This is a genomic window from Saccharospirillum sp. ABV4_185 (assembly GCF_056159245.1).
Map to the genome: position 1 here is coordinate 690,288 of NZ_JBSWUW010000001.1, position 460,355 is coordinate 1,150,642.

At 56.8% G+C, this 460,355-nt stretch carries 448 protein-coding genes, 1 tRNA gene and 2 pseudogenes (2 of these 451 cut by a window edge); 253 read left to right on the forward strand and 198 right to left on the reverse strand.

The genetic code is table 11. From position 1 onward, the window contains the following. Positions 1-335 carry the 5' portion of a beta-Ala-His dipeptidase gene (gene pepD, locus ACXAE6_RS02980; protein WP_475144292.1) on the reverse strand. 1,129 nt of this gene lie to the left of the window's left edge, so the window shows 335 of its 1,464 coding nt (coding positions 1-335); it begins with the start codon at positions 333-335; its stop codon lies off the left edge, out of view. A 198-nt stretch (positions 336-533) separates the two neighbouring features. Here pepD and ACXAE6_RS02985 point away from each other — a divergent pair, with 198 nt between their 5' ends. Next, positions 534-2,225 carry a multidrug ABC transporter permease/ATP-binding protein gene (locus ACXAE6_RS02985; protein ID WP_475144297.1) on the forward strand — a complete coding sequence of 564 codons (1,692 nt, stop codon included), beginning with the start codon at positions 534-536 and terminating at the stop codon, positions 2,223-2,225. Positions 2,226-2,472: 247 nt separating this feature from the next. After that, positions 2,473-4,275, forward strand: coding sequence for a DEAD/DEAH box helicase (locus ACXAE6_RS02990; RefSeq protein WP_475144300.1), 1,803 nt, complete (start codon positions 2,473-2,475; stop codon positions 4,273-4,275). 119 nt (positions 4,276-4,394) lie between these two features. Here ACXAE6_RS02990 and ACXAE6_RS02995 read toward each other — a convergent pair whose 3' ends face one another. The 4 genes from ACXAE6_RS02995 to ACXAE6_RS03010 form a co-directional block, all read right to left on the reverse strand. Continuing rightward, the gene (locus ACXAE6_RS02995) at positions 4,395-4,574 is read right to left on the reverse strand and encodes a hypothetical protein (protein ID WP_475144304.1); all 180 of its coding nucleotides are present in this window, start codon (positions 4,572-4,574) and stop codon (positions 4,395-4,397) included. After that, positions 4,574-5,377 (reverse strand): indole-3-glycerol phosphate synthase TrpC, encoded by an 804-nt coding sequence (gene trpC, locus ACXAE6_RS03000; RefSeq protein WP_475144305.1) that lies wholly within the window; start codon positions 5,375-5,377, stop codon positions 4,574-4,576. Before trpC ends, ACXAE6_RS02995 begins: the two co-directional genes overlap by 1 nt. Next, entirely contained in the window at positions 5,377-6,414 is a 1,038-nt protein-coding gene (gene trpD / locus ACXAE6_RS03005; protein ID WP_475144307.1) for an anthranilate phosphoribosyltransferase, read from the reverse strand. Before trpD ends, trpC begins: the two co-directional genes overlap by 1 nt. Positions 6,415-6,478: 64 nt before the next feature. Continuing rightward, a complete protein-coding gene (locus ACXAE6_RS03010) occupies positions 6,479-7,078 on the reverse strand; it encodes an anthranilate synthase component II (protein WP_475144309.1) in 600 nt (199 codons plus the stop codon). A 198-nt stretch (positions 7,079-7,276) separates the two neighbouring features. Here ACXAE6_RS03010 and ACXAE6_RS03015 point away from each other — a divergent pair, with 198 nt between their 5' ends. Both ACXAE6_RS03015 and ACXAE6_RS03020 read left to right on the forward strand, forming a co-directional pair. Then, the gene (locus ACXAE6_RS03015; RefSeq protein WP_475144312.1) at positions 7,277-10,681 is read left to right on the forward strand and encodes an ATP-binding protein; all 3,405 of its coding nucleotides are present in this window, start codon (positions 7,277-7,279) and stop codon (positions 10,679-10,681) included. After that, complete coding sequence (locus ACXAE6_RS03020; RefSeq protein ID WP_475144316.1) at positions 10,678-11,586, forward strand: response regulator; 909 nt, start codon at positions 10,678-10,680, stop codon at positions 11,584-11,586. The genes ACXAE6_RS03015 and ACXAE6_RS03020 overlap by 4 nt, the downstream gene beginning before the upstream one ends. A gap of 6 nt (positions 11,587-11,592) precedes the next feature. Here ACXAE6_RS03020 and ACXAE6_RS03025 read toward each other — a convergent pair whose 3' ends face one another. The 4 genes from ACXAE6_RS03025 to ACXAE6_RS03040 all read right to left on the reverse strand — a co-directional run bounded on the left by ACXAE6_RS03025 (position 11,593) and on the right by ACXAE6_RS03040 (position 17,768). Then, entirely contained in the window at positions 11,593-13,215 is a 1,623-nt protein-coding gene (locus ACXAE6_RS03025; protein ID WP_475144320.1) for a tetratricopeptide repeat protein, read from the reverse strand. Positions 13,216-13,217: 2 nt separating this feature from the next. Next, positions 13,218-14,864: a tetratricopeptide repeat protein gene (locus ACXAE6_RS03030; protein ID WP_475144325.1), complete on the reverse strand. Its 1,647-nt coding sequence runs from the start codon at positions 14,862-14,864 to the stop codon at positions 13,218-13,220. A 12-nt stretch (positions 14,865-14,876) separates the two neighbouring features. After that, positions 14,877-16,529, reverse strand: coding sequence for a tetratricopeptide repeat protein (locus tag ACXAE6_RS03035; RefSeq protein WP_475144328.1), 1,653 nt, complete (start codon positions 16,527-16,529; stop codon positions 14,877-14,879). A gap of 309 nt (positions 16,530-16,838) precedes the next feature. After that, positions 16,839-17,768, reverse strand: coding sequence for a LysR substrate-binding domain-containing protein (locus ACXAE6_RS03040; protein WP_475144329.1), 930 nt, complete (start codon positions 17,766-17,768; stop codon positions 16,839-16,841). Between the two features lie 117 nt (positions 17,769-17,885). Between ACXAE6_RS03040 and ACXAE6_RS03045 the strand changes: the two genes are divergently transcribed. From ACXAE6_RS03045 to ACXAE6_RS03055, 3 genes are all read left to right on the forward strand, one after another. Next, positions 17,886-18,503 (forward strand): FMN-dependent NADH-azoreductase, encoded by a 618-nt coding sequence (locus tag ACXAE6_RS03045; protein ID WP_475144333.1) that lies wholly within the window; start codon positions 17,886-17,888, stop codon positions 18,501-18,503. Between the two features lie 124 nt (positions 18,504-18,627). Then, positions 18,628-19,089 carry a hypothetical protein gene (locus tag ACXAE6_RS03050; RefSeq protein ID WP_475144335.1) on the forward strand — a complete coding sequence of 154 codons (462 nt, stop codon included), beginning with the start codon at positions 18,628-18,630 and terminating at the stop codon, positions 19,087-19,089. Positions 19,090-19,128: 39 nt separating this feature from the next. Then, positions 19,129-19,686: a nucleotidyltransferase domain-containing protein gene (locus ACXAE6_RS03055; RefSeq protein WP_475144339.1), complete on the forward strand. Its 558-nt coding sequence runs from the start codon at positions 19,129-19,131 to the stop codon at positions 19,684-19,686. A gap of 16 nt (positions 19,687-19,702) precedes the next feature. Here the strand turns inward: ACXAE6_RS03055 and ACXAE6_RS03060 are convergent, their stop codons facing one another. Continuing rightward, positions 19,703-20,440: a siderophore-interacting protein gene (locus ACXAE6_RS03060; protein ID WP_475144341.1), complete on the reverse strand. Its 738-nt coding sequence runs from the start codon at positions 20,438-20,440 to the stop codon at positions 19,703-19,705. 150 nt (positions 20,441-20,590) lie between these two features. Between ACXAE6_RS03060 and ACXAE6_RS03065 the strand changes: the two genes are divergently transcribed. From ACXAE6_RS03065 to ACXAE6_RS03155, 19 genes are all read left to right on the forward strand, one after another. Beyond that, entirely contained in the window at positions 20,591-21,406 is an 816-nt protein-coding gene (locus ACXAE6_RS03065) for an AraC family transcriptional regulator (RefSeq protein WP_475144343.1), read from the forward strand. 133 nt (positions 21,407-21,539) lie between these two features. After that, a complete protein-coding gene (locus ACXAE6_RS03070; RefSeq protein WP_475144345.1) occupies positions 21,540-22,496 on the forward strand; it encodes a CsgG/HfaB family protein in 957 nt (318 codons plus the stop codon). Beyond that, positions 22,496-22,834 (forward strand): hypothetical protein, encoded by a 339-nt coding sequence (locus ACXAE6_RS03075; RefSeq protein ID WP_475144349.1) that lies wholly within the window; start codon positions 22,496-22,498, stop codon positions 22,832-22,834. Before ACXAE6_RS03070 ends, ACXAE6_RS03075 begins: the two co-directional genes overlap by 1 nt. Next, positions 22,831-23,172, forward strand: coding sequence for a DUF4810 domain-containing protein (locus ACXAE6_RS03080; RefSeq protein WP_475144351.1), 342 nt, complete (start codon positions 22,831-22,833; stop codon positions 23,170-23,172). The genes ACXAE6_RS03075 and ACXAE6_RS03080 overlap by 4 nt, the downstream gene beginning before the upstream one ends. Then, on the forward strand, positions 23,169-23,861 hold the full coding sequence (locus ACXAE6_RS03085) for a DUF799 domain-containing protein (RefSeq protein ID WP_475144353.1): 693 nt from the start codon (positions 23,169-23,171) through the stop codon (positions 23,859-23,861). Before ACXAE6_RS03080 ends, ACXAE6_RS03085 begins: the two co-directional genes overlap by 4 nt. Positions 23,862-24,247: 386 nt before the next feature. Then, positions 24,248-26,698, forward strand: coding sequence for a DUF6242 domain-containing protein (locus tag ACXAE6_RS03090; RefSeq protein WP_475144356.1), 2,451 nt, complete (start codon positions 24,248-24,250; stop codon positions 26,696-26,698). A 249-nt stretch (positions 26,699-26,947) separates the two neighbouring features. Continuing rightward, a complete protein-coding gene (urtA, locus tag ACXAE6_RS03095) occupies positions 26,948-28,234 on the forward strand; it encodes an urea ABC transporter substrate-binding protein (protein ID WP_475144359.1) in 1,287 nt (428 codons plus the stop codon). Between the two features lie 280 nt (positions 28,235-28,514). Beyond that, positions 28,515-30,107, forward strand: a complete 1,593-nt coding sequence (gene urtB / locus ACXAE6_RS03100; RefSeq protein ID WP_475144360.1) for an urea ABC transporter permease subunit UrtB — start codon at positions 28,515-28,517, stop codon at positions 30,105-30,107. Then, a complete protein-coding gene (urtC, locus tag ACXAE6_RS03105) occupies positions 30,104-31,240 on the forward strand; it encodes an urea ABC transporter permease subunit UrtC (protein WP_475144362.1) in 1,137 nt (378 codons plus the stop codon). The genes urtB and urtC overlap by 4 nt, the downstream gene beginning before the upstream one ends. Continuing rightward, positions 31,237-32,058, forward strand: coding sequence for an urea ABC transporter ATP-binding protein UrtD (gene urtD, locus ACXAE6_RS03110; protein WP_475144364.1), 822 nt, complete (start codon positions 31,237-31,239; stop codon positions 32,056-32,058). Before urtC ends, urtD begins: the two co-directional genes overlap by 4 nt. Next, positions 32,055-32,750 (forward strand): urea ABC transporter ATP-binding subunit UrtE, encoded by a 696-nt coding sequence (urtE, locus tag ACXAE6_RS03115; protein ID WP_475144366.1) that lies wholly within the window; start codon positions 32,055-32,057, stop codon positions 32,748-32,750. The genes urtD and urtE overlap by 4 nt, the downstream gene beginning before the upstream one ends. Positions 32,751-32,752: 2 nt before the next feature. After that, a complete protein-coding gene (locus ACXAE6_RS03120; protein WP_475144368.1) occupies positions 32,753-33,619 on the forward strand; it encodes an urease accessory protein UreD in 867 nt (288 codons plus the stop codon). 27 nt (positions 33,620-33,646) lie between these two features. Next, complete coding sequence (ureA, locus tag ACXAE6_RS03125) at positions 33,647-33,949, forward strand: urease subunit gamma (protein WP_475144370.1); 303 nt, start codon at positions 33,647-33,649, stop codon at positions 33,947-33,949. Positions 33,950-33,959: 10 nt separating this feature from the next. Continuing rightward, the gene (locus ACXAE6_RS03130) at positions 33,960-34,280 is read left to right on the forward strand and encodes an urease subunit beta (RefSeq protein ID WP_475144373.1); all 321 of its coding nucleotides are present in this window, start codon (positions 33,960-33,962) and stop codon (positions 34,278-34,280) included. After that, a complete protein-coding gene (gene ureC / locus ACXAE6_RS03135) occupies positions 34,280-35,986 on the forward strand; it encodes an urease subunit alpha (protein WP_475144377.1) in 1,707 nt (568 codons plus the stop codon). Before ACXAE6_RS03130 ends, ureC begins: the two co-directional genes overlap by 1 nt. Before the next feature lie 159 nt (positions 35,987-36,145). Continuing rightward, positions 36,146-36,589, forward strand: a complete 444-nt coding sequence (gene ureE / locus ACXAE6_RS03140; RefSeq protein WP_475144380.1) for an urease accessory protein UreE — start codon at positions 36,146-36,148, stop codon at positions 36,587-36,589. Then, a complete protein-coding gene (locus tag ACXAE6_RS03145) occupies positions 36,570-37,247 on the forward strand; it encodes an urease accessory protein UreF (RefSeq protein WP_475144383.1) in 678 nt (225 codons plus the stop codon). The genes ureE and ACXAE6_RS03145 overlap by 20 nt, the downstream gene beginning before the upstream one ends. A 10-nt stretch (positions 37,248-37,257) precedes the next feature. Next, complete coding sequence (gene ureG / locus ACXAE6_RS03150) at positions 37,258-37,905, forward strand: urease accessory protein UreG (protein WP_475144385.1); 648 nt, start codon at positions 37,258-37,260, stop codon at positions 37,903-37,905. A 16-nt stretch (positions 37,906-37,921) separates the two neighbouring features. Next, the gene (locus ACXAE6_RS03155; protein WP_475144387.1) at positions 37,922-38,497 is read left to right on the forward strand and encodes a HupE/UreJ family protein; all 576 of its coding nucleotides are present in this window, start codon (positions 37,922-37,924) and stop codon (positions 38,495-38,497) included. Between the two features lie 5 nt (positions 38,498-38,502). On the opposite strand, the gene ACXAE6_RS03160 is transcribed toward ACXAE6_RS03155, so the two are convergent. The 3 genes from ACXAE6_RS03160 to ACXAE6_RS03170 form a co-directional block, all read right to left on the reverse strand. Further along, the gene (locus tag ACXAE6_RS03160; RefSeq protein ID WP_475144390.1) at positions 38,503-39,081 is read right to left on the reverse strand and encodes an NAD(P)H-dependent oxidoreductase; all 579 of its coding nucleotides are present in this window, start codon (positions 39,079-39,081) and stop codon (positions 38,503-38,505) included. 57 nt (positions 39,082-39,138) lie between these two features. Further along, a complete protein-coding gene (locus tag ACXAE6_RS03165) occupies positions 39,139-39,489 on the reverse strand; it encodes a MerR family transcriptional regulator (RefSeq protein WP_475144392.1) in 351 nt (116 codons plus the stop codon). 73 nt (positions 39,490-39,562) lie between these two features. Then, positions 39,563-40,363 (reverse strand): pyrroline-5-carboxylate reductase family protein, encoded by an 801-nt coding sequence (locus ACXAE6_RS03170; protein WP_475144395.1) that lies wholly within the window; start codon positions 40,361-40,363, stop codon positions 39,563-39,565. Positions 40,364-40,423: 60 nt separating this feature from the next. On the opposite strand from ACXAE6_RS03170, the gene ACXAE6_RS03175 reads away from it, so the two are divergent. Next, positions 40,424-40,840, forward strand: coding sequence for a GFA family protein (locus tag ACXAE6_RS03175; RefSeq protein ID WP_475144398.1), 417 nt, complete (start codon positions 40,424-40,426; stop codon positions 40,838-40,840). Positions 40,841-40,846: 6 nt separating this feature from the next. Here the strand turns inward: ACXAE6_RS03175 and ACXAE6_RS03180 are convergent, their stop codons facing one another. Next, positions 40,847-41,542 (reverse strand): TetR/AcrR family transcriptional regulator, encoded by a 696-nt coding sequence (locus tag ACXAE6_RS03180; RefSeq protein ID WP_475144401.1) that lies wholly within the window; start codon positions 41,540-41,542, stop codon positions 40,847-40,849. A gap of 106 nt (positions 41,543-41,648) precedes the next feature. Here ACXAE6_RS03180 and ACXAE6_RS03185 point away from each other — a divergent pair, with 106 nt between their 5' ends. Continuing rightward, positions 41,649-43,685, forward strand: a complete 2,037-nt coding sequence (locus ACXAE6_RS03185; RefSeq protein WP_475144403.1) for an oxidoreductase — start codon at positions 41,649-41,651, stop codon at positions 43,683-43,685. Here ACXAE6_RS03185 and eutC read toward each other — a convergent pair. The 4 genes from eutC to ACXAE6_RS03205 form a co-directional block, all read right to left on the reverse strand. Beyond that, positions 43,682-44,497: an ethanolamine ammonia-lyase subunit EutC gene (eutC, locus tag ACXAE6_RS03190; RefSeq protein WP_475144405.1), complete on the reverse strand. Its 816-nt coding sequence runs from the start codon at positions 44,495-44,497 to the stop codon at positions 43,682-43,684. The genes ACXAE6_RS03185 and eutC overlap by 4 nt on opposite strands. Beyond that, positions 44,497-45,888: an ethanolamine ammonia-lyase subunit EutB gene (locus ACXAE6_RS03195; protein WP_475144409.1), complete on the reverse strand. Its 1,392-nt coding sequence runs from the start codon at positions 45,886-45,888 to the stop codon at positions 44,497-44,499. The genes eutC and ACXAE6_RS03195 overlap by 1 nt, the downstream gene beginning before the upstream one ends. 65 nt (positions 45,889-45,953) lie before the next feature. Next, positions 45,954-46,121: a hypothetical protein gene (locus tag ACXAE6_RS03200; protein ID WP_475144411.1), complete on the reverse strand. Its 168-nt coding sequence runs from the start codon at positions 46,119-46,121 to the stop codon at positions 45,954-45,956. Positions 46,122-46,132: 11 nt separating this feature from the next. Continuing rightward, positions 46,133-47,470: an ammonium transporter gene (locus tag ACXAE6_RS03205; protein ID WP_475144413.1), complete on the reverse strand. Its 1,338-nt coding sequence runs from the start codon at positions 47,468-47,470 to the stop codon at positions 46,133-46,135. A gap of 439 nt (positions 47,471-47,909) precedes the next feature. Between ACXAE6_RS03205 and ACXAE6_RS03210 the strand changes: the two genes are divergently transcribed. The 7 genes from ACXAE6_RS03210 to ACXAE6_RS03240 all read left to right on the forward strand — a co-directional run bounded on the left by ACXAE6_RS03210 (position 47,910) and on the right by ACXAE6_RS03240 (position 55,811). Beyond that, positions 47,910-50,708, forward strand: a complete 2,799-nt coding sequence (locus tag ACXAE6_RS03210) for a monovalent cation/H+ antiporter subunit A (protein WP_475144418.1) — start codon at positions 47,910-47,912, stop codon at positions 50,706-50,708. Beyond that, positions 50,708-51,073 (forward strand): Na+/H+ antiporter subunit C, encoded by a 366-nt coding sequence (locus ACXAE6_RS03215; RefSeq protein WP_392798813.1) that lies wholly within the window; start codon positions 50,708-50,710, stop codon positions 51,071-51,073. The genes ACXAE6_RS03210 and ACXAE6_RS03215 overlap by 1 nt, the downstream gene beginning before the upstream one ends. Next, positions 51,073-52,575: a monovalent cation/H+ antiporter subunit D gene (locus ACXAE6_RS03220; RefSeq protein WP_475144424.1), complete on the forward strand. Its 1,503-nt coding sequence runs from the start codon at positions 51,073-51,075 to the stop codon at positions 52,573-52,575. Before ACXAE6_RS03215 ends, ACXAE6_RS03220 begins: the two co-directional genes overlap by 1 nt. Continuing rightward, positions 52,575-53,063, forward strand: coding sequence for a Na+/H+ antiporter subunit E (locus ACXAE6_RS03225; RefSeq protein WP_392798807.1), 489 nt, complete (start codon positions 52,575-52,577; stop codon positions 53,061-53,063). The genes ACXAE6_RS03220 and ACXAE6_RS03225 overlap by 1 nt, the downstream gene beginning before the upstream one ends. Next, on the forward strand, positions 53,057-53,326 hold the full coding sequence (locus tag ACXAE6_RS03230; RefSeq protein WP_475144429.1) for a K+/H+ antiporter subunit F: 270 nt from the start codon (positions 53,057-53,059) through the stop codon (positions 53,324-53,326). The genes ACXAE6_RS03225 and ACXAE6_RS03230 overlap by 7 nt, the downstream gene beginning before the upstream one ends. Positions 53,327-53,347: 21 nt before the next feature. After that, on the forward strand, positions 53,348-53,710 hold the full coding sequence (locus ACXAE6_RS03235; RefSeq protein ID WP_475144432.1) for a Na+/H+ antiporter subunit G: 363 nt from the start codon (positions 53,348-53,350) through the stop codon (positions 53,708-53,710). Between the two features lie 211 nt (positions 53,711-53,921). Then, positions 53,922-55,811, forward strand: a complete 1,890-nt coding sequence (locus ACXAE6_RS03240) for a methyl-accepting chemotaxis protein (protein WP_475144435.1) — start codon at positions 53,922-53,924, stop codon at positions 55,809-55,811. 50 nt (positions 55,812-55,861) lie between these two features. Here ACXAE6_RS03240 and ACXAE6_RS03245 read toward each other — a convergent pair whose 3' ends face one another. The 12 genes from ACXAE6_RS03245 to ACXAE6_RS03300 form a co-directional block, all read right to left on the reverse strand. Continuing rightward, a complete protein-coding gene (locus ACXAE6_RS03245) occupies positions 55,862-56,200 on the reverse strand; it encodes a zinc ribbon domain-containing protein YjdM (protein WP_392798795.1) in 339 nt (112 codons plus the stop codon). 82 nt (positions 56,201-56,282) lie between these two features. Further along, entirely contained in the window at positions 56,283-57,851 is a 1,569-nt protein-coding gene (locus ACXAE6_RS03250) for a DHA2 family efflux MFS transporter permease subunit (protein ID WP_475144440.1), read from the reverse strand. Then, entirely contained in the window at positions 57,844-58,941 is a 1,098-nt protein-coding gene (locus ACXAE6_RS03255; protein ID WP_475144444.1) for an HlyD family secretion protein, read from the reverse strand. Before ACXAE6_RS03255 ends, ACXAE6_RS03250 begins: the two co-directional genes overlap by 8 nt. Beyond that, positions 58,934-59,410, reverse strand: a complete 477-nt coding sequence (locus ACXAE6_RS03260; protein ID WP_475144446.1) for a MarR family winged helix-turn-helix transcriptional regulator — start codon at positions 59,408-59,410, stop codon at positions 58,934-58,936. The genes ACXAE6_RS03255 and ACXAE6_RS03260 overlap by 8 nt, the downstream gene beginning before the upstream one ends. 134 nt (positions 59,411-59,544) lie before the next feature. Then, on the reverse strand, positions 59,545-60,186 hold the full coding sequence (locus ACXAE6_RS03265; protein ID WP_475144450.1) for a cysteine hydrolase family protein: 642 nt from the start codon (positions 60,184-60,186) through the stop codon (positions 59,545-59,547). Positions 60,187-60,189: 3 nt separating this feature from the next. Further along, the gene (locus ACXAE6_RS03270; protein WP_475144451.1) at positions 60,190-61,116 is read right to left on the reverse strand and encodes an ABC transporter permease; all 927 of its coding nucleotides are present in this window, start codon (positions 61,114-61,116) and stop codon (positions 60,190-60,192) included. 2 nt (positions 61,117-61,118) lie between these two features. Beyond that, positions 61,119-62,210 carry an ABC transporter permease gene (locus tag ACXAE6_RS03275; protein WP_475144454.1) on the reverse strand — a complete coding sequence of 364 codons (1,092 nt, stop codon included), beginning with the start codon at positions 62,208-62,210 and terminating at the stop codon, positions 61,119-61,121. Then, on the reverse strand, positions 62,203-63,729 hold the full coding sequence (locus tag ACXAE6_RS03280) for an ABC transporter ATP-binding protein (protein WP_475144458.1): 1,527 nt from the start codon (positions 63,727-63,729) through the stop codon (positions 62,203-62,205). Before ACXAE6_RS03280 ends, ACXAE6_RS03275 begins: the two co-directional genes overlap by 8 nt. Next, positions 63,726-64,814 (reverse strand): BMP family ABC transporter substrate-binding protein, encoded by a 1,089-nt coding sequence (locus ACXAE6_RS03285; protein ID WP_475144461.1) that lies wholly within the window; start codon positions 64,812-64,814, stop codon positions 63,726-63,728. The genes ACXAE6_RS03280 and ACXAE6_RS03285 overlap by 4 nt, the downstream gene beginning before the upstream one ends. Before the next feature lie 30 nt (positions 64,815-64,844). Next, the gene (locus ACXAE6_RS03290; RefSeq protein WP_475144464.1) at positions 64,845-65,231 is read right to left on the reverse strand and encodes a VOC family protein; all 387 of its coding nucleotides are present in this window, start codon (positions 65,229-65,231) and stop codon (positions 64,845-64,847) included. Then, positions 65,232-66,248, reverse strand: a complete 1,017-nt coding sequence (locus ACXAE6_RS03295) for an isopenicillin N synthase family dioxygenase (protein ID WP_475144468.1) — start codon at positions 66,246-66,248, stop codon at positions 65,232-65,234. It abuts the gene before it with no gap. Positions 66,249-66,485: 237 nt separating this feature from the next. Then, entirely contained in the window at positions 66,486-67,454 is a 969-nt protein-coding gene (locus ACXAE6_RS03300; protein WP_475144471.1) for a helix-turn-helix transcriptional regulator, read from the reverse strand. A gap of 106 nt (positions 67,455-67,560) precedes the next feature. Here ACXAE6_RS03300 and ACXAE6_RS03305 point away from each other — a divergent pair, with 106 nt between their 5' ends. Together ACXAE6_RS03305 and ACXAE6_RS03310 are read left to right on the forward strand one after the other, a co-directional pair. Then, a complete protein-coding gene (locus ACXAE6_RS03305) occupies positions 67,561-67,962 on the forward strand; it encodes a GFA family protein (RefSeq protein WP_475144473.1) in 402 nt (133 codons plus the stop codon). A 173-nt stretch (positions 67,963-68,135) separates the two neighbouring features. Further along, a complete protein-coding gene (locus ACXAE6_RS03310; protein WP_475144476.1) occupies positions 68,136-68,543 on the forward strand; it encodes a DUF1761 domain-containing protein in 408 nt (135 codons plus the stop codon). 6 nt (positions 68,544-68,549) lie between these two features. Here ACXAE6_RS03310 and ACXAE6_RS03315 read toward each other — a convergent pair whose 3' ends face one another. Beyond that, positions 68,550-68,819 (reverse strand): hypothetical protein, encoded by a 270-nt coding sequence (locus ACXAE6_RS03315; protein WP_475144480.1) that lies wholly within the window; start codon positions 68,817-68,819, stop codon positions 68,550-68,552. A 27-nt stretch (positions 68,820-68,846) separates the two neighbouring features. Continuing rightward, positions 68,847-69,308, reverse strand: a complete 462-nt coding sequence (locus tag ACXAE6_RS03320) for a GNAT family N-acetyltransferase (RefSeq protein WP_475144482.1) — start codon at positions 69,306-69,308, stop codon at positions 68,847-68,849. A 231-nt stretch (positions 69,309-69,539) separates the two neighbouring features. Between ACXAE6_RS03320 and ACXAE6_RS03325 the strand changes: the two genes are divergently transcribed. Together ACXAE6_RS03325 and ACXAE6_RS03330 are read left to right on the forward strand one after the other, a co-directional pair. After that, entirely contained in the window at positions 69,540-69,983 is a 444-nt protein-coding gene (locus tag ACXAE6_RS03325) for a hypothetical protein (RefSeq protein WP_475144485.1), read from the forward strand. A 99-nt stretch (positions 69,984-70,082) separates the two neighbouring features. Next, the gene (locus tag ACXAE6_RS03330; RefSeq protein ID WP_475144488.1) at positions 70,083-70,628 is read left to right on the forward strand and encodes a DsbA family protein; all 546 of its coding nucleotides are present in this window, start codon (positions 70,083-70,085) and stop codon (positions 70,626-70,628) included. A 5-nt stretch (positions 70,629-70,633) separates the two neighbouring features. Here ACXAE6_RS03330 and ACXAE6_RS03335 read toward each other — a convergent pair whose 3' ends face one another. Further along, complete coding sequence (locus ACXAE6_RS03335; RefSeq protein WP_475144492.1) at positions 70,634-71,254, reverse strand: LysE family translocator; 621 nt, start codon at positions 71,252-71,254, stop codon at positions 70,634-70,636. Between the two features lie 136 nt (positions 71,255-71,390). On the opposite strand from ACXAE6_RS03335, the gene ACXAE6_RS03340 reads away from it, so the two are divergent. Further along, the gene (locus ACXAE6_RS03340) at positions 71,391-72,380 is read left to right on the forward strand and encodes an LLM class flavin-dependent oxidoreductase (protein WP_475144494.1); all 990 of its coding nucleotides are present in this window, start codon (positions 71,391-71,393) and stop codon (positions 72,378-72,380) included. 82 nt (positions 72,381-72,462) lie between these two features. Here ACXAE6_RS03340 and ACXAE6_RS03345 read toward each other — a convergent pair whose 3' ends face one another. The 5 genes from ACXAE6_RS03345 to ACXAE6_RS03365 form a co-directional block, all read right to left on the reverse strand. Next, complete coding sequence (locus tag ACXAE6_RS03345; protein WP_475144497.1) at positions 72,463-75,579, reverse strand: hypothetical protein; 3,117 nt, start codon at positions 75,577-75,579, stop codon at positions 72,463-72,465. Positions 75,580-76,063: 484 nt separating this feature from the next. Further along, positions 76,064-79,342 (reverse strand): hypothetical protein, encoded by a 3,279-nt coding sequence (locus ACXAE6_RS03350; protein WP_475144500.1) that lies wholly within the window; start codon positions 79,340-79,342, stop codon positions 76,064-76,066. A 595-nt stretch (positions 79,343-79,937) separates the two neighbouring features. Continuing rightward, positions 79,938-80,387 (reverse strand): GAF domain-containing protein, encoded by a 450-nt coding sequence (locus ACXAE6_RS03355; RefSeq protein ID WP_475144504.1) that lies wholly within the window; start codon positions 80,385-80,387, stop codon positions 79,938-79,940. 76 nt (positions 80,388-80,463) lie between these two features. After that, a complete protein-coding gene (locus ACXAE6_RS03360; protein WP_475144507.1) occupies positions 80,464-82,053 on the reverse strand; it encodes an ABC transporter substrate-binding protein in 1,590 nt (529 codons plus the stop codon). A 29-nt stretch (positions 82,054-82,082) separates the two neighbouring features. Next, on the reverse strand, positions 82,083-82,694 hold the full coding sequence (locus ACXAE6_RS03365) for a helix-turn-helix domain-containing protein (protein WP_475144510.1): 612 nt from the start codon (positions 82,692-82,694) through the stop codon (positions 82,083-82,085). A 166-nt stretch (positions 82,695-82,860) separates the two neighbouring features. Here ACXAE6_RS03365 and ACXAE6_RS03370 point away from each other — a divergent pair, with 166 nt between their 5' ends. From ACXAE6_RS03370 to pepQ, 5 genes are read left to right on the forward strand one after another with little or no spacing between them, the layout of a single operon-like run. Next, complete coding sequence (locus tag ACXAE6_RS03370) at positions 82,861-83,916, forward strand: ABC transporter permease (protein ID WP_475144512.1); 1,056 nt, start codon at positions 82,861-82,863, stop codon at positions 83,914-83,916. Beyond that, a complete protein-coding gene (gene nikC / locus ACXAE6_RS03375) occupies positions 83,913-84,815 on the forward strand; it encodes a nickel transporter permease (protein ID WP_475144514.1) in 903 nt (300 codons plus the stop codon). The genes ACXAE6_RS03370 and nikC overlap by 4 nt, the downstream gene beginning before the upstream one ends. Further along, entirely contained in the window at positions 84,815-85,651 is an 837-nt protein-coding gene (locus ACXAE6_RS03380; protein ID WP_475144516.1) for an ABC transporter ATP-binding protein, read from the forward strand. Before nikC ends, ACXAE6_RS03380 begins: the two co-directional genes overlap by 1 nt. Then, positions 85,648-86,370, forward strand: coding sequence for an ABC transporter ATP-binding protein (locus ACXAE6_RS03385; protein WP_475144518.1), 723 nt, complete (start codon positions 85,648-85,650; stop codon positions 86,368-86,370). The genes ACXAE6_RS03380 and ACXAE6_RS03385 overlap by 4 nt, the downstream gene beginning before the upstream one ends. 18 nt (positions 86,371-86,388) lie before the next feature. Further along, complete coding sequence (pepQ, locus tag ACXAE6_RS03390) at positions 86,389-87,678, forward strand: Xaa-Pro dipeptidase (RefSeq protein ID WP_475144521.1); 1,290 nt, start codon at positions 86,389-86,391, stop codon at positions 87,676-87,678. Positions 87,679-87,690: 12 nt separating this feature from the next. Here the strand turns inward: pepQ and ACXAE6_RS03395 are convergent, their stop codons facing one another. Further along, positions 87,691-88,230, reverse strand: coding sequence for a hypothetical protein (locus ACXAE6_RS03395; protein WP_475144524.1), 540 nt, complete (start codon positions 88,228-88,230; stop codon positions 87,691-87,693). Between the two features lie 101 nt (positions 88,231-88,331). Then, entirely contained in the window at positions 88,332-89,141 is an 810-nt protein-coding gene (locus ACXAE6_RS03400; RefSeq protein WP_475144527.1) for a MipA/OmpV family protein, read from the reverse strand. A gap of 492 nt (positions 89,142-89,633) precedes the next feature. On the opposite strand from ACXAE6_RS03400, the gene ACXAE6_RS03405 reads away from it, so the two are divergent. The 10 genes from ACXAE6_RS03405 to ACXAE6_RS03450 all read left to right on the forward strand — a co-directional run bounded on the left by ACXAE6_RS03405 (position 89,634) and on the right by ACXAE6_RS03450 (position 97,423). After that, positions 89,634-90,290, forward strand: coding sequence for a LuxR C-terminal-related transcriptional regulator (locus ACXAE6_RS03405; RefSeq protein WP_475144531.1), 657 nt, complete (start codon positions 89,634-89,636; stop codon positions 90,288-90,290). A 102-nt stretch (positions 90,291-90,392) separates the two neighbouring features. Further along, entirely contained in the window at positions 90,393-91,925 is a 1,533-nt protein-coding gene (locus ACXAE6_RS03410) for an SLC13 family permease (protein ID WP_475144534.1), read from the forward strand. 23 nt (positions 91,926-91,948) lie between these two features. Continuing rightward, the gene (locus tag ACXAE6_RS03415) at positions 91,949-92,437 is read left to right on the forward strand and encodes a hypothetical protein (protein WP_475144537.1); all 489 of its coding nucleotides are present in this window, start codon (positions 91,949-91,951) and stop codon (positions 92,435-92,437) included. 56 nt (positions 92,438-92,493) lie between these two features. After that, positions 92,494-92,700 carry a hypothetical protein gene (locus ACXAE6_RS03420; RefSeq protein WP_475144540.1) on the forward strand — a complete coding sequence of 69 codons (207 nt, stop codon included), beginning with the start codon at positions 92,494-92,496 and terminating at the stop codon, positions 92,698-92,700. A 150-nt stretch (positions 92,701-92,850) separates the two neighbouring features. Further along, a complete protein-coding gene (locus tag ACXAE6_RS03425) occupies positions 92,851-93,300 on the forward strand; it encodes a GtrA family protein (protein WP_475144542.1) in 450 nt (149 codons plus the stop codon). Positions 93,301-93,357: 57 nt separating this feature from the next. Beyond that, positions 93,358-93,606 (forward strand): Trp family transcriptional regulator, encoded by a 249-nt coding sequence (locus ACXAE6_RS03430; RefSeq protein WP_475144545.1) that lies wholly within the window; start codon positions 93,358-93,360, stop codon positions 93,604-93,606. An 18-nt stretch (positions 93,607-93,624) separates the two neighbouring features. Beyond that, a complete protein-coding gene (locus ACXAE6_RS03435; protein ID WP_475144547.1) occupies positions 93,625-95,016 on the forward strand; it encodes an anthranilate synthase component I family protein in 1,392 nt (463 codons plus the stop codon). Continuing rightward, positions 95,013-95,675 carry an anthranilate synthase component II gene (locus ACXAE6_RS03440; RefSeq protein ID WP_475144550.1) on the forward strand — a complete coding sequence of 221 codons (663 nt, stop codon included), beginning with the start codon at positions 95,013-95,015 and terminating at the stop codon, positions 95,673-95,675. Before ACXAE6_RS03435 ends, ACXAE6_RS03440 begins: the two co-directional genes overlap by 4 nt. 157 nt (positions 95,676-95,832) lie before the next feature. After that, complete coding sequence (locus ACXAE6_RS03445) at positions 95,833-96,414, forward strand: outer membrane beta-barrel protein (RefSeq protein ID WP_475144552.1); 582 nt, start codon at positions 95,833-95,835, stop codon at positions 96,412-96,414. Positions 96,415-96,838: 424 nt separating this feature from the next. Continuing rightward, entirely contained in the window at positions 96,839-97,423 is a 585-nt protein-coding gene (locus ACXAE6_RS03450; RefSeq protein ID WP_475144554.1) for an outer membrane beta-barrel protein, read from the forward strand. 69 nt (positions 97,424-97,492) lie between these two features. Here the strand turns inward: ACXAE6_RS03450 and ACXAE6_RS03455 are convergent, their stop codons facing one another. The 7 genes from ACXAE6_RS03455 to ettA form a co-directional block, all read right to left on the reverse strand. Further along, a complete protein-coding gene (locus tag ACXAE6_RS03455; protein ID WP_475144557.1) occupies positions 97,493-98,047 on the reverse strand; it encodes a DUF7482 domain-containing protein in 555 nt (184 codons plus the stop codon). A gap of 64 nt (positions 98,048-98,111) precedes the next feature. After that, positions 98,112-99,026: a pseudouridine-5'-phosphate glycosidase gene (locus ACXAE6_RS03460; RefSeq protein ID WP_475144559.1), complete on the reverse strand. Its 915-nt coding sequence runs from the start codon at positions 99,024-99,026 to the stop codon at positions 98,112-98,114. Beyond that, complete coding sequence (locus tag ACXAE6_RS03465) at positions 99,023-100,099, reverse strand: PfkB family carbohydrate kinase (RefSeq protein ID WP_475144561.1); 1,077 nt, start codon at positions 100,097-100,099, stop codon at positions 99,023-99,025. The genes ACXAE6_RS03460 and ACXAE6_RS03465 overlap by 4 nt, the downstream gene beginning before the upstream one ends. 87 nt (positions 100,100-100,186) lie before the next feature. Further along, positions 100,187-100,414, reverse strand: coding sequence for a DUF2798 domain-containing protein (locus ACXAE6_RS03470; protein ID WP_475144565.1), 228 nt, complete (start codon positions 100,412-100,414; stop codon positions 100,187-100,189). Between the two features lie 233 nt (positions 100,415-100,647). After that, positions 100,648-100,732, reverse strand: a tRNA-Leu gene (locus ACXAE6_RS03475). A 63-nt stretch (positions 100,733-100,795) separates the two neighbouring features. Continuing rightward, positions 100,796-102,712, reverse strand: coding sequence for a putative bifunctional diguanylate cyclase/phosphodiesterase (locus tag ACXAE6_RS03480; protein ID WP_475144568.1), 1,917 nt, complete (start codon positions 102,710-102,712; stop codon positions 100,796-100,798). A gap of 17 nt (positions 102,713-102,729) precedes the next feature. Continuing rightward, positions 102,730-104,385: an energy-dependent translational throttle protein EttA gene (gene ettA / locus ACXAE6_RS03485; RefSeq protein ID WP_475144571.1), complete on the reverse strand. Its 1,656-nt coding sequence runs from the start codon at positions 104,383-104,385 to the stop codon at positions 102,730-102,732. 300 nt (positions 104,386-104,685) lie between these two features. On the opposite strand from ettA, the gene glyA reads away from it, so the two are divergent. Then, positions 104,686-105,948, forward strand: a complete 1,263-nt coding sequence (glyA, locus tag ACXAE6_RS03490; protein WP_475144575.1) for a serine hydroxymethyltransferase — start codon at positions 104,686-104,688, stop codon at positions 105,946-105,948. An 86-nt stretch (positions 105,949-106,034) separates the two neighbouring features. After that, positions 106,035-106,952, forward strand: coding sequence for a DMT family transporter (locus tag ACXAE6_RS03495; RefSeq protein ID WP_475144577.1), 918 nt, complete (start codon positions 106,035-106,037; stop codon positions 106,950-106,952). A 6-nt stretch (positions 106,953-106,958) separates the two neighbouring features. Here ACXAE6_RS03495 and ACXAE6_RS03500 read toward each other — a convergent pair whose 3' ends face one another. After that, positions 106,959-107,975: a zinc-binding alcohol dehydrogenase family protein gene (locus ACXAE6_RS03500; RefSeq protein WP_475144580.1), complete on the reverse strand. Its 1,017-nt coding sequence runs from the start codon at positions 107,973-107,975 to the stop codon at positions 106,959-106,961. A 101-nt stretch (positions 107,976-108,076) separates the two neighbouring features. Here ACXAE6_RS03500 and ACXAE6_RS03505 point away from each other — a divergent pair, with 101 nt between their 5' ends. The 9 genes from ACXAE6_RS03505 to ACXAE6_RS03545 all read left to right on the forward strand — a co-directional run bounded on the left by ACXAE6_RS03505 (position 108,077) and on the right by ACXAE6_RS03545 (position 117,003). Further along, positions 108,077-108,964, forward strand: a complete 888-nt coding sequence (locus tag ACXAE6_RS03505; protein WP_475144583.1) for a LysR family transcriptional regulator — start codon at positions 108,077-108,079, stop codon at positions 108,962-108,964. A gap of 114 nt (positions 108,965-109,078) precedes the next feature. Further along, positions 109,079-110,464 (forward strand): L-serine ammonia-lyase, encoded by a 1,386-nt coding sequence (locus ACXAE6_RS03510; RefSeq protein WP_475144586.1) that lies wholly within the window; start codon positions 109,079-109,081, stop codon positions 110,462-110,464. 53 nt (positions 110,465-110,517) lie between these two features. After that, positions 110,518-110,838: a c-type cytochrome gene (locus ACXAE6_RS03515; RefSeq protein ID WP_475144589.1), complete on the forward strand. Its 321-nt coding sequence runs from the start codon at positions 110,518-110,520 to the stop codon at positions 110,836-110,838. A gap of 405 nt (positions 110,839-111,243) precedes the next feature. Beyond that, entirely contained in the window at positions 111,244-111,702 is a 459-nt protein-coding gene (gene nrdR / locus ACXAE6_RS03520; protein ID WP_392798609.1) for a transcriptional regulator NrdR, read from the forward strand. Between the two features lie 2 nt (positions 111,703-111,704). After that, complete coding sequence (gene ribD, locus ACXAE6_RS03525) at positions 111,705-112,826, forward strand: bifunctional diaminohydroxyphosphoribosylaminopyrimidine deaminase/5-amino-6-(5-phosphoribosylamino)uracil reductase RibD (RefSeq protein WP_475144594.1); 1,122 nt, start codon at positions 111,705-111,707, stop codon at positions 112,824-112,826. Positions 112,827-112,878: 52 nt separating this feature from the next. Beyond that, entirely contained in the window at positions 112,879-114,000 is a 1,122-nt protein-coding gene (gene ribBA / locus ACXAE6_RS03530) for a bifunctional 3,4-dihydroxy-2-butanone-4-phosphate synthase/GTP cyclohydrolase II (RefSeq protein ID WP_475144597.1), read from the forward strand. A 53-nt stretch (positions 114,001-114,053) separates the two neighbouring features. Then, complete coding sequence (ribH, locus tag ACXAE6_RS03535; RefSeq protein ID WP_392798601.1) at positions 114,054-114,548, forward strand: 6,7-dimethyl-8-ribityllumazine synthase; 495 nt, start codon at positions 114,054-114,056, stop codon at positions 114,546-114,548. Continuing rightward, complete coding sequence (gene nusB / locus ACXAE6_RS03540) at positions 114,545-114,994, forward strand: transcription antitermination factor NusB (RefSeq protein WP_475144602.1); 450 nt, start codon at positions 114,545-114,547, stop codon at positions 114,992-114,994. Before ribH ends, nusB begins: the two co-directional genes overlap by 4 nt. 257 nt (positions 114,995-115,251) lie before the next feature. Next, positions 115,252-117,003, forward strand: a complete 1,752-nt coding sequence (locus ACXAE6_RS03545) for a hypothetical protein (protein WP_475144605.1) — start codon at positions 115,252-115,254, stop codon at positions 117,001-117,003. Between the two features lie 64 nt (positions 117,004-117,067). On the opposite strand, the gene ACXAE6_RS03550 is transcribed toward ACXAE6_RS03545, so the two are convergent. Both ACXAE6_RS03550 and ACXAE6_RS03555 read right to left on the reverse strand, forming a co-directional pair. After that, positions 117,068-118,042, reverse strand: a complete 975-nt coding sequence (locus ACXAE6_RS03550; protein ID WP_475144607.1) for a serine/threonine protein kinase — start codon at positions 118,040-118,042, stop codon at positions 117,068-117,070. 81 nt (positions 118,043-118,123) lie between these two features. Then, positions 118,124-118,849, reverse strand: a complete 726-nt coding sequence (locus tag ACXAE6_RS03555) for a ComF family protein (protein WP_475144609.1) — start codon at positions 118,847-118,849, stop codon at positions 118,124-118,126. A gap of 281 nt (positions 118,850-119,130) precedes the next feature. Between ACXAE6_RS03555 and ACXAE6_RS03560 the strand changes: the two genes are divergently transcribed. Both ACXAE6_RS03560 and ACXAE6_RS03565 read left to right on the forward strand, forming a co-directional pair. Next, a complete protein-coding gene (locus ACXAE6_RS03560; protein WP_392798587.1) occupies positions 119,131-119,367 on the forward strand; it encodes a hypothetical protein in 237 nt (78 codons plus the stop codon). 12 nt (positions 119,368-119,379) lie between these two features. Further along, positions 119,380-120,297 (forward strand): putative metalloprotease CJM1_0395 family protein, encoded by a 918-nt coding sequence (locus ACXAE6_RS03565; RefSeq protein WP_475144611.1) that lies wholly within the window; start codon positions 119,380-119,382, stop codon positions 120,295-120,297. 32 nt (positions 120,298-120,329) lie between these two features. Here the strand turns inward: ACXAE6_RS03565 and ACXAE6_RS03570 are convergent, their stop codons facing one another. Both ACXAE6_RS03570 and ACXAE6_RS03575 read right to left on the reverse strand, forming a co-directional pair. Continuing rightward, positions 120,330-121,085, reverse strand: a complete 756-nt coding sequence (locus ACXAE6_RS03570) for a helix-turn-helix domain-containing protein (RefSeq protein WP_475144613.1) — start codon at positions 121,083-121,085, stop codon at positions 120,330-120,332. Between the two features lie 82 nt (positions 121,086-121,167). Next, a complete protein-coding gene (locus tag ACXAE6_RS03575; RefSeq protein WP_475144615.1) occupies positions 121,168-121,971 on the reverse strand; it encodes an inositol monophosphatase family protein in 804 nt (267 codons plus the stop codon). 316 nt (positions 121,972-122,287) lie between these two features. Here ACXAE6_RS03575 and carA point away from each other — a divergent pair, with 316 nt between their 5' ends. From carA to ACXAE6_RS03600, 5 genes are all read left to right on the forward strand, one after another. Then, on the forward strand, positions 122,288-123,424 hold the full coding sequence (carA, locus tag ACXAE6_RS03580; RefSeq protein ID WP_475144617.1) for a glutamine-hydrolyzing carbamoyl-phosphate synthase small subunit: 1,137 nt from the start codon (positions 122,288-122,290) through the stop codon (positions 123,422-123,424). Between the two features lie 78 nt (positions 123,425-123,502). Further along, a complete protein-coding gene (carB, locus tag ACXAE6_RS03585) occupies positions 123,503-126,724 on the forward strand; it encodes a carbamoyl-phosphate synthase large subunit (RefSeq protein ID WP_475144620.1) in 3,222 nt (1,073 codons plus the stop codon). Between the two features lie 129 nt (positions 126,725-126,853). Further along, positions 126,854-127,330: a transcription elongation factor GreA gene (gene greA, locus ACXAE6_RS03590; RefSeq protein ID WP_475144623.1), complete on the forward strand. Its 477-nt coding sequence runs from the start codon at positions 126,854-126,856 to the stop codon at positions 127,328-127,330. Between the two features lie 73 nt (positions 127,331-127,403). After that, positions 127,404-127,847: an NfeD family protein gene (locus tag ACXAE6_RS03595; protein WP_475144626.1), complete on the forward strand. Its 444-nt coding sequence runs from the start codon at positions 127,404-127,406 to the stop codon at positions 127,845-127,847. A gap of 26 nt (positions 127,848-127,873) precedes the next feature. After that, complete coding sequence (locus ACXAE6_RS03600) at positions 127,874-128,806, forward strand: SPFH domain-containing protein (RefSeq protein ID WP_392798565.1); 933 nt, start codon at positions 127,874-127,876, stop codon at positions 128,804-128,806. Positions 128,807-128,892: 86 nt separating this feature from the next. On the opposite strand, the gene ACXAE6_RS03605 is transcribed toward ACXAE6_RS03600, so the two are convergent. The 6 genes from ACXAE6_RS03605 to ACXAE6_RS03630 form a co-directional block, all read right to left on the reverse strand. Beyond that, positions 128,893-131,019 carry a TonB-dependent siderophore receptor gene (locus ACXAE6_RS03605; protein ID WP_475144630.1) on the reverse strand — a complete coding sequence of 709 codons (2,127 nt, stop codon included), beginning with the start codon at positions 131,017-131,019 and terminating at the stop codon, positions 128,893-128,895. Between the two features lie 142 nt (positions 131,020-131,161). Beyond that, a complete protein-coding gene (locus ACXAE6_RS03610; protein WP_475144632.1) occupies positions 131,162-131,974 on the reverse strand; it encodes an ABC transporter ATP-binding protein in 813 nt (270 codons plus the stop codon). Further along, positions 131,971-133,014, reverse strand: a complete 1,044-nt coding sequence (locus tag ACXAE6_RS03615) for a FecCD family ABC transporter permease (protein WP_475144636.1) — start codon at positions 133,012-133,014, stop codon at positions 131,971-131,973. The genes ACXAE6_RS03610 and ACXAE6_RS03615 overlap by 4 nt, the downstream gene beginning before the upstream one ends. Then, positions 133,011-134,051 carry a FecCD family ABC transporter permease gene (locus tag ACXAE6_RS03620; protein WP_475144639.1) on the reverse strand — a complete coding sequence of 347 codons (1,041 nt, stop codon included), beginning with the start codon at positions 134,049-134,051 and terminating at the stop codon, positions 133,011-133,013. The genes ACXAE6_RS03615 and ACXAE6_RS03620 overlap by 4 nt, the downstream gene beginning before the upstream one ends. Beyond that, positions 134,048-135,040 carry an iron-siderophore ABC transporter substrate-binding protein gene (locus ACXAE6_RS03625; RefSeq protein WP_475144641.1) on the reverse strand — a complete coding sequence of 331 codons (993 nt, stop codon included), beginning with the start codon at positions 135,038-135,040 and terminating at the stop codon, positions 134,048-134,050. Before ACXAE6_RS03625 ends, ACXAE6_RS03620 begins: the two co-directional genes overlap by 4 nt. 137 nt (positions 135,041-135,177) lie before the next feature. After that, the gene (locus ACXAE6_RS03630; RefSeq protein ID WP_475144644.1) at positions 135,178-136,509 is read right to left on the reverse strand and encodes a deoxyguanosinetriphosphate triphosphohydrolase; all 1,332 of its coding nucleotides are present in this window, start codon (positions 136,507-136,509) and stop codon (positions 135,178-135,180) included. A gap of 131 nt (positions 136,510-136,640) precedes the next feature. Between ACXAE6_RS03630 and radA the strand changes: the two genes are divergently transcribed. After that, positions 136,641-138,023, forward strand: a complete 1,383-nt coding sequence (gene radA / locus ACXAE6_RS03635) for a DNA repair protein RadA (protein ID WP_475144646.1) — start codon at positions 136,641-136,643, stop codon at positions 138,021-138,023. Here radA and ACXAE6_RS03640 read toward each other — a convergent pair. Then, positions 138,020-138,310, reverse strand: coding sequence for a PA4642 family protein (locus tag ACXAE6_RS03640; RefSeq protein WP_475144648.1), 291 nt, complete (start codon positions 138,308-138,310; stop codon positions 138,020-138,022). The genes radA and ACXAE6_RS03640 overlap by 4 nt on opposite strands. Positions 138,311-138,572: 262 nt before the next feature. On the opposite strand from ACXAE6_RS03640, the gene ACXAE6_RS03645 reads away from it, so the two are divergent. Together ACXAE6_RS03645 and ACXAE6_RS03650 are read left to right on the forward strand one after the other, a co-directional pair. Beyond that, the gene (locus tag ACXAE6_RS03645; protein WP_475144651.1) at positions 138,573-140,288 is read left to right on the forward strand and encodes an autotransporter assembly complex protein TamA; all 1,716 of its coding nucleotides are present in this window, start codon (positions 138,573-138,575) and stop codon (positions 140,286-140,288) included. Then, positions 140,288-144,973, forward strand: coding sequence for a translocation/assembly module TamB domain-containing protein (locus ACXAE6_RS03650; RefSeq protein ID WP_475144655.1), 4,686 nt, complete (start codon positions 140,288-140,290; stop codon positions 144,971-144,973). The genes ACXAE6_RS03645 and ACXAE6_RS03650 overlap by 1 nt, the downstream gene beginning before the upstream one ends. 166 nt (positions 144,974-145,139) lie before the next feature. On the opposite strand, the gene ACXAE6_RS03655 is transcribed toward ACXAE6_RS03650, so the two are convergent. After that, entirely contained in the window at positions 145,140-146,120 is a 981-nt protein-coding gene (locus ACXAE6_RS03655) for a phytanoyl-CoA dioxygenase family protein (RefSeq protein WP_475144657.1), read from the reverse strand. Positions 146,121-146,200: 80 nt separating this feature from the next. Here ACXAE6_RS03655 and ACXAE6_RS03660 point away from each other — a divergent pair, with 80 nt between their 5' ends. The 6 genes from ACXAE6_RS03660 to ACXAE6_RS03685 all read left to right on the forward strand — a co-directional run bounded on the left by ACXAE6_RS03660 (position 146,201) and on the right by ACXAE6_RS03685 (position 153,746). After that, a complete protein-coding gene (locus tag ACXAE6_RS03660; RefSeq protein ID WP_475144659.1) occupies positions 146,201-147,106 on the forward strand; it encodes a helix-turn-helix domain-containing protein in 906 nt (301 codons plus the stop codon). Positions 147,107-147,196: 90 nt separating this feature from the next. Then, entirely contained in the window at positions 147,197-148,942 is a 1,746-nt protein-coding gene (locus ACXAE6_RS03665; RefSeq protein ID WP_475144661.1) for an ABC transporter transmembrane domain-containing protein, read from the forward strand. Further along, complete coding sequence (locus ACXAE6_RS03670) at positions 148,939-150,684, forward strand: ABC transporter ATP-binding protein (protein WP_475144663.1); 1,746 nt, start codon at positions 148,939-148,941, stop codon at positions 150,682-150,684. Before ACXAE6_RS03665 ends, ACXAE6_RS03670 begins: the two co-directional genes overlap by 4 nt. Positions 150,685-150,817: 133 nt before the next feature. Continuing rightward, positions 150,818-151,357, forward strand: coding sequence for a GbsR/MarR family transcriptional regulator (locus ACXAE6_RS03675; protein WP_475144665.1), 540 nt, complete (start codon positions 150,818-150,820; stop codon positions 151,355-151,357). A gap of 11 nt (positions 151,358-151,368) precedes the next feature. After that, entirely contained in the window at positions 151,369-152,751 is a 1,383-nt protein-coding gene (locus tag ACXAE6_RS03680; RefSeq protein WP_475144667.1) for a cytochrome ubiquinol oxidase subunit I, read from the forward strand. After that, positions 152,748-153,746 carry a cytochrome d ubiquinol oxidase subunit II gene (locus ACXAE6_RS03685; RefSeq protein ID WP_475144669.1) on the forward strand — a complete coding sequence of 333 codons (999 nt, stop codon included), beginning with the start codon at positions 152,748-152,750 and terminating at the stop codon, positions 153,744-153,746. Before ACXAE6_RS03680 ends, ACXAE6_RS03685 begins: the two co-directional genes overlap by 4 nt. A 101-nt stretch (positions 153,747-153,847) precedes the next feature. Here the strand turns inward: ACXAE6_RS03685 and ACXAE6_RS03690 are convergent, their stop codons facing one another. Beyond that, positions 153,848-154,477, reverse strand: coding sequence for a TetR/AcrR family transcriptional regulator (locus tag ACXAE6_RS03690; RefSeq protein WP_475144672.1), 630 nt, complete (start codon positions 154,475-154,477; stop codon positions 153,848-153,850). 132 nt (positions 154,478-154,609) lie between these two features. Here ACXAE6_RS03690 and ACXAE6_RS03695 point away from each other — a divergent pair, with 132 nt between their 5' ends. After that, on the forward strand, positions 154,610-155,005 hold the full coding sequence (locus ACXAE6_RS03695) for a hypothetical protein (RefSeq protein WP_475144675.1): 396 nt from the start codon (positions 154,610-154,612) through the stop codon (positions 155,003-155,005). 105 nt (positions 155,006-155,110) lie between these two features. Here the strand turns inward: ACXAE6_RS03695 and ACXAE6_RS03700 are convergent, their stop codons facing one another. Both ACXAE6_RS03700 and ACXAE6_RS03705 read right to left on the reverse strand, forming a co-directional pair. Continuing rightward, entirely contained in the window at positions 155,111-156,679 is a 1,569-nt protein-coding gene (locus ACXAE6_RS03700) for an HD-GYP domain-containing protein (RefSeq protein WP_475144678.1), read from the reverse strand. Positions 156,680-156,811: 132 nt separating this feature from the next. Next, positions 156,812-157,699 carry a DUF3530 family protein gene (locus ACXAE6_RS03705; RefSeq protein ID WP_475144680.1) on the reverse strand — a complete coding sequence of 296 codons (888 nt, stop codon included), beginning with the start codon at positions 157,697-157,699 and terminating at the stop codon, positions 156,812-156,814. Here ACXAE6_RS03705 and rpe point away from each other — a divergent pair. The 3 genes from rpe to ACXAE6_RS03720 are packed head-to-tail and all read left to right on the forward strand — an operon-like array spanning position 157,683 to position 159,871. Next, a complete protein-coding gene (gene rpe, locus ACXAE6_RS03710) occupies positions 157,683-158,360 on the forward strand; it encodes a ribulose-phosphate 3-epimerase (protein WP_475144682.1) in 678 nt (225 codons plus the stop codon). The two genes, ACXAE6_RS03705 and rpe, sit on opposite strands and share 17 nt — an antisense overlap. A 27-nt stretch (positions 158,361-158,387) precedes the next feature. Continuing rightward, positions 158,388-159,218, forward strand: coding sequence for an HAD-IIB family hydrolase (locus tag ACXAE6_RS03715; protein ID WP_392798492.1), 831 nt, complete (start codon positions 158,388-158,390; stop codon positions 159,216-159,218). Continuing rightward, positions 159,215-159,871 (forward strand): HAD family hydrolase, encoded by a 657-nt coding sequence (locus ACXAE6_RS03720; protein ID WP_475144687.1) that lies wholly within the window; start codon positions 159,215-159,217, stop codon positions 159,869-159,871. The genes ACXAE6_RS03715 and ACXAE6_RS03720 overlap by 4 nt, the downstream gene beginning before the upstream one ends. 57 nt (positions 159,872-159,928) lie before the next feature. Here ACXAE6_RS03720 and ACXAE6_RS03725 read toward each other — a convergent pair whose 3' ends face one another. Further along, positions 159,929-161,326, reverse strand: a complete 1,398-nt coding sequence (locus ACXAE6_RS03725; protein WP_475144689.1) for a DEAD/DEAH box helicase — start codon at positions 161,324-161,326, stop codon at positions 159,929-159,931. A 302-nt stretch (positions 161,327-161,628) separates the two neighbouring features. Further along, positions 161,629-162,534, reverse strand: coding sequence for an EamA family transporter (locus ACXAE6_RS03730; RefSeq protein WP_475144691.1), 906 nt, complete (start codon positions 162,532-162,534; stop codon positions 161,629-161,631). Positions 162,535-162,623: 89 nt separating this feature from the next. On the opposite strand from ACXAE6_RS03730, the gene ACXAE6_RS03735 reads away from it, so the two are divergent. Next, on the forward strand, positions 162,624-163,121 hold the full coding sequence (locus ACXAE6_RS03735; RefSeq protein WP_475144694.1) for a MarR family winged helix-turn-helix transcriptional regulator: 498 nt from the start codon (positions 162,624-162,626) through the stop codon (positions 163,119-163,121). Between the two features lie 20 nt (positions 163,122-163,141). Here ACXAE6_RS03735 and ACXAE6_RS03740 read toward each other — a convergent pair whose 3' ends face one another. The 7 genes from ACXAE6_RS03740 to ACXAE6_RS03770 all read right to left on the reverse strand — a co-directional run bounded on the left by ACXAE6_RS03740 (position 163,142) and on the right by ACXAE6_RS03770 (position 171,721). Next, positions 163,142-164,803, reverse strand: a complete 1,662-nt coding sequence (locus ACXAE6_RS03740; protein ID WP_475144697.1) for a tannase/feruloyl esterase family alpha/beta hydrolase — start codon at positions 164,801-164,803, stop codon at positions 163,142-163,144. Between the two features lie 47 nt (positions 164,804-164,850). Next, complete coding sequence (locus ACXAE6_RS03745; protein ID WP_475144699.1) at positions 164,851-165,270, reverse strand: acyl-CoA thioesterase; 420 nt, start codon at positions 165,268-165,270, stop codon at positions 164,851-164,853. A 13-nt stretch (positions 165,271-165,283) separates the two neighbouring features. Next, a complete protein-coding gene (locus ACXAE6_RS03750) occupies positions 165,284-167,119 on the reverse strand; it encodes a feruloyl-CoA synthase (protein WP_475144702.1) in 1,836 nt (611 codons plus the stop codon). 92 nt (positions 167,120-167,211) lie between these two features. After that, positions 167,212-168,894: an acyl-CoA dehydrogenase family protein gene (locus tag ACXAE6_RS03755; protein ID WP_475144705.1), complete on the reverse strand. Its 1,683-nt coding sequence runs from the start codon at positions 168,892-168,894 to the stop codon at positions 167,212-167,214. 6 nt (positions 168,895-168,900) lie between these two features. Continuing rightward, entirely contained in the window at positions 168,901-169,668 is a 768-nt protein-coding gene (locus ACXAE6_RS03760) for a 3-hydroxyacyl-CoA dehydrogenase (protein ID WP_475144707.1), read from the reverse strand. Positions 169,669-169,704: 36 nt separating this feature from the next. After that, complete coding sequence (locus ACXAE6_RS03765) at positions 169,705-170,961, reverse strand: thiolase family protein (protein WP_475144711.1); 1,257 nt, start codon at positions 170,959-170,961, stop codon at positions 169,705-169,707. Position 170,962: 1 nt separating this feature from the next. After that, complete coding sequence (locus ACXAE6_RS03770; RefSeq protein ID WP_475144714.1) at positions 170,963-171,721, reverse strand: crotonase/enoyl-CoA hydratase family protein; 759 nt, start codon at positions 171,719-171,721, stop codon at positions 170,963-170,965. Positions 171,722-172,159: 438 nt separating this feature from the next. Between ACXAE6_RS03770 and ACXAE6_RS03775 the strand changes: the two genes are divergently transcribed. From ACXAE6_RS03775 to ACXAE6_RS03795, 5 genes are all read left to right on the forward strand, one after another. Then, positions 172,160-173,290, forward strand: coding sequence for a C4-dicarboxylate TRAP transporter substrate-binding protein (locus ACXAE6_RS03775; protein ID WP_475144717.1), 1,131 nt, complete (start codon positions 172,160-172,162; stop codon positions 173,288-173,290). A 57-nt stretch (positions 173,291-173,347) separates the two neighbouring features. Then, complete coding sequence (locus ACXAE6_RS03780) at positions 173,348-173,854, forward strand: TRAP transporter small permease (protein ID WP_392798454.1); 507 nt, start codon at positions 173,348-173,350, stop codon at positions 173,852-173,854. 8 nt (positions 173,855-173,862) lie between these two features. Further along, positions 173,863-175,158: a TRAP transporter large permease gene (locus tag ACXAE6_RS03785; RefSeq protein WP_475144721.1), complete on the forward strand. Its 1,296-nt coding sequence runs from the start codon at positions 173,863-173,865 to the stop codon at positions 175,156-175,158. A gap of 104 nt (positions 175,159-175,262) precedes the next feature. Beyond that, positions 175,263-175,712: a MarR family winged helix-turn-helix transcriptional regulator gene (locus tag ACXAE6_RS03790; protein WP_475144724.1), complete on the forward strand. Its 450-nt coding sequence runs from the start codon at positions 175,263-175,265 to the stop codon at positions 175,710-175,712. Between the two features lie 100 nt (positions 175,713-175,812). Then, positions 175,813-176,391, forward strand: a complete 579-nt coding sequence (locus tag ACXAE6_RS03795) for an NnrU family protein (protein ID WP_475144727.1) — start codon at positions 175,813-175,815, stop codon at positions 176,389-176,391. 46 nt (positions 176,392-176,437) lie between these two features. Here the strand turns inward: ACXAE6_RS03795 and ACXAE6_RS03800 are convergent, their stop codons facing one another. The 3 genes from ACXAE6_RS03800 to ACXAE6_RS03810 are packed head-to-tail and all read right to left on the reverse strand — an operon-like array spanning position 176,438 to position 177,987. Further along, on the reverse strand, positions 176,438-176,908 hold the full coding sequence (locus ACXAE6_RS03800; protein ID WP_475144731.1) for an ion channel: 471 nt from the start codon (positions 176,906-176,908) through the stop codon (positions 176,438-176,440). Between the two features lie 51 nt (positions 176,909-176,959). Next, entirely contained in the window at positions 176,960-177,283 is a 324-nt protein-coding gene (locus tag ACXAE6_RS03805) for an AzlD domain-containing protein (RefSeq protein ID WP_475144734.1), read from the reverse strand. Beyond that, positions 177,280-177,987, reverse strand: coding sequence for an AzlC family ABC transporter permease (locus tag ACXAE6_RS03810; protein ID WP_475144737.1), 708 nt, complete (start codon positions 177,985-177,987; stop codon positions 177,280-177,282). The genes ACXAE6_RS03805 and ACXAE6_RS03810 overlap by 4 nt, the downstream gene beginning before the upstream one ends. Positions 177,988-178,129: 142 nt before the next feature. On the opposite strand from ACXAE6_RS03810, the gene nfsA reads away from it, so the two are divergent. The 6 genes from nfsA to ACXAE6_RS03840 all read left to right on the forward strand — a co-directional run bounded on the left by nfsA (position 178,130) and on the right by ACXAE6_RS03840 (position 181,826). Next, positions 178,130-178,867, forward strand: a complete 738-nt coding sequence (nfsA, locus tag ACXAE6_RS03815; protein ID WP_475144740.1) for an oxygen-insensitive NADPH nitroreductase — start codon at positions 178,130-178,132, stop codon at positions 178,865-178,867. A 66-nt stretch (positions 178,868-178,933) separates the two neighbouring features. After that, positions 178,934-179,512 carry a hypothetical protein gene (locus tag ACXAE6_RS03820; RefSeq protein WP_475144742.1) on the forward strand — a complete coding sequence of 193 codons (579 nt, stop codon included), beginning with the start codon at positions 178,934-178,936 and terminating at the stop codon, positions 179,510-179,512. A 137-nt stretch (positions 179,513-179,649) separates the two neighbouring features. After that, the gene (locus ACXAE6_RS03825) at positions 179,650-179,991 is read left to right on the forward strand and encodes a GNAT family N-acetyltransferase (protein WP_475144745.1); all 342 of its coding nucleotides are present in this window, start codon (positions 179,650-179,652) and stop codon (positions 179,989-179,991) included. 12 nt (positions 179,992-180,003) lie between these two features. After that, on the forward strand, positions 180,004-180,399 hold the full coding sequence (locus tag ACXAE6_RS03830) for a GFA family protein (protein WP_475144748.1): 396 nt from the start codon (positions 180,004-180,006) through the stop codon (positions 180,397-180,399). 6 nt (positions 180,400-180,405) lie between these two features. Beyond that, positions 180,406-180,879 (forward strand): GNAT family N-acetyltransferase, encoded by a 474-nt coding sequence (locus ACXAE6_RS03835; RefSeq protein ID WP_475144752.1) that lies wholly within the window; start codon positions 180,406-180,408, stop codon positions 180,877-180,879. Positions 180,880-180,929: 50 nt separating this feature from the next. After that, a complete protein-coding gene (locus ACXAE6_RS03840; protein WP_475144754.1) occupies positions 180,930-181,826 on the forward strand; it encodes a GNAT family N-acetyltransferase in 897 nt (298 codons plus the stop codon). Here the strand turns inward: ACXAE6_RS03840 and ACXAE6_RS03845 are convergent. Both ACXAE6_RS03845 and ACXAE6_RS03850 read right to left on the reverse strand, forming a co-directional pair. Then, positions 181,823-182,086, reverse strand: a pseudogene (locus ACXAE6_RS03845) (nuclear transport factor 2 family protein); the annotation flags it as partial. The gene ACXAE6_RS03840 and the pseudogene ACXAE6_RS03845 sit on opposite strands and share 4 nt — an antisense overlap. A gap of 122 nt (positions 182,087-182,208) precedes the next feature. Continuing rightward, a complete protein-coding gene (locus tag ACXAE6_RS03850) occupies positions 182,209-182,880 on the reverse strand; it encodes a putative 2OG-Fe(II) oxygenase (RefSeq protein ID WP_475144756.1) in 672 nt (223 codons plus the stop codon). Positions 182,881-183,003: 123 nt separating this feature from the next. Here ACXAE6_RS03850 and ACXAE6_RS03855 point away from each other — a divergent pair, with 123 nt between their 5' ends. From ACXAE6_RS03855 to ACXAE6_RS03865, 3 genes are all read left to right on the forward strand, one after another. After that, positions 183,004-183,312, forward strand: coding sequence for a hypothetical protein (locus ACXAE6_RS03855; RefSeq protein ID WP_475144759.1), 309 nt, complete (start codon positions 183,004-183,006; stop codon positions 183,310-183,312). A 70-nt stretch (positions 183,313-183,382) separates the two neighbouring features. Beyond that, positions 183,383-184,933 carry a GNAT family N-acetyltransferase gene (locus ACXAE6_RS03860; protein ID WP_475144763.1) on the forward strand — a complete coding sequence of 517 codons (1,551 nt, stop codon included), beginning with the start codon at positions 183,383-183,385 and terminating at the stop codon, positions 184,931-184,933. Positions 184,934-184,941: 8 nt separating this feature from the next. Next, positions 184,942-185,322: a YkvA family protein gene (locus ACXAE6_RS03865; RefSeq protein ID WP_475144767.1), complete on the forward strand. Its 381-nt coding sequence runs from the start codon at positions 184,942-184,944 to the stop codon at positions 185,320-185,322. Between the two features lie 6 nt (positions 185,323-185,328). Here the strand turns inward: ACXAE6_RS03865 and ACXAE6_RS03870 are convergent, their stop codons facing one another. The 21 genes and pseudogenes from ACXAE6_RS03870 to ACXAE6_RS03970 all read right to left on the reverse strand — a co-directional run bounded on the left by ACXAE6_RS03870 (position 185,329) and on the right by ACXAE6_RS03970 (position 205,334). After that, complete coding sequence (locus ACXAE6_RS03870; protein ID WP_475144770.1) at positions 185,329-186,165, reverse strand: hypothetical protein; 837 nt, start codon at positions 186,163-186,165, stop codon at positions 185,329-185,331. A 304-nt stretch (positions 186,166-186,469) separates the two neighbouring features. Beyond that, the gene (locus ACXAE6_RS03875) at positions 186,470-186,850 is read right to left on the reverse strand and encodes a DUF7668 domain-containing protein (protein WP_475144773.1); all 381 of its coding nucleotides are present in this window, start codon (positions 186,848-186,850) and stop codon (positions 186,470-186,472) included. Between the two features lie 15 nt (positions 186,851-186,865). After that, positions 186,866-187,279, reverse strand: coding sequence for an HNH endonuclease signature motif containing protein (locus ACXAE6_RS03880; protein ID WP_475144778.1), 414 nt, complete (start codon positions 187,277-187,279; stop codon positions 186,866-186,868). Positions 187,280-187,420: 141 nt separating this feature from the next. Then, positions 187,421-187,780 carry a hypothetical protein gene (locus tag ACXAE6_RS03885; protein ID WP_475144780.1) on the reverse strand — a complete coding sequence of 120 codons (360 nt, stop codon included), beginning with the start codon at positions 187,778-187,780 and terminating at the stop codon, positions 187,421-187,423. A 121-nt stretch (positions 187,781-187,901) separates the two neighbouring features. Beyond that, complete coding sequence (locus tag ACXAE6_RS03890) at positions 187,902-188,384, reverse strand: hypothetical protein (RefSeq protein WP_475144783.1); 483 nt, start codon at positions 188,382-188,384, stop codon at positions 187,902-187,904. 295 nt (positions 188,385-188,679) lie between these two features. Further along, positions 188,680-188,967: a hypothetical protein gene (locus ACXAE6_RS03895; RefSeq protein ID WP_475144785.1), complete on the reverse strand. Its 288-nt coding sequence runs from the start codon at positions 188,965-188,967 to the stop codon at positions 188,680-188,682. Positions 188,968-189,434: 467 nt separating this feature from the next. Further along, positions 189,435-190,772, reverse strand: coding sequence for a polymorphic toxin-type HINT domain-containing protein (locus ACXAE6_RS03900; RefSeq protein ID WP_475144788.1), 1,338 nt, complete (start codon positions 190,770-190,772; stop codon positions 189,435-189,437). 531 nt (positions 190,773-191,303) lie between these two features. Beyond that, positions 191,304-191,772, reverse strand: a pseudogene (locus ACXAE6_RS03905) (transposase); the annotation flags it as partial. Between the two features lie 62 nt (positions 191,773-191,834). Further along, positions 191,835-192,170, reverse strand: a complete 336-nt coding sequence (locus ACXAE6_RS03910) for a hypothetical protein (protein ID WP_475144790.1) — start codon at positions 192,168-192,170, stop codon at positions 191,835-191,837. Further along, positions 192,163-193,068 carry a colicin E5-related ribonuclease gene (locus ACXAE6_RS03915; RefSeq protein WP_475144794.1) on the reverse strand — a complete coding sequence of 302 codons (906 nt, stop codon included), beginning with the start codon at positions 193,066-193,068 and terminating at the stop codon, positions 192,163-192,165. Before ACXAE6_RS03915 ends, ACXAE6_RS03910 begins: the two co-directional genes overlap by 8 nt. Before the next feature lie 54 nt (positions 193,069-193,122). Further along, positions 193,123-198,183 carry a trypsin-like serine protease gene (locus ACXAE6_RS03920; protein WP_475151702.1) on the reverse strand — a complete coding sequence of 1,687 codons (5,061 nt, stop codon included), beginning with the start codon at positions 198,181-198,183 and terminating at the stop codon, positions 193,123-193,125. 96 nt (positions 198,184-198,279) lie between these two features. Continuing rightward, positions 198,280-198,636, reverse strand: coding sequence for a Mor transcription activator family protein (locus ACXAE6_RS03925; protein WP_475144798.1), 357 nt, complete (start codon positions 198,634-198,636; stop codon positions 198,280-198,282). After that, a complete protein-coding gene (locus tag ACXAE6_RS03930) occupies positions 198,633-199,202 on the reverse strand; it encodes a gp16 family protein (protein ID WP_475144801.1) in 570 nt (189 codons plus the stop codon). The genes ACXAE6_RS03925 and ACXAE6_RS03930 overlap by 4 nt, the downstream gene beginning before the upstream one ends. Positions 199,203-199,211: 9 nt before the next feature. Continuing rightward, complete coding sequence (locus ACXAE6_RS03935) at positions 199,212-199,553, reverse strand: ASCH domain-containing protein (protein ID WP_475144803.1); 342 nt, start codon at positions 199,551-199,553, stop codon at positions 199,212-199,214. Positions 199,554-199,884: 331 nt separating this feature from the next. Next, positions 199,885-200,502: a DUF3164 family protein gene (locus tag ACXAE6_RS03940; RefSeq protein ID WP_475144805.1), complete on the reverse strand. Its 618-nt coding sequence runs from the start codon at positions 200,500-200,502 to the stop codon at positions 199,885-199,887. A 29-nt stretch (positions 200,503-200,531) separates the two neighbouring features. After that, positions 200,532-200,843: a hypothetical protein gene (locus ACXAE6_RS03945; RefSeq protein WP_475144807.1), complete on the reverse strand. Its 312-nt coding sequence runs from the start codon at positions 200,841-200,843 to the stop codon at positions 200,532-200,534. Between the two features lie 11 nt (positions 200,844-200,854). Then, a complete protein-coding gene (locus tag ACXAE6_RS03950; RefSeq protein ID WP_475144809.1) occupies positions 200,855-201,994 on the reverse strand; it encodes an AAA family ATPase in 1,140 nt (379 codons plus the stop codon). Then, positions 201,988-203,763, reverse strand: coding sequence for a hypothetical protein (locus ACXAE6_RS03955; RefSeq protein WP_475144810.1), 1,776 nt, complete (start codon positions 203,761-203,763; stop codon positions 201,988-201,990). The genes ACXAE6_RS03950 and ACXAE6_RS03955 overlap by 7 nt, the downstream gene beginning before the upstream one ends. Before the next feature lie 27 nt (positions 203,764-203,790). Next, positions 203,791-204,765: a hypothetical protein gene (locus tag ACXAE6_RS03960; protein ID WP_475144811.1), complete on the reverse strand. Its 975-nt coding sequence runs from the start codon at positions 204,763-204,765 to the stop codon at positions 203,791-203,793. Positions 204,766-204,777: 12 nt separating this feature from the next. Continuing rightward, positions 204,778-205,089 (reverse strand): helix-turn-helix domain-containing protein, encoded by a 312-nt coding sequence (locus tag ACXAE6_RS03965; RefSeq protein ID WP_475144814.1) that lies wholly within the window; start codon positions 205,087-205,089, stop codon positions 204,778-204,780. Then, complete coding sequence (locus tag ACXAE6_RS03970) at positions 205,086-205,334, reverse strand: helix-turn-helix domain-containing protein (RefSeq protein WP_475144817.1); 249 nt, start codon at positions 205,332-205,334, stop codon at positions 205,086-205,088. Before ACXAE6_RS03970 ends, ACXAE6_RS03965 begins: the two co-directional genes overlap by 4 nt. Positions 205,335-205,439: 105 nt before the next feature. On the opposite strand from ACXAE6_RS03970, the gene ACXAE6_RS03975 reads away from it, so the two are divergent. The 32 genes from ACXAE6_RS03975 (at position 205,440) to ACXAE6_RS04130 (ending at position 233,480) form a co-directional block, all read left to right on the forward strand. Further along, positions 205,440-205,904, forward strand: coding sequence for a helix-turn-helix domain-containing protein (locus ACXAE6_RS03975; protein ID WP_475144818.1), 465 nt, complete (start codon positions 205,440-205,442; stop codon positions 205,902-205,904). Between the two features lie 61 nt (positions 205,905-205,965). Next, entirely contained in the window at positions 205,966-206,991 is a 1,026-nt protein-coding gene (locus tag ACXAE6_RS03980) for a nucleoid-associated protein (RefSeq protein WP_475144821.1), read from the forward strand. Beyond that, positions 206,975-208,114, forward strand: a complete 1,140-nt coding sequence (locus ACXAE6_RS03985) for a hypothetical protein (protein WP_475144823.1) — start codon at positions 206,975-206,977, stop codon at positions 208,112-208,114. Before ACXAE6_RS03980 ends, ACXAE6_RS03985 begins: the two co-directional genes overlap by 17 nt. Positions 208,115-208,195: 81 nt before the next feature. Beyond that, complete coding sequence (locus tag ACXAE6_RS03990; protein ID WP_475144825.1) at positions 208,196-208,681, forward strand: D-Ala-D-Ala carboxypeptidase family metallohydrolase; 486 nt, start codon at positions 208,196-208,198, stop codon at positions 208,679-208,681. Next, a complete protein-coding gene (locus ACXAE6_RS03995) occupies positions 208,678-209,277 on the forward strand; it encodes a 3TM-type holin (RefSeq protein WP_475144827.1) in 600 nt (199 codons plus the stop codon). The genes ACXAE6_RS03990 and ACXAE6_RS03995 overlap by 4 nt, the downstream gene beginning before the upstream one ends. A 1-nt stretch (position 209,278) precedes the next feature. Further along, positions 209,279-209,620 (forward strand): DUF2730 family protein, encoded by a 342-nt coding sequence (locus ACXAE6_RS04000; protein WP_475144830.1) that lies wholly within the window; start codon positions 209,279-209,281, stop codon positions 209,618-209,620. Continuing rightward, a complete protein-coding gene (locus tag ACXAE6_RS04005) occupies positions 209,617-209,916 on the forward strand; it encodes a VpaChn25_0724 family phage protein (protein WP_475144833.1) in 300 nt (99 codons plus the stop codon). Before ACXAE6_RS04000 ends, ACXAE6_RS04005 begins: the two co-directional genes overlap by 4 nt. Positions 209,917-209,918: 2 nt before the next feature. Further along, positions 209,919-210,467, forward strand: coding sequence for a DUF3486 family protein (locus ACXAE6_RS04010; protein WP_475144837.1), 549 nt, complete (start codon positions 209,919-209,921; stop codon positions 210,465-210,467). A 2-nt stretch (positions 210,468-210,469) separates the two neighbouring features. After that, a complete protein-coding gene (locus ACXAE6_RS04015; RefSeq protein WP_475144839.1) occupies positions 210,470-212,167 on the forward strand; it encodes a hypothetical protein in 1,698 nt (565 codons plus the stop codon). Further along, positions 212,161-213,993, forward strand: coding sequence for a DUF935 domain-containing protein (locus ACXAE6_RS04020; RefSeq protein WP_475144841.1), 1,833 nt, complete (start codon positions 212,161-212,163; stop codon positions 213,991-213,993). Before ACXAE6_RS04015 ends, ACXAE6_RS04020 begins: the two co-directional genes overlap by 7 nt. Then, on the forward strand, positions 213,990-215,144 hold the full coding sequence (locus ACXAE6_RS04025; RefSeq protein WP_475144843.1) for a phage head morphogenesis protein: 1,155 nt from the start codon (positions 213,990-213,992) through the stop codon (positions 215,142-215,144). The genes ACXAE6_RS04020 and ACXAE6_RS04025 overlap by 4 nt, the downstream gene beginning before the upstream one ends. Before the next feature lie 100 nt (positions 215,145-215,244). Further along, a complete protein-coding gene (locus ACXAE6_RS04030) occupies positions 215,245-215,685 on the forward strand; it encodes a phage virion morphogenesis protein (protein WP_475144846.1) in 441 nt (146 codons plus the stop codon). 621 nt (positions 215,686-216,306) lie between these two features. Continuing rightward, entirely contained in the window at positions 216,307-217,479 is a 1,173-nt protein-coding gene (locus ACXAE6_RS04035) for a phage protease (RefSeq protein WP_475144847.1), read from the forward strand. 9 nt (positions 217,480-217,488) lie between these two features. Further along, positions 217,489-218,394, forward strand: a complete 906-nt coding sequence (locus tag ACXAE6_RS04040; RefSeq protein ID WP_475144849.1) for a Mu-like prophage major head subunit gpT family protein — start codon at positions 217,489-217,491, stop codon at positions 218,392-218,394. 71 nt (positions 218,395-218,465) lie between these two features. Beyond that, positions 218,466-218,876 (forward strand): hypothetical protein, encoded by a 411-nt coding sequence (locus ACXAE6_RS04045; protein ID WP_475144851.1) that lies wholly within the window; start codon positions 218,466-218,468, stop codon positions 218,874-218,876. Between the two features lie 6 nt (positions 218,877-218,882). After that, positions 218,883-219,290 (forward strand): gp436 family protein, encoded by a 408-nt coding sequence (locus ACXAE6_RS04050; protein ID WP_475144854.1) that lies wholly within the window; start codon positions 218,883-218,885, stop codon positions 219,288-219,290. Then, entirely contained in the window at positions 219,287-219,718 is a 432-nt protein-coding gene (locus ACXAE6_RS04055) for a phage tail terminator protein (RefSeq protein WP_475144858.1), read from the forward strand. Before ACXAE6_RS04050 ends, ACXAE6_RS04055 begins: the two co-directional genes overlap by 4 nt. A 55-nt stretch (positions 219,719-219,773) precedes the next feature. Continuing rightward, a complete protein-coding gene (locus ACXAE6_RS04060; protein WP_475144860.1) occupies positions 219,774-220,928 on the forward strand; it encodes a phage tail tube protein in 1,155 nt (384 codons plus the stop codon). 214 nt (positions 220,929-221,142) lie between these two features. Beyond that, positions 221,143-221,451 carry a hypothetical protein gene (locus tag ACXAE6_RS04065; RefSeq protein ID WP_475144862.1) on the forward strand — a complete coding sequence of 103 codons (309 nt, stop codon included), beginning with the start codon at positions 221,143-221,145 and terminating at the stop codon, positions 221,449-221,451. Continuing rightward, the gene (locus tag ACXAE6_RS04070; RefSeq protein ID WP_475144864.1) at positions 221,385-221,810 is read left to right on the forward strand and encodes a DUF1799 domain-containing protein; all 426 of its coding nucleotides are present in this window, start codon (positions 221,385-221,387) and stop codon (positions 221,808-221,810) included. Before ACXAE6_RS04065 ends, ACXAE6_RS04070 begins: the two co-directional genes overlap by 67 nt. Positions 221,811-221,927: 117 nt before the next feature. Beyond that, complete coding sequence (locus ACXAE6_RS04075; protein WP_475144867.1) at positions 221,928-222,083, forward strand: hypothetical protein; 156 nt, start codon at positions 221,928-221,930, stop codon at positions 222,081-222,083. 445 nt (positions 222,084-222,528) lie between these two features. Further along, positions 222,529-226,980: a tape measure protein gene (locus ACXAE6_RS04080; RefSeq protein WP_475144869.1), complete on the forward strand. Its 4,452-nt coding sequence runs from the start codon at positions 222,529-222,531 to the stop codon at positions 226,978-226,980. Continuing rightward, positions 226,980-228,359: a hypothetical protein gene (locus ACXAE6_RS04085; RefSeq protein ID WP_475144872.1), complete on the forward strand. Its 1,380-nt coding sequence runs from the start codon at positions 226,980-226,982 to the stop codon at positions 228,357-228,359. Before ACXAE6_RS04080 ends, ACXAE6_RS04085 begins: the two co-directional genes overlap by 1 nt. Further along, positions 228,359-229,192: a hypothetical protein gene (locus ACXAE6_RS04090; RefSeq protein WP_475144874.1), complete on the forward strand. Its 834-nt coding sequence runs from the start codon at positions 228,359-228,361 to the stop codon at positions 229,190-229,192. The genes ACXAE6_RS04085 and ACXAE6_RS04090 overlap by 1 nt, the downstream gene beginning before the upstream one ends. Before the next feature lie 2 nt (positions 229,193-229,194). After that, on the forward strand, positions 229,195-230,184 hold the full coding sequence (locus ACXAE6_RS04095) for a hypothetical protein (RefSeq protein ID WP_475144875.1): 990 nt from the start codon (positions 229,195-229,197) through the stop codon (positions 230,182-230,184). Beyond that, on the forward strand, positions 230,184-230,483 hold the full coding sequence (locus ACXAE6_RS04100) for a hypothetical protein (RefSeq protein WP_475144879.1): 300 nt from the start codon (positions 230,184-230,186) through the stop codon (positions 230,481-230,483). Before ACXAE6_RS04095 ends, ACXAE6_RS04100 begins: the two co-directional genes overlap by 1 nt. Further along, entirely contained in the window at positions 230,480-230,743 is a 264-nt protein-coding gene (locus ACXAE6_RS04105) for a hypothetical protein (RefSeq protein WP_475144881.1), read from the forward strand. Before ACXAE6_RS04100 ends, ACXAE6_RS04105 begins: the two co-directional genes overlap by 4 nt. Positions 230,744-230,879: 136 nt before the next feature. Continuing rightward, complete coding sequence (locus ACXAE6_RS04110; protein WP_475144883.1) at positions 230,880-231,077, forward strand: Com family DNA-binding transcriptional regulator; 198 nt, start codon at positions 230,880-230,882, stop codon at positions 231,075-231,077. Next, positions 231,046-231,198: a hypothetical protein gene (locus ACXAE6_RS04115; protein WP_475144885.1), complete on the forward strand. Its 153-nt coding sequence runs from the start codon at positions 231,046-231,048 to the stop codon at positions 231,196-231,198. Before ACXAE6_RS04110 ends, ACXAE6_RS04115 begins: the two co-directional genes overlap by 32 nt. Beyond that, on the forward strand, positions 231,195-232,310 hold the full coding sequence (locus ACXAE6_RS04120) for a GNAT family N-acetyltransferase (protein ID WP_475144889.1): 1,116 nt from the start codon (positions 231,195-231,197) through the stop codon (positions 232,308-232,310). The genes ACXAE6_RS04115 and ACXAE6_RS04120 overlap by 4 nt, the downstream gene beginning before the upstream one ends. Beyond that, positions 232,307-232,894, forward strand: coding sequence for a formyltransferase family protein (locus tag ACXAE6_RS04125; protein WP_475144891.1), 588 nt, complete (start codon positions 232,307-232,309; stop codon positions 232,892-232,894). The genes ACXAE6_RS04120 and ACXAE6_RS04125 overlap by 4 nt, the downstream gene beginning before the upstream one ends. Before the next feature lie 43 nt (positions 232,895-232,937). Continuing rightward, positions 232,938-233,480, forward strand: a complete 543-nt coding sequence (locus tag ACXAE6_RS04130) for a hypothetical protein (protein WP_475144893.1) — start codon at positions 232,938-232,940, stop codon at positions 233,478-233,480. Between the two features lie 92 nt (positions 233,481-233,572). On the opposite strand, the gene ACXAE6_RS04135 is transcribed toward ACXAE6_RS04130, so the two are convergent. Next, on the reverse strand, positions 233,573-234,247 hold the full coding sequence (locus ACXAE6_RS04135; protein WP_475144895.1) for a trypsin-like serine protease: 675 nt from the start codon (positions 234,245-234,247) through the stop codon (positions 233,573-233,575). A gap of 467 nt (positions 234,248-234,714) precedes the next feature. On the opposite strand from ACXAE6_RS04135, the gene ACXAE6_RS04140 reads away from it, so the two are divergent. The 3 genes from ACXAE6_RS04140 to ACXAE6_RS04150 are packed head-to-tail and all read left to right on the forward strand — an operon-like array spanning position 234,715 to position 239,530. Continuing rightward, positions 234,715-235,161 (forward strand): GbsR/MarR family transcriptional regulator, encoded by a 447-nt coding sequence (locus ACXAE6_RS04140; protein ID WP_475144897.1) that lies wholly within the window; start codon positions 234,715-234,717, stop codon positions 235,159-235,161. Positions 235,162-235,208: 47 nt separating this feature from the next. Continuing rightward, positions 235,209-236,420, forward strand: coding sequence for an efflux RND transporter periplasmic adaptor subunit (locus ACXAE6_RS04145; RefSeq protein ID WP_475144900.1), 1,212 nt, complete (start codon positions 235,209-235,211; stop codon positions 236,418-236,420). Continuing rightward, positions 236,420-239,530 (forward strand): efflux RND transporter permease subunit, encoded by a 3,111-nt coding sequence (locus ACXAE6_RS04150; protein WP_475144902.1) that lies wholly within the window; start codon positions 236,420-236,422, stop codon positions 239,528-239,530. The genes ACXAE6_RS04145 and ACXAE6_RS04150 overlap by 1 nt, the downstream gene beginning before the upstream one ends. A 55-nt stretch (positions 239,531-239,585) precedes the next feature. Here the strand turns inward: ACXAE6_RS04150 and ACXAE6_RS04155 are convergent, their stop codons facing one another. Then, positions 239,586-240,872, reverse strand: a complete 1,287-nt coding sequence (locus ACXAE6_RS04155) for a hypothetical protein (RefSeq protein WP_475144904.1) — start codon at positions 240,870-240,872, stop codon at positions 239,586-239,588. A gap of 336 nt (positions 240,873-241,208) precedes the next feature. Between ACXAE6_RS04155 and ACXAE6_RS04160 the strand changes: the two genes are divergently transcribed. The 6 genes from ACXAE6_RS04160 to ACXAE6_RS04185 all read left to right on the forward strand — a co-directional run bounded on the left by ACXAE6_RS04160 (position 241,209) and on the right by ACXAE6_RS04185 (position 246,879). Further along, complete coding sequence (locus ACXAE6_RS04160; protein WP_475144907.1) at positions 241,209-242,873, forward strand: sensor histidine kinase; 1,665 nt, start codon at positions 241,209-241,211, stop codon at positions 242,871-242,873. Continuing rightward, complete coding sequence (locus ACXAE6_RS04165; RefSeq protein WP_475144909.1) at positions 242,863-243,303, forward strand: response regulator; 441 nt, start codon at positions 242,863-242,865, stop codon at positions 243,301-243,303. The genes ACXAE6_RS04160 and ACXAE6_RS04165 overlap by 11 nt, the downstream gene beginning before the upstream one ends. Further along, positions 243,300-245,006: a putative bifunctional diguanylate cyclase/phosphodiesterase gene (locus ACXAE6_RS04170; protein WP_475144911.1), complete on the forward strand. Its 1,707-nt coding sequence runs from the start codon at positions 243,300-243,302 to the stop codon at positions 245,004-245,006. Before ACXAE6_RS04165 ends, ACXAE6_RS04170 begins: the two co-directional genes overlap by 4 nt. A gap of 7 nt (positions 245,007-245,013) precedes the next feature. Next, complete coding sequence (locus tag ACXAE6_RS04175) at positions 245,014-245,466, forward strand: hypothetical protein (protein WP_475144913.1); 453 nt, start codon at positions 245,014-245,016, stop codon at positions 245,464-245,466. A 74-nt stretch (positions 245,467-245,540) separates the two neighbouring features. After that, positions 245,541-246,065 carry a hypothetical protein gene (locus ACXAE6_RS04180; RefSeq protein WP_475144915.1) on the forward strand — a complete coding sequence of 175 codons (525 nt, stop codon included), beginning with the start codon at positions 245,541-245,543 and terminating at the stop codon, positions 246,063-246,065. A gap of 130 nt (positions 246,066-246,195) precedes the next feature. Beyond that, complete coding sequence (locus tag ACXAE6_RS04185; RefSeq protein WP_475144918.1) at positions 246,196-246,879, forward strand: DUF3299 domain-containing protein; 684 nt, start codon at positions 246,196-246,198, stop codon at positions 246,877-246,879. Here the strand turns inward: ACXAE6_RS04185 and ACXAE6_RS04190 are convergent. The 6 genes from ACXAE6_RS04190 to ACXAE6_RS04215 form a co-directional block, all read right to left on the reverse strand. Beyond that, on the reverse strand, positions 246,870-247,742 hold the full coding sequence (locus ACXAE6_RS04190; protein ID WP_475144920.1) for a shikimate dehydrogenase family protein: 873 nt from the start codon (positions 247,740-247,742) through the stop codon (positions 246,870-246,872). The two genes, ACXAE6_RS04185 and ACXAE6_RS04190, sit on opposite strands and share 10 nt — an antisense overlap. 2 nt (positions 247,743-247,744) lie before the next feature. Then, positions 247,745-249,595: a bifunctional sugar phosphate isomerase/epimerase/4-hydroxyphenylpyruvate dioxygenase family protein gene (locus tag ACXAE6_RS04195; protein WP_475144922.1), complete on the reverse strand. Its 1,851-nt coding sequence runs from the start codon at positions 249,593-249,595 to the stop codon at positions 247,745-247,747. A gap of 1 nt (position 249,596) precedes the next feature. Then, positions 249,597-250,268 (reverse strand): GntR family transcriptional regulator, encoded by a 672-nt coding sequence (locus ACXAE6_RS04200; RefSeq protein ID WP_475144924.1) that lies wholly within the window; start codon positions 250,266-250,268, stop codon positions 249,597-249,599. Between the two features lie 19 nt (positions 250,269-250,287). Beyond that, positions 250,288-251,556, reverse strand: a complete 1,269-nt coding sequence (locus ACXAE6_RS04205) for a TRAP transporter large permease (RefSeq protein WP_475144926.1) — start codon at positions 251,554-251,556, stop codon at positions 250,288-250,290. Further along, positions 251,553-252,044 (reverse strand): TRAP transporter small permease, encoded by a 492-nt coding sequence (locus tag ACXAE6_RS04210; protein ID WP_475144928.1) that lies wholly within the window; start codon positions 252,042-252,044, stop codon positions 251,553-251,555. Before ACXAE6_RS04210 ends, ACXAE6_RS04205 begins: the two co-directional genes overlap by 4 nt. A gap of 78 nt (positions 252,045-252,122) precedes the next feature. Next, positions 252,123-253,130, reverse strand: coding sequence for a DctP family TRAP transporter solute-binding subunit (locus ACXAE6_RS04215; RefSeq protein ID WP_475144932.1), 1,008 nt, complete (start codon positions 253,128-253,130; stop codon positions 252,123-252,125). 209 nt (positions 253,131-253,339) lie between these two features. Here ACXAE6_RS04215 and ACXAE6_RS04220 point away from each other — a divergent pair, with 209 nt between their 5' ends. From ACXAE6_RS04220 to ACXAE6_RS04230, 3 genes are all read left to right on the forward strand, one after another. Next, complete coding sequence (locus ACXAE6_RS04220; protein WP_475144934.1) at positions 253,340-254,272, forward strand: AEC family transporter; 933 nt, start codon at positions 253,340-253,342, stop codon at positions 254,270-254,272. Positions 254,273-254,339: 67 nt separating this feature from the next. Then, the gene (gene dgt, locus ACXAE6_RS04225) at positions 254,340-255,821 is read left to right on the forward strand and encodes a dGTPase (RefSeq protein ID WP_475144936.1); all 1,482 of its coding nucleotides are present in this window, start codon (positions 254,340-254,342) and stop codon (positions 255,819-255,821) included. Between the two features lie 211 nt (positions 255,822-256,032). Beyond that, positions 256,033-257,634 (forward strand): ABC-F family ATP-binding cassette domain-containing protein, encoded by a 1,602-nt coding sequence (locus ACXAE6_RS04230; RefSeq protein WP_475144938.1) that lies wholly within the window; start codon positions 256,033-256,035, stop codon positions 257,632-257,634. Here the strand turns inward: ACXAE6_RS04230 and ACXAE6_RS04235 are convergent. Then, positions 257,600-258,841 carry a LysR family transcriptional regulator gene (locus ACXAE6_RS04235; RefSeq protein WP_475144940.1) on the reverse strand — a complete coding sequence of 414 codons (1,242 nt, stop codon included), beginning with the start codon at positions 258,839-258,841 and terminating at the stop codon, positions 257,600-257,602. The two genes, ACXAE6_RS04230 and ACXAE6_RS04235, sit on opposite strands and share 35 nt — an antisense overlap. Before the next feature lie 348 nt (positions 258,842-259,189). On the opposite strand from ACXAE6_RS04235, the gene ACXAE6_RS04240 reads away from it, so the two are divergent. The 14 genes from ACXAE6_RS04240 to ACXAE6_RS04305 all read left to right on the forward strand — a co-directional run bounded on the left by ACXAE6_RS04240 (position 259,190) and on the right by ACXAE6_RS04305 (position 273,174). Beyond that, positions 259,190-260,215 carry a TRAP transporter substrate-binding protein gene (locus tag ACXAE6_RS04240; RefSeq protein WP_475144941.1) on the forward strand — a complete coding sequence of 342 codons (1,026 nt, stop codon included), beginning with the start codon at positions 259,190-259,192 and terminating at the stop codon, positions 260,213-260,215. Positions 260,216-260,289: 74 nt separating this feature from the next. Further along, positions 260,290-260,802, forward strand: a complete 513-nt coding sequence (locus ACXAE6_RS04245; RefSeq protein WP_475144944.1) for a TRAP transporter small permease — start codon at positions 260,290-260,292, stop codon at positions 260,800-260,802. After that, the gene (locus ACXAE6_RS04250; protein WP_475144946.1) at positions 260,799-262,085 is read left to right on the forward strand and encodes a TRAP transporter large permease; all 1,287 of its coding nucleotides are present in this window, start codon (positions 260,799-260,801) and stop codon (positions 262,083-262,085) included. Before ACXAE6_RS04245 ends, ACXAE6_RS04250 begins: the two co-directional genes overlap by 4 nt. A gap of 110 nt (positions 262,086-262,195) precedes the next feature. Next, on the forward strand, positions 262,196-262,867 hold the full coding sequence (locus tag ACXAE6_RS04255; protein ID WP_392798326.1) for a 4-carboxy-4-hydroxy-2-oxoadipate aldolase/oxaloacetate decarboxylase: 672 nt from the start codon (positions 262,196-262,198) through the stop codon (positions 262,865-262,867). Continuing rightward, the gene (locus ACXAE6_RS04260) at positions 262,860-263,906 is read left to right on the forward strand and encodes a 4-oxalomesaconate tautomerase (protein WP_475144948.1); all 1,047 of its coding nucleotides are present in this window, start codon (positions 262,860-262,862) and stop codon (positions 263,904-263,906) included. The genes ACXAE6_RS04255 and ACXAE6_RS04260 overlap by 8 nt, the downstream gene beginning before the upstream one ends. Positions 263,907-264,082: 176 nt before the next feature. After that, on the forward strand, positions 264,083-264,961 hold the full coding sequence (locus ACXAE6_RS04265; protein WP_475144951.1) for an amidohydrolase family protein: 879 nt from the start codon (positions 264,083-264,085) through the stop codon (positions 264,959-264,961). Positions 264,962-264,973: 12 nt separating this feature from the next. Further along, entirely contained in the window at positions 264,974-265,864 is an 891-nt protein-coding gene (locus tag ACXAE6_RS04270) for an NAD(P)-dependent oxidoreductase (RefSeq protein ID WP_475144953.1), read from the forward strand. A gap of 1 nt (position 265,865) precedes the next feature. Further along, entirely contained in the window at positions 265,866-266,819 is a 954-nt protein-coding gene (locus ACXAE6_RS04275; RefSeq protein WP_475144954.1) for a Gfo/Idh/MocA family oxidoreductase, read from the forward strand. A 142-nt stretch (positions 266,820-266,961) separates the two neighbouring features. Then, positions 266,962-269,004 (forward strand): putative bifunctional diguanylate cyclase/phosphodiesterase, encoded by a 2,043-nt coding sequence (locus ACXAE6_RS04280; protein ID WP_475144957.1) that lies wholly within the window; start codon positions 266,962-266,964, stop codon positions 269,002-269,004. Then, positions 269,001-269,516 carry a hypothetical protein gene (locus tag ACXAE6_RS04285; RefSeq protein WP_475144960.1) on the forward strand — a complete coding sequence of 172 codons (516 nt, stop codon included), beginning with the start codon at positions 269,001-269,003 and terminating at the stop codon, positions 269,514-269,516. The genes ACXAE6_RS04280 and ACXAE6_RS04285 overlap by 4 nt, the downstream gene beginning before the upstream one ends. Beyond that, positions 269,513-269,893: a hypothetical protein gene (locus tag ACXAE6_RS04290; protein ID WP_475144963.1), complete on the forward strand. Its 381-nt coding sequence runs from the start codon at positions 269,513-269,515 to the stop codon at positions 269,891-269,893. The genes ACXAE6_RS04285 and ACXAE6_RS04290 overlap by 4 nt, the downstream gene beginning before the upstream one ends. After that, the gene (locus ACXAE6_RS04295) at positions 269,893-271,320 is read left to right on the forward strand and encodes a class I SAM-dependent methyltransferase (protein WP_475144965.1); all 1,428 of its coding nucleotides are present in this window, start codon (positions 269,893-269,895) and stop codon (positions 271,318-271,320) included. The genes ACXAE6_RS04290 and ACXAE6_RS04295 overlap by 1 nt, the downstream gene beginning before the upstream one ends. Further along, the gene (locus tag ACXAE6_RS04300; protein ID WP_475144968.1) at positions 271,317-272,753 is read left to right on the forward strand and encodes a PP2C family protein-serine/threonine phosphatase; all 1,437 of its coding nucleotides are present in this window, start codon (positions 271,317-271,319) and stop codon (positions 272,751-272,753) included. The genes ACXAE6_RS04295 and ACXAE6_RS04300 overlap by 4 nt, the downstream gene beginning before the upstream one ends. Position 272,754: 1 nt before the next feature. Then, complete coding sequence (locus tag ACXAE6_RS04305) at positions 272,755-273,174, forward strand: PilZ domain-containing protein (protein ID WP_475144972.1); 420 nt, start codon at positions 272,755-272,757, stop codon at positions 273,172-273,174. Between the two features lie 65 nt (positions 273,175-273,239). Here the strand turns inward: ACXAE6_RS04305 and ACXAE6_RS04310 are convergent, their stop codons facing one another. The 5 genes from ACXAE6_RS04310 to ACXAE6_RS04330 form a co-directional block, all read right to left on the reverse strand. Further along, a complete protein-coding gene (locus ACXAE6_RS04310) occupies positions 273,240-273,713 on the reverse strand; it encodes a TrmO family methyltransferase domain-containing protein (protein ID WP_475144975.1) in 474 nt (157 codons plus the stop codon). Next, positions 273,701-274,408: an alpha/beta fold hydrolase gene (locus tag ACXAE6_RS04315; protein WP_475144977.1), complete on the reverse strand. Its 708-nt coding sequence runs from the start codon at positions 274,406-274,408 to the stop codon at positions 273,701-273,703. The genes ACXAE6_RS04310 and ACXAE6_RS04315 overlap by 13 nt, the downstream gene beginning before the upstream one ends. Further along, complete coding sequence (locus tag ACXAE6_RS04320; protein WP_475144980.1) at positions 274,405-274,869, reverse strand: nuclear transport factor 2 family protein; 465 nt, start codon at positions 274,867-274,869, stop codon at positions 274,405-274,407. The genes ACXAE6_RS04315 and ACXAE6_RS04320 overlap by 4 nt, the downstream gene beginning before the upstream one ends. An 87-nt stretch (positions 274,870-274,956) precedes the next feature. Next, the gene (locus ACXAE6_RS04325; protein WP_475144984.1) at positions 274,957-275,628 is read right to left on the reverse strand and encodes a haloacid dehalogenase type II; all 672 of its coding nucleotides are present in this window, start codon (positions 275,626-275,628) and stop codon (positions 274,957-274,959) included. A gap of 38 nt (positions 275,629-275,666) precedes the next feature. Beyond that, positions 275,667-276,560: a LysR family transcriptional regulator gene (locus ACXAE6_RS04330; protein WP_475144986.1), complete on the reverse strand. Its 894-nt coding sequence runs from the start codon at positions 276,558-276,560 to the stop codon at positions 275,667-275,669. A 181-nt stretch (positions 276,561-276,741) separates the two neighbouring features. Here ACXAE6_RS04330 and ligA point away from each other — a divergent pair, with 181 nt between their 5' ends. The 4 genes from ligA (at position 276,742) to ACXAE6_RS04350 (ending at position 280,121) form a co-directional block, all read left to right on the forward strand. After that, the gene (gene ligA, locus ACXAE6_RS04335; protein ID WP_475144988.1) at positions 276,742-277,137 is read left to right on the forward strand and encodes a protocatechuate 4,5-dioxygenase subunit alpha; all 396 of its coding nucleotides are present in this window, start codon (positions 276,742-276,744) and stop codon (positions 277,135-277,137) included. Positions 277,138-277,140: 3 nt separating this feature from the next. Continuing rightward, positions 277,141-277,980 carry a class III extradiol dioxygenase subunit beta gene (locus ACXAE6_RS04340; protein ID WP_475144989.1) on the forward strand — a complete coding sequence of 280 codons (840 nt, stop codon included), beginning with the start codon at positions 277,141-277,143 and terminating at the stop codon, positions 277,978-277,980. 102 nt (positions 277,981-278,082) lie between these two features. Next, positions 278,083-279,093, forward strand: a complete 1,011-nt coding sequence (locus tag ACXAE6_RS04345) for an amidohydrolase family protein (RefSeq protein ID WP_475144991.1) — start codon at positions 278,083-278,085, stop codon at positions 279,091-279,093. Between the two features lie 431 nt (positions 279,094-279,524). Next, complete coding sequence (locus ACXAE6_RS04350; protein WP_475144992.1) at positions 279,525-280,121, forward strand: hypothetical protein; 597 nt, start codon at positions 279,525-279,527, stop codon at positions 280,119-280,121. Positions 280,122-280,270: 149 nt separating this feature from the next. Here the strand turns inward: ACXAE6_RS04350 and ACXAE6_RS04355 are convergent, their stop codons facing one another. Next, the gene (locus tag ACXAE6_RS04355; RefSeq protein ID WP_475144994.1) at positions 280,271-281,164 is read right to left on the reverse strand and encodes a LysR family transcriptional regulator; all 894 of its coding nucleotides are present in this window, start codon (positions 281,162-281,164) and stop codon (positions 280,271-280,273) included. Between the two features lie 132 nt (positions 281,165-281,296). Here ACXAE6_RS04355 and ACXAE6_RS04360 point away from each other — a divergent pair, with 132 nt between their 5' ends. The 13 genes from ACXAE6_RS04360 (at position 281,297) to ACXAE6_RS04420 (ending at position 296,878) form a co-directional block, all read left to right on the forward strand. Then, positions 281,297-282,307 (forward strand): TAXI family TRAP transporter solute-binding subunit, encoded by a 1,011-nt coding sequence (locus tag ACXAE6_RS04360; RefSeq protein ID WP_475144998.1) that lies wholly within the window; start codon positions 281,297-281,299, stop codon positions 282,305-282,307. Positions 282,308-282,367: 60 nt separating this feature from the next. After that, positions 282,368-284,314, forward strand: coding sequence for a TRAP transporter permease (locus tag ACXAE6_RS04365; protein ID WP_475145000.1), 1,947 nt, complete (start codon positions 282,368-282,370; stop codon positions 284,312-284,314). 3 nt (positions 284,315-284,317) lie between these two features. Next, positions 284,318-285,958, forward strand: coding sequence for a sulfatase-like hydrolase/transferase (locus ACXAE6_RS04370; RefSeq protein ID WP_475145002.1), 1,641 nt, complete (start codon positions 284,318-284,320; stop codon positions 285,956-285,958). Positions 285,959-286,332: 374 nt separating this feature from the next. Continuing rightward, positions 286,333-287,151, forward strand: coding sequence for a sugar phosphate isomerase/epimerase family protein (locus ACXAE6_RS04375; RefSeq protein ID WP_475145005.1), 819 nt, complete (start codon positions 286,333-286,335; stop codon positions 287,149-287,151). Continuing rightward, on the forward strand, positions 287,148-288,569 hold the full coding sequence (locus ACXAE6_RS04380) for a hypothetical protein (protein ID WP_475145006.1): 1,422 nt from the start codon (positions 287,148-287,150) through the stop codon (positions 288,567-288,569). The genes ACXAE6_RS04375 and ACXAE6_RS04380 overlap by 4 nt, the downstream gene beginning before the upstream one ends. Beyond that, positions 288,566-289,717, forward strand: a complete 1,152-nt coding sequence (locus ACXAE6_RS04385; protein ID WP_475145008.1) for a Gfo/Idh/MocA family protein — start codon at positions 288,566-288,568, stop codon at positions 289,715-289,717. The genes ACXAE6_RS04380 and ACXAE6_RS04385 overlap by 4 nt, the downstream gene beginning before the upstream one ends. 1 nt (position 289,718) lies before the next feature. Next, positions 289,719-290,888 (forward strand): dihydrodipicolinate synthase family protein, encoded by a 1,170-nt coding sequence (locus tag ACXAE6_RS04390; RefSeq protein ID WP_475145010.1) that lies wholly within the window; start codon positions 289,719-289,721, stop codon positions 290,886-290,888. Beyond that, positions 290,885-291,724 carry a sugar phosphate isomerase/epimerase family protein gene (locus ACXAE6_RS04395; protein ID WP_475145012.1) on the forward strand — a complete coding sequence of 280 codons (840 nt, stop codon included), beginning with the start codon at positions 290,885-290,887 and terminating at the stop codon, positions 291,722-291,724. Before ACXAE6_RS04390 ends, ACXAE6_RS04395 begins: the two co-directional genes overlap by 4 nt. A gap of 120 nt (positions 291,725-291,844) precedes the next feature. Beyond that, a complete protein-coding gene (locus ACXAE6_RS04400; RefSeq protein ID WP_475145013.1) occupies positions 291,845-292,879 on the forward strand; it encodes a tripartite tricarboxylate transporter substrate binding protein in 1,035 nt (344 codons plus the stop codon). 75 nt (positions 292,880-292,954) lie between these two features. Continuing rightward, positions 292,955-293,476: a tripartite tricarboxylate transporter TctB family protein gene (locus ACXAE6_RS04405; RefSeq protein WP_475145016.1), complete on the forward strand. Its 522-nt coding sequence runs from the start codon at positions 292,955-292,957 to the stop codon at positions 293,474-293,476. Between the two features lie 20 nt (positions 293,477-293,496). After that, entirely contained in the window at positions 293,497-295,041 is a 1,545-nt protein-coding gene (locus ACXAE6_RS04410) for a tripartite tricarboxylate transporter permease (RefSeq protein WP_475145019.1), read from the forward strand. Between the two features lie 31 nt (positions 295,042-295,072). Further along, positions 295,073-295,711 (forward strand): TetR/AcrR family transcriptional regulator, encoded by a 639-nt coding sequence (locus ACXAE6_RS04415; RefSeq protein ID WP_475145020.1) that lies wholly within the window; start codon positions 295,073-295,075, stop codon positions 295,709-295,711. 24 nt (positions 295,712-295,735) lie between these two features. Next, positions 295,736-296,878 (forward strand): glycerate kinase, encoded by a 1,143-nt coding sequence (locus ACXAE6_RS04420; RefSeq protein WP_475145022.1) that lies wholly within the window; start codon positions 295,736-295,738, stop codon positions 296,876-296,878. 1 nt (position 296,879) lies between these two features. Here the strand turns inward: ACXAE6_RS04420 and ACXAE6_RS04425 are convergent, their stop codons facing one another. Continuing rightward, positions 296,880-297,713, reverse strand: coding sequence for a fumarylacetoacetate hydrolase family protein (locus ACXAE6_RS04425; protein WP_475145025.1), 834 nt, complete (start codon positions 297,711-297,713; stop codon positions 296,880-296,882). A 177-nt stretch (positions 297,714-297,890) separates the two neighbouring features. On the opposite strand from ACXAE6_RS04425, the gene ACXAE6_RS04430 reads away from it, so the two are divergent. Further along, on the forward strand, positions 297,891-298,880 hold the full coding sequence (locus tag ACXAE6_RS04430) for an aldo/keto reductase (protein ID WP_475145027.1): 990 nt from the start codon (positions 297,891-297,893) through the stop codon (positions 298,878-298,880). A gap of 48 nt (positions 298,881-298,928) precedes the next feature. On the opposite strand, the gene ACXAE6_RS04435 is transcribed toward ACXAE6_RS04430, so the two are convergent. Then, positions 298,929-299,825: a LysR family transcriptional regulator gene (locus tag ACXAE6_RS04435; protein WP_475145029.1), complete on the reverse strand. Its 897-nt coding sequence runs from the start codon at positions 299,823-299,825 to the stop codon at positions 298,929-298,931. Positions 299,826-299,963: 138 nt separating this feature from the next. On the opposite strand from ACXAE6_RS04435, the gene pobA reads away from it, so the two are divergent. Beyond that, a complete protein-coding gene (pobA, locus tag ACXAE6_RS04440) occupies positions 299,964-301,157 on the forward strand; it encodes a 4-hydroxybenzoate 3-monooxygenase (protein WP_475145031.1) in 1,194 nt (397 codons plus the stop codon). A 175-nt stretch (positions 301,158-301,332) separates the two neighbouring features. Here pobA and ACXAE6_RS04445 read toward each other — a convergent pair whose 3' ends face one another. Then, positions 301,333-302,943 (reverse strand): methyl-accepting chemotaxis protein, encoded by a 1,611-nt coding sequence (locus tag ACXAE6_RS04445; protein WP_475145033.1) that lies wholly within the window; start codon positions 302,941-302,943, stop codon positions 301,333-301,335. A 104-nt stretch (positions 302,944-303,047) separates the two neighbouring features. Next, positions 303,048-303,821 (reverse strand): TSUP family transporter, encoded by a 774-nt coding sequence (locus tag ACXAE6_RS04450; protein WP_475145035.1) that lies wholly within the window; start codon positions 303,819-303,821, stop codon positions 303,048-303,050. 158 nt (positions 303,822-303,979) lie between these two features. Between ACXAE6_RS04450 and ACXAE6_RS04455 the strand changes: the two genes are divergently transcribed. Then, on the forward strand, positions 303,980-304,426 hold the full coding sequence (locus tag ACXAE6_RS04455) for an SRPBCC family protein (protein WP_475145037.1): 447 nt from the start codon (positions 303,980-303,982) through the stop codon (positions 304,424-304,426). A gap of 21 nt (positions 304,427-304,447) precedes the next feature. Here the strand turns inward: ACXAE6_RS04455 and ACXAE6_RS04460 are convergent, their stop codons facing one another. Beyond that, positions 304,448-305,836, reverse strand: a complete 1,389-nt coding sequence (locus ACXAE6_RS04460) for a DNA recombination protein RmuC (RefSeq protein ID WP_475145040.1) — start codon at positions 305,834-305,836, stop codon at positions 304,448-304,450. 35 nt (positions 305,837-305,871) lie between these two features. Next, entirely contained in the window at positions 305,872-306,309 is a 438-nt protein-coding gene (locus tag ACXAE6_RS04465) for an SRPBCC domain-containing protein (protein ID WP_475145042.1), read from the reverse strand. Positions 306,310-306,448: 139 nt separating this feature from the next. Here ACXAE6_RS04465 and ACXAE6_RS04470 point away from each other — a divergent pair, with 139 nt between their 5' ends. From ACXAE6_RS04470 to ACXAE6_RS04485, 4 genes are all read left to right on the forward strand, one after another. Continuing rightward, entirely contained in the window at positions 306,449-307,384 is a 936-nt protein-coding gene (locus ACXAE6_RS04470) for a hypothetical protein (protein WP_475145044.1), read from the forward strand. A gap of 83 nt (positions 307,385-307,467) precedes the next feature. Then, positions 307,468-309,201, forward strand: a complete 1,734-nt coding sequence (locus ACXAE6_RS04475) for a potassium/proton antiporter (RefSeq protein WP_475145046.1) — start codon at positions 307,468-307,470, stop codon at positions 309,199-309,201. Between the two features lie 103 nt (positions 309,202-309,304). Then, positions 309,305-311,932 (forward strand): bifunctional diguanylate cyclase/phosphodiesterase, encoded by a 2,628-nt coding sequence (locus tag ACXAE6_RS04480; protein ID WP_475145047.1) that lies wholly within the window; start codon positions 309,305-309,307, stop codon positions 311,930-311,932. Further along, positions 311,932-312,477, forward strand: coding sequence for a DUF1415 domain-containing protein (locus ACXAE6_RS04485; protein ID WP_475145049.1), 546 nt, complete (start codon positions 311,932-311,934; stop codon positions 312,475-312,477). The genes ACXAE6_RS04480 and ACXAE6_RS04485 overlap by 1 nt, the downstream gene beginning before the upstream one ends. Before the next feature lie 8 nt (positions 312,478-312,485). Here ACXAE6_RS04485 and ACXAE6_RS04490 read toward each other — a convergent pair whose 3' ends face one another. Continuing rightward, the gene (locus tag ACXAE6_RS04490) at positions 312,486-313,415 is read right to left on the reverse strand and encodes a DMT family transporter (protein WP_475145051.1); all 930 of its coding nucleotides are present in this window, start codon (positions 313,413-313,415) and stop codon (positions 312,486-312,488) included. A gap of 128 nt (positions 313,416-313,543) precedes the next feature. Further along, entirely contained in the window at positions 313,544-314,959 is a 1,416-nt protein-coding gene (locus ACXAE6_RS04495) for a methyl-accepting chemotaxis protein (RefSeq protein WP_475145053.1), read from the reverse strand. A gap of 180 nt (positions 314,960-315,139) precedes the next feature. Between ACXAE6_RS04495 and gtfA the strand changes: the two genes are divergently transcribed. The 6 genes from gtfA to ACXAE6_RS04525 all read left to right on the forward strand — a co-directional run bounded on the left by gtfA (position 315,140) and on the right by ACXAE6_RS04525 (position 323,208). Further along, complete coding sequence (gene gtfA, locus ACXAE6_RS04500) at positions 315,140-316,600, forward strand: sucrose phosphorylase (protein WP_475145054.1); 1,461 nt, start codon at positions 315,140-315,142, stop codon at positions 316,598-316,600. 276 nt (positions 316,601-316,876) lie between these two features. Continuing rightward, complete coding sequence (locus ACXAE6_RS04505) at positions 316,877-318,214, forward strand: ABC transporter substrate-binding protein (RefSeq protein WP_475145056.1); 1,338 nt, start codon at positions 316,877-316,879, stop codon at positions 318,212-318,214. A 104-nt stretch (positions 318,215-318,318) separates the two neighbouring features. Next, positions 318,319-319,326, forward strand: a complete 1,008-nt coding sequence (locus ACXAE6_RS04510) for a carbohydrate ABC transporter permease (protein WP_475145058.1) — start codon at positions 318,319-318,321, stop codon at positions 319,324-319,326. 10 nt (positions 319,327-319,336) lie between these two features. Continuing rightward, a complete protein-coding gene (locus tag ACXAE6_RS04515) occupies positions 319,337-320,485 on the forward strand; it encodes a carbohydrate ABC transporter permease (protein ID WP_475145060.1) in 1,149 nt (382 codons plus the stop codon). 5 nt (positions 320,486-320,490) lie between these two features. Then, a complete protein-coding gene (locus ACXAE6_RS04520; protein ID WP_475145062.1) occupies positions 320,491-322,092 on the forward strand; it encodes an alpha-amylase family glycosyl hydrolase in 1,602 nt (533 codons plus the stop codon). A gap of 42 nt (positions 322,093-322,134) precedes the next feature. Continuing rightward, positions 322,135-323,208 (forward strand): LacI family DNA-binding transcriptional regulator, encoded by a 1,074-nt coding sequence (locus tag ACXAE6_RS04525; protein WP_475145064.1) that lies wholly within the window; start codon positions 322,135-322,137, stop codon positions 323,206-323,208. Positions 323,209-323,215: 7 nt separating this feature from the next. Here ACXAE6_RS04525 and ACXAE6_RS04530 read toward each other — a convergent pair whose 3' ends face one another. From ACXAE6_RS04530 to ACXAE6_RS04550, 5 genes are all read right to left on the reverse strand, one after another. Next, positions 323,216-323,380, reverse strand: coding sequence for a hypothetical protein (locus ACXAE6_RS04530; protein WP_199224206.1), 165 nt, complete (start codon positions 323,378-323,380; stop codon positions 323,216-323,218). A gap of 74 nt (positions 323,381-323,454) precedes the next feature. After that, on the reverse strand, positions 323,455-323,889 hold the full coding sequence (rimI, locus tag ACXAE6_RS04535; protein WP_475145066.1) for a ribosomal protein S18-alanine N-acetyltransferase: 435 nt from the start codon (positions 323,887-323,889) through the stop codon (positions 323,455-323,457). Then, the gene (locus ACXAE6_RS04540; RefSeq protein ID WP_475145068.1) at positions 323,886-324,680 is read right to left on the reverse strand and encodes a hypothetical protein; all 795 of its coding nucleotides are present in this window, start codon (positions 324,678-324,680) and stop codon (positions 323,886-323,888) included. Before ACXAE6_RS04540 ends, rimI begins: the two co-directional genes overlap by 4 nt. An 85-nt stretch (positions 324,681-324,765) precedes the next feature. Further along, entirely contained in the window at positions 324,766-325,674 is a 909-nt protein-coding gene (locus ACXAE6_RS04545; RefSeq protein WP_475145070.1) for an SDR family NAD(P)-dependent oxidoreductase, read from the reverse strand. Positions 325,675-325,825: 151 nt separating this feature from the next. Then, positions 325,826-326,425: a pyridoxamine 5'-phosphate oxidase family protein gene (locus ACXAE6_RS04550; RefSeq protein ID WP_475145072.1), complete on the reverse strand. Its 600-nt coding sequence runs from the start codon at positions 326,423-326,425 to the stop codon at positions 325,826-325,828. Between the two features lie 86 nt (positions 326,426-326,511). Between ACXAE6_RS04550 and pdxR the strand changes: the two genes are divergently transcribed. The 3 genes from pdxR (at position 326,512) to ACXAE6_RS04565 (ending at position 328,686) form a co-directional block, all read left to right on the forward strand. Further along, positions 326,512-327,960, forward strand: a complete 1,449-nt coding sequence (gene pdxR / locus ACXAE6_RS04555) for a MocR-like pyridoxine biosynthesis transcription factor PdxR (RefSeq protein ID WP_475145073.1) — start codon at positions 326,512-326,514, stop codon at positions 327,958-327,960. A gap of 170 nt (positions 327,961-328,130) precedes the next feature. Beyond that, entirely contained in the window at positions 328,131-328,442 is a 312-nt protein-coding gene (locus tag ACXAE6_RS04560; protein ID WP_475145075.1) for a 4a-hydroxytetrahydrobiopterin dehydratase, read from the forward strand. A gap of 1 nt (position 328,443) precedes the next feature. Beyond that, entirely contained in the window at positions 328,444-328,686 is a 243-nt protein-coding gene (locus ACXAE6_RS04565; RefSeq protein WP_392798151.1) for a hypothetical protein, read from the forward strand. Between the two features lie 25 nt (positions 328,687-328,711). Here ACXAE6_RS04565 and ACXAE6_RS04570 read toward each other — a convergent pair whose 3' ends face one another. From ACXAE6_RS04570 to ACXAE6_RS04610, 9 genes are all read right to left on the reverse strand, one after another. Then, complete coding sequence (locus ACXAE6_RS04570) at positions 328,712-329,266, reverse strand: DUF922 domain-containing Zn-dependent protease (RefSeq protein ID WP_475145077.1); 555 nt, start codon at positions 329,264-329,266, stop codon at positions 328,712-328,714. Then, entirely contained in the window at positions 329,263-330,333 is a 1,071-nt protein-coding gene (locus ACXAE6_RS04575) for a hypothetical protein (protein ID WP_475145079.1), read from the reverse strand. The genes ACXAE6_RS04570 and ACXAE6_RS04575 overlap by 4 nt, the downstream gene beginning before the upstream one ends. Positions 330,334-330,397: 64 nt before the next feature. Continuing rightward, positions 330,398-331,159 carry an ABC transporter permease gene (locus tag ACXAE6_RS04580; RefSeq protein ID WP_475145081.1) on the reverse strand — a complete coding sequence of 254 codons (762 nt, stop codon included), beginning with the start codon at positions 331,157-331,159 and terminating at the stop codon, positions 330,398-330,400. Between the two features lie 16 nt (positions 331,160-331,175). Beyond that, complete coding sequence (locus ACXAE6_RS04585; RefSeq protein WP_475145083.1) at positions 331,176-332,102, reverse strand: ABC transporter ATP-binding protein; 927 nt, start codon at positions 332,100-332,102, stop codon at positions 331,176-331,178. A 137-nt stretch (positions 332,103-332,239) separates the two neighbouring features. Then, positions 332,240-332,773, reverse strand: coding sequence for a hypothetical protein (locus ACXAE6_RS04590; protein ID WP_475145085.1), 534 nt, complete (start codon positions 332,771-332,773; stop codon positions 332,240-332,242). A gap of 269 nt (positions 332,774-333,042) precedes the next feature. After that, positions 333,043-333,561 (reverse strand): TlpA family protein disulfide reductase, encoded by a 519-nt coding sequence (locus ACXAE6_RS04595; protein ID WP_475145087.1) that lies wholly within the window; start codon positions 333,559-333,561, stop codon positions 333,043-333,045. Next, positions 333,558-335,030, reverse strand: coding sequence for an MFS transporter (locus tag ACXAE6_RS04600; protein ID WP_475145089.1), 1,473 nt, complete (start codon positions 335,028-335,030; stop codon positions 333,558-333,560). The genes ACXAE6_RS04595 and ACXAE6_RS04600 overlap by 4 nt, the downstream gene beginning before the upstream one ends. 57 nt (positions 335,031-335,087) lie before the next feature. Then, positions 335,088-335,528, reverse strand: coding sequence for an N-acetyltransferase family protein (locus tag ACXAE6_RS04605; protein WP_475145090.1), 441 nt, complete (start codon positions 335,526-335,528; stop codon positions 335,088-335,090). A gap of 2 nt (positions 335,529-335,530) precedes the next feature. After that, a complete protein-coding gene (locus tag ACXAE6_RS04610) occupies positions 335,531-336,967 on the reverse strand; it encodes a DHA2 family efflux MFS transporter permease subunit (protein WP_475145092.1) in 1,437 nt (478 codons plus the stop codon). Positions 336,968-337,124: 157 nt separating this feature from the next. Between ACXAE6_RS04610 and ACXAE6_RS04615 the strand changes: the two genes are divergently transcribed. Then, complete coding sequence (locus tag ACXAE6_RS04615; protein WP_475145094.1) at positions 337,125-338,033, forward strand: aldo/keto reductase; 909 nt, start codon at positions 337,125-337,127, stop codon at positions 338,031-338,033. Here ACXAE6_RS04615 and ACXAE6_RS04620 read toward each other — a convergent pair. Further along, on the reverse strand, positions 338,030-338,764 hold the full coding sequence (locus ACXAE6_RS04620; protein ID WP_475145096.1) for an NAD(P)H-dependent oxidoreductase: 735 nt from the start codon (positions 338,762-338,764) through the stop codon (positions 338,030-338,032). The two genes, ACXAE6_RS04615 and ACXAE6_RS04620, sit on opposite strands and share 4 nt — an antisense overlap. A 72-nt stretch (positions 338,765-338,836) precedes the next feature. On the opposite strand from ACXAE6_RS04620, the gene ACXAE6_RS04625 reads away from it, so the two are divergent. Next, positions 338,837-339,748: a LysR family transcriptional regulator gene (locus tag ACXAE6_RS04625; RefSeq protein WP_475145098.1), complete on the forward strand. Its 912-nt coding sequence runs from the start codon at positions 338,837-338,839 to the stop codon at positions 339,746-339,748. A gap of 17 nt (positions 339,749-339,765) precedes the next feature. Here the strand turns inward: ACXAE6_RS04625 and ACXAE6_RS04630 are convergent, their stop codons facing one another. Both ACXAE6_RS04630 and ACXAE6_RS04635 read right to left on the reverse strand, forming a co-directional pair. Then, positions 339,766-339,990, reverse strand: a complete 225-nt coding sequence (locus ACXAE6_RS04630; protein WP_392798113.1) for a type II toxin -antitoxin system TacA 1-like antitoxin — start codon at positions 339,988-339,990, stop codon at positions 339,766-339,768. Positions 339,991-340,089: 99 nt separating this feature from the next. Beyond that, positions 340,090-341,106, reverse strand: a complete 1,017-nt coding sequence (locus ACXAE6_RS04635; RefSeq protein WP_475145100.1) for a pirin family protein — start codon at positions 341,104-341,106, stop codon at positions 340,090-340,092. A 242-nt stretch (positions 341,107-341,348) separates the two neighbouring features. Between ACXAE6_RS04635 and ACXAE6_RS04640 the strand changes: the two genes are divergently transcribed. The 5 genes from ACXAE6_RS04640 to ACXAE6_RS04660 all read left to right on the forward strand — a co-directional run bounded on the left by ACXAE6_RS04640 (position 341,349) and on the right by ACXAE6_RS04660 (position 345,408). Continuing rightward, complete coding sequence (locus ACXAE6_RS04640; RefSeq protein WP_475145102.1) at positions 341,349-341,789, forward strand: universal stress protein; 441 nt, start codon at positions 341,349-341,351, stop codon at positions 341,787-341,789. Positions 341,790-341,832: 43 nt separating this feature from the next. After that, positions 341,833-342,564: a vWA domain-containing protein gene (locus ACXAE6_RS04645; protein WP_475145103.1), complete on the forward strand. Its 732-nt coding sequence runs from the start codon at positions 341,833-341,835 to the stop codon at positions 342,562-342,564. A gap of 10 nt (positions 342,565-342,574) precedes the next feature. Continuing rightward, complete coding sequence (locus ACXAE6_RS04650; RefSeq protein WP_475145105.1) at positions 342,575-343,333, forward strand: DnaJ domain-containing protein; 759 nt, start codon at positions 342,575-342,577, stop codon at positions 343,331-343,333. A gap of 135 nt (positions 343,334-343,468) precedes the next feature. Further along, positions 343,469-344,497: a glycosyltransferase family 2 protein gene (locus ACXAE6_RS04655; protein WP_475145107.1), complete on the forward strand. Its 1,029-nt coding sequence runs from the start codon at positions 343,469-343,471 to the stop codon at positions 344,495-344,497. Then, on the forward strand, positions 344,458-345,408 hold the full coding sequence (locus ACXAE6_RS04660) for a glycosyltransferase family 2 protein (protein WP_475145109.1): 951 nt from the start codon (positions 344,458-344,460) through the stop codon (positions 345,406-345,408). Before ACXAE6_RS04655 ends, ACXAE6_RS04660 begins: the two co-directional genes overlap by 40 nt. A gap of 102 nt (positions 345,409-345,510) precedes the next feature. Here the strand turns inward: ACXAE6_RS04660 and ACXAE6_RS04665 are convergent, their stop codons facing one another. Then, positions 345,511-346,002: a DoxX family protein gene (locus ACXAE6_RS04665; protein WP_475145112.1), complete on the reverse strand. Its 492-nt coding sequence runs from the start codon at positions 346,000-346,002 to the stop codon at positions 345,511-345,513. Between the two features lie 113 nt (positions 346,003-346,115). On the opposite strand from ACXAE6_RS04665, the gene ACXAE6_RS04670 reads away from it, so the two are divergent. Then, positions 346,116-346,682: a TetR/AcrR family transcriptional regulator gene (locus tag ACXAE6_RS04670; protein WP_475145115.1), complete on the forward strand. Its 567-nt coding sequence runs from the start codon at positions 346,116-346,118 to the stop codon at positions 346,680-346,682. A gap of 8 nt (positions 346,683-346,690) precedes the next feature. Here the strand turns inward: ACXAE6_RS04670 and ACXAE6_RS04675 are convergent, their stop codons facing one another. Then, positions 346,691-347,245: a hypothetical protein gene (locus tag ACXAE6_RS04675; protein ID WP_475145119.1), complete on the reverse strand. Its 555-nt coding sequence runs from the start codon at positions 347,243-347,245 to the stop codon at positions 346,691-346,693. Between the two features lie 251 nt (positions 347,246-347,496). Between ACXAE6_RS04675 and ACXAE6_RS04680 the strand changes: the two genes are divergently transcribed. The 5 genes from ACXAE6_RS04680 (at position 347,497) to ACXAE6_RS04700 (ending at position 353,072) form a co-directional block, all read left to right on the forward strand. Continuing rightward, entirely contained in the window at positions 347,497-349,116 is a 1,620-nt protein-coding gene (locus ACXAE6_RS04680; RefSeq protein ID WP_475145122.1) for a methyl-accepting chemotaxis protein, read from the forward strand. Positions 349,117-349,189: 73 nt separating this feature from the next. Beyond that, the gene (locus ACXAE6_RS04685) at positions 349,190-350,014 is read left to right on the forward strand and encodes an ATP-grasp domain-containing protein (protein WP_475145125.1); all 825 of its coding nucleotides are present in this window, start codon (positions 349,190-349,192) and stop codon (positions 350,012-350,014) included. A gap of 80 nt (positions 350,015-350,094) precedes the next feature. Continuing rightward, a complete protein-coding gene (locus ACXAE6_RS04690; protein WP_475145126.1) occupies positions 350,095-350,946 on the forward strand; it encodes a hypothetical protein in 852 nt (283 codons plus the stop codon). Between the two features lie 142 nt (positions 350,947-351,088). Continuing rightward, on the forward strand, positions 351,089-351,712 hold the full coding sequence (locus ACXAE6_RS04695; RefSeq protein WP_475145129.1) for a rhomboid family intramembrane serine protease: 624 nt from the start codon (positions 351,089-351,091) through the stop codon (positions 351,710-351,712). Between the two features lie 139 nt (positions 351,713-351,851). Then, positions 351,852-353,072, forward strand: coding sequence for an MFS transporter (locus ACXAE6_RS04700; RefSeq protein WP_475145132.1), 1,221 nt, complete (start codon positions 351,852-351,854; stop codon positions 353,070-353,072). On the opposite strand, the gene ACXAE6_RS04705 is transcribed toward ACXAE6_RS04700, so the two are convergent. The 5 genes from ACXAE6_RS04705 to ACXAE6_RS04725 are packed head-to-tail and all read right to left on the reverse strand — an operon-like array spanning position 353,069 to position 356,072. Further along, positions 353,069-353,596, reverse strand: a complete 528-nt coding sequence (locus ACXAE6_RS04705) for a methylated-DNA--[protein]-cysteine S-methyltransferase (RefSeq protein ID WP_475145137.1) — start codon at positions 353,594-353,596, stop codon at positions 353,069-353,071. The genes ACXAE6_RS04700 and ACXAE6_RS04705 overlap by 4 nt on opposite strands. Before the next feature lie 60 nt (positions 353,597-353,656). After that, complete coding sequence (locus ACXAE6_RS04710; protein WP_475145140.1) at positions 353,657-354,133, reverse strand: DoxX family protein; 477 nt, start codon at positions 354,131-354,133, stop codon at positions 353,657-353,659. 12 nt (positions 354,134-354,145) lie between these two features. Continuing rightward, on the reverse strand, positions 354,146-354,892 hold the full coding sequence (locus ACXAE6_RS04715; protein ID WP_475145142.1) for an HvfC/BufC family peptide modification chaperone: 747 nt from the start codon (positions 354,890-354,892) through the stop codon (positions 354,146-354,148). Next, positions 354,882-355,760, reverse strand: coding sequence for an MNIO family bufferin maturase (gene bufB, locus ACXAE6_RS04720; RefSeq protein ID WP_475145146.1), 879 nt, complete (start codon positions 355,758-355,760; stop codon positions 354,882-354,884). The genes ACXAE6_RS04715 and bufB overlap by 11 nt, the downstream gene beginning before the upstream one ends. 18 nt (positions 355,761-355,778) lie before the next feature. Next, a complete protein-coding gene (locus ACXAE6_RS04725; protein WP_392798064.1) occupies positions 355,779-356,072 on the reverse strand; it encodes a BufA1 family periplasmic bufferin-type metallophore in 294 nt (97 codons plus the stop codon). Between the two features lie 246 nt (positions 356,073-356,318). On the opposite strand from ACXAE6_RS04725, the gene ACXAE6_RS04730 reads away from it, so the two are divergent. Next, positions 356,319-357,938, forward strand: a complete 1,620-nt coding sequence (locus ACXAE6_RS04730) for a methyl-accepting chemotaxis protein (RefSeq protein ID WP_475145149.1) — start codon at positions 356,319-356,321, stop codon at positions 357,936-357,938. On the opposite strand, the gene recQ is transcribed toward ACXAE6_RS04730, so the two are convergent. After that, complete coding sequence (recQ, locus tag ACXAE6_RS04735; protein WP_475145151.1) at positions 357,919-359,739, reverse strand: DNA helicase RecQ; 1,821 nt, start codon at positions 359,737-359,739, stop codon at positions 357,919-357,921. The genes ACXAE6_RS04730 and recQ overlap by 20 nt on opposite strands. A gap of 215 nt (positions 359,740-359,954) precedes the next feature. On the opposite strand from recQ, the gene ACXAE6_RS04740 reads away from it, so the two are divergent. The 3 genes from ACXAE6_RS04740 to ACXAE6_RS04750 are packed head-to-tail and all read left to right on the forward strand — an operon-like array spanning position 359,955 to position 363,844. Further along, positions 359,955-361,793 carry a patatin-like phospholipase family protein gene (locus ACXAE6_RS04740; RefSeq protein ID WP_475145153.1) on the forward strand — a complete coding sequence of 613 codons (1,839 nt, stop codon included), beginning with the start codon at positions 359,955-359,957 and terminating at the stop codon, positions 361,791-361,793. Between the two features lie 35 nt (positions 361,794-361,828). Then, complete coding sequence (locus ACXAE6_RS04745; RefSeq protein WP_475145155.1) at positions 361,829-362,110, forward strand: hypothetical protein; 282 nt, start codon at positions 361,829-361,831, stop codon at positions 362,108-362,110. A 54-nt stretch (positions 362,111-362,164) separates the two neighbouring features. Continuing rightward, positions 362,165-363,844: an acyl-CoA dehydrogenase family protein gene (locus ACXAE6_RS04750; RefSeq protein WP_475145157.1), complete on the forward strand. Its 1,680-nt coding sequence runs from the start codon at positions 362,165-362,167 to the stop codon at positions 363,842-363,844. A gap of 142 nt (positions 363,845-363,986) precedes the next feature. Here the strand turns inward: ACXAE6_RS04750 and ACXAE6_RS04755 are convergent, their stop codons facing one another. Then, the gene (locus ACXAE6_RS04755; RefSeq protein WP_475145160.1) at positions 363,987-364,922 is read right to left on the reverse strand and encodes a LysR family transcriptional regulator; all 936 of its coding nucleotides are present in this window, start codon (positions 364,920-364,922) and stop codon (positions 363,987-363,989) included. A gap of 123 nt (positions 364,923-365,045) precedes the next feature. Here ACXAE6_RS04755 and ACXAE6_RS04760 point away from each other — a divergent pair, with 123 nt between their 5' ends. From ACXAE6_RS04760 to ACXAE6_RS04770, 3 genes are read left to right on the forward strand one after another with little or no spacing between them, the layout of a single operon-like run. Continuing rightward, positions 365,046-366,716, forward strand: a complete 1,671-nt coding sequence (locus ACXAE6_RS04760) for a glycoside hydrolase family 13 protein (protein WP_475145162.1) — start codon at positions 365,046-365,048, stop codon at positions 366,714-366,716. Continuing rightward, the gene (locus tag ACXAE6_RS04765) at positions 366,716-368,386 is read left to right on the forward strand and encodes a glycoside hydrolase family 13 protein (protein WP_475145166.1); all 1,671 of its coding nucleotides are present in this window, start codon (positions 366,716-366,718) and stop codon (positions 368,384-368,386) included. Before ACXAE6_RS04760 ends, ACXAE6_RS04765 begins: the two co-directional genes overlap by 1 nt. A gap of 9 nt (positions 368,387-368,395) precedes the next feature. Beyond that, on the forward strand, positions 368,396-368,836 hold the full coding sequence (locus ACXAE6_RS04770) for a DUF1284 domain-containing protein (RefSeq protein WP_475145167.1): 441 nt from the start codon (positions 368,396-368,398) through the stop codon (positions 368,834-368,836). Here ACXAE6_RS04770 and ACXAE6_RS04775 read toward each other — a convergent pair. From ACXAE6_RS04775 to ACXAE6_RS04800, 6 genes are all read right to left on the reverse strand, one after another. Beyond that, positions 368,821-369,795 (reverse strand): Gfo/Idh/MocA family protein, encoded by a 975-nt coding sequence (locus ACXAE6_RS04775; RefSeq protein WP_475145168.1) that lies wholly within the window; start codon positions 369,793-369,795, stop codon positions 368,821-368,823. The genes ACXAE6_RS04770 and ACXAE6_RS04775 overlap by 16 nt on opposite strands. Before the next feature lie 44 nt (positions 369,796-369,839). Continuing rightward, positions 369,840-370,358, reverse strand: a complete 519-nt coding sequence (locus tag ACXAE6_RS04780) for a hypothetical protein (RefSeq protein WP_475145170.1) — start codon at positions 370,356-370,358, stop codon at positions 369,840-369,842. Between the two features lie 74 nt (positions 370,359-370,432). Further along, on the reverse strand, positions 370,433-370,894 hold the full coding sequence (locus ACXAE6_RS04785) for a PspC domain-containing protein (RefSeq protein WP_475145172.1): 462 nt from the start codon (positions 370,892-370,894) through the stop codon (positions 370,433-370,435). A 14-nt stretch (positions 370,895-370,908) separates the two neighbouring features. Continuing rightward, entirely contained in the window at positions 370,909-371,145 is a 237-nt protein-coding gene (gene pspB / locus ACXAE6_RS04790) for an envelope stress response membrane protein PspB (protein ID WP_475145175.1), read from the reverse strand. Between the two features lie 18 nt (positions 371,146-371,163). Continuing rightward, positions 371,164-371,835: a phage shock protein PspA gene (gene pspA, locus ACXAE6_RS04795; RefSeq protein WP_475145179.1), complete on the reverse strand. Its 672-nt coding sequence runs from the start codon at positions 371,833-371,835 to the stop codon at positions 371,164-371,166. 13 nt (positions 371,836-371,848) lie between these two features. Continuing rightward, complete coding sequence (locus tag ACXAE6_RS04800) at positions 371,849-372,028, reverse strand: hypothetical protein (RefSeq protein WP_475145182.1); 180 nt, start codon at positions 372,026-372,028, stop codon at positions 371,849-371,851. A 194-nt stretch (positions 372,029-372,222) separates the two neighbouring features. On the opposite strand from ACXAE6_RS04800, the gene ACXAE6_RS04805 reads away from it, so the two are divergent. Together ACXAE6_RS04805 and ACXAE6_RS04810 are read left to right on the forward strand one after the other, a co-directional pair. Continuing rightward, positions 372,223-373,218, forward strand: coding sequence for a sigma 54-interacting transcriptional regulator (locus ACXAE6_RS04805; RefSeq protein ID WP_475145184.1), 996 nt, complete (start codon positions 372,223-372,225; stop codon positions 373,216-373,218). 60 nt (positions 373,219-373,278) lie between these two features. After that, positions 373,279-373,632: a hypothetical protein gene (locus tag ACXAE6_RS04810; protein WP_475145187.1), complete on the forward strand. Its 354-nt coding sequence runs from the start codon at positions 373,279-373,281 to the stop codon at positions 373,630-373,632. Positions 373,633-373,697: 65 nt separating this feature from the next. On the opposite strand, the gene glnK (ACXAE6_RS04815) is transcribed toward ACXAE6_RS04810, so the two are convergent. The 3 genes from glnK (ACXAE6_RS04815) to glnK (ACXAE6_RS04825) all read right to left on the reverse strand — a co-directional run bounded on the left by glnK (ACXAE6_RS04815) (position 373,698) and on the right by glnK (ACXAE6_RS04825) (position 375,832). Further along, on the reverse strand, positions 373,698-374,036 hold the full coding sequence (gene glnK / locus ACXAE6_RS04815) for a P-II family nitrogen regulator (protein WP_475145189.1): 339 nt from the start codon (positions 374,034-374,036) through the stop codon (positions 373,698-373,700). A 158-nt stretch (positions 374,037-374,194) separates the two neighbouring features. After that, entirely contained in the window at positions 374,195-375,460 is a 1,266-nt protein-coding gene (locus ACXAE6_RS04820; RefSeq protein ID WP_475145191.1) for an ammonium transporter, read from the reverse strand. Between the two features lie 33 nt (positions 375,461-375,493). Further along, complete coding sequence (gene glnK / locus ACXAE6_RS04825; RefSeq protein WP_108124296.1) at positions 375,494-375,832, reverse strand: P-II family nitrogen regulator; 339 nt, start codon at positions 375,830-375,832, stop codon at positions 375,494-375,496. A gap of 439 nt (positions 375,833-376,271) precedes the next feature. Here glnK (ACXAE6_RS04825) and ACXAE6_RS04830 point away from each other — a divergent pair, with 439 nt between their 5' ends. Next, positions 376,272-376,532: an accessory factor UbiK family protein gene (locus tag ACXAE6_RS04830; RefSeq protein ID WP_475145193.1), complete on the forward strand. Its 261-nt coding sequence runs from the start codon at positions 376,272-376,274 to the stop codon at positions 376,530-376,532. Positions 376,533-376,611: 79 nt separating this feature from the next. Further along, positions 376,612-377,178, forward strand: coding sequence for a hypothetical protein (locus ACXAE6_RS04835; protein WP_475145195.1), 567 nt, complete (start codon positions 376,612-376,614; stop codon positions 377,176-377,178). Between the two features lie 8 nt (positions 377,179-377,186). Here the strand turns inward: ACXAE6_RS04835 and ACXAE6_RS04840 are convergent, their stop codons facing one another. The 7 genes from ACXAE6_RS04840 to tkt form a co-directional block, all read right to left on the reverse strand. After that, entirely contained in the window at positions 377,187-378,074 is an 888-nt protein-coding gene (locus ACXAE6_RS04840) for an aspartoacylase (protein WP_475145197.1), read from the reverse strand. A 96-nt stretch (positions 378,075-378,170) separates the two neighbouring features. Next, on the reverse strand, positions 378,171-379,100 hold the full coding sequence (locus tag ACXAE6_RS04845; RefSeq protein WP_475145201.1) for an isopenicillin N synthase family dioxygenase: 930 nt from the start codon (positions 379,098-379,100) through the stop codon (positions 378,171-378,173). A 77-nt stretch (positions 379,101-379,177) separates the two neighbouring features. Then, positions 379,178-380,152 carry an ABC transporter permease gene (locus ACXAE6_RS04850; protein ID WP_475151705.1) on the reverse strand — a complete coding sequence of 325 codons (975 nt, stop codon included), beginning with the start codon at positions 380,150-380,152 and terminating at the stop codon, positions 379,178-379,180. Between the two features lie 8 nt (positions 380,153-380,160). Beyond that, positions 380,161-381,294: an ABC transporter permease gene (locus tag ACXAE6_RS04855; protein ID WP_475145203.1), complete on the reverse strand. Its 1,134-nt coding sequence runs from the start codon at positions 381,292-381,294 to the stop codon at positions 380,161-380,163. Continuing rightward, complete coding sequence (locus ACXAE6_RS04860; protein ID WP_475145205.1) at positions 381,291-382,877, reverse strand: ABC transporter ATP-binding protein; 1,587 nt, start codon at positions 382,875-382,877, stop codon at positions 381,291-381,293. The genes ACXAE6_RS04855 and ACXAE6_RS04860 overlap by 4 nt, the downstream gene beginning before the upstream one ends. Before the next feature lie 128 nt (positions 382,878-383,005). Then, positions 383,006-384,037: a BMP family lipoprotein gene (locus tag ACXAE6_RS04865; RefSeq protein WP_475145209.1), complete on the reverse strand. Its 1,032-nt coding sequence runs from the start codon at positions 384,035-384,037 to the stop codon at positions 383,006-383,008. 331 nt (positions 384,038-384,368) lie between these two features. Next, on the reverse strand, positions 384,369-386,360 hold the full coding sequence (tkt, locus tag ACXAE6_RS04870) for a transketolase (protein ID WP_475145212.1): 1,992 nt from the start codon (positions 386,358-386,360) through the stop codon (positions 384,369-384,371). Between the two features lie 265 nt (positions 386,361-386,625). On the opposite strand from tkt, the gene ACXAE6_RS04875 reads away from it, so the two are divergent. From ACXAE6_RS04875 to ACXAE6_RS04905, 7 genes are all read left to right on the forward strand, one after another. Next, on the forward strand, positions 386,626-387,603 hold the full coding sequence (locus ACXAE6_RS04875) for a metalloregulator ArsR/SmtB family transcription factor (RefSeq protein ID WP_475145215.1): 978 nt from the start codon (positions 386,626-386,628) through the stop codon (positions 387,601-387,603). Between the two features lie 30 nt (positions 387,604-387,633). Continuing rightward, positions 387,634-388,788, forward strand: a complete 1,155-nt coding sequence (gene metK, locus ACXAE6_RS04880; protein ID WP_475145218.1) for a methionine adenosyltransferase — start codon at positions 387,634-387,636, stop codon at positions 388,786-388,788. A gap of 74 nt (positions 388,789-388,862) precedes the next feature. Beyond that, positions 388,863-390,263 (forward strand): adenosylhomocysteinase, encoded by a 1,401-nt coding sequence (gene ahcY / locus ACXAE6_RS04885; RefSeq protein WP_475145221.1) that lies wholly within the window; start codon positions 388,863-388,865, stop codon positions 390,261-390,263. An 85-nt stretch (positions 390,264-390,348) separates the two neighbouring features. Next, entirely contained in the window at positions 390,349-391,182 is an 834-nt protein-coding gene (metF, locus tag ACXAE6_RS04890) for a methylenetetrahydrofolate reductase [NAD(P)H] (RefSeq protein WP_475145223.1), read from the forward strand. Between the two features lie 257 nt (positions 391,183-391,439). After that, entirely contained in the window at positions 391,440-392,219 is a 780-nt protein-coding gene (locus ACXAE6_RS04895) for a hypothetical protein (RefSeq protein ID WP_475145224.1), read from the forward strand. Between the two features lie 212 nt (positions 392,220-392,431). Further along, entirely contained in the window at positions 392,432-393,376 is a 945-nt protein-coding gene (gene argC / locus ACXAE6_RS04900) for an N-acetyl-gamma-glutamyl-phosphate reductase (RefSeq protein ID WP_475145226.1), read from the forward strand. 54 nt (positions 393,377-393,430) lie between these two features. After that, complete coding sequence (locus ACXAE6_RS04905; protein WP_475145228.1) at positions 393,431-394,156, forward strand: 16S rRNA (uracil(1498)-N(3))-methyltransferase; 726 nt, start codon at positions 393,431-393,433, stop codon at positions 394,154-394,156. Positions 394,157-394,302: 146 nt separating this feature from the next. Here ACXAE6_RS04905 and ACXAE6_RS04910 read toward each other — a convergent pair whose 3' ends face one another. Together ACXAE6_RS04910 and ACXAE6_RS04915 are read right to left on the reverse strand one after the other, a co-directional pair. Further along, a complete protein-coding gene (locus tag ACXAE6_RS04910; protein ID WP_475145230.1) occupies positions 394,303-395,373 on the reverse strand; it encodes an AbrB family transcriptional regulator in 1,071 nt (356 codons plus the stop codon). A gap of 15 nt (positions 395,374-395,388) precedes the next feature. Beyond that, on the reverse strand, positions 395,389-396,195 hold the full coding sequence (locus ACXAE6_RS04915) for a TatD family hydrolase (protein WP_475145232.1): 807 nt from the start codon (positions 396,193-396,195) through the stop codon (positions 395,389-395,391). 57 nt (positions 396,196-396,252) lie between these two features. On the opposite strand from ACXAE6_RS04915, the gene ACXAE6_RS04920 reads away from it, so the two are divergent. Both ACXAE6_RS04920 and ACXAE6_RS04925 read left to right on the forward strand, forming a co-directional pair. Then, entirely contained in the window at positions 396,253-396,870 is a 618-nt protein-coding gene (locus ACXAE6_RS04920) for an HAD family hydrolase (RefSeq protein ID WP_475145234.1), read from the forward strand. After that, positions 396,867-397,271, forward strand: a complete 405-nt coding sequence (locus ACXAE6_RS04925) for a GNAT family N-acetyltransferase (protein ID WP_475145236.1) — start codon at positions 396,867-396,869, stop codon at positions 397,269-397,271. The genes ACXAE6_RS04920 and ACXAE6_RS04925 overlap by 4 nt, the downstream gene beginning before the upstream one ends. Positions 397,272-397,275: 4 nt before the next feature. On the opposite strand, the gene ACXAE6_RS04930 is transcribed toward ACXAE6_RS04925, so the two are convergent. Together ACXAE6_RS04930 and ACXAE6_RS04935 are read right to left on the reverse strand one after the other, a co-directional pair. Then, entirely contained in the window at positions 397,276-398,169 is an 894-nt protein-coding gene (locus ACXAE6_RS04930; protein WP_475145238.1) for a DNA-3-methyladenine glycosylase 2, read from the reverse strand. Then, the gene (locus ACXAE6_RS04935; protein WP_475145241.1) at positions 398,156-398,857 is read right to left on the reverse strand and encodes a 2OG-Fe(II) oxygenase; all 702 of its coding nucleotides are present in this window, start codon (positions 398,855-398,857) and stop codon (positions 398,156-398,158) included. The genes ACXAE6_RS04930 and ACXAE6_RS04935 overlap by 14 nt, the downstream gene beginning before the upstream one ends. Positions 398,858-398,992: 135 nt before the next feature. Here ACXAE6_RS04935 and ACXAE6_RS04940 point away from each other — a divergent pair, with 135 nt between their 5' ends. The 6 genes from ACXAE6_RS04940 to ACXAE6_RS04965 all read left to right on the forward strand — a co-directional run bounded on the left by ACXAE6_RS04940 (position 398,993) and on the right by ACXAE6_RS04965 (position 409,315). After that, positions 398,993-399,217, forward strand: coding sequence for a DUF2798 domain-containing protein (locus ACXAE6_RS04940; RefSeq protein WP_392797952.1), 225 nt, complete (start codon positions 398,993-398,995; stop codon positions 399,215-399,217). Between the two features lie 37 nt (positions 399,218-399,254). Continuing rightward, entirely contained in the window at positions 399,255-402,476 is a 3,222-nt protein-coding gene (gene recC, locus ACXAE6_RS04945) for an exodeoxyribonuclease V subunit gamma (protein WP_475145244.1), read from the forward strand. Beyond that, positions 402,469-405,891 (forward strand): exodeoxyribonuclease V subunit beta, encoded by a 3,423-nt coding sequence (gene recB, locus ACXAE6_RS04950; protein ID WP_475145248.1) that lies wholly within the window; start codon positions 402,469-402,471, stop codon positions 405,889-405,891. Before recC ends, recB begins: the two co-directional genes overlap by 8 nt. Then, positions 405,888-407,666, forward strand: a complete 1,779-nt coding sequence (gene recD / locus ACXAE6_RS04955; RefSeq protein WP_475145251.1) for an exodeoxyribonuclease V subunit alpha — start codon at positions 405,888-405,890, stop codon at positions 407,664-407,666. Before recB ends, recD begins: the two co-directional genes overlap by 4 nt. Before the next feature lie 120 nt (positions 407,667-407,786). Beyond that, entirely contained in the window at positions 407,787-408,839 is a 1,053-nt protein-coding gene (locus ACXAE6_RS04960) for a helix-turn-helix domain-containing protein (protein WP_475145253.1), read from the forward strand. Then, entirely contained in the window at positions 408,839-409,315 is a 477-nt protein-coding gene (locus ACXAE6_RS04965; protein ID WP_475145255.1) for a PIN domain-containing protein, read from the forward strand. The genes ACXAE6_RS04960 and ACXAE6_RS04965 overlap by 1 nt, the downstream gene beginning before the upstream one ends. A 21-nt stretch (positions 409,316-409,336) precedes the next feature. On the opposite strand, the gene ACXAE6_RS04970 is transcribed toward ACXAE6_RS04965, so the two are convergent. After that, positions 409,337-411,724, reverse strand: a complete 2,388-nt coding sequence (locus ACXAE6_RS04970) for a DNA/RNA helicase domain-containing protein (protein ID WP_475145257.1) — start codon at positions 411,722-411,724, stop codon at positions 409,337-409,339. 222 nt (positions 411,725-411,946) lie between these two features. Here ACXAE6_RS04970 and ACXAE6_RS04975 point away from each other — a divergent pair, with 222 nt between their 5' ends. The 7 genes from ACXAE6_RS04975 to ACXAE6_RS05005 all read left to right on the forward strand — a co-directional run bounded on the left by ACXAE6_RS04975 (position 411,947) and on the right by ACXAE6_RS05005 (position 417,034). Beyond that, on the forward strand, positions 411,947-412,156 hold the full coding sequence (locus ACXAE6_RS04975; protein ID WP_475145260.1) for a DUF2061 domain-containing protein: 210 nt from the start codon (positions 411,947-411,949) through the stop codon (positions 412,154-412,156). A 131-nt stretch (positions 412,157-412,287) separates the two neighbouring features. Further along, positions 412,288-413,334, forward strand: a complete 1,047-nt coding sequence (locus tag ACXAE6_RS04980; RefSeq protein WP_475145263.1) for an SDR family oxidoreductase — start codon at positions 412,288-412,290, stop codon at positions 413,332-413,334. After that, entirely contained in the window at positions 413,331-414,140 is an 810-nt protein-coding gene (locus tag ACXAE6_RS04985; RefSeq protein ID WP_475145265.1) for a helix-turn-helix domain-containing protein, read from the forward strand. Before ACXAE6_RS04980 ends, ACXAE6_RS04985 begins: the two co-directional genes overlap by 4 nt. A gap of 115 nt (positions 414,141-414,255) precedes the next feature. After that, positions 414,256-414,792 (forward strand): porin family protein, encoded by a 537-nt coding sequence (locus ACXAE6_RS04990; RefSeq protein WP_475145267.1) that lies wholly within the window; start codon positions 414,256-414,258, stop codon positions 414,790-414,792. Positions 414,793-414,873: 81 nt separating this feature from the next. Continuing rightward, positions 414,874-415,905 (forward strand): histone deacetylase family protein, encoded by a 1,032-nt coding sequence (locus ACXAE6_RS04995; protein ID WP_475145271.1) that lies wholly within the window; start codon positions 414,874-414,876, stop codon positions 415,903-415,905. Continuing rightward, entirely contained in the window at positions 415,902-416,297 is a 396-nt protein-coding gene (locus ACXAE6_RS05000; RefSeq protein WP_475145274.1) for an acyl-CoA thioesterase, read from the forward strand. The genes ACXAE6_RS04995 and ACXAE6_RS05000 overlap by 4 nt, the downstream gene beginning before the upstream one ends. Next, positions 416,297-417,034 (forward strand): NUDIX domain-containing protein, encoded by a 738-nt coding sequence (locus ACXAE6_RS05005; protein WP_475145277.1) that lies wholly within the window; start codon positions 416,297-416,299, stop codon positions 417,032-417,034. The genes ACXAE6_RS05000 and ACXAE6_RS05005 overlap by 1 nt, the downstream gene beginning before the upstream one ends. Before the next feature lie 7 nt (positions 417,035-417,041). Here the strand turns inward: ACXAE6_RS05005 and ACXAE6_RS05010 are convergent, their stop codons facing one another. The 5 genes from ACXAE6_RS05010 to ACXAE6_RS05030 all read right to left on the reverse strand — a co-directional run bounded on the left by ACXAE6_RS05010 (position 417,042) and on the right by ACXAE6_RS05030 (position 420,582). Continuing rightward, positions 417,042-417,440, reverse strand: coding sequence for a VOC family protein (locus ACXAE6_RS05010; protein ID WP_475145279.1), 399 nt, complete (start codon positions 417,438-417,440; stop codon positions 417,042-417,044). A gap of 79 nt (positions 417,441-417,519) precedes the next feature. Next, positions 417,520-418,221 (reverse strand): class I SAM-dependent methyltransferase, encoded by a 702-nt coding sequence (locus ACXAE6_RS05015; protein ID WP_475145281.1) that lies wholly within the window; start codon positions 418,219-418,221, stop codon positions 417,520-417,522. Positions 418,222-418,225: 4 nt separating this feature from the next. Further along, positions 418,226-419,143 carry an NAD(P)/FAD-dependent oxidoreductase gene (locus ACXAE6_RS05020; RefSeq protein WP_475145283.1) on the reverse strand — a complete coding sequence of 306 codons (918 nt, stop codon included), beginning with the start codon at positions 419,141-419,143 and terminating at the stop codon, positions 418,226-418,228. Continuing rightward, positions 419,143-419,598 carry an Rrf2 family transcriptional regulator gene (locus ACXAE6_RS05025; protein ID WP_475145286.1) on the reverse strand — a complete coding sequence of 152 codons (456 nt, stop codon included), beginning with the start codon at positions 419,596-419,598 and terminating at the stop codon, positions 419,143-419,145. The genes ACXAE6_RS05020 and ACXAE6_RS05025 overlap by 1 nt, the downstream gene beginning before the upstream one ends. A gap of 90 nt (positions 419,599-419,688) precedes the next feature. Beyond that, the gene (locus tag ACXAE6_RS05030) at positions 419,689-420,582 is read right to left on the reverse strand and encodes a LysR family transcriptional regulator (RefSeq protein WP_475145288.1); all 894 of its coding nucleotides are present in this window, start codon (positions 420,580-420,582) and stop codon (positions 419,689-419,691) included. A 100-nt stretch (positions 420,583-420,682) separates the two neighbouring features. Here ACXAE6_RS05030 and ACXAE6_RS05035 point away from each other — a divergent pair, with 100 nt between their 5' ends. Next, positions 420,683-421,501 carry an SDR family NAD(P)-dependent oxidoreductase gene (locus ACXAE6_RS05035; protein ID WP_475145290.1) on the forward strand — a complete coding sequence of 273 codons (819 nt, stop codon included), beginning with the start codon at positions 420,683-420,685 and terminating at the stop codon, positions 421,499-421,501. Between the two features lie 55 nt (positions 421,502-421,556). Here the strand turns inward: ACXAE6_RS05035 and glmS are convergent, their stop codons facing one another. Together glmS and glmU are read right to left on the reverse strand one after the other, a co-directional pair. Then, positions 421,557-423,386, reverse strand: a complete 1,830-nt coding sequence (gene glmS, locus ACXAE6_RS05040; RefSeq protein ID WP_475145292.1) for a glutamine--fructose-6-phosphate transaminase (isomerizing) — start codon at positions 423,384-423,386, stop codon at positions 421,557-421,559. 65 nt (positions 423,387-423,451) lie between these two features. Continuing rightward, complete coding sequence (gene glmU, locus ACXAE6_RS05045; RefSeq protein ID WP_475145295.1) at positions 423,452-424,810, reverse strand: bifunctional UDP-N-acetylglucosamine diphosphorylase/glucosamine-1-phosphate N-acetyltransferase GlmU; 1,359 nt, start codon at positions 424,808-424,810, stop codon at positions 423,452-423,454. Positions 424,811-424,979: 169 nt separating this feature from the next. Here glmU and ACXAE6_RS05050 point away from each other — a divergent pair, with 169 nt between their 5' ends. After that, positions 424,980-425,987: an NAD-dependent epimerase gene (locus ACXAE6_RS05050; protein ID WP_475145299.1), complete on the forward strand. Its 1,008-nt coding sequence runs from the start codon at positions 424,980-424,982 to the stop codon at positions 425,985-425,987. Positions 425,988-426,013: 26 nt separating this feature from the next. On the opposite strand, the gene ACXAE6_RS05055 is transcribed toward ACXAE6_RS05050, so the two are convergent. Together ACXAE6_RS05055 and ACXAE6_RS05060 are read right to left on the reverse strand one after the other, a co-directional pair. Continuing rightward, entirely contained in the window at positions 426,014-426,964 is a 951-nt protein-coding gene (locus tag ACXAE6_RS05055) for an AEC family transporter (protein ID WP_475145301.1), read from the reverse strand. Between the two features lie 93 nt (positions 426,965-427,057). After that, positions 427,058-427,438, reverse strand: a complete 381-nt coding sequence (locus ACXAE6_RS05060) for a DUF3461 family protein (protein ID WP_392797890.1) — start codon at positions 427,436-427,438, stop codon at positions 427,058-427,060. Between the two features lie 153 nt (positions 427,439-427,591). Between ACXAE6_RS05060 and ACXAE6_RS05065 the strand changes: the two genes are divergently transcribed. Beyond that, positions 427,592-427,876, forward strand: coding sequence for a hypothetical protein (locus tag ACXAE6_RS05065; protein ID WP_475145305.1), 285 nt, complete (start codon positions 427,592-427,594; stop codon positions 427,874-427,876). A 72-nt stretch (positions 427,877-427,948) separates the two neighbouring features. On the opposite strand, the gene fbaA is transcribed toward ACXAE6_RS05065, so the two are convergent. Both fbaA and ACXAE6_RS05075 read right to left on the reverse strand, forming a co-directional pair. Next, positions 427,949-429,025 carry a class II fructose-bisphosphate aldolase gene (gene fbaA, locus ACXAE6_RS05070; RefSeq protein WP_475145307.1) on the reverse strand — a complete coding sequence of 359 codons (1,077 nt, stop codon included), beginning with the start codon at positions 429,023-429,025 and terminating at the stop codon, positions 427,949-427,951. Between the two features lie 48 nt (positions 429,026-429,073). After that, a complete protein-coding gene (locus tag ACXAE6_RS05075; protein WP_475145309.1) occupies positions 429,074-430,237 on the reverse strand; it encodes a phosphoglycerate kinase in 1,164 nt (387 codons plus the stop codon). A 169-nt stretch (positions 430,238-430,406) separates the two neighbouring features. On the opposite strand from ACXAE6_RS05075, the gene udk reads away from it, so the two are divergent. Further along, the gene (udk, locus tag ACXAE6_RS05080) at positions 430,407-431,042 is read left to right on the forward strand and encodes a uridine kinase (RefSeq protein ID WP_475145312.1); all 636 of its coding nucleotides are present in this window, start codon (positions 430,407-430,409) and stop codon (positions 431,040-431,042) included. Between the two features lie 9 nt (positions 431,043-431,051). On the opposite strand, the gene ACXAE6_RS05085 is transcribed toward udk, so the two are convergent. The 4 genes from ACXAE6_RS05085 to ACXAE6_RS05100 are packed head-to-tail and all read right to left on the reverse strand — an operon-like array spanning position 431,052 to position 434,913. After that, on the reverse strand, positions 431,052-431,906 hold the full coding sequence (locus ACXAE6_RS05085) for an ABC transporter permease (protein ID WP_475145314.1): 855 nt from the start codon (positions 431,904-431,906) through the stop codon (positions 431,052-431,054). After that, the gene (locus ACXAE6_RS05090; protein ID WP_475145316.1) at positions 431,903-432,763 is read right to left on the reverse strand and encodes an ABC transporter permease; all 861 of its coding nucleotides are present in this window, start codon (positions 432,761-432,763) and stop codon (positions 431,903-431,905) included. The genes ACXAE6_RS05085 and ACXAE6_RS05090 overlap by 4 nt, the downstream gene beginning before the upstream one ends. Beyond that, positions 432,760-433,842, reverse strand: coding sequence for an ABC transporter ATP-binding protein (locus ACXAE6_RS05095; protein WP_475145318.1), 1,083 nt, complete (start codon positions 433,840-433,842; stop codon positions 432,760-432,762). The genes ACXAE6_RS05090 and ACXAE6_RS05095 overlap by 4 nt, the downstream gene beginning before the upstream one ends. A gap of 6 nt (positions 433,843-433,848) precedes the next feature. Then, positions 433,849-434,913 carry an extracellular solute-binding protein gene (locus tag ACXAE6_RS05100; RefSeq protein WP_475145320.1) on the reverse strand — a complete coding sequence of 355 codons (1,065 nt, stop codon included), beginning with the start codon at positions 434,911-434,913 and terminating at the stop codon, positions 433,849-433,851. A 208-nt stretch (positions 434,914-435,121) separates the two neighbouring features. On the opposite strand from ACXAE6_RS05100, the gene ACXAE6_RS05105 reads away from it, so the two are divergent. Beyond that, a complete protein-coding gene (locus ACXAE6_RS05105) occupies positions 435,122-435,715 on the forward strand; it encodes a DUF924 family protein (RefSeq protein WP_475145323.1) in 594 nt (197 codons plus the stop codon). A 67-nt stretch (positions 435,716-435,782) separates the two neighbouring features. Then, positions 435,783-436,514, forward strand: coding sequence for a DsbA family protein (locus tag ACXAE6_RS05110; RefSeq protein ID WP_475145326.1), 732 nt, complete (start codon positions 435,783-435,785; stop codon positions 436,512-436,514). A 78-nt stretch (positions 436,515-436,592) separates the two neighbouring features. Here ACXAE6_RS05110 and ACXAE6_RS05115 read toward each other — a convergent pair whose 3' ends face one another. The 4 genes from ACXAE6_RS05115 to ACXAE6_RS05130 all read right to left on the reverse strand — a co-directional run bounded on the left by ACXAE6_RS05115 (position 436,593) and on the right by ACXAE6_RS05130 (position 441,284). Further along, positions 436,593-437,360 carry a lysophospholipid acyltransferase family protein gene (locus ACXAE6_RS05115; RefSeq protein ID WP_475145329.1) on the reverse strand — a complete coding sequence of 256 codons (768 nt, stop codon included), beginning with the start codon at positions 437,358-437,360 and terminating at the stop codon, positions 436,593-436,595. Positions 437,361-437,508: 148 nt separating this feature from the next. Continuing rightward, a complete protein-coding gene (glyS, locus tag ACXAE6_RS05120; protein ID WP_475145331.1) occupies positions 437,509-439,575 on the reverse strand; it encodes a glycine--tRNA ligase subunit beta in 2,067 nt (688 codons plus the stop codon). Continuing rightward, entirely contained in the window at positions 439,572-440,540 is a 969-nt protein-coding gene (gene glyQ, locus ACXAE6_RS05125) for a glycine--tRNA ligase subunit alpha (protein ID WP_475145334.1), read from the reverse strand. Before glyQ ends, glyS begins: the two co-directional genes overlap by 4 nt. A gap of 111 nt (positions 440,541-440,651) precedes the next feature. Then, positions 440,652-441,284 carry a TetR/AcrR family transcriptional regulator gene (locus ACXAE6_RS05130; protein ID WP_475145337.1) on the reverse strand — a complete coding sequence of 211 codons (633 nt, stop codon included), beginning with the start codon at positions 441,282-441,284 and terminating at the stop codon, positions 440,652-440,654. Between the two features lie 105 nt (positions 441,285-441,389). Here ACXAE6_RS05130 and ACXAE6_RS05135 point away from each other — a divergent pair, with 105 nt between their 5' ends. Beyond that, positions 441,390-441,935 carry a GFA family protein gene (locus ACXAE6_RS05135; RefSeq protein ID WP_475145340.1) on the forward strand — a complete coding sequence of 182 codons (546 nt, stop codon included), beginning with the start codon at positions 441,390-441,392 and terminating at the stop codon, positions 441,933-441,935. Then, positions 441,925-442,227 carry a DUF6958 family protein gene (locus ACXAE6_RS05140; RefSeq protein WP_475145343.1) on the forward strand — a complete coding sequence of 101 codons (303 nt, stop codon included), beginning with the start codon at positions 441,925-441,927 and terminating at the stop codon, positions 442,225-442,227. The genes ACXAE6_RS05135 and ACXAE6_RS05140 overlap by 11 nt, the downstream gene beginning before the upstream one ends. On the opposite strand, the gene ACXAE6_RS05145 is transcribed toward ACXAE6_RS05140, so the two are convergent. Genes ACXAE6_RS05145 through def form a run of 5 tightly spaced genes read right to left on the reverse strand, consistent with a single transcriptional unit; the run spans position 442,228 to position 447,841 of the window. Beyond that, positions 442,228-443,676, reverse strand: coding sequence for a TrkH family potassium uptake protein (locus tag ACXAE6_RS05145; RefSeq protein ID WP_475145345.1), 1,449 nt, complete (start codon positions 443,674-443,676; stop codon positions 442,228-442,230). It abuts the gene before it with no gap. Between the two features lie 23 nt (positions 443,677-443,699). Further along, the gene (gene trkA, locus ACXAE6_RS05150; RefSeq protein WP_392797843.1) at positions 443,700-445,076 is read right to left on the reverse strand and encodes a Trk system potassium transporter TrkA; all 1,377 of its coding nucleotides are present in this window, start codon (positions 445,074-445,076) and stop codon (positions 443,700-443,702) included. Positions 445,077-445,085: 9 nt separating this feature from the next. Beyond that, a complete protein-coding gene (gene rsmB, locus ACXAE6_RS05155) occupies positions 445,086-446,381 on the reverse strand; it encodes a 16S rRNA (cytosine(967)-C(5))-methyltransferase RsmB (RefSeq protein WP_475145347.1) in 1,296 nt (431 codons plus the stop codon). After that, positions 446,378-447,331 (reverse strand): methionyl-tRNA formyltransferase, encoded by a 954-nt coding sequence (fmt, locus tag ACXAE6_RS05160; protein ID WP_475145349.1) that lies wholly within the window; start codon positions 447,329-447,331, stop codon positions 446,378-446,380. The genes rsmB and fmt overlap by 4 nt, the downstream gene beginning before the upstream one ends. Before the next feature lie 3 nt (positions 447,332-447,334). Continuing rightward, positions 447,335-447,841, reverse strand: coding sequence for a peptide deformylase (gene def / locus ACXAE6_RS05165; RefSeq protein WP_475145351.1), 507 nt, complete (start codon positions 447,839-447,841; stop codon positions 447,335-447,337). Between the two features lie 384 nt (positions 447,842-448,225). Here def and dprA point away from each other — a divergent pair, with 384 nt between their 5' ends. From dprA to hemF, 3 genes are all read left to right on the forward strand, one after another. Further along, on the forward strand, positions 448,226-449,341 hold the full coding sequence (dprA, locus tag ACXAE6_RS05170) for a DNA-processing protein DprA (RefSeq protein ID WP_475145353.1): 1,116 nt from the start codon (positions 448,226-448,228) through the stop codon (positions 449,339-449,341). A gap of 87 nt (positions 449,342-449,428) precedes the next feature. Then, positions 449,429-449,992: an L-threonylcarbamoyladenylate synthase type 1 TsaC gene (gene tsaC, locus ACXAE6_RS05175; protein WP_475145355.1), complete on the forward strand. Its 564-nt coding sequence runs from the start codon at positions 449,429-449,431 to the stop codon at positions 449,990-449,992. A 24-nt stretch (positions 449,993-450,016) separates the two neighbouring features. Continuing rightward, entirely contained in the window at positions 450,017-450,934 is a 918-nt protein-coding gene (gene hemF, locus ACXAE6_RS05180) for an oxygen-dependent coproporphyrinogen oxidase (RefSeq protein ID WP_475145357.1), read from the forward strand. Between the two features lie 10 nt (positions 450,935-450,944). Here the strand turns inward: hemF and ACXAE6_RS05185 are convergent, their stop codons facing one another. The 6 genes from ACXAE6_RS05185 to ACXAE6_RS05210 form a co-directional block, all read right to left on the reverse strand. Further along, complete coding sequence (locus tag ACXAE6_RS05185; protein WP_475145359.1) at positions 450,945-452,000, reverse strand: proline racemase family protein; 1,056 nt, start codon at positions 451,998-452,000, stop codon at positions 450,945-450,947. Continuing rightward, a complete protein-coding gene (locus ACXAE6_RS05190; RefSeq protein WP_475145361.1) occupies positions 451,987-453,099 on the reverse strand; it encodes an alcohol dehydrogenase family protein in 1,113 nt (370 codons plus the stop codon). The genes ACXAE6_RS05185 and ACXAE6_RS05190 overlap by 14 nt, the downstream gene beginning before the upstream one ends. Before the next feature lie 139 nt (positions 453,100-453,238). Continuing rightward, positions 453,239-453,679 carry a universal stress protein gene (locus tag ACXAE6_RS05195; protein ID WP_475145363.1) on the reverse strand — a complete coding sequence of 147 codons (441 nt, stop codon included), beginning with the start codon at positions 453,677-453,679 and terminating at the stop codon, positions 453,239-453,241. A gap of 29 nt (positions 453,680-453,708) precedes the next feature. Next, entirely contained in the window at positions 453,709-454,995 is a 1,287-nt protein-coding gene (locus ACXAE6_RS05200) for a TRAP transporter large permease (RefSeq protein ID WP_475145365.1), read from the reverse strand. A gap of 30 nt (positions 454,996-455,025) precedes the next feature. Beyond that, positions 455,026-455,601, reverse strand: a complete 576-nt coding sequence (locus tag ACXAE6_RS05205; RefSeq protein WP_475145367.1) for a TRAP transporter small permease — start codon at positions 455,599-455,601, stop codon at positions 455,026-455,028. A 124-nt stretch (positions 455,602-455,725) separates the two neighbouring features. Beyond that, entirely contained in the window at positions 455,726-456,691 is a 966-nt protein-coding gene (locus ACXAE6_RS05210) for a TRAP transporter substrate-binding protein (protein WP_475151706.1), read from the reverse strand. Positions 456,692-457,339: 648 nt separating this feature from the next. Here ACXAE6_RS05210 and ACXAE6_RS05215 point away from each other — a divergent pair. The 4 genes from ACXAE6_RS05215 to ACXAE6_RS05230 all read left to right on the forward strand — a co-directional run. Next, a complete protein-coding gene (locus ACXAE6_RS05215; RefSeq protein ID WP_475145369.1) occupies positions 457,340-458,014 on the forward strand; it encodes a lecithin retinol acyltransferase family protein in 675 nt (224 codons plus the stop codon). 69 nt (positions 458,015-458,083) lie between these two features. Next, positions 458,084-458,992, forward strand: coding sequence for an acetylglutamate kinase (argB, locus tag ACXAE6_RS05220; protein WP_475145371.1), 909 nt, complete (start codon positions 458,084-458,086; stop codon positions 458,990-458,992). After that, the gene (gene slmA / locus ACXAE6_RS05225) at positions 458,989-459,594 is read left to right on the forward strand and encodes a nucleoid occlusion factor SlmA (protein ID WP_392797802.1); all 606 of its coding nucleotides are present in this window, start codon (positions 458,989-458,991) and stop codon (positions 459,592-459,594) included. Before argB ends, slmA begins: the two co-directional genes overlap by 4 nt. A gap of 71 nt (positions 459,595-459,665) precedes the next feature. After that, positions 459,666-460,355, forward strand: partial view of a GGDEF domain-containing protein gene (locus tag ACXAE6_RS05230; RefSeq protein WP_475145373.1) — the 5' portion only. The gene runs 261 nt beyond the window's last position; 690 of the gene's 951 nt are visible here — the first part of the coding sequence; its start codon is at positions 459,666-459,668; the stop codon falls past the right edge of the window.

The following is a 460,355-nucleotide window of genomic DNA, read 5'->3' on the forward strand; positions in this document are numbered from 1 at the left end:
CGATCGGCTTTCAGCCAGCCGTCTTCGACTTTGAGTGTCAGCGGATCGTTGTCGAAATCGTGTTCTTTGTCGCCGGTTTTCACCGTCACCATATCGAGGTGGTTTTGAATCACCACCGTCGGCGCGGCTTCGTGGCCTGGCGATGCCGGCACATAAACCACCAGGTTGCCGGCGGCATCGCCCGCGTGTTCAAAACCGTGTTGTTCGGCCAGCGAGACTATATGCGCGCGGATGGCTTCTTCGCGGCCGGACGGACGTGGTATCTGGGTGATGGCGTAGAAATGACGCCACAGGTGTTCAGGCTGAGTCGGATAGTGCTCGGGAATCATGGTCATACCGGTTTTTGAATAGGGATAAAACGCTGCTGGCCCCGGTATTCCCTACCAGTGGCTTTAAAGGCTCCGTAGCTTACTCATCCGCAGCGAAAATGACCACTTTGGCTAGGTGTTTAACGCCCCTAACGCGGATGCAAATCATTTTTATTGTGTCACAAAAAGAGTACACTGCGCGCCCATTTGACGGCCGGGTAGTCCATGCAGTTATTGGCAATCGTTTTCCGACACTTCCGTCTGGCGTTCAGCGCCATCCTCTTGCTGAACCTGCTCAGTGCCGCTCTGGGCGTCGCCGTTATCGCCTTTATCAACACCCGCCTGATCGATCACCCCGAACCCAGCCTGTGGTTGCTGCCGCAATTTCTGCTGCTGATTCTGGTGTTGATGGCGGTCACCCTGGCGTCGCAATGGACCTTAACGCGCCTCGGTCATCACTTCGTTTATGACTTTCGCGGCCAGTTGGTCAAACGCATTCTCGACACCTCAGTGCTGCAACTCGACCGCCTCGGCAGCCCGAAACTGATCGCCAGCCTGTCGTCCGATATTCGCGCCATCACGCTCGCCTTTGTGCGCCTGCCGGAACTGTTTCAGGGCGTGGTGCTGACGCTCGCCGCCTCGGCCTATCTGTTCTATCTGTCGCCACCGCTGTTGCTGGCCGCTGCCGCCTGGATTGCCTTGACCATCGTCACCGGCAGTTGGCTGGTGGCGCGCGTCTATCGTCATCTGGAAGCGGTGCGCCACAGCGAAGACCGGCTGTTTCAGGATTTCGAAACGCTGGTGCTCGGGCGCAAGGAATTACGCCTCAACCGTCATCGCGCGCACCGTCATTACACCGATGATTACGACAGCAACGCGCGCGACTATCGCGACCACGTCATCAGCGCCGATACCTTTCATCTGAGCGCGGTAAACTGGTCGAACATCATGATGCTCGCTGCCATCGGCTGGGTGTTCTTTCTCGCCAACAGCCTGGGTTGGGCCAACACCACCGTCGCGGCGACTTTCTCATTAACCTTGTTGTATCTGCGCACGCCCTTGCTGCAAGCGGTCGGCGCTTTCCCGACCTTGCTCAGTGCTCAGGTTGCCTTTAACAAAATCGACAGCCTGACGCTGGCCGAATATCGCGAATCCTTCGATCTGGACGCCCGTTCAAAAACCGATTGGCAGCGCATCGAATTCGATCAGGTGCGTTTCGACTATTCAGACGACTATTCAGCCGACAAGTCAGACAACAAGCCGGCCGACGACAACGGCCGCAGCTTTAGCGTCGGCCCGCTTAACCTGCACATCGAACGCGGCGAAACGCTGTTTATTATCGGCGGTAACGGCAGCGGCAAGTCGACGCTGGCGATGCTGATCACCGGCCTCTACCAGCCGGGCGCCGGCACCATCCGGCTCGATGATGAGGTCATCGACGACAGCAACCGCGCGGCCTACCGACACCACTTTGCCTCGGTCTTTACCGACTTCCATCTGTTCCACCGCCTGACCGGAAAAGACGATGCCGCAGCCGATGAAGCGCAGGTCGAAGAATGGCTGCGCCGCCTGGAAATCGATCATAAAGTCACGCTTAAAAACCACCGTTTCGATCATCTGAAACTGTCACAAGGCCAGAAAAAACGCCTGGCGCTGATGCTGGCACTGGCCGAACAACGCTCGGTGTTGCTGCTTGATGAATGGGCCGCCGATCAGGACCCGCAATTCCGCCGCACGTTTTATCGCGACATCCTGCCGCAGCTGAAACGCGACGGCATCACTGTCATCGCCATCAGCCACGACAATCAGTATTTCGATCAGGCCGACCGTTTGATTCGCATGCAGCACGGCCAGGCCGAAGAACTGACCGGCCGCCAGCGCGACGATGCGCATCAGGATGTGATTCGCGAGCTGTAACGGCTGTAGTCACTGCTTGACACCCCGCTGCACAAAAAAACAGACAGCAGCGATGCGCTTCGCTATACTCCGCGCCCCTTTGCCCCCGGCCCGACGAAACGTCACAGCGCCAGGGGTTGGTAAGGAGCCCGTTAGTCGACCCCGCTTCGGCGGTTGTGCCCGATACGTTTCCACCTTGTATCGCCCTCGAACACAGGCTCCTGTCGCAGTCTGTATCCGGCCGAGGCCGGACCTCGAGGAAAATAGCATGACAACTGAAAGCCCCCATTTCTCTGAACTGGGCCTGGCTCCGGCGTTGCTCGAAACTCTGAGCCGCCTGGGTTACGAAACCCCCACGCCCATTCAGCAACAAGCCATTCCCGCCGTTTTGGCCGGTCAGGATGTGCTGGGTTTAGCCCAGACCGGTACCGGTAAAACCGCCGCCTTTGCATTGCCCTTGCTCAGCCGCATGGACACCAACACCCGCGAACCGCAAACGCTGGTACTGTGCCCGACGCGCGAACTGGCGATTCAGGTCGCCGAAGCCTTCCAGGCTTACGCCAAAGACCTGCCCAATTTTCATGTGCTGCCGATTTACGGCGGCGCCGATATGCGCAATCAGCTGCGCGGTCTGAAGCAAAACCCGCAAGTGATTGTCGGCACACCGGGCCGGGTGATGGACCATTTGCGTCGCAATTCACTCGACCTGTCGAGCCTGCGCCATCTGGTGCTGGACGAAGCCGACGAAATGCTGCGCATGGGTTTTGTCGAAGACATCGACTGGATTCTCGAACACACCCCGGCGGAAAAGCAGGTCGCGCTGTTCTCGGCAACGATGATGCCACAGGTTAAACGCCTGACTCAGCAATACCTGAAAAACCCGACGCGCATCGAAATTCAGGCCAACGAAACCTCGCTGGGCAATATTGATCAGTATGTCTGGCACGTTGGCGGCATCGACAAACTGGATGCCCTGACCCGTATTCTGGAAGTGGAAGAATGGAACGCCGTCATCCTGTTCGTGCGTACCAAGGTGGAAAGCCAGTTCCTCGCCGAAAAACTCGCCGCCCGGGGTCATGCCTGTACCGCCATCAGCGGTGACGTCGCCCAGAAACAACGCGAAGACATCATCAACCAGTTTAAGAAAGGCAAGCTGGACTTGTTGATTGCCACCGACGTCGCCGCGCGCGGTCTGGACGTTGATCGCATCAGCCACGTCATCAACTGGGACATTCCCGGCGATGTGCAAACCTATATTCACCGCATCGGCCGCACCGGTCGTGCCGGTCGCTCCGGCAAGGCGATCATGTTCGTCAAACCGCGCGAGCGTCGTTTGCTGCGCGATATCGAACGCGTCACCAAAGCCGTGATCAAACCCTATCCGCTGCCCAGCGCATCGGAATTGGGTGAGCATCGCGCCGCTGCTTTCCGCGCCGATCTGGAAAACCGCATCGAAACCGCTGATCTGGGTTTCTTCCGTGCGCTGGTCGATGGCTGGACCGAAGGCGACGGCATCGAGCTGCGCGATCTCGCTGCTGCCTTAACCATGATGGCGCAGGAAGATCGTCCGCTGCAGATTCCTGAAGATCCGAAACCGCGTCCGCAACGCGAACGCGCTGAGCGTAGCGGCAGTGACCGTGGTGATCGTCCGCGTCGTGAGCGCGGTGAACGTGGCGAACGCGCACCCAAGCGCGACAAACCGCTCGATTACGATGCACAGAAATACCGTCTGGATGTGGGCCGTAAAGACGGCGCCGAGCCGGGTAATATCGTCGGCGCCATCGCCAACGAAGCGGGCATCGAAGGTCGTTTTATCAACAACATTTCGATCCGCGACAACTACACTTTGGTTGATCTGCCGAGCGGTATGCCGAAAGAAATTTTCGAGCAACTGCGCAAAACCCGTGTTAAAGGCCGGCCGTTGAACATGCGAATCTGGCATGAGGATGACAAAGAGTCACCCCGTGCCGATCGGCCGCGCAGTGATAAAGGGGGTGCGCCGCGAAGTGACAAACCGAAAGCGCCGCGTAAGCCACGCAAGGCAACGCATCGGAAGGGTAAAGACGCTTAACGCAGAACGGGAGACGGCAGACGCCTGATACAGACCGCAGCATGCTGCGGTCCCCCTAACGGGCGTCTCCCGTCAGCGCAGCGAGCATAATGCGTCTCCCCTTTTTTTAAGCCTCTGGCTTAAAAAAAGAAATACCGAATCGCGCTGGCGATCAATACCAGTGGCACCAGTATCATGATCCACTTGCTGTATTTTGCCATCTGCTCTTCAGAGACTTCCGAGCCACGTGCCGAGGTCACCTTAAGCACAATCACGATGGCGATCGCTAAAACCAGAAGAATGGGAATGATAGGTGGCATCAGGCAACTCCAAATAATTCGTGCAGACGGGCGCCGGGATCGTCGGCGCGCATAAAGGCTTCACCGACCAGAAAACCGTGAATATCGTGCGACTTCATCAGCTGCACATCGGCAGGTTCGAGAATACCGCTTTCGGTAATCAGGGTGCGGCCGTCATCGACCATATCCTTCAGCGTCAGCGTCGTATCCAACGTTAAATTAAAGGTGTGCAGGTCGCGGTTATTGATGCCGATCAAGGGCGTCGACAGCGTCAGTGCCTGACGCATTTCCTCAGCGTTGTGCACTTCCACCAGCACATCCATACCCAGCTCCAGGGCCTGGTCGTGCAAGGCTTTTAATTGCGCCGGTTGCAGTGCTGCAACGATCAATAAAACACAGTCGGCACCGATCGCCCGTGCTTCGGTAATCTGATACGGATCAACCAGAAAATCCTTGCGGATCACTGGCAGTGAGCAGGCCACACGCGCGGCTTTTAAATAGTCTTCATGACCCTGGAAAAAATCGCGGTCGGTGAGTACCGACAAACAGGCCGCGCCGCCCTTTTCATAACTTTGTGCAATGGCCGCCGGGTCAAAATTTTCACGTAAGACGCCTTTCGATGGCGAGGCTTTTTTCACCTCGGCAATCACCGCCGACTGAGCGCGTTGCACCTTCTCGCTGATTGCTCGGGCAAAACCACGCGGCGCCGGTTGATCATCAAAACGCTGCTCCAGTTCGCGGCTTGAGACCTGGGCCGAACGCTCGGCAATTTCTTCGGCTTTGCGCGCCAGAATCTTTTTTAAGATCGTCGGAGTGTCGTTCATCAGGCCCCTGCCAAAGCGTCCGTAAAGGCCGCCAGTTCTTTCATTTTCTCAAACGCCAAACCGGTGGAAATGGCATCCTGCGCCATCGAAACACCGGCTTCCAGGCTTTGCGCAACGCCGGCAATATAGATAGCCGCGCCGGCATTAAAGGCAATTAAATCCGCAGCGCGGGCAGCGACTTCATCGTCAGCACCGGTCAGCGCTTCGCGAATCAATTGATAACTTTGTTCGGCCGAACTCACCGCCAGACCCGACAAACCCTGAGTCGCCAAACCAACATCTTCCGGGCGCACCGTGTAGGTGGTCACGGCGCCGTCTTTTAACTCTGCCACTTCGGTAGCGCCGCCAATGCTGAACTCGTCCAGACCATCGCGCGAGTGCACCACCAGCACATGCTCACTGCCCAGACGATGCAACACATTGGCCAGCGGCTCACACAGATTGGCGCTGAATACACCGATCACCTGACGCTTCACGCCCGCCGGATTGGTCAAAGGGCCGATCAAATTAAAGATGGTGCGCATGCCCAGTTCTTTGCGCGGGCCGATGGCGTGTTTCATCGCCGAGTGGTGGGCGGGTGCGAACATAAAGCCGACCCCGACCGAATCGATAGCGCGTGCAGTCTGCTCGGGCGTGAGGCTGATATTAATGCCGGCCGCTTCCAATAAATCGGAGCTGCCGGAACTGGACGAGACACCACGATTACCATGCTTGGCGACTCGCACGCCGGCAGCGGCGGCGACAAAGGCAGCGGCGGTGGAGACATTAAACAGATCCTGGCCGTCACCGCCGGTGCCGCAGGTATCGATCAGATGATCACCATCGACCTCAACCTTGGCCGAGAGTTCGCGCATCACCATCGCCGCACCGGTGATCTCTTCGATGGTTTCACCCTTCATCCGCAAGCCCATCAGGAAGGCGCCGATCTGAGCATCGGTGCATTCGCCAGTCATGATCTGACGCATGACCGCCTGCATTTCATCCTGGCTGAAATGCCCGTGTTCCGAGATGCGTTTTAACGCGGCTTTGATGTCCATGACGACGGCTCCTGGCTGGCTCGAATCGATAACGACCGACTATATCAGATCGCATCCCCCAGGTTCACTCCAAGGCGGTTTTGGCTTCGACCTGACGCAGAAAATTAGCCAGCAGGTCATGGCCAGCCTGAGTCAGAATGGATTCAGGATGAAACTGTACGCCTTCGATCGGCCAGTGCCGATGGCGCAGTCCCATCAAAACAGCGGTATCACCCTCATCCACCCAGGCGGTGGCTTCCAATGTGGCCGGCAGGCTGGCGGCATCGACCACCAGAGAGTGATAACGCGTCACTGTTAAAGGCATCGGCAAGCCAGCAAAAACGCCGGCCTGCTGATGTCGAACCGCGGAGGTTTTACCGTGCATCACCTTGGGCGCGTGAACCACACGAGCACCATAGAGTTGAGCGATGCACTGATGCCCCAGGCACACACCCAGAATCGGCATACGGCCAGCGCAGTGTTCGATAGCGGCCATTGAAATACCCGCGTCATCCGGCATTCCCGGCCCAGGTGAAATCATCAGAGCATCAGGTGCCAGCGCATCGATGTCGTCCAGAAGGGTGGCATCGCTTTGCTGCACCACCACCTGTGCACCCAGCTCCTGCAGGTAATGCACCAGGTTGTAGGTGAAGGAATCGTGGTTATCGAGCATCAGGATGCGCATAAAAACAGTCGGGCTGGGGCAAACGGCTGGCGAGTTTAGCACTGGCACAAAGACTGCTAAAGACTGTCTTAGACTGGTATAGAGTCTGTTAGCAACGATTGCCTATGCCTTACCAGGCAAGGCTTGCACGCCGATCCATCAATAACGCACCAAAAAAGGGCAAGGAGCGCCCCCTAACAACACTAACGAGCCGATGGCATGACCGCCTCCCAGAAGATCTTCAAGGTACGCCGGCACTACAACAAGTGGGTCGCCAACCAGACACTGGAAGACTACGCCCTGCGTTTTACCGCCCACAAAGGCCGGCGCATGAGCATCGACCGCGTCGGTCACACGGCACTCGGCGCCACCGCCTTTTTAGCCCTGGAAGGCATCGCCGCTGCGGTGACCCTCAGCTACGGTTTTATTAATACCGTGGCCGCCATGCTGGTGGTCTGCGCGCTGTTCTTTATCACCGGTTTTCCGATCACCTACTATTCCGCCAAGCACGGCCTGGACATCGATCTGCTGACCCGCGGTGCCGGCTTCGGTTACCTCGGCTCGACCATCACGTCGCTGATCTACGCCTCCTTCACCTTTATTTTCTTCGCCATCGAAGCGGCCATTCTGGCTTCGGCACTCAAAGCCTTGCTCGGCATTCCTTTGGCGATTGGCTATTTGCTCTGCGCGGTGGCGGTAATTCCCATCGTCACCCACGGCATTCGTGCCATCAGTAAATTCCAGGCCGGCTCGCAATGGATCTGGCTGGCATTGCAGTGCGCGGCGCTGGCGGTGGTTATCGTGCATGACTTTAATTCGATACCCGACTGGACTCAGTTCGCGCCGGCCGATTTACCGGCGGCAGGCGAGTTCAATATCCTGCTGTTCGGCGCCGCCGCCTCAGTGTTTTTTGCGCTGGTCGCACAGATCGGCGAGCAGGTCGATTACCTGCGCTTTCTGCCAGAAAAAACCGCCGCCAATCGCAAACGCTGGTGGTTCTGGTTGATCCTCGCCGGTCCCGGCTGGGTGTTCTTCGGCGTCATTAAAATGCTGCTCGGCTCCTTTCTGGCGTTTCTTGCCATTCGTCAGGGCATACCGGCAGAAACCGCATCCGACCCGACGCATATGTATCAGACGGTGTTTTTCTATCTGACTCAATCCGATGCCATGGCGCTGATTCTGGCCGCGCTGATGGTCATCCTCTGTCAGATGAAAATTAACGTCACCAACGCCTATGCCGGCTCCATCGCCTGGTCGAATTTCTTCTCGCGCTTAACCCACAGCCATCCCGGCCGGGTGGTCTGGCTGGTGTTCAACGTGACCATCGCATTGATCCTGATGGAGCTGGGTATTTACCAGTCGCTGGAAGCCATTCTCGGCGTCTTCGCCATCGTCGCGGTCAGTTGGTTGTGTTCACTGTCGGCCGATTTGCTGATCAACAAACCGCTCGGTTTAAGCCCGGCCCACGTCGAGTTTAAACGCGCCCATCTGTACGACATCAACCCGGTCGGCACCGGCTCGATGTTGATTGCCACCGCTCTGGGCATGCTGGCCTATTTGGGTTTGTTCGGTGAGGTTGCAGCAACGCTGGCGCACTTTATCAGTTTGGCGACCTGTTTCGTTTGTGTGCCCGCCATCGCCTGGCTGACCAAAGGTCGTTATTACCTGGCGCGACAATCACCGGAATTGATTCCGCTGGCGCGGCATAAAACGACGGCGACGCATCAGACCTTAACCTGCGGCATTTGCGAGAACGATTTCGAAGTCGAAGACATGAGTTATTGCTCGGCTTACCAGCAACCGATCTGTTCGTTGTGCTGTTCGCTCGATGTGCGTTGCCTCGACAGCTGCAAACCCCAAGCACGTTTGTCGCAACAATTAATCGATTCACTGCGCCTATTATTGCCGGTCAAAGCGGTGCGTTGGGTAAATTCACGCCTGGGTCGCTTTGTCGCCATTCTGCTGATCATCAACCTATTAACCGCCGCGCTATTGGCACTGATTAACCGCCGCATGTCACCCACCACAGCCGGTGAGGTTGCGCTGCTCGATCAAACCATGGGCACTTTGTTTTTTACCTTGCTGATTGTCTCCGGTGTCATCGCCTGGTTGTTTTTATTGGCACACGAAAGTCGCGTCGTGGCACAAAAAGAATCCAATCGGCAGACACAAAAACTGACTCGGGAAATTGAAGCCCACCAACGCACGGATTTAGAGTTGCAACGCGCCAAAGAACTGGCCGAACGCGCCAACGCCGCCAAAAGCCGTTACCTGACCGGTCTCAGCCATGAACTGCGCACGCCGCTGCAATCCATCCTCGGTTATGCCCAGTTGCTGGCCGATCGCAACGACACTCCAACCAGCCATCAACACGGTCTGGCGACGATTCGCCGCAGCGGCCAATACCTGACCGATTTGATCGAAGGCTTGCTCGATGTGTCGAAAATTGAAGCCGGACGACTCGATCTATACCGCAACCGAGTGCAGTTACCAGAGCTGATCGATCAGTTGGAAACCATGTTCGCCATGCAGGCCGACGCCAAAGGCATCGAATTTTTTTGCATCCGTCATGACCCCTTGCCAAAGACCGTTATCACCGACGAAAAACGCTTGCGGCAGATTTTGATCAACCTCTTATCCAACGCCGTTAAATACACTCAGTCGGGCTCAGTGACCGTCGATATACACTACCGAAATCAGGTCGCCGATTTCTCCATTACCGACACCGGCGCCGGCATTCCCGATACCGCCCTGGAACGAATTTTCGATCCGTTCGAACGGGTCCGAAATGCCGACACTCCTAACCTGCCCGGCACCGGCCTGGGGCTCACCATCGTTAAACTGCTCACCGAAATTATGGGTGGTAATTTAAACGTAGAAAGCGAGCTGGGTACCGGCAGCCGGTTTAATGTCAGCCTGATGTTGCCCTGGGTCACCAGTGAAGCCGACGCCACCGATCAGCCACGCCGCATCGTCGGTTACGAAGGCTTGCAACGCACACTTTGCGTGGTCGATGACGATCCGGTATTGCGCGGTTTGCTCGCTGACTTGTTAATACCGCTGGGCTTCACCACCTTGGAAGCACACGACGCCGAAAGCTGTCTGACCATGCTCGATAAAGTCAGCCCCGATTTGTTTTTGCTCGATGTCTCCATGCCGGGCATGAACGGACTGGAGCTGGCACGAGCGCTGCGCGAACGCGATATCGAAGCGCCCATCGTTATGCTCTCGGCCGATGCACAGGAACACCAGCGCGACCCGAGCTATCAAAACGCTTACGACGACTACCTGGTCAAGCCGGTCAGCAATCAGCGACTGCTCGACAAGATCGCCTTGCACCTGAAACTCGACTGGACCTACCAGCAGGATGACGACCCGGTACAGCAGTACCAGCCTGACCAGGCACCGCCGTTAACCAAACCGATGCCATTACCCGACCATCCACTGTTACGGGAATTAAAAGCCTACGCCGAAATCGGTCATCGGCGTGGCGTTTTGACCACCCTGGAACGATTGGCCGAAGCAACGTTAATTCCAACCGAAGCGCAACAACAGTTCGAAACGCTGGCCGGACGGCTGCAATTCGATAAGCTGGCGCAACACCTGGAGTTCGAACCGAAATGACCGATCGCAACGACCTAGTGTTAGTCGTGGACGACTCGCCCGATGCGCTCGGGCTGATTCACGATGCCCTGGAAAGCGCGGGTCTGGAAGTGCTGCTGGCACTGGAAGGCAAACAGGCGCTGAGCATCGCCAAACGTATCCGCCCGGACATAATTTTAATGGATGCGCTGATGCCCAACATGGATGGTTTCACCGCCTGCGAAGCGCTCAAGGCCGACCCGGCGCTGGCCTCTATTCCAGTCATTTTTATGACCGGCCTGACCGACACCGACGACATCGTTCGCGGGCTGGAAAGCGGTGGCGTCGACTACCTGACCAAGCCAATCAACCCCAACGAATTACTGGCGCGCATGCGCGTCCATCTCAACAACGCCCGCCTCACCAGCAGCGCCCAGTCCGCGCTCGACCGCACCGGCCAGAACTTACTGACCGCCGACAAAGACGGCCAGATTCGTTGGGCGACACCCCAGACTCACGCGCTCTTTGCGCGCGCCGGCGCTAACGAAGACTGGCTCAGCGATGAGCTGGCGCCACGCCTGAGCGACTGGCTCAACCGCCAGCCCGAACCTGGCCACAGCCTGTCACTGGAACACCCGGATTATCCGTTGTCGTTGCGCTTTGTCGCTCGTCCGGCAGAGGACGAAGCCCTGCTACGCCTGATCGACGGCGAACGAGCATCGGGTGCCGAGGTGTTAAAAGCCGAACTGCCTTTGACCGATCGCGAAGCGCAAGTGCTGTACTGGGTTGCCAACGGCAAAACCAACCGTGAAGTGGCGCAAATTCTGGAACTGAGTCCGCGCACGGTGAACAAACATCTGGAACAGGTGTTTACCAAACTCGGGGTCGATAATCGCACGGCGGCGGCGGGAATGGCGTTGAAGAAGTTGGCAGTGGCGGAAGCCTAGAGCGCGTCAATAACGATCAATAAAGTCTGCCAACATGGACTGGCTGACTTGCTGGTAAATCTCATGAATTTGGTGCACTTCATGGTCCGTATCGGTAGCTGAAAAACGCTCGTTAAGCGCAGCAGAAAAATCGTCATCCAGATGATCGGCGATGTGTGCACGCTCAGCAAAGTAATAGGCCACATCAGCCCAGGTCCGAATATTCCAATCCAGCCTTTGCAATTGGTGACGTACTTGCCGATCGAAGGTTTCGCGATTTAAATAACGGTCAATGTCACTCTCCAATTGAGCAAGCCGCCGGCCTGTCATTGAATCTTTCAAGGCATAACGCGCTTGCTCTGCCAGGTCATCTGCAAACTCATAACTGGGAATGCTGTACAGCAGCAAATTTATAAAGAACGGCCGATCGAGATAACTTTGGGGCTGCTGATTGGATTCCTCCGCAGCCCAATACTGATACAACCGAACCTCAGGATCATAGGGGCGAATAGCCAAAGCACGACGATAGGCACGACCCGCCGCTAAAAAATCATCAGTGTCATAGTACATATGACCCAGCCTGGCCCAGCCGTCAAAGGAGGTCGGGTACCGCTCGGTATAACGCTCAGCCGCGGCCAAGGTCTCCGACAACTTAAAGCCATAACACGGACATAATGACATGGCCAAAAAGCGCTCGTTATCCGGTGCCAGCGCCAGCCCTTGCAACACCGCAGTGCGTGCTCTGTCCGGCTGATCCAAATGGTAGTAGATATCGGCCAATTCGATGTACAGTTCCAGCCAGGGAGGTCGCTCCTCCACTAAAGGTTTAAGTAGGATAAGCGATTGCGCGGGGCTGTCTGCCAGGCCATAAGTATCCCGGATATCCTGAGCGCGGATAATTCTGTGATAGTCGATAAGATTGGAAAGATACGGATAACGATCCACATTTTTCAGATAGGTCTGTATGACACCTTGCTGCGTCTCCAAGGATTCGCCAAAACGCAGCCGGTAAGTTGTCAGCACCTCCATCGCCACCGAAAAACTACCCGGGACCCGTTCGATCGCCTGATGACGAAGCTGAATAATTTCCTCATTGGTGCCCGTCCAAAGCAGGTTACGTAGCAGCCTTTTATAAGCATAAGGAAGACTTGGATTAACAGTCAGCGCTGCTTCGAGAACGTCATGATTTTGCTCGCGAATCAACCCTGCCTGATAGATATGTAACGGATGAGTTTCTTCATCAGACTTTAACCCCTTCTCTGCGCTGACCGACAGATTAAGCAACTGGGATTTGAACATTAAAGCGTGATAGTTTTCTGGTTCAATCAAAAACCAGTTTTCTATGACTGTGCGAAATTCCTCATCGAGAACAACGCTGTCCTCGTACCATCGAATACAGCGAATTTCAGTTGAATAATCGATTCCTTCAGGATCTACGCAAGGCGCCAACATCGATTCTACGGCACTTAAATTACGCGCCCGAAGCAACTCAGTTAATCGTCGAGTTTCCTCGCTGAGGCTGGTCTGATCGTCATAATAGTATCCAGCCAGATCGGCACTGAAAGTACCGATACTTGTTGCCATTGCGGCATAAAAAGAAACTCGAACGAGTGCTAACAATGATCGACAAGACCGCATGCCAGTGGCCATCCTCAACTGGTCATCCCACCACCGGTCAGCGGTAACTCCTGACTCTGCCGATAAATAAATTCCTGCACCAGCGCATTCACTGTTTGACGAAATAGATGGTCGAGGTCAGCCACCGCATGGCCGTCCTTATCAACCGGAAATCGCAATCGAACCCGCTGGCGATAATCAATATCCAGATCATCGGCAATGCCTGCCTGATCGAACAAAAAAGTACTGACGGCATGCCAGGTTTCAAGATCCCAGGGCAGCGTCTGCAATTGTTCATTCAACCTGGGTGCCAAACTGGCAGCGTTAAGATGATCGACCAAAGCGCGGTCAAAGGTTTTTAATTCATTGACGCTCAAGCGCGCTTCGGCCTGGCGCCGAACATTGTTGCGCACCTGTGCCATCTGCAATTCCAATTGCAGGCCGTCGAGCACCAGCGATTGATAAAAATCGACTGAAGGCTGGCTCGGTTCGGGTTGCTCCAGCATCGCCAGCGCACCACCTTGATAACGCTGCATTTCGGTATCGAGCGGCCGCAATATCAGCGCCTGTCGCGCAGCATTTAAGGTTGCATGGTAATTGCCCTGATTCAGATAATCGCGCGCCAGATTACGCCAGCCATAGAATGCGCTGGGGTAACGCCCCACGTAACGTTCATTCAAAGTAATTGCTTCATCCAGACTCAAACCAAAGCAAGTACAGGCGGCGGTCGCTAAAATAAATTCGTCGTACGGCGCAACTTCAACCGCGGTTAACATCGAATCGCGCGCGGCGCTCATCTGCCCCAGCCGCGCTTTCACATCCGCCAGTGCCCAATGCAAACGCGGCCAGTTATAGCCCTGATCGGCTAAGGATTGCAGTTGCCCGAGTGCATGACCTGGGCTTTGAAATAAGGCCCCATTCATGGGCGTATTCCAGGCCTGCAAAAAGGTCGCGTAGTCGGCCACCCGATTGGCGGTGCTTTCGTCGACCTGGCGGCGATAATCCGCCACTACCGCATCGAGCCGACCATAAACACTCATACCGCCGGCCTGGTTGGCATCCAGGTAGGCTTTGGTCACCACCAGGCTGGCAGGCACCCAAAAACGGGCGCGCTGATAGACGCTTTCCACACTGTCCATTTCATCTTCATCGCTGAGCAGATGAATAGCACCGGCATAGGCGTAGGACAAATCCGGACGCAGTGACATGGCCACTTCGAAATGCAACTGCCCTAAAGAACGCAAGGCGGTCGCACGTTGGCGATAAAAGGATGGCGTGTTGCGTGGGTAATGTCGGCCCTGCTCGGCCCAGGCAGCATGCGCCTGAATTTCACCCATCAGCAAACGCGCGTGGTAATTGGTGGGTTCGGTTTGCAACCAGTGTTCTATACCGCTCAAAAAAACTTGATCAAGCACGGCTGTTGCAATGTAGAGTTCAGCGCAGCGCAGTTCCAGCGCCGGATCCTTGACTGAACTTGCCAGACAGGGTGCCAGTTGTTGGTTGGCGGCTTGATAATTGTGTTGGCGGATCTGGTCTTGCAATATTTGAGTTTGAGCCATCAGGTCGATCGGACCAAAGGCATCGGTGGGCGTCAGCGTTGTTTTAACCGGGTTGCTTTGACAGGCCGTCAGGCAACACAGAATCAGCGCAGCCGACAGCAGCCGGCCAGAGTGAATACTCACGCTCATAGTCACCTAGAGGGTGCCGCCGGTTTGCAAATAGGCTTCCAGCTTAGGCGCAAATTCCATGGCCATTTGCCGTACCACCAACTGATTCAATGCCATGACCTGGCGCACCGAACTGGGCTGGCTCAGGTCGCTGAATTTCTCCCGGATTCGTTCACGCTCTTTACTCGATTTATGTCCGGCTACATGGGAAAAATCGGCAAAATACAAACTGGTCTCGTACCAGGTATCGCGATCCCAATCCAGGTTATCCAACTGAGCGCTCAGCAAGGTTTGGAAACGTTCCAACGTCAGCTCCTGCTCGGCCAGTTGGGTAACACCCTGCCATTGTGCTGCAGAAATCTGCGGCCTCATATTGTCTTCAACATTGTCCATAAAATGACTCAGATAGAGGCTGCCACCGACGGTATAGACCGTCAGCTCTTTGAAGTACTCAAGCGTTTCAAAACTCTCGACCGGCATGCCCAGTTTGCGTTTCGCCCACTCAATATCGTACAGCGTTTCCGGAGCCCAGGGACGCAGTGCCAACGCACGTTCATAGTGACGCAATGACTCTTCATAATGACCGTGGTCGTACAGATAATCACCGCGTCTCGCCCAGCCGTAATACATATCAGGATTACGCTGCAAATGCCGTTCGGTAATGGCCAGAGAATCGGCCGGAGTCATGTCATAGCAGCGGCAATAGCCAATATTAAGTGCCGACTCGCTGAACGGATTATCCTGATACATCCTTATTAAATAAGGCCGTTCATTTTCTTCACCGCTGCGCCCACCGAGCCTGGCCATTAACGAGTTGGCTTTGTAGTCGTGCGCATTACGCGGGTAGATCGATAACAGCATCGTCCTGGCCTGCTCTGTATCCACCGGGCCACCGACACCGTCGTCCAGATCCTCGACTTTAATCAAAGTAATGTAGTCGCTCAGCTCCTGCAGATGTTCAAAACCCGGCTGAGCAGCATAGTGTTGATAGATGGCATCCATTTGTTCGTTGGAGCCACCCCAGCGCGGCTGACGGGCGTGCACAATTTCTTTGGCAATCATCAAACTGTTGGGCACAACCCTTTGCGACTGAGCGTAGGTTGCATCGACCAGAGCATCCCCGTTATCGCCCAGGGTGGAATAAATGCCGATCAGCTTTCGATAGGCATAGGGCAGATCATCACGAAGCTGCAGGGCGCGTTCAAAATAACGCCGACTGTGATTTTGTTGCTGCCTGAATTGGTACAGATAATCCGGATGGATGCGATTAGCAAACCGATGACCGCGAAGATTCCAGGCCTGGGTTGAAACCAGCTCGCCCATGATCAGCAAGGCGCTGTAATTGTCCGGTTCCAGTTCAATCCAACGCTGCATCGACTGAACAAAAGCTTCGTCCGTGGTGGGCACATCGAAGAACAGCGAACTGCAATCATCTTCGGCAATGGCATCGCTGGCATCGTAGTCTAAACAGGACGCTAACAACGCCTCGGCGTCACTATAACGCTGCGCCCGAATCAACCGCTCCAGTGCCACTACCTCGCCTTGCCAGCCATCGTATTGATCGGGGTTGAGATGCAACTCATTGGCTGCGGCATCGACCTCAGTCGGTGGTGGCAAAGGTGGCATGCTTTGGCATCCCGCCACGACAATACAGACAATTAACAGCGCAGATAATCGCATATTCAGATCCCTTACTGCGGATAAACCAACGAATAGGAACCTTCAGCTTCGCAACCGCACCGTCTTTTGTCCAAACCAACTGGCATCGAAACAGGACAATTTCGACACCTCTATCGACATTACGGCTTGTAAAACAAAGGCTTAAAAATCTCTTGAAAAAATGCCTCCGTTTTTATCGGCGCATCAAACTGACCAGTCTTTGACGCATCCAGCACTATTTATATAAAGCGATGCACCGAATGACGACTTTCCGACACTCCAGATGACCGTTTAATCGCACTCCTTAGTCACGCTCCTTAGTCACGCTCCTTAGTCACATTCTGGCAGGGCCGGATTGGTCTGATAATGTTCAACCACATAATCGATAAAGGCACGCACTGCTGGCAACAAACCACGCCGCGATGGATACACCAGATGCAGATTGCCCGACGGCAAAATCCACTGCGACAACACTGTTTGCAGATGCCCTCGCCGCACCCAGGATTCACCCAATTTTTCGGGCAGCATCACCACACCCAATCCCTGGCCAGCGGCTTCGCGCAGCAGGCCCATATCGTCACCCACCAATACCGGGTTATGGCGAATCGTCAGGCGGTTGCCATTGGCATCGGTCAGGTCGAATTGATAGCGGCCGTCGCCATACATCATCGACAAGGTCGGCCAATGGCGTAACTCATCGGGGTGTTTGGGTGCGCCTAAGCGGGCAATCAAATCCGGATGGGCATAGAGATGGCTGACATCCGACGTCAACGGTCGCGCAATCAAGGTTGAATCTTCCATGCGCATGCGCACGCGGAACGCCACGTCAATCTGTTCGGCCAGCAAATCGACCGGCTGATTGGTGACCACCAGTTCCACCCGCACTTCCGGATACTGTTTCATAAAGGCTGGCACCAAGGGCGTGAGCAGCAAATGCGATAACTGATAGGGCGCACTGATGCGAATGGTGCCGCGCGGTACCTCCTGCACAAACTGCGTCACCTGATCAGCCGCTTCGGCCGCAGCGAGCAATTCCTGGCAATGCACTAAGAAGGCCCGGCCCACATCAGTGAGCGATAGCTTGCGGGTGGAGCGGCGCAACAACTGCACCCCCTGACGCCGCTCCAATTCGCTGATGCGCCGGCTCAAGGTCGATTTCGGCATGCCCAGCGCACGCGCTGCTGCGGTAAAGCCGCCGTGCTCCACCACCCGCGCGAACAACGCCAAGCTGGTGAGATCTTGCATGGATTGCTTGAACATGGACTCGCTCCACTTTGTTCCAAAAACTGAACAATAAAGCCAATATTAGGCTACTAATCGCAAAACAAGAACATCGTTATGCTGCGCTCCGTTCAACTTAATCAGGAGCTTGCCACCATGAACATTCTGCATCTCGACTCGTCCATCCTGGGTGACCAGTCCGTTTCCCGCCAACTGTCACAACAGGTAGTGACGCGGCTGACGCAAGACCGTGCCAACGCCAAAGTGGTCTATCGCGATCTGGTTGCCAACCCGATCAACCATCTTGATCTGGGTGCCTTATCGGCCAGCCAGATGCCCGCCGACCAACTCAGCGCTGAGCAACAAGCTCAGTTGGCACTCACCGAAACACTGCTCGATGAATTGTTCGCCGCGGACGTCATCGTCATCGGTATGCCGTTCTATAACTTCGGCATGCCGTCGCAACTGAAAACCTGGATCGATCACATCACCGTGGCAGGTCGTACATTCAGTTATACCGAGAGCGGCCCGATTGGCTTGGTGACCGGTAAGAAAGTGATACTGGTGTCTTCTCGCGGTGGCGTGTACAGCAACAGCCAGACACCCGGACTGGACTATCACGAAAGCCATCTGCACGCCGTATTCAGTCTGCTGGGCCTGGACAATATCACCAACATTCGCGCCGAAGGCTTGAAAATGGGTGACGACTTTAAAGACAAAGCGCTGACAAGCGCCGGCGAGAAAATTGACCAGCTGAGTCTTGCTGCCGTCTGATTCGTTTCAGTCCTGCCGATATTATTCCCTGATAAAACCCTTGCCCCGGCGGATATAAAACCGGGGCTTTTTTTCCGCCAAAGGAACCTCATTTGTGCAGTAAACCGGTACAAATGAGTGAAAAATGATGCGACGTCTTGGCGTTATCTTATTGTTGTTATCCACGCTCAGCGCCTGCACCCAACCGCAACCCCTGGCTGAAAAGACGGACACCATAGACCGCAGTCTGAACGGCGCCATTGCATTAGTGCACGACTATTACGCCGATGTGAACCGGGGTGACTACCACCGTGCTTATCAGCGCTGGGGCGAAAGCGGGCCACCGCAAAACAGTGTCGCTGCCTTTACTGAACAGTTTTCTGATATTCGTTCGGTCAAATTAACGGTGCTTGGCGAGGCTTTTATGGAAGGGGCTGCCGGTTCTGTTTACGCCAATATTCCCATCCGGCTTACATTCAACAACATCGATGGTTCAACCCGACCCTGGCACGGTACCGCCATCGTGAAACGCGTTAATGATGTCCCCGGCGCCAGCGACGCTCAATTGCACTGGCATCTGTATCGCCTGGACTTACAACCCGGCTGAGAAAAGTTCAACAAAAGCGTACTGCGCTGAGGAATAAAAATGACCGATGTCAGCAGCAGCCTGGACCACCTGCCTCATCAACAACGCTTGCTTGATCAATTTATAAAAACCTTTGAACCGGAACCCGATGTGGTCGCGGCCGTGCTGTTGGGTTCATTGGCCGCTGGTACTGGCGATCGCCTTTCCGATCTCGACCTGATGGTCTTCACCCGCAACGGTTTTCATCGCCACAGTGCCGCAACCCATCAACGCTTTGAGCGGGCGTTCAATGTTCTGTATCGACTGGAAGGCGATCACAACGAACGCGCCCGTTTTAAAAAATACATCTTCGATGATTGTACCAGCGCCGAGATTCACTGCGCCGATCTGAGTGAGCCGTTTGACATCGCCCGCCCCTTTCAAATCCTGTTTGATAAAGACGGCATTGTTGCCACACGCCTCACCGACAAAGCCGCGCCGGCGCATGGGGATTTTGCGGTCTATGAAAAGGGTGATGCCGGCTTGATCTGGGAACTGCTCAGTTGCATCAAGTGGTTAAGCCGTGGCCAGACCGAACTCGCGAAAAGCTACCTAAAACGGTTGACGGCAGCGCTGTAACCCAACGCAACTGAGTTCAATCCAGGCCTTTTTTGCCCGGCGCCCAATAGGCCTTGGCATGAAGCCGCGGATTGCTGACGCCATGAATTTTCAGCCAGCTTCGAGCGCGCTGAATGGATGATGCCTTGCCAGCCAACATAAAATGGCCGCTGTCCTGATCCAGTTTCAGAATTTCCTTTTCCATTTGCTGCCAGTGGTTGTCGCCCGGTTCGCGTTGCACCAGCACTGACTGCTGCACGCCCAGTAAATCCAGAACCGTCTGACTGTTCGCCACCTGGCCAACTTCAAACAGGCATCGCAATTGCGGCAGGTCCTTTAAAGCGGCAGCCAGGCCGAAACAGCTTTCATCACCGATCAACAGCAAAGGGCCATTATCGGTCGGCGCCGCCAGCGATTTTCTGGGCCCGAACAGACGGTAATGTTCGCCTGGCTTGGCGCTGCGCGCCCAATCGCAACCGGGGCCTGCGCTATCGTGCAGATACGCCAGAATCTGAAAACGGCTCTGACTCTCATCCCAGTTGAAGGGCGTGTAAGTACGCGCCACAAAGCCGGAACCAAGGACAATCTGTACTTTGTCGCCCGGCGTCCACTGCGGCGGTTTGCGCGAGTCGATGTTCAGATCGATCAGGCGGAAACCCTCAGCCACCGGCGTCACCTGTTCAACGGTGACCGGATCCAACATCCATTCTTTGATCAGTCGGGCAAAGCGGCTCTCGGTTTTATCGACGGGTGGGCGTTCACGGTGTTGTGTCATTGCTATCTCCCAATGCGTGTTCAGCACATGGCCAGTCGCACCAGACCGCCATGCCCCCAAAAAGTCATCCACACTATATCCCGCCAACGCGCTGGCTAAATTGGGCAATAAAGCCATAATATTTTGCATTTCAGCCAAACCGAGTGCCTGATGCCTTTTATCGAAACGTTCGAACAGAAGGACGACGTTCAATCGCCCGATGAGATTGAAGGTTCAGTCGTCTTCGGGACCCGGATGATGCAGCCGATCGCCAGCTTTGAATTGGAGCCGCATCGCCACGACCGAGGTCAGTTGCTGTTTGCGCGGCAAGGCTCACTGACCTGTGAAGTGGCGGACGGTCTCTGGCTGGTTCCTTCACACACCGTCCTGTGGCTGCCACCTCAGGCGCTGCATTCGATCAAATTCAGCGGCACGCTGGAGTGCTACAGCGTGTTTTTGGCGACTGAACTCACCACCGATCTGCCGCAACATCCCTGTACCTTGGCCGCGACACCACTGGCGCATGCTGTGGTATCGCGCCTGGCACCCATGCCAGTGCCCTACCCCAGGCAGGGACCGGCGGCCCGGTTACTGGCGGTGTTGATGGATGAAATCGCCAATGCGGCGATAGAGCAGCTGAACCTGCCAATGCCCCAGGACCCGCGTTTGCAGCCGCTGGTCAGACATCTGATCGCTCACCCGGATGATCACCACTCGATCAAAACCTGGGCACAACGCCTAAGCGTGAGCGAGCGCAGTCTGGCCCGCATCATCAAAGCCGAGACCGGCATGAGTTTTGGCCGCTGGCGGCAACAATGGCGCGTCATGATCGCGCTGCGCCAGCTTTCCTGTGGCGCCAGCGTTAAACAGGTGGCACTGGAACTCGGTTACGAAAGCGCCGGCAACTTCATTACCATGTTCCGCAAATTACTGGGCTGTTCACCCAGCCGTTATATGGCTCGGCAGGGCCAATCGGTGATTGATTGAACGTGGCATCAATTGACCCGTACCTTTGGCTAAAAGTCACTTCACAAGCGCCTCGCTTTTGCTATTGTGGCGCGGCTTACCGCTTGTTCTGCGCCCCATTCCGGCGGCGCTTTTTTTGGGAAAGGAATGTTCCATGAAAAAACTTCTGTTACTGACGCTGCCACTGGTTTTGGCTGCCTGCGCCAGCCAGAGTCCGGCGATTCAAGACGTCGAAGCGCCGGTTTCTGCCGAACAACAGCGTGCCGCCCAGCAAGCTGCCGCCACACCAACCCGGCTGGCGCTCAAGCGTAAGATCGCCGTCGGCCGGCTGTCGAACGAAACCACCTATGGCCGCAGCCTGCTCGGCACCAACGCCGGCGATAGCATCGATCAGAAGATCACCGATATGTTTGTCCAGTCGCTGATCAACTCGAACAACTATCTGGTGTTCGAACGCCCCGATGTCGCCTTGTTGGAACGCGAATCTGAGCTGTCCGGGCAGAGCGTCAATATCGTGGGTGTCGATACGCTGGTGATCGGCTCGCTGACTGAGTTTGGCCGCTCCACCACCGGCGAATCCGGCTTTTTGTCTTCCTCCAAACGCCAGGAAGCAACCGCGACTGTTGATCTGCGTCTGGTCGATACCCGCACCGGCCAGGTCACCGAATCGGTCACCGGCACCGGCTCATCTTCTACCGAAACCGCCAGCACCATGGGCTTTGGTTCTGTCGCCAGTTACGACGGCAGCCTGAACGACCAAGCCATCGGCGCCGCGGTGAACGCAGCGGTGGAAAAACTCACCCTGCTGATGCTGGAAAAACCCTGGTCGGCCGATGTGCTGGCGGTGGAAGATGGTCTGATTTATATCAGCGGCGGTGCCAGTCAGGGCATTCGTCCGGGCATGGTGTTCGATGTGATGACCCGTGGTCGCCAGGTTACTTCCCAAACCACCGGCGGCATCATCACCTTGCCGGGTAACAAAATTGGCGAGCTGCGCATCGACGGCACCTTCGGCGACAGCGAACTGGAAGAAGGCGCTTATGGCGGTCTGATCTCCGGCTCCATCGCCGGTCAGGATCTGAATCAACTGGAAGTCCGGGAGGCCAACTGATGAAAGCATTCAACGCAGCACTGCTCGCTCTGGTCACGGTTGTCATGCTGGCCGCCTGTGCCCAGTCGCCAACGCAAGTCACCACCACGGTTGATGATCGCCCACGCATCGCCTTTGAATTACCCGAAGGCACATCGGCCAACGGTTATCAGGTGGTGATCGATGGCATCGAATACGGCGACATGAGCCAATACCTGGCAGGCACTCGTTCGGCCAGTGCGGTGCGGGTTATTACCGGCCGGCATGTGGTCGAAGTCTGGTACAACGGCCAGCGCAAACTGAGCCGCGAAGTCTTCCTCAGTGACGGAGACACCCGCATTCTGAAGGTCACGCCATGAAACGCGCCTTATGGTTAATGATGCCGGCACTGCTGTTGGCCGGCTGCGAATCCACCCAGTTGTATAACTGGGGCAGCTACGAAGAAGACCTCTTCGTTTACTACACCGAACCGAGCCGGCAGGAAGCCGTGGTCGCCGATCACGTCGAATTTCTCGATAAAGTGATGGCACGTGGCCAGACACCGGCACCGGGTTTATTGGCCGAAGCCGGCACCTTCTATTTGCAGGCGGGTAACACCGAGCAAGCGCTCGAGTACTACCAACTGGAATACGACACCTGGCCGGAAAGCCGAACGCTGATGGGTTCGCTGATTGAAAACCTGGGAGGCAACCAATGAGTTCAATACGTGTGTTATTGGCACTCAGCCTGGCCACCCTGCTTGCCGGTTGCGTCAGCTTTCCCTACAGCGATCCGTTAGCGACCTACCACGCGGTCAAACCCACCTCCATTCTGGTGGTGCCGGTGGTCAATGAATCGGTCGATGTGCAAGCACCCAGCTCGGTGCTCACCACCTTGCCGAAACTGCTCGGCGAAAAAGGCTATTACGTCTTTCCGGTGAACACCGTGAAAACCATCCTGGAATACGAAGGCCTTTATGAGCCGGCGGAAATTCATCAAATGGCCGCAAGCGACCTGGCCAGCATGTTTGGTGCCGACGCCATCCTGTACGTCACCATTCACGAATGGACCTCGCGTTATGTGGTGATTTCCACCACCACCGAAGTCGATTTTGAGTACCGCATCGTCGATAAAAACGGCGTGGAACTCTGGACCGCTCGCGAAAACCTCAGCTACACCCCCCAAAGTGAAAACAACGGTGGCGGTATGGCCGGTTTGCTGTCGTCGGCCATCAACGCCGCCGTCGAACGCGCTGCGCCCAATTATCTGCCGCTGACCCGCGAAGCCAATGCACAGGCATTTAACTACGGTTATACGCCCTTACCGCCCGGGCCTTACTCGCATTATTACGACAGTTACTACCAGCAGTTGGCCGAAGAAAAAGCCGCGGCCATGGCAGCCGAATAAAGCCTGCCCAATCAATACGCCAGCCCGGCCATTGTGCCGGGCTTTTTTATGTTCCATGCGAATTAACGGGAATATAAATACAGAGCTCCCAAGCCGGGCTGCCAGCACCTTCATCCCAGCAACTTCATCTAAGACTATCTGCTCAACCAGGCGCTCTCTATAACTGTTTAAGAGTGACCGGCCAATCACTCACGTCCTGCCGCCAATCCGCAAGAAGTTTTTGTCCAAACCCCGGCCTCGCTTTGTGACCCACCACTCAATTCTCAGCCAAAATATCGACTTATTTTTATAAAATAAGTGTCAATATATTGGCGATTGTCGAGCGCGCTGAATCCAGAAAAACCAACCCGGCTCGGCCAAATCACCCTGTTAAGGAGAACAGCATTATGAATAACAGCTTATTTAGACACAGCCCGTGGGCCGCGCCTTGCTTGAGCCTGCTGCTCAGCCTCGGCCTGGCCGCCTGTGATTCGGGCTCGTCAGGTTCGGGCACTCGATCCACCACCCCAACCCCGCCTGAACTAAGCGCCTGGGTGGGGGCTAAGGACAGCCAGATCACCGTCAGTGGCGACAACGATGTTTTGGAAGGTTTGAAGTTCTACCTCGGCCAAGACCCGGACTGCGACGTTGAAGCCCTGGGCGAAACCTGCGCCCGGCAATTTAACCTCGACAACCCGCCTTTGACCATCGACACCGATGAAAGCCTCACCCTCAGCCAGCTCAGCTACGCCCGCCTGCGCCAGGGCGACCAGGAAGCCACCACCTTGCTGAATACTCAGCGGTTTTCGGCAAGGAGTAGCCACGAAGCGGTCTATTTCAAGGGCCGCTTCTGGTTGGTGGGTGGATACGGCGTCACCGACGATCTCTGGTCGTCGAGCGACGGCATCAACTGGCGGCAGGAGACCTCGGTTAACAGCAACAACAGCAATGAAACACATCTCTTTGTTGGGCGGGGTGCCTCTCAACTGGTGGTCTTCGACGCCGTGGACGATAGCCCCGATACCGGTGAACAACTGTGGTTATTGGGCGGCGATCAGGGCGGCGATAAAAACGATATCTGGTCATCGTCCGATGGCATCCGCTGGACCTTGCAAAAAGCGGCGACACCAGCTGGTGATGACCACCAGTTTTCGCCCAGGCATGACCACCAGGTCGCCGTCTTCGATGCGGATGGCAATGGCCAGCCCGAGCTTTGGCTGCTGGGCGGGACTAATGGCGGCGATGAAGTCTGGACCTCAACTAACGGCGTTGATTGGAATCAACAGACCAAGCTGAGCAATTCGGTGGCCGGCGAACCGATCTTTTCCGCCCGCCGTGACCACCAGCTGGTGGCGTTTGACGGCGGCGACGGTGAGCGGCTGTGGTTGATTGGGGGTGACGGTTTAAACGATATCTGGTCCTCACCCGATGGCCAGACCTGGACGCAGCACAACAGCGACACCGAGCGATTCTCAACACGAAGAGGCTCCCAGGTCGCTGTCTTTAACCCCGAAAGCGATGCCGGCAAAGCCCAGCTGTGGTTGGTCGGTGGAGAGTCCGTCTCAGATGGGCACATCTGGACGTCCAATAATGGTATTGACTGGTTCCGTCGCGACGATCCTTCCTTTATAACCCGCTTCTATCACCAACTGGTTGTCGCTGACACTGACCACAACGGCCGTGACGAATTATGGGTGTTGGCAGGCCAAGGTGAGCAGGCTCAGCTCAACGACACCTTGTCCACTGTTGATGGCCGCCAGTGGACACACCAAAGCCCCTATGCCGATTTCAGCCCACGCGAAGCCTCCCAGATCGTCCGTTTCGATGCCGGCGACGGCGAGCGGCTTTGGCTGGTAGGCGGGCGTGATAACCAGCTCACCAACGATATCTGGTCGTCTGTCGACGGCGTCCATTGGCGTCAGGAAAACGCGCATAACCGCGACGAGAAACTGCCTCTGTTCGCCCCGCGAAGCAACCACCAACTGGTCGTTTTCGACGCTCAGGGCGATCAGCAAGGCCCGCTGCTCTGGCTGATTGGTGGCAATGGTGGGTCTTCTGGACTTTTAGGCGATGTCTGGTCCTCACCCGATGGCCGTGAGTGGACCCAGCAGGACCTCGGTTGCGATACCAACGATTGCTTTGGCGGCCGCTATGGACATCAGGTAGTCGTGTTCGATGCCGGCCAGGGTGAACAACTTTGGCTGATCGGCGGAGAGTCCGATTCGGCCAATTACAACAACGACGTCTGGTCATCGTCCAATGGCAAGGATTGGCATAAAGTGCCGGCCGATAACAGCCCCATCTTCGATCCCCGCAACGGTCATCGAGTCGCGGTGTTCGACCCCGACCCGAACGACCAGACCCCGGCGGCGATGTGGCTGATCGGTGGCTATGTGACAAGCCTCGTAGAGGGAGTTCCCCAGTTCAAAAATTTCGATGATGTTTGGTCATCGAACGACGGTGCAACCTGGACCCAAGAGTCACTCGTTTGCGAACCCTGCTTCTCTGGCCGAAAGAATCATCAACTGGCGGTCTATGCCGCACCCGGCGACAGCCAGCCACGGCTGTGGCTGGTGGGCGGTAACTCCAGCGGCGGTTACCTGAACGACATCTGGTCATCCAGCGATGGCGTACAATGGGACCAGAGTACCGATGCCGCGCCCTTCCCACCAATCGTAGGCTCCCAACTGGTGGTATTTGGCGGCGAGCCCGATCAGCCGGACAACCAGGCGCTTTGGCTGATCAGCGGCGCTACCGACCAGGGCGCCAGCAACCAAGTCTGGCGCTCAACCGACGGCGTTGATTGGCGCTTATCCATCAAAACCCCGTTGCAGTTGCCGGCTCGGGCCGGGCAGTAAGGCGGCACGAAAAACCCAAAAGGCGCTACGGCGCCTTTTTCTTTTTTCTGCAACCAGACCCACCGCGTTCCACTGTCAATACGTCAAATACCCCACCCCTCCCCGCCAATCACCCACTAGGCCCCTTTGTCTTGCTCGCCCACCATCGACTGTGCTGATGCCTTCAGTGAACCCGTTCACAAAAAAGCGCGGGTTCTAACGAATCGCTGATCCGTTTCCTACCTAAAAAAGAGCAAGGGGAGTCCTAACATGAATACCAAGCATTTATTGCCCGGCCTGGCGCTGGGTTTGAGTGCGGTCATTGGCGGCAACGCCCTGGCCGAAGAAGATCCGATTAAAGTCGGCGTTTTGCATTCACTGTCCGGCACCATGGCGATCAGTGAAAGCACCTTGAAAGACACCGTATTAATGATGGTGGAACAACAAAACGCCGCCGGTGGTCTGCTCGGCCGTCCGTTGGAAGCCGTCGTCGTTGACCCGGCATCCGACTGGCCGTTGTTTGCCGAAAAAGCGCGCGAACTGCTGACCGAAGAAGAAGTCGATGTCATCTTCGGTGCCTGGACTTCGGTATCGCGCAAATCGGTATTGCCGGTGGTCGAAGAACTGAACGGTCTGATGTTCTATCCGGTTCAGTACGAAGGTGAAGAATCTTCCGAAAACATTTTTTACACCGGTGCGGCACCGAACCAGCAAGCCATTCCTGCCGTCGATTATCTGATGAACGACCTGGGTATTGAGCGTTGGGTTTTGGCCGGTACCGATTACGTTTATCCGCGTACCACCAACAAAATTCTCGAAGCCTATTTGATGGATCATGGCGTTGCCGAAGAAGACATCATGATCAACTACACACCGTTCAGCCATTCCGATTGGCAGTCGATTGTGTCTGACATCAAAGAGTTCGGCAGCGCCGGCAAACCGACCGCGGTGGTTTCTACCATCAACGGTGATGCCAACGTGCCGTTCTACCGCGAACTGGGTAACCAGAATATCGATTCTTTCGAAATTCCCGTAGTCGCTTTCTCGGTCGGTGAAGAAGAACTGTCCGGTATCGACACCAGCCCACTGGTTGGTCACCTGGCGGCCTGGAACTATTTCCAAAGCGTCGAAAGCGATGCCAACGAAGAATTCATCGCCGCCTGGCATGAGTTCACGGGCGACGACAGCCGCGTCACCAACGACCCTATGGAAGCCACTTACATCGGTTTCAAAATGTGGGTGCAAGCGGTTGAACAAGCCGGCACCACCGATGTGGATGCGGTAGAAGCTGCGATGATCGGCCAGGAAGTACCAAACCTGACTGGCGGCATGGCGGTGATGAACGCCAACCACCACCTGAGCAAGCCGGTATTGATTGGTGAGATTCAGGACGACGGTCAGTTCGAAGTGGTGTGGAGTACCGATGGCGTGGTCGCCGGTGATGCCTGGTCCGACTTCCTGCCGGATTCCAAAATGCTGATCGCCGACTGGACCGACCCAATCCATTGCGGCAACTACAACACCGAAACCGAAACCTGCTCAGGGCAGAATTATTGAGGGATGGGTTTTAGGTTAACGGTGAGTGCCGTTGCCCAGGTGAGATCCCGCTGGGCCGGCACACCGGATACGGCTTCACCGTTCCGGGATGACAAATTTACCCTGTTACATTAATTGTCATCCCGGACGAAGGTCCGGCTGGGCCGGCAAACCGGATCTCACCTGGGACACCCAACTCCCCACCAACCACCCTCAAAAAAACTCAAGTTTCTTAAGCCCGACTCTCTCGTTTACGGGCGACCCAGTCGCCCGCTTTTTTGCTCTACTTGGAGGTTTCGCCGTGAGACGTCTTTGCCTTTGGGTCGCACTTTGGTTGTTGACCAGTTCGGCGTTAGCCGAGTCACTGTTTGAACAACGCCTCGGTGAATTGACCGAAGCCAGCCTGGCTGAAACCCAATCGTTATTGGAAACCCTGGAAGCCGAAGGCGACCCACGTTTATTGCCATTGTTCGATGCCTTGTTTAACGGCAACCTTTATTACAGCGATGCCGATCAAACTCTGGTCGCCGCCGATCCGGCTTCCGGCGCAGCGCCCTTTACCGGCATTCTCAGTGGCGAAGTTATCGCCTCGTTAAGTGCAGAGAATGTCACCAAGGTACGCGTCAATAATCGTCTGCGCCGCTACCTGAATGATTCCTTGGCGCGCTTAAAACTCACCGCGCCCGACCCGGCCATTCGCATCGCGGCGATCTATGAATTGCTGACTCAACTCAATGCCGACACCGTTGCGCAACTCGATGCACTGCGTGCCGACGAACAAAATATCAAAGTTCAACAAGCACTCAATACGGCGCTGAATTTATACACCGCTCAAAGCAGTGATGCCGTGGGTGAGCGCGTGCAAGCCATCGATGAACTCAGCGACAGTTTGCAAAACACCGTGCGCAATGAATTGGCCCGTTTGGCTGAAGATGAAGAAGCACCGGCAGCGGTGCGAACTGCCGCCGCGAAATCTTTAAAAAGCATCGAGCAGAAATTCACTTTCTACAGTTACGTCGATCAACTCTTTTTCGGCCTGAGCCTCGGCTCGGTGTTATTGCTCGCCGCCTTTGGACTGGCCATCACCTTCGGCGTCATGGGCGTGATCAATATGGCGCACGGTGAAATGCTGATGCTCGGCGCCTACACCACCTTTGTGGTGCAACAACTGATGCCCAATGCGATTAACCAATCAATCTGGGTGGCCATACCCATGGCGTTCCTGGTTGCCGGCAGCGTCGGCGTCTTGATTGAACGCTGCGTCATTCGCTTTTTGCATGGCCGGCCACTGGAAACCCTACTCGCCACCTTCGGCATCAGTCTGATTCTGCAGCAACTGGTGCGCACCATTTTCTCGCCCTTAAACCGCCGCGTGATTGCACCGGATTGGCTCAGTGGTTCCTGGCAAATCAACCCGGCGTTATCACTGACCTATAACCGTCTCTTCATCCTGATCTTCGCGCTGATTGTCTTTGCGCTGCTGGTACTGATCATGAAAAAAACCTCACTCGGCTTACAGGTGCGTGCTGTCTCACAAAACCGCGCCATGGCCAAAGCCATGGGTATTAAAACCGACTGGGTCGATGCGCTGACCTTTGGTCTGGGCTCCGGGGTGGCCGGTGTCGGTGGCGTGGCGCTAAGCCAGCTTACCAACGTCGGGCCGAACCTGGGTCAGTCGTACATTATCGACTCGTTTATGGTGGTGGTGTTCGGTGGCGTGGGTAATTTGTACGGCACTTTGGTCGCCGCCTTCAGCCTTGGCATTGCCAATAAATTCCTGGAGCCCATTACCGGCACGGTGCTCGCCACGACGCTGGTTCTGGTGTTTATTATTCTGTTTATTCAGAAGCGGCCCAAAGGCTTATTCCCTCAACGCGGGAGGGCCGCTGAATGAATGCCGTCACGCATTTTCTCTCGCTTGGGCGCGCGCCGGGCAGCAAAACCCTGCCCTTCGTAGCGATTCTATTTGGCGTCACCTTGCTGGCGTCACTCGGTAATCTGTTGGTACCCGAAAGCTCCGCGCTGCATATTTCCACTTACACCATCACCTTACTGGGTAAGTACCTGAGCTATGCCTTGCTCGCGCTTTCAGTCGATGTGATCTGGGGCTACTGCGGCATTTTAAGTTTGGGCCACGGCGCTTTTTTTGCGCTCGGTGGTTACGCCATGGGCATGTATCTGATGCGCCAGATCGGTGACCGCGGCGTTTACGGCCATCCGGTGTTGCCCGACTTCATGGTGTTTCTGAACTGGGACGCACTGCCCTGGTTCTGGCTGGGCATGGATCAATTTTGGTTCGCCATGCTGATGGTGGTCTTGGTGCCCGGATTGCTCGCCTTTGTGTTCGGCTGGCTGGCGTTTCATTCGCGTGTGACCGGTGTGTACTTATCCATCATCACCCAGGCGTTGACCTATGCCTTGATGCTCGCCTTCTTCCGCAACGAAATGGGCTTTGGTGGCAACAACGGCCTGACCGATTTTAAAGACCTGCTCGGTTTTGATCTGCAGGCCGACAGCACCCGGGTGGCTTTGTTTGCCATCACCGCACTGATACTGGGTTTGGTCTATGTGCTCAGTCAGGCGATTTTAAAATCGCGTTTCGGCAAGGTGATCGAAGCCATTCGCGATGGCGAAAACCGGGTGCGTTTTCTGGGTTATCGCACCGAGCGTTATAAGGTCGGCTTATTCGTTTATTCCGCCGTTATTGCCGGCATTGCCGGGGCGCTCTATGTGCCCCAGGTCGGCATCATTAACCCTGGCGAGTTTGCACCACTGAAGTCGATTGAGCTGGTGGTTTGGGTGGCCGTTGGTGGCCGTGGCACGTTGTACGGTGCGGTGGTGGGTGCGCTCTTGGTCAACTACGCCAAGACGCGTTTCACCGCCATCCTGCCCGACGGCTGGCTGTTTATTCTCGGCGGCCTCTTTGTACTGGTTACATTGTTCCTGCCCAAAGGTCTGGTCGGACTGGTGGGCCAGTTGCGCTCCCGTTTTAAACCATCGAAACCGACTGAGGAGCCAACCGCATGACTGCTCATCCTATGCTCGACCACAATCATGTCTGGCCATTTTTAGCACCGACTCAGGTACCCATCGATGTGTCGCATCAAGTCATTTTGTACGTTGAAGGTTTAAGCGTCAGCTTCGATGGTTTTAAAGCGCTGAACGATTTGAATCTCTACGTAAACGATGGTGAATTGCGCTGTCTGATCGGCGCGAACGGCGCTGGTAAAACCACCTTGATGGATGTCATTACCGGCAAGACCGCCTGCGATTCCGGCCGTGCTTTTTTCGGTCAGACCATCGACTTGCTCAAGCACTCCGAAGCCGAAGTCGCCCAGCTCGGCATTGGTCGGAAATTCCAGAAGCCAACCGTCTTTGAAGCTCAGACGGTATTCGACAACCTCGAACTGGCGATGAAAAGCCAAAAGGGTTTATGGCCCACCTTGATGGCCCGGCTGTCGTCTTCGGACATCGATCGCATCGACTCCGTTTTAAAAACCATTGGTCTAACCGGACAACGGATGATGCTGGCAGGCAGCTTATCGCACGGCCAAAAACAATGGCTGGAAATCGGCATGTTGCTGGTGGCCGATCCGCGCCTGCTGCTGATTGACGAACCGGTAGCAGGCATGACCGCAGAAGAGACCGACCGCACTGCGGAATTACTGACCTCGCTGGCCGGTGAGCGCACGGTGATCGTGGTCGAACACGATATGGCCTTCGTGCGTTCCATCGCTCGCACCGTCACGGTATTGCACCAAGGCTCGGTACTCGCCGAAGGCACCATGGATCAGATTCAGAATCACCCGGATGTAATCGAGGTGTACCTGGGGGAAGAAGCATGATTGATATTCGCGACCTCAACCAACTGTACGGCGGTACGCAAATCCTTTGGGACCTGAACCTCGACATCAAACCCGGTGCCTGCACTTGCATCATGGGCCGCAACGGTGTCGGTAAAACCACCTTGCTGAAATGCCTGATGGGTTTATTACCCATCAAAAGTGGCGAAATCCTCTTTAATGGTGATTACATTCATCACCGTTCGGCTGAAAGCCGCGCGCGTACCGGCATCGGTTATGTGCCACAAGGACGGGATATTTTTCCGCTGTTAAGCGTAGAGGAAAATCTGCGCATCGGCCTGAAAGCGCGGCCGGATAAAGCCAAGAAAATCCCTGAAAAAATCTTCGAACTGTTTCCGGTCCTGGCGGAAATGATGCACCGCCGTGGTGGAGATTTATCCGGCGGTCAGCAACAGCAATTGGCGATCGGTCGCGCCCTGGTGCTCGATCCGAAAGTGCTGATTCTCGATGAACCCAACGAAGGCATCCAACCCAACATCGTCGCCCAGATCGGCGATGTCATTCAGCGCCTGCAACGCGAGGACGGCCTGACGGTCATTCTGGTAGAGCAGAAACTCGGCTTCGCCCGACGTGTCGGTCAGGAATTCCGGCTGATGGAAAAAGGCCGTATCGTCGCCAGCGACCAGATGGCGAATTTAACCGACGACTTAATTCGCCAACATCTGGCGGTGTGACCATGAACAGTCGTGTCGACTTGCCAACCGCCGCTGTCGCCAGCCATTGGGATGCCTGGCTAAGCCTGGGTTTCGCCAGTGGAACGCGCGGCACGCGCCTGGTTCGCTGTCGGCATCAGGGCCCGCTCTATGTGCAAAAAGCCTTTTATCCGGAAGGCGCCGACTGTGCCCACGTCTACCTGCTGCATCCACCCGGTGGCCTGGTCTCGGGCGATGATTTGCGCATCGCCATTAAGGTCGAGCCGCAAGCCCATGCGTTGATTACCACACCCGGCGCCGGGCGCGCTTATCGCGCCCGCAGCGATGGCGCGCTGCAATATCAGCGCAATCAGTTAAGCGTTGCCGCCGATGGCGTTCTGGAATGGTTACCACAGGAAAACATCATCTATCCCAATGCGCGGGCACGGCTGGATACCGACGTCGAACTCGACGCCGGGTCGCGCTTTATCGGTTGGGAAATTACCAGCCTGGGTTGGCCCGCCAGCGCGCGTGATCTGGAGGCGGGCGAACTGCAACAACGCTTGCAGATACGTCAGGCGGGCAAGGTGGTGTTACGCGAACACTTTGCCTTGCAACAAGCCAATCGCGATGCCGTCTATGGCAGCGCTGGCCTGCGTGAGCAGGCGGTCAATGGGTTGTTAGTCGCCGGTCCTTTTGCACACGAAGACAGCGAATTACTGGATGAATTACGCGCTTTATGTCAGCGCGAAACCTTGGCCGGTGTCAGCCAGGTGGGCCATTTTATAACGGTGCGCGCCCTGGCAAACCGGGCGGAACCCTTGCGTGAATTATTGACCCGTTGCTGGTCGCATTTGCGGCCGGCTTTGGTTGGCGTGTCGGCTTGTCCACCCCGGGTCTGGAATACCTGAATAACCGTTTAGGTCGAGGAAAACGTTATGGAATTGTTGCCCAGAGAAAAAGACAAACTGTTGGTTTTTACCGCTGGATTGCTCGCCGAGCGACGCCTGGCGCGCGGCTTGAAATTGAATTATCCGGAAGCGGTAGCCTACATCAGCCTGGCCATTGCCGAAGGCGCGCGCGATGGCAAAACCGTGGCCGAATTAATGAGCGAAGGTAAAGAGCTGCTCGGTGTTGATCAGGTGATGGATGGCATCGCCGAGATGATCGATGAAGTGCAGGTTGAAGCCACCTTCCCGGACGGCACCAAACTGGTCACCGTTCACCACCCCATCGCCTGAGGAGACGCCGATGATTCCCGGAGAAATTCAGGTCGCCGAGGGCGACATCGAACTGAATGCTGGCCGCAAACGGCTGACCTTAACCGTCGAAAACAGCGGCGACCGACCGGTGCAGGTTGGCTCGCATTACCACTTCGCCGAGACCAACCCGGCGCTGCAATTCGACCGCACCGCTGCCCTGGGTTTTCATCTCGACATCGCCGCTGGCACCGCCGTTCGTTTTGAACCCGGGCAGTCACGCACGGTCACTTTGGTGCCCTTTGTTGGCAAACGCATCGTCCATGGTTTTCGCGCTGAAGTGATGGGTGCTTTACCGAAGGAGGCCAAATAATGAGTTCGATCGATCGTCAAAGTTACGCCCAGATGTTTGGCCCGACGACGGGTGACAAGGTTCGCCTGGGCGATACCGATTTATGGATACAGGTGGAAGCCGACCACAGTCATTATGGCGACGAAGTAAAATTCGGCGGCGGTAAAGTCATCCGCGACGGCATGGGCCAGAGCCAGGAAAGCAATGCCACGGCGGTTGATCTGGTGATTACCAACGCCCTGGTATTGGATTATTGGGGAATCGTTAAAGCCGATATCGGTATTCGAGGTGGGCGCATCGAAACGCTTGGCAAAGCCGGTAACCCCGACATCATGGATGATGTCGATATCATCATCGGGCCCGGTACCGAAGTGATCGCTGGCGAAGGCAACATTGTCACCGCCGGTGGCATCGATGCGCACATTCATTTTATTTGCCCGCAGCAGATTGAAGAAGCGCTGATGTCCGGTGTAACCACCATGATCGGCGGTGGCACGGGCCCGGCCACCGGCACCAAAGCCACCACCTGCACACCCGGACCCTGGTACCTCGGCAAGATGCTGCAAAGTACCGATACCATGCCAATGAACCTGGGTTTTCTCGGCAAGGGTAACGGCAGCCAACCGGAAGCTTTGGAAGAGCAAATTATTGCCGGTGCCTGCGGCTTAAAACTGCACGAAGACTGGGGTACCACGCCGGCAGCCATCGACAACTGTTTGAGCGTAGCCGAAAAATACGATGTGCAGGTTGCCATTCACACCGACACTCTGAACGAGTCCGGTTTTGTCGACGATACCCTCGGTGCTTTTAAAGACCGAGTGATTCACACCTACCACACCGAAGGCGCCGGCGGTGGTCACGCACCGGATATTATTAAAGCCTGTGCGCGCGCTAACGTGTTGCCGTCATCCACCAACCCGACGCGACCTTATACCGTCAACACCATCGACGAACACCTCGACATGTTGATGGTGTGTCACCACCTGGATGCGCGCATTCCCGAAGACGTCGCCTTTGCCGATTCGCGCATTCGCAAAGAAACCATTGCCGCTGAAGATCTGTTTCACGACCTCGGCGCCTTCAGCATGATCGCCTCCGATTCACAGGCCATGGGTCGTGTTGGTGAAGTCATCACCCGCACCTGGCAAACCGCCGACAAGATGAAAAAACAACGCGGCTTACTGGCCGAAGACTTAGACATCGGTTGCGACAATTTCCGCGCCCGTCGCTACGTTGCCAAGTACACCATCAACCCGGCCATTACCCACGGCATCGCCGAAGAGGTCGGCTCCATCGAACCGGGGAAACTGGCCGATCTGGTGCTGTGGAAACCGGCCTTTTTTGGCATTAAGCCGGCGATGATTTTAAAAGGCGGCATGATTGCCGCCGCGCCGATGGGCGACCCCAATGCGTCGATTCCCACACCCCAGCCAGTGCACTACCGGCCGATGTTCGGCGCTTATGGTCAGGCCGCCGCCCAGACCTCCATCACCTTTGTCAGCCAGGCAGCGCTCGATGCCGATATCGGCAAGCAATTAGGTTTAACGCGTTCGTTAGTGGCTTGCAAAAACACCCGCACTATCAGCAAAAGCGATATGAAACTGAACGACTGGCAACCGGATGTCAGCGTCGATCCGCAAACCTATGAAGTGCGAGCCGACGGCGAATTACTGACCTGCGAACCGGCTACCGAACTGCCATTAGCGCAGCGGTATTGTTTATTTTAAGAAACAAAAATTGGCTACCAGGAAGCTCTGCAACGGAGTGCAATTTTTTCGACCGTCGGCAGCAGGGATGCTGCCGTCGAGTTCCCAGGGAAGGGTTCACAACGTGTCGCAAAAATTGCACTCCGTTGTAGAGCGGCCCAATCACCACAGGACAAAAACATGCTCAATATCCATGAACGCTTAGGCACCCACACACCCGTCGATTCCGAAGCCGGTGTCACCCTGACTTTCGAACAACGCGAGAAAGGACGCCTCAGAGTATTCGCCGATAACGGCGAGGAAGTGCGTTTATTTCTGGAACGCGGTCGCCCATTGGCAGTCGGCGAAATATTGAAGAGTGAATGCGGCCGGCATCTGCAAGTGAAGGGCGCGCTGGAAGCAACGGTGATTGCGCGTTGCGACGACTGGCCAACTTTCGCCCGCGCCTGTTACCACCTGGGCAATCGTCACACCAAAGTCGAAGTCGGCGAGCGCTGGTTACGCATTCAACCCGACCATGTTCTGGAAGATATGCTGCATGGCTTGGGTCTAACCACCGAAGCAGAGATGGCGGTTTTCAATCCTGAATCTGGAGCTTACCGCCATGGTCATCACCACCACTGATGGCAGCCTGTTACGGCTGTTGCAGCTGGCAAGTCTGAGTTTACCGGTCGGCGGTTTTTCCTTCTCGCAAGGTTTGGAAAGCGCCATCGAAAACGGCTGGCTGACCGACCGCGACAGCACGCGGGATTATCTCGCGGCGCAGATGAAACTGTCGCTGGCGCGGCTGGATTTGCCGTTGTTATTGCGTGCCTTGAGCGCCAACGAAAGCGGCAATGTCGACCAACTTAGTGAATGGAATGACCTGGCACTGGCGTGCCGCGAGACCAAAGAACTGCGATTGACCGATACCGCCATGGGCGCCGCCCTGGCAAGACTGCTGCGCCATCTGGATATGCCGTTGCCTTTTGCCCCGGCGGCCGAGCTGAGTTTTGTCACGGCCTTTGCCATCGCCGCATCGCGCTGGGGTATTAACGCTCAGGCGGCAGCGTTCGGCTACAGCTGGGCCTGGCTGGAAAACCAGGTCGCAGCGGCGACCAAACTGGTGCCTTTGGGCCAGACCGATGCGCAAAAATTACTTGGTGAATTGCAGCAGGAAATACCGGCCGCCCTGGCCACTGCGGAAAATTTAGCCGACGACGCTATCGGCGCCGGCCTGCCTGCGCTCGCCATTGCCAGTGCACAACACGAACATCAATACAGTCGACTGTTTCGATCATAAGGAGACAACAATGAGCCAGAACAAACAAACCTTACGCGTCGGTGTCGGCGGCCCGGTCGGTTCCGGAAAAACCGCGCTGTTGCGTTCGCTTTGTGCCGCCTTGCGCGAGCACTACGACATCGCCGTGGTCACCAACGACATCTATACCCGCGAAGACGCCGACTTTCTAACGCGCCATGAAGCGCTCGATGCCGATCGCATTCTGGGTGTCGAAACGGGCGGCTGCCCACACACCGCCATTCGTGAAGATGCGTCCATGAATTTGGCGGCCATCGATGAACTGGTGGCACGACACGGAGCACTCGATGTCGTTTTCGTAGAAAGCGGCGGCGACAATTTAAGTGCCACCTTCAGCCCGGAATTATCCGACTTCACCGTCTATGTAATCGACGTTTCCGCCGGCGACAAAATTCCGCGCAAAGGTGGACCGGGCATTACTAAATCCGACTTGCTGATCATCAATAAAATCGATCTGGCTCCGTTGGTTGGGGCTGACCTCGATGTGATGGATCGCGATGCCAAAAAAATGCGCGGCGATAAACCCTTTGTGTTCTGCAACCTGAAAAAAGCTGAAGGTCTAGACGCTGTCATCGACATCATCGTGCGCGAAGGCATGCTCGAATCGAAAACCCTGCCACCGGCGCAGGCCGTTGTATAAATCCAGGAGAAACATCATGAAAGCTCTGCTTCGAATCAGTCTGACGTTAGTCGCGGTTTTGCCATCGCTGGCACTGGCACACAGCGGCCATGGTGAAGCCAGTCTGGCCTCCGGTTTTGGCCATCCGCTCGGTGGTTACGATCATCTGCTGGCGATGGTTGCCGTCGGCATCTGGGCGGCTTACTTAGGTGGTTCGGCACGCTTCTGGGTGCCGGCCAGCTTTGTAGCGGCGTTGTTGTTTGGTGGTGCTTTGGGTATGGCGGGATTGAGCCTGCCGGCCATCGAACCAATGATCCTCGCTTCGAGCGTCGCTATCGGTTTGGCGCTGGCACTCGCTGGACGGGTCCCGACTGTTCTGGCCGCTGCCGGTTGCAGTCTATTTGCGGTCTTTCATGGCTTGGCCCACGGCCTGGAAATGCCGGCCAACGGCAGCGCCTTGGGTTACGCCGCCGGCTTTGCCTTGGCCACCGTCTTGTTGCACCTGGCTGGTTTAGCCAGTGGTGCACTCAGCCAGAAACTGGCCGGTCGGAAACTGGAGCGTTGGGCTGGCGCGGCCATTGCAATACTGGGCGCCAGCCTGAGTATTGGCTAAAGAAATTACCGGCCTGCCGCGCCCAGGCGGGCCACTTTTTCTAACCAACGCTGGCGTTGTTGTTCAGTGGATTGCACCACTGGCCCAAAGCTGGTTACCCGCACCGGCTTGATACCACAAAACTCCATCGTTGCGGTTTTAAGCAAACGCACGCCCGGTTTTTTCAGCACCAACCGGTCGTACCAGATCGGCGTATCCATGGTCAGAATCAAGCGCGCGCTGCGGCCGGTTAACAGGCGTTCAGGTAGCAACGAATTGGGGCGGTATTTAAAGCCGAAGCCAGGGTGCAGTGCCCGGTCGAATAAGCCTTTTAATTTCGCCGGAGGACCACCCCACCAGATGGGCGCGACGACAACCCAATGATCGGCCCACTGTAATTCCGTCTGGAAGATTTCCAGGTCGGTCTCCAGAGGTTGGGTTTGCGAATAGCCTTCCATCAGATCCGGCTCGAAATCCATCTCACCGACGCTCAGTTGATGCACTTCATGCTGCGCTTTGGCAGCACTGACGTAGCGCTCGGTCAGTGCCCGACTCAGGCTGTTGGTTTTAGGGTTGCCATTTAACACCAGTATTTTACGACTCATTGCGATAACTCCTTAACCAATGAACCGTCAGTCTGACGTCTGCCCCTAAGGGCAGAGTCAAGCCTCAGTGCATCTTTGCCAATCGTTCAGGCATTGATTGATGGCGTTGAGTGATTGCTGGCGTTGTTGGATGTCATCGAGCAACGCCTGACGTTTGCGTTGCAACAAAGCGGCAACGCCGGTCGAATAGGGTGCTTGCGGATCGACCGGCCCGGCGCTGCGAATTTCCTTCAACGTCAGCCCCAGCGCCTTGGCGGACTGGATCAGCTCGACGTAATAACGATGCTCATCGCTGTAGTCACGGTAACGGCCACGTCGCCTGGGCGTTGGCAAGATGCCCAGACTTTCGTAATGGCGCAGTGCCTTGGGTGTGGTGCCGGTGCGATTGGCGAGTTCTCCGATGTACATCCTGGTGCCCTTACTGGTGATAGCTCGATATTTCAAATGGGGGAGCGCGCGGCGTTTTCCAGTTGGATGAGGCTTATTGCGAAAACGGTTTTAACTCAACCTGATGGGCGGCTTCCAGGGCTTGCGCCACTTGTTGTTCAAAACCACTGTCGGTCAGGCTTTGCAAGGCAGCCGCACTCACGCCCTGATAACCGATCAGCGCATCGACCATGGCGGTCGGGTCGGCGCCTTCATGCAACAACAGTTCACTGCCACCGGCCAGCGTATGCAGCACCGCCTCGAGCGCGAGGTCGTCAGCCAAACCCTGAGCTTTAGCGTGAGCCAACATGGCTCTGCCCAGCAAAGCCGGCAGCGCCGGACCTGGGCCAGACAAGGCCGCCAGATAACTGAAAGCAGCTTCCGTTGGCACTTCACTCGCCCTGCCGCAGCTGGACAACAGATGCTGCACGTCCCGGCGGTCTGCTTGCGACACCGTTTCGCTCGCCCACCAGGGATAAAACGCCCGGCCGATTTCGGCGGCGGCATTGGGCATGGCACGCACAAGGCGGTCGGTTTTCAGCTGCTGCGCAAGCTGATCGGCGTCGGTCATCGCCAGCAAAGAAATCACCGTTTTGCCCTGAGCATTGATGCTCAGCTCGGATAAATCCTGCGGGCGAATCGACAACACAATCAGATCGGCCATCTCGACCAATTGCTGGTTATCGGTGGTGATCTCCACACCTGGCCAGTCGGCATAAACCGCTGCTTGCGGTGAACGCGACGAAACCATCAGTTGGCCGGGTTCAATCAGCCCTCGAGTTAACACCGCCCGGCCCAGCGAACGCCCCATCCAGCCGAAACCACCGATAATGCCGAGGCGTTGATGATTTTGCATTTGCCAATCCTCTGCAAAGCTGGGAATTTATGGCGACCGACCAACAGCCTGGAGCCGATCATGACTGACATTCAATACCCGCTTAAGGGTTCGTGCCAATGCGGTGGCATCACCTACGAGTTGTCCGAGCCACCACTAAAAGTGATTGCCTGTCATTGTCGGCAGTGTCAGAAGCTGTCGACCAGTGCATTTAGCGTAACGGCTATGGTGAAAGCCAGCGCGCTCACCTTTCATGGTGACCTGAAATTCTGGGAACGCCAAGCCGACAGCGGCAACACCAACGGCGCTGCGTTCTGCCCCGATTGCGGCAATCGCATTTACCATTTCAACCCGGCCGACCCGGACCACATCAAACTCAAACCCAGCACCCTGGAAGACACCCGGGTGATTCAACCGACGATGCATGTCTGGGTCAGTGAGAAGCAGGATTGGTTTAAATTGCCCGAAGGCGTTGCGGTGCACCAACGCCAGTCCTGAGGTTCATTAGTCGTCTTCCAACCAGGCTTGCACGACCTGCTGTTGATGGGTCTTTAACCAGCCTTGCGGATCATCGTGATGGCGCGCGACAAAGCGCGCCAGATCGTTTCCGCTGCACGTTCTTCCAGTAAAAACCCGCACATACTCCACCATGCGAATGAGCCGTTCACTGAGGTTTTCCTGAGTGCGCATCGAGATATAACCGATCTGCGTTAAATAAATAGTGCGGGCGCGAACATCGGCCTCACCGTCTGGAAAATCATAGCGTTTAAGCATAACGCGCAAGGCTTGCAAGCGGCGTTCATCGGCCTCCTCGACGGCGTCCGCTACCGACTGCGAATGCAGTGCCCAATGGCGGATCGCATATTCAAAATCGGCATCGAACAAGCGTGGTTCCAGCCAGCAATCGAACACATTCAAAATGGCTTCCACGACGCTTTCGGCGTAGCGCTCAGTCTGCTGAATCAAACCCTGGGTGTTGGTGTTTTTCCAACGCTCAATCAGTTGATCGAGCAAGGCATCGCGATCTTTGAAGAACCAATAAAAGCTGGTGCGCGAAGTATTCAGTGCTTTTGCTAAAGGCTGAATTTTCACCGCTTCAACGCCGGAGCGGATCAGCCGGTCATAGGCCAGATTAAGCCAGTCTTCGGCCCGGCCCTTATTGGCACTTTTATGGGTAGTTCTCTCTGTCTGACCAGTCATGATGTTCCATAAACGACACACAATGTACATCAGTGTCTTACATCTTGACACCAGTGTACAGTCATCGCTAAGTTGACGGCTCGCCCACCCGAAGCCGAGGCTTGTCATGGCACTCGACCCGTTGTTGCAGCCCTATCAGCTCAAGCATCTGACGCTGAAAAACCGCCTGATGCTGACCGCCCACGAGCCAGCTTACCCAGTCGATGGCATGCCCAAAGAAGCCTATCGGGCTTACCATGTCGAGCGCGCCAAGGCCGGCATCGGTCTGACCATGACTGCCGGCTCCGCCTCGGTGGCTAAAGACAGCCCGCCAGTGTTTAACAACATCCTCGCCTATCAGGATGAAGTTGTGCCCTGGCTGCGCGGCCTGGCCGATGAATGCCACGACTACGGCACGGCGGTGATGATTCAGTTAACGCATCTGGGCCGGCGCACCCGCTGGGACAAAGCCGACTGGTTGCCTACGATCTCCGCCTCCAGCCAACGCGAAATGGCGCACCGCGCCTTCGCCAAACAGGTGGAAGACTGGGACATTGAGCGACTGATCCGCGATTACGCCGACGCCGCCGAACGCATGCAGGCGGCTGGTCTCGATGGCTTGGAATTGCAGGCCTACGGCCATTTGATGGACCAGTTCTGGTCGCCGCTGACCAATACGCTCGATTCCCCTTATGGCGGCAACCTCGACAATCGTCTGCGGTTCACCTTTGAAGTCTTGGCCGCCATTCGCGAACGCGTCGGTGAAAACTTCTTGCTTGGCGTGCGTTACACCGGGGATGAAATGCTCGACGGTGGTCTGAGCGCTGAAGACGGTTTGAGTATTTCACAGCGGTTAAAAGACAGCGGCCTGGTCGATTTTCTCAACGTGGTGCGCGGCCATATTGATACGGATCCGGGTCTAACCGATGTGATACCGGTACAAGGGATGCGCAGTGCACCGCACCTGGAATTCGCCGGTGAGATTCGTAAGCACACCGATTTCCCAACCTTCCACGGTGCCAAAATTCAGGACATCGGCACCGCCCGTTATGCCATTGAAACCGGCAAGGTCGATATGATCGGCATGACCCGCGCGCATATGGCCGACCCGCACATCGTGCGCAAATTAATGGCCGGTCAGGAAGATCGTATCCGTCCCTGTGTGGGGGCCAACTATTGTCTCGATCGCATCTACCAAGGCGGCGCGGCCTATTGCATTCACAACGCCGCAACCGGTCGCGAAACCACTATGCCGCATGATATTGAGCCGGCCGAGGTGGCACGCAAAATCGTCGTTATCGGCGCTGGTCCGGGTGGTTTGGAAGCGGCCCGAGTTGCTGCCGAACGCGGTCATAGCGTGGTGGTGATGGAAGCCATGAGCGATGCCGGTGGCCAGGTTCGGCTGACCGCCCAAAGCGAACGCCGCCGCGAAATGATCGCCATTGTGGATTGGCGTGTGGCTGAGTGCGAACGACTCGGCGTTGAATTTCGCTACAACTGCTGGGCCGAAGCAGACGACGTATTAGCTGAAAAACCGGATGCGGTGATTGTCGCCACCGGCGGTTATCCGATTGATGATCAGCCCAGTGACGGCCACGAATTAACGGTATCGAGCTGGGATATTTTATCGGGCCACGTTAAACCTGGATCGCGCGTTTTGCTATTTGACGAAGCCGGTGATCACCCTGCCCTGCAGGCTGCCGAAATCATCGCTGCCAGCGGATCGGAACTGGAAATCATGACACCGGACCGCAGCGTATCTCCAGAAATTATGGCGATGAACCTGGTGCCTTATATGCGCAATTTACAGCGCGACAATGTGCGTTTTACGCCGACCTATCGGTTGACCTCGGTAACCAAAGACGGTTCCGAATTGGTTGCAACTGTCGGCAGTGATTACCTGGACATCGCTCAACAACGTCACATTGACCAGGTAGTGGTTAACTACGGCAATCGCCCGCTGGATGATCTGTATTTCGAGTTAAAACCGCAGTCATCGAACGGCGGCGAAGTGAATTACGATGCGCTGATCGCTGGCGAAATTCAGGAAGCCATTCGTAACGACGCCGGCACCTTTCAGCTGTTTCGCATCGGCGATGCGGTGTCGTCGCGCAATACCCATGCGGCTATTTATGATGCGTTGCGGCTGGTGAAAGATCTTTAATCAGCCGTACGTGGTGGCACCAGAAAATTATTGTGGCTGGGTGCATCGAGAATGTCGCTGGCTGAATCATCTTTCAGTTTGACACCGGAATAACCCAGCTTGGTCGCTTCGCGCATCAGCCAACATAAACGCCGGCTGGCTTCGGCAAAAGCGAGGCCTGCCGGACGGATATTCGACAGGCAATTGCGGTCGGCGTCGCTGCTATCGGTGCCCGCATGAAAGGTGTAATAAATACCCAGACTGTCGGGTGAACTCAGGCCGGGGCGTTCGCCGACCAGCAGAATTAAATGCTCGGCGCCGGTGCGCTCGGCAATGTCATCACCGATGCCAACCCGACCTTGATCGACACGGCAGATTAATTCCGTAGTCAAATTAAGCTTGGCGAGATCAGGCAATAGTTGCTGCACCATGGCCGGGGCCTGAGCTTCGACAGCGGTGGTCGATAAGCCATCAGCAATAACAATCGCCACCTGAGGCGCAGGGTGTTGTTCACGCCAGCGCATCAACTGCTGTGCCGAATCGGCATTGAGCTTTCTACCGAGATCCGGCCGCTGTAAATAATGGTTTCGGTTCTGCGCCTGGCTGTGCAACGCCAGGCTGGGAATGCGCGTCGTTTTAATAACCGCATCCAGCTCCGACCAGTCGATGGGGCGTTTAACGGCGTCACGCGCTGCGGCGTGCGCCAACTGAAAATCCAGATGATGTTGGGTTGGCAAACTGATGCCGCTGCGACCCAAGCCAATACGCGCATCGGTGTACTCACGCAACCGCTGCCACCGATTTTCCTGGACGGTCTTTTGCTGATCAGCCATTAAAAATCATACCCCAGTGTTTTCTGAAAGGCTGGCGGCAATTGATCACCAACCGCTAGCCGGCCAGCATCCGAAAAAATCCCCATGCGCTGCAGCCAGGCATCGAATTCCGGCGCCGGTTTCTTACCCAGTACTTCACGGACATAGAGCGCATCGTGAAAACTGGTGGTCTGATAATTGAGCATGATGTCGTCGCTGCCGGGAATGCCCATAATAAAATTCACGCCGGCGACCGCCAGTTGCGTCAGCAACATATCCATGTCGTCCTGATCGGCATCGGCGTGGTTGGTGTAGCAGATATCACAGCCCATCGGGAGGCCGAGCAGTTTGCCGCAAAAATGATCTTCCAGACCGGCGCGAATAATCTGTTTGCCGTTAAACAAATATTCCGGTCCGATAAAGCCGACCACCGTATTGACCAGCAACGGATCGAAAGCCCGCGCCACCGCGTAAGCGCGGACTTCGCAGGTCTGCTGGTCGACGTCATGATGGGCATCGGCCGAAAGCGCACTGCCCTGGCCGGTTTCAAAATACATCACATTATTGCCGACCGTGCCGCGCTTTAATTCGAGTGCGGCCTGATGCGCTTCGCTTAATAACGCCAGATCGATACCAAAACTTTTATTGGCTTTTTCGGTACCGGCAATGGACTGAAATACCAGATCGACCGGCGCACCTTTTTGCATTGCCTGCAGATGGGTACTGACGTGAGTGAGCACACAGGATTGCGCCGGAATGTCGTAATGCTGGATCACATCATCGAGCATTTTCATTAACGTTATCACCGCCTGCGGACTGTCGGTGGCGGGGTTAATACCGATCACCGCATCGCCATTGCCGTACAGCAAACCATCGAGCACGCTGGCGGCGATACCGGCCGGATCGTCGGTGGGATGGTTCGGTTGCAGCCGTGTCGACATGCGGCCCGATAAACCAACAGTATTGCGAAAGGCGGTGACAACTTCGCATTTTTGCGCCACCAGAATCAGGTCCTGAACGCGCATGATTTTACTCACCGCCGACACCATTTCCGGCGTCAGACCTGGCGCCAGTGAGCGCAGACTCTCCGCGTTAGCGGCATCCGAGAGCAGCCAGTTGCGAAATTCTCCGACGGTCAACGACGCCACCGGGGCCATGGCCGCGACATCGTGCGTATCGACGATTAATCGACTGACTTCGTCACGCTCATAAGGAATCACCAACTCATTTAAAAACGTTTTTAATGGCAAATCCGCCAGCGCCATCTGCGCGGCCACTCGTTGCTCGGCCGACTGCGCCGCCAAACCCGCCAATTGATCACCCGACCGTAACGGCGTGGCCTTGGCCAGCAGGTCTTTGAGGTCTTCGAAGTGCCAGCGGTTGCCGTAGCAATCAAACGAATAGGATGCCATCTATTGATGCCTTAATTAACGTAAAACGCCGGAGTCGAAACTCCGGCATTTTTCTTTCCGGCGGTTTAATCCTGGTAATCAATATAGCTGTGGTTCTCGTGGCGGAAGGTCGAGATGATGACCCCCACCGTCACGATGACCGACAGTACAAAGATGCCAAAAACAACGGTCGGCTGATCGGCAAAGGTGAAGACGGCTTCGGCGCCTTCCCAACTGGTGATAGGACTGGCCATGATCAATCTCCTTAAGCAGTGACAGCAGCGCCAGCGCCACTGTTATCGGGTTTATAAGCCGGGACGGCTTCTGGATAGGCTTCCAGCGGTACTTCCACCAGATCGAGACCGGCAATTTCTGCCTTAGGCGGTACGCGCAGCACACCAAACTTGGCCATGATCAGCGACAACACATAGCCGGGAATAAAGCCAAGAGCGGCCATCACGCCAGCACTGGCCAACTGACCAAAGAAGCTGACGTCCGGGCCATTCACATTCGGATAACCGGAGAAAATACCCAGGCTGACCACGCCGATCAGGCCACCGATACCGTGCACCGAAAAAGCGCCGACAGCGTCGTCCAGTTTGAACTTCGAGGTGATGAATTTATCGGCCAATGGCGTGACTACACCACCAAGAATACCGAGCAAAAATGCCAGCGGCGGGTAATACAAGTCGAGGCCTGGCGCGGCGGAAAAAATACCGGCCAGCGCACCGGACATCATCCAGAACGGCTGACGGGTAATACAGTAGGCACCGATGATGCCACCGGAAAACGCCATCAGGGTATTAAAGCTGACCGCGGATAAAGTGGTCGGCGTGCCGAAGATGGTGGTCCACTGGGCGCCAGTGTTGTAGATGATGCAGCCACCCAGGAAACCGAAGAAGCCAACGATGATCAGCATCAAACCGATAATACTCATCGGTGCGCTGTGACCTTTAATCATCACCGGTGTACCGTCGGCTGCAAAACGACCGATGCGCGGACCCAGATTGATGATCACACCCAGCGCAAAGAAACCGGCCACCATATGCACACAGCCAGCGGCGCCGAAATCGTGGAAGCCCCATTTGGTAGTCAGCCAACCATCGGGATGCCAGCCCCAGGAGGCACCCAGAATCCAGACGCCGGAACCAAGAACAATCGCCAGAATAATAAAGGCACTCATGCGAATGCGTTCAATCACCGCGCCGGAAAAAATCGACGCTGTGGTGGCGGCGAACAACACGAAAGCACCCCAGAAAATTCCGGTGCCGTTATCGATCAGGTTAGGACCCATGGCCGACAACCAGGGTACACCACCGGTACCGGCTTCGAAGTCGGGAATAAAGCCGCCGTACATGGCCAGATAAATCCACCAGCCGAAAAAGAAAAACGTCGGGATAATAAAGGCGAAGGCGAGGATGTTTTTCACGCCCGACGCCAAGGCATTTTTCAGCCGTGACGCACCCATTTCATAAGCGAGAAATCCCGCGTGAATAATGACCATCAGCCCTGTACACCACCAATAAAAAACTTCCATATTGATGGTGCCGGACATTTCGATCATCGCCTGTAATTGTTCCGGGGTCAGTGCCATTTCCGTCATACCGAGTTCCTTTTGTGTGAGCACGGTGAGGACACACCGCCAATGCCTACGACCGACAGCCGAGCAAAGCAATAACTGCGCCCTGGATTAAAAAGCGGTTAGAAAGCAAACACTTAAGCTTTTCCCGGGTCGTCAATGCACCGATTCAGGCACTAGGGTGAACCCCGATCGAATGGCTCTGGCGCCTTTGCAGTGCATAACTTTGATGGTTTGCATGTAAAGGCGGCTTTTGGAATTTAAGCAACGGGATCAGACAGTGACCCGCTTGCACGCACATCCATGCCGGATAACAACTTTGTGAAAGCGTTCACCAATCTGGACGCTTCTCCAGGGGTTGGCTATTCTCAATGGCCGTTGAACACTGAACGATGCTGGTCACTGTTAGATCGCGCACTGAGCCGATAACAGTCACCGCCCTACGCTTTGGAGCTTGCGTTCGATGAATTTGCTTTGGATACCACTGTTAACCCTGATCGGCACAGTGGTTCCGCCGCTGACCATTCGCTTTGGTCGTAGTGCCTGTGCTTTTTTCACTGCTCTATTGCCTGCGGCGGCGCTGGCTTTGGTGTTGTCCAATCTGCCCGCGGTTTTCGCCGGTGAAACCCTGGTTTCAACCATCGACTGGGTGCCGCTGCTGGGCCTGTCGGTATCGGTGCATCTGGATGGTCTGGCCTTGCTGTTTGCCATCCTGGTGCTGGGCATTGGCCTGCTGATCATTCTCTACGCCCGCTATTACCTGTCTGAACAGGATTCCATGGGCCGCTTCTACGCCTATCTGATTCTGTTTATGACCGCCATGCTCGGCATCGTGGTGTCGCACAACCTGATTCAGATGTGGGTGTTCTGGGAGTTGACCAGTCTGTCCTCCTTCCTGCTGATCAGTTTCTGGCATCACAAAACCGAGGCCCGCAAAGGCGCGCGCATGGCGCTGACCGTCACCGGTATGGGTGGCCTGGCGCTGCTCGCCGGTGTGCTGTTGATCGGCAAAATCGTCGGCAGTTATGAACTGGGCGATGTGCTCGCCAGCGGTGATCTGCTGCGTGACCACGCGGCCTACCCGATCATCATTGCGCTGGTCCTGCTCGGCGCCTTCACCAAGTCGGCGCAGTTCCCCTTCCACTTCTGGCTGCCCCATGCGATGTCGGCACCGACGCCGGTCAGTGCTTACCTGCATTCGGCCACCATGGTTAAAGCCGGCATCTTTTTGATGGCGCGCTTTTATCCGGTGCTCGCCGGCACCGAACTGTGGTTTTTGGTGGTCAGCCTGACCGGCTTGCTGACCATGCTGCTCGGCGCCTATACCGCCTTGCTAAAACACGACCTGAAAGGTTTGCTGGCTTATTCGACCGTCAGTCATCTGGGTTTGATCACCCTGTTGTTGGGCATGGGTTCGGATCTGGCTGCGGTGGCGGCCGTCTTTCATATCATCAACCACGCGGCCTTTAAGGCATCGCTCTTTATGGCCGCAGGCATCATCGACCACGAATCCGGCTCGCGCGATATGCGTCAGTTAAATGGTTTGTGGAAATACATGCCCTACACCGCGACGCTGGCGATGGTGGCGGCGGCGGCGATGGCCGGGGTGCCGTTATTGAATGGCTTCCTGTCCAAGGAGATGTTCTTCGCCGAAACACTGCACCAAAGCTCGCTCGGTTCATTGAGCTGGATGATTCCGGTGCTGGCGACCATCGGTGCCGGTTTCTCAGTCGCTTATTCGTTACGCTTTATTCACGATGTGTTCTTCAATGGCGAGCCGATCGATCTGCCCAAAACCCCGCACGAGCCACCGCGTTACATGCGCTTGCCGGTGGATGTGCTGGTCGCACTCTGTTTGCTGATTGGCATCTGGCCGGCGCTGGTGGTCGGTGATTTGTTGGCCTCGGCGTCGCTGGCGGTAATCGGTGGCGATAAGCTGCCTTACTACGGCCTTTATATCTGGCACGGCTTTAACCTGCCGCTGCTGATGAGCGGCCTGGCCATGGCCGGTGGCGCTTACGTCTATATCAATCGCCATAAGTTGTTTCAGTTCCAGGCGCAGTTCCCTGAGGCCAACGCCAGTTTGATCTTCGATAACAGCGTCAAATGGCTGATGCGCAAGTGCGCGGCCATCCAGGGCTGGTTCGATAACGGCTCGCTGCAACGCTACACCTTCTTCCTGGTGGTGCTGGCGCTGATTCTGATGGCCGCGCCGCTGTTTAACCTGAACGCCACCGCCGGCCTGAAACCGCAGATTCCGGTCGATGCGGTGATGCTCTCCGGCGCGGCTCTGCTGGCGTTCTGTTCGCTGGCGACCATCATCTGGCATCGCCAGCGACTGGTGGCGCTGCTGATGCTGTCGGTGGTGGGGCTGATCGTGTCGCTGGCCTTCGCGCTGTTCTCGGCGCCGGATTTGGCGCTGACCCAGCTGTCGGTCGAGGTGGTGACCATCATTCTGCTGTTGCTGGCGCTCTACTTCCTGCCGCAGAACACGCCCAAGGAATCGTCGCCAAGACGGGTAGCGCGTGATCTGTCGCTGGCGGCGTTGATCGGTGGTGTTATCGGGACGCTGAACTACGCCCTGCTGACCCGGCCACTGGACAGCATCTCCGATTATTTCCTGGCCAACGCCAAAGAAGGCGGCGGTGGCACCAACGTGGTCAACGTCATTCTGGTCGACTTCCGGGGCTTCGATACGCTCGGTGAGATTACCGTGCTCGGCATTGCTGCGCTGGGTATCTACAAGCTGATTTCACGCATGCGGCTGTTCAAACCGACCGGCGATTCCAGCGGTCGTCCCTGGGCCGAAGACAAGCATCCGATGATGCTGGCGGTGATCTCCCAGGGCTTGTTGCCGCTGGCGCTGCTGGTCTCGGCTTACATTTTCCTGCGCGGTCACAACCTGCCTGGCGGCGGCTTTATCGCCGGTCTAATCACCTCCATTGCGCTGATTCAGCAGTACATCGCTCACGGTGTCGACTGGGTCAAAGACCGGCTCAAGCTGGATTACCAGAAGGTGATTGGCAGCGGTCTGTTGATCGCTGTGCTGACTGGTCTGGGTGCCTGGATCTGGGACCGGCCGTTCCTGACCTCCTGGCACGATTACCTCTACTGGCCAATCATCGGCAAGTTTGAAGTCGCCAGCGCCATGGCCTTCGACCTGGGCGTCTACCTGACCGTCGTCGGTGCCACCTTGCTGATCCTTGCCAACCTGGGCCAGCTCACCACCGGTGAGCGCGCCCGCGAGACGGAGCATCAATAATGGAAGCGGTATTCGCTTTTTGCGTCGGTTTGATGACCGCCTGCGGTGTTTTTCTGACCTTGCGCGGACGCACCTTTCCGGTGGTCGTCGGCATTACGCTGTTGTCCTACGCGGTCAACCTTTTCCTGTTTTCCAGTGGTCGTTTAACCATTAACGGCGCGCCGATTCTGGGCAATGGCAGTTACGCCGATCCACTGCCGCAAGCGCTGGTGTTGACGGCCATCGTCATCGGCTTTGCGATGACCGCCTTTGTGGTCATCCTCGCCATTCGCGCCCGCGCCGACCTGGGTAACGATCACGTCGACGGCACCAACCCGCCTTCGGAAGAACCCGCCAGTGCGGTCGCCGACAAGGAGAAGCGTTGATGTCTCATCTGCCGATCCTGCCCATCCTGATTCCACTGTTGATGGGCACTCTGATGTTGCTGCCACCGCTCGGTGGCGGTATTCGCCGTCAGCGCACCACCAGCGTGATCAGCCTGCTGGTGTTGATCGCAGCGGCTTTCCTGCTGCTCCAGCAAAGTCTGATTCAAAGCCAGATTTATGTGCTCGGTGACTGGCGTCCGCCGTTCGGCATCATCCTGGTGGCCGACCGTCTGTCGGCACTGCTGGTGCTGCTGACCTCGGTGCTGGCGTTCGGCGCCCTGCTCTATTCCCTGGCTGGCGACGACAATAAGGGTAAGTATTTCCACTCGCTGTTTATGTATCAGTTGATGGGCATCAACGGCGCCTTTCTGACCGGCGATATTTTCAACCTCTTCGTCTTCTTCGAAGTGCTGCTGATCGCCTCTTACGCCTTGTTGATTCACGGTGGCGGCAAACAAAAAACCCAGGCGAGCGTGCATTACGTCACTCTGAACCTGATCGGCTCGGCGTTCTTTCTGTTCGCGCTGGGTATTCTGTACGGCACGCTGGGCACGCTGAACATGGCCGATATGGCGTCGCGTGCGGCGGGCCTGTCACCGGGCATGCGCATTCTGGCGCAGACCGGCGTGCTGTTGCTGCTGCTGGTGTTTGGTCTGAAAACCGCCATGCTGCCGTTGCATTTCTGGCTGCCACGCACTTACTCAGTGGCCAGCGCGCCGGTAGCGGCGCTCTTTGCCATCATGACTAAGGTGGGCATCTACGCCATCTTCCGCATTCACACCGTCGTCTTTGGCGCTGGTGCAGGCGAACTGGCATTCGTTGCCGTGCCGTGGATCTGGCCGCTGGCCATCGGCACCATAGTGGTTGCGTCCGTCGGTGCGCTGGCAGCACCGACGCTGCGGCTGCTGATCGCCAATCTGGTGTTGATTTCCGCCGGCACTCTGCTGCTGGCGATTGTCTTGCTGAACCCCGAGGCCTTTATCGCCGGGCTCTATTATCTGGTACACACCACCTTGGTGACCGGCGCGCTGTTTTTGCTGGCTGATCTGATTGCCACCCAGCGCGGCCAGGCGTCAGACCGCTTTGTCGTCAGCCGTCCCATGGCGCAAGCACCGGTTCTGGGCGCGCTGTTCTTCGTGGCCGCGGTCACCGTGGTCGGCCTGCCACCGCTGTCCGGCTTTATCGGCAAAGCCCTGCTGCTGCAAGCCGCCGATACCGCCACCACCATGGCCTGGGTGTGGAGCACTATCCTGCTCAGCAGTCTGGCCGTTATGGTGGCGCTGTCGCGCGCAGGTACCAATCTGTTCTGGCACTTGTCGGGTTCCAAACCCAGCGGTGAAAAAGCCGCGCCGGTGCAATTGGCGGCCATTATTTTGCTGTTGCTGGCATCGCCGCTGCTGGTCATTTTCGGTGGTTCAGCGACCGAGTTTGCCGCTGGCGCCGTGGCGCAGATGGAAGCCATCTATCCCGATGTCCAGCCGCTGCTGGAAGGAGGTCGCTGATGAACCGCCTGTTGCCCCATCCCTTCCTGAGTCTGATTCTGTTTGTGGTCTGGTTGCTGTTGAACAACTCCATCGCCCCGGGCCATATTCTGTTAGCCGCGATTCTGGCGTTGGTGATTCCCAAGCTGACCACACCCTTGCAGAAAACCCATCCGACCTTGCGTAAACCGGTATTGGCAGCGCGCTATGTACTGATGCTGTTGTGGGACATTGTGTTGTCCAACGTCGAGGTAGCCATTCAGGTGCTCGGTCCGCTGCGCAAACTGAATCCGGGTTTTATTGTGATCCCTCTGGATACCACCGAGCACCTGCCGGTGACCTTGCTGGCGTCCAGTATTTCGCTGACGCCTGGCACCGTGAGTGTTGAGGTGAGCAAAGATCGCAGCCATCTGTATGTGCATGTGTTGAACCTGGATGATGAAGCCAAGACCATCGCCACCATCAAGCAACGCTATGAAAAACCGCTCAAGGAGATGTTCGGATGCTGACGTTGATCGTGCTGATCTGTTGCGCCCTGGTCGGCCTGGCGCTGCTGCTGAATCTGTATCGGCTGATCCAGGGACCGAGCGTGCTCGACCGCATTCTGGCGCTCGATACCATGTACATTAATTCCATCGCGCTGATCGTCTTGCTGGGGCTGTTTTTCGGCTCACCACTGTACTTCGAAGGCGCCCTGCTGATTGCCATGCTCGGCTTCGTCAGCACCGCTGCGCTGTGCAAATATCTGTTGCGCGGCGACATCATCGAATAACGCAAAGGACGGATTAGCACCATGAATGCTGTCACCGAATGGATCGTAGTAGCGCTGCTGCTGTTAGGCTCAATTTTTCTGCTGGTCGGTTCCATCGGCCTGGCACGGCTGCCGGATTTTTTCACTCGCCTGCACGCCCCGACCAAGGCATCGACGCTGGGTATAGGTGGGATGTTGATCGCATCCTGTATTTATTTCAGCTTCGATCAGAACGGTTTGAGCGTGAAAGAACTGGTGATCACCCTGTTCCTGTTGATCACCGCGCCAATCACCGCGCACATGCTGGCCAAGGCGGCGCTGCACCAAGACAGCGAACCGCTGGAACGGACCCGCAATACCAACCTGACTTCCGATGCCAAAGAACGCGATAATCCGCAGTCATAACCGGAACACAACATCCGAACAGCGTGCGGCTTGCTTTGGTACGGAGCGTCCCTAAACCAGCCGACGCTCTGAACGCCGCACCCGTTCTCGCTTTGCTCGACAGACCACCGGAAAAGACCATTATTTAGCCCCGCCCTGGCGGCTTCCACTAGCGCCTGGACTAGGCTGAACTACGCTTAATGAACCCTTGTCCACTCTGGTCATTCCGCCAATGAAAAACTTGTCTTTGCGGTTCAAATTACTGCTGACATCCACTCTCTGCCTGATCATTTTGACGGCTACTTTGCTCTGGCTCAGCCTGTCCAGTCTCAGTTCCAATATTAAACAGACGCTCGACCACGATGTTGATCTGTTCGCTACCGCCTTTGCCGAACGCGTCGGCGCCTGGCTGGACGATCGCCGCAACAGCATCAAGGAAGTGGCGCTCGCCATTCCGCAAAACCCCAATGTTGAGCCTTACCAGTTTCTCGATCTGGTGGTTCAGGGTTTGCAATTGTCGCTGGCCTATTATGGTACTGAACAAGGCGAGATGTATCGCAGTACCCGCACTGATATTGAAGGCTATGACCCGCGAGTACGCAGTTGGTACAAAGGAGCCATGGCCAATCAGGGCAGCTTTCTGGCCGACCCCTTTACCTCGGCAACCTCAGGTGAGTTTGTGGTCACCCTGGCCGAACCGGTACGCCGTAACAATCGCATCATTGGCGTGGTAGGCGGCAACCTGACCCTGGATACGCTGACCGAGAACGTCAACGCCCTGAAAGTACCGGGCGACGGTTACGCCATTTTAATCGACCGCAATGGCCAGTTGGTGGCACACCCTAACAGCGATTGGCAACGCAAACCGGCGGTCGATTTTTCGCCCTTTCTCAGCCAGGAAAGACTGCAGGAATTAACCTTGGCCGATGCCCTGGTCGAAACCGATATTGCCGGTCAGCAAAGTTTCGTCTTTTCCGTGGGCATCCCCACCACCGAATGGACACTGGTGCTGGTGATGGATAAAGCCACCATGATGGCACCGGTGACTCGTCAGTTGTACATCCAGCTGGGCACTGCCTTACTGATCGTGGTGGTTGCCGTGGGCGCGCTGTTGGCGTTATTCAAAGTGCTGTTTAAGAGCCTGGAAACGGTGTCCAGTACCTTGCATCAGATTGCCAGTGGCAATGGTGATTTAACGCAACGATTGCCGATTCATAACAATGACGAAATCGGTCAGTTATCGGGCAATTTCAATCGCTTTGTCGAACAGCTGCACGGCATCGTTTCGCGTTTGGTGACTGCGGCCAACGAATTGCGCAGTCAGGCCGACGCTGCAGCGCTGTCAGCGCAAAAACAACACGACCGGGTACAACGTCACAAATCGGAAATTGATATGGTGGCGACGGCTGTGACCGAGATGTCATCGGCGACTCAGGAAATTGCCGGCAATGCCGAACGCACCGCAGACTCAGCCAGAGACACGGTTAAGCTCAGCAACGCAGGCCAACAACAAGTCGATAAAAGCCAGCAATCGATTGAAACGCTGGCCCAGGAAGTCAGTTCGGCAGGCAACATCATTGCCGAATTGAACCAGCACGCTCAGCAAATCAATTCCATTCTGTCGACCATTTCCGGCATCTCCGAACAGACCAACCTGCTGGCGTTGAACGCGGCTATCGAAGCGGCGCGTGCTGGAGAACACGGCCGCGGTTTTGCCGTGGTGGCCGATGAAGTGCGCATGCTGTCGAGCCGCACGCACGAATCGACCAAGGAAATCGAAGAGATGATCAGCGCCTTGGGTGCAGCCACTGAACGCGCGGTGGATTCGATGAACAAAGGTGGCGAGCTGGCATCACACAGCGTGGCCGATGCGGTTAAAGCCAGCGACAGCCTGAAGCAAATTGCCGAGGCTATCAGCGCCATTAACGATCGTGCGACGCAGATTGCAGCCGCTGCAGAAGAACAGGCTTCGGTGACGGTAGAGATCAACCGCAACACCGAAACCATTCGTGAAGTCGGCGATGAGATGGCAACCGAAAGTGAAGTGGCCAGCAATACCGCCAAACGTTTGTTGGAGCTGAGCAATCGACTCAACGAAGACGTGCTGCGCTTTAAAGTCTGAATAACTTCCACACACGCCCGCCGCTTTAAACCACCGGCGGGCGTTTTTGTTCAGGCTTTCTTCACAAATTCCGACTTCAGTTTCATTGCACCGATGCCATCGATTTTGCAATCGATGTCGTGATCGCCATCGACCAGGCGAATGTTTTTCACCTTGGTACCAACCTTCACCACTGACGATGATCCTTTCACTTTCAGGTCTTTGATAACGGTCACGGTATCGCCGTCGGCCAGCGGTTGACCGTTGGCATCGGTAATAACCGGCGCCTCATTTTCTGCAGCGGTCTCGGTCGCAGACCATTCATGGCCGCATTCCGGGCAGACCCATAGACCTCGATCCTGATAACTGTATTGGCCCTGACATTGCGGGCAGGCTGGTGTATCGCTCATGGTAAACCCCTTCAATAAAAAAGCCCCGGCCATAACGGCCAGGGCGAGCGACTATAACCCAGACAACGACAAAAGCCCTGCTTCAGGTCAACGCCTTAGACTTGCGCTCTCGCAGTAACAGAGTGGGAATCATCGTCAGCACAAATAAAGCACCGACCAGCCAGAAGCTGTCGCGGTATGCGTGGATGTTGCTCTGCACATAAACCATCTGGCCCAGATAACTCATCACCCCAACGCTTTGCGCATCGCCACTCAGGCCGGCCTGACCGAGCAGCGCTGATACCTGCCCCATCAATTCGGTGGTCGAGCTGTTGGCGGTGGTCTGGGCGGCGGCCAGATGGCTGGCATACACCTGAGTGCGGGTACTGAGATAGAGCGTCAACAGATTCACACCGAAGGCCGAACCCAATTGCCGCACAAAGTTGATGGCACCGGTGCCCTGGCCGACCAGCTCCGGCGGCAGCGCCTTCAACGCACCGGCGTTGAGGCTGGGCATGATAAAGCCCAGACCAACCCGGCCGAGCAAAGTCCACCAGGCCAGCTGCCAAAACGACGAACCGTAATCGATATTCGATTGCAAAAACGACGAAGCGGCGAACAAGGCCAACCCAACCAGAATCGTCAGATAGGCCGGTACCCGATCCGACAACCGACCGGCGATAGGAAACACCACGCCCATCGCCAGACCCGCCGGCATCAACAGCAAACCCGACAGCGTTGGCGTATAGCCCTGGATGGTCTGCACAAAGAGCGGCATCAGGAAGGTAGAACCGAACAGGCCGGCACCGAAGATAAAGGAGATCACCGAGGCGCTGGCGTAAGTCGGGTTGGCGAACAAACGAAAGTTCAGCAGCGGTGCTGATGCCGTCAGTTCACGCATCACAAAACCGGCGGCGGTGAGAATCGACAAGGTGAAATAGATCAGAATGATGTCGGAGGTCCAGCCATCACGCGAGCCGTTCGACAGCGCTGTCAGCAGCGACACCAGAAAGGCGATCATCAGCGCAAAACCGGTCCAGTCGAAACGCTTGATCGCCCCGTGCGTCAGGCGGCCGGGCATATAAAGCATGCCCAGCATGACGCCAGCGACACAGAACGGCAGCGGCATAAAGAAGATATAGCGCCAACTGAAGCTGTCGATCATCAGCCCGCCCAGCGTCGGCCCAAGCGCCGGCGCCAGCACCACACCGATGGCGTAAATGCCCATCGCTGAGCCGCGTTTTTCCGGCGGGAACACCATAAAGATGGTCTGCATCGCCAGCGGCTGTAACACCCCGGCTGCGGCGCCCTGAAGGATGCGCGCCAGAATCAGCACACCGCTGCTCGGTGCGATACCGCCGAGAATGGAGGCAAAGGTGAAGATGATCACCGAGGTTAAATAGGTGAAGCGCTGGCCGAAGGAGTCGACCATCCAGGCGTTGACCAGCATGGTGCCGGTCATCGCCGCCAGAAAACCGGTCGACAGCAACTGCGCCTGATCCTGGCTCATACCCAGCGCGCCCATGATGTCCGGCAGCGCCACATTGACGATGGTCGCGGTCAGGATGGTGGCGATGGTGCCCATCATGACGGTGGCCGTCACCAGCCAACGATAACCCGGACCGTGCCGTTCGAAGCGCGCCGCCAGGCTGTCTGGAGCGCTGTTAGCCACCGGTGCGAGTCTCCACTTCCACCATCATGCCCGGTTTGAGCAGGCCATCGACCTGATCGATGGCAATGCGCACCGGCAGACGCTGGCCGACCTTGGTGAAATTACCGCTGGGGTTGGGGCTGGGCAGCAATGCAAACTCGCTGGTCGCGGCCTGACCGACGGTCTCGACGCGGCCTTCAAAGACCCGGCCCGGCAACGCATCAACGGTGACCTGTACCGCTTTGCCAATCGAGAAATGCCGGATATCGGTTTCCTTAACGTTGGCTTCAACGCGCACCTTAGCCGGGTTATGCACCAGCAAAATACGCTGGCCGGGCGAGACAAATTCGGCGTTATCGACAAAGACCTGATCGATCACGCCATCGACCGGCATGGTGATGCGGTGATCGTCCAACGCCAGCTGGGCGCGTTGTTGCTGCGCCTGCAACTGAGCTTCCTGGGGCGCCAGTTCAGCCAGCTGACGCTCCAGTACAGTCAGTTCTTCACGACTGGCGGTCAATTGCGTCAAGGCTGCCTGGGCACTTTCCACCTCGGCTTCAGCGGTTCGGACCTGCTGTCGGGCGGTTTCCAGCGCCAGGCGCGCCTGATCCAGACTTTCATGAGTAACCACGCCCTGCGGCGCCAGGCGCTCGGCCCGATCATCATCAGCACGCGCCTGCTGCAGATGCGCCCGCGCCGCGGCCAGATTGGCTTCGGATGCACGAATGCGCGCGCGTTGGGCATCCAGGCTGGCCTGAGTCTGATGATCAGTCAGGCTGATGCGCGCCTGCATCTCATCGCGGCGTGCCTGCAAACCCGCCAACTGAGCATCGAGCCCGGCCAGATTGAGTGTGCTGTCGCGATCATCCAACTGCGCCAGCACAGTACCGAGCGCGACCCGATCGCCCTGGCCGGCGTTCAGGGCGGTCACCCGACCAGCCACCCGACTGCTGACCGAAATCATATCGGCAGCGATGCGCGCATCGGCGATGTTCACATGGGTCAACTGCTGATACAGCCAGGCACCACCGGCGGCGACAACGACCAAACCGAGTGTGGCGAAAATCAGCGGGCGATGCCGCCGGACGGATACAGCATCCGCGTCAGTCATGAGGGTGTTCTCCTAAAGGCAAGGCGGCCACTTCGTCCAGACGTTGGGCGAGGCGGTCAAAGACGTTGAGGCAATGCAGGATGTCTTGCGGGTCGATGCCGACGAACAGCTGCGCCCGAATACTGCGTGCGGCCGACTGAATCTGTTCCAGCGCCGGTTCAGACTTGGCGGTCAGATGAACCGTTTTGGCGCGGCGGTCATCGGCCGTGGCGCGGCGTTCGACCAGCCCTTCGCGTTCCAGCGAATCCAGACTGCGCACCAGCGTCGGCCCCTGAATGGACAGCGCATCGGCGAGTTCCTTCTGGCGCAGCGGCTCAGTGGCGCGTTTCAGCGTCAACAGAATCTGCCAGCGGGATTCGGTCAGACCGTAGGGTTGCAGTCGGCGATCCAGCTCGGCACGCCAGCGACGCGCGACCTGGCCAATGGTGCGGCCCAACTGCTCTTGAACGTCGGCGGAATGATGAGGCATAGCAACGACCCGATGAAAAAGGAGCGCTATCCTAGCCAACTATTAATTAGCTTGCTATCTATCTAAAGTCACAAAGCACTGTTTGGTGCCTGCCTGGTGCACCGACGGTCGCTGTGACGAACAGGAAAAGGACGTTAAGCGGCCTGATGCAGTCGCTGTAACAGTTCCGCGCAGCGGGCGACCTCACCAAATTCATAGGCGAAGGTGGTCAGCGCCACCTTCTGGACTTCTTCTGCCGAGACTGCACCAAAGCCCAGATCCGGATAGGGCATCGCCGCCATGGCATCGCTCAACGCCACCACCTTGTATTCCCGGTGCACCGCATCGCGAATGGTGGTGTCGCAGCAGACATTGGTAACGGTGCCGCAGACCAGGAGCGTATCGATATCGCGGGCGCGCAGAATGGTGTCGAGATCGGTGTTGTGGAAACCGCTGTAAAACAACTTATCGACAATGATATCGCCCGGCTCGGGAAGCAGTTGATCGATGATCGCAACATCAGGATTGTCACGCGCCAAAACCTGATCCACGTCCGGGTACAGATCGCGCATCCGGCCGCTATCGCTGCCATCGCCACGCAAGATATGGCGCAGATAAATCACCGGTATTTGTAGCGCGCGGCAGGCATCCGCCAGATGTTGTATCGGCCCGATGATCGCCTCGGTCGAAGGCACAAAAAGGGCGCCGTCCGAGGCACAAAACACCCGCTGCATATCGACAATAATCAGCGCGGTGCGGGCTTTGTTAAGCGGCCAGGGCTGAGTTAACAACGGCATGGTTCAGGTACGCTCTTCACGAATAAAAGCACTGCCCAAAGCACCCGGCTGACTGCTGCTGTCGCGCTTGCTTACCGCAACCCAGACCATCACGCCGAGGGTGATCAGATAAGGCGCCATAAACACAAAGTACTGCGACAGCTTAATGCCCGAGGCTGCCAACTGCGGAATCAGCGCTTCGATGCAGCCAAAAAGCAGCGCACCCGCCAGCGCTTTCCACGGCGACCAGCGGGCAAAAATTACCAGAGCGACAGCAATCCAGCCACGGCCACCGGTCATATTGGCGATCCACAACTTAGTGCTGAGTACGGAAATAAAAGCACCGGCCAAACCAATCAAGGCGGAGCCGATTACGATGGCCGCGAGCCGATAACCGAGCACCGAAATACCCGCCGCATCGGCCGCCTGCGGGTTTTCACCAACAGCGCGCAAGCGCAAACCGGCCGTGGTGCGATACAGCGCCCAGACACTGAGCAAAAAAATCAACGGCGTTAAATAGACCACGGCATTTTGAATAAAGACGCGACCGATAAGCGGAATATCCGCCAAGCCCCAGATTGCAAACTCACTGAGGCCCGGCACCGGTCGATTCACCCAGCCAAACTGGCTGCCAATCCAGGTACTCAAACCCTGGCAGAAAAACACCAGCACCAGACCAGAAATCACCTGGTTGATGCGCATCACCAACACCATCAAGGCAAACAACAAAGACACCAAGCTGGCGCTGACCATGGCGACCATCAGTGCCAGCGGCGTATTACCAAACCCCAGATAAGCACCGATGCCGACCACGGCGCCAACCAACATCAAGCCTTCAGCACCGAGCGCCAAGACGCCCGACTTTTCGGTAATGATTAAACCCAAAGCCGCTAACGCAAAGGGCACGGCAAACTCTGGCGTATTACCCAGCCAACTGCTGATCAAAGCCATGTTCAATCGCCTCCTTGAATACGACGAATGCGATGACGAATAAAGAAGTCCGACGAAGCCACGCAGATCACCAACACCGCCTGAATCAACTGCACCATGGCAAAGGGAATTTGGTAGAACACCTGTAAGCTGCGACCGCCGACAAATAAGGTCGCAATCAACAGGGCCGCGCAGGTCGCGGCGATGGGATTATTCCGCGCTAAAAATGCGATCAAAATGCCGGAAAAACCGTAACCGACATAAAACGAATGCGTCAGCCGGCCTTCCTGACCGGCCGCCACCATGAGCCCAGCGAGACCTGCCAAAGCACCAGAGAACAGTACCGTCAGTAAAATGATTTTTGCCGTCGGCACACCGAGTGCGCGAGCCACACCCGGGCTTTGATCAACGAAGCGCAAATACAAACCCGCCCGCGACAGACTGACGAACCAGAACACGATGACGGCAATAATCAATGCCAATGGAATCGACAGGCTGATGCCACCCAATACATCTGGCAGTAATTCAAAGGCTTCAAATTTGGGCGAATAAGGGAAGGCATCTTTAGGATCTTTCCAGGCTCCATACATCAGATGCAATAGAAAATTAATGGCGACGTAATTGAGCATCAAGGTTGAGACAATTTCGTTGACGCCCAGCTTTAAGCGCAACAAAGCCGGCACCAGCGCCCACAACAAACCGCAGACCAACGCCGCGATAATCATCAGCGGTAAGCGCATCGACGGCGTGCCGACTTCCCACATTGTTATGGCAGTCGCACCGATGGCGCCGAAGATCATCTGACCTTCCAGGCCCAGGTTCCAAAAGCGCGCCCGAAACGCCAGGCAACCGGCTAGGCCGACTAATATTAATGGCGATGCCTGAAAGATAACCGATTGCAGACTTTGTGCATCGAGCAAGGTGTAGAGCACAAATTCGTTGAGTAATTCACCGGCCGGAACACCGGCGGCGACCAGAATCGCACCGGAAATTAACAAGCCGATCAGCAAGGATGCGGACAAGATCAACGCCTGCCAATACCAGGCCATTTGTTGACGAATTTCCAGCGCGAACTTGTAACCTAACAGCGGACGTTTTACAGCAGTTTCAAACATGATTCACCATAGCCTGACCAATGGCCTGACGATCGGCCGGCTGAGAAAACTCCTCGACAATGCGACCGGCAGACATCACCCCAATACGATCGGCCAATGCCAAAACCTCCTCCAGATCTTCACTGATCAACAACACCGCCGCACCCTGATCGCGCGCTGCTTTTAAGCGCTCGCGCACTGCCAGCGTGGCTTTCACATCCAGCCCGCGACTGGGGCTGTGAGCGAACACCAGCCTGGGGGGTTGGCTGAATTCACGGGCGATCACCAGCTTCTGCGCATTACCACCGGAAAGCAGCGCCGCCTTCTGTTTTTGCGAGCGCACGCCTTGCACATCGAACTGCAACACCGCTGCATCGGCGGCTTTTTCGATGGCACTTTGGCGCAGCCACCATGAAGGCCCGTAACGTCCGGAATGAATGTCACCCATGGCAAAGTTATCGGCGATGGATAATGGCCCGGCCAGCGCCGCGCCGTAACGATCAGCGGGAATAGAGGCGATGCCGAGTTGGCGTCGCTGCCCGGCACTGAATTCCGACAGAACGCCTTCGCCAATCCATTCAACCTCGCCGTCGACGGCTTCAGGTAACCCCATCAACACATTGGCCAGTTCACTCTGGCCGTTACCACCGACACCCGCAATGCCATAAATCTCACCCCGGTGCAGTGTTAAGTCGACGCCGTTTAACGGCGGATGACCGTTACTGACCCGGCTGACCAAGTGACGAACCGACAACAAGGCTTCGCCAGGTTCAGTGCTGGCGACAACTGGCTCAGTGCGCGCGGCAGACTCGCCAACGGTCAGCTTCACCAACTCGTCCACCGACACCGAATCGGGCTTTAACGAAGTGATGGTTTGACCGGCGCGCATAATGGTTACCTGATCGGCATAGCGCAGCACATCGTTCATCTTGTGGGTGACCAGAATCACCGCAGCGCCTTCGCGCGCCAGGCCTTGCACCGTCGTCAGCAAGCGCTCGGCTTCGGCTTCGGTAAGCACGGCGGTCGGCTCATCTAGGATCAACACCTTGGCTCCAGCAAGCAGCACCTTGACGATTTCCACGCGCTGTTGTTCGGCAATAGACAACCGGCTGATGCGTGCGTCGGGGTCGATGTTAAAGCCCAGTTTTTCTGCCATGGCCCGGATATCGTCCGAGACCTGGCGCAGCCGCTGACGATGCCAGCCGCTGCGTTGTTGGTGACCGAGATTGAGCAGAATATTCTCAGCCACAGTAAAGGGGGTGACCAGTTTAAAATGCTGGTGCACCATGCCAATGCCGAGCCGGGCTGCCTGTTTTGGGCCCTTTAACTCGACGGCATTATCATCGATCAACAGCGATCCACTTTCCGGCCCGTAAAGCCCCGCCGCTATATTCATCAGCGAGGATTTACCAGCGCCATTCTCACCGAGCAGCGCATGAACCTCACCCCACTTGGCGGTGAAGTCAGCGTCCACCAAAGCGCGAAAGCCATCAAAGGTTTTGCTGACGCCGGTCAGTTGGATCGCGTTGTCTGGCTTCATTGCTGAGTAATCACTCCGTCGACAAACCAATCCATTTGCCACAGATCGCCATCGGAAACCGTTTCGCCTTCAGCGGCAATGACGTTACCGTTTTGATCAGTCAAAGGACCGGCATAAATATCGAGTTCGCCGTTCAGCAGTTTTTCACGCGCCGCCATAATCTTGGCTTCTTCTTCGGCATCGACGCCCGGACCACAGCAGGCGATGTCGGTGCCACCTTCTTGCATCGACAGCAGTGCGCCGTAAGGATTCGGTTCCCAGTTACCGGCAAAGATTTTTTCCAGTTCGTCTTTCAGGAAACGATCCCACACCCAGACCGAAGAACAGACGGTCGCTTGGGGTGCAAACTCGCGGAAGTCACGATGGTGGCCGGTGCCGTAAACGCCGTTCTCCTGCGCCACCAATTGCGGCGTCGGGGTATCAACGTGCTGGCCGATGACATCAGCGCCCTGGTCGATCAATGCCTGAGTCGCAGCGCGTTCTTTGGTCGGGTCGTTCCAGGCACCGGTATAGACCACGGTAACCGTGGCTTCCGGATTCATTTCCCGGGCGCCCATGGCGTAGGCGTTGATGGTCCAGTTGACCTGGCCGAACGGATTGGCGGCAACGAAGCCGAGCTTGCCGGTCGGGGACGCAGCACCGGCAGCCATGCCACACAGATACTGACTTTCATAAGTACGACCATAAAACGCCAAGAGGTTATCGCTGTTGGTGGTACCCGAGCCGTTCAGGAAAGCCACGTCTGGGTATTCTTCAGCCAGGGCGGCAAAGGTGTCGGAATAACCAAAAGCCGTACCGATAATGATGTTGGCGCCGCGTTGAATTAAACGCGCGACAGCCGGGCGAATGGCCGAGGCGGTTTCCGGTACGCTTTCAACATACTGAATCTTCACATCCAGTTCATCTTCGAGTTTCTGGCGGGCTTCGTCGAACGCCTGTGTCCAACCACCGTCGTTAGTCGGTGAGATATACAGCATAGCAATTTTCGGTTCTTCACTCAGGGTAAAGCCTTCGGCAAAACTTAAATTGGCCAGACCAATAAGGCCTGCCAGCACCATAGCGGCGCGGATTGCAAAGTGTTTCATGAGGATGTCCTTTGGGGCGGTTTAGGTTGGCTACATCATGTAGTTGATTCGGAAAACATTGCCTTCCGGGTCCAGCAAAACAGCCTGGTACCAGTGGTAATAAGTTTCGTAAGGCTCCTTAATTAAGGTTGCGCCGGCAGCCACCGCTTTGGGCACGTACTGATCGACTTCTTCCTTGGAATCGACATCAATATTGAGCAAAAACTTGCAGCCCTGAGTGTCGGAGTATTCATCCAGATGCAGCAGTTCATAAGCATCGAGAGCATTAAAACCAATGCAGGATTTACCGGTATCCAGACCGCGAAAAATCGGCGAACGAATCTCCGGGATTTCTTTAAAGCCAAATAAATCCCGATAAAAAACATTCTGTGCTTCGATGTCTTTGGCGAAAACATTGACGTACGACAGCGTGCTCATTCAGGCCACCTCGGTTTTACTGCCACCAAAGGTGGTCTGTTTGACGAACTTGGATTTCAGATGATCACCGGAGGTGACTGGCGGATACTTGGCCTGGCCGTTGGCGTCGAGACAACTCGGCAGACATTCGATAACGGCGTCGTAATTCGGCTGGTGGAAAAACACGATCGACTGACGCGGGTGTTCGGCACTGGCATCGAGCGGTGGATTGACCACCCGGTGCAAGGTGGAAATCCACTGGTCGTTGGTCCAGCGCATCATCAAGTCGCCAATATTGACCGCAAAGCCGCCTTCGACATAGGGCACGTCAACCCAGTCGCCGTTGTGATTGCACGCCTGCAGGCCACCGGGTGAATTGTCCGGGCGGACGATGGTCAGGCTGCCATAGTCGCTGTGTGCGCCAGCGCGCATCTGACCGGGTTCAATCTGATCGCCGACATTCGGATAGCTGAGCGTACGCAGCATGGAGATTTCTTTATCGATTTTGTCATCGAAAAAGTATTCATCGAGCTTTAACGACAGCGCAAAAATACGCATCAGCGAACGCGCCAAATCGCTCATGGCAGAAAAATAGTCGGCGTAAGCCTGTTCAAAACCGGGAATATTCTGTGGCCAGACATTGGGCGCAAAATGCGGCCCGGCGACGTCCAGACTGTGGTAGTCATCGTCTGGCACATCAACCGGACCGATGGAGAAACTTTCTTTTAAATCGCCCGGTGCAGCTTCTTCGAGTGAATAAGACAAACTCTCTTCGGCGACAGCGCTGTAGCCACGCACCATGTCGGCACGCGGCCGGTCTACTTTGCGCTTTTCTGCCATGGGTTGATTGAAAAATTCACGACTTAATTGGTAAACGCGCTCCACCAGTTTTTCATCAATACCGTGATTAACGATGACCAGAAAACCAATGTCTTTACAGGCCTGATCAACCGCTTGAGCGACCTGCTGTTTGCCCGCTTCGGTGCCGTCGAAATAGGGCGCCAAATCGATGGTGGGTACCTGCTCTAACTTCGTCATGTTGTTTGCCCTCGAATGACTTCAGTTCACAGCGAGGCCATGCAACCCATCCCTTTTGGCTGAGTGCTCGCTCGGGATTGGGCAGAGCAGTAAGCGTGCCAATAATTAAATTGCAATAAAAACAAGGAGTTATTTTTGGCGGGAACAATGATGTGGATCAAATGGTCCAAATTAGAGCTTATGGTCTGCTCGAAGGCACGAATTGGGGGCAAAGATGTTCGATAGTGACGAGGATAGTCAGTCGGACTTTTCAGCCAACTGCAATAAATGCCGGGCGTGATTGGCAACGGCGGTGCGTAACTCAGCCGGCTTTTCAATGCGGAAATCGATCGATAGCGAACAGAGTGACACCGCCAGCCATTCCAGGTTGGGCGTGCAGGTGCGTAACAGCAGGCCAGCTTCGGTGGGAATATAAACACCACCAAACCAACCCAACTGACGTGACACACTTTGTGATTGGGTATAGAGCATAATTTCGATGTCCCAGAGATTTTCCTGACCGGCAAACAAACCTTTTAGGCTGTCCGACAGATAACGGGCGGCATCGAAATCGGCGGGTCGTAAAAAGCTTTCCGGCAAAGCGCTGACACTGGTGACGCGATCCAGCCGGAACGAGCGCAGGTCCTTGCGCAGATGGCAATAGCCACTGACGTACCAGTAGCCGGTGCGAAACACCAAGCCATAAGGATCCACATCACGCAGGGAGACCTCGCCATCAACGCTGCAATACGTCAGACGCACGCGTTGTTGTGCCAGGGAAGTTTCCGTCAGGGTAATAAAAACACCTTCGTCGATATCGATCCGCGCCGGCGCGCGCGCCATCTGAGTGGTTTCGCCAATGGCGCGCACCCGCCGCTTCAGGCGTTCGGGCATCACTCTTTCCAACTTGGCGCGCACGCTGGTAACGGCGACTTCGTTTTCCGACAAACCCAATCCAGAAGCCGCGACCAAACCCAGCGCCACGGCCAGGGTTTCTTCATCAGTAAACATCATCGGCGGCAGTTTGAAACCCGCAACCAAAGCATAACCGCCATCACGGCCGCGTTCGGCCACCACCGGCACGCCCATCTCTTCGAGCGTCTGGATATAGCGGCGCACGGTGCGGCCATCGACCTCCAGACGACGCGCCAGTTCGCTGCCACTGAGGCGGCGATGCGTCTGCAACAATTCCAATAGCGCCAGAACTCGGGTGGTGGGACGGGTCATAACAGCCTCCAGAGCGAGGCTGTCAGAGTGACACTGAATTAGGGCGTAATCCAGCCTATTTGACTTTTAAGCTGGTGCTTCCATTCACCCAGCGGAGCGAATATCCATGCGTACCACCCACAACGGCAGTTGTCATTGCGGCGCAGTCCGGTTCGAAGCCGACATCGATCTGAGCGAGGGCAGTGGCAAGTGCAACTGTTCCATCTGCACCAAGACACGCGCCTGGAGTGTCAGCCTGAAGCCCGAGCAGTTTCGCCTGTTATCCGGCGAAGCGGCGCTCAGCGATTACCAGTTTGGCGAGGTGATGCATCACCTGTTTTGCAAACACTGTGGCGTGCGTCCATTCGGCCGCGGCACTTTGGATGTACTGGGTGGTGACTTTGTCAGCGTCAACCTGGCTTGTCTGGATTCGGTCGATGCGAAGCAACTGGCGGAAATTCCGGTGCGTTACAGCGACGGTCGCCACGATAACTGGTTCGAAGCGCCGGCACTGACTCAGTATCTTTAACGGGAGAGTTTTATGTCACACCCATCAAGCTCGCCACTCACCAAACGACGGTTACAAAGCGGCTGGTATCAATGCAGGCAATCGGATACCCAGCGCCAGCTTCACCATTACCGCTTACGCAACCAGCCCATGCCCGGGCTGATTTTATCGATAACGCAGAGAGGACGGTCTGAATGTTAACTGCATTAAACTGGTGGGCTGTGCTCGCCGCCTTCGTACCTTACTTTGTATTGGGCGCGCTCTGGTTTACGGTATTTTTTAATAAGGCCTATCAACAGGCTCTGGGTCGCGGCGCGGATGCGGCTCCGGCAAACGCACCGATTTTTATTATCGGCCCGGCGCTTTGCACCCTGGTCGTCACCGTCGCTATGGCTCTGCTGATGCAGTGGCTGGCGATCAACAGCACGGCTTCGACACTCGCTATTGCGCTCTTGGTTGGCATCGGTTTTTTAGTAGCCAATACAGTAAATATCGCTATCAACCCGAACATACCGAGACCGTTATTTTATAGCCTGATTACCGGCAGCTATCATCTGATAGGTATAACGATGGCGTGTTTTATTTTGTTCGCCTTGAATTAAACGAGATCAGTTTTCGCCACAGCTGACACGCATAGCACGCCATTGGCGGTTGTATTGTACGCCGATGTCATCGCTATACATCATGGCGTAGATCCAGGTAGGGTCGTAACGGTGCACGCCGTTGCGTACGTCATAATGTTTACCCAGTCGCGCTTCGATGGCGCTGCTGGGTAAACCCTTTGCCTGCACACAAAAGTCATAAGCGCGTTCGGCCTGACTGGCCGCCAGTAAATACAAACCCAGCGCCATCACCAGCGCGATTACTAGATACTTCATGCCAGTCCAACATTGTCATTGATTGTTTTAAAAGTAGTCAGGTATTGGCGCCACCGAAACACTGTCGTCGAGTTTGTTTACCATACAGTGGCTGCCAGGCTGCACGCATTCAAAACCGAGTCGGCGATAAAAGGCGGGTTCAATATCGCTATGCAGATAGACCGCCCGAGCCTGATCACGCTCGGCTAACAAATCGACGACCGCGTTAATTAACGCAGTGGCATAACCCTGACCACGCTGGTCGGGCGCGGTGGCAACGGAGCCGATACCATAACAACCGCTGGGCAACTGGTAGCGATTTTTAAAAACAATCAAAGATGCTACCGCTTGGTCTTCTTCATCCCAAACAAACCATTCTCCAGCAGCGTATTTCTCACTGGTACGACAATCGTGTAGATGAGTAGCCTCGTCATCGCCATCACCCCAGGCGTCATAGCCCATCATATAGACTGCATCCATCTCAGCTGATTCCGGCGCTCTGACAGGCATCGGCATGCACTCCTGTTGAGTTAATACTATTCGATCAATACAAAGGAAGATCACTCTGAATCGAATAGTGATCAAAGACGGACAGATGTGCACCCCTTTTGCAAAGAGCGCCAGCGCTTAAACTACCCTTTACCAATGTAACGATAGTACCATCAGCCAAAGCATCCCCATGGCCCCAGGGTCGCCAAGGCTGCAATAACCTTACCGTTGAAATGCTTCAAGGAGAAATCGATGTTACGCCAGATAAGCCTGTTAACGCTTGTGATGTTGGTGCTGGCTGGTTGCGCCACCGGGGGTGGTATGCACAGCCGGGAAAATCGGATGAATATGATCGAATCATCCTATGGCAAGAAATACATTGCAGAAATTCCCAGTGCCGGAAACAACGTCAGCGACTCCTTGCTCGCCACCAGCCTGAAGATGGGGCCTACAGTTCCTTCTGATAACCTGCTGGCACATCTGCAACAGGTGGAGCCGGGGATTCCCACCATCGTCACTTCAGATTCGGATGTGCTTGCCGCCGCTACACTTGAGCGCGCGCTAAAAGACGGCGAAGGTTCCATCGATGGTAAAAAAGTGGTCTTTGTTGGCGGTGCCCAGTTTCAGGAAAACCTGACCGAAGCAGCCAATCAGGCCAATGTTGAGTTGGAATTTCTGGTTATTCCTGAGTCCTAACTGCTGATCAATTACCTAAAACCGGGGCGCCTGCGCAAACCACTACCCTTGGCGCCCCACTGATTGTTTTGTCTTATAGTGATTATTGAGGCTAACGATATGCATATCGCCGAACCATTGATCTGGGGAAGCGGACTGCGTCGCTTCGAAGTCTTTCTCGAGCCCACCTGCCCGTTTTCGGTTAAAGCCTTTAATAAACTGGACGCATTATTAGCGCACGCTGGCAGTGATCAGATCCGTGTGCAAATCTGGTTGCAGTCACAGCCCTGGCACTTATTTTCCGGTGTTATTGTGCGCGCTGTGCTGGCGGCTTCGACGCTCGACAACGGCCGCGACCAGGCCCAAAAAGTATTGCAGGCGGTGGCCGATCATCGCGAAGAGTTCGAATTCGAACATCATTGTGTGGGCCCGAATCGTGATGCCACACCCAATGATATTCTGGCGCGATTGGAAACTTACAGCGGCGTTAAATTAACCGCCGCTTTTGAACAGCACGATCTCGATCAACTGATCAAGCGGCACTGCAAATACGCGCGCCAAAACGGCATCCATGTATCGCCGACCTTTATGGTCGATGGTCTGGTGCAACCCGCGATGGGCAGTGGCGACAGCGTCGAAGAATGGGCTCAGGCAATGGTTGGCTAAGACGATTATTGTTCAGTCATCGCCAGCTTTACCCCCAGCGCCGCAAAGCTACCAGCAAAGATTTTTTGCAACACCACACCAGCGCGCTGGGATTGCGTCACCCACTGGCGGAATTGATTGGCAAGCAGTCCATAGCCGATAAAGATCACTAGCGTCATCAGCATAAAGGCGCCGCCGAGCAGCAGCATTTGTATCAACGGCTGGCCTGCCTCGGGCTGCACAAATTGCGGCATAAAGGCGAGGAAGAAAATGGACAGCTTCGGATTGAGGATGTTGATCAGCAGTCCTTTCAAGGCCACTGACAAGGCGCCTTTTTCAGGACCACCTTCAGCGACGCTCATCGGTCCGCTGGAGCGCCACATCGTCCAGGCCAGATACAACAGATAAATCACCCCGGCGTACTTGATGATCTGAAACGCCAGCACACTGGTGTGAAAGATCACCGCCAGGCCAAGCACACTGGCGAGCAACGGCGGCACGATGCCCAGTGTACAACCGGCCGCCGCATAGAAGCTGGCACGACGGTTAACAAACAGCCCGGTGGCGACGGTGTAAAGTACGCCGGTGCCGGGAATCAGCACCACAACAAGAGAGGTCAGTAGGAATTCAACGCTGATCATCATCATCTCGCTTTCATAGACGCAGCGTGTCAAAGCTGACCTTTGGCACGGCTTGCGCTGACCATTGACGACCCCATAACAGGGCCAAGTTCGTATCCCATCTTATAGCGGGATTCGCCAACCGCCCAGTTTTGGAGCTCTTATGACTGCCTTTTCCGTCCTTGATCTTGCGCCCATCACCGAAGGTTCCGATGTGCGCCAGGCGCTGCACAACAGCCGCGACCTCGCCCGCCACGTTGAACAACTCGGTTACACCCGTTTTTGGATGGCCGAACACCATAATATGACCGGCATCGCCAGCGCCGCGACCTCGGTTGCGCTCGGCTTCGTTGCCGAAGGCACCGAACGCATTCGCATTGGCTCCGGCGGTGTCATGCTGCCCAACCACTCACCGCTGGTGATCGCCGAACAATATGGCACTTTGGCCGAGCTGTATCCGGGTCGGGTCGATCTGGGTCTGGGCCGCGCTCCGGGCACCGATGGCGCCACCATGCAGGCAATGCGTCGTGACCCCATGTCGGCCGCCGATCGTTTCCCCGATGATGTGCAGGAATTGCTGGCCTATCTGGAACCGTTGCAGGAAGGCCAGCGCATCAAGGCGATTCCCGGCGCAGGTACGCGCATTCCTATCTGGCTGCTTGGCTCCAGTCTGTATTCGGCGCAACTGGCGGCGGCTTTGGGTCTGCCCTTCGCGTTCGCCTCGCATTTCGCGCCGGACATGCTCGACCAGGCGCTGGCGATTTATCGCGAACGCTTCCAGCCTTCGGCTTATCTGGACAAACCTTATTGCGCGGCTGCGGCCAATCTGTTCGCCGCCGATACTGACGCCGAAGGCGAACGGCTGAAGACGTCGATGATGCAACAGTTTGTCGCGCTGCGCCGAGGCACACCGGGCAAGATGCCGCCGCCGGTCGATGACCTGGACAGCATCGGTTCGCCGATGGAACGCATGCAAGTGGAGCACGCTCTGGTGGAATCTGCGGTGGGTTCACCGCAGAGCGTTCGGCGCTGGCTGGCGGCCTTTATCAGCCGCACCCAGGTCGATGAGGTGATTTTAACCGGGCCGATCTTTGATCACGCCGCCCGGCTGAAATCGTACAGCATCGGCGCTGAAGCGATGCGGGGGCTATAAGACTGAAGCGCCTATCAATAAAAAAGACCGACAGCGCTCACACTCTGCCGGTCTTTTTAGGGTGTTTCTTAATCAACGATACCTAGCGGAAGAACATACCGGTAATCCGTTTATTATCGGCCTGGTCACCGATCCATACCACCATGGCTTTGCCGTTCCTATCCATTGCAATCTGGGGCTCAGGATCGTAATTAAAAAAGTATTCAGTGTTCAGGCTGTCACCTATTTGGCTATCACGCAAGGAGATCCAAGTCGGTATCGTTTTACCATTCGGATAAACCAAATCAACAAGCGCCTTACCCAACACTCGATAACCTTGATAACCTGCTTCTGGGATTAACTCAGACCAGACCACCATGGCTTCGCCATTGTCTCGTATGACGACCTGGGGACGGCGTATATTTTTTGTTCCATCACCGGGGCCAGCATCGCCCAATTTTCTGGGGTTACCCCAGGCATCTGCTGAAGGATCATAAACAGCCGCAAAAACCGATTGCTCTTTATTCCATTCATCCTGCAACCACACAGCGATGGCACGGCCGCTATCCGACACTGCTATTGCTGGCCGATAGGCAGAACGAGTATTAAGGCTCAGGTCTTGACCTGCACTCCACTGACCAACCCCAAGCACATATCGACTGGTTCGGATCACTACTTTGCCATCGTTGGCACCGCCAATATTGAGATGCTCCCATATCGCCATTGCCTGGTTATTATTGTTGATAGCCACCTTGGGATGCCCCATTTCGGCGCTGACATTGTCCAGCGTACCTGCCGTCTTCTGCATGAAATCGAGTGACCGGGTACCCAACCAGTCCTTCTGATCGCCTTTGCCATAATACACATCGGCGTATATGCCATAACCGCTGTTGTCCGGCTTACTTTGTTGCCACACAACAACGGCATTATTCTGATTATCTACTGCAACATGCGGATCTTTCGTCGGGTGTTGCGGGTATACAGAGTCTAACCACCCAACCGGGTCCCAATCGGTCGCATTGTCCGCTAAATTCTGACGACGCACGCCAACTCGCTCTGCACTGTTCTCGTCGGCTGAATAGTAACTGCCCCAGACCGCGAAAACCTCACTGCCACTGCGCTGTTTGCTGATGGCCACCTGTGGGACGCTGAAAGTGGTACCGGGATCCGCAGCCATATAAATAGAAGGCGGCGGCGATGAACCATCTTGGAGCAGTCGCCTTGACATAATTCGCCGCCCAAAGGGACCTTTACCCGCCGGCCGGTGCGGTTCACTCCAGACCATAACAGAGTTACCCTCTTTATCCGTCGCTATCTGGGAGCCATATGTGTCTTGATCTGTACTGAACCCGGATTGTTCTTCACGGAACAAGGGTCCCCTAGTAGCATTAGGTATATTAATGGCCCTTGCCATCTGCCAAGATGTAACTTTCTTAGGGCCCCAATAATTATTTTGTAAGCGCCATATTACATGGCCCAAGCCATTCTCCCCCACAGACACCCTCGGTTCTATGCGATAGAAATATTCTTCACCTGTGGAGTGCGGCACTTCGAATTCATCAACAATAAATTCATGACTCCAACTGCGGCAATAAATTGCCACGCTTTCAGAATTATAGTCTTCCACCCGACCCGTAGCCCCTTTCTGAATTTCGCAAAGCTGGTTTTGGGGCATGGCTTCAATAGCGAGCTTATAGCGGGCGGATTTAGAGACTTCCTTCTCGTCAAAGTTAAATCGAACCACATTATTGAGGTCTGAATTGATCGAGAGTGACTCTGATATCACGAAAAAATCTGATGAAGATTGGTCTTCAAACGCGAGTTGCAGCTTCAAACCATCATTCTTTAAACCCGTGACGTCCCCTGATAACGACAGCGTCGTAGCAGTAGCAGATAGTTTACAGGTGACATTGAGCTCATTGAGATTAAAGGTTGTGATAGTACCTTCATTATTCTTGATATCGCATTCAAGGGTATTGGGTACTGACATTGCCTGTATCACAACTTTATAGTGACTACCAAAGGCAATGGCCGGGTTGAATTCATAGCGATTATTTTCAACGACCGGTGAGTAGCCCTGGGTTACACTACCAACAGTCAACTCAAGTTTCAGCGGGTTCCCCCCCAAACCGGTAACCGAGCCACCCAGTACAATATCGTGGCAACTGATATCAACAGTCACATTAGCTGAGCCCACGGTGTCAGTCACACTGCCGGCACCGCCAATCTCACAATAATAGCCTAGCGTGGTCTGATCCACGGTAATGGTGTATTGGCTACCAGTGAACAGCTTGGCATCAAAGGTAAGGCCACTGCTGCCGACGTCCTTTATCTCCGGACTGCCATCCAAGCTCGGCGAATCCAACGTCACGCTGACCTGACTGCCCAAGCTCTCCAACCCACTCACCGCGATTTTGATACTGTATTCAGGCTTGCACTCTACTGTGACGATGATCACGCTGGCACTGCTCACCGTACCGTCGCCACCTCCAATAACCGAACATTGATAGCCCGCAGGGGATTGACTCAGGGTCACTGTATATTCGCTACCTCCCGCAAGGTCCGCACCAAAGGTGGAGCTCTCATTGGCAAAACTCTGAGTCACCGAACCTTCACTAAGGCCAGACGATTTCAACTCCAGACTGACCTGCTTATCTGCACCCAGTCCATCCACCGCAACGCCGATACTGTATCGGTTTTGGCTGCAGCTCACTTTAACCGAGGTCAATTCATCCGCATTTACGGTACCGCTGCCACCCGCAGTAATGTCGCATTGGTATTCCGACAGGGGCAGCACGGTAACGATGTAGTTGTTTCCTATCGTGAGGCTCGCGTTAAAGGTGGAGTCACCATTGCTGAAGTTCTGTACCACGGGACTTTCATCCAGGCTCGGCGCTTCCAGCTGCAAACTCACTTGGATGCCTGCGGCCAGCCCATCGACAGTGACGCCAAGCTTGTAAGGTATTAGGCTGCACTCCACGTGAACTGCTACGTCCTTACCGTCCACCACTCCACTACCGTCCTCAACGGTGCATTCATAGCCTTCCGGCGAGAGAGATACCGTCACATTGTATGAGTTCCCATCAGGGACTTTACTGTTAAAGCTAAAGCCCGGTTCTCCAGCGGGAATGGTCAGTTGCTCTTCACCGTTTAACAGCACAAGGCCCGTTGCATCGGCAGGCAGCCCATTCACCACACCACCAATCACGTAACTTTTCACTTCTTCCTGGCCCGAGCCGCCTTTCCGGCCCGAATCCCCGGACTCCGAATTACAGGCCGCGAGGGTTATTGCGGCCAATACGGTCGCAATAATTGAATACCCGAGTCGTAACTGCATCGCGAATCCCCCTATAACAGTTACTGACAGAATCAGCTGAGAAGACACTCAACTTCCGAGCATGCAATCTATGTCCTCAGCGTTGTATTTATCGTTGTAAAAAAACGTTGTATTTTTATTTTGTTATCAAATATGCGAACTAAATCACTTTTAATAGACGGATAACCCACGGAATTACGAGTTATAAGTGGCCTGTTTCGAGGAGGAACGGAATAGGAATCGAACGAGCGAATCGTGTCGATAAAAGATGCAAACCCGGTCGATGATCTCGGCCAGATCGACTCGCCAATAAAGCGCCGATCAATAAAAAGACCGACAGAATACAAACTCTGCCGGTCTTTTTAGGGTGCTTCTAAAACAACACTGCTTAGCGGAAGAACATACCGGTGACCCGTTTGTTATCGGCCTGATCACCGACCCATACCACCATGGCTTTGCCGTTCCTATCCATTGCAATCTGGGGCTCAGGATCGTAATTAGAAAGATATTCAGTATTCAGGCTGTCACCTATTTGACTATCACGCAGGGAGACCCAGGTCGGTGTCGTTTTACCTTTTGAGTCAACCAGATCAACAAGCGCCCGGCCCAACACTCGATAACCTTGACGACCTGCCTCATTGATAAACTCAGACCAGACCACCATGGCTTCGCCATTGTCTCGGATGACGACCTGAGGACGACGCATACTTCGTGTTTGATCACCAAGGCCGGCATCGCCCAATTTCTCTGGCGGACCCCAGGCATCTGCCGAAGGATCATACACCGCAGCCCAAACCGATTGTTCTACAGGCGAACTGAGGTACAACCAACTCGATTCACTCTGCAACCACACAGCGATGGCGCGGCCGCTATCCGACACTGCTATTGATGGCCGATAGGCATAACGGGTGTCAGGACTTAGGGCTTGACTCGTACTCCACTGACCGACCCCAAGCACATATCGACTGGCCCGGATCACTACTTTGCCATCGTTGGCACCACCAAGAATCAGATGCTCCCATACGGCTATTGCCTGGTTATTATTGTTGACCGCCACCTTGGGATGCCCTAGTTCGCTGACGTCAAGGTTTATCTTATTGCCCCCTGCCGTCTGCGTGAAATCGAGTGACCGGGTACCCAACCGGTCCTTCTGGTCGCCTTTGCCATAAAACACATCGGCGTATATGCCATAACCGCTGTTGTTGACCGCCCTGCTTTGTTGCCACACAACAACGGCATTATTCCGATTATCTACTGCGACATGCGGATCTTTCGTCGGGTGTTGCGGGTATACAGAGTCTAACCACCCAACCGGGTCCCAATCGGTCGCATTGTCCGCTAAATTCTGACGACGCACGCCAACTCGCTCTGCACTGTTCTCGTCGGCTGAATAGTAACTGCCCCAGACCGCGAAAACCTCACTGCCACTGCGCTGTTTGCTGATGGCCACCTGTGGGACGCTGAAAGTGGTGGCGTCATCTCTTGCAGCCAGAAAAGTAGCTTGCTCTAAGGATGCAGAACTATTCTGGGTCAGTCGTTGTGACATGATTCGCCGTCCAAAGGATCCTTTACCCGAAGGCCGATGCAGATTACTCCAGACCACAACAGAGTTACCGTCTTTATCTGTCGCTATCTGAGGGTTATGTGGCACATTTAATATATTCGTTTCGTTTTCGATATACTCAGAAGATATACCATCAAGTTTCCACAAGTCAGACATAGTACCATTAGGTATATTAACGGGCCTTGCTATCAGCCAAGATGTAAATTTATCAGGTCCATGATTTTTGTTTCTCATACGCCATACAACATGGCCCGAGCCATTTTCCCCCACAGATACCCTTGGCTCCAAATCATAGACTTGTTTTTCATCTTCGGGGTCGCCTGTTCTGATTAAATTATCAACAGTAAATTCACCATTCCAACTGCGACAATAAATTGCCACGCTTTTATCCAAATAGTTTTCCACCAGATCCGTAGCCCCTTTCTGAATCTCGCAGAGTTGGTTTGGGGGCATGGCTTCAATAGCGAGTTGATAGTGGGCGGATTTAGGGATTTCTTTATTTTCAAAGTCAAATTCGCTTGACTTGACCTCAAGAGAAACCGGGTCCTCGATAAGATCGACTAATGACGCGTCTGCAAAAAACGCCAGTTGTAACTTCAACCCGCCAGTCTTTAAACCCGTGACGTCCCCTGATAGCGACAGCTCCATAGTCGATACTTTACAGGTGACATTAATATTTTTGAGATTATTGAGATTTGAGGTTGTGATAGCACCGCTTTTATTCTCGATATCGCATTCAAGGCCGGGTACCGACTCTGCCGGAATCGCTATTTCATAGTTACTACCAAAGGCAATGGCCGGGTTGAATTCATAGCGATTATTTTCAACGACCGGTGAGTAGCCCTGGGTTACACCACCAACAGTCAACTCAAGTTTCAGCGGGTTCCCCCCCAAACCGGTAACCGAGCCACCCAGTACAATATCGTGGCAACTGACATCAACAGTCACATTAGCTGAGCCCACGGTGTCAGTCACACTGCCGGCACCGCCAATCTCACAATAATAGCCTAGCGTGGTCTGATCCACGGTAATGGTGTATTGGCTACCAGTGAACAGCTTGGCATCAAAGGTAGAGCCACTGCTGCCGACGTCCTTTATCTCCGAACTGCCACCCAAGCTCGGCGAATCCAACGTCACACTGACCTGACTGCCCGAGCTCTCCAACCCACTCACCGCGATTTTGATACTGTATTCAGGCTTGCACTCTACTGTGACGATGATCACGCTGGCACTGCTCACCGTACCGTCGCCACCTCCAATAACCGAACATTGATAGCCCGCAGGGGATTGACTCAGGGTCACTGTATATTCGCTACCTCCCGCAAGGTCCGCACCAAAGGTGGAGCTCCCATTGGCAAAACTCTGAGTCACCGAACCTTCACTAAGGCCAGACGATTTCAACTCCAGACTGACCTGCTTATCTGCACCCAGTCCATCCACCGCAACGCCGATACTGTATCGGTTTTGGCTGCAGCTCACTTTAACCGAGGGCAATTTATCCCCATTTACGGTACCGCTGCCACCCGCAGTAATGTCGCATTGGTATTCCGACAGGGGCAGCACGGTAACGGTGTAGTTGTTTCCTATCGTGAGGCTCGCGTTAAAGGTGGAGTCACCATTGCTGAAGTTCTGTACCACGGGACTTTCATCCAGGCTCGGCGCTTCCAGCTGCAAACTCACTTGGATGCCTGCAGCCAGCCCATCGACAGTGACACCGAGCTTGTAAGGTATTAGGCTGCACTCCACGTGAACTGCTACGTCCTGACCGTCTACCACTCCACTACCGTCCTTAACGGTGCATTCATAGCCATCCGGTGAGAGAGATACCGTCACATTGTATGAGCTCCCATCAGGGACTTTACTGTTAAAGCTAAAGCCCGGTTCTCCAGCGGGAATGGTCAGTTGCTCTTCACCGTTTAACAGCACAAGGCCCGTTGCATCGGCAGGCAGCCCATTCACCACACCACCAATCATGTAACTTTTCACTTCTTCCTGGCCCGAGCCGCCTTTCCGGCCCGAATCCCCGGACTCCGAATTACAGGCCGCGAGGGTTATTGCGGCCAATACGGTCGCAATAATTGAATACCAAGATTGTAACTGCATCGCGAATCTCCCTATAAACAGTCACTGACAGAACCAGCTGAGAAGACACTCAACTTCCGAGCATGCAATCTATATCCTCAGCGTTGTATTTATCGTTGTAAAAAACGTTGTATTTTTATTGTGTTATTAAATATGAGAACTAAATCACTTTTAATAGACGGATAACCCACGGAATTTATTCACTGACCCGATCGTTGCAGTTGGGTCATGGGACTTTTCGCTTAATTCGGAACCGAGCGGCATTCAGATTTCGGGCTGTCCACCGATCAATATCGGCTCCACGGGTTATAAGTGGCCGGTTTCGAGGAGGATCGGAATAGGAATCGAACGAGCGAATCGTGACGATAAACGATGCAACCCCAGTCGATGATCTCGACCAGATCGGCTCGCCTATGAAACGCCTACAGGTAGAACCCGTGCTGACCAAATCGGCTGTGGGTTCGCCGCAAACGGCTCGTCGTTGACTGGCACTTTTATCAGCCGAACTCAGGTTGATGAAGTGATTATGAACGGCCCGATTTTCGTTCAGGCCGCGCATTTGAAGTCGTTCAGCATCGCGGCCGAGGTGATGCGGGGGCTTTAAAATCGAGCCGTGTTAAAAGCTGGCAGAACGAATGGCGGCGATCAGGTCGGCGCGTTGCGCGTCGATCAGCTTTAGCAGCGTAGCCACTCGCGCTTTATCGAAATGATCGGCCACATCCAGACAGTTCACCGTGCCGATCACTTCGCCGCCATCGACGATGGGCACGTTGATCACCGACTCACAGCCCAGTTCGTTAATTAAGGCGTGGTCCGGAAATACATCGGCAAAACCAGCGGTGCTGTTGGCGATAAAGCACCGCTGCTCGACCAACACCTGCTGGCTCCAGCGATCTTCCTTATGCAAAGGTTTGGAGCCGGAGGTCGGGTATTGTTCTGGGTGGGAGGTGTAAGCCCGGCGCGACAAACCGGCCTCGTTATCCACCACCATTACGGTAAAGAGTTTGACACCGATGGCCTGGTCGGCCTGCTGGTGGAACTGCGTATACAAGGTTTCACTGTGCACTGTGTTGTTTCCTGTACAAATATCACTGATGCAAAAAAATGAAGGCGCCGAAGCGCCTTCTGGTGTTGCCCATGGCTCAGTCTTTTTCAACCAAGCGGTAGTAAACGTAATCTGAAATAGCGCCGTTGACGAAGCCACTGACGCGCTCCGACATGGCCACCTGCTTGGTCGCCTGGAACATGATGACGATCGGCGAATGCTGCTGCACTTCAACTTGCAGATGACGATACATATCCAGACGCTTGTCTGAATCCTGCTCGGTCAGCGCTGCCATGGTTTCCTCATTCAGCTCGTCCGACGGCTGCCAGGCATTACGCCAGGTGGTGGTGCTCTGGTAGTGGTCGTCGGAGTTGTCGGCGTTATAAGAGAACGCCTTGGCGTTGGAATGCGGGTCCATAAAGTCCGGACCCCAGTACAGCAACATGGCTTCGTGAGTACGGGCGCGGTACTTGGTGATCACCTGCGCACCGGTGCCAGGAATGATGTCGAAGTTGATGCCCACGGGCGCAAAGGTCGCTTGCAGCGCCTGCGCCATATCGGTGAAGGGCGCGGCGTTGATCACGTCCAGGGTGACGGTAATCGGCAGTTCAACACCGGCGTCTTCGAGAATTTCACGCGCGCGGTCCGGGTCATAGCTGTAAGGCGTGTCTTCCACAGCACCGGGGAAACCGGCTGGCCAGAACGCCTGATGCACTTGCATCTGGCCATTCAGGAAGGAATCAACCATACCTTGATAATCGACCAGGTAACGCGCTGCTTCCCAGAGGGTTTCTGAGGTCAGTGCCTCGTTTTTCTGGTTAAACGACAGGAAATGCACCGCTGCCTGAGGGTAGGTTTCGGTGTTAACGTCGCTGTTGTCGGCCATGCCGGCAATCTGATCCGGCGTCAGGTTCATCGCCATATCAACGTCACCGGCTTCGAGCAGCAGACGCTGAGTCGCGGCTTCGGCAACGTGACGGATAATAACGGTGTCCATCTTCGGTGCACCGCCGAAGTAGTCCGCATTGGCATCCATAATCAACAATTCAGCCGGGCGATAGGTGCGCAGTTTGAACGGGCCGGTACCGGCTGAGTTGCGGTTCAGCCAGCCGTTGCCCATATCGCCGTCGACTTCATGCGAACTGACTTCGACCGCATCAACCACCGCAGCCGGGCGTGACGCCAGGACATTCATTACGAATGAAGGCGCGAAATCACCAGCGTACTGAACCACGACCTGATCGCCATCGGCGGTAACCATCTGCTCGACGTTATCCGCCGTCCAACCCAGCTGAGTCAGAATAAAGGCTGGCGCCTTGTTCAGCTTGACCACACGAGTGAAGGAATAGACCACGTCTTCAGCGCGCAGCGGGTTGCCGGAGTGAAAGGTGACGTCATCACGCAGCGTGAAGGTGATGGTTTTGTTGGCGGCGTCGATGTCCCAATCAGTCGCCAGGCCTGGCGACAGTTCGGTGGTGTTAGTCGCATCGTACTGCACCAACTGGTCGTAGCTGTTGGCGACGTATTCACCGGAGGAAAACTCGTAGGCCTGGGCCGGATCGATGCTGACGATGTCGTCGATATTTTGCGCCACTACCAAAGTGTTGTCCGGTGTCGCAGCGTGCAGTTGTGTGACCGGCAGCAGCGCTAAGGCTGCGGCCAGGGTCGTGTGGATGACTCTCTTCATGGTTATTGACTCCCAACTTTCTATTAGAGTTATGACTCGCGTTTGAGCGGGGTTTGTTTTGGTCCTCGTAAGCGAGGGGTGGTGCCAGTCCAGAGTATTCGTGCCGGGGTGTCGCCGGTGTTCGCAAAGCTGTGTGGGGTGTCACCCATAAAGTGCAGCGAGTCGCCGACTTTCATGGCAAAGCTGCCTTCGCCCAGCACCTGCTGCACTTCACCTTCGAGCACCACAATCATTTCTTCACCTGGGTGACTGGTCAGCTCAGAGGCGTAACCGGCCGGGATATGGATGATCAAGGAGGTGAGCGTGCCACCAGGCAGATCGGTGGACAGCTTTTCGTATTGCAGGGACGAATCGGCCACGGCGAAACGACTGCGCTCGTCAGCGCGGGTATAGCTGTCGGTCACCTTGGGCGTGGCGATAAAGTATTCGATGGACACTTCCAGCGCCCCCGCTAATTGCGCCAGGGTGCCGAGCGACGGCGTCGCTTTGTCGCGTTCGACCAGACTCAAAAACCCCACCGAGATACCGGCCAGGTCACTCAGTTGCTGCAAGGTCAGATTGGCGCGTCGACGGGCGTCGCGAATGCGCCCACCACTGAGTAGTTTTTTCTCGCTGTCTGGTTGGGCGTCGGGCAACACCATGAGTCATCCTTCTATAAATCGCCGTTTATCAGAGTTCGTCATGAACCCTGTTTGACACTGTTGTCTGTGAAACCAATTTGACACTTTTATTAAAACCAGTTTGACACTATAAAAATTTTTTAGTTTAGTCAAAAAACATTTTTATAGAGTAAAAGGCGCTTTTACCATGGATCAGGGAGCCCTTTGGCGTACCCGCTTACCCTCGCTGCGGCGCTGGTTGCTGTCGATTTCCGGCGTGCTGGCTACGGTTGCAGCGACCTTTCTCGGGCTTCTGGCGATTACCTTTTTAATCGGCCGAGTCGTGCCTATCGACCCGGTTTTGGCCGTGGTCGGCGACCGCGCGCCCCAAGCTGTCTACGACGCTGCCCGTCTGGAAATGGGCCTGGATGATCCGTTGATCGTGCAGTTCATCCACTATGTCGGCTCGGTGCTCAGCGGTGACTTAGGCGTGTCGGTCAGCTCGCAAAGACCGGTCGCCGAAGAACTGGCGCGGGTGTTTCCGGCGACGCTGGAAATGGCACTGATCGGCATCATCATCGGCGTCGCGCTGGGCGTTCCGGCCGGCGTCATCGCTGCAGCGCGCCAGGGTTCCTGGCTCGATCAAATCATCCGCGTGATTGGTCTGGCCGGTTACGCCATTCCGGCGTTCTGGTTAGGTCTGGTTGGTCTGGCGCTGTTCTATGCGCATCTGCATTGGGTGGGTGGTCCGGGCCGCATCGATATCTATCTGGAAGGGATGGTGCCCAGCCGCACCGGCTTGCTGTTAATCGACAGTCTGCTGGCTGGCGATTGGATGGTCTGGCGCAGCGCCTTCTCACACATCATTTTGCCGGCGACGATCCTGGGCTTTTTCAGTCTGGCCTACATAGCGCGCATGACCCGCTCTTTTATGCTCGAACAACTCAGCCAGGAATTTGTCACCACCGCCCGGGTTAAAGGCGTGCCGGAATATCTGGTGATCTGGCGACATGCGTTTCGACCCATTCGGGTACAACTGGTGACCGTGATCGGTTTGTCTTTTGCGCAGTTACTGGAAGGTTCGGTGATGATCGAAACGGTGTTCTCCTGGCCAGGTATCGGTAACTTCCTCACCAATGCCTTGCTCAACGCCGATATGAATTCGGTGCTCGGTGCCACTCTGGTAATCGGCGCGGTTTTTATTGGCGTCAATAAAATCTCCGATCTGCTCTACCGCTTGCTCGACCCGAGGGCCCGCTCATGATGTTGTCGAAAAGCTGGCTGTTGGATGACAGCCCAGAAACCCGCTGGCAGGCGAGCCTCGGCCAGGGCTATCGCACGCTGCGCAACCTGATGCGTAATCCACTGGCGCTGATCGGTTTATTGATCATTATCGCGCTGCTGTTAGTGGCAGCTTTGGCACCGCTGATTGCGCCCTATTCTCCCATTGCCAGTGATCTTGGCGCGCGTCTGCAACCGCCCTCGGCGGCACACTGGATGGGCACCGACGAACTGGGCCGCGATATTTTGTCGCGCATTATTTATGGCTCGCGCATTACGCTCTTTATTGTGCTGTTGGTGGCGGTTATTTCCGCGCCCATCGGTTTATTGATTGGCACTGTCGCTGGTTATTTCGGTGGCTGGGTTGATCGTATTTTGATGGGCATCACCGATATTTTTCTGTCTATGCCGCGACTGATTTTGGCATTGGCGTTTGTTGCCGCTTTAGGGCCAGGCATTGAAAACGCTGTTATCGCCATCGCCATTACCGCCTGGCCGGTCTATGCGCGTATCGCCCGCGCCGAAACACTCACCTTCCGGCAGGCAGAATTTATCAGCGCCATTCGCATGCAAGGTGCGGGTCATCTGCGCATTATTTTTCGGCACGTTATTCCGCTGTGTATGTCGTCGACCATTGTGCGCGTCACCCTGGATATGGCCGGCATTATTCTCACCGCCGCCGGCCTCGGTTTTCTCGGTCTCGGTGCGCAACCGCCGCTGCCGGAGTGGGGCGCGATGATCTCCAGCGGCCGCAATTACATTCTCGATCAATGGTGGGTTGCCACCATGCCGGGCTTCGCCATTCTTATCGTCAGTCTGGGCTTTTGCCTGTTTGGCGATGGGCTGCGCGATGTCCTCGATCCGCGTAACAGGAGCCACTGATGCCTCTTTTAGAAGTCAATAATCTGCGCGTCAGCTTTCCTTCGGAGCAGGGCCCGATCGAGGTGGTCAAAGGCGTCAGTTTTGAACTGGGTCGGGAACGCCTGGGCATCGTCGGTGAAAGTGGTTCGGGTAAATCCATGACTGGCCGTGCACTACTGCGACTGATTCGCGCACCGGGAAAAGTCAGCGCCGACGCGCTGCGTTTTAATGGCGAAGAACTCACCACGCTCAGCGATCGCGCTATGCGCAAACTGCGCGGCGCCAAACTGTCGATGGTGATGCAGGACCCGAAATATTCGCTCAATCCGGTGATGCGCATCGGCGAACAGATGGCCGAAGTGATGGCGGTACACAGCAAGGTATCGCGCCGCCAACGCAAACAAAAAGTGTTGCAGGCACTGGAGTCGGTGCGCATTCACGATCCCGAACGGGTCTATCGGCTCTATCCGCATGAAGTCTCCGGCGGCATGGGCCAGCGGGTAATGATTGCCATGATGGTGATACTGGAACCCGATTTAATTATCGCCGACGAACCAACATCCGCCTTGGATGTGTCAGTGCAGGCTCAGGTGCTCGATATTCTTGATGACCTGGTTAATCGCAACGGTATGGGACTGATTTTTATCAGCCACGATCTCAACTTGGTGGCGCGTTATTGCGACCGTATTTTGGTGATGTTTAACGGTCACATTGTCGAAACCTGCGCCGCCAATGAACTGCATCTGGCGCAGCATCCTTATACCCAAGGTTTGCTGGCATCGATGCCAACTCTGGATGAAAACCGCGACCATTTGCCGGTATTAAATCGCGCCGATCTGGAGGCATACAGCCAATGATCGAACTGAATAATCTCAGCGTTTCCTACGGCGATACCGAGGTGGTGAAGTCGGTCAGTCTGGATATCGCCAAGGGCGAAAGTTTTGCGCTGGTGGGCGAAAGCGGCTCGGGGAAATCGACCATTTTGAAAGCCATTTCCGGCCAGGAACGCCATTGGACTGGAGACATTCGACTGAATCAGCAAGCGTTGCGCAAGACACAAAATACCGCTCAGGTAAGGCTGTGTCAGATGGTGTTTCAGGATCCTTATGGCTCGCTGCATCCGCGCAAAAGCGTCGACACTATTTTGTCGGAACCCTTGGCGATTCATGGCATTGGCAACCACAGCGAACGCGTTTTAAAAGCGCTCGATGATGTCGGCCTGGCGCAGAAATTTCGTTTCCGGCTACCGCATCAGTTGTCCGGCGGACAACGTCAGCGCGTTGCCATTGCCCGGGCGCTGATGCTCGATCCGAAAATTCTGCTGCTCGACGAACCAACCTCGGCGCTGGATGTATCGGTGCAGGCTGAAGTCTTGAACCTGTTGAAGACGCTGCGCGCAGAACGGCAGTTGACCTATTTTCTGGTCACCCACGACCTGCCGGTGGTGTCCTTTTTATGCGACCGGTTGGGTGTGCTGCGCCATGGCGAATTGGTTGAAGTCGCCGCTGTCAGCCAATTGAAAACCCGCCAACTCGACAGCGATTACGGCCAGGAATTGCTGTCGAAAAGCCACTGATTAAAGAGAGATAACGGCATGACATCCCACTATCAAGCACACCTGCAAACGCTGATTGAGCGTTACCAAACCGCTCTGGAACGACATGGTTACGATGCTGTGGTGATCAGCTCTGGTCCGTTGCTGACCATCGCCGAAGACGATCGCACCTTTCCCTATACGCCGCGCGCTTTCGCGCAACAATGGTTGCCTTACGACCTCGATCCGGACACCTTCGTCATCTTTCGTCCCGGCGAAAAACCGCGACTGTTGTGGCCGGCCCGGGCCGATTTCTGGCATCTGACGCCACAACAACCCAGCGGTGATTGGACCGCTTTGTGGCATATCGAAGCGGCAACGTCGGTGGCCGATTGGCTGCCGCAATTAACCGGACGCATCGCCTGGATCGGCCCGCAACACCCCGATGCCGGTCAGGTTGAAGTCGACCCATCAGGTCTGAAAGCCGAGCTGAGTTATTACCGCGCCTATAAGACCGATTTCGAAATCGACTGCATGGCTGCGGCCAGTCGAAAAGGCGTTAAAGGTCATCTGGCTGCTCAGCAGGCCTTTGCAGAAGGTGGCTCTGAAGCACACATCTACCGAGCCTTTTTAGGCGCCAGCGAACAGTTGGAAATCCAAGAGCCTTACAGCGGCATCGTTGCGCTGAATGAAGCGGCAGCGACCTTGCACTACGAGCGTCGTCGCTTTGCGCCACCGTCGCAACATCGCACTCTGCTGATCGATGCCGGTGCCAAGGTTAATGGTTATGCCAGCGACATCACCCGTACATACAGCGCCGATAGCGGTTTGTTCGCCGACTTGTTGAGCAGCATGGATGTGTTGCAACAGAGGTTGTGTCAGGCAGTAAAACCGGGTGTCGCCATGCCGGACTTGCATCGGCAGGCGTTGGCGGGCGTGGCCGAGGTGTTACACCAACATAAACTCTGCTCGCTGTCCGTAGAAGAACAGTTAGCCAAGCGCGTTCCGCACGCTTTTTATCCGCACGGCCTGGGGCACTTACTGGGTTTACAGGTGCACGATGTGGGCGGTCACCAACAGGATATGGCAGGCACTCTTAAGCGCGATGAGGACTCACCGGCGTTGCGTCTGACCCGAACATTCGAGACCGGTATGGTGACCACCATCGAGCCCGGTCTGTACTTTATTCCCATGCTGCTGGACGAACTGATGCGTCACCAGGCGCAGCATGGTTTGGATGTCGAACGGATTGAGCAGCTTAAAGCCTTCGGCGGCATTCGCATCGAGGACAACCTGGTGGTGACCGCTGAGGGTCAGCGTAACCTGACCCGCGAAGCCTTTGGCCATTAACCGCAAAAACGCTTAACCAAACAGCTGATCGATCAGGCTCGGCGCTCTGCTCATGGCTTTATAGGCCTCAATAGCACTGTTGCTGCTGGGGCCTTTTTCACGCAGGAAATAGAGGTCGCCGTTTTCAAAGGCTTCGCGAATCTCGTCATCGGTCATGTTCGCCAGGGCGTCTGCTTGTTCTTGATTGAACCAGTCCGGCACTTCCTGGTTATCGGCCACCAGTTGATAGGCATTGAACAAGGCTTCGGACGGTTGAGTGCCGTTGGCTTCGTGTTCGGCCATGGCTTTGCTGATGGCATTGTAAGCGGCATCCATGGTGCCAGGGGCCAATTCCAAACCCTTGGCGCTCCACTGTTCCATCTGGCCGCCGCCAAACACCAAACGCGCCAGATGATTCTTCGAGGCAGCGCCGGATAACATGGCTTGTTCAGCCGCCGCCTGTTCTGGTGTGCGCTCAATCGGTTCGATGTCACCGGCAGCTTCTAGCCGCCGGGTTTCCACCGTCTGGATAAATTGTTCCGCCCATTGCGATAAAGAACCGGAAATATTCATGGCAACGCCTCTGTGAGTGATCCACGGTCAGTGGTCATTTCAAGAGACATGCCAGTTTCAGCAGGCCTGGCTGCGAGAAATAAAACAGTAAACGGCGTCGATCAGTCGGCGGCTTCGGCCGTATCACCGGGGCGAGTCGGTGACCGACGGCCGTTACCCAGCCACTGATAGCTGATGCTGAACACCAGCGTCTGGCGGTCGCGATTATCCAACAGCTCGGTTACCGGGCTGTCCGCAGCATCACCAATATAGTGGCTGTGACTGAGCACCGTCACCGCCGACCAGCGTGGTTTGAAGCGATAGGCGGTGACCAGGCTGAGGCTCAGATCCTGCCAACCGGCTTCGGCATCAAAGGCATCAACACCGGCGCGACTGGCTTCGCTGCTGTCGAGAGAAAAGAAACGGTCGGCGTAGCTATCGCTGAAATAGCTGGCACTGGCGTTACTGATCAGTGTCAGCTTGTCAGTGGCCGGCCATACCCAGCCCAAATTCAGTTTGCCATTGGGCGACTCATGGCCTCCGGGCCAGGTCGTCACGATGTCACCGCCCAGCGTTGCGATACCCGGCAAAGGCACGCCAATCACTTTCCAGGGAATGCCGGTACCTGCGGCCAGGCCAATTTCCGCCGACGCGGGAATATCCGGCACCTGGGCTTCATCGCGGCCGCCGCTGTAACGCACCAGGGGACCCAGACTCAGCAGCGGGCTGGGAACCAGATCGGAGCCAATGCCCGGACCTTGCGAGGACACCGAATAACCCTTGGCCTCATAGCGGAAGGACGGTGCCGGAAAAACCCGCCAATCGTCATCGCCCACCGGCGGCAACAACGCTACACCGAGCCCTACCGAAAGGTCGGCCGCCTGAACGCTTCCGGCCACCGCTAACCACAAACCGCACCACCATCTATTCAACGTTTTGTCATCTCCATACAAGGCCAAGGGCAACCTTGGCTGACCCTATCGGCCGCACTTATACCAGGCTTTTGTGACACTGGATCACTGCAGCAAGCCTTGGCAGATTGCCCACCAAAGGCCGTTATTCATCGGTTGTTTGTGACCTATATCACAATGTTGGGCAGACTGACCGCTAAGCGCTCAGCAACCGCCTATTTTTTGTACGGATTGGAAGGATGCATACGCCCTGTCTTGCGCACCCGGTTCAAGGATGGTCCGAACGCTCAAACGTCGCTTTTCGACGCAGCGTGGTCATTCTTCTACCTCAGGTTTCTCTGGGCCAATTTACCTAAACCAACGGTAGCATGCGATGTTCCTGGCCGATGTGACCCAAGTGATCACCTCTGATTACGCACTTTTTCCACCCTTTGAACGTCTTAGGCGCTGTCATTGACGGCTCTGCTGTTACTAACGATGCAACTCTGACCCAAAGGGGAACGACGCTTTAGCGTGGATACTCGTGTCTTGGTGGTACACCACCATCCGCTGCTGCGTTACGGCCTGGTGGCGCTGATCAACGCCACTGCCGGGCTCTGCCTGGTGGCGGAGCGGTCGCAACCGCGAGGTACGGTGCGGGTTTTGCGACAGCTTGAAGTAGACGTAGCGGTGATTGAACTGACCACTGCTGACGGCGATGCCTGGCGTTTGATCGACGCCATCAAGGTACGCGGCCTGGCCGTGCGCGTCCTGTTGATGACCAGCCAGCCACGCGGCGATCTGGTGTACAGAGCCCTGACCGCCGGTGTTGCCGGTTACATCACTGCCCAGTCGTCACCGGAACGCATTGTCGAGGCAATTCGCAGCGCCGCCGCAGGCGAGGTGTGTTTGTCACCCGAAGCCCAGGCCAGCCTGCAGGCCTTTCTGGAAGACGGCAACACCATCATGGCCGAGCCGGAACCCTCGGCACCACCGCGGTTGTCGGAAGTCGAGTACGAGGTGCTGTACTGGATTGCCCAAGGCCTGTCCAACAGCGAAGTCGGCCGAGTGCTGCATCTGAGTCCTTCGACGGTTAAAAACCATCGCCAGAATCTGTTCGCCAAACTCGGTGTCGCCAATGCCCCAGCGGCGGTTTTTCGCGCTATTCAAAGTGGCCTGCTTAAACCCTGAACCAGAGCTTAGGCGACTTGTCCGAAAGTCTGGCTGTTCGACCCATGGTCGTTCAAATGCCGCCTGCCTAGGGTGAAGCCACATTCCAGCGCAGGAGGCGTTATGTCTCTCAGCCAAGCCAAAGCCAGTCGTCCCAAGCAGCAACCCTTTAGCCGCAGCCGCGTCATCGGCCTGCTGCTCGGACCTATGTTGTTGCTGATCACCCTGCTGTTGCCGCTGTCACTCAGTTGGCCGCAGCAGGCGTTGCTGGCGATCATCCTGATGACCATCACCTACTGGATCACCCAGCCGATTCCGATTCCGGTGACCTCCATTCTCGGCCTGACGCTGACCGTGGTGTTGAACGTCGCCCCGGCACGAACGGTCTTTGGTGCCTTTTCGTCGCCGACGCTGTTCCTGCTGATCGGAGGCTTTCAGATCACCCTGTCGATGGTCAAATACGGCCTGGGGCAGCGGCTGGCGTTAGGGGTGTTATCACTGCCCGGCATTGGTCAGTCGACCACGCGCATCATCGCCGCTTTCGGTTTACTTGCCGCCCTGCTGTCCGGCGTTATCGACAACGGCGCGGTGGCTTCCATGCTGGTGCCCATTGCCATCGGTCTGGTGCAGGCATTATCGCCCGACATCTACCAACGCTGCCCGGACTTGCCCGACCACCGGCCGCTGCGCTTTGCCACAGCGCTGATGCTGATTACCGCCTACGGCGCCACCGTCGGTGCGCTGATGACGCCCTTTGGCGATGCCTCCAACCTGGTCGGTCGCGAATTCATCCTCAGCGAGTTTGGCTTACTGATTTCGGTGGGCACCTGGATGTCACTGGCGCTGCCCATTGTCGCCGTGCTTTTCGTGCTGCTGGTGACGCTGGTGATCCTGATGAACCGCCCGGAAATCGGCCGCCTGCCCAATGCCCAGCAACACCTGGCGGCGCATCGTAACAAGCTCGGCCGCATGAGCCAGGGCGAAATCAACACCGCTATTGCCTTTGGGCTGGCGGTCTTTCTGTGGTTATTGCCGGCGATCGTCGCGGTGTTTTTTGGACACGGCTCGGCGCCGCATCTGTTTTTGGCTCAGCGCCTGCCTGCACCCGTGGTTGCCATTCTCGTCGCCTGCAGCCTGTTTCTGATGCCGGTCAGTCGCGACAAGGGTTTCACGCTGCGCTGGCGCGATGTCGGCGCCATGGATTGGGGACCGATTCTGTTGGTCGGTTCGGCTCTGGCGCTGGGCAACCTGATGACCCAGACCGGCCTGGCAGAGGTGTTCGGCAATGCTCTGGCGGCACACGTCGGCAACGTTGGCCCTCTAGTGGTGAGTTTTATCGCTTCGGCCACGGCCATCCTGTTTTCCGAAATCAGCACCAACCTGGTCAGCATCACCGTGCTGGTGCCAACGCTGCCACCGGTCACTGAAGCTGGTGGTGGTGATCCGTTAACGGTGGCGCTGATCGCAACTTTTTCTGCCATCTACGGCTTTATGCTGCCCATCTCCACCTCGGCCAACGTCATCGTGTTTGGCTCGGGTCAGGTGCCGGTGTGGCGCATGATCAAAACCGGTTTTCTGGTCGATCTGTCTGGAATTCTGGTCATCGTGACCGGCGTAACGCTGCTGATGCGGCTGGTGCCGGTGGCGGCTCTTTGAGCTCAAACCTGAGGAGGTGAACCATGAGTACCGGCAACAGCAGCACCAACACAAACAGCAATACCGATACCGGCAACGACCACAACGAAGCCGAAGACAGCCAACAGGCCAAGTCCAAAGGTGAGCCGGTGGTCGATCGCGCTGAACACGCCGTGGCAACTTCGGCGGTCACCGCCGAAGCCGAGCAAGGCGATGGCCCGGCCTCGGCCAGTGCGGCGAGCTCGGCGGTAGGCGATGGCGTGGCCCAGACCAGTGCGGTCTCGGTCAGCGTCAGTGGCGATTATGCCGCTGCGGCGTCCGATACCGTGGCCGTGGCGGTCGGCCCTTATGGAGCGGCGGCGGCCGGTCCGGTCGGTGTGGCCGTGGTGGCACCCGATGGCGCCAGTGCCAGCAGCAACGCCGCCAATGCCAGCAGTACCGCCATCCAAGCCAATGACAGCGCGAGCGAAGGCGACAGCGAACGAGCAACACCGAGTCGCCAGCGCAGCGCGTCCAAGCGTCCCAAATCCTGATGCCAGAAGGCATTGGGATCGGACATCCGTAAATGGCAACATCAATGGAGGAAACCATGACTCAACAAAGCAATGCTCAAACCGACGCCATCCTCTCTGTGGTCAAAGAGATCAAGACGATGGTGATGGCCGAACGGCGCGAAGCTCAGTTCGAGCAAATTCACGACGAACTCAACGCCATCGGTCGCCAACACGAATCAATTCGCAACGACCTGCGTGAGGTGCTGATGCAGTTGGCACAAAGCCAGACCGCAGCGGACTGACATCGTGATGTCCGAACCAGCCCCGGCGGTGCAACCGGCCGGGGCTTTTTTGTCGCCGCTGATTTTTATGGCCGCAGTGCTCGCCCGATACTGGTCAGCTTCGACCCTTACCGGTAGAGTGCAGACTTTGTTGTCTTGCCTTCGACCGTCATGCTGAACCGTTTGCGGCACTCCACGCACCACGCCGTCACCCTCACTCGCTATGCTCTGGTTGCCAGTCTTATCTCGGTCATCGATGCCGGTGGTCTCTATGCGCTGCATGAAGGTCTGGGTTGGAACGTCTTTATCTCGCGCGTCTGTTCCTATCTGACGGCCATGACCACCGGTTACTTTCTGAACCGGCAATTCACCTTCCATAACCACCAGCGCGTACATCGGCTATCGGTTGAGTTGGCGCATTATTACGGCGTTCACTCCACCGGTGGTCTGATCAACTATGGCGTCTTCAGTCTGACCTTACTGGTCGGCCATCAGTTGTCGCTGGCACCGGCCTGGGATTTCTGGCTGCCGCTGCTAGGGGTCTGGCTCGGTGGCATCGCCGGAATGAGCTTTAACTACAGCCTGTCCAACAAACTGATCTTTCGTCGCCACCGCGAATAACCCACCTAACACAATCAAGGCTTGACTCCTCGGCCAAAATCAATACCGTACTAGTACATGAGTACAGCATCTGATTACAAAGCCGAGTTGCTCGACTACCTGCTCGCCATCGACGACGCCCCAAGCCTGGACGCCGCCCTGGAAAGCCTGCTGACACCGGCCGAATACACCGAGATCACCAAGCGTCTGCAAATCTTCAAGATGCTGCGCGCCGGTGTTCCGCAACGCAAAATCGCCGAAACCCTGGGTGTCGGCATTGCCACAGTGTCACGCGGCGCCCGCGCCCTGCACGACGACAACCACTGACTTCAGGAAGTATTCACCATGTCCGAGCGCCCTCAGCCCTTCGTGTTGCCGCGCAAACCGCAGTACATCAAGCTCGCCGATGACTGCGACTTTTTTGAACTGTTCAAGAAAATAGAAAAGCGTTTCGATACCTGCTTTATGCTCGAATCGCTCGGCGAAGACAGCCATATCTCACGTTACTCCATCATTGGTTTCGATCCGGAATACAGCCTCTACGCCAATGGCCGCACGCTGAGCATCGAAGACCGCGACGGCCAGCGCAGCGATTACGACAGCGACAATCCCTATCAATTACTGCGCGAAATCATGCCGCAGAATATTATCTCGCGACGTTACGCCGGCGGCCTGACCGGTTACCTCGGTTACGATGCCATGCAGTACTTCGAACCGACCCTGCAACTGAAACACAACGACGATTTTGACACCTTCCGTTTCGGCCTCTACAAAGACGGTTTAATTCTCGACAAGATGACCGGCGAGATTATCTACTTTCATTACGGCGACAGCCGGGTGGATTTTCTCGATGCATTAATCGATACCGACTATGAAGGTAACGGACCGCTGCACATCGAATTCGAAGGCGACACCATGAGCCAGGCCGAACACGCCCAAGCCGTCGCCAAGGTCAAAAACGACATCATCAACGGCAAGATTTTTCAGTGTGAAGTCGGCTTTAAAAAACGTCTGAAAATCGACGGCGACACCATCAATATTTATGAGCAACTGCGCGAAGTTAACCCCTCCCCACAGATGTACTACGTCAAATTCGGCGAACAAAAATTAATCGGCGCCAGCCCGGAACTGCTGTTTCGCTTGCGTCAGGGAGAGATGGAAACCTTCCCGCTGGCCGGCACCACAAAACGCGGCAAAACCGACCAGGAAGATACCCAATACGCGCGCGCCCTGCTGAACGATCCCAAGGAAATCGCCGAGCACAATATGATTGTCGATCTGCATCGCAACGACATCGGCCGGGTGGCACGCTTTGGCACCGTTAAAGTTCGCTCCTTGATGGACATCAAGCGCTTCAGTCATGTGCAGCATATTTCCAGTGAGATTGTCGGCATCATTGACGAAGACGAAGATATGTTCAGCGCTCTGGCGAGTAATTTCCCGGCCGGCACGCTGACCGGCGCACCAAAAATTGAAGCGATGAAAATCATCGACGGTTTGGAAACCGATGGCCGTGGTCCTTATGGCGGTGGCGTCGGTCATTTTTCCTTTAACGGTGACTGCACCTTCGCCATTCCAATTCGTACTGTCTTCGCCAACGGTAAGCGTGCCTACGTGCAAACCTGCGGTGGCAATGTGTACGACAGCAACGCCGAGGATGAATACGAAGAAATTCGCCGCAAGTTCGCCGGCACCCGCATGGCGTTAGCACCTTTTATGGAAGGAGAACTCGAATGAAGGTTTTGATCATCGATAACTACGACTCCTTCACCTACAACCTTTATCAATATATCGGCGAAATTCTTGCCACCGCCAAGCGCCATAACCGCTTAGAAGATTTCCAGGTGTTGGTTAAACGTAACGACGAGATCAGCCTGACCGAAGTACGCGACCTGAACCCGGATCGCATTATAATTTCGCCCGGCCCCGGCTCACCGGATGACGAAAAATATTTCGGCGTTTGCGCTTCAGTCATCACCGAACTGGGCCCGACCATTCCGTTGCTCGGCGTTTGTCTGGGTATGCAAGGCATCGTCCATTGTTTCGGCGGCAAGGTGGTGCTGGCGCCGTTGCCAATGCACGGCAAAATCAGCCCGGTCACTCATGGTGGGGCTTCTGTTTTCGCCAATGTCCCGGATAAGCTGGAAGTGATGCGCTATCACTCTTTAATCGCCGATGCCGCAACGTTACCGGAATGCCTGAGGGTGACCGCTGCGGTTGGTGACTTAAGCGCAGACCAGTTTGACGACCGCAAGGCATTGAAAAGCGCCGGTGATTTCGAACTGATGGGCGTACAACACCGGGACTTTCCCATTCATGGCATCCAGTTTCATCCGGAGTCCTTTGCGACCGAGGGTGGAAAGGAGATGTTGGAGAACTTTATAATGTCCCCCTGATATTGATGGCGGACAGATGCGACACCTAGAATTGAATTAATAATTGTTACGTAAAAAACAATTTGATAGATTCCAGCACCGAATAATGCTCTAGCGCTCGAAATACCCCGACGGACCATTTCATGTCGTAATGGTCAACTTTCAGAGAGACGCCTCAATGTCTAAGAAGTTATTTGTGGCTACCGCAGCCATGTTAATGAGTACCGCTACTCTTGCCGAGAGAAACAGTTTTGTATTGTCAGCTGGTGCTGGTTTTGGGATGAACAATCTTGAGATTGACAATTCTTTTAACCCTGAGACTGAAGCTTCATCAGGCTTCATTCGTTCTTTCAAAATTGGCGGCCTGATTAACCAGCAAAATGCTCTATATCTTCATATTCAATCAACTCGTTTTGAAATTGACTACGAAGATTCTAGTGGCTCTGCTACCTTTGAAGGTAACTCAGCGGGCCTTCTCGGTCTCGGATATACTTATTACCTCAAGCCAGAAGTCGGCTCCGCGTATGTTGAAGCTTCTGTTGGCCGGGGTAACTTTAATATTGACGATACAATTAATGGTCAAACTATTGATGTAGATTCGTCCGGCATGGCCTTTTTGATTGGCGCAGGCTACGAGTTTAACGAACATGTTCAATTAGGTGTTAGCTACCAAATGGGCAACACTGAAAACGATGAAGGAAGCATCGACGAATCATATTCCTACAGCACCTTGGGCGCGAAGGTAGAAATTAAGCTCTAATATCAAAATAAGAGATGGCTGTTCTTCAGCCATCTCATTTCAAATAGCTACAAATATCAGCCCGAGATATTTCATCTGAATATCTGACCTTAGTTCTCACCAATTTCATACCCTTTTTATCCGTATCCTAAAAAGTTTCGTTGGATATGGCTTATATTCCGTAATAACTCCTGAAATTTAGAAACGATCTCTTACACTCTAGAGTACGATCTCCACTCTTGTGAGTTACTAGTATAGAAGGTGTATGCTTTCTATCTAACATCCGTAATGTCAGCAACCTTTACCGCCGACCTCATCACATCCCGCGTCCAATACAGACTTGTTGTGAACTGTTTCACTGAGTACCCCCCGATTCGATCTGTAGCGTCTCGTCACATGATCGCTTCATGTTGAAGTGATTGAGACTTGAAAAGGGATAATGATCATGACTCAGACAATGACTAAGAAATTTTGTATCGCCGGTGTCGCAACAGTCGTTCTAGGCACCAGTGGTGTCGCGCTGGCAGATCGTACGCCACTTTATCTGTCGGCCGGTGCCGGTATCGGCGCTAACAATTTAACCTCTGACTCCTCGCTGGGTGAGGTTGAAACGGAAGCCACTTCCGGCCTGCTGCGCTCTCTGAAAGCGGGCTTTATGTTAAATGACCGCAATGCTCTGTACGTGCACGCACGCTCTTCTGGTTTCGACTATGAAACCGAAGACACCAACATCGAGTTTGAAGATGCACAGACTACGCTGATCGGTTTAGGCTACACCCACTACACCAGCCCGACCGCAGGTTCGCCTTATTTTGAAGTAACAGCAGGTATGGCGGGATTTAACGTCGAAGATAACAGCTTCGATATTGAGTCAAGCGGCAAAGGCATTCTTGTGGGTGCCGGCTATGAGTTCAACAAGCACCTGCAAATGGGTGCGGTTTATACCATGGCTGAAACCGAAGATGACGATGACAGTGATACCACTTACGCCACCAATTCTCTGGGGCTCAAAGTTGAACTGAAACTTTAATAAGCAACACCAAAAACGGGAGCCATTTGGCTCCCGTTTTTTTATCGTCAGTAAGAAAAAATCACACCATCAATTCGATAAACCCTGAATCACACTGCCCGGTAAATGATTCCCTTCGGCATCGGCCACCACCGCACAATTCACCACCATGTCCGTTGCCGTGATACTGACCCAGCCATTGGCTTGCGCATCAAAGAGTGCTGATTCAGACGTCAGTTCCCGACGCTTAGAAACATCAAGCCAGCGCACTTCATAGATTTGCCAGATGGGACTGTAGGGTCGGTTAACACTGGTGGCACCAATGGGATCGGGTGCCGAGGGGAGAATGGCTGGCTGGTCGCCTTCGGGGAAACCGTAGATACGCTCAATGACCGTCTTTAATTCCGGCGGTTTCGGACGAGGTGGCAAAGCATCGTTAAGTCGTGGTGCGAAATTGGCATTCTTGTCGATGGCCGCTGCCACCGGCGACGCATCGGTGGTGATGTAATAAACCTTGCGGTCATCGAACCAGCCGGGAAACAGCGGCATGGTGATACTGGGTTCGCTGACCGGGCTGGAACCCAGACTGGCGCAACCAGCCAGCAACAGGCTGATCAAGCCCGATCCCATCCAACGTTTTGTCATTGCTGCCACTCCCTATCCGAATTTGGTCAACTCAGTATAGGGAGTGGCAGCGAAGACGAAAGTTCTATCGGCTGGCGAGTTGGCTGGCAATACCTGCCGCCAGACGGGCGTTATTGAACACCAGCTGGATATTGCTGGCCAGACTGTCACCGCCCGTCAATTCAGCAACACGCGCCAGCAGGAAAGGCGTCGAGGCTTTACCGGCAATACCCTGTTCCTGGGCTTCGCTCAATGCCTGTTCAATGGCGGCATCGATGGCCGCCTTATCCATGGCAAACTCAGCCGGAATTGGGTTGGCGATCACCACGCCACCGTCCAGACCCAGCGCCCATTTGGCGGCCAGGAAGTCGGCAATTTCGGCGTCGCTGTCGAGGCGATAGTCGACTGTCTCGTCGCTGTCTCGGGTGTAGAAAGCCGGCAGTGTTTCGGTCTGATAACCAAGCACCGGTACGCCCTGAGTTTCCAGATATTCGCGCGTCAGCGCCAAGTCCAGAATCGATTTAGCGCCAGCGCAGATCACCGCCACCGAGGTATGCGCCAGTTCCTGCAAGTCGGCGGAAATATCGAAGCTCTGCTGAGCACCGCGATGAACGCCACCAATACCGCCGGTGGCGAACACACGAATACCAGCGAGATCGGCGATGATCATGGTGGCAGCAACGGTGGTCGCGCCGTGCTGACCGCGAGCGATCACATACGGCAAATCACGACGCGAACACTTGGCGACATCCTGACCGGCCTTCGCCAGCACCTGAATTTCGGCGTCCGACAGGCCGGCTTTTAAGCGGCCATCAAGAATGGCGATGGTTGCCGGCACAGCGCCGGCATCGCGAATAATCTGCTCCACCTGGCAGGCGGTTTCGTAGTTCTGCGGCCAGGGCATACCGTGCGAAATAATGGTGCTTTCCAGCGCCACGACCGGTTTTCCATCGGCCAGCGCAGCGGCGACTTCAGGGCTGATATCAAGATAAGAATTCATCGGTTTGCGATCCATTGTTGGACAGAAGTTTCGGTTAAGTCGGGATGATTGGCGCCGTCGGTTTCCAGCGTAAGGCCAGCACAGGCAAGACCAAAGGCGGCTTGGTCGGCCAGATCATCGCCGCGCAAAGCGGCGTGCAGAATGCCGGCAAAGAGCGCATCGCCGGCGCCGGTATCGCTGTGAATATCGACGCGATACGGCGCTTGTTGATGCTGCTCACCGGCGCGGGATAACAACACGCCATCACGGCCCAGGCTCAGCACCAACTGCTCGACACCGGCTTCATGCAGGCGCGTCAGCAATTGCTCATCATCCAGGCCGGTCTCATCAAGGATGGCAGCGGCCTCAGAGCGGTTCACCTTCAAGGCCGCCAAATTCGGCAGCAAAGGTCTTAATCGCGGCGCTTTCGTAGCAGAGACCGCATCGGCATAGAGCCGACCGCGCAGCGGCAAGGTGCCGATCCAGGCCAGCGTCTCGGCCGACAGATTGGCTTCGAGCACCAGCGTATCGGCAGCGACCAGCCGTGATTGCAGCGGCGCTAAGCGCTGCGGCGTCAGCGCATCGATAATGCCCATATCGGCGATCGCACCGATCAACTGACCGTTGGCATCGTTCATTGCCAGGTAGGTACTGGTTGGCAAGTCCGGATCACGCAGCACGCCATCAATGCTGATGCCCGCCAGACGAATACGCTCACTCAGCCAATCGCCACCCGGGTCACGGCCAATCAGAGTGATCAAACTGACCTTGTGCCCGAGCCGAGCCAGATTCTCAGCAATGTTGCGACCCACGCCGCCTGCGCTCTGGCGCAGAGAGCCGGGGTTGGAATCGGCCGGCAGAAAGGCCGCATTCGATTGACCGGTCAGATCGACATTGGCGCCACCGAGCACGACAAAGCGCTTGTCGTCCGGCAGCAAATAGCCCTTGCCCAGAATACGACCCTGACGGGTCAACCGCATGATATGCCCAGCCACCGATTCCCGGCTGATACCCAACTGAGTGGCCAAAGCCTGTTGGCTGGCAAGTGGGTTTTGGCGGATGGCGTCGAGAAGCTGTTGCTCGGTTGGGTTCATGGCGATTTAACAAATGTTCATAATTAAACTTTTGTTATAATGCCGGAGACCCTCCGGCTAAGCAAGCCATCCGCCCGGCAGATCGGATCAGCGCTGTAAGACCCGGCGAGTTACCCAGGGCGGAATCACTCGACCGAGAATAAAGGCGAGCACAAAGGCCATCGGCCAGGCCAGCAAAAAGCTCCGCCCCCAGGCTTGCAGCCAAATCAAGTTCGTCCCCAGCGCCAGCCAAGAGAAAAAGCCCGAGAAAAAACCTGCCATAACGAAAGACATCAGGGCAGAAATGAGCAGTCCGATTTTCAGTTCAGGATGCATAGCAATCTCCAGTTCAAGGCGATTTCGGACTGGGTATTGCCGCTTAAGGAAGGTTCGATCCCACAACAACACCAGACCCGAAACCAGTTCAGGTTGATGCCGTGGGCTCGACGAATCGATGCAGACCTGCCAACGCAGGGGCCGGGATTACCTAACCGGCCAGATCTTTTTCGGCGCAGCTATTCTAGCCCGCCAAAGACTGAGATCAAGTATGGAAGAGTATTATCGTGCGATGGTGCGGACGGAGAGACTCGAACTCTCACACCTTGCGGCACCAGAACCTAAATCTGGCGTGTCTACCAATTCCACCACGTCCGCATGGAAGGACGGAGGATACTAATGATTTCACGTCGCCGGGGCAACTGCCGATCGACAAAAGCCCTACTGTCGCGATAACCGCCGCTGCTCAAACCATTCGATGGCTTCACTGAGCGGGCGCGGCCGGGCATAGACAAAACCCTGAATCAGATGACACCCCAGGCCAGCGACGGCATTGAGTTCGGCTTCGGTCTCCACGCCCTCGGCCACCACCTGAATCGACAAGGACTGACACAGATCGACCACGGCGCGCACCACGGCCATTTGTTTATCGGATTGCGGCAGGTCATGAATAAAGGTGCGGTCGAGTTTGACCACCTGGAACGGCAAATCGGGCAGGCGTGACAGGTTGGCATAGCCGGTGCCGAAATCATCCAGCGCCAGGGTAATGCCTAACTCACAAAAGGCTTCCAGCAATTCACGGAAGTCGGCGTTTTGGTCCGGCAGTTGATGTTCGGTGACTTCCACTTCCAGATACCGCAGCACTTCCGGGTGACGTTCGTGCCAGGCGCGCAAATAATGCAGCGTATCGCGGTTAACACTCTGCACGCTGAAGTTCACACCCAGCGTCAATGGTTGAGCGCCCTCGCCCAGCTGACGGGCGATCAGCATTAAGGTCTGCTCCAGCACCCAGCGATCGAGTTCACGAATGGAACCGTTGTGTTCAGCCAGGTCGATAAAGTGGCCGGGATAAATCAAATCACCGCCTTCGTTTTGCAAGCGCACCAGACTTTCCAATGCCTGAATTTCACCGGTGCGACAATCGATGCGCGGTTGCAGGTGGATCTCCATATCGTGTTGTTGCAAGGCGCGCGTTAACGTCTGCGCTTTATTCAACCGACGCTGCGCCTGATCCTCATAACCACTGTGATACCAGTGCACCTGATTGCGGCCGAGCTTTTTGGCATTAAACAAAGCCACACCGGCGTTGCGATGCAACTCACCCGCGCTGTCACCATGGCGTGGTGAACGCGCCGCACCGATCGAGACAGTAAACGAATAACTGGCGCCACCAAGGTTAAAGGGTTGCGTCAGTTGGACGTGCAAATCGTTAAGACGTTGCTCGCGGTTATCTTCACCCTGATCATCTTCGTGCGGCCCCTGCCAGAAGACGACAAATTCATCGGCGGCCACGCGCGCCAGGAAATCACCCTGATCACTTTGTTCCGATAACCGCGCACCCAGTTGTCGCAGTAATTGATCGCCGGCTTCACCGCCCATGGAATCGTTCAGTACTTTGAAGTGATCGATGTCGATGTGCAGACACCAGAGGTTGGTCGCCTCTTCGTCATCCAGGCGTTCCATAAAGCTGCGCAAACCCGGCTGGTTGGCAAAGCCGGTCAACGGATCGAGCCACTGGTCGGCGCGCAATTGCGCATCGGCTATTTTGTAAGGCGTGATGTCGAAGGCAACGCCGAGCACCGCTACCGTTTCACCCTCGGCATCCAGCCAGGGATGCCACTCCAGACGAAACCAATGCGCACCCTGGTTCGGCGCTTCCATCTTCAGTTCGTTTAACTGCACCTGACGATTGGCCCAGACGGCAGCATCGCTGTCTTCAAACACCTCAACCAGGTCGCGGTGCAGCACCTCGGCATCGCTGCGTCCGGTCGGATCGGCGCCATGACTCCACTGGGCGCGAAAGGCGGCGTTGGCGGCCAGATACTGACCAGATCGATCTTTTAACCAGGCCGGATAAGGCAGCAGTTCAAAGCTTTGCAATGACAAAGACGAAGGCGGCTCGGTGGCAACAGCCGCGGCCGGCGCACGCAACAGAGTCCAGGCTTGCATGGCGGCGGCAATCGCCAACAGCAAGACAAAAACACCGGCCGCCGTTGCCACCGCAAGCTGTTGCAAGGTAAAAAACCACAGCCCTAGTGCTACCGCCAAACCGGTAACAAAGGACAGCAGACTGAGCTTTTTCATGGGCAGCATCAAAGCGCGACGCTGATCTCGAGCGGCCTTAGCTTCGGACTTCATCAGCACGCACTTCCCCGTTACTGAATGCGTTTGTATTTGATGCGCTTGGGACCTTCATTGCCAGTCCGCTTGCGATAATCCGCATCGTATTCGGTGAAGTTGCCTTCGAAGAAAACCGCTTTGGAGTCGCCTTCGAACGCCAGGATGTGCGTCGCCACCCGATCCAGGAACCAGCGATCGTGCGAAATCACCATGGCCGCACCCGGGAAAGCGAGCAAGGCTTCTTCCAAGGCACGCAGCGTTTCGACATCGAGATCGTTGGTCGGTTCGTCGAGCATCAGGACGTTGCCGCCCTCTTTCAGCAACTTGGCCAGGTTCAAACGATTGCGTTCACCGCCGGACAGTTGCTTAACGTATTTCTGCTGCGACGAGCCTTTGAAATTGAAGCGGCCGATATAGGCACGCGAGGGAATTTCATAGCCATTCACGCTGAGAATATCCTGACCGTCGGAGACTTCTTCCCAAACGGTTTTGGAACCATCCAGTTCGCGCATCTGACCGACGTAGGCCAGATCGACGGTTTCACCGACTTTAATCGAACCGGCGTCCGGTTGTTCCATACCGGCGATCATTTTAAACAGCGTCGACTTACCGGCGCCGTTACCGCCGATGATGCCGACAATGGCGCCCGGCGGTACCGCAAAGGTCAGATCTTCATACAGCAAGGTGCCGTTGAATGACTTGGATACGCCTTCGGCCTGAATCACCACATCGCCCAGACGCGGGCCCGGTGGAATGTAGATTTCGTTGGTCTCGTTGCGTTCCTGGAATTCGCGCGAGTTCATTTCATCGAACTGACGCAGACGCGCCTTGGATTTGGCCTGACGCCCCTTGGCATTCTGACGCACCCATTCCAATTCCGCCTTGATGGCTTTTTCGTGCGACTGCTGTTGCTTAGCTTCCATTTCCAGGCGTTTTTCTTTCTGTTCCAGCCAGTTGCTGTAGTTGCCTTCGAACGGAATGCCGTGGCCGCGGTCAAGTTCCAGAATCCAGCCGGCGACGTTATCGAGGAAGTAGCGATCGTGGGTGATGGCCACCACAGTGCCGGAGAATTCGTGCAGGAAGCGTTCGAGCCAGGCGACGGATTCGGCATCCAAGTGGTTGGTTGGTTCGTCGAGCAACAGCATGTCGGGGTTCGATAACAACAAACGACACAGCGCTACGCGGCGGCGTTCACCACCGGACAGATGTTCGACCTTGGCATCCCAGGGCGGCAGACGCAGCGCATCGGCGGCCTGCTCGAGACGGTTTTCCAGATTGTGACCATCGGCGGCGGCGAGCAGGTTTTCCAGTTCCTGCTGCTCGGCGGCGAGCTTATCGAAATCGGCATCGGGTTCGGCGTAGGCGGCGTAGATTTGCTCCAGCTTGGCCTGAGCTTCAGACAGATGCGACAGCGCTTCTTCGACGCTTTCGCGCACGGTTTTGCTGTCGTCCAGTTGCGGTTCCTGCGGCAGGTAACCGATGTTCAGGTCCGGCTGCGGCCGGGCTTCGCCGATGTAGTCTTTATCGACCCCGGCCATGATGCGCAACAGCGTCGATTTACCGGCGCCATTCAGACCCAGGACACCGATCTTGGCACCCGGGAAAAAGGACAGCGAAATGTCCTTGAGAATTTCAGTTTTGGGCGGAACCACCTTGCCCACGCGGTTCATGGTAAATACGTATTGAGCCACCAGTGCACCTTTGCCTTGATGAAATAAATGAGGAAGTGCGGCGGATGCCAAACAGCGAGCGAATAAAAAAGCGGCTCACCGGGTATCCATAATGAGCGACTAGGGTAGAGAAAAGCCCTGACTATGGGAAGGCTGGCTGCGTTTTGGCGGTGGGAAAACGGCGTCTGTTATGTACAATAACGCCCCTTCGCGAAAGGCCCGCTGTGGCTGAGCCAAAGCTGATCTTGTGGTCAGTTTCGGTCATCCCCATCGATACGCTTTCGTTAGCTGGCCAAGGCCAACCTGCCCGAGGATATTGCCATGTTCGAGAAGACTCAAAACATCGCCGATTACGATGCCGACCTGTGGGCGGCTATGGAAGCCGAGCGCAAGCGTCAGGAAGAACACATTGAACTGATCGCCTCCGAGAACTACACCTCGCCACGGGTGATGCAGGCGCAGGGATCTCAGCTGACCAACAAGTACGCCGAAGGCTATCCGGGCAAGCGTTATTACGGCGGTTGCGAGCACGTCGATGTGGTTGAAAACCTAGCTATTGAACGTGCGAAAAAACTCTTCGGTGCGGGTTACGCCAACGTTCAGCCGCACTCCGGTTCTCAGGCCAACGCTGCCGTTTATATGGCGTTGTGCGAACCTGGCGATACCGTTCTGGGCATGAGCCTGGCGCACGGTGGCCACCTGACGCACGGTGCTTCGGTGTCGTTCTCCGGCCGTATCTACAACGCTGTGCAGTACGGCCTGAATCCGGAAACCGGCGAGATCGATTACGAACAGGTTGAGCAACTGGCGCGCGAGCACAAGCCGAAGATGATCGTTGCCGGCTTCTCGGCCTATTCCCGCGTGGTCGACTGGGCGCGTTTTCGCAAGATCGCCGACGAAGTGGGCGCTTACCTGCTGGTCGATATGGCGCACGTCGCCGGCCTGATTGCCGCTGGCGTTTACCCGAGCCCGGTACCGCATGCTCATGTCACCACCACCACCACGCACAAAACTCTGGGCGGTCCGCGCGGCGGTCTGATTCTGGCCGAAGAAAACGAAGAGCTGAACAAGAAGCTCAACTTCGCCGTCTTCCCGGAAAGCCAGGGCGGTCCGCTGATGCACGTGATTGCCGGTAAGGCCGTGTGCTTTAAAGAAGCCATGGAGCCGGACTTCAAGGCGTATCAGGCTCAGGTGGTGAAAAACGCTCAGGCGATGGCAGCCACCTTTATCGAGCGCGGCATCAATATCGTTTCCGGTGGTACTGACGATCATCTGTTCCTGGTCGATCTGATCGGCAAGGAATACACCGGTAAAGACGCCGATGCGGCCTTAGGCCGTGCCAACATCACGGTGAACAAAAACGCCGTCCCGAACGATCCGCGCTCGCCCTTTGTGACCTCAGGCTTGCGCCTGGGTACACCGGCGATAACCCGTCGCGGTTTCACCGAAGCCGAATCGAGCGAGCTGGCCGGCTGGATTTGCGATGTGCTGGATTCGCTGGAAAACGGCGACAGCGACAGCGTGATCGAGACGGTAAAAAACAAGGTGCTGGCCATCTGCGCCAAGTTGCCGGTTTATCGCTAAGCGCGACAGGGTTTGAATCCAGCCCCTTGTCGCGCTGCGGCAAGGGGCTTTGTTGTTTTACAGGGTCAAAAAAATGAGGTCGTGCCATGCCGGATAATGTCACCCTGCGCGCTCATCTGGCGCTGCTGCTCGCCATGTTGCTCTGGGGTTCTTCCTTTATTGCCCTGAAGCTGGCGGTCACTGAACTGTCGCCGATGATCGTCGTCTTCCTGCGCATGTGCGTCGGCGCGCTGGCATTTCTGGTGGTCTGGCCCTGGTTGCGTCACGGCTTTAATTATCAAAAAGGCGACTGGAAGTTGCTCGCTGGTATGGCGTTGTTTGAACCCTGCCTGTATTTCATCTTCGAAGCTCAGGCGCTGCAATACACCAGCGCCGGTCAGGCTGGGATGATCACCGCCATGTTGCCGCTGATGGTCGCCGTCGCCGCCTACTTTTTATTAAAAGAACGCACCCTGCCGCGCCAGTGGGTCGGTTTTGCGATAGCGGTGACCGGGGTCATCGTTATGACACTCGCCGGCGAAGACAACGACCAGGCGCCCAACGCCATTCTCGGCAATACGCTCGAGCTGCTCGCCATGGCGGCGGCGGTCGGTTATACGCTGATGGTGAAAAACCTGACCCGGCGTTATTCCGCCTTCTTTATTACCGCCTTTCAGGCGTGCGTCGGATCAGTCTTTTTCTTCCCGCTGGCGTTGATGTCCGACTGGCCGCAGCAGATCTCGCTGAGCACCTTCGGCATCATCGTCTACCTCGGTCTGGTTGCCACGCTCGGCGCCTACGGCCTGTACAACTATTCACTGACCTATCTGAAAGCCTCGGTCGCCGCTGGCTACACCAACCTGCTCCCGGTGTTTACCCTGCTGTTTTCGATGGCCTTGCTGGGCGAGCGCGTCAATCTGTGGCAATGGATCGCTATCGTATTGGTCTTTGTGGGCGTCTATCTCAGCCAGGAAAAACGCCAGCCATCGGTACCGCCGGAAGCGCCGCCACCGATCACCGGCTGACGGCACTCAGTCGGCAAAGCCGCTCAACACCAACTTACCAATAGTGCGCTGACTTTCCAGCAGCGCATGAGCGCGCTTGAGGTTAGTCGAGTTAATAGACCCTAATTCCTCAGCCAGGGTGGTGCGAATGTGGCCAGCGTCGACCAGTTGCGCGACCTCGTTCAGCAACTGCTGCTGGCGAATCATGTCGTCGGTGCCAAACAGCGGCCGGGTGAACATCAGCTCCCAGTGCAGTGACAAACTCTTACGCTTGAGTTTGCGTACGTCGATAAGGTCCGGGTCGTCGATCAACGCCAGTTTGCCCTGAGGTTTCAATAGCTCAATCAGTGCATCGAAATGGCGGTCGGTGTGGGTCAGGCTGATGACATAATCAACCGGTTCCAGCCCTGCCTGTTGCCAGGCCTGATCAAGTGGCTGACTGTGATCGAGCACCATATCGGCGCCCAGCGAAGTCACCCAGTCGCGGCTTTCAGGACGTGATGCGGTAGCAATCACCTGCAAATCAGTACGCTGCTTGGCCAGCTGTATCAGGATGGACCCGACACCACCGGCCGCGCCAACAATCAACAGCGATTGACCATGAGTGTCGCGTCGATCCAGTTCCAGCCGATCAAACAGCAATTCCCAGGCGGTGATCGCCGTCAGCGGTAAAGCCGCAGCCTCGGCATCGCTCAACTGAGACGGAGCAGTACCGACAATGCGCTCATCCACCAACTGATATTCGGCATTGGAACCCGGCCGGGCGATGCTGCCGGCATACCAGACCCGGTCACCCGGCTGATAGGCGGTCACCTCGGTACCTACGGCCTCAACAACACCAACCGCATCATAACCCAGCACCCGAGGCTCACCCGGCTGCGGTAGTGCACTGCTGCGCACCTTGGTATCCACCGGATTCACTGCAACGGCGCGCACCGCGACAAGCAGATCATGCGCGCCGGGTTCCGGCATCGGCAGGTCCAGGTCAATCAAGGCCTCGGCCTGATCGATGGTTTGGCTTTGGGTAAAGGCAACGGCTTTCATTTAATAATCTCCACTTAATGGTTCAGGACGCTCAGCATGGCAAAGCTTTTTTTATAGAAATAGAGCAAAATACTCGTTTCAGTTTCTATAGATTATTGAAAATGGTGCGACTGGATGATTTGCAGGTTCTGGTACAGGCCGCCGAACTGGGCAGCCTTTCTGCTGCTGCCCGCGAACTGGACATCACTCCGGCCGTAGCCAGCCTGGCGATCAAACGACTCGAAGCGGAACTGGATTTACGCCTGCTGGTGCGTTCCACCCGCAATCTGCGCCTGACCACCGAAGGCGCGCACTACCTGGAACACGCCAAAGCCGCCTTAAATGCCATAGAGGCCGGCGAAGCGGCCATCAATCAACAGCGCCAACGCATTGCCGGCGAACTGACGGTTGCCATGCCATCGGATATCGGTCGTCATCTGTTATTGCCCTGGTTCGATGACTTTATGGCTCTCCATCCGGATTTACGCCTCAGGTTACGCGTCAGTGATCGACTCAGTAATTTTTATCGCCAACCGGTCGACCTGGCCTTGCGCTATGGCCTACCGGAAGACTCCAGTCTGGTCGCTTTGCCGTTGCTGACCGATAACCATCGCGTTTTGTGCGCCTCAAATAACTATCTGCGCCAGCACGGTACACCGGCAAAACCCGCCGACCTGAACGAGCACAATTGCCTGCGCTTTTTGCTGGGTGATCGTCTCCACGATCGCTGGCGTTTTGGTGACCAGACGGTACGCGTCAGCGGCGACCGCAGCAGTGACGACGCTGATTGCGTGCGGCGCTGGGCGATTCGCGGTCAGGGCATTGCTTACAAGTCGGCACTCGATGTGCAAGCCGATGTGCAGGCCGGTCGGCTGCAAGTTCTGTTACCCGACTGGCCCACCGAAGCGACGCCCTTGTATCTGTTGTGTGCGCATCGTTTGTCATTAACACCGGCAGTAACAGCCTTAAGGGAATTTCTGCAACAGCGATTAACGACCTATCGCCAGTAGACTGGCAACACAGCCATACAGTTTATAGCGGACTGAACCAAGGCACGCAGATCGACAAGGCCAACTTCAGCAACAACAATGCCCAGCTAACCACTCCCATTCGGAAGCTGATCGATGCAACCCTATTCAGTACAGGATCTGTTTAAGGTCGGGCTTGGCCCATCGTCGTCACATACTCTCGGGCCGATGCGCGCGGCTGAACGTTTTGTGCTGCATCTGCAGGAGAAGGCTTTGCTCGACCAGGTCGAACAATTGCGCGCCGACCTCTATGGCTCGCTGGCGCTGACCGGTGTTGGCCACGCCACCGATAAAGCGGTGGTACTGGGTTTTTGCGGTCTGGATGCGGCCACTGTCGATCCGCAGGAGGCCGATCAGACTTTCCTCAAAGTGCGCACCGAGCAATGTCTGCCGCTGGCCGGGCAGCATGAGGTTCGTTTCAATCTCGACGAGAGCGTGCGTCTGTTTAAAGACGTCTTCCTGCCCGAGCATCCCAACGGTATGCGTTTTACCGCCGAAGACGCCAACGGCATCGTCTTACTCAGCGAAACCTGGTATTCGGTCGGCGGCGGCGCCATTGCCAATGAGCTGGCGCGCGATTCGGCGCATCGGGATTTGCTCGAGGAATTTCCCGACAGCCGGCCTTATCCCTTCTTTAACGCCACCGAACTGTTAGCGCAATGCAACGAGCATCAACTGAGCATTGCGCAACTGATTCGCGCCAACGAAAACGGCCTGGGTAGTTCCGACACTGAACTGGCTGCCTGGAGCAAGCTGATCATCGACGCCATGTTCGCCTGCCTGGATCGAGGCATGACCCTGACCGGCACCCTGCCCGGCGGTCTGGACGTTCAGCGTCGCGCCGCACGAATGGTCAAGGCGCTAAAAGAAAAACCAGCCACCGATGAACTGGCGTTGATCGACTGGGTCAGCGTCTACGCTTTGGCCGTGAACGAAGAAAACGCCGCCGGTGGCCGGGTGGTCACCGCGCCCACCAACGGTTCGGCCGGGGTTATTCCAGCGGTACTGGCGTATATCCGCTTTCATTTACCCAGCCTCGATCAGGCCACCGAAACGGACTTCCTGCTCACCTGTGCCGCCATTGGCTGGTTGTACAAGCGCAATGCCTCCATCTCGGCTGCCGAGATGGGTTGCCAGGGCGAAATCGGCGTGGCCTCGTCGATGGCCGCCGCCGGACTCGCGGCGGTGCTCGGTGGCAGTCCGGCGCAAGCCGAACACGCAGCGGAAATCGCCATGGAACATCATCTGGGGATGACCTGCGATCCGGTCGGTGGACTGGTGCAGGTGCCCTGTATTGAGCGCAACGCCTTTGGTGCGGTTAAAGCCATACAGGCAGCGCGGCTGGCACTGCGCGAACCCGGTGATCACAGAGTGTCGCTGGATCAGGTGATCGAAACCATGCGCCAGACCGGCGAAGACATGACCGCTAAATATAAAGAAACCGCGCTCGGCGGTCTGGCGGTCAATGTGGTGGTTTGCTGATTGGCGTGCGGGCTTTAAGCTGAACCCCCTGACGTCTATTTTTAGGAACATCCATGGCCCTCAGAATTATCAGTACGCTGTTTATTGTTCTGCTCTCCCCGCTGGCGCTGGCCGACGGCGATATTGATGCCGGGCGTGATAAGTCGCGCCTGTGCGTCGGTTGTCACGGCGTCGCCGGCATTTCCAATGCTCCGGTTTATCCCAACCTTGCCGGCCAGAAAGAAGCCTACCTGGTGTCGGCGCTGCAGGCCTATAAAAGTCGCGACCGCCAGGGTGGTAACGCGGCGGTGATGTGGAGCCTGGCCGCAGGTCTGTCCGACGACGACATCCGTAACCTGGCGGCCTATTACGCCAGCCTGGCGCCGGGTCGCTGAGCGCTGAAAACCGGCCGGTCCGCCTGCCATGCTGGCTGGCCTCATCCATCCACAGAATCTGTGGATAAAATTGTGCACAGCCTCTTTATAGCAACGCCTTAGTGGCATGACACTGTTGTTGCAATTTATTGATCAAAAAATAACCAACAATAAAAAACTCATTAAAATCATAGAGTTGCTGAATTGATCATAGATTGATCGACGCTAAGACAAGACGTCAAAAGCACTGAGACGGTGCACGCCCACCATGTGAATAATCATCACCCGCCAAGCCCGATTCCTGGCGGACTCGGTAAAAGTCAAGACGCTAAAAAGGGTGAATTGATCGCCAAAAGTGTGCATTGCCAGTACACTACGGCGTTCAAATATTTACCCCCATTCACGCATTGAGTCAGCGCAGCCGTCATGCATTGCCCCTTCTGTAAAGCTCAGGACACCAAGGTGATCGATTCGCGTCTGGTTGCCGAAGGCGAGCAGGTGCGCAGGCGTCGCGAATGTCTGGAATGCGGCGAACGCTACACCACCTACGAAAGCGCCGAGTTGTTGATGCCGCGGCTGATCAAACAAAACGGCAACCGCGAAGCCTTCGATGAACTCAAGCTGCGCGCCGGCCTGCAAAGAGCGTTGGAAAAACGCCCAGTCAGTGTCGAGGATGTGGAAGCCGCCATCGCCCGTATCAAGCAGGCATTACGTGCCACTGGCGAGCGTGAATTGCCCTCGCGCCGTGTTGGCGAAGCGGTCATGGATGAATTGCGCGATCTCGATCAGGTCGCCTATGTGCGCTTCGCCTCGGTTTATCGTTCCTTCCAGGATCTCAGCGAATTTCGCAGCGAGATCGACCGTCTGGAAAGCAAGAAGCCCTGATCGTGCCCGATTACCGTCATGACAGCATCTGGATGGCCCGCGCGCTGCAACTGGCTGCACGTGGGCTGACCACCACCAGCCCCAACCCTCGCGTCGGCTGTGTGCTGGTGCGCAATGGCGAAGTGGTCGGCGAAGGCTTCCATCAGCGCGCCGGTGAAGCTCATGCCGAAGTTCATGCTCTGGCCGCTGCCGGCGACAAAGCCCGCGGCGCCACCGCCTATGTCACGCTCGAACCCTGCAGTCATCATGGTCGCACCCCGCCCTGCGCCGATGCTTTGATTAAGGCCGGTGTAAGCCGTGTCGTTACCGCCATGCAAGACCCGAATCCGGATGTGGCTGGCCGTGGCCTGGTGCGACTGGAAGCGACGGGCATCGAGACTCGCACCGATATACTGCGTGCCGACGCCGAAGCACTGAACGCCGGCTTTCTTAAACGTATGCGTAAAGGCCAGCCCTGGCTAACGCTAAAGCTCGCCGCCAGTCTCGATGGCGCAACGGCGCTGGCTAACGGCGCCAGCCAGTGGATTACCAGCGCCGAATCACGCCACCATGTGCAACAGGGCCGGGCGCGCAGCTGTGCGATTCTCACCGGCATTGGCACGGTGCTGGCCGACGATCCAGCGCTCAATGTGCGGCTGGACAACCACTGGCGTCAGCCCGCCCGCATAGTGCTCGATACCCACCTGCGTACGCCCAGCAATGCCAAAATACTCGGTCTCGACGGCGAAACCTGGTTGCTGCATGGCCCGAACGACAATCAGGCCGCGCAACAACAACTGTTGGACGCTGGTGCCCGACTGCACGAACTACCGCTGAACATTCACGGCCAGCTCGATTTAACCGCCGTCATGAACTGGCTGGGTGAACAGAGCTACAACGAAGTCTGGACAGAAGCCGGCGCGACGCTGGCGGCCAGCCTGCTTGATGGCGGCTGGGTCGATGAAGTGCGGCTCTATCAGGCGCCGGTTTTTTTGGGCTCCGCCATCCGCCCGCTGTACGCCACCGCTCTGAGCCAACTGAGCGATGGCCAGCAATTTAATGTGATCGAACGACTCAGCCTGGGCACCGATCTGTGCTGGCGGCTGCAACCGCGCTTGAAAAGCCCGAGCGCTACCCTAACCTGACAGCGAGCCTGGCCGCGCTGCGGTCGCTCTTTTACAACGACGAGGTCCCGCAGTGGCACTGGACAGTATCGCAGACATCATTGACGACATTCGCCAGGGAAAACCGGTCATCCTGATGGATGATGAAGATCGGGAAAACGAAGGCGATCTGATTGTTGCAGCCGAAAAAGTGACGCCCGAAATCATCAACTTTATGGCGTCCAAGGCGCGCGGTTTGATCTGCCTGACGCTGTCCGGCGAGCGCTGCGATTTCCTCGGTCTGGAACCCATGGTGAAGAAAGACAATGGCTCGGCCTTTGGCACGCCTTTCACCATTTCCATCGAAGCGGCGCACGGCGTCACCACCGGCATCTCCGCCGCCGATCGGGCGCGCACCATTCGCGTCGCCGTCGACCCGGCGAGCAAGCCCGAAGACATCGTTCAGCCCGGCCATATTTTCCCGCTGCGCGCCCAGCCTGGCGGCGTTTTGAGTCGCGCTGGTCACACCGAAGCCGGTTGCGATCTGGCGCGCATGGCCGGTCTGATTCCCGCAGCAGCGATCGTTGAAATCATGAAAGAAGACGGCGAGATGGCGCGCCGGCCGGACCTGGAAGTCTTCGCCAAAGAACATGGCCTGCGCATCGGCACCATCGCCGATCTGATTCACTACCGCATTCTGAATGAACGTACCATTGAGCGTGTTGAGACCAATCGTCTGGACACCCGCAACGGGCCCTTCGATATGCAGGTGTTTCGCGATGGCGTTAGCGGCGGCACCCATCTGGCGCTGACCTTAGGCGGCCCCTTTGATCCTAACGAACCAACCCTGGTGCGCGTGCACGTCGCCCAGACGCTGCGCGATTTATTGGGCGTCGCGCCACCACGCGGCCATGGCTGGACGCTGGATGCTTCACTTAAACGCGTCGCCGAAGAAGGCGCTGGCTGTGTGGTGCTGCTCGATGTGCAGCAAGCGCCGGATGTGCTGACCGAACTGGCGCAGTGCAAGGGCGAACCCAATCGACGCAATCCCAAGGTCGATAAATACGGCACCTATAACACCATCGGCACTGGCTCGCAGATTCTGCGTGAGCTGGGCATCGGCAAGATGCGCTTGCTGAGTTCACCGATCAAATTCGGTGGCATTTCCGGCTTCGACCTGGAAGTGACAGAATATATCGCTGCGGCCGGCGACTGACCGGCCACATTAATTTTTGCCTGGAGCAATCGCTCCACCAACAGGATAGGACGATGTCGACACTCACCTCTGCACTGAAAACTCTGGAAGGCGACTTTTCGCCGAACGCGGCGCAATACGCCATTGTCGTGGGTCGCTGGAACAGCTTTGTGGTTGAAAGCCTGCTTGACGGCGCTGTCGATGCGCTCAAGCGCCATGGCATCAAAGACGACCAGATCACCATCGTGCGCGCTCCCGGTGCTTATGAATTGCCGCTGGTGTGTCAGAAGCTGGCAGCGACTGATCGTTATGACGCCATCGTCGCGCTCGGCGCAGTCATTCGTGGCGGCACACCGCACTTTGATTTCGTCGCCGGTGAAGCCGCTGGTGGTCTGAGCTCGGTGTCGCTGGCCACCAACGTACCGGTGATTTTCGGCGTGCTGACCGTCGACTCCATCGAACAGGCCATCGAACGCGCCGGCACCAAGGCTGGTAACAAAGGCGCCGAAGCCGCTCAGGTCGCCCTGGAAATGGTCAACCTGTTCAAGCAGATCGAGGCCAGCGAATGAGCGAACGTCCTTCCATGGCGGCCCGCCGCAAAGCGCGGCGACTGGCTGTGCAGGCCTTGTATCAGTGGCAGGTTTCGGCCTCGCCAATCAGTCAGATCGAAGCCGAGTTCAATGCCGATCACGATATGACCAAGGTCGACGGCGAATACTTCTCGGAACTGCTGCGCGGCGTCGCCACCACCAAGGCCGACCTCGACAGCCAGATCGAACGCTTCACCGATCGTCCAACCCGGGACATGACCCCGGTAGAACTGGCGATTTTGCGTATGGGCAGCTATGAATTGGTCCACCGACTGGACGTTCCGTACAAGGTGGTGATCAACGAAGGTGTCGAGCTGTCCAAGGTGTTCGGTGCCAGCGAAGGCCACCGCTATGTGAACGGCGTGCTCGATAAACTCGCGCAGCATTTACGCCAACCGGAAGTTCAGGCCGGCCGTAAGGGCTGATCAGGCAAAATTCAGGTCCTTCCCTCAACCGCATCCGGCTGCAATCGAGCCGGGTGCGGCCCACCACGTTCAAACGATTTCGCGTCGCTTGAGGCGGAAATTCAAACGCAACGCAAGCCCCCTGATTCAAAAGCCTGACGGGGCTCACGAACCAATGCATTCAACTTTACCATTTGAAGATGCCTGCCTATAGTTCCCGCTTTGCTGAGCAGCTAGGCAGACCTGGCTGTGAACTATCCCCCAAGGAGATGTATTTCATGATCAGCCGCCTGAGCGCAACTCAACTCAGGGCGCGTCGCCCACTGACTGGCCTGAGCCTGGTCGTCACCCTGAGCGCCGTCTTTGCCTCCCCGTCATTCGCTGAAGAAGTCCCTGTCTCAACACTGGGCGACAATCTGCGCGGTGAACTGACCTCGGCCAGCCCGGTCAACCTGAACGATGGCACCCGCTATTCCAGTCATCGCTTTTGTGCGGGCAATGGTGATGCCATCGCCTTGTATCAATTCCAGGGTCCATTCAGCGCTCGGTTGTCGCTGATCGATGAAAACTACAGCCTGATTGGCGCCGGCAACAAAGCGACCGGTGCTGAGGGTGGCCTGGTGCTGATCGATCCTCCGGCTGAACAGTGCGTAACACTAATCGTCAGTGGCCAGAACAGCAACGCCTATGGTCCCTATCAACTGAATGCGGTCAGCGCCTCGGACTCGACTCGCCGTCTGGAAGCCGGCGAATCCATTCTCGCGGAAATGGGCGGCAACAAGCCGATGAATTTACCCTTGAACGTGGACGACGCCACCGAACTCGACCTGCAATTGATCGATACCAGCGGTCGCCTTGGTCTGAGCATCAGCGGTGATAATTTCCGCGATCAGGCCCTGGCTTGCGGTGATAAAGAGCTGCGCATGACCACCTATCTGGAACCGGGCGATTACCAAATCTCTTTGATTCCTGGCCAGCGCCCCACCAACAACCTGCCCGATGATGAGTGCGCCGCTGTCGCCACGACTAACGGCCAAGCCTTCTACCTGAAATCCACCGCCAGTTTGATGCCCGAAGGCATGCGCAACGGTGGTCCCTTGTCTAACGGTGACGAAATCATCGGCGTACTGGGTAACGGTCGTGATAACGAATACCGCTTTACGCTCGATGAGCTGGCTCAGGTGACCCTCAACCTGGCGTCGTCTGAATTCGACACCGTGCTGGAACTCCAGGGTCCCGATGGCGATCAGCGCAACGACGACTCCGGCAGCGGCACCAACTCGGAAATCGATTCCCTGTTGCGCCCGGGTGATTACCGCGTGCTGGTGCAATCCTTCGGTTCTGGCAGCGGCGGCCAATATGACCTGCGCGCCCGCATTGAGCCGTTCAGCGGCGACCTGACCAACGGCGGCGAGATTGAGCCGGGTGAACAACTGACGGGTCTGCACAGCGGCACCGACAACACCTACAGCCTGGTCATCGAAGAACGCTCTGAGATCACCATCAATGTGGGTTCAGACAACTTCGACACCCTGATCACTCTGGTTGGTAACAACGTTAACCTGCGCGACGACGATGGCGGCGAAGGCACCAACTCACGCATTGAAACGCTGCTGGAACCGGGCACATACAGCATTCAGGTATCGGCTTACGGTGACGCCGGCGGCGTGTTCGACCTCAGCGTCACTCAGGCCGAAGCGGTTGGTCGCCTGCAGGACAGCGGCGATGTGGCGCCCGGTGATGTGGTCTACGGTCAAATGACCAATGGCCAGCCGCTGACCTATCGTCTGACCGTTGACAGTGCTCGCACCGTCAGCATCAGCGCCAGTTCCGGCTCCATCGACACCGTCCTGACGCTGAGCGGCGGCGGCCTGAACCTGGAAGACGACGATGGCGGCGAAGGCAGCGACTCGCTGATCGAACAGTTCCTAACGCCGGGTGAATACACCATCCAGGTGCGCGACTTCGGCAACAGCCGCAATGGCACCATCCGCCTGGAAATCACTCAGGCGACTGGAGTCACTTCCTAAGTCTTAAACCTCAAAAGGCGGCTGCGGCCGCCTTTTTTGTTGCTGCTGATGCTTCCTGCAGCGATCAAGCTTCCTGTAAAAGAGACCACTGCTCGCGCAACGCCAGTAAGTGATCACTCCAGAAGCGCCCACTGTCGAACCAGGAAAAGGCGCGCGGAAAGGCCGGGTCTTGCCAACGCTGCGCAATCCACAGGGTGTGGCGCACCATATGCACCGTGCGCAAGGGTTCGAGCAGGGCCAGATCTTTTTTGGGAAAGGCGCGGAACTGCTCATAGCCTTCTTCGAGTTCGCTCAGTTGCAGGCGCTGTTCATTCACATCACCGGACAGCAGCTTCCAGATATCTTGAGCGGCCGGCCCCATCACGGTGTCGTCCAGATCGACGATCAACAACTGATCACCCCGACTGAGAATATTGCCGGCGTGAAAATCGCCGTGGATGCGATGCACCGGCAGATCACGATAGATCGGCTCGAAGCGGTCACTCATCAAGCGCAGCAAGGGTTCCAGCGTGGCCAGATAATTGGTGCGCAGATCGTCCGGCAGCAGCGGACTGTCGGCAAAGAAGCTCTGCGCCTGTTGCAGCGGCTCCAGTAGCGACAAGCGCGGGCGATGGGCAAAGTCTGCCACGGCGCCGATGTTATGCAGTCGACCCAGATGCTGACCAATACGATACAGCTGATCGGGGTTATCCAGCTCAAAGGCGTGACCGGCGCGCATCGGGAAACAGGCGAAGTAGAAACCGTCGCGTTCGTGCAGCACATCACCGGCAATTTCCAGCGCTGGCACCACCGGCACATCGGCCTCGGCCAACTGAGCGGTAAACAACAGCTCCTCGCGGATTTGTGCTTCGCTCCAGCGCCCGGGTCGATACACCTTTACCACCATCGGTTCGGCGTCTTCGATGCCTACCCGATAGACCCGGTTCTCGTAACTGTTGAGCGGGTAAAGTCGATAGTCCGACCACAGGCCGAGTGACTCGATCCAATCAATCAGCCGGTCCTGGCTCAGAGCATCGTAAGGGTGGGCGCTTGTGGTCATATCACAGCCTGGCGGGAAAATGTCGCCGCATTGTAGAGCAAAGGCAGACTGAAGTGCGGGGTTAAGAGTGTGGCACTGCGCTTAGTCACCCAGCGGCGTTCGCGCCAGCGTCCAGACTTCGAGCTGCTGAGCACCACCCAGCAACAGTTCGCGACTCAGCTCGCTCAGGGTGGCACCGGTGGTCAGCACATCATCGACCACAATCAACCGCTTCGGCACCGGCCCGGTGACCTTAAACACACCGCTCAACGCCGCCTTGCGCTGACGCCGGTTCAACCCTTCCAAAGCCGGCGTCGAACGCAGCTTATAAGCGCCCTGCCAAAGAGGAATTCCCAGCAGCTGCGACCAGATCGTGGCCAGCCACTGCGCCTGATTAAAGCCGCGCTGGTTCAGCTTGCTGCGGTGTACCGGCACCGCCAGCAAAGCATCGGCCGACAGATCCAGCTGAGCCTGCATCAATGACAGCCATTGTTTCGCCAACACCCGGGTACTGGCGTAATCCTGGTGGTACTTCATTTGATGGATCAGAAACCGGCATGCTTCGGCAAACGGCCAGGCGACTCGCAGTTGCTGCCAGGGTGGCGGGCGGCGCTGGCAACGGCCACACAGCGACACCAGAGTATGGGGTGCCCCACAACCACGGCAGGGATCGGACAGAGGTTGCAACCAGCTGCGGCATAGCTCACACAGCTCCCCGGCAACCGAGGATTGCTCGCACAACGGACACTGCAGCCCGATAACGCGATTCACCGCAGCGCCAAACGCAACCGCAGCCGGATGAATAAAAGAAGGGAGTTTTGATGGCATCCGTGCCTGCTCACTCGGTTCAAATCGCCGAATACTGTAAGAAAGGCCGGCACTGAGGCGCAATAACCAGTGTTGCAAATGCACGGATTGGGGGTCGAACTGTGATTAAGTCGGCAAAATGACCATTAAATTGAGCTTTTATAACAATTTGTTACAACAAGGCCTCCAATGCTGGTTAAAATATGCTCAATTCAAACGTTTCAAACGGATTTTCAAACGCTTGAACCCATTGATCCAACCGTTTTCGTTGTAACTTCAGGGACATCATCCCGGAGCATGAAATGATAGGTTCAGTCTTCAGCAGTGCAATTTCCGGTATCCATACCGGCATGAACTCTCTGGCTCGCAGCGGCCATGAGATTGCGCGTGCCAATATTCCAGCCGAGGAAGGCGGAACTGAAGACCTCGCTCCTCCCTTAGTTGAACAGATTGAAGGCAAGACTCAGGTCCAGGCCAGCGCTCGAGTTGTCGAGGCCGGCTCAGCGACCTTAGGCAGCTTGCTGGATATCGAGGTTTAACGGAGTACAACGATGTCGACAGTCAGCGGCCTTACCCCAACTTCCGTAACGCCCAGTGTTGCCCCACTGAACGATCCTGATCAGCAGGCGCAGTTGCGTCGTCGCAATGAAACGGCAGTGTTTTCTCCGGTGGAAGAAAGTGAGGCGACCGCGGCCGGCCAAAACCGTCCGGACCAGGATGTGGCCCAACAGCGCCGCACCCAACAAACCAACGATCGCTCATCACAGCGCACAACCGGGGAGCCAGCAACGCCCGTCGAACAAGCCCCCCGTGCAGCGCAACAAGATCCATCTGAAGACGATCAGCCGCAAAACCTGACTGAGCGTCGCAACGAAGAACGCATCCAGAAAGAACAATTGGAAACCATCCGCGACCTGGCTCGCCGCGATCGCGAAGTGCGCAGTCACGAACAGGCGCACCAGACCATCGGCGGTCAGCATGCCGGTTCGATGAAACTGGATTACACCACCGGTCCGGACGGTCGTCGCTATGCGGTATCCGGCGAGGTTCCAATTGATCTGTCACCGGTACCGGGCAACCCTGAAGCCACTCGCTTAAAAGCACAACAGGTTCGCCAGGCGGCTTTGGCCCCGGCCGAACCGTCCAATCAGGATCGTGCCGTTGCCGCCCAGGCTACTTTGTTGGCGTTGCAGGCCCAGGTTGAACTGCGTCAGGAAGAGCGCATTGAGAGCGCCGACAGTGAAAATGAAGTCGAAGAGTCCCGCTCGATTGAGCAGGAATCGGAGAACCGGACGGAGCGCTCCGGTGAGCGCAATAACGAAGTCAGAGAGCAGGAAGTGGATAACGCTCGCGAGCGCTTCGAGGCCATTTTCGAGCAGAGCCGTGAGGTCAACGATCAGGCTCTGGTGCGCGAACAGTACCGCGATCAACAGGCGACTGTCGGCCGCAACCTGGACTTCATCGTTTAAGCACCCGGCGCCTTCATCGCCGGGTCGAACAATCAAAACTTCTTGGTAATAGGTCCACGGCGCATCTGCGTGAAGATGCTCAATTCCCAGGGACGCATCGCCAGTACCAGACCGGTGCCGAAAATATCGTTTTGCGGCAACCGAGCATCGTCCAGACTTAACTCATCAAACTCTTTGGCCAGACGGCGAATCGCATTTTGCATGCGTTGGTTCGATTCGCGCGACAGCATACCGCCGACAAACACCAGAATTTCACCCAGGCGTGGATCAAAGTTGCTGTCAAAAAACTCATCCGAGATGTGCTGCCGGAAAAACTGATACACCGGTCCGTTGTGAATCCAGCGAAAATCGCGCGAAATCTTGATTTGAATCTGCTCGCCCGGCAAGCGCTCAATTACCCCCATCCCATCCAACTGCTCAAGCAGTTTGCAGGCTTCTTCTTTTTCAATCTGATAGGTGGCCAGGATGTCTTCATACGACCAGCGGTTGACCATCAACTGCGCCATCAACAACAGTTTCGGATTGGACACCAACTCGGCTTCGCTGGCCTCACTCAACTCATCCAGATTCATCGCCCGCTCGTGCATACGGGTCATCAGATAACCCAGGTCGGTACCCGCCAGAGCGCAGATTTCTTCCAATCGCGCCAAGGTAAAATGGCGTTTGGAGAACATCCGTTTGACGTTGGCTTCACTAAGATCCAGATGGCTGGCCACATCGGAATAGGTGATTTTGCGTTCGCGCAGAATGCGTTTGAGGGTGTCGACGAGTTGGGCTGTTTGAGACATGGTGGCGGCATTGTTTGGTAGCACTAGACGCTACCAATCGTCGCACATCCCACCACCATTTACCTAATGAACGGACTGTTCGCTAGTCTCCCTGCGACGCCAACATAGCTCTCAGCGACTCATGAATGCCCGGCGTACTGATCAACCAATGGCGCCCCTCAAGTTCTTCCGGCAAGTCACCATCGCCCGGCAGAAAATGACTCAGACTGGCGCCGGCTTCGCGCGCCACTAATTGACCGGCCGCGCCATCCCAGGGACTGATCGATTCGTAATAGGCATCCAGACGACCGCTGGCCACCCAGCAGATATCCATCGCCGCCGAACCCAGGCGCCGCACATCAGCGCATTCCGCCAACACCCGACTCAGCCGTGGTAACAATTCCGCCCGGGCGGCGCGATCATAGGGAAAGCCCGTACCGACGATAGAACGCGCCAGCTCAGTCTTACCCGAGACCTGAATCGGTTGACCATTAAGCCAGGCACCCTGGCCACGAATGGCGGTGTAGCATTCGTTCAGAAAGGGGTTATAGACCACCGCGACTTGCGCCTCGCCGCCGTCGTACCAGGCCACCGAGACTGCCACCATATTGTGACCGTGGGCGTAATTAACGGTGCCGTCGATGGGATCGATGACCCAGAGCGGGCCGTTCAATTCAGCCTGGCTCAGCGACTGGTTGCTTTCTTCAGCCAGGATGGCGTCCTTCGGATAGCTGGCAGCAATGGCATTGGTGATCAACTGCTCCGATGCCAGATCGGCATCAGTCACCAGTTCAATGCCACCTTTGAAATTGGTATTCAGATTGCCGGCTTCGCGGCGCTTGCGGATCAACTGACCGGCCTGAACGGCCAGGTCTTCAGTAAAGGACAGACGAGCATTTAACGACATGGTCGTTCCTCTGAAAGGCATGATTCACGGCCCAGTTCGGTGGACAGCCAGGCTGCTTCTTGGGTAGAATCCCCGAAATTTGGGCACGGCACCCGGATCGCCGGCACAGCAAAATCAGACGTTTGCGTCTAAGCTGCTGAGCACAGGTCGCGACTTTGCACATCGCAAACGAATTCCGAGCGGGATGGAGGCTACTTCATCTCGCTTTTTTGCGAAAGAGGCCAGGACTATTGTCCATCCGGTCAGGTTGCTAAACAGCAACCATCAAGGTGCCGATACCCATGACGTCCACTCGCTTTAACCAGAGGAACGGATCTTGAGTACGCCAGCCATACTTGCTCTCGCCGACGGTAGTCTATTCCGGGGGGTCAGTATTGGCGCTCCTGGAGAATCGATCGGTGAGGTGGTGTTCAATACCGCCATGACCGGTTACCAGGAAATCCTGACCGACCCATCCTACGCCCGACAAATCGTCACCCTCACCTATCCTCACATCGGCAATACCGGCACCAACGATGAAGACAACGAATCCGACCGCGTCTGGGCAGCCGGCCTGGTCATCCGCGATCTGCCGTTGCTGCATTCGAACTTCCGCAGCCAGGGTTCGCTGAGCGAATTTCTGATCGCCAATAACGTCGTCGCCATCGCCGATATCGACACCCGTCGTCTGACCCGGCTGCTGCGTGAGAAAGGCGCCCAGAACGCCTGCATCGTCGCCGGTGACAACATTGATGAAGCGGACGCACTCGCCAAAGCACGCGGTTTTGCCGGTTTGAAAAATATGGATTTGGCCAAGGTCGTCAGCGTCAAAGAACAGTACGACTGGCGCGCCGGAAGCTGGCAACTGGGCCACGGCCACAGCGAAAAAACCGAGGCGGAACTGAACTACCACGTTGTCGCCTACGACTTCGGCGCCAAGCGCAACATCCTGCGCATGCTGGTCGATCGCGGCTGCAAACTGACCGTCGTTCCGGCGCAGACCCCAGCCCAAGACGTGCTGGCGATGAACCCGGACGGTGTTTTCTTATCGAACGGACCGGGCGATCCTGAGCCTTGCGATTACGCTATTGAAGCCATTCAGCAGATTCTGGAAACCGAGATTCCGGTATTCGGCATCTGCCTCGGCCACCAGTTACTGGCACTGGCCAGTGGCGGCAAGACCATGAAGATGGCGACCGGCCATCACGGCGCCAACCACCCGGTGGAAACCATCGCCGACAAGACGGTGATGATCACCAGCCAGAACCATGGCTTCGCAGTCGATGGTGACAGTCTGCCGGGCAACGTCGAGCTGACACACCGCTCACTATTCGACGGCACCGTCCAGGGCATTCACCGCACCGACAAGGCAGCGTTCGGTTTCCAGGGACACCCGGAAGCCAGCCCCGGCCCGCACGACTGCGCGCCCCTGTTCGACCACTTTATTGAGTTAATGGATCACGCAAAACGCTGAACGGAAGACGCTGGACGCTGACCTGCGTCTCCCGTCTCCCGTCATGCGTCAAGCGTCACAAAGCGAAGCGACTGACCCATGCCCAAACGCACAGACATACAAAGCATTCTGATCCTCGGCGCTGGCCCCATCGTCATCGGCCAGGCCTGCGAATTCGACTACTCCGGTGCCCAGGCGTGTAAGGCCCTGCGCGAAGAGGGTTACCGCGTCATTCTGGTGAACTCCAACCCGGCCACCATCATGACCGACCCGGCCATGGCCGATGCCACCTACATCGAACCGGTGGTGTGGACCGAAGTGGCCAAGATCATCGAGCAGGAAAAACCCGATGCGCTGTTGCCCACCATGGGCGGCCAGACCGCGCTTAACTGCGCGCTCGATCTGGAAAAACACGGTGTTCTGGAAAAGTTCGGTGTACAGATGATCGGTGCTAACGCCGACACCATCGACAAGGCCGAAGACCGCGAACGGTTCGATAAGGCGATGAAAGCCATCAACCTGGAAACGCCGCGCTCGGGCATCGCCCGCTCCATGCAGCAAGCCTGGGACATCCTCGACTGGATCGGTTTCCCGGCGATCATCCGGCCGTCCTTCACTATGGGCGGCAGCGGCGGCGGCATCGCTTACAACAAAGAAGAGTTCGATGAAATCTGCGAACGCGGTCTGGACTTATCGCCGACCAACGAACTGCTGATCGACGAAAGCCTGATCGGCTGGAAAGAATACGAAATGGAAGTGGTGCGCGACAAAGCGGATAACTGCATCATCGTCTGCGCCATCGAAAACTTCGACGCCATGGGCGTGCACACCGGCGACTCCATCACCGTCGCGCCAGCGCAAACGCTGACCGACAAGGAATACCAGATCATGCGCGACGCTTCGCTCGCGGTGTTGCGTGAAATCGGCGTCGAAACCGGCGGTTCCAACGTTCAGTTCGGCGTCGACCCGCAGACCGGCCGTATGGTGGTCATCGAAATGAACCCGCGCGTCAGCCGTTCCTCGGCACTGGCGTCGAAAGCCACCGGCTTCCCCATCGCCAAGGTCGCAGCCAAATTGGCGGTCGGTTATACGCTCGATGAACTGCGCAACGAAATCACCGGTGGCGTCACCCCGGCCTCGTTCGAGCCGAGTATCGACTATGTGGTCACCAAAATTCCGCGCTTCGCCTTCGAAAAATTCCCGCAGGCGAACGACCGCCTGACCACCCAGATGAAATCGGTCGGCGAAGTGATGGCCATCGGCCGGAATTTCTCCGAATCGCTGCAGAAAGCACTGCGCGGATTGGAAGTGAATGTCGGCGGTCTGGACGCCAAGATCGACCTCAATGCCGAGGGCGCCATCGACACCATCGTGCGCGAACTGAAAGAACCCGGCGCCGAGCGCATCTGGTACATCGCCGATGCCTTTCGTGCCGATTTCAGCGTCGAGGAAGTGCAGCGTTTAACCGGCATCGATCCATGGTTTTTGGTGCAGATCGAAGACCTGATCAACGAAGAAAAAACGCTCACCGAATCCGGCCTGAAAGACCTCGACGAAACCCGCATGCGCCAATTAAAACGCAAAGGTTTCTGCGACGAACGCCTGGCGCGTCTGGTCGGTGTCAGCGAACAGGAAGTGCGCAAAAAACGTTGGGCCCAGGGCATTCGCCCGGTCTACAAACGCGTCGACACCTGCGCTGCTGAATTCGCCTCCAGCACGGCCTATATGTATTCCAGTTACGATGAGGAATGCGAAGCAGCGCCGAGTGATCGCGATAAAATCATGGTGATCGGTGGTGGTCCCAACCGTATCGGTCAGGGCATCGAATTCGATTACTGCTGTGTGCACGCCTCGCTGGCGGCGCGCGAAGACGGTTTTGAAACCATCATGGTCAACTGCAACCCGGAGACCGTCTCCACCGACTACGACACCTCCGACCGCTTGTACTTCGAACCGATCACGCTCGAAGACGTGCTGGAAATCATCGAACTGGAAAAACCCAAGGGCGTCATCGTTCAGTTCGGTGGCCAAACACCGCTGAAACTGGCGCGCGATCTGGAAGCCGCCGGCGCACCGATTATCGGCACCGCACCGGACGCCATCGACCGCGCCGAAGACCGCGAACGCTTCCAGGTGATGGCCGACAAACTCGGCCTGCTGCAGCCGGAAAACGGTCTGGCGCGCAGCCACGAACAGGCGCTCGCCGTGGCGGCAAAAATCGGCTATCCGCTGGTGGTGCGTCCGTCTTATGTGTTGGGCGGCCGGGCCATGGAAATCGTTTATGAAGAGAGCGAACTTGAGCGCTATATGAACGATGCGGTGCGCGTTTCCAACGACGCCCCGGTGCTGCTCGACCACTTCCTCGATGCGGCCATCGAAGTTGATATCGATGCGGTCAGCGACGGCCAGCAAGTAGTCATCGGCGGCATCATGCAGCACATCGAACAGGCCGGCGTTCACTCCGGTGATTCCGCCTGTTCATTGCCACCTTACAGCCTGCCACAGAAAGCGCTCGACCTGATCCGCGAACAGGTCACCGCCATGGCGCTGGAGCTGAATGTCATCGGCCTGATGAACGTCCAGATGGCCTGGCAGGACGGCCAGCTGTACATCATCGAAGTGAACCCGCGGGCGTCACGGACGGTGCCGTTCGTGTCCAAAGCCATCGGCGTATCGCTGGCGAAAATTGCCGCTCAGGTCATGACCGGCAAAACCCTGGCCGAACTGAACTTCACCCAGGAACTGATCCCGACCTATTACTCGGTCAAAGAAGCGGTGATGCCGTTCAATAAGTTCCCAGGTGTCGATCCGATTCTGTCACCGGAAATGAAATCCACCGGTGAAGTGATGGGCATCGGCGAAACCTTTGCCGAAGCCTATGCCAAAGCCCTGCTCGGTGCTGGCACACGTCTGCCGGAAACCGGCAAGGTGATCGTTTCGGTTAAGGATCGCGATAAGAAAACCATTCTGCCGACGGCCCGTGCTCTGGCCGAACTGGGCTTCGAATTGTGCGCCACCAGCGGCACCGCCAAGTTCCTGGAAAGCGAAGGCTTGACGGTCAGCGTGGTCAATAAGGTGAAAGAAGGTCGTCCGCACCTGGTGGATATGATCAAGAACGGCGAAGTCGCCTTTATGATCAACACCACCGAAGGACGCCAGTCGATCATCGACAGCTCCGCCATCCGCCGTAGTGCATTGCAACACAAGGTTTACTACACTACGACGATGGCCGCTGCAGAGGCCTCGGTCATGGCGCTACAGTTCGTCCAGAACACTGCCGTGCGCCGCTTGCAACAACTGCACGAAAAGCACATCGCCTGATCCGACAGCGCCAAGCGATTTAATTAAGGGCGCTGCGGCGCCCTTTTTCTTTGCCATCAGGCAAGCACCGAATTTGAATCATCAGCCGCGTCGGTTTAACCGTCCGGTTCCAGTACAGGAAGCACTCAGATGCAACGTCACCCGATGACACTCGAAGGCGAAATCGCCTTACAAAATGAGTTGAAAGACCTCAAACAAAACAAACGGCCCGCTGTCATCAAAGCCATTGCTGAAGCGCGGGAACATGGCGACTTAAAAGAGAACGCCGAGTACCACGCGGCGCGCGAACAGCAGGGTTTTATCGAGGGTCGCATTCAGGAAATCGAGAGCAAATTGTCTAATGCTCAGGTGATCAACATTCACGATATTCCGCACAGCGGCAAAGTGATTTTTGGTTGCACCGTCACGCTGCTCAACCTGGAAACCGACCAGGGCGTCACTTACAAAATCGTCGGTGAAGATGAAGCCAATGTGAAGGTCAATAAGATCTCCTACAGCTCACCCATTGCCCGCGCCCTGATCGGCAAAGAAGAAGGCGACGAAGTGGTGGTGAAAACCCCCGGCGGTGATGTTGAATACGAAATTGAGCAAGTTCAACACAAATAAATCCGCGCAATAAGTACAACAATAAACAGCAGTGCGTTCGTGAAAACGGACGCCCCACCACGGGGAAACCGGGATGAATGCGATCATCTGGATTGTTGTCGGCATCCTGCTGATTCTGTCTGAATTATTGGCGACCAGTGTCGTCGCTGTGTTTATCGGCCTCGGTGCTTTGGTGACCGGCATTTTGCTGTGGCTGGGTTGGATCGATAGCCTGACCTGGCAGTTATTAACCTTCAGTATTGTCAGCCTCGGCTCACTGGTTCTTGCCCGCCGTCGCCTGAAAGCCTGGTTCGGTGGCTTCACGACTGACCAAGGCGAAAGCCACAGCGCTTTTCGTCAGGATTTGGGCGAACGCGTCACCGTAGAACACGATTTCAATCAGGGCGCCGGTCGCGTCATTCTCAATGGCGTCGCCTGGGACGCACTGAGCGACGACGACCTTAAAGCCGGCGATGTTGCCTGGGTCGTCGCTAACGAAGGCATCCGGCTGACCGTCAGTCGCCAGCGCCCCAACTGAATCCCCCCACTCAATAAGGACATCCCATGAACGGCTTTCTCGATATCGGCACTATTCTGGCGCTGGGTATTGCCCTCGCTGTTATTGTCGTCATTCTCAAGACAGCGCGCATTGTTCCGCAGCGTTCCAACTTCGTCGTCGAGCGTTTGGGTAAATACTCCAAAACCCTCGACTCCGGTTTTCATATCCTGATTCCCTTTATCGACAAGGTCGCTTACCAGCACACCTTGAAAGAGGAAGTCATCGACGTTGCCCAGCAGGACTGTGTCACTAAGGACAACATCCAGGTTGGTATCGACGGCGTGCTCTACATTCAGGTTATCGATGCTCACAAAGCCAGTTACGGCGTCGACAACTACCGCAACGCCGCCAGCCAGCTGGCACAAACCACCATGCGTTCGGTGATCGGCCAGACCGACCTCGACAAAACCTTCGAAGAACGCGCCAAGATCAACGAAGTGGTCGTTAAGGCGTTGGACGAAGCCGCTGCGCCCTGGGGCATCAAAGTACTGCGTTACGAAATTTCCGACATTTCCCTGCCGGAAAGCATCAAGGATGCGCTGGAACAACAGATGCGCGCCGAGCGTGAACGTCGCGCCGCCATCGCCAAATCCGAAGGCGAACGTCAAGCCATGATCAACGTTTCTGAAGGTCAGAAACAGGAAGTCATCAACCTCTCCGAAGGTGAAAAACTCAAGCAGATTAACGAAGCTGAAGGCCGCGCCAAGGAGATCGAACTGATCGCCATCGCCACCGCCGAAGGTCTGCGCAAAATCGCCGAAGCAATTCAGACACCGGGCGGCAAAGACGCGGTCAGCCTGCGCATCGCCGAGCAGTATGTCGGTGAATTCGGCAAGCTCGCCAAAACCAATAATACGCTGATCCTGCCCGCCGAACTGTCAAATATTGGCGGTGCGGTTGCGGGTCTGTCGGAAGTGTTGAAGAAGGCGGGTAACTGAGTATTTAGCACGCCGTACCAATACAAAAAACCCGGAGCCGAGTGATCTGCTCCGGGTTTTTTATTGCGTTCCGTTAAACGACTTATTTACCAGTTATAGCTAACGGTTGCGGTGATTTCACGACCGGGGTTGTAGTAATCGGCAGTACCGGAATTAACTACATGTTGTTCGTCAAACAGGTTGCTGACGTTAACGGAAAGATCCGCATTGGTGAACAATTGATAGCCAAGAGCCGCATCGAAGATGATGGCTGCATCGCTTTTACCGGTGTTGTACGCATTGTAGTAATACTCGCCGACATAGCGTGCCCCTAAACCAAGGCTGGCGCTATAGGTCGGCAGCGAGTAATAACTCCACAGCGATGCTGTGTGATGCGGAGCCGTCGCTAATTCATTGCCCTTGACCGATGTACCTCTAACCGTTCCTTCAATAACTTCTGACTGCATATAGGAATAGGCAGCGGTCAGGCTCAGGTTTTCAGTCAACTCCGCCTTGGATTCAAGATCGATCCCATAAGCTTGAGATTCACTGAGCGTTTCACGAGAGATGCTGCCATCGTTCTGCACCACGGCAATGCTGTTGTTGCCTTTGGTCAAATGGTACACCGCCGCTGAGAAGATAGCGTTCATGTTTTCTGGGGAGTACTTAGCACCCAGTTCGTACTGACGACCCCGTTCCGGCTCAGTTCCAACCGACGGTGGCTGCACCGATTCAACCATGCTGACATAGGTAGAAACCGAATCGCTGACGATGTAGGTCAGAGCACCACGCACGGAAAATTCCGAAAACGTATCAGAGTCGGTGGTATCGGCCAGCTTATCGGTTTCGGACAGATCCAGCATGTCATTACGAATGCCCGCAGTCACAATATAGCGATCCAGAAATGACAAGTTCTGCTGTAGGAAGATGGCACCGGAGAGGTATTCATTTTCCTTAACACTGTAAGGCGTTAAACCGGTTGGGGCGCCGGTATAATTAACATCGTCTAAATCGATGGTTCCAGCGGCGTGATAACCATAATAACTGGAGCTTTCGCTAGTGGCGTTGCGATATTCCAACCCAGCAGTGGTGCTACTATCCATCCCATCAAAGCGCCTATCGTATTGCGCCATCAGGTTACCGATAAACTCCTGACCAGACTGCTCCGAACCGAAATAATCGCGTTCGGCACCGGCCGTCGCGGTGTCGTCATTTAAGTAGACATATCCGAAGTCGTCAGTCAGGTCGCTGTAGCGCAGGTTGCCTGTGACTTTGAGTCGGTCACTGAAGATGTGGGTAAAACGACTGGTCAGTGTAGTACGCTCAACGTCATGGAAGTTATAGTCTGGCTCACCGAAAAAGTCGCTGCGATCGTATTCTTCGCCAATCGGATAACCACCGCTGTTTGGTGTGCTGTCGGTATTCAAGTAATCGACAATAACGGTAGCAGTGGTGTTGTCGGTCGCATCCCAAGTCAGACCGCCCATAACAAAGCCAGAATTATCGCGCGAATAATCGTACTCGCGCTCACTGTCTTTAATTTTTCCGGTTAAACGATAAGCCAGAGTTTCGTCTTCATTAAGAACATCGCCAAAATCCACACCAGCTTCGAGATGACTGAACGATCCCACCGTCAGGTAGGTTGAACCAAACTCTTCGAAACGCGGTTGCTTGCTGACGAAGTTAATGGAACCACCCGCCTCGGCTGGGCCAAACAAGGTTGAGTTAGCGCCACGTAATACTTCAACACGCTCAAACGCATAAGGCTCTTCACGCACACCGCGCATGGAACCCAGGGTCATACCATCGCGATAGGTGGTGGCGTTGAAACCACGAATCTGGAAATAATCATTACGGTCATCTGTGCCCCAAAAATCCGAAATGGCGCCGGCTGTATATTCCAACACTTCTTCAGTGGTGCTCGCTCCGCGCTGCTCAATTTCTTTCTGCGTAATCACCGACACTGAAGCCGGGGTATCGAGAATACTGGTGGCGACTTTGCCGCCGACCCAGAGTTCCTGGGCAACGGTGGATTCGGCATCGTCATCGGCCTGCACCTGGGCGTTAACGATGATGGGTGCAAGACGGAAGCTTTCTTCTTCGGTCTCATCCTCAGTCTGCTCGGCCTGAACACTCAGCGGTGCAAACACCAACGGAGTACAACACAGCAGGACAGAGGTGGAACGTTGACAGCGAGTCCATGCTGAAATCATCCGGGGTTTGGGTTGGAACATGATAGACATCCTCGGTAGGCCGAGCATCGGAGGATGCCTGCGACCAGTTGGTTATCAGGGGTGTCATAGTGTGTAAGGAGGGGCTTACTTAGTCAATGCTAATGGGAATTATGCTCATTTTCATTTGCTGTTGACTTTTATCTCAATTCGTACCACGCGACAAACGATGCCGGCCAATGGGTAACACCATCGGTTTGCCGGAGACCGGATCGGTCATCAGTTGACTGCGCAACCCGAATACCGACTCAATCATCGCTTCATCCATGACCATCTCAGGCGAACCCTGGGCGTATAAACGCCCGCCCTGCAGCGCCACCAACTGATCGGAATAACGCGCCGCCAGGTTCAGATCGTGCAGCACCATAACGATGGTGGTGCCCCGGCTCTGGTTCAGATCGACCAGCAAATCAAGCACTTCCACCTGATGGCTGACATCCAAAAAAGTGGTCGGTTCGTCCAGCAGCAGCAACGCTGTTTCCTGCGCCAGCGCCATAGCGATCCAGACGCGCTGGCGCTGACCTCCAGACAGTTCGTCGACATCGCGGTCCATCAGCTCAGCGGTCTTGGTCACTTCCAAGGCCTGGGCCACCGCTTCGTCATCACGCCTGCCCCAACGCGACATCAAACCGTGGTGGGGATGACGACCCCGGCCGACCAAATCAGCCACGGTAATGCCTTCCGGCGCGATGGGTGACTGCGGCAATAAACCCAGCGTTTGGGCGAGCTCACGAGTGGGTCGCTGATGCACCGACTTACCATCGAGCAATACTTGCCCATCTGTGGGTTTTAACAACCGCGACATGGTGCGCAATAGCGTTGATTTACCACAGGCATTAGCACCAACAATGGAGGTAATGCGACCGGGAATAACATCGAGATTTAAACCATCAAGAATAGTCCGTTCGCCATAACCGGCCGATAATTTCTCCACCACCAAACGATGATCCAGCGTCACAACGAACCTCCTGCACGGTTCACGCGAATGATCAGATAAATCAGATAGGGCGCGCCCAACGCACCAGTGACCACACCAACCGGATAGCGGCTGGGTAATAAAAACTGTCCGACATAATCGCCCATCAATACCAGGCAGGCACCGATTAAAGCCGAGGGAATTAACAACGATCCTTTACTGCCAACAAGGCGTGCAGCGATCGGTCCGGAGAGAAACGCAACAAAGGCAATGGGGCCGGTAACAGCGGTCGCCACAGCGATCATGCCGACCGCACAGACAATGACCATAACGCGAGTAATACCCACCTTCACACCGAGCGCTGCTGCGGTATCGTCACCCATACGCAACGCATCCAGATCTCGCCGCCGGCTGAGCAGAAGGCCACCAAAAACCAGCAACGAAACCAAAACCGGCCAGGCCTGATTCAATTGCGCCGCGTTCACGCTGCCGGTCAGCCAGCGCATGGCTTCCTGCAAATCCCAGGCGGGGGCGCGCAGCAAAACGTAACCGATAAAACTCTCGATCATCGCCGCAACGCCGATGCCAATCAGAATCAACCGGCTGCCGGCGGCACCGTTTTTAAACGACAACCCATACACCAACAAGGCAACACCCAGCCCCGTCAGCACAGAAAAAACTGTCACCACGGTGCCGTCCCATTGCAGCACGACAATGGCAAAAACCGCTGCCGCACTGGCACCGGAACTGACACCGATAATGTCCGGACTGGCCAGGGGATTGCGCAACATAATCTGAAAGGCAACACCGCCCAGACCAAAACTCAGCCCCACCAGAATCGATAACACCGCGCGCGGCAAACGCAGCTGACCGACGGTAAAGCTGGCACCGGGAACCGGTTCTCCTAACAACACGCGCAGCACATCCGAAGGCGGCGTAAAAGATTGACCCAATGACAAGGTCAGCGTGAAACCAAACAATAAAATCAGCAAAAAAATCAGCGCGATAAAACGCCAGCCCCGGCGACGTTGATGTCGCTGTGCAACAACACGATCAAGCACGTCAGAGGTTGTGACAGTCATAAATCACGCACTCGCTGGCGCCGCACAATCCAGATAAAAAATGGCGCGCCGATAAAGGCAGTAACAATGCCCACCGCCAGTTCACTGGGCCGGGCGACAAGGCGCCCAACGACATCAGCAACCAGCAATAAACCTGCCCCACTGAGCGCGGAAAACGGTAATAACCAACGATGATCAACACCGACCAACAAGCGGCATAAATGCGGTACCACCAAACCGACAAAACCGATCGGTCCGCAAGCCGCCGTGGTTGCACCACACAAGAGGATGGCACCAAAACCCGCGCTTAATCGCGCCAGCATGACGTTTTCACCCAAACCAGCGGCGAGCTCGTCACCCAGCGCCAGGCTGTTTAATTTGCGCGCCGATAACAGGCAAATCACCAAGCCAACGACTAAAAATGGCAGCACTAAACGAAGCGTATCGAAGGTGGCGCCACCGACGCCGCCAATCTGCCAGGAGCGCACGCCACCGGCGATGTCGTTACGCGGCAACACCACAGCAATAGTAAAACTGGACAACGCAATAGACGTCGCCGCGCCGGCCAGCGCCAGCTTCAAGGGTGTTGCCCCACCCAGGCCCAGCGAGCCGATGGCATAAACAAAAACCGCGGTAATGCCAGCGCCAAAAATGGCCACCCAGACATAGCTGTGCGCCAGGCTCATACCAAACCAGGCCAGACCGATGACCACCGCCAAAGACGCGCCGGTATTGATGCCCAGAATGCCCGGATCGGCGAGCGGATTACGCGTCACGCCCTGCATGACGGCGCCCGCCAGACCCAGGGCGCTGCCGGCGATGACCGCCAACAAAGTGCGGGGAATTCGGGTGGCGACGGCGGCTTCACCGACGCTGTTAATCTGGCCCTGCAAAGCGGCAATAATTTCCGCCCAGCTGACGTCGCGCGTGCCGATGGCAATCGATAAAAAGCACAGCGCCAGCAACACTAAAACCAGCGCCAGAAGACTCAGCGAACGTAACCCATTATTGCGTTTAAAAGACGGCGTTGCGTCCTTCAAACCAGCAACCGATGTCATTGCGCTTTGCGTGCGGCTTCGGCCAGCATGGCGACATAATCATCCAGCACCCAGCCGATCGACAGCGGTGTCGGATTAGCCGCAGTGCCGACCGGACCATTGCCCAGCATCACCACCGATTCGTTGGCGATGGCGCGCATCCGGGCGGTCAAAGGGTTCGCCTTCAGCGGCGCCAACAGACTGTTATCGCCGTAGGTCACAAAGATATCGACGTCGTTAAAGCGATCGATTTGTTCAGCGCTGACTTCGCCGGAGAACTGACCATCGCGACTGGCTTGCTCAACACTCAGTGGCGTGCGCAAACCCAGATCCGCGAAAAATTTCACCCGGGTATCGTTGGCGGTATAAAAACGCACCAGGCTTAAATCGGTTGCATCCAGGTGGGTAATAAACATTGCCGACTTGCCATCGAGTTCTGGATAACCCGCCACGGTATCGGCAATCTGTTGTTCCAGTTGCTCGATCAAGGCTTCGCCTTCAGCCGCCATGCCCATGCCGGCGCTGTTGATACGGATCATCTCGCGCCAGTCGGTCGACCAGGGCGATTCCGGGAAAGGCACCACCGGCGCGATCATGCTCAGGGTGTCGTAATCGGCCTGACTGAGACCGGAATAGGCCGCCAGAATCACATCCGGTTGAGTCGCTGCCACGGCTTCGAAATCAATGCCGTCGCCTTCGTCAAACAACACCGGTGTGTCAGCGCCGAGTTCGTCCAGACGCGCCTTGACCCAGGGCAGCAAGCCATCACCGTCATCATCACCAAAATTAGCCGCGGCGAAACCGACCGGCACCACACCCAGCGCCAAAGGCACTTCGTGGTTGGCCCAGGCAACGGTGGCCACACGCTCGGGTTTTTCAGTCAAAGTGGTGGTGCCGAAGGCGTGCTCAATTTGCAGGGGAAAGTGTTGTTCCGCCGCTGCCGGCCAGGAGGCCAGCGCGGCGACGGCGAAACAGAAGATCAGAACAGGATGGGGCAGTTGCAGACGCATAAGATGACTTCTATCGAATGAGTGAGAGTGCGATAACCGCCAGCAACTCTATCCTTTCGTCATCAAGAGTCAATAATGATAATTGCTTTCAATACGACTCCCAGCCGCATCGAACGCTGCGTTCCCCTTAGAACCCGTCACACAAAATGTGGCTGCGACGGTCCGCCAATCTGCCGCGCCAGATAGCTGGCATAGTTGTCGGTCATGCCGGCGATATGGTCGATCAGCCGATGGTAAATGGTCTCCAATGAACTCTGCGCCGTCGGTGCTTCGTCGCCCATCAAATCGAAGACGCGTTTGGCGCGGTAACTGAGTTGCTGCTGATCACCCTTGTTATACAACTCGAAACCGGCAGTGATAAAAGCCTGCAATAAAGTACTCAAGACCGCGTAGGCACCGATCTCGGTTTCGGTTTTCTGGGTATCGAGAAATACCTTGGTGTAAGCCAGCGTCTTGGCGCGCTGAATGCCTTCCTGGATGCGTGGCGGGCAACTGGCAATCAAATCGCCTTCGAAGGTGCCGGCAAGAATGGCGTCCTGTTGCTGGATAAACGCATCGACCACCGCATCGACGATCACGCCGATGGTTTTGCCACGCAGCGCCGCCAACTGACGGCCGGAAGAAATGCCGTTGTCGGCACTGTCCAGATCCAAATCGCCACTGCCCTGGATGTTCTGAAACACATCGCGCACCTCTTCGAAATCGAGGATGTGCAATTCAACGGCGTCTTCGAGATCGATCAGGGCGTAACAGATGTCGTCCGCCGCCTCCATCAGATAGCTCAATGGATGGCGTGCAAAACCGAACTCGCCGCGCGGCACCAATCCCAATTGTGCGGCCAGTTTTTGCAGAATGGGACGCTCCGGTTCAAAGCAACTGAACTTGCCTTTGGCACCGGCACCTGCGGCCGTCCAGGGATATTTGATGGAGGCGCCGAGCGTTGGGTAGGTCAGCCGCAGACCACCGCGACCGAGGTGATATTCCACCTGAGCGACGATGCGAAAACCCTGAGCGTTGCCTTCAAAATGGGTTAGATCCCGGCGCGTGGCATCCGACAACGGCTTCAGCAAATACTCATTTTCCGGCTGCTTAAACCAGTCCTGAATGGCGTATTCACCGGCGTGACCGAACGGCGGATTACCGATGTCGTGCGCCAGACAGGCGCTTTGCACAATCACGCCCAGGTCGTCCGGTTCAATAAAGGCAGGCAGTTGCTCGCGAATCCGCTCGCCGACGCGAATGCCCAGGCTGCGACCAACACTGCCCACTTCCAGGCTGTGAATCAGCCGGTTGTGCACATGGTCATTCTTGGCCAGCGGATGCACCTGCGTCTTGCCGCCGAGCTTGCGAAAGGCGCTGGAGAAAACAATGCGATCGTGGTCTTTATGGAAGTGGCTGCGACCCAGTTCTTCGGCGTCGATGGCCTGGTGGCCGTAGCGTTCGGTGGTCAGCAGTTGAGTCCAATCCATGAGGCTATCTCGTTAACGTAAGGGTGAATGATCCAGCAGCGCGAATGCGCTGGCAAGCCGTCGACGTTTATGAGCGCCGGTCGCTGTGTCAAACTGCGCACCTTTGGCAGCATTCTCAGAGGCATCCTTTCTTGGCCAAAAGCAAAGTTCAATTCGTCTGCAGCGAATGCGGCGCCGACTATTCCAAATGGCAAGGCCAGTGCACCGAGTGCAAGGCCTGGAATACGCTCAAGGAATTTCGTGAGGCCACTGGCGCCGCTGCGCGCCAACCCGACTTCACCGATAACCGCGAGGGTTTTGCCGGTTCCCGCTCGCGCATACAAAAACTCTCCGATGTCGATCTGGCCGAGCAGGCGCGCATTGCCACCGGCATGGGTGAATTCGATCGCGTGCTCGGCGGTGGTCTGGTCGGTGGCAGCGCGGTGTTGATTGGTGGTCATCCCGGCGCGGGTAAATCGACCTTGTTGTTGCAGACGCTTTGTCATCTGGCGCGTCAGTTGCCGGTGCTCTATGTCTCGGGCGAGGAATCGGTACAGCAGATCGCGCTGCGCGCCAAACGACTCAATTTACCCATGGATGAGTTGTCGATTCTGGCGGAAACCTCGGTGGCAAGCATTACCGAAACGGCCAAAGAGGTTGCGCCGAAAATTCTGGTCATCGACTCCATTCAGGTGATGCACGCGCCGGATGTTGAATCGGCACCGGGTTCGGTCTCCCAGGTGCGCGAATCGGCCGCCTGGCTGACGCGCTTTGCCAAACAGACCGGCACGGTGTTGATCATCGTTGGTCATGTCACCAAGGACGGCAGCCTGGCCGGGCCGAAAGTGCTGGAGCATATGATCGATGCGTCGGTGATGCTGGAAAGCTCCGGCGACAGTCGCTTTCGTACTTTGCGCGCCATCAAAAACCGTTTCGGCGCGGTCAACGAATTAGGCGTCTTTGCGATGCTCGATTCCGGTCTGAAAGAGGTCAAAAACCCTTCGTCGATTTTCTTGAATCAAGGCAGCGAAGAAGCGCCGGGTTCGGTGGTTACCGTGGTCTGGGAAGGCACCCGGCCACTGCTGATTGAACTCCAGGCACTGGTCGATGGCACCAGCATGGGCCACCCGCGACGCATTGCTGTGGGGCTGGATACCAACCGTTTAAGTTTGATTCTGGCGATATTGAATCGACACGGCGGTGTCTTTACCGGCGATCAGGATGTGTTTTTGAATGTCGTCGGCGGCGTGCGCGTCACCGAAACCAGCGCCGATCTGGCCACCTTGCTGGCGGTGTTATCGAGCTTGCGCGACAAACCACTGCCGCGCGACTGGGTGGTGTTCGGTGAGCTGGGATTAAACGGCGAACTGCGACCGGTGCCTAACGGTCAGGAGCGGTTATCGGAAGCGGCCAAGCACGGCTTTAAAAAAGCCATCATGCCCAAGGCCAATATGCCCAAAAAACCGATTGAGGGAATGACGGTGATCGGCGCTGCGCGCCTCGATGAAGTGCTGGCCGCCTTGCAGGATCTTTAGCTGATCGCCTCGCCCTGCAGCACCTTAAGATAGTCTTCGGACTGGCGATGCTGTTTGATGATGTCGGCCAGCGTCTGGCCTTGCAGATTGGTCGCCTGAAGGTTACGGCCCTGGTCACGAAACAATTGCACGAAACGCTCGAACGTCACCTCGTTCATGCGGGTATAAGCGCGGTAAAGGCAATGGAAATCCGGGTCGGTGCCATCGTATGTTTTGAAACCCAAATACTCCGCCAGATGCTCCTCGCTCCAGGTTTCGCCTTCAACACGTTGCTTGTCTCGTTTCATAGGGTGCCTCTATAGCGTCGGCGGATAGGATCGGTTGCGATCAGCCGCAAAGCTGACCAAAGGCGGGCATTCTAAAGTTATAGTTAGGCTGGGTGAAATGCCCTATTGGAATAAATGGTCCCAGCTCGGCTATATGCGTTGCCTTCAGGCCGCGTTCAGGCAAGCTGATGACACTACACAGCACCATTCACACCAAGACGCGAAGGGGTCAATCATTACAGCCTTACGTTTACTGGCGACCGTTTTCGGCGTCGCGCTGCTAATGATGGCCAGCCTGGCCGACGCAGAAGAGTTACCGTCCATCGGTCGCTCCGACCTGACCCTGTCGCCGAAAAACCGCGGCCTGCAAGGCGAACTGCTCGATCAATTACGCATCTACCGCGATTCATTGCGCGCCATCAATCTCTCGCCACGCTCCAATCGCCTGGCCCAGGGCGAACGTCAACGCATGATCCAATGGCTCGACTCGCGCGGTTATTACGACGCTGAAATTCTGCATCGGGTGGAAGAAACCAACAACGGTGAACGCCTGAGTTACCGCATCGATACCGGTCCGCAATATAAAGTCTTATCGGTCGATATTCAGGGCGTGACGGTCGAGCTACCGGAGGACTGGCCGCAAGCGCGCGAAGGCGAACCGCTGGATGCCGAAACCATTCTCAGCGATCAATCCAGCCTGCAATCCATTGTCGATGATCAGGGCTGTTTCTTTCAGTTGGCCGTCAGCCACGAAGTCCGACTGGTGCCGGGTGAAGCTGGTGGTCGGGTGCGTTATCGGGTTAACGCCAGCGAGCCATCGCGCATTGGCGACATTCAGTTCAAAGGCGCCGACGACATCAACCAGGCCTATTTGCGCCGGCAAACCGACCTCGATACCGGCGCCTGCTTCCGTCGCGCCGATATCGATCAGGCGGTGATCAACCTCTATCAAACCCAGCTCTTTGCCACCGTGAGGCGGTCGCTGTCACGCAATGAAGCCGGCCAGGTCGACGTCACCTTCGAGGTGATCAAGCGTTCGCCACGCACAGTGCGCGCTGGTATCGGCTGGGACACCGATCAGGGCTTTGGTCTGACTTTGGGCTGGGAGCACCGCAATCTGGGGCACCGTGCCCAATGGCTGGAACTGGGCACCAGCCTGCAGCAAGAACGACAAAGCGCCAACGTCACGCTGACGTTGCCGGGCTTTCTGGAAGCGCGAAATACCCTGACGCAGGACAACAGCTTCGTTCACGAAACGCCGGAAAACGGGGAAACTTATAAATATTTAAGCAGCGCCACCATCGACCGCCAGGCATCCAGCCGTGACACTTACAGCTACGGCATCGCCTACCAGCGCAGTGACGAGCGCGTCGATGACAACTGGGACTCATTCAGTCTGGTCCGGGTGCCGCTGGCTTACGAATACGACAGCTCGGCTGGCAGCCTGAATCCGACCGACGGTATGCGCTACGACCTCGGCGTAGAGCCGGTGTGGAGCCTGTCCGGCAGCAGCGATCCGTTCTGGGTCGGGACCCTGGGCTGGTCCGGTTTTCTACCGGCCTGGGATGGTGATCTGGTCATCGCCACGCGCCTGGAATGGCGTTCGTTGTGGCCCTCGCGCGATGACACCGACCTCGACACCGCACCGCCATCCGACCGCATGTTAGCCGGTGGTGGCGGTTCGGTGCGCGGCTATCCCTACCGCTCCATTGGTATCAACGGCAGCGATCAAAGCGGCACCCAACAATGGCAGGGCAGTCTGGAGCTGCGTGGCAATCTGGGTGAGAACTGGGGGCTGGTGCTGTTCAGCGACAGCGCCAGTGTCAGCGAAGACGCAGACCCGACTTCTGGTCAACAAGATTGGTACAGCAGTGTCGGCCTGGGTTTGCGCTATTTCACCCGCTTTGCGCCGATACGGGTCGATATCGCCATGCCGCTGAATCAGCGCGAAAGCGATCCGAATTATCAGCTTTACATCAGCCTGGGGCAGTCGTTCTGATGGCCTGGCGATTGCGCAAAGGCGCCGCGCGCGCCTGGTTGATCGGACTGGGCAGCCTGCTGGGTCTGATCGTCACGCTGCTCTTGGTCGTCGCCTGGCTGCTGGCCAGCGAAAGCGGCCGACTGACGCTGCTCGGCCAGGCCGAATACTGGTTGCCGCGCGTCACGCCGTTCAGCCTGCACACCGAAGGCGCGCGCAGTCCGGACATCGGCGACTGGCGCTTCGAGCAACTGAGCTGGCAAAGCGGTGACGATGGCGTGGCCGTCGACGCCGAAAACCTCAGCGTACAATGGCGACCCACCTATCTGTGGCAACGCCGACTGTGGATCGACGCCCTCAACGCCGACCGCCTCGATGTGCAGATCCCCGCTGCCCCTGCCAACGAACCTGAGCCCGCGAACCCAACCGGCGGCATACCGGATGTCGCTGAGCTCTGGTCAAAACTGCCGTCAGCGCGGCTCGACCAGTTGGTGATTCATCGACTGAGCGTGCAACACCCCAGCCTGCCCGAGCTGGACGCCACCGCGGTGGGCGAGATGGCCATCAACTGGGGCAGTTGGCCGGCGCGACTCGATTTAACGCTCAGCGAAGGCAGCCACAGTGCGCTGATGCTGGGTGTTAATGTCGATGCCGTCGATGCTCTGCGCATTCAGGGCGAACTCAAGGCGCCGGCCGACAGCGCCTGGGCGCAAGCCTTCGACTGGCCGCTGCAACAGGATATTGTCGGCCAATGGGATCTGGAACTGAGCCAACGCCAGGGCCAGATTGAGGCGCGCATCGATACCCTGACCCTGCCGTGGCGCGAACAATCCTTGCGCGCCGAAGGCGGCATCAGCCTCAACCCCTACAATGGCCGACTGTTTTTCTCCGAATTCGAACTCAGCGCCGATGGTCAGCCCGCCCGCTTGCACGGTTTTGTGCAGGCCGACCGCGCCGACCTCAGGCTCAGCGCCAACGCCCTGCCACTGGCACTGGTAAAAAACTGGCTGCCGGTCGATGGATTGGACGGTGCCCTGTCGGTCGAGGGCCGTCTGACCGGCGGCTGGCGCGCGCCCCGTTTTGCCGGCGACGCCGCATTCGATGGACAGTGGCAGGACGAAGCGCTGACCATCAACACCCGCTCCAGCGCCACCCGCAATGCCGTCACCATCGATGAATTCGAACTCAACTGGGGACCGGCCGAAGTGACCACCACCGGTCGCATCGATTGGGGCGCACAACGGCTCGACCTGAGCATCAGCGGCGAACACCTGGCCGATCGCCATTGGCGTTACTGGGTGCCTGCCTGGCCCAACGCCATCAGCGTCGATGACGCCAACATCGAAGGCAGCATCAACGGTCCGCTGCGCCAGCCAGTATTGACGGGTGACCTCAGCGCCACTGGCGCCTACCACGACCAGACGCTGCAACTGCAGACCCCGGTCCGGCTGACCCTCAGCCAACTAAACCTGGCCGACATCCAGCTTGAGTCTGATATCGGTGCAGCCGCCGGCGATCTGACCATCGACTTCGGCAATGCCACCCTGAGCGGAGACAGCCGGTTCAGCGAGGTTGATTCCGACTGGTTGCCGGTGTTCGGTGTGGCCCTGCCCGGCGATCACGACTGGCAGGTCAACGGCCAACTGAGCTGGAGCGGCGCACTGCGTAACCCCGATACCAGCGGCAACCTGACAGTACAAGGCCAGTGGCAGGATCAACCACTCAACGCCGACCTCGCGGTCGAGCGGCTGAATCTGCATCAGGTGACGCTGGCCGAGAGCCGGCTGTCGCTCGGCGACGCCGAAACCGGACTGGCCGGCCAGGTCGATTGGCAGCAACGCCAACTGAATTTGAGCGCCACCCCCCAGGGCGTACGCCTGGCGAGCATCAGGCCCTTTACCCCGCCCTGGCCAGCCCTGTTTGACGAACTGAGCGGACAGATTAACGGCCGACTCACCCTCAACGGCCCCTGGACTCAGCCACGATTGATTTCCGATCTGACCCTCGACGGCGACTGGCAGGACCTGCCACTGAGCGTCGATCTGGACGTTCAGGCGCAGCAACGCGAGCGCTGGCAGATCAACCACGCTGGCGTGCATTGGGGCGATGCCGACATCCATTACCAAGGCTGGATAGAACCCTTCACGCCAGCGCTGCAAGGCCAGTTCGAGGTTAACCAACTGACAGTTGCCCAGCTGCAGTCGCTGCCGTTTTCCCTGCCCGATCCCTGGGAACAACTGAGCGGTACCGCCAATGCACAAGGGCAGATCAGCGGCAATCTGCTACGGCCGACGCTCGCCAACACTCAGGCAAACTTTGACGGCGCCATCGACCAAACACCGCTGCAACTGACGGTCGACCTGACACAAGCCAGTGTCGAAGACGCCGACATCAACCAATTTCAGCTGCGCTCCGGCAACGCCAGTCTCGAGCTCGCAGGTCAGCTCAACTGGCCTGACAAAGCCATGGACCTGCAAGCTGATCTGGATAACCTCGACTGGGCGCGAATCGAACCCTGGATACCAGACGGCATCAGCCAGTCATTTTCAACCTTGAGCGGGGCAGCCTCGGGCCAGTTGAGCGCTCAGGGTCGCTGGCCACAATTAACGCTCGATGGCGAACTGAGCGCCGGTGGCCGTTATCTCAACCAGGGTTTTCAACTGAACTGGCGCGGCCAGGGCGAATGGTCCGGGCAGCTGCGCCACAGTCTCAGCATGAACTGGGGCGACAGTCGACTGGATGGCCAGCTGGACAGCAGCGGCAACGAGCTCGACGGCCAACTGAGCGTCGACAACCTCAGCATCGAGCAACTGCGCGCCCTGGGTCTGCCGTTGGAGAATGGCGTCAGTGGCCAGATCAACGCCAACCTGGGCGTCGCCGGCCGCATGGACGATCCCGAACTCGACCTGCAATTGCTGGCCGCCGGTCGCTGGCAGCCGGCCAGCATTGGGCTGACCAACCCGACCGACTGGCGCATCGACCTCAATGGTCGGGGCCGTCGCGACGACTGGCAGCTGCAACAGGCCGAAGCCGATCTGGGCAGCGCCGGCCAGTTATCAATCAGCGGCTCCGGTTCCATGGAAGAGCTGACCCTCAACGGCGACATCAACATCACTGACAGCCGCTATTGGCTGGCCAATCGTCCGGAATGGAGCGGTTCGCTGGAAGGCGACTTCGAACTGAGCGGCAGCGCCGAAGAACCGGTGGTCAATGCCCGTTTGGACTGGCGCTCCGATCGCTGGCCGCTGGTGCTGAACCTCAATCTGGCAACCGAAGCAGGCGAGCACCGGCTCAACGCCAAACTCAGCGAAGAAAACGTCGAACGCCTCAACGTCAGCATCCAGACCGCCCAGACCGCCTTGAGCGACTGGCAGGGCGAACCGACCGACCGGCCGTTCGATGCCGAACTGCGCTTCGATACCGACTCCACCGTTTTCGAGCCCTTCTTCCAGGGTCGGCCGGACCAGGATTTCAGCGGCCAACTGCAAGGCCAGTTGAACATTGAAGGCAGCCTGTCGCGGCCGCAATGGAATGGCGAGGTATCGCTGCGCGACGGCCGCTACGAAAACGCCACCTACGGCGCCGTGCTGTCGGATATGAACGGTAACCTGAGCGCCAACAACCGCACCCTCCAACTGGAACTGGATGCTTCCGACGACGGTGGCGGTAGCGTGCAACTGGCCGGTTCCGTGGTCTGGCCGGAAGATCGCACCGTCTGGTGGATGCCCGAGCTCGACCTCGCCATGACCACGCGCAGCGCCCACCTGCTGCGCCGCGCCGATATGGACGCCAGCGTCAGCGGTGAAGTCAGCGTCACCGGTCCCTGGCGCGACCTGACCGCCGCCGGCAACGTCGATGTCGCGCCGCTGACCATTCAGTTGAACTCCTTGCTGCAAAGCGGCGCACCCAGCCTGAACGTGGTGCGCAACAATGGCGCCAGCGAACCGGAAGAAGGCGACGAAGACGCCGAACCGCGACTGCTCGCGCCCCAGGGCCAATGGCAGGTTCGGCTGCGCGCCGACCGCCGGGCGCAGATTTACGGCCAGGGATTGGAAGCTGAACTGTCTGGCGAACTCGATCTGACCGACGAACTGGCCAGCCCGACTGTCGGTGGTCGCTTCCAGGTGATCCGCGGAACCTACACCGCCTTCGGCAAAATCTTCGAAATCACCGACGGCAATATCCAGGTTCAGGGCAGCCAGATTTTTCTCGACATCACCGCGAATTATTCGAACCCGGAACTGAGCGTCGAACTGCACATCACCGGCACCCAGGACAAACTCAACCTGACGCTGACCTCGCAGCCACCGCTGGCCAACGACGAACTGCTGGCGCGACTGCTGTTCGGCACCTCGCTGAACGAAATGACCGCCGTCCAGGCGTTCCAATTGGCCAGCGCTCTGAACAGCCTGCGCGACCCGAATTCCGGCCTGGATTTGTTCGGCACCACCCGCGAACTGCTCGGTCTCGATTCACTGTCACTCGACAGCAACACCAATGAAGCGGGCGAAACCGCGGTCAACGTCCAGGCTGGCAAATACCTGTCGGACCAACTTTATCTGGAGGTGGAATCCGGCGTGCGCACCGAGCAAAATTTCTCCGGCCGCCTGCAGTTCCAGGTCACGCCTGAGGTCAGTCTGGAGTTGTATACCAATGGGCAGTACGGCTCGGGTGGGTTGGAGTTGAATTGGAGTGAGGATTATTAGCCGCGCTGTTGCGCGGCTGGGAGACGCTAGGGTGCTGCGCACCCGGGAGACGGGAGACGCTTGGGCGCTTCGCGCCTGGGAAACGGGAGACGGGAGACGCAAAACCACTAAAACCAGCCCGTCGCCGCTATCCAGCGTCTCCCGTCAAGCGTCTCCCGTCTCCCACTCATCGCCAGGCTTTCAATCCCAAAAGTTTCTCCCCCAGCTCCGTCAACTCCGCCCGGCCATACTTCAGCTTCTCCCACTCACGCGGATCGCCCGGAAAGGCATAGCCTTGTGGCGGTTCGCGGTCACGCCAGGAGCGGATGCGCCAGTCGCGGATCTCGGTGTTGCTCTCATCGGCCGGCACCATGGCGATGTATTGCGCCATGCGCACGCGGTCAGAATGATTCGGGCGAATACCGTGGGCCAGCAGCGAATTGAAGATCAGTAAGTCACCGGCGCGCAGCGGGATTGAGGTTGGTTTCAGGTCGCCCAGGTCCGGCTGATAAGGGTCGCGATCGGCCGGCTGATTGGCGCGCCAGGCGTCGAAATCACGGAACAGTTCCGGCACGCACTGGAAGCCGCCGGTGTCGTCGTCGGTATCGCTCAGTGCCAACACGCCCTGCACATTGATCGGCAAAGGATCCAGCGTGGTGTTGGCATCCCAGTGAATAAAACCGCTGAAGGCGCGCTTTTGGGTGTTCGGTGGGTTCAGGTTGGCGCGGTCGATAGTGACCCACAGATCCTCGCGATCCCAGATATCGACAAAGGCGTTATAAATGCGCGGCGTCTGACGATTGGCCCATAGCTGTGGGTGGTTGTAACACTCCACCATGCCGGAGTTATTCAGTTCGACCATGGCGTGATCACGTCGCTGATGCTGATACCAGGTGCGGCTGTCGTCCGGGTCCATTTCCTGGAATTCCCATAACAGCTGGCGCGTGCGTTCGATGGCATCGGCATCGATGGCGTTCGGCACGATGACGTAGCCGTATGTCTGCCAGTGCACAAAATCGGCTTCGCTGAGCACGCGCAGCGGTTGTTGTTTGCTCAGTTCGCGCAGTTGAACATCGCCGGTGTTGGCAATGGAATTATTGCCCGGCGCGTTGTCGCCAAAGCCGTAACGGTTTTGCGGTTGGCCGGATGTTGAGGCTTGAGAACGCATGCCGTCTCCTCCTGTTGTTCTTGTTGGAGTGATTATTCTGGTCGGCTCGCTGCATCGGTGTTATCCAAAGCACGCAAAGAATGATACTTTCCGATCATTCTCAGGCTTATTACTGGTTACTATGCATCGTCATGCGCGCCTTTCATGAACACATCGCACCCCCGCAAGACGCTTCCTGGCGCTTCTTTCATCGCCAGCTGGATGAGCTACCGTTCGAGTGGCATTTCCACCCCGAATACGAACTGACGCTGACCTTGAACAGCGCCGGCAAACGCTTTGTCGGCGATCATCTGAGCGACTATCAACCCGGCGATCTGGCGTTGATCGGCCCCAACCTGCCGCATTCCTGGCAGTCGCTGGAACGTCCCGACCCAAGCCAACCGCACACCGCCTTTGTGCTCTGGTTCAGTCAGGATTGGGTGCAGCGGCTCAGCGAGGGCTTTGCCGAATATCGTCAGTTGCCCGACTTATTGCTGCAAGCGCGTCAGGGCCTGGCCTTCGATGCCGATTTAAGCGCACAGCTGCTGCCGCAGTTCGAAGCGCTCGTCGAAGCCACACCGCGCGAGCGGTTGGCGGCATTGCTCAGCATTCTCGATCAGCTGCTCGAGGCGCCCCATCAGACCCTGGCATCACCGAGCTTTGCCGCCAGCCGACCGGCGCCCTCGGACCAGCAGCAGTTAAGCGCGCTGCTGGAACGCATCCATCAGCGCTTTGCTGAGCCCTTGTCGCTGGATGAATTGGCCGCCAGCGCCCATATGAGCCCGGCGACGCTGAGCCGATTTTTCCGTCGCCATATGAAACAGAGCGTCCATCATTATTTGACTCAGGTTCGGCTGGGTCACGCCTGCTCGGAACTGATTGGCAGCAACCAGCCAATCGCGCTGATCGCCGAACGTTCCGGCTTCACCAACCTGGCCAATTTCAATCGGCTGTTTCGCAAATACCGCAGTGAAACGCCGGGCCAATTACGCCGCCGTTTTCGCTGACTGTTATCGCGCTGGCGCGTCTGGTGTTTTCGCCCGGCCTTCACTATGCTGCCCGCCTTCTGTTTGGTCGGCTCGCGCTAAGGAGGCAGGGTGTCGGTCTTCTGGCAATTACGGTGGTTTTTCCGCGAAGAATGGCGTCGCTATGGCCTGGCGGTGCTGGCACTGATCATTGTCGGCCTGGCAGTTCTGGTACCGCCCTGGATTACCGGACGAGTCGTCGACGCCATCGCCGATGGCAGCCTGACGCGCCAGCAATTACTGCTTAACGTCGGCATTGTTCTGGCCGTAGCGCTGGTCAGTTATACCCTGCGTGTGGTCTGGCGGGTGGCGCTCTTTGGTGCCAGTTTTGCACTCGCTAACCGACTGCGTCAGGACCTCTATCAACACCTGTCGTTGCAGCCACCGTCGTTTTTCGCCGAGCACAAAACCGGCGATCTGATGGCCCGCGCCACCAACGATATTCAAGCCGTGGAAATGACCGCCGGCGAAGCCGTACTGGCGTTGTTCGACGGCGCCCTGACCGGGCTTCTGGTACTGATCGTCCTGACCACTCAAATCAGCTGGCAACTGACGCTGGTGGCACTGCTGCCCTGGCCGATTGTCGGTTATTTTATGTGGCGTTTTGGTCAGGAAATGCAGGCCTCTTTTCATATTGCTCAAGCACGTTTCAGTGACCTAAACGATCGCGTTCAGGAAAGCCTGGCGGGCATTCGGCTGATTCGCGCCTTTGGTCGCGAGCAGGTCGAAGACGCCGGTTTCAACGCCATCGCGCGCGACGCTAATGAAGCCAACCAGTCGGTAGCGCGCACCGATTCCAAATACGATCCGGCCATTTCACTGGCCATCGGTACCTCGTTTTTTCTCAGCATTGCCGGCGGCACCTGGCTGATCGTGCACGATGCGATGACGCTCGGTGAACTGACCAGTTTTACGCTCTATCTGGGCTTTATGATCTGGCCGATGTTTGCCGTCGGCTGGATGCTCAATCTGGTTGAACGCGGTCAGGCGGCGTACAAGCGCATCCAGGAAATTTTTGATACCGAACCGGCCATCGCCGACGGCGGCACCTTCGAAGATTCAGTTGAGCCCGCGCTGCGCATTAACATCCGCGATTTCCGCCATTTCCCGGAACAACAGCCGGTGCTGAGCGATATCGAATTGAAGGTTGAACCGGGCCAGTTAATTGGCCTGGTCGGCCCCACCGGCGCCGGTAAAACCTCGTTGATCGATTTGATCTTAAGACTGTCGGAAAGCCCCGATGCGCAGCTACAACTCGGCGGCAAAGCCTTGGCCGAATTCAGCCTCGCCAATCTGCGCCGACATCTGGCCGTGGTGCCGCAATCGCCGTTTCTGTTTTCCGCCAGCGTTGCCGAAAACATCGCCCTGGCGAAACCCGATGCAAGGGTCGAGGAAATTGAAACCGCGGCCAAACTGGCGCAGGTGCACGACGACATTCAGCGCTTTGCCGATGGCTATGCCACCCGCGTTGGTGAGCGTGGCGTGACCTTGTCAGGCGGTCAGAAACAACGTCTGGCGCTGGCGCGAGCGCTGTTGCTCAATGCACCGGTTCTGGTGCTCGACGATGCGCTGTCGGCGGTCGATCTGGGCACCGAAAAACACATCCTGGCGCATCTCAAAGAAGCGAGTGCCGGCCGCACCACTTTAATAGCCTGCCATCGGTTAAGCGCGGTGGAACAGGCCGACGAAATTCTGGTGCTCGATCAGGGTCGGGTACTGGAGCGCGGCAGCCATGCGCAATTACTGGCGGCAAATGGCTGGTATAAACGCACCTACGATTACCAGCAGCTCGAACGCACCGTGGAGGATGGCCGATGAATCGTCCGTTTTTGCGGCTGCTGAAATACGGCCTGGCTTATCGGCGTTTGCTGACTCAGGCGGTATTGTTATTGGTAGTCGCCACCGCCGGTAATGTGCTCGGGCCTTATTTGATCAAGGTGTTTATTGACCAGCATTTAACGCCGGGCGATTGGACCGTCGGTCCGATTGTCGCTCTGGTGCTGGCCTATATCACCGCTCAATTGATCTCGGCGGCGACCTTTTTCCAGCAGGCAATTCGCTTTAACGAGATCGCGCTCAATGTGGTGCAGACCATTCGCGAGCAGGTGTTCGCGCGCGTTATCCGTTTGCCGATGGCATTTTTTGATCGCACCCCGACCGGCAGTCTGGTCAGCCGTATCACCAACGACACCGAGACCATCAAAGACTTGTACGTCAACGTCATCTCGGTGGTGGTGCAGAACTCCATCCGCATGGTCGGTATTCTCATCGCCATGGCGTTGCTCGACTGGCACCTGATGTTAATCAGCGCGGCGCTGGTGCCGGGCATCGTCGTCGCCATGCTCGCCTACAGCAAGTTATCGACGCCGGTGTTCCAGCGCGTGCGTTCGCTGCTCAGCGATATCAATGCCCGACTCAGCGAGAGCATTCAGGGTATGAGCGTGATTCAGTTGATGAATCAGCAGGCGGCGTTCAGCAAAGCCTTTGGCAACACATCGACCGATCATTACCGCGCCAAAATCCGCAACATCCTTATCGATGGCGTCATGTTGCGCGCCCTGGTCGATCTGCTCTATATGGCGGTGCTGGCGGCATTGCTCTACGCCTTCGGCATGGACGCACTGAGTCCGACCGGCGCGATACAGGTCGGGGTGATCTACGCCTTTCTGAATTATCTGGGCAATTTGACCGAACCCATGGTCGATATGATTTCGCGGCTGAATCTGTTTCAGCAGGCGCTGGTCTCGGCCGACCGGGTTTTCCAGTTGCTGGATGAGCCGATTGAAAGCGCGCCCAAGCATCCGGAATTGCCCAACAACGCCTCGGTGCAATTCGACATCGAGCTGTTCAGTTACGACGGCCGCCATACCGTGCTGCGCGATATCGACCTGCGCATCGAACCGGGTGCCTTTATCGGCATCGTCGGTCACACCGGCTCGGGCAAGAGCACGCTGATGTCGTTACTGATGGGGTTTTATCCGCTGCAATACGGTCAAGTGCTGGTCGGCGGTGTGCCACTGGAACGGCTCGACCCGGCCGAGCGCAGCCGGCGTTTGGGTCTGGTGCAGCAGGATCCGTTTATTTTCGCCGGCAGCATTGCCGATAACATCCGTCTGGAACTGCCACTCAGCGACAGCGACATCATCGACGCCGCCCAGCAGGCGCAGTTGCACGACAGCATTATGCGCATGCCGAACGGCTACCAGACGGTGCTGACCGAACGCGGCAGCAACCTCAGCAGCGGTCAGCGACAACTGCTCAGCCTGGCGCGAACGCTGGCGCGTAAGCCGGCGGTGCTGATTCTCGATGAAGCCACGGCCAACATCGACAGCCACACCGAAGCACTGATACAGCGGTCACTGATGGCCTTGCGCGGCCGCGTTACACTGATCGCCATCGCCCACCGGCTGAGTACGGTGAAAGACGCCGATCAGCTGGTGGTGCTGCATCAGGGCCAGATTCAGCAGTTGGGCAGCCACGCTAAACTGGTCGCGCAAGAGGGCCTGTACAAGCATCTGTATGAACTGCAGATGCGTAAGGACCCAACCGTGGCGGAGTAAAAAGTTGTGCTGATGGCGAATTTAGACATCCCAATCGACAATCAACCAGATGCATTGATTTACATCAAAAAACTTGGCGATTCAGTCATAAGTTTTTAAACTTTCAGAAATTTCTGAAACTACAGAGGTCAGCTTGACGCCGGAACTGGAAAACATCGTGGTTCATTTCGGTGAAATGGGCAGCCGCTGGGGCTTCAACCGCACTGTCGGCCAGATGCTGGCGTTGATCGTATTGAGCGATCGGCCGCTGGCCGCCGATGAAATCGCCGCCGAACTCAAAGTTTCACGCGGCAATGTCAGTATGGCAGCGAAAGAGCTGCACGCCTGGTACCTGGTGCGCACCCACCGCGAACCGGGCGATCGCAAGGATTATCTGATCGCCGCCGGCAGCATTTGGGAGCTCGCGCAACAGGTGCTGACGGAACGCAAAAAACGCGAGATGGATCCCACCCTGTCTTTGTTGCGCAGCCAGTTATTGGACAGCACCGAAGACGACCCGCCCAGCCACGCCCGCCAACAGTTGCAGGAAATGCACGACTTGCTGGAGTTGCTCAATCGCGGGTTCGACGAAATACAAAGCCTGACACCCGACCAGTTAAAGCGTTTGCTGACGCTGGGTACCGGTGTTCTCAAATTCACCGACCGGATTCGTCCGGGTGGCCGTAAAAACTGACGGAGACTTCCATGGAAGCCGATCTAGCCCAGACACTGATATTGTCGCGCATCCAGTTCGCCGCCAATATCAGCTTTCACATCCTGTTCCCAACCATCACCATCGCGCTGGCCTGGCTGCTGTTCTATTTCAAAGTCCGCTCCAATATTTCCAACCATCCGGTGTGGATGCGCGTCTATCGCTTCTGGGTGAAAATCTTCGCGCTCAGCTTCGCGCTCGGCGTGGTATCCGGCATCACCATGAGTTTCCAGTTCGGCACCAACTGGCCGGGCTATATGGAAACCGTCGGTAACATCGCTGGGCCCTTGCTCGGTTACGAAGTGCTCACCGCCTTCTTTATGGAAGCGACTTTTCTGGGCGTGATGCTGTTCGGCATTCATCGCGTACCCAACTGGGTGCACACGCTGGCAACCTTTTTAGTCGCCATCGGCACGACGCTTTCGGCGTTCTGGATTCTGGCGCTGAATTCCTGGATGCATACGCCGGCTGGTTTCGAGATGGTCGATGGTGTCGCCATGCCGCTGGATTGGCTGGCGATCATCTTCAACCCGTCAATGCCGTATCGCCTGACGCACATGTTGATCGCCTCCGGTCTGACCGCGTCCTTCCTGGTTGCCGGTATTTCCGCCTACCGCATCTTCAAAGGCGATGTGAAACACGCACCGCGTGTGGCGCTGAAAACCTCAATGACCGTCGCCGCCCTGCTGATTCCGGTGCAAATTGTGGTCGGCGACATGCACGGCCTGAACACCTTCGAGCATCAGCCACAGAAAGTCGCCGCCATGGAAGCCGTCTGGGATACCGAACACGGCGCACCGCTGTTGCTGTTTGCCTGGCCGGATGAAGAAGATCGCGAAAACCATTTCGAAATCGGCATTCCCAACATGGCCAGCCTGATTCTCACCCACCAGACCGATGGCGAAATTCCCGGCCTCAACGAATTCGACGGCATGCACCCGCCGGTCAAACCCGTCTTCTTCGGTTTCCGCGTGATGGTCGGCATGGGCATTCTGATGTTGCTGGTCAGCTGGACCACCTTCTGGCATCTGCACAGCCATCGCACTGACCCACCGCGCTGGCTGCAACGCGTGCTGATCGGCATGACCTTCTCTGGCTGGATCGCCACTCTGGCGGGCTGGTACGTCACCGAAATCGGCCGCCAGCCGTGGCTGGTTACCGGCGTACTGACGACCGATCAGGCCGTCACCACCGTACCGGGCAGCCAGGTCGGACTGTCGCTGACCATGTATCTGCTGCTCTACGCCGGCCTGCTGTTCGCCTACATCCAGACGTTGTTCTACATGGCGCGCAAATCGGTCAAGGTGGAAGAGTATGAAATGTCCACCGACTTCAATTACCTCAACACCCATCACACCAAGGAGACCGACGCATGATTCCCGGTGACTGGTTGCCCTATATTTTTCTGTTTCTGATGGGTCTGGCGGTGCTGGTCTATGCCGTACTCGATGGCTACGACCTGGGTGTCGGCGTGCTGCTGCCGCTCGATAACGAAACTCAGCGCGACGGCATGATCGCCTCCATCGGTCCGTTCTGGGACGCCAACGAAACCTGGCTGGTGCTGGCCGTCGGCATCTTACTGATCGCCTTCCCCGAAGCCCATTCGCTGGTGTTGCGCGAGCTGTATCTGCCGGCAGCCTTGTTGATGCTCGGGCTGATTCTGCGCGGCGTCTCCTTCGACTTCCGCGCCAAGGCCGTGACCGGCCACCGCCGCTTCTGGGACTACGCCTTCAAGGCCGGCTCGATCATCGCCGCGGCCACCCAGGGTTATATGCTCGGCCGCTACGTGCTCGGTTTCGACAACAGCCCGACTGCCTACGCTTTTGCCGCCTTAAGCGCGGTCTGCGTCACCGCCGCCTTTGCCTACATCGGCGGCGCCTGGCTGGTGATGAAAACCGAAGGCGAATTGCAGGTGCGCGCCGCGCGCTGGTCGCGCTACTGCGGTTGGTTGGCGGCCATCGGTCTGGCGGCGATCAGCATCGTCAATCCGCTGCTCAGCCCGGCCGTCGCGGAGCGCTGGTTCACGCTGCCAGCGGTCATTCTGCTGATTCCCATTCCGCTGATGTGTCTGGTACTGATCGTCGTCGTCGACCAATACCTGCGTCAGGTGCCAACACGCGGCGACGTCGGCTGCTGGCTGCCGTTCTTCGGCACCGCCTTCCTGTTTATTCTCAGCTTCTTCGGCCTGGCCTACAGCTTTTTCCCTGAAGTCGTGCCCGGCCGCATCACCGCCACCGACGCCGCCAGCGCCGAAGCCTCACTGCGCTTTATCGGCGTCGGCGTCGCCATCGTATTGCCGCTGATTCTGGCCTATACGGTGTATGCGTATCGGGTGTTTTGGGGAAAATCCACCACCTTACGGTATCACTGAGGGCGCTTCGCGCCCGCTTGATGCTGGACGGGAAACACTGAACGCAAGTTACAAAAAAAGGCACCCTTGGGTGCCTTTTTTGCTTTTCATCACAACCAGAATCAGTCGCCTTGCTTAGGCGGTGACGTCGTCAACAACAAGGCCAGGCGCGCATCCATATCCTGCAGCAATTGTGCGCGACTCCAGCCGGCACGTGCGCGAAACATATACCCCTGACGCAGGTCATACAGCAGGGCCGCGCGTTCTTGCGAGGGAAAATCAGCCGGTAAGCGCCCCTTGCTGACTTCACGATCAAAACGGGCGGTCAGCCGTTGTTGCGCATAATCAATGGCGGCAGCAACCCGTTCGGCCACGCCCTCCACCTGGCCGACAGAGGTGACGACGCTGGAAGCCAGAAAGCAGCCTCGGGCACCGCTCTCATGTTCGGTTGCATCGCGAACCACTTCGGTCAGAAACCCGCGGATCGCCGCTTCAATGTCGTCTTCGCTTTCCAGTGCATCCAGAGGGGCACAGCTATCGGCCTCGATATAGCGATCGATGGTTTTCAGGTAGAGCTGGCGTTTATCACCGAATGACGAGTACAGGCTAGGCCCGGTGATGCCCATGGCACCGGTCAGATCACGCATGGAGGCGCCATCGTAGCCTTTGTTCCAGAACACTGAGGTTGCCTGCTGCAAAGCCCGATCGTAATCAAAGGCGCGCGGCCGACCCAATCTTTTTGTATCGTTCAATATAAAACCCTTGACGGCCACCTTTTTCAGATGATTTTATATGGATCGTTACATAAATCAAAGAGACATAGCGATCCATCAACGCATGCTCTCCGTTAACGCACCTCTGCCTGACAACCAAGGAGCTTACCCATGACCGATACAGCCACCGCCAACCTGCGCACTCGCCTTGATGAACTGATGCAGGCCGGGGTCAGCGCCAACCTGCCCGCCTTACAGAACATCTATCACCAGGATCTTCAGATCATGATGCTCGATAACAACGGTCAGCTCGCCACCCTGGATAAAGCAGATTGTTTGGCCATGCTGGAACAGACGTTCAAGGATGAGAACCCGGAAGATCATCTGTGGTCAGAGGTGCACGCCGTAGAGGCATCCGGCGATAGCGGGCATATTTTGGTGTCGCGCAAAATCCCCTTCGGTGGCGCACCCATGAAGGTCGATCTCAGCATCGATTTTGTGTTCGAAGAGGGCCGCTGGCAGGTCATTCGCGAAGTGAACTTTGCACGACCTGCGATAGACGCTTGATGAGGAACCAGGGAACGGGAGACGCAAAATAGAAAAGGCACCCTTGGGTGCCTTTTCCGTATCTGGCGTTTAGCGTCTTCCGTTGCGCGTCTCCCGCTTAACGCCTCACAAAAACTCTTCCACGCTGACGATATCATCCTGCTCCGGCAGCAGATGATCCTGCGCGTATTGGCGCCATTTGCCGCTGCGCAGGAACAGCTCAAAGACATCGCCGTCGATATGATTGTCGTCGCGCATACGGCGCAAAATGGTGAACGCCTGGCTCAGTGGCATCGGCGGTTTGTAGGGACGCTCTTTGGCGGTGAGCGCTTCGAAGATGTCGGCCACGCCCATCATGCGGGCGGGAATCGACAGTTGGTCGCGCGTTAAACCGCGCGGGTAGCCTTTGCCATCCATGCGTTCGTGGTGACCACCGGCGTATTCCGGTACGCGGCGCAGTTTCGGTGGGAACGGCAGGCCTTCGAGGATGTCGATGGTGATGTCGATGTGGCGGTTAATTTCGGCGCGTTCTTCGTTGTTGATGGTGCCGCGGGTGATGTTGAGGTTGTACACCTCGTCTTCAGTCAGCAGCGGGCGCGGTTCGCCGTAGGCGTCCGGCCAGGTGCCGGTGGCGATGCGTTCGATGCGCGCTTTGAATTCGTCGGACATAAATTCGCCGCCACGGTTCACCTGGTCGATAAATTCCAGGTCGTCGCGCAGCGCCGCTTTCTGTTCTTCGCTTTGCGCCACGGCAATGGCCGTTGCAAAGCGGGCCCGGACGGCATCGAAACCATCGTGCAGTTTCTGCAGTTTACGGCCCTTGTTGAGCACGTTTTCTGAGGTCGCCAACTTGCCGCAATCGTGCAACCAGGCGGCGACGTGCAGTTCGTACCATTCATCGTCGTTCAGTTGGAAGTCGGCAAAGACGCCCTCGGTGTCTTCGCAGGCGGCCTGGGCGATCAGTTCGGTCAATACCGGTATGCGCTGACAGTGCGCCGAGGTGTGGGCCGAGCGCACGTCGATGATGCGCGCCAAGGCCTGGATAAAGGCATCGAGCAGGTCTTTGTGGCTCTGCACCAGCAGTTGGTTGTCGAGCGTGATGGCGGCGAATTTGGCCATGGCCTGAACCGTGGCCTGATCTTCCGGCGAAAAGGCGCGGGTGTTGCCTTCGGCATCGCGGGCGTTGATCAGCTGCATCACGCCGATGATGTCATCTTCGTGGTTGAGCAGCGGCAGCGTCAGCATCGATTTGGAACGGTAGTTGTGCGCTGCGTCGAAATGGCGGGTGCCGGTGAAGTCGAACATTTCGGCGTCGTAAACATCGGGAATGTTCACCGCCTGGCGGGTCAGGCCAACGTGGGAAGCCACGTTGCGATGGTTGGGTTCGCCGTCCTTGTAAAGTTGGATCGGCGGCCAACCCTGGTCTTGGCCTTCGTTGATCATCGTCTCGATGCCGAGCACGGTGTTGTGCACCACCGAGAACGCCAGTCGGGAATTGTCGCCATCGTCGATAAAGCGGTAGAAGGTGCCGCCTTCGGCGCCGGTCAAGCCACGGGCTTCGCGCAGAATGCGCTGCATCAGGTTGCCCAGTCCTTTTTCCTGGGCCAGCCGGACCAACAGATCGCTGGTGTTGTCAGCGCTCCATTCGGCGCCAACCGGTACTGTTTCCGGAACTGCAGCTTCGGAGGGTTTCATCCCGTTTCTCCTGCTATCGCGGCCATCGATGTCGGCTTTGGCAAAGAATTCAATAACCGACCTTGGCTTTGAAGTTAGCAATCACTCCCATTTTCGTGTGTGAACTATATCACAATTGGGCGCGACTCCATGTCACCGCTTCACCTCGACTTCCTGGCCAGCGGCGTTGGATCTGAGCCAACCCCACAGACGGCGGGTGGTCCGGCTGGGATTGGGTTCACCGAGAAAAGTTCCGTCCGGTGCGTCTTCAATCAGTAGGTAGTTTTCCAGCTGGTTGCGCGCGGCTTCGGCCTTGCGCTCGCGAGCGTTGCGCTTGGCCCAGTTATCGCGGTTGAACATCAGATCGAGCACTGGGATTTCCAGTTGGCCGATCAGATCCGGCAGGTCGGCGCGATCGGGTGTGGCATCGACCATCATTAAAGCGTAGCCGAAGTTCTCTGGCGGTGCGCCGGTCATCACCAGATAACGCGCCGCCCAGTAGGCGCCCTCGCCATAACCGAGCAACACCAGATTCATCTGCCCTTCCTGAATCAGTCGCTGTACGCCGGCGTTCACCCGCGCCATGGTCAGGCGATCGTATTCGGCATCGGTTAAATCGTCGGGTGTGCGCGGCAGCGTAATCGACAGCGTATTCCAGCCAACATCGGGTAAATAGGAACGCGCCTGTTGCAACCGGAAGGGCCAGTCCGGGGTGTGGCCCTGGTCGTGCAGCAACACGATGCCACCCTGAGGAGTGCCAGTGCGCTGTTCCAGCCACAGACCGAGAAAGCTTTCACCATTGGCGGTCAGTTCCACCACTTCCTCACCGCGCAGCGCATTGCGGTAGTAGGTGGCCAGATCGTCCATATGGTTCTGACGCGCCTGGTCGAGCGCTTCGGCGGCTGCTGTGAGCGGCAACAAGGTCAGCAGCACGGTCGGCAACAACCAACGGGGCAGACGCCGTTTGACCTGCCCCCGGGCGTCACTACAATGGGCAATCCGCCTGCCTAGAGACCGCCTGCCGATGTCGGAATTTGTCATAGCGCCGTCCATACTCTCCGCCGATTTTGCCCGTCTGGGCGAGGATACCGCTGCCGTTCTGGCTGCCGGTGCCGACTGGGTGCATTTCGATGTGATGGATAATCACTACGTCCCCAACCTGACCATGGGCCCGATGTTTTGCCGGGCGTTGCGCGACTATGGTGTCACGGCGCCGCTGGATGTGCATCTGATGGTGTCTCCGGTTGATCGGCTGATCGGCGACTTTATTGAGGCCGGCGCCACTACTGTGATGTTCCACCCTGAAGCCAGCGATCACATCGACCGCTCGCTGCAACTGATCCGCGCCGGTGGCTGCCGCGCCGGTCTGGTATTTAACCCGGCCACGCCACTGAGTTACCTCGACTATGTGATGGATAAAGTCGATCAGGTGCTGATCATGTCGGTAAACCCTGGCTTTGGCGGCCAGAGTTTTATTCCCGCCGCGCTCGATAAACTGCGCGACGCTCGCGCCCGCATCGACGCCAGCGGCCGCGATATTCGCCTGGAAGTCGATGGCGGCGTCAAGGTCGATAACATCCGCGCCATCGCCGAAGCCGGGGCTGACACCTTTGTTGCCGGCAGCGCCATCTTCGGCGCCGACGACTACGCCGACCCCATCCGCGCCATGCGCGCCGAACTCGCCGCTGCCCAGCGCGGCTAACTGCCCTAACCGAATAACGGAGTCCCAGTGGACGAATTATTAGTTTTTGATCTCGACGGCACCCTGATTGATGCCGACGAACGTATTTCCGATGTCACCCGCCGTGCGCTGCACGAACTCGATCAACGCGGCATCGCCTGGACCGTCGCCACCGGCCGCCTGCCTCAAGGCGCGCGCGAAGCCCTGCCGGATGTGCGCTTCAAACATCCCCAGGCGTACAAAAATGGCGTGTTGATTTGGGACCTGAACGACGACCGTTCCATTCACACCCGGCCGCTCGATCGCGATGAATTTATCGAAGTCTGCAAACGTCTGGACGCCCACGGCATCAACGCCATGGCCAACGTATTGAACGAGGAAAACCGCATCGGTGCCGCGGTGCGCGATTCCGATAACGAGCGCGAACAAAGCTGGGTGCGCTATATGGAAAGCCAGGCAATCGACATTCAGCGCCACAACGACTTCAACCTGATCAAGGGCACGGCGTTCAACATTTTCGCACTCACCGAAAACGAACGCGTGCTCTATATGGCCGAAGAACTGGCCGACATTCCCGGCGTGCAAGTCTATGCCGGTGCCGACATGTACCACGACGGCTATTACTGGCTCGACATTCACCACGTTGAAGGCACCAAAGGCGATGCGGTGAAATATCTGCAGCAGCAAACCGGTGCCAAAAAACTGATCTGCTTTGGCGACTCCGACAACGACATCGCCATGTTCGAACGCGCCGACGAAGCCTACGCCATGGGCAATGCACTGCCCGCCTTAAAAGCCATGGCCACCCAAACCATTGGCAAAAATACCGACCACGCCATCGCCTATTTTCTGGCTGAGCGTTACGGATTTTCGTTGTGACATTAAAGGCGGTGTTGTTCGATCTGGACGGCACCCTGGTCGACAGCGTGCCGGGTTTGGCGGAAGCCGTGAATGGCGTTTTGGCGGAACTGGGTAGCGAGCCATGCAGTGAAGATCAGGTGCGCGTCTGGGTTGGTAACGGGCCGCAAAAACTCATCGAACGCGCGTTGGAATTTCGCGCTGTTGAGCTGCCATCCGACCAGGCACTCGAACGGTTCCGTCATTACTACCAACAAACCCTCGGCAATGCCCTATGTTACCCGGGCGTTCGCGAAGGTCTGGCGCAATTAAAAAATGCTGGCTTAAAACTCGCCTGCGTGACCAACAAATCGTCGCACTACACCGAACCCTTTTTACGCCAGCTGGAACTGGCCGACAGTTTCGATGAAGTGCTGTGTGGCGATGAAGTCGATCGCCCCAAACCGGACCCGCAAAGCCTGCATATTCTCTGCGATCGTTTTGGCATTCATGCCAGTGAAGCGATCATGGTGGGCGACTCAGTGAACGACTTAATTCCTGCTGAAAAAATCAATATGCCGCGCATCGCCGTCAGCTATGGTTACCACCAGAATAAACCGCTGGAGGTGCACGAACCCATCTTAATGACCGACAATTTTGCCGACGTTATCGCCTGCTGCTTGGCAAAGGAATGAGTTTATTTCAGCGATAAAAAAAGAGCGCCGAAGCGCTCTTTTCTTATGCTTGAACCCTCAGGCCCGATTGCCACTCGACGTTCGGTTACCCGAACCATTACCGCTGCGTGGCCGACGCCGTGCCGGCTGACCATCGCGGCTTTGTCCATCCCGGCTCTGGCTCTGACCATTGCCACTGGAGCGCTGGTTACGACCGCCCTGACTGCGACTGCCGCCGCCACTGTTGCGTCCGCCACCGCTGGCGTTACCACGACCACCGGCGTTGCCGTTGGCCGGACGACGCGCACGCGGTTTGTCATCCGGGCGGGCATGGGGCACGTTCTGATCCGGCTCGAAGCCATCCAAGGTGGTGCGGGTAATGGTCTGCTTGGTCAGCCGTTCAATGGCGGCCAGCAATTTGGCTTCGTCGGCGCTGACCAGTGAGTAGGCTTTGCCGGTGGCGCCAGCACGACCAGTACGACCGATGCGATGCACATAGTCTTCCGGCACGTTGGGCAGATCGAAGTTCACCACCTGCGGCAACTGGTCGATATCCAGACCGCGCGCGGCGATGTCGGTAGCGACCAGAATATTGATCTTGCCCGCCTTAAAACCGGCCAGAGCTTTGGTACGCGCACCCTGGCTTTTGTTGCCATGAATGGCCGCCGAACGGATGCCGTTCTTTTCCAGATGTTCGCTCAGGCGATTAGCGCCGTGCTTGGTCTTGGTGAACACCAAAGCCTGGTGCCACTTGCCGTCCTGAATCAGTTGCGTCAGCAGCGCCGGCTTGCGCTTTTTGTCGACGGTATACACCGTCTGGCTGACCGACTTCACCGTCGAATTACGCGGGCTGACGTCGATTTCCACCGGATCGTTGACCAGGCCTTTGGCCAGTTGGCGAATGTCGTCGGAGAAGGTCGCCGAGAACAAGAGGTTCTGACGCTTGGCCGGCAGCACTTTCAAAATTTTCTTGATGTCGTGAATAAAGCCCATGTCGAGCATGCGGTCGGCTTCGTCCAGCACCAGAACTTCCAGGTCGTTAAAGCGCACCGCGTTCTGGTTGTACAGATCGAGCAGGCGGCCTGGCGTCGCGACCAATACATCGACACCCTGACGCAGCGCTTTCATCTGCGGGTTGATGCTGACGCCGCCGAATACCACGGCCGAACGCATCGGCAGGTATTTGCTGTAGGCAGTGACGTTTTCGCCGATCTGGGCGGCCAGTTCACGTGTTGGTGTTAAAATCAGTGCACGGGCGCGGTTGCTGCCGGCGCGTTGCCCTTCACTCAGACGATGCAACAACGGCAGCGTAAAACCGGCCGTCTTGCCTGTGCCCGTCTGGGCGGCTGCCATCACATCCCGGCCTTGCAGAACGGCGGGAATGGCTTGGGCTTGAATGGGGGAAGGTGTCTCGTAGCCTTGGTCGGCCACGGCTTTCAATAAGGGGGTGGCAAGGCCCAAAGGGGCAAAACTCATCGTGAGGAGGTGTCTCTTGTGGAATCGGGCAAGTGAGAAAAACGGGTCCGCTGGTCAGCGGGGGCGTGCACTTTACCCCAAGGCAGGTCGCGGTGCCATGGGCAAGGTGTAAAGCCCGTCACAAATTAGCCATTAGCTATCATTGAATTAACATCAATAAATTTCAGCTAATACCATTGGCTCGACTAAACTTCTTTCAAGGTCGCCACCCGACCGTTACTCCACCACAGAGGGCGCCATGATGACCCAACCGCAAAACACTCAGGCCAGGCCCGCCTTTTGGCAAACCTACGCCATCTTGCTTAAACACCCGCTCTTCCTGGGTTAAACCGGCCCAGACTCCATTTAGGCTGAAACTGAGCCGCCAGCATGGCGGCCAGCGCCAGCAGGAAACCCAGCCATTGCCAAGCCGACAGTGCCTGGCCCAAAACCCACCAACCCAGCAGGGTGGCCACCACCGGCGACAGCAAACCGAGAAAGGACACCGCCGAGACCGGCAATTGATTGATGCCGCGAAACCACAACCAATAGGCCACAATCGAGCCGGGAATCGACAACCACAGATAACCGCCAATGGCGCGAGCATCGAGCACCGGCGGCAGGCCTTCCACCCACAGCGCCAAGGGCATCAATAAGAGTCCACCGGCAATCAGCTGCCAGGCCGTAAAGGCCAGCATGCTGGAAGGGCGGCCCCAGTGACGTGTTAATACCACGCCCAAACCCATACAGCCCATCGCCACCAGGCCGGCCATCAGCCCAAGCGGGTCCAGCCACAGCTCGCCTTTGAGCACCAGCAAGGCAACACCGACCACGCCGGCCAAACCCCAGCTCAAACGCCACAGCCCCGGCTTTTCCGCCAGTATCAGCCAGGCCAGCAGCGCGACCCAGAGCGGCTGCACCGCCCCTAAGGTCGCCGCCACACCACCGGGCAAGCGATAAGCCGCGACAAACAACAAAGCGAAGAAAATGCCGATATTGAGTGCGCCGAGCACCGCAGAGCGCCACCACCAAGCGCCTTGCGGCAGACGGCGCACCAGTAGCAACAGCGCCAGACCCGCCGGCAAGGAGCGCACCGCACCCGCCAGAAAGGGCCGGTCCGGTGGCAGGAATTCGGTGGTGGTCAGATAGGTTGTGCCCCAGATCATCGGTGCATAGGCAGTGATCAGAGTGGTCAGCCAGATCGGGCTGCTGCTTTTAACGGCTGACATCGAATCACCTCAACACTAAATATTTTAATGTTGAGATATTAAGCTAATGTTAGACTGGCGTCAAACAGTTCAACGTTAAAGGATTCATCATGAAAGACGGTGTCGATTCCATTCTGGAGCAATGGCAGCGCGAGCGACCCGATGTGGATACCTCGCCCATGGGCGTGATCGGCCGCTTGTCGCGCGCGGAACGTCGCCTGTCGAACCGTTTGCGCGAAGGCTTCGCCGAGCACGGCCTGCAAACCCACGAGTTCGATATTCTGGCGACGCTGCGTCGTTCCGGCGCGCCCTACCGTTTAACGGCGGGTCAGCTGACCCAGGCCGCCATGGTCACCTCCGGCGCCATCACCAACCGCATCGACCGGCTGCTCGACAAAGGCTGGGTAACGCGTGAAACCGACCCCGACAACCGCCGCTCGGTGCGCATTACCCTCAGCAAAACCGGGCTGGAAAAAGTGGATGCGGTGCTGGAGCAGCATGTCGCCCGCGAAGCGCAGCTATTAGCCGGGCTCAGTGAGGTGCAGCAATCCCAACTGGCGGAATTGCTGCGCACCTTGTTGGTCAGTCTGGGGGACGAACCACTGTAACGAGGCGTCCGCTGTCAGGCTCAGTCGCGGCAGTCGAAACTGCTGGCCTGACGGCTATCGCCGCCGCTATAGCGCGGCACTTGCGGGTAAGGACACAACAACCGGCTGACGTTACCCAGCACGGCCTGAGCCTCCTGATTGGCCGCACTGACGCGAGCGCTGACCGCGCCCGGCTCAACCCCCGCCTCTACCCAGTACACCAGTTGCGAGAAAAAATCGAAGTCGTCTGGCGCGGGTCCACCGGCCCCATGCGGCATACCCGGCACGCGATAATAGCGGGCAAAGGCTGCGGCGTTATCGTCGTTGTTGGCGTCCAGTTTTTGGTACCAACGAGTGGTATCACGCACTGAAAACACCGGATCACTGACACCGTGGAAGACGATCAGCTTGCCACCGGCACTGCGGAAATCGGCCAGTTCAGGGTTATCAGCCCCAGGCGGTGTCATGTAGTCCATGGCCGATTCCGGGAAGGCGTCGGTACGGTTGTTGATGAGCGGGGCATCGCGGTCGAAGTTGAAGCTCAGCAGATAGTCTTCCAGCGCCTGAGGCGACCCGGCCACCCGCGTCGGCGGTGTGGTGAACAACTGCGCCAGCGACGCCGAACCCATGACCGCGATCAGCGAATTATGGCCCCAGGGTGGAATCGGTGATTCCAGTTTCCAGAAGCGCCAGTCATTGGAGCCGATGCCGCTGTCCCAGGCCCAGTCGCTGTAGAGTGGTTCCCCGTCGCTGTTGTGCGGACCACGATGGACGGTTTTCAGCGCGGTTACCTGAGCTGAGCTCAAGCACCCCTGCGTTTGGCCGGGCGAGCATTGCAGCCAGTCGGGATTGTACTTTTGCTGGCAGGCATCGACGTCGGCGACCCAGTTGTCGGTCAGACCATCGAGGTTATCGCACTGGGCCAGAATATTGCGCGCCACCCGGTCCAGATCGTCACGACTGAAGGCGTTGCGTACCTCGCCGTTGACGGCGTGAAAGGCCTGCACATCCCAGGCGTGTTGAACTGCGGCCTTGGGCAGATTGAACCCCGGATAACCGGCCAGCAAACCATCGAACACCTCGGGCATACGGCTGGCCGCGACCATGGCATGACGCCCGCCATTGGAACCGCCAACGCCGTAGGAAAATTCAATGGGCGCATCGTAATAAGCTTCGACCATGGCTTCGGCCAGCGGGTTCAAAGTAGCCACCGCCTGGTAACCATAGTCGCGTCGGGCCTGGGCATCGAAACCAAAGCGAGCACTACCGGCAAGACCGGCTTCGGGGTTGGCATCACCGCGGTGGCCGGCGTTGCTGGAGACAACAGCGTAGCCTCGCGCCAGCGCGGTATCGCTTTTATCACCCCCGAGCAAAGGGCCAACGGCGGGCACCACGGCGCCATCGTTACCACCATTAAACTGGTGCACAAAGCGACCGTTCCAGTCATCCGGCAAGCGCAGTTCGAAGGCGATGGCGTATGCCTTGCCATCCATGCCGGTGTGCGCGCCGGTGGTGCCACTCAGACGGCAATGATCGAGCGCAAAGTCGCCACCGCCAGCCACCGATTCGGCGTTGTCCAAGTTAACCTCAGCAACACCTAGGCGGGCGGCCGTGACTTGCGTGCAATCGAGACGTTCGGCCAGTGCCGAGTTTGCAGCGCCGCTCAGCAGAGCGGCGGTGATCAGGGTGGGGGTAAAGCGCATGGCGTAGCTCCTTATTATTGTTGTTAGTTGCTGTTGCCGGTTACTGCTCAGCCGCGCTGAAAGGCCTCAATTACCTGCTGCGGAATCGGCTGTGATTTGATGCCGTCAGGGTTTTCAGGGTCTTTGCCGACCCAGACTCGGGTTTCGAAACCTTCCACCGCCAGATCGTCGCCTTTCATCAGGCGGTGGTAGACATCGAAACTGGAACGACGGAATTCGGTGACGGTCGATTCAATCACCACTTCTTCGCCAAAATGCGACGGAATATAAAACTTCGAGCGAGTATCGACCATCGGAAAACCGACGATATTAAATTGCTTGAGCATCTCGAACTTATCGAAACCGGCGCGGGCAAATAACTTGCCGGTGCAGGCGTCGAAGTAGGCAAAATAACGCGGATAAAAAACGATACCGGCCGGGTCGCAATCGCCCCATTCGATGGTCTGGGTGTGAGTATTTTTCAGCATAAAGAGTCCTTGCTCAATCCAGCCGGATAACGGCATCGGTTGGGGTTTTGCTGTACAGATCGGTCACCAGTTCAGCGCGGTTTTCCAGTACAGCGCGCTGGTTGATCGATCCCTTGTCGGTAATTTCGTGGGCATCCAGCTTCGGTGGTTCGGCTAACAAAACAGCGCGGCGTACGCAGTTGGAACTGCCGGTACTGGTATCGACTAATTGCTGTAACAGGGCACGCACTCGTGAACGCACCGGCTCACTGTCGAGCACCTCACTTAAGCTCGCCTCCTTGCCCAGGCCGGAGATCTGTCGGCATTGTTCGCGGTCCGGGAAAATCAGCACGCTGACGAAAGGTCGGTCCAGACCGGCAATGACAACGTCCTGAACCAGGGGCGCCCCTTCGGCAATAATTTTGGCGCGCAACGGCCCGACGCTGACCCAGGTTCCGGTATCGAGTTTGAAGTCTTCGGAGATACGACCGTCGAAACGCAAACCGCGTTGCGGCTGTTCCGGATCGATAAATTTGGCGGCATCGCCCAGGCAATAAAAGCCGTCTTCATCGAAACACTTGGCGGTCACTTCCGGTTGCCGCCAATAACCGGGCATCACATTCGGACCGCGCACCCGACACTCCAGCTTGTCATCATTGGGCACCAGCTTGACTTCGACGCCGTGCGCAGGCAGCCCGATAACGCCGGACTGCGATTCCTCCAGGGAAGCAAACAACGCCGAGGGCGCGGTTTCGGTGGCGCCCAAACCGGTCAGCATGCCCACTTTGGAGCCGATGGTTTCCACCGCCAGTTCGTCGAGCTTGTCCCAGACGTGTTGCGCCAGGCCGGCACCGGCGAAAAACATCAATTTCAATTCACTGAAGAAGAAACGACGCAGCGCTTCATCGGCTTCCAATTCCGCTGCCAGCAATTCAAAACCCTTGGGTACATTGAAATAAACCGTGGGTGCAATTTCACGTAAATTCGCCAGGGTTTTTTCAATATGACCCGGCACCGGTTTGCCATCATCGATATAAAGCGAGCCACCGTTATAGAGCACGATGCCGACGTTATGATTACCACCAAAGGTGTGGTTCCAGGGCAACCAATCGACCAAAACCGGCGGTTCATCCCGCATAAATTCCATCAGACTGACCAGCATTTCCTGGTTGGAACAGAGCATGCGATTGGTATTAATCACGCCCTTGGGCATGCCGGTCGAACCGGAGGTAAACAAAAACTTGGCGATGGTATCGGGCGTTACCTGGGCATGCGCCTTGTCGACCGCTTCGGTGGCGGTGGTTGCCAATAATGACTCGAAACTTTGCATCTGGGTTTGCTGGCCGGGATCAATCGCCAGCGTCTCAACCGAGGGCGCAACCGCATTAACGGCGGCGGCAAAATCATCACCCTGTTCAACCAGGATTAAACCCGGCGTCAGCAGGTCGATGATGTGACGCAACTTGCCATAATCGGTACTGATCAACGAATAGGCCGGTGAGATCGGCGCGTAGGGAATGCCGACGTACATAGCAGCCAGACCCAGCAATAAATGCTCGACGGAATTGCCGCTGAGAATGGCGACTGGACGCTCTGCCGACAGCTTTCGGTCGAGCAACGCCTGACCTAATCGACGCACTGCATCGAGCGTTTGCCGATAGCTGAACCGACGCCACTCACCGGCAGCGTCTCTTTGCGCGACAAACAAACGATCCGGCGCGATCTCGGCCCAATGGTCGAGTCGCTCCATCAGGGTATCGGGATAAGCGCCCAGTGGTTCGCGTACCCGCAGCACCTGGCTGCCGTCCGGCTGGGATTGCAAATCGGCCGTGGTCCGACCGATGCGAACATCGCGAAATACGGAATTCATGGTGTCACCTAAGATTGTTTTTATTCGTGGTGTTTCATTTTTTATTTGTTGTTGTTCTTGCGTCTAACGTCTTCCGTCAAACGTCTCCCGGTTCAACCAAACCGATAATCCAGTCCATCAGCAGCGCGCTCTGCACGACGCAGTTGCGCATCGATATCGACGACAAAATGCGACCGGTAAAACGCCCAGACAGCGGCTAAGTTTTGCCCGTACTGATTATCTTCAGCGCACGCCAGGGCACGATTCAGTTGCCAGGCGCTGGCCAGAATTCCGACCGCTTCCAACAAAGCCACTGATCCGGCCAAGCGCCAAGTCGTGTCGCTGTTGTCAGCCAGAGCGCGCTGCACCAGCTGGCGAACAGCTTCGGTTTCTTCGAGCAAAGCCGGCGCCTGTTGATCCACTTGCTGCAACCAATGGAACATGGTTTCGCCGCCATCGGCGATGATTTTTCGCAGCAGAAAATCCTGCGCCTGTATCGCCGTGGTGCCTTCGTAAATGGTCGAAACTTTTAGGTCGCGATAGCACTGCGCCACCCCGGTTTCTTCGATAAAACCCATGCCACCCAACACCTGGATGGCATCGCCCACTAAACGGTTGGCGACTTCGGTCGAGTAGGCTTTAAAGACCGGGGTTAACAACTCAACTTCGCGTTGCGCCCAGTCGCATTCCGGGTGGTTTTTGCAACGCGACTGATCGAGTCGCAACGCCAGCTGGCTGGCTAAAAAACGCGATGCCAGAGTTTGCGCACGCTGGCGTAATAACAGCCGGCGCACATCCGGGTGTTCGATGATGGCACAGGCCGGTTCACCGGTTTGCGGATGCCGCCCCTGGCGACGTTCCTGCGCCCATTCCAAGGCAGTCTGATAAGCACGTTCAGCCACAGCCACGCCTTGCAAACCCACCGATAAACGCGCTTCGTTCATCATCACAAACATGATGGCCAGGCCTTTACCGGCTGTGCCGACTAATTGCGCCTGGGCACCGTCGAACGCTAATGAGCAAGTCGGACTGCCGTGCAGGCCCAGTTTTTCTTCGATGCCAGTGCACAGAACATTGTTACTCTGGCCATCGTCTAAATGACTGGGCACCGCAAAGAGTGAAATGCCTTTGCTGCCGGCGGGTGCATCGGGCAGACGCGCCAACACCAGATGCAGAATTCGATCGCAAAAGTCGTGGCTGCCGAAGGTGATAAATTGTTTGCTGCCGCTGAGTCGATAACCGCCGTTGCCATCCGCTTCGGCACGGGTTTTCAACAAGCCCAAATCGGAGCCGGCACCGGCTTCAGTCAGCGCCATGGTGGCAGTCATTTCACCGGCGGCGAGCGCCGGACCATAGCGTTCAATCAACGCTTTATCGCCACTGGCTTCGAGCGCTTCCAAAGCGCCTTCGGTCAACGGCTGGAACATGGAAAACGCCAGATTAGCGCCCTGCCAGAATTCGGTAACCGGCGTTGCCAACCAGCGCGGCAAGCCTTGCCCACCAATGGCTTCGGGTAACGCCAGAGCGGTCCATCCGGCGGCCCGAAAATCCGCAAAGGCCTCACGCCAACCACCGGGTGTTGTCACCTGGTTCTGATCGAGCATGCAGCCTTGTTGATCGCCACTGCGATACAGCGTCGCCAGACGATCTTCAGCAAAACGCGCGGCTTCATCGAGAATGGCGAACAGCAGTTCGTCGTCCAATTCATCACGACCGAGTGTCGCCCGAAGCTCGCTGGGCAACAGCCGTTCGAAGATAAAACGGTAATCATCGATGGGCGCGCGATACTGAGCCATAACCGCTTACCGTGGCGCCATGCGCAAAGCGCCGTCGAGCCGGATCACTTCGCCATTGAGCATGGGGTTATCGAAAATCTGGCCGACTAATAAGGCGAATTCAGACGGCTCACCCAGACGCGCCGGAAAGGGCACCGATTCACCCAGCGACTGCTGCACTTCTTCGGGCAAAGCACCCATCATCGGCGTTTTAAATAAGCCAGGCGCTATGGTCATTACGCGGATGCCGAAGTTGGCGAGCTCACGCGCGATGGGCAAGGTCATCGAGACAATGCCACCTTTGGAAGCCGAGTAGGCCGCCTGACCAATCTGACCGTCGTAAGCGGCGACCGAGGCGGTATTAATAATGACGCCCTGCTCTAAATTATCGTTCGGTGTGCTGTGCTGCATGGCCTCGGCGGCCAGGCGAATCATGTTAAAAGTACCGATCAGATTGACCTGAATGGCGCGCGCAAAACGGTCCAGATCGTGCACACCATCGCGGCCTAAAATACGAGCCGCGCCGGGAATTCCAGCGCAGTTCACCAAACCATTTAAGTCGCCCCAACGCTCGCGCAAGGTGTCGATGGCGCGGCGCGCTTCGTCTTCACGGGTGATGTCTGTGGTCACAAAATAAGCCGACTCACCGAGCTCAGTGGCCAGAGCTTCACCCGCTTCGCTGTTTAAATCGGCCAGCAGCACGCGCGCGCCGCGACCGACCAGATAACGCGCCACCGCTTCACCCAAACCGGATGCCGCGCCGGTAACCAGAATATTGGCTGACTCTATTTGCATAACGACAATTCCATAACGGTCTTTTTAAACTCTCTTTTAAGAGATGCTTTCCAGCAACACCGCCACACCCTGACCACCGCCGGCGCAGGCCGAAGAAATCGAAAACTGCTGACCATCGGCTTGCATCTGACGCGCTACCGTATGCGTTAAACGCACCCCGGAAACACCCAGCGGATGACCGATGGCAATGGAGCCGCCGTTACGGTTCACCTTGTCGCGATCCAGACCCAGCTCCTGTTCGCAGGCTAAATACTGCGCCGCAAAGGCTTCGTTGATTTCGATACGGCCAATGTCACCCAACGACATTTTTTGGTCGGCCAGCAATGAGCGAATGGCCGGTGCCGGACCGATGCCCATAATCTCCGGCGGTACGCCCACCACCGAACCACCGACAATACGTGCCAATGGTTTTAAACCGTGCGCACGAACGTAGTCGCCCGAGGCGACTAATACCGCCGCTGCACCATCGACAATGCCGGAAGAATTGCCACCGGTTTGCACGCCACCAAAGGCCGGGCGCAGTTTGTTGAGCACCTCAAAAGGCGAATGCCGAATATGGCCGTCCTTATCGAAACGCTGGGCTTTGTCGGCCAGTTTCAGACCGCGATCGGCGTAGCCATCGAGCGTCCAGTGGGCGTTCTCGACCGGCACCACTTCGTCGTCATACCAGCCGTCCTGCCAGGCCTGTTCGGCGGCGGCAAAACTGCGCGCGGCAAACTCATCGGCCTGATCGCGGCTGATGCCATAACGACTGGCGAGGTTTTCGGCGGTGCCACCCATGGACACTTCTGGCGCGGTATCGATGGTCGCTTCCCAAAGGAAATCTTTGAACTCAACCTGGCCCATACGGAAACCCGCGCGATGGGTATAGGAGGCCACCGGATTGCGTGACATCGACTCAGCACCGGCGCACAACACCAACTGCGCTTTGCCCAATTGAATCTGATCGGCGGCGGTTAAAATGGCTTCGAAACCGGTGCCACACAAACGATGCACCAGCAGCGCTGGGGCTGCCTGACGCATGCCGGAATACAAACCGATATGGCGTGGCAACAGGTAGGCATCGAAACTCGATTGCGCCACATTACCGGCGACAATGGCATCGACTTCCGTCGCCGGAATGCCGGTTTTTTCAAACAAGGCACGGGCGGCGTAAATGCCTAGATCGGTCGGTGAAATATCACGCAGCACACCGCAATAATCGGCGAAGGGCGTGCGCCGGCCATCGATTAAATAGACGTCGTCGTAACGCGACTTCAGCGCGCTGTTTTCGGAATCGGCATAGGCGTTCATATTATTTTTTCCTATTTAAAAACTGACCGATACGGGCCTGAACTTCCGGACTGGTTTGAGTGATGCCGGCGACCAGCGATTCGGTAAACAAACCATCGTCGGAACTCATGTTTTCGATGCGCGACAAGGCCGACACCATGGCCCAGTTCGACAACTCAGAATTGGTCGCGATGGTGCGTGCCAACTCCTCGGCTTTGGCATCACCGGCGTTGGGCTCGACGCGATACTGCACCAGGCCAAAACGCTCGGCTTCGTCGGCGTCGAGGGTGCGACCGGTGAGCATCATGTCGGTCATACGACCGGTGCCGATCAGGCGCGCCACCCGCACCGAGGCACCACCGCCAACAAAAATACCGTGACGACCTTCAGGCAGTCGGAAATAAGTGGTCGGTTCGGCCACGCGAATATGCGCCGCCGACGCCAGTTCCAGACCGCCACCGATGACAGCGCCTTTCAAAACGGCAATCACCGGCACACCGGCCTGCTGAATTTTGCCGAACACCCGGTGCCAGCTGTGCGAATGTTTAACCACATCGAAAGGTTCACGCGCCTGATGTTCAGCCAGATCCAGACCGGCACAGAAGTTATCGCCGGCGCCGCTGAGTACGATGACGCGCACGCCTTCGGGTACCGGATCGAAACAGGCTTCCAGCTCCAGCAACAGAGCATCGTTGATGGCGTTGTGTTTGTCCGGCCGGTTAAGGCGGATATGGGCAATACCTTCGCTCACGTCGAAGTTCACCAGAGGCGTCTGTGTCATGCTCGGACCTGTGTGCAACACCGCCGCAGCGGTTGTGAAATGGATCATCGGGCAGCGGTTCAGGCTATGAAGTCTTGTTGTTGCCGGTCCCATTTGAGGGTCCGCTGCTGTGGCTAAAAAACCTAGCCATGATTGTTGTATTTGTAAACAATTTATTTTTATGACGTTTAAAGCTAAGCCCGGACGATTTCAGACTGATAAAGGATAAGGCCCCTTAAAACGGGCAATACAGCGCCATTCCAAACAGAATCGATAACCATACCTCGACCAATTGACTCCGGATTTTTGTTGATGAACACAACAATCTGTGCCATAAACCTCAACGTGCGCCGGCGACAATACGCTCTCGGCGACCAGGCTTTTCGGCCTGACAAAACGATCGTTGCGGGCACCGCCCGGCTCTAAGAACAAGTCCAACAAAAACTAGAGGTTCGAACGATGCTGACCAAGAAACTCCCCGCCGCTGTGGCGGCTTTGCTGCTGGCGTGCGGTTTGTTCGGCGCCCAGGCCAGTGCCCAAACACTGCGTCTGACGCCCGGAACGCCTCCGGCACATCCCGGCCATACGCCGCTTTTTACCGCCTTTGCTGAACAGATCGATGCGCGCACCAATGGCGAACTGACCGGCACCATCCTCGGTACCGAAGTCGCCAACCTGGGCAATATGCGCACCGCCATCCGTTCCGGCCTGTCCGATGCGGGCATGTTCCTGCCGGCCTATTTCCCGGCTGATCTGTCCGAGATCAACCTGGTGGGCAACCTGTCCTTCCTGGGCAGCAACGCTCAGGCGATGGCGGCAGCCATGACCGAATACATTGTTACCTGCGCCGATTGCCAGGCCCAATTGAAGCAGTTGGGTGTGGTCTACGGCTCCAGCCATTCCTCCGATACCTATGTGCTGCTGACCACCAAACCGGTGCGTGATCTCGACGATCTGCAAGGTTTGCGGTTGCGCGTCGGGGGCCCGCACTTTGCGCGCTGGGCCGAAGAAATGGGCGCCGATGGTGCTAACGTCTCGGTCGGTGAAACCTTCGAAGCCATTTCTCAGGGTGTGCTCGATGGCACCATCGCCTCCACCGCGGATCTGATTTCCTTCCGCCTGGACGATGTCGTCACCCACATCACCACCCTGCCGATGGGGACTTACCATTCCACCATCTCGCACGCCATCAACGCCCGCACCTGGGCTGGCCTTGACGAAGATAAGCGTCGCATCATGGCAGAAACCTCCAGCTACGCCAGTGCGCTGGCAACCCAGCGCTGGGGCTATGAAATGCCGTCAGCGGCCGAATCCGCTGCGCGTGACGCTGGTATCGAGTTCATCGAACCGAGCGCCGAGTTGCTTGATGCATCCAACGCCTACCAGCGCGAAGACCTGCAAAAAGCCATCGAACTGGCGCAGGAACGCGACGGCATTGCCGATGCAGCGGCCAAGGTTGAACGCTTTGAAGCGCTGGTCGACAAGTGGACTGCTTTTGCCAACTCGGTCGATAACGACCCGCAAAAAATCGCCGACGAAGTGAACAGCGAAGTCTGGGATCAGGTCGATTTCTCGACTTACGGTCTCTAAGTGGTACCGGCCCGACAAGCGTCGGGTCGGTTGGTTATTGCTCGGAGAACCTTGCTGATGCGCTGGCTGTATCAACTTTCCGATCGCCTGGTGGCGGGTCTGGCTTTGCTCGGCACCCTAGGCATTATCGCCATGATGCTGCACGTCACCCTCGATGTGGTATTGCGCTCGACGCTGTCTATTTCAGTGCCGGCGACCATCGAACTGGTGACTCGCTACTACATGATCACCCTGGTGTTATTGCCCCTCGGTTGGGTGGAATGGAAACAACAGATGATCACCGTTGAAGCCTTTTCATCGATCTTAGGCGACGCCGGTGTGCGCTGGCTGGACAGTCTGGTGGCGCTGCTCGCCGCCGGCCTCTATGGCATTTTTACCCTGGCCACCTGGGACAAGGCGGTCGAACAATTTGAGCTGGGCGCTTACGTGATGGCGCTCGATCTGGCAGTTCCGGTCTGGCCGACCTATTTCGTACTGCCGCTTTCTTTTGCCCTCGCTGGCCTGGTGTGCCTGATCCGCATTGTGCGGCTGCATCACCTTACGCCTGCGATGGCTTCGCAGTAGGCAAACGCATGTCGATTGAAACCGGTTTTTATGGCTTGCTGGTGTTGATGCTGCTGCTCGCATTGCGCGTGCCGGTAGCTTTGGCGTTGATGGTGGTATCGCTCGGTGGCCTCAGCCTGATGCTGGGCTGGGAAACCGCGCTCAGCTTGCTGGCGTCCACGCCTTACGACTTTATCGCCAAGTGGACCCTGAGCGCGGTACCGATGTTTTTGCTGATGGGTTTTGTCAGCTATCACGCCGGCTTAACCGCAGGCTTATTTAACGCCGCCAAGGTGGTGTTTCGCTGGCTGCCGGGTGGCCTGGCGATTTCCAGTATTTTTGCCGCTTCCGGCTTTGCGGCGGTCAGTGGTTCCAGCCTGGCTTGCGCTGCGGCCATGGGACGCATCGCCATTCCGGAAATGGTGCGCTCCGGCTATAAACCGAGTTTCGCCTGCGGCACCATCGCCGCCGGCGGTACCATTGGCGCGCTGATTCCGCCCTCCATTTTAATGATCATCTACGGCGTCTTCGCCCAAACCTCCATTACCCAGGTGTTTCTCGGTGGCATCACCATCGGCTTGCTGACGGCCATCAGTTACAGCCTGGTGATTCTCATTGTCAGCTGGTTGCGGCCCGACATCGCACCGCGTGTTGCCCAAGGCGCGGAAGGTTACTCGGTACGCCAGGCGGTATTGGAGATCTGGCCGGTGCTGGCCCTGGGTACGCTGGTATTTGGCGGCCTGTTCAGTGGCTTTTTCACCGCCACCGAAGCTGGTGCCGTCGGTGCTGCCGGGGCCTTATTGATCAGTTTTGCGCTGGGCAAACTCAAGCCCAATCAGTTAAAGACCGCCCTGCTGGAGACGCTATCGACCACCGCCTCGCTGCTGATCATCGGTGTCGGTGCCACCATGTTCACTGTGTTCCTGAGCCTCTCGGGCCTGGCCGGTTTTATCAGCGTGGCCGTTACCAACTGGGAGCTCGGCTTTCTGCAACTGATGCTCGTGGTGGTGCTGATTTATCTGTTCCTCGGTCTCTTTATGGACCCCTTCGGCGCCATGCTGGTCACCCTGCCGATTCTGTTGCCGGTGTTCGAGCAATACGACATCAGCCTGATCTGGTTTGGCGTGCTGCTGGTCAAGCTGCTGGAAATTGGCATGATCACGCCACCGGTGGGCATGAACATCTTTGTGATTCGATCGGTGGCAGCCCAGTACGCCAGCCTGGTCGATATTTTCAAAGGAGTGGCTTATTTTCTGGTCGCCGACCTGGTGGTGGTTACGCTGGTCATTCTGTGGCCGGAACTGGTGCTCTTTATGACCGGTTGATACCGGGCGGAACAGGCGGTGATGGTGATAAACTGCACCGCTTTGAGCGTTACCTTTGCTGGCTTCATCCAGCTTGCTATATCCAACAGGACGATAAGACATCTATGAGCGAGACCAAGACCGGCATCGACTACAGCCTGCTGAATTCACTGGTCGGTTATCGGCTGCGTCGGGCTCAGCTCGCCTACTTTGAAAACTTCACCGCGACCTGCGCCGACTTCGGCGTCACTCCCGGTCTGTTTGGTATTCTGGCGATCGTCCGCAACAACCCGGGGCTGACCCAGACCGCTGTCGCCCAGGCCATTGAAACCGACCGCTCGGCCATGGTGGCGGCGGTCGACAAGCTGGAAAAACTGGCGCTGATTGAACGCCAGCCTTCAGAAAATGATCGCCGCTCTTACGCGCTTTACCTCACCGAACACGGCATCCGTTTCACCGATGATCTGCACAAAAAAGTGCTCGCTCACGAAGCTCATTTTGAACAGGTGATGAACTCGGGTGAAAAAGAATGGCTGCTCAGTATTCTGACCCGCGTCATTGATCTGGAGCGTTAAGCGCGACTGACCTTTCGACATATATACAGCCTCGCCAAACCCCTCTACTCTGGCCGCACCGTGCTCGACTACAACAACGACCTTTGATGGAGGCATGATGATGGCGGCGTTAATCCTTGGCCTGGTGTTATTTCTCGGCGCCCATTCGGTGCGCATCTTTATTCCTGGCGTCCGTACGGCGCTGCTCGAAAAACTCGGTGAAATGACCTGGAAAGGTCTGTTCTCGGTGGTATCACTGGCGGGCTTGGCGTTAATCGTCTGGGGTTACGGCCAGGCGCGCATGGCGCCGGTCTGGCTGTGGGTCAGCCCGACCTGGACCTATCATCTGGCAGCCTTGCTGATGCTGCTGGCTTTTGTGTTACTGGCGGCGGCCTACATTCCCGGCAACCGCATCAAGGCACGCATGGGGCATCCCATGCTGCTGGCGACCAAGGTCTGGGCGCTGGCGCATTTAATCGCCAATGGCACCCTGGCCGATCTGCTGTTGTTCGGTGGTTTTCTGGTTTGGGCGATTGCCGACTTTGCGGTCTCACGGCGGCGTGATCGCGCTGAGGGAGTGACCTATCCGGCGCTCGGCATCGGTCGTGATCTGGCGGTGTTAGTCGTCGGTCTGGTGGGTTATGGCGTCTTTGCGTTCTGGCTGCACGGCCTGTTGATCGGTGTTCGTCCTTTCGGCTAACAGCGTCAAGCGGTTATTCCACTTTGTTGAGCAAAGAGGATAACCGCTACTGTTTTTCCTGCTCGATACCGGCTTCGAACCGATCCAGTAATTTATCGATCTTGCGTTCCAGCTCGCGATTGTGCGCCAGCAACACCGCATTCTGTTCGCGCAATTCGCGATTTTTAACATTGGTATCAGCAAAGCCCAGTAACTTATCGGCCACCAAAGCGCCGATAAAACCCACCAGACCAACACCCAGATAAAACATCAGGGCGACGATCAACCGGCCACCAAAGGACACCGGATAATAATCACCAAAACCAATGGTCGACGCCGCCATCTGCAAGGTCCAGAAGGCATCGGCGTAGCTGTGAATATTGGCGTTGGCGGCGGCACGTTCAAACCACAGCAACACCGGCGACAGAGCGCCAATGCAGCCGTACAAGATCAATACCGCCAACAAGGATAAGAACGTCAGTCGATAATTTTTGACGCCGTATTGATCGACCACATAACCCCATGAATCCAAAGACATGGAACCTCCTTCGCCACTGAGCCAGCAACCTGCGCCGGACGTGCGTTGCGGTCAGGCCAGCCATAATCCCAGCAGACCGTATAGCAGTGCCCCGGTCAAGGTCGCCACACCGACATTGCGGGCGACTTTCAAGGTGGCCAGCACCGCCAGCGACGCCAACAGCAAACGCATTACTCCAACCTGCTGAGCGGCCAGATCAACCAGTGACACCACGACCAGCGCGCTAATCGCCGCCACGCCCAATGCACTCAACACCAGCGCCAAAGCACCGCGACCAGCCGCCAGTTGCTGGCCATAAAGCATCGGCAACAGGCGCATCAGATAGGTACCCAGACCGGCCAACAAAATCAGCAACAACAGCTCATGATGGGTCATGCATTGCTCTCCTTCTGCGTCAGCGGCCGGGCACAGGCGCCAAGCACCATGCCAATCATCAACGCCAGGTGTGATGGCAACCAGATCAACGCCAACGCCGTGACCACCAGCGTGAATGCAATCACCGGCCACAAGGAACGCTCAAAAGCCTGCCCCAGCAAGGCAATAAAGAGCGCCGGCAACACAAAGGACAGCGCATCGCTCAGCCAGCCATCAGCGCCGCCCAATTCCGTACCCAGCCAGACGCCAACCAGAGTACCCGACAGCCAGGAACCGTAAGCGCCGCAACCAACGCCCAGACACCAGGCCGGTGGTAACGGCCGGCGCGTGGATTCGGCCATGGCAGTAGCGAACATTTCATCGGTCAGCCCCCAGGCGACAAAGGGCAGCAATTTGCCCGGCGGACGCTCTAACTGAGCAACCAACGCCGGGCCATAAAACAGATGGCGCAGATTGAGCATCCAGAGTGCCGACAAGGCCGGCCAAAAACCGGTGCCGGCCACCACCAGACTGACCAGCACAAATTGCGAGGCGCCGGCAAACACAATCAGTGAAATCAGCATGGCCTGAACGCCGCTGAGCTGCGCCTGCAAAGCCACCACACCAAAGGAAAAAGCCACCGGGAAATAACCCACGGCCAATGACGCACTTGCCGCCAGGCCGGAAGCCCATAAGCGCAGCGCTGATCCAGAAGATGACGTCACCCATTCGCCCCTAATAAAACCCAGCCGCTTTGTACCGCGCTGGTTGGGGCAATACAAGCCCGACTGGAAATAGCGATCAGGGCACCGCCAAAGGCGTCAATCAATGATAAAATCAACCGATCATTTTCGGTTGGAGTCCACCATGACCAACATTCTCAGCCAACTGCAAAACCACCGATCCATCCGCAAGTTCACCACCGAGCCAGTCGCACAAAGCACCGTTGAAGAACTGATCCGCGCCGGTCAGGCGGCGGCCACTTCCAGCTTTATTCAAGCCTGCACAGTGATACAGGTGAGTCAGGGCGAACGGCGCGAGCGGCTGGCAGAACTTGCCAACAATCAGGCTTATGTTAATGATGCGCCGGTTTTTCTGGTGTTCTGCGCCGACATGCATCGCCATCAAATTGCCTGCGATATGCACAACGCCCCGATGAAAAGCGGCTTTACCGAGCAGTTTCTGACCGCCTCGGTCGACTGCGCGCTGTTCGCTCAAAACGTTGTGGTCGCAGCTGAGAATCAGGGTCTGGGCATCTGCTACATCGGCGCCTTGCGTAACAACCCCGAGGCGGTTGCTGAATTATTGCAATTACCGCACCTGAGCTATCCGCTGTTCGGGCTGTGCATCGGCCACCCGGACCAGAACCCGGAAGTGAAACCGCGCCTGCCACTGTCGGTGGTACTGAAGCAGGAAAGTTACAGCGACGCTGACGACGAAGCCGCTCTGCGCGACTATGATGACCAGGTGCGTCAGTACTATCAGACGCGCACCGGCAACCCACGCAGTCAAAGCTGGACCGAACAGATTTCCGGCATGCTGCAAAAAGAAGCGCGACCGCACATGCTGCCGTTTTTGCAAAGCCGTGGTTTCATCAAAGAATAACTACAGATAAAACAGAGGCGTCGAATAACGACGCCCGCTCGACGCACAATTCAGGAGACGCCGTCCATGCCCGAACAGGAACTGAGATCAGACTCTGTCACCCTGATCGCCTGGGTCTTTATTATCCTCGCCGCCCTGATGACCTTAATCGGCATCGCGCAAAATTTGTTGATCTACTGGCTCTATCCAGACTTTCTGCCGGAACTGAGCCGAAACCTGTCCAGTGCACCACCGCTGGCCCGTTTTCTGGCGGTGCATCTGCATTGGCTGGTCGGCTTGTTTACGGCACTTTCAGCCGCGCTTTTTATTGCTGCCATCGGCGTACTGAATCGCTTCGAATGGGCGCGCAGACTGCTGATCAATTTATTGATCATCGGCTTAGCCTGGAAAGTCATCAACCTGATACTGATGACTCTGTTTATGGCCGAACTGCCACTGGCCCGAGCCAGCATCATTCATGGCCCTGCCGATGTGCAAAATTTCCAGACGCTTATGGTCGGTTTTAATGCCATCTTGACCATCGCCATCGGCGCGGTACTGATTCGAATTTGTCATTATCTGAGTTTGCCGAAGGTAACGGTCGAATTCAGTAGCCTCGGCTCGATTGAAGCCGTAGCCCACTATCAACCCAAAGAACACCACTGACTGATTTACCGGTCTTGGCGATAGGCTAATAAAAGACCCCGGAGATAATGCCCGCTATGATCCGCAGTTATTGCGCTGACGATATTGATAGCGTACTGGACATCTAGCTGACCGCATCGATCAAAGCACATGACTTTGTGGCAGCCGAATTCTGGAGTAATCATCTGGATGCCATGCGTGATCTTTATATCCCGGCATCACAAGTGTATGTCTACGAAAAAGAGTCCGTCGTTCTCGGCTTTTATGCGTTGCACGACAACAGCCTGGCTGCACTCTTTGTTGACCCCGGGCACCAGGGAGCAGGCATTGGCAGCCAACTGATGGCGCATGCGCTGCAACAGCGCAGGCAACTCGAACTGACTGTCTATAAAGATAATGCACCCAGCGTAGCGTTTTATTTGGCACGGGGTTTTAACATCAGCAGCGAACAAACCGATGAGCACACTGGCCATATCGAGTATGTGATGAGCCATCCATAACAGGATACCAAGATGAGTATTGAAGGCGGCTGTCTGTGCGGGAAAATTCGTTATCGGATCGAAGGTCCGCTGGACAGTGCCGAGCATTGCCACTGCTCAATGTGTCGCCGCTTTCACGGCGCTGCCTTTTCCAGCTATGCGGATTTTAACCCCGATAACTTCCACTGGTTGCAAGGCGAAGACCAAGTCGGTATTTACGAGCCGAACCCTGGCAAAGGCTGGGCCTTCTGCAAAACCTGCGGCTCCAGTTTGGGCATGCCGGGCGCCGACGGACGCTTAACGAGCGTTGCTCTGGGAACGGTAGAAGGCGACCCTGGTATCCGCCCAAGCGAACATATGTTTGTTGGCTCGAAGGCGGTCTGGTACGACATTAGCGATGCTCTGCCGCAACATAAAGAGCGGGAATAATCTTCGATGTCGACAACACAGAAGCCTCTGATTCAGACTTTTCAAGACAGCTACAGATCAAGATGTTTTGACATCTTCGCCGAGCTCGATGGCTGGTTTGGCAGTGAAGAACTAAATACTGAGTACGCTGAACAATTGAGTGAAACAAACTCTCTGGTGGCGTTGATCGATAATAAAGTCGAAGGCGTTATATCGCTGCAGTGGCACTACGACACAACGGCAGAAATTTATTCAATGGCGGTCAGCCTGGCACACCATCGAGAAGGCATCGGTAAACAATTGTTCGCTGCGGCAGAATCACTCGCTCGCCATCATCGATGCGACTTCCTGCACGTAAAAACGCTGGGCGATACTTTGCCACACCCAGGCTACCGTAAAACCCGAGCATTTTATGAAGCCTGCGGTTTTAAAAAGCTCTTTCAAACTGAAGATCTTTGGGACGGCTTACCGACTATGCTGTACGTTAAGTCTGTAACCTAAAAACCAAGTATTCGGATGCCGCCTCTGTTAATCATTAACGCCGCCTTGTGATGAAACCATCTGACCTGGAATACTCCTCAGCCCAACTCTCTGATGCTATCGCCTTAGCCGACATCCGCGCCAGGGCAATGCAGCCCAGCCTCGAATTAGTGGGCCGTTATGATGAGCAGCGTGTTCGGCAACGATTGCTCAGCACCTTCCAGCCCGACGATACGCAAAAGATTTTCTATCAGGATAAGTTAGTCGGCTTTTATGTGTTGCTGAATAAAGTTGACCATCTCTATCTGGATCATTGCTACATCGACCCGGAATTTCAGAGCTTCGGCATTGGCAGTGTCGTTATTACTGACATTAAAATGATCGCACAACAGCAGCAAAAACCCATTCGCTTGGGTGCATTAAAAGGCAGTCGTTCCAATCGTTTTTATCGTCGGCATGGTTTTAAACCAAAACACGAAGGTGAATTCGATATCTACTATCAGTTTGATGCACCGACCGACGGGATCGAAATTTTAATCGCCCAAGCAGCGGATGTTATTGCCATTCGCGATTGCGCCGAACAGGCGTTCGCTCAGTACATCGAAGCGATAGGCAAACGACCAGCGCCTATGGATGCCGACTTCGACGACCAGATCAGCAAGCAGCAAATTTTCATCGCCCAATACCAGTCTCAGTTTGCCGGTTATGTTGCCTGCTATCCGGATGGTGATGCATTGCATCTGGATGCGGTCGCGGTATTGCCTGCCTTTACCGGACGCGGTATTGGCAAGCGTTTGATCGACTATGTGGAACGCAAAGCAAAGGCGGAAGGTTTTCTAGCGGTGGAATTATTCACTAATGAAAAAATGACCGCGAACCTGACCATTTACCCAAACCTGGGTTATCAGCAAACCGACCGTCGTCTGGACCGGGGCTACCAGCGTGTATTCTTTCGCAAGCCGGTTTAGTCGTCAGCGAAAGGACCTAAGTGTTCAGTAATAATCCACCAGCGGCCTTGTTCAAAAATTAACACCGTAGTGCCACGGCCGCTACCAGAAGCGGCTTCGCCGTCGATCATTCCCTGCCAGTGAAATTCATAGAGCGCGATGGCTGAAGTGGCTGACTGATAGGCCCAATGCAGATTGGTAATGGCGTAGCGCTCATCTTCAATGCTGCGAAAATTCTGTTCAAAAACGGCGCGGACGGCGGCCTTGCCTTTAAAGGTGCCGTTGGCAAAGGTAACTCAGACATTGTCGTGTAACAGCGGTTCAACAACCGACCAGCGTTGTGACGCCAGCGCCTTTTCATAATTGTCCAAGAGTTCGGCGGGAGTCATCGCTGCGATCTCTTTCATAACAAATCCACCCGCGCATTAAAGGCCAAGACCACCCGTTCTTGATCGCCAAAATACGGCAACGCCGAGTGCTTTAAATAGGACGGAAAAATCACTACCTGGCCAGCCACGGGTGCCACGTCCCAAAAACCGGTGCCATCGAGATAAGCCGTACCGGCATCCATATAATGAGCGGCGTTATGGCGCGGGTCGTAAAAACGGTTTACGCCGTTGCGGGTCTGCAAATCCGAGGCGCCAGGGTCGAGACAATAAATACCGCACCAGGAACAATTGGGGTGTGAATGGGCATCGTGATAACCGCCATTAGCGGTAAGGTGATACCAGCTTTCAATAATCTGGGCATCGGGTTCAGCGTCGTCCGGCCAGTAGGGTTCGTTCACGCTGGCCGCGCATTCAAGCACCAGATCGGTGAGCAACTGACGCAAGGTTTGCAGGTCGGCATCGTCGCTGTCGAGAAAATCCAGCTCACTTTCGAACAGGGCGTGTTTGGCGCTCACCGCTACCTGGCTGGCGATAGCCTGCTGGGATTGATCACGATGCGCCTTGATGGCATCGAGTACCGGCTGCTTCATCATGTCATGGTAAGGGTTGGTGCACAGAAACAAATCGGTGGTCCAGGTGGGCCAGTGTTCGATATCGGGCGGATCGGTGATCAGGGTGTCGGTCATAGCACAGTCGGAGGTTGAATAATGATCCGCAGTGTAGCGATCACACTGGGTTAGGAACAGCGCTATTGCCGCGCCTCATCAGGCTGACTAATCTGCTTAAGTCACCTTTGCCGAGTCGCCATTATGACGCAAGCCTCCAGGCCCTGGCTGTTGCCCTTGTTGGCCCATCTCGTGCTGATCATCAGCGTCCCGGTTTGGTTTATTACCCTGGTGTTCAGCGGGCTGCTGTTAACCGGCCACGACCCAGGCCCTCCCGTCACGGCTTATCTGCTGTTCGCGCTGCTCTGGTTGACCCCGGCCACTATGGCCGGCCTGCTCTTGATGCTCTGGCACGCCCTCTATCAGCGCCTGGCCGTGCGCGCCAATCGACTGGCCATGGCCCTGCTGACCATCCAAATCATCAGCCTGCTTTTGCTGCTGGTCACCGACTGATCTTCGCTGTCGGCCCGGTTTCGTTGCTACAATAGCGGCCTTCCACTTTTAAACGCCGCGGAGCCGATCAATGCTGCAACAGGACGACACTCACCTGAACCTGCGCAACCTGACCAGCGAGGATTACCCTCAGTTGAAACGGTTGATGGATCGTGTCTACGACGACATCGGCGGTGCCTGGTACAAAGAAACCATCGACACCCTGGTCGCCGATTTCCCGGATGGCCAGATCGTTATCGACGACGATGGCGTGCTGGTCGGGGTCGCACTCAGTTTGCTGGTCGACTACGCCACCTTTTCCAACCCGCATAAATATGACGACCTGATCGGCCATCGCGAAATTATTCTGAACAATCCAGATGGCGATGCGCTCTACGGTCTGGACGTATTGATCGATCCGGATTACCGCGGTCACCGTCTCGGTCGTCGCCTGTACGACACGCGCAAGGAACTGTGCCGTTCGATGAATCTGCGCGCCATTCTGGCGGGCGGTCGCATTCCTAATTATCACGAACATTCGGACCAACTGAAACCAACTGAATACATCGATCAGGTCGCGCGTAAGGAAATCCACGATCCGATTTTATCTTTCCAGCTGGCCAACGATTTTCAGGTCAAACGGCTGATGCGCAAATACCTGCCCGAAGATGAAAAATCGCACGGCTACGCCACCTTACTGGAATGGAACAATATCCTCTTTGAACCGGCTGATCGCGTCATCGAAAACACCCGAACCCAGGCACGCGTCGGTGCTGTTCAGTGGCAAATGCGGGTGTTCGAATCGGTCGATCAGGTACTGCAACAAGTCGAATATTTTGTCGATGCTTTATCGGATTATCAAAGCGACTTCGCCGTCTTTCCAGAGCTGTTTAATGCACCGCTGATGGGCCTGACCGATCAGTCCGATCAGGTCGCGGCCATTCGTTATTTAGGGACTCACACCGAAGCTTTCAAAAGCGAACTGTCGCGGATGGCGGTGAGTTACAACATCAATATTATCGGCGGTTCGATGATCGAAGAAGGCGACGATCAGCGGCTTTATAATGTCGCTTATTTATTCCGCCGCGACGGTACCACCGAACGCCAGGCCAAACTGCATATTACGCCGCAGGAAAAACGCGACTGGGTGATCGAAGGTGGCCACGAACTGGCGGTCTTTCAAACCGATGCTGGCCGCATTGGCATGCTGATCTGCTACGACGTGGAATTCCCCGAACTGTCGCGCCTGCTCGCCGACGACGACATGGACATTCTGTTCGTGCCGTTCTGGACCGACACCAAAAACGGTTACCTGCGGGTGCGTCATTGTGCTCAGGCTCGCGCCATTGAAAACGAATGTTATGTCGTTATCTGCGGCAGCGTCGGCAACCTGCCATCCATTGAAAACCTCGATATTCAATACGCTCAGTCAGCGGTGTTCAGTCCGTCCGATTTCGCCTTCCCACACGATGCGGTATTGAACGAAACCACGCCCAACACCGAGATGATTTTCTTCTCAGATCTGGATTTTTCACGCTTGAAGATCGTCCGCAATGAAGGCTCGGTCACCAACCTGAAAGACCGCCGCAAAGATTTATTCAGCTTAAAACGGCGCGTGCAACTCAGCCGTGGTGACGACTAACGAGTGCCATGGCCATGTATAAAAAACTGAAACAATTCGCCACCGCCATGAAAACCCGGCTGGTGGTTTTATACTTGGCCGTGCGCGACTCAAGAACGCCCTGGTACGCCCGCGCTTTGGGCATACTGGTGGTCGCCTATGCGCTGTCACCCATCGATTTGATTCCCGATTTTATCCCCGTCTTTGGCTTGCTCGATGATCTTCTGTTGGTGCCGATTGGGTTGTGGCTGGTCGATCGGATGATACCGGCCGAGGTGCGCACAGAGTGCACTGAACGCGCCGAAGAATTCGGACCGATCAGCGCCAGCAGAACCGCTGGCGCTTTGATCCTCGTGCTTTGGGTTGCCGCCGCAGCTTGGCTGGTGGATATTTTGCTGCGGCGGTTCTAGCTTTGTTTAGGGGCAATCTTCGATGATAACTTCGATTTCCCCAATCAACGCACCCTCAGCACCACTGTAGCTGTAAACCAACACAGCACCGTTATCCAGCAATGGTTTTAAGTTTGGAAGGGTACAGCTTTGCTCGATTAAAAATGGCGTCATGATGTCGTAGAACTGCTCATTTGATATGTCATCTACGGTGAGTTGCACAAACCGATAGTAATACACCAGGCGATGCCCATCGGCTTCCAGTTTTTCCAGCACCGTATCCGCATCAACATTCATCGGAAGATGAGGGTTGGTTGTGTCCGCCAGTGCAATTAAAGCCATAACCAAGGGGTCTGTATTCTCCTTTCCCTCGCATGCCATGGCTTCCTGAGAACCTTGATGCTCTTCCACGATGCGCCATTCGGCGCCACGTTTTTCCACCACCATAAAGTAGTTGGTATCGGCATAGCACTTGTAATGCGAATATCGGTCTGCACTGATGCGTGCTCGATTTTCGCTTAACAGCTCAATCTGAATATTACTGAACTCACTCCAATCGTTCAGGTCTTTTGCTTGCTGTACAACTGCTGGATACAGGCTCTTGTACTGAGAACCGCTCAGACGTTGGCTCGTTTCAGTACCATCCGACTTCTCAATGGTCGCGGATAAAATGGCATCGTCCGCATAAAGTTGAAGAACATCGGCATCAAAATCCCGGCCTAATGCCTGGTAGTCATTAAAAAACGTTTGAACTTCTTCAGTTAAGCTTTGGTCCGAAATAACGTCCTCTGACCAGGAAGTCGATGCCACTAATAAAAGCAGAAACGATGCTACTGACTGACCAAGTATATTGACTTTATTCACTTTTATTCCTTATAAAAATACACAAATTGTGTGTTTAATTATCATCTAAAAGGACAGCCGGCATTGCCGATGCAATATCCACCTGCCCCAAACTATCCATTAGATGATGACCGTCCTTGTCCATATAAAAAATATTAACATTACCCAAATCGCTCTCGCCATTGGCGTCAATCGAAACGATGTCATGTCGTTCCAACTAGCTCACACTCTTGCAGTTGATCACGTGATTAAATGGCAATTCAACAAGATCAGAAACGTCTTTTATTTTTTAAATAACGAACAATGTCTCTCGCTGACCCAAAAATCATGGAACATAGACCGATAAAAATTTAAATTCATAATACCCATTTCTTTCATATACGTTTGCGCTTAAAACCAAGTCGCTCCTGCCTTCCTCATTTGAGTATAAATCAACAAGTATTTCCCAATAATCCACCATCCATTGGCATTGCGAAGTATTCCAACTCTCCTCTGGTAAAGCCTTAAGCGAAACACCGTAGGACTTAATATTTTTATTGATAGAATCCATATCTTCTTCGGATACAAGAATGACATCCCTACCCTTGTTATATTTATAATCGTTATTAATTAGGTGGCTAATAAAATCGATAATAACTTCACGCCATCTAGTAGGGATTGGACATACTCTACTCTCATCTTTGATTACTGGATATTCATCAGACATAGTCATTATTCCTGTTTATTCAACTGTTCCCGAATGTAATTCTCTGTGACAATCTCTGCATACTTCAGCATGATTATCTGGCGTAGTTCTACTACCATCAGCATGCCGGTCAATATGATGGCCAGCTGAATTCGAACTATCAATTCTTGTACCACATCCATTTGCGCACTGGTGATCCTGTTCAGCACGCTTGGCCTCGCGTTCTGCCCGGGTAAAAAATCTTTGCGGATCTCGTTCTGAAGGAGGTGCAGATCCAGGGCCGCTAGCCGGTTTTGGCAATGTTGAGGTATTGGATTTTTTCTCAACATCTACTATTGCATCTACAATATCATCTGCATTTTTGGCTGCATAACGAATGGTACCCGCTACACCTGTTGCAAACGGAACCGCCATCATTACGCCATCGACAGCTACAAAAGCAACATCCATCAAACCTTCTTTAATGTTGCCCTGCGAGAAATTATTGATGGCGCTGGTTATAACAATGCAAATGCTGGCATTTTCTACAACGAAATTTAGATTTTCTCCAACTGACTTCCTCGTAATATGGAGTCTGCTCTTAGCGTAAAATTATGTACCACCAACGTACACTTTGCCATTAGGCAAACTAAACACCCATGACTCTATAGTTTCAGTAGAAAAGATTTCTATGAAGTTCCCATCGGATAATTCGAAGACGGGATCAACACTTAAAATTGAACTTTGAAAGCTCATTCCTACTATTTGCAGGTTTTTAAGCTCACTCACTAATACGTCAGCTTTCTTATCCAAGCATGCACACTGCACAGACTCTGGACTACTAACGCGCCAAGCGCTTAGCGTTGAAAATTGCCACCCATCTCCAACAAGAACGAGCACATCACCATCCCATGATGCCTCTTTCACAGTTAATGGCAATATGCTTTCTATATTGCTTAATAGATCGCTCATAATAATATTTAAGGACCTTGAACTACATGAGAAATTTCTCAAGCATGTTGTTTCCGATCCGCTAAGAATCTTCTTCTAGAAAATACAAACTCCAGTGTTAAAAGGAGTCAAGACTACTCGATCAATCTCTGACGTCGAAGAAAAGCCCTCTTTCATCTAATTGAAAATTAAACTTAGGTAGCTCCTTTGTATAGACAACCTCGTTGAGCGTAAAGCAGAAATCATCTTCACCAGTTACAGAAATACAAATCAAAAAGCCATTATCAAACTCTATCTCACATATACCTTCCGAAAGTTCAAAACGCTTTACCCGGGCACCTTCAGACCATCTGAGCTTTGCCAGTTCATAGGCTTTTACAGGTTCATCCGGTTCAACTCCAGAACCAAGTTCAGCGACCTTCCTATTCCAAGTCAGTCTATTTCCAATCCACCAGTCTTCCAAAATAGATATCTCAAAATCCTTTGGCAAAATGCTATCACCATACTTAACTTCCTTAGGTTGATTAAAATATAGAGTAAAATTACCTCCAAAATTGAAGCTATTAAAGTAAGAACCAACCAACCACTGACCTAATATTTTTTTAGCATAAGATGGATTGCTCATGTGTTTACCTCAAGGTATTTGACCATGCGTATGCCCAATTCTCCGTCGGTCGTCGGCACTTACATTTCCTCGTATCCTTTCACCATTTGGATGAACATATTGTCTATTGTCACCCTCTGTTGTAATTATTCTTTGGCCAGAATTTCTATCACCATTAGCTCTACCTTCCATTATTCGAACATTCATCGGGCCATGAGATGTTTCAATTCTATAAATATCTCCGGGTTCACCTTTATTAGTTCGACCAATATGCTCAGCACCAGCACTCTCCAGACTCGATTTCAAACCAGATTGACTAGCGTGCGTAGCCGTACCGATACAAAGATATATACTGGGCACCGGTAATTTCCTGACTAACCTCGGTTCCATTCTCTCGCTTTTGGATACCAGTCAGCTGAGCGTTATCGGCATAGATATCCGAAACATCCAAATCGAAATCCTGAACCATTGACTGGTAACTATTAAAGAACGCATTGACATCATTGGATAGCTCTTGGCCGGACGCTTCCAGGATCATACCAACCGATAAAACCAACCGACCTATTCCAAAAGCTAACTTTTGCAGAGTTCCTTTAATTTTCATACTGAAATCCATATGTATATTGATTATCTAATGCCAAACCAGGCAACGTTATTCAAAGAAACTCACAGCCCTAAAAAGTAAAAATACTTTCCGAAAACATATCAACTAGAATCAACCGTCCAACACCATAGACTATTTCCAATACCCCTAACCCATATCGATTTTCGAATTCACCACTTATCGATAGAACATGCCCTAATAAACAGAAGAACAGAAGAAAGTCTTTTCAAGTCATAGGAAACAGGTATGGATTCGTTATCCAGTAGCCTACACAGACTTTCCCAATCGTCAGTAATCTGACCTAAATAAAGCTTTTTAGGTTCACTATTGATATCGAACAACTCATCTTCAGACACCTCCCAATAGTAGTCTAAGGAACTTAAGCTGATATCTAGATCTTCAAAAGCTCTATCTATTAGAGCTTCGAAGATCAATAGAAGTTCTTTTTTCTCAAACCGCATTCTATATTACCTCTCCGGAACTGACTGATCGCCACTTTTAATTCGATCTATCTGACGCCTAAAATTTCTAATTTGATGTCTTAAACTCTCTATACGTCGATCTACAATATGCTGTCGTTGCTCTGCATTTCTTGCATTGCGCAAGTGTCCTCTATTGTCATGAGCGCCCGGATTTTCTATGTAATCCTTTAGTTTCTTTTCGTGCTGCTCGATCTGTCGCTCTAAACCACGAATCGCTCGTTGTTGAGAGTTGGTTAGCCCTGCTAAGCCGCCGCCTGGATCACAGGCATTGTGAATCCATAACCGGGACGAACCCACATAGTAAGTTTGAAAATCCTCAACGGTGTAGTTATAAGCCTCTATCAGTATTGGTTCTAGGTCGACAGATTCAACTAAGACATGCTGGCTATCAGCATTGACCAGCGATTGACCGACTACCAGCTTACCTGCTGGTACAAACCCCAGATCACTCACATAAAACGGATGCTCTTGAGTCGTAGTTATTGTTTCCCTTCCACCCTCTGGGGTTACTACTGTCAACTGCATACCATCATCATGGTGATGGCTATAAGCATCCAGGATATGTTTATAGGCCATAACACCCGTGTTTTCATCTCTAGCGAGTACCTGGTCTCCTCGCTCAAGCGCCTCAATAGCTACGAAACCAGTCGGTGTAGCCACCAAAGTCCCAGCGGCAAAACTACATGCTCTGGCCAGTGGAGTAACATCGCCTACGATTACCTGAGGATTAACATCGGCGTTTTTCATTCCGGCCCGAATTATTCCCGTGCCACCAGGTGCCACCGGGACTGCCATTAAAACACCATCTACAGCCGCAAAAGCTACATCCATCAGGCCTTCTTTAATATTGCCTTGCGAAAAATTATTGATGGCGCTGGTGATACTCATACTGATGCTGGCAATTTCCAGGGCAATTTCTAAATACTCACCGTCTGGGTCCTGAGCAACATAAGGGCTGTTGTTAACGTACAGATAGCGGTTAAACGACAGCGTATTGCTGTCTATAAAACCTACCGGATCCGGCTGCAAAAACCGTCCAATCACCGGGTTGTACCAGCGCGCTTCCATATAGCTCAGGCCCGATTCCGGCACGAACTCGTGCCCGGTGTAACCGACCTGAACTTCGTCTTCATTTTCCAAGGCTTCGCCGAAGGCGCTGTATTCGCGTGTCCACAGTACATCGCCTGCTTCATCCATGGCGACGACGGGTGTACCCAGGTGGTCTGTTAAGTAGAAGGTGACGATTTCACCTTCGGGTCGGTCTGCCAGGGCAACAGCGGGTATCAGCCAGGCAACGAGCAGCGCTTTTATCACATTTTTCATGGTCTATTCCTTTGCAACCCATTCATCCATCAGCACTTGTTATTTGAGTTCCACTTAAGGCCAGCTCACTTTGCTGGGATCAAACGCTGGATTGCCACAGGAGAAGCTGGGTTTGCTCTGCCAGGCATACCAAGTTCGACTCCGTCCGGTGTAATACCGGCCGGAACTGACAATGCGTTGTCCTATTTACTCACCGTTCTCATCAAAGGTGTATTCGTACACACGCCAAGGTTGATAACATTTATACCGCCGCTTGCCAGTCGAGGGTTTACTGTAATCCCGCTCTACACCGCCATTGGCGGACTTAATTCTTGTGCGCAGCAGGAAGTCATACAGGGAGCCTCTGTTCACACCATCGGCATCGTAGTGATTCATCCACACATAATATTCACGGCGAGTACTGCTCACGGTGTCCCAGGTACCACTGCCAGAATCGTAGTTGTGCGGCCAGCGATCATAGGTGCGGAATAGTGGTATTGCTTGCGCCACCGCAATCCCAACCGGACTTCCGATGGGTGTCCAGTTAACTCTTTGACTACTGGTGAACAAGCGATTGACCTGAGCCTTCAGGGTCAGGCGCTCGACATCCACACGGCTGCGCCGTCGGCGATACTCGTAATAGCTGGAACGACTGACGCCGAAGGCTTCACAGACCCTTTCTGTTGATTCCTGCTCCCTTAATCGGTCTATCAGCGCGTACGATTCATCTCGTCCGACATCAAGAGAGCGGTAGCCTTTTTTAAGATCGCCTTCTCCCGTTCCAGGCGATTGCAGCGGGCTTCCAGTTCCTGGATTCGGCGCTGCTCTGAGGTTAGGGGGCCTTGCCCTTTGGGGTGACGCCGTCACGCTCCTCGGCCAGTTGGTTAACCCAGCGCCGAACTGTGGTTTCACCAACACCCAGGGACACGCTGGCCTGCGCGATGGTGTAACCTTGATCCAGCACTAGGCTGGCGGCCTCTTGTTTGAACTCAGGAGAAAATGAACGTCGCTTTCTGGTTATCAGACACCTCACTTATGGCGGTAACTTTACCACCTACTTTGGTGTCCGGAATTATTGAACCACTACATACCGTGCTTATCGCCTACAAGTTCAAAAAGAAAAGCATTGCTCCGACCTAACCTTAAACAGCCGCTTATAAAGTTCTTAGCTGAACTTGTAGATAACCTTACAAATTCATTCCAAGGCTTTTCAAAAATGTCGGAGTAGTCCGCAATATCATCTAGCACTGGCTTTCTAAGCCCGTCATCATAGACCCTAAAACCTTCGATACCTATGATGGCATAGTCATGCTCAATGCAGACTTTAATAAACTCAGCACATAACTGTCCGGGAATTAGAATTTCATCCCCAAACGCATAACATCTGGTGATGAAATTATTATAAATTTCTTTATTCATCAAAAGGTGACACCCAGTCATCACGCCGTGTATCAGAAACTTGAACAATACTGCCATCAGTATCATTCCTAACCACATAATGTCCATCTTCTCTAATATAAGCAGTAGCTGGATCATTTCTTCTTGTGCCATCCGGCATATGACGTGTATCCCTGACTTGTACTGTTCTATGTGGGTTATTCACCGTATCACTTATACCTCTCCGGTCCCAGCCACGACGAGTCATTTGCCTTTCGATTTTCCTCTCTATTTTAACTGGTAGATTATCGGCTCCTCTTCCAATATTGGACAATGCCCGACCGCCATCAAAAGCGTCATCAGCTTTATTCATTAGTCGAGTCAAACCGCCAACACCCACGGCAGGTAAAACCAGTGATATCCCATCTGCAGCCACAAATGCCATATCTTGCGCCGCCTCAGCCATATCACCTTGTGAATAATGGTATATCGCACTGGCTAGGCCGACTGTAATACTCGCGATTTCAACCAGCCATACATACTCCCCATCCGGATCAGTCCCTACATAAGGGCTGTTGTTGACATACAGGTATCGGTTAAACGAAAGCGTGTTGCTGTCTGTAAAACCCACCGGATCCGGCTGCAAAAACCGGCCCATCACCGGGTTGTACCAGCGCGCTTCCATATAGCTCAGGCCCGATTCCGGCACGAACTCGTGCCCGGTGTAACCGACCTGAACTTCGTCTTCATTTTCCAAGGCTTCGCCGAAGGCGCTGTATTCGCGTGTCCACAGTACATCGCCTGCTTCATCCATGGCGACGACGGGTGTACCCAGGTGGTCTGTTAAGTAGAAGGTGACGATTTCACCTTCGGGTCGGTCTGCCAGGGCAACAGCGGGTATCAGCCAGGCAACGAGCAGCGCTTTTATCACATTTTTCATGGTCTATTCCTTTGCAACCCATTCATCCATCAGCACTTGTTATTTGAGTTCCACTTAAGGCCAGCTCACTTTGCTGGGATCAAACGCTGGATTGCCACAGGAGAAGCTGGGTTTGCTCTGCCAGGCATACCAGGTTCGACTCCGTCCGGTGTAATACCGGCCGGAACTGACAATGCGTTGTCCTATTTGCTCACCGTTCTCATCAAAGGTGTATTCGTACACACGCCAAGGTTGATAACATTTATACCGCCGCTTGCCAGTCGAGGGTTTACTGTAATCCCGCTCTACACCGCCATTGGCGGACTTAATTCTTGTGCGCAGCAGGAAGTCATACAGGGAGCCTCTGTTCACACCATCGGCATCGTAGTGATTCATCCACACATAATATTCACGGCGAGTACTGCTCACGGTGTCCCAGGTACCACTGCCAGAATCGTAGTTGTGCGGCCAGCGGTTATAAGTTTCGCAATCGCCGTAAGACACCGGTTCCTGGTCAAATCGGCGTAACCAGATGGGTCGGTGATAGAGCACGGTTTCACGCTGGGCTCGGTTCTCGATGTATTCGCATTCGGTGTAGGCCAAATCGTATTCGGTATCACGAGTGGCGACCAAACGATCCTGTAGATAAATAAAGTTGGTAGAGGCATCGCCGGGCCTTTCCTCATACAGCAACCGCCCGTCCATGCCATGAATGGTGTAGCGTTCTAGCTCGCCATCAACACTCACCCGAACTTTGATGTCGTTGGGGTCGTATTCATAACGATAGACTTGCCCATCCGGTTCGCTGAATTCGGCCAGGAATTTGTCGTCGGTATAGACATAATCCGACTGACCAAAAGTTGTGACGCGACCATCCGGGGTATAACCCAGCAGATGAGGTTGCCCATCGATGATCACGCTCGATAGTCGGTTGGTCTGGGCGTCGTACTGATAGGTGATGTCGCTTGTGCCCGAAGTGCGTCTCAGCAAGTCGCCAGTTGGACCATAGCCGAATGTTTCAACTACCGGTCCCTGCGCAGACTGACTGCGTACACGCCGCAATTGGTATAACTGGTCGTACTCGAAGAAGCGCGAGGCAGAATTGTTGTAGAGATCTTCAATGCCCGATAAATAACCCGATGCAGAATAGTGATACTGCTTACGCCACAGCGAACCCAGGCGAACTTCGGAAAGCAGACCGGTGGCACTGTCTTGCAAGTAATCCACGCGCTGACCATTGGCAAAGGTTAACGTCTGCAATGAACCATCCGGGAAATATTGAATGTTGTCGGCATATGGGCCGACCTGTGTGGGGCGTCCTAATTCATTCGACAGGTAACCAACGACTTCACCATCTGGGTAGGTGATAGATGCCAGGAAACCTTTGGAGTCGTAGTGATAACGGAAATCCCAATCCAGGTACCCCTTAGACTCTATCTCATCACCCAGGTTGGGTATCGCTACGCCTCCAGAATCACCTTTCACTGGGCCTGAACGGGGATCGATCTGTGATCGGCCAAGATGTCGTTCATATAGAGGGTAGGTGTTCACGACTGAGGGCGGGTCAATATTGGTGTCATGCACCAAGTATTCCTGGACCAGATTGCCATCGAGGTCGTATTGGGTGTACCAGGTGAAGGCATTCTTTTCCCGGGTTTCGGTTCGGTTTATAGGATCGTAGCTGTAGGTGACGTTAGCATTTTCGTCTTCGTATTCTTTCAACGTCAGTCGACCCAGACCATCATAGTGAAACTCAACAGCTGTGTCTGAGTTTCGCTGCTCTCGGATAACCTGACCATTGGCGTCGTATTCGTAGGCAACCAACCCGGTTTCCGGAGTAAATACGGACGTCAGGTCTCCGGTACTTTCATCATAATTGTAGTAGTGAACCTCCCCCCCTATTTCCACACGATCTAACCAGCCGTTATCTAAATAGGTCAGGGTCAAAACGGTCTCTTCCGACTCTACAGAATTCCCGGGCGGGTGAACTCGCTGCACTAGCTTCTCGGTACCAAATTCGCCAAAGGGACGGTAACGCTCTATTGTTTCAACCCCATCGCCATTGACCATGTGGGTAGCAAAAGGCTGGTCATAGTGGAACTCCACCGGCTGCCCGTCTACCGGCAGCAGTCGAGTTCTACGACCAATCGGATCTTGCTCAAAGCGGGTGTATTGATTGGCTTCTGGCTGTGTGCCAGCTGTCACGGCTAAGGATTCGGCCTTTAACGAACCATCATCGTAATATTCCAGATACTTGATGTAGTGGTAAGCCTCGCCAGTAGCTGAACCAACCCCTTCCACCTCCACTTGATAGGGTAAACCCATACCGTTATAACGAGTGGTTTTAAGCAAAGCTCCATTTTCTTCTACTAGTACGGCACCACCATCATTGGGGAAGGTGTAGTGATAACGAATAGGCTCACGTCCCGGTTCGGCCGGCTGGTATTCCAGTAATTTCCCAAGCTGATCAAATGTGGAATGTATAGTGCGGTTACCGTAAAGGGTTTCACTGTCGATAAAGCCATTATCTAGTGTACGGGTAAGACTGTATCCCTCAGGCCCCAGTTCCTGACGAGCTACACCGTAAGAAAAGTCGGAATAATGATATGTATTACCAGCAGCATCTGATTGACTGACCATCTCACCGTGGTCGTTGTAACGGTAGGTTTCTACACGCCCATTACTATCCACTTCCAGTAAATTGCCAACCCGATCATATTGATATTGAGTTTGATAGGGCATACCAACTAATTGAGTAGTAGCAACCCGGTCGAGTCGAAAAATATCAAAGTCGTAGTTCTTCTCAGTGCGAACCGTAATGCTTGGATGAAGGGTACCGCCACTGCGGTCAGGATAACGATACTGAATGGTTTGCGGAAAGTTATAGCCATCAAAATCCGAACTTCGGGTTTCTACAGTTCCTACCCAAGTGAGTTGTCCAGATTCTGTCGAATCAGACCAGCGCTCGGTTATCTTCCGAGTTTGCCTCGGCCATATATGATATGCGCCCATCAGTGGGTCACCACTTGGCACTTCTCTACTGGGTTCATACTCATATCGTGTTCTTTGGTAATAACCAGTACGATTCGATGGGCGGACTGATTCACTTACTACCGTACCATTCCGCCAATACTCATCCTTCTTGCTATCCAGATAATACTCATACTCACGAACGTGATTTTCATGCGTAGCTATAACTGAAAAACGTTTATCGCTACGATCATATTCATAATCGTATTCGACAGAATACTGACCATGAAATGGAATAGAGTAGCTCTTCTTAACCAGTCTATTTTGTAACCCTAAGGGACTAATCACAAACTGATCAAACTCGTAGTCAGCACAAGTCCCTAGCGGGCTACATACTACAAGGTGATTGTTGCTACCCCTAACAGTCCACGAAGAATTTTCACTGTATGTAACACGGTATCCATTATTAATTTCTTCAATTTTAACAACAGGCTCTGATTGTCCTGAGACCTGAATTTTATCGCGGCTAATAAAAATACTTTGGAATCGGGTTTCAATAGCAATACCCAAACTGCCGTCTGAATCTATGCGTGCATAATTATCATTCGGGTCTTTAATGATTTTTGGCAGAATACCAAATATACCACCTGAAGCCTTGTCATAATAATACCGATGGCCATCGGGTGCCGACACCTGGATCGAGTACAGGTCATCATCGGGTTCGCAGCTCATCATCCAGTTATTTATCGAAATTATTGTTTCTTCTTCGTGGCTACTACCTTTCTGATCAAAAACTATTGATTCTCCATTCGGTGATGTGAAAGTCGCTCTATAATTTTTATTATTTTTTATTCGCAGACACAAATCCGAACCGTCATTACCTTCACTACTTGAAACCGAATAGTCCTTAGTATGCATCAATCCGCTAGCATCCTGCCCCGGGTGAGTAACGCGTAATTGGCCAAGGCTATAATCAGTCATGAAATATGGAGCACTAATATCTGGGATTCCGCTAATAGGTATACCCCCCGACGTCCGCAAGGGTGTTGTCTTTAGCATCCTGTTTAGCGGAAAGTAACTATCTTGTCCCAACAAAACTTGATAGTCCGCCTGAACAATACTTATTTGTCCAGTAAAGTGATCAACAATATCAATCCCATAGCCAACCGATAAATTTCTTCCTATGGCTAACTCACTTGCTTCAGACCAATCGGCATACACCGATAATGGGGAGAATAAAATCACTATAGAGAGGATTCTTGCTAGATAGTGCATGTGAATAATTCCTTTTAATGATTTAAAATTTTCAGTCTTCCTAAAAATAGTCATATAAGATCTAAAAAAATTTGAGACGATACTATAAATGGATGAATAGTGGTCCCTAAGCCGACAAATCAGTAACAGCATGAGTACGCAAAAAATTGGCAACCAACTTAAGGAACCAGCAGAGCGATCATTACCAGAATTTTCCATCGGGCCTCGCTCCTGAACACTGGCATTTAGCCGCGCCTCCATGACCTTTACCGAACTATCCTCTGTGGTAACGGAGAAATGGAAGACGGCGTTGTATTCACTCAGACTAACAAGCTCAGCATTAACAACTTGCACAACCAATTCACATGACATATTCGGCTCGACTACAACTGAATCACAATTGTTGGAAACCAAATGGAACCCACTGGTTAGAGCAGAAAAATCGAACGACGCCAGCAATACACTTTCAGCGCTGGTATTGGTAAATCGCCATGTCTTGGACATGACAGAGTCATCATTAAACAGGACAAACCGAAGTACAGCCGGGAAATCATACTGGCCCGTCAATAATACCTTGCCCGTTGATATCCAAGTGCGCAGGGAATAAACATCCGTATATACTGAGGGAAATGCACCGCACTCGTCTGCGGCCCCATAGCTCACAATACCAAGCAATATGTTCTTGCCTGGATCGTAAAGCGGACCGCCACTATCACCCCGACAGACGTCCTCACCAAAACCACCGCCACTGATATCGGGGTTTCCAGCACACAACATATTGCCCGTATTGTACTGACCCGACACATAAGCGCTCAGGCAATCCTGATCGCTACGAGCAGTAATATCCACAAACAACAGCTCAGCACTCGGTTTGACTGTCTGAGCATCGCTGTCTGAGGGGCAGCGAGATATTTAGAACGGCATACGCGCGATAATAACGGGTTGATGCGGGTTATGCCGTGCTGAGCTGGGTCCATTCTTGAAACTGAGTTTCAAATTTAGAATGGGTCACTCGAAAATATCTGGCTGCTTCTCCTGGATGTACTGCTGCTGCATACGCTTCACAATGCGATAGATACCATTCTCCGTTAGACCATATTCCTTCGCCAACGCCCGATGATTGGTGCCCCTAAATTTGGCGTATATATCACGGTCACGCTGTGCGATCTTATGTTGCGAGTCTTTAGGAAAGGAGAATGTCGATCCACCCCAGTGATCAGCCAGGTGGTTTATAACTGACACCGCCACCTGATCTGCCACGCCTGATTCGATACCACTGTCGACCAATACTGATTTTATATGCGCCTGGATGTCTTCATAAAGTTCATGACGCTTACTCACCATTGCTGATACTACCTGGCTCATAGTCCCTCCGCGTGGTTCAGCAGTTCCAGCACACGCTTTAGCGCGCGTCTGTCGCGGTGCCAGTTGGACTTCAAGTCAAAGCGCTGAGCCAATTGGTCTCGGTTGATCCCTTCCTTAACCAACTGTTCATCGACGGCTGCAAGCAGCGTGCGCTTTTCTTTCTCAACGTGTAGAGCGGCGATAACAGCTTTCAGTGTACCCGGCTCACGTAGCCAGGCAACGCGTTCGACGCCGCTTTGTCGTTTGGCGATGGCGTCAGCGTACCCCCAGCTTAACGACATATTGGCGAGCAGCGCCTCAATCTTTTGTAGCATGGGTTCGATGGCCAAGTTATGCGGAGTGCCTGGATAGTTTGCTACGCAACGGCGCGGCCGCTGTTTCCAGCCAAGCTGGCGCAGGTGGTTAATGACTCGGCGACGGCCAGCGTCGTCTAAGTCTTTGGCCGAGGTGACATTGACCACTTCACTCAGCAGCGCGCGGTAGTCGTCGTCGCTCAGGCCGAGGTCGCGTTTGGCCGCATGGATGGCTGCCAGTTCGCGAATGCGTTTGTCTTTTGTACTTGGCATGTCAGCCTCTCAATCGACGTAGTCAAACTGGATTCGGTTGACTGTGTGGTCCGGCCGGATACGACCGTGACGACAAAAGAACTCGATAAAATCTGCCGGCGTCCACTGCGGGAAACCTTCCAAGATCACGTCTTCTTGGGTGACAGCCTCAAGCGGCTCGGGCCATGTGGACTCGATCACGATCAGCCCGAGCCGAGTGATTCGCTCGCCACGCTTTAGGCCCATGGCTTGCACTACGCCCATTACCTGCTCACCAGGCTTGAGGAACCACCAACCCAGGCGACGAGTCACCCGTTTAGAGCGATTGCGAAACTGCTCGGTGGTCAAGGCAAAGCTCATGTTTCTAGGCATGGATTACTCCCGGACTTGGCTGTCTGGCACGTGACTGGCGTTCATCGACCACCTCCTTGATGCCCGTACTGACGCGCCATTCCCGGTAGCAGGCCTTGCACCAGTGAGCGAGCCCACCTGGTGCGCTCGGTTGGGAATAGAAAAATTCCGTGTCCGCCGGCCAGAAGTCGTCGCATCGGTTGCAGTACATTTCCATCCCGATGGCCGTCATCTGGTAGCGCCCAGCTTTCAAGCGGCGGGCCATCAAACGGGGACCTGGTATAGGACACCAGGCGCCGCTCAGTACCGTCACCCTGGCGCTGTCGAATCGTTCGTCCATAAGCCCCGCCTTTTAAACCGCTGCCAAATCCAACGGCACCGGCAGATACTCATCGGTGTCACGCACGCGACGATAAACGCGCACATAAACGGCGGTGCCGGTGGCCTGGATGGAATCCTTTAAAGCCACCATGGCGCGTTGCCATTCATCGTCGTCGATTTCCAATCGCAACAGGTCAAGAATGGCTGTGGTTTTTAACTGGCCCTGGCCGTTGGTTTTGAATGCCCGATTCACCAGCGCGCGGATGTTGTCGTTCGACCCTTCGCTCCAGCGATCAATGCAGCGGTTAATTAATTCTTTGGCCGCTTCCAGTTCTTCGCTGAACGCTAACCGCTCGGCCACCGTGCGGGTGACTTTGAATTCACCGTCGAAGGTGACCAGGCTGACGTTGCCTTTTTCACCGCCTAACACCACGTCGTAACGCTCGGCCGATACCGCAATTAGGTCGCGAATATCGTGCAGCGCCCGCGCCTTGAACTCGGTCAAATGGGCGTGCAATCGGCAGGCGTCTTCGGCCAAAGATCGAACCGTTTGGTCGCGTAATTTATCCTGTTCGCGTACCTGATTTTCGGGCACCAAATGGCCCAGGGCATTGCGCATATAGCCCGATGGAATGGTCTGCTCGTTCATCATGAACCTCGTTAAATGATGTGGGCGGCTTAGCGCCGCCCTTTGTTGGGAAAGTGTGCCGAGCGGCTTTGCTTGTGGAATCGATGACTGTGCAGCGGTTCCACAATCACGCCGTTACGACGTGGAAAATCCGACACCGATTGTTCCAGCTTCGCCTGTTCGGCCTCGCTCAATCGTTGCGCCACCGCCTGCTGCTCGGGCAGCAAGTCTTCCGGTTCCAGCGCCAAGGCTTCATAACGCGCCGGGTCGGCCAGGTACTGCTCCAGGCGAATGCCATGGCGCGCCAGGCGCAGCGCAACGAAGCGGTCGGCGTAGTGGTTCAAATCGGCATCGCTGAGCATCGGAACCTCCGTTACACCGCCGCGATCACTTCGTCGGTCAGGCGCGGAATACCCAGGGCCGCGGCCTCGTTCAGCGCTGCCGTCAGCACGTTATGAATCGCCAACGGATAGAGCACGCTGTAGTGGCCGCCGCCGGTCAGCTTGGTGCGCAGCGCCTCAATGGCGGTGGCGTCCATCACCTCGGCCAAGTCTTTGCCGGCCAGGCTGAAGCGGTGCCGCAGGTAACCTTCCAGCTCGTTATCCAAGGGCCGTAGCGTGATCAGCTCGCAACGCTGCACCACCTCGCGCACGCTCGGGTTGCGTTCGTCCAGCTTCTGCGCCAGTTCGGTCTGGCCGATCAGCACTACGCCGAGCAACTTCTGGAAGCCGTCTTCCAGTTCCAAAAAGCGCTTCAAATGCTTGAGCGTCGGCACCGACAAACCATGCGCTTCCTCAATGATCAGCAAGTGGCGATTGCCCGCCCGGTGGCTTTCACGCAAAGCGTTATGCACCTGGCGACTGCGCGCCTCGGGGCTGCGTTTGGGGTGGGTGGCGGGCGCCACGGCGGTCAGAATCGCCTCGGCAATGTGTGAGGCGCGCAGCGTCTTGCCCTTCATGTCGTTGTCTTCCATGCCCAACACATAAGGCTCGACCACCACCACGGCGTGGCCCTGATCGGCAATCCAATTGAGCAGGTCGCGGCGCAACGTACTCTTGCCCGCACCGGACTCACCGACTACGGCCATAAAGCCACCGTGCAGCGCGGTGTGTCGCAACGCCTCGCGCACGTAGCGCGTTTCCGGCGTCAGGTACACCTGCTGGGCGCTGTGCACCTCATCGAAGGGATTCACCGCCAAACCAAAAGCCTGGCGTGCGGTTGGCGAAAACTGCTGTTTACGTAGTAACATCTCCCTGTCCTCCACTGGACGTTTGGGTTGTTTGGCCTCTTTTGAGACCAGCGAGTCGAACGCGGTGCGCACGGTGGCCGCCGGCGCGCCGCACTCTGTTAAAAACGTTTCAATGCGTTGTTGTAAGTCATAACGGGGCAGGCTTTTTGGCCAGGCGCCCTGGTTCACCAGCAGGCTCACCGAACTGCGGCTCACCCCCAAAGCCCCCGCCAAATCGGTCAGACTTTTACCCTGTGCGGTGAGCACCGCTTTCAGCTTCAGCACGGTTCACCCCCCACCAACCTGAGCGCGGGTTTCGGGTTCAGCAGTTGCTGCTGCACCCGGTCGAGGTCGTCCTCAGCAACGCCATCGGGGTATTGGCTTTGCAGCCACTGGAAGTGCTCCGGCCGCCAGGCATCGCCCAGCCGGCCGCGCAGCACCTTGGCCGCCTGCACATGGCTCAGTGGCGGGCTGACAACCATCGGCGGTTGCAAGTCGTGCGTCTGGCCCCTGCGTGGTAAATAGCTGGGCAAGTCGGCCTCATGCATCGGCTTGTACGGATCGAACCGGCCCTGCAACGGCAGCGCCTTTTGCTTGCGCGCCGCCTCGGCCTCGGCCGGTGTGGCCGTGCCGGTCATCAACTGCTCGATGTGCTGCTTGGCTTTTTGCGCCTGGGTATCCGCCGGTCGTTGGTAGGCCTCGCCGAACACCGGCGCACTGGCATCAAAGCCGAAGGCGTCTTTATTCACGCGGGGGATTAGATGAATGGTTTCGTGGCCGTCGTCGCCCACCAACACCACCTGGGCGGCGTCTTCTCGCCAAGGGTTGCGCGTCACCGCCAGCTTCTGGCCCACCAACACACCCGGCACCTCGGCCACGCTGTAGCTCGCCCCGTTAAAGCTGATCTTTAAGCCCGCCGTCACCTTGCGCGGCACCGGCTCAGCCACCGCCAACTCACGGCACACCTCAACCGGCGGCGCCTTAATCAGTTGATCTTCGCGAATGGTCAGCCAAGCCGCCGTGCGGTTGCGGCCATGGCGTCGGTGCACGCGGGTCGCGTTGAACACCGCCCGCCAAGTCGCCGCCAGCTGGTTCAGCTCGTCCAAATCGGCGACCGGTCGAAAGCGCAGCCCCGCCTCGAACTGCCGCTCGATGATGTTGCGCGCGTTCTCCACCTGACCGGTGGCGCGGGCATTGCCCGGCGCGTGGGCGATGGCCTCAATGCCCAGGCTGCGGCACAGGTTGCGCGCCATGGCGCTGGTGTTGGCGCTGCCCGGGTCCATGTACAACAGGCGCGGCACCCCGTGCAGCACGTCGCCCCGGCCTTGGCGTTCAGCCATGGCGTTGATCAGCACGCTGGTCAGGTTGGCGCCGCTTTCCGCGCCCATCACGTACTCGACATAAATCCAACCGGTGGCGTGGTCGGTAATTTCATAACTCCACACCCGATCAGCCATCACCCGGTGCAGATTGCGCGGCTTGTTCTTATAGAACTCCGACCGGTCCATGATGTGCAGACCGTTCGCCGTGGCCGCCTTGGGCTTGAGGTAATAGAGCACACACAGCGACGCATCGATCTGCCACACATGGTTGGGGTGCCGGCTGCGCACACTGGTGTGCGGGTCCGGCTGGCTCAGTTGCTCCGGATGTAACCCATAGGACCGCAACCCCCGGCCAATGGCGCTCAGGCTCAGCGGCCGCACCTCACCGCTCTGGGCGTCTACCGCCTCGGCCTGCACCATGCCGTTGGCGCGCAACGCCTCCACCGCGCTTTCCAGGCTGTAGAGCCGCTTATTGTTGCCCCGACGCGACTCCATCATCACCCCGCTGATCAGCCGCGCCTCGTCCAGCGTGAGCGCCGTCTTGCCCGAATCGCAGCGCTGTTTGCGCGCCGCCTTCAAGGTGGTGAGCTGCTTCAACTTGCGGTGCAAGGTGGCCAGGCTGATGCCCAGTTGCTCGCAGGCCTCGCGGTACAACGCCTGCTTTTCACCGTGGCCCACCTGCCGCGCCTGCTGCGCCACCTGCACCAAAAATTCCGTCATCACTGCCGACATACGTTGTTCTCCCTAACCGGCCCAGGCTCAGTGTTCCGCGTCGCCTTTCATGGCGTCGACGCTCGCTTCAGCGGCTTCCAGTGCACCGGGTTCTAGCCAGTCGAAGTCACCTTCGGTGGCGTCCAGCGTCAGGTTCATTGGCAGGTCGTATTTGTGGCGCAGGGCGTCCAGCTCGCGCTCGAAATGCTGCACCAGGCTGGCCATATAGAGGCGCTGGTCAGTGCCACCGCTGGCGGTGTGTTCGGCCAGAGTTTGTAGAGCGGTATCGAGGCGGGTTTTAAACAGGCTTTCGATCTCAACAGCCAAGCCGCTGATCTCGATTTTCAGTTGCCGCTCCGCTTCATCGGGCGTGGCCTCGCGCAGCCGGCGTTGTGCCTTAGCGGTCTCCTGGCGGGCTTCATCGAGTGCCTGCGACTTCTGTTTCAGCAACTCGCGTTGCGCGTCGTAATCGGCGCGGATGTCGTCGCGCTCGGTGGTTAACTTGGCATTGCGCGCGACCAGTTCCTCAGCCAGGTCGAGAAACGCATCGCGGTCGCCTTCTTTGGCCACCTCGATCAGCGCGTCTTTTTGATCGTCTGGCAGCTTGCGGAATTGCCGCAACTCCCGGTAACCGGCACCAATCCGACCCAGGTCTTCGAGCGCTTCCTCACCAAAACTTTTCAGGTTCAGAATGTCTTCATCCGCTTTCTGCCGGGTGGTGCCAATGGCCAGGCAAAAACCTTCCCAAGTGCCGACGTCGGCAATTTCTTCGCCATGACGATCCAGCCCTGTTTTACCCGCCAGCGCTTTATACATGCGGGTTTCCTTAATGTGCGCCAGCTTCGTCAAACCGACGACCGTCGTCAGTTTTGCAATCGCGCCGGTCATCTGAATTTGACCGATCAACTGGTTCAGGGTGTCGCGTTCGTCGGTGTTGGCACTGGCCAAAACAGCGGCGGTGTTTTGCAATTCAGTGAGCGCCTCGGCGTTGATGCCAGCGTCCTTGTGGGCGGTCTTACTCATACAACAGTCTCCTTACGAATGGCTGCCAGCGCTGACACGCTGGCTCAGTTCATCAATGCGGCTTTGTGCCAGGGACAGTTCGTTGGCGTGGTGCTGGGCGATCTGCAACATTGCCACGCTCAGGGCATAACGGCCGCTGTCCAACTGGACGGCCAAGCCCTCAGCAATCAGGGTATTTAGGCAACGGTTGATGGTGGCCGGGCTTTCGCCCAGGGCGCGGGCGAGTTCGCCGTTCGACAAGCCGCTCAGGCTGTGGCCCTTAAGCGCCTTCAACGTGCGCAGCACCTTCAAACCGCTGCCGCTGACTCGGGTGGCGTCGGTCATGCCGAAGCCCTCGCACGTTGGGCTTCGATTTCCTCGCGGGTACGACGCAGCACCACCTGATTGGGCCAAATGGTGTTCACTGACTTGCCCAGAATCTGGCTGATCCGGTTCTGAATGCGCCGGCTGCGACTGTGCCCGCTGATCACCTTATTCACGGTTGACGCCGCCACCCCGAACTCGTCCGCCAAGGCGGCCTGGGTCATCCCTTCCATTCGAAGCGCGGCCTTAATTTCCTCCGGGTGCATGCCCTGCTATCCTCACTGGGTTAGTTGCTATCAATAGCGCTCTACATAACGCGCTAACGTGAATCGATATTGGTACGGATAACCGTACCTGTCAAGAACTTAGGTATGGATTTTCGTATGTCGACAATAGGTGAACGCCTAAAACTAGAGCGCGAGCGGCTGGGCTTGACCTTGGTTGCGTTCGCTGACGCAGCGGGGGCGAAAAAGAACACCGTCATCGACTGGCAAAAAGACTTGTCCAGTCCTCCGGCTACCCGGCTGGCAGCGCTGGCAAAGGTTGGCGTGGATGTTCGCTATGTCGTAACGGGAGATGAAACAGACCTCAAAGTCGCTTTAGAACGGCAAGAGTTTATGGCGCGCGACCTAGCCTCAGGCGACGCCGTCAACCGCGAAGCTATCGCAGCACTCAGGGCGTCCGTGTTAGCGGATGAGGAAAGGCTTGATGCCAGGCTGACGCCTCGCCAAGCGGCCTTGCTGGATGACTATGAGCAGTTGAGTGAGGAAGATAAAGCGGTGGTGGACCGGATGGTCAAGGCGTTGGCTGGGAAGGTGGTGGCCGAGTCGAAGTGAGTGGCCAGTCCAAACTAAAAATAAGTCTTCAAAACAAACAAGGACATTTAGAGGGGGATGAATGGATATTAAAGAGACTGTAGTGCAAGGCCTTATAAAGGATGCTGGCTCAACTATTGTGACCGAAAATTTTAGGGAAGACCCCACACCTCTTAACGACTATATGATTTCATTGGGTGAAGAGCTTCTTAAAGTGTATGGCAAAGCCACTAATAACTATGGTGCATTTGACGCCGATCACAACACCCATCGCTTTCCAGCCAATCTTGAACAGTACGTGTCCGGCGCAGTAGACGTTGTGGGTTTTTCAAAGTCCACTTGCCGACTAATTGCTGCAAAACTGAACTCTACTCCACCTGCCACAGGCGGTTATGTCTGCTTTCTTCGCTATGAAAATCAAGGCAGGGATTGGCTTATTATTGCGATGGTTAAAGTAAGGATAATGATTGGTATTGATGAGGCAGAGGTTGAGCTAAACCAGAGAAAGGCATTTGATACCAGCCATTTGCATGAAGCAGCTCGTATTGATATTGAGAAGTGGCGAAACCAAGAAGAGCCTTACCTATCGTTTATTAAACGAAGCGGCCGCCAGGATGATGTTACCCAATATTTCAGGCTGGCATTGGGATGCACCGAGTATACAGATGCCGCCCACAATACAAGGCAAGCGATGAACGCTGTTGATGCATATAGCAAAGCCAATAACTGGACACCAGAAAGACATAGAGAGACCAGAAAGAAAGTCTTTGACTTCTTCGAAGAGAAGAAAAAATCAGGTGAACCAGTCAACTTAACTGCTTTATCTGGGATGGTTGATGATCAGGAACCGGAAGCATTCGCTGAGTTTGTAAGGGGTGATGATGATATCCAAGTAAATGAGACCTTCTCGCCACACCCGAAAACGTATAGAGAGCTAAAACGGATTACTGAGAAGTTTGGAAATATTAGTGTTGCGTTCGATGTCCAAGATGTTGTTAATGGCGATGTTGATTATGATGAAGACTCAGGGAAGCTACTGATAAGTCATCCGTCGGATAAACTGATTGAGAAAATAAATAAGGCAAAAGGTAATGACCTTACCGACTGATCCACTTGAACTTTCGATATTCCTTAGTGAAAAGTTGGAAAACTTTACAGCTAATGATGATCGAACTGCTGTGGGGCTATTACCTGATGATCTCGATATTGATGATGTACTTGGTGCGCTTGACGCAACAGATATTCGTGGCCCCGGATGCGATGCAGCTGACGGCCGGGTAGTATTCAACTTTCCGACCACTTACTTTTCCACCATGGAGGAATTTTTACGAAACCCTCGGCGGCGAGTTGAGGTACCCCGAAATTTCTATGTGGCAGAGTATGAAACGCTTTATCCGAGGGATAGGGCAAACCTACCAGATACACTATCGGCCTATATTGAGACCGTTTCGCTTTTTGATGCTCTTGCAAAGATCGCTGACGATAAACGGAAGCTGGGGGATGATATCAGCCTCATATTTCTTGACCGACATAAACTAGTGTTAACGCCAGAGTACGGAGCCGATGACTTAGTTGAACTAACGCGTTTGGGGCATTTTACGGCAGAGTTTGTCGAGAGTGACATCCACAAAAGCCAGAAAGCAACAATCATTAGGACCGCGCTTTTTGAATTATTCATGAATGAAAAGAAGTTACCGATAAAAAGGTTGTTGAGTCGGTTTTCTGATTTTCTGGAACATGTCGAATCTAGCTATCAGCTTTATGTATCTGAATTTTCTTTTCAAAAGGTGAAAGCAGAAGTCGAGCGAGAAAAGCTGGAATTTACCACCCGGCTTAATAAGATATTTTCAGATATTCAGAATCAGCTTCTCGCCATTCCTGTTGCACTTGTTTTGGTAGGCGGGCAGATGAAACCAATAGGAGATCTGGCCCTCGCAAATATCGTCGTTTGGTTGGGGGCTCTCGTTTTTACCTTTTTAATGATTTTTTTGATTAACAACCAGCGGAATACGTTGGATGCAATTAATAGCGAGATAAATGAGCAATGGGAGCTTATTAATACTAAACACCAAGTCATCGCCAGCCAATTCCAAGATGCTTATACACAGTTAGAAACTCGATATAAGCACCAACAGGGTCTGCTTTGTACAATAACCTGCCTAGTGATTGTGGCATTCTTGTGCGCTACAGGCTTATTGGTCTGGTATTCGAATCCGGCGTCTATTAGCTGAATTATTTTTGCATCCACAAAATGACCCCCACCCGCCGCCCCGGCAATCTACCCCCACCATCCATCATGGCCGGGGGTTTTCGTGTCCCAACGCATCCAGCTTTCCAACAATTTCTACCTGGACGAATTTACGCGCAGCCAAGTGGCCGCGCGCGCCGGCATCACCATCATTGTGGCGGTCGACAGCGTTGAATTCGAACGCCTAAAACGCCTGTGTCAGCTCGTGCTGCAACCCGTTCGCGATGCGTTAGGGCCGGTGCACATCAACAGCGGTTATCGGCCGCCGGTGGTCAACCGAATGACCGGCGGTGCCAACAGCTCCCAACATTGCCTGGCCTGCGCCGCCGATTTTGATGTCACCGGTCATTCGCCGTTGGCCGTCAGCCAGTTTATTGAACGCGAAGCCTTGCCGGTCGATCAGTGCATCCACGAGTTCGGCGAATGGACGCACGCCAGCGTGACCGATCGTCCCGGCAAATTGCCGCGCCAGCAATTCCTAACCGCCTACTACCGCAACGACCAAACCCAATACACCACCGGCATCCACACCCTGGAGGCGCTGGTATGAAGTGGTCCGATATCGCCCACGCCATCGGCAAAGCAGCCCCCATCGTCGGCGGCCTGTTAGGCGGCAAAGCCGGCGACGCGGTCGGCAGCCTGGTGGCCAGCGCCTTGGGCGTGGAAGCCAAGCCCGAAGCCGTGGCCGAGCAGCTTAAACTCGACCCCGACGCGCTGCTCAAAATCCGCGAGATGGAGCTGGCCAACCAAACCGAACTCACCCGCCTGAACCTTGAAGCCGAAACCACCCGGTTAGCGGAAGTGAACCAGACCATGCGCATTGAAGCCGCCTCGAACGACGCCTACGTGCGCCGCTGGCGGCCCACCTACGGCTATGTGGTCGCCGTCACCTGGGGCGTGCAAAGCCTGGCCATTCTGGTCGCGGTCATCGCCGCCGCCTTTGTGCATCCCGAACAGGCTGGCGTCATTCTAGGCGCGCTCAGCACCTTAATGGGCGCCATGGTCACCATGTGGGGCATCGCCCTGTCGGTGCTGGGCATCAACGTCGCCAAGCGCTCGCAAGACAAACAAGTGGCCGCTGGCCAAACGCCGGGGCAGGGATTACTCGGCGCGCTCAGCCAACGGCTGGCGGTAACAGGAGGCTGAGTTGAGCCAAGCAACCTTCACCTATGAAACCTGGCGCATCGGTTACGACCTGGTCGTGGTCGCCGTTGTCGTCGGCAACTTTGTCTACACCTGGATCGCCAACCGCACCAAAGCCAACACCAGCGCCATTGAAGGGGTGAACCAAAGCCTCACCGCCGTGGTGCGCCGGGTCGATCGGCTGGAGCAAAGCATCAAAATTGCACCCACCCACAAAGACCTCGAACAACTCTACCGCCGCATGGATGAGATGAACGGCGAACTGAAACAGGTGCACGGCGAGATCAGCGGCAGCACCACCACGCTGAACCTGATTCACGATTACCTGTTGCGGGGGAACCGATGAACTACCAAGACTTTGAAACCCAAGGCCGCCGCCTGGTGATCTTGCGCATCCTGGCGCGGAGCAACGATTACACCACCAACGAGTTCCGGCTCAAGGACGAGCTGGGCACTCAGTATGGCCACAAGGTCAGCAGCGACCGGCTGCACAACGACCTGGCCTGGTTAGACGAACAAGGCCTGCTGATTGCCCAACACACCCGCGCCTGCTGGATCGCCACCCTCACCAGCCGAGGCGACGACGTGGCCGCTGGCCGGGCCACCGTGCCCGGTGTCGCCCGCCCCAAACCGGGGGCTTAACCATGCCGCAACGCTCCAAAGTGTACGACCTGCCAACGGACGTGCGCGACGCCCTGAACGAACGCTTAGTGGGCTCTGGCTTCTCCAACTACGAAGGCCTGTCCGGCTGGTTAGCGGGGCAGGGGTTCACCCTGTCGCGCTCATCCATTCAGCGCTATGGCGCCGACCTGCAAGCCGACTTCGAAGCCGCCATGAGCGACGTGCGCCGCACCACGGAACTGGCCAAAGCGCTCACCGCGACGATGGACGACAGCGAAGGCAACCTGCTCGACGCCAGCGTTGGCATCGTGCAGGAACAGTTGCTGCGCATCCTCATCGCCTTGCGCCAAACCGAGGACGACCCCGCCAAAGCCGCCAAGCAGATGGGCAACATCTCCCGCGCCCTGGCCGATATCGGCCGGGTATCGCTGAGCCAGAAAAAGCACGCGCGGGAGATCCGCGAAGAAGCGCTGCTGGAAGCGGCCAACCGAGTGGAAGCCGCCGCCCAGGGCCGAGGCATGACGAAAGACGAAGCCACCTATTGGCGTCAGCAAGTCTTAATGGGCATGTAACCATGAGCATCCCCGCACCGCTGCACGACACCGAGCGCGTCCTCGAATGGGACGAACTGCCCGAACGGGTGCGCCAGGTACCAGCCGAGTTCAACCCCTTGGCCGCCGGCGTGCTCATGGCGCATCAATCCGACTGGATTCAGATGCAGCAAGCGCTGGACATTTCCATCTGCGAAAAAGGCCGACGCACCGGCATCACCTTCGCCCAAGCCCTGAGCGACACCATCACCGGCGCCAGCAACAAAGACGCCGGCGGCGACAACGTCTGGTACATGGCCGACACCCGCGAAAAGGGCTTGGAATACATCGGCTACGTCGGCAAATTCGCCCAGATCGTCGCGCGCGGCCAGGCCACGATGATCGAGCAGCACATCTTCATCGACCAACTGCCCGACGGCAGCAGCCGCAACATCCAGGCCTTTCGCGTGCGCTTCGCCAGCGGGTTCCGCATCACCGCCTTATCGTCGCGGCCGGAAAACATTCACGGCCTGCAAGGCCTGGTCAACATCGACGAAGCCGCGCTGCACAAAAACGTCGGCGCCGTGTTGGAATCGGCCACCGCCTTATTGATCTGGGGCGGGCGGATTCGCATTTGGTCGACGCACCGAGGCAAGAAAAACCCCTTCTACCAATTGGTTGCCGATGTGCGCGCCGGCCGCTATGGCAAACGCGCCGCCGTCATTCGCATTTCCTTCGATGACGCCGTCGCCAATGGCCTGTATGAACGGGTGTGCTTTATGCGCGGCATCGACGCCACCGATGCGGGCAAGCGTGACTGGTACCAGGCCATCCGGTTGGCCTATGGCCCACGCAAGGCCGCCATGCGTGAAGAACTCGACGTCATCCCGCGCGATGGCGAAGGCTCCGCCATCCCCGGCGTGTGGATTGAAAACGCCATGCCCGAAGTGCGCCCGGTGCTGCGCCTGGTGTTCGATGACGACTTCCCGCGCCGCAGCGAAGCCGAGCGCGACCTCTGGTGCCAAACGTGGATTGCCCAACACCTGGCGCCCGTGCTCGCCATTGCCCAGCATGGCTTCGACGGCCGCTGGGCCGTGGGCATGGACTTCGCCCGGCATCGCCACTTCTCGGTCATCATGCCCGCGAAAATCACCCAAACCTTAGGGCGGGACGTGCCCTTTGTGATCGAACTGGCCAACGCCCCCGCACGGCAACAAGAGCAAATTCTGTGGCACCTGCTCGACACCCTGTCGCGCTGGACCTTCGCCGGCGATGCCAGCGGCCCCGGGCAAACGCTCATGGAATACACCGGCGACCGCTACGGCCGCGCCGAACTGGATAAAGACCGGGGCATCTACTTTGGCGGGCCGGTGCACGAAGTCACCTTATCGCGCACCTGGTACGGCGAATGGATGAGCAAATACGTCGGCCTGTTCGAAGACGGCTACATCACCTTACCGCGCGACGCCTCGTTGGAAGACGACCACCGCGCGGTCGAATACGTCGACGGCATTCCCATGGTGCCGCGCATTGAACGGCGCGACCTGAAAGACCCCGAACTGATCCGCCATGGCGACGGTTCTATTGCCGGCGCGCTGATGTCGTTCGCTGCCATCAACACCACCGGCTATGAGATCGACTGGACCCCGGTGCCCACCCACGCCAGCGGCTGGTTAGCCAACCCGCGCGACGACGACAGCGACGACTTTATCAACCCCTTTGCCGGAGAAGGCGCATGGTAGCCACCCTCAAACTGCTCAAGCAGCTGTTCGGCCCAACCGCCAGCCAGGCCCTGAGCGAACGCCAAACCGACGACCCAAGCGACGCCGACCGCGCCGGCATCGGCTGGCTGAAACGCGACTTTGCCGAACACCCCACGCGCGGGTTAACCCCGGCCAAGTTGCACAGCATTTTGGAAGCCGCCGAGCAGGGCGACCTCATGGCCCAGTCGGACCTGTTCGATGACATGGAAGAGCGCGACCCACAAATCGGTTCCGATATGGCCAAGCGTCGCCAGCAGGCCGCCGAATTGGAATGGCAAATTGTCCCGCCCGATAACGCCAGCGCCCTGGAACGCAAAGCCACCGACCAAGCCATCGCCGTGTTCAGCGGGTTAGAAGTCGAAGACCTGATCCTCGACTTAGGCGCCGGCATCGGCCACGGCTTCGCCCACCTGGAACTGCCGTGGCAACGCTACGGCAGCGAACGGCTGATCGAACAGCCCATCCTGCGCCCGCACCGCTGGTTCCAGTTGCACCCGGACGACGCCGACCAGATAACGCTGCGCAATAACAGCGCCAACGGCGAACCCCTGTGGCCGCTCGGCTGGCTGCAACATCGCCACCGCGCCAAGCCTGGTTATGTGGCGCGCAGTGGCCTGCACCGGCAGTTAGCCTGGCCCTATCTGTTCGCCAACTACGCCTTAGGCGACTTAGCCGAACTGCTGGAAATTTACGGCCTGCCGGTGCGCCTGGGCAGCTACCCCAGCGGCGCTTCGAAAGAGCAAAAAGCCACCCTCATGCAAGCGCTCATCGGCATTGGCCATCGCGGCGCTGGCATGGTGCCCGACGGCATGAAGATCGACTTTAAAGAAGTGGCCAGCGGCCGCTCCGACCTGTTCGAAGCCATGTTGAACTGGTGCGAACGTGCCAAAGCCAAAGTCATCTTAGGCGGCACCCTCACCAGCGGCACCGGCGAAGGCACCAATACCAATGCGCTCGGCAACGTGCACGAACGCGGCCTGCAAAGCCTCATCCGTTCCGACGTGCGCCAATACGCCGGCACCCTCAACCGCGATCTGTTAGTACCGCTGGCGCTGCTCAACTTCGGCATCAGCGACCCGCGCCGCGCACCGCGCTTTTACCTCGACACCGGCGAAGCAGAAGACATCAAACACTTAGCCGACAGCCTGCCCACCTACGTTGACATGGGCGCCAAAATACCGCTGTGGTGGGTGCACGAAAAAACCCGCATCCCGCGCGCCACCGACGAAGAAATTGGCCGGGGCGACGTGCTGCAACCGAAAGCCGGCAAACCAGCGGCAGCGCTGGACGGCCTGGTCGGCGCGTCAGAATCGGTGCAGCAAACCGCGCTGAACGGCGCCCAGATTACCTCCCTGGCCGAGGTGATCGCCCAGGTGCAAAGCGGCCAGCTGAACCGCGAGCGCGCCCAGGCGCTTATTGAAGCGGGTTTCCCGGCCATCGCCCCCGACCAAGTGCAACGCCTGTTGGGCACCGCTGCCACCCGATCAAAACTGCCTCCCGGTTGGACCGCACTGCGCCCCGCCAGCGAACAAAGCCCAGCTCAGCCTGGCAGCTACACCGACCCGGCCACGCCTCAGTTAAGCACCGAGGCCGACGCCCTCGTCGGAGACTGGGCCAATCAGCTCGACGCCCTGATCGCCCAGGCAGAAACCGATGGGCTCACCCTAGAACAACTGCAAGACCGGCTGCTCGATGCCTTTGGCGACCTGCCCACTGAAGCGCTCACCGGCCTGATGGCCGACGCCTTCGCCGCCGCCACCTTAGCCGGCCGCGACAGCCTCGAAAGCCCAGGCGACGACGCATGATCAAGGCGGTGTTCAAGCAGCCGTTCGCCGAGCAGGTCGCGTACTTCAAGCGCAAACTGAACCTGCCCAGCACCGCTTGGGACGACCTCACCGGCGCCAGCCACGACCACGCCTTTGTCGTCGCCGGCGCCATGAAAGCCGACTTACTGGCCGACCTGCGCGAAGCGGTTCAGCAAAGCATTACGGAAGGCAAAAGCCTCGGCGCCTTCCGCCAGGCGTTCCGCGACCTCGTTGCCAAACATGGCTGGACCGGCTGGCGCGGCGAAGGCAGCGAGGCGGGCACTGCCTGGCGCACCCGCGTCATCTACAAAACCAACCTGGCCACCAGCTACGCCGCCGGCCGTTGGCAACAGATGACCGACCCGGAGCTGATGCGGCTGCGGCCCTATTGGCGCTACGTGCACAACACCGTCGAAAACCCACGGTTAAGCCACCTGCGCTGGCATGGCGTCGTGCTGCCCGCCAAGCACCCCTGGTTTAACAAACGTTACCCGCCCAACGGCTTCGGCTGTAACTGCGGCGTCGAAACCCTGAGCGAGCGCGACCTGGCCCGGCTCGGTCTCACCCCGGCCGACTTCAAGCCGCCACCGGGTGAGAGGGTCGAGCACCTCAACCCCAAAACCGGCGAAGTGACATTGCTGCCCGAAGGCATCCCCTACGGCTGGGACTACGCCCCTGGCGCCAGCGCCGCCGAGCGCGCCATCGCCGCACGCCGCAACCGGCTGGAAACGCTCGACCACGCCGTGGCCCGGCTGAACGTCGCCGAGTTGGTGGCGGCGCCGTTGTTCCGGCGGTTTTTTCACGGCGAGCTGCAGGGCGAATACCCCGTGGCCGTGCTGAAGCCGAGCGACCAAAGCGCGCTCGGCGCGCAGTCGGCGGTGGTGCTGTTGTCACAAGACAGTTTGCGGCGTCACCTAAACAGCCACCCCGAGATCGGGCTCGCCGACTACCGGACAGTGCAGACCATTCTGGATGAAGGGGAGGTGTACCAGCAGCCCCATCGAAAAGAGCGGCTGATCTATTTAACGGTGAAGGGCACGGTCTATCGGGCGGTGCTCAAGCGCACCAGTGATGGCAGGAAGAACTACTTTTTAACGCTCTTTAAAAACGAAACGGGCGCCAAGCCGAAACCTGACACCCGCATTCGTTAACGCTGATCACGGGGCACGCGCTCCCCGCTAGACCTCATCAACCCGTCTGGGCTGGGCTCGTAAGCGTTACGACGATCAGCCCTTAAAGTATAGGCTGCCCATGATTGAAATCAACATCGCCGACCAAGCGCTACTCGATGCCCTGGGGCGGTTGGCGAACAACAGCACCGGCTCGTTGCCAGCTTGGCAGAGTATCGGCGAAGCCCTGGTCAACAGCACTCAGCAACGCTTTCGCGAACACCAGTCGCCCGATGGCACGCCCTGGCAATCGTTATCGCCTGTCACCACCGAACGAAAAGGGCACGACCGGACCCTGGAAGGCGAAAGCCAGCAACTGGCCAAACAGATCAGCTACCGCGCCGTTTCAGATGGCGTCGCCGTTGGCAGCCCCATGGAATACGCCGCCATGCAACACTTTGGCGGCACCCGCGAGCAGTTCCCCAACCTCTGGGGCGACATTCCGGCGCGGCCGTTCTTGGGGCTATCGGACGGCGACGAAGACCAGGCGCTGGAAATCCTCACCGATTTTCTGAACCGCTAGCACCAAACTGAGACCCAACACTCAGAAGACAACAAAGCCTCTGGCCAGCCACGGCCAGCGGTTTAAAATCGGCCACGGCTGTGTGGGGCTATTACATCCTTCTGTGCCTCCCTGACCAGCGCTCGGGACATGGACGTCCCCGCCCCCGCAGCCTTCTTCCGGCGACAAGGATGTCCCGCGCGCCCACCCCTGTTTCGTATTTCCAAGCTCAGCCCCCCGACACACCAGCGCTCCAGCCGTTTCCAAAAAACTGAGTCCCCCAGCACAAAAACGGAACACTGGCCGAAAAAGTACTGGCTGGGCACTTTGGAGGCAGCCAATACTGGCGCCGGCTGTGTGAGGCCCCCCAAGCTGGAGCTGTTGGAATCCCCACCGGGACACGGACCCGTCCCGCCTCGCACAGCCTCCGTTTTGCCGCCCCACACTCAGCGGCGCTCTAAGCTCTGGCCCCTGGTAACCCGCCTGTTGGTCTGTTGATCATCGGCCGCCGCCGTTATAACGCGTTACGGATAGCTTGCCGCATCGATCCGAACGCTGTGGCTGCCAACCTACCCAACCCCGCCCGTTAAATTTTTGCAGAGGCAAAAAGACTCAGGCCATCGAATGCCCAACGATGGCCCCATGCGACTCTCTCAACAACATCCAACCCAACCCCTGCCAACGGCGACCGCCGTGGCGGCTTTGTCGGCTAGACCAGCGTCAGCGTCGGTCGCGGTGGTCGCCTGCGTGGCCGAACTGCCACAAGGCCAGGCGCCAACCGAACTGCTGCTGATACCTGCCGGCCATTTTCGCGCCCGCGATGGTCGGCCCGGCAACGAACATCCGTTCAGCGACTGGTTTCTCGATGCCAAAGCAGCCGCAGCGGTTATCGCCAAAGTCCGCGCTGCCGTGGGCGACTTCGTCATCGACTACGAACACCAAACCCTCTACGCCGAAACCTCGGGCCAGCCGGCGCCGGCCTCCGGCTGGTTCAAACAGCTGGAGTGGCGCGAGGGCCAAGGCCTGTACGCCACCGATGTGCGCTGGACCGCCCGCGCCTGCAGCCTGATCGAAGCCGGTGAATACCGCTATCTATCACCGGTGTTCGGCTTCGATCGGCACACCGGCACCGTCACCGATGTGCTGATGGCGGCCGTCACCAACTACCCGGCCATTGATGGCCATTCCGACCTGGTCGCCCGTGCGGCGGCCCGTTATAGCCCACCCCACGCCAAGGAGGATTCCACTGTGGACCGCCAACAACTGATCGAACTGCTCGGCCTGGCTTCCGATGCCACCGATGAGCAGATTCTCGCCGCTGTAAAAGCCGGCCGCGAGGCCAACACCAGCATGGAGGCCGTGCGCGGCGAACTGGCCATCACGGCCGGTGCCGATGCCAAAGGCGCCGTGGTGGCCTTAAAGCAAAAAGCCGACGCTGTTAAGCCCGACCTCAGCCAGTACGTGCCCAAAGCCGTGTACGACGAAAGTCAGGCCGCGCTCACCGCGTTGAAAGGCCAGACCGCCATCGCCGAAGTGGACCGGCTGATTGAAGAAGGCCTGGCCGATGGTCGCATTGCCGGCAAAGCCACCGCCGACTGGCTGCGTGAGCAGGGCCTGGTGGCGTTGAAAGCCCATCTGCAAGACAGCCCTGGCCTCGCCGCGCTGAAACGCACCCAAACCGATGGCAAAGCGCCGGTCGATAACACCGACGAACCCGCCACCCAACTCACCGCTGACGAACTCGAAGCCGCCAAGCTCATCGGCAAAACGCCGACCGAATACGCCGCTTTGAAAGCCCAGCACCTGGACGCCTAAGGAGGCCCCATGGCCATCGTTACCCCCGCATTGATCAAGGCGCTGTTTGTCGGCTGGAAAGGCGACTTCAAAAACGGCATGGAAAGCGCCAAACCGCAATGGCAGAAGATCGCCACCGTCATCAACTCGACCACCAAATCGAACACCTACGGCTGGCTGGGTAAGTTTCCCATGCTGCGCGAATGGGTGGGTGAACGGGTGATCAATTCCATGCAGGCGCATGGCTATTCGATCACCAACAAAAAGTACGAAAGCACCGTGGGTGTGGAACGCGACGACATCGACGACGACGAAGTCGGCATTTATACACCGATGTTCCAGGAGATGGGGCGGATGGTCGAAGTGCAGCCCGACCAATTGTGTTATGGGCTGCTCGCAGCGGGCATGTCGACGGTCTGTTACGACGGCCAGAACTTCTTCGACACCGAACACCCGGTGTACCCCAACGCCGATGGCACCGGCGAAGCCAAGCTGGTCAGCAACTACGACGCCAACGGCGGTGCCGGTACGCCCTGGTTCCTGCTCGATACCAGCCGCGCCATCAAACCGGTCATCCTGCAAAACCGCCGTGCACCCAACCTGGTATCGATGACCAAGCTCGACGACGAAGTGACGTTCATGCAGGACATCTACCGCTTCGGTGCCGACTGTCGGCGCAACGTCGGCTTTTCATTCTGGCAACTGGCTTATTGCAGCCGCAAACCGCTGACTGCCGAGAACCTCTGGGCAGGCATTACCGCCATGCGCAGTGTTGAAGCCGACGGCGGCCAAAAACTGGGCGTAAAGCCCAACCTGTTGGTGGTTGGCCCCGGCATGGAAAAAGAAGCCACCCGGATGTTGGAACGCGAGCTGGACGCCAACTCATCGAACGAGTTGAAAGGCCGGCTGGAGTTGGTGGTCGCGGATTATCTCTAACGCTTAACGCTTAACGGGAGACGCTAAACGCTGAACAGCGGCTCGGCGTCTCCAACGCAGGAGAATGAATTATGGCAACCGCCAAGAAAAAACCGGCCGCTAAAGCCGCCGAAACAAAACCGGAACCAACGCCAACCGAACCGGCCGGTGAGCCGAAGGCGGCAACGGAACCAACGCCCGCCGACCCGGCCAGCGAATCAACGGCAGGCGATCAGGCGCCGCAAACGGACGGCCAGTCGGCAACCCCAGACAAAGAGTCAACCGCAGACGACAGCGTAGCAGCCTTGTGGATTGAAGCCCTGTCCGACCAGGGCCGCTGGCGCTGTGGTTTCCAGTTCAACCGCGACGGCGTTGCCCTGGCGCTGGACGACTTGACCGACGAACAGGTCGCCGCGCTGAAGGCCGATCCCATGCTGCGCGTGCAGGCCATGGCGGACAGATGTGACTCCCAAACGGTAGCTGGCGGTTTGGACGGGGAGTAGCCTTTTTTGAGCGTCTATTGCACCCGGCAAGACCTGGTCGACCGCTTTGGTGAGGCCGATATCGCCCAACTCGAAGCGGGCCGACCGGGTGCCATTGCCGAAGCCATTGCCGATGCCGGCGCGCTGATCGACAGCTTCCTGGCCATTCGCTACGACCTGCCGTTGGCACTCGATGAGCAAGGCCAGGTGCCGGCGGTGCTGAACACCCTCAGCCGCGACCTGGTGCGCTACGCCCTCGAACACCAGCCCGGCGATGCCGTCAAAAAGCGCCGCGACGATGCCATGAAGTACCTCGACGCCCTGGCCAAAGGCCACGCCACCCTCGGCTTGCCCGAAGCGGTGGAACCCACCGGTGAAGACTTGGCCGACTGGGCCAGCTCGCCGTCGGTGTTCAGCCGGGAGCACCGTCGATGACTCTGGCCTCCATTGAAGAACGCCTAACGGGTCTGCCCAGCCTCAGTCGGGTGGCCTCAGCATTGGCCTTAGCGGCGGTGTTAGAAAAACCACCGCAACAAGGCGTAGAGGCCTGGGTGGTGCCGCTGACCGAACGGCCGTTGGAGCAACAGCGCGTGGCGGGCCCGGCGCTGCAACGACAGCAATTGACGTTCGGCATCGTGCTGGCCGTGCGCAGCCTGAACGACCCGCTGGGCGACCTGGGCAGCGCGCGGCTGACCGATGCCCGCCACCAGGTGCGCCAACGGTTGTTTGGTTGGACGCCCGACGGCGCCAATGTGCCTTGTTTATTAGGCAACGGCGACTTGTTAAAGCTCGATCAAAGCACCTTGTGGTGGTTAGACCGGTACAGCACAGCGGTGCAGTACCGGGCCGCAAGCGGCAGCTGACCGGGTGCACGACGCAAAAGGACTTTTCTGTTAACGATTGAAGGAACACAACCTCATGAACAACAACACCAACCGACGCCTGGTCTTGATCGGCCTGGAAACCGCCAGCGGCGAACTGGACGGCACCCTGCAAGCCCTGGAAGTGCAATCGGGCCTGGCCATCAAACCCGAAGGTGACGTTAAAAGCCGCGATGTGGTGCGACCCACTTTCAGTAAATCGGCCAGCGTGATCGGTGCCAAAAGCTACAGCATCACCCTGCCTTTGGAACTGAAAGGCGGCGGGCTCGATGCCGATACCGGCGAACTGAAAGCGCCCCCGCTGCACCCGGCCTTATTGGCCTGCGGTATGACCCAGGAAGCGGGTGCCATCCTCACCGTGCAAGACGCCTACGGCGACTTTGAACCGGGGGCCGAGGTCACCAACACCACCACCAACGACATCGTTGGCACCCTGGTGCAGGCCGTACCGGGTGCCCCTGGTGAGTTGGCGTTGTGGCTGCGCAACGTCCAAAACCTGCCGGCGCCCAACGACGAACTGGCCTGCGGAACCGCCGTCGCGACCGCCCAGCAACTGAGCAAAGCGCTGGTCTACCGGCCAGAATCCGACCGCAGCGCCCACCGCGCCGCCGTGCTGCATGCCCACTACGACGGCCAGCGGCGCATCGCCAAAACCGTGCGCGGCAGCTTCAGCTTCGAGTGGACAGCCGGCGAATTCTGCACCGTGCAATTCAACCTGATGGGCCTGTACCAAAGCCCCGACAACGTGCCGATGCCGGCGGCGGACTACAACGACAGCCTGCCACCGATCGGCCAATCGGCCGGCCTGCGGCTGGGCGATTACCCCAGCGACATCGGCACCATTGAAAAGCTGAGTTTCGACTGGGCCGCCGACGTGCAACCGGTGCCCGACATCAACAGCCCCGATGGCCGCCACAGCTACCGCATCGCCAACCGCGCACCCACCGGCAGCCTGAACCCCGAAAGCCTGCCGCTGGATGCCTTCAACCCCTTCACCCTGTGGGAGAACGGCGAAAAAGCGGCCATTACCGCCACTCTGGGGCAGGCAGCGGGTGAGCGCATCTCGCTGGTGGTGACTGGCGCTCGGGTGACCGGCATCAGCGACACCGAACGGGCCGGCAGCGACGCCTACGACCTGCCGTTCGAAGCCACCGGCCAAAACGACGACGAGTTTTATTTACTGTTTCACTAAGGGCGCGCAAGCGCTCCAACAGAACCGGGCGTACAACGCCCAATAAAACGTTCCGGCGCGACCCGCCAGAGCCACAGCAAACGCTGACCGGAAAGCACACCCAGCGGGCGACTGAATCACCACAAGGAGTGGCGGTTTGTTTTAGTGGCCCGCGTTTTCCGACCAGCATTCAGTAGGCGTACAACGCCATAGTGATAGGGAGTACAACCAACCGATGTTTACACTCAATACCCAACGCACCTGCCGTCTGCCTGTGTCGGTCATTTTGTATGACGACCAAGGCCAGCAGCACAAAGGCGAATTCCAGGCCACCTTCAAGGTGTTGCCCATCAACGAAGTACGCGCTATGAGTACCGACGAAAGCCTGCTCGATAAAGTGCTGGTCTCGGTGCACGACATTGAAGTGCCGGGCAAGGAAGGCGACGCCGTGCTCGATGCCGTGAAAAACGACCCCTCGTGCTCGACCGCATTGGTCAGCACCTACACCGCGCACATCGTAAAAAAGAACCAGGCGCGGCTTTAACAGAACTGGGCCGGGTGTGGGCCAATGGCGGCCCATCTCGGCTCAACACCGATGGCCTCGATGCCCTGGTCGATGCCGCCACCGCCGAACGCATCCGCTCAAAAAGCCCGCCCGCACCCACGCACCACCCGGTGCTGCCGGAGCACTGGCCCGCCCTGGAGTTGTTTTTGGCCTGCGCCACCCAGTGGCGGCAAGGGCCACTGGGCGGCCTCACCGGGCTGGATTATTCAGCCCTGGCCAGCGTGATGGACCTGCACCAGGTGCCACCGGGCGAACGCAAAGCGCGGTTGATGGAAGTGCAATGGATAGAGCGCGGCGCTTTGGAGGTGGTGCGCGAGCGTTATAAAGCCGGCCGATAAGGGCCGGCTTTTTCGTCTTTTGAAACACAGTTCACATTTGCAACGTAAACCGACTCGCTGGTCGGGGGGTGCTGGCGTAATCTGGGTGTCGAACATCCAGCAAAGGAGATGGTGGATATGTGGTTATTTGCAGGGTTAATAGGCCCGCTGGGTATGTTGTTAGGCGCGGGTGACAATCCGGTCATGTTCTATTTGGGTGTTGGCTTAACGGTGATCGGCTGGACCGGGTGGATCATTTCAATGTTCACCATTCCGACCTTCAACGACGATTGACCATTTCCCATCTGCGCAGTTCCGGCTAAACAGAGTATCGACATCCAGCAAAGGAGGTGGTGGATATGTGGTTATTGGCCGCGCTAGTAGGCCCGCTTAATCTCTTTTTCGGGCTTGGGAGTGGCGACCCTGTCATGCTCTATCTTGGTATCGGTCTCACGGTAGTGAGTTGGAGCAGGCTGTTTATTGGTTTGTTTATCAGCCTGCCACCCAAAGACGACTGCCTTAGTGAAGACTCATCTTCTGTTCGGCAATAGCTGAACAGCCCCACGAATAATCAGTTGACCCCCGGCCATCTGATTTTTGTTCCTGCAAAAAGACCTCAAGTTCCAGCCCCGGCAAGCTAACCCTTAACGTTCTATTGCCGGGGTTGCCATGCACCACACACCGTCTTGTCTTTCTGCGTTGGCAGCCGCCTACCTAGCACCATTGAACCGGGTGCGCCATGGCTGACGATCTCGTCCTTAAAGTCACCCTCACCGGCGATGGCCGGCAACTGAAAGGCACCCTGACCGATGCTCAGGGGCAGGTCCGTAAATTCAGCGACACCACCGAGACCGAGAACCGGCGGGCGCAAAGCAACTTCAGCAAAACCCGGAAAGGCGTGCAGTCGATCTCCACCCAGCTGGGGCAGGCTCGTGCCGCATTACTGGCGTTTTTGGGCGTTGGTCAACTGACCGAGATGGCCCGAAACATGACCCAAACAGCGGCCGCTTACCAGGACGCCCGCACGCGGCTTGAAGCGCTGTCAGGGTCATCCATCGCTTATGCAGTGAACGAGCAATACCTGATCGAGTTGGCCGAAGATCACCATAAAAACTTCCTTACCCTGGGCGACAGCTACAGCCGTTTGCTGACGTTGCAGAACAGCGGCTTGCTGACTCAAGAGAACAGCCGCGACATTTTGGAAGGCCTGTCCAATGCGGCCAGCGAATTAGGCGCGTCTAGCACCCAACTCGAACAAGCCATGTACGGCCTGAGCCAGGGCCTGTCGGCCGGGGTGTTACGCGCCGAAGAGTTCAACCAGGTGATGGAACCATTGCCGGGCCTCATGCAGCAGTTGGATCAAGCCGCCGGCCTGGGTGCGGGTGGTTTCCGCAAACTGGTGAACGAAGGGTCGGTGACCAGCGCGTTTTTTCGGGACACCTTGATCACTGCGCTGGAATCCTACGAGGGTGCGGCTGCCCGAACAGGCAAAAACCTGAACGCTCAATATGCCGATATTGGTAACAGCTATCTGATGTTGGCGCGTGCTTTGGAAGCGCCTCTCACCGACATGATGACGCCTGCTCTAACGGGCATTGGCAATGCCATGGACTATATGACCGATCATGCCGATACCCTGGTTCCGTTGGTTGAGAGCTTAGCGGAAGCGTTATTCATCGGTGGCGCGGCTTTCCTGGCATACCAACTCGCCGCCCATAGAGCCACCATTGCCACCTTAACGTTAAACGCAGCCATGAAAGCCAACGTCCTGATTGCCTTAGGCTCGGCCGCCCTCGGCTTAGCGCTGGCCTTCAAAGACTGGGGCGACGAAGCCGAAGCCACGGCCAGACGTCTGGCTACGGCCACCAGTGCTACCGATGACCTGCGCACCAGTGTGGGCTATTTGTCCGCCGCTCAGGTCGAGCAACAGAAGGTCGCCGTTGAAGCCAGCCGGGCCACCGCCCAAGCAGCGGTGGATGCACAGCGTGCAGCGGTGGCTGAACTGCAAGCCAAACTCGATAACCCCGGCGGCGGGCGGATGCGCCGAGGCTGGGCCAAGAATTTCGACGAAGAACAAGCGGCGCTCGATTCCCTCACCGCTGAGCTGGCCGAGTACGACGACCAACTGGCCTTGCTCGATGGCCGCATGGCCGAGTTGGCCGACGGTGGCAGCGCCGCTGGCGATGCGTTGGCCGAAGGCTTGGGCCAGGGTGTGGACGAAGTACAAAAGCTGCTCGATGACCTGCTGGCGCAATGGCACGAGCTGACCCAAAGCGACGCCGAGCAATTGGCCGGTCGCGTGCGCGCTGCCGGTGGCGGCGAGGCCGACGTGGCCGATGCTGAAGCGCTGCGCCAGATGATCGCAACCGAACGCGACCACCAGGCCGCGCTGCAAGCCACCGCCGACGCCCAGCAAAAGGTGCGCGATACCCTGGTGCAATTGCAAGCCGACTATTTGGCGTTGAACCAAACCGAACACGAGCGCCTGGCCGCCCAGTTGCGCGCCCAGGGTGCCAGCGATGCGCAGATCCGCCAGGCCATCGACCTCAGCCGGGCGATGAGCGACCAACAGGCGGCGCTCGATGCCAGTGCGGCCGCCGCCGCCGATTACGACGCCTGGCTGCAACAGGTGCGCGACGACCTGGCCGACTACCAGGCCCAACTCGACCCATTGGCCGATTATCAAGCACGCCTGGCGGAAGAAACCGAGCGGTTGCACGAGGCCGTGGCCGAAGGCGACCTGGAACAAACCGAGATGGACGCCGTGCTCGAACGCTGGCAACAGGGCCTGGACGAACTGGCCGGCCACCCGGCGCTGGAAAAACTCGCCGCTGGCCTCGACAGCTTTGCCGGCGGCGTGCTCGACACCGCCGATGCCATGCGCGGCATGTACGAACAAGGCTCCACCGAATACCAGCAGCTCACCGTGTTAATCCAGGCCATGCAGGTGGCCCAGGGCGTGGCGGCGGTGCTGAACCAGCTGGCGGCGGGCGACCCTTACACCGCCATTCCCAGGGCGGCGGCGGTGGCGGCCAGCATCGCGGCGCTGGGGGTGTCTATCGCTCAGTTGCAGGGCGGCTTCGAGGACGACTCCCAAGGCCGGCAAGAGACCCAAGGCACCGGCACGGTGTTGGGCGACGCGGCGGCCAAGAGCGAATCGATCGCTAACGCGGTGGAGATCACCGCCGACGCCACGCGCGAACTGGTGGGCATCAACCGCGACATGCTGCGTGCGCTGCAAAGCGTGCAACAGGGCATCAGCGGCGCCTCTAACCTGATCGTGCGCGACGCCCAGGCGGGCATCAACTTCGACCATGGCCTCGATATTAAAACCAACCTGTTCGATAACCCGCTGGGCAATGCGGTCGGCGACGTGCTCGGTGCTTATACCTTCGGCCTGGGTGGCAAGTTGTTCGATGCCATCGGCAGCTGGCTCGGTGGCAGCAGCAAGGTGACCGACCAGGGTATTATTCTGAACGGCGGCCAGTTGGGCGACCTGCGCGACGACGTCGATGGCAGCCTCTATCAGGATGTGAAATACAAAACCTGGAAGTTTGGAGAGACCCATCGCAGCCGCGACACCCAAGGGTTGGACGGTGCGGTGGAAGACCAGTTTGCGCTGGTGTTCGATGCCATTGCCAATAGCGTTTATGCCGGTGCTACGGCGCTGGGCCTGTCGGGCGATTCGGTGGCCGATTCCATCAATGAGTTCGTCATTAAAACCCAGCAGATCAGCCTAAAAGGCTTGTCCGCCGACGAGCAGCGCGCCGAGATCGAGGCGGTGTTTAGCCGCACTTTCGACCAGTTGGCCGGTTCGGTGGTGCCCTTCCTGAAGGAAATGCAACAGGCCGGCGAAGGCCTGGGCGAAACCCTGGCGCGGGTGGCCACCAACGTGCAGGTGACCGAGCAGGCCGTGGAACGGCTGGGCATTCAGGCGCAGAACACCGGCGTCGAACAATTTGCCCAACTGAGCACCGCCCTGGTCGAAGCCGCCGGCGGGGTGGAGCAATTTATCGCCGGTATGAATGGCTTTATTGAAGCCTTTGCACCGGAACAGCACCGGCTCGACCTCATGGCCACCGATTTGCAACGCGCCCTCGGTGGCGTCGGCCTCAGCCTGCCCGCCACGCGCGACGAACTGTGGGCGCTGATGCAAAGCCTCGATGCCTCGACCTCCGCGGGCCGTGCTCAAATTGCCACCTTGCTCGAACTCACCGGCCTGGCCGATGCGTACTACAGCCAGCTGGAAGACCAGGGCAAGGTGATGGAGCAGGTGTTGGGCAGCGCCGACGGCGCGGCCTTAAGAGAGTACTTCGCCGACCTGTCGGACTTTGTCAGCGCCGAATCGGCCGCCATCGAGCAAAGCTACAACGAACGCATTCAACTGTTGCAAGAGCAAGGCCGCATTGCCCGCGAGCTGCGCGACTACACCGCCCAGTTGCGGCTGTCGGACCTGTCGCCCGCCGAGCCGGCCGAAAAACTCGACCAGGCCAGCGCCCGCTTTGCCGAGCTGTTGGTGAAAGCCGAAGCCGGCGACCTGGACGCCGCCCGCGAGCTGCAAGCCGCCGCCGATACCTACCTGCAAAACGCCGATGCTTACTACGGCCGCAGCGATGCCTACGGCGCGATTTTTGACGACGTGGTCAACGCGCTGGATCAGCTCGGCCTCGATCTGGAAGCCGGCAGCAGCGAAGCCGTGCTGGCCGAACTGAACGAGCAGATGCTGGCCGAACAGCAAGCACTGCGCGACCTGATCGGCCAGGAACTCGACTGGGCGGTGGCCAGCTACGACCAACTGAGCACGGTGGCCGAGTTACTGAATGCCTTGCCCGCCGATTTAGCCGGCAGCCTGCAAGCGCTGCTGGCCGAGCCGGAAACCGACACCGCACCCGAAGTGCCCGACCGCCCCGACGGCAGCCACCGCACAGGCCTGGCGCGGGTGCCGTTCGACGGCTACGTGGCCGAGCTGCACCAGAACGAGCGCGTGCTGACCGAGCGCGAAGCCCGCCAGTACGACAGTGGTGTCAGCCAGGCCGTGGTGGCTGAACTGGAACGGCTGCGCGCTGAAGTGGCGGCCTTGCGCAGCGAACAACGGCAGGCCCACCGCACCGCCGAAGGCCAGCGCAGCGACCACAGCCGCAGCCTCGATGCCGTGGCCCGGCACAGCCGTCCGCCGGTGGAGGTGCTCTAATGCCGCTCACCGATGCTCAATACTCGGCCTGGCTGCAAGACCCATCCGCCCGCCGGGTGCTGCTGGCGGAGCTGCACCACGCCCAGGGCGTGGAGTATGTGGCCAGCCAGCCCTACGTGAGCCGACCCACCGACAGCGCGCCGAACCGAGTGTATGACGACCTGTTGCGTGGCGCGGTGGACATCACCACGCGCCTGGATGGCCACCCGGAGTTGGGCGAGCTGGTGTTGGTGGACGATGACACTCTCCGCCATTGGGCACGCTATGCGTGGCGGGGCTGGCCGTTGACCCTGTATTTGGGTGCGCCCGACTGGTCGCTCAATGACTTCCGCCCGCTGGCCCGGCAAACCAACGCAGGTTTACTCAGTGCCCGGCGCGGCGAGATACGGTTGGGCGTGTACGACGCCAGCAGCCAACTCGACCGGCCCATCGCCCGCGACCGCCTGCCCGATGGCCAGCCGGTGCCGCTGATTCTGGGCCAGGTGCTGGGCGCCGAGGCGGTGCGCATCGATACCGAAACGCTGACCTACCAGGTGTCGCAATTGCCGCTCGAGGCGCTGGTGGTGCGCGATGGCAACGGTCCGCTGCTCACCCACAGCGCCGATCTGGCTCATGGCCAATTCACCACCGAGGCCTACAGCCCGCGCACCTTGCGTTGCGAGGTGACCGAGGCGCACACCACACCCTTGCAGGTGGTGCAGTGGGTGGCTGAGCAATACGGCCTGCCGCTCGACCCGACTCTGGCGCTGCCCAACCGTCTGCCTGACTACCGCCTGGGTTTGCGTTATGGCGGCGAGGTGAGCGGCCGGCAGATCCTCGATGAGGTGTGCAGCGCCATCAGCGCGCACTGGTCGATCAACCTGCTGGGCGAATTGAGCGTGCGCCGCCTGGTGCTGCCCACTCAGGCCGACCTGACCTTGGCGGCCGACGACCTGGCGCTGAACGGCCTCAGCCTGACCAGCACCCAAGAGCCACTGGCCAGTTTGACGCTGCGCTATGCGCAGAACCACAGCCCACTCGATGAAGTGGCGGGCAGCCTGAACGACACCGATCCGGCCTTGGCTGAACGGCTGCGCACCGAATGGCTGGCCAGCACCGCCACCAACGCCGTGGCCGCCTATCCGCTGGCACCGGAGCAAACGCTCGACACCGCCCTGGTCGACATCGATGACGTGAACGCCGAGCTGCAACACCGGCTGGCGTTGCGCTCGGTGCGCCGGGAAGTGTGGGAACTGAAGGCGTTTTTGCCCGCCGATGCCGCCCTGACGGGCAAAGCGGTGGCGGTGGATCATCCGCGTCTGGCCGGTCGCTTGGGGCGCATTGTCAGCACCCGGCTGTCGCCGATCCGCGAACAACTGACCTTGGAGGCGTGGTTTTAATGACCGACCTGACGCTGCGCATTCTGGCGCGCAATCTGCACGACCAAGCCACCCTGAGCGCCACCAGCGAAGCGCTGCCCATTGCCCATACCCAGCGCTCGGAACGGCCGCGCGTCTGGCGCAGCGAGGGCGTGGCCGAGCAGGTGATTCACGCCGAGCTGCCGGTGGGTGGCCTGGTCGATTGCGTGGCCCTGGTGCGCCACAACTTGGGCGCCGGCGGCCTGCATCGTGTTGAGCTGCTTTATGGCGAGCAGGTGGTGTACGACAGCGGCCAGGTGGCCACCGCCATCATCCTGCCCGCTGGCCTGTGGCGCGCCGGTGTGGACCCCTGGGGCGCCACCTTCAACGACCAACTGCCCGGCAACGTGCCCATCACCGTGCACTGGATCGACCGACCCTACCTGGTGACCGGCTACCGCCTCACGCTCGGCGGTGTGCCCACGAATGACTATATGGAAGTGGGCCGCATCATTGTCGGCGAAGCCTTCCGGCCGCAGACCAACGTGGCCTGGTCGCCGGTGATTGAGTGGCAGGAGAGCGGTGAGCACGTCACCACCGAAGCCGGTTCGCTGCGCACCGTGGGCCTGGCCGATCAGCGTCGCCGCATTCAGGTGGACCTCGACTGGCTGAACGATGCCGACCGCGCCCGCCTGGTCAGCCTGTTAGGCAAAGCGGGCCTGGGCGCCGACCTGCTGGTGTCGCTCTACCCACAGGCGCACAGCGTTATGCAGGAACTGGAAGGCACCCTGGTGTGCCGCCGCGAAACCAGCCTGAAAACCACCCACAACCTGCCGGGCAACTGGCAGTCATCGCTCACCTTTTTGGAGGTTTAACCATGCCCAGCCCTATTCGAACCCCCACGCCCATTAACCTTGTGCCGCAGCGCGTGCAAGTAGGCGATACCCTGGAATTCGTCGACAAAATCAACCAGACCCAGGCCACCTTCGAGACCTTTTCCGACGAACTGAACACCTTCAGCGACGACCTGCGCACCGTGGCCGGCGAGGCAGAGCACGCCGCCCAGCTGGCCATCTCCGGCGTAGTGTTCGTGGGCGTGTGGGACCCAGCCGACGGCGACCCGCCCGTGCCCAGCATCGATGGCCAGGCCATCAACGGCTTCTACCGCATCGTCGGCGATGGCCTGTTGCACGGCCAGGCGGTGGTATCGGGCGATGAGCTGATGTACGAGGTGGACGCCGACGCCTGGTTTCGGATTGGGCGGGATCGGGACAGTTATTCGAAGGTGGAGGCGGATGAGCGGTATTACACCAAGGACGCATCAGACAATCGGTACTTCACCAAAGACGCATCGGATAACCGTTTTGAGGCCCGCTTCCCGGCGGGTACGCGGATGTTGTTTCAGCAGAGCACCGCGCCCGTGGGGTGGGTGAAGGTGACCGATGCAGCGATGGATGATCGAGCGTTAAGGATTGTGACGGGTGCGGTTAGTCAGGGTGGCTCGGCTGGGTTTAAGGCGGCGTTTAACAGCAGCGTTTCCGTCAGTGAGGCGGGGGCGCATGGGCATGAGGTGACGGTGGCTGGACGGAGCCTAACTAAGGAGCAGATCCCGAGCTTATATAGTTGGATCTATTACGTACCTCTAAAATTGCCGAGTGTTGGTGGCGTTTTCACGTATGAAGAATCTTCTGTTATAAAAGGAACAGATATATCTAATGGCAACGCGCCTTTAAACTTACTTAGATTAGACGTTGGCAGGAGCCATTCCCACGACCACGCCGCGAATGCTTCCAGCGCTGAAGCCCACAGCCATGCCTTCAACCTGAACGTCGCCTACACCGACGTTATTATCGCGGTGAAACAATAATGGCCCGCCGCGATAAACCCCTGTGCCCACTGTTGCGCAAGCCCTGTATTGAGGGTGAGTGCACGTTCTGGATTCACATCCGTGGGCGACATCCGCAAACCAACCAGCCGGTCGATCACCACGACTGCGCCGTCCGTTGGCAACCCATACTGCTGATCGAAAACAGTGCCCAGCAACGCGCCACTGGCGCGGCGGTTGAATCGTTCCGTAATGCCATGGTCGAGGCCAATGCCAATAGCCAGCGGCTGCTGGCCGAGACCGCCCATCAAAACCACTTATTGAGGAAACCCCAGCCATGAGACTGATTTTTGTATCCGACGACCGCCAGGTCAGCATCAACGGCGAAGCCCGCACGCTCGAAAAAATACCCGAAGCCGTGCCCGCCAACATCCACGCGGTGCAGGTGTACAACACCTACACCGAAGTGGAACTGCGCAGCGCGAAAAATGAGGTGTTCAGCGAGCCACCCGAATACGTGCAAGCGTTGGTGGCCGCCTGGGAAGCGGCGCCCCCGCGCGACGCGGTACCGGCAGAAGAAACGCCTGGCAACCAGGCGTAAAAGAGAGGGCGACCGAGCCGGGTGCACGAACACCCGGCCCGGTCCCCAGTCCGCAGTAACGGCTGCAAACCAGGCCAGGCCCTCCGCTCTCGCGAGAGCCGGGTTAGATTACCAGATTGAAACGGGTTTGCTGATCGTGAAAGAACTACGTTGTGGCCATTGCCAGCGCAAACTGGCGATGGTCGAAGGCATCTATCAATTGCAGATTAAGTGTCCGCGTTGCGGCACCTTTAACACCATCGAATCGAAGGCCACCGAGCCTCCTAATGCGCGCAGCCCGACTGCCGATTGTGGAGGCACCCATGCCAACCCCAAAGCAAGCGCCCGGCCGTAATGGCTTTCACTACAAACCCAAGTATGGCCTGGTGGTGGTCTGCCGTGACGAAGCCGCGCAGCAGGCCGCCTACCAGACACTGAAAAAGCAGGGCTATAAACTGAAGGTGGTGTGCGTATGAAGGTGTGCATCCGTCACCGCAGCCCCGACTTTCAAAGCTACCGAGCGGCTCGGGTTAAAAGCTTGTTCAACGTCGACAGCGGCCACCGCTTCGACCTCGACGCCGACCTCCCCATCGAAGATCAGCCCTGGCAACTGGGCGTCGTGGTTGGTCCATCAGGCAGCGGCAAAAGCTCCATCGGCCAGCAGCTCGGCCCGCTGTACCAACCCACCTGGCCCAGCCGCCAAGCCATCATCGACGCCATCGACCCTGGCGGCTCGTTCGATGCGGTGGCCGCCGCCCTATCAGCCGTGGGCTTAGGCAGCGTGCCCACCTGGTTGCGGCCCTACCCGGTGCTCTCCACCGGCGAGCAATTCCGCGCCAACTTAGCGCGCCTGGTGTGCGAAGCACCGGCCCTGGCCGTGGTGGATGAATTCAGCTCGGTGATCGACCGGCAGATCGCCCGCATTGGCGCCAGCGCCTTCGCCAAAGCCTGGCGCCGCACCCAGGGGCGGGCGGTGTTGCTGTCGTGCCACCACGACATCCTCGACTGGCTGCAACCCGACTGGGTGTTCAACACCGCCACCGGCCAGTTTCAATGGGGGTGGCTTCGGCCCCGGCCTCAGCTCGAACTCGACATCCACGCCGCCCGCCAACGCGACTACCAACCCTTTGAAACGCATCACTATTTAAAGCTGCCGCCGATGATCGCCGCCAGCCACTACACCGGCTGGATCGACGGGCAGCCGGTTGCCCACGTCGCCTTTTCCACCCGGCCAGGCCTGGTGGAAGCGCGCGCCTGCCGCTTAGTCGTCATGCCCGAATGGCAAGGCGCCGGCGTGGGCGTGCGCTTCCTCAACGCCGTGTGCGACCTTTGGCTGGCTGGCCACAACCGCTATGGCTTGCCACTGCGCACCCTGTTTCACACCAGCCACCCCGGCCTGGCAGCGGCCCTGCGTCGTCACCCACACTGGACGCAAGTCTCAGCCGCCTTAACCGGCGGTAGCAAAGTGCGCAGCGCACGCAGTTTGGCACACAGCCGGCAACGCAAAGGAGCGGCCGTATCCGGCAGCGGGTTTGGTGGCCACTTTCGCGCTGTGCAGGGGTTTCGCTACCTGGGGCCGGACGCATGAAGCTGGTCATCATTGGCCAGCAGTGGCTCGCCGCCGAACTGCTCAGGCAGTGCCGGCAAAGCAAACACCAGGTGTTAATGGCCATCGCCCCAAATGACACCGACCGCCTGGCCAAAGTAGCCCAATCCGCCGGCATACCGCTGGGCCATCACCCCAACGACTGCCCACCGTGCGACCTCATCCTGGCCGCCCATGCGCACAGCTACATCAGCACCGACGTTCGCCAGCGAGCCCGTCTGGGCGCCCTGGGTTACCACCCCAGCTTGCTGCCCCGACATCGAGGCCGCGACGCCATCCGCTGGGCCATCCACATGCGCGAACCGATCACCGGCGGCAGCCTCTACTGGATGGACGACCAAGCCGACACCGGCCCCATCGTCCGCCAAGCCTGGTGCCACATCCACCCCAACGACACCGCCACCACCCTATGGCGACGCGAACTAGGCCCAATGGGCCTGCGCTTATTTGCGGAGGTGTTAGCCGAACTGGACGCCGGCGCAGTGTTACCAGGCGAGCCTCAAAACGAAGCCCTGGCTAGTTGGGAGCCGGCGTTTGAGAGGGAGCGGTTACGGGTTAAGCCGTGAACTATAGTAGCCTACACCCACCCCCAACCGACCAGAGCGCACCATGACACCAACCGAAGCCGCAGCGGCTGCTGAAGCTTTTAGCCTGGAAGACCTAGCATTGATTGTGGCCACGTTGACGGGTGTTATTAGTCTATTGTGGCAAGTGTTTCGGTACTTTAAAGAAGGGCCGAAGTTGCGAGTAAGGGTGGCTCAGCATCTGACACTTAGTGTCGGTGGAGTCCCTGTAAGGTCAGACAAAATGGTCGCTGTATTCATTTCCAATAATGGAACACAGGCAACCACATTAGTCGGCTTGGTGATGGTGAGATATGAGGGCAAGTTTGACCGGTTACTTCGAAGGAAAATGCACTCACATATTAGGTTCACACATTTTGAAGACGGGGTTATTCCTCATAAGTTGCAAGCAGGCGATGTCTGGCGAGGAATGGTGTACCAAGAGGACGTAGATGAATATTTCGAAAGAGGCGGTACCTTCTATATAGGCTTACTACACTCGTACAACGAAAAGCCTGCTTTGACTCGCATTCAACCTGAACCCGAAGCGGATAACAAATTGGGGGAAGACTTAAGCAAGGGAAGCTAACTCGGTCGTGCACTACATTGACCAGTTTTTGAAACTCATTTACTCAGTAGGCAAGAACAGAAAAACTTAAATATGGCGCGCGCAGCAAAGATTTATCGCGCGCGCCTACAGCTGTCGATCAAGGTATCGCCCATACCAATAACTTTATAGGTATCGCCAACCCGAAAAATATCGGTATCGGGCAGTCCGATATGCACTGGATCAATAGCGGGAACTTTGAATTTAATCAGCGCCAAGTCATTGCCAGTAGAAAGCCCTCTGTAGTCCGGGTGGATCAACACAGTTGAATCAGACTTGGTAACTTCTAGTTGTTCATCACCTGTATAAGCAAGATAACCGGTATAAAAGAAGCCTTCGAAGTCACCTACATTGGATAGACCATCGCTCGGGGCGGTTTTGCAGATCGGGTTACCACTGGCGCTAGGATCAGTGCAGTATTCGTACTGCATGTACGAATCACCGACTGAATTTCTTGTCGCATTCGGGTTACCAATCAAGGCCGCAAAGGTCGCACCTTCGGGAATCACTTCAACACAGTGGGCAGCTGTCAATACCAGTCCATCACCAAGATAGACACCACCACAGAGAGGGTTCCAATGTTCACCACCACCATTTCCGGACCAGCTAAATGGTTCCATCAGTGCGACAAAAAACTGACCTTCCTCACCTGCTAGTTCGTCGCCGTTTACAATTCTAGGTGTATTCGTTTGGTGTGCGCTTGCTGCTTGACAGCATAATAATGCGGCCAAAATGATGAATTTTTTCAAAGCCTGATCCCTGCCTTACTGTGATATTTTAATCACGACAATCACCACTCACTCTCTCCTTGAATGAGCGACAGCTAACGCAGGCAATTATCTCCACAAAGCGAAGAAATAGAAGGCTTAATTTATGCTGAAGGGGACAGATACGACACCATTAAAATCATAAACTGCAGCTTTATTGGCCTGAACGCTCCTGGCATTAGAACTCTATTTAGTTAACAGAATTTTTCGTTTGAAAATTCGTTTGAACAAAATTAAAAATCAAACGATTAGTTATCTATTTTCTAACGATAAAAAAGACATTAGCCATGACATACCTGCCTATAAATTCCTGGTGATTCAGTTCTCTCTATAAAAACGCAGCTCCTATGAAAGTTCCACGCCTACGAAAGTCATGACTTATGGCTCCATCGTTCAGTATTGACTGAACGATGGAGCGCGCCTACCTTTGCCAGACTTGAGGAACCCCTATGCCAAATACCTACGACGATTTCGTTGAACTGATGGGCCTGATCAGCCAAACCGATGGCGAGCCCCGCATTGGCGGGCGGATGTTCGGTTTGCTGCTGGTGGAAGGTCGGGCGCTGACGCTGAACGATTTTGCGCAGCGTCTGGAGATCAGCAAAGCCAGCGCCAGCACCAATGCGCGGCGGCTGGCCAGCATCGGTGTGATCGAGCATATCAAGCGCTCGAACCGGCAGGACAGCTACGCCCTGGTGCCTGACCTCTACCGTCAGATGAGCCGGACCATGACCGAGCGTTTTCTGGTCCGTGCCGAACAGATTGAAACCATGTTGCCCTTGCTGCCGGACGATTCGTCGAAGGTGAAGCAACGCATTCAGGGTCTGGCCCAGTGTTACCGGGTCTCCGCCGAAACCGCACGGCAGATGTTCGATCAACTGCCGGAATTGGACTGACGCTCAACATCGTCAGCAAACAATCACTCGACTTAAGGTCATTCGTTATGTCCAACCAACCTCTCGACGACAAGCCCGACTGGGCGATGAGCCGCCGCGAAAAACGCAAGGCCGAAGCATTGCGCCAGGGTTTTCCCCAACCACGCCGTCGCTGGCCGTGGATTGTCGCGGGTGTCATCGTTGTGGCGCTGGTGCTGATGGTCGTGCTCGGCGGCGGTGACGATTCCGGCGCCGGTGAAGAAGACGCCGATGACGTCCCCACCATGCAATTGAATGCCACCGAGGTGGCCACGGCCGAGCGCGGCTCGATCCGGCAAAGCGTCAGAGTCACCGGGACTTTAAGCCCGCTGGCTACGACGCAGTTGGCGGCGCGGGTTAATGCGCCCATCGCCGAGGTGTTGGTGCGTTCTGGTGATGCCGTCGAAGCCGGCGCTGTGTTGCTGCGCATGGAAACCGATGACTTGGCCTCAACACTGGACCAACAACGCGCCAACGCCCGCTCCACTGCGGCCAATCTGGCTGTCGCCCGTAACCAGTTGGAACGCGATCGCTCCCTGGGTGAACGCGGCATGACACCGCAGTCGTCAATCGAGTCGCAACGCGCTCAGGTTACTGCGCTGGAAGCCAATCTTGAGGCGCAGCAGTTGGCGGTCCAAACCGCTGAACGCGCGCTCGCCAATGCCACTGTGACGGCGCCGGTCGCTGGCCGTATTGCCAGTCGCTCGGTCGAAGCCGGTCAGTATGTCTCCACGGGTACGCCGCTGATGACGCTGGTCGATCTATCGGCGATGGAACTGGCCGCCAATGTGCCACTGCGTGCGGTCGATAGCATCAAACCCGGCCAAACCGCGCTGATTCAGGTTGACGGCATCAGCGGCGAACGCTTCACCGGCGAAGTCGATCGCGTCAATCCGGTGGCCCAAAGCGGCACCCGGACGGCGTCGGTTTATATTCGTGTGCCTAACCCGGAAGAGCGTCTGCGCGGCGGTATGTTTGCCAGCGTGGAAATTGTGATCGCCCAGCGCGATGACGCCTTGTCGATTCCGGTCGATGCGCTGCGTGAAGACGCCGACGGCGAATTTGTGCTGACGCTGAACAACGACGAATTAGCACGCACCGCTGTGGAAACCGGCGAACTGTGGAACGGCGGCGAACGTGTTGCCATCACCTCGGGCCTGGCGGCAGGCACTCAGTATGTAGCCGCTCCGCTGCCCGAACTGAAGGCCGGAGATAAGGTCCGCCTGATGGAGGCGAACTGATGTTTCTGACCCGAATCAGCGTCAGCCAACCGGTGTTCGCGACCATGATTATGGTCGCCATCATGGTGTTTGGTTTTTACTCTTACCAACGTCTGCCGATTGAACAGATGCCGGACATCGATGTACCGGTCGTGGCCGTCGTGACCTCCTATCCGGGCGCTTCCCCCGAGGCGGTTGAGAACGACATCATCAAGCCGATCGAGGATTCGGTGAACGCCATCAACGGCATCGACAGCATCGAATCGACCGCTCGTCAGGGCCAGGCTCTGGTGGTGATTCTGTTCGATCTGGAGGTTAATTCCGATCGTGCCGCTCAGGATGTGCGCGACCGGATGTCGACCGTCACCGCCTCCTTTCCGGACGGTGCCGACGATCCACTGATCTGGCGTTTCGACCCGGCGCAGTTCCCGATTATGTCGCTCTCGGTCAGCTCGTCCGAACTGACCACCGGTGAACTCACCACCCTGACCGAAGACACCATCACCCAGCGTTTGTCGATCATTCAGGGCGTGGGTAACACCACCGTCGTTGGTGGCCAGGCCAGCCAGCTGAATGTGTTGGTCGACCCGGACAAACTGGCGGCCTTTAACGTTGGCATCGGTCAGGTGGTGTCGGCACTGAACCAGGAAAATATGAATCTGCCGGCTGGCTCAATTCGCCAGGATCGGCAAGTCACCTCCATTCAGGTGGAAGGCCGCATTCAGTCGCTCGATGATTTTCTCAAACTGATCATCGGCCGCCAGGGTGGCCAACCGGTTTACCTCGGTGACGTAGCCACCATCGTGCCGGGTGTTTCTGAACTGACCAGTCTGGCGCTGCTCGATGATGAACAGGCGCTGGCCATCGACATCGTCAAAACGCAGGGCGCCAATACCGTCGCCGTGGCCGAAGCGGTGCGTGAGGAAATTGATAAACTGGAGCAGGAACTGGCGCGCGATGGCGTGCACATTGAAGTGGTGCGCGATAACGCCGAACCGGTCGAACAATCCTTCCACACGGTGCGCAATATGCTGGTCGAAGGTGCGCTGCTGGCGGTGGTGATCGTCTTCCTGTTTTTGAACTCCTGGCGCTCCACTGTCATCACCGGTTTAACGCTGCCGATTTCCATCATTGGCACCATGACTGCGCTGCACTTCCTCGGCTTTACGCTGAATATGATGACGCTGTTGGCGCTGTCACTGGCCGTTGGTTTGTTGATCGACGACGCCATCGTGGTGCGCGAAAACATCATGCGTCATCTGCACATGAATAAAGACCACAAACAGGCAGCGCTCGATGGCACCAACGAAATCGGCCTGGCGGTATTGGCGACGACTTTGTCGATCATCGCCGTCTTCCTGCCGGTGGCTTTTATGGATGGCATTCTCGGTCGCTTCTTTTTGCAGTTTGGGGTGACGGTATCGGTGGCGGTGGCAATCTCCATGTTCGTCGCCTTTACGCTCGATCCGATGTTGTCGAGTGTCTGGTACGACCCATCAACCGAGCCCAACGCCAAGCGCGGTTTTATCGGCCGCGGTGTAGAAAAATTCGATGGCTGGTTCGATGCTTTGCGCCAGCGTTACCGCTCAGTTTTGAAGTGGAGTTTGCGCCATCGCGTCATCACCTTGGCGATTGCCTTCTGCGCCTTTATTGGCAGTTTTTTCCTGGCGCCCATGGTCGGATTTGAGTTTTCACCCGCCGTTGATAACAGCGAATTCCAGGTCGATCTGGAAACGCCGGAAGGTTCCAACCTGGACTACACCACGGCCAAGGTGCGCCAGGTTAACGCCATCCTGCGCCAGTTCCCGGAAGTCACCGGCACCTACACCACCATCAACGCCGGTGCCGGTGCTCAGGGTGAAACCAGCGCCACCCTAGTGGTGTCGATGACCGAACCATCAGAGCGCGAGCGCACGCCTCAGCAAATGACTATTCCAGTACGCAACGCCTTGCAACAGGTGGCCGGTGCAACCGTACGTGTCGGCGCTGCCGGCGGCTTTGGCGGTGTGAGTGCGCCGATTCAGGTCAACCTCTACGGTGAAAGTTTCACTACGCTGGAACGGCTGTCTGATGAGTTGGCGTCGCGCATGGCGGAGATCGACGGCATCACCGATATCGAGTCGAGCCTGAACGCGGCCCAGCCGATCATTGGCATTCGCATCGACCGTGAAGCGGCCAGCGATCTGGGTGTCAGCCTGCAACAGATCGGCGCGACCTTGCGACCTTTGGTCGGCGGTGAAGAAGTGTCCGACTGGACCGCACCCAACGGTGAAAACCACACTCTGGTGGTGCGTCTGCCGGAAGACTTGCGCAGTGACGTGAGCAGCCTGGCGCGCCTGCCGATCAGTCAGAGTGGCGCCACCGGCAGTTCGGCGGTGGTGCGTCTGGATCAGGTGGCTGACATTGTCGAATCCACCGGTCCGTCGGAAATCAGCCGGCTGGATCTGTCGCGTCAGGTAACGCTCAGCGCCAACCTGGCCGGTGTTCCGCTGGGCTCAGTAACACCGCAAATTCAGCAAGCCATCAACGACATGACCCTGCCCAGCGGCTACCGCATTTCCATGGGCGGCGATGCCGAACAACTGGCTGAGACCGCCGCTTCCGCTGGTCAGGCCTTGCTGTTGGCGATTGTCTTTATCTACCTGGTTCTGGCGTCGCAGTTCGGCAGTTTCCTGCAGCCGATTGCCATTATGGCGTCGCTGCCACTGGCGCTGATCGGCGTTATGCTTGGTCTGTTGGTGGGCGGCAGCACCCTGAACATCTACTCCATCATCGGCTTTATTATGCTGATGGGCTTGGTGGTCAAGAACGCCATCCTGTTGGTCGATAACGCCAACCAGGGACGCAAACACGGCCTGAATCTGTACGATGCGTTGGTCGAAGCGGGCATGACGCGTTTCCGTCCGATCATCATGACCACCCTGGCGATGATCTTCGGCATGTTGCCACTGGCGTTGAATATCCACGAAGGCGCCGGCCAGAATGCGCCCATGGCCCATGCGGTTATTGGTGGCCTGATCAGCTCGACCATTCTGACCCTGGTGGTGGTCCCCGTGGTGGTTACCTACATCGAACAGTTTGCCGTTTTTGCACGGCGCTTCCTGCCGAAGTCAGCGGAAGATCACGGCTAATATGCTGAAGGTCTGGGCAAAAGCCCCGGCATGATAGCGGGGCTTTTTTTTGCCTTCAGCCTGGACGTTCAGCCGTTAAAACATGACGTCGAACAACGCCCAGCAGGGCAACCACGGCAATCACCAGCACCAGATTTCTCAACGTCAGCAATACCGTCGCCAAGACAGTGGGCGCTGGCCAGAACGTCTGACCATCTTCAGTCCAGGCCAAACCTACCTGAATAAAATCCCGCTCATAAGTCAGCGGATATATCAGCGTGGTTAACGCACAAGCCAAGGGCAACATTACCTGAAACAGAGTCGCTGCTCGACCGTCGTTACCGACCAGTACATAGCAGGGAAATAACCACAACATATATTGCGGTGAGAATACCTTGGCAGTCAGAATAGCGCCGAGTAATAACAGGCAGACCAATGTTGCCAACAGTTCGATGGCACGACGCCGATCATCAAATTTTCCGACCTTAGCCAGCCGATAGAACACCTGAGCTGCGTAGCCATAACAGCTGAGTAAAACAGCGAACAACAATACCGAACTGATCATCAGCAAAGGCCCGTCCAGGGCTGAATTGATGTTGAACGAGCCATAAGCAAGGCTGACCATCGCTGACAAACCAGACAAATGATGCAACAACAAAATCAGGTTGCTATAGGTCGATTCAACCTGCAACCCGCGTTCGCTGTGATAACTTAAAAACGCAAACAGATCGGTGCCCCACAACAGTAGGAACGGCAGAATTAATGCAAAGCAAACAGCCATACAAAAAGCACCTGCACGACCCGTTTCAGTAACTATAATACGTGCCAGCGACAGTCCATTATTTGGGTTGAAACGCAGGGCGATAAAGCAGATTAAGAACAACGGCCCGAGCAGCACCGGAATCAGTTTGAAACAGACGCCAACGGATAACCAGAACCAGGGCCAAACAGAGTTTTTCGCGGCCGATGATGCGCAAACCAAGGCGGCAAAAATCAGTGCGCCTAGCAACACATCCAAGCGATCGAAATATAACGGCGCCAACACCAGTGACATCAGATAGAGCGACGCAAAACACAACCAGCGATCTGAATTCTTCAGCGGACTTTGCGCCAGATACTTCAGCAGCACCAGCATCACACCAAGGTCGATCAGCCAATAAAATAATTTGAAGAAGAAATGCCAGACCGCAAACTCAACCTGATTCCCCAGCAACTTTGCAGCCGCCAATGGCACGGTGACAAAGAACGCCGTCAGCGGGGGATATTCAATATCAAAACCACCGCTAAAGAGCGAAAAATGGGTTATCGATTGCCAGGTTTCCAGCGCAAAGCGATAGTACAGCTGCACATCGCCAGAATGCATTGACCGCTCCAGACCAAACGCCATAACAAGGTGTGTCAGCGCATAGCACAGAACAAAAAACAGGTTCCCTTTAGTCGACATCTATTAAATCCCTATACCTTTATCCCAGGCGCAATCATATAACAAAGGCGTCGCACGGTCTCTTGAACCCGATCACCGTACGAAAACAATTTTGGCCGGCTTTGGAAAAGCACCCAGACACTGACTAGACTGCACCAAGCACTGTGCAGTTACAGTGCTTTGGCGTCGGCCGGGTTAACCGTTAATCGATTGCTATCAGGAGCTGCCACTCATTGCCTGGCAGGTTACGCCTTAACCGGCGTCAAAGGAGTGCCTATGGCCAGCATCTCGACGTACTTCCAGGACATTCAATTCATGCCTCATGGCATGTGTTTCTTATGGCGGCCCGATCTGCTCATTCTGCATGCCGGCTCCGATCTGTTAATTGCGCTGGCTTATTACTCCATTCCACTGGCGTTGTTGGTGTTGTGGCGTCAACGACCCAACTTCGAATACAGCTGGATGTTCAAGCTGTTTGCGCTCTTTATTGTCGCCTGTGGCACCACTCACTTTCTCGCGCTGTGGAACATCTGGAATGGTAATTACTATCTTGAAGGGCTGATTAAATTGCTGACAGCGGTGGTGTCGGTCGTGACCGCCATTCTGCTGTGGCCGTTATTACCCAGGTTGATGCAGATTCCCAGTCCGGCTGAGCTGGAAGAACGCAACCATAGCCTGAATGAAGAGATGCAACTGCGCCTGCGTGCTGAAACCGAAATTTTCCGGATGAATGAATCGCTGGAGCGTACCGTCAGCGAACGCACCCGCGAACTGGAACAGGCCAAAGAGGCGCTGGAAGCGGAGGTCATGACGGCGCATCGCATCCGGCAACGCTTGGAAAGTATTTTCGAATCCGCACCTAATGGCATGATCGTGGTGTCGCCCAGTGGTCATATTCTGCAGGCCAATGCCACCGCCAACAGTATCTTTCGTTACGCCGATCTGGTGGGGCATTGTGTTGAGGATCTGGTGCCCCGACCGGATCGCCCCGAGCACAAAGCGCGTCGCCTTAATTACAGCGCGTCTCCCTCCAAACGCATGATGGGTGACCGTCAGGATTTGTTCGGCCTGTGTCAGGATGGCACTGCTGTGCCGGTTGAAATTGGTTTGAATCCAATCAGTGGCGGTGAGGGTGGAGAAATCATCGCGTCCATTGTCGATGTCAGCGAAAGACGCAGTTACGAACAACGCATTCAACAACACAATGAAGCACTGGAACGTTCCAACAAAGAGCTGGAGGAATTCGCCTTTATTGCCTCTCATGATTTACGCGAACCCTTGCGTAAAATCATTTCCTTTTCGCGCTTACTGTTAAGCAATGACTACGGCAATTTCACCAGCGAAGGTCAGGAGTTCACACACTACATTGTGAGTGCCGCCGAACGCATGCGTGAACTGCTCGAAAGCTTGCTGTCGTACAGCAGAATTACCTCTCAGGGCCGTCGGTTTATCGAGACTGATATTGCTCAGGTAGTGGAACAGGTTAAGGCTGATCTGCAGCTGACTATCGAAGAAACCAATGCCACTGTTGAAGTCGGCGGACTGTCACGAATTGATGCCGACAGTAGCCAGCTCAGACAATTGTTGCAGAACCTGCTCAGCAATGCCCTGAAGTATCGTCACCCCGAGCGGACGCCTCATATTCTGATACAGGGCCAAGCCTTGCCCGATGAACGTTACCGTCTGGTGATCAGCGATAACGGCATTGGTTTCGACCCACGTTATAACGAACAGGTTTTTGAGGTCTTCAAAAGATTACACGGCCGTTCGGAATATCCCGGCACCGGCATGGGATTGGCGATTTGCCGGAAAATTGTCGATCGGCATAACGGCGTCATCATGGCCAACGGGCGCGACCAGGAGGGCACCACTTTTATTATCGATTTACCGGTACGACAGCCCCAGACGGAAGCACCGACGGAGGTCGTTCATGACAACTGATGTTAAGCGCAAGCTGGTTATGGTCGACGATGATCCTGAAGACATTTTGCTGGTCAAAACCGCCATCCGGCGTGCTGATGTTCCTCTGGAGGTGATCAGCCTGTATGACGGTGACGCCCTCTTTGATTATCTAAACGACATTATCGACGATGGCGCCCTGCCTAACGAAGTGCCGCCACTCATCATATTCCTCGATTTGAACTTGCCACGCCTGGACGGCCGTAAATGCCTGCAGCGTTTAAAGTCGAATCCAAACTGGGTGGACCTGCCTATCCTGATTTTTTCGACCTCCGATGCACCCGACGATATCCGCCGCTGTTATGAATTAAATGCCAATTCCTACATCAGTAAACCCGACGATCCCAATGCCTTAGACAACATTTTAAGTTCAGTCTATCAGTACTGGTTTGGTGACAGGAGCAAGGCATGAGCAGTGCAATTAAAAACACCATTCGTGCGGTCATTGTTGAAGATGATAATGAGGATTTTCTGCTGATAAAAACGGCCCTGCGGATGAGTGAGCGGGCAGACTATGAGGTCCGCCACCTGACTACCATGACGGAGGCTTCGAAGATCCTGATCGACGATGATTACGACATTATTCTGCTCGACTATTTTCTCGGCGAACACTCCGGCCTGGATGTTCTGCATCAGGCACGCGAGCTTCGTTGCACCAAACCCATAGTGGTAATGACCGGCAGCAATTCAGCGGAATTGGATGACATGCTAATGAAGCAAGGCGCCGCGGATTTTATTCCCAAGGATGATCTAAGTACCGCTTTTTTGGATCGTACCATTCGTCATGCCATTGAACGCAAAAATTCGGAGCAGGAAATTGCCGAACTGGTCCGGCGCGACCATTTAACCGGCCTTGGTAACAGAGTCCTGTTTGAGGAACATATGGAGTTGGCCATTGCCCGCGCGTCTCGCAGCAATGCGCAACTGGCGGTATTGTTTATGGATCTGGACCGTTTCAAAGATGTGAACGACAGTCTGGGCCATCATATTGGTGATTTATTGCTGACCTTGGTGGGTGACCGACTGAAACGCTCGGTACGCAAAAGTGATTTTGTCGCACGCATTGGCGGCGATGAATTCACCGTTCTGCTCGATGGTATCAACTCCGCCGATGACGTAACCCAGATTGTCGAAAAAGTCTGCGCAGAAGTCTGCAGGCCGGCACCGATCAGCAATACCACCCTGGATGTGTCGGTCAGTATCGGCGTGGCGCTGTATCCGGAAAACGGCGAGCTGCCGATTGAACTAATGCAGAAAGCCGATATGGCTTTGTATGAATCCAAGGCGTTGGGGCCGGGTCGCTATCATTTTTTCACCGAGAATTTGCAGCAACGATTAATGCGTAGCCTGGAATTGGAAAAAGCCTTACGCGAAGCCTTGGCTGATAACGAGTTCGAGCTGTTTTTTCAGCCCCAGGTCGATATTCAAACCCAACAGATTGCCGGCCTGGAAGCATTGATCCGCTGGCATCGGCCAGATGGTCAGTTGGTGTCACCCGATGAATTTATCCCAATCGCCGTGCGCTGTGGTTTGATTGTGCCAATCGGCCAATGGGTTATCGAAACCGCCTGTCGTTTGGTAGGTCACTGGCAAAAGGCTGGCATTCATATTCCCTTGTCGATCAATGTCTCGCCACGCCAACTTAAATTCAATGGCTTTGCCGATCATCTAATCGACTGTGTGCAACAGCATCAGCTGGTGGATGGCGCTTTGGAAATTGAGTTGACCGAAGAGGTTTTTATCGACAGTGGTACGGTCTACAGCAAGATGATGCAGCGACTGAAAGACGCCGGCATTCGCATTGCTATTGATGATTTTGGCACCGGTTATTCATCGATGCGTTACTTGCGCGACCTGCCGCTGGACCGTATTAAGATCGACCGCAGTTTCGTCAGTGGTAAAGGCGGTCCGGAGCTGTCTGAGCCGGCCATTACCCAATCCATACTGTCGCTGGCGCAGGGGCTGCAACTGGAAGTCGTGGCCGAAGGTGTCGAAACGGCGGAGCAGGTGGACTTGCTTTGCCAACAGGGATGCCGGTATTTTCAGGGTTACCACTATTACCGCCCCATGCCCCTGGCAGAGCTTGAGCCCCGGCTGCTGGGTTCAGCAAAGTGAACACGCCATGCCTGCTTATCGCAACCACCATCTGCTCTTGCTGACTGACGATTCGGCTCTGGCGCAGCATATCGAGCAGGCGTTAGCCGGTTATCAGCTGTGCCATCACCTGCATCAGTTTTGCGATATCGACCACTATCAGCAAGCCGCTCTGGGTTCCGGTGTTGTCGCCGCTCCGATGGCACGCATCGATCTGTGTTTAATTGCCTACCTGAACGACGCCGAGCGTAGCCGTAAAGCGGTTGAGGAAATCCGCTTGTTACCGCGCTGGCGCAGCGTGCCACTGGTGGTCTTGATTGAGGGTGAGAACCCGGCCCTGGCGCGCATTCTCTATCAGTTCGGCGCCAACAGCGTGCTGCGCTTTCCACTGCGTTTCGAGGGTTTGCGTGACTTGATCCGCACCATGGACACCTACTGGTTCGATGTGGTCACCCTGCCACCCGTTTCGACGCATCCATGACTGATGGAAGCTGTATACCGGCCAGTCCCTGCGTTATGCTGCGGCACCGTTCAAACCACTTTCGGAAGTGCCTTATGTCTGCTTTGAAAACGCTCGGCCTGACGGCTGTTTTATCTGTGTTACTGCTGACCGGCTGCAGCATCAGCCCAACAATGGCGCCCTATGATGGCGAACCGGAAGGTCTGGTGGTCTTCGGTACCGACATCGTCGTTAAAGGCGATGCGGAGCTGGAATATAACTATATTTTCAGCGTCGAAAATGTTGCCACCGGCGAGGTCAACCGGATGCGCATGGTGGTGCGTGAAGGGGAAACTTATGCCGTTTTGGGTCGCTTACCCAATGGTGAATACCGCTTTGTAAAACGCGAAGACATCCGTCGCGATGCCCGTGGCATTCGCCTGGAAGATATTGACGGCAGCTTCACCGTCGCCGCCGGCGAAATCACCCTGCCGAAACAGATTCGAGTGGAGAAAGGGCTCTATACCCGCGAGGTTGAGATCACTGATCTGACCAACGCCGATGGCCGCGTTCTGTTTGATCTGCAACTGGCAAATCAAAAATCCCTGCAAGGCTGGCGTTACCACCCGATGGCGGACTGAGCCTGGTGGCGCTGGATCCGGCCTTGCACAGTCAAGGCCGGGTAAACCTGCAGCGTGCAACCCATGACCGCTTGCACCCGTCGTTAGATGTTATACCGTATCCCGCACATTCCAAGGCAGACTGCTACCGATGTCGATCCGTTTTCCACTCTTTAGCCTGGTATTTGCCACCGCTCTGCTCAGCGCCTGCGGCCAGTCCGACGATGAAGTAAGCGCCGACATTCAGGCCCAGGCCAACCAACCGGCGACCGAGCCGGCACTGGGTACAACCCCGTCTCAACTGTCCGCGGAAGAGCGTGATCTGGAACCCAGTGAGACCATCGAGCCGATCGCCAACCCTGATGATCTGGCTTATCGCGAACTCAGCTGGGACGACTTATTGCCGGAAGATTTCGACTTCCAGACCATCCGCGATCAAATCGATCTGGACAGCTATAACATTCAGGAACTGGACGACTCCGACCCCGAAGCGCAGCGACTGTTCGCCGACTTGCAGGACGCCATGTCGCAAGTTCCACTGGTTACCAGCCTTGACGGTCAGCAGACCCGCCTGCCCGGTTTCTTAGTGCCGCTGGAAAACGCGGGCGATGCGGTGCGCGAATTTTTCCTGGTGCCTTATTACGGCGCCTGCATTCACACCCCGCCGCCGCCATCCAACCAGATTGTGCATGTGGTATTGGACGAAGCCATTCCCTTCGACAATCTGTTCGAGCCCTACTGGGCCGAAGGCACGCTGACCATCGCTAAGACCGAAACCGACATCGGCACCGCCGGTTACCGATTTGAATCGGCCAAGATCCGCCCTTACGAGTGATCTGCTGCTAATACCAGTTGCTGGTAATAATGATCGCGAATACCGCGCGCGGCCTCATTGAGCTGCGCCGCCTCGACCAGGCCCTCACTGAAAAAGCGGTAGGCATCAACCCCCTGGAAGGCGAACAGCTCCACGCCACTGAGCACCGCCGCACCCGCCGCTTCGGCGGCCTGTAACAGCTCGGTGTGGGCCGGAATATAGACCGCATCGAACACCCAATGCGCAGCTGTAAGCGGACTTGGGTCCACCGGGCAACCCGGATGATTGCGATGGCCCACTGGGGTGCAATTAACCAGCCCGGAACAAAGCGCCAGCGCGGCCTGTCCATCGGCCGCGCTGACGAAACGGGCCTTTATGCCCAGGCCAACCAGATGCGCCACCAGCGCTTCACCGCGCGCACGGTCACGCTCGGCGATTAATAATTCCTCCACGCCCAATTCACCCAGACCGCAGGCAACGGCCCGACCGACACCACCGGCGCCGACCAATAACACCCGCCCCACTGGACGCTCGCCCAGGCTGTATTGGTAAGCGCTGACGAAGCCGGTGTAGTCGGTGTTTTCAGCGCGAATACCGGACGCTTCGAACAGCAAGGTATTGGCCGAACCGACCCGGCGCGCGCCTTCGCCGGCGCGATCGGCCAGACGCAAGGCCGCCTCTTTAAACGGGAAGGTAACATTCACACCGCGATAACCGGCTTGGCGTACGCCTTGAACGGTCGCGGCAAAATCGAAATCCACTTCATTGAGCGCGTCAATCAATTGATAGTCGGTGTCGATGCCGACCAGACCACCCAGACGCTGGTGCAAATCAGGGGACTTGGATTGGCCGATGCCTTCTCCAATCAATCCCAACTTCAACATGCTTACAATTCCTCAGTCATGGTCGCGCGTTCGGCGCGGCGTTGCGCAGCGACCCGGACAAAGGCGTTGGGTGCGCCCAGTCCCTGATAGCCGTCGCGCTGGACGATTTCAAAAAAGAAGGTGTCGTGGATCGGCTGGGTGTAGAGCTGCCAGAAACAACCCGACTCATCTTCGTCATAAAGAATGTTCAGCCGTTGCAGGTCGGCCAGACGCTCATCGTCGAGATCGAAACGCGCCTGCAGATCACGGTAATAATTAGCCGGAATCTCCAACACCGGCACCTCGGCAGCTTGCAAGCGCTCAGCGCTGGCGATGATGTCACTGCTGGCGAGCGCGATATGCTGCACACCCGCGCCGCCCTGACGACGCACAAATTTGTTGCTCGTGGTGTCCGGCGAGGCACTGGCGTTCAGCGCCAGCCGGAAGTCGCCACCGGCGCTGTGCAGCACCTGGCTTTGGATCAGACCGCGCGGATCGGCGACGTCGAAAGAGGCCGTGGTTTCCAGTTTAAACAGCGCCCGATACTGCAACAGCAGCGACAGATAATCGTGATAGGACAACGACAGACTGAGATGATCCACCGCCGTCAACAAACCACTTTGCGGCGCCTGGCAATCGACACTGAATTCGGTATCCCAAACGCGACTGGCCAGGGGTTCATCGAGCAGATAAGCCAGCGAACCTTCGGTGCTGTCGAGCGCGGTCATGCCGTGACTGGTCGCATCGTCGGTCGGCTCAATTAACGGATAACCCAACTGGCGGGCGCGCTGAATGGTTTCGTAACTGTTACCCACGCGCAGACCAAAAGCGCCAGCGGCGGTCTGACGACCACCATGAAAACGTTCGGCAAAATCGCGCTCGGTATTGAGCACCAGATTGACGCCTTCAACACCCCAGCGCTCGGCGCTTTTGGTCGGATGTTTGCCCAGTGGCGCCAAGCCTAAAGCATGACAGGTATCGCGCAGGCCATCGATTTTATCGTCGGTGGTCACGATCTCGATAAATTCCACCGCTGCAATCGGTTGCTCTGCCGGCACCTCGGTTGTGCCGGTCATGGTCTGCAGTAACTTATAGGAATGCAGGCCATCGCGCGCAGTTTGACGACTGCGACCGGTGCGAAAAACGTCGTTAAAAATTTCGTGCGACAGCGGGCCGTCATAGCGAGTTTCAGCCAGCGCGGTCATAAAGTCGCGCATCTGCAATTCACCCTGACCGGGGAAGCAGCGGTAATGACGACTCCAACTTAGATGATCCATCGACAGCCGTGGCGCATCGGCGGTTTGCACCAAAAAAATTCGATCACCTGGAATACCCGCCAAGGTGCCCAGTTCAGTACCGCGCGAGAAAATATGGAAGGTATCGAGCACCAGCCCGACCGCCGGGTGATCGGCCCGGCGCACCACTTCCCAGCTGTCGCGGTAATCATGAATATGCCGGCCCCAGGCCAGGGCTTCGAAGGCGACACGCAGGCCGCGTTTGGCAGCGCGCTCACCCAGTTCACGGAAGTCATCGGCGGCGCGGGCGATGCCTGGCAAGGCGCGCGGATGCACCGAACTGCAGGCCATTAATAAATCGGTACCCAGTTCTTCCATCAGATCGAACTTGCGCTCGGCGCGGTCGAAAGCGCGGCGACGGTCGTCACCTTCCAGCCCTTCGAAATCACGAAACGGCTGCAAGGTCACCAGTTTTAATCCGCGCTCACGAATCAATTCACCGACTTCACGAGCGCTGCCATCGAAGGCAGTCAGATCGTTCTCAAACAGTTCTACGCCCTCAAAACCGGCGCGCGCTATGGCATCGAGTTTTTCCGGCAAGGCGCCGCTGAGACAGACAGTGGCGATGGAAGGAAACATCTCAGTGCCGCTCCTGTTTTAACTGACGGTCGAGATAGGTGTTGGCGTGTTCACGCAGTAACGTCAGGCAACGTTCTTTGTCACGCGCGAGCGCCGCTTCGCCAATCGCCAGATGTTCAGCAATGATTTCCCGACCGCGAAAACCCTGAGTTTTTAATTCCCGCACCACGTACTGGCGGTATTTCAAAAACAGATCCTGATAGGTGCGAATCATCAGTTTGGAACCGCAGGCGCTCATTAATGCCAGATGAAATTCCTGGTCGTAACGAGTCCATAATTCAACACTGCTTTCGTTGTTCAGCAAGGCTTCTTCGGTGCGATGCAACTTACGCATGGCCGCGGCAACCCGGCCTTCCCATTCCAGATCACCGACCTCAATGGAACGGCCCACAGCTTCGGTTTCCAGCAGGTTGCGCATGTACGCCAGATCTTTCAGTTCGTCTAAACCAGCTGGTGCAACGCGAAACCCTTTTTGGTCTTCCGCCACCACCAGGCCTTCAACGCTCAAGCGCACCAAGGCTTCGCGGATGGCGTTTTGACCGGCGGAAAATTCACGCTTTAGCACATCGATTTTTAACTTCTGACCGGGTTCATAACTGCCGTAAATCAGCGCATTACGCATCTGCTCATAGAGCGGTAATTCTGCTTCGTTATCCATTGGAAAATCGCTCATTTTAAGTCAGATCCTTTTACTAATAACCAGCCAGACGCGGCAGGAAAGTGACCAGGTCGGGCACAAAGACGATGACCAGTAATACCAGAATTTCCACCAGCAACATCGGCAACAGATGACGAATAATCGCCGCCAAACCAGTGCGCGCTATGGCATCGGAAACAAACAGACAAAGTCCCAAAGGCGGCGTGATTAAACCGATCATCAGGTTAAACACCACGACGATGGCAAAATGCAGCGGATCGATGCCCAGACCGACGGCAATGGGATGCAGAATCGGCACCAGTACCAGAATGGCGGCGATGCCTTCGAGGAACAGGCCAACCACCAGCAGCAACAGCATCACCGCCAGCAGGAAGGTCCACTGTGCATCGACGGTGGCCAGTGCCCACTCGGTAATGATGTTGGGCACGCGATTGAAAGTCAGCACCCAGTTAGCGGCCGAAACGGCGCCCATGATAATCATGATCACTGCGCTGTCGCGCATGGCACGCGAGAAAATACGCGGCAGACTGCCAATCGAAATAGAACGATAAAACACTACCCCAACGATCAGCGCGTAGACCACCGCGAACGACGCCGCTTCAGTCGGCGTTACCAGACCACCGAGAATGGAGCCGACCACAAAGATCGGCATAAAGAGCGGTACCAGACCCGATAGCACCGCCTTGCGACGCGAACCGGTCGGCAGGGTTTGGCTGGCGCCGATCTTGCCAGCGAACAACCAGACGTAAATCGACAGCGCCAGAGCCAGCAATAAACCGGGCACGATACCGGCCATAAACAGGCCCGGCACCGACACGCCGGTAACGGTCAACGCATAAATAATAATCGGAATACTGGGCGGAATAATCGGCCCGATGACCGAAGAAGCGGCCGTTAAGGCTGCGGCAAAAGCGCGCGGATAACCTTCTTTTTCCATCGACGGAATAAAGACGCGACCGAGCGTCGAGGTATCGGCAATGGCCGAACCGGAAAGGCCGGCAAAGATCACCGACGCCCAGATATTCACCTGCGCTAAACCGGCTTTCATGCGTCCGACCAAAGCATTCGCCAGGCCAATAATGCGCCGGGTAATACCGGCTTCGTTCATCAGCTCGCCAGCGAGAATAAACAGCGGCACCGCCAATAACGGAAAGGAGCTCAAGCCGGAAAAAGTCTGCTGGGCGACGATGCGAATGTGATACGGAAAATCGCCGGTCAGCATCAGGTACAACAGCGCCGCCAGAATGGCGAACGCAAAGGGCACGCCGAGCAACAGCGTGACCAATAAAATCGCATAAGTCATGGTGCTGCAGCCTCCGTTTCAACGAAACGCCACAGTCCCATGGTGACCGCCGACATCGACAACAAGACACCGCCGATCAACACCGCCGACTGAAACACACCCATGGAAATACCAGTGCTGGGCGACGCCCGGCCGCCACGGCTGGCGATAAACTCAAACGCCGACCAGGTCAGACCAATACCAACCAGCAAAACCAGAATATCGATTAACACTCTATGACCGAGACGCCAGCGTTTGGGCACGATCGAACTGGCAAAATGAAAACGCACATGGCCGTCTTGCAGATAGGCCAGCGCCATGCCAAACATGATGCCAAAAATCATCGCATAAACAGCGATGTCTTCACCCCAGACAATGGATTTGCCCGCGCCATAGCGCCAGGCCGCATTGGCAAAGACGATGCCGAACACCAGCAACATCATCAAACCGGCGCCAAAGGCATTGATGCGCATCAGCCAGCGCCTGAGCGACGTTAAAACACTCAACATGAGTCAGAATTTCCTGCAACGAGAGAAGGCTGTGATTAACAGGGTCGCCCAATGGACGACCCTGACAGCATCAAGGAATCAGTTGCCTTGGGCGGCGTCAACTGCTTCCGCCAGACGATCGATCCAGACCGCATCGCTGCCGAGCTCATCACGCAGGTAGGCCTGCACTGCCGGCTGCGCCGCCGCACGGAATTTTTCCATCTGCTCGGCGCTCGGCTGAGTGATTTCCATACCTTCGGCGGCCAGCTTGGCGATGCCATCGGCGGAACCAAACTGCTGAATGGCACGACCGGTGGTACCGGCAACAATGGCCGCACGTTGAATGGCCGCTTGCTGTTCACTGTCCAGTGACTGATAGAACTCATCGTTGATCAGGATGTGGTCGACACCATAGACGTGACGGTCCAGCGTCAGGTAATCCTGAAATTCGAAGAAGTTGTTGCTGTAGATAACCGAGATCGGGTTTTCCTGACCATCAACCACGCCAGTGGCCAAGGCCGTCGGCACCTCACCCCAGGCGATGCCTTGCGGCTCGGCGCCCAGACCACGCACCATTTCCAGGTAGAGCGGAATGGTCTGTACGCGGAACTTCAAACCCGCCATATCAGCCGGTTCAGCCACCGGACGTACCGAGTTGGTGAAGTTACGGAAGCCGGTCTCGCCATAAGCCAGGGTGCGCAGGCCAGTCTCTTCCAGACAGTGCGCCGCCAGCGCATCACCGAATTCACCGTCCATCACTTCCCAGGCCAGTGGCGCATTGGGGAAGGTGTAGGGAATGTCGGTCACCGCCGCCGCCGGGCAGAAGTTGGCATAAGCGCCCGAGACCATAACAACAGTAATGCTGCCGTCCTGGGCGCCTTCGATCAGTTCAGTTTCACCCCCCAGAGAACCGGCCGGATACAGCTCAACGCTGATATCGGTTTCCGCTTCCACCAGGTTTTTGAATACCTGACTGGCCGCACCCTTTTTGGATTGCGTCCACTCGGCGGGGTCTACGTGAGCAAAACGGATGGTTTCGGCAGAAACTGCGCCGATGGTCGTCAGTGCGATGGCCGCAACGGCAGCCTGGGCAGAAATGCGGGTCATTGTTGTTGTCCTCTTATTGTATGTGATTCGACATTTCGCGATGCGAACGCTAGACAGTTTTGCCGCTCAATTCAATAACATTCCACGTTTTTAAAAATGAGGGATGTTTTAAATCGACCGTGCAACCTTCTGGTTTTAACATCTTGTTACGCTAGACTGCCGAGCCTCGACGCCCACTTTGAGCGCCGTTAAAGACCAGCGGAGCCACTATGTTTGCTGTTTTACCGATCATCAGTCCGATCTTTATCGTTATCGGCATCGGCTTTTTCGCCGTCAAAACCGAGCTGCTGCCCAAGAGCGCCGTTCCCGGTATGGGACGCTTTGTTCTCTACTTCTGTCTGCCAGCATTGATTTTCTCGACGCTGGCGCACACGCCCATCCGAGAGGTGATCGAACCGCTCTATCTGCTGGCTTATGGCGGTGGTTCGTTGCTGGCGTTTGTCCTGGTGTTTGGTCTCAGCCGCCTGTTTGGCAGCCAGACCAGCGCGGCGACGCTGAATGCTTTGGGCAGCGCCATCTGCAACTCGGCCTTTATCGGTTACCCCGTTTTGCTGCAGGTGTTCGGCACGCTGCCGGCGGCCGCCTTCACCATGACGCTGCTGGTAGAAAATCTGCTGATCATGCCGCTGACGCTGATGATTTTGGAGCTGAACCGGGCGCTGGCCGAAGGCGGCTCAACCCGCCAGGTACTGGTTAACTTTGTGCGCCGGCTGTTCACCCAACCCATTCTGCTTGGCATTCTTGCGGGGCTCTTGTTCAGTCTGGCCGGCTGGACGCTGCCGGGCGTGATCGATCGCAGCCTGGAATTTCTCGCCGAGGCCGCCGCTGGTGTGGCGCTCTTTGTCATTGGTGGCTCGCTGGTCGGCACTCAGATCAAAGGCGATCGCCGCGCCATTGCTGTTATTACGCTGGCCAAGCTGGTGCTGCACCCGGCGCTGGTCGCTTTAATGGTGTGGTGGTTGCCGCCCTTCGATGCGCAGCTGCAAACCATCGCTATTCTGGCGGCGGCCATGCCGATGCTGTCGATCTATCCGGTGCTGGCCGGCCACTATCTGGATGGCAGTCGTTATGCGGCGACCTTAGTCGTGGCGACGCTGAGTTCTTTCCTGTCGCTGACCGTCGTGCTGTGGCTGCTGTTTTAGCCGTTATGGTTGTGGTTGCCGTGCTGGCTTGGGTATCTTGGCGCTTTCCCGTTGACGGCAGCCGACCATGATCGATTTTCGCGACAAGCTCTCCCAGGAACGACCCTTTCTGCAGGGAAACCAACAGCCGGGTATCGAGCATCAGGGCGTTGCCACCAAGGGAATTCCACTCTTTGAAGTGGCGTTGGAAAGCGATCGCGGTCGCATCATTCAATCGGCAGCGGTGCGACGGCTGCAACAGAAGACCCAGGTATTTCCGCTGGAGCGCAATGCGGCGGTGCGTTCACGCTTGACGCATTCGCTGGAAGTGCAGCAAAACGGTCGCTTTCTGGTGCGCACCGTCTTCGATCTGCTGGGCAACGACGCCGAACGCTATGGCCTTGCCGGGCTGGAACGAGCCCTGGAAAGCCTGACCGAAATGGCCTGCCTGATGCACGACATCGGCAACCCGCCCTTCGGTCATTTTGGTGAGGCCGCGATCTCCGACTGGTTCTCGCGCAACCTTGAGGCGGTGCCGATTTTCCGACTGGAAGCGGGCGAAGCCAAATCGCTGATCACCGAACTGAGTTCCTTTGAAGGCAACGCCCAGGCGATTCGATTGGTTAGTAATCTGCTTAAGCTCAACCTGACTTACAGCCAGGCCGCCTGCATCTTGAAGTACACCCGCCGCGCTACCGACGAACGTCCGGAAATCGGCGATCCGCTGTCGTACCTGAAGAAGAAACCCGGCTACTACCTGTCCGAGCAGCCGTATATCGAGGATCTGCAACAGGCGCTGAATCTGGAACCGGGGCATCGCTATCCGCTGGCTTATCTGATGGAAGCCGCCGATGACATTGCTTACTGTCTCGCCGATATCGAAGATGGCGTCGACAAAGGCATTCTCAGTTATCGTCAGGTGGCGGAACAGCTGCTCGACGCCTTTGGTGAGCGCTTACCCACCGATTTCCGCCAGCCGGCTTTTAACAACAAATCCTTCCGCAACCTGATCGACTACGCCGTCCAGCGCGCCGATGACGAAGACATCAATAAGGACCACCAGTTCTTTTTGTGGCTGCGGGTCCAGTTGATTCATCCGCTGGTCAAGCACGCCGCCCAGGCGTTCGTCGATAACATCGAAGCGGTCTACCACGGCAATCTGAACCGGGCGTTACTGGAAGACGATTCGCCTTGCCACGCGGTGATCGAAACCTTCAAAACGGTGGCGGCGAAATCGATTTTCTCGGTGCCGGAAGTGGAAACGCTGGAGCTCCAGGGTTACACCATCATCAACGGTCTGCTCGATCATTACCGGCCGCTACTGCTGTTGCCGATGGCCGATTTCGATCGGCTGTGCAACGGCGAACGCAAAGGTCTGCTGGTCGAGTCGCTGCTGTTCAAACGCTTGCCGAACAAACACATCAAGGCTTACCACCAGTTGCGCGAGCATCCGCAGACCGAAGCAGAACTCTGGGAGGCTTACTGTCGCTGCCGACTGCTGCAGGATATGGTCAGCGGCATGACCGATCAGTTTGCGCTGGAGGAATACCAGACCTTATCGGCGCTCTAGTGCCTGTGTTGTAAAAGCTGTGCTAGTATCGCTGCGTCTTTTAATCGACTGAGGCCCCGACGCCAATGAAGTAAACCTGCTCATCTTCGCTCTCGTCCGGTGACACCACCGGTATCTTGTGTGATGACAGGTCGCGTCGGTTTCGCTCTACCTTTATATCTCCCTTCTGTGCTGCTGGTCCGCGATCTGTCGCTTTTGACAGGAATCGCCTATGCCTACGCCATCCACACCCGGTCACTTCGACCACCTCTCCGTCAGCTTTGACGACACCGTTTTATTTGCCGATCTGTCTGCCAGCCTGCAACCGGGCCTGACCGGTCTGGTCGGCCGCAACGGCCAGGGCAAGTCGGTGCTGATGTCGGTGCTTGCCGGTGAACGTTCACCGTCTGGCGGCAGCGTCAGTTGGAATGTGCCGACCCTCTGGCTGCAACAACTCGACCGACTTAATGGTCCTCGCCTAGTCGACGCACTCGGTGTCGGCGAGCTGTTTGATACCTTCGCCCGTGTCGAAGCCGGCCACGGCAGCCCAGAGGACCTTGATCGGCTCGCCGACCGCTGGCATGAACAGTCAGACTGGCGCGCCCAGCTCGATCGCGCCGGTCTCAACCATTCGCTGGAGGCTCTGGTCGATGAACTCAGCGGTGGTGAGCGCACCCGACTGGCGCTGTGCCGCGCCCTGCTGCGACCGGATCATTATCTGCTGCTCGATGAACCCACCAACCATCTGGACAGCGCCGGTCGCGCCTGGCTGCTGGAAGCATTAAAGCAGCATCCCGGCGGTGCACTGATCGCCAGTCACGACCGCAACCTGTTGCGCCAGGTTGGCCACATCCTCGAACTGACCCATCTCGGTCTGGCCGAATACGGCGGCAACTACGATCACTACCGCGCTCAGACCGACGCCCAGCGCGCCGCCGCTGAAGCCCGAGCCGATCGACTGGCCAGCGAACAGCAACGCCTGCAACGTGCCCAGCAAGCCGAACTGCAAAAGGCCGCGCAGCGACGCCGCAGTGGTGAGCAGCAACGCAAGTCCGGCAGCCAGAGCACGCTCTTGCTCGACGCTCGGAAGAACCGCGCCGAAGCCAGTCTGGGATCGCTGAAGCGACGCCAAGGCGAACGCCGCGAGCAACTCAGCGAGCAATTGCAAGACGCCAAGGCTGAGGTTGAACAGATCAAGGCACAGCGGGTCAGCCTGCAATCGGCCGCCAGCGACGGACGGCTGCGCTTGCATCTGAACGAGCTGCGCCTGCCCTTTGGCTCGGATGAGGCGATAACGCTGAGCGTATTCGGCGGCGAGCGCTGGCATCTGGACGGCGCCAACGGCAGCGGCAAATCGACGCTGCTGAAAATCATTGCCGGCCTGTTGCAGCCAGCTTCAGGACAGTGTGAGCGCCATGGCCAGGTGCTCTATCTGGACCAGCACTTTTCGCTGCTCGACCCCGAGCAATCAGCCACTGACAATCTGCTGCGGCTGCACCCGCAACGCAGCGAAAGCGATCTGCGCACCCGGCTCGCCGGTATGCGTTTGCGGCGCGACGATGCACTGCGTCCGGTCGCACAGCTCAGCGGCGGCGAGCGTTTAAAAGTGGCGTTGTTAGCGGTGACCGCCAGCGAACAGTCCGCCGATCTGCTGCTGCTCGATGAACCGGACAACCATCTGGATCTGGATTCGCGCCTGCTGCTGGAGCAAGCGCTGGCGGATTATCAGGGGACATTAATGGTGGTGTCGCACGACCCGGACTTTATTGCCGCGCTGCAGCTCGATCACCAACTGCGACTTAAGGAAGCTCGGCAACAGCCAGCGGCCGACTGAGCTCTCTGAGCATGGATAAAAACAGTTGCTGGGTCGGCGTCGGTCGCCAGTCGGTGCGGGTGGTGATGCCGATGGGACGTTCGGTCAACGGCAGCTGGGTATCGAGCACGCTGAGAATGCCTTCCTGAATTTCGTGCTGCACCTGGTGCGAGGAAATAAAGGTGAGGCGCTCGGAATCGGTGAGCAGTTCGCGGATGACAATCTGCGAGCTGCATTCCACCACACCGCGTAACACCGATGGGTCCTGATCGGCCACCACCTGATCGAACAGGCGGCGCGCTGGCGTGCCCGGTCGCGGCACCACCCAGCCATAGCCGTGCAGATCGTCGAGCGTCAGACCATGGCGACCGCTCAGCGGATGGCCCGAGCGCGCCACCACTGAAATGGAGGTGATAAACAACTGTTCCTGCGCAATGTCCGGACTCGGCGCCGGATCGCGCAAGGCGCCGATCAACATATCCAGCTCGCCATGCAGCAGGCGGCCGAGCAGATCGTCGTAGGCACCTTCAATCACCCCGACACTGACGTCCGGCTTGAACTGCGCCATCTGGTTGATGGTCGCCGGCACCACATAGGTCCGCGCCAACGGCATGCAGCCCAGTTGAATGCTGCCCGAATCGGCACCGGCCAGTTCATGCAATTCCTCGATGCCCTGATCAACTTCCTTGATCGCCAGCCGCGCGGCCCGGGCCAGTCGCAACGCCGCCCGGGTCAGGCTGATGCCGACGCTGGTTTTCTCAAACAGCCAGGTATTGAGCAACGCTTCCAGTTCCCCGGCCGAGCGATACAGCGCCGGCTGGGAGATGCCGATCTGACGGGCGGCAATGGAATAGCTGGTGGCGTTCTGCAACGCCAGCAGCGCGCGCAGATGGGCATTGGTGATCAGCGTATAGAGCGGGTGACTCGAATGACGTTCAACCCGGTCTTTGCGCTCGCCGATGCGCACCGCATCGCGCAGGCCCGCGCGCAAAAATGCGATGCAGCGATTGACCCGGGTGTCGAACAGCTCGCCAGCATCGGTGAGAAACATGCCGTTGTGGCGACGCAGAAACAGGGCCGTTCCCAGCTTGGACTCCAGCTTCCCGATCGCTTGGGTCACCGCCGACTGCGACAGAAAGATCTGGGTGGCCGCGGCACTGATGCTGCCGCTGGCCGCCACCTCACTGAAGGCCCTCAAATGGCGCAGATTGGGCAGGTGTTCGAACATTGCAACCTCTGCAAATCGGACAGGCTCCCCACGCGAAGCGGTCTGCGAGCCTGCCCCAAAACGGAACAAAAACTGACTTTATAACAGAAACTAATACCTTCTAAAGGAAAACTAAATGGCTGATTGCCTTGCCTTCGACAATACTGAAGAATCGGAACTGCAGGCGCTGGCAACTAAAGACAAGGCAGTAGCTGTGTTGGCCTGATCCGGATCGGAGTGGATAGATAAGACAGCAAGGATGATTGTCAGCCGAACCGACCGTCCGTCGCAGTCGTCTTTTTCGTTAACAGCGCATTCGAAGCACTGTAGGAGCTTGCTCCTATAACAAGAACAATGAGGTAACTGACAATGCTGAAGTTTGTTAAGCACACCACCCTCATCGGCCTATTGGCCGCTTCCGCCGTCTCTGCCCAGGCCGCGGATGTCACCCTGCGCGTTGGTCACTTGTGGCCGTCTGTTGCAGGCCCACACGTTGATCTGATGCAGGTTTGGGCGGATACCGTCGAAGCGCAGTCCAACGGCCGTATTGAAGTCGAAGTCTACCCGGGCGGCGCCCTGGCAGCACCGCCGGCTCAGTACGATGCGGTTACCAACCGCATCATGGACGTCACCGCGACCGTTCAGGGCTACACCGCCAACCGTTTCCCGCTAACTCAAGTCGTTGAGCTGCCGGGTGTGGTCGACAGCGGTGAGCAAGGCGCTTGCGTCGTGCAAAGCCTGTTGGAAGAAGGTCTGATCGCCGACGAGTACGCCGATACTCACCCGATCTTCCTGTTCACTCACGGCCCGGGTGGCTTCCACATCAACGGCACCACCATTCGTGAGCCGAGTGATCTGGAAGGTCTGCGCATCCGTCGTCCGACCACCGTGGTCGCCAACATTCTGCGTGAACTGGGTGCTCAGCCGGTCGGTATGGCGGCACCGGAATCCTACACCTCCATGCAGCGTGGCGTGATCGACGGTGTGGCTCTGCCGTGGGAAGGCGCTTTGTCTTTCCGTCTGAACGAGCTGGCCGACACTCACACTGAAATCGGTGGTCTGTACACCCTGTCGTTCGTGGTCACCATGAACAAGGATGTGTACAACAGCCTGTCGGCTGAAAACAAAGCCGTGATCGATTCTGTGTCGGGTATGGATTGGGCGACTAAAGCCGGTCAGGTGTTTGATGACCTCGACGTCCGTGGTCGTGCGCAAGCGGTTGAGATGGGTGATGAAATCATCGAGATCGAAGGCGGCACTTCCAACCCGGCCTGGGCTCCGGCCATCGAAGCCGGTCGTAAGGCCTACCTGGACGACCTGGAATCCCGTGGTCTGCCGGCACGCGCTACCTATGAGCGTGCGTTGGAACTGGCTGGCGGCGACTGCGCCATCTAACCAGCTCGACGTTGCAAGGGGCGGCTACGGCCGCCCCTTTACCATCGTCTTCTCGTGCTGATCGGAGATCTCCCGTGCGAACCCTGATTGACTGGATACGACATTCCGCCTACGGCCTGAACCTGGCTGCTGGCGTCATCCTGATCGCGACCATGGTGGTCGTGCTCGCTGAAATTTTACTGCGTTCCCTGTTCGGCCTGACCGGTGGCCGTGTGGATCTGACCTTTACCGGCAGCTTTGAACTGGTGCGCTGGGGCATGTTGCTGTCCCTGGCGTATTGCATGCCTTATACCCTGCCGCGCGCCCAGGTGGTGGTCGATTTGTTTACCGACAACCTCCCAGACTGGATGAAAGAGCGGCTCAAGGGTTTCTACACCCTGCTGTTCGGTGTGTTCGGATTATTAATGGTCTGGCTGATGATCAAGTCCGGCCAGGGTGCCGCCATGAATGGCGAAACCTCACAAGATTTGCTGATTCCGATGCAATACATCTATTACCTGGCATCCATCGGCATGCTGCTGCTCGGCCTGCGTGGCTTTGCCTTGGCGTATGAGGAATTCTTTTTGACCGACGGGAGTGAGTCATGAGTTCTGAAATCATCGGCTTCCTCTGCGTCGCCGGCATGTTCGGCTTGATCGCGCTGCGCATGCCCATCGCCCTGGCTATGGGCGTCACCGGCTTTGTCGGCTTCGGCTGGATCATTGCTTTCAAACCGGCCATTTCCATTTTGGAAAACGGCACCTTTGAAACCATTTCCTCCTACGACTTCAGCCCCATTCCGATGTTTATTCTGATGGGTGTGTTCGCGTCCAAAGCGCGGATGTCGGCGGAACTGTTCCACGGCGCCAAGACCTTATTCGGTGCCTGGCGCGGCGGTATGGCGCTGGCGGCAGTGACCTCTTGCGGTGTGTTTTCCGCCATCTCCGGCTCCTCGTTAGCGACAGCGGCGTCCATGTCCAAGGTCGCCCTGCCGGAAATGAAAAAGAACGGCTATGCCGCGTCCTTGGCCACCGGTACGCTGGCCGCCGGCGGTACGCTGGGCATCATGATTCCGCCGTCACTGGCGTTGCTGTTGTACGGTCTGATGACTGAACAATCGGTCGGTGACATGTTTATCGCTGGCATCCTGCCGGGCCTGCTTGGTTTGGCGCTGTACATGGTCGCCATCGCCGTGACCGTCGCCCTGAAACCCGAACTGGCGACGCCCGGTGAAGCCACTAATTTGCGCGAAAAACTGGCCGGCCTGAAAGGTCTGATTCCATTCGGCGCCATCTTCGCGCTGATCATCGGCGGTATTTACGGCGGTATTTTCACTCCCACTGAAGCGGCCTCTGTCGGCGCCGCTGGTGCGCTGGTGATCGCCCTGTTCCGCGGTATGACCTGGAAAGATTTCGTCGATGCGATTCAGGAAACGCTGATCATGTCGACGATGATCTTCTTTATGGTCATCGGCGCCGAAGTGTTCGGTTACTTCCTGCAGGTGTCGCGTATTTCCCAGACGCTGATCGAGATCGTCACTCACCTCGACCTGTCACCCTTCATGATTCTGCTCGCCATCCTGGCGCTCTATGTGGTGCTGGGCATGGTGATGGATTCGATCGCCATGCTGCTGCTGACGGTGCCGATTGTGTACCCACTGGCGATGCAGGCCGGTTTCGACCCGATCTGGTTCGGCATCGTTACCGTGATCACCGTGGAACTGGGGCTGATTACACCGCCCATCGGCATGAACGTTTTCGTCATCAAATCGGTGTCGGAAGACGTGCGCATTACCGAAATTTTCAAAGGCGTAGTGCCCTTCGTGCTGTCCGACATCGTGCGGCTGGCGCTGCTGATCGCCTTTCCGGTACTGGCACTGGGCCTGATCTAGCCCAACGGCCGGCCCGGCGCCGGCCTGACATTGCCAATTGCAAACCGGCGGCCGGGTGAACTGCAACCGCCTTACCCCGACCGCCTCGTCTCAACAGAGGAGCATTTGCCATGAGTGTTGTCGTACAAAACATTGAGCGTGCTGATCAGGCCATCATCGACGGACTGGCCGAATGTGGCGTCGCCACCGTTCATGAAGCCCAGGGCCGTAAAGGCCTGCTGGCCGATTACATGAAACCCATTTTCAAGGGCAAGATGCTGGCCGCCTCGGCGGTGACCATCTCCGCGCCACCGGCGGACAACTGGATGGTGCATGTCGCCATCGAGCAGGTAAAAGCCGGCGATATTCTGGTGCTGGCACCGACCTCGCCCTCCAACGCCGGCTACTTCGGCGACCTGCTGGCGACTTCCATGCAGGCACGCGGCGGCGTTGGTCTGATCATCGATGCCGGCGTTCGCGATACCAAAGATCTGACCGAGATGGACTTCCCGGTATGGTCCAAGGCCGTGTTCGCGCAAGGCACGGTTAAAGAGACGCTGGGTTCAGTGAACGTACCCATCGTCTGCGCCGGTGAGCTGGTTAACCCAGGCGACATCATCGTTGCCGACGACGATGGCGTCTGTGTGGTGCGCCGTGAGGAAGCCGCCGAAGTCCTGGAAAAATCCCGCGAGCGCATGGCCAAAGAGGAAGAAAAACGCGTCCGTCTGGCCAATGGCGAACTGGGCCTGGATATCTACGACATGCGCCCGCGCCTGAAAGAAAAAGGACTGAAATATGTCTAAGTCTGCGCCTTGCATGTGGATGCGCGGCGGCAGCTCCAAGGGCGGCTACTTCCTGGCGGACGACCTGCCCTCGGACATCGCCGAACGCGATGCTTTCTTGCTGAAAATCATGGGCTCGCCCGACCCACGTCAGATTGACGGCATGGGCGGCGCCGATCCGTTGACCTCGAAGATTGCCGTGGTCAGCAAATCCGACAAGCCCGACGTCGATGTCGAGTATCTGTTTCTGTACGTGCTGATCGATGAAGCCATCGTCACCGATGCCCAGAACTGCGGCAATATGCTCGCCGGCGTCGGCCCGTTCGCCATCGAACGCGGCCTGGTCAAAACCCAGGGCGATGAAACCTCGGTGCGCATCTTTATGGCCAACACCGGCCAGGTGGCCGTGGCCGATATCCAGACACCGAACGGCCAGGTCAGCTACGACGGCGACGCCCGCATCGACGGCGTACCGGGCACCTCGGCGCCGGTGCTGATCACTTTCAAAGACACCGCCGGTTCCAGCTGCGGCGCGCTGCTGCCGACGGGTAACGCCTACGACACCATCGAAGGCACCCGCGTTACCTGCATCGATAACGGTATGCCAACAGTGTTGCTGCGCGCCCGCGATTTCGGCATCAGCGGCACCGAAACGCGCGAAGAAATGGACGCCAACGAAGAACTCAAAGCGCGGCTGGAAAAAATCCGTCTGCAGGCCGGCTACCTGATGAACCTGGGCGACGTTACTGAAAAGACCGTGCCCAAGATGAGTCTGGTCAGCGCGCCCACCAACGGCGGCGTTATCTCGACGCGCACCTTTATTCCGCATCGCTGCCACGCCTCCATTGGCGTACTGGGTGCGGTATCGGTGGCAACCGCCTGCGCCATTGAAGGCTCAGTCGCGCACGAAGTCGCCCAGATCAGCGGCGACGATATGGCGATTGAACACCCCAGTGGCGAAACCACGGTGGTACTGAAACGTGACGATCAAGGCGAAGTCGAAAGCGCTGCCATTTTGCGCACTGCGCGCAAGTTAATGGATGGCACCGTATTCGCCTGAACAGAGCACAAAATTAAGGACCGGTCGGTGTTGCTTCAGCGGGGTGTCCGAGACAGGGATGTCGAGGCCAAGGCTCCAGGGACGGATTCACGCCGTCCCCGCTGAAGCAACACCGGCCGGGCCGTACGCTTAGCAAGAACAACCAAGCTGGAACCAATCCGGCCAGGAGCAAAAACATGCCTATGAGTGAAGGCTATCTGCCGTTTCACCCCAACCCGAAAAAACCCGACTACCAGCCACCGGCCGGCGCCGTCGACGCGCACTGCCATGTGTTTGGTCCGGAAGACAAATTCCCCTACGCGCCGGAGCGTAAATACACGCCGTGCGACGCCGGCAAAGAACAATTATTCGCGCTGCGCGATCACCTCGGTTTCAGCCGCAATGTGATCGTTCAGGCGTCGTGCCACGGCAAGAACAACGATGCCCTGGTCGACGCACTGAACAGCGCCGGCGAACTGGCGCGTGGCGTTGCCTTCGTCGGCAAGGAAGTCACCACCGAAGAACTGCAGAAAATGGACGCTGCTGGCGTGCGCGCGGTGCGTTTCAACTTCGTCAAACGGCTGGTCGACGACACGCCCTGGGAAAACTTCCTGGCGATCTATGAAAAGATCAAACCGCTCGGCTGGCACATCGTTGTCTACTTCGAAGCGCCCGATTTGGAAGGTCTGAAGCCACTGTTAGCCCAGTTCGATACAACTATTGTGGTTGACCATATGGGGCGTCCGGACGTCAGCGAAGGCGTCGATGGCGCTGGTTTTCAGTCCTTTATCCAACTGCTGGAAGACAACCCCAACATCTGGACCAAGGTCAGCTGCCCGGAACGCCTGACCATCGACGGCCCGGAATACGATGACGTCGTGCCCTTCGCCCGCACCCTGGTCGAACGCTTCCCGGATCGCGTTTTATGGGGCACTGACTGGCCGCACCCGAACATGAAATCGCATGTGCCGGACGACGGCGTGCTGGTCGATGTGATTCCGCGCATCGCCACCACCGAAGCAGCGCGTCAGAAGCTGTTAATCGACAACCCGATGCGCCTCTACTGGGAACGCTGAGGGGACGCCATCATGAGCAACCGCGCCCTGACACTCGCCTTTATCGGCTTTGGCGAAGCCGCTGAGGCCTTCGCCAGCAGCATTGATCGCAGCGCCTTGGCAGAGGTTCGCGCCTTCGACATCCAGTCGAATCGCGAGCTCGACGAACGCCTGCAACGCTGCGAGGTGACTGGGTGCGGTAGCCTGGCCGACGCCGTAAAGGGTGCTGACCTGGTCATTTCCGTGGTCACCGCCGATCAGGCCAATGCCGTGGCCGTTGAAGCCGCGCCGCGGCTCAGCCCGGATGCGCTGTTTTTTGACTGCAACTCCTGCGCGCCCCAGACCAAGCAACGCTCGGCCGCGGCCATTAGCAAGGCCGGTGGCCGCTATGTCGATGTGGCGGTGATGGCGCCGGTGCTGCCAGCGCGCAACCGGACGCCTTTATTAGTCAGTGGTGAACACAGTGCCGCCGCACTGGACGCCTTGAGCCGCCTGAATATGAACGCCACCGAACAAGCCGGCCCGGTCGGCAAAGCCTCATCGGTGAAGATGGTGCGTTCAATCATGGTCAAAGGCCTGGAAGCACTGACCGCTGAATGCGTACTGGCCGGTCGTCTGGCCGGCGTCGAGGACGAAGTGCTGGCGTCGCTGAACCAATCTCACCCCGGTTTCGACTGGGCGCAGCGCAGCGCTTACAACCTAGAGCGCATGCTTAACCACGGTGGCCGACGCGCCGCCGAGATGACCGAAGTCTGTCATTTTCTCAATGAACTGGGCATGGCCGAACCGCTGTCCGAACGGACGGTCAGTTGGCAACGCCGGCTGGGTGAACTGAACCTGGCCAAAGCGGCGAACGACGATGTAGCAGTCACCGCCGACGCCCTGATATCCGCCTTGAAACTCCAACCCTTAACGGAGGATTGATATGAAACTCTGTGTAGCCGGTGCCGCTGGCGCCTTCGGTATGAAACATCTGGACGCCCTGAGCAAGATCGATGGCGTTGAAGTGCACTCCATTGTTGGCCGTGATCAGGACGGCGTTGCTGAGTTCGCCAAAGAACGCGGCATCGACAACTACTACACCGACCTGACCGATGCCCTGAAAGACGACGCCGTCGAAGCCGTCATCCTGGCAACACCGACCCAGGTTCACGCCAGCCAGGCGATTCAATGCCTGAAGGCCGGCAAGCACGTCATGGTGGAAATCCCCATGGCTGACAACATCGAAGACGCGCGCGAACTGGTCAAGGTGCAGCAGCAAACCGGCCTGGTCGCCATGGCCGGTCACACCCGTCGCTTCAACCCCAGCCACCAGTGGATTCACAACAAAATCCAGGCCGGCGAGCTGAAGATTCAACAGATGGATGTGCAGACCTACTTCTTCCGCCGCTCCAACAAGAACGCTCTGGGCAAGCCGCGTTCCTGGACCGACCATCTGCTGTGGCACCACGCCTGCCACACCGTCGATCTGTTCCAGTACCAGACCGGCGAAAAAGCCAAGCAGGTGCAGGCGATGGAAGGCCCGACCCATCCGGAACTGGGCATCGCCATGGACATGAGCATCGGCATGAAAGTGCCTTCGGGCGCGCTGTGCACCCTGTCGCTGTCGTTCAATAACGACGGCCCGTTCGGTACCTTCTTCCGCTACATCTGCGATAACGGTACCTACATTGCCCGTTACGACGATCTGGTCGATGGCAACGAAAACCCCATCGATGTATCGAAGGTCGATGTATCGATGAACGGCATCGAACTGCAGGATCGCGAGTTTATCAGCGCCATCCGCGACGGCCGCGAACCGAACGCCAGCGTGGCCCAGTGCCTGCCGGCGATGGAAAGCCTGCACGAAATGGAACAGCTGCTGATTGAGCAGCGCTGAAGCCGGCGGCCGGTCCGATCCGTCCCGGGCCGGCCGAATGTGAGCTAATTCACGTTGTAGCACCCGGGAAGCTCTGCTACTTTTTATTAGCAATCAATGATGTTGGGCCAGTCGATTGAGTGACTGGATCCGGAGGACGGGCATGGACACATCGAGAGGCGCCAAGCGGCTGAATGACATGCCCGTCAGCCTCGTTCAGGACGCCCAGGATAATCCTTACCCGGTACTGTTGCTCGACGCTGACGGCATCCTGCTCGACGCCAACGCCGGCAGTTGGCTGGTGCAGTATCAGTGGGGTGTCAGTCCCGGCGAGCGCCTTACCGATCCCTGGTTAAGCACTGCGCTCGAAGCACTGCGCAGCGGTGAAACGCAGGAAGCGACGCTCTCCGCAGGCCTGGTCAGCATCGCCTTATTGTTCCTGCCTTTGCCCTCTTCACACCAAGTCAGTGTCATTGGTATCGACGTCACCTCTCGCCGTCAGAGCGAAGAAAAAATAGAGCTCAATGCCCGGGTGTTCGAATCGGCGCTGGAAGGCATTTTGATCATGGACCCGGACCTTCGGGTCATCGATGTAAACCCCGCCTATACCCAGATTACCGGCTACCAACCAGGCGAAGTGCTCGGCGAAACCGCCACCTTTCACGCCGAGGAAGAAGAAAACCCTGAATTTATGGCCTCGGTCGGTCAATCCTTATTGGCTAAAGGCAGCTGGCAGGGCGAATTGTGGGGTCAGCGTCGCGATGGCAGTCGCTACGCACTGTGGCTGTCCATCACCGAAGTGCGCGCCGAAGACAGCAGCCTCAGTCAGTACATCGCGGTGCTGACCGACGTTACCCGGCAAAAAGAAGCCGAAGAACAGCTGTTTCAGATGGCGCATTACGATCAGTTAACCGGCCTGTCCAATCGTCGCTTGTTTGATGATCGTCTGTCTCAGGCCATGTCGTCGGCCGATCGCAGCGGCGAAAACATCGGTTTAATGTTGATCGACCTGGATGGTTTTAAGTTGGTTAACGACCACCTTGGTCATCGTTCCGGTGATGAAATGCTGCGCATCGTCGCCCACCGCATTGTCGCTTGCGTGCGCGAAAGCGATACCGTCGCACGCATGGGTGGCGATGAATTTCTGCTGCTGTTGCGTCACCTCGATCACCCCGACAGCGCCAACCAGATCGCCGAGCAAATTCTCGCGCGCATCGCCGAACCGGTCACGCTGGAAGATCAGGAATTTTTCCTCACCGCCAGCATCGGCATCAGCGATTATCAACGCGGCCAGAGCAGTGAAAAGCTGCTGCGTCTGCTCGACAGCGCCATGTATGCCGCCAAAGCCAACGGCAAAAACGGCTATCAGCGGGTATCGGAAAGTCTGGTCGAACATATGGGCGAACGTCTGACCCGTCAGGCCAAGTTACGTCGCGCCATCGAAGACGGCGAAATCGTCAATCGTTATCAAGGCATCGTTGATCTGCAGACCGGCCGCATCAGCGGACTTGAAGTGCTGGCACGCTGGGATTCACCCAGCGAAGGTCTGCTCGGACCCGGCACCTTTATCGACATCGCCGAAGAGTCCGGGCTGATCCGACCCCTGGGCGAGCACGTATTACGCAGCGCCTGCCAACAAGGCGCCGCCTGGCGACAGGCGGGCATCCGTTTCGGCAAGCTGAGTGTCAACGTCTCAGCGCAACAACTGCGCGACACTCAGTTCGTCAGCCGGGTGCAGAACATCCTAAAGGAAACCGGTTTCCCGGCCGATGGATTGGACTTGGAACTGAGTGAAGCCGTCTGGATAGAAGGACGCGAAGACGTCATCGATCATCTCAATCGCTTACGCGAACTGGGCATCACCGTATCGATTGACGACTTCGGCACCAAGTACGCCTCTTTGGCTTACCTGAAACACTTGCCGGTTGATCGCCTGAAAATTGACAAGAGTTTCATCGATGACATTGCCACCGATCCGGTCACCAGTGCCATCGTGGGTTCTATCATGTCCATGGCCGATGCCATTGGTTTGTCCGTCGTCGCGGAAGGCGTTGAGCGTCAAGAGCAACTGACGCAACTGCAAACCTATGGCTGCCGCTTTATCCAGGGTTTCTTGTTTTGTCGCCCCGAACCCGCCAGTGCGATTGCTGAATTGGCGGCGCGCGACACTTTGCTCGTCGATCCTGAAGGAATAACGCCACTATGAACGACGTCCTGACATTCAGTATTCAACCGGACTGGCATGAAATCGCGCGCATCAACGATCAGACGCAGGCATTTTTGCGTCAGACCAACCTGCCGGAAACCGCCATCGACACCTACACCATGGTCATCTGTGAACTGCTGGAAAACAGCATCAAATATGGCAGCGAAGGCGAAACCATCGAAGTGAGCGTGTCCATCACCGAGGCGGACATCAGCATTCAGGTTGACAACGCCATCAACAGTCATAACCGACCCCACCTGGCCGAACTGGATCGTACCCTGCAATGGATTCGTGGCGTTCAGGACCCTTATCAGGCGTACCTGGAACGCATCCGGGAAATTTCCCGTGAACCACTGAATATGGCACGCAGCTGTCTGGGGCTGGTCCGCATTGCCTACGAAGGCCGCGCCAATATCGATTTTATTTTGGATGATAACGACCGACTGAGCGTTTCTGCCCTGGCGCCACTCAACCGCGCTCCGCTCAACCGCCAACCGGAGGTTCCACTATGAATACTATGGACGCTGTTTTCGACGATGGCACTTTGAAGATTTCACGCATCATTGACGATCAGACTCTGACCCTGGAATTGATGGGCAAGTGCATTATCCGCGATGCCAACGATACGCTGATGCCGATCTTCGCCACCGCCATGGAAGCAAGCGCTGACAGCGGCCTCCGGCTGGTGCTGGATTTTCGCCAGGTGACCTATATGAATTCGTCGTCCTTCGCGCCGGTGATCAAGGTGTTGGAAAAAGCCCGTCTGGGCCAGCAGGCGCTGACCATTTGCTATGACAACCAGCAAAAATGGCAGACCGTTTCGTTTTCCGCCATGACCATTTTCAAAACCCCGGATGAGCGCATTCGCATCGACGGAGGCGCCGTCTGATGACCACGCCGCAAGCGGACAGCACGGTTGATAACAGCCAAGCAACCACGCTCAGTGGGCGGCTGTTGCGTGGCGACCACAGCTTCGAGGTGGCGATGCGCTACGCCTCCCAATATTCGCTGTGGTTGCGCTTTGTCGATGACCAGCCGCCAGCGCCGCTCGGTGTTTATGATCACCTCACTCTGAATGCAGAAATCCTGACCATCGAAACCGGCCGCTGTGAACTGTTGGCACCGGAACCCGAGGGCGACGATTTTCGTCTGGTGGCGCTGGAGAACATTCACGATTTCAAAAAACTGCTGTTTGATGGTCGCATCGATGTGCTCGATAACACCGCCCGCAATCTGCCCTTGGTATTGGGTTACAAAGACAACATCGACCCGGCCTTTCGCGAACACGTCGCCGACATCGCCTACGACCTGAGTATCTATCACAACCTCTTCGACCGACTTGATGAGGAGTACGCCAACGAACCGCCCGAGGTCGCCGAACGCATTCAAGCCGGTATTCTGGCCAGTCTGGGTCCGCAACTGCACGAATGCATCGATCAGCATATTCAGCGCCTGGAAGGTTTGATCGCTGGCTTTGACGGCGAGCAGCACAGCCATCATGGCTATTATCTGCGCAAGCTGATCTGGGGTGATTTGTTGTGCGCTCCCTTTATTGCCCGCACCAACCTCAAACCACGCGGCTATATTGGCGATTCAGAAATGATGGCCATGTGTTATCGCAATACGTATGAAGGTGAATCCACCTTTGGCAAGTTATTGCACAAGCATCCGGTTTCCGCGCCGGGCGCTCAGGCGGTCCGCAACCGACGCGAAATTATTCCGCAATTGATTCGTGCGCAGTTGCCGCGCTGGCCCCAATACAGTGTCGAAGCACCGTTCAAATTTTTGTCGGTTGCCTGTGGTCCGGCGCGCGAACTGGCAGATATTTATATCAACCCCGAAGACGCCGCGGGCATTCACGCCTCCTTGCTCGACCAGGACCCGGCGGCCCTGTTTGAAGCGGGTAAAACGGTGGAATCGATTGAAGCGCGGCTCGATGGTAAGCTGTCGGTGGATTTTATCCGCGAGTCGGTGCGCACCCTGTTATCAACGCGCGAACTGAAAGCACGCTGGGGTGATTTCCATTTTATTTATTCGATGGGACTATTCGACTATTTAACGCCACCGGTTGCCAGTGCAGTCTTGCGAAAACTCTATGCTTTATTACTGCCCGGTGGTGAAATGGCGATTGGTAACTTCCACGAAAGTAATCCAAGTCGCTACTATATGGATTACTGGCTAGACTGGCCCATTATCTACCGCACCGAAGACAGTTTTACGGCGCTGGCAGATGGCCTTGAGGGCGCGCAAACCTGGATCGAATTTGACGATACCGGCGTCCAAATGATGCTACGCATACGGAAACGGGAATCTTGAGCCGAGATTTAGAACAACAATACGGCCCGAACGTCGACGAAGCAGTTAAGCACACCGACTTCGATGCCTATCAAACCGAACTGGTCCATGGCTGGCTGCGCACTGTGGCTTTTCTGGCGACCGGTTTGGTGCCGTTGTTTTTCGTGCTCGACGTTATCCTGTTACCGCACGAGCTGATTCCGCTCTTTGCTTTGTATCGCGGTTTATCGACCGCTTTGATTTTGCTGCAATTTGTTATTCTCAGCCGCACCCAGCCCGGCCCTCTGTCTTATTTCCACGGTTATTTTGCCTCCTTCCAAATCGGTGGTTTTATCGCCCTGATGACGGTTCATCTGGGTGGTTTTGATAACGGCTATTACGTCGGCCTGATTCTGGTCATTATCGGCGTCAATCTGTTATTGCCCTGGCGCGGCAAACATACCGGTTTGAATACGCTGATTATTATCGGCATGTATCTGGGTCTGAATTTCGCCTACCCGCAACCCTACGACGGCCGTCTGCTGGTCAATAACCTCTTCTTCCTGTGCAGCAGCGGTATTCTGGCGGTGTCGATCAACGAATTGCGTCACCGTCTGATCGCCAACGAATTCTCGTTGCTGATCAAACTCAAAGAAGCACGGGATTCGTTATGGGGCGAAATGGAACTGGCGCAACGCATTCAGATGTCACTGCTGCCACGCCAACTGAACATCTCCGGCTACGACATTGCCGCCTTGATGGAACCGGCGCAGGAAGTCGGCGGCGATTATTACGAAGTGTTCGAGACCGAAACCGGTGCCCGCTATGTCGCCATTGGCGATGTAGCCGGCCACGGCCTGAACGCTGGTCTGATCATGATGATGGTGCAAACCAGCCTGATGACCCTGCTCAAGGCCGAACCCGATTGTTCACCGGTGCGGGCATTGGAAACCATCAATGCTGCGCTGCGCGAAAACGTCGGCCGGCTGGGGTCGGATCACTATATGACCATGACCATCCTCAAGCTGGGCGACGAGATCATCGAAATCGCCGGCCATCATCAGGATATTCTGGTGCACCGTTATTCCAGCAACAGCCTGGAAATTCAGCCGACCACCGGTACCTGGCTGGGCATCACCGATGACCTGCGCGGCCTGATCGATTCACTGACGCTGACCATCGAACCTGGCGATACGCTGCTGCTGTTCACCGACGGTTTAACCGAAGCCGGTGAAGAGCACGGCGAAATGTTCGGTCAACAGAATCTGGAAAAACTGTTCCGGCAAGGCATCAGCGGCCAACCGGGAGACATTGCCCGCACCGTCCTGGATGGCGTCAAGGCATACCAGCAGGAGCAGGACGACGACATGACCGCTCTGGTGGTACGTCGTTGCCTGGAACACAGCGGTAAGGCGACCGCCAGCCACGGCTCCCAGGCTTCGATAACAACCTTCCCTTCATCCCAAAAGGCCTGATATGGATTCCAGACGTAAGGACAGAACGCGGTTCATCTATCGTCTGCGTGCCGAAGCCCAGGATGACCAGGGTCATTGGTTCAACGGTCATCTCGTGGATGTCACCCTCGACGGCATGATGCTGATAGGCAACGCCGAGTTCGCACCCGACACCCGCCTGGCACTGAGCGTCGAGCTGCCACGCAATACCATGGGTGAGGGCAAGATGGACTTCTGCGCACGGGTGCGCTGGTGTGATCAAGAAACCGACCCCAGCCTGTACGCCCTGGGGGTTTCGCTGGAAGAAATGTCGGCACAATCACGCCAGACGCTGGAAGAAGTGATGTCGCGTTTCAAAGAATTGACCGACGAAGTGGCAAGCGAAGCCGACGATGACCTGGTGCACAACCACGGCGACGATCCGTTTGTGCATGGGCGCTAACAGCGCCGCTGAACGCTTGAGGGGGAGACGCTAATTACCGCTAACCCAACGTCTTCCGTCTCCCGTCAGTAATATCGACTCATCAATTCACCAGCCCAGTCGGGCTGACGAATCTCGCCGCGCGGTAAGGTTTCGCGCCACACCGGTTTCAGATCGAGCAGTGGCGTACCGTCTACCGCATCCAGATCTTCCACTTCAATCGTTAAACCATCCACACCAACGACTTTGCAGTAGGACACGCCGATGCGGTTATGCCGCATACGACCGCGCTGGGCGAAGATTCCGACCTTTGGCCAATCGGTATTACCGCGAGGATGACGCGCACCGGTCTCGATGGCTTCATCGGCGTCGATATGGAACCAAAACAGCACTTCCAGATGCGACAGCTCCGCCACGCCGACCAGCGCCTCAGGCCCAAACAGATCGGCGCGTAGTTCCAGCCGGCAGCGATTGCCCGCCCAGCCGTCTTTGGTCGCCTGGGTGCGACCACCGCGAACCCAGCCGATGGGCTGCATATCGATCGATGTCAGCTCAGCCATTGCCAGAACGCCTCATTCATCGCTTCGGGGCGTTCCATGGTACTCATATGACCGGCCGCTTCGATAGCGACGACACGACTGTGACGTACCTGATCGGCCATTTCCTGGTGCTGTTCCAGCGGGCTCCAACTGTCGTGGCTACCGCAGATAAAGGTGGTCGGGCAGCGGATGGCTTCGAGCACCTCGGTGGCATCAGGGCGATGAATCAGTGCATGAATCTGACGCTCAAAAGTGGCGACCGTCTTGCTGCCGATCATCTCGACAATGGCGTTGACCAGCGGCTGGTCACTGAGCCGATCCGGATGCACCATGCCCTGCACCCAGTCTTCGCCCATTACCCGGGTGCCTTCGCGCTGCGCCAGTTCGACCAGGCGCATGCGGCCGGCGACTTCACGCTCCCCGGCGTCGCCGTCGGCCAAGGCCTTGTAGCCGGTATCGAGCAGGGCCAAACGCAACACCCGTTCCGGCGCTCGCCGTATAACTTCCAAAGCAACCCGACCGCCCATCGAATGGCCGGCCAGAGCAAAGGTTTCAGGGGCTTCTTTCAGCACGTGGTCGGCCATGGCGCCCAGATCGTCGGCGAAATCATAGTCGGGGACGCGGCAATCCCAGGCATCGTTGAGGGCATCGATCTGCGGTTGCCAGACGCGCGCATCGCACATCAGGCCAGGCAGCAGCATCAGGGTTGGTTTCACAGTGTTTCTCCTACCGGCATCTTCAGGGTGAAGCTGGCGCGACGCTCCAGAATGCGCCAGCCGGCGTCAGTCTTGACGCAGGTATCGTGAAATTCGCCGACCAGACAGCGGTGCAACGGTGCGCCGAAAACGGCTTCCGCCTGGTCGCCTTCGTCACTGGAATAAAGCGTCACATAGCAATGCGCCCGCGCCTGGCTGGCAGAATCAATACTCACACTCAGGTTGGAAACCAGATGACGGTTCAACCGCTGCGTCGGGTTCTGCTCATAGGACGCCGCTATGGCTTGCGGACCGATCAATGGATCGGGCGTGGTGGGTCGGAACAGTTGGGCGTCGGTATGAAAGCATTGATCGAGGGACGCGAAGTCCTTGCTGTCGATGGTTTTGCCGGTACGGATGATCAGCTCTTCCACCGCACGGTGGATCAGACAGCGATCCAATTCGGTCAGTTCTTGGCTCATTGGGCCTCCCCTCTTGTCGTGCGCCAAGCATACTCAGTTCGCCGTCCCTGCGGGGCCTTGGACAGTGCGTTCCGCTGTTGCAAACCTTCAGTCAGGCAAGGCTCCGGCCAACACATCGAGGCGCTCGACAACAACAGTGGGGGACCATTCCCAGTCATCGAAGGGTATCGCTGCCGAGCGCTGCACCCAGGCAGCCTGCCAGCCGGCAGAACGGGCACCGAGCACATCAAAGGGATTGGACGACACCAGCCAGGTTGCATCGGAGCGGGCGCCGGTGCGTTGCAGAAAATGGGCATAAACAGCCGGATCGGGCTTGAAGCGTTCGATCTCATCGACACTGACTGTGCCTTCGAAAGCAGCCGACAGACCAGCGCCAGCCAATAAGGTCGCTACCGCTGCAGCCTGGCCGTTGGAGAATGCCCAGAGTCGATGTCCGGCGTCGCTCAATTGGCGCAGCGCCGGAGCAACATCGGCAAAGGCGGGTAAGCGACCATAGCTGTCGAGTAATTGCTGACGCTGTTTATCGGTCAGGCTGCAGCGGTGAAACGCCAGAGCGTAATCCAGCGCCTGAGCGGTACAGGCAGAAAAGGGTTGGTAGCGGCCCATCAGGCCACGTCGGAAGGCGTACTCGAGTTGTTTGTCACGCCAACTGCGGCTGACTTCAGCGGCGGCACTGCCGACCATCGTCGACAGTTCCGCTTCCACGCCCCGGGTATCGATCAATGTTCCGTAGATGTCGAACGCCAGCGTCAGTTGCATCGCTCAGTCCTCGCACCTAATGGAGGGCTCAGCTTCGGTCAGCCCCAGCCTTCGGTCAACTCTTTGAGGAACTCGATAAACAGTCGGGTTTTGGCACTGAGCATGCGTCGGCTGGTGTAGACCGCCGACGCCTTAGCTGGCGCATCCAGGGCGTATTCACGACCGACTTCCACCAACTGACCGGCGTCGATCATATCGCCGCAGTAGATGCGCGGCAGCAAGCCAATGCCGGTGCCAGCAGCGACGGTATCGCGCACCATAATCGGGTCGATGGTTTCGATGGAGGCGTCGATCTCGGCTTTTTGCTTCTCGCCGTGATGGCGGATCAACAGGGGCGTGCGGTTGTAGCGTCGTTCACAGACTTTCACTTCCGCCAGCAAGTCTTCCAGGCTGTCGAAACGATGATTGGCTGCGAAAGTTTTCGGATTGGCCACCCACACCAGCGGTGTTTCGAACAGCGGCACGGCAATCAGTTCCGAATCCGGCAGATCGCCCACCTGAACCGCCAGATCGATGTGATCGCCAATCAGATCCACCGTCGTCGGCGTGACCTGAATGTTCAGCTGAATTTCCGGATACTGCTCATGAAAACGATTCAGATGACCGCCGAGAATGTGTCGGCTGAACGCCATCGGCAGCGACACCGTCAGCTCGCCACTGGGGGTATGCGTCAGACCGTTCATCTGGGCGTCGGCGACTTCGATCTGTTCCATGATCAGTTGGCAATGCTTGTAGAAGATTTCACCTTCACTGGTCATGCGCATCTGGCGGGAATTACGTTCCAGCAGACGCACCTGGAGGTCGTCTTCGAGCCGCTGGATAAAACGGCTGACACTCGATTTGGGCATGCGCAAGGCTCGAGCAGCAGCGGATATGCCTTCGCGTTCAACCACAGCAACGAAGACGGGCAGATCGGCAATGTTCCACTTCACGAACGAAACGTCCTATTGTTATAGGTTGTTCCAGATTGTGCCCTTAACTAGGCTCATTGTCACCCCATTCCGGCGCAGGGCAGTCTTGCACGCCCTAAAATAATGCCAACGCAAAATGCACCGGAAACGAATATCTGTAGGATCACTCGATAGAAGTGACCACACTCAAGAGGTGAGACTGATGAACCGCGAAGACCGTGAATACATGGACATTCCTGGCACCTATGTCATGGATGGCCGGCACTGCCGTCAGGGCTATCACCTGAACATGTTCTGTATGTCACTGAACAAAGCAGAAAACCGGGAGGCGTTCCGCAAAGACGAAGCGGCCTATCTGGATAACTTCAAGCTGACCCCCGAACAACGCCAAGCTGTGCTGGAACGCGACTGGCTGGGCCTGCTGCAGTTGGGCGGCAACATCTACTACACCTTCAAACTCGCCATCTTCGACGGCCACTCCATGCAGTATGTCGGCGGACAAATGAGCGGTGTGAGCGAAGAAGAATTCGCACAAATGATGTTGGGCGGCGGGCGTTCCGTCGAAGGCAATCGCAGCAAGCAAGCACAGGAGCGCTAAACCATGGCTAGAATTACCACGGGCATCGGCTCGTCACACGTCCCGGCCATCGGCGCCGCCATCGACAACGGCAAGACCCAAAACGATTACTGGAAACCCCTGTTCGACGGCTATCAGCCGGTGCGCGACTGGCTCAAAAAGAACAAGCCGGACGTCGCCATCGTGGTCTACAACGACCACGCCTCAGCCTTCGGCCTGAATCTGATCCCGACCTTCACCTTAGGTGTCGCGGAATCGTTCAACCCGGCCGACGAAGGCTACGGCCCACGCAAAGTGCCGGTCGCTCAGGGCGAACCGGACCTGGCCTGGCATCTGGCCGAATCGCTGATTCTCGATGAATTCGATATGACCATCGCCAACGAAATGGACATCGACCACGGCTGCACCGTGCCGCTGTCGATCGCCTTCGGCGAGCCGGAAGAGTGGCCGTGCAAAATCATTCCGCTGTGCGTCAACGTCATTCAATATCCGCCACCCACCGGTAAGCGCTGCTACGATCTGGGCGTGGCGATCCGCAAGGCCGTCGAAGCCTATGGTGAAGACCTCAATGTCGCCATCTTCGGCACCGGCGGTATGTCACACCAGCTGCAGGGCGAGCGCGCCGGCCTGGTCAACGAAGAATTCGACCGTGCCTTCCTGCGCGACCTGACCGCCGATGTGCCCAGCCTGGTCAAGAAACCGCATGTCGAATACATGCGCGAAGCCGGCTCCGAAGGCATCGAACTGGTGATGTGGCTGATTATGCGCGGCGCGCTGGGTGACGCCGCCAAGGAAACCTACAGTTTCTATCACGTGCCGGCGTCCAACACCGGCGCTGGTATTATTCTGCTGGAAGACCAATAAGCGTCCGGCGAAAAAAAACGGGGCCTGCTGGCCCTGACTAATAACGCAACTCATAACCTAATTAATAACAACACAACACTACCGACTTATTTGGAGCGGACCATGATCATCGATTGCCACGGTCACTACACCACAGCCCCGGGCGAACTGGGCGAATACCGCGATCGTCAGCGCGCGGAATTGAAAGACGACCCCAACTTTCGCACCGCCAAAGGCACGCTGAACATCAGCGACGACCAGATCCGTGAGAGCATCGAAAACAACCAGTTGAAACTGCAACGCGAACGCGGCACCGACCTCACCATCTTCTCGCCGCGCGCCAGCTGGATGGGCCACGACCTGGGCAATGAAAGCACCAGCATCGCCTGGACCGAACACTGCAACGATTTGATCAAACGCGTCTGCGATCTGTTCCCGCAGAATTTCGCGCCGGTTGCCCAGTTGCCGCAAAGCCCGGGGGTTACGCCCGAGGCCTGCGTCGCAGAGCTAGAGCGCACCGTCGAGCAGATGGGCTTTATCGGCTGCAACCTGAACCCCGATCCGTCCGGCGGTTTCTGGAAAGACAAGCCGCTGTACGACAAGTTCTGGTATCCGATTTACGAGAAGATGGTGGAGCTGAACATCCCGGCGATGATTCACGTCAGCGGTTCCTGCCACGAAAGCTTTGACACCACCTCGTCTTACTATCTCAGCGCCGACACCACTGCGTTCGTGCACATGATGAAGTCCGACCTGTTCAAAGACTTCCCGGATTTGAAATTCATCATTCCTCATGGCGGCGGCGCAGTGCCTTACCACTGGGGTCGTTTCCGTGGCATCAGTGAAGACAAAGGCTGGGGCGATCTGGAAGAGCGCGTACTGAACAACATCTATTTCGACACCTGCGTCTACCACCAGGAAGGCATCGACCTGTTGCTGGATGTGATTCCGACCAAGAATATTCTGTTCGCTTCAGAAATGATCGGCGCGGTCCGCGGCATCGACCCGCGCACCGGCAACTACTACGACGACACCAAGCGTTATATCGATGGCAACACCAAGCTGAGCGTCGCCGAGAAGAAAATGATTTTTGAAGACAATGCCCGCGCGGTATTCCCACGCCTGAAAGTTTAGTCGCCATAATGATCGCGCCAGACCGGCGCGGTCATCAAAGACACTGCTTTCCCATCTTGTGTTGTGCTTTACCCGCCTTGTTGGCGGGTTTTTTTATGCCATTGCTATAACTGTTTACCTCAAACAGCCAGTCACATTTACCATTCAGGTTCCAGTCAAATAAATGGCAAATAAACATTTTCAACTTAACAAGAGATCACCAGTCGTCAACCGATTGACGATCATAAAATTAACTTAGAAATTTTTGTTTTTCGAAATCCCGTCTAAACCATTGTCGACAAAAATATTTTTCTGATTCGCTAAAAATATTGTCACTTCCATCAATGAAATAGATTTGCAATTAATTAAATTATTTTCCAGCCTGAACTTGTTCCACCCCAAACTAGACATTGCAATTCTGCTTAAGGATTCAACTAACGAAGGAGAGTTTGATGAGAATTCTACTGTTGTCCCTTATTTTATTATGGACCACTTCAATCCAGGCACTTGCCGAAACACCAATTAAAGCAGGTGACATTGATATCATCATCAGTCCAATCGGCTACGAATCTGCCGGCATTCGGTATGCTCATTCCGACGAGTTAGCCTTCTATGCAAAGTTGGATGAGTTCGATCTGCTTACCGATAAACTTGATGAATACAGCGTGGGTGATGATAGATACGAAGACTACAGCACCATCGAGGATCCCAATTTTGGGTTCAGCCTGGGAGGCCAATATTTTATCAATGATGGTGTCTATCTGGCAGCTAAGGCTGGTTACTATACCTACCGCGGCACCGAAGAGTATGAAAACGATGCCGTCGATGAACGAACTTTTTTGGGGTATCACGGCAGTGCCATTATTGGTTTTGAAGAATCTCTTGGAGAACGAATTGCCATTCATTCAGAAATAGAATTTCAGTTTGGCAACAGAGAGATAGAAGATGTCGAGAGAGATAGCAATGGCGATCTGACATCTGGTACCAAAACCAGTCGATTCTACGAAGAAACCTTTTTTACGCTCGGTCTAAGCTATACCTTGAACTAAGTGCATTTCATTCGAGTGCCATAAAAAATTAAGTGGTACTCGAATGAATCAGATCTCTGCATCCGCCGGTTAACAACACCTAATTTTTTGTTTGTTACTACCACCGCATCAAATTTCACCGTTCCCGAATTAATTGGCTACCTTACTTGTTATGCCAACCTTGCCAATAAGGCAGCCCGCAACGTCGCTACCCAGCTTGGACCAGTGTCACTCAGCCGATGCCATAAATAGAGATTACGCTGACCAAAGTCGGCGTCGACATCGAGCACGGTCAGACCGTAGTCGGCGGCGACGCGCTGCGTCAGGCGCTGCGGCATCAGGCTGAGATGGCGGCCTTCACTGAGAATATTCAGACAGATCACCGCATCGCCGGACAGCGCGATGGGCGTGTTCAACCGATGAATGCCCGCCGCCTGCAACCTTTCCACCGGCGATTCCTCAAAGCGGGCGTAGGTACCCATATTGATCCAGTCGCGATCTTCCAGATCGGCTACCTGCAAAGAACCACGGCCGGCCAATGGATGATGCTCAGCGGCGACCACGACCAGGCGGTCTTCGAGCAGCAGCTCGCAATCCAGTTCCTGAGTGGGCGACTGTACTCGCGGTGCGATCACCAGATCGAGCGCATCGTCGTGCATCTGCTCAAACAATCGATAGGGCGTATCCACGCGTATCTGCAACGACAACTCGGCATGAGTGCTGACCAGATCCTGAGCCACCTTGTTCATGACGTTGTTGGCGAACAACGGCCCGACGCCGATGCGCAGCTCGCGTTTCAGTCCCAGACCATGCCGCGTCGCAGCCTGTTCCGCCACCCAGACCGCCCGCGCAATGCTGCGTCCTTCGCGCGCCAGCGCCGCGCCCAGCGAGGTCTGACGCACGCCGTGCCGACTGCGCGCAAACAGACTGCCGCCGGCCTGCATCTCCAGCGTTTGAATATTGCGAGTCAGTGTCGACTGCGTCAGGTTGAGCCGGCTGGCGGCGGCGCGAATCGAGCCGCTGTCTATAATGGCGGCCAAATGGACCAGGTGCTTGGGTTCCATGGCAAGGGCCCCCGTTATATGCATTTTTGTTGGTTTGGGTCGCTAAAATTGCATTATACGAAGGTCTGCGCTCAAGGCACACTGAGTTGACCTAAAGAGTCTCTCTAATAAATCCAATAATACGAGGTGATCATGAAAACCTTCTTCCAGTCCCTCTGCGTGGGCCTGGCGCTGACGCTGTGCGCCGGTCTGAGCCAAGCTGAAAACCTGCAAATGGACGCCGGCGGCTCAGCTTCCGTTACCGGCATCCTGCCGCAAACCTTTGCTCAATACGCCAACCGTGAAGGCATTTCCCTACAAGTCGTGCTCGGCCAGACGCTGACCCGCTCGGTAATGATGCTCGGCGCCGGCCGCCTCGATACCTCGGTCGTGCCGCCACCGGCCTTTAACGCCATGCGCCGCGGTGTCGGTCCTTACGCCAGCAACGCCGACCAGGCCAAACAACTGTCCGCCAATGTGCGCGCCATCACCGGCCTGCCCGGTTCCACCTATCACGCTATCACCTGGGCCGATGACGGCATCGACAGCTGGGATGACCTGCGCGGCAAGCGCGTCTATGTCGGCCCTCCGGCCGGAGCCGCCAATATGCAGATCATGGGCATGATTGAAGTCGCGTCCGGCCTGACCGAAGCCGACTACGATGCCGTGCGCGCACCCTGGGGTGCAGCAGTACAGGGTTTTCAGGACGGCCAATATGACGTTCTGGTAATTTCCGCTCCGGTCGGTCAGCAATCCATCAACGAGATGAGCCTGCAACGCTCCATCCGCATTCTCGGCATTCCTGAAGAGAAGATCGGTACCGCGGACTGGGACGCCTATACCGAAGCGGCCGCCATGAACACCACCACCATTCCGGCCGGTACTTACCAGGGTCAGGTAAATGGCGATGAAGACCTGGTCACCGCCTCCAACATCATGTTTATGGGCACCCACACTGGCCTCGATGAGGACGTCGCCTACCGCCTGGCCAAGGCCTACTGGGACAACATCGACGAGCTCAAGGCGTCTAACGCTCTGCTGCGCAGTGTGAGCACCGACAACCCCTTCGCTGGCGTCAATGCGCCGCTGCATCCAGGCGCGCTGCGTTACTACCGCGAGCACAACATCGCCGTACCCGACGCTCTGTTACCGCCTGCCAACTAAAAAACCCAGAACTTAGAACTATGACCTTGGGGCGAGCCCGGCTCGCCTCGGGAGGATTCCATGCTGACTTCCTGGATGACCGATCCGCGCCTGCGCCGACTCATGTTGGTGTTGGGTGGAATGCTGGCCCTGGCCGGCCTGATCAACGTAATGCCCGGCTACGACTTCGTGCCCCGGCTCGGGCCTTTTGCCGTCGAATGGTTTCGCCCGACCTTCTTCAGCCTTTGCGTCGCCATCGCCGTGGTTTATGGCTGGCGCGCCCGTTTGGCGAACGGACAAAGCATTGGCACCGGCCGACTGCTACTCGATCTGGCATTAATCGGGATCACCCTTTACTGCAGCCTGCGCTATTTCGTAGTGGCCCGGGAGATGATGTTTTCCATCGTCTTTTTCGATGGCTGGGACACCAGCGTGGCGCTTGCGGCTGTCGCTATTGCCACCCTCATCTGCTGGCGGCTGTGGGGGGCGCCTATTGCCATTATCGGCCTGCTGGCATTGAGCTATCTGGCCACCGGTCAATACTGGCCCGGCGTTTTGCAAACCGCTGGCGGTAATGTGCTGGATCGGCTGGCGTCGAACCTCTGGTTCGGCAGTGATAACGGCGTGCTCGGCTCCATCTTCGGGATTATTTTGTCCACCGTTCTGCCCTTTATCGTGCTCGGCGCGGTGCTTGATGGCTGCGGCGCCGGCCAGTCGATGATTCGTATTTCCTTTGCGCTGATGCAGCGTTTTCGCGGCGGTCCGGCCTACGCCGCCATTCTGGCTTCGGGCTTGTTTGGTACGGTGTCCGGCAGCGCCGTCGCCAACGTGGTCGGCACTGGTGTGGTGACCATTCCGATGATCAAAAAGCGGGGATTTCACGGCGATTTCGCCGGTGGACTGGAATCCTCCGCTTCGGCCGGCGGGCAGATACTGCCACCGATCATGGGCGCGGCAGCACTGGTGATGGCCGATTATGTGGGTGTGACCTATCTGACCGTGATACTGGCAGTGCTGATACCGGCGCTGGCCTATTACGCCAGCCTGTTTCTGGCGGTCTATTTCGAGGCGCGCAAGCTGGGTTTAACGGCCAGCGAAGAAGCCGCTGCCGAGCCGGTGTTGCGTCAGGACTGGATTAACCTGCTGCTGATCATCGCGCCGCTGGCGATGATCGTCTGGCTGCTGGTGCGTGGTCTGTCACCGGCCGGCGCGTCGATCAGCGCCATCTTTATGCTGCTGCCGCTGAGCCTGCTTAACCCGGCCATTCGCCGTAAGCCGATACAGCTGCTGTCTGCCATCGCTGAAGGTGGCGTCACGGTGGCGCGTTTGTCGATGGCCATCGCCGTGGTCGGCATTATTGTCGCCACCCTGGCGGCGACCGGCATTCCCACCACCTTCGCGGTGCTGCTGTCCGATGCGTCCAGCTATTCGCTGCTGGCGGCTTTGTTGATCACCGCTGCCGGCAGCATCGTACTGGGTATGGGTATGCCGACCTTGCCGGCCTACATCGCCATCATCGCGGTCATGGGGCCGACCTTGCAGGCCTTCGGCATGAGCCTGCTGACGGCGCATATGTTTGTCTTCTTCTTCGGCGTCGCCTCGGTGATTACTCCGCCGGTCGCCATTGCCGCCTACGCCGCCGCTTCCATTTCCGGCGGCACGCCGATGGCGACGGCCATAGCCAGTACGCGTATCTCGGCGGTGATGTTCCTGATTCCCTTCGCCTTCGCCTACAACCCGCTGATGCTGAGCGTGGCCGAAGCCGGCGCCGAGTTCAGCTTCGCTGGCTATGCCTGGCTGCTGGTGCAACTGGCCGCAGCGCTCTATCTGATTGCGTCCAGCCTGGCGCGCTTCGACCGGCGCGCTCTGCATCCGCTGGAAAGTCTGCTGCGCTTCGGCCTGGCATTGGCGCTGTTAACGCCCTACCTGGCGATCAGTATGGCGGCTTTGCTGTGCGGTCTGGCGCTGCTGACGTTCCACTGGCTGCGCCACCCAGCGTTGGCAGCCACTGTCTTGCAGGAGTCCTGAGCGATGACTTCAACGGTTAAGAACAGCCTCTTTATCATGATCGATCAACTGCGCTGGGATGCGTTGTCGTGCTATGGCGGTGTGATCGATACGCCCAATATCGATCGCCTGGCGCAACGTGGCCTGCGTTTTACCAACGCCTACACCCAGGGTACCAGCTGCGGTAATTCCCGGGCGTCGTTTTACACCGGCCGCCACGTGCGCTCGCACGGCGCCACCTGGAACGACTGGCCGTTCAGTCTGGATGAGTGGACGCTGGCCGACTATCTGGGCGCGCTGGACCGGCGCGTGGTGTTGCTCGGCAAAACCCATATGAAACCGGACCGCGACGGCATGGCGCGGCTGAACATCAGCGCAGATTCCGCTCTGGGTAAGCAGCTCAGCAACGCCGGTTTTGTCGAAGGCGAGCACGATGACGGTCTCCACCCCGAAGGCCCGGCCGGCAAGTATTCGGCGGTCGAGCCACGCTACAACGACTATCTGCGTAACCAGGGTTTCGATGGTGACAACCCCTGGCTGGAATGGGCCAATGCCGCCGATGGCGACAACGGCGAACGACTGTCGGGCTTCTTTCTGGCCAACGCCCACCGGCCGGCACGCATCCCCAAAGAACACTCAGAAACCGCCTATCTGACCGACCGGGTGATCGACACCATCGACGCCCTGGGCGACCAACCCTGGTGTCTGCACGCTTCTTATATCAAACCGCACTGGCCCTACCTGGCGCCGGATCCGTATCACCAGTTGTATCGCGATATCGAGCTGCCGGCAGCGGTGCGCAGCGAGGCCGAACGCGCCGATCCGCATCCGATCTATCGCGCCTTTATGGAACTGGGCGTCAGCCGCACCCTGGCCGATCCGGCCAAGCGGGCTCACGTGCTGCCGGCTTACTATGGTTTGGTCAAAGAAGTCGACGACCACATCGGCCGGCTGCTCGATCACCTCGACGCCAAAGGCCTGAGCAACGATACGCTGATCGTCTTCACCGCCGACCACGGCGATTATCTCGGTGATCACTGGCTGGGCGAGAAAGATCTGTTCCATCAGCCGTCGGTCAAACTGCCGCTGATCATCGCCGACCCAAGAACGGAAGCCGACGCCAGCCGAGGCAGCCAATGCGCTGCGCTGGTGGGCGCCATCGACGTACTGCCGACGCTGATCGAAAGCGCGGGCGGCACCGTTGCCGAACACCGCATTGAAGGCCGCTCGCTGCAACCCTGGCTGCATAATCAAGCCAGCGCTTTCGAGCGCGACTTCATCATCAGCGAAGACGATTACGGCCGCCTGCCGGTGGCCAAACAGCTGGGCGTTGATGCACTGGACGCGCGCATGACGATGATCTTCGATGGCCGTCACAAACTGGTGCATTGCCCGGGTTTCGCCGATCTGCTGTACGACCTGCACGATGATCCGCACGAACTGGTCGACCTCGGCCGCGATCCGGCCCGCAGCGGTGTCCGCCGCGAGTTACGTGACCGCTTGCTCGACTGGGGCGCGACCTTGCGCAACCGCACGGCCGTCAGCCGCGAACAGGAAAGAGCGGCCAATGGTCTGTCGCGGCGCCAGGGCATTCTGATCGGTTTCTGGGAACGCGACGACGTCCCGGAAGAACAACGCCCGCCGCGTTCCATCGGCGTGATCTGAAACGCTCCATTGCCAACCTGCTGTCCACTCATCCAGCGCCACAGGTTGGCTTTTCCTTCTGCCCCACATCACCTCTCCAATCCCGCCAGCAAAACACACCAATCCGATTATTTTTTTATAAGTAACCACATAGTTATATTTGTCAGGAATGAAGATTCAGCTGTCAGCAAGAAAGCGATCATTCCAGTGCTGGCAGCAAGCTACTGAATCCAAAGAGAATTTTCCCAATACAGCGATTTTTCCTGACGATTATTGAAGTTCAGGCTCCACCATCCAACTTCGTCTAGAGAGCCAGCAACCATTTTGACAGCAGCAAATCCCGTTGTTAGCTTAAAAGTAACCATATAGTTAATAAAAATAAAAAAGGTGCTCGAATGCGCATTGCATTGTGCAACGAGGTTCTGGCTGACCGTCCCTTCGCCGAACAATGCCGCTATGCGGCTGCGCTGGGTTACGACGGTCTGGAAGTGGCGCCCTATACCCTGGGCGAAGATCCGCTAACGCTGTCCGATAAAGAACTTCTTGGTTACCAAGCCGTTGCGGCCAGCCATGGCCTGACGATCACCAGCCTGCATTGGCTGCTGGTGGCACCAGCCGGCCTGTCCATCGTCAGCGCCGACAGCGCCGTGCGCCAACGCACTCTGGCGGCCATGCAGCGGTTGATCGAACAGTGCGCCCTGCTCGGTGGTGAGGTACTGGTACACGGCTCGCCAGGTCAGCGCCGTCTGGCAGCCGATGGCGACCGGGAACGCGCTGAAGACTATTTCGACCGCGCCGGTGAACTCGCCCAAAAAGCCGGCGTCACCTATTGCATCGAACCGCTAGCGGCGCGCGAAACCAACTACCTCAACACCCTGGCCGAAGCCGCCGACCTGGTGCGTCGTCTCAATCGACCGGGCCTGAAAACCATGCTTGATACCTCGGCCGCAGCGCACAGTGAAACCGAATCGCCTGCCGCTGTGCTCGATGCCTGGCTCGACTCCGGTCTGGTCGCCCACGTGCAACTGAACGACCGCAATCGGCGCGCACCGGGCCAGGGTAAGGATGCGTTTCTACCAGTGCTGGCAACGCTGATCCGTCACGGCTACAGCGGCACGCTGGCAGTGGAACCCTTTAGCTACGAACCCGACGGCGCCACTACCGCAGCGCGCGCCATCGGTTATCTGCACGGTCTACGCGAGGCACTGGCATGACGGCATCACTGTTAATCATCGAACAGGCCGAGGCCTTTGAGCGCGACCACAAACTGCGGCTGCCGTTTCGCTTTGGTGTCATCACGCTGCGCGAGGTCACCGAGGTATTCGTTCGCGTGCGGCTGCGCGACGCCCACAGCGGTGTCAGCGCCGAAGGCTATGCCGCCGAGCTGATGGTGCCCAAGTGGTTCGACAAATCACCCGCCTTGAGCGAGGCCGATAACGTCAACCAATTGCGGCGTTCGGTCAGCACAGCGCTCAAACTCAGCCTGGCCGAACCCGGCCCGATGACCGCCGCCGATCACGCCTGGTATCTGGATGCCAGGCAACGCGCCGAACTGGCTGGTGAAAACGGTCTGGTCGCGGGTTTCGGGCCGGCGCTGCTGGCCGGCGCCTGTCTGGACGCGCTGGGCCGCATTGAGCAACTGTCGTTCGCCCAACTGATGCAGCGCAACCGACCTGGCCTGAGCGCGGCTCATCTGCCGGACGATCTAGCCGGTTTTGACATCGATGCCTTCCTTGCCGACCTCAAACCCCAGCCGTCCATCGCATTGCGGCATACCGTGGGTCTGGCCGATGCGTTGACACCGGCGGAACTGGAATCGCGGCTTAACGATGGCTTGCCGGAAACGCTGAGCGAGGTGATCGAGCGCTATCAGCCGGGTTACTTCAAGGTCAAAGTCAGCGGCGAACTCGATACCGACCTGCAACGGCTGATCGCCATCGCGGAGCAACTGGAGCCGCTGCCGAATTACCGGCTGACGCTCGATGGCAACGAACAGTTCACCACCGCTGCCGCCTTCAGCGAATTACTCGACGCCATAGAGGCAACGCCGCAGCTAAAACGGCTGCGCCGGTCAATTCTGTTCGTCGAACAACCGCTGCACCGCGAGCACACCCTCGATACGCCGGTGCACGACCTGGCCCAGCGCATTCCGTTACTGATCGATGAAAGCGACGCCGATCTGGACAGCTTCCGCCGCGCCCGCGAACTGGGCTATCTGGGTGTCTCGTCCAAAGCCTGTAAAGGTCTCTATCGCTCCCTGATCAACGCTATGCGTTGCCAGCACGATGCTAGCGCCGGCTGTTTTCTCTCCGCCGAAGATCTGACCACCCAGGCCGGCCTGGCCGTGCAGCAGGATCTGGCGTTGGTTGGCCTGCTCGGTCTGGGTCATGTCGAACGCAACGGTCACCACTTTGTCGGCCGTCTGGACGGCGCGCCCGCGACCGAAGTGGACGCCTTCGCCACGGCTCATCCGAGCCTCTATCAGCGCGATGACAAAGGTCTTTCATTGCGCATCCAACAGGGGCATATCGCCCTCGATTCGCTCGCCGGTGCCGGCTTCGCCAGCGGCGCGGTACCTGCCTTTGCAGGCATGCGAGCACTGACTCAACACGATCAAGAGGAATCCCAATGACTACCCATTCACTCGGCATCATCATGAACGGCGTTACCGGCCGCATGGGCATGAACCAGCACCTGATCCGCTCCATTCTGGCGATTCGGGACCAGGGCGGCGTCGTGCTGTCGAATGGCGACCGCGTGATGCCCGACCCCATTCTGGTCGGCCGCAACGCCGACAAGATTCGTCGTCTGGCGGAGCAGCATAAGGTTGAACGCTGGACCACCGATCTGGACGCGGCGCTGGCCAATAAAGAGGATCAGATCTTTTTCGACGCTGCCTCCACCCAATTGCGCTGCGATCTGCTGCGCAAGGCCATCGCCGCCGGCAAGCATGTCTACTGCGAAAAACCCATCGCCGAAAATCTGCAGGATGCGCTGGCCATCGCCAAAACCGCCGAACAGGCCGGGGTTAAAAACGGCGCCGTTCAGGACAAGCTGTGGTTGCCCGGTCTGCTCAAGCTGCAGCAACTGAATGATTCCGGTTTTTTCGGTCGCATTCTCAGCGTCGATCTGGATTTCGGTTACTGGGTATTCGAAGGCGATTGGGTGCCGGCGCAACGGCCATCCTGGAATTACCGCAAAGAAGACGGCGGCGGCATGATTCTCGATATGATGTGCCACTGGCGCTACGTCATCGACAACCTGTTCGGTGCGCCGACCTCGCTCACCTGCCTGGGCAAAACCCATATTCCGCAGCGCTGGGACGAAAATGGCCAGCCTTATAACGCCACCGCAGACGACGCCTGCTACGCCACCGTCGAACTCGACAACGGCGCCGTGGTGCACATCAAATCGAGCTGGAACACCCGGGTGCGACGCGACGATCTGGTCACCTTCCATGTCGATGGCACCGAAGGTTCCGCCGTCGCCGGCCTGACCGACTGCTATATCCAACCGCGCGAAGCCACCCCCAAACCGGTATGGAATCCGGATCAGAAACAGACGCTGGATTTCTTTGGCGACTGGCAGAAAGTGCCGGAGCGTGAACCGACCGACAACGCCTTCAAACGCCAGTGGGAAATGTTCATCCGTCATGTCGTTGAAGACGCGCCTTACCGCTGGACCCTGCGCGAAGCCGCCAAGGGCGTGCAGTTCGCCGAATTGGCGCTGCAAAGTTCCGCTGAGCGTCGCTGGCTGAACGTACCGGCGTTGGAGGACTGAGATGAGCCATTCATTACTGCTCCCCGACGCCACCGGCCGGGTCACCCGCTATCAGGTCGGCCAGCCGCTGTCCTTTCAACCGAACCCGGCCGGGCCGCGCAGCCGCGTGGCTTATGCCGCCGCTCATGTGGTAGCCGATCCGCTGGCGCCGGTCGATCCCTGGCTCGACAGCGCCGTGGACTGGGACCGCACTCTGGATTATCGCCGGCATCTGTGGCGTCTGGGTTTCGGCGTCGCCGAAGCCATGGATACCGCCCAGCGCGGTATGGGTCTGGACTGGCCGACCAGTCTGGAACTGATTCGCCGCTCCATCGACGCCAGCCGGGACTTCCCCAATGCCCGCGTCGCCAGCGGCTGTGGCACCGACCACCTGAGTGTCGATGAATGCCGCAGTGTCGACGATGTCATCCGCGCCTATGAAAGCCAGATGGCGGCCATCGAACAACTCGGCGGCCGCCTGATCATCATGGCCAGCCGTGCGCTGGCGGCACACGCTCAGTCGCCCGACGACTACGCCCGCGTCTACGACCACCTGCTCAGCCAGGCGCGCGAACCGGTGATACTGCACTGGCTCGGCGAGATGTTCGATCCGGCGCTGGCCGGTTACTGGGGCTACGCCGACGCCGACCGCGCCATGGATGTCTGCCTGGATGTGATTCAGCGCCACGCCGACAAGGTCGACGGCATCAAGATTTCACTGCTCGATGCCAGCAAGGAAATCGCCATGCGCAACCGCCTGCCTGCCGGCGTGAAAATGTACAGCGGCGACGACTTCAATTACCCGGAACTGATCGCCGGTGATGAACGCGGTCACAGCCATGCCTTGCTGGGTATTTTCGACGCCATCGCGCCAGCCGCCGCCGCTGCTTTGGCGGCTCTGGATGACGGCGATCTGGACAACTATCACAAGATTTTCGCGCCCACTCTGCCGCTGGCGCGCCACGTCTTTGCGGCGCCGACGCGTTTCTACAAAACCGGCGTGGTGTTTCTCGCCTACCTCAACGGCCACCAGGACCACTTCACCATGATCGGCGGTCAGGAAAGCGCGCGTTCCACCCTGCATCTGACCGAACTGTTCCGACTGGCCGACCAGGCCGGCCTGCTCAGTCAGCCGGAGCTGGCAGTGCAACGCATGAAGCAGGTGCTGGCAACACGGGGAGTCGAACAATGAGCGCACGGCCTTTAACCGACTTCAGCCGACTGTCGATCAACGACGCCACCACCAAGGTGCAGTGGACGCTGGAAGAAGAGATTCGCGGTTACGCTGCCGCCGACATTCGCGGCATTTCCATCTGGCGCGACAAGCTCGCCGAGTGCGGTGTCGATCAGGCGGCGCGACTGCTGCGCGAGCACGACATGACGGTGACCGGCGTCTGCCGCGGCGGCATGTTTCCCGCCGCGACCGCCGCCGGGCGTCAGGCGGCCATTGACGACAACAAGAGCGCCATCGACGACGCCGCCAAGCTGGGTGCCCAGTGTCTGGTGCTGGTGGTCGGTGGCATACCCGAAGGCTCACGCGACCTGATTGGCGCGCGCACCATGGTCGAAGACGGCCTACACGCCATCATCGATCACGCCCGCCAGGCCGGCGTACCGCTGGCCATCGAACCGCTGCATCCGATGTACGCCGCCGATCGTGCTTGCGTTAACACCCTGGGGCAATCGCTCGATCTGTGCGACCGCATCGGTCCGGGCATCGGTGTCGCTGTGGATGTGTTTCACGTCTGGTGGGACCCGCAGCTCAAGCAACAGATCGAACGCGCCGGACGCGAACGGCTGCTGGCGTTTCATATCTGTGACTGGCGCATGCCGATGTCCGACATGCTGCTCGACCGCGCCATGATGGGCGACGGCGTCATCGATATCCCGCTGATCCGCAGCTGGGTCGAGGATCAGGGCTACGACGGTTTTCACGAAGTGGAAATTTTCTCGGCCGACCACTGGTGGAAAAAACCAGCCGAGGAAGTACTGGCAACGTGCAAGGAACGTTATCTGAGCGTGGTGTAAACCCGCTTCGAGGCGTTCACCCAGGGTCGGCAACCACCGACCGGTCCCGGCACGAATGCTGTATTGTGCTGGAAAAATAAAAAACGCGGCCTGGCCGCACCTCAAAACCTGGAGTCAGACATGAACCCAACAAAAACAACACTGGTTTATGGATTGATCACTGCCGCCGCTCTGGCCATGCCGGCCATGGCGGAAGACTGGCAACCATCCAAACCCATCAACATCATCGTGCCCTGGGGCGCTGGCGGTTCCACCGACCAGGTAACCCGCGCCACCGTGCCTATTCTCGAAGAACACCTCGGCCAGAGTGTTGTGGTGGTGAATCAGGGCGGCGCCTCCGGTGCCATCGGTACCCGTGAAGTGCTGGAATCGGAACGCGATGGCTACACCTGGACCGCCAACGCCATCGCCAACAACGCCAACTATTCCATCACCGGTCTGATCGAAGACACCAACATCGACGATTATCACATCTACCTGTCGGTCGCGAACGTGCCGGTGGTCAGCGTACCGGCCAACAGCGAGTTCGATGATTTCGGTGAATTACTTGCCGCCTTCAAAGAACGCGGCAGCCAGATCACCGTCGCCACCGCCGGCCAAACCTCATCAGGCGGCACCGCCATCGCCACGCTCAGTGACGAAAGCGGCTTCGAATACAACATGATCACCTACGACGGCGGCAATCCGGCTGTGGTCGCCGCGGCGCGCGGTGAAGCCATGGTTACCACTCAGTTGGCGGTCGAACAGGCACAGATGCTGCGCGGTGGCCGACTCAAGCCGCTGGCAGTTTTGAGTGACAAGCCGCTGACAATCGAAGGTCTGGACGAGCCGATTCCGCCGGTCACCAACTGGCTGCCCGATCTGCCAGTGGCGCCGGATTACTTCGGCATCTTTATTCCCACCGGCGTACCGGACGAAGTGGTCGCCACCATGGATCGCATCTGGGCGGAGCACGTGATGAACTCCCAGGCGCTGCAGAATTACGCCGACCGTCAGGGCGCCATCTTCGATCCATCCTACGGTGCCGAAGCCCGCTCTCGCGCCATGCCGATCGCCATCCAGGAAGCCTGTGCCTATGTGCATCGTGGTGAAGCGGTAATCGATCCGATCGACATCGGCATCGATTGCGAAACCCGCAGCGAAGTGGACCGCTGAGTCGTAGCCGGCGGGTGTCGTAAGGCACCGGCCGGATTTCTATAAGCACATTCACCTAATAAGGAGGGCTGAGCGATGAGCGATATCAGCCAACGCTCGCTGCGCGCCGATCTGATCAGTGGCCTGGTGTTTATCGCCTTGGGGTTACTGGTGTTTATCGCCGCCTGGACCATGCCCCGACTGGCAAGCCGGGGTGTGCATCTGTCGACCATTCCCGGTCTGGTGCCGATGGCGCTGGGTCTGATGCTGGCGTTCTGTGGTCTGTTGCTGAGCCTGCGCGCCTGGCGTCAGGGAGCGCTCAAACCACTGCCGGTCGGCCAACGCCTGCGCGATCTGTTTAACGATATCGAAGCCGTCCGCCTGGGCGCCATGCTGGCGCTGACGCTCTGTTATGCGCTGTTACTGGTCGGTCGTCTGCCGTTCTGGCTGGCCACCCTTGTCTATGTATTCGCCGCCATCGTGCTGTTCGAACGTTATCTGACCAGCCAGCCGCGCACCTTGCTGCGCTGTCTGATTCTGGCCGGCATTCAGGCCGTGGTCGTTGCGGCGGTGGTCACGCTGTCTTTCCAGGAAATCTTCCTGGTGCGATTGCCGTGATGATTCAATGAGGAAGTACCATGTTCATGATTGAAGAGCTTGGCATGCTGGCTCAGGGCATCGGCCATTTTTTAACACCACTGAGTCTGTTCAATATCGCCTGGGCCACCTTGCTGGGCATTGTGATCGGCATGCTCCCTGGCCTGACCGCCACCATGGGGGTCGCGCTGCTGGTCACCCTGACTTATGGACTGCCCGGCGATCAGGCCATTCTGACGCTGATCTGCATGTACGTTGGCGCCATCTACGGCGGCAGCCGCAGTGCCATTTTGCTCAATATTCCCGGCACCCCGGCCAGCGCCGCCACCAGTCTGGACGGCTATCCCCTGGCTCTGGCCGGCAAGGCCGGTTACGCCATGGGACTGGCCACCACCAGCTCGGCGATCGGCACTTTGGTGGGTATTTTCTGCCTGGCGGTGCTGGCGCCCATGCTGGCCGAGTTCGCCTTTAACTTCGGCTCCTACGAGTTCTTCTGGCTGGCGGTTTTCGGTGTGGTAATTTCCGGACGGTTAACCGCGGCAGGCGATCCGCTGAAAGGTTACATCGCCGGACTGCTCGGTTTGCTGGTTGCCATGATCGGCATGGAAAGCCTGCACGCTTACCGCCGTTTCACCTTCGATATTCCGCAGATGGCCGGCGGTATCGACATCATTCCGGCCATGGTCGGCGCCTTCGGTTTTGCCGAGATTCTGACCGTGATGAAACGCAAGGCGGATGCTCAGGTGATTCGCTCCCAGGGTCGGGTCATACCGGAATTCAAAGACATCTGGAAATACCGTCGCACCTCGATTCGCTCCGGCGTGATTGGCACTCTGGTGGGCATTATTCCCGGCGTCGGTGAAGACATCGGCAGTTGGTCATCCTATGCCGCCGCGCGTCGCGCCAGCAAAGAAAAAGACCAGTTCGGCAAGGGTTCCTACGAGGGTTTGACCGCCGCCGAAACCGGCAACAGCGCGGTGATTCCCGGCGCTCTGATTCCAGTGTTAACACTGGCCATTCCCGGCTCGACTTCCGCAGCCGTGCTGATCGCCGCCATGTTTATTCATGACATCCGCCCCGGCCCGATGCTGATGATCGAGAACCCGGACTTCCTCTACCAGGTGGTCGCCATGCTGCTGTTCACCACGCTTGCCATCACTCTCTACGGACTGTCGATGACGCGCCTGCTGGTGAAAGTGTTGAACATTCCGCGCGAAAAACTGATGCCGGTGATCTATGTGCTCTGTGTGATCGGTTCGTTCTCCATTTCGCAACAGCTGTTCGATGTCTACGTCATGGTGTTCTTTGGTCTGGCCGGTTATCTGCTGCGGGAAATGAAATACCCGATGGCGCCGATCGTGCTGGGTATCATTCTGGGTACGCTGCTCGACACCAATCTAAGACGCGGGCTGGCGCTGACCGGCGGCGACCCGACCCCTTTCTTTACCCGTCCAGTCAGTTTGATACTATGCCTGATCACGCTCGCCGCCATCTTTATGAGCATTCCCGCCTGCACCCGGCTGGTCCGACAACTGGCGGCCAGGCTCGGTCTGGTGCGCAAGGCCGCGACCGACTCAGGTTCCTAAAGCGATTGTATGAACGACGGAGCGCATCGAAGTGGGTCGTAAACGCAACCCGGACCTCACCCGCCAGGATATCCTCCAGGCAGCTCACGAAGAGTTCTGTGAAAAGGGCTTCGATGGCGCCCGGATCGACAGCATTGCGGCCCGCGCAGGCGCCAACAAGCGCCTGCTGTACCACTATTTCGGTAACAAGGAAGACCTCTACCGGACGGTACTGCTGGGCGCTTACAAGACCATTCGCGCCGGTGAGCGCGAACTGAGCCTGGATCAGTATTCACCCGAAGAAGCCATGGACCGGCTGGTGCGCTTCACCTTTCGTCACTTCCAGCAAAACCCCTGGTTTCTGCGTCTGCTGACCACAGAAAACCTGCAATACGCGCGTTTTCTCAAAACTCTGCCCGAGGTCAAGGAACTGCATTCGCCGCTGGTTGAGCAGATCCGCACGCTGATCGAGCGTGGCGCCAGCAAGGGCATTTTCCGCCAGGATGTCGACCCAGTTCAGCTATATATCTCCATCGCGGCCCTGGGGTATTTCTACATCTCCAACATCCACACCCTGTCGATCATTTTCGACACAGACCTGGCGCATATCGCCATGATTCAGGAACGCGAAGCGCACGCCGTCGCCATGGTGCTCGACTTCCTGAAAACCCGGCCGGACGACCACAGCTGACCCGGCATCCTTGAGGTCATTGCCATGAAAATTGTCATTGCTCCGGATTCATTTAAAGAGAGTCTGACCGCGTTGGATGTAGCCAGAGCCATCGAGTGTGGCGTGCGCGCAGTCTGGCCCGACGCCGAGTGCAGACTGCTGCCGATGGCCGATGGCGGCGAAGGCACCGTTCAGGCCCTGGTCGATGCCAGCGGCGGCCGGCGCATAAGCCAGACCGTCAGCGACCCACTGGCGCGGCCGGTTCAGGCCGACTATGGCGTGCTCGGTGACGCTGAAACAGCGGTTATCGAAATGGCCGAAGCCTCCGGCTTGCATCGCGTTAGCTCCAGCCAACGCAACCCAGACCTCACTTCCAGCCGGGGCACCGGCGAGCTGATTCGTGCTGCCCTGGATAGCGGCGCCCGGCGGCTGATTCTCGGTCTGGGCGGATCGGCCACCAACGATGGCGGTGCCGGCATGCTGGCCGCGCTCGGCGCGCGTCTGCTTGATGCCGAAGGCGCCGATCTGCCTGATGGTGGCGCTGCTCTGGCGCAGCTGTCGCGTTTGGATCTCAGCGCTCTCGATCCGCGCTTGCAACACACAAAGTTGATCATTGCCAGCGATGTCACCAACCCGCTGTGCGGACCCCAAGGCGCCAGTGCGGTGTTCGGCCCGCAAAAAGGCGCCAGCGCTGAGCAGGTTAAGACGTTGGATGAGGCACTGAATCACTTCGCCGATTGCCTGGCCAAGGCGACCGGTATCGACGCTCGTCACCAGGCCGGTGCCGGCGCTGCCGGTGGCCTGGGCGTCAGCCTGATGGCGCTGGGCGGAGAATTGAAACCTGGCATCGAGGTGGTGGCTGAAGCGGTCGGTTTGGCATCCGCCATGGCTGGGGCCGATCTGGTTTTTACCGGCGAAGGCAAGCTCGATGGCCAGACTCTCGGTGGCAAAACACCGCTGGGCGTGGCCCGGGTGGCGAAGGCCGCGAATGTACCGGTTATCGCTCTGGGCGGTGCCATGGATGACGATGCCGCAGCCCTGATGGATGCCGGCATCGACGCCCTCTTTGGCAGCGTACAACGACCCATGTCGTTACCCGACGCCCTCGCTGGCGCAACCGATAACCTCGAGCGCGTCGCCCGCCAGGTCGCTGCCAGTATTGAGCTGGGACGGCGGCTGGCGCGCTGAATCAGGCTTCGTCCTGCACTGAATTGATCAGGGTTCCCACCCCGCTAATGCTCACCCGCACCTCATCGCCGGCTTTCATCCATACCCGCGGCTTACGAAACGCACCGGCGCCGCCGGGTGTGCCGGTGACGATCACATCGCCCGGGTTCAACTGCGAAAAGGTGCTGATGTATTCGATCAATTGCGGCACATCGAATACCAGATCGCTGACCGGGGTGTCCTGCATCAGCTCACCATTCAGTTCGGTGGTCAGATGCAATTGCGATGGATCGGGAATCTCATCAGTGGTGACCAATGCCGGACCAAAACCGCCGCTGCCGGGAAAGTTTTTGCCCGGCGTAAATTGCGACGTATGCACCTGCCAGTCGCGCACCGAGGCGTCGTTATAACAGCTGTAGCCCGCGACATAATCGAGCGCTTCAGCCGCTTTCACATGACGGGCGGTACGACCGATGATCACCGCCAGTTCGCCTTCGTAATCGAAGCGATGCGATACCTTTGGAACGATCAACGGCTGACCATGACCGACCTGGGTATCGGCATAGCGGGTGAAGATCATCGGATACTCCGGCTTGGGCATACCGGTCTCTTCAATATGGCGGGCGTAGTTGATGCCGATGCAGTAGATTTTTTCAGCATCGGGAATCACCGGTAAATAAGTCACTTCATCAAGGTTAATCAAAGGCAGCTTATCCAACGACGGTACCGATGCCAGACCAGCGCCACGCAACAGCGCCTTGAGCGTCGGCGCCAAGGCACGGGCATCGCGCACGCCCGCTTCGTCGAGTACCCCAAAACCGGGCTCACCCTGGTGAACAAAAGACACCCATTTCATATCGACTCCTGTGATGGTTTGTTGTTGTTTACGCCAGACTTTTCGCGCTCAACCAGCGCGGCCGCTGCAACACAGCGTACTAAACATGCAACGCCTGCGGACGCTACACTGAGCGACCTTTATCATCCGGCGCTGAATCAGGAAAAGCATCCGGAAAAAACACTCGCGGAGGAACGCATGAAAACATTAAAAGACACTCGCGCCATCGGCCTGGGTTGCATGAACCTCTCGCACGCCTACGGGCCGCGTCCGTCCGAGGAAGATGGCATCAAACTGCTCAACGAAGCCCTGGATGCCGGCTACGATCATCTCGATACCGCCGCTCTTTATGGCTTTGGTAAAAACGAATCCTTGCTCGGCCGTGGTGTTATGCATCGGCGCGATGAATTTTATCTGGCCAGCAAGTGCGGCATGTTCAAAGGCCCGGATGGCAAACGCGCCATCGATGGTCGCCCGGACGTTATCAAAGAGACCTGCGAAGCCGCGCTGCAACGACTGAACACCGATGTTATTGATCTGTATTACCTGCACCGCTGGGACAAAAACGTGCCCATCGAAGACAGCGTCGGCGCCATGGCCGATCTGGTTAAAGAAGGTAAGGTACGCGAGCTGGGTTTGTCGGAAGTCTCTGCCGATACCCTGCGCAAGGCGCACGCCGTGCATCCGATCGCTGCGGTGCAGACTGAGTACTCGCTGTGGACGCGCAATGCGGAAATCGCCGTGATCAAAGCCTGCGAAGAGATGGGCGTCACCTTCGTTGCCTTCAGTCCGCTGGCGCGCGGCTATTTAGGCGCCAAACTGATCGATCCAGCGCGTCTGCCCGAAGGCGATATTCGCCGCCAGATGCCACGTTTCAGCACCGAACACTACGCCAAAAACCTGGCCTTGCTGGAGCCTATGAAAGCCATCGCCGCCGAGCACGAGGTCACAGTGGCACAGCTGGCACTGGCCTGGGTGCTGCATCGTTCGCCGTCTATCGTCGCCATTCCCGGCACCACTCAGATTGCGCACATGAAAGACAACCTGGCGGCGACCGACATCAAGCTGAATAAGAGTGTCGTCGATGAACTGGATCGGCTGATCAACAAAGACACCGTCAGCGGCCCGCGCTACGGCCAGGCGACGCTGGCGGAAATCGACACAGAAATGTTCAGCGAAACCGACTGAACGCCCAGCCTTTGCCGCTGGCCAGGTTATCCCTTAGCGGAGGCCTCTTTATCCCTTAGCGGAGGCAACGCGGGCAAAAGTTGAGGCCAGCACCCGGCTGGCCGGTGTCAGCGGACTCTCGCGCCGGTGGATGATGTACAGCGGGTAGTCGGGAATGGTTTCACGCACCGGCACGTCCACCAGCAGCTCGCGATACTGCGGCTGCTGCGCCAGCTTGGCCGGCAGCAGTGCAACCGCTTCAGAATGCACCAGCAGCGCCAGGGTCGAGGTCATCGAATAACACTCCATGCGCGGCTGCGGCGCCGGCAAACCCGCCTGTTGAAAAATCTTCACCACCAAGGGACTGATATTGGCGCCGGCGCCGACGTGCACCCAGTCGGCCGGGTCGAGTTGCGCCAGACTGGTGGCGTTGCGATAACGACTGCCGACGCTGGTCACCACCGCCATGCGCATGCGCTCAATTTCCTCGACGATAAATTCCGACTCGGACAAGGGTTCCCACAGCGGGCAGACCGCGAAATCGATATGGCCGGCGCGCAGTCGATTGATCGCCAGCGCCTGCAAACCTTCGTAGATATCCAGCCGCACCTGCGGGCAATCGCGTTGAAACAGACGCACCGCCTGCGGCACCAGATCGACGCAGGACGAAGGCGCCAGCACGATACGCACAGCGCCTTCCAGCTCGCCGCGCAACTGTTTCATTTCGTCCAATGCGCGATCGGTTTCGTTAAGAATCGCTCTGGCGCGCACCGCGAAGGCTTCGCCATAACGGGTTAAGTCGATGCCTTTTTGCGAGCGACTGATTAACGGCACGCCCAACTCAGCTTCCAGTTGGCGCAGTTTTTTCGATACTCCAGGCTGCGACTGATGCAACGCTTTGGCGGCGGCGCGAATGCTGCCGCTGTGCAGCGTCGCCATAAAGGCTTCGATCAGATCCAGCTTCATTGGCGATCCATGACTCTATAACCATTGGTTATCATGCTAACCAATTTATCATCTACAGCAATAGGGTTGGCAGTGGTACTTTGCACTGACAAAGGCTTGCATCAAACTGACAACAACAATCACGAGCGGAGGTAATGCATGAGCCAGACTCAAAAGACCCAGGTCGCCATTGTCGGCGGCGGACCAGCCGGCATGCTGCTGTCCATCCTGCTGCATCGCGAAGGCATCGATTCCATCGTTATCGAACGCGCCACCCGGGCGCATGTGTTAGAGCGCATTCGCGCTGGTATTTTGGAATGGAGTGCGGTCGAACTGTTGCGCCGCGCCGGCGTCAGCGAACGTATGGATAAGCAGGGTCACGCCCACAACGGCACGCGCGTCGCCTGGAAAGGCGAACGTCACCTGATGATCGATTCGTTCAAATATTCGCAGCGCAAGCTGATGGCTTACGGCCAGACGTACATCACCGAAGATCTCTACGCTGAAATGGACAAGATCGGCGGCCAGGTCTGGCACGAAGCCGAAGACGTCACCCTGCACGAGCTGACCGACAAGACGTCCTACGTCACCTTCAACAAAGACGGCAAAGCACATCGTATCGACTGTGATTTCATCGCCGGCTGCGATGGTTTCCATGGCGTGTCGCGGCGTTCCATTCCCGAATCGGTCCAGAAAACGTTTGAGAAGGTCTATCCGTTTGGCTGGCTGGGTGTGATGTCGGAAACCCCGCCGCTGGACGATCTGTGGTATGTCCAGCACGAGCGCGGCTTTGCGCTGGCGTCGCAACGCAGCCCCATGCTGAGCCGTTATTACGTTCAGTGCTCGATGGATGACAAGGTGGAAAACTGGTCGGACGACCGTTTCTGGGATGAACTGACGCAGCGCTTTCCGCCGGACATTGCCAAGCAGATCGTCACCGGACCGTCGATTGAAAAATCCATCGCGCCGCTGCGTTCGTTCGTTTCCGAGCCAATGCGCTACGGCAATCTGTTCCTCGCCGGCGACGCCGCTCATATCGTGCCGCCAACCGGCGCCAAAGGTCTGAACCTGGCCGCCAGCGACGTCTATTACCTGTGGCGCGCTCTGACCACCCACTTCAAGGAAAACAACGACAGTCTGCTGGACCGTTATTCCGAAGTGGCGCTGGCGCGGGTGTGGAAAACCGAACGCTTCAGCTGGTGGCTGACCGGCCTGCTGCACGTCTTCCCCGACCAGTTGCCGTTCGAAACCCGCGCTCAGGAAGCCGAGCTCGACAGCATCGCCGAATCGGAAGCGGGCCTTGCCTGGCTGGGTGAACAATACGGTGGTTTCCCGATTGAGGACTGGGGCTAAGTCACCCCGGGCTACGCCCTGGTGACTTAGTTTGACTCGATGTATCCAAATGCCCTTCGGCATCCCGGATTTTCGTCCGGGATGAATCAGTAAAAAGGGAGCTACCGCCCGGTGCTCCCCTTTTGTAGCTTGCGTTCTGCGTCTCCCGTCCAGCGTCTTCCGGGCGCGCGGCGCCCTAAACCCGAAACCGCCCCACCGCTGCCTGTAATTCTCCGGCAATATCCGACACATCACGCGCCGACTCCGAGGTCCGCTTCATGCTGTCACTGGCGTGCTGGGCGCGACTGTTAATGCCCTCCAGCGTCTGACTCATATCGTTAGCCACCCGGCTTTGTTCTTCTGCGGCACTGGCGACCTGGGTGTTCATATCATTGATGTCGTTGACGCTGTGCGCGATGGCTTCGAGCGCGTCACCAGCAGCACTGGCCTGCTCAGCGGCGCCACCCAGTTGGCTCTGGCTTTCACTCATGGATTCAACTGAAGCACGCGAGCCGCTTTGCAGTTTGTCGGTGGTTTCGCGAATCTGCTCGGTCGAGGCCTGGGTACGCGCCGCCAGGGTGCGCACCTCATCCGCCACCACGGCAAAGCCGCGTCCTTGTTCACCGGCCCTGGCCGCTTCGATGGCGGCGTTCAAGGCCAGCAGGTTCGTCTGTTCGGCAACACCAGTGATCACTTCCAATACTTCGGAAATTTCAGCGCTGTCCTGATCCAGCTGATGAATGCGGTTGGCGGTCTCTTCGACCTGAGAGGTCAGCCTTTGCATCGCCGAAGCCATGCGAGTGACAATTTCGCGGCCCTGTTTACTCTGGTTATTGGCATCATTGGCAGCGCTCGCGGCCTGAGAAATATTCTGGGTGACATCGGCGGCGGTGGAGGCCATTTGCTGCATGGCCGTCGCCATCTGAGAGATCTCCATTTGCTGTTCGCTGGCACTGTCGCTGCTTTCACGCGCCAGCCGAATCAAGCCTTCGGATGACTGCACCAGCCGTTTTGCTGCGGTATCGATCGAAGCCACCATCTCGGTCAAGCTGACACGCATTCGCTCCAGCGCCTTCATCGCCATGGCCAGTTCATCGCGACCCCGAACCGGCAAGGGTGAATCCAGTTTGCCGGTCGATAAATCCTCAGCGCCACCGATCATCAGCGTCAATGAGCGCTGAATGTTCACGATCACCCAAGCGGAAATCGCCAGCAAGGCAGCCAGCCCCATCAGGACGGCAAAACCCATCAACAAATTGGCGGTCTGGGAAATGGAATCTGCCTGATTTTTGACCGTCTCCGAATTGGCTTCAATCAATCCGGTCAGCACCTCCATCTGATCGGCCAATTCATCATAAACCGTGCGGAATTCAGGCAACTGCACCAGCCCGGCCTGATAGGAACGACCGGCCAGCTCGACCATCTCTTCAGCGGTGGCGATATAGGTTTGCAGCGCAGGCAACACCGCCTCCAACGCAGCCAGTGTCTGGGGGTCCTGGATCAGCTGTTGATTGGCATCCAGCTGCGCCCGGAAATTGGCGGCGTGTTCGGCCAGATCGTCCTGAGCCGTTTGCAGACCGGCATTATCGCCCGACTGACTGGCCACCAGCGCCGCCATCACATCGGAGCTCAGGGCATCGTGCATCATGTCCGCAGTCAGATGATGACTAAGGATGGAGGTATTGCCGAGCATGCGCTCGGCAGCGTTATCGAGTCGATTAATGCCGGTAAAACCCGACACACCCGTCAGTACCAGTGCCAGCACAGCGGTCAATGCCAATGCCAGCAGCTTGAGTTTGATGGTCATGAAACTTGTTCACTTTGCAGCCAGGGTCAACTGACTGTAGCGGCGCTTTTGAACAAGAGCGTAATTTGGGTTACCAAATTTTACAGTTCGATCGGCATCGATCGTTACAGCATGACCTGCACCACCCCAACCGAACTGGTCACCAACAGCACCCAGCCCAGGCCCCGATAAAACACTCGGGAATCGGCACGCTGCAGCATCGAGTGGAAGCGCAGTCCCAACACATGACCGATCGCCGCCGCCGGCAATAAATACAACGCCGCCAGCCATTGCAGATCGACACCAAAGATCATAAAAGCACCGAGCTTGATACACACCAGCACAAACCAGAGCGCAAAGAGCGTATCGCGCAGTTGGTGACGCGCCACATGTTGCGCCGCCACGGCAATCAATAACGGCGCGCCCACCAGGGAAGCACCACTGATGTAACCGCCGAGAATAATGAACAACCACTCCAGAGGTTTGGAGGTACTGCGGAAGGGTTTATTGAGAATGTAGCTGATCGAATAACTGCCGACGATGACAAAAATAATGGCACTCATCACCGCATCGGGCAGCGTCAGCAAACCAAAGACACCGATCAGTTTTGGAATCAGCAGCAGCGCCAGCAACTTGCCCAGATAGTTCCAGTCGACCGTGCCGCCTTCAACCGGGTTATCGCTTCGGGATTGGCGATGACTTTGCCAGACCGTCAAAGAGGAAAACACCAGCAGATGAATGCCGATGATCGGCAAAAACACCACCGGCCGGTCGGCGATCAACAACAAAAACGGCAGCGACAGAGCGGCACCACCAAAACCCAGACCAGAGCGCACAAAGCCACTCCAGACAAACACCAGGGCAATCAGCCCAAGCTGCACCAAACTGAGATCGGACATCGGAAACCTCTATACAACTCGCACCGGGCTCGAGCTTGCAGAACAACACCAGGCGGCTTTATGAAAAAGAGCAGCCAGTGTAACCATTGGTCGCGGTTTGTCAGCCGCGTCGACAACAAAAAACGTCTGATCTAAGCTGGCAATCAGGGAGGGGCGCCATGAAATACAGTGTGCACGTCGACATCAAACGGCCGCGGGACGAAGTGATTGAGCTTTTCGATAACCCCGACCACCTGCCGAAATGGCAACCCGACCTGATCGAACTGGAACCGATCGCGGGCATTCCCGGCCAGCCCGACAGCCAACTGCGGCTGGTTTATCGAATGGGCGGGCGCGAACTGGAAATGATCGAAACCGTCGTCGAGCGCAAGCTGCCAGAGCGTATCGCTATGCGTTTTGAAACCACCGGCATGACCAATCAAATGGTCAATCGTTTCGAGGATATGGGCGACACCACGCGCTGGCACGCTGACAATGAATTTATCGGCACTGGCTGGATGAAACTGATGACCTGGTTTTTACCCGGCGCCTTTCGCAAGGAATCGCTGAAAACGATGCGGCGCTTTAAAAAATTCGTAGAAGACGGCGTTCACAACGACCACTGAATTCGCCACGCCCTTATCGAGTTACTCTGTTTCCGAGGGTGACGCTGTGGTCTCTTCATCCTGGCCCAAACCGGTGGCAATGGATTCGGGCAATTTACGCCGCACCGAAGCCCCCAGCTCCTCCAATACTTCCACCTGCCGTACCAGCGATCCACGACCATCACGCAACGAACTCCAGGCGTCATCGTAGGTGCGTTGAGCCGTACCCAGCTGGTTGCCGAGCTTTTCCATCTTCTCGGCAAAGATGCGCAGTTTGTCGTAAACCTTGCCCGCCTGATCAAAGAGTTTTTTGGCGTTGACGTTTTGCCGCTCCAAGGTCCAGAGGTTGGCCACGGTGCGCAATGTTGCCAATAAGGTGGTTGGGGTAACTACGACGATGTTGCGTTCAAAACCTTCGTTAAACAGTTGCGGGTCAGCCTGGAAAGCAGCAATAAAAGCTGGCTCGACCGGCATAAACATCAGCACAAAATCCGGCGCTTTCATGCCTTCAAGATGCGGATAATCCTTATCGCTCAAGGCGCGAATATGTTGCCGAACCGACCCAATATGACGTTTCAGCGCAGCATCACGTTCGAGATCTTCTTCGGCGCTGACGTATTGCTGATAGTCGTTCAGCGAAACTTTAGAATCGATGATCAGGTGTTTACCATCGGGCAGGTAAACGATGAAGTCGGGCCGACGGTTCTGGCCGTCTTCGTCTTTAAAATTGGCTTCACGTTCGAACTCGCGCCCGCGCTGCAAACCGGCACTTTCCAGAATGCGTTCAACCTGCAGCTCACCCCAACTGCCCTGGAGTTTTTTATCGCCGCGCAAGGCACGGGTTAGATCACCCGCCTGTTGATTGAGCTGGTTATTCATTTCCTTGAGCGAATCGAGCTGAGTTTTCAGTTCGGCGCGACCCTGGGTATCTTGCGTATGGATGTCATCAACGCGTTTGCGAAATTGCTCCACCTGCTCACGAAATGGCTTCAATAACGCATTGAGATTTTCCTGACTCTGCTCGGCAAAACGTTTGCCTTTGTGATCGAAAATTTCGTTCGCCAGATTGGAAAATTCCTGCTTCAACTGCTCTTTGTTTTCCTTCAGCAATTGAATCTGTTCTTCGTAGTGACGCGCATCGGCGCGATGCTGGGTTTCCAGGCGCGCCATCTGGTTATTGCTGTCATTTAATGCCGCTTCCAACTGTTGTAAACGGGCACGACTGGTTTCCAATTCTGCCTGCGTATCGCTGCGTTGGCGTTCGGCCATCTGGGTTTCAAAGCGCGCCTGTTGCAAGTCGCTTTGTTGTTGCTGTAGATCACGCAGCAGACGTTGCCGCACCACGGCCATGGCGCCGCCTGCGATGGCAGCACCGACCAGCGCCGACAGTAACAGCGAGGTCCACACTTCGGTTAACACCGAGCCAGTCATAAGGCGTATTCTCCTGCGATGACGAACCTGGACACTTAGGTCCAGACGCTCAAATCATTGTCGTTGTGGGGCAGTTCATCGTTGTGGTGGCAGTTGGCGCGCAGCTTGATCAGCCGTTCCCCCCAGCGGGTGTTTTCGGCCGCGAGACTGGCTTCGTCGAGTCGCCAGTCGCGGTGTTCCAGACAAACGCTGAAACCCTGTTTGGCGCGTTTTAAAGTCCAGAGTATCAGGGTGTTTTCCCAGTCCGGCGCGCCCTGAACGCACAACCATTCCAGCTGCTGATCAGGTTCTTCTTCAACCACTCGCACGGTGATGGGCGCTTCCAGATCGCTGCTGCTAAAGCGCCAGCTGTCGCCACCGGCGATACTGACCGTGCCCGACCACCAGGATTGCAGTCCGGTTCGGGTCGTCAACTGCTCCCAGATGCGCGCGGCGGGAGCGTCGATATCGACCTGATGAAACAATGTGACCATGAGCGTCCTCGGTGTTATAGCAGGCCGCACTGGCCCGCGTTTTTTGTCGGCCATATTCTGACACGTTTTGGCTGTTCAAGTCGCCCGGCCAGCACTAAGGTGGCCCGATCTTTTCTGTTATCGCCAGACCCACAACGCCATGCTGACACTGACCCCCGAAGCGTCGCTCAATCGCCTGCCGGTGGCGCTGGCGAATGAGCCCATACGACCAGCGCGACACTGGGTTTCTACGCAGGCACTCAACGGCCTGATGCTGGAAGAAGACCCCGGCGATGAACGTTCGGTGCGGCAGTTCCTGCGCACCTTTGATAGCGATCAAGCCAGCGACGCCCGCATCCTCGCACGCTATGCCGAGCGGTTAACGACCGTGCTAAAAACCGCCTTGCGCGCCGACTATTGGCTGGCTGGCAGCGAGTTCCAACAAGCTTATGCACGCTATTGGCAACGCTGTCAGCGTCTGGTGCTCGGCGGTGGTTTGAGCAGCGGTGCCTTTGGCCAGGCGCTCACCGCCGCACTGACCGGTCAATTGGAGGGTCGTGAACTGGCGCTGTCGCCTTATGGTGGTCAAACCGGCCTGGTCGGTCTGACCACACTCTGGCACGAGCCGTCGCCGTTACTGGTGATGGATTTTGGCGCCACCGGCATCAAGCGCGGTCTGGTCGATGCGCAGGGTAACTTGCACAGCCTGCCGGAGTTGACTGTCGATCATTGGTTAAACGATGACGGCCTGTTTCGCGCCGAGGCTTTTATCGCTGTGTTGCGCGACAGCCGCACTCTGGTTGGTGCGGCCCTGCCGACGGCCATCAGCCTGGCGTGCTATATGAAAGATGGTCAGCCTTACGACTATCATTCCGGCGTTTATCATCGACTCGTTGAAGACAGCCCGCATCTGGCGGGCAGTTTGAATCAGCACTGGTTGCCCGAGGCCGGTCTCGGCCGCTTGGTCACTTTGCTGCACGACAGCAGCGCTGCGGCTCTGGCTTTTCCTGCTTCGGTGCCGGCCATCATGGTGACGCTGGGCACCGGCCTCGGAGTAGGTTTGTGCCCTCTCATTGCTGAGCAACACACCGACTGAGCCAGCGGTCGCTGCGTCACGAGCTGGCTTTGCGGTATGCTGAGCGCCTAAGCCACTCATGCTCAGGCAACAAGGATTGCGAAGTGCCGCTGGATTCCAACCTCTTCTTATTGATCGCCGGCCTGCTGGTGTTGATCGGCATTCTGGCCAGCACCCTGACGGTTCGTCTCGGGCTGCCGTTTCTGCTGCTGTTTCTGGCTATCGGCATGCTGGCCGGCGAAGACGGCCTCGGCGGTATTCCGTTCGACGATTTCGATCAGGCCTTTCTGGTTGGCAATCTGGCGCTGGCCATCATTCTGCTCGATGGCGGTATGCGCACCAAGACCTCGACGTTCCGCGCCGCCTTCTGGCCGTCATTGTCGCTGGCGACCATCGGCGTGGTGTTGACCGCCAGCGCTTTGGGGCTTTTCGCCACCTGGCTGCTCGATGTGAATCCTTTGTTCGGACTGTTGCTCGGAGCCATCGTCGGTTCCACCGATGCGGCTGCGGTTTTTAATCTGCTGCGCAATTCCGGCATTCGCCTAAACGAACGCGTCGGCGGGACTCTGGAGCTGGAATCTGGTGCCAACGATCCGATGGCGATTCTGCTGGTGATCGTCATCGTCGATCTGATTCAGGGCGAGGCGCAACTGTCCTGGCTGCCGCTGCTGACTTTGCTGACGCAGCAATTTGCCCTCGGGGCACTGATTGGTGTCGGTGGCGGTTGGTTGCTGGTGCGGCTGGTCCAGCATCTGCGTCTGGCCGACGGTCTGCAGGCGTTGTTGGTGGTGTCTTTCGGGCTGGTGGTGTTCGCCGGTGTTAACCGCCTTGGTGGCAGTGGTTATCTGGCGGTCTATCTGGTCGGTCTAATGCTCGGTAATGTGCGTACCGGGCCTTCTGAGCCGGTGTCGCAAATTATGGATGGCCTGGCCTGGCTGGCTCAGGCCGGTATGTTTTTGATCCTCGGTTTATTAGTCGCGCCCAATGAGGTGTTTTACTTCGCGCCAACCGCTGGCGCCATCGCGGCTTTTTTGATTCTGATCGCCCGGCCGCTGGCGGTCATGCTGTGTCTGCTGCCGTTTCGCTTTCAGTGGCGCGAACGTTTCTATATCAGTTGGGTGGGCCTGCGTGGCGCCGTGCCCATTGTGCTGGCGGTTTATCCGGTGATGGCCGGGCTGTCGAACGCCCAATATATTTTTAATGTGACCTTCGCCGTGGTGCTGGTGTCCCTGCTGGTGCAGGGTTCGACCGTGCCGTTGATGGCGCGTTGGCTGAAGGTGCTGATTCCGCCGGCACCGGCGCCGGCGAAACGACATCGGCTGGTATCGGGCGATCAAATCACGCTGGAGGTTGATGAGTTTCGCGTCGAGCCCGAGTCTCCGGTGTTATCGCCGCTGTTTCGAGTCGGCGAGGACAACCCCATCAATCCTGCGATGATGGCGCTGGTGCGCGATGGCCGGCCGTTGCCGCTCGATGGCAAGGTCGAGCTGCATGCCGGCGACCGTGTCTGGATGTTGCTGCGCAGTGAAGACGTCGATGATGTTGCCAGTCAGTTTTCCAGCGAAACCCAGGGCGGCCTGCTGGCCAGCAACAACTTTTATGGCGAATTCGTGTTGCACCCCGATGCTCAGTTGACCGATCTGGCCAGCGCCTATGGTTTGAGCATTGATGACGCCGAACGGCAGCTGACGGTCGCCGGTTTGCTGCACCAGCGGTTGGGGCGGCATCCGGTGGTCGGTGATCGCACTCGTCTTGGCGCGGTTCGGCTGACTATCCGTCAAATGACTGGCGATCGCATTGAAACGGTGGGTTTGAAATTGTTACCGAAGAACCTCTAAGTAACTCGCTCAAGCCTCTGCACGAGTTATTTAAGGCTCCCTGTGGTCACTAGGCCACAGTTGTCTATACTCAATGGTCTATGTTCATGATCGGATGCCGACCATGCCCGCCCTGAGTCTGGTCCTCGCCATTGTTTTACTGGGCAGCACATTTTTCAGCTCGGTTTTGTGGGTCGATGTCGTTCTGGCATTGGCGGCATTGCTGTGTGTCGTCCTGTCGATCTGGCGCGGTCGCCGCAGCCAGATGCTGCTAAAACTGGCGTTGCTGGCGGCGGTTCCTGTGGTACCGATGACCACCTGGCTCGAAGGTCTGATGCTCGAGCTGCAACTCAGTTCCCGTCAGGCCGAGTTAAGCGATGATCTGAATGTCATCGCCAAGCGCGTCGAAAGTCAGCTGGTGGTCAATCGCAGTCATCTCGACGCCGTTACTTTACTGGTCGCTAATTCTGTTGATATCAACCAGGCCGACTACCAACGTTGGCTCACCTATCTGATTCCAGCCCAGAACTACACCTACCTGAACATCGCCATCACCGACGATCTGATCATCACCCACGTTTATCCGCTGTCGGCACACAACCTGAACATACTGGGCATGGACATGCGTACCGTGCCAGAGCAGCGCGCGGCCATCGAAGAGGTCATGCAACAACAGCGTCCACTGGTAGTAGGACCCATCGAGACGTTGCAAGGCGATGAAGCGCTGATTTATCGGCTTCCGGTCCCAGGGCGGCAGGGCATGATTGTTTCCGGTGTACTGTCACTCGATCGTTTGTTATCCCGCGCGGCACTGGCCGGCTCACGCATCAATTTGCAACTGACGCTCAAGCGCGGCGAGCAGAGTCATCAACTGCTCTCCGGCGGCGAACTTGGAGCACAGGCGGTGCAGGCGCGCTTCTTCCATTCCGGCTTTGACTGGCAATTCCGGGCCGAACCCGAACAGGGTTTCGCGCCATCGGTCTGGGCATCCTGGGGTGCCCGCGCAGTGGGGCTGGTGCTGTGGGGTTTTCTGTTTGGCGTCATCGGCTGGCAACACCGTCTGATGCGCGTGCGTGACCGCGAACGCCTGCGCCTCAAAGCCCAGGAGAAAGAACTGCTCGAAGCCCAGCGTCTGGGACGATTGGGCTCCTGGACCACCGACGATTACCGCCGTTTTTCGCTGTCATCGCCGCTGGCTGAAATGCTCGGTACCGAGCGCGAATGTCTGACTGACAAACAGATTCTTGGGTTTATCTACGAACCTGACCGGGAATACGTCTTATCGCATCTGCGTTTTGTACGCTCTGGCGAAGCCGGTTTCACCCGTTTGGAACATCGCGTCATGACCGATGAAGCGCTGATCTGGGTGGAACACAGTCTGGCAATGAATACCGACGGCGAAATTTCCGGCATGGTGCGGGATATTACCGAGATCAAATCCACCGAAGCCGAGCTGAAAAAGCTCGCCTATTACGACTCCCTGACCGGAGCATCCAACCGCAATTTTTTCAGCAAGCAGGTGCAGCAGGCGATCAGTTTGTCGCGCCGGCATGGCAATCATCTGGCGCTGATCATTATCGATCTGGATAACTTCAAAGCCATCAATTCCAGTTACGGTCACTCCATCGGCGATGAAGTGCTCAAGGTAACGACCGATCGTCTGGCTCGCTGCATACGGCGCAGCGACAGCATTGCGCGCCTGTCCGGCGACCGCTTCGCCGCCTGTCTGCAAAACCTCAAAGACCCGAGCCATGCCATCTTCGTGGCCGATACCATCCTCAAATCAATTTCCGAGGCTCTGGAGTTGGATGATCGACGCATCAGTCTGACGGCCACTCTGGGCATCGCCACCTGCCCGGAAGACGATCAGGACTACGAAGGCCTGGTGAAAAAAGCCGAGATGGCGTTGCAAAAAGCCAAGGAAGTGGAGCGTGGTTTTTATCAGTTTTATTCCGATCAACTGAACCTGGAAAACGATCGTCGTCAGGAAGTCATGCGACTGTTGCCCAACGCCCTCAACAACAACGAATTCCATCTGGTGTTGCAGCCACGGGTATCGAGTGTTGACGGTCACTGGTCGAGCATCGAAGTGTTACTGCGCTGGGAAAGTGAGGTACTGGGTTTTGTATCGCCCGCGGAATTTATTCCTCTGGCCGAAGGCAGCCACCTGATTGTCGATATCGGCAATTGGGTAATACGTGAAGCCTTGACGCAGTTCGCCACCAACCTGGATCGATTCGACCCGGACATGGTGATTTCCATCAACCTGTCACCGCGCCAGCTCGAACACGCCGATCTGGTGCGTTATGTTGCCGCCGAAGTACAGATGTCCGGTGTACCCGCCGAACGCGTGGAGTTTGAAATCACCGAACATTCGGTCACCGAAGAATCCGATACCACCCTGAGCACCTTAACCGACCTTTCTGCCATGGGCATTCGCTTTGCCATGGACGATTTTGGTACCGGTTATTCCAATCTTGGCATGCTGCAATCACTGCCGTTGTCGGTGCTTAAAATCGATAAACGTTTTGTGCAAAACCTGGGCGCCGGCGGCAAACATCTGGAACTGGTGCGCGCCATCATCAACCTCGGTCATACACTGGGGTTGAGTGTGGTGGCCGAAGGCGTGGAAACCGAACAGGAAGTCAGAATGCTGACCAGTCTGGGCTGTGATGAATTGCAGGGCTTCCATTTTTATCGTCCGCAGCGGCTGGAAACGCTGTTGTCCCGGCCAGAGAAAACCACCGTCTGATGAGCAGCCAGGACTCCGTTATTCAAGCGGTTCAACGCTGGGTTGAACGTTTGGTCGTCGGCGAAAACCTCTGTCCTTTTGCCAAACGCGAGCTGGTGCGCGACCGGGTGCGTTTCGTGCATTCGAGCGCCACCAACGAAGCCGATTTGCTGTTGGATCTGGACGCCGAATTAAACCGCTTGCTGGCGGACGCTGAAGTGGAAACCACCTTGTTGATTCATCCCCAGGTGCTGGAGGATTTTCTCGACTTCAATAATTTTCTCGACCAGGCCGATGCGCTCTTGCGTCATAAAAAACTCGAGGGTGAATTTCAGATCGCAAGTTTTCATCCCGCTTACCAGTTTGCCGGCACCGAGCCGGACGACGCCGAAAATTACACCAATCGTTCGCCCTACCCGGTGCTGCATTTATTGCGCGAAGCATCGCTGGAAGACGCCATTGAACGCTATCCGGATACCGCCGATATTCCCGAGCGCAATATCGCCCGCATGGAAGCCATGGGCGTGACCAGACTGCAACAGATCCTGGCCAATTGCCTGAGTTAAACCGCGCTTTATTCCAGCGATTCGCGTGGCATAGCCGGCGTTCGTTTACCCGCCTGAAGCAAGGTCAGCGCCACGCCAACGACCACACAGAGGATGCCCAGCCACTGCACCGGCAACACCGCCTGGTGCAACACAAAGAGAGTTAACAGGGCGTTAAATAACGGCGCCGTGGTCATCATCAAACCGGCAATGCTGGGGTTGCCATGACTGACGGCTTTAATCCAGGAAAAGTACGCCACCAGCGATGGGAAAATTGCCACATAAAGCACGGCCCACCAGGCCGAGCCCGTTGGTAACAAAGCCGTATCAGTGAACCAGCCACTGAGCCAGAAAGGCACAATAAAACAGCTGCCGCTGCCAATCAGAAAGGTCAGCAAACCCAGTCCATTGACTTCATGCGTCGGTACCGATTTCAGCAGCACCGAGTAACAGGACCAACCCAGCAACCCCAGAATAAACAGCAGGTCACCGCGCCAGCTTTGCTCATCCAGACTCAGACCCTGGCCACGCGTCAGCACCAGATAAGCGCCGACCACCGCGATCAGGGCGGTCAGCCACTGACCGATGCTCAGACGACCCTGACCCAGCCAACCGGACAGAATAAAAATCATCACCGGCATCAGTGCCGTCAGCGCGCCGATGTTCACCGGCTGGGTGTATTCCAGCGCCCAATACTGGAAGCTGTTAAAGAGTGTCACGCTGAGGATGGATAGCACCACCAGACGCCGCCAATGCAGGCGATACCAGGACCACTGACGACGCAAAAACGGCACACCGAAGGGCGCAATAAACAGCAGCGCCAGCCACCAGCGAAATTGCGACAGCGTAAAAGCAGGAACGGAACTGACGGCCAGTTTGCCGACAATGGCATTGGTCGCCCAGAAAAAATTGGCCAGGACGGCAAAGCCGACCGCCACCAGAATGGCGCGATAAGACACTGTGACCTCGGTTGTTATTGTTAGAAAGCGTTACTTTCTTAAAATAATTATTAGGCGAATCGAGGCCTGGCAGTGTCCGGCTTTAAGGTCAGGTGCGCAAGCGGCTGGCTGGAACGGTGCGATCTGCGTCAGTCAGCGGTGGCCTGGCGTAACTCCGCCGCCGCATCCTGCAAGGCATCGGCAACCTCACTCAGGGTCGCCAACCGACCGGTCATCGATTCCACCGTGGCCAACGAGGTGGCACTGCTGTTATTTAATTCGGCGCCACCGGCCGCCAGCGACTGCATTTCGCTGGCAACCCGACCGAGTTGCTCTTCCAGTTCGGCAAAGCGTTCGCGCATTAAGGCAACCTGGTCGGCCACCGCCTGCACCCGCTGCTGGCTGTCTTCACTCTGGCTGATGCCAAGGGCAATACGTTCGCCGCTTTCATTGAGCAGATCGCGGATTTCGTTAGCCGAGGTATCGGAACTGAGTGACAGCGCGCGCACCTCGTCAGCCACGACCGCAAAACCCCGACCGTGTTCACCGGCGCGCGCCGCTTCGATGGAGGCATTCAACGCCAGCAGGTTAGTACGGGCAGCAATATCACTGATCGCCTGAGAAGCTTCTTCGATGCGCTCGTTACTGGTCTTAATGGCCGACATTTCCGCCACCAGTTCGGCCACCAGTTGCTGCGTCTGGTCGGACTGTTGGCGCGTCGCATCCAATGAAGTGCCGACCTGCGCCAGCGTCTGACCACTGACCGTCATGATCTCATCGACCCGCGCCAGACTGTCCGCCAGTTGTTGACTGAGACTGGCCTGACGGCCGCTGACATCGTTCAGTTCGGTCGATTCCTGATTCACCTGAGTACGCACCGAGGCCAACTCCGCCGTGGCATCGACCAAGCGCGTGCTGACATCGCGAGTGCGTTCAACCACCCGGCTCATGCGACCGCTGGCGGCTTCCAGCCGATCGCTTTGTTCACTGGCGGCGACTTCCGCGGCGCGCGCATCGTCGACCGCCTGCAAGGTAATGCGCTGCATATAAGCCTGGCCGACCCAGATCATCAGCACCGGCAACAGGTAACCCACAACGATGTCGCGGTTCAGATCGCTGCCGCTCAGCGGCGGTTCGGGAAACTCATGCCCGCCCAGCTTCAGCCACACAAAGAAGCCGGCAAAGCCAAGCATCAGCAACGACCAGACCGAACCCCACAAAGGATTGGTCATCATATAGGCGAGCACGATCAGCGTGACCAGCCAGAGCAGATACTGCGAGTCAATGCCACCAAACAGATAGGCGGAAAACAGCGCGTGTGTCGCCATACCGGCAATGGCCAGGTTCGAGCCCAGCACCACCGAAAAACCGGCGCGCACCAGCCAGGGCACAGGCAAGACCAGCAGCATCAAAATTACCGCCGTCACCTGAAGGCCGGCCACATCGAACGCCCGCCACTTAAGCAACGAATAGAGCCCGACCAGCAAAGCCAGAAAACAGAACGCCACCACCGCTTTTTCGCGAACCAGATCGCCGTCGCGCCGGGGCAGAAACCAACGCACCATGTCGGCCTCCATCAATAAGGGATCGGCATTGTACCGGCAGCATCCGGCCGAAACTTAGGCTTGGATGGTCACTGTGTCGCTGAGCTCAAAGATGCGGCTTTTCGAACACCGCTCGCACTTTACTTAATCGATTTAGCAAACTAAGGTTCCGGCCGAATCAGCGGAGGCTTCGGCACACTTATGAACAACCAGGTACAACTGATTACTTACATCGACCGCCTCAGTGGCGGCGACCTCAAGGCATTGCAGACGTTGCTGCAAGGTCCGTTAAATCAACTCTTTGGTGGCATTCATTTGCTGCCGTTTTATACGCCCATCGATGGTGCCGATGCCGGTTTCGATCCAGACGATCATCTGACCGTCGATCCACGCCTGGGCGACTGGTCTGACGTTAAAACGCTGAGTCAGACCACGCCGGTGATGGCCGACCTGATCGTCAATCATCTGTCCAGCCGTTCACCCCAGTTTCTCGATGTGCAGACCAAAGGTCGCGACAGTCAGTGGCACGACCTGTTTCTGAGTTATGACAGAGTCTTTCCCGAAGGCGCGACAGAAGCTCAACTGACGGCCATCTATCGACCGCGCCCCAGTCTGCCCTGGACGCCTTATGTGCTCGGCGGCGAGAAGCGCCTGCTGTGGACCACCTTTACCCCGCAGCAATTGGACATCGATGTCGAATCCGAAGCGGGCTGGCACTATTTAACCGCCATTCTCGATCGTTTCCGTGACGGCGGGGTGTCGATGATCCGTCTGGATGCCGCCGGTTACGCCATCAAGCGCGCCGGTACGCGCTGCTTTATGTTGCCGGAGACGTTCGACTTTATTCATCGGCTGAGTGAAGCCGCCGACGAGCGCGGCATGGAAACCCTGGTCGAGATTCACAGCCACTACCAAACCCAGATCGACATCGCCGAACGCGTCGGCCGCGTCTACGACTTCGCCTTGCCGCCGTTGATTCTGCACGCGCTCTTTACCGGCGAAGCAAAACCGCTGGCCAACTGGCTGAAAATTTCGCCGCGCAACTGCATCACCGTGCTCGATACCCACGATGGCATCGGGGTGATGGACGTCGGCGCCGATGGCGACAAGCCGGGTCTGCTTGCACCAGAGGCCATCGATCAACTGGTGGAAACCATTCATCAGCGCAGCCAGGGCGAAAGCCGACTGGCCACCGGCGCGGCGGCCTCTAATCTCGACCTCTATCAGGTCAACTGCACCTACTACGCCGCCCTGGGCGAACGCGATGTCGACTATCTGATCGCCCGTGCCGTGCAGTTTTTCGCGCCCGGCGTGCCTCAGGTTTACTACACCGGTCTGCTGGCCGGCGGCAACGATCTGGATCTGCTCAAACAAACCAGCGTCGGTCGTGACATTAACCGCCACTATTATCAGCCCGATGAAGTGGCGTCTGAACTGAACCGGCCCGTGGTGCAGCAACTGCTGGATTTGATCCGGCTGCGCAATACCCACCCTGCCTTTGCAGGCTCTTTTGATCTGGATCAGCCAACATCGTCTAAACTGCGGTTAGCGTGGTCACAAGGCGAGCAGCGTTTGACCCTGGAGGTCGACTTCGAACAACCCGCCGCTCGCATTGTTGAAGGCCGTTCGGAAACACCTTTGATGAGTTGGTCCGCCAACTGATCGGGGCACGTTTGAGTTCAGTCCGCGTTCATTAGCGGCAACTAGGCTCAAAACGCAGCAAGGTTGTTAGTGTTCGGTTCGTTTGTTACCCGGCGTTTAGCGCTGATGATGAATAATCAGACTAAAAAGCGGGTGACAAACGTTCTTAAACGATTAAGCTATCGACCGTGCTTTCCAAGCCCAGCGTCTGAGATCACCCCCGGTGTATGGCGCTGATTTTGAAAACGCGAACCATCCCATTGCACGAAAAGGGCTACAAAAATGACAAAATCCTTGATGAAAAAGACGCTTGTCGTCGCTATGTCAGCGGCTTTTGCTGCAGGCGCTGCTGCTGAAGAAAACCCCACCCGTGGTTCCGGTGATTTCCACTGGGATTCACTGGATAAATTCGATGACATGGATCTGTCCGGTCAGACGGTTACCGTCGCCGGTCCGTGGTTGGCGCCGGAAAACGCCATCTTTAACGCCATTGTCAGCCACTTCGAAGAAGCCACCGGCGCTGACGTTCAGTACTCCGGTTCCGACAGCTTCGAACAACAAATTCGCATCGATCTCCAGGCCGGCTCTCCGCCCAACCTGGCGATCTTCCCGCAGCCGGGTCTGGCAGCCGACATGGCCAGCCAGGATCTGCTGGCACCGCTGTCCAGCGAACTGCGTGCAGACGTTCTGGACAACTATGCGGCTGGCCAATCCTGGGTTGACCTGGGTACCTATGCCGATTCTGACGGCAAAGACAATTTCTACGGTGTCTTCTTCCGCGTCGACCTGAAGAGTCTGGTTTGGTACTCCCCGGATAACTTCGCCGACTACGGCTATGACGTTCCTGAATCCATGGAAGAGCTGATCGAACTGTCTGACCAGATGGTCGCCGACGGTGTCACTCCGTGGTGTATCGGTCTGGGTAGCGGTGCTGCCACCGGTTGGCCGGCGACTGACTGGGTTGAAGACATGATGCTGCGTCTGCACTCTCCGGCCGTTTACGACCAGTGGGTCAGCCACGAAATCCCGTTCAACGATCCGCGTGTGGTTGAAGCCATCGAACTGTTCGGCCAATTCGCCAAGAACGATGATTACGTTCAGGGCGGCGCTCAGTCTGTCGGCTCCACTGACTTCCGTGAAAGCCCCAACGGCCTGTTCGACATCCCGCCGGGCTGCTTCATGCACCGTCAGGCGAGCTTCATCCCGGCCTTCTTCCCCGAAGGCACCGTGGTTGGTGAAGACATCGACTTCTTCTATCTGCCGTCTTTCGAGTCCAAAAACCTGGGTAACCCGGTTCTGGGCGCCGGTACTGTCGTAACCATGCCGAAAGAAAACGAAGCGGCTGTTGCGCTGATGGAATACCTGACCACGCCGCTGGCTCATGAAATCTGGATGATCAACGGTGGCTTCCTGACGCCGCACACCGGTGTTAACAACGATCTGTTCGCCAACGACACTCTGCGTCGTCAGGCTGAGATCCTGCAAAGCGCCGACACCTTCCGTTTCGACGGCTCTGACCTGATGCCTGGCGGTATCGGCGCAGGTGCCTTCTGGACCGGTATGGTTGACTACGTCAGTGGCGATTCCGCCGAAGACGTTGCCGACGACATCGAATCGGCCTGGGAAAACCTCTAAGTCGAGGTGAATTAACCCAGCCACGGCGACTTCGGTCGCCGTACCCGCCCGCCCCGTTCTTCGGGGCGGGCTGCTTTTAACCCCTTCTTGGTCAGGAGACAACTGTGGCTCAGCAAATTATCACGGCAGTGATTGCTATTGCCCTGGCAATAGGCCTCAGTGCCCTATTTTTTCTTGGATCTAACTTTCTGCTGGACCGTTTCCTGTCCAGTGATTCTGTCAGCGGCGATGCCGCCCGGATGAAGCGCGACAACCTGCGCGAATCCATCCGTCCCTGGATCTTTATCGGTCCAGCGGTACTGATTTTGCTGATCTATCTGGTGTACCCCGTATTCGCCTCTCTGTGGTATTCCGTACTCGATAGAAACGCCAACGAATTTGTCGGCCTGGCGAACTACGCCTGGGCTGTGCAGAACCCCAATTTCTGGATCGCAGTTCGCAACAATCTGTTATGGCTGATCTTTGTGCCGACGCTGGCCACCGGTTTTGGTTTGCTGATCGCCTATATGACCGACCGTCTGTGGTGGGGCAAGCTGGCGCGTACCCTGGTGTTCCTGCCGATGGCGATTTCCTTTGTCGGCGCTTCGGTGATCTGGAAATTTATTTACGACTATCGCGGTGTGGGTGAAGAGCAGATTGGTTTGCTCAATGCCGTCGTCGTCGCCTTCGGTGGCGATCCGACGCCCTGGATCACCGTGTCGTTCTGGAACAACTTCCTGCTGATGATCATCCTGGTATGGATTCAAACCGGTTTCGCCATGGTGATTCTCGGTGCCGCTATTCGCGGTGTTCCTGAAGACACCTTGGAAGCGGCCATCATCGAAGGCGCTAATCAGTTCTCCATCTTCTTCAAGATCGTGATTCCGCAGATTTTCGGCACCATCGTCGTGGTCTGGACCACCATTACCATTCTGGTGTTGAAGATTTTCGATATCGTCTTTGCCATGACCAACGGTCAGTGGGACACCAATGTCCTGGCGAACTTTATGTATGACCAGCTGTTCCGGGCCGGTGACATTGGTAAAGGGAGCGCCATCGCTCTGGTCATTATGTTCGCGGTGACGCCTGTCATGCTCTACAACATCCGTCGCGCTCGCGCCGACGAGCAATAAGGAGCCGATCATGAGCCACAGAACTTCCATGCTGGCCGTCGGCGGCAAACACCTGACGGTATTTATCCTGGTCGCCCTCTGGACCATTCCCACACTCGGCCTGTTGATCAGTTCGGTGCGTGACAAAGACCAGCTGGCACAGACCGGTTGGTGGACATCGTTGTCATCCAGTGAAAGCAACGAGTTTTACCGCACCCCAACCATGGATGCGCAAAGCGAACAGAACGGTCAGTTCGTGATTGAGGGCAACATCTTCGAAGTGGATCAGGGCAAAGAAGTGCAGTCCTGGAGCCTGAGACCTACCGACCTGACTGCTTTCGCCGCTGGCGACACCACCACCCTGGACGACGGTTCGCAGATGACGCTCAACGCCAACGGCGATTTCAGCTGGGTGTCGGACGAACCCTTCAGCCACGACCGCGGTCAGCGGGTGTTCTACATCGCCGAAGTGCCGCCCATCTTCACCTTGCAGAACTATAGGGAAGTGATGGCGTCCGAAGGTGTGGGCCGCGCCTTTATCAACACCATGACGGTGACGTTGCCGTCCACTTTCATTCCCATTCTGATCGCCGCTTTTGCCGCCTACGCGCTGGCCTGGATGCGTTTCAAAGGGCGGATGCTGGTGCTGGCGATGATAGTCGGTCTGTTGGTGGTACCGCTGCAGATTTCACTGATTCCGGTGCTGCGCATGTACACCACGCTGGGCAGTATTTTCGGCACCGAACCCAAGTCCTATCCCGGTATCTGGCTGGCACATACCGCCTTTGGTTTGTCGCTGGCGGTCTACCTGCTGCGTAACTATATGGCCGGTCTGCCCAAAGAGGTGATGGAATCCGCTCGTATGGACGGCGCCAGTCACTTCGATGTGTTCCGTACCATTGTTCTGCCGTTGTCGCTGCCGGCGCTGGCGTCGTTCTCGATCTTCCAGTTCCTCTGGGTGTGGAACGACTTGCTGGTTGCCTTGGTGTTCCTCGGCCAGGGCGAAGGTAAAACGGTGATGACCGCTCAGTTGGTCGAGCTGCTCGGTTCGCGCGGCGACAACTGGGAAATCCTCACCGCCGGCGCGTTCGTCACCATGATCGTGCCATTGATTGTCTTTATTTCCATGCAACGTTATTTCGTTCGCGGCCTGTTGGCCGGTTCGGTTAAAGGAGGCTGATTTAAGTGGTAGCCGATCTCAACTGGTGGCGCGGTGGCGTGATCTATCAGATCTATCCGCGCTCTTTCTTCGACAGCAACGGTGACGGTATCGGTGATATTCCCGGTGTTATTACTCACCTGGATTACATCGCTGAGCTGGGCGTCGACGCCATCTGGTTGTCGCCGTTTTTCACCTCACCGATGAAGGACTTTGGTTACGACATCTCGGACTACAAAGATGTCGATCCGATGTTCGGCTCGCTGCACGACTTCAAGCACCTCATCGAAGAAGCTCACCAGCGCGGATTAAAGGTCATCATTGATCAGGTCTACAGCCACACCTCAGACCAGCATCTGTGGTTTAAGGAAAGCCGCGAAAGCCGCGACAATCCCAAAGCCGACTGGTACGTCTGGGCGGATCCCAAAGCCGATGGCACCGCCCCGAACAACTGGCTGTCGCTGTTCGGTGGCCCGGCGTGGAAGTTTGATACTCGCCGCGGCCAGTATTTCATGCACAACTTCCTGTCCAGCCAGCCGGATCTGAACTTCCACAATCCGGAGGTTCAGAACGCCATTCTCGACACCGCCCGCTTCTGGCTGGAACTGGGTGTCGATGGCTTCCGTCTGGATGTGGTGAACATGTATTTCCACGACGCGGCGTTGACCGACAATGGTCTGGCCGACTCGCCGGAGAAACAGTTTGTCGGTGCCGACAAGGTGAATCCGTTCACCCGTCAGTACCACATTCACCAGATGTGTCGCGACGAAAACCTCGATTTCCTTAAGCGTTTGCGCGCGGTTATGGATGAATTTCCGGGCACCACCACCGTTGGTGAAATCGGTGCACCGGGTGGCATGAAATACATGGCGCAGTACACCTCGAACGGTGACAAGCTGCACATGGCCTACACCTTCGAATTGCTGGAAAAAGAGCACAGCGTCGATTACATCCGCAAAACCATTGAGCGGGTGGAACAAAATCTTGGCGATGGCTGGCCGTGCTTTGCGCTAAGCAACCACGACGTTGAGCGTTCCGCCAGCCGTTGGGGCAAAGACGCCGAAGATCCGAAAGCCTATGTGCGCACCACTCTCGGTCTGCTTACCACCTTGCGTGGCAGCCCCTGTATTTATCAGGGCGAAGAACTGGGCTTGCCGGAAGCCGAGGTGCCATTCGAATTGCTGCAGGATCCTTTCGGCATCGAATTCTGGCCCGAGTTCAAAGGCCGCGACGGTTGCCGCACCCCGATTCCCTGGCTCAATGAAGCCATGGGTGGCTTTACTTCCGATGGTCATCCCTGGCTGCCCATCGAACCGATTCATCGTCAATTAGCGGTGGCTGAGCAAAAGGTCGATGCCAACTCCACGCTCAACTTCAGTCGTCAGCTACTGGCCTGGCGCCGTCAACATCCGGCTCTGAAAGACGGTCGTTTTGAATGGCTCGACAGCGACCAGGACCTGCTGCTGTTCCGGCGCGTCAACGATCAGGAAAGTCTGGTCATCGGCCTGAACATGACCAGCCGGGATTTGCCGGTTGAAGTCACCGGTTCAGCAGTGACGGTTCCTGGTTTCCAAGCAGCAAGCGGAGGCCGAATCCCGGCTTACACTCTGGCAGCCTGGGCCGAGTAAGCGGACGCCGGCCATAGCGCCGGCGTTTTCCTGGCGGACACTATGCGTGTGATCAACAAAGACAATAACAAAGCACCCAGCAAACGCATGACTTTGAAAGCCGTCGCCGAAGCCCTGGGGGTTTCGACAGCGTCGATCTCCAATGCGTTCAACCGGCCGGATCAACTGTCGGCGCTGCTGCGCGACCGCATTCTCAAAGAGTGCGAGCGGCTTGGCTATCACGGTCCGAATCCGGCTGCCCGTTCGTTGCGCACCGGCGCTACCGGCGTGGTCGGTGTAATGCTCGCCGAACGTCTGGCCTATAATTTTCGCGACAGCTGCGCCACCGAATTTCTGCAGGGCGTTGCCGAAGTGCTCGATGACGCCCGCGTTAATTTGCTGCTGATGCCCGGTCGCGACGACTTCTACCATCAGCAGTCGATGGAATCGATTCCCGACCGTTTTATCATCTATGGCCCACCGCGCGACCTGGGCATCATTCAGCGTCTGGAACGGCAGCATAAACCGGTGGTCACCGTCGACTTTACGCTGGGCAATCATCTGTCACTGAACATCGATAATTACGGCGGCGCCAAGCAGGCGGCGCAGCATATTTATCGGCAGATTGGCAGTGACGCTGCGGTCGCAGTCATCGGCCTGCGACTGATTCACTCCGATGCCGTCGGTCGGGTCAGCGAAGTCGAACTGATCGATGCCGCCACCTCGATTTCACGCCAGCGACTCGATGCTTACCGCGATGCCGCGGCTGAATTCGGCAGCGAAATTCTGGCCGATCAGGTGTGGAATACCCATGAAAGTAATTGGTCAGACGGCGTCAAGGCCGCGCGTGAAGCACTGTTATCGCAACCGCGTCCCAAGGCATTGTTTTGCATGTCCGACCAGCTGGCGCTGGCGGCGCTCAGTGTGGCGCGCGATCTGGATATTCGCGTGCCGGAAGATTTGAAAATTGTCGGCTTCGACGACATTTCCGAAGCCCGGCGCTCGCACCCGGCCATCACCACCGTCTATCAGCCGAGCATCGAAAAAGGCCGGCTGGCAGCGATGATGGCGCTCAACCCGGAAAGTTTTAAAAGCCAGATATTACCGACCCAGTTGCAGATCCGGGAAACGGCCTAAAAACGGTTTATACCGATTTAAACAGGGCGAAATACAGCACGTAAAACCAGCTGAACAGGCCGTGGATAATGGCCCAAAGAATCGACTTGTTGGCGCTCCACGACAGCACGATGGCCAGCACCGTTCCGAACGACACACCCTGTTTAACGATCTCATAACGCACTTCGCGCATACCGAGGTTCTCCTGGTTGGCACATTGATAGCGCTACATTAGTCGCTGACTGCCGCCGATGCAGCCGCCGAAAGTCACCGCTCGCTGAGCGCCAATGCCATCACCAAGGCATCTTCCCCATCGGCATAATAGCGACGACGCTGGCCGATCTCGCTAAACCCCAGACGGCGATAAACCGCCCGCGCGGGCGCATTGCTGGGCCGCACTTCCAACAGGCAGCGTTGCTGACCCAGACGCTGCAATTGCACCAGCCAGTGGCGTAACGCCTGCCGGGCCAGGCCTTTGCCCTGAAAACCTTGCGCCACAGCCAGATGCAATAGACTGCTTTCATCGAATACTAATTCACCGACCAGAAAACCCGCCAGTTGGGCTTCGTGCTCAATCTGCCAGACCCGGCTTTCTGTTAACGCCCGCTGCAACGCCATTACCGACCAGGGATGCGGACCGGCTTCGGCATCCAACATCACCAAGGCATTAAAGTCATCGAGACGGGCTGGCAACAGCTTCATGCGTCGCTGGAGGGTGGTTCTTTAACGAAAGGTTTAAGTCGCTGCCAGGCGACCGCCTTCTGACGCGGATCCTCCAGCATGCGATAGAGCGACGGCAAACCCACCCAAGGCAAACCTAAGTGCTCACCCTGAGGGTGCTGCCAGTCGTGCAGACGCGGCAGCACAGCGCCGAAAGACAACAACTGTTGCGGCTGATGCTGGCGGACAAACTGCTCAAGCTTTTCATCGACGTACAGCTGCGCCTGCTTGATGCCCTGATCGACACGCGGATTGGTAAACAGTGGCCACTGAATCACATGATGGGTGTGCACATCGGCAGAGCTGACACCCAGGGTGGCGAGAATATTGAGCAACAACTGCTGGCCCGCCGGCGTGGGTTGCTCCAAACCACGCCCCAGCGTATCGGCAATCAGGTAAGGACCGACCACGCTGAGCGACAACACAAAACGCGGCACCGCTGGCGCCGACTGAGCTCGCGGCGCCGCTTCCGGTTCAGCGGCAGGCTTGGCGGTTTCGGGTTGGACTCGCGGAACGGCAACCGGTTCCTGCGGTTGCGCTGGCGCAGACTCGGCAGCTGGCGCTACTGCTGGCTGAGCCGTTGCCGCCTGAGCTTGTGCTGCTGAGGACTGTGCCGCGGGGAATTCATCCTGACCATCGTCCAGATCGAACACCAGGGGTTCGGGCGCCAGGGGCAGGCGCACCCGCGGATACCAGGACTGAATGCCCATGGCATCAAGGTAATGGCGTCGGTTGCTTTCAGCTAAGGGCGTAAAGGCGGGCATGGCGCGCAAGCACAGGCTTTTGGTCGGCTTTCAGGACCGCTCAATATACGCGCCCAACACCCAGGCGACAATCTTGCATTGCCGCCCAAAGCGCTCAGTTTTGATGCTCGGCCCAGACGGTAGCGCAGAGCGTCATCAACCGCTGACGGGTGGTCTGGGTTTCCCGCGTCCAGGGCAGTGGGTAGACCGGCCGGCTTTGACGATCGAACCAGAATTCGCCGCTGGGCAGTTGCTTACCTTCGGCAAGACACCAATAGATGGTATCAGCGCCTTGGTCATCGCTGCGCAAGCGTTTGGACAGCCGCTTGGTAAAGCCCGGAAGCGCCTCACGCAACGCCTCGGTACCGACCCAGCCAGGGTGGGATGAAGAGAACACATAGTCCGGATAACGCCGCGCCAGTTCTTCGTTAAGAATCACCTGGGCGCGTTTGGCGTTGGCGTAGGACTGCACCTTGTCATAGCTGTTTTCCTGCCAGCACAGGTCGTCCAGATTCAGTTTCTTTAAATACATGCCGCCGCTGGAGGTCAGATGCAGACTGCCTCCGGGCGTTAACAGACCCGACTCGATACAGCGCCGCATCAGCAGATAATGACCAATCACCTGAGAGGCAAAAATCACATCGAACTCATTGTTCACCAGCTGCAGTTGGTCGGGCATGCCACCGGCGTTGCACACCAATCCATCGAGAGGCGGCAGGTTCAGTTGCATAACGGTTTTGAAGTCGGCCATATCGAGCGGCACAAAGGCGACCCCCAGGGAATCCAGCCCGGACTGCGCAAAGCGCTCGGCGCTGCGGCCGGTGACGATGACTTCACTGCCGGCCTCGGCCAGACGCTGCGCCAGCGCCGCACCAATACCGCTGGTACCGCCGGTGACCAGAAAGCGCTTGCCAATCAGATGGCTGTCTTCAATGGGCGCAAATTGACGTGCGTGGCGTTGATAACCACTGCGATCGAAGGAATAGACAATCGAATAATCTTTGAGGGTATCGAACATGCTCATCTCAGCGTTTCCATTCATCCATGAGTACGCTAAGCGGCCATTCCAGGTTCACTAGAAAGTGAAGAAAAGCGCGCCCGCCCAAGCGACGCTTATCAGTGTCTTTGAACAACGTTCACGGTGCAAGCCCTATGTAACCGGTTACAACGCCATCTTACTTCACCGCCAGCGTGCCGTGCCAGACAGGCAATGCCAGATCTTCCGGTTCCTCCACCGGGCCACCGGTACGGGCCTTAAACGAGCCTTCCTGCATTGGCAAGCGCACCAGTACCGTAGCCTTACGCTCTATCCGGTTGGGCGGCCGCACCTGCTCCCAACGCCCCGCTTCGAGCTGGTTGATCAGCACGCGGAAGGCGTTGTCGAATTCGGCCTCGTCGGTGACCGTCTCGCCGTGGCAATAGAGCACCGCCGAACGATAGTTGGCGCTGTGATGGTAAGCCGATTTGGTCATCACCCACTCGCTGCATTGCGCGAACGACAACACCACTAACTGGCCACTTTGCAGATACTTCGCCAGCCGGCCTTTGTTGCCACTGTGTACATAGAGGTTATCGCCATCGCGCCAGCAGGTGATGGGAATGACCCGGGGCTCACCCTCTTCAACAAAACCCAAATGGGCGGTCTTCAGATCATCAATCAATTGATACACCGGTTCACGGTCGTAACTCGCCCGTTTGGCGGCGCGGCGCACCTGGCTGCGCGGACAAAAACCCAATTCGGACTGGCTGGCTGCTTGCTCGGTCTTGCGGGGCATGGTGGTCTCCTCGTGTTAACGAGGTCTAGACTAGCGGCATCTGGTATTCTAGAAAGAACCAGATATTAATTTTTTATGGATCCAGGATGACCACCAGCCTGCCGCTTAATGATCTGCATCTACGCGACCCCAACCACAGCGGTCAGTCGTTGCAGACCCAGCTCTATCAGGCGCTCAGCCAGCGCATTCTCGATGGACGGCTGCAACCGGGTGATCGTCTGCCGTCCAGCCGATTGTTGGCAACCGATCTGGGCGTGGCGCGCAATACGGTGCTGGCAGTGTTCGATCAATTGCAGGCCGAAGGCTTTATCCGCCATCAGCCGCGCTCCGGTACCTTTGTCGACCCGCGGCTGCCAGCGCAGTCCGTCGATGGCACCCCAAAACCAGCGGCACACCCCAGACCACCGCTGCCAAGCCCGGCGTTGCCCTGGTTGCAAGGCAGTCAAGGGCGCGAACCCAACGAACAGAACCGACCCTTTACACCCGGCCTGCCCGATCACCATGCCTTCCCGCTGGCCAGTTGGAATCGTCTGCTGCATCAGCAGGAAACTCGCACTGCCCTGCTCGGTTACGACAGCCACCAGGGTTATCCGCCATTGCGTCGTGCCATAGCTGACTACTTACGCCAGGCACGCGGTGTACGCTGCCACCCCGACCAGATCATCATCACCGCCGGCGCCCAGCAGGCGCTGTCGATGATCGCCGAACTGTTTTTGCACGCCGGCGACACCGTACTGATCGAAGACCCGGGTTATCGTGGTGCCCGTTTTGCGCTGGCGCGACCAGGTGTGGAACTGCAGCCGGTACCGCTGGCCGACACGGTGCTCAATCTTGATCAATTGCCACAGCAAACCGACGCCAAGCTGCTGTATTGCACACCGACCCACCAATACCCGCTGGGTGGCATTCTCGATATCAGTCAGCGTTTGCGCCTGCTCGACTGGGCTGCGCGCGCCGGTGTGTGGATTATCGAAGACGATTACGACAGCGAATTTCACTTCACCAACAAACCGCTCGCGGCCATGCAGGGATTAATCGAAGACGCTCCGGTGCTGTACATCGGCAGTTTCAGCAAAACGCTGTTTCCGGCGCTACGACTGGGTTATCTGGTCGTGCCGCCCGATCTGGTCGATGCCTTCAATCAGCTCAAACGTATTCACACCGGGGAATCGCCCCTGCTGTTGCAAGCGGTCACCGCCGCCTTTATCGACCAGGGTCACTTCGCGCGTCACCTGCGCCGGATGCGGCAGCACTATCACAGCAAATGGCAGTTACTGAGTGAGCAGATCGAACAACGCCTCGACGGCCAGTTTCGCACCGTTGCCGAAAGCGCGGGCATGCATCTGGTGTTGGAACGCCAAGGCGATGACCGGGCCTGGGCACAACAACTGAGTCAAGCTGGCTATGGCCCGCTGGCGTTGAGCGACTATGCACTGGGCAACCACAAGCGAACCGGTTTGGTCATTGGCTTTGCCAATTCGAGTGAGGACGAAATTCGGCATGGAGTCGCGCTGTTAGCGCGGCTCCATGCTTGACGCTAAACGGGAGCGGTGTGCCGCCCAAACGTGAAACGCCAATAAGGCGCGCGTGGGTTTCAGCTAACTAGCGTCTCCCGTTAAGCGTCTCCCGTCTCCCACTCTCCATTTTGCGTCTGCCGTCTCCCGCCTGCTAAGGTACATGCCCACTCCAGCAACGGAGAAACCCCATGCCCACCGACCGTTACGACGATCAACAAATCCAGACTGAACTGCAGGCGCTGAATTCAAAATCGACCCACGCCTGGGCCATTGAAGACGACAAGCTGAGCAAAACTTATCAGTTCAAAGACTTTGTCGAAGCCTTTGGTTTTATGACTCGCGCCGCCCTGGTGATCGAAAAAAACGACCACCATCCGGAATGGTTCAACGTCTATAAAACCGTCAAGGTGCAACTGATCAGCCACGATGTGGAAGGTCTTTCACAGCGCGATTTCAACCTGGCCCATCAGTTGGATCGGCTGGCCGGCGAGCGAGGCTGAGATGTCACTGAATGTGGTACTCGATCGCTTTGGTGAGATCATCGAAGGCAATCACTATCGCGGCTATTGCCACATCAGCCGCGATACCGAAGAAGACGGTTTTTTCGTCATGGTCTATCGCGAAGCCGATCCCCAATCGGAGGTGTTACTCAGCGAATGGTTTCCGTCGATGCAGGCGGTGAATCATTTTGTGCGCGATCAAAGCTGGGTGGTCTATTGGCAGGATCAGCATCGGCCGCTGTAAAACCAGCCGCCCAAAAGCCTGCAAATTATTCCATCCAGGCGCCCTGAGTCTGGCCGTGATTGGTGCGCCGATCGTAGTCGTATTCACGTTCGCGAAAGCGCTGCAACCGTTGCTGACCGAGCGCATTGGCATCGGCTTCCAAAGCATCACAAGAGCTCCCAACCGGGAACTGCCGCAACGCCAGATCGATGGCTTCACCGGCCGCCAACGCCAGTTGCTGATGCCCTTCTTCATGCTGCGTCAACGCGCTGAGATAGTCCGCAAATTCGGCTTGCTGAGCGTCCGTTCCGGCGACCAGTTGCGGCAGTTGAATCTGCACCTCAACCTCGGTGCGTACCCGTTCAATAACACAGCCATCGCCGACCTGGCGCCACCAGAAACGCCACTGCACCTGCCAATCTGTGGTGGCGTGATAGACCAGGCCACGTTGCCGAATTGGTGAGCTGCGATCGAGTGCCTGGGCCAGCGTTTCACCCTCCTTGATACGCACTGGGTAGTGTTGCCAATCCAGTTCGCTTTGCACATCCGCGAACGTACCGGTCGACATCAACACCAGCACAACCAAGCCAACCCATCTCACGAACATAGCTCCGGCTCAGCGCTGCAAACGGCTTCGGCGGCAATAGCGACATCGACACTGTAATACAACGAATCGAGCCCCAGACCGATGCGCCCCATATTGTGGAACACCAGACCCAGAGCCAGATCTTCGGCGCTGTAACGCTGCGCATCGGCGGCCAGTTCACGACCGGCACGGCCGACTTCGTCGTCGCCCAACAGCGCCAGCATCCGACCGATACCGCCGTGATAGGCCTGCACCAGCAACAGCGAGTAGAGTTGCTCGGCTTTTGCTTGCGGCAAATCGCCGAAGCGACGTTCAAAAGCCGGACGCAGATTGCGATCGTTTTGTTGATACAAACGCACCGCGCAATCGACCTGCGCCATGCGATGCAAATAAAACCGTTCTGCCAGTTCACAGTCGGCCAAAACTTCCGGTCGCAGCTGCAGCAAACCCACCGCTTGCGCCGCCGAGAAGGAACGTTTGCGCGCGCCGCTTTCAATTAAAATCTGGCCAAGAAAAGCGCGCTGCATCGCCGGCGTCACCTCATAACCACGACGCTGTGCCTGGGTGTGCAAGACTTCGACCACGACCTTCGCCAACGACCAGGGCGCATCGGGCGAACCGGCGGTGATGCCATCCCAGGTACCCCAGACCCGGTCTTCGGTTTCGGTGCCGAGCAGGCGCCCCAGAGCGGCCGGCAAGTCGACGTGAGGTTGATCGCAACGCAGCGCAAAGGGATAGCCGGTTTCAGACGCACTGCCGTTAATCAGCCGATGCACTTCGCCGTCGCGATAAAGCTCAGCGCGGACTTCATTCAACATGATCTGATTAGCAGCGGAATCGCCAGGATTCTCAAACCAGGTGAGAAAGCGGCCGCGCTGATCGAACAGCAAATGACGTTGCGACTGCGCGCAATAACTTTCACCGAGTAAGACCCAACGCCGAATGGTGGACAGGTTGTCGTAAAAGCCGGCACTGAACACATAGGGTGTATCGCGCACCACCTGCAACCAGGGAGCGGTCGAGGTTTCAGCGCGCAGTGGCGAGAGACAAAACAGGATTAGCAGCAACAGGCAGCGACGCATAACGGACTCGATTCAAGAACTGAACGCAGTCTATCAAATCATGCGTCGCCCGCCGCGACCGGCTTCAGCTTTTCAGCTTGTAACCGGTGCGGAAAATCCACCAGACGATGGCAACAAAGAGCGCCAGGAAGCCCAACGTCATGCCGATGCTGACACCGACATGAACGTCCGACAGACCGTAAAAACTCCAACGGAAACCGCTGACCAGATAAACCACCGGGTTCAACAAGGTCACACCCTGCCAAAACGAGGGCAGCATATCGATGGAGTAAAAGGTACCGCCGAGAAACACCAGCGGGGTGACGATCATCATCGGGACTATCTGCAGTTTTTCGAAACCATCGGCCCAGATGCCAATGATAAAACCGAGGAAACTGAAGGTGATCGATGTCAGCACCAGGAAGCTGAACATCCAGAACGGATGGTCGATGGAATAATCCACAAAGAAGGTGGCGGTGATCAGAATGATCAGACCGAGAATCACCGACTTACTCGCCGCCGCACCAACGTAGCCAATGAGAATTTCCAGATAGGAAACCGGCGCCGACAAGACTTCATAAATCGTGCCGGAAAACTTCGGCATATAGATACCAAAGGAGGCATTACTGATGCTCTGCATCAACAGCGTCAGCATGATCAAACCGGGGACAATAAAAGCGCCATAACTGACGCCGTCGATCTCCACCATGCGCGAACCAATGGCCGAACCGAAGACGACAAAATACAGCGAGGTGGAAATCACCGGCGTCGCCACGCTTTGCAATAAGGTGCGCCAGGTGCGAGCCATCTCGAACAGGTAGATGGCGCGGATAGAATAAAAATTCATGGACTCTCCTGATCGATTAATCGTTGCGGTGAACCAGGTTCACGAAAATATCTTCCAATGAACTTTCACGCGTTTGCAGGTCTTTATAATCGATGCCGGCGTCGCTCAGAGTCGCCAGCATTTCCGGAATACCGGTGTCATCGAGTTGGCTGTCGAAGCGATAAATCAGCTGATAACCGTCTTCGCTCAGGCTCAGATCACGATCTTTTAACCCGGTAGGAATCTCACTGAGTGGTTCACGCAAAGCCAACCGCAATTCACGCCGACCCAGCTTACGCATCAGATCCTGCTTCTGTTCCACCAGGACAATTTCACCCTGATTGATGACCCCAACCCGATCGGCCATTTCTTCGGCTTCTTCGATGTAGTGAGTGGTCAGAATGATGGTCACACCGCTTTCGCGCAGCTCACGCACCATGGCCCACATTTCCCGGCGCAGCTCGACATCAACACCGGCCGTCGGTTCATCCAGAAACAGAATGCGCGGTTCATGCGATAACGCCTTGGCAATCATGACCCGGCGTTTCATACCGCCGGAAAGCGCCATCAGACGATCATTGCGCTTGTCCCACAGCGACAGATCGCGCAGTACTTTTTCGATGTGCTTGGGGTTGGGCGCCTTACCAAACAAACCGCGGGTGAAGTTGACCGTATCCCAGACCGACTCGAACGCATTGGAGGTCAACTCTTGCGGCACCAGACCAATCTTGGAACGCGCCTGACGGTATTGCTTGATGATGTCGTGGCCATCGGCGCTCACCTGACCACCGCTGGGGTTAACCAGACCACAGATGATGCTGATCAGCGTTGTCTTGCCGGCACCGTTAGGACCGAGCAGCGCAAAAATCTCGCCCTGCTCGATATCGAGGTTGATGCCTTTAAGCGCCTGAAAGCCGGAATCGTAAGTTTTAGTGAGGTTTTCGATGGAGATGATCGACGCCATGAACACTCCTGACTGAGGGTTACGAACCGGCCCGTCATGGAGGTGGCCGAACGCGCAACAACGAATGGAAAGCCCGAGATGGTGGCAAAGCCCGGGCTTTCAACAGTGACCATTGTCCAGTGCGCGAACGGCGTGGATCAGACGCGTTTGGGGCGCGAGAATGGCAGGATAAAGTGCGGATCAACGGCCGCCAGGCGCGCATCCGGATGACGCTGCTGCATCATCTCACGCACCCGGCTTTCGTATTCTCGTGGGGTATAAATCAGAATCAGATAATGGCCGGCGTCGAGCTCGGCATCAAAGGGTGCCAGCTTGTTATTCTGGGTTTCCACGCCCCAGAGCCCACCTTCCCACAAGCCGAACAAGGTCAGCACAGCGACAAACACCAGATTGACGAAAAACGGCAGGCTGTCGCTGAACAGGCCGGTCACATGAAAGATCGCCAGCAAAAGCAGGCCGACGCAAAAACCCAAAAAACCACCAATCACACCACTGTGATACAGATCCAGCGTTTCCACATAGTTGGCCGATTGCAACCGGTGTCGGCTGATGCCGGTTTCGTTGCGGCTGATCAGGTGCACCAGCCAATTCGACAAACCGACGCTGTGCAAATCTTCGGCAATGCGTTCGCATTCTTTCAAGGTGGGAGACAAGTAGTAGACGCATTTCATGGTCGGTCCCTCTTGTGCTTATTGTGTGGGATTGTTCTGCGCCAGGTTTTGCGCAGACGGGCGGGCATAAACCTCAGTGCCCGTCAGTCAAACCCTATGACAGATTGCGGCTTTTTCAACTGAGGCGGAGTGAGGGTCTGGTTCGGGCCGTCCGGTCTTATCGACTGTTCAGCCGCATCCAGAGCAGCAAATCAGCCGCTGCGGCACACGGCGGCCAAGCCTTGAAATAACCCGGAGCAATAAACAAAGGAGGCTTACAGAAAATAAATCTAAGGAGTATTGGTCAGTTGTGGCAGTAATTCGTTCAGCTGCTCAACCATGGCATCGCCATCCCAGTCGGCAACGCCTTCGAGCCGGTAACGCAACCGGCCCTGATCATCGAGCAGAAAGGTGGTCGGCAAACCGCGCATCGGCAGCTGACGACTGACGCTGGTATCGATATCGAGCCAGAGTTCAAAATCGATCGGCAGGCGGTTCACAAAGGTAGCGACGTTGGCCGGCGTATCGCCATAGTTCAGCGCCACCATCCGCAACTGATCTTCCGGTATGCGCTGGCGCAGCGCATTCAGCGCCGGCAATTCCTCGCGGCAGGGAATGCACCAGATCGCCCAGACGTTGACCAGCATCGGCACACCCTGGGCTGAAAACGCTTGCTGCGGCCGATCGTGAAACTGCAACGGCGACGCCACCGGCCAGGCCTGGGCCGTCAGCCGCTCAAAATCACGGTTCGCCTGGACAGCAGCGCTTAGCAACAATGCCGCCAGGGCAACCAGCCAACGTCGCTTCATGCCAGCGCCTGCTCAGTGTTCTTGCCCGGTATCAACCAGGCGGCTAACAGGGCCGCGCCCAAGGCGCACAGCGCCATCAGCAACAGACTGCCACCCAGCGCCCAGCGGTAGGCCTCCAGCGTGGCCTGATAACTGGCATCGCTGGGCGCCGGGAATAAACCAAACTGTCCCTCGCCCGCATTTAACCAGCGAAACAACCCAGCTGCGCAAGCGCCGACACCGGCGATGGCAAAGAGTCCGGCCAGGCGACTGGCGGTGTTGTTGATGCCCGAAGCCGCACCGGCACGTTGGTCCGGCACTGAGTTCATCACCGCCGTGGTCAGCGGCGATACCAGCGTCGCCATGCCCAGCGACATCAGACACAGCGGCAATTCAACGCCCAGCCAGAACGATGACCACTGCGGAATCAGCCCAACGATGCCCAGCGTGACCAGAGTCGCGCCAATCACCAGCATCGGACGGGGGCCGAAACGGTCACCCAGTTTGCCGGCACGGCTCGACAGCACCCCGATGATCAAGCCAAAGGGCAGCAAGGCCAGTCCGACCTGGGACGGTGATAAACCGCGCCGTTCAATCAGATCGATGGGAATTAAAAACATCACTCCGGCCAAGGCGCCATAGAGCAACAGCGTCATCAGGTTGGTGCCGGTAAAGGCGCGACTGTGAAACAACGCCGGCGGCGCCAAGGCATTCCTGACCCGGCCTTCGTAGAAGAAGAACGCCACCAAACCGAGCACGCCCGGCACGATCATCAGACTCGCATAGAAGCCACTGCCGGCGACGCCTTCGGTCAGCACCGTCAAACCCAGCGTCAACAGACCACAGGCGGCAACGGCGATCAGCACACCACCCCAATCGAGCCGGCCGTGAGCGTCATGGTCGCGGCTTTCCGGCATATAGTGGCGCGTCAGCCAGAGCACGATGAGCGCCAATGGCAAATTGATCCAGAATGCGGCGCGCCAACTGAACCAGTCCATCAACACACCGCCGAAGGCCGGGCCCAGTGCTGTGGTTAAAGCCGAAGCGCCGGCCCACAGACCGATGGCTTTGCCGCGTTCACCGCTGGGATAGGTCGCCGAAATGATCGCCAGACTTTGCGGCACCAGGAGCGCCGCGCCCACACCCTGAACGGCACGGGCAATGATCAGCCAGGTCGGGGTTGTAGCCAGCGCGCAGCCTAAGGACGCCAGCGCAAACAGGCCGATACCCAGGCTGAAAATACGCCGCCGACCCAGGCGGTCACCGGCGCCACCCCCGACCATCAAGAGCGCGCCCAGAAAGAGGGTGTAAGCGTTGAGAATCCACAGCAGTTGCGCCAGGGAGGCATTCAGATCGGTGCGGATAATGGGCAGCGCCAATGTCACCACGGAGCCGTCGATAAACGCCATGGCAGATGCAAGGATCGTCGCCGTCAATATCCAGGGCCGTTGCGAGGAAACGGTATAGACGGCGGTTGAATCGGAGGACATCGCAACGCTTCCGTAGCCGGGGGGAAGCTTCGATTCGAGCACGCTCCCCGCCGGGCGTCAACGGTTACGATCAGCGTTCAGTTTCTTGCGGTAGACGATAATGCGACCGACTTCCTCAAAACCCGCCGCCGCGTGGGCGGCCGGCGACAACGGATAATCCGGATTGGTGTCGGAAAACACCGTGCGGATATGGCGATGCAAAAACCAGCCCGACAGCGCGCTCATCAAGGCTTTGCCGACGCCGGTGCCTCTGGCTTCTGCGGCCACATACCAGCCTTCAACGTGACCATAGAGTTCGTCGTCGCCACGATAAATCTGGCCCTCAATCAGACCGACCGGCCGCTCGTCCTGCCAGGCGATAAAGGCGACCTCGGTGTCGCTGCGTAAGATAGCGGCGCATTCGCGCAGCGCTTTATCGCGCTCAAGATCCGTCCATAACGCCTGGCGCAGCTGCACCCAGGCTTCCAGATCGGCGACGTCGACGGCACGAATTTCCATGCTCAGCCCTCGCTCGTCTGGCGGCTCGACTGACTCACCAGACGCCATAGCGCCAGCGACCCGACCAGACCCAAGAGCGCCAGCACCAGGGCTGCACCAAAGGCCAGATGCACGCCTTCAGCAACCGCCGCTGCTGGTGCCGCTGCGGCGCCGGCGCGCGACATCGGCCAGCTCATCACCGTGACCAGCAAGGCGGTACCGACCGAGGCGCCGACCATACGCAGGGTGTTATTCATGGCGGTCGCGTGGGCAATCAACTCGTGCGGCAAGGCGTTAATGCCCGCGGTCACCAGTGGTAAGAACAGCAAGGCGATGGCGAACATCAGCAGCGCCACATAGACGGCAATCGCCCAGGGTGACGTGGTGGTATCCATCTGCATCAGCAGGAAGAGCGCCAGCGCAATCAGCGCATAGCTCAGCGGTGCCATATGCCCGATACCAAACCGATCAAACAGCCGACCCGCGACCGGGGACATCACACCGTTGATAATGGCACCCGGCAGCAATACCAGTCCGGACACCAGCGCACCCAGTTCCAGGGCGTTCTGGACAAAGATCGGAATCAGCGTCATCACCCCGATCATCAACAGGAAAATCAGCGTACACAGCGCCGTGGTCAGCGAAAAAACGGGGCTGCGGAATACCGCCATATCGAGCAATGGCAGCGGCAACCGGTACTGGCGATGAACAAACCAGGCCAGGCTCAGCGCGCCGACAATGAGCGCAACCAACACCTCCGGGCTGGTCCAGCCGTGACTGCCCGCCACGCTGAAACCGTAGAGCAATCCGCCCCAACCGAAGGTCGACAGCACCACCGACAGCGCATCGATGGGTCGATCACGACGCGGCGTCACATTCCTCATAAAGATGGCGGTCGCCACCCACACCAGCGCGCTGATCGGCAGCATCAGTACAAAGAGGGCGCGCCATGACAGATGCTCAACAATCCAGCCGGACAGCGTCGGCCCGATGGCCGGTGCAAAGGCAATCGCCAGACCCACCAAGCCCATGGCTGCGCCACGACGATGAGGCGGGAACAGCGACATCACCAGCGTCTGAATCATCGGGATAATCAAACCAGCGGCTGCGCCCTGAATGATGCGCGCCACCAGCAGCATGGCAAAGGAGGTCGAGAGCGCGCCGATCAGCGTACCGCCGACAAAAATAGCCAGGGCGGTCAGATACAAAGCGCGGTTGGAATAGCGGTCGATCAACACCGCCGAGACCGGAATAAAAATACCGTTGGCCAGCATAAAAGCCGTAGTAACCCACTGCACCAGACTGGGCGCGGCGCCGAAATCGGCACTGATGGCGGGAATGGCGACCAGCATTAGAGTCTGGTTCAAAATGGTGACAAAGGCCCCGGCAATCAGCAGGGCAACGATCAAGGTTCGGTTAACCTCGGTGGTTGGCGCGGACGCCGATGATTCGGTGGACATGCAACAAACCTCTACTCAACCGCCACGGCGGCAAACGGATGACCAGACTAACGACTGACTCGATAAACACCAGTGCCGGGAGTCAGAAAATGCCGACAACGCAGCGTTACTCAGGCTATGCTGCTCCGCCTTTGTATCAACCAAGACTCTTAAAAATATGGCACTCGAACGCATCTCTCTCGCAAACAACACTCTATCACTGAGCCGGCTGGTTTATGGCGCCTGGCGTCTGGCCGACGACACCGATAGCAGTACCGCCCAGGTACGCCGCAAAATCGATGCAGCACTGGGCGAAGGCATCAGCAGTTTCGACCACGCCGACATCTACGGCAATTACCAGTGCGAAGCGCTCTTTGGTCAGGCCCTGGCCGCCGACCCGGCGCTGCGCCAGCGCATCGAACTGATCAGCAAATGCGACATCGCTCTGGTCAGCGAACGCTTCCCGGAACGTCGGGTGAAGTATTACGACACCAGCGCTGCCTATATCCGCACCAGCGTCGAAACCAGCCTGCGCCATCTGCACACTGATCATCTCGATCTGCTGTTGCTGCACCGGCCGGATCCGCTGATGGACGCCGCTGAGACCGGCGCGGCGCTGGATGCTTTGATCGATGCGGGACTGGTGCGCGCTGTCGGCGTCTCCAACTTCACGCCCGCGCAATGGCGACTGCTGCAATCGACCATGAAGCACCGACTAGTCGCCAACCAGATTGAACTGAGTGTGCTCGAACGCAGCGCTTTCAGCGACGGCACCCTCGATAACCTCCAGCTCGATGACATCCAGCCCATGGCCTGGTCACCGCTGGCCGGTGGCCGACTGTTTGGCGATAACGAAGCCGCCCAACGCGTTCGGCCCTTACTGGAAGCAGCCGCCGCCGACCATAACCGCCGCACCGACCTGGCGGCGATCGCCTGGTTATTGCGTCACCCCGCCGGCATTTTGCCGGTGGTCGGTACCAATTCGATTGAGCGCATTCAGGGGCTGGCAGGCGCAACGGAAATCGAGATTGACCGGCAAAGCTGGTTTGAAATCTGGACAGCTGCGGCGGGTGAAGAAGTGCCCTAGCGGCGGGCACTCAGAGCGCGGCCGTCGTTATCCCAGTCGAGCCAGCCTGGAAACTCTAGCGCTGCATGAGCATCCAGAGCCCCCAGATGGTCGCGCCAACCCTGCTGCAGTTGCGCCAGATGCTGATCAAACCCAGCCGCATCACGATACCGATAACCGTGACCCTGAACACCGGCCGCCACAAAAGGCGGCAGCACGCTGTAACCGAGATAGTGCAGCGAGTAATGCAGCGGCCACAGCAAAGCCTCGATATCACCGCCTCGGCCGCCCGGCCCCAGGGCCGCAGCGGGCGCGCCTGTGGTGACCGAAATCAAGGCGCGCCGGCCTTTGAAGTAGCCATTGTCGTAACGCATCCGGCTGGTATAGACACCGCCGCTGATCAGCACCCGGTCGAGCCAGCCTTTGAGCATGGCCGGCGGCCCATGCCACCAGAGCGGGAACTGCAGAATCAGCAGGTCGGCGGCTTCCAGGCGGTCTATTTGCGTCTGAACGTCATTGGGCAGCGCAGCGTTCTGCCAGGCATGGCGTTGTTCGCCCAAGGGAGAGAAGCGCTCGGCATCGAGACGCTGCGAATAGTGTGCGGCGCGCTCAACCGGGTCGAAGTGTTCGGCATACAACTCCGCCACCTCGACGCTGTGGCCGGCCTGCTGCAAGGTCTGGCGCGCCGTTGCGGTGAGCTGGGCGTTAAAGGAGGTCGGTTCCGGGTGGCTGTGCACAATCAGCGCGGGCATGGTTCGGTTCCTGTTATGGCTGGAAGGAAGGCCATGCTAGCCTGACGAAAAACGCACAGGTATTCCCAAAAAATGCCAACGACCTTTGCAAAAACGAACAGCCTGTTGGCCTGGGATGATTTCCGCACGGTGCAGGCCATCGCTCAAAGCGGTTCCCTCGCCGGCGCAGCGCGTCATCTCACCGTCAGCCACGCCACCGTATTCCGGCGTTTGAACAGCATCGAACAGCGCCTAGGTGTGACGCTGTTTGAACGCGCCGCCAGCGGCTACCGCCCCACCGTCGCGGGCGAGGCCATGGCCCAGGTCGCGGCCGGCATGGCAGCCGAGGTCCTGGCATTGGAACACCGTCTGGCCGGACCTGAGCTTGGCCTTGCGGGCACCATTCGCCTGACCACCACCGACAGCCTGCTGAGCGCCGTGCTCACACCCATGCTGGCCGATTTTCGCGAGCAGCATCCGGGTATTGAGCTGGAAGTCGTCGCACCCAGTCAGCCGTTTAACTTAAGCCGACGCGAGGCTGACCTGGCGCTGCGACCATCCAACCAGCCGCCCGAACATCTGGTTGGTCGGCGCGTCGGTTTTATCCGCCAGGCAGTGTATGGGCGGCGCGACCTTGGTGCTCAGCATCAGCAATGGCAGGAACTGGACTGGATTGGCCCGGACGACAGCATGCACTACCGATCACTGGAGCACTGGCTGCAGCACAACGGCCTGGTGGCGCGTTATCGCACCGACACCACCAACGCCATGTTGGCAGCGGTAAGGTCTGGTCTGGGAGCGGCCGTATTGCCCTGCTATCTGGCCGACACTTACCAGGGTGAACAGCATGCTGATCTGATGCGGCTAGGCGAACCGCTGGACGCTTTGGGCACCGATCTGTGGCTGCTCACCCACCCGGACCTGCGCCACAGCGCCCGGATAACAGCCTTGATGGAGACACTGGCCGAGCGCTTACGCAGCCACCCTGAATTGGGATTGGGCTAAAGGCGTAGGGCTGAGACTTAGTTGTGCGGCTGAATTTCGTCAGAGGTGACGGTAGCCAGGTGGGAGGAAACATCTTCTTCGGTAATGGCGATGGCCTTTTCCAACGCCGCTTCGACCAGAAAATCGGTTACCGACAATTGCCAGGCTTCAGCAGCACGCTCAATCAGGCGGTATTCGTCATCGTTGAGGTGGAGCTCAAAATCGTGCGCCTGGCGAACGGCGGTCTGGGCAGTTGAAGTCATCTTGTCTTCCTGTTGCCACGGAGAGGAGCACCAGAGTGTAGTCCAACAGCGCTGTTGGCAAGAGCCGATTTACATCCCTGTTAATCGGCCTTTAATGCGTCAGTCCCGCTCTTCCAATCGCCCGTCGGCGTGCTTGGCGAAACGCCCGCGCGGACGGTCGTGCACCTGGTCCACGCGCGGCCAGGGCCAGCCGCCGAATTCGTCGCGCCGGAAGTCGGCAAAGGCTTCGTGAATTTCCGCTTCGGTGTTCATCACAAAGGGGCCGTACTGGGCGATCGGTTCGGCGATCGGCTTGCCTTGCAGCATTAAAAAGTCGGCTCCGGCGTCACCGGCGACCAGCTCTACCGAGGCATTGGAAATCAACTGCACGCCCTGGCGCACGCTGAGCTCGGTCTCTTCCACCACGGCGCTGTCGCCGCGATAAAAATACAGCATGCGGTTCAAGTCAGCCGAGGCCGCTGGCAGTGTCCAGCGTGCGCCGGGTTCCAGATGAATGGTCCAGATGGCGACTTCGTTGTCGGCATCGGCGGCCCAGGAATCCGGCGGCGGTGGCGGCGCATCGTGGCCGTGCAGATGACCGGCAACCACCCGTACCTTGGTTTTGCGCCCGGCGCTGTCGGTCTCTTCAACGATGGGCGTTTCATCGCCCCAGATCATGCCGAAATGCGGCTCGACCTTTTTACTCTTGGCGGGCAGGTTCAACCAGATCTGGAACAGCTCCATGTGGTTTTCTTCCTGCTCGCTGAGCAGCGGAAACATTTCCGAGTGCTGCACACCGCGACCGGCGGTCATCCACTGGGTGTCACCCTGGCCATAACGGCCGGCGGCGCCCAACGAATCGGCGTGGTCGACAAAGCCTTTGGTCACTACCGTGACGGTTTCAAAACCCCGGTGCGGATGCGCCGGGAAACCGGGGATGGTGTCACCGTGGTACATCCGCCACGGCCGGTTCCAGTCGAAATCCTGGCCAATCTGACGGCCGGCCAGCGACGCCTGCGGCCCCATGCCGGCATTGCCTTTGGGAAAATCGTCGAGGTGGTGCACACAAAATAAAAACGGATCGGCGGTCTGCCAGGGAAACCCCAGCTGGATAACCTGCTGAACAGCTTGGCTCATTATCGGACTCCATGGCGCTGTAAGTGAGCGTATTGTGGCCCTAAGGTGGGGGCTTGGCACGGCATTTCACCCAGACCGGCCGGGAAACGCAACGTTCACCCGCGGGCAACAACCACCGCAACGTTGACCTGTATCAAACTCCCTGTGACCAATGTCAGCGATGATTAAAGCGTGGTCGGACCGGTTGAATCTTACGGTCGGCGCTCCGATCTAATTCGTACCCATCCAGAGGAGGGGACATCATGAGCAAACTGATACTGGTACCGGTGGACGGTTCCGAACACTCACAAAAAGCCATCGAATTTGCCGCCGACTGGGCCAAAACCCACGACGGCAAACTGCACCTGTTACACGTACCCGAACCCATGACCGGCGATGAAGTGCTGGTAATGGGTGGCGCCAGCCTAACCTTGCACGCCACTCGTGAAGAACTCGAAGAGGCCGGCAACGCCATTCTGGCTGCGGCGGTAGACGTCGCCAAAGCAACCGGCCAGAGCCAGGTGGAAACCTCACTGGTGATCGGCGATCCGGCGCACAAAATTGTCGCCAAAGCCGACGAACTGAACGCCGATATGATCGTGCTCGGCACTCGTGGTTTAGGCGAATGGAAAAGCCTGATGCTGGGTAGCGTGTCTCACAAAGTGATGCAACTGGCACACTGCACCTGCGTCACCGTGCGCTGAGCGCAGCGCCCTCTGTAAACGCCCGCTTTGGCGGGCGTCTATCATGGTCAAGGCCGAGCCGCCTTTGTATGCTTTGACCATGAGCAACGATAACCTCCCCAGCAAATCCAGCCGACAAGACATCGACCAGTTCCTGAGCACCGCCGCCAAGACACCGGTAGCCGCTCGCCAACCGGGTCGCTTAATGTTCGCTCTGGATGCCACCGCCAGCCGGCAACCGAGCTGGGATACCGCCTGCCAACTGCACAGCGAACTGTTTCTGGCGACGCGCGATCTCGGCGGTCTGGCCATTCAGCTGTGTTATTACCGCGGCTTTAACGAATTCCACGCCCTGCCCTGGGTCAGCAACGCTGAAGGTCTACTGCGCGCCATGAACGGTGTGCGCTGCCTGGGTGGCCATACCCAAATTCGCAAAGTGCTTAAACAGGCAATCCGCGAAACGCGCCTGCAAGCCGTCAAAGCGGTGATTCTGGTGGTTGACTGCTGCGAAGAATCGGCCGATGAACTGTGCCAACTGGCCGGCGAACTGGGCCTGCTCAATACTCCGATCTTTGTGTTCCAGGAAGGCAATGAGCCCAGCGCCAGCCATGTTTTTGCGCAACTTGCCCAGCTCTCGGGTGGCGCTCACAGTGCTTTTGACCACCGCAGTCCGGCGGTGCTGAAAGCGCTGCTCGGCGCTGTTGCCGTCTATGCCAGTGGTGGTCGTAGCGCGCTGGACGACTTCTCGCGCAGTGCGCCGGCCGAAGTCAAACGCCTGACCCAGCAATTGAAATAAGAGGTCGATCGTGAACCCCATCACCCTGATGTTTTTGCTGGTGCTCGCCCTGGGCGTACTGCTCTACTACCGACGCTTGCCCACCGCCCAGCGCGGCCCCTTCCGTATTAAAGCGCTGGTGGCGCTGGCGTTGTTTGGCATCGCCTTCCTGGCGCTGACACAGCGTCTGTATCTGCTCGGCGCGCTCTTTGCGCTGCTGGTGCCCTTTATGCGCCATCTGCTGCCCTGGCTGTTGCGCTCGCTGCCGTTTCTGGCGGGCTGGTATCGCCGCCGTCAGCAGCGGCAAGGAAAACGGCCGGGGACGGGCGGCGGACAACGTTCGCGCGTGGCCGGCGAGGTGGTGGAAATGGAACTCGATCACGACAGCGGCGCCATGACCGGCAAAGTACTGACCGGCCCGCTGGCCGGCCGTGAGCTGGCCGACCTGCAACAGCAGGAATTTCTCGACCTGCTGAGCTATTGCCGCCAGACCGATACCGATTCAGCACGGCTGCTGGAAAGCTATCTGGACAAACGCTTTGGCGAAGCCTGGCGCGCCGACGACACCCAAAGTCAGAGCGAAGCCGAGCAACCGAGCGCCAATCGTAACGGCGCGCTAAGCGACGCCGAAGCTTACGAAATTCTCGGCCTGGACAGTGGCGCCGATCGCGACGCCATCATCCAGGCGCATCGCCGACTGATGCAGAAACTGCATCCGGATCACGGCGGCAGCGCTTATCTGGCCGCGCGTATCAATGCGGCGCGGGCGCACCTGTTAGAGCGGGACTGACATTTCCTCCCTAGCCAAATGCGCCTTGGCTTACCCCACAAAAGTTCTTATAATGCTACTCTTCTTGTTTTTTTAGCTTTTTGGTTTCTTTAAAAGATACCAAATTAGCTTCTGACACAATTTAATCTCTTCTTCATGACAGAAGGCCACCTCACTGCAGCTGGCCATGTTGCAGTTCTTGAGTCTGAATGTATGGCCGTCTTTCAACTGAGCATTATCGTCCCTTGTTACAATACCGCAGACTATTTGGAAGATTGCCTGTTATCGATTACCAGGCACATCCCAACCAGATGGCGAGACACCATTGAACTGATTGTGATCAACGATGGCTCAACGGATCACACCGCTGAACTGCTGTCCGACCTTTTGCCCAAAACAAATCTCAGCTACCAACTGATCGAACAAACCAACCAAGGACTGTCTGCCGCCAGAAACGCGGGGATGGCCATCGCCTGCGGTCGCTATATCGGTTTTCTCGACAGTGACGATATTTGGTTGGATGACATGCAGCCGCTCATTGCCAAAATCGACACCTTCAATGCAGACATCATTGAATTTAATTCTAAGCGTTTTACCGATACGGAAATCGACGAGTACGATGTTTTCAAACTGCCTGATACTGAGCAAAAACTCAGCCACATTAAAAAAGCCGCATTTATTCAATCAGACTGGATGGTTTGGGGACGCTTCTATCGACGGGAAATCCTGTCCGGCATTCAGTTTGTTGAAGGTATTACTTACGAAGATGTGCTGTTTACCTCTCAATGTTACATCCGCGCTCAGTCCATTTTCACTTATAATCAAGCCTGTGTCGGTTACCGTTTTCGACCGACCTCTATTACCAACACCAACACCGAAAAAGACCTGATCAGCCTGAATCATGTGGTTGCAGTTTGTCACCAACAATACCAATTGGAACCCAACGATCTTAACTATTTTTTGTTATGCAATGCTTTGATTATATACATGCATATCTACATCAATATGTATAAAACCATAGTGGGGATTGGCCATAAAAAATTGCGCCAAACACTTGCCAGAAACAAAGCAATAAAAAATTTCAGGCTGAGCATACGCCTGATGATTTCCAGCCTGCCACTCTACCTGATTGCCAGAACAGTTAAGTGGTCAATGATCGCGGTCTTAAAGGCCCGAAGATCATGAAGGTGTCAGTCATTTTACCGACTTACAATCGGGTCCATCAATTTCAACGAGCTTTAAATAGCTTACTCACCCAGACTTACCCTGACCTCGAAATTGTAGTCGTCGATGACAATGGCCTTGGCACTAAAACACAGCGCACTATTGCTGAGTACTGTAAAAACCTACCCAACGTCCGCTACCTGCCCGTCACTGAAAATCTTGGCGGGAGTCTTGCCCGAGATTACGGCATTAAACATTGCACAGGCAGTTACATCACCTTTCTGGACGACGACGATGAATATCGACCCAATAAAGTAGCTCAGCAACTCGCCTACATGGTTGATAACAAATTGGACATCTGCGTTTGCGATATGGATATCGTTACCGAAGCTGGCGCAGAGCAGCATTATCAGGATTGGCACTCACAGGCAGTCGCTTCATCGTTGCAAGAATTCTTGTTTTCTGGCGTTGCGTTCACGCCGATGATCATGTTGAAAAAATCGATCTATCTCGCGTCCGAAGGCTTTATTAAAACACCAGTATTTCAAGACCACGTCATGATGCTGAATGTTCTTAACGTATCGCAAAATATAGCGGTACTGCGCGAAAGACTTTTTACTCACTACCAGATTAAAGGAACACGAACATCGGGAACCTCCGATATACTGGAAGGCTATCTGATTCGATATGCGCTAGAGCGAAAGCTGTGCATTGCCCATGGGTTTAATATTTCTCAGTTACGAGAAAATCAGCTGCTCACCTTATTAGATAATTTTGAAAACAGGCTGAGTTTTTACCGTTATAGCCTGTTGTGCATGGAGTTAATTTGGCTTAAGAAAAACAGACAAACGATCCGATTCGTCGCTAAAACACTCACTCATTACCTGCTCATTCGCGGAAGCTCGTTGCGGTCTTCAATACGACAACGTTAATACGTTATTCCTGTACTTTTTTAGTAGGCTTGATAGCCCGACGGCAATCAGTCAGAAGCAACAAGGGTGCCGTCGAACCGGCGCCCTTGTTGAGCCGACAGCTTATGACCTTAGCGCCGGAGCAGGAACGGAAGCAGATGTCGGTCTCCAGCACAACCAGTACGCCCAGAACAGCAACAACAGTTGCAAGGGCGTACGCACCCACAAATAACTCAACCCCCAGCGATAACCGGCGTAGTCGATCTGCTGCCAAGCGGCGTAAATATTGGCCGGATAAAACAGCACCAACACCGCCATCGCCGCCAACAGCGCCAAGCGCCGAGTCGCCGGAACCACCAGGCCGACAGCGATCAACACTTCCAGCCCACCGGTAACATAAACCAGCGCCAGGCGCTGCGGCACCCAGGGCGGCAGCATGGCGACCATGCCATCGGTCTGGACCAGATGACCGACAAAGAAAAACACAAAAGCGAACGCCAGCCCGAGCGTTGCCCAGAGCGTTAAATCGAAACGCTGGTCGGTCAAACGACCAAACAGCCAGGCGAGCGCCAGAGGCGACATCAGAATCAAACATACGATGATGGGGGTAGTCATAACCGTCTCCTGTTAGGTAAAAGGACCGCCATGTAGGCAGTGACCACATGACTTGGCAATAATGTAGGCAGTGACTACACTAGCGTCAAGTACTTCATCACAGGACGGCGCAAATGACCGATTCCAATAGCTATCACCACGGCGCCTTAAAAGAGACCTTACTCAACAGCGCGCTCGACAGACTGGCGGCAGGACAGGCGGTAACAGAGATCAGCATCCGCGCGCTGGCGGCGGAAGCCGGGGTATCGAAGGGGGCACCGAGGCGCCATTTCGCCAGCGCCGACGAACTGATCGCCGCCCTCGCCGAGCGAGGGTTTGAGCAATTAAAGGCGCAAATGGATGCGGTGGAGGACGCGGATCTAACCGCCTTGGGGCTAATTTACGTGCGCTTCGCGCTGGACCATCCGCAGCTGTATCGCAGCATGTTCCATTTTCCACGCGAGCAGGCAGCGCAATTCAGCGGCCTGGTCGAGGCCAGTGCCGATACCTATCAGCGGCTGCATCGGGTCATTGAGCAGCGGCCACAACGGCAATCGCAGCTCACCGATGATCAAGCCAGCCTGACCGCCTGGGCCCTGGTGCATGGTCTGGCCGATCTGATGATTCAACAGCAAACTCAGCAGTCGATGGACGATACCCAGATTCGGGCCTCCTTGAGCGCTCTGATCAGCGGCTTATAACAGCGCATTCAACCGGCTTGCGGCACCAGTTCGATATCGATGGCATCGGCCGGCGCGCCGGTCAGTTGTTCGACCTCCTGCCAATGCTGATTGGCGACCGCCAGAATCCGCTCGAAGGCGCCGGCCTGATTCAAGTCGGCCGCGGTATAGCCGGTATCGCGCTGCAACCAGCGCTCTCCCAGTCGGGCCAGACGTTCCGGCTGCGCCAGCTCACCCGGCTCAATCCGGATGCTGACCCGGACCTGCCGCTGCGGAGCCAGCAGTTCCGACGTACCGACGGCGGTTACTTCCAGACGCGGCAGGCGTTGCGACTGCAGCTGCGCACTGCGCTGTGCCAGATGCGCCGCGTCGCGCAGCAGCTCCAGATCAATCGCCAACAGCTCTGACCAAAACGCCAACTGGTGTTCATCGGAGCTGCCGTTGAGCAGGAAGTCGTCGACCTCGGCCGCACTCAGGCCGTGATCGGGCTGAAACAACAGCCGGGTACGTACCCGGTTGTGCAAATTACCCAGATTGGCGCAGCCCAAAACCTGGGCCAGAAAATGAGCGAATAGTGTTGTCATCAGGCACCTCAATTAAGCGGTGCTGATTCAATGGGAGGGGTGCAGGGAAGGCCAAACAAACCGGCGCTTTAGCTGCATTTATATACCGCTCGCAAGTGACCATTAAATCAGCGGGTTCATTACTGCCGCGAACTATATCAATATATTTTGATATAGCGCAAGCCGCCTGTCCGGATCGCAGCGCCTGCCATCAAAATGTCATCTCTCTGCCACAAACTGTGTCGCCCAGCCTGACTGAGGAAAGTCCAACCATGGCGCTGACCGTTCGCCTGCGGTTGCTGTTGTTTTCCGCGTTAAGCATTTTGGCGCTGACCGGTTTGACCGGCCTGGCCACCACCACCATGAGCCAGGCCGAGCGTGATACCGACCGGCTGGTGCACCAGCAATTGGCCGATGTCTGGCTGTTATCGGATCTCGCCCAGAGTCACCGTGCCTTGCAGGATCTGGCGTATCGCATCAAAGCCCAGTTAATTTTCTGGGACGAAGTCGACAGCCGCTTCGCCACCATCCAAAACGATCTCGCCGCCCAGTGGCAAAGCGCTGCCAACAATCCGCGCTTAAACGACTGGGTTGCTGAACACGCTGACCAACGCGCCGCCGTCGATGCCCTGCTCGCTGCTATGGCCAGCGGCATCGAGGCGCGCAGCTATTACGATGTCGGCCGCGTCGTCGACCTGGAGTTGTATCGCGCCATTGATCCGATGATCGCCGCTGTCGATGAAAACCGTCGGGCGGCACGAACCAATACCGAAGCCGGCGTACAGTCGCTGTTTCAGTTTCTCGCTCAGCAACGCAGCCTCGCCTGGATCGGCGGCGCCCTGGCGCTGGTGTTGATTCTGGCGCTCACCGAATGGCTGCGCCGCTCAGTCACCGTCCGGCTGGCGCGCATCGCCAGCGAATTGGACGCCATGGATGCCGACGCCGACCTGACGCCTGTGCTGCCCGATGACGGCCGCGATGAAGTCACCCGGGTGGCGGTCGCCATCAACGGTTTGGTGGCGCGATTGAACACCTTCGTCGGCGATGTCCGCCTTGCCGCCAGCGCCCTGCAGGACAGCGCCAGCGGGCTCGATGCGCAATCGGAATCGGTGCGTACTGCCACCGGCCAAACGCACCAGCAAATTCACGATGTCAGCAAAGCCATGGCGACCATCGCCGACCGCGCCGCCGATATCGAAACCTCGGCGCTGGCCTCGCGTCAGACCATCGAAACCGCAGTGAACAGCAACGCCGAGCTGCAAAACCAATTGGTCGTCAACGAAGCTGCCGCCCATCAGGCCGCCGAGGTGATGGATCAGGTAGCAAACGGCATCACCGCACTGCGCGACGCCAGCGGGCGTATCGATCAGGTGATCGATGTGATTGTCGATATCGCCGATCAGACCAACCTTTTGGCACTGAACGCCGCCATCGAAGCGGCGCGTGCTGGCGAGCAGGGGCGTGGCTTTGCGGTGGTTGCCGATGAAGTGCGCCAGCTGTCGAAACGCACCACCGAATCGACCGCTCAGATTCGCGACTGGGTCGGCGATCTGGGCCAGCAGGTCGGCAATCTGGAAAGTTTGCTCGATGCCACCACCGACGCCGGCGAAAACAATCGCCAGACCATGGCGACGCTGAAATCGCACCTCAGTGAATTGAACAGCCGCTTTACCGATCTGGAACATCGCAGCACCGATATCGACACCGCCCTGATCGCCCAGCGCGACGAAATCGGCCGGGTGGCAAGGCGCTCACAACGGCTCACCGACAGCGCTGAAGGTCTCAGTGAAACCGTGGCGGCGACCACCACCATCAGCCAGACATTGCGCGGCCAGTCCGAAGAACTGGACCGGCTCAGCGGGCGTTTTCGCTGTCATCTGGATGAGGCCTGAGGCAGGCACGAATAACGCTTGTCAAAAACCCAAAGCTGCATAAAATCTGCGCACCCTGGCCTGCGCACCCTTTATGCAGCTGATTTCATTCGACCCTTTCCGCACCCTCGGCTTTCCCGACACGAAAGTCCTTAAGCCGGAACATTTCTTTCGCCACAAGGACGAATTACGCCAGGCGGATTGGGTGTTGTTCCCCGCTTACTGGCAACTGAACGCCCTGCTCTATGGGCTCGACTGTCGCGTCTTTCCCAGTGAAGCCAGTTACCGCATCGGCCATGACAAGGTGGAGATGACGCGCGCTTTCGAGATGGTCGCGCCGGCCTATATTCCACTGACGCTGATCGAACCCAATGGCCCACTGCAACAGGAATTATTGTGGGACACCATGACGCTGCCTTTCGTCGCCAAGCACCCCAAGGCGAGCATGGGCGAAGGCGTTTTTCTGATTCGCGACCACGCCGACTGGCAGCGTTACTGCGCCAGCGCTGAACTGTTGTACGTTCAGGAATATCTGCCCATCGACCGCGACATCCGCATCGTTATCGTCGGTGATCAGGTGGTTTCGGCTTACTGGCGGCGCCAGGCTGACCAGGGTTTTTACAACAATGTGGCGCGCGGTGGCTGGGTCAGCCATGAAGCGGTACCTGCTGCCGCCATCGAGCTGGCGTTGCAGGTCGCCCACGATCTGGGCGTCAATCACGCTGGCTTCGATATCGCCTGGGTGGGCGGTCATCCTTACCTGCTGGAGTTCAACCGCTTGTTTGGCAATCAGGGACTGGCCGGCAGCGATGCGCTGAAAGACGCCATTCTCAGTTATCTGTACAGCCAGCAACCGCGCGATCCCAGCGGTCCCACTCCGGCCCCAACGCCGCTGCGACCCTTGCCCAGAGCGGTATAAAGCAAAGCCGCAACGCTTGGCTATACTGCCGGAAACATCGTCTTCAGGGCCAAATCATGCGGCGGTTTGTGCTATTTCCGATGCTGATTTTACTCAGCGCCGGCCCCAGCCTGGCAGCCGACCCTGGGCCGGTGCGCGTTGCCACCCGCCTCGGTTCTACACCGGTGCTCGAATTACCCTTGAGCGTTATCGAACTGGCGCTGGCCAATGCGCCCCAGCCGCGCGAGTTGGAGATTGTTGCCATGGGCGGTGCGACCCAGCTGCGCCTGCTGACAATGCTGGAAAACGGCACCGATGAATTCGATCTCTACTTCGCGGGCTTTAGCAGCGAACGCGCCGAAACCATGATTCAACTGCCCTACCCGCTGACTCAAGGCCTGCTTGGGCTGAGGGTGTTGGTGGTCACTGATGACCAACCGGCACCGAGCTCCGAAGCCGCCTTAAAACAACAATGGCAATTCGGCTCGGGCTTGAACTGGTTCGATACCGACATCTTGGAACACGGCGGCTTTAACATTGTTGAAAGTGACTACGCCAACCTCTGGCCGATGCTCGAACGCGGTCGCTTCGACGCCTTTCCACGCGGCGTTGCCGAAGCCTTTCTCGAATTGGATTTACAGGCGCAACAGGGACGTCAGTTTTATGTCAGCCCTGACTGGCTGATCGCCTATCCCGCCGATTTTTTTATCTATTTAAACAAAGCCGATGCCGAGCTGGCCGCCCAGTTGCAGGCCGGTTATTTGAACGCTCAGGCCAATGGCAGTCTGGATAGGCTCTATCAAAATCACCCGGCCATTCGCGAAGCGCGCGACTGGCTGAACAACACCGACTATCAGTTGATCTGGCTGGACAATCCTTTTATCGACGGTCAGTTACCCAACATTCCGCGACGTTACTGGATACCGGCACGTCACTTTAATGATCTCGACTGAACAGTCTCGACTGAAGCAATAACCCGGCCTGAGTGTCGGCCATCAATCCGTAAAGAGACCGTCAAGAGCGGTCGGTTCGCTTGTGCTGTCAGTCTGTGGCCATCACCTCTACTGTCATTCTTTGCGTTAAGGATTCCCCGCCGTGCTGAACCTCTTTGTACCGCGTCCAGGCTATTGGCTGACGCCAGTGATCATCTATCTGAACGCTGCCATCTTCGTCTTGATGGTCATCACCACCGGCGATCTGATGGCGTTCGACACCCGCACTCTGGTAACGCTCGGCGCCAATTACGGTCCCTGGACGGTCGATGGTCAATGGTGGCGTTTGCTCAGCAGCACCTTCCTGCACGCCGGCCTGTTGCATCTGGTGTTCAATATGATCGTGCTGGCCAATATCGGTATTTTTCTGGAGCCACTGGTCGGAAAACTGTCGTTCGCGCTGGTCTATGTACTGACCGGTTTACTGGCCAGCTTGACCAGCCTGCTGTTTAACACCGGGGCAGTCAGTGTCGGGGCGTCCGGTGCCATCTTTGGACTCTATGGTTTCTTTCTGGCGCTGCTGACCACGTCCCTGTTCAAGCCGGAATTCCGCAAATTATTTCTGCGCAATACGCTGGGTTTCGTCGTTATCAACGTCGCCATCGGTTTTATGATCGGCCCGATCGACAACGCCGCTCACCTGGGTGGCCTGGCCAGTGGTTTTGTGCTCGGCTACCTCTGGCTGCCGGTGATTCGTAAACGCGCGCTGAGCGGACGAAGCGTCTAAGACGATAGCCGTGAACAGCGCGCCCAATCGCAGTACACTGGGCGCGCTTTTTTGCGTCCCGCTTGCTTGCAGCGCCATCACCACTGACAGCGCTGCGCTATCTGCTCAGAGGTCCTCCATGATTCGCGGTTACCTATCCATGTTTCGGTCTTACTGGCCGATGCTGTTGTTTGGTCTGTTCACCGTCTTTATCGGTAACTTTGGTCAATCGTTTTTTATTTCCTGGTACGGCGCTTCTATTCAACAGCAGCTGGGACTTTCCGCCGCCGCTTACGGCTCGGCTTATTCCGGCGCGACCCTGGTCAGCGGTCTGACCATCATGGTGATCGGTGGCGCGGTCGATAAATTTCCGCTGCGTCGTTTCGTCACGCTGGTGGCCATCGGCTTAACCATAGCGGCGCTGTTGATGTGGCGCGTTGATTCGCTGCTGTCGCTGGTCATCGCATTGTTTCTGCTGCGTTTTTGCGGCCAGGGTTTGATGCCGCACACCGCCATGACCGCGGTCGGCCGTTACTTCTCATTAAATCGCGGCAAAGCCACCAGCATCGCCGGCAATGGCGTCCCCTTGGGTGAAATGATTTTGCCGTCGATTGCGGTTGCCTTGATCGCCCTGGCCGGTTGGCAATTAAGCTGGCTGATCATCGCCTTCTTTGTGCCTTTGGTATTTCTGCCGCTGGTGTACTGGTTACTGTCCAAAGCCGGTGCCAGCGAAGCTGAAACCGTGGCACCCAAGGTGCGAAATAACGCCGCCGATTGGGTCGATGGTTCACGCCGCACCTTGCTCAGCGACGGTCGCTTCTGGCGCGCGCTGCCGTTGTTGCTGGCACCGCCTTTTATCGTCACCGGTCTGTTTATTCATCAGGGTTTTGTGCTCGAACAAAAAGGCTGGTCGCCAGCGCTCTTTGCCAGCGCCTTTGTGTTGTATGGTGCGGTGCACTGGGCGGCGTCCATCCTGGTGGGCTCGCTGGTGGATCGTTATTCGGCCACGGCGCTGTTCAAATTTATGGGCCTGCCCTTTGTGCTTGGCTTAACGCTGGGCGCGTTTCGCGAAGGCATCTGGGTGGTGTACGCCATGATGGCAACACTGGGCGTCGGCATCGCCATGATGGGTACCATCGCCAACGCGATTTGGGCGGAAGTCTATGGCACCACTCATCTGGGCAGCATCCGTTCGCTCTTTACCTCGCTGTCGGTACTGGCGACCTCGGCGTCACCAGTGTTACTGGGATTACTGATTGATGCCGGTATTGATGCGCGCACTTTCCTATTGTCGATGGCGGGTTATGCGGCGGTCGGAGTGGTGTTGGCGATGACGGCATTTCGCACCCCGGCGACAACCCAGTCATCGTCAAACAATTAATGATCAAACAGGCCCGGCTGAGTGATGGCGCCTTCGAGCGCCAGCAGTTTTTGCTTGCGCCACAGTCCGCCGCCGTAGCCGGTTAAGCTGCCATCCTTGCCAATTACCCTGTGGCACGGCACCACGATAGCGATGCGGTTATCGCCATTAGCGCGAGCCACCGCGCGCACCGATTGTGGCCGACCAATGCTCTGTGCCTGCTGCTGATAGCTGCGCGTCTGACCGTAGGGAATCGTTAATAACGCCGACCACGCCTGGCACTGAAAATCGCTGCCCAGCAAATCCAGCGGCAGCTCGAACTGGCTGAGCTCGCCGGCGAAATAGGCTTCCAGTTGTTGTTGCAAGGTAGCGAATACCGGCCGGTCGCTGTCAGCTTGCAGTGGCTCACCCAGATGCCGCTCCAAGGCTGGCAACTGACGCTCCAGGCGTTGCGGGTCGGTGAACTCCAGTAAACACAAACCAGCCTCAGTGGCGACCGCCAACATCTCGCCCAGAGGGGTTGTCAGGTTACGATAAGCGATCATGGCAGCATCCTGTTTTTTAATAGTTGCGCTATTAAAACATCTCAACAGGCACGGCTCTCATCAGCCGTTAAGACGACGGGCCAGCCAATAATCGATCGAGACTTTTCCGGCTCCGTGCGCCATAAGATACAGCATGACACAGGCCCAAACACCATGAGTGGCATAGGCACCCGGATAGACAAAGATTTGAATCACCAAGGTCATCGCCAGCAAACCCATTGCTGCGTAGCGGGTCGCCAAGCCAAACAACAATAAAATGGGTAACAGATGCTCGGCCAGCGCCGCCAGCAAAGCAGCGGTTGTCGGTGCCAGCAAGGGCAGTGCGTATTCTTCCTGGAATAAAAAAATCGCCGTGTCGGATAGATGCGGCCAACCGAGTTGAAAATCACCGCTGATAAAATTAATCGCTAAGCCTTCAATCTTGGTCTGTCCGGATAACCAGAAAACGCCAGCTATGGAAAACCGACCGACAAAAGCAATCAGGCTGTTTGGAATACCACTAAAAAGTTGGTGCCACTGTTGGAGTTTTGTTCTCATTTTCTATTCCTTTTAATCCGTTAATAATCCGGTTAACGCGTCCTGTTGTACCAGAACTTGCAACAAGGCCACCAGATCGAAATCCAGTCCCGTCATAGCGTCAGAAAACACCTGACCTTGGTGCAACCGCGATAGAAAAGTACCGGCATCGGGCTCTATTAAATGCAACCGAACTTGCAAGGCTGGTCGAGTCAAGAGCACCGTCTCACTGCTATTCAGTGTTAGATCACGCAACCTGATTTTGCTTTGTGGTTGGTGCGCCTGCCAGATCGAAAACACTGCGAAATCCGATGAAAAACACTGGCAAGCCGGCGCCAGTTTCAGTCGCGCCTGCTCCAGTTGATTAGGTTGGTTTAATAAGGCAGTTAGATGTTCGACTGATATCGGCTGACTGTTGGCGCTGTGATAACTGCTTAACCAAAGTCGCTCCAAGCGCGCCATATCGGCCAGATAAGGCAAGCTTCGGGCCGGTTCAAAGCCTTCAATAAAGTCGGCAAAGTATTCGCCATAGTGCACCAGAACAGGGGAACTGGGTGGATATTGATAAACATAATCACGCGCCATAGCGCGGAAAAAATCAGTGCCGGTAAGTGTGCAACAAACCGGGAAAATATCCTGCAACGCCTCGATTAAAGAGTGGCTGAAATTATTACGATAAATGCCGAAACGATGTGAGGTTTCAGCGTCGCGCCAGTGTCTTAAATGACTCGGTTCACTCGGTTGCCGACTTAATAACGCCTGAGCAAAATCAGCCTGCATAAGACGCCACCTTTTTGGCTTTGCCATCCAGAAAAATACTCAAGCGCTGCTCGGCCAGCTCTGCTTCAGCGCACAGAATATCCAGTGCCGGTACATTGCCATCGCGCTCAAGCAAGGTCGCAACCGGGCCACATAATGACAAGGCTTGATCATACAGTGCCCAGACTTCGTCGCTGACTTCGCTGTCATGGCTGTCGATTAATAAGGGGCTGCCGTCAAGATCCCGATCGACGGCAAAACCCGCCAGATGGATTTCACCAACCGCCGCTAACGGCAGCGCCTGTAAATAATTCAAAGCGTCCTGATGATGGTTGGTTGCCGTGACATAGACGTTATTCACATCAAGCAGCAGGCCGCAGCCGGTACGGGCTATAACGGCCTGAATAAAATCGGTTTCACGCAAGGTGGAGTCATGACTTTCCACATAGGTCGAAGGGTTTTCCAGCAGCATCTGCCGACCCAAATACTGCTGCAGCTGATCAATGTGTTCGCACACGCGCTGCAAGCTGGCGTCGGTATAAGCCAACGGCAGCAGATCGTTAAAGAAAACGCCCTGGTGAGACGACCAGGCCAGATGCTCTGAAAAACTTGCAGGCGGATACCGTTCAAGCAGAATTTTCAGTCGTTGCAGATGCGTTTTATCGAGCGCTTCCAGTCCACCAATCGATAAACCCACGCCATGAATTGAGAGTGGATAACGCTGATATATCTGTTGCAAATAGTAGTGGTAAGGCCCGCCCTCAACCATGTAATTTTCAGCATGAATTTCCACAAAACCCAGATCGGGTTTTTGTTCCAAAATCGCCTGAAAATGCATTGGCTTTAAGCTGATGCCAGCACGAGCTGGCAAGGTATTTTCATCCGTCATGGGCGGGCCTCCGTTTTCTTACTGCTCGTTGAACGCCTGCAATTGACCGTGACCGGTCGGAGAGGTCGGCGACATCATCTCTTCGCAAGTACCCGCCGGAACCAGTTTCCAGGCGTTGCCCTGATAGTCGCTGGTGGAGGTTCCAGCGCAGGTGGTGCCCGGGCCGGCTTTGCAGTCGTTCTGACCTTGCATGGCAACGCCGTAGCATTTTTCTTTGGCCTCTTCGGCCTGTACCAGACTCGGAATAACCGCTGTTGCCAAAACGGTTCCCAGTGCCAAAGCCAGTGATGTTTGAGCCATTTTCTGTTTCATCAGTCCTTTCCTCTTAGTGGTTTTCAAGCACAGCGCCCGAGGCTTCGGTAACGCTATTGGCAAAGCACCTTGAGCGCTTCGGAGGTTTGGATACAGCGATGGCGCAGGAAGTTCCGAAGCCAACAAATTTTTTTCAAGTTGATCGCCAGGGAACTTTTAAAACGCTACTCGGTCTGCAGATGACATCGCTCGGCCGGGCGATGCGAAAACCGGCACCCGCGGTCGGTACTGCCAAGAGGAAAGGCTATGCGTATTCGAGGACGTCTGGCGGTCAGCTACGCCGTTTTATTGTTGTTTATCTTTGCGGTGGTGCTGGTCGCCGTACAGCGTTTTGATCGCTTGTCGAATCAGTTGCAGGCCGTGGTCGAACGCGATGCAGCCTTGGTTGAGTTAACCAGTTCGGTCAATCTCGATGCCGAAAGCATAGCCGGTCGCTTGCTGTTGTTGTTTATCGTCGAAGATCGCGATGCCCGTGTCGCCTTGTATAAAGATATTGATGCGCGCAACCGCAATATCGATGCATCCGTTGAGCGTCTGGCGACCTTGCTGGCCAACTCCCCCCAAGCCAGCCAATTGCAACAATTGAGCGAACAGCGCCGACTGTATCAGGATCAATTGCAGCTGACGGTAGAGACGCTGGAATTCGGCGATCGCTCCGAAGCACGCCGCCAGATGGCCGGCGCCACCCGCGATGCGCTCAACCGTTTACTGCAATTAACCAGCGAGCTGGAACAACAACAGCGCCAGGTGATGGCGTCTCGTCAGCAACAGACATTGGCGGCGACGCAAAACTCAGTCTGGTTGGTTACCTTTCTCGGCCTGGCCGCGCTGCTTGCTGGTGTGCTGATGGCCGCCTTAATTACACCCAGTATTGTGCGGCCGTTGCGTTCGGCGGTGGGTGCCGCCGACGCCATCGCCTCGGGTAATTTACAGCACGATGTTGCCCGTGGCGGCCGCGACGAAATCGGCCAGCTGCTGCGCAGTTTTTCGGTGATGCGCGAACAGTTGCACCGTGTTATCGGTACTATTCGCGCCAACGCTACAGCGGTCAGTCAGGCGGCGGTGCAATTGCGTCAGTTTACCAGCGAAGTGCAGAGCGACAGCGCCGGTCAGCATGATCTGGCACAGCAGATTGATCAGTCCGTCGGTCAGCTGTCGGCCGACAGCCAGGCCATGGCGAGCAATGTTGAGGTGGCTCGCGATCAGGCATCGCGTGCGCGTGCGCTGGCGCGTGACGGCGTAGCCGGTGTCACTGAAGCGGCCGATGGCATTCGTCATACCGCCGAACTGATCGACCAGTCTGCGGCCAGTATTGAACGTTTAAGTGAAAGTGCCAGCGAGGTAATCGGCGCGGTCAGCCAGATTCGCGAGATCGCCGATCAGACCAACTTGCTGGCGCTGAATGCGTCGATTGAAGCGGCGCGCGCCGGCTCCGAAGGCCGGGGTTTTGCCGTGGTGGCTGACGAAGTCCGGCAACTGGCAACTCGGACGGGCGAGGTCACCGACGATATCAATCGCATCCTCGGTCGCATCAACGATCAAACCGATCAGGCGGCGCAACGTATTCGTGCCGGCAAGGCGGGGATGGATGAAGGGGTGGAATTGATCGGGCGTATTGTTGAACCGCTCACCGAACTCGACGCCGATGCGCAGGCGTCGCTCGACAGCCTCGAACATCTGGCCGAGTTGGCGACGCACCAGGCCGATGCCAGTCAGTCGATTTCCCAGCGTGTCAGTGACATCACCCAGATGGCCCAAACCAGCCACAGCGCCACCTTGAAGTTAGCCCAATTGGGCGAGCATTTGCTGGCAACGGCTCAGGGCACCGAAACCGCCGTCGGGCGTTTCAGGCTGGACGCCGATTAATAGCATCGTCGAAAACCGCCAGGAAAGCCGCGCCATAACGCTCCAGCTTGGCGTCACCAACGCCGGATACTTCGCTCATTTCAGCCAGGGTGGTCGGGCGTCGCGCCAGCATTTCAGCGAGCGTTTTATCGTGAAACACCATAAAGGGCGGAATGCCTTGGTCGTCGGCCAGCTGTTTGCGACAGGCGCGCAAGGCTTGCCACAGCGGCTGGTCGGCGTCTTCGATCTGAGCCGGCGCTGGTCGCGTGCCAGAGCGGCTGGACGTACGTTCCGGCAGACTGTCTTTGCGCAGGCTGACGGTCTGCTCGCCTTTAAGCACCGGCCGGCAGGCATCGGTTAACTGCAAACCGCCGTAGCCATCCGGATCGACCGCGAGCAGTCCCGTCGCCACCAACTGACGCAACACCGAGCGCCACTCGTTGGCCGAGAGTTCCATGCCAATGCCGTAGGTCGATAATTGGTGATGACCGAGCCGGCGCAACTTTTCATTGTCGCTGCCGCGCAACACATCGATTAAATGATTGGCACCAAAGCGCTGGCCGGTGCGATACACACAAGACAAAGCTTTGCGCACTGCCTCGGTGGCGTCCCAGGTTTCGACCGGGTGCAGACAGGTATCGCAGTTGCCACAGGGCTCGGGTAATTCATCGCCGAAATAACGCAGTAATACCTGACGCCGGCAGCTGGTGATTTCGCATAACCCCAGCATGGCATTCAGCCGTTGTTGTTCGTAACGCTGGTGCTCTTCGCCGCCTTGCGATTGCGCCATCATCTGGCGCAGTTTGACGACATCTTCAAAGCCGTAAAACAACACCGCCGTGGAGGGTTCACCATCGCGACCGGCGCGGCCGGTTTCCTGATAATACGCTTCGATGCTTTTGGGCAAATCCAGATGCACTACGAAGCGCACATCCGGTTTGTCGATGCCCATGCCAAAGGCGATGGTCGCCACCATAATGATGCCGTCTTCGCGCAGAAAACGTTGCTGATGGTCCTGACGAACGGCGGCATCCAAACCGGCGTGATAGGGCAGTGCATTAAAGCCTTGCTGCACCAGCCAGTCGGCCGTTTGTTCGACCTTTTTGCGCGACAGACAATAGACAATCCCCGCCTGCTCACCGCCTTCGTCTTTTAAAAAACGCAGCAATTGTTGACGCGACTGTTGTTTGGCCTGAATCCGGTATTGGATATTGGGCCGGTCGAAACCACCGACAAAAGCCGGAGCCTGGGTTAACCCTAAACGCTGTTGAATATCGATGCGGGTACGGGCGTCGGCGGTGGCCGTCAGGGCAATGCGCGGGATGCTGGGGAAGCGCTCGGCAAGCAATCCCAGTTTCAGATAATCGGCGCGAAAATCGTGACCCCACTGGGAAACACAGTGCGCTTCATCGATGGCAAACAAGGCCAGCGGCGCGCGATTAAGCAGGTCGAGGGTGCGCTCTTGAATCAGTCGTTCCGGGGCGATGTACAGCAAGTCCAGCTCGCCGGCGAGCAGCGCATTTTCGGTGTCGCGCACCGCCTCGAACGACAGCGTTGAATTAAGAAAACCGGCGCGCACTCCGAGTTCACGCAGGGCGTTAACCTGGTCCTGCATTAAGGCGATCAAGGGGGAAATCACCACCCCGGTTCCAGCGCGAACCAGCGCCGGCACCTGATAACACAGCGACTTGCCGCCGCCGGTGGGCATCAGTACCAGGCAGTCGCCACCCTTAACCACAGTATTGATGATGGTCTCCTGGTCGCCGCGAAAGGCGTCGTAACCGAAGACGTGTTGCAGAACGGAGTGAGGGGTCGCAGTCATAAGGCCAGTATATCGACCCGGACCGGCCACCGATACGCCAGGGAAGCTGAGTTGTTATGTGATCAGGGTTATCGGCAACCGGTACTGAGAGAGCGGTATCAAACCCAGCTTCGGCCACTGTTATTTGACACATTAAGGCGTACTATCAGCGTTGGCATGGAAGCCGTTTTACGTAGGAAAATAACTGCCAAGGAGGATGCATCTTGGTTGCAAGGATGACCGACCCCAAAGCTCACCAGGACGAGCTGCTGACTTACCACCTCAATGCCTATCTCAGCGATCTAGAACCAGCCGCATTACAACAGGTTCGCGATCGCCTCACCTGGGTAGAAATCAAATCCGGCGAGCGCCTGATGACGCAGGGCGATCCAGGTGATTCGCTCTACCTGACCATCAGCGGCCGATTGCGCGTTTATGTCACTGACGAACACGGCATCACCCGGCCGGTTCAGGAGCTTGGCCGTGGCGAAGTAATCGGTGAAATGAGCCTCTACACCGGCAAGCCTCGTTCAGCGACAGTAGTGGCACTGCGCGACTCGGTGCTGGTTCGCCTCAAACAGGCGCACTTTGAAGAACTGCTGGCCAACAGCCTGCATCTGTCGTTGACCTTGCCGCGCAAAATTATCGAGCGGTTGCAGCAGCCGCAGCATCGTCGTACCGAGCCGCGACCGGTGACGCTGACCTTAATTCCGATCAGCGCCAGCGTCGATGTGGTCGACTTCGCCGAGCGCTTTCGCCAGCCACTGTCATCACTGGGCCGGGTATACGTTCTGACCGCCGAACAGGCAGATGCCGATATCGACGGCGCCGGCCTGGCTCGTGACGAAGGCGGCGATGGCTACCGGCAGCATCGACTGGCTCTGCATCTCGATGCGCTGGAAGCCCAATACGACTATGTGTTACTGGTCGCCGACCCTGCCCCCAATGCCTGGACTCGGTTTTGCTGCAGCCACAGTGACGAACATCTGTTGCTGGCCGACGCCAGCGACCCCATCCAACTGCACCCGACCGAAACGGATATTCTGGAAAACACTCCGCCAGGGCTGGACGTCGCCCAACGCCTGGTGTTGTTGCATGCCGAGGACGCGGTATCGCCGCGCCACACCGCCGACTGGCTTAACCGCCGCCCGGTCACCGATCATCTGCACGTACGACCGAAACGCGATAGAGATCTGGCGCGTCTGGCGCGCATTGAAAACCGCACCGCTGTCGGTCTGGTACTGGCCGGAGGTGGCGCTCGCGGCCTGGCTCATATGGGCGTAATGCAGGCACTGAGTGAAGCCGGTATCGAAGTCGATGTGGTGGGCGGCACCAGCATTGGCGCCATCATGGCGGCGGTGATCGCGACCGACAAACCGGTTGCGCACATGCAGGATGCTTGCCGTAAAGCCTTCAGCAAAAGCCCGACCGGCGACTACAACTGGCTGCCGCTGATCTCGCTGATTCGTGGCCGCCGCCTGCGCACGCTCATCGACGAATCGTTTCGCGAACTTATGGGTCACCCCGGCCAACTGGAAGACTTGTGGCTGCCGTTTTACTGCATTGCCACCAACTATTCACACGCCCGCGAAGACGTGCTGCGGCGCGGCGATTTGACCCGCGCCTTACGCGCCACCTGCGCCATTCCCGGAGCGCTGCCGCCCATTCTTAAAGACGGCGACCTCTTGTGCGATGGGGCAACGCTGAACAACTTTCCGGTTAACGTAATGCGTTCGGTGCGAGGGGTTGGCACCGTCATTGGCGTGGACCTCGGCACTCGCACCGCCCAGCCACTGAGCTTTGACGAAATACCCGGTACCTGGGCTTTGTTGTTCGACCGACTGCGCAGCAAAAACAAGCGGCGCTATAAGTTGCCGTCACTGGCGACCTATCTGGTCAGCGTCAGTTTTATCTACAGCTTTTCACAGCGTGATACCGATAAATCCCTGACCGATATGTACTTTAATCCGCCACTGAAAAAAATCGGCTTACTCGACTGGGGCCGAATGGAAGATATTTTCAAAAGTGGTTACGACTATGCGCGTAAACAATTGCAAAGTGAGCAGTCCGGCTAAACTATAGGGCATCTATTACGCGCAGGAGCACAGCCATGGGGTTGGGATTCGCCGGCGTTGGCGCCTTGATGCTGGCGCTGGTGCTGTTCACCTATTTGCGCATGATCAATGGCCGCGCCCAGGTGCGTGAGCGACGCAGCAGCAAAGGTCGTCTGGTGATTGAACAGGCCGATACGCTGGTTGCTTTTGGCCGTGAACAGGACGCCATTCGGCTGCTGGAAAGCGCGCTGGAAAAAGAACCCGGTTCCGTGCCCATCCAGGCCTGTCTGGATCGCATCAAACTGGAAATCGAAGAACGCCAGCAAGACGACAGCTAGTCGCTCAACCCTCGCTGCGCTAGGCTGGCGACAAATAACCAGAGGCAAGCCACCATGAGCGACGCCCCCTTTAACCGCGACCAACATCTGGCCAGCGCCAACACCCACGACGTCATCAACCAACCGACAGCCCTGGCCGATTACAACGTCTATCGCAGCGATCGTGCGCTGCAACACTGGAGCCATCATTTCGGTGCCGGCTGGGCCGAAGACCGACTCAGCGACTACGGCGCCCGCGTTGGCGGCGACCTGATTGAAGCCGGTTTCCAGGCCAACGAAGTGCCGCCGACTTTTCATTCGCACGACCGCTTTGGCCACCGCATCGACGAAGTGCGTTTTCACCCGGCCTACCACGAGCTGATGCGTACCGCCATCGAAGCCGGCTTGCCGGCACTGCCCTGGCGCGATCCCAAACCCGGCGCTCATGTCGCCCGTGCCGGCCTGGAATATCTGCATATGCACGCCGAAGCCGGTTCGGCTTGCCCGCTGACGATGACTTTCGCTGCGGTACCCGCCATTGCCTCCACTCCCGAAATCGCCGAGATATGGCTGCCGAAAATTACCGCGCCGCATTACGACCCGCGCAATGTACCTTTCTACGAAAAAGCCGGTTTAACCATCGGCATGGCGATGACCGAAAAACAGGGCGGCTCGGATGTGCGCGCCAACACCAGCCGCGCTTATCCACTGGGCAAACGTCAGCCCGGTCAGTTGTATGAACTGATCGGTCACAAATGGTTTTGCTCGGCGCCGATGTGCGATGCGTTTTTGGTACTGGCGCAAACTGAAAATGGTTTGAGTTGTTTTTTAATGCCGCGCTGGCGCGAAGATGGACAGAAAAATGCGTTCTTTATTCAGCGCTTAAAAGACAAATTGGGTAATCGTTCCAATGCCTCATCGGAGATCGAATTTCGCGGTGCCCAGGCCTGGTTGTTAGGCGAAGAAGGCAAGGGTGTGCGCACCATTATCGAAATGGTCGCGATGACGCGTTTCGATTGTCTGGTTGGTTCAGCGGCACTAATGCGCGCGGCGACGGCTCAGGCTTTGCATCACACCAGCGGTCGCTCGGCCTTCGGTCAGCGGTTGCACGATGCACCGCTGATGCAAAACGTGCTGGCGGATTTGTCGGTTGAATCCGAATCAGCACTGGCGATGAGTCTGCGCGTTGGTCGCGCACTCGATCACAGCACCAGCGATGAGTCAGAAAAATTACTGGCGCGCTTAGCCACGGCCGTCGGCAAATACTGGGTCTGCAAACGCACACCTCACTTAACTTACGAAGCCATGGAGTGCATCGGCGGCGTCGGTTATGTGGAGGAAAATATTCTGCCGCGTCTGTATCGCGAAGCGCCGGTTAATGCCATCTGGGAAGGCTCGGGCAATATTCAGTGCCTGGATGTGTTGCGCGCCATTGGCCGCGAGCCAGCGACGCTCGAAGCACTGCTGGCTGATATCGAAAAAGCCAAGGGTCAGTCGAAAAGTTTCGATCGCGCTTTGGCGGAATTAAAACAACAATTCAGCAACACCGATCAACTGGAATATCGGGCGCGGACTTTGGTCGATAAATTAGCCATGACGTTTCAAGCCAGTATTTTGTTGCGCGATGGTGATGCGACCCTGGCCGAGGCTTTTGTGGAATCGCGGTTGAATCCAAACGGCGCTTTTAATTATGGGACGCTGGAACCGGGTGTGGATTGTTCGAAAATTATTGAGCGGGCTATGCCGGTTGTTTAGTTGATTTTCTGTGGCTTGCGATTCCGTACCCGACCACGGTTAAGTTTTGGCTGACACGCTGCAAGTACATCCATGTATGCTCGGCGGTCCACATCCATGTGGACCGACGGTCAGCCAAAACTTAACCGCAATCGGGTACTCCTTAGGTGGTTAATTCGACTTTATTTGTTTCAACTAGCGCCAGTTTTACTTCTGCAACAAGCGCATCCAATCCTTCATCGTTGATTCGATCTTCCAACCGATAAACCCCAACTTCCATCGCCTCCTGCGGCTCGGTCAACGCTAACGGCACCACGCCACTGTCTGCCAGCGTCTCAGTCATCGATTCGGGATAGATCATTACCGCATCGCTGTCGCGCAGAATATCCAGCGCTGCGCTCATCGAGCTGGTCGACCAGACCACCCGATCGGCCAGATGATACTGATGATGTTCGGCCTCCTTGAATTGCGGGTTGGTGACCACCGCTAGGCTGTAGCGCGTTTCGTCCGGGGTAACGGCCAGGTGTGGGTAGTCGAGCAGATCGGTGTAGCCCACGGCCTGGCCCAGCAGCGGGTGGCCGACGCGCACAAAGCAGGCATCACGCACCTTGAACAAGGGCGTGAATACCGCGCCGCTGTTCGGGTTCAGGCCTCCAATACGATGGCCGATAAACAAATCCAGTTCGCCGGCCAGCAATTGATCCATCGATCTTAGATGGTTGCCGATCTCGATATGCGCCGGCGCGGTCGGGTGCTGTTGGCGGTAACGCTGAAACAGCTCGCGAAAGAACAGATGCCACCAGGCCATACCGACGCCGATGCGCAGGCCGCTTTCCTGATCGACCTTTAACTGCTGCAACTTGCCCAGCGCATTGTCGTAAACCCGCTGCATGATGCGCGCCTGCTCGAGCAGGGTTTCGCCGTAGGGCGTCAGCGTCATGCCGCGCGGCGAGCGGTTAAACAACGTCACACCCAACTGGGTTTCCAGCTTTTTCAGGTTGTGCGTCAGCGTCGGCTGGCTGATAAAGAGCCGCTGCGCCGCCAGGCTGACCGAGCGCAATTCGGCCACCGCGAGGAACTGTCGCCAGGCTTTGTCCATGCCCGCCTCTCCGTTATTGCTAGCTATCGAAAAAATCTATAATGAACGCAAAATAAAGCATTTTATCTTTGTTTAACACTGAACTAGGCTGCGCCCAACTCAACCCAGTTGCCGAGGTACAGCATGACTGAACAACGCTGGTGGCACCGCGCCGTCGTCTATCAGATTTATCCGTCTTCCTTTATGGACGCCAATGGCGATGGCATGGGCGACCTGCCCGGCATTATTCAGCGCCTCGATCATCTGGCCGAACTGGGCATTACCGTGATCTGGTTGTCGCCGATTTTTGCATCGCCGATGGACGACAACGGCTACGACATCTCCGACTACCAGGCCATCGCGCCCCAGTTCGGCACCCTCGACGACCTCGACCGGCTGATCGCCGAGGCCGACCAACGCGGCATCAAGATCATTCTCGATCTGGTGGTCAACCATTCCAGCGATGAGCACCCCTGGTTCGTCGATGCCAAGTCCTCCAAAGACAGCGACTACCGCGACTTCTATATCTGGCGTCAACCAAAGGCCGACGGTGGCCCGCCAAGCGAGCTGACCTCCTATTTCAGCGGTTCGATGTGGGAATACGACGAGGCCAGCGGCGAGTACTACTTCCATCAGTTCAGCAAGAAACAACCGGACCTGAACTGGGACAACCCGGCCGTGCCCGAGGCTGTGCACGCCATGATGAACTGGTGGCTCGACCGCGGCGTCGCTGGCTTTCGCATGGACGTGCTCGACTTGCTGGGTAAGGACATCGACAACCAGCAACTGACCGCCGGTCCGACGCTGCACCCGCGCATTCACGCCATGAACCGTGCTACTTACGGGCCACGCGACGCACTGACCGTAGGCGAAACCTGGAGCGTCACACCCGAAACCGCGCCGCTCTATTGCGCGCCCGAGCGCGATGAAATTTCCATGGTGTTCCAGTTCGAACACATCAGTCTGACTTTTGGCGAACCCGAAGACGGCGCGCCTAATGGCGGTAAATGGAACGCCAAGCCGGTCGATCCGTTAAAACTCAAGCAGGTGCTGGCGAAATGGCAGCACGCCCTCGCTGATGGCAAGGGCTGGAATTCGCTGTTCTGGAACAACCACGACCTGCCGCGCGCGGTATCCGAATTCGGTGACGACGGCGAACACCGGGTGCGCTCAGCCAAGATGCTGGCGACGGTGCTGCACGGCCAGCAGGGCACGCCCTATATTTATCAGGGCGAAGAAATCGGCATGACCAACGTACGTTTCGATTCCATCGATGATTATCGCGATATCGAAACGCTGAATTTCTATCGTGAATACGGCGAACTGGGTTGGTCACCGGCAGACCGCATGGCGGCCATCTACCGCAACGGCCGCGACAACGCCCGCACACCGATGCAGTGGTCGGGCGAGCCCAACGGCGGTTTCAGCAACGGCACGCCCTGGCTGGCGGTGAATCCGAATTATCGCCACATCAACGTAGCGGCAGACCGCGCCGATCCCGAAGGTATTTTCCAGCACTATCAACAGCTGATTCAGTTGCGCAAAGACAACGACGTTCTGGTCTACGGCAGCTTTAAACCACTGCTTGAAGACCACCCGACCGTCTTCGCCTACGAACGCGAACTGAACGGCGAACGCTGGCTGGTACTGGGTTCGTTCAGCGCCGAGCGCACTCAGCTTCGCCTGCCCGCTCACTGGCAAAACACCCTGTGCGACTGCCTGATTCACAACACCAGCGCACGCGGTGCTTTGGGTCAGACGCTCGACCTGGCACCCTATGAAGCCTTTATGCTGCGCGCCCAAGGAAATGACTGATGAAAGCTGCTGTTGAAAGTCGCCGGTGGTGGAAAGAAGCCGTCGTCTACCAGATCTACCCGCGCTCCTTTATGGACGGCAACGGCGATGGCACCGGCGATTTACCGGGCATCATCGACCGGCTGGATTACCTGAAGAATCTGGGCGTCGATGTACTCTGGCTGTGCCCGATTTTCCCCTCGCCGAACGACGACAACGGCTACGACATCTCCGACTACCAGGGCATTTTGTCGGACTTCGGCACCATGGCCGACTTCGATCGGCTGCTGGAACAGGCCCACGAGCGCGGCCTGCGCATTCTGCTTGATCTGGTGGTCAATCATTCCAGCGATGAGCACCCCTGGTTCCAGGAATCGCGTCAGCCGGACAGCGATAAGCGCGACTGGTATATCTGGCGTGATGGTAAAACCAATGGCGAACCACCGAATAACTGGGCGAGCATTTTCAGCGGCCCGGCCTGGGAATACGACGATCTGAGCGGCCAGTATTTTCTGCATCTGTTCTCGCGCAAACAGCCGGACCTGAACTGGGAAAACGCTCAGATGCGCGAGGCGGTTTATAAGATGGTGCGCTGGTGGCTCGATAAAGGCGTCGACGGTTTCCGCATCGACGCCATCACTCACATCCGCAAAGAACCAGGCTTTCCCGATCTGCCTAATCCTAAGAATCTGGCGGCGGTGCCGTCGCATTCGATGCACCGCAACAAGGACGGCATTCTTAACTACATCAGCGAACTGTGCGCCGAAACCTTCGCACACTACGATGTGATGACCGTCGGCGAAGCCAATGGCGTGACCATCGAGCAGGCGCCGGACTGGGTCGGCGAAGACAAAAACCGCTTCAATATGCTGTTCCAGTTTGAACAACTGAAACTCTGGGGCAGTGAAGGCAACGACGGTCTCGATTTACCCAAGCTGAAAAGCACGCTGACGCGCTGGCAAAAAGGTCTCGAAGGCCAGGGCTGGAATGCGCTCTTTGTCGAGAACCACGACATCCCGCGCATCACCTCGACCTGGGGCAACACCGAGGACTACTGGCGCGAAAGCGCCACTGCCATCGCGCTGATGTATTTTATGATGCAGGGCACGCCCTTTATTTATCAGGGCCAGGAACTGGGCATGACCAATCATCCGTTCACGGCACTGGATCAGTTCGATGATGTGGCGGCCAGAAACCTGATTAAAGAATGGCGCGCCGAAGGCCGCAGTGAAGCCGAAATGCTCGCCGACCTGAAAGACAGTTCACGCGATAACGCCCGCACGCCGATGCAGTGGAGCCGCAACGACAACGCCGGTTTCAGCACAGCAAAACCCTGGCTGGCGGTGAACCCCAATCATCAATGGCTGAACGCCGCCGACCAGGCCGATGATCCGAACTCGGTGCTGAATTTCTATAAGGCCATGATTCGCTTGCGCCGGGCAGAGCCGACGTTGGTGTACGGCGTTTATGATCTGGTGCTGGAAGAGGATGCTCAGGTTTATGCCTACACCCGCAGCCTGGACGGCGAGCAGTTTCTGGTGCTCTGTAATCTCAGCGACGCTGAGTGGCAGGGTGAACTCGGTGCCGCGACACCGGCGGAAAATGGTTTCTGCCTGGGTAATTACCCCGATGCTGGCGGGAAGTCGGCAACGACGTTAGGTCCCTGGGAAGCGCGACTCTATCGGTTGTAAGGATCAAGGATGAGTATCGAACTGCGCGGCCATCACCTTCTGTGCATGCTGACCTACAAAGGCTTGGGTTACAGCGATGAATTCTGCCGCAATTACGACGCCATCATCGCCCGCCTGAACCAGAGTGAGGCGATAGAGCTGATTCGCGGACCGGACCAGATTTGCCAGCCGTTATTGCGCGCACAAGAGGGTGACTGCGCGCACTGTCATCACGCCCGCATTCACCGACGTGATGCTCTGGCAATGCAAGCGGTTAGCGACACTCTGGGCGTTGCTGTGGTAGTGGGTCAGCAACTGACGCTGGATCAGACAGCAATAGCAGTGCTGCGCCAGGCCTTTGCTCAAGGCCAGTTGCGCAGCGGCTGCTTCGATTGTGAGTGGCATGCGCTCTGTACCGACATCGCCGCCAATGGCTACGCCGAGACCAGGTTGCATCACTCAAACGGATAACGCGGCCCCCACTGGTCGCGAATTCGATCCAGCAAACGAATCAACGTCAGGCTGTCGGCCTGGGTATGCTCAGCGCAATCCAGACGACCGGCGGCAATGGCTTCGTTGGTGGCGGTGAATTCGTAGTGATAGCCCTTGCCCAGCAACGGGTAATGCTCGACCGAGACCGGCGCAGTGCCTAGTTGCCAGTGAGCTCGGTTCGGTGCGAACCACAGCGACTGGATTTCTGCCCAACCCTGTTCACCGCTGATCCAAGCCGTCTGCGGCAACTCGTAATCCAGGCTGTAATGCACCGCGCAACGCTCGCCGCCGGCGTAACTCAACACCAGATCAGCGCTGCGGTCGACGCCGGTTTCACCCAGGGTTACCCGACCATCAATCTCAGTCGGTTCACCGAACAGATCCAAGGTCAGAATCAACGGATACAAACCAATATCGAGCAGGGCACCGCCGGCTAAATCCGGGTTATTCAAGCGATGCTCAGGGTCGGCCGGCGAGCGGAAACCGAAGTTCGCCTGGCCGTGGCGCAGCTTGCCCAGCCGGCCGTCGCGCGCCTGTTCGAGAATCTGTTGATAGGCCGGGTTAAAGCGCGTCCAGAAGGCTTCCTGGCAGAACACGCCCAGTTCCTGCGAACGCTGATACAGGCGCTGGGCGTCCAGCAGATTAACCGCCACCGGTTTTTCCACCAGCGCCGCCTTGCCGGCTTCCAACAAGGCCAATGCCTGGTCGACATGACTGGTGTGCGGACTGGCGACATAGACCACATCGATATCCGGACTGGCCAGAAAGGCGTCCAGATCGCCAAAAGCGTGCGGCAAACCGAATTCCCGGGCAAAGGCATCGGCTTTTTGCTGACTGCGTGAATAGACACCGACGAATTCACCGCCACGGCCGTGACGAGCGTCGTTCACAAACTGATGGGCAATATTGCCCGTTCCCATTACACCCCAACGCAACATGGCGGGCTCTCCTTATTATTGTTTGATGATAAGCCTGGACTGGCTTAGGGCAGCACAACCGAATTCAGAAACAGCTGAGCGCGCGCTTCGCGGTCTTCATTATCGGCCTTATAGAGAACCGACACTTTAAGCCACCGCTCACCGCGCTGATAGAGGCGGTGACGTTGAATGCGGTTTTCCACATCAATCAGCGCATAACGCGCCAGCGAGCCGGTGACCTCGAGCGGCGCATATTCCATGCTGGCAACCTGAGCGCTGTCGATTGCTTTCATACGCTCCGCCTGTTGCGCCAAGGGTGCGTCGAGCGAACCCTGCTGCACCAGAAATTCCAGACCTTTGTTCTTCAGCGTCCAGGCGGTACCGGCCTCACCTTCGACCACCTGAGGCTCAGCTTCCCATTGCATCTGCACCCCATCAGCCAGAGTGACAGTACGATAATCCGGCGCATAAGGCATGCGCACATGGGTCGGCCATTGCAGGTAAACAAAGCCGATCAGCAGCACGACAACGACCCAGAAGGTGGGGTTTTTCAAGACGGCAAAGCGAGAGGAGGAATCAGACACAGCAGGCTCCAGATGACAAAAACAACACGACCGGGCAAAACCCGGCCGTGAGTATATCAGAGCGCGATCAGCCACTAATCCTGGATTTTGGAGAACTCCTTATCCAGTTGGTAACGCCGCGAAGTGACGTAACGTTCCATGTTTTCCACCCGGCCAAGGGTTTCATCCAGTCGCTGACGTGCGCGTTTCAATCGTTCGCCCGGCGGTGCACTGCGATAACGAAACATATTGCGCGGCCGGTCGGTATGCAGGTCTTCATCATACTGGTATTCCTGCTCAACCGGTCCCTTTGGGCGCGGCGCCATCACAATACAGGCACCGAGATAGGCCCAGACCGTCAGCATATTGAAGAAGAAAAAGCTGCCGAAGACGACCAGTCGAACCACCCAGGGTTCAATATTGAAATGGTCCGCGAGACCGGCACAGACACCACCGATCCAACCGTCCCGTTTATTGCGATACAGATTCATGCCGAAGCCCTGACGACGACGCGCCCAAAAGCCGGTGGCTTCTTTTTTGCGGTGTTGATAGGCCATGATAACGGCTCCTCCTAATCGGTTTTTCGCTGCCAGTTCGGGCTGCGTTCATCGAGGATCAATTCCAACGCGGCCACCCGCTCATTCAATTGATCCAGTGTGCGCAGCAATTCATCCAACGACGATTGATCGTCCGCATTCAAACTGGCGTGCACCCGATTCTTGTAGCGGTAATGCATGAACAGCCACATCGGCATCACGATGACGATGAACAGAATGGTGGGCACGAACATGAATTGAAAAAAGTGCATGCTTGGCTCCTTGTCGCCTTAGCCTTTGTTAGTCTTCTCCAGGTCCGCCTTGAGGCGTTCCAGTTCGGCATTGACGGCATCGTTCTCAGCCAGGCTGTCGATCTCTTGGGCCAGATCGCGTCCGCGTCCCAGGTCCTGTGCTTCGAGCTCACTTTCCATACTGTCCATGCGTCGCTCGTAATGTTCGAACTTCTCGAAGGCATCCTGCAAGTTTTCCCGATGCAGTTGGCGACGCGTTTTCATCCGGGTGGTCACGGTTTGCTGGCGCATGACCAGGGTTTTCTGCTTCGCCTTGGCATCATTGAGCTTCGACTGCAGCTGACCGATCTCTTCGGACAACTGGCTCAGATGATCGTCCAGCGCTTCACATTCACGCTGCAGAATGTCGGCTTCGTCAACCAGGCTTTGCTTTTCCGCCAGCGCTGCGCGCGCCAGATCTTCACGATCTTTTTCCAGCGCCAGCTTGGCTTTGGCTTCCCAGTCCTCAACTTCTTTGCGCACTCGCGCCAGGCGTCGTTCGGCGTCTTTGCGATCGGCGATAACCCGCGCTGAGCTGGAACGCACTTCCACCAGCGTCTCTTCCATTTCCTGGATGATCAGGCGGATCATCTTTTGTGGATCCTCAGCGCGGTCGAGCAAAGCGTTGAGGTTGGAATTAATGATGTCGGTGAAACGGGAAAAAATACCCATCTTAGTCTCCTCGTTAATGATGGCGCTTGCTGACCGGCAGCAAGCGCTTAAATCCGCGACCAACGGCTTCAATTAAGCCGAATGCCAATGCCAAGCTGACCAGTCCGATCCACCATTGCGTCACCGCCGCCAAGGCGCTGCCCAGGGTAATCATGACCATATACAGCGGTGTCCGTTCTTTTAGTGGGATCATATGGATGTCCTTTGTCGACACACCTTGAGGCTATATCAGCATTCATGCCAAGTTTATAACCCATTGTTTCTATTATAATTTTTAGAAAAACAAGGCGCACAGAGATGGGATATTTAGCGAAAATGACCAATGCCATTGGTCTAATCAGCTAAAGACTCTAAACTCAAAAATTCCTAACCATCCATGGGTCAGAGATGAGTGACCGCAGCTCCCAACGCCTGCTCGGCGAAAGCCCGGCGTTAGCCGATTTACTGGACCGAACCTCGGAACTCGCACCGCTGCACCGGCCGGTCCTGGTGATTGGCGAACGCGGCACGGGTAAGGAGCTGGTCGCTGAACGGCTGCATTTTCTGTCATCACGCTGGCAACAACCGCTGATCAAGGTGAACTGTGCCGCCATCAGTGAAAGCCTGCTCGACGCCGATTTGTTCGGCTATGAGCCGGGCGCTTTTACTGGTGCCAATCGCACCCACATCGGCCGTTTCGAACGCGCTCATGAAGGCACGCTGTTTCTCGATGAAGTCGGCAATATGTCGGCGCCCTTACAGGAGAAGCTGTTGCGGCTGATTGAGTATGGTGAGTTCGAGCGTCTGGGTGGCCAGAAAACGCTGACGGTTGATGTGCGTATTGTCGCTGCCACCAACGAGGACCTGCCGTCATTGGCCGCTCAGGGTCGTTTTCGCAGCGATTTGCTCGATCGCCTGGCCTTCGATGTGCTGACGCTACCGCCATTGCGCGCGCGCCAGGGTGATGTGCAACTTCTGGCCGAACGGTTCGCCATCCAGATGAGCAGCGAACTGGGCTGGTCGATGTTCCCTGGTTTCAGTGAGGCAGCGCTGGCGGCGCTGAATCAACACCCTTTTCACGGCAATGTGCGCGAGCTGAAGAATGTGATTGAACGCAGTTTGTATCGTTGGGGTAATGAGAACGAAGCCATTGATCGCCTGGTGCTCGATCCCTTCGATTCACCCTGGCGGCCGGGCAACGCTTCCGCCGACGTTTCGCTGACCGCAGGCAGTTTTAATGATCAGGTGGCGCGTTTTGAAATCGGCTTATTGGAAGCGGCGCTGGAACGCCATGAACGCCATCAAGGCAAGGCTGCGGAGTCGCTGGGTTTGACCTACCATCAATTTCGCAGCCAACTGCGCAAGCACGGACTGATCGGCGGGGCACGACCAAAGTCGCATTGAGGCGACCCCTGCCAGCGCTAAGCTCGGCCAGACGATAATAACAACACAGCAGGACAGCCAATGAACCCGAACGTACAACGCATGGCTTTAGCGGGCGTCAGCCTTTTTATGATGGCGCAACTGGGTGCCCAATTTGCTCAGTCACCGATGCAACTGCTGATTGGCTTTGCTGCTGTTGGCACGGTACTTGGTTTTCTGTTTCGCACCGGCCATCGCTATCTGATCAGCGGTTATGCCTTCGGTCTGGCGGCGATGATGTTTATGGACTTCATCATTGGCGGCGCCCTGGTGAAGGTCACCGGACCGGTTTATGTAGCGGGCTATCTGTTTGCTTCAGCGGCCGGCCTGACCATTCGCTTTATCTGCTTCCAGCTGCCGGCCTATTGGGCGGCACGGCGTTCGCGTACCAGTTAAACCGATGCCAGATGCAAAAAACCCGTCCAATGGACGGGTTTTTTATTCGCTGAACAACAGCTCAGTCACACAGCATCTTCACCGGTTTCACCGGTACGGATGCGAATCACCTGTTCCAGCGCTGCCACGAAAATCTTGCCATCACCAATCTTGCCGGTGTTGGCTGATTTGGAAATCGCATCAATCACGGATTCCAGTTTGTTGTCGTCAGTAGCGACTTCAACTTTGATTTTGGGCAAAAAGTCGACGACATATTCAGCGCCACGGTACAGCTCAGTGTGGCCTTTTTGGCGACCAAAGCCTTTCACTTCAGTCACGGTGATGCCCTGTACACCCACTTCAGACAAGGCTTCACGCACGTCGTCGAGTTTAAAGGGCTTGATAATTGCGGTTACGAGTTTCATAGCACTCTCCCTGAGAGGTAGTCACGACCCACCTCAAGCATAAACCATGCAGATAGCGCGACAAAATAGAATGCTCCATCGGCAACAACGGCCCAAAAAAAGAAAGGCCCCAAATGGGGCCTTCACTCGGACGAGCCTTGCGGCTCAGTTACTGCAGCTTATTTGCTGGCGGCAGTAAATTCCGGATAGGCGTCCATACCGCATTCGGTCAGATCGACGCCTTCGTACTCTTCTTCTTCGCTGACGCGCAGACCCATAACCGCCTTGATGATGCCCCAGACGATTAAGGAGGCAACGAACACCCAGACGAAGATGGTCAGAGCACCCACCAGCTGGCCGCCGAAGGTGGCATCGCTGTCGCTCAACAGAACCGCGAAGATACCGAACAGACCGACAACACCGTGCACAGAAATGGCACCGACCGGATCGTCGATTTTCAGTTTATCCAGAGCAACGATGCTGAACACCACGATCACACCACCGATGGCACCAATGATGGTCGCCAGCAGCGGAGTCGGATCAGCCGGCTCAGCAGTGATAGCAACCAGACCGGCCAGAGCGCCGTTCAGGGCCATGGTCAGGTCAGCTTTCTTGAACCACAGGCGAGCGACGATCAGCGCAGCGATCAAACCACCAGCCGCCGCAGCGTTGGTGTTCAGGAAGACGTTAGCCACTTCGTTGGCAACCGCCATACCGCCCAGTTTCAGGGTAGAACCGCCGTTGAAGCCGAACCAGCCCATCCACAGGATGAAGGTACCCAGAGTCGCCAGCGGCAGGTTGGCACCTGGAATAGCGTTGATTTCGCCATTCTTGCCGTATTTGCCCTTGCGTGGGCCCAGCAACAGAACACCAGCCAACGCTGCAGCAGCACCGGCCATATGAACGATACCGGAACCGGCGTAGTCAGAATAATTCAGCGAGTACATGCCGAAGACTTCGTTACCGCCCCAAGTCCAGCCACCTTCGAACGGATAGATGACTGCAGTCATGGCCACAGCGAAGACCAGGAAGGCCCACAGCTTCATACGTTCGGCCACGGCACCGGAAACGATGGACATGGCTGTTGCCACAAACACCACCTGGAAGAAGAAGTCAGAGGCGCCTGAGTAGACAGAGCCGCCGTCGAAGCCAGCTTCTTCAGAAGCCGCCAAAGCACCTTCAACGCTGAAGTTGGCCACTGTCTCAACACCCGACAGGAACCAGCCGCCGCCGTACATGAACTGATAACCACAGATCAGGTACATGGTGCAGGCAATCGCATACAGCGCGACGTTTTTGGTCAGAATTTCAGTCGTGTTCTTGGCACGGACCAAGCCAGCTTCCAACATTGCGAAACCAGCGGCCATCCACATGACCAATGCGCCACAGATCAGGAAATAGAACGTATCCATGGCAAATTGCAGTTCAAAAATTTGGTTCTGCATCACCCTTGTCTCCAATTGCTATTTATTTTTTGCTCAGATCGCGTCGTTGCCGGTCTCGCCGGTACGAATGCGAATGGCCTGTTCGAGCGGGGTTACAAAGATCTTGCCGTCACCGATCTTGCCGGTGTTGGCGGCCTTGGAAATGGCCTCGATTGCCCGGTCCAGCAGTTCGTCGGAAACACCAACTTCCACTTTCACTTTGGGCAGGAAATCGACCACATATTCCGCACCCCGATAGAGTTCGGTATGGCCTTTCTGACGTCCGAAACCTTTTACTTCGGTTACGGTGATGCCCTGTACGCCGATTTCAGACAGCGCTTCGCGGACGTCGTCCAACTTAAAGGGCTTGATAATGGCTGATACGAGTTTCATTTTTGTTCACTCCTTTCCGTTCCACCGTTGCACTGAATTGACAGCGCCGGCTCGAGGGGATCGCCCGTCGCAGCCAGTGCTACCGGAAATCACCCGAGTTACAATGTCCAACGCAACGGTTGGCTGCGATTGGAATCGTGTGCGAGGGGGTAAAGCGAAGCCCGTGCCAACTCCGTTTAGCGCGGTGAATCAAGGATTTACGTAAAGGTCGGGTCAAGAATTGAGGGCTGGATGCACAAAATAAGTGCAGCGCACAAAAGCTGTGCGCCGTCAGTGCACACTATTTGCCCAAAGACGGTATAGGGCCAGAGAAATCACGAGGTTAGCGCTGATAGCGTTGCCATCATTGCCACAGAAATTTGAATCAAGTCTCCATTTGGTGAGACTGGAAACGGCGCCTACTGCAGTTTCCAGCCCTGTTTTGGAGCACGGAGGTGCCATGAAATTACCCGAAGATATGCTCGATCAAATCAGCCGTCAGGCCAGTGCCCTGTTCAGTCAGGGACAGCAGGCGCGTGACGACTTGCGCACCAATTTGCGCAGCCTGGTGCAAGCGCAACTGAGTAAACTGGATGTCGTCAGCCGCGAAGAGTTCGACGCTCAGCAGGCGGTGCTGGAACGCACCCGGACACAGTTAGCTGAACTGGAAACCCAGTTGAAAGAACTGGAAGCCAAATTGAGTGATTCCTCCTCATCGTGACTTTTACCACTGGGCTGATTGCCAATTGCCGGCAAGATAAGCTCAGTCCGGCGCCCTGCCTTATTATGGAGATATACCGATGCGTGCACTGATCCTTTTACCCCTGGCGGCAATGCTCAGTCTTCCTGCCTTCGCCAAGGATGCTCTGATCGATATGCAGAATGCCCGCTCCGGCGGCTATGGCGGTCCGCTGGTCAAGTACGGTCAGTTGGGAGATGAAACCGCCATCATGCTCGGCGGCGAAGGCGCTGGTACCTTTACCACCGGCGTGCATTCATTGCTGATCGGTGGCGCCGGTTATGGCCTGATTAACGAGCCGGAGTGGGGTAACGGCCAAACGCTGGATATGGGTTACGGCGGTTTGCTGATCGGCTACACCCATCGGCCCGATGCGGTCGTGCATGTTGAAACCAAGCTACTGCTGGGCGCGGGATCGGTGTCTCTTAGTGATGGTACCGACGAAGACAACGGCAGCTTTCTGGCCAGCGAAGTATTCGTCGGTGCGGAAGTGAATCTGACCGATTTTCTGGAAGTGGGTATCGGTGGCGCCTATCGGCTGACCACCGACCCCGACCTGGATGGCGTCAGCGATGATGACTTGTCCGGTGCATCTGTGGTGCTGAGTTTCCAGTTCGGACAGATCTAATCTGGCTGTTACCCGCGCTCTATGGTGCAAGGACGCATCAGGCTCAAACCGACGTGGCGGTCGTAATAGGCCGCCTCGTTGATAAAGGCACCGTATAGCATCTCTTCACCTTCGTAAGGCAAGGTTTCTCCATCCAGGGTGATAAACAGCGGATCGCCCGGCTTAATCGGCTGATAGTCAGCATCCTGCAGATTCGGATGCACCATAGCGGTAATTTCTCCCCGCTCGTTTTCCGGTAACTGCACCTTGCGCACAAACTGGAACCCCGGCATTGACGTCGCCACTTCGGGCGGCTCCCCACGGTTGACCGCATCCAGATAATCCAGGCAATGACCGGTCACCGCTTCAGTCTGCTGATACACATCCCAGCGCAACAGGCCCTGTGGCACCGGCCCGACTTCAATCAGCAGCCCATATTTGCGGCCCAGTGAAATCAGAAAATTATCTTCCAGCCGCTGCGCCGGCTCATAAAACAAGGTCACTTCCGGCATGCATTGTTTGGCGTAAAACGCCATGCCAGTCACCAGCGGATCCTCCGATTTAATCACCAGGGTGACGCCCATATTGGCGGTGGTGGTGTGCAGATCGAGCACAAAATCGACCCGTGGTTCGTCTTTTGGGCCAAGCAGTGAATTCAGCGATTTCGCCCGGTTTTGCTCATAGCCGCATAACTCATGATCGTTCAGATCATCCCAACCAAACTGGCGGTTCAGATCCTGATCCAGATAGCGACGGTTATGACCATTCGCCTTGGGATTGGCCAGATGCAACTCAGTAACAAAGCTGTCCCGACAAACCTGTTCGGGGTTATTGCGCCAATGCTTGAGCAGATAAACGCCGGTCAGTTCATTGCCGTGCGTACCGCCGGTAATGGCGACGTGTTTGATGGATGGCATGCAGCGCCTCAATAGGAATTCGGATGCCATCCAATATGGGCGAGCGCGCCCGGGGATTCAATGGCCGGGGTCGGTTTGAGCGACCCCGGCCCGCCTTTACTTGATCAGACCAATCTGCCGCAGTCGCTCCATCAGATACTCGTCGCTGGTGATCGGCGGATAACGCTTGGGGTTATCCTCGGTCACGCACTGCGGCAAGGCATCCAGAGAGGTGCCCGGATTGGGGTGCACGAAGAAGGGAATGGAATAGCGCGACACCTTGCCGGCATCGCCTTTGGGATTCACCACCCGGTGTGTGGTCGAGGGCAGTACATGGTTGGTCAGTCGCTGCAGCATATCGCCGACATTGCAGATGATGGTGCCTTCAATCATCGAGATGCCAACCCACTCGCCGCGCTTATTCAACACTTCCAGACCTTCCTGCTCGGAACCCACCAGCAGGGTAATCAGGTTGATGTCTTCGTGCGCACCAGCACGAACATTGGGCAAATTAGGGTCGGTGATCGGCGGGTAATGCAGCGGCCGCAGAATGGAATTACCGTGGTTTACCTTGTTGTCGAAGTAGTGCTGATCTTCGCCAATAAAGAGCGCAAAGGCGCGCAACAGTGTCACCGACAACGCATCCAGCTCCGAATAGAGCCGCAGCATGGCGGTCTTGAATTCAGGTACTTCTAAAGGCCAGACATTGGGTGTCAGATCTTTGTGTGGCGGTTCGCCTTCAATGTCGCGGCCGACGTGCCAGAACTCTTTCAGATCAACGTGTTCAGCGTCCTTGGCGATTTCGGTGCCAAAGGGCGTATAGCCACGCGTGCCGCCGTTGTCTTTGAAATACTGCATCTTGATGTCGTCAGGCTGGGCGAACAGCTTTTCCGAGGCGCGCAGCGCATCGATAACAACGGAACGATCAATACCGTGGCCGGTAATGCCAGCAAAACCCCAGGCCTGATAAGCCTCGCCCATTTCACGGACGAAGTCATCGGGATGGGTATCAAAGCGGCTCAGGTCGAGGCTGGGAATGGTGTTCATGAGCATCTCGCAAGGACGGTCCAGCCGTCCATTTTTTATAGGATCGGCCCGCCTGAAGGCGGGCGCTTATTATCGTGTTAACTGCGTTCTTTGACGTACGGCTCGCCGATCACTTTGGGCGCCACCGAGCGACCAATAAAACCACCGAGCAACACCACGGTCAGGATATACGGCGTGGCTTCGACCAATTGCACCGGCACTTCCACACCCATAAAGACAGCGCCCTGGCTACGAATGGCAATGGCTTCGAGCAAACCGAACAACAAACAGGCCTGCATCGCCGTGCGCGGACGCCACTTACCGAAGATCAACGCCGCCAGCGCCATATAGCCTTTACCCGCGCTCATGTTGGGCGAGAACTGAGCGGTCACCGCGACCGATAAATAAACGCCGGCAAAACCCACCAGAATACCGGTCATCAACAACGCCAGATAACGCGTCTTGGCCACCGAAATACCCGCGGTATCAACGGCATGAGGGTTTTCACCGACAGCACGAACACGCAGACCAAAGCGGGTGCGGAAGAGGATATACCAGCACAGCGGTACGGCTGCGAACGCCAGGTAAACCAGTAGATAATGGCCGCTGATTAACTCGGAATAGATGCCGCCAATTATCGGCACATCGGCCAGTTGGTCTGCAAAGGGCAGAGTGATCGGCGTAAAGCGGGCGTGAGTATCGCCAAACGCCAGGTTGGGTGTGTTCCCGCCCTGACTGAACCAGTAGTTGCCGATGGCAGCTGTCAGGCCGGCCGCAAGAATATTGATCGCCAGACCAGACACCACGTGATCGCCATTGTGGGTCACAGTGGCAAAAGCATGCAGCTGGGCAAAGACGATGGACGATAACACCCCCGCCAGCAGACCCATCCAGGGCGAACCGAAGTAATAAGCCGCTGACGCACCGAAGAAAGCACTGACCAGAATCTTGCCTTCCAGGGCGATGTTCACGATGCCAGAGCGCTCGGAAAACATCCCCGCCAGAGCCGCAAAAATGAGCGGTGTGGCGTTACGCAAGGTGGCGTCGAGGATCACGATAATGCTGTTAAACAATTCCATGATCAGGCCTCCGCTGGATGTTGATCATCGGCTTTGGCATCACGCCGCCGCGCGTAGTTCAGATAGAGCCGTTCAATCGGATGTTTCATCATATGTTGCAGCGCGCCGGAGAATAGAATCACCAGACCCTGCAGCACCACCACAATGCGCGCATCGACGGAATATTCGAACTGCAACTCACTGCCGCCCTGGGTCAAAAAGCCAAACATCAACGACGCCAGCACAATGCCGAACGGATGGTTACGCCCCATCAAAGCCACGGCAATGCCGGTAAAGCCCATCTGGTTAACCAGGTTGAGCTTGATCTGGTGCGCCTGACCTTGCACCACGTTCAGCGCCATAAAGCCGGCCAAAGCGCCCGCCACCAACATGGTCAGGATGGTGACGCGGGAAATGCTGATGCCACCGTAACGCGCAGCGCTGGCGTTGCTGCCAACTGAACGGATTTCATAACCCCAACGGGTGCGCCACAGAAAGACCCAGACCGCGAACGCCACAAAGAGCGCCCAGACAATCGACAGATTCAGCGGTGAGGCGGCGATGCGAATACCGAAGAAGGCAAAGACTTCATGCATCTGCGGAATCCAGCTGGCGCGATCGAAGACCGCACTTTCCACCGACATGGTGCCGACCGGCTTGAGGAAATACACCAGCAGGTAATTCATCAACGACGCCGCGATGAAGTTGAACATGATGGTAGTAATCACGATGTGCGAACCGCGATAGGCCTGCAGCGCCGCCGGAATCAACGCCCAGAGCGCGCCAAACACAGCCGCGGCAATGATGCTGATCGGCAACAGCACAATAAAAGGCACATGACCGCCGAGCGCCAGACACACCAGACCAACACCCAAGGCGCCAATATAAGCCTGACCTTCACCGCCAATGTTGAACATGCCGCACTTAAAGGCTACCGCTACCGCCAGCGCCGTGAAGATATAACTGGTCATGTAATAGAGGGTGTAACCGAGACCGTAACCGCTGCCGAAGGCACCGGAAAACATCGATTGCAGCGCCTCGAACGGATTGATATTCAAGTACAAAAAGACCAGACCGGCGGCAACCGCTGCGATCAGGATATTGGCCAGGGGAATAACGCCTACGGTAATCCAGGCGGGAATACGCTGCTGACTCATGCTGAAGCCTCCGCCTGAAGCGCTTTGATTTCATCGGGAACAATGTTGGCCATCATCAGGCCCAGGGTGCGTTCATCGGCCTTATCGGCTGGCACTTCGCCGACAATGATGCCGTCGAACATCACCAGAATGCGGTCGGCCAGTGAACGGATTTCATCGAGCTCCACCGACACCAGCAAAATGGCCTTGCCGGCATCACGCATTTCCAGAATGCGTTTGTGGATGGATTCGATGGCGCCGATATCGACACCGCGTGTCGGCTGACCGATCAGCATCACATCGTGGCCCTGCTCCACTTCACGGGCGATCACCAGTTTTTGCTGGTTGCCGCCGGAGAAGTTGGCGGTTTTCAGGAAAGGATCCGGCGGGCGAACGTCCCAGCTTGCCATCTTGGCCTGGCAATCATCGATCATCGCCTTCTGGCTCATTAGCACGCCGCTGTTATAGCTGGCATCGCGGTGATAACCCAGCACAAAGGCTTCATAGGCGGAAAAAGTGTTGATCAGCCCCATACGGTGGCGATCTTCAGGAATGTGCCCAACGCCCAACTGACGGACTTTTTCCGGGTCGATGGTGGTATCCGCCGTTACCGTCTCGCCATTCAGATACAGCTCGCCGGAGTCGATGCGCCGAATGCCCGCCAGCGCTTCGAGCAACTCAGACTGACCGTTACCGGATACACCAGCGATGCCGACGATCTCACCGGCACGGACTTCCAAAGACACATCGTTCAGACGTTTCACACCCTGACCATCGGTCAGACTGATGTGGCGCGCGGCCAGCTTAACGTCGCCGGGTTCAGCCTCGCCCTTTTCAACACGCAACAGCACTTTGCGGCCGACCATCAGCTCAGCCAGATCTTCCTGGCTGGTGTCGGCGGTTTTCAGATGCGCCACCATTTCACCACGACGCATGACCGAGACTTCGTCGGTTGCTGCCATAATTTCGCGCAGCTTGTGGGTAATCAGAATAACAGTGGTGCCCTGCTGTTTAAGCGATTCCAACACCTTAAACAGATGCTCGGTTTCCTGGGGCGTCAGTACGCCGGTCGGTTCGTCGAGAATCAGAATACGGGCGCCACGGTAGAGCGCTTTAAGAATTTCGATGCGCTGCTGGTAGCCGACCGACAATTCTTCGACCGGCACATCCAAAGGCACATTCAATTGGTATTCGGAGGCCAGCCGTTCCATTTCGCGGCGGGCTTTACTGAGGCTGGTTTCAATGGCGATACCATCCTCGGCACCCAGGATGACATTTTCCAGGGCGGTAAAATTCTGAATCAGCATAAAGTGCTGGTGCACCATGCCGATGCCGGCGTTAATCGCCGTTTTTGAATCTTTGATATCGAGCACCTGACCATCGACCAGGACATCGCCTTTATCGGCCGCATAAAAGCCGTAAATGATGCTCATCAGGGTTGATTTACCGGCGCCGTTTTCACCCACGATGCCGTGAATGGTGCCTTGTCGAACCTGAAGGTTAATGTCCTTGTTGGCATGGACGTCGCCGAAGCGCTTGTCGATGCCGCGCAGTTCCAGTGCCATTGCCATGGCAGAATCAGAAGCTGAATCGGGGGGAGTCATGGGTCACCCGGTAATCGTTAGCTAACGGAAGGATAGGCCCGGACCGATCAGGGGTGGAAGACCGGTCAGGGCCGAACAAAAAAGCACTCGCGGGGTGGCGAGTGCTTTTCAGCGACAAGGCTGAAGAATCAGATGTCGCAGCTGCCAGTCGTGGTGTAGTCGTAAACGTCGATCTCACCATCGATGATGGCTTGACGGATTTGCGCCATCTCTTCTTCCCACTCCGGCTGAATCAGGTCCTGGTTGAATTCGTCCAGAGCCCAGTCAACACCGCCAGCAGACAGGTCGAGGACCTTAACGCCGCCTTCCCACTCACCGGACTGGCCTTCTTCCCAGGTCTGGTAAGCAGCAACACCGACGCGCTTGACCATGGAAGTCAGCATGGTGCCCGGCTGCAAGTAGTTTTGGTTGGAGTCAACGCCGATGGCATAGATGCCTTCGTCAGCCGCTGCCTGATAAACACCGATGCCAGTACCACCGGCTGCAGCGAAGATCACATCAGCGCCCTGAGAGATTTGTGACTTGGCCAGCTCAGAACCACGTGCCGGATCGGCGAACGCAGCCGGCGTAGAACCGGTCATGTTCTCGAAGTAATCAATATCGCTGTTGACGTACTTGGCGCCTTGCTCAAAACCACAGGCGAACTTACGAATCAGCGGAATATCCATGCCACCAATGAAACCAACGGCACCGTTTTCACTGGCCATGGCCGCCAGCGCACCGACCAGGAAAGAACCCTGGTGCTCAGCAAAGACGATGGACTGAACGTTGGGCAGATCGACCACAGAGTCGATGATGGCGAACTGAGTATCCGGGAACTCAGCGGCTACTTTCTGGATTGATGAATCGAAGTTGAAACCAACAGCAACGATCGGGCTGTTGCCGTTGCTGGCCAGACGACGCAGGCCTTGCTCGCGCTGCTCTTCGTTCTGCGGTTCGAATTCGGCGACGGTTACGTCTTCGTGATCAGCATTGAATTCTTCAACACCGTTACGGAATACCGCTTCGTTAAAGGACTTGTCGAACTTCCCTGCCGTGTCGTAGATCACAGCCGGGCTAAAACTTGCGGACTGCTCTTCTTCGCTATCGGATGAGCAACCCGCCACCAAAACAGCGCCCGCGACGGCCGTCGCAGCAGCGACCTTGAACATACCTTTCATGGAGAATCCCCTATCAGCGATTAAAGTTATGGTTGTTTTTGCATACGCCCAACTGGCCCGACCCGGACCGTTGGGAGCACTCTAGGCATAGCTGACCGAACGGTCAACCCCTGAAGCCCCAGTGCAACAAACGCCTGCATTATACACGGCTATACGGGTGTTACAGCCGCAGAATCCCGCAATGCGATCCAGTGCAAACACTTTGTTATGCAAAAGCCTTACCGCAGCTATAAAGCCCGTGCTTTGGCCGGTTTTCCAGGGCAGAAACAACACCACCGGCGCGAGGCCGGTGGTGGTATCGGTCGGTCCCGAACAAGCCGGGACGAGCACCTTACAGAATGGCTTGAGCGCGTTCGACCAGCGCATCGGCGGTAATGCCGAAATGCTGATACAGCTCACCGGCCGGAGCCGACTCACCAAAGCTGGTCATGCCCAGAACGGCACCCTCGAGGCCAACGTATTTGTACCAGAAATCGGCGATACCGGCTTCAACGGCAATGCGCTTAACACCGGTCGGCAATACCGCTTCACGATAGGCGGCATCCTGGGCATCGAAACGTTCGGTGCAAGGCATGGAAACCACACGAGCCGCTACGCCTTTCGCCGCCAGTTTGTCGGCTGCGTCGATCGCCAGACCCACTTCCGAACCGGTCGCGATCAGAATGATGGCCGGGGTGCCGTCGCTGTCACGCAGTACATAGCCGCCTTTTTCGATATCGGCAATTTGCTGACTTGTCCGTTTTTGGTGCGCCAGGCCCTGACGCGAGAATACCAGTGCACTGGGATGGTCCTTCGAGGCAATGGCGTTTTTCCAGGCCACGGCCGTTTCCACCGTATCGGCCGGGCGCCAGGTCTCCAGATTTGGTGTCTGACGCAGCGACGCCAGTTGCTCGACCGGCTGGTGAGTCGGACCGTCTTCACCCAGACCGATGGAGTCGTGGGTGTAGACGTGAATCACCGGCTGCTTCATCAGCGCCGACATACGCACCGCGTTACGAGCGTATTCCATAAAGATCAGGAAGGTCGCGCCGTAAGGACGGAAGCCGCCGTGCAGCGCCAGACCGTTCATGATGGCGGTCATGCCGAATTCACGCACGCCGTAAAAGCAGTAGTTACCATCCGGCTCAGCCTGGCTGACGCCCTTGGCACCGCTCCACAAGGTCAGGTTAGAAGCCGCCAGGTCAGCGGAGCCACCAAAGAGTTCCGGCAGTTTCGGCGCAAAGGCTTCAATCGATTGTTGCGACGCCTTACGGCTGGCGATGGACTCGCCCTTGGCGTCGATGTCTTTAATCAGGCCTTCGGCAAACTGCTCGAAATCGGCCGGCAGTTCGCCCTTCATGCGGCGCACGAACTCTGCCGCCAGTTCCGGATGTGCACTCTGATAGGCGTTGAACGCATCCTGCCAGCTGGATTCGGCTTTACGACCTTTGCCGCGCGCATCCCAGGCGTCGTAGATGTCTTGCGGAATGTCGAACGGACCGTGTTTCCAGCCCAGTTTCTCGCGGGTCAGCACGATTTCGTCATCACCCAGGGCCGCGCCGTGGCTGGCTTCTTTGCCTTCTTTATTGGGTGAGCCAAAACCGATGATGGTTTTGCAGCAGATCAGCGTTGGCTGATCCTTATTGTCACGCGCGGTCTCAATCGCCTGCTTGATCTCTTCCGGATCGTGACCGTTAACACGCGGAATCACCTGCCAGCCGTAGGCTTCGAAACGCTTGACGGTGTCGTCGGTAAACCAGCCTTCCACTTCACCGTCGATGGAAATGCCGTTGTCGTCATAAAAAGCAATCAACTTGCCCAGGCCTTGCGTACCGGCCAGAGAAGCCGCTTCGTGAGACACACCTTCCATCAGACAGCCATCGCCGAGGAACACATAGGTGTGGTGATCGACAATGTCGTGACCTTTGCGGTTGAACTGAGCACCCAGCGTTTTTTCCGCCAGCGCAAAACCGACGGCGTTCGCCAGACCCTGACCCAGCGGGCCGGTGGTGGTTTCGATACCCGGCGTATAGCCATATTCCGGGTGACCCGGCGTGCGTGAATGCAGTTGACGGAACTGCTTGAGGTCTTCAATACCGAGGTCGTAACCGCTCAGATGCAGCAACGAATAATGCAGCATGGAGCCGTGGCCGTTGGACAGGATAAAGCGGTCGCGATCGTACCAGCTCGGATTGGTCGGGTTATGCTTGAGATAATCGCACCAAAGTACCTGGGCGATGTCGGCCATGCCCATCGGCATGCCAGGGTGACCGGAATTGGCTTTCTGGACCGCATCCATACTCAGAGCGCGGATCGCGTTGGCGAGATCACTGCGTGACGGCATCAAAACATCCTCGATTGATTCATTTGTTGTACGAGCGACGTGTCCGGGAAGGGCTCCCGAAAAGCGATAATAAAGTGTCCCAAAAGTGAACCGCAGGGCCAATGAACCCGTTAACAAGTTGCGCAGGGTCACCCAGCACTTTCGAGACGCGAAATAATATCAGAAAGGCCGCGCCCGGGGCCACGACACCCGGCCACCAAATCTATATCAATATTTTTTGATATAGATATTGAGAAAGCCCGAAACCGCTGCTAGTCTTGCCGCCATGAACCTAGAGCAACTGCCTGCCTTCTTTAAAGCCCTCGGCGACCCGACCCGACTGACCGTATTACAGGTGCTGGGGCAGGGTGCTTTTGGCGTGCTCGAACTCAGCGATCTGCTCGATGTCAAACAGTCCGGCATGAGTCACCACCTGAAAATTCTCGCCAAAGAGGGTTGGGTGGAAAGCCGGCGCGAAGGTAATTCCATTTATTACCGCCGCGCCCTGACCGACCAGCTTGGCCTGCAACAAAGCCTGTTTCGCACGCTCGACAGCTACGCTCTGCCGCAGCCTTTGGCGACCAAGCTCGACGACATTCGCGCCGCCCGGCTGGAAGCGGCCCAGGCATTTTTTGCCAGTCACGCTGATGAACTGGAACTCTATCAGGAACGTATAGCGCTCTTTGGTCAGTACGGACCGGAGACGCTGGCGCTGCTCGACAACGTGCGCCAGCCCAGCCACCAGGCCGTACTGGAAGTCGGCCCGGGTAAAGGCGAGTTTCTGCGTGCGCTGCATGAACGCTTCAATTCAGTCACCGGTGTCGATATTTCCAGCGCCATGCTCGACCAGGCGCGCGGTCTGACCGAAGACCTGACCGGCGTCAAACTGCGCCAGTGCGACACCGCTGCCTTGGTCGCCGAAGGCGAACGTTACGACCTGGTGGTCTACAACATGGTTTTGCACCACGTACCGGCACCCGGTCAGGAATTGCAGCAATGCGCCCAACTGATGGCCCCCGGTGGCCTGTTGGTGGTTACCGACCTGTGTCGTCACGAACAGGAATGGGCTTACAGCGAATGCGGCGACCAGTGGCTCGGTTTCGAGCCCGATGAACTACACCAGTGGGCCACCGCCGCCGGCCTGGTCCACGAAACCGGCCGTTTTTTGGCCTTACGCAACGGCTTTCAGGTGCAAACACAGCTGTACCGCAAGCCAGGAATACAACACGAACACACAAGCCGTCACGCCACCGTGGCAGCCTGACCCAATCATCATCAGCTCGAGGGAACCACAATGAGCGAATACAGCCTGTTTACATCTGAGTCCGTCTCCGAAGGCCATCCGGATAAAATGGCCGACCAGATTTCCGACGCCGTTCTGGATGCCATTCTGACCGAAGACAAAAATGCCCGCGTCGCCGTCGAAACCCTGGTGAAAACCGGCATGGCGATCATCGCCGGTGAAGTGCGTACCAACACTTACGTCGATCTCGAAGACATCGTGCGCGGCGTCATTCGCGACATCGGTTACACCAGCTCAGACGTCGGTTTCGATGCCGATTCCTGCGCGGTATTAAATGCCATCGGCAAACAATCGGCCGACATCGCCATGGGCGTTGACGAAGCCGACAACAAAGATCAGGGCGCCGGTGACCAGGGTCTGATGTTCGGTTACGCCACCAACGAAACCGACGCCTTTATGCCAGCGCCAATCTACTTCTCACACCGGCTGGTGGAACGCCAGGCCAAGCTGCGCAAAAACGGCACCCTGCCGTGGTTGCGCCCGGACGCCAAATCTCAGGTCACTTTGCGCTACGAAAACGGCCAGCCAGTCGCGGTCGATGCCGTGGTTCTATCAACTCAGCACGACCCCAACATCAGCCTGGGCGATTTGCGCGACGCCGTGCTCGAACACATCATCAAGCCGACGCTGCCGCAAGAATGGCTGCACGACAAAACGCTGTTCCACATTAACCCGACCGGCAACTTCGTTATCGGTGGCCCGGTGGGCGACTGCGGTCTGACCGGCCGTAAAATCATCGTCGACACCTACGGCGGCATGGCGCGTCACGGCGGCGGTGCTTTCTCCGGTAAAGACCCATCAAAAGTCGACCGTTCAGCCGCTTACGCCGGTCGTTACGTGGCCAAAAATATCGTCGCCGCTGGCCTTGCCGATAAGTGCGAAATTCAGGTCTCTTACGCCATCGGCGTCGCTGAACCGACTTCAATTTCCATCAACACTTTCGGCACCAATAAGGTTGATGAAAACCTGATTGCCGAACTGGTGCGCGAACACTTCGACCTGCGTCCGCGTGGCATCGTCGAAATGCTCGACCTGCTCAAGCCGATTTACCGCCCAACTGCTTCTTACGGCCACTTCGGCCGCGACGGTTTCAGTTGGGAAAATCTGGATAAAGTCGACGCTTTGAAAAAAGCCGCTAGCCTCTAATCAAAATCACAGTGTTAGCGCTGGACGAAGTTGGCGCCTGCCGTCTCCCGTCCAGCGTTAAGCAGGAGAAAACAATGACCACCGCAACCGACTTAACCACCTTCACCGACTACAAAGTCGCCGACATCAACCTGGCCGGGTATGGCCGCAAAGAAATCGCCATTGCCGAAAGCGAAATGCCGGCACTGATGGCGTTGCGCTCCAAATACAAAGCCGAACAGCCATTAGCCGGCGCGCGCATCATGGGTTGTATTCACATGACCATCCAGACCGCCGTGCTGATCGAAACGCTGGTGGAACTGGGCGCGGAAGTGCGTTGGTCATCGTGCAACATTTTCTCCACTCAGGATCACGCTGCCGCTGCGATTGCCGCCGCCGGCATTCCGGTATTCGCCTGGAAAGGTGAAACCGAAGAAGAATTCCTCTGGTGCATCGAACAAACCATCCTCTCGGAAAAAGACGGCAAAGAGACCTGGAACGCCAACATCATTCTTGATGACGGCGGCGATTTGACCGAGATGGTGCACAAGAAATACCCGCAGCTGCTGAACGACATTCACGGCATCAGCGAAGAGACCACCACCGGTGTGCATCGTCTGCTGGAAATGCTTGATGAAGGCACGTTAAAAGTCCCGGCGATCAACGTTAACGATTCAGTCACCAAGTCGAAAAACGACAACAAATACGGTTGCCGTCATTCCCTGAACGACGCCATCAAGCGCGCCACCGATCACCTGCTGGCCGGCAAGAAAGCGCTGGTCATCGGCTACGGTGACGTCGGCAAAGGTTCGGCTGCATCCTTGCGTCAGGAAGGCATGATCGTGCGCGTCACCGAGATCGATCCGATCTGCGCGATGCAGGCGTGCATGGATGGTTTCGAAGTGGTCTCGCCGTACAAAAACGGTCAAAACGACGGCACCGCCGCCAGCATCAACAAAGAACTGCTGGGCAACACCGACCTTATCGTCACCACCACCGGCAACACCAACGTCTGCGATCAACACATGCTGACCGCACTGAAAAAAGGCGCCGTGGTGTGCAACATCGGTCACTTCGACAACGAAATTGACACCGCCTACATGCGCAAAAACTGGCGTTGGGATGAAGTGAAGCCGCAGGTGCATCAGATTTTCCGCAGCGACGACAACAGCGACTATCTGATCCTGTTGGCCGAAGGCCGACTGGTCAACCTGGGCAACGCCACCGGCCACCCGAGCCGCGTTATGGACGGTTCTTTTGCCAATCAGGTGCTGGCGCAGATGTATCTGTACGAACAGAAATTTGCCGACCTGCCGGAAGCCGAAAAAGCCAAGAACCTGTACGTGAAAGTCCTGCCGAAAAAACTCGACGAAGAAGTGGCGGCAGAAATGGTGCGTGGTTTCGGTGGCGTTATTACCCGCCTGACCGACCAGCAAGCCAAATACATTCGTGTACCGGTCGAAGGTCCGTACAAGCCGAACGATTATAAGTACTAAAAACGCTCGACGCTGGATGGGAGACGGCCGACGCTAACTAGCGTTGTGCGTCTTCCGTTCAGCGTCTCCCGACAGAGTCCAAATAATGTCCATCTCCGTTCCCGTCAGCTTTGAATTTTTTCCGCCGCGCACCGAAGCCGGTTATGAAAAATTGCTCGAAGAACACGCTGCATTAAAAGCCGTGAATCCGGAATTTTTTTCGGTCACTTACGGCGCTGGGGGCTCCACTCAGGAACGCACCATTCAGACCGTGATTGAGCTGAATCAGCGTGGTGTGCCGAGTGCGCCGCACCTGTCTTGCATCGGTACTACGGAAGCGACAGTGGTCGAATTACTGGATCGTTACCGCGATGCCGGCATTCGTCGCATCGTCACCTTGCGCGGCGATTTGCCGTCGGGCATGGGTGGTACTGGTGGCGACTTCCGTTACGCCAGCGACCTGGTGCGTTTTATCCGCACTCGTTACCAGGACACTTTTAAACTCGAAGTTGCGGCCTACCCGGAAATGCATCCGCAAGCGCCAAACTTCGATGCCGACATTCAAAATTTCATCACCAAGGCCGAAGCCGGTGCCGACCGCGCCATCACTCAATACTTCTACAACGCCGACGCCTACCGTCACTTCGTGCGTGAAGTAAGGGCACGCGGCTGTGACATCGAGATCGTGCCGGGTATCATGCCCATCACCAACGTATCGAGCCTGATCCGCTTTTCCGATGCCTGCGGTGCCGACATTCCACGCTGGTTGCGTAAGCAACTCGAAGCCTGCGGCGATGACAGTAAACGCATCCAGGCGATTGGCCAGACAGTGGTGACGACCCTATGTCACGAACTGCTCGACAGCAACGCACCGGGGCTGCATTTCTACACCCTGAACCGCGCGGAACCGGCGTTGGCGATTCTGGATCGGCTGAAGTAAAAGGGACATGGGAGTGATCCGCTCCCTTTAAGCCTAATGGACTGTGAGGCAGCAACTCTCCACCTGTAACCGGCTTTAATTCAAGCAAGATCCGGCGACTTGAAACACTCGATCTATTCCTGGCACGGCTTCCGGCCCAAGGCTTCGAAACATTCAACTCGCCCGGGCAAAGAGTCGAAATATTCGCGTGAAATACAGTGGTCAGGTTTAAAATCCGCATAAGCAAAGCGCTGGTAGATTAAATAATGGAGATATAAATGCGTATAATTTTGCTAGTAGCTATATTGTTTATGCATTCGCTGGCTGTAACGGCACTATCGGATACCCTCTTCCCAAATTCTGTTGTCTCCAATGACTTAGAGTTCATCCAATCTTCTGATCAAACCGCTTTTTCCTGCCTAGCCTACAAAGGCGTGCAACGGGCAGAGATGCCCGACAAACGTAGCGATACACTCTTTGATAACGGAACCTATACTTTTGTTGCCAATTACACGGACGGCACTTCGGTCGGGCTTTGGGCGAATTCCAGCTTCGGCTCTCAGGCCGCTGCACTGAGCGTGGTAGAGCCGGTTGCCCAGGCTATTGGAAAACTGCCTACAGTCATGCGATCTCAGCTGGATCATGTTGTGATTCACGAGGGCGATGAAACGGCTTTTGGTGAGGCTGAAGGGCACTTCTTCGTACTGTACTCCGATAACATCCGAACGCGTATACGCAACCACGACTTAGAAGAAACCGTTTTCCATGAATCAGTCCATGCAACATTGGATGCACGTTACTTGAGAACCCGGGCATGGCGAAACGCACAGCAAGCCGATGGTGCCTTTGTGACGGACTACGCAGCCAGGGAACCGGACAAAGAAGATATGGCTGAATCCGCGCTTTTTGCCTGGACGATACTCCTACACCCTGGTCGTCTACCCCAGAATGTTGAAACGCAGACACGGGAAATCATGCCGAATCGCTTGGCCTTTTTCGAAGATTTATTCTTAGGGCAACCATTATTTCATCGCGCCGGCCCAGAAAAGAGCTGCTAAGAGTCGGTGACATGTTAGCGAGACGAAACCCGCTCAGGCTGCAAGCTCCCTGCGAATAACTGCGGCTGTATAGATGGGGGATTGCACACCCACTACGGCAGCTCCAGTTCACCGCTGGGAGTGGATGCACAGAAATGCACTGAGCAACTCTACCGCCGAGCGCCGATGAGTATTACCCTTGCACGGCCCAACCATCAGCACGCGAGCAGACTATGGCACACAAGGTTTTTATCGACGGTCAGTACGGCACCACAGGACTGCAAATTCAGCAACGGCTCGAGGCTCATCCCGAGGTCGAACTGGTCAGCATTCCCGAAGACCAGCGTCGCGACCAAAGCCTGCGCCAGCAATACCTCAACGAAGCCGAGGTGGTGTTCCTCTGTTTGCCCGACGACGCCGCGCGCGAAGCGGTGTCGCTGATCACCAACCCTGACACCGTCATCATTGACGCCTCCAGCGCTCACAGAGTTGCACCGGGCTGGGTTTATGGCGTACCGGAACTGCCCGGCCAGCGCGAACAACTGCGCACCGCCACCCGCATCGCCAACCCCGGCTGCTACCCCACCGGCATGACCCTGCTGACCACGCCGCTGGTCAACGCCGGTTTGCTGCCCAAGGATTACCCGATCAGCGTGCACGCCATCACCGGTTACAGCGGTGGCGGTAAAGCCATGATCGCCGATTACCAAAGCAAGACCGGTCGCGATGCGGCCAATGCCGCAGCACGGCCGAAAAACCTGGACCTCAGCCACAAACATCTGCCGGAAATGCAGCAGATTCCCGGCTTTGAATTCGCTCCGGTCTTTGTGCCCACCGTCGCCAACGTTGAACAAGGCATGATCGTCGAAGTGCCGTTACACGAACGATTATTAAACGGCAGCGCCGCCCAGGTTCATCAATGCCTGGCCTCGGCCTACAGCGGCGAAACCTTCGTGCAACTGATGCCATTGAATGACGAATCGCAACTCGACGAGGGCGGATTTTTAAATCCGACCGCCTGCAACAACAGCAACCGCATCGAATTGTTCGTCTTCGCCAAAGACGGCCGCATCATGCTGATGGCGCGGCTCGACAACCTGGGCAAAGGCGCGTCCGGCGCGGCGGTGCAGAATATGAATCTGCGTCTGGGTTTAGACGAAAGCACCGGCCTGTTGTAATTAAAGCTGTAATTAAAGCTGTAATTAAAGCTGTCACTGAAACGGTAACCACCGATGCGCATCCCGCGAATCTACCTGTCCGACGCCGAACAAAGCGGCACGCAACTGGCGCTGCCCGACGGCGCCTTTGGGCATCTGGTGCGCGTGCTGCGCATGAACGACGGCGCCGAGTTGGAAGTGTTTAATGGTCGCGGCCAGCGCTTTCGCGCCGAACTGGCATCGGTCGGCAAACGCGAGGCTGCGGTCAAGGTGCTTGAGGCATTACCCAGCCACACCGAATCGCCACTGCATACGCATTTGGGTTTGGTCATGTCCAAAGGCGACCGCTTCGATTACGCCCTGCAAAAAGCCACTGAACTCGGTGTCAGCGCTATCACACCGCTGACCAGCGAGCGCTGCGATTTAAAACTCAAAGCCGACCGGCAGGAAAAGAAACTGCAGCACTGGCAAGGCGTGCTGGCCTCGGCGTGCGAACAATGCGGGCAGGATCGATTGCCAGAACTGGGTGCGATTCAAAGCCTGGAAAACTGGGTAGCCGCACAACACAGCGCGCTGAAACTGGTGCTGCACACCAGTGCAGACAAACCGAATTTCCCGGAGGCTTCACCCGAAACCGTCAGCTTCCTGATCGGCCCCGAAGGTGGACTCACCGACTTGGAAGTCAGCGCTGCAACCAAAGCCGGTTTCCAAAGCTGGCAACTCGGGCCGCGCGTGCTGCGTACCGAAACCGCGCCCGTGGTGATGTTGGCTTTGTTGCAGCAGCGGTGGGGTGATTTTTAAGTAAGAGGCATAACCCGCGATAGGCTCGGGCAGTTAGGCCAGTGGCACGCCGTAAACCCGTCCATGGAGGCTCGACTTTGGCCATCCATGGCCAAAAAAGACGACCACTGGCCTAACTGCCCAAGCCCATCGCTACCTACGATGGTTCATTCACCCCTCAACCGCTTCGCCAAAGCCCGCGCCAACATCGGACTCACCAACAACACCAACAAAAACCGCAACGTCTGGAAGGTCATGATCAAACCGATATCGACATCGGTTGACGCCGCAATAATCGCCACGCTATCCAGCCCGCCCGGGCTGGTCGCCAAGTACGCCGTCAGCGGATCGATATCGAACAGCACCACCAAGCCAATCGCCAGCACACCGCATAACGCCATCAGCAGCAGAATCGAAAACAGAATGCGCCAGAAAGCGCGCATCGCGTATTGCACCACGGCCAACGTAAAACCCAGACCGATGCGCCAGCCGAGCACCATATAGCTGATCGCCAATAACCAGGGCGGCTGCACCAGTTCCACGACGCCACTCAGCGTTAACGCGCCGCCAATCGCCAAGGGTGTCAGCAAGGCGCCACCCGGAATCTTTAACTTCAAACCGAGCCAGCCACCGAAGGCGGCGATCATCAATGTTTCGAGCAGCGAAATCAGGTTAAAGGACGGAAACCAATAGGCGGCACTGGTGACCGACACACCCGAATGGGAGGCGGTAATCGCCGCCACGACAGACGCCGTTCCGGCTACCAGCAGCACACGCAGATACTGCATAAAGGCGACCAGGCGCGGATCGCCGCCACCGCTTTCGGACAGAATCACCATCACCGAGGCCGCGCCGGGCGGCGTGCCCCAAATGGCGGTAGTGCCGGGCAACACCTGCTTGCGCGCCAGCAGCCAACCCTGAGCGGCGGCAATGCCGAGTACCAGCAAGGTGACCGATAGAAATAACCACCAACGATTGAAAAAATCGACGATGACATCGGCTTCCAGGCTGCGCGCGACCAGACAACCAATCATCGTCTGCGCCATATAAAAACCCGGCTTACCGATGCGCAGCGAACTGCCTCTGAGGCTGAAGACGATGCCAACGATCATCGGCCCGAGCAGCAAAGCAGCGGGCAGGCCGAGCAGTTCCAGTACGGCGGCAAACACCACCGACACCAGCAGCAAAAAGCCCCAGCGTTTTACGAATACAACGGCCGAGCTGGCAGATTTCGTCATTCAGATTGCTTTGTCTCAGGCCCAGCCAAACAGTCTCTGGGCGTTGTGGTAACTCTGTTTCAATACCTGATCCACCGGCAATTGTTTCACGTCGGCGATTTTTTCGATCACAAAGGGCAAAAACTTCGGCGCGTTTTCCTGGCCGCGATAGGGCACCGGCGTTAAGAACGGCGAGTCGGTTTCCACGACCAATTGTTCAATCGGCGTGGCCGCCAACACTTCGCGCACGTTCTCGGCTTTGTTGAAAGTAATGATGCCGTTAAAGCCGAGCATAAACCCCTGCTCTAAACAGTACTGCGCCAGGCCGATGCCCGAGGTAAAGCTGTGGATCACGCCTTTGCGTTTCAGGTGCGGCACGTACTCCGCCAGAATCGCCTGGGTGTCTTCATCGGCATCACGGGTGTGAATGACCACCGGCTTGTCGAGTTCGCAGGCGATCTTCAATTGATCAGCAAATACCTGACGCTGTTTGGCGCGGTCGGAATGATCGTAATGGTAATCCAGGCCGATCTCACCGATGGCTACAATCTTGTCATCGTTGCCATGCTGGCGCAGCTCGGCGTCGGTGGCGTCGGTATAGTGGTCGGCATCGTGCGGGTGAATGCCCTGAGTGCCGTAGATCATCTCGTGTTCTTCGGTCAGATCGCGCACCCGGCCGAGATTGTCCGGCTCCACCGCTATGGTTACGATACGCTCGATTCCCACGGCTCTGGCGTCATCCAGAATCTGGCTCAGTTCGGCATCCTTGAGGTAGTCGAGGTGGCAGTGCGTTTCGACAATGGGATGGGAAAAGACGGGAATATCGCGTTTCTTGCGGCTCATAATAATGACCCTTGGAACGTGGGCGGCCCAGTTTAGTGATCAACGAGTGGAGATGCCATGCCGGCAACGATCAAACATCTGATTTTCGACATGGGCGGCGTTCTGGTGCGCTTACAGTGGCACCAACAGGTGACCGTATTGCTGGGCCGGGACGTGCCGTTCGAGCAGATTCATGCGCTCTGGGGTAACGCCCGCTCCACCCACGCCTTTGAAACCGGCCAGCTGGATTTCGAAGCCTTCACCGACGCGCTGATCGAGGAATTCGACCTCAACATCGACCGGAAAGAAGTCCAGTCCCGCTTCGGCGCCATGCTCGACACCGACTTCGACGATGCCGTGCCGCTGCTTCAGGATCTTAAAGCCGACGGCCGCTACACCCTCAGCCTGCTCAGCAACACCAACCCCTACCATCTGTCGATCGTGCAACAGCGCAACACCTTCTGGCCGCTGCTCGACCATCCCTTTACCAGCCTCGATTTCGGTTTAATGAAACCCGATCCGGCGATTTATCAGGCGGTGTTAGAAGCGCTGAATGCACAGCCGGAAGAATGCTGGTTCTTTGATGACGGCATCCACAATGTTGAAGTTGCGCGTGCGTTAGGCATTAACGCCGAGCAGGTGTTTGGACCGGAAGATATTCGGCGCGTACTGAAACAACAAGGAGTATTTGGATGACGGTATTGAGCTGGCAAGAAACACTTCCTGAAGTCGAGGAATATTGTGCGCTGAGAGTGGCGGTCGGTCTTTCATCTAAATCCACAGCCGCCGCGCAAAAAGGCTTGCCAGGTTCACTCTATGCCATCTGCGTGCGAGATACCTCAAACCAACTTATCGGTATGGGTCGTGTGGTTGGCGACGGCGGCTGCAATTTTGACATCGTCGATATTGCAGTTTCGCCTGAGTATCAAGGCCAGGGTTTAGGCAAAGGCATCATGCAGCGCATTGAAGGTTATTTAGAAACGGTGGTTGAAGCCGGTAGCTACGTTTGTTTGATCGCCGATAAACCTGGCTTCTATGAAAAGCTAGGTTACCAACACACCGGACCGGCGAGTCTGGGTATGTACAAACATTATTGACGACTCAATAACCCGCCGCATTCGCCCGCGCCCAAAGATGCGCTGCCATCAAAGCGCGCCAGGGCGAAAACTGCGCCAGCCATTGCTCGGTAAATTTGGCATCTGGCGTAGTCTCGTGCGCCAGTAATTCACCGAGGTTTTTGCGCACCGCCACATCGCCGTGCAACGAACCATCGAGCCAACTGAAGCCACGCAGCAAGGCATAACTCACCGTCCAGGGACCGATGCCTTTCAGCGCTAATAGCTGGTTGGAAATCAGCTCGGCATCCGGCGCTTGCAACCAATCATCCAGCGGTAATCCACCGGATAAAATGCCAGCACATAAGGCTCGAATGGCAATCAGTTTGGCGCGCGACAAACCGGTCTCACGCAGCCGCTCGTCGCTCAGTGCCATCAAGCTTTGCGCATCGGGAAAGGCGAGCAGATTTTGCGGTGCTGGCTGGTTCGCAGCCAAAATTAATCGACGCCGAATATTGATCGCCACGATCACGCTGATCTGCTGGCCAACAATAGCCCAGACCAGCGCTTCAAAAGGTGTCGCCGATTGCGGCACGCGCAAACCCGGCCGCTGTTTCAGTAAGGCGCCGACCTCAGGATGATCGGCAAACTGCGCTTCGAATTCGGCCGCGCCCTGATCCAGACCAAGCATTCTTTCGGCAATATTTTGCAGCGGAAATTCAGCAGCTTTTTTGCCTTCGCACTGAACGCTGAATCGGTGCTGATCGAAGTGAAAGCTGAGCGTTAATGGCTGGCCTTGAAACATTATCGCTTTGGTAACCGACTGGTCGTCGCAGCGTTCGGCAACGCTTTCGACATCGCGGCCATGGAAGGCAAGAAAATCGTCACGGCGAAAATCGGCGGGCAGATTGAGCGACAAGGTCGTGCTATTGAGCGTCATGAAAAATGAGTCCCAGAGTAAAGCGTTCGCCACCGTGCACCCGGCTGACACCGTGACGCAAAGTGACTCGATAATCGCCGCGCGTTCCCGCCACCGGCCGATACTGACCGGCAAAAATAACCGCATCACCACGCTGCAATGAAACCACGTCCGGGCGCGATTGGCGACGCGGCCGTTGCTCAACCAAAGTGAATTCGCCACCGCTAAAATCCTCGCCCGGCTGCGACAGCATCACCGTCAGTTGCAGCGGAAAGGCCAGCGGACCGTACAGATCCTGATGCAAACAGTTGTAGTCGTCTTTGCCATAGCGCAACAAAAGCGGCGTCGGTTTGGTCTGACCGGCGGCGTGACAGTGCGCAATAAAGTCGGCATGCGTTTTTGGATAACGGTGCTCAAAACCCAGACGCTGCGACCACCGATTCGCCAGCGGCACCAGGCATTCATAAAGCTGCGCTCTTAAGGTAGCGATCAGTTCGGGCAGCGGATCATCAAAATACTGGTATTCGCCCTGACCAAAGCCGTGACGTTGCATAATCACCTGGCTGCGAAAACGCTGACGGTCGGCGTAACTGTCGATCAGCGTCTGGCATTCGTCCCGCTGTAATAACCTGGGTAACCGGGCATTGCCATAACGGTCGAGTTCAGTTTCCAGCGCTGGCCAGTCGTAGTTGGTCAGTCGATTCGTCATTTCAGCATCCACTCGTTTTCCAGGCTCGGTTTTAACCGCACTCTAGGCTTTAGCCACCACAGTGCCATCCGCACCTTGCGATGCAATTCGAAAGCCCCATCATAGGGGCGGTCTCAACCCTGGGGAAAACACCGAATGCGCGTTCATAAAACCTTGCGGCCCTTTACCTTTCCGCTGCTGATGTCGGTTTATATGGTCACTTTAATGACCGCTCTGATCACCTGGCTGAACATCGGTTTTGGCGCTGATTATCTGCACGCCTGGGGTCAGGCTTTTCTGTTTGCCTGGCCGATCGCCTTTGTTCTGATTCTGCTCGGCGCACCCAAACTGCAAGCGCTGACCGCCTACCTGCATCGTTAACTGATACACTGGGCACGGATATTTAAGGTGCCCATTCATGCTGCATACCCTGCCCGGAAATCAACTCGAGGTGCTGGTCGAACCGCTGGCGCGGCTGCTCGCCGTGCCCGTCGATAACGCCCTCGAGCCCGATGTGATTCTGGTGCAAAACCCGGGCATGCAGCACTGGCTGAGCATGCAACTGGCGCAGCATCGCCACCGGCGCATCAGCATGAACCTGCGCTTTCCACTGCCGGTCACCGAGTTCTGGACGCTGATTCGCCGCGTGCTTGGCCCAAACACCGTGCCCGAAGCCTCGCCCTATCGACGTGAAGTTTTAAGCTGGCGCCTGGATGCGTTGCTGGCGCGCGACGACATCGCTGCCGATCCTGTGTTCACCGAACCCACTCGTTACTGGCAACGCCAAAGCGATCGCCAGCAAGCGGTGCGCCGCCACCAACTGGCCGAGCAACTGGCCGATTTATACGAGCAGTATCTGCTCTATCGCCCGGACTGGATTGCCGACTGGGATGCCGGTCGCGGCGATCACTGGCAAGCGCAACTGTGGCGTTCGCTGACTGCCGATACACCCGTACCCCACCCGATCAAGCTGGCGCGCCAGGCCATCGACCAACTGGCACAACCGGCCGATGCCTTGCCCGAACGGCTGTTTCTATTCGGCATCAACGCGCTGTCGCCGTTCTGGCTCGACTTTATTAAAGCGCTGTCTGATCGCGGCGGCATCGACATCCACCTGCTCTACCTCAACCCCAGCGACGATTACTGGGGCGAAGTGGTCAGCGAACGCCAGGCGGCCAAACAACGGGCGCGCTGGATTGACGCCGAAAGCGACCCGGACACGCCGCTGGATGTGGGCAACCCGCTGCTCGCCAACCTTGGCCAGCAAGGCCAGGCCTTTGTGCGCTTGCTCAGCGAACGCGCCGATCTGGAAACGCCGGTGTTTGTCGAAAACGAAACGCCAACGCTGCTGGCCCAACTACAACGCGACATTCTGCATCTGCGCGATGGCCGCGACACGCCCAGCGAGCTGAACGACACCTCCATCAGCGTCACCCGAGCCCACTCGGCATTGCGCGAAGTCCAGGGTTTGCACGACTGGCTGCTGCATCGGTTTAACGACGACCCGACGCTGACGCCCAAAGACGTGGTGGTGATGTGCCCCAACGTCGAAGACTACGCGCCCTTTGTCGAAGCCGTCTTCGCGCGCCGCTTTGAAGATCTCTCGGAAAAAGTGCCGCCGCTGCCCTGTTCGATCGCCGACCGCCATTTGAAAGACGCCGACCCAACCGTCGCTGCCTTTCTCGATTTATTAACCCTGCCCGACGCCCGCTTCCAGGTCAGCCAGGTGATCGGCTGGCTGCGCGTTCCGGCCATCCAGACGCAATTCCAGTTAACACCCGACGACGTCGACCAGCTCGCCCATTGGCTCAGCACGGCGGCGGTGCACTGGGGGCTGGATGCCGAACACAAGGCGGGCTTTGTGGAACGCGAGGTGAGCGATCACTTCACCTGGCAACAAGGCCTCGACCGCCTGCTGCTCGGCTTTGCCTGGGGCGACGAAGCAACCATCCTGGGTGAGCGCTTACTACTGCCGCACGTCGAAGGCAGCGATGCGCTGCAACTGGGCCGCTTGATGGCCTTCGTGCGCCGCCTTAAACAGCTCGCTGCGGAACTGAACCAGCCGCGCGACATCGAACACTGGCAAGCCTTCCTCAAAGACCGCCTGCGCCTGGCGCTGTTCGCCACTGGCGAGAGCTTCGACCCGGCGCACGACGACCTGCGCGCCGCCATCGCCGACCTCGGCCAACACTGCTTTGAAGCCGGTTTCGACGGCGACATTCCCTTAGGTGTGATTCGCGATGTGCTGATGCAGGCGTTCTCCGGCAGCCAAAGCGGCGGTCGCCAGTTTTTAACCGGCCAGATCACCGTCTGTTCGTTGGTGCCGATGCGCTCCATACCCTTCAAAGTGCTGGCCGTGCTCGGCTTAAACGACGGCGAATTCCCACGCCACCGGCCGCCTTTGGGCTTCGATCTAATGGCGAATGATCATCGTCTGGGCGATCGCTCCCGCCGCGGTGACGACCGTTATTTGTTCCTCGAAGCGCTGCTCTCGGCGCGCGATGCGATCTATCTGAGTTATCAGGGCCGCGACGTTACCAACAACACCGAGCGTCAGCCGTCGCTGGTGCTGACCGAACTGTTCGACTATCTGCAAAGCGCCACCGGCTGGCGCCGCGAACAAATTCGCGATCTGCCGCTGCAACCCTTCGCTGCGGCCAATTACCAGGGCGCACAACCGAGCTTCGACCGCCATTGGTTGCGCCTGACCGAGCCACTGCGTGACGCCAGCAACATCGCCGAACTGCCGGAACCGGAATGGCCGGATGAACTGCCGCTGAAACAGCTGATCGACGCCCTCGATCATCCGTCACGCGCCTTCGCGCGCCAGCGTCTGGGTTTATTCCTGGGTTATGACAGCGGCCCGCAACTGGACGACAGCGAACCCTTCGCGCCCGATCATTTAACGCGCTATCAACTCCAGGCGCAGTTGATCGACAGCGAGCTCGGCTTGGATGACGTGCCGGTCGAGAGCTGGCTCGACCGCGCCCGGCTCTCGGGCTTGTTACCCGATCACTCTGAGGCCGAAGACGACCTGCAAAGCTGGCAGCAACAGGCCGAACAATTCGCCGCTCACTTAATGGCATTGGGCAGCGCTGAACTGACACTCGAAAACGTCGAAACGCGCATCGACGGCCAGCAACTCAGCGCCCAGTTACCTCGCCTCGCCGACGGCCGCCTGCTGTTCTGGCGCCTGGCCGACGCCAAAGGCAAAGATTACCTGACGCTCTGGCTGCACCATCTGGTCGCCAACCTCAGTGGTGCGACCGAAACCCTGGGCCTGTACCGCACCAACAAAACCGACGCCGTCTATCAATTGCAGTTGGCAGCGCTAACCGCCGACGACGCCAAGACCGAACTGACCAACTGGCTGCGCATCTGGAAACTGGCGCTGTGCCGGCCGCTGCCGTTTAACTCGGCCATCGGCCTGGAAGTCGCCAAACCGCGCACGCGCGGCGACTACCAGCCGTACCACTTCGACCGCCTCTGGACCGGCGACCAGTTCCGCAGCGGTTTAGGCAGCGACGCCTATATGCACTGGTTCTGGCCCGAAGCGCCCGATGAAGCGACGCTGCGCGATGATCTGCTGGCGCTCTATGAACCCTTGTTTGCGCACCTGCAGGAGACGGCCCATGCCTAAACTCGACGCCACCACCCTGCCACTGACCGGCCGCCAGCTGATCGAAGCCAGCGCCGGTACCGGCAAAACCTACAACATCACCCGGCTCTATATTCGACTGCTGTTGGAATCGAACCTCGGCGTCGACCGCATTCTGGTGATGACCTTCACCAAAGCCGCCACCGAAGAACTGCGCGGCCGTCTGGCAACGCTGCTGCGCCAGGCCCACGACCAGTGGGACTCACTCGACGAACCCTTTTTCGCCGAACTGCGCCAGCGCATCGAGCCAGTCAAAGCCAAAGCCCGACTGCACCAGGCGCTGTTGCATCTGGATGAAGCCACGGTCTACACCATCCACGGTTTCTGCAAACGCGCTTTAACGCAGCAAGCTTTTGCCAGCGGCATCGGCTTTAACGCCGAGATGGAAACCGACAGCCGCGAGCTGATACTGGAAGCGCTGCGCGACTGGTATCGCCGCCGCGCCGGCGATGATGACTTTGGTTTGCTCTACCAACACTGGCCCACACCGGATGCGTTTTTCGATGCCTGGGCCAATACCATCGCCAGCAGCGATCCGTTACCCGAGCCGGGCGTGACCGACCCGGAACCGGCCTGGCAGGCGTTTCGTGAGCAGTGGGACAACGAGGCCGAGGCGTTTTATGCGCTGAACGTCAAAACCCGGCGCGGCGATAACCAAGCCATCTGGCAAGCGACGTTGGACGAATTAACCCAACTCGCCAATCAACCCTGGCCCGGTTCAGCACCGGCGTTATTCGATAAGGCTTTTAACAAAAACGCCTTCAGCACCGCCAAAAAAATCGACCAGTTACCGACGCTGCATCGCCTCACCAAAGCGCTGAATCAAATCAGTCTGGAACACCGCGCCCAACTGGCCTGGGCCGGCATCGACTACGCCCGTCAGCATCTGGCCAACGCCAAAGATCGCCTCAACCAACTCGATTTCAACGACCTGATTGTGTTGCTACGCCAACGCTTAACCGAAGACGGCGGCGCACCCTTAGCGGCGGCGCTGGCCGAGCAATTCCCGGCCGCGCTGGTCGACGAATTTCAGGATACCGATCCGGACCAGTACGCCATTCTGGATAGGATTTATCAAAGACCGGACGACGGAAAACCCGAGCCGCTGCTGTGCATGATCGGCGACCCCAAACAGGCCATTTACGGTTTCCGCGGCGGCGATGTATTCGCCTATTTAAGCGCGCGAGACAACGCCGACCAGCAGTGGCAGATGGACACCAACTTCCGTTCACACCCGGACGTCGTCGACGGCTACAACCAACTGTTTTACGACGGCGGCCGCGAGGTTTTCGGCTTCGGCATCAACTACCAGCCAGTCAACGCCGGCGCCAAAGACGCCGCTGAACTGAACGACCCAGCGGGCCGTGCAGCCGTGCAATGGGGGCTACTGCCTGCCGACGACAAGCCCTACGCCAAAGAGGCTCAAAGCACACTCGCGGTCTGGGCCGCCGCCGAAATCCAACGGCTGTTAACGCAAGCGAGTTGGCAGGATAAACCAGTACGCCCGGCCGACATCGCAATACTGGTCCGCGACAGAAACGAAGCCGCCACCATCCAACTGGCACTGCGCGAATACGGCCTAAATTCGGTCTATTTAAGCAGCCGCGACAACGTCCTGAAAAGCGAAGAAGCCGACAGCCTGCGCCTGGCACTGCATGGCATTCTCGATCTGGAAAACGATCGCGCTTTAGTTGCGGCGCTCGCCACGCCCTGGTTTGGCCTCGATACCGAAGCGCTGTTTGAGCTGCATCAAAACGAACATCGCTGGGCCGAACTGCAAGCCGAAGTCACCGAACTGCGCGAACGCTGGCTCAACCAGGGCCTGATGAGCATGGCGCTGGCGCTGTTCCAACGCCACGTTCAACCGCGACCGGCGCAACACGAACGCGCCCTGACCAACAGCCTGCATCTGCTCGAACTGCTGCAACAAGCCAGCCAGCATCACCGCCAACCCTGGGCGCTGCTGCACTGGTTCGACCAGGCGCGCGACGACGACCGCCTGGCCGCCGAAGCGCAACTGCGACTGGAAAGCGACGCCGACCTGATACAGGTCATCACCCAGCACGGCGCCAAAGGCCTGGAATACCCGGTCGTCTTCCTGCCGTTCGTCAGCTACGGCCGCAGCGCCCGGCAAACGCCCTCGCTGGTGCGTTACCACGATCGCAATGATCACAGCGCCCGCCTGGCCCTGAACCCGAGCGACGAAGAAATCGAACTCTGGCAGCAAGAACAAATCGCCGAAGATATCCGCCTGCTCTACGTCGCCGCCACCCGGGCCGAAAGTCGACTCTATATTCTGGCGGCCGACTTCAAAGAATTCGGCCGCAGCCCGCTGGCGCGCTGCATGGGCATCGAACAATTCGGCACGATCCGCGAAAAACTCGGCACTCAAGCAAGCAACCAAAACAGCGCCGTCATCCCGGACGCCCCTAACAACGTCATCCCGGACTTGATCCGGGATCTCGCCCTAACGACCGAACAAAACCCCTCGGCCACAACAACCCAACCAACCAACCTAAAACCCGCCGACTTCCACGGCCAGATCGAACGCGACTGGTGGCTCAGCTCTTTCTCGGCACTGACCCGCAACGCGCGCCACGGTGGCCTCTCCAACCCCGACCGCGACCAGGACGAACCCGAAGCCACCAACACGCCCAGCGGCGAGCTGCCACTGCGCTTCTCGCTCGCCCGTGGCGCCGAAGCCGGTAATCTGCTGCACGACATTCTGGAACGCCTCGACTTCCACCAACCCGATTTCGACGCCGCCTTACAGGCGCCGCGCCAGCGCTATCAGGGCTTGATCAGCGGCATCAAAGACGCTGAGCCGCAGTTAATCGACTGGCTCAACGAGATTCTGCAAACCGAACTGCCCAGCGGCGTGCGGTTGGTGGACTTACCGCTCAACCAGACGCTGCGCGAATCGGAGTTCTATTTCCCGCTCAACGCCACCACCAGCGCCGGCCGCCAGTTGGCCGATATTCTCGCCCGCCACCGCGGCCAGCAAGCGGTAGCACTGCCCGACCCACGGCGGCTGAAAGGCATGATGCACGGCTACATCGACTTGGTTTACCACTGGGCCGGCCGCTATTACGTGGTCGATTACAAATCCAGCCATCTCGGCAACCAGCTGGCGCGCTACCTAGACCCCTGGCTGACCGAGAGCGTGCAGAACAGCTACTACGACCTGCAATACCTGATCTACAGCCTGGCGCTGCACCGCTATCTGAAAACGCGACTGGCCGATTACGACCCGGCGCAGCATCTGGGCGGCGTGCATTACCTCTACCTGCGCGGCATGGCGCCGGGCCAAAGCAGCGGCATCTATCATCGTGAAGCCGACCTTAACGCCATCGCCGAACTGGATGCGTTGTTCCAAGGCGAGGAGGCGAACGCATGACCGACCTACTCGACCTAAACCGTCATCTGGAAGGCGTCGCCGAACTCGACTTATTGCTCGCCGAACGGCTGTGCGACTTTTTGAATTGCCACGATGACTGGCTGTTCCACTCCCTGGTCGGCGTCAGCCAGGCGCTGCAACAGGGCCACGCCTGCCTGCAACTGAGCCACTGGGCCGGTCGTTTTGAGTGGCGCGCTGAAGACGACCCGGACAGTGGTTATCGCTTCCCGGCATTGAACGACTGGATTGAAAAACTCAGCGCCTTGCCAATCGGCCCCGACGACAACGCCCCGGTGGTGTTCGACCTCGACCGCCTCTACCTGCGCCGCTACTGGCGCTTCGAAACCGAACTGGCCGCCGCCTTGGGTTCGCGCCTCAACGCCCCGGTCGACGCCAACCTGAAAAGCGCCAAGCAGGTACTCACCGACTTATTCGGCACCAGCGACACCACCAACTGGCAGCAGGTCGCGGCCGCCAATGCCTTGCTCAACCGCTTTACCGTCATCGCCGGCGGGCCTGGCACCGGCAAAACCTTCACTGTCACCCGACTGCTCGCCTTACTGGCGGCCACCGCCAACGAGTTGCCGGTTATCAAACTCGCCGCCCCCACCGGCAAAGCGGCCCAGCGTTTGGGCGAATCCATCCGCGCTGCCAAAGCTGGCCTGCTCGGCCCGGTCGATATGCTCACGCTCGAGGCCATTCCGGAAACAGCCTCCACGCTGCACCGTTTATTGGGCGTCATTCCCAACCAACTCGACTTCCGCCATAACGAACGCAACCCGCTGGAACTCGATATTCTGGTGGTCGATGAAGTCTCGATGGTTGATCTGCCATTAATGACCCGGCTTTTCCGCGCCCTACCCGAACACGTTCGCGTCATCTTCCTGGGCGATGCCGACCAGTTACCGTCCGTTGCAGCCGGAAGCGTGCTCGCCGACTTGGCCGAAAGACCGCATCCGGGCTACTCAAAGGCTCGAAAAACTCAACTTAAACAGTTGGGAATGAACGTTGAAAACAGCGTTCAAAACAGTGCCGACTACCTCAGCTATCTCTACGACAGCCGCCGTTTCGGCCCCCATTCCGGCATCGGCCAACTCGCCCGACAAGTCATCGACGGTCAAAGCGACGCCAGCCTGGCCACGCTCAAAGGCGAACACAGCGACGTCCAATGGCTCGGCGATAGCAACCTCTACGCCCAAATCGACGCCTGGACGCGCACCTGGTACCAACCCATCGCCCAGGCCGACACCCTGACCGAAGCCTTCGACCGTCTGTTCCAATTCCGCCTGCTGTGCCCGACCCGAGTCGGCCCACGCGGCGTAGAAGCGCTGAACGAACGCATCGAACGCCAACTCAACCCCAACCGCGAACCCGCCTATCGCGGCCAACCAATCATGGTCACCGAAAACCACTACGGCGTCGGCCTCTACAACGGCGACATCGGCCTGCTCTGGCCCGACGACAACGGCCAACTCCTGGCCTGGTTCCCAGAAGGCGACGGCCACAGACCCATCGCCCCGGGCCGCTTGCCGAGGCACGAAACCGTCTACGCCATGACCATCCACAAAACCCAGGGCAGCGAATTCGAACACGTCGCGATGGTATTGCCAGAACCCCCCAGCCCCAAGCTCACCCGCGAACTGATCTACACGGGTTTAACGCGGGCGAAGCAGGCGTTGGTGGTGTTCGGTGGGGAAGGGGTTTGGCTGGAAGGGGTGCGGATGCGAGTTGAGCGGCATTCGGGGTTGAAGGAGAGGTTGGCGACAAACGCTTAATGATTGCATAGCCTATTTTTTAACCAAATTCACAGCAGTTCACGTTTTACGTCTGTCAGAAATAAACTTGCCGGTTTATGATTTACAACAATTGTTGTTATTTATAAACCGGAGGCGGCCATGATCGGTGAACGACTCAAGCGCGCCCGCGCGGCATCTGGCCTTTCAATGGCCAACCTGGGCCAGGCCATCGGCGTCAGCGCCAACATGATTAAAAAGTACGAACACGACGAAAGCATGCCGTCTTCATCGGTATTGATTCGACTGTGCGACGCACTATCAGTGCGGTCCGAGTACTTTTTCCGCCCGAACACCGTCAGGCTGGAAGGCATCGAATACCGCAAGAAAGCCAGCACTCCACAGAAAGTCATCAACCAGTTAAAAGCCGATGTACTGGACCAGGCGGAGCGTTGGTTTGAGTTACGCAACCTTTGGCCGGAATTTCCTGTCGATGAATTCGTGCTGCCCGCCCAATTGCCAACCATTGAATCGCTGGACGACGTTGAAAAGGCTGCCCAACACATTCGCCACCACTGGCATCTCGGCCTGAACCCAATTCCAGAGTTAATCGATCTACTGGAATCCCAGGGTGTCTTGGTCATCCAAACCGAGTCAGAGCACGCCAATCAGTTTGACGGTTTACAAGCCACCGTTGAAAACGTGCCGGTCATCGTCGTATCGAAACACTGGCCGGGTGATCGGCAACGATTCACCCTGGCGCACGAATTAGGCCACTTGGTACTGCACGACCGATTGCCAACTGACATCGACGAGGAAAAAGCCTGCAATCGCTTTGCCGGCGCCTTCCTAATTCCCCAAGAAGGTGTTTGGTCCGCTTTGGGCCGGCAACGCCATAACCTGGAATGGAAAGAACTGGATTTACTGAAACACGAATACGGTTTAAGCATCCAAGCCCTGCTCTACCGCTGCAAAGACCTGGGCGTAATCAGCGACGAGAAGTTTGCAGCCATGTGCCGCACCGTTCGCCAAAAAGGCTGGCATCGCCAGGAACCCGGCAGACCTTACCCACCAGAGCACACTCAGCACTTCGAGCAGCTGGTTTACCGGGGCGCGGGCGAAGGCATCCTTTCCGATTCAAAAGCCGCTGAACTGTTAGCAATGCCTGTTAGTACTTTCCGCAAATCACGCGTGCTGGCCGAGGTTGGTGACTGATGGAGGTGCTCATCAGCGACGCCAACGTACTGATCGACATGGAAGCCGGTGAGTTGGTAGAGCTGATGTTCCAGTTACCATACGAATTCAAAGTATCGGACATGCTGTTCAAGGACGAACTCTCAGACCAGCATGGCTATCTTCTTGGTTTGGGACTGATTGAAACGGAGCTAACGCCGGAAGGAATGCTGGAAGCGCAGAGACTGACTGGCGTTTACGCCAAACCCAGCCGCTACGATTGTTTCTGCCTGGCACTGGCAAAACAAGAATGTTGTCCATTACTAACCGGCGACGGAGACCTCAGAGCCGCCGCAGGAACTGAAGCAGTGGAATGCCGAGGCACGATCTGGCTGGTGAACGAGCTGATCACTCATAGGCTTGTCGATAAACATTCAGCACGCCAAGCCTATGAGCGGATGCGCGAAGCTGGAAGTCGATTGCCTTGGGAGGTAGCAATCAACGCCCTGGAAAGCTAGTTTAGACAACCTTAAAGCTCGCTAATTCAGAATCGAAATATATTCACCAACTACCCTTAAGTCTCCTGCTTGATCTTCACTTAATACAATGTCCTTATAACCTAGCGCACTAGATTTTGGTCTAAGTGTGATCCTGGAGTGGTGCCATTCACCATCCTCTGAAAAAATTTTATCACTATGATACTCCTTAACTGTGTAATGCCCTCCCTGCTCAATATCTTGAATATCCCGATGTTGCACCAATACGATCTTTCCTTCGCGAGATCCCGCAGAGTCGGCTTTAAAAAGGCACCAAGAACCATTTGGTATACGTCGATTCATAGACTCGCCCAGCACTTGTGCAACAAAATATCCTTCAGCCAAACGAAAATGTTCTGGCAGCTCGACCCAGTCAAACTCGCCTGTAATTTGGTACTCGCTAAAGTCGCCAGCAGCAATCTTCAAGTCATATAAAGGAACAGAATTTATGTAAGGTATAGCTTCATCTTTTGGAAGAATCCGGAGATTTAAACCAGGATATTTCTCTTCAAGTGTTATCTCTTTAATCTGGCGAGCCTGATCAATCAAAGCTGAAAAATACTCGTTGGTTTCTGGATCTGTGCAAAATAGATAGCAGCCCTTTTGTCCACGTGTCATTAGCGTACGGTAGGTATTCTTAACAATATCATCGGCAACTTTGACTGCCTCGCTAGGCTTTTCCTTCAAAAGTCTTTTGTAACCTCTAACAGTACTATCTCTGCCATCTCTCTTGCTTGCGTCAGTGATTATCCGACCATTACGCACGATAAGGTCGGGGCCAATGATTACGCCGATGTAATCTACTTCGAGTCCCTGACAAGTATGAATGCAGCCAATCTCTCTGACGGACTCTGGAGACACAATCCATAGGCTACCGTCTGTAGTGAGATTCCATTGTGCTTCAAAGCCATATTCCGGAATTTTGATATCCATTGCGTATTTATCTTTTTTACTCGCCCATTTCCAACAATATCCGGCGACAAGTCGTGATTTATTATTAATCGCATTTTTCTGAAAAATCTCATTCCGCAACTCAACAGGTGAGTTGAAGACTTTGAAATCGTAATCAATATTTTCAAGCGTGTTGTTTGCCGTCTCTCGTATCTGCAATGATGAATCAAGCCATGCAAGGTAACCATCTGATCCGTTACAACGAAATTGCGATTTTAAATCCATACGCTGAATTTCTGCACCCAGCTGACTCGACCACATCTCAATCTCTTCTAGCGAACCAATGTCACTTAAAGTGACTCGCTGATTCTCATCAAGAAAAAATATAGAAAGCTTAGACGCATTGATTATCTCTTTGATCTGATTGACGCCTTGATTGCCATAAAGACCTGAGCGTTCATTCAGTCGATGGGCTTCGTCTACGATCAGTGCATCAAAAAAATTGGACTCTGTTTCAATATATGAACCTGACCCTTTAAACATATTGTTAATTTTGGTTTTTGTCATTGTGCCGGTCAGTTTTGCAGCATAAACGGCCCGAGGAGCTGCATTCTTTGACACATACTGCGTATTCAATTCACGCTTGGTAAACTCGACTAATAAATTGACAGCTACCACTGATTTACCTGTACCCGGCCCACCTTCAACAATAAGTACTTTTTTACTATTTTTGGCTTTATGCGCTAGATCAATAGCCGCTTCATAAACCAACTTTTGATCGTCGATCATCAGAAATTCCTGATTCCCACTTAACATCGAAGTAAGACTATCAGCCAACCCCTTTGAAGGTTTAATTCTGCCATGCTCGATACGATACATGATGCTATCGGTATCGCCATATTTGACATATTTTTTTAGAAAGTCAGCGAGCTTTTTAGCATCCGATGAAATAAAAACAGGAGCTTTGCTAGTATGAACAGCATAAAAGTCATCATTAATAGCTGAATCAGAATCTAAATTATGTAGATATGCACAAGGCATTAACCTTATATCTTCTTGCCTAACGGTTTCATTATAATCTTCTATTAATGCTGAATAGGTCCATGCTTGATAGGAAGGGTGATTGGTTTCTCTTTCCCCTCCACCTAAATAGGTTTTTACTACTCCGTCCTTGCTAGTTTTTTTTACTTCACTCCATTGCTTGAGCTCTATAATTACCGCGGTGTCTCGTTTATCTTCGCCCTTACCTGTCAATATGAAATCGATGCGCTTGCTAGCCAAAGGCAACATATATTCAATTGAAACACCTGAATCCAGTGGAATATCTGGGTCAATTAGAATCTTAAACATGTATTGCATGGAGTTCTTCCATGACAGAACTTCATTCTTAGATGGGCGCTTAAATAACTTCCTTTGAAATTCTGTCAAAATGATATTTTCTATAGCGTTTGCACTTACATCCTCGATGAATCGTTTCTTATTTCCACTGTATACCAACATTAGTAGTTTTCCTTTTACTTCTTAGAGCAACTTTATACCAACAATACGCAAACCTCACCGCATTCAGAAATTTCGAGAATATATAAGCGCCATTAATGAAAGGTTCAACGTTAGCAAAGCCATACGCCGTACCTATCACCCACATAAATTCGAACACCTTAGACAATCAAACAATAACCACTATCATTCTCATCATAGCCAAAACCTACAGCAGGCACCGAGATGATTAAAACAGCCACTTTTGCCGTGATGCACTTTTCCATCGCTTTCAGCGTCGCCTGGGCTTTGACCGGCAGTTTTGTCGTCGGCGGTCTGGTGGCGTTGGTTGAACCAGGGGTGAATACGGTGGCGTTCTACTTCCACGAGAAAGTCTGGAAGCGGATTGAGCGGATGAAGGCGCAGTCAAACCCGCAGTTCAGTACGGTGGTGTAGGACAACCTAACCTTCTGACCTAGGCCTTTAATTCTGGACTTCTGAACAAAGTCAATTTGAGCCGCTCAACAAAGTGGCAACTGGAACACAGGCCTTAGACTTGAACGCTCTTTCCTTCAGGGGTTCAAGTTATGACAACTTCTCCAGCCGACACTCGGGTTTTGGTCACCGGCGGCAATGGCTTTGTCGCCGTACATCTCATCGCTCAGTTGCTGCAACAGGGTTATTCGGTTACCGCCACGCTGCGCGATCTGGGCAAGCAGGCGGAGGTGCTGAATAGTCTGGAACAGGCCGGTATCTCCAAAATACCCAAACTGCAATTTGCACAAGCCGACCTAATGGCCGATGCCGGCTGGGACGAGCTGTGTGCCCAGCACGACTATGTGCAACACCTGGCCTCGCCGATCTTTCACCACAAACCCAAGCACGAAGATGAGTTGATTCAACCGGCCGTCCAGGGCACCCGGCGGGTACTGAAAGCGGCGCGGGATGGTGGAGTTAAGCGCGTGGTGATGACTTCTAATTTCGGCGCCGTTGGCTACAGCCATAAAGACCCCAATCAACCCATCACCGAGGCCGACTGGACCGACCCGCATCAACCCGGTTTATCGCCCTACAATAAATCGAAGGTTCTGGCCGAACGCGCCGCCTGGGATTTTATCGAGCGTGACGGTGGCTCGCTGGAGCTGAGCGTGATTAATCCCATGGGTATTTTTGGGCCTCAGCTGAACGCTAATTTGTCGAGCGGCCCAAGCCTGTTAAAGGCGGTGTTGGATGGCTCTATGAAACGGCTGCCATCCATTCGCCTGGGCATTGTCGACGTGCGCGATGTTGCCGCTTTACATTTACTGGCGATGACGCATCCACAGGCTGCTGGTGAACGGTTTTTGGCGTTTGCGGGCGGCGAGCTGAGTTTGATCGACATCGCCCATCTGGTGGCGCAGCATTACCCCAAGCTGGTGGCCAACCCAGACCCCAAAGCACTGCCCGACTGGTTGGTACGATTGGTTGCGCTGTTTAATCCGAAAGCCCGGGAGCTGACCCCTATGCTGGGTATCCGTCGCAATGCCTCCAACGCCAAAGCGCGCACGCTGCTCGGTTGGCAACCTCGTTCTAACGAGACGGCCATTCTCGATGCCGCACTGAGCCTGGAACACTTTGGATTGTTGGGCCAATGAACAACCTCACCGACGCATCCGCCTGCTACTTGGGCCCGGACATTTCACCCGAGCAATTTGTCGCTGAGCATCTGTTTATCTTCGTTATTGAAGGCGAGATGGAAGGCTTCGACGGCCAGCAGTACTTGCGATTAGAGGCAGGATCGGCGGTTTTAGTCCGTAAAAACCGCCTGGTGCACTACCGCAAACATCGCCAACCCGGCCGTTATGAAAAGATGGCGGTTCGGTTTGACGAAGCGCTGTTACGGCGTTTTTTAGAACGCCACCCGAAACCACTAGCGACCGGGGCTGAGACCGACACCTTTGTTCACTTACAAAGTACCGATCGTCTGGCCGCCTTTGTCCAATCGTTGCGCCCCTACTATTTAGGCGGTGGGCAACTGGACCCGGCCTTTGCTGAGGTCAAGCGCGAAGAACTGCTGTTACTACTGCTGCAACAACAGCCCGAGCTGGCGGCCATACTGTTCGACTTCCGCCGTCCGGGTCGTTTGGATTTGGAATCGTTCATGGCGACACACTACAAATTCAACGTCAGCCTGGAGCGCTTTGCCTTTCTGACCGGCCGCAGCCTCTCGGCGTTCAAGCGCGATTTTAAAGCCATCTTTAATAGCTCGCCGGCTGCCTGGTTGGTCCGGCGACGCTTAGAGGAAGCGCACTTTCTATTAACCCACCAGGCCACCACGGCCTCCGACATCTACCTGGAACTGGGTTTTGAAGATCTGTCGCATTTCTCTTTCGCCTTTAAGAAGCAGTTTGGTTATTCCCCACGCCAACTCCAAGCATCCAGTACACAAGCCGCTGACTGAACCTCTCAACTTGCGTCAATCGGCCACTTTTTCGATTCAATCCGCCACGCCTGTTTTCAAACGCCTTCTTATGCTGTGACCACCTTATGTGAGTCACGATAAGAAGGAGAACCGCGTGCACATTCGTCTGTTTATCTCGCTACTGGTGCTGTTCAGCGCCACCTTGGCCAAGGCCGATCAGTCGTTCGGTGTGGGTCTGCAATACCAAACCATTACCGATTACGACGATCCGGGTGTCGGGATTGCTGCCCGTTATGCCTATGAATTGTTGCCACAACTGTCACTGCAATCGGAAGTCAGTGCGACCGTCAGTGAAGCCGAAGGCGACATCGTTAACAGCTCGGGGAATTCAGTGGGCTTTGCCTCGGCCTGGCTGACCACTTTTGCGGTATACGGCCGGTATGAACAACCGCTGGGGTCGCGCTTTTCCGTGCATGGCCGGGTGGGTGTTCTGAGTGCGCAGTCTGAGGTGGAAGGCTGTGTCAGCGGCTCGTGCCAAACCATCACCGATTCCGATACCGGTTTGAGTTATGGCGCAGGCGCGATGCTGCATCTGTCGCCGAACCTGAGCCTGGTGACCGACTGGACGCAGATCGTTGAAGACGTTCAGTACATTGGGGTTTCGCTGGAATACAGACTTCAATCGATGTAAACCTCATCGCTGTCAGCGATGAAAATTCCACGCGACTGTGCGACATTAGCGGCCATATTCCACGGCCGCTGAACCCTTCCGATGAAAACCGTCTATTCCCCTTTGCATCACCGTCGCACTGCCACTTCCGAACTCGATGGCGGCATTCTGGTGCCGCCTTATGAGAACCCCAATCGCGCCGAGACCATTCTGGCGCGGGTGAAGGATCGTCAGTTGGGCGAGGTATTGGCGCCGGTCGAGCATGGCCTTACGCCCATTCGCGCCATCCATACCGATGACTACATCGACTTTCTGGAACATTGCTGGGCCGACTGGAAAGCCGCTGGCAAGCCGGGCGAGGCGATTCCAGCGGTCTGGGCTGGGCGCGGTATGCGCCACCGGGCGCCGAAAGACATCGACGGCCGCCTCGGTTATTACAGCTTCGCCGCCGAAACGTCCATTACCGATGGCACCTGGGAAGCGGCACGGGCATCAGTCGACGTGGCGCTAACGGCGCAAAAGCAGATTCAAAATGGCGACCGCGCCGCCTTTGCATTGTGCCGGCCACCGGGCCATCACGCCGCTGCCGATCTGTACGGCGGCTACTGCTTCTTTAATAACGCCGCCATCGCTGCCCAGGCGTTTCGCGATGGTGGTGCCCAGCGCGTGGCGATTCTGGATGTCGATTTCCACCACGGCAACGGCACTCAGTCGATCTTCTACGAACGTTCCGACGTGTTCACGCTGAGCATTCACGGCGACCCGGATTTGGTGTTCCCGCACTTTCTTGGTTTTGAAGACGAAACCGGCGCGGGTAAAGGCGCAGGCTACAACTGGAACCGTCGTTATCCGCCGGGTACACCTTTCGAGATTTGGAAAGACGGTTTGGAAGACGCCTGTCATCAGATCGAGGCCTACAATCCGGATTTTCTGGTTGTTGCGCTGGGCGTCGATACCTTTGAAGGCGATCCGATTTCGTTTTTCAAACTGACCAGCGACGATTATTTACGCATGGGCGAACGCATCGCCAACCTCGGCAAGCCAACCCTGTTCACCATGGAAGGCGGCTATGATGTCGACGCTATAGGCGTTAACGCTGTCAATGTACTGGAAGGGTTTGAGGGTCGCGCATGAGCATGAAGTTGGAATTCAAAGTCCGCGATTACGAATGCGATTTGCAAGGCATTGTGAACAATGCCGTCTATCAAAATTATCTCGAACACGCGCGCCACGAGTTCCTGCTGTCTAAAGGCGTGAATTTTGCCGAGCAATCGAAACAAGGCGTTGATCTGGTCATCGTTCGCGCCGAAATCGATTACAAAAAACCGCTGACCAGTGGCGATCACTTTCATACTGAGAGCAGCTTGCGGCTAGTAGACCGGATTCGCGCAGCCTTTGATCAACGTATCGTGCGCAGCGATGGTGTGTTGTGTTTACAAGCGGCATTTATTTGGACCGCTATGAACGAGCGCGGCCGGCCTTCCATGCCACCCGGCTTACTTGATCAACTCAGCGCAGGCGAATAATGCAAGCCCAGGCCGATGCCTTTAATGGCGTTATTATTTCGCCGCAAAATCTGCCCGAAGATGTCGCCGTCTTTGCGGAAAAACTGGCGGCCTTGTTGGCGCAAAGTGAAACTGATGGCAAGCAGTTAGTCTGGCTCACCTTGCCCATTGAACGCGCTCATTTAACCGGTATCGCCACCGAACTGGGCTTCGTATTCCATAACTGTCTGGAAGCTGAGCTCACGCTGATTAAACGCTTACGCGACGATGCCTTTGCGCCCTTTGTACCCTCTCATACGCTTGGTGCTGGTGGCTTGGTGGAAGACGGTGAAGGTCGCTTTCTGGCGATCCGTGAGCAAGGCATGACCGGCTTTAAATTACCCGGCGGTCACGTTGAAGTCGGTGAATCCATCGAGGCCGCTGTGCAGCGGGAAGTCTGGGAAGAAACCGGCATCAAAACCCGCTTCGAATCGGTGCTCGGTTTTGCCACCAAACACCCTTATCGATTCGGTAAAAGTAACGCCTATTTCGTCTGCAAATTAACGCCAATGGACACTAAGATCGCCATTCAGGACACGGACGAAATTGCCGAAGCCGAGTGGCTTTCAATCAATGAATTTGTCTCTGACGAACGGCAGAGTTTATTCAATCGTCAGTTGGTCGGCGCGCTTGCTGGCAAGTCGGGATTGGCAAAAACCGAACTCGATGGCAACGACGGTCCGCACCGAAAACAGGAAATATTTTTCACCCGTTTATAATAAAGGTTCAGCGCTGACCAAAACGCTGCTTGGCGGCTTCGGTTTGCGGCATAAACAAAGCCACCAGATTACCTTCCGGATCGCGAAACTGTACCGTCCTATTTCCCCAGGGCAAAACTTTAGGGCCATGTACCCAATCCACCTGGTCTTTTAATCGCTCGTATTCAGCGTCTACATCCGCGACCTGGAACTCCAAAATAGCCGTCTGGTTAGCGGCAGGTTTGGCACTGCCAGGTTCAAACAAAGCGACCGTTTCTTCAGCGCCAATGGCCAGGACGCCGGGTGGTACGATCAGTTCGGCAAAAACAGGCGCCAACCAATCGGCTTTCTGCCCGGTGATGTTTTCATAGAATGCCACCATGGAAGGCAGATCGGCGGCGATTAAACGTGTGGATGCAAATTTCATTAGAAACCTCGCTTTGGTGTAACAGACAAAGCAAAGAAACTAACCGAACATCAGGTCAAAACCCGCCCTGATTAATTCATTAACTTGCAGAGCGTCGTGCTACCCAGGCCTGCACCAGGCCCGCCTGGAAAAAAGGTAACGGCACCTCGAAGCCAGCCTCCTTAACCAGATGGGCCACCGCATTAAAAGGCAAGACGCCAACGTCACTGGTATAAGCCGTTTTTAAGCGTTCAAGCTGTTCTGTGGTCGCTGGCGAACCCGTAGTGATGCGCTGCCACAAAGCCAGGCTGGTATCGAACTGCGGCGATCTGGTATCGAACATCAAATCAGAACTGGCTAAGGGGGCGTCTGGTTTCAGGCGTTGGGCAAGCTGCCGGAAAAAGGCGCTTCGTTTTTCCGGCTCAACCAGGAATTGCGACACCAAAAAACAAGTCGCCGCATCAAACTGCTTGGCGGGCGACACGCTCTCCAGATATCCCTGCTGTAGGGTGCAACGCTCGGCTATGCCTGCATCTTTCAGATTCTGTCGACACACCTCAACCATGCCCGCCGATGGCTCTACCAAGGTGAAATGCCAATGCGGAAAACGTTGTGCCAGAGCAATAACTTCGGTGCCGGTACCTGAACCGACAGAGAGTACATGAGCGTTCGTCGGTAGGTCGGCAAACACCGCTTCCAGCAAAAAACGCAGGGCGTTTTCGATCGGCTCGCGACGCTGAGCCTGGCGGTCGTAGCCCGCCGCTTGCTGATCGAAAATGGCCGTCAGTTGCTCTGGCTGCATGATCTCAACCGGCTTGCTGCAAAATGGAATGATGCATCAAGGAGCGATGCACAGCGGTACCGGCCATGGTGCCGCCGGCCATGGCGAAGGTGACGTTACCGAAAGGTCGTGCGGCATCGCCGCAAGCAAAAACGCCGGGTACCGAGGTGGCTTGCATCATATCGGTTTCGATATAAGCGCCCATGGGACCTTCTGTCATCGCGCACCCCAATTGGCTGGCCAGGGTATTGGTCATTTCCATTTTCGGAGCCACAAACAAACCGGCCAGTTCTACCTGACGACCGTCGGTCAGATGCACGATGGCCTGGTTATCGCCGCTGACTTCGGTGACCTTTTCGCGCTCAATGGTCACGCCCCGGGCCGACAGTTCACTGCGTTGATCGGCCGACGGTTCAAAGACGCCGTTGAGGAAAAAAGTAGTCGGCCCCCAGTCCGGAATCATAAAGGCCTGATGCGCTGATTCTTCACTGGTTGCCAACACACCCAGAGCACCTCGGTTCAGTTCATAGCCATGGCAATAAGGGCAATGAAACACGCTCTGACCCCAGCGCTCATTCAGGCCAGCGATCGGCGGCAGAACATCGCGCACGCCGGTTGCCAATATCAGATAGAGCCCTTGATAGTGTTCGCCGTTTTCGAGCCTTAACTTGAAGACGCCATCACGCGCAGCAACGCTGTCGGCCTGGCCATTCACCCAGGTCACGTTCGGATATTCGAGCAACTGAGCGCGGGCTTCATCGGCAATCTGACCCGGTGGTTTGCCATCCTGGCCGATCACGCCATGGGCGTGACTGGCAAAGCGGTTGCGACGCTGGCCGCCATCGATTACCAACACCTGGCGGTAGCCCCGTGCCAACATCATGGCGGCTGCCATGCCCGCATAACTGCCGCCGACAATGACGGCATCGTAAGTTGTAGTCATCACTGATTCTCCTGATCGGCAGCGGCGTTTCGACGGCGCATGCCGTGATGAAAATCGTTGCTGAGTTGCGCCAGAGTGACGCCTTTGAAGCGCTCCAGCAGTTGCTGTTCAGCGCTGGCGAAGGCATCACCCAGGGCGGAGTTAACGGCCTGTTCGACCAGACAACCCGGCATCTCGGTACGGTGGCCAATGGCCAGCAACACCGGTTCTCCCAGAGCGACGTAAATGTCGTAAAAGGTGGTTTTTTCCAGATCACAGATCAGGCGCCAACCGCCGCCATGACCTTTTTCTGACCGCACCAAACCCTGGTCGCGCAAGCCACCGAGAATTCGACGGATGACCACCGGGTTGGTCTGCATCATGGTCGCCAGCGCATCCGAGGTTTGCGGTGAACCAGCTTCGGCCATGTGTAACAGGACGTGCAGAACGCCCGATAAACGGCTGTCTCTTTTCATGTAACTTAGGTTATTACATGAATTGATAATACACAAGCCAAGCGAGTAAAAACTCCACTCTTACTGGAAAACATGCTTGGCTTCAGCGCCTCACTGTCGGTTCCGGCGCAGTGCGTCCAGAAAAAGGCGAAAGGCTTGTGTGGGTTGTTTGCGACTGGGGTAATAGAGGTAATAGCCGATAAAAGGCTCGCACCAGTCCTGCAGAACGGATTCCAGCTGACCGGCGGCGACTTCGTCAGCCACCATGTCTTCCATGAGATGTGCCAGTCCAAAGCCTTCCAGCGCTGCCGATACCATCAAGTCACCGTCGTTCAGCACCAGTCCCCGACCGACTCGTACACTCAATGGTCGCCCGTCTCGCTCAAATTCCCAGTCGTAGATACCACCGGCAGCATTGCGAAAACAGATGCAGCGATGGGTCATCAACTCATCCGGCGTTTGTGGCCGTCCCTGCGCCTTCAAATAGGCCGGCGACGCCACCACCGCCGAGCGCAACTGAGGTCCCACCGGAACGGCTACCATATCTTTTTCGACTTGTTCGCCCAGGCGAATACCGGCATCGAAGCCGTCTGCCACGATGTCCTGATACGCCGAGGTAATGCAGATATCGACCTGAATATCGGGAAAGTCATGCATGAGTTGTACAGCGGCAGGCCACAACACCGTCTGTGCCGCGTGCTTGCCCGCCGTTACTCGAATTGTGCCCGCTGGTCGGTCTCGGTAATCGGCCAGGGCATCCACTTCGCTCATGATGTCGGCTAATGCCGGCGCCAGTGTATCCAGCAGCCGCTCACCGGCCTGGGTTGGCAAAACACTGCGGGTGGTGCGTGCTAACAGCTTGACACCCAGCCTGGCTTCAAGCCGCTTAACCGCCTGGCTCAACGCCGATTGCGTGACCCCGGCTTTAACGGCGGCCTGGGTAAAGCTGCGCTGCGACGCCACCAGTTGAAAGTTTGCCAAATCGGCCAAGAGTTCAGATCTCATTAAGTAGTATCTCTAATAGAGCTAAGTACTAATAAGTAGCTAATTTATTTCTCTCGCAATATTAATCTAGGGGTACTGTGAATGTGTAAAGGAACGAATTATGAAAAAGGTCTGGTTAATCACTGGCACAGCCCGCGGGCTGGGTTTGGAAATCGCACGGGCAGCACTGCAGGCTGGCGACAAAGTTGTGGCAACGGCCCGGTCACAAACCGCGCTGTCTGATGCTTTGGGCGACGATCATGAGTCCCTGCTAACGCTGCCTCTGGATGTTTGTGATGAAACGGCGGTTAACGAAAGCGTGCAACAAGCCATCGAGCACTTCGGGCGAATCGACGTGCTGGTAAACAATGCCGCCCAGGCACAATTGGGCTGGTTCGAAACCATTGAGCCTGCAGAAGTTCGCCGCAACTTCGACATCAATGTTATGGGCGCCATGGCGGTGACTCGCGCAGTATTGCCGGTTATGCGCCGACAGCGTGCGGGACTGCTGGTGACCATTTCATCGGTCAATGGTTTAGTGGCCAATCCGGGCGGGTCGGTTTACTCAGCCACGAAATTTGCCTTGGAAGGTTGGATGGAAGGCTTGGCACAGGAAGTTGCGCCATTAGGAATAGGGTCGTTGATCGTTGAGCCTGGCATGATGAAAACTGATTTTCTGGATCAAAGTTCCATGCGCCAGGGCCAGCTCGATATTCCTGACTATGCCGAAGCCGTCGCCCAGTTTCGCGCCTTTATCGACAGCGCCAATCACGCCCAGCCGGGCGACCCTACTGAACTCGCAACAGCGCTGATAAAGTTCAGTCAGATGCAAGAAATACCCGAGCGTTTTGTATTTGGAGCCGACGCACTGGAATGGGCGGGAGCAAAACTCGACCGGTTGCGCCACGAACTGGATCAATCAGCGCAACGGGTCTTTTAGAAAATCAGTCAATAAACACGTTCGGGTGCCCATCTAACCGATGGCACCCGAATTATCACTCCACCGTCACTGACTTGGCCAGATTCCTCGGCTGGTCAACATCAGTGCCCTTGATAATGGCAACGTGATAGCTGAGCAGTTGCAGCGGTACGGTGTATAGAATCGGCGCCAGCTCGTCTTCGATATGCTCCAGTTCGATCAGGCCAGTGGCGCCGGCTTTGGCCAAGCCGGCAGCGCGGTCGGCAAACACATAGAGCTGGCCGCCACGAGCGCGAACTTCTTCCATGTTCGAGCGCAATTTTTCCAACAGTTCGTTGTTGGGCGCCACGACGATCACCGGCATATCGCCATCGATCAGCGCCAAAGGTCCGTGCTTGAGCTCACCCGCGGCATAGGCTTCGGCGTGAATGTAGCTGATCTCTTTCAACTTCAGCGCGCCTTCCATAGCGATCGGATACTGGCTGCCACGACCTAAGAAAAGCGCATGATGTCTATCAGCAAAATCTTCGGCCAGATCGGCAATAGTTTCATTCAGCGTCAGTGTCTGGTCGATCAGTTTGGGCAGCGCGCGCAACCCTTTTACTAAGCGCTCAATCTCGCTAGCCGCGACACCTTGATGGCGAGCCATACTCAGCACCAGCAACATCAAACCCACCAACTGGACAGTAAACGCCTTGGTGGAAGCGACACCAATTTCGGCGCCGGCGCGCATCATGTAAGACAGATCGCTTTCACGCACCAGCGACGAACCCGGCACGTTGCACAGTGTCAGCGTGGCTTTGTAACCACGCTCTTTGGCGACGCGCAACGCCGCCAGCGTATCGGCGGTTTCACCGGACTGGGAAATGGTGACGAACAAGGCGTTCTTGGGTACCACCGACTGGCGATAACGAAACTCCGAGGCGATCTCTACCTGGCAGGGAATGCCGGCAATCTGTTCGAACCAATAACGCGCCACCATGCCGGCGTGATAAGAGGTACCGCAGGCAATAATCTGCACGTAATCGATGCCAGCCAGCAACTCATTGGCGTTCACACCGAAGGCTTCGGTCACTACATCCTTGGCGCCCAAGCGGCCATCCAGAGTTTGTTCGATGGCGTGCGGCTGCTCAAAAATTTCCTTGAGCATAAAGTGTTTGTACGTGCCTTTATCGCCAGCGTCGTGTTGAACATCGCTTTGCTGCATCTGACGTTCAACCGGCTCGTCGTTGACATCGATGATGGTGACACTGCGCCGACTCACTTCAGCGACATCACCTTCTTCGAGATAGATAAAGTCACGCGTCACCGGTAACAAAGCAAGCTGATCAGAAGCGACAAAGTTCTCGCCAATACCCAAACCGATCACCAATGGAGAGCCAGAACGGGCAACAACTAAACGTTCTGGATTGCGACGATCAATCACCGCCATGCCATAGGCACCGACCATCAACGTCCGCGCTTTTTTTACGGCTTCGAGCAGGCTGCCGGTGGCACCTAATTCACGCTCAACCAGGTGGGCGATCACCTCGGTATCAGTCTGGGACGCAAACTGATAACCCTGACCCAGCAGCTCTTCGCGCAGCACTTCGTAGTTCTCGATGATGCCGTTATGAACCACCGCCAGACTGTCGCCAGAGACATGAGGGTGGGCATTAACCTCGTTCGGTTCCCCATGCGTTGCCCAACGGGTATGAGCAATACCGGTACCGCCAGACAGCGGATTTTGTTCCAGCGCCTGCGCCAGTTCCGCCACTTTACCAACACGGCGCACACGACTGAGAGTGTCGTCATTAATGATCGCAATACCGGCCGAATCGTAGCCGCGATATTCCAGACGACGCAGACCTTCAATCAGAATTTCCGCCACATCGCGCTGAGCGACGGCACCAACAATGCCACACATGGGAGGCTCCTTTTATGCGTTACACTCGCCTTGGCAGGCGAGCCGGAAAATTCAAGAAATACGGATTAATTCTTAGTCGGTCGCTGCCACTTACTGATGCTGACCTGACGCGCGCGGCCAATGCTTAATTGATCGGCGGGCGCGGTCTTGGTGATCACCGAACCGGCGCCAATAAAGGCGCCGTCTTCCAGCGTTACCGGCGCGACTAAAGTGGAATTAGAACCGACAAAAACACCGGCACCGATATCGGTGCGGAATTTATTGGCGCCATCGTAATTACAGGTAATGGTGCCAGCGCCGATGTTGGCGTTAGCGCCAACCCGGGCATCGCCGACGTAGCTGAGATGATTGATCTTGGCGCCGGCTTCAACCTGAGCGTTCTTGGTTTCGACAAAGTTACCCACCTTGGCACCATCGCCCAGCGTTGTGCCCGGACGAATGCGCGCAAAAGGCCCGACGTTGACCTTGGCACCGAGGTCAGCCTGATCGATAACGGTATTGGCCTCGACCACCGCACCATCGCCCAAACGCGCATTGCGGATCACACAGTTGGGGCCGATGCGCACACCCGCGCCCAGCACAACCTCACCTTCAAAGACGCTATTAATGTCGATAAAACAATCCGCACCAACGGTGACCGAGCCACGCACATCGACACGCGCCGGGTCGGCCAGCGAACAACCAGCAAGCATTAACTGCTCGGCCTGACGCCGTTGAAAACGACGTTCCAGATCGGCCAGTTGCACGCGGTTATTCACACCCAGGGTTTCTTCTTCATCCGCCGGCTGAGCAGTGCGGACAGCCACCTTTTCGCTCACCGCCATGGCAATCAGATCGGTCAGATAATATTCGCCCTGAGCGTTGTCGTTACCCAGACGAGGCAGCCACTGATGCAGCACCCCGGCGGGCATGGCGAGAATGCCGGAATTCACCTCAGTGATGGTTTTCTGCTCCGCGCTGGCGTCTTTCTCTTCAACAATCGCCTGCACGTCGCCGGCCGCATTGCGCACGATGCGACCGTAGCCTGACGGGTTGTCCAAGGTGACGGTCAGCAAGGATATGGACTGGTCATCGACCTGGCTGATCAGTTGGTTCAGCGTTTCGACCCGGGTTAACGGAACGTCGCCGTACAACACCAGAACGGTGCCGCTGTCGGGCAGATTGGGCAGCGCCTGTGCCACGGCGTGGCCGGTGCCGAGTTGTTCGCTTTGCAGGACGAAGCGTACCGGCTGGTCGGCAAAATGCGCTTTGACGGCTTCGCCACCGTGACCCACCACCAGCGTAATGTCAGACGCAAATTGACGAGCGGTATCGACCACATGCTGCACCAGCGGCCGGCCAGCCAGCGGATGCAATACTTTGGGCAGGCTCGATTTCATTCTCGATCCCTGGCCTGCCGCTAAAACAACTACATTGACGTCCATGCGTCGACTCCATGCATCAATCGGTGAATGGACTGCATTGTAGAGCCAAAGCAAGATGACACAACCCAGCTTTAGTCAGGATTTTTTTGACGAAACGAAAAGAAAGGCCGGTGTACCTGACCGGATGCATCAGCGATAATGCCGCCACTGTTTAAGCTAGGACAAGACGATGCATATATTGGTCACCGGCGCCGCCGGCTTTATTGGCTATCACCTGAGCAAAGCGTTGCTGGCCCGCGGTGATAGCGTCGTCGGTATCGACAACCTGAACGACTATTACGAAGTCAGCCTGAAGCAAGCCCGTTTGGCACAGCTGGATGGACAAAGTGGTTTTCAGTTCGAGCGTCTGGACGTGGCTGATCGATCAGGCATGGAAGCGCTGTTTGCCAAGCATCGTTTTGATCGGGTGGTGCATCTGGCGGCCCAGGCCGGGGTGCGTTATTCGATTGAGAACCCGCACGCCTACGTGCAAGCGAATCTGGTCGGCTTTCTGAATATCCTCGAAGGCTGTCGCCACCAGCAGGTTGAACATCTGGTCTATGCGTCGTCGAGCTCGGTCTATGGCGCCAATGAATTGCAGCCGTTCAGCGAACAGCATGCGGTGGATCATCCGGTATCGCTCTACGCCGCCACGAAAAAGTCCAACGAGATGATGGCGCACAGCTACGCCAACTTGTATGGCCTGCCCTGCACCGGGTTACGTTTCTTTACCGTCTATGGCCCTTGGGGTCGACCGGACATGGCACTGTTCAAATTCACCCGCGGCATTCTCGAAGGCACACCGATCGATCTGTATAACGGCGGCGACATGGTGCGCGATTTCACCTATATCGATGACATCATCGAAGGCGTGGTGCGCACTACCGATCACATCGCCCAGCCCGACCCGGACTGGAACGCCAAAGCGCCACGACCGGACACCAGTTTCGCACCCTATCGGCTGTACAATATTGGCAATAACACCCCGGTGAAGCTGCTCGATTTTGTCGATGCCATCGAAACCTCCGCCGGCAAAAAAGCGCAGCGTAATCTGATGCCGATGCAGGATGGCGATGTGCCTTCGACCTTTGCCGATGTGTCGGCGTTGGAAACCGCTGTTGGCTTTAAACCCTCAACGCCGATTCAGACGGGAGTCGATCAGTTTGTTGCCTGGTATCGCGACTACTATCAAATCTGATACGCAGGTCTGATCACAAGCTGACATCACACCCAGCCAAATGCCCGCAACGCCACCAGCCCGACGCTGGTGGTAACCAGGCTGAGCACCGTTGACGTTGCGATAATGGACGCCGCCAGATTGGCGTTACCGCCCATAGCGCGCACCATTACGTAACTGGCGGCGGCCGTCGGCGCAGCCGCCATCAGGTAAAACACGCCCAATTCCAGCCCGCCAAAACCCAGCCAATAAGCGACCAGCACAGCAGAGACCGGAATAAATATCAGCTTGAACGCCGAGGCCCAGGCCGTTACCCGACCAGCTTCAACAAAACCACGCCAGGACAAACTCGCGCCCACGCAGATCAGCGCCAGTGGCAAGGTCATGCGAGCAAAATAATTGCCAGTATCGAGCACCCAGACCGGCACCGGAATTTTGAGCAGGACGATAACCGCCGCCAGCAGGATGGCAATGATTAAGGGGTTGCGCACGATATCGCGCGAAGCCGCCACCACCGGATGCAGATGGCTCGCACGCGGCGACCAGCGACTCAGCGTAATCACCGACAAGACGTTATAAAGCAGGGTATTGAACGCCAGATAGACCGAGGCCAGCAGCGCCGCTTCCTGACCAAAGGCATTAAGACAAAACGCCAACCCGATAATGCCCATGTTGCCGCGAAAGCTGCTCTGTACGAATACGCCCCGTTCGTCGTGATGCGGCACCAAAAATAGCGTCACCACCGACAGCACTAAAAACCAGGCCAGGTTAAACAGCAGTGCCAAAAGAATAATGCCGTCACCCGGAATACTGGTCGGCCGGGCAGTGACGATATTCAAAAACAACAGACTGGGCAGGGCGACGTTAAAGACCAGCTTGGAGCCGCCCTGCACAAAGGCGTCATTGATCCAGTCCAAACGGCGAAAAACGACACCGAGAACAACCACCAAGGCAATGGGGCCGGTAACCTGAAGCGAAAACAGCAGCAGTGACAGCAAGGGGAAGACGTCCACAAAAACGGACGCTCAGTATAGAGAGCCGATCCGGTCGGGGCCAGCAACGCAGCGGCCACGACCGGGGCTTTTGAGGTCTTACTTGAGGCGCTTGATGTCGGCCTCAATCTCTTCGATTTTGTTCTGAACCACCTTTTCCAGGTGGTGCAGATCGTCGAGAATTTTCTTCTTCAGATCAGTTTCTACATGCACGCGACGGGCAATGGAATCCAGCTCATCAACCAACTGGCGCAGCGCCGGAGAAATTTCAGTGGTATCGAGATAGCTGCTGGTGCCGCTGTCGATCTTGACGCGCTTTTGCTGACGCGGGTACTTAAATTTCTCGCTGCGGGCAAACAGATCGCCCTTTTCGCGCTTGTAATAGATCTTCAGAATATCGTCATAGCCTTCGGTGCGAAGGGTATACTTTTCGATCTTGTCGGTGTCGGTGACACCGACGGAATTCAAGTGTTCAAACATCGAGCATCCTTGAGCGTATGTAAGAGTGAGTGTTCGGGCGTACAATTTTTGTACTGAGCCTAGGTTACGCCAATGGTAACCGCAATCAACTAGCAAGCGGCGTGCCTGTCGCAGTTCCATAAAACCCAGCTTAAAACGGAAATTTTTTGCACCATGACGTTGCACATTCGCCTGATTGAACTCGAACGTTACCTGCCTGATGTCACTAATGATGCCGACCTGCACCGCGCCTTCGGTCCGTTAAAACGCTATTGTCGTGAACAAGCAAACCGGGCGTTAACGCTGGCGCCGTTTTCAGAAACTGATCGCGGTGAGGCCGCGCTGGTGATCATCGGCACCGATAAAGGTCAGATCGAAACGGAGGTGCGGGCACTGGAAGAATGGATGGAATCGAATCTGCCCGGGCAGATGCTGAGATTGGAGGCCAACTGGCTGTAGCCTTCCTAAAACGGAAAACGCCACCGGAGCAAAGCACACCGGTGGCGTTGGTCAGACCGGCTTGTGTCAGTCTCAGTTACGACCGACAGCGTTCAGGTCAGCAAAGGTTTTTTCCAGCCGCTTGACCATGCTTTCTTCGCCTTTGCGCAACCAGACGCGTGGGTCGTAGAACTTCTTGTTCGGCTTGTCGTCGCCTTCGGGGTTACCGATCTGGCTTTGCAGATAGGCTTCGTTTTCCTGGTAGTAGGCGCGAATACCATCCCAGTTAGCCCACTGTGTATCGGTGTCGATGTTCATCTTGATGACGCCGTAGCTGATCGCTTCCTTGATTTCCGCTTCGGTGGAACCGGAACCGCCGTGGAAGACAAAGTTCAGGGCGTTGTTTTCCAGGCCGAAAACCTCAGTACAGTGCGCTTGGGAATCGCGCAAAATAGTCGGCTTCAGCTTGACGTTACCCGGCTTATAAACACCGTGCACGTTGCCAAATGAGGCAGCGATGGTGAAGCGCGGGCTGATGGCATTGAGCACTTTATAGGCGTAAGCCACGTCTTCGGGTTTAGTGTAGAGGTTCGATTCATCGACATCGCTGTTATCGACGCCGTCTTCCTCACCACCGGTCACACCCAGTTCGATTTCCAGCGTCATACCCATTTTGCTCATGCGCTTGAGGTATTGGGCGCAGGTGTCGACGTTGTCTTCCAGGCTGTCTTCCGACAAATCGATCATGTGCGAGGAGAACAGCGGCTTGCCGGTTTCGGCGAAGTGTTTTTCACCGGCATCGAGCAGGCCATCAATCCAGGGCAGCAACTTACGGGCAGCGTGATCGGTGTGCAGAATGACCGGCACGCCGTAGGATTCGGCGACCGCATGCACATGACGTGCACCGGCCAAGGCGCCCAAAATGGCGTTGCCCTGACCCTCGAGTTTCAAGCCTTTACCGGCCAAAAAGCCAGCACCACCGTTGGAGAACTGAATGATCACTGGCGAACCGACGCGCGCGGCGGCTTCCAAGGTGGCGTTAATAGTATCGGTGTTAACGCAGTTAACCGCCGGCAGCGCGAAGCCTTCGGCCTTGGCGACTTCAAAAATCTTCTGTACATCGTCGCCAACGGCGACACCGGGTTTGACGACATCGAGTACTTTGGTCATAGCTGGAACCCTCTTGCTGGGGCGGCCAGGCCGCCCATCGGTGTTATTTTAGTCTTGGGCGCGTTGCTCGAGAATTTCAACAGCGGGCAGCTTTTTACCTTCGACAAATTCCAGGAAAGCGCCACCGCCGGTGGAGATGTAAGAGAAGCGATCTTCCATATCGAACTTCTGTACCGCGGCGATCACATCGCCGCCGCCCAGAACAGAGAACGCGCCGCTGTCGGCAATGGCTTCGGCGATAGCTTTGGTGCCCTCAGCGAAGTTATCGAATTCAAACACGCCGCAGGGGCCGTTCCACAGAATGGTCTTGGCGCCTTTGAGCACTTCGGCGTACTTGGCGGCGGTTTCCGGACCCAGGTCCATGATCTCTTCGTTGTCTTCAACCTGGTCGACCGGCTTGATGGTGGCCTTGGCGGTCGCGCTGAATTCGGTGCCGACGCGTACGTCGACCGGCTCAGGAATGTCGAGCTTTTCCATCAGCGCTTTGGCATCGGGAATCAGGTCTTTTTCGTGCAGTGACTGACCGACGTTATAACCGCGCGCCGCGACGAAGGTGTTGGAGATACCGCCGCCAACAATCAGCCGATCGCAGATTTTGGACAGGCTTTCCAGCACGGTCAGCTTGGTCGACACCTTGGCACCACCGACCACCGCGACCATCGGCCGTTGCGGGTTGTCCATCACCGCACCCAGCGCTTCCAGCTCAGCGGCCAGCAACGGGCCGGCGCAGGCAATGGGTGCGAACTTGGCGACACCGTGCGTTGAGGCTTGAGCACGGTGGGCGGTACCAAAGGCGTCCATCACATAGACATCGCACAGCGCCGCCATTTTTTGTGACAGGCCGTCTTCGTTTTTCTTCTCGCCGACGTTAAAGCGGACGTTTTCCAGCATGACCACCGGCGCATCGCTGTCGACGCCATCGACCCAGTCTTTGATCAATGGAATATCACGGCCCAGCAGCTTACTCATGTACTCAGCAACCGGCGCCAGGGACGCTTTGGCATCGTATTGGCCTTCTTCAGGACGACCCAGGTGCGACATGATCATCACCTGAGCACCTTGCTTGAGCGCCAGTTCAATGGTGGGCAAGGAGGCGCGAATGCGCTTGTCCGAGGTCACTTGGCCGTTGTCGTCCAGCGGGACGTTCAGATCCTGACGAATCAGTACGCGTTTTCCAGCAAGATCGAGGTCGGACATCTTGATCACAGACATGGCGGTTCCTTTCGGCGAAAAATGTAAGGGCAGCCATTGTAGACCTTGAGGCGGCTCGAATCACCCGCTTTGTAATTTTCCTACATTTTGGCGGCCGCGCAGACAGAATCCCGGACCTTTGTTACACTGCGCACCCAGCTTGCCCACCCACTTAGAAGCTGGATTTTCGATGAATACCGCCCCTATTTTTATCGGCATCGCTGGCGCGTCCGCGTCCGGTAAAAGCCTGTTAGCCGGCACCGTCTACGACGAACTGCGCCGTGAACTGGGCGAAGACGCCCTCGCCATCATCAAAGAAGACAGCTACTACCGCGACCGCAGCGAACTGACGTTCGAAGAACGCGAAGCCATCAACTACGACCACCCCAACGCCTTCGATCACGACCTCTTGATCGAACATCTGGATCAGCTATCGGCCGGCCAGGACGTTGAAATCCCCATCTACGACTTCACCATCCACAACCGCTCGGCCGACACCTTTCCGCTGAAACCGGTGCGCATCATCATCATCGAAGGCATTTTGATTCTGCACGACAAGGCCATCCGCAAACGCCTCGATGCCAAGGTCTATATGGAAACGCCGCTGGATATCTGTCTGGTGCGCCGCCTGCAACGCGACATCGCCGAACGCGGCCGGACCGTCGAATCGGTCATCGAACAATACAAGCGCACGGTACGGCCGATGTTTCTGGAATTTATCGAACCAACCAAACAGTTCGCCGACATCATCGTGCCGCGCGGCGGTAAAAACCGCGTCGCGATTGAAATGATTAAAGCGCGGATTTTGCAGATGCTCGGTCACTAAGACACTGAGTCACTGAGACCGACGCAGCGTCGCCATCGCTAACAGCGCCGATACCGCCATCAACAACAAGGCCACTGCATTCAGCACCGGCGTCGAACCTTCGCGCAGCCGGTTAAACAGCGCGACGGTTAAAGGTGTGTCGCTGCCAGTGAGCATGACAGTGGTGTTGAAGTTCTCGAATGACATCAAAAACGCCATGGCCGCCGCGCCCAAAATGGCAGGCATTAACCAGGGCAAGGTGACGGTAAACCAGGCAACAATGGGTGTGGCGCCGAGGTTCAAGGCGGCTTCTTCCAACTGTGGATCGAACTTGCGCAAGCGCGCGGCGATGATCAGCGTCGACAGAGTGGTAATAAAGGCCACCTGACCGGCGATCACCAGCGGCAGACCGGGCCGGAACAGATCCAGTTCGATGCCCCAACGCAGGGAAACATCATTAGCCATGCCGCTGTAAAACACCAGAATCGACACCCCCAGAATCACGCCGGGAATGACCAGCGGCAACAACATCACCAGATAGAGCAGTTCCTTGCCGCGAAACTCGATGCGCTCAAACAACACCGCATTCACACAACCGAGCGCGACCGAGATCACTGTCACCCAGAACGCTACCAGCACACTGACCCAGAGCGCGCTGAGTAAACCCTGGTCGTGAAACAGGCCGGTGCGATTGCCGCTTTCGGCGGCATCGGCGAAGTACCAATCGAGCGTAACACCCTGCCAGGGCAGCGACGGGAAATTGGAATCGTTGAACGCGAACACTGCCGTCACCAACAACGGCAGGGCGAGATACAGAAAAAACGCCACCAGATACAGCAGGTACAAGCCGTTAAAGAGGCGCGAACGCGGCACCGAACGAATCATCCCAACACCTTGCGCAAGTTCTGGCCGGTTAAACGTAATCCCAGCCACACCAGCAAGGACGATAACACCAGCAGCAACACACCCAGGGCGGCGCCCTGTTCCCAATTAAAACGGGTAATAAACTGGGTAAAAATCTGCTGAGTAAACCAGGCGCTGTCTTTGCCACCCATCAGCGTTGGCGTCAGGTAAGAACCCAAGGTCAGCATAAAGACGACGATGCAGCCGGAAACAACTCCGGGCATCGCCCAGGGAATGACTACGTCCCGCAGCACATGCCAGTGGTTGCCGCCGAGGTCATAGCCGGCCTCGACCAGGTTGTCGTCGAGACCGTCGAGGGTGGTCACCAGCGGCACCACCATAAACAGCAGAGCGTTGTAGACCAGGCCCACAATCACCGCCGCATCGTTGTAGAGCAATTCCACCGGCCCATCGACCCAGCCCAGCGTCTGCAACCAGCCACTGAACAAACCGCTTTCGCGCAGCAGTATCATCCAGCCATAAGTACGCACCAATTCGCTCGCCCAGAACGGAATCAGACAGGCCAGAAACAACACACCGCGCGCGCGGCCGCGCGCCAGTTTGGCGATATACCAGGCGATGGGAAAACCAATCAGCAAGGTCAGCGCCGTGGTCAGCAACGACATCACACCGGTGCGAATAAAGGTGCGCCAATAATAGGATTCAGCGAAGAAGTTGCTGTATTGAGTAACGCCCCAGTTAAGGGTGTCCCAGCTTTCGCGCACCTGGAAAGAGATGCGCAACATCTGGATATGCGGCAAGACCACCAACAGCACAATCCACAGCGCAAAGGGCGTCAGCAACAGCAACAGCGATAATTTGCCAGCCGTCCGGTTCACAACTTGGCCTCGGCAAACACCGTCGCCCGGCTCGGTTCCCAGCCCAGCGAAACCTGAGCGCCCGACGGCAAATCACCGACCGAACCATCCTGTGGCAAACGCGCAAAGAGCTCGTGCTCACCCAGACGGGTTTCAATGCGGCTGTTGGCGCCATCAAACAGCGTCGCGCTCAACTGGGTATCGATGCGACTGAAGCCAGCGGGCAAATCGGCGCCAATTAGCATCGATTCCGGACGGATAAAGAGTGAAGCACGCTGCCCAATAGTTAACGACGATGAGGGTCGTCCACTGACTTCGGTGCCATTGTCGAGTCGCAATCTGACTCGCTCGTTATCGACACTGAGCACCTCGCCATCGAGGCGGTTATTGTCACCGACAAAACTCGCCACGAAAGGCGTGGCCGGTTCGCGATACAACACATCCGGTGCCGCGACCTGATCAAAACGACCATGGCGCATTACCGCCACCCGATCGGACATCACCAGCGCTTCGGACTGATCGTGAGTGATGTATACGAAGGTGGTGCCGAAGGCTTTCTGCAGATGTTTGAGCTCGACTTTCATCTGCTCGCGCAGCTTCAGATCGAGCGCGCCCAGTGGTTCATCGAGCAACAACAAAGTCGGTTCCAACACCAGACAACGAGCCAGAGCAACGCGCTGACGCTGGCCGCCACTCAATTGCTGTGGCATGCGATCGCCCAGACCCGGCAAACCAACTTGCTCCAGTACCCGTTCGATTTTTTTGCGCCGTTCGGCCACCGCGACCTTGCGGCGCTTCAGACCGTAACCGATGTTGTCGGCCACGTTCATGGTCGGGAACAAAGCCAGATGCTGAAACACCATGTTCACCGGCCGCTTGTTCGGCGGCACGGTGTTCATGCGTTGGTCGCGAATAAAGATGTCACCGGAATCGGGTCGATCAAAGCCGGCCAACAAACGCAGCAAGGTGGTTTTCCCGCAACCAGATGGACCCAGGATGGAGAAGAACGAACCGGCCGGAACATCCAGCGATATCCGGTCCACCGCCCGTTGTTCACCGAAGCGGCGGACCAGGTCGGTGCAATAAAGATCGGAACTCATCAGCGTTTAGTTCGCCGCTTGAATGCGATCAAGCACCTGACCTTCGATGGCTTCCAGGCCCGGCGGCACCGGCGGATACCAGTTGATATTATCCAAGGCGTCCTGATCGAAGCTGGCGCGGTAGGCATCGCGCAACTCAGCCCGCACAAAAGCATCGGCACCCACAGAAGCGGTGAAGTTACCAGACTGGTTAGTGATCTGGGCGGCAATTTCCGGACGCATCACAAAGTTGATCCACTGGTAAGCCGCATCGACGTTCTCGGCGCGACGTGGCAGCGCAAAGGTATCGATCCAACCCAAGGCACCGGATTCCGGAGCGACGAAGTTGATTGACGGATCTTCGGCGTGCAAAGTCCAGCCGCCGGCATCCCAGGCCATGGCGGCGGTGACTTCACCGGTGCGCAGCAGAGCCAGCAATTGATCGCCGCCGCTCCAGTAGGTTTTAACGTTCTCTTTGCAGTCGATCAGTTCGGCTTCGACTTTTTCCAAAATGGCGCGGTACTCGCTTTCATTGTCGTAAGCCGCGAACGGATCTTCACCCATCGCAAAAGCGAAACCGATCAGCGTTGGGCGCTTCAGGCGGTAAGAAACACGACCGGCCACCGCATCGGAACACAAATCGGTGTAGTCAGTGACGTCATCGGCGACCGAATCGGAGACGATCAAACCGCTGGTGCCCCAGACCGCCGGCACACCATATTGGTTACCGCTCAACGAGGTGGACTGACGTGTGGCGCTCAACATGGAGGTCTGAAACAGTTCGGTCTCGATACGGCTCATATCCAGCGGCTGATAAATATTGAACTGACGCTGGACGCCAATGATGCGGTCCTGACTTGGCTGCGCCAGATCGAAACCGGCACCGCCAGTAGCGCGCAGTTTGGAAATCATATCTTCGTTGTTCGACAGCGTGACCTGGACATCGATGCCGGTCTCTTCTTCGAATTGGGCAACGACAGCATCCGGAGCGTAGCCACCCCAGGTGAGCAGACGCAGTTCGTCAGCCTGGGCGGACGTCATAAACCAGGTCGTAGCCAGTAAACCCAGCCCTAAGCGGTGCAGTGTATTCATAGTGCTTTCCTCAGCTTCCCGTGCAGATTAAAAGACGTTTGAATTCGACCCCGACACGCTAGAGTCAATATATGGCAAATTGATGACTAGGGGCCAAACACGGTGTTGACCGGTCAGCAGACTGCAAATCCGCTGGACCAGGTTTGGTAACGGTCTGTTAAACTCTGCCTTCTGCGCTGCCCGCTGGCAGGCCACCCGAGGACGTCCCATGACACCCTGGCAACCCATACTCGATTTTTGGTTTGGCGATCAGGAACCACCGGAACCGGCGTTTCGCAAACGCTGGTTCAGTGGCGGCGCTGAGGTTGATCAACAGATTGCCGAACGCTTTGGCGAGTTACATCAGCGCGCTGTCATGGGGGAGCTCGACGCCTGGCTGCTGCACCCGCACGGCCGGCTGGCAATGATCCTGCTGATCGACCAGTTCAGCCGTAATCTGTATCGTGGCCGCGCCGAAGCCTTTAACTGGGATCATCTGGCCCAGCAATGGACGCTGGAAGCATTGGACGACGAGCATTACCACAGTCTGGCTGCCAGCGGCCGGATGTTTTGCCTGATGCCACTGATGCATGCCGAGGACCTGGCGTTGCACGACCGTCTGGCACTCGCCATAGAGCAGCTATGCAAAGACTTCCCGCAACAGCTGGAATTCCTTGAAAGTCTGCGTAAATCTGCGATCGAACACCGCGATATCATCGTTCGTTTCGGTCGCTACCCGCACCGCAATACGGTGCTGGACCGAACATCGACAGCCGAGGAGATGGGCTACCTCGCTGGTGATGCTGCCCGCTTCGGGCAATAACCCTGAAACTCCTGGAGCCACTCCAGGTCTAAGCAAACCGGACTAGCCGGTAAATGGAGACACCAAGATGAAACGGTTACGCTTAACCTTACTGTCACTGCTGCCCAGTCTGCTATTGAGCAGCTTCGCCATGGCAGACAACCTGACCCAAGCTCAAATCGAGCAGTTGGTACACGACTACCTGTTGGCGCACCCGGAAGTGATCCAACAGTCTTTGGATCGCTATGAGCAACAACAGACCGCCGCTCGCCAGGCTGCTGAACAAGAACGTTTGGCAGGAATGACCGAACAACTGGAATCCGGCGCCAACGATCCCGTCATCGGCAATCCCAACGGCAGCCTGACGCTGGTTGAGTTTTACGATTACAACTGCGGCTACTGCAAGCGCGCCGATCCAACTGTTCAGGCGCTGATCGAAGCCAACCCGGATTTGCGCGTGGTCTATAAAGAGTTTCCCATTCTGGCGGAAACCTCGGTGACCGCCGCCAAGGCGTCACTGGCCTTCCATCATCTCTACCCCGAGCAGTTTGAAGATTTCCATCGCAGCCTGTTGGGCCGTCGTTCACTGCCATCGGACGACGCAGTCTGGGATACCGTCGCCAGCATGGACAACGTCGATGTAGCGGCGGTACAAGAGGAAAGTCAGGCCGATTGGGTACAGCAGACACTGGCTCAAAATCGCCAGATGGCTCGCGATCTTGGCGTCAGCGGTACACCAACCTTTGTGGTCGGTGGCCAGTTACTGAAAGGCGCTTATCCACAAGCCACCATCCAGGCGGCGATCGACGAAGCCAGCTGAGTTGATCAAACCCTCGGCATAAAAAAACCCGGCATTGGCCGGGTTTTTTTATCGGTGCGAACATCGCTCCGCGCAACATCAGGACATCGCGGCTGCCGAGTTATCGGGGCTCACCGATGCTCGCTCACTGTGAATTCGCGCCAGGCCTTCACCAATGCGGCGCTCCGCTTCTTTCATTGCTTCACTGGCCGCCATATCGCCAACATAGATCGGCGGATGAATAATCACATCAATGGTGCCGGGCAATTTAACAAAGCGCTTATTCAGCCAGTAGTCGCCGGAATTGTGCGTGACCGGGATGATGGGTGCCTCAGCCGCCTTGGCCAGCACCGCTCCGCCACGGCGAAACGGCAGCATGGCATGAGCTGGGGCGCGGGTACCTTCGGGGAAGATGAGCACGAAGATGCCATCCTGCAACTTGGGTACACCCTGCTCCATGATTTGCGTCATCGAGGCTTTGCGGTCGGCACGGTCAATGGCAATCGGACGCAGCAACGAGAACGTCCAGCCAAAAAACGGAATGCGCAGCAGGCTCTTCTTCACCACCTGGGTCTGGGGTCGGAACAGGCGCTGCAGGAAAAAGGTTTCCCAGGCGCTCTGGTGGTTGGAGACAATCACGGCGGCGGTGCCATCCAGATGCTCCAAACCCGTAACCCGGTATTTGATGCCCAGAATCCAACGCGTACCCCAGACGGCCACCTTGGCCCAGGTGCCAATCACGAAGTGATAACGCAGCCGATAGGGTAATAGGAAGGCAAAAAAGCCGCAGAAACTGGCCCAGCAAATAGTGAAGGGGCCATAAAAACAGGCATAGAAAATAAAAGTTCGCAGATAAGCCAGCCACATAGCGCCGGTTCTCGCCCAAATTCAACACGAACATGCAGTTTAACGGCAATCTGCCAAACTGCGGTGTCGAAAAAGTGAATTGATCCTTTCCCGGGCGGAAAGAAGAGCGCCACCCATCGGCAGCGCTGGTTCATTATTGCTGCTTTTATTACTGCAACAGCGAAATATCGGCCACCTGCAGGAACAACTGACGCAGGCGTGACAGCACGGCCAGACGATTGGCGCGCACGGCGGCATCATCGGCCATCACCATCACACCGTCGAAGTAGGCGTCGACGCTGTCACGCAAGCTGGCCAGACGCTGCAAGGAGGCCTGGTAATCGCTCGTCGCCAGCAACGGCGATACATCCGCCTCGGCCGCTTGAATAGCGCTCCACAACTGGCCTTCCGGCGCTTCACTGAACAGCTTGGTATCCACCTCGGCAGCCACCTCATCGCCCGCCTTGCTGAGCAGGTTCGAGACTCGTTTGTTCGCTGCCGCCAAGGCTTCGGCCTGATCCAGTACCGAGAAATTGGCGACGGCTTTCACGCGACGATCGATGTCCAGCGGACGACTCAACTCCAGCGCGCGCACCGCCTGGAAGACGTCCGGACGAATACCGGCATCGCTGTACAGCGCACTAAAACGATCCAGTGCATAACTGACCACCTGCTCCACGACAGAATCGCGCTGCGGCAGGTCGGCGTGTTGATCGGCGGCGTAAGCCACCAGTTCACGCAGATCGAGATCCAGCTCGCGCTCAACCAGAATACGCAGCACGCCCAAGGCAGCCCGACGCAATGCAAACGGATCTTTGGTGCCGGTCGGCGGCTGGCCGATGCCGAACAGTCCGGCCAGATTATCCAGTCGATCCGCCAGAGCGACGGCCATACCGGCGCGCATTTTAGGCAGTTCATCACCGGCACCGGCGGGCAGATATTGCTCGGCAATGGCCTGGGCGACGTCCGGCTTCTCGCCGTCGTTGAGCGCGTAGTAGTAACCGGCAATACCCTGCATGTCATCGAATTCAAACACCATGTCGGTAACCAGATCGGCCTTGGCCAACCAGGCAGCGCGCTCAGCACTATCGACATCATCGCCCAAGCGACGGGCGATCTCGGCAGCAATGGCTTTCAGGCGCTCAGCTTTGCCGTAGAGCGTGCCCAACTGCTGCTGGAAGGTAACGGCTTTGAGTTTTTCCACCCGATCAACCAGCGGTGTTTTGCGGTCGGTATCCCAGAAGAAGGCGGCGTCGGCCAGACGTGGACGAATCACTTTCTCGTTACCGGCAATCACCTGCGCCGGATCACGGCTTTCCAGGTTGGCGATAAACACAAAGCTCGGCGCGAGTTCGCCTTTATCGTTGACCGTTGGGAAATACTTCTGATGTTCCTGCATAGAGGAGATCAGTGCTTCGGCCGGAACGTCGAGGAAGCGTTGTTCAAAACGACCGAGCAACGCCACCGGCCATTCGTTCAGGGCGGTCACTTCGTTGAGCAGATCGTCATCAATCACCACCTGCACGCCCGCCTCTTTGGCGACACGTTCGGCTTCGCGCTTGATGGTATCGCGGCGTTCATCAAAGTCGGCCAGCACATAGGCTTTTTTCAGGGCTTCGGCGTAATCAGCGGGTTTAGTCAGCGCAATCGACTCGGGCGCATGGAAGCGATGGCCACGGCTCTCATTACCAGACTCAATGCCATAGACTTCAGCCGGTACCACCTCGTCACCGAGCAACATCACCAGCCATTGCACCGGCCGCACAAATTCGGCGCGGCTGTTGCCCCAACGCATGCGCTTGGGAATCGGCAAGGTATCGAGCGTTTGCTGCACCAGTTCCGGCAACAGTTGCAGCGCCGGTTTACCCGGTTCGACGCCGCGATACACCAGCCACTCGCCTTTATCGGTCTCCATGCGTTCCAGTTGATCGACGCTGACGCCATTGGAACGGGCGAAGCCCTCGGCAGCCTTGGTTGGATTGCCATCGGCGTCGAAAGCGGCTTTCACCGCCGGGCCACGACGCTCAAAGGCTTCGTCCGGCTGCGCCAGTTGCAGATCTTCCACCCACAGCGCCAGCCGGCGCGGCGCGCCATAACGGTGGCTAATGCCATGGCTGAGACCGGCACTTTCCAGGCGTTGCAACAGACCTTCGGCAAAGGCGTCCTGCAGCGATTTCAATGCTTTGGGGGGCAGCTCTTCGGTGCCCAGTTCGATCAGAAAATCGGCCTGTGTCATGCGTTTTGATCCTTACTGTCGGCGTCGTCAGCACCGAGAATTTCATCGCGCAGCGCCTGCGGCGCCATCGGGAAGCCCAGCGCTTTGCGGGCGTCGTAATAGGATTGCGCCACCGCCCGCGACAGGGTGCGCACGCGCAGAATGTAGCGCTGGCGTTCAGTCACCGAAATGGCGTGGCGGGCGTCGAGCAGGTTGAAGGTGTGACCGGCCTTAAGGATCTGCTCGTAGGCAGGCAATGGCAGGTTGGCGTCGATCAGCTTTTTGGCTTCGCCTTCGTGGTATTCAAACTGACGGAAGAGGTTATCGACGTCGGCGTATTCGAAGTTGTAGGTCGATTGCTCGACTTCGTTTTGCAGATAGACATCACCGTAAGTGACTTCAGTGCCATCCGGGCCGACGGTCCAGATCAGGTCATAGACGTTGTCGACATCCTGAATGTACATCGCCAGCCGTTCCAGACCGTAAGTCAGCTCCCCCGATACCGGATAACACTCGATGCCACCGACTTGCTGGAAGTAGGTGAACTGAGTCACCTCCATGCCATTCAACCAGATTTCCCAGCCCAGACCCCAGGCGCCCAGCGTCGGGTTTTCCCAGTTGTCTTCGACGAAACGGATGTCATGCACCAATGGATCGATGCCGATGGCTTTCAGTGACCCCAGGTAGAGCTCCTGAATATTGCTCGGGTTCGGCTTGAGGATCACTTGGTACTGATAATAGTGCTGCAAGCGGTTAGGGTTTTCGCCGTAGCGACCATCGGTCGGTCGGCGTGACGGCTGCACGTAGGCCACGTTCCAGGTTTCCGGACCGAGCGCGCGCAAAAAGGTTGCCGGGTGGCTGGTGCCGGCGCCGACTTCCATATCCAGTGGTTGCAGAATGACGCAACCCTGGTCCGCCCAGTATTGCTGCAGCGTCAGGATCAAACCTTGGAAGGTCAGGCGATTATTGGCAGTCGTATCAGTCACAGCGGTCAGCCCCGGTGCTTGTTCGAATTTGGATGGTTGGTCAAAAACAGAGCGCCGCATTATACATAGGCCGGCCCAGTCGGTCACCGCAGCCCAGGGCGGCAAAAACAATTATTGATCGGCGCGAAAGGCACAGAGGAAAATACGCACGCATTCGCGCGCGTGTTGATCCAACCAGTCAGCGCCGGGCAGGTTGTTGGTACCGAGCAACATGGCGTTGTTGGTCGGCTCGCCCATCAACAGCCAGTTAAAGTGACTGGCGGCCGCTTGGGCATTGCTGACTTGGAGTTCACCTTGCTGGCAATAATGCTCGATAGCGCGAGTCAGTCGATCGATGGAATAGGCCGGGCCCTGCTCGTGCAAAGCGCGCCCCAATTCAGGAAAACGGTCCGACTCGGCAATCACCAGGCGACGCAATTCCAATAGTTCCGGCGTTATAACGATGCGTAGCTGCTCGGTCGCAAAGCTCAGCAGAAAAGCCTCGGCACTTTGGTCGTCATAAGGGTCCTCTACGCGTTGCCGATGAGCTGCCGCACCGCCGCCGGTCAAACTGGCCACCAGCTCGACAAAAAGCGCCTCTTTAGAGTCGAAGTGGGCGTAAATGGTCTGTTTCGAAACGCCCGCCAGTTCCGCCAGCGTATCCATGCTGGTGCCAACATAGCCGTGCCGGAAAAACACTGTTTTGGCGGCTTGCAGAATTTTCTCACGACTGCGTCTGGCGCGAACTTGCGGCCCTGTTGTCATCCATCATCCCCCTTGCTCTTCAAGCCCAGTGTAGCCAGTTGCGGTTGACCAACCAAACTAGACCGTCTAGTCTAGTTAGAACAAAAATCATCCAGGTATCTGGCCATGTCTTCTCAAACACCCTTGCGTTGCCGCTGCGGGAAAACCCAATTGACGGTAGAGGGCGCGCCAATTCTCAGCGCTGAATGTCTGTGCAACAGTTGCCGGCAAGCAGGTCGGGTTTTGCAATCCTTAACCGACGCGCCGGCGGTACTGAATGGCTACGACGCCACCTCTTTTGTGCTGTACCGCAAAGACCGGGTACGTTACCTCAGCGGCATCGAAACCTTGCGCGAACACCGCCTGACGCCCTCCCGCAAGACCCGTCGCGTGGTCGCCACCTGCTGCAACACACCGATGTTCCTGGAATTTTCGCAAGGTCACTGGCTCAGTCTGTACAGCCAACTGTGGCCGGAAAACCAACGACCCAGCCCGCAACTGCGCACCATGGTCAGCGATCTGCCGGACAAAGGCGCTGCGCTGCCAAAGGACATTCCCAACTATCGTTACCAGTCCGTGGGCTTCTTTTTCAAACTGCTGACTGCCTGGGCGGCCATGGGTTTTCGCACGCCGGCCATGCCCGCCATCAACGGAGCCCTGGATGAGCGCTGATAACGACAAAATAGCCATCGAAAGCATCACCTCGCCGCACCACATTCAGCGCGTTGACCGTTCGAAATACGAAGCCATGCGCGCTGCGCTGCTGGCGGTTCTGCCCGATATGCCACCCGGACTGAGCGTTGCTGAAGCAAAAGCGGAGCTGTTGCCACTGCTGCCTGACGCTTTGTTCCCTGAGGGCGCCAAAGCCGGTTGGTGGTTAAAAGCTGTGCAGCTGGATTTGGAAGCCAAGGGCTTGATACAGCGTGTTGCTGGCAAGCCGCTCCGGTTACATCGGAACGGCTAACTAACTGCGCCAGAATTGCGGTGAGAACAACACCAGCAGGGTGAAGATTTCCAGCCGGCCGAGCAACATGGCAAAGCACAACAGCCATTTGGCCAGCGCCGGTAGGTCGGCGTAGTGAGCCGCGACATCGCCCAGACCCGGGCCGAGATTATTGATCGAAGCGCCGACGGCCGACCAGGCGGTATCAAAATCGAGGCCGGTGCCGAGCAGCGCGAACAGCAGCGCAGCGTAGGTAATCACATAGAAACTGAAGAAACCCCAGACCGATTCCACCACTCTGTCTTCAATGCGCCGGTTGCCAATCTTGATCGGAAAGACGCCGGCCGGGTGCACCAGACGACGGATTTCGCGCAAGCCCTGTTTGATCAGCAACAAGGCGCGAATCACCTTGATGCCGCCGGCGGTCGAACCGGCGCAACCACCGATAAAAGACGCCATCAACAACATGAACGGCAAGAACAGCGGCCAGGTGGAGAAGTCGGCGACGCCAAAGCCCGTGGTGGTTAACACCGACACCGCTTCGAAAACGCCATAGCGCAGTGATTCACCGGCGCCGTAGGTGCCGCCCAGCCACAAAACCAGAACGGTCACGGTAATCAGGGCGACGGCAATGACCAGGAAGAAGCGGTATTCGGGATCGAAAAAATACTGCCGCAAACTGCGCATTCGCCAGGCGACAAAATGCAGCCCGAAGTTGGCGACCGACAGCAGCATAAAAGCAACGGCAATCAGCTCGATCAGCGGGCTGTCAAAGTAACCAATGCTGGCATCGTGAGTGGAAAAACCACCGATGGCGACGGTGGCAAAGGCGTGACCGATGGCATCGAACAGCGACATCCCCGCCGCCCAATAGGCCAGCGCGCAGATAATCGTCAGCGCTAAATAAACGTACCAAAGCGCCTTGGCGGTTTCGGTAATGCGCGGCGTGAGTTTGTTGTCCTTCATCGGCCCGGGCGTTTCCGCGCGATACAGCTGCATGCCACCAATACCGAGCATCGGCAGCACCGCTACTGCCAGAACGATGATCCCCAAACCACCCATCCACTGCAGTTGCTGACGATAGAACAACAGGCTTTTGGGCTGATCATCGAGACCGGTAATGACCGTGGCCCCGGTGGTGGTCAGGCCGGAAAAACTTTCAAAGAAGGAATCGGTGAAGGTGGTGGTGGCTGCGGGCGCCAGAGTAATGGGAATGGAGCCGGCAAAACCGAGCACGATCCAGAACAAAACGGTGATGATAAAACCATCGCGGGTGCGCAATTCAGCTTCGTGTCGACGCACCGGCAACCAGAACACAAAACCAACGCTCAGCGTCAGCAGAAAACCCAGCACGAACGCATTGTGGATACCGTCGCTGTAGATAAAGGACACCAGCACCGGCGGCAACATCGACAGACTGAACACCATCAACAACAGGCCGAGAACTTTTAGGGTCAGTCGAAAATGCATGGAGTCCGCCGATGCGTGCTGAATTAGAAGAAGGTCAAACCAACCTGGAATAAACGTTCGACATCGCTGATGCGGCGCTTATCGATCAAAAACAGAATGACGTGATCATCCGGTTGAATCACTTCGTCGCTTTGCGCAATCAGCACCTCATCGTTACGCACAATGGCACCGATGGTACAGCCTTCGGGCAGGTCGATATCCTCAATGGCGCGACCGACCACTTTTGAAGAACGCGCATCGCCGTGAGCAATGGCTTCAATCGCCTCGGCAGCACCGCGACGCAGTGAATGAACGTTGACAATATCGCCGCGGCGCACGTGCGTCAGCAGACTGCCGATGGTGGTTTGTGAAGGAGAAATCGCCACATCGATTTCGCCGCCCTGCACCAGATCGACGTAGGCCGAGTTGTTGATCAGCGTCATCACCTTGCGCGCGCCCAGCCGCTTGGCGAGCATCGAGGCCATGATGTTGGCTTCGTCGTCGTTGGTCAGCGCCAGGAAGATATCGGTATCTTCGATGTTTTCATCGAGCAGCAATTCCTGATCGGAAGCATCGCCGCGTAACACCACGGTCTGGTTCAGATGTTCGCTGAGCAGCCGGCAGCGTTCTTCGTTGTGCTCGAGAATTTTCACCGAATAACGCCCTTCCAACACCGTCGCCAACCGAAAGCCGATGTTGCCGCCGCCAGCGATAATGATGCGTTTGTAGTTGCGTTCTTTACGGCGCAGCTCGCTCATCACCGCACGAATGTCGGATTTTCCGGCGATGAAAAAGACTTCGTCTTCGGCTTCGATCACCGTCGAGCCTTCGGGAATAATCGGTCGGTCTTTGCGGAAAATCGCCGCGACGCGCGTCTGCACCGAGGGCATATGCTGCTTCAGAAAACGCAGTTCCTGTCCGACCAGCGGTCCGCCGTGATAGGCCTTTACCGCCACCAGTTGCAGTTTGCCATCGGCAAAATCGAGCACCTGGAGTGCGCCCGGTGTTTCGATCAGGCGCTGAATATAGTTGGTCACCAGCTGTTCCGGGCTGATCAAGACGTCGACCGGAATGGCTTCGGGCGCAAACAGTTTTTCACTGTGCTTGGTGTATTGCGGACTGCGGATGCGGGCAATCTTGGTGGGCGTGCGGAACAGCGTATAGGCGACCTGACAGGCGACCATATTGGTTTCGTCACTGGGGGTGACGGCAATCAGCAGGTCGGCATCTTCGGCGCCCGCCTGGCGCAGAATATTAGGCAGCGAGGCCAGGCCCTGAACGGTGCGGATATCGAGTCGGTCCTGCAATTCACGCAGCCGGCCACCGTCGAGATCCACTATGGTGATGTCGTTGTCTTCGCTGGCCAGATTCTCAGCCAGAGTGGCGCCGACCTGGCCGGCGCCGAGTAGAATGATTTTCACGTTTGTTCCTTACGTCGCCGTCGATTCGGCCTTTTCCAGCAACGCGAAATAGAAGCCATCGTGCCCACCGGGCTGTGGCAGCCACTGTACCCCGAACTCCGCCGGCGCGTCACCCGCCAGCGTTAACGGCACCAACTGCGCATCGGGCTGACGCTGAAAAAACGCCGCTATCCGCTCGCTGTTTTCACGCGGCAGGATGGAACAGGTCGCGTACAGCAAACGACCGCCGGGTTTGAGCGTGCGCCATAATTGCGCCAGCAAACGATCCTGTACCTGCATCAGGAACTCAATGTCTTTGGGGCGACGCAATAATTTGATATCGGGATGACGGCGAATGACGCCGGTGCCGCTGCACGGCGCATCGAGCAGAATGCGATCGAACGGCTCGCCATCCCACCAGGCATTGATATCAGCGGCGTCGGCGGCCTTTAATTTGGCGCTCAAGCCCAGGCGGTCGAGGTTTTCGGTAACGCGCTGCAAGCGGCTGTCGTCGATATCCAAGGCCGTCAAATCGAGTTTGGCGGATTCCAGCAGATGGCCGGTTTTGCCACCGGGCGCGGCGCAGGCATCGAGCACCCGTTCGCCGTCCTGCGGTGCCAATAACAAGGCACATTGCTGAGCGGCTTCGTCTTGAACGCTGACCTCGCCGTCGCTAAAACCCGGAATCGCCAAGACCGGAACCGGCTGCGCCAAGGTGACGGCGCTGGCAGTTTGTTCGCAGGCACTGACTTCTAAACCTTCGTTATCAGCCTGGGCTAACCAGGCATCGCGCTCGAGGCGCGAGCGGTTAACGCGCAGTGTCATCGGTCCCTGAACGTTACCGGCATCGAGTACTTCCTGCCACTGATCGGGATAGGCCTGACGCAACTGGCGCGTCAGCCAGCCAGGATAACCAGCGCCGTTTTGCAACCCGGCCACCAGTTCATCGCCTTCACGCTGGAAGCGACGCAAAGCCGCGTTAAGCAGCTTGGCCGCCCAGGGCTTTTTCAGCGGTTTGGCGCCATCGACGGTCTCATAAAGCGCCGCGTGTTCAGGCAGATCGAGCTGCCACAGCTGATAGACACCGACCACCAGCAACATATGAATCACCCGCTCTTTGCGCTGGATCGGTTTGTCGAGCAGCTTGCGCGTCAGCTCATCGAGGCTCAGATAATGACGCGCACAGCCATAGACCAGTTGCTGATAAAAGCCGCGTTCTTCTTCGGGTAATTGTTCGCGCCGCGAGGGTAATAAATCGTTCAGTGAGCGGCCTTGATCGACCAGTTGCAGCAAGGTCTGCGCTGCCAAAACCCGACTGTTGGTCATGCGCTCGCCTCGCCCAGTTTGGGTTTGGCTTCAAAATCGGCGCGGCGTGCGCGCAGCACATCGGCGACGGTCATGGCTTTTTTACCGGGCAATTGAATGCGCTCCAGTCGTAGTACGCCGTCGCCACAGGCGACATCCAGACCGGCATCACTGATGGCGAGGATCTGACCGGGTTCAGACTCAGAGGTGTCGTCCAGCAAGCAGGCCTGCTGTACTTTTAAAGTGTCACCGTTCCAGCGAGTGTAGCTGCCCGGCCAGGGTGTCAGGCCGCGAATCTGGCGATCCAACTCAGCAGCCGAACGATGCCAGTCGAGCTCGCCTTCGGCTTTGCTCAGCTTAGTGGCATAGGTTGCCAGCGCATCATCCTGCTGTTCACCGCTCAAAGTGCCCGCTTCCAGGCCATCCAAGGCTTCGATCAGTGCCGGGCGACCCAGTTCAATCAGCCGGTCGTGCAACACCGCACTGGTGTCGGTCGGTTCGATGGTGCACTCAGCTTTGAGCAGCATGGCGCCGGTATCGAGGCCAATATCCATCTGCATAATGGTCACGCCGGTGCGCGCATCACCAGCGAGCAAAGCGCGGTGAATCGGCGCCGCACCGCGCCAGCGTGGCAACAAAGAAGCGTGAACATTGATACAGCCAAGACGGGGCGTATCCAGCACTGCCTGTGGCAACAGCAGGCCATAGGCGACCACCACCAGAATATCGGCGCCAATGGCGGCGAGTTCGGCTTGGGCGTCGTCTGATTTCAACGAAGTGGGCTGGTAGACCGGAATCTCGGCATCGACAGCCACCGTCTTGACCGGCGATGGCGTCAGTTTGCGGCCTCGTCCAGCCGGACGATCCGGCTGGGTATAGACCGCGACGACCTTGTGATTGGAGCTTAACAGGGCTTTGAGGTGCTCGGCCGCAAACTCCGGCGTGCCGGCAAATACAATGTTCAGGCTCATCGATCAGGAGACCGTCAGCTTATGCTGCTTCTCCAGCTTCTTGCGAATACGGGTGCGCTTCAGGTTGGACAGATAGTCGACGAACAACTTGCCGTCCAGGTGATCGATCTCGTGCTGAATGCAGATGGCAAACAGATCTTCGGCTTCAAACTCGATGGCTTCGCCCATTTCGTTCAAGGCGCGGCAACGGATCCTGTCGGACCGGGTAACGCGTTCGTAGTAGCCCGGTACCGACAGACAACCTTCCTGGGTTTCCACCGGCTCACCCAGCTTGTCGTATTCGGGGTTAATCAGAATGTGCGGATCGGACTGATCTTCGGAGACGTCGACCACGATAATGCGCTCATGCACATTCACCTGGCTCGCCGCCAGGCCGATGCCCGGGGCATCGTACATGGTTTCGAGCATGTCCGCCGCCAGCGTGCGATGCCGCTCTTCCACCTCGGCCACCGGCTTGGCCTTGGTGCGCAGCCGCGGATCGGGGTATTCGAGAATCTCTAATTTGGCCATGGTGTTAATCGCTTCCTGACAACCGGATAAGAATGAATATTGTACAGTATGTAGACAGATTTCGTAGTTTCAATTAGCAGACATTCCAACCGCTGATAGCTCAGCACTATGGTCTATTCCGCCCGACACAATCGCTGTGCCGTATCGCTTCACTTCAAACAGAATTCCAAACAAGGCTGGCCGCCATCTTGGCGAATCATCATTCACTGTTAGACTGCCTGAGTGCTGATTGAACCAGATCGTCAACCAGCAGCACGCGGCGCGGATTGTAACGGGAAAGCAGGCCCGGGGAAATTCAACCGGCCCGCTTTAATGTCTGCCTCTTGTTACAGCGCTTTATGTTCCGGCATGGACCCGCCGGATTCTCAACAAGGAGTTCAGGGAATGAACGATGATCGTCTGCTGTGGTTGCGCTGGGTACTGACACCCGGCCTGGGACTGCGCCGCAGCCACCAACTGCTTAACCACCTCACTCATCCGCAAGAATTGTTCGATCAGCCGGAACGTTGGTCGCTGCCCACTGAGCTGACCGCGAAGCTGCAGGAGATGAAACGCCTGGGCGAGCAGCACCCGGTACACCGCCAGGCACTTGAACAGTTGCGCTGGGCGGAGCAGGAACGGCACCAACTGATCAGCTTGCAGGACCCGCTGTACCCGACCTTGCTGCTGGAAATTCCCGACCCGCCGCTGATGCTCTGGGTGCAAGGTGATGCGACCTTATTACAGCAGCAACAGGTCGGCATCGTCGGCAGCCGTAATGCCACCCTGGCGGCGCGGCGGCATGCGCAACAACTGGGACGGGTGTTGAGTCTGGGCGGTCTGGTGATCACCTCCGGTGGCGCGGCCGGCATTGATGGCTGTGCCCATCAGGGCGCGCTGGACGGGAGCGGGCAGACCATCGCCGTGCTGGGCTGCGGCGTCGATGTGGTTTACCCGAAGAACCACCGGTCGCTGTTTGAGCAGATTGCCGCCAAAGGCGCTTTGGTCTCTGAGCACCCACTGGGAACCCAGCCCAAACCAGGGCATTTTCCACGGCGCAACCGCATTATCAGCGGACTGGGTGATGCCTTGGTAGTGGTCGAGGCCGCGCAGCGCAGCGGTTCTTTAATCACCGCCGAGCACGCCCTGGAACAGGGCCGCGAGGTTTATGCCTTGCCTGGTGATATCAGCAATCCCAATGCCGCCGGTTGCCATCAGTTGATTCAGCAAGGTGCCGGGCTGCTGTCCAGTGCTGAGGATTTGCTGTCGGTGTTAGCGCCTGGCAACTATGTTTCAAGTTCATACGCCTCACGTTCAGCGAAAACAGCAGAAACATCGCCGGATCCTGACTTACCGGAACTGCAAAAAAACCTGCTGGCCTTGCTATCGAGCGAACCTCAGGCACTGGAAACCCTGAGCCAACAACTGCATTGCAGCGCCCAGTCCTTGTTGGAGCCCTTGCTGGAGTTGGAACTGGCGGGTTGGATTCAACAGCAACCTGGCGGTTATTGTCGGCTGTAATCGGCGTGGCAGCGGTAGTCGGCAGCAATTGTCACTGCGTTCACATCTGAGTACCCTTGCGGCCTCGACCAGCCTGAGACTCATACCGTGCCCGATCACCACGCCTTTCATCTGCGCCAGGCCTGCCATGCCATTCGCGCCGGCGGCGTTATCGCCTACCCGACCGAGGGCGTTTGGGGGCTGGGCTGTGATCCGGACAACGCTCAGGCGGTGTACCGCATTCTGGCCATCAAAGACCGGCCGATGGATAAAGGCCTGATTCTGATCGGTGCCGACTGGCAACAATTGCGCCCCTGGTTAGCACCGCTGAGTACCGACCAGGAACAGCAAATTCAGGCCAGCTGGCCCGGCCCGGTCACCTGGGTGGTGCCGCATAACGGCCATTTGCCGGTATGGCTGACCGGCGGTCGCGATACGCTGGCGGTACGGGTTTCCGGCCACCCATTAGCGCGGCGTCTGTGTCAGCGGCTGGGCAAACCTCTGGTTTCGACCAGCGCTAACCGATCCGGCCAAGCGGCCATTACCGAACAACGACAAGTGCGTTGGCAACTGGGCGCTGAGCTGGATGCCATCCTCCCCGGCCGCGTGCAGACGCCCGGCCAGAGCAGCCGCATCCTCGATCTGAACAGCGGTTCCACGCTCAGACCTTAATTGCATTCACGAGGCCTTCCCGCCATGTCCCAAGCCTTCGACATTGACCCCGTCCGCAACTATTTACTCGATCTGCAGGATCGCATTTGTCAGGCCTTGGCAGCCGAAGATGGTAGCGCCGCCTTTACGGAGGAAAACTGGCAGCGGCCGGCCGGTGGTGGCGGTCGTTCAAGAGTGTTGCAGGATGGCCCGGTGCTGGAAAAAGCCGGCGTCGGTTTCAGCCATGTGATGGGCGATCAGATGCCGCCCAGCGCCACTGCCAATCGGCCTGAACTGGCCGGTTGCCATTGGCAGGCGATGGGCGTTTCGCTGGTTATCCACCCGCGCAATCCGTTCGCGCCCACCTCACACGCCAATGTGCGCTTTTTCGTGGCTGAGAAAGAGGGCATGGAACCGGTCTGGTGGTTTGGCGGTGGTTATGACCTCACGCCCTACTACGGTTTCGTCGATGATTGCCGCCACTGGCATGGCGTTGCTCAGGCGGCCTGCGCGTCCTTTGGCGATGACGTCTATCCGCGCTACAAAAGCTGGTGCGATGATTACTTCTACATTCCACATCGCCAGGAAGCGCGCGGCATCGGCGGATTGTTTTTCGATGACCTGAACGAGGGCAGTTTCGATCAGTGCTTTGGGTTGATGCGTGCGGTCGGCGATTCCTATCTGGATGCCTACTTGCCCATACTGGCACGGCGCAAAGACACGCCTTACAGCGATCAACAGCGCGACTGGCAGGAAATCCGTCGCGGCCGTTACGCCGAATTCAATCTGGTGATCGATCGCGGCACTCACTTTGGCCTTCAATCCAACGGCCGCACCGAATCGATTTTGATGTCATTACCACCCCGAGTGCAGTGGCGCTACGGCCACGAACCCGAAGCCGGCAGCGAGGAAGCACGCCTGCTCAGCGACTTCCTGCCACCGCGCGACTGGCTGAACGCCTAATAGTGAACCACTAGCGCGACAGCAGGTGTTCCAGGTCGGAGCTATCGACCAGCGGATCATCCAGATCCACCACGATCCGCGAGTGGGCTAACACCCAGGCCCGACCGCTGATGTTGGAATGCAGTGCAGCATAAGAACCGACGTTGTCTGCGCCCATGACCGTGCCAATAAAGCGATTACCGCGCGGGGAAATGGTCTCCAGTGACTGGCCTTCGGCAATCTCGCCGCGACTGGCCATCAACGCCAGACGCGCCGAAGTTCCAGTACCCGTCGGACTGCGACAAATCACCCCCGGATGCACATAGGTCGCCGACGGCGATTCCCAACGGCCGTCACCCAAGGGCCGCACTGGCCCCATAAAATGCGCAAAAGGCAGCGGCCCGACATCGCCAAGATCCGGATGTTCCTGCAGCAAACCCGGGCGCGCGGCGCGCACAAAGGCATCACCAAAGGCGGTCAGTGCAATCTCTTCTTCGCCACTGAGATTAAAGCCGTATTCAGTCGCATCGATCAGCGCGAAATAGGCGCCACTCCACACCAGATCAAAATCGACCCTGCCGTAATGCGGCACCTCAACGCTCAACCCCTGTTGCGCTACATAGGCCGGTTCGCCCTGAGTGGTCACCGATTCCACTCGGCCATTCACCACCCGCGCCTGCACCCGAGCCAAGCCGGCTGGCGATTCCAGCACCACCGTCTGATCGCCTTCGCGCATCTCGATGGCTCCACTTTGCAACAAGGCCGTGGCAGTGCACAGGGTGTTGGAGCCGGAGTACATCGGATAACCCATGGCTTCCATAATGATGTACCCGGCCTGAGCTTCGGGGTGACTCGGTTCGACGATCAGATCGACCGACATGGCCGGATCGCCATAGGGTTCGGACAACAACAACCGCCGCAGGCCATCACCTTCACGTTGCAGATAGCGCGCTTTCTCCAGCACCGACGCGCCTGGCAAGGGTTCGATGCCGGTAAAGACTATGCGACTGACATCGCCGCCGGCCTGGGTATCGATTAATTCTAGTGTTCGTTCACGACTTTCTATATTTCGCTCACGGCTGCCCATAGCGCGCTCCTTCGGTATCCCAATGCCGATCCGGTACCACCACCAGCTTGCCGATGTAAGTTTTGCTGATAAAGGTGCGCTGTGCCTCGTGAAAATCCGACAGTTTGAAGGTGCGGTCGAGCAGCGGTTTGATTTGACCGTTTTCGATATAACGCACCAGTCGACGGAAATCAGTCCGCGTGCCCTGAGACGAACCGTGTAACTGCAATTGCTTGAGGTACATAGTGCGCAAATCTAGCTCGACCACTGGCCCGCCGATGGCACCGGCGGTGGTGTAACGCCCCTCCGGCCGTAGAATGCGCAGCAGATCGTTGAACATTGAACCGGCAACCAGATCGGCCACCACATCAATAGGCGCGCCAACCACCGATTCGACCTCAGCAACCAGGTCCGGTGTGTCGCGCAGAATCACCGCTTCGGCGCCAATCTCTTTCAGCGCCGCCTCTTTACCCGCGCTGGAAACCGCATAAGGAATAGCGCCCCGTACGCGCGCCAATTGAATGATAGCTGAGCCGACGCCGCCGGAAGCACCGGTGACCAACACCCGCTCGCCCTGGCTTAACTGAGCGCGTTCGAGCATCTGTTCAGCGGTCAGATAAGCGCAGCAGAAAGTCGCCAGCTCGGCATCGCTCAAGGGCGCGGTGATTTCATAAGCATTGGCCGATGGCACGCTTTGATACTCGGCATAACCACCGTCGCGACCGTGGCCGATGTAATCAATGTCCGCCAGACTGTCATCGCCTTCGGGTCGGTTATAGATGCTGAAATCGACCATCACCCGTTGACCGATGCGCTCCTCCGGCACGCCATCTCCCACAGCCACAACGCGACCCACGCTGTCGGTTCCCTGAATGCGCGGGAAGCTGAGCGTCGAGCGTCCGCGTCGCCAGGTCGATACCGAATTAGGATCGGTCTCGCTGCCATAAGCGCCTTCGCGCACCCAGACATCGGTGTTGTTCATGCCGCAGGCCGTCACTTCGATCAGCACTTCACCGGCCGCCGGTTGCGGCGTAGCGACATCATCGCGATAGTGCAATTGATCCAGGCCGCCATGGCCCACCAACTGCACCGCTTTCATTTGCGTTGGTATCTGCGTCATGGATTGGCATCCTCGTTAGCGTCTTAGCACCAAAAGAGGCGCGGCTGACTGCATCAGCTGCGCCTCCACCTGAAAACCGTAAAAGACGTCGCCAGAGAACCGAACGGCGGCGACCTTATTGCTCGCTAGATAACTGTCGCTATACAACCAAAGTCGGACAGTGCGCCAGACTGGCCACCCGATGCGACACACTGCCGAGCAACATGCCGTCTTTATCACTATGGGTACCGTGGGTTCCCAGTACGATCAGATCAACCGCCTTATCGCGGGCAAAGTTGACGATGGTCTTGGACGGCCGGCCACCTTTCACAAAACCACGCACCTGAGTCGCGCCCTGTTCTTTGGCGTGATGCTTGGCTTGCTCGACCACTTCACGGGCGTATTCGTTCAATGCCTGATCGGGAATCTGAATTTCCTGCGGCCGCACCATCGACAGCGATGCCTCAAACAAACTGTGATGTTTGAAAACGCACAACAACAGAATTTCGGCCTCGGTCAGGCTCTGCATTTCAATGGCGGTATTGAGCGCATTCAGGGCCGCTCGGGAACCATCCACCGCGACCAGTATTTTTTTAAACATGGCGACTTCCTTTGCCTGAGAATCAAGGATCAATCAGCGAAGGCGACGTCTCTGAGAAACAGCGCAATCTGCGGAAAAGCGATCAACAAACCGGCGGCCGCAACGAGCATAAAAATAAAGGGTGGCGTGCCGCGGATGACCTCCCAGTAAGGCCGTTTAAAAATGGCAATGGCGGTAAAAATATCGCAGCCAAACGGCGGCGTAGCTGAGCCAATGGCAACCTGCAAGGTGATCAGAATACCGACGTGCACCGGGTCCAATCCGGTGGCGGCAATGGAAGGCGCGAAGATGGGTGTCAGCACCAGAATAACGACGATCGGATCGACGAACATACAGGCAATAAAGAACGCCACACAGATGGAAATCAGCACACCCGTCGGACCCATTTCACTGATGCCGACCGCTTCCATAATAGTTTGCGGAATCTGCGCGAAGGAGATGATCCAGGAAAATCCATTACCGACGCCGACCAGAATAAAGACCACCGCCGTGATCAGACCGGTTGATTTGGCGATGCGATAAATGTCGGGAATTTTCAGTGAACGAAACACCACAAATTCCAGGAAGAAGGCATAGAGCACACAGACAGCCGCCGCCTCGGTCGGGCTGAAAATACCGCCATAAATCCCGCCGACAATGATGACCGGGAAGAACAGCGGCCAAATGGCTTTAAGCACCGCATTGCCACGCTCAGCCCAGCTGGCTTTCGGCTCAGTCGGTACCTTGTTGATGTAGGCGTAGAGCAAGCAGTACAGCGAGAACATCAGCAGGATCAGCAGCCCCGGACCAATGCCGGCGATAAAGAGTTCGGCAATAGAAGTCTCAGAGATAACACCGTAAATGATCATGCCGATACTGGGTGGAATCAAAAAGGCGATGTCACTGGAATTAATGATCAGGGCGAGCGTAAAGGGGTCGGAATAACCCGCTTTAAGCATCTTCGGCCGCAGCGGCGAACCCACGGCCACCACCGTGGCCTGAGTGGAACCAGAGACTGCACCAAAGAGCGTGCAGGACGCCGCCGTACTTACCGCAAGACCACCTTTAATATGACCGATAAAGGCCATGACCATATTGATCAAACGGTCGGCCGACTGGCCGCGCGTCATGATGTCGGCGGCGAGAATAAACATCGGCACAGCGATCAGCGAGGCCGGGCGAATGCCGCCCATCATTTGCTGGATAAAAGTATCCATCTGGCCGAAGCCATCGAACATCATAAAGAAGCCCACCAAAGCCGCGGTGGTCAACGGAATCATCATCGGAAAGCCGAGCAACAGCAGCACGACCATTATCAACATCAGGGTGGTTGCCATGGTGTCATCCTTCTCGCAGTGGTCGTTGGCTCAGACTTCGGATTCGGTATCGGCGTAGCCGTCCAGCACGCCGGTGGACAAATAGACGTCCTTGGCGCGCAGATTGGTAATGGCGGTTAGGAAATATTGAATGCCGGTGACGGCCAGTCCGATCGGCACCCAGACATAAATAATCCAGATGGGGAATTGCAGTGCTGGCAGAACCCGACCGCGCTCGAAGGTATCGAGGATGTAGATCATGGCGAAATAGCACAGGAAAAACATAACGGCGGCGGTAAAGAGAGAGATAACAATCATGACGATTTTGCGGCCTTTATGGGGCAGCAAATCGTAGATGGCTGACATGCGGATATGGCGACCGTGGCGCGCCGCATAACCGATGCCGGCAAAGGTGATCATAATGATCAGGATGCGATTGATTTCGCCGGAAAAAAACAGCCCTTCGGAAAACAGATAACGGGCAATGACATTCACACAGGTATTGATGGCCATCAGAATGACACCCAGCGCGAGAATAACGGCTTCGACCTTACTAATGGCCAGGTCAATCTTGCCTAGAAAACCCGGTAGGGCAGACTGGTAGGATTCAGGGGCGTTTTCTGTCATCGCTTATGCTCCATGTAATGGCAGCACATTGATATGGCTGTTCAGCCGCTCAATGCGCAATGCCTGCTTATGATCACCCCGAAAGGAGGCAACCGGCACGCTGGTGCGTGCCGGTTAAACCGAGTTACATCTGAGCTTCTTCAAGATCTTCCTGGAATTGCTCCAGCAGATCGCGACCGCTGGCACCGGTCATCTCGATAAAGGCTTCTTCAACCTGAGGCGCACGTTCTTTGAAGGCGTCAATTTGCGCATCACTCAAACGAACCACATTCACTTCGTCGCTGTCCGCCTGGATGTTTTCCAGCGATTGTTCAGCCAGGCCATCGATGTGTTCGATGATCTGATTGAAGGCATAATTGGACGCATCCTGAACCAGTTGTTTGTCTTCATCGGACAGATCATCGTAGAAGTCCTGGTTGGCCATCATGGCGGTGGTGAACCAGCCGTGCTTGGTGAAAATCAGGTTCGGGGAGACTTCATAGAGGCCGCCGGATTCAATCCAGAAAATCGGGTTTTCCTGACCCTGAATCATGTTGGTCTGTAAGGCACCGTAGACTTCACCCCAAGGCAAAGGCGTCGGTGTAGCACCAAAAGCTTCGTAGGTTTCCGACAACAGCGGGTTGGTCATGGTACGGATTTTCTTGCCATCAAAATCCGCTGGCGTGGTGACCGGCTCATCGACGGTGACCACCATTTCGCCTTCCGGATACATCTTCAGCAATTCCAGACCTTGCTCGGCATAGAGCTCGGGAAAGTCTTCGTTAATGGCTTCGCTGTCGCGGAAGAACTGCACCACGGTGTCGAAGTCCGTTGGCAACAGATAGGGAATAAAGAAGATCTGCGCTTCCGGAATCAGCGAGCCGGTAAAGCCGGGTGACTGGTTAACGAATTGCAGAATGCCGTTTTGCGTCTGCTCCATGATGTCGTCGGATTCACCCAACTCACCGAAGCGATACACCTGAACGGTGTGGTCAGAATTGTCTTCGATGTACTCCTTGAAATCGTACGCAAAGACATCCTGAACATCGCCTTCGTATTCTTCATGGGCATAGCGCCAAGTATCAGCCATGGCCAGGCTGGCGGTCGTCATTGTCGCCAGAGCAACGCCTGTCAGCTTGATCAGAGCAGGGGTGTTTTTCATCTCGTTAACCTCCGTGGGCTGTCGACCTTGAAAGCAAGGCTCGACCGTTGATGTTGGTCACCGATTTGAGTAACGCCGACACATGCTTGAACCAGCACAGCGCCTCAAAATCCTTTAGAGCTGTATGAGAATGGCAAAAGGATTTAGTAAAGGCAAGACGAAGATGACGGCTTGATGACTGCTCCGAACAGTCATAGAAACCGCCCGAACCAGAGGCTTTCTAACTAAGCGGAGCGTTACAAAAGTTAGCATTTAATGCAGTTATAACCAGCAAATCCGGCTGTATAGCGACAATTTAGTAAGGTCCCTAAAGGTCTTCCTGTGCGCCAACCCAGACCGAAGCAGCCGGCGAAAAAGACAGCTCATTGATATTTTTGTGCTCAAATCAATAAGTTATAACACTAATCATTTTTGTGAACGAAGATTCTAACTTCGCGAGACTCAAGGGTTTTAATTTCACCCCTAAAAAATGAAATCCAGGGAAGCTGAGGTTATATGGCCCAACCAAAATACCGAAAACAACCAAATGGCAGGTGCGTTTCCGGTGTGAATGTGCAAGATAGATGTTGAGTAACAAACACAGGCAGCAGTATGGCCATGGCACGACTATTCCAACCTAACAATCAGCGCATCAACCCAGATTCAGATAGGTTGCTTCCCGGCGATCATCTATGGGTACGTCGCTCCGGTTACAGCCATCACGGCCTCTATGTCGGCGAGGGGCTGGTTGTGCACTACGCTGGCTGGGTCGAGGGATTTCAGGCCGGGCCCTTGGCGGAAACCAGTCTGGCCGAGTTCTGCGACGGTCGCACGCTGCACCGCCGCGACCATGGCGAACGCCATTTCACGCGCGAACAAGCGGTAGCCCGGGCCCGTAGCCGCCTGGGCGAAAACCGCTACAACGTCCACGCCAATAACTGCGAACACTTCTGTTACTGGGCCATCAACGGCGACCATCACAGCCGGCAGATGGATTGGGTCGACCTGGGATTGGGGCTGTTGCACCCGGGTCTTGAGGCGACACGCAAAACCCTGGGTCGCGATTTCCAACCCGATGCTCGGCAACGCTTGTCGCCCATTCTCGGTCAGCTGGCGTTGGATTGGGGCGTTAAATCGGCCGCTCGCTGGGCAATCGGGCCTTATGGTCTGGCGGTTTATGCGACCTATCGGGTGGGTCGTGGCTGGTGGGGGCGCCAGCGTCAAAAGCGCGCTCTGGTTCGACGCAAAATCGACCTCAAAAGTCCGCTGACAGAGCACGACCCCAGCGTCTAAATTGCGTATCATCTATGCCTTGCTGGCACCGCCTCCAACTGCCCTGACCCTAGCAACCAGGACCCATTCATGTCTGTTGATCGCACCACCGCTTTGAATTTCGTTAACGTCCTGCACGAGGCTCTGCCCTATCTGCAGCGCTTCCAGGGAGCGACGGTGGTGATCAAATACGGCGGCAACGCCATGGTCGACGAGACCTTAAAAGCCAGCTTTGCGCGTGACATCGTGCTGCTGAAAACCGTCGGCATTAACCCGGTGGTGGTGCATGGCGGCGGTCCGCAAATCGGTGACCTGCTGCAGCGACTGAATATAGAAAGCCGCTTTGAGTCGGGCATGAGGGTCACCACCAGCGAAACCATGGATGTGGTCGAAATGGTGCTCGGCGGTCTGGTCAATAAAGAGATCGTTAACCTGATCAACCAGGCGGGCGGCCAGGCGTTCGGCATTACCGGCAAAGACGGCCATACCATTCAGGCGCGGCAGTTAAAAGTCACTCGGCGCACGCCCGATCTGCAAAAATCCGAGATCATCGACATCGGTCATGTCGGTGAAGTGGAAAAAGTCGATACCCGTCTGATCCGGCTGATGACCGATGGCGGTTATATCCCGGTCGTCGCCCCCATTGGCGTTGGTTCTGATGGTGCTTCTTACAACATCAATGCGGACCTGGTCGCGGGCAAACTGGCCGAAGTGCTGGGTGCAGAAAAGCTCATTCTATTGACCAACATCGCCGGTCTTCAGGACAAAGAAGGCAAGGTTCTGACCGGGCTGGATACCGCTCAAGTCGATGCCCTGATCGCCGATGGCACCATTCACGGCGGCATGCTGCCCAAAATCCGTTGCGCGCTCGACGCCATTGCCGCCGGCGTCACCAGTGCGCATATCATCGATGGCCGTGTCGCCCATGCCACCTTGCTGGAAATTTTCTCGCATCGCGGCGTGGGTACTTTGATCAGCAACCAGACGGACGCCCAATGACCGCTACCTTGCCTACCGAATCACTGTCGCGCCGCGACCAGATCCTGCAAGCCCTGGCCCACATGCTGGAAACCAGTCCGGGCCAGCCGATCACCACAGCGCGCCTGGCCAAGGTGGTCGGCGTTTCCGAAGCGGCGTTGTACCGACACTTCCCGAGCAAGGCGAAGATGTTTGAAGGATTGATCGAGTTTATCGAAGACACGCTGTTTTCCCGCGTCAGCCGCATCCTCGAAGAAGAACGCAACGCCATTCCTCAGTGCGAAGCTTTGCTGACGCTGTTACTGGCCTTTGCCGAACGCAATCCGGGCATGTGCCGTATTCTGATTGGTGATGCATTGGCCGGTGAAGTTGAACGATTGCGATCGCGCGTGGCCCAGGTATTTGATCGACTGGAAACGCAATTGAAACAAATCATCCGCGAAGCAGAAATTCGCGAAGGTTTGAAATCGACGCTGACGGCGTCGCAAGCGGCTAACTTTATGCTGGCGCTGGCAGAAGGACGTATCAATCAATTTGTGCGCAGCGAATTCCGCCGCAAACCCACCGATGACTGGACGCCGCAATGGCGTGTTGCGGTTGAAGCCGTTTTTCGCAAGGCATGAATCCGAACAGAGATTGGGACTGATTTACGCTTCAGCTATACTCCCGGCACACCCAACAAAAATCGCACTTCATGGACGCCTGGATCAGCCACTACCAAACGCTGCCCACTGACGGCGAACGCGATGCCTTCTTTAAAGGTTTGGTGCGTCACTACGCCGAATTATTCGACGCCACCGACAGCGGTTATCTGCTGCTCGACGCCGATCAGTCTGTGCTCGCCTGGAACGATACCACCGAAAAACTGCTCGGCCATCAGCCCGTCAAGGGCGAACCCATGCCCAAGCCAGGCGACTTATTTGAACTGGATGACGGCGCCTTTGATGCTGGCGAACTGATCCTCAACGTGCTCAACACTCAACAAACGCAGCAACAAGCCTGGCAGTTACGACGTGAAGGTGAGCCACACTGGATACGACTAACCATGCTGCCGGTGATGCTGGCCGATTGCCGGCAGGTGCTGGTAATTGTCAAAGATATCAGTGCCGAAAAGCGCCTGGAGGCCAACTTCCAGGCACAGCAAGCTGCGCTCGACGATGCCCGGGTGCGCGACCCTCTCACCGGCCTGCACAACCGCCGCTTTATGCTTGAGCAACTCGATCGCCTCAACGCTCAGGCCAAACGTTATGGCAATACGTTTTCGCTGGCGTTAATCGACCTGGATCACTTCAAGAGCGTCAACGATACCTACGGACACCAAGCGGCCGATCGGGTGCTGTGTTCACTCGCGGATTTAATTCGTGATGATCTGCGTGACGCCGAT

Coding starts and splice junctions, on each gene's coding strand:
- ACXAE6_RS02985 (WP_475144297.1), top strand. CDS start 534: ATGCAGTTATTGGCAATCGTTTTCCGACACTTCCGTCTGGCGTTCAGC.
- ACXAE6_RS02990 (WP_475144300.1), top strand. CDS start 2,473: ATGACAACTGAAAGCCCCCATTTCTCTGAACTGGGCCTGGCTCCGGCG.
- ACXAE6_RS02995 (WP_475144304.1), bottom strand. CDS start 4,574: ATGCCACCTATCATTCCCATTCTTCTGGTTTTAGCGATCGCCATCGTG.
- trpC (WP_475144305.1), bottom strand. CDS start 5,377: ATGAACGACACTCCGACGATCTTAAAAAAGATTCTGGCGCGCAAAGCC.
- trpD (WP_475144307.1), bottom strand. CDS start 6,414: ATGGACATCAAAGCCGCGTTAAAACGCATCTCGGAACACGGGCATTTC.
- ACXAE6_RS03010 (WP_475144309.1), bottom strand. CDS start 7,078: ATGCGCATCCTGATGCTCGATAACCACGATTCCTTCACCTACAACCTG.
- ACXAE6_RS03015 (WP_475144312.1), top strand. CDS start 7,277: ATGACCGCCTCCCAGAAGATCTTCAAGGTACGCCGGCACTACAACAAG.
- ACXAE6_RS03020 (WP_475144316.1), top strand. CDS start 10,678: ATGACCGATCGCAACGACCTAGTGTTAGTCGTGGACGACTCGCCCGAT.
- ACXAE6_RS03025 (WP_475144320.1), bottom strand. CDS start 13,215: ATGGCCACTGGCATGCGGTCTTGTCGATCATTGTTAGCACTCGTTCGA.
- ACXAE6_RS03035 (WP_475144328.1), bottom strand. CDS start 16,529: ATGCGATTATCTGCGCTGTTAATTGTCTGTATTGTCGTGGCGGGATGC.
- ACXAE6_RS03040 (WP_475144329.1), bottom strand. CDS start 17,768: ATGTTCAAGCAATCCATGCAAGATCTCACCAGCTTGGCGTTGTTCGCG.
- ACXAE6_RS03045 (WP_475144333.1), top strand. CDS start 17,886: ATGAACATTCTGCATCTCGACTCGTCCATCCTGGGTGACCAGTCCGTT.
- ACXAE6_RS03050 (WP_475144335.1), top strand. CDS start 18,628: ATGATGCGACGTCTTGGCGTTATCTTATTGTTGTTATCCACGCTCAGC.
- ACXAE6_RS03055 (WP_475144339.1), top strand. CDS start 19,129: ATGACCGATGTCAGCAGCAGCCTGGACCACCTGCCTCATCAACAACGC.
- ACXAE6_RS03060 (WP_475144341.1), bottom strand. CDS start 20,440: ATGACACAACACCGTGAACGCCCACCCGTCGATAAAACCGAGAGCCGC.
- ACXAE6_RS03065 (WP_475144343.1), top strand. CDS start 20,591: ATGCCTTTTATCGAAACGTTCGAACAGAAGGACGACGTTCAATCGCCC.
- ACXAE6_RS03070 (WP_475144345.1), top strand. CDS start 21,540: ATGAAAAAACTTCTGTTACTGACGCTGCCACTGGTTTTGGCTGCCTGC.
- ACXAE6_RS03075 (WP_475144349.1), top strand. CDS start 22,496: ATGAAAGCATTCAACGCAGCACTGCTCGCTCTGGTCACGGTTGTCATG.
- ACXAE6_RS03080 (WP_475144351.1), top strand. CDS start 22,831: ATGAAACGCGCCTTATGGTTAATGATGCCGGCACTGCTGTTGGCCGGC.
- ACXAE6_RS03085 (WP_475144353.1), top strand. CDS start 23,169: ATGAGTTCAATACGTGTGTTATTGGCACTCAGCCTGGCCACCCTGCTT.
- ACXAE6_RS03090 (WP_475144356.1), top strand. CDS start 24,248: ATGAATAACAGCTTATTTAGACACAGCCCGTGGGCCGCGCCTTGCTTG.
- urtA (WP_475144359.1), top strand. CDS start 26,948: ATGAATACCAAGCATTTATTGCCCGGCCTGGCGCTGGGTTTGAGTGCG.
- urtC (WP_475144362.1), top strand. CDS start 30,104: ATGAATGCCGTCACGCATTTTCTCTCGCTTGGGCGCGCGCCGGGCAGC.
- urtD (WP_475144364.1), top strand. CDS start 31,237: ATGACTGCTCATCCTATGCTCGACCACAATCATGTCTGGCCATTTTTA.
- urtE (WP_475144366.1), top strand. CDS start 32,055: ATGATTGATATTCGCGACCTCAACCAACTGTACGGCGGTACGCAAATC.
- ACXAE6_RS03120 (WP_475144368.1), top strand. CDS start 32,753: ATGAACAGTCGTGTCGACTTGCCAACCGCCGCTGTCGCCAGCCATTGG.
- ureA (WP_475144370.1), top strand. CDS start 33,647: ATGGAATTGTTGCCCAGAGAAAAAGACAAACTGTTGGTTTTTACCGCT.
- ACXAE6_RS03130 (WP_475144373.1), top strand. CDS start 33,960: ATGATTCCCGGAGAAATTCAGGTCGCCGAGGGCGACATCGAACTGAAT.
- ureC (WP_475144377.1), top strand. CDS start 34,280: ATGAGTTCGATCGATCGTCAAAGTTACGCCCAGATGTTTGGCCCGACG.
- ureE (WP_475144380.1), top strand. CDS start 36,146: ATGCTCAATATCCATGAACGCTTAGGCACCCACACACCCGTCGATTCC.
- ACXAE6_RS03145 (WP_475144383.1), top strand. CDS start 36,570: ATGGTCATCACCACCACTGATGGCAGCCTGTTACGGCTGTTGCAGCTG.
- ureG (WP_475144385.1), top strand. CDS start 37,258: ATGAGCCAGAACAAACAAACCTTACGCGTCGGTGTCGGCGGCCCGGTC.
- ACXAE6_RS03155 (WP_475144387.1), top strand. CDS start 37,922: ATGAAAGCTCTGCTTCGAATCAGTCTGACGTTAGTCGCGGTTTTGCCA.
- ACXAE6_RS03160 (WP_475144390.1), bottom strand. CDS start 39,081: ATGAGTCGTAAAATACTGGTGTTAAATGGCAACCCTAAAACCAACAGC.
- ACXAE6_RS03165 (WP_475144392.1), bottom strand. CDS start 39,489: ATGTACATCGGAGAACTCGCCAATCGCACCGGCACCACACCCAAGGCA.
- ACXAE6_RS03170 (WP_475144395.1), bottom strand. CDS start 40,363: ATGCAAAATCATCAACGCCTCGGCATTATCGGTGGTTTCGGCTGGATG.
- ACXAE6_RS03175 (WP_475144398.1), top strand. CDS start 40,424: ATGACTGACATTCAATACCCGCTTAAGGGTTCGTGCCAATGCGGTGGC.
- ACXAE6_RS03180 (WP_475144401.1), bottom strand. CDS start 41,542: ATGACTGGTCAGACAGAGAGAACTACCCATAAAAGTGCCAATAAGGGC.
- ACXAE6_RS03185 (WP_475144403.1), top strand. CDS start 41,649: ATGGCACTCGACCCGTTGTTGCAGCCCTATCAGCTCAAGCATCTGACG.
- eutC (WP_475144405.1), bottom strand. CDS start 44,497: ATGGCTGATCAGCAAAAGACCGTCCAGGAAAATCGGTGGCAGCGGTTG.
- ACXAE6_RS03195 (WP_475144409.1), bottom strand. CDS start 45,888: ATGGCATCCTATTCGTTTGATTGCTACGGCAACCGCTGGCACTTCGAA.
- ACXAE6_RS03200 (WP_475144411.1), bottom strand. CDS start 46,121: ATGGCCAGTCCTATCACCAGTTGGGAAGGCGCCGAAGCCGTCTTCACC.
- ACXAE6_RS03205 (WP_475144413.1), bottom strand. CDS start 47,470: ATGACGGAAATGGCACTGACCCCGGAACAATTACAGGCGATGATCGAA.
- ACXAE6_RS03210 (WP_475144418.1), top strand. CDS start 47,910: ATGAATTTGCTTTGGATACCACTGTTAACCCTGATCGGCACAGTGGTT.
- ACXAE6_RS03215 (WP_392798813.1), top strand. CDS start 50,708: ATGGAAGCGGTATTCGCTTTTTGCGTCGGTTTGATGACCGCCTGCGGT.
- ACXAE6_RS03220 (WP_475144424.1), top strand. CDS start 51,073: ATGTCTCATCTGCCGATCCTGCCCATCCTGATTCCACTGTTGATGGGC.
- ACXAE6_RS03225 (WP_392798807.1), top strand. CDS start 52,575: ATGAACCGCCTGTTGCCCCATCCCTTCCTGAGTCTGATTCTGTTTGTG.
- ACXAE6_RS03230 (WP_475144429.1), top strand. CDS start 53,057: ATGCTGACGTTGATCGTGCTGATCTGTTGCGCCCTGGTCGGCCTGGCG.
- ACXAE6_RS03235 (WP_475144432.1), top strand. CDS start 53,348: ATGAATGCTGTCACCGAATGGATCGTAGTAGCGCTGCTGCTGTTAGGC.
- ACXAE6_RS03240 (WP_475144435.1), top strand. CDS start 53,922: ATGAAAAACTTGTCTTTGCGGTTCAAATTACTGCTGACATCCACTCTC.
- ACXAE6_RS03245 (WP_392798795.1), bottom strand. CDS start 56,200: ATGAGCGATACACCAGCCTGCCCGCAATGTCAGGGCCAATACAGTTAT.
- ACXAE6_RS03255 (WP_475144444.1), bottom strand. CDS start 58,941: ATGACTGACGCGGATGCTGTATCCGTCCGGCGGCATCGCCCGCTGATT.
- ACXAE6_RS03260 (WP_475144446.1), bottom strand. CDS start 59,410: ATGCCTCATCATTCCGCCGACGTTCAAGAGCAGTTGGGCCGCACCATT.
- ACXAE6_RS03265 (WP_475144450.1), bottom strand. CDS start 60,186: ATGCCGTTGTTAACTCAGCCCTGGCCGCTTAACAAAGCCCGCACCGCG.
- ACXAE6_RS03270 (WP_475144451.1), bottom strand. CDS start 61,116: ATGGCTTTGATCAGCAGTTGGCTGGGTAATACGCCAGAGTTTGCCGTG.
- ACXAE6_RS03275 (WP_475144454.1), bottom strand. CDS start 62,210: ATGTTTGAAACTGCTGTAAAACGTCCGCTGTTAGGTTACAAGTTCGCG.
- ACXAE6_RS03280 (WP_475144458.1), bottom strand. CDS start 63,729: ATGAAGCCAGACAACGCGATCCAACTGACCGGCGTCAGCAAAACCTTT.
- ACXAE6_RS03285 (WP_475144461.1), bottom strand. CDS start 64,814: ATGAAACACTTTGCAATCCGCGCCGCTATGGTGCTGGCAGGCCTTATT.
- ACXAE6_RS03290 (WP_475144464.1), bottom strand. CDS start 65,231: ATGAGCACGCTGTCGTACGTCAATGTTTTCGCCAAAGACATCGAAGCA.
- ACXAE6_RS03295 (WP_475144468.1), bottom strand. CDS start 66,248: ATGACGAAGTTAGAGCAGGTACCCACCATCGATTTGGCGCCCTATTTC.
- ACXAE6_RS03300 (WP_475144471.1), bottom strand. CDS start 67,454: ATGACCCGTCCCACCACCCGAGTTCTGGCGCTATTGGAATTGTTGCAG.
- ACXAE6_RS03305 (WP_475144473.1), top strand. CDS start 67,561: ATGCGTACCACCCACAACGGCAGTTGTCATTGCGGCGCAGTCCGGTTC.
- ACXAE6_RS03310 (WP_475144476.1), top strand. CDS start 68,136: ATGTTAACTGCATTAAACTGGTGGGCTGTGCTCGCCGCCTTCGTACCT.
- ACXAE6_RS03315 (WP_475144480.1), bottom strand. CDS start 68,819: ATGAAGTATCTAGTAATCGCGCTGGTGATGGCGCTGGGTTTGTATTTA.
- ACXAE6_RS03320 (WP_475144482.1), bottom strand. CDS start 69,308: ATGCCTGTCAGAGCGCCGGAATCAGCTGAGATGGATGCAGTCTATATG.
- ACXAE6_RS03325 (WP_475144485.1), top strand. CDS start 69,540: ATGTTACGCCAGATAAGCCTGTTAACGCTTGTGATGTTGGTGCTGGCT.
- ACXAE6_RS03330 (WP_475144488.1), top strand. CDS start 70,083: ATGCATATCGCCGAACCATTGATCTGGGGAAGCGGACTGCGTCGCTTC.
- ACXAE6_RS03335 (WP_475144492.1), bottom strand. CDS start 71,254: ATGATGATGATCAGCGTTGAATTCCTACTGACCTCTCTTGTTGTGGTG.
- ACXAE6_RS03340 (WP_475144494.1), top strand. CDS start 71,391: ATGACTGCCTTTTCCGTCCTTGATCTTGCGCCCATCACCGAAGGTTCC.
- ACXAE6_RS03350 (WP_475144500.1), bottom strand. CDS start 79,342: ATGCAGTTACAATCTTGGTATTCAATTATTGCGACCGTATTGGCCGCA.
- ACXAE6_RS03360 (WP_475144507.1), bottom strand. CDS start 82,053: ATGAAGAGAGTCATCCACACGACCCTGGCCGCAGCCTTAGCGCTGCTG.
- ACXAE6_RS03365 (WP_475144510.1), bottom strand. CDS start 82,694: ATGGTGTTGCCCGACGCCCAACCAGACAGCGAGAAAAAACTACTCAGT.
- ACXAE6_RS03370 (WP_475144512.1), top strand. CDS start 82,861: ATGGATCAGGGAGCCCTTTGGCGTACCCGCTTACCCTCGCTGCGGCGC.
- nikC (WP_475144514.1), top strand. CDS start 83,913: ATGATGTTGTCGAAAAGCTGGCTGTTGGATGACAGCCCAGAAACCCGC.
- ACXAE6_RS03380 (WP_475144516.1), top strand. CDS start 84,815: ATGCCTCTTTTAGAAGTCAATAATCTGCGCGTCAGCTTTCCTTCGGAG.
- ACXAE6_RS03385 (WP_475144518.1), top strand. CDS start 85,648: ATGATCGAACTGAATAATCTCAGCGTTTCCTACGGCGATACCGAGGTG.
- pepQ (WP_475144521.1), top strand. CDS start 86,389: ATGACATCCCACTATCAAGCACACCTGCAAACGCTGATTGAGCGTTAC.
- ACXAE6_RS03395 (WP_475144524.1), bottom strand. CDS start 88,230: ATGAATATTTCCGGTTCTTTATCGCAATGGGCGGAACAATTTATCCAG.
- ACXAE6_RS03410 (WP_475144534.1), top strand. CDS start 90,393: ATGTCTCTCAGCCAAGCCAAAGCCAGTCGTCCCAAGCAGCAACCCTTT.
- ACXAE6_RS03415 (WP_475144537.1), top strand. CDS start 91,949: ATGAGTACCGGCAACAGCAGCACCAACACAAACAGCAATACCGATACC.
- ACXAE6_RS03420 (WP_475144540.1), top strand. CDS start 92,494: ATGACTCAACAAAGCAATGCTCAAACCGACGCCATCCTCTCTGTGGTC.
- ACXAE6_RS03425 (WP_475144542.1), top strand. CDS start 92,851: ATGCTGAACCGTTTGCGGCACTCCACGCACCACGCCGTCACCCTCACT.
- ACXAE6_RS03430 (WP_475144545.1), top strand. CDS start 93,358: ATGAGTACAGCATCTGATTACAAAGCCGAGTTGCTCGACTACCTGCTC.
- ACXAE6_RS03435 (WP_475144547.1), top strand. CDS start 93,625: ATGTCCGAGCGCCCTCAGCCCTTCGTGTTGCCGCGCAAACCGCAGTAC.
- ACXAE6_RS03440 (WP_475144550.1), top strand. CDS start 95,013: ATGAAGGTTTTGATCATCGATAACTACGACTCCTTCACCTACAACCTT.
- ACXAE6_RS03445 (WP_475144552.1), top strand. CDS start 95,833: ATGTCTAAGAAGTTATTTGTGGCTACCGCAGCCATGTTAATGAGTACC.
- ACXAE6_RS03450 (WP_475144554.1), top strand. CDS start 96,839: ATGACTCAGACAATGACTAAGAAATTTTGTATCGCCGGTGTCGCAACA.
- ACXAE6_RS03455 (WP_475144557.1), bottom strand. CDS start 98,047: ATGACAAAACGTTGGATGGGATCGGGCTTGATCAGCCTGTTGCTGGCT.
- ACXAE6_RS03460 (WP_475144559.1), bottom strand. CDS start 99,026: ATGAATTCTTATCTTGATATCAGCCCTGAAGTCGCCGCTGCGCTGGCC.
- ACXAE6_RS03465 (WP_475144561.1), bottom strand. CDS start 100,099: ATGAACCCAACCGAGCAACAGCTTCTCGACGCCATCCGCCAAAACCCA.
- ACXAE6_RS03470 (WP_475144565.1), bottom strand. CDS start 100,414: ATGCATCCTGAACTGAAAATCGGACTGCTCATTTCTGCCCTGATGTCT.
- ACXAE6_RS03480 (WP_475144568.1), bottom strand. CDS start 102,712: ATGAAGTCCGAAGCTAAGGCCGCTCGAGATCAGCGTCGCGCTTTGATG.
- glyA (WP_475144575.1), top strand. CDS start 104,686: ATGTTCGAGAAGACTCAAAACATCGCCGATTACGATGCCGACCTGTGG.
- ACXAE6_RS03495 (WP_475144577.1), top strand. CDS start 106,035: ATGCCGGATAATGTCACCCTGCGCGCTCATCTGGCGCTGCTGCTCGCC.
- ACXAE6_RS03500 (WP_475144580.1), bottom strand. CDS start 107,975: ATGAAAGCCGTTGCCTTTACCCAAAGCCAAACCATCGATCAGGCCGAG.
- ACXAE6_RS03505 (WP_475144583.1), top strand. CDS start 108,077: ATGGTGCGACTGGATGATTTGCAGGTTCTGGTACAGGCCGCCGAACTG.
- ACXAE6_RS03510 (WP_475144586.1), top strand. CDS start 109,079: ATGCAACCCTATTCAGTACAGGATCTGTTTAAGGTCGGGCTTGGCCCA.
- ACXAE6_RS03515 (WP_475144589.1), top strand. CDS start 110,518: ATGGCCCTCAGAATTATCAGTACGCTGTTTATTGTTCTGCTCTCCCCG.
- nrdR (WP_392798609.1), top strand. CDS start 111,244: ATGCATTGCCCCTTCTGTAAAGCTCAGGACACCAAGGTGATCGATTCG.
- ribH (WP_392798601.1), top strand. CDS start 114,054: ATGTCGACACTCACCTCTGCACTGAAAACTCTGGAAGGCGACTTTTCG.
- nusB (WP_475144602.1), top strand. CDS start 114,545: ATGAGCGAACGTCCTTCCATGGCGGCCCGCCGCAAAGCGCGGCGACTG.
- ACXAE6_RS03545 (WP_475144605.1), top strand. CDS start 115,252: ATGATCAGCCGCCTGAGCGCAACTCAACTCAGGGCGCGTCGCCCACTG.
- ACXAE6_RS03550 (WP_475144607.1), bottom strand. CDS start 118,042: ATGACCACAAGCGCCCACCCTTACGATGCTCTGAGCCAGGACCGGCTG.
- ACXAE6_RS03555 (WP_475144609.1), bottom strand. CDS start 118,849: ATGCCATCAAAACTCCCTTCTTTTATTCATCCGGCTGCGGTTGCGTTT.
- ACXAE6_RS03560 (WP_392798587.1), top strand. CDS start 119,131: ATGATAGGTTCAGTCTTCAGCAGTGCAATTTCCGGTATCCATACCGGC.
- ACXAE6_RS03565 (WP_475144611.1), top strand. CDS start 119,380: ATGTCGACAGTCAGCGGCCTTACCCCAACTTCCGTAACGCCCAGTGTT.
- ACXAE6_RS03570 (WP_475144613.1), bottom strand. CDS start 121,085: ATGTCTCAAACAGCCCAACTCGTCGACACCCTCAAACGCATTCTGCGC.
- ACXAE6_RS03575 (WP_475144615.1), bottom strand. CDS start 121,971: ATGTCGTTAAATGCTCGTCTGTCCTTTACTGAAGACCTGGCCGTTCAG.
- carB (WP_475144620.1), top strand. CDS start 123,503: ATGCCCAAACGCACAGACATACAAAGCATTCTGATCCTCGGCGCTGGC.
- greA (WP_475144623.1), top strand. CDS start 126,854: ATGCAACGTCACCCGATGACACTCGAAGGCGAAATCGCCTTACAAAAT.
- ACXAE6_RS03595 (WP_475144626.1), top strand. CDS start 127,404: ATGAATGCGATCATCTGGATTGTTGTCGGCATCCTGCTGATTCTGTCT.
- ACXAE6_RS03600 (WP_392798565.1), top strand. CDS start 127,874: ATGAACGGCTTTCTCGATATCGGCACTATTCTGGCGCTGGGTATTGCC.
- ACXAE6_RS03605 (WP_475144630.1), bottom strand. CDS start 131,019: ATGTTCCAACCCAAACCCCGGATGATTTCAGCATGGACTCGCTGTCAA.
- ACXAE6_RS03615 (WP_475144636.1), bottom strand. CDS start 133,014: ATGACTGTCACAACCTCTGACGTGCTTGATCGTGTTGTTGCACAGCGA.
- ACXAE6_RS03620 (WP_475144639.1), bottom strand. CDS start 134,051: ATGACATCGGTTGCTGGTTTGAAGGACGCAACGCCGTCTTTTAAACGC.
- ACXAE6_RS03625 (WP_475144641.1), bottom strand. CDS start 135,040: ATGCGTCTGCAACTGCCCCATCCTGTTCTGATCTTCTGTTTCGCCGTC.
- ACXAE6_RS03630 (WP_475144644.1), bottom strand. CDS start 136,509: ATGGATTGGACTCAACTGCTGACCACCGAACGCTACGGCCACCAGGCC.
- ACXAE6_RS03640 (WP_475144648.1), bottom strand. CDS start 138,310: ATGAAACGAGACAAGCAACGTGTTGAAGGCGAAACCTGGAGCGAGGAG.
- ACXAE6_RS03645 (WP_475144651.1), top strand. CDS start 138,573: ATGATGGCCAGCCTGGCCGACGCAGAAGAGTTACCGTCCATCGGTCGC.
- ACXAE6_RS03650 (WP_475144655.1), top strand. CDS start 140,288: ATGGCCTGGCGATTGCGCAAAGGCGCCGCGCGCGCCTGGTTGATCGGA.
- ACXAE6_RS03655 (WP_475144657.1), bottom strand. CDS start 146,120: ATGCGTTCTCAAGCCTCAACATCCGGCCAACCGCAAAACCGTTACGGC.
- ACXAE6_RS03660 (WP_475144659.1), top strand. CDS start 146,201: ATGATACTTTCCGATCATTCTCAGGCTTATTACTGGTTACTATGCATC.
- ACXAE6_RS03670 (WP_475144663.1), top strand. CDS start 148,939: ATGAATCGTCCGTTTTTGCGGCTGCTGAAATACGGCCTGGCTTATCGG.
- ACXAE6_RS03680 (WP_475144667.1), top strand. CDS start 151,369: ATGGAAGCCGATCTAGCCCAGACACTGATATTGTCGCGCATCCAGTTC.
- ACXAE6_RS03685 (WP_475144669.1), top strand. CDS start 152,748: ATGATTCCCGGTGACTGGTTGCCCTATATTTTTCTGTTTCTGATGGGT.
- ACXAE6_RS03695 (WP_475144675.1), top strand. CDS start 154,610: ATGACCGATACAGCCACCGCCAACCTGCGCACTCGCCTTGATGAACTG.
- ACXAE6_RS03700 (WP_475144678.1), bottom strand. CDS start 156,679: ATGAAACCCTCCGAAGCTGCAGTTCCGGAAACAGTACCGGTTGGCGCC.
- rpe (WP_475144682.1), top strand. CDS start 157,683: ATGTCGGAATTTGTCATAGCGCCGTCCATACTCTCCGCCGATTTTGCC.
- ACXAE6_RS03705 (WP_475144680.1), bottom strand. CDS start 157,699: ATGACAAATTCCGACATCGGCAGGCGGTCTCTAGGCAGGCGGATTGCC.
- ACXAE6_RS03725 (WP_475144689.1), bottom strand. CDS start 161,326: ATGAGTTTTGCCCCTTTGGGCCTTGCCACCCCCTTATTGAAAGCCGTG.
- ACXAE6_RS03730 (WP_475144691.1), bottom strand. CDS start 162,534: ATGTCAGCCGTTAAAAGCAGCAGCCCGATCTGGCTGACCACTCTGATC.
- ACXAE6_RS03735 (WP_475144694.1), top strand. CDS start 162,624: ATGAAAGACGGTGTCGATTCCATTCTGGAGCAATGGCAGCGCGAGCGA.
- ACXAE6_RS03740 (WP_475144697.1), bottom strand. CDS start 164,803: ATGCGCTTTACCCCCACCCTGATCACCGCCGCTCTGCTGAGCGGCGCT.
- ACXAE6_RS03745 (WP_475144699.1), bottom strand. CDS start 165,270: ATGCTGAAAAATACTCACACCCAGACCATCGAATGGGGCGATTGCGAC.
- ACXAE6_RS03750 (WP_475144702.1), bottom strand. CDS start 167,119: ATGAATTCCGTATTTCGCGATGTTCGCATCGGTCGGACCACGGCCGAT.
- ACXAE6_RS03755 (WP_475144705.1), bottom strand. CDS start 168,894: ATGGCTCAGTATCGCGCGCCCATCGATGATTACCGTTTTATCTTCGAA.
- ACXAE6_RS03760 (WP_475144707.1), bottom strand. CDS start 169,668: ATGCAAATAGAGTCAGCCAATATTCTGGTTACCGGCGCGGCATCCGGT.
- ACXAE6_RS03765 (WP_475144711.1), bottom strand. CDS start 170,961: ATGAACGCCTATGCCGATTCCGAAAACAGCGCGCTGAAGTCGCGTTAC.
- ACXAE6_RS03770 (WP_475144714.1), bottom strand. CDS start 171,721: ATGACACAGACGCCTCTGGTGAACTTCGACGTGAGCGAAGGTATTGCC.
- ACXAE6_RS03775 (WP_475144717.1), top strand. CDS start 172,160: ATGCTGACCAAGAAACTCCCCGCCGCTGTGGCGGCTTTGCTGCTGGCG.
- ACXAE6_RS03780 (WP_392798454.1), top strand. CDS start 173,348: ATGCGCTGGCTGTATCAACTTTCCGATCGCCTGGTGGCGGGTCTGGCT.
- ACXAE6_RS03785 (WP_475144721.1), top strand. CDS start 173,863: ATGTCGATTGAAACCGGTTTTTATGGCTTGCTGGTGTTGATGCTGCTG.
- ACXAE6_RS03790 (WP_475144724.1), top strand. CDS start 175,263: ATGAGCGAGACCAAGACCGGCATCGACTACAGCCTGCTGAATTCACTG.
- ACXAE6_RS03795 (WP_475144727.1), top strand. CDS start 175,813: ATGGCGGCGTTAATCCTTGGCCTGGTGTTATTTCTCGGCGCCCATTCG.
- ACXAE6_RS03800 (WP_475144731.1), bottom strand. CDS start 176,908: ATGTCTTTGGATTCATGGGGTTATGTGGTCGATCAATACGGCGTCAAA.
- ACXAE6_RS03805 (WP_475144734.1), bottom strand. CDS start 177,283: ATGACCCATCATGAGCTGTTGTTGCTGATTTTGTTGGCCGGTCTGGGT.
- nfsA (WP_475144740.1), top strand. CDS start 178,130: ATGACCAACATTCTCAGCCAACTGCAAAACCACCGATCCATCCGCAAG.
- ACXAE6_RS03820 (WP_475144742.1), top strand. CDS start 178,934: ATGCCCGAACAGGAACTGAGATCAGACTCTGTCACCCTGATCGCCTGG.
- ACXAE6_RS03830 (WP_475144748.1), top strand. CDS start 180,004: ATGAGTATTGAAGGCGGCTGTCTGTGCGGGAAAATTCGTTATCGGATC.
- ACXAE6_RS03835 (WP_475144752.1), top strand. CDS start 180,406: ATGTCGACAACACAGAAGCCTCTGATTCAGACTTTTCAAGACAGCTAC.
- ACXAE6_RS03840 (WP_475144754.1), top strand. CDS start 180,930: ATGAAACCATCTGACCTGGAATACTCCTCAGCCCAACTCTCTGATGCT.
- ACXAE6_RS03850 (WP_475144756.1), bottom strand. CDS start 182,880: ATGACCGACACCCTGATCACCGATCCGCCCGATATCGAACACTGGCCC.
- ACXAE6_RS03855 (WP_475144759.1), top strand. CDS start 183,004: ATGACGCAAGCCTCCAGGCCCTGGCTGTTGCCCTTGTTGGCCCATCTC.
- ACXAE6_RS03860 (WP_475144763.1), top strand. CDS start 183,383: ATGCTGCAACAGGACGACACTCACCTGAACCTGCGCAACCTGACCAGC.
- ACXAE6_RS03865 (WP_475144767.1), top strand. CDS start 184,942: ATGGCCATGTATAAAAAACTGAAACAATTCGCCACCGCCATGAAAACC.
- ACXAE6_RS03875 (WP_475144773.1), bottom strand. CDS start 186,850: ATGTCTGATGAATATCCAGTAATCAAAGATGAGAGTAGAGTATGTCCA.
- ACXAE6_RS03880 (WP_475144778.1), bottom strand. CDS start 187,279: ATGGATGTTGCTTTTGTAGCTGTCGATGGCGTAATGATGGCGGTTCCG.
- ACXAE6_RS03885 (WP_475144780.1), bottom strand. CDS start 187,780: ATGAGCGATCTATTAAGCAATATAGAAAGCATATTGCCATTAACTGTG.
- ACXAE6_RS03890 (WP_475144783.1), bottom strand. CDS start 188,384: ATGAGCAATCCATCTTATGCTAAAAAAATATTAGGTCAGTGGTTGGTT.
- ACXAE6_RS03895 (WP_475144785.1), bottom strand. CDS start 188,967: ATGAAAATTAAAGGAACTCTGCAAAAGTTAGCTTTTGGAATAGGTCGG.
- ACXAE6_RS03900 (WP_475144788.1), bottom strand. CDS start 190,772: ATGAAAAATGTGATAAAAGCGCTGCTCGTTGCCTGGCTGATACCCGCT.
- ACXAE6_RS03910 (WP_475144790.1), bottom strand. CDS start 192,170: ATGAATAAAGAAATTTATAATAATTTCATCACCAGATGTTATGCGTTT.
- ACXAE6_RS03915 (WP_475144794.1), bottom strand. CDS start 193,068: ATGAAAAATGTGATAAAAGCGCTGCTCGTTGCCTGGCTGATACCCGCT.
- ACXAE6_RS03925 (WP_475144798.1), bottom strand. CDS start 198,636: ATGAGCCAGGTAGTATCAGCAATGGTGAGTAAGCGTCATGAACTTTAT.
- ACXAE6_RS03930 (WP_475144801.1), bottom strand. CDS start 199,202: ATGCCAAGTACAAAAGACAAACGCATTCGCGAACTGGCAGCCATCCAT.
- ACXAE6_RS03935 (WP_475144803.1), bottom strand. CDS start 199,553: ATGCCTAGAAACATGAGCTTTGCCTTGACCACCGAGCAGTTTCGCAAT.
- ACXAE6_RS03940 (WP_475144805.1), bottom strand. CDS start 200,502: ATGAACGAGCAGACCATTCCATCGGGCTATATGCGCAATGCCCTGGGC.
- ACXAE6_RS03945 (WP_475144807.1), bottom strand. CDS start 200,843: ATGCTCAGCGATGCCGATTTGAACCACTACGCCGACCGCTTCGTTGCG.
- ACXAE6_RS03955 (WP_475144810.1), bottom strand. CDS start 203,763: ATGTCGGCAGTGATGACGGAATTTTTGGTGCAGGTGGCGCAGCAGGCG.
- ACXAE6_RS03960 (WP_475144811.1), bottom strand. CDS start 204,765: ATGAGTAAGACCGCCCACAAGGACGCTGGCATCAACGCCGAGGCGCTC.
- ACXAE6_RS03965 (WP_475144814.1), bottom strand. CDS start 205,089: ATGACCGACGCCACCCGAGTCAGCGGCAGCGGTTTGAAGGTGCTGCGC.
- ACXAE6_RS03970 (WP_475144817.1), bottom strand. CDS start 205,334: ATGCACCCGGAGGAAATTAAGGCCGCGCTTCGAATGGAAGGGATGACC.
- ACXAE6_RS03975 (WP_475144818.1), top strand. CDS start 205,440: ATGGATTTTCGTATGTCGACAATAGGTGAACGCCTAAAACTAGAGCGC.
- ACXAE6_RS03980 (WP_475144821.1), top strand. CDS start 205,966: ATGGATATTAAAGAGACTGTAGTGCAAGGCCTTATAAAGGATGCTGGC.
- ACXAE6_RS03985 (WP_475144823.1), top strand. CDS start 206,975: ATGACCTTACCGACTGATCCACTTGAACTTTCGATATTCCTTAGTGAA.
- ACXAE6_RS03995 (WP_475144827.1), top strand. CDS start 208,678: ATGAAGTGGTCCGATATCGCCCACGCCATCGGCAAAGCAGCCCCCATC.
- ACXAE6_RS04005 (WP_475144833.1), top strand. CDS start 209,617: ATGAACTACCAAGACTTTGAAACCCAAGGCCGCCGCCTGGTGATCTTG.
- ACXAE6_RS04010 (WP_475144837.1), top strand. CDS start 209,919: ATGCCGCAACGCTCCAAAGTGTACGACCTGCCAACGGACGTGCGCGAC.
- ACXAE6_RS04015 (WP_475144839.1), top strand. CDS start 210,470: ATGAGCATCCCCGCACCGCTGCACGACACCGAGCGCGTCCTCGAATGG.
- ACXAE6_RS04020 (WP_475144841.1), top strand. CDS start 212,161: ATGGTAGCCACCCTCAAACTGCTCAAGCAGCTGTTCGGCCCAACCGCC.
- ACXAE6_RS04025 (WP_475144843.1), top strand. CDS start 213,990: ATGATCAAGGCGGTGTTCAAGCAGCCGTTCGCCGAGCAGGTCGCGTAC.
- ACXAE6_RS04030 (WP_475144846.1), top strand. CDS start 215,245: ATGATTGAAATCAACATCGCCGACCAAGCGCTACTCGATGCCCTGGGG.
- ACXAE6_RS04035 (WP_475144847.1), top strand. CDS start 216,307: ATGCGACTCTCTCAACAACATCCAACCCAACCCCTGCCAACGGCGACC.
- ACXAE6_RS04040 (WP_475144849.1), top strand. CDS start 217,489: ATGGCCATCGTTACCCCCGCATTGATCAAGGCGCTGTTTGTCGGCTGG.
- ACXAE6_RS04045 (WP_475144851.1), top strand. CDS start 218,466: ATGGCAACCGCCAAGAAAAAACCGGCCGCTAAAGCCGCCGAAACAAAA.
- ACXAE6_RS04055 (WP_475144858.1), top strand. CDS start 219,287: ATGACTCTGGCCTCCATTGAAGAACGCCTAACGGGTCTGCCCAGCCTC.
- ACXAE6_RS04060 (WP_475144860.1), top strand. CDS start 219,774: ATGAACAACAACACCAACCGACGCCTGGTCTTGATCGGCCTGGAAACC.
- ACXAE6_RS04065 (WP_475144862.1), top strand. CDS start 221,143: ATGTTTACACTCAATACCCAACGCACCTGCCGTCTGCCTGTGTCGGTC.
- ACXAE6_RS04075 (WP_475144867.1), top strand. CDS start 221,928: ATGTGGTTATTTGCAGGGTTAATAGGCCCGCTGGGTATGTTGTTAGGC.
- ACXAE6_RS04080 (WP_475144869.1), top strand. CDS start 222,529: ATGGCTGACGATCTCGTCCTTAAAGTCACCCTCACCGGCGATGGCCGG.
- ACXAE6_RS04085 (WP_475144872.1), top strand. CDS start 226,980: ATGCCGCTCACCGATGCTCAATACTCGGCCTGGCTGCAAGACCCATCC.
- ACXAE6_RS04090 (WP_475144874.1), top strand. CDS start 228,359: ATGACCGACCTGACGCTGCGCATTCTGGCGCGCAATCTGCACGACCAA.
- ACXAE6_RS04095 (WP_475144875.1), top strand. CDS start 229,195: ATGCCCAGCCCTATTCGAACCCCCACGCCCATTAACCTTGTGCCGCAG.
- ACXAE6_RS04100 (WP_475144879.1), top strand. CDS start 230,184: ATGGCCCGCCGCGATAAACCCCTGTGCCCACTGTTGCGCAAGCCCTGT.
- ACXAE6_RS04105 (WP_475144881.1), top strand. CDS start 230,480: ATGAGACTGATTTTTGTATCCGACGACCGCCAGGTCAGCATCAACGGC.
- ACXAE6_RS04115 (WP_475144885.1), top strand. CDS start 231,046: ATGCCAACCCCAAAGCAAGCGCCCGGCCGTAATGGCTTTCACTACAAA.
- ACXAE6_RS04120 (WP_475144889.1), top strand. CDS start 231,195: ATGAAGGTGTGCATCCGTCACCGCAGCCCCGACTTTCAAAGCTACCGA.
- ACXAE6_RS04125 (WP_475144891.1), top strand. CDS start 232,307: ATGAAGCTGGTCATCATTGGCCAGCAGTGGCTCGCCGCCGAACTGCTC.
- ACXAE6_RS04130 (WP_475144893.1), top strand. CDS start 232,938: ATGACACCAACCGAAGCCGCAGCGGCTGCTGAAGCTTTTAGCCTGGAA.
- ACXAE6_RS04140 (WP_475144897.1), top strand. CDS start 234,715: ATGCCAAATACCTACGACGATTTCGTTGAACTGATGGGCCTGATCAGC.
- ACXAE6_RS04145 (WP_475144900.1), top strand. CDS start 235,209: ATGTCCAACCAACCTCTCGACGACAAGCCCGACTGGGCGATGAGCCGC.
- ACXAE6_RS04150 (WP_475144902.1), top strand. CDS start 236,420: ATGTTTCTGACCCGAATCAGCGTCAGCCAACCGGTGTTCGCGACCATG.
- ACXAE6_RS04155 (WP_475144904.1), bottom strand. CDS start 240,872: ATGCATTCTGGCGATGTGCAGCTGTACTATCGCTTTGCGCTGGAAACC.
- ACXAE6_RS04160 (WP_475144907.1), top strand. CDS start 241,209: ATGGCCAGCATCTCGACGTACTTCCAGGACATTCAATTCATGCCTCAT.
- ACXAE6_RS04165 (WP_475144909.1), top strand. CDS start 242,863: ATGACAACTGATGTTAAGCGCAAGCTGGTTATGGTCGACGATGATCCT.
- ACXAE6_RS04170 (WP_475144911.1), top strand. CDS start 243,300: ATGAGCAGTGCAATTAAAAACACCATTCGTGCGGTCATTGTTGAAGAT.
- ACXAE6_RS04175 (WP_475144913.1), top strand. CDS start 245,014: ATGCCTGCTTATCGCAACCACCATCTGCTCTTGCTGACTGACGATTCG.
- ACXAE6_RS04180 (WP_475144915.1), top strand. CDS start 245,541: ATGTCTGCTTTGAAAACGCTCGGCCTGACGGCTGTTTTATCTGTGTTA.
- ACXAE6_RS04185 (WP_475144918.1), top strand. CDS start 246,196: ATGTCGATCCGTTTTCCACTCTTTAGCCTGGTATTTGCCACCGCTCTG.
- ACXAE6_RS04190 (WP_475144920.1), bottom strand. CDS start 247,742: ATGTTGAAGTTGGGATTGATTGGAGAAGGCATCGGCCAATCCAAGTCC.
- ACXAE6_RS04195 (WP_475144922.1), bottom strand. CDS start 249,595: ATGTTTCCTTCCATCGCCACTGTCTGTCTCAGCGGCGCCTTGCCGGAA.
- ACXAE6_RS04200 (WP_475144924.1), bottom strand. CDS start 250,268: ATGAGCGATTTTCCAATGGATAACGAAGCAGAATTACCGCTCTATGAG.
- ACXAE6_RS04205 (WP_475144926.1), bottom strand. CDS start 251,556: ATGACTTATGCGATTTTATTGGTCACGCTGTTGCTCGGCGTGCCCTTT.
- ACXAE6_RS04210 (WP_475144928.1), bottom strand. CDS start 252,044: ATGTTGAGTGTTTTAACGTCGCTCAGGCGCTGGCTGATGCGCATCAAT.
- ACXAE6_RS04215 (WP_475144932.1), bottom strand. CDS start 253,130: ATGACCCGCATTTCTGCCCAGGCTGCCGTTGCGGCCATCGCACTGACG.
- ACXAE6_RS04220 (WP_475144934.1), top strand. CDS start 253,340: ATGTTTGCTGTTTTACCGATCATCAGTCCGATCTTTATCGTTATCGGC.
- dgt (WP_475144936.1), top strand. CDS start 254,340: ATGATCGATTTTCGCGACAAGCTCTCCCAGGAACGACCCTTTCTGCAG.
- ACXAE6_RS04230 (WP_475144938.1), top strand. CDS start 256,033: ATGCCTACGCCATCCACACCCGGTCACTTCGACCACCTCTCCGTCAGC.
- ACXAE6_RS04235 (WP_475144940.1), bottom strand. CDS start 258,841: ATGTTCGAACACCTGCCCAATCTGCGCCATTTGAGGGCCTTCAGTGAG.
- ACXAE6_RS04240 (WP_475144941.1), top strand. CDS start 259,190: ATGCTGAAGTTTGTTAAGCACACCACCCTCATCGGCCTATTGGCCGCT.
- ACXAE6_RS04250 (WP_475144946.1), top strand. CDS start 260,799: ATGAGTTCTGAAATCATCGGCTTCCTCTGCGTCGCCGGCATGTTCGGC.
- ACXAE6_RS04255 (WP_392798326.1), top strand. CDS start 262,196: ATGAGTGTTGTCGTACAAAACATTGAGCGTGCTGATCAGGCCATCATC.
- ACXAE6_RS04260 (WP_475144948.1), top strand. CDS start 262,860: ATGTCTAAGTCTGCGCCTTGCATGTGGATGCGCGGCGGCAGCTCCAAG.
- ACXAE6_RS04265 (WP_475144951.1), top strand. CDS start 264,083: ATGCCTATGAGTGAAGGCTATCTGCCGTTTCACCCCAACCCGAAAAAA.
- ACXAE6_RS04270 (WP_475144953.1), top strand. CDS start 264,974: ATGAGCAACCGCGCCCTGACACTCGCCTTTATCGGCTTTGGCGAAGCC.
- ACXAE6_RS04275 (WP_475144954.1), top strand. CDS start 265,866: ATGAAACTCTGTGTAGCCGGTGCCGCTGGCGCCTTCGGTATGAAACAT.
- ACXAE6_RS04280 (WP_475144957.1), top strand. CDS start 266,962: ATGGACACATCGAGAGGCGCCAAGCGGCTGAATGACATGCCCGTCAGC.
- ACXAE6_RS04285 (WP_475144960.1), top strand. CDS start 269,001: ATGAACGACGTCCTGACATTCAGTATTCAACCGGACTGGCATGAAATC.
- ACXAE6_RS04290 (WP_475144963.1), top strand. CDS start 269,513: ATGAATACTATGGACGCTGTTTTCGACGATGGCACTTTGAAGATTTCA.
- ACXAE6_RS04295 (WP_475144965.1), top strand. CDS start 269,893: ATGACCACGCCGCAAGCGGACAGCACGGTTGATAACAGCCAAGCAACC.
- ACXAE6_RS04305 (WP_475144972.1), top strand. CDS start 272,755: ATGGATTCCAGACGTAAGGACAGAACGCGGTTCATCTATCGTCTGCGT.
- ACXAE6_RS04310 (WP_475144975.1), bottom strand. CDS start 273,713: ATGGCTGAGCTGACATCGATCGATATGCAGCCCATCGGCTGGGTTCGC.
- ACXAE6_RS04320 (WP_475144980.1), bottom strand. CDS start 274,869: ATGAGCCAAGAACTGACCGAATTGGATCGCTGTCTGATCCACCGTGCG.
- ACXAE6_RS04325 (WP_475144984.1), bottom strand. CDS start 275,628: ATGCAACTGACGCTGGCGTTCGACATCTACGGAACATTGATCGATACC.
- ligA (WP_475144988.1), top strand. CDS start 276,742: ATGAACCGCGAAGACCGTGAATACATGGACATTCCTGGCACCTATGTC.
- ACXAE6_RS04340 (WP_475144989.1), top strand. CDS start 277,141: ATGGCTAGAATTACCACGGGCATCGGCTCGTCACACGTCCCGGCCATC.
- ACXAE6_RS04345 (WP_475144991.1), top strand. CDS start 278,083: ATGATCATCGATTGCCACGGTCACTACACCACAGCCCCGGGCGAACTG.
- ACXAE6_RS04350 (WP_475144992.1), top strand. CDS start 279,525: ATGAGAATTCTACTGTTGTCCCTTATTTTATTATGGACCACTTCAATC.
- ACXAE6_RS04355 (WP_475144994.1), bottom strand. CDS start 281,164: ATGGAACCCAAGCACCTGGTCCATTTGGCCGCCATTATAGACAGCGGC.
- ACXAE6_RS04360 (WP_475144998.1), top strand. CDS start 281,297: ATGAAAACCTTCTTCCAGTCCCTCTGCGTGGGCCTGGCGCTGACGCTG.
- ACXAE6_RS04365 (WP_475145000.1), top strand. CDS start 282,368: ATGCTGACTTCCTGGATGACCGATCCGCGCCTGCGCCGACTCATGTTG.
- ACXAE6_RS04370 (WP_475145002.1), top strand. CDS start 284,318: ATGACTTCAACGGTTAAGAACAGCCTCTTTATCATGATCGATCAACTG.
- ACXAE6_RS04375 (WP_475145005.1), top strand. CDS start 286,333: ATGCGCATTGCATTGTGCAACGAGGTTCTGGCTGACCGTCCCTTCGCC.
- ACXAE6_RS04380 (WP_475145006.1), top strand. CDS start 287,148: ATGACGGCATCACTGTTAATCATCGAACAGGCCGAGGCCTTTGAGCGC.
- ACXAE6_RS04385 (WP_475145008.1), top strand. CDS start 288,566: ATGACTACCCATTCACTCGGCATCATCATGAACGGCGTTACCGGCCGC.
- ACXAE6_RS04390 (WP_475145010.1), top strand. CDS start 289,719: ATGAGCCATTCATTACTGCTCCCCGACGCCACCGGCCGGGTCACCCGC.
- ACXAE6_RS04395 (WP_475145012.1), top strand. CDS start 290,885: ATGAGCGCACGGCCTTTAACCGACTTCAGCCGACTGTCGATCAACGAC.
- ACXAE6_RS04400 (WP_475145013.1), top strand. CDS start 291,845: ATGAACCCAACAAAAACAACACTGGTTTATGGATTGATCACTGCCGCC.
- ACXAE6_RS04405 (WP_475145016.1), top strand. CDS start 292,955: ATGAGCGATATCAGCCAACGCTCGCTGCGCGCCGATCTGATCAGTGGC.
- ACXAE6_RS04410 (WP_475145019.1), top strand. CDS start 293,497: ATGTTCATGATTGAAGAGCTTGGCATGCTGGCTCAGGGCATCGGCCAT.
- ACXAE6_RS04420 (WP_475145022.1), top strand. CDS start 295,736: ATGAAAATTGTCATTGCTCCGGATTCATTTAAAGAGAGTCTGACCGCG.
- ACXAE6_RS04425 (WP_475145025.1), bottom strand. CDS start 297,713: ATGAAATGGGTGTCTTTTGTTCACCAGGGTGAGCCCGGTTTTGGGGTA.
- ACXAE6_RS04430 (WP_475145027.1), top strand. CDS start 297,891: ATGAAAACATTAAAAGACACTCGCGCCATCGGCCTGGGTTGCATGAAC.
- ACXAE6_RS04435 (WP_475145029.1), bottom strand. CDS start 299,825: ATGAAGCTGGATCTGATCGAAGCCTTTATGGCGACGCTGCACAGCGGC.
- pobA (WP_475145031.1), top strand. CDS start 299,964: ATGAGCCAGACTCAAAAGACCCAGGTCGCCATTGTCGGCGGCGGACCA.
- ACXAE6_RS04445 (WP_475145033.1), bottom strand. CDS start 302,943: ATGACCATCAAACTCAAGCTGCTGGCATTGGCATTGACCGCTGTGCTG.
- ACXAE6_RS04450 (WP_475145035.1), bottom strand. CDS start 303,821: ATGTCCGATCTCAGTTTGGTGCAGCTTGGGCTGATTGCCCTGGTGTTT.
- ACXAE6_RS04455 (WP_475145037.1), top strand. CDS start 303,980: ATGAAATACAGTGTGCACGTCGACATCAAACGGCCGCGGGACGAAGTG.
- ACXAE6_RS04460 (WP_475145040.1), bottom strand. CDS start 305,836: ATGACTGGCTCGGTGTTAACCGAAGTGTGGACCTCGCTGTTACTGTCG.
- ACXAE6_RS04465 (WP_475145042.1), bottom strand. CDS start 306,309: ATGGTCACATTGTTTCATCAGGTCGATATCGACGCTCCCGCCGCGCGC.
- ACXAE6_RS04470 (WP_475145044.1), top strand. CDS start 306,449: ATGCTGACACTGACCCCCGAAGCGTCGCTCAATCGCCTGCCGGTGGCG.
- ACXAE6_RS04480 (WP_475145047.1), top strand. CDS start 309,305: ATGCCCGCCCTGAGTCTGGTCCTCGCCATTGTTTTACTGGGCAGCACA.
- ACXAE6_RS04485 (WP_475145049.1), top strand. CDS start 311,932: ATGAGCAGCCAGGACTCCGTTATTCAAGCGGTTCAACGCTGGGTTGAA.
- ACXAE6_RS04495 (WP_475145053.1), bottom strand. CDS start 314,959: ATGGTGCGTTGGTTTCTGCCCCGGCGCGACGGCGATCTGGTTCGCGAA.
- gtfA (WP_475145054.1), top strand. CDS start 315,140: ATGAACAACCAGGTACAACTGATTACTTACATCGACCGCCTCAGTGGC.
- ACXAE6_RS04505 (WP_475145056.1), top strand. CDS start 316,877: ATGAAAAAGACGCTTGTCGTCGCTATGTCAGCGGCTTTTGCTGCAGGC.
- ACXAE6_RS04515 (WP_475145060.1), top strand. CDS start 319,337: ATGAGCCACAGAACTTCCATGCTGGCCGTCGGCGGCAAACACCTGACG.
- ACXAE6_RS04525 (WP_475145064.1), top strand. CDS start 322,135: ATGCGTGTGATCAACAAAGACAATAACAAAGCACCCAGCAAACGCATG.
- ACXAE6_RS04530 (WP_199224206.1), bottom strand. CDS start 323,380: ATGCGCGAAGTGCGTTATGAGATCGTTAAACAGGGTGTGTCGTTCGGA.
- rimI (WP_475145066.1), bottom strand. CDS start 323,889: ATGAAGCTGTTGCCAGCCCGTCTCGATGACTTTAATGCCTTGGTGATG.
- ACXAE6_RS04545 (WP_475145070.1), bottom strand. CDS start 325,674: ATGAGCATGTTCGATACCCTCAAAGATTATTCGATTGTCTATTCCTTC.
- ACXAE6_RS04550 (WP_475145072.1), bottom strand. CDS start 326,425: ATGCCCCGCAAGACCGAGCAAGCAGCCAGCCAGTCCGAATTGGGTTTT.
- pdxR (WP_475145073.1), top strand. CDS start 326,512: ATGACCACCAGCCTGCCGCTTAATGATCTGCATCTACGCGACCCCAAC.
- ACXAE6_RS04560 (WP_475145075.1), top strand. CDS start 328,131: ATGCCCACCGACCGTTACGACGATCAACAAATCCAGACTGAACTGCAG.
- ACXAE6_RS04565 (WP_392798151.1), top strand. CDS start 328,444: ATGTCACTGAATGTGGTACTCGATCGCTTTGGTGAGATCATCGAAGGC.
- ACXAE6_RS04575 (WP_475145079.1), bottom strand. CDS start 330,333: ATGCGTCGCTGCCTGTTGCTGCTAATCCTGTTTTGTCTCTCGCCACTG.
- ACXAE6_RS04580 (WP_475145081.1), bottom strand. CDS start 331,159: ATGAATTTTTATTCTATCCGCGCCATCTACCTGTTCGAGATGGCTCGC.
- ACXAE6_RS04585 (WP_475145083.1), bottom strand. CDS start 332,102: ATGGCGTCGATCATCTCCATCGAAAACCTCACTAAAACTTACGATTCC.
- ACXAE6_RS04590 (WP_475145085.1), bottom strand. CDS start 332,773: ATGAAATGCGTCTACTACTTGTCTCCCACCTTGAAAGAATGCGAACGC.
- ACXAE6_RS04595 (WP_475145087.1), bottom strand. CDS start 333,561: ATGAAGCGACGTTGGCTGGTTGCCCTGGCGGCATTGTTGCTAAGCGCT.
- ACXAE6_RS04600 (WP_475145089.1), bottom strand. CDS start 335,030: ATGTCCTCCGATTCAACCGCCGTCTATACCGTTTCCTCGCAACGGCCC.
- ACXAE6_RS04605 (WP_475145090.1), bottom strand. CDS start 335,528: ATGGAAATTCGTGCCGTCGACGTCGCCGATCTGGAAGCCTGGGTGCAG.
- ACXAE6_RS04610 (WP_475145092.1), bottom strand. CDS start 336,967: ATGTCCACCGAATCATCGGCGTCCGCGCCAACCACCGAGGTTAACCGA.
- ACXAE6_RS04615 (WP_475145094.1), top strand. CDS start 337,125: ATGGCACTCGAACGCATCTCTCTCGCAAACAACACTCTATCACTGAGC.
- ACXAE6_RS04620 (WP_475145096.1), bottom strand. CDS start 338,764: ATGCCCGCGCTGATTGTGCACAGCCACCCGGAACCGACCTCCTTTAAC.
- ACXAE6_RS04625 (WP_475145098.1), top strand. CDS start 338,837: ATGCCAACGACCTTTGCAAAAACGAACAGCCTGTTGGCCTGGGATGAT.
- ACXAE6_RS04630 (WP_392798113.1), bottom strand. CDS start 339,990: ATGACTTCAACTGCCCAGACCGCCGTTCGCCAGGCGCACGATTTTGAG.
- ACXAE6_RS04635 (WP_475145100.1), bottom strand. CDS start 341,106: ATGAGCCAAGCTGTTCAGCAGGTTATCCAGCTGGGGTTTCCCTGGCAG.
- ACXAE6_RS04640 (WP_475145102.1), top strand. CDS start 341,349: ATGAGCAAACTGATACTGGTACCGGTGGACGGTTCCGAACACTCACAA.
- ACXAE6_RS04645 (WP_475145103.1), top strand. CDS start 341,833: ATGGTCAAGGCCGAGCCGCCTTTGTATGCTTTGACCATGAGCAACGAT.
- ACXAE6_RS04655 (WP_475145107.1), top strand. CDS start 343,469: ATGACAGAAGGCCACCTCACTGCAGCTGGCCATGTTGCAGTTCTTGAG.
- ACXAE6_RS04665 (WP_475145112.1), bottom strand. CDS start 346,002: ATGACTACCCCCATCATCGTATGTTTGATTCTGATGTCGCCTCTGGCG.
- ACXAE6_RS04670 (WP_475145115.1), top strand. CDS start 346,116: ATGACCGATTCCAATAGCTATCACCACGGCGCCTTAAAAGAGACCTTA.
- ACXAE6_RS04675 (WP_475145119.1), bottom strand. CDS start 347,245: ATGACAACACTATTCGCTCATTTTCTGGCCCAGGTTTTGGGCTGCGCC.
- ACXAE6_RS04680 (WP_475145122.1), top strand. CDS start 347,497: ATGGCGCTGACCGTTCGCCTGCGGTTGCTGTTGTTTTCCGCGTTAAGC.
- ACXAE6_RS04685 (WP_475145125.1), top strand. CDS start 349,190: ATGCAGCTGATTTCATTCGACCCTTTCCGCACCCTCGGCTTTCCCGAC.
- ACXAE6_RS04690 (WP_475145126.1), top strand. CDS start 350,095: ATGCTGATTTTACTCAGCGCCGGCCCCAGCCTGGCAGCCGACCCTGGG.
- ACXAE6_RS04700 (WP_475145132.1), top strand. CDS start 351,852: ATGTTTCGGTCTTACTGGCCGATGCTGTTGTTTGGTCTGTTCACCGTC.
- ACXAE6_RS04705 (WP_475145137.1), bottom strand. CDS start 353,596: ATGATCGCTTATCGTAACCTGACAACCCCTCTGGGCGAGATGTTGGCG.
- ACXAE6_RS04710 (WP_475145140.1), bottom strand. CDS start 354,133: ATGAGAACAAAACTCCAACAGTGGCACCAACTTTTTAGTGGTATTCCA.
- ACXAE6_RS04715 (WP_475145142.1), bottom strand. CDS start 354,892: ATGCAGGCTGATTTTGCTCAGGCGTTATTAAGTCGGCAACCGAGTGAA.
- bufB (WP_475145146.1), bottom strand. CDS start 355,760: ATGACGGATGAAAATACCTTGCCAGCTCGTGCTGGCATCAGCTTAAAG.
- ACXAE6_RS04725 (WP_392798064.1), bottom strand. CDS start 356,072: ATGAAACAGAAAATGGCTCAAACATCACTGGCTTTGGCACTGGGAACC.
- ACXAE6_RS04730 (WP_475145149.1), top strand. CDS start 356,319: ATGCGTATTCGAGGACGTCTGGCGGTCAGCTACGCCGTTTTATTGTTG.
- recQ (WP_475145151.1), bottom strand. CDS start 359,739: ATGACTGCGACCCCTCACTCCGTTCTGCAACACGTCTTCGGTTACGAC.
- ACXAE6_RS04740 (WP_475145153.1), top strand. CDS start 359,955: ATGACCGACCCCAAAGCTCACCAGGACGAGCTGCTGACTTACCACCTC.
- ACXAE6_RS04745 (WP_475145155.1), top strand. CDS start 361,829: ATGGGGTTGGGATTCGCCGGCGTTGGCGCCTTGATGCTGGCGCTGGTG.
- ACXAE6_RS04750 (WP_475145157.1), top strand. CDS start 362,165: ATGAGCGACGCCCCCTTTAACCGCGACCAACATCTGGCCAGCGCCAAC.
- ACXAE6_RS04755 (WP_475145160.1), bottom strand. CDS start 364,922: ATGGACAAAGCCTGGCGACAGTTCCTCGCGGTGGCCGAATTGCGCTCG.
- ACXAE6_RS04760 (WP_475145162.1), top strand. CDS start 365,046: ATGACTGAACAACGCTGGTGGCACCGCGCCGTCGTCTATCAGATTTAT.
- ACXAE6_RS04765 (WP_475145166.1), top strand. CDS start 366,716: ATGAAAGCTGCTGTTGAAAGTCGCCGGTGGTGGAAAGAAGCCGTCGTC.
- ACXAE6_RS04770 (WP_475145167.1), top strand. CDS start 368,396: ATGAGTATCGAACTGCGCGGCCATCACCTTCTGTGCATGCTGACCTAC.
- ACXAE6_RS04775 (WP_475145168.1), bottom strand. CDS start 369,795: ATGTTGCGTTGGGGTGTAATGGGAACGGGCAATATTGCCCATCAGTTT.
- ACXAE6_RS04785 (WP_475145172.1), bottom strand. CDS start 370,894: ATGGCCTATCAACACCGCAAAAAAGAAGCCACCGGCTTTTGGGCGCGT.
- pspB (WP_475145175.1), bottom strand. CDS start 371,145: ATGCACTTTTTTCAATTCATGTTCGTGCCCACCATTCTGTTCATCGTC.
- pspA (WP_475145179.1), bottom strand. CDS start 371,835: ATGGGTATTTTTTCCCGTTTCACCGACATCATTAATTCCAACCTCAAC.
- ACXAE6_RS04800 (WP_475145182.1), bottom strand. CDS start 372,028: ATGATCCCACTAAAAGAACGGACACCGCTGTATATGGTCATGATTACC.
- ACXAE6_RS04805 (WP_475145184.1), top strand. CDS start 372,223: ATGAGTGACCGCAGCTCCCAACGCCTGCTCGGCGAAAGCCCGGCGTTA.
- ACXAE6_RS04810 (WP_475145187.1), top strand. CDS start 373,279: ATGAACCCGAACGTACAACGCATGGCTTTAGCGGGCGTCAGCCTTTTT.
- glnK (WP_475145189.1), bottom strand. CDS start 374,036: ATGAAACTCGTAACCGCAATTATCAAGCCCTTTAAACTCGACGACGTG.
- ACXAE6_RS04820 (WP_475145191.1), bottom strand. CDS start 375,460: ATGCAGAACCAAATTTTTGAACTGCAATTTGCCATGGATACGTTCTAT.
- glnK (WP_108124296.1), bottom strand. CDS start 375,832: ATGAAACTCGTATCAGCCATTATCAAGCCCTTTAAGTTGGACGACGTC.
- ACXAE6_RS04830 (WP_475145193.1), top strand. CDS start 376,272: ATGAAATTACCCGAAGATATGCTCGATCAAATCAGCCGTCAGGCCAGT.
- ACXAE6_RS04835 (WP_475145195.1), top strand. CDS start 376,612: ATGCGTGCACTGATCCTTTTACCCCTGGCGGCAATGCTCAGTCTTCCT.
- ACXAE6_RS04840 (WP_475145197.1), bottom strand. CDS start 378,074: ATGCCATCCATCAAACACGTCGCCATTACCGGCGGTACGCACGGCAAT.
- ACXAE6_RS04845 (WP_475145201.1), bottom strand. CDS start 379,100: ATGAACACCATTCCCAGCCTCGACCTGAGCCGCTTTGATACCCATCCC.
- ACXAE6_RS04855 (WP_475145203.1), bottom strand. CDS start 381,294: ATGAGTCAGCAGCGTATTCCCGCCTGGATTACCGTAGGCGTTATTCCC.
- ACXAE6_RS04860 (WP_475145205.1), bottom strand. CDS start 382,877: ATGACTCCCCCCGATTCAGCTTCTGATTCTGCCATGGCAATGGCACTG.
- ACXAE6_RS04865 (WP_475145209.1), bottom strand. CDS start 384,037: ATGAAAGGTATGTTCAAGGTCGCTGCTGCGACGGCCGTCGCGGGCGCT.
- tkt (WP_475145212.1), bottom strand. CDS start 386,360: ATGCCGTCACGCAGTGATCTCGCCAACGCGATCCGCGCTCTGAGTATG.
- ACXAE6_RS04875 (WP_475145215.1), top strand. CDS start 386,626: ATGAACCTAGAGCAACTGCCTGCCTTCTTTAAAGCCCTCGGCGACCCG.
- metK (WP_475145218.1), top strand. CDS start 387,634: ATGAGCGAATACAGCCTGTTTACATCTGAGTCCGTCTCCGAAGGCCAT.
- ahcY (WP_475145221.1), top strand. CDS start 388,863: ATGACCACCGCAACCGACTTAACCACCTTCACCGACTACAAAGTCGCC.
- metF (WP_475145223.1), top strand. CDS start 390,349: ATGTCCATCTCCGTTCCCGTCAGCTTTGAATTTTTTCCGCCGCGCACC.
- ACXAE6_RS04895 (WP_475145224.1), top strand. CDS start 391,440: ATGCGTATAATTTTGCTAGTAGCTATATTGTTTATGCATTCGCTGGCT.
- argC (WP_475145226.1), top strand. CDS start 392,432: ATGGCACACAAGGTTTTTATCGACGGTCAGTACGGCACCACAGGACTG.
- ACXAE6_RS04905 (WP_475145228.1), top strand. CDS start 393,431: ATGCGCATCCCGCGAATCTACCTGTCCGACGCCGAACAAAGCGGCACG.
- ACXAE6_RS04910 (WP_475145230.1), bottom strand. CDS start 395,373: ATGACGAAATCTGCCAGCTCGGCCGTTGTATTCGTAAAACGCTGGGGC.
- ACXAE6_RS04915 (WP_475145232.1), bottom strand. CDS start 396,195: ATGAGCCGCAAGAAACGCGATATTCCCGTCTTTTCCCATCCCATTGTC.
- ACXAE6_RS04920 (WP_475145234.1), top strand. CDS start 396,253: ATGCCGGCAACGATCAAACATCTGATTTTCGACATGGGCGGCGTTCTG.
- ACXAE6_RS04925 (WP_475145236.1), top strand. CDS start 396,867: ATGACGGTATTGAGCTGGCAAGAAACACTTCCTGAAGTCGAGGAATAT.
- ACXAE6_RS04930 (WP_475145238.1), bottom strand. CDS start 398,169: ATGACGCTCAATAGCACGACCTTGTCGCTCAATCTGCCCGCCGATTTT.
- ACXAE6_RS04935 (WP_475145241.1), bottom strand. CDS start 398,857: ATGACGAATCGACTGACCAACTACGACTGGCCAGCGCTGGAAACTGAA.
- ACXAE6_RS04940 (WP_392797952.1), top strand. CDS start 398,993: ATGCGCGTTCATAAAACCTTGCGGCCCTTTACCTTTCCGCTGCTGATG.
- recC (WP_475145244.1), top strand. CDS start 399,255: ATGCTGCATACCCTGCCCGGAAATCAACTCGAGGTGCTGGTCGAACCG.
- recB (WP_475145248.1), top strand. CDS start 402,469: ATGCCTAAACTCGACGCCACCACCCTGCCACTGACCGGCCGCCAGCTG.
- recD (WP_475145251.1), top strand. CDS start 405,888: ATGACCGACCTACTCGACCTAAACCGTCATCTGGAAGGCGTCGCCGAA.
- ACXAE6_RS04960 (WP_475145253.1), top strand. CDS start 407,787: ATGATCGGTGAACGACTCAAGCGCGCCCGCGCGGCATCTGGCCTTTCA.
- ACXAE6_RS04965 (WP_475145255.1), top strand. CDS start 408,839: ATGGAGGTGCTCATCAGCGACGCCAACGTACTGATCGACATGGAAGCC.
- ACXAE6_RS04970 (WP_475145257.1), bottom strand. CDS start 411,724: ATGTTGGTATACAGTGGAAATAAGAAACGATTCATCGAGGATGTAAGT.
- ACXAE6_RS04975 (WP_475145260.1), top strand. CDS start 411,947: ATGATTAAAACAGCCACTTTTGCCGTGATGCACTTTTCCATCGCTTTC.
- ACXAE6_RS04980 (WP_475145263.1), top strand. CDS start 412,288: ATGACAACTTCTCCAGCCGACACTCGGGTTTTGGTCACCGGCGGCAAT.
- ACXAE6_RS04985 (WP_475145265.1), top strand. CDS start 413,331: ATGAACAACCTCACCGACGCATCCGCCTGCTACTTGGGCCCGGACATT.
- ACXAE6_RS04995 (WP_475145271.1), top strand. CDS start 414,874: ATGAAAACCGTCTATTCCCCTTTGCATCACCGTCGCACTGCCACTTCC.
- ACXAE6_RS05000 (WP_475145274.1), top strand. CDS start 415,902: ATGAGCATGAAGTTGGAATTCAAAGTCCGCGATTACGAATGCGATTTG.
- ACXAE6_RS05005 (WP_475145277.1), top strand. CDS start 416,297: ATGCAAGCCCAGGCCGATGCCTTTAATGGCGTTATTATTTCGCCGCAA.
- ACXAE6_RS05010 (WP_475145279.1), bottom strand. CDS start 417,440: ATGAAATTTGCATCCACACGTTTAATCGCCGCCGATCTGCCTTCCATG.
- ACXAE6_RS05015 (WP_475145281.1), bottom strand. CDS start 418,221: ATGCAGCCAGAGCAACTGACGGCCATTTTCGATCAGCAAGCGGCGGGC.
- ACXAE6_RS05020 (WP_475145283.1), bottom strand. CDS start 419,143: ATGACTACAACTTACGATGCCGTCATTGTCGGCGGCAGTTATGCGGGC.
- ACXAE6_RS05025 (WP_475145286.1), bottom strand. CDS start 419,598: ATGAAAAGAGACAGCCGTTTATCGGGCGTTCTGCACGTCCTGTTACAC.
- ACXAE6_RS05030 (WP_475145288.1), bottom strand. CDS start 420,582: ATGAGATCTGAACTCTTGGCCGATTTGGCAAACTTTCAACTGGTGGCG.
- ACXAE6_RS05035 (WP_475145290.1), top strand. CDS start 420,683: ATGAAAAAGGTCTGGTTAATCACTGGCACAGCCCGCGGGCTGGGTTTG.
- glmS (WP_475145292.1), bottom strand. CDS start 423,386: ATGTGTGGCATTGTTGGTGCCGTCGCTCAGCGCGATGTGGCGGAAATT.
- glmU (WP_475145295.1), bottom strand. CDS start 424,810: ATGGACGTCAATGTAGTTGTTTTAGCGGCAGGCCAGGGATCGAGAATG.
- ACXAE6_RS05050 (WP_475145299.1), top strand. CDS start 424,980: ATGCATATATTGGTCACCGGCGCCGCCGGCTTTATTGGCTATCACCTG.
- ACXAE6_RS05060 (WP_392797890.1), bottom strand. CDS start 427,438: ATGTTTGAACACTTGAATTCCGTCGGTGTCACCGACACCGACAAGATC.
- ACXAE6_RS05065 (WP_475145305.1), top strand. CDS start 427,592: ATGACGTTGCACATTCGCCTGATTGAACTCGAACGTTACCTGCCTGAT.
- fbaA (WP_475145307.1), bottom strand. CDS start 429,025: ATGACCAAAGTACTCGATGTCGTCAAACCCGGTGTCGCCGTTGGCGAC.
- ACXAE6_RS05075 (WP_475145309.1), bottom strand. CDS start 430,237: ATGTCTGTGATCAAGATGTCCGACCTCGATCTTGCTGGAAAACGCGTA.
- udk (WP_475145312.1), top strand. CDS start 430,407: ATGAATACCGCCCCTATTTTTATCGGCATCGCTGGCGCGTCCGCGTCC.
- ACXAE6_RS05085 (WP_475145314.1), bottom strand. CDS start 431,906: ATGATTCGTTCGGTGCCGCGTTCGCGCCTCTTTAACGGCTTGTACCTG.
- ACXAE6_RS05095 (WP_475145318.1), bottom strand. CDS start 433,842: ATGAGTTCCGATCTTTATTGCACCGACCTGGTCCGCCGCTTCGGTGAA.
- ACXAE6_RS05100 (WP_475145320.1), bottom strand. CDS start 434,913: ATGAATACACTGCACCGCTTAGGGCTGGGTTTACTGGCTACGACCTGG.
- ACXAE6_RS05105 (WP_475145323.1), top strand. CDS start 435,122: ATGACACCCTGGCAACCCATACTCGATTTTTGGTTTGGCGATCAGGAA.
- ACXAE6_RS05110 (WP_475145326.1), top strand. CDS start 435,783: ATGAAACGGTTACGCTTAACCTTACTGTCACTGCTGCCCAGTCTGCTA.
- ACXAE6_RS05115 (WP_475145329.1), bottom strand. CDS start 437,360: ATGTGGCTGGCTTATCTGCGAACTTTTATTTTCTATGCCTGTTTTTAT.
- glyS (WP_475145331.1), bottom strand. CDS start 439,575: ATGACACAGGCCGATTTTCTGATCGAACTGGGCACCGAAGAGCTGCCC.
- ACXAE6_RS05130 (WP_475145337.1), bottom strand. CDS start 441,284: ATGACAACAGGGCCGCAAGTTCGCGCCAGACGCAGTCGTGAGAAAATT.
- ACXAE6_RS05135 (WP_475145340.1), top strand. CDS start 441,390: ATGTCTTCTCAAACACCCTTGCGTTGCCGCTGCGGGAAAACCCAATTG.
- ACXAE6_RS05140 (WP_475145343.1), top strand. CDS start 441,925: ATGAGCGCTGATAACGACAAAATAGCCATCGAAAGCATCACCTCGCCG.
- ACXAE6_RS05145 (WP_475145345.1), bottom strand. CDS start 443,676: ATGCATTTTCGACTGACCCTAAAAGTTCTCGGCCTGTTGTTGATGGTG.
- rsmB (WP_475145347.1), bottom strand. CDS start 446,381: ATGACCAACAGTCGGGTTTTGGCAGCGCAGACCTTGCTGCAACTGGTC.
- fmt (WP_475145349.1), bottom strand. CDS start 447,331: ATGAGCCTGAACATTGTATTTGCCGGCACGCCGGAGTTTGCGGCCGAG.
- def (WP_475145351.1), bottom strand. CDS start 447,841: ATGGCCAAATTAGAGATTCTCGAATACCCCGATCCGCGGCTGCGCACC.
- dprA (WP_475145353.1), top strand. CDS start 448,226: ATGAACGATGATCGTCTGCTGTGGTTGCGCTGGGTACTGACACCCGGC.
- hemF (WP_475145357.1), top strand. CDS start 450,017: ATGTCCCAAGCCTTCGACATTGACCCCGTCCGCAACTATTTACTCGAT.
- ACXAE6_RS05185 (WP_475145359.1), bottom strand. CDS start 452,000: ATGGGCAGCCGTGAGCGAAATATAGAAAGTCGTGAACGAACACTAGAA.
- ACXAE6_RS05190 (WP_475145361.1), bottom strand. CDS start 453,099: ATGACGCAGATACCAACGCAAATGAAAGCGGTGCAGTTGGTGGGCCAT.
- ACXAE6_RS05195 (WP_475145363.1), bottom strand. CDS start 453,679: ATGTTTAAAAAAATACTGGTCGCGGTGGATGGTTCCCGAGCGGCCCTG.
- ACXAE6_RS05200 (WP_475145365.1), bottom strand. CDS start 454,995: ATGGCAACCACCCTGATGTTGATAATGGTCGTGCTGCTGTTGCTCGGC.
- ACXAE6_RS05205 (WP_475145367.1), bottom strand. CDS start 455,601: ATGACAGAAAACGCCCCTGAATCCTACCAGTCTGCCCTACCGGGTTTT.
- ACXAE6_RS05210 (WP_475151706.1), bottom strand. CDS start 456,691: ATGACGACCGCCAGCCTGGCCATGGCTGATACTTGGCGCTATGCCCAT.
- ACXAE6_RS05215 (WP_475145369.1), top strand. CDS start 457,340: ATGGCACGACTATTCCAACCTAACAATCAGCGCATCAACCCAGATTCA.
- argB (WP_475145371.1), top strand. CDS start 458,084: ATGTCTGTTGATCGCACCACCGCTTTGAATTTCGTTAACGTCCTGCAC.
- slmA (WP_392797802.1), top strand. CDS start 458,989: ATGACCGCTACCTTGCCTACCGAATCACTGTCGCGCCGCGACCAGATC.